The 461,373-nt window shown below is 53.8% G+C and carries 427 protein-coding genes, 11 pseudogenes and 3 riboswitches (1 of these 441 only partly in view); of the genes and pseudogenes, 231 read left to right on the forward strand and 207 right to left on the reverse strand.

All coding sequences use genetic code 11. The features are described from left to right. From FOV68_RS24165 to FOV68_RS09840, 3 genes are all read left to right on the forward strand, one after another. On the forward strand, positions 1-228 hold a 228-nt coding region (locus tag FOV68_RS24165; protein ID WP_222104193.1), incomplete at its 5' end, for a hypothetical protein. Positions 229-1,364: 1,136 nt separating this feature from the next. After that, positions 1,365-2,564 carry an AAA family ATPase gene (locus FOV68_RS09835; protein ID WP_031591167.1) on the forward strand — a complete coding sequence of 400 codons (1,200 nt, stop codon included), beginning with the start codon at positions 1,365-1,367 and terminating at the stop codon, positions 2,562-2,564. A gap of 7 nt (positions 2,565-2,571) precedes the next feature. After that, complete coding sequence (locus tag FOV68_RS09840) at positions 2,572-3,543, forward strand: ParB family protein (RefSeq protein ID WP_143990733.1); 972 nt, start codon at positions 2,572-2,574, stop codon at positions 3,541-3,543. 1,142 nt (positions 3,544-4,685) lie between these two features. On the opposite strand, the gene FOV68_RS09845 is transcribed toward FOV68_RS09840, so the two are convergent. From FOV68_RS09845 to FOV68_RS09860, 4 genes and pseudogenes are all read right to left on the reverse strand, one after another. Next, complete coding sequence (locus tag FOV68_RS09845; RefSeq protein ID WP_115764539.1) at positions 4,686-5,696, reverse strand: transketolase family protein; 1,011 nt, start codon at positions 5,694-5,696, stop codon at positions 4,686-4,688. A 1-nt stretch (position 5,697) separates the two neighbouring features. Continuing rightward, positions 5,698-6,540, reverse strand: a complete 843-nt coding sequence (locus tag FOV68_RS09850; RefSeq protein ID WP_134161264.1) for a transketolase — start codon at positions 6,538-6,540, stop codon at positions 5,698-5,700. 12 nt (positions 6,541-6,552) lie between these two features. After that, positions 6,553-7,851, reverse strand: a complete 1,299-nt coding sequence (locus FOV68_RS09855) for an MFS transporter (protein ID WP_143990734.1) — start codon at positions 7,849-7,851, stop codon at positions 6,553-6,555. Between the two features lie 54 nt (positions 7,852-7,905). After that, a pseudogene (locus FOV68_RS09860) lies at positions 7,906-8,656 on the reverse strand (SDR family NAD(P)-dependent oxidoreductase). A 197-nt stretch (positions 8,657-8,853) separates the two neighbouring features. Between FOV68_RS09860 and FOV68_RS09865 the strand changes: the two are divergent. The 4 genes from FOV68_RS09865 (at position 8,854) to FOV68_RS09880 (ending at position 13,823) form a co-directional block, all read left to right on the forward strand. After that, positions 8,854-9,756 (forward strand): LysR substrate-binding domain-containing protein, encoded by a 903-nt coding sequence (locus tag FOV68_RS09865; RefSeq protein WP_039387860.1) that lies wholly within the window; start codon positions 8,854-8,856, stop codon positions 9,754-9,756. A 199-nt stretch (positions 9,757-9,955) separates the two neighbouring features. After that, positions 9,956-11,407, forward strand: coding sequence for a sugar porter family MFS transporter (locus tag FOV68_RS09870; RefSeq protein WP_143990735.1), 1,452 nt, complete (start codon positions 9,956-9,958; stop codon positions 11,405-11,407). A gap of 337 nt (positions 11,408-11,744) precedes the next feature. Continuing rightward, on the forward strand, positions 11,745-12,305 hold the full coding sequence (pagP, locus tag FOV68_RS09875) for a lipid IV(A) palmitoyltransferase PagP (protein WP_031591155.1): 561 nt from the start codon (positions 11,745-11,747) through the stop codon (positions 12,303-12,305). 18 nt (positions 12,306-12,323) lie between these two features. Beyond that, the gene (locus tag FOV68_RS09880) at positions 12,324-13,823 is read left to right on the forward strand and encodes a carboxylesterase (protein WP_143990736.1); all 1,500 of its coding nucleotides are present in this window, start codon (positions 12,324-12,326) and stop codon (positions 13,821-13,823) included. Positions 13,824-13,835: 12 nt separating this feature from the next. On the opposite strand, the gene FOV68_RS09885 is transcribed toward FOV68_RS09880, so the two are convergent. Next, entirely contained in the window at positions 13,836-14,717 is an 882-nt protein-coding gene (locus FOV68_RS09885) for an aldo/keto reductase family oxidoreductase (RefSeq protein ID WP_143990737.1), read from the reverse strand. Between the two features lie 95 nt (positions 14,718-14,812). Between FOV68_RS09885 and FOV68_RS09890 the strand changes: the two genes are divergently transcribed. Further along, positions 14,813-15,760 carry a LysR family transcriptional regulator gene (locus FOV68_RS09890; protein ID WP_143990738.1) on the forward strand — a complete coding sequence of 316 codons (948 nt, stop codon included), beginning with the start codon at positions 14,813-14,815 and terminating at the stop codon, positions 15,758-15,760. On the opposite strand, the gene FOV68_RS09895 is transcribed toward FOV68_RS09890, so the two are convergent. Together FOV68_RS09895 and FOV68_RS09900 are read right to left on the reverse strand one after the other, a co-directional pair. Further along, entirely contained in the window at positions 15,725-20,257 is a 4,533-nt protein-coding gene (locus FOV68_RS09895; protein ID WP_186289738.1) for an ATP-dependent helicase, read from the reverse strand. The genes FOV68_RS09890 and FOV68_RS09895 overlap by 36 nt on opposite strands. Positions 20,258-20,366: 109 nt before the next feature. Continuing rightward, entirely contained in the window at positions 20,367-21,557 is a 1,191-nt protein-coding gene (locus FOV68_RS09900) for an MFS transporter (RefSeq protein WP_039387864.1), read from the reverse strand. 310 nt (positions 21,558-21,867) lie between these two features. Here FOV68_RS09900 and FOV68_RS09905 point away from each other — a divergent pair, with 310 nt between their 5' ends. Together FOV68_RS09905 and FOV68_RS09910 are read left to right on the forward strand one after the other, a co-directional pair. Then, positions 21,868-22,875, forward strand: a complete 1,008-nt coding sequence (locus tag FOV68_RS09905; RefSeq protein WP_143990739.1) for a hypothetical protein — start codon at positions 21,868-21,870, stop codon at positions 22,873-22,875. A 165-nt stretch (positions 22,876-23,040) separates the two neighbouring features. Continuing rightward, positions 23,041-23,433, forward strand: a complete 393-nt coding sequence (locus tag FOV68_RS09910) for a VOC family protein (RefSeq protein WP_143790434.1) — start codon at positions 23,041-23,043, stop codon at positions 23,431-23,433. 123 nt (positions 23,434-23,556) lie between these two features. On the opposite strand, the gene FOV68_RS09915 is transcribed toward FOV68_RS09910, so the two are convergent. After that, complete coding sequence (locus FOV68_RS09915; protein ID WP_143990740.1) at positions 23,557-24,174, reverse strand: pyridoxamine 5'-phosphate oxidase family protein; 618 nt, start codon at positions 24,172-24,174, stop codon at positions 23,557-23,559. A 258-nt stretch (positions 24,175-24,432) separates the two neighbouring features. Here FOV68_RS09915 and FOV68_RS09920 point away from each other — a divergent pair, with 258 nt between their 5' ends. From FOV68_RS09920 to FOV68_RS09930, 3 genes are all read left to right on the forward strand, one after another. Next, positions 24,433-25,986, forward strand: coding sequence for a methyl-accepting chemotaxis protein (locus FOV68_RS09920; protein WP_069026870.1), 1,554 nt, complete (start codon positions 24,433-24,435; stop codon positions 25,984-25,986). Between the two features lie 242 nt (positions 25,987-26,228). After that, positions 26,229-26,777, forward strand: a complete 549-nt coding sequence (locus FOV68_RS09925) for a GNAT family N-acetyltransferase (RefSeq protein WP_143990741.1) — start codon at positions 26,229-26,231, stop codon at positions 26,775-26,777. Positions 26,778-27,179: 402 nt separating this feature from the next. Continuing rightward, positions 27,180-27,746 carry a TetR/AcrR family transcriptional regulator gene (locus tag FOV68_RS09930; protein WP_143990742.1) on the forward strand — a complete coding sequence of 189 codons (567 nt, stop codon included), beginning with the start codon at positions 27,180-27,182 and terminating at the stop codon, positions 27,744-27,746. Here the strand turns inward: FOV68_RS09930 and FOV68_RS09935 are convergent. Continuing rightward, on the reverse strand, positions 27,733-28,614 hold the full coding sequence (locus tag FOV68_RS09935; RefSeq protein WP_143990743.1) for a LysR substrate-binding domain-containing protein: 882 nt from the start codon (positions 28,612-28,614) through the stop codon (positions 27,733-27,735). The genes FOV68_RS09930 and FOV68_RS09935 overlap by 14 nt on opposite strands. A gap of 96 nt (positions 28,615-28,710) precedes the next feature. On the opposite strand from FOV68_RS09935, the gene FOV68_RS09940 reads away from it, so the two are divergent. Genes FOV68_RS09940 through FOV68_RS09950 form a run of 3 tightly spaced genes read left to right on the forward strand, consistent with a single transcriptional unit; the run spans position 28,711 to position 29,929 of the window. Continuing rightward, positions 28,711-29,016, forward strand: coding sequence for a carboxymuconolactone decarboxylase family protein (locus tag FOV68_RS09940; RefSeq protein WP_069026867.1), 306 nt, complete (start codon positions 28,711-28,713; stop codon positions 29,014-29,016). Further along, on the forward strand, positions 29,016-29,405 hold the full coding sequence (locus FOV68_RS09945) for a tautomerase family protein (protein WP_033773596.1): 390 nt from the start codon (positions 29,016-29,018) through the stop codon (positions 29,403-29,405). Before FOV68_RS09940 ends, FOV68_RS09945 begins: the two co-directional genes overlap by 1 nt. Next, positions 29,402-29,929 carry a DUF4865 family protein gene (locus tag FOV68_RS09950; RefSeq protein ID WP_143990744.1) on the forward strand — a complete coding sequence of 176 codons (528 nt, stop codon included), beginning with the start codon at positions 29,402-29,404 and terminating at the stop codon, positions 29,927-29,929. Before FOV68_RS09945 ends, FOV68_RS09950 begins: the two co-directional genes overlap by 4 nt. A 25-nt stretch (positions 29,930-29,954) precedes the next feature. Here FOV68_RS09950 and FOV68_RS09955 read toward each other — a convergent pair whose 3' ends face one another. Further along, positions 29,955-30,332, reverse strand: a complete 378-nt coding sequence (locus tag FOV68_RS09955) for a RidA family protein (protein WP_069026865.1) — start codon at positions 30,330-30,332, stop codon at positions 29,955-29,957. Between the two features lie 522 nt (positions 30,333-30,854). On the opposite strand from FOV68_RS09955, the pseudogene FOV68_RS24555 reads away from it, so the two are divergent. Both FOV68_RS24555 and FOV68_RS24045 read left to right on the forward strand, forming a co-directional pair. After that, a pseudogene (locus tag FOV68_RS24555) lies at positions 30,855-31,007 on the forward strand (plasmid SOS inhibition protein A); the annotation flags it as partial. Between the two features lie 316 nt (positions 31,008-31,323). Continuing rightward, on the forward strand, positions 31,324-31,638 hold the full coding sequence (locus tag FOV68_RS24045; RefSeq protein ID WP_161594367.1) for a hypothetical protein: 315 nt from the start codon (positions 31,324-31,326) through the stop codon (positions 31,636-31,638). A gap of 64 nt (positions 31,639-31,702) precedes the next feature. Here FOV68_RS24045 and FOV68_RS09970 read toward each other — a convergent pair whose 3' ends face one another. The 3 genes from FOV68_RS09970 to FOV68_RS09980 all read right to left on the reverse strand — a co-directional run bounded on the left by FOV68_RS09970 (position 31,703) and on the right by FOV68_RS09980 (position 32,730). Then, positions 31,703-31,942: a hypothetical protein gene (locus FOV68_RS09970; RefSeq protein WP_186289739.1), complete on the reverse strand. Its 240-nt coding sequence runs from the start codon at positions 31,940-31,942 to the stop codon at positions 31,703-31,705. Positions 31,943-32,058: 116 nt separating this feature from the next. Beyond that, positions 32,059-32,481 (reverse strand): hypothetical protein, encoded by a 423-nt coding sequence (locus FOV68_RS09975; protein WP_115764525.1) that lies wholly within the window; start codon positions 32,479-32,481, stop codon positions 32,059-32,061. Between the two features lie 57 nt (positions 32,482-32,538). Beyond that, a complete protein-coding gene (locus tag FOV68_RS09980; protein ID WP_134161285.1) occupies positions 32,539-32,730 on the reverse strand; it encodes a hypothetical protein in 192 nt (63 codons plus the stop codon). A gap of 892 nt (positions 32,731-33,622) precedes the next feature. Between FOV68_RS09980 and FOV68_RS09985 the strand changes: the two are divergent. Continuing rightward, positions 33,623-34,066 (forward strand): annotated as a pseudogene (locus tag FOV68_RS09985) (transposase); the annotation flags it as partial. Positions 34,067-34,094: 28 nt separating this feature from the next. Here the strand turns inward: FOV68_RS09985 and FOV68_RS09990 are convergent. Both FOV68_RS09990 and FOV68_RS09995 read right to left on the reverse strand, forming a co-directional pair. Next, positions 34,095-34,415 (reverse strand): hypothetical protein, encoded by a 321-nt coding sequence (locus tag FOV68_RS09990; protein ID WP_109651408.1) that lies wholly within the window; start codon positions 34,413-34,415, stop codon positions 34,095-34,097. Between the two features lie 115 nt (positions 34,416-34,530). Next, complete coding sequence (locus FOV68_RS09995; RefSeq protein ID WP_109651410.1) at positions 34,531-35,226, reverse strand: B3/4 domain-containing protein; 696 nt, start codon at positions 35,224-35,226, stop codon at positions 34,531-34,533. A gap of 43 nt (positions 35,227-35,269) precedes the next feature. Here FOV68_RS09995 and FOV68_RS10000 point away from each other — a divergent pair, with 43 nt between their 5' ends. Continuing rightward, positions 35,270-35,872 (forward strand): helix-turn-helix transcriptional regulator, encoded by a 603-nt coding sequence (locus FOV68_RS10000; protein WP_039387877.1) that lies wholly within the window; start codon positions 35,270-35,272, stop codon positions 35,870-35,872. Positions 35,873-35,877: 5 nt separating this feature from the next. Here the strand turns inward: FOV68_RS10000 and FOV68_RS10005 are convergent, their stop codons facing one another. Next, positions 35,878-36,384, reverse strand: a complete 507-nt coding sequence (locus tag FOV68_RS10005; protein ID WP_039387878.1) for a MarR family winged helix-turn-helix transcriptional regulator — start codon at positions 36,382-36,384, stop codon at positions 35,878-35,880. A gap of 137 nt (positions 36,385-36,521) precedes the next feature. Between FOV68_RS10005 and FOV68_RS10010 the strand changes: the two genes are divergently transcribed. The 4 genes from FOV68_RS10010 (at position 36,522) to FOV68_RS10025 (ending at position 39,754) form a co-directional block, all read left to right on the forward strand. Beyond that, entirely contained in the window at positions 36,522-37,679 is a 1,158-nt protein-coding gene (locus FOV68_RS10010) for an MFS transporter (RefSeq protein ID WP_143990996.1), read from the forward strand. 67 nt (positions 37,680-37,746) lie between these two features. Continuing rightward, positions 37,747-38,439, forward strand: coding sequence for an aspartate/glutamate racemase family protein (locus FOV68_RS10015; protein WP_143990997.1), 693 nt, complete (start codon positions 37,747-37,749; stop codon positions 38,437-38,439). A 33-nt stretch (positions 38,440-38,472) separates the two neighbouring features. Continuing rightward, a complete protein-coding gene (locus tag FOV68_RS10020) occupies positions 38,473-38,802 on the forward strand; it encodes a DHCW motif cupin fold protein (RefSeq protein ID WP_010670565.1) in 330 nt (109 codons plus the stop codon). A gap of 211 nt (positions 38,803-39,013) precedes the next feature. Further along, entirely contained in the window at positions 39,014-39,754 is a 741-nt protein-coding gene (locus FOV68_RS10025) for a YoaK family protein (RefSeq protein WP_029519590.1), read from the forward strand. 46 nt (positions 39,755-39,800) lie between these two features. Here the strand turns inward: FOV68_RS10025 and FOV68_RS10030 are convergent, their stop codons facing one another. After that, positions 39,801-40,526, reverse strand: coding sequence for an SDR family oxidoreductase (locus FOV68_RS10030; protein ID WP_143990745.1), 726 nt, complete (start codon positions 40,524-40,526; stop codon positions 39,801-39,803). Between the two features lie 99 nt (positions 40,527-40,625). Between FOV68_RS10030 and FOV68_RS10035 the strand changes: the two are divergent. Next, a pseudogene (locus FOV68_RS10035) lies at positions 40,626-41,509 on the forward strand (LysR family transcriptional regulator). 20 nt (positions 41,510-41,529) lie between these two features. Here the strand turns inward: FOV68_RS10035 and FOV68_RS10040 are convergent. Together FOV68_RS10040 and FOV68_RS10045 are read right to left on the reverse strand one after the other, a co-directional pair. Next, the gene (locus FOV68_RS10040; RefSeq protein ID WP_010246880.1) at positions 41,530-41,925 is read right to left on the reverse strand and encodes a cupin domain-containing protein; all 396 of its coding nucleotides are present in this window, start codon (positions 41,923-41,925) and stop codon (positions 41,530-41,532) included. 116 nt (positions 41,926-42,041) lie between these two features. Further along, positions 42,042-43,058, reverse strand: coding sequence for a substrate-binding domain-containing protein (locus tag FOV68_RS10045; RefSeq protein WP_069026856.1), 1,017 nt, complete (start codon positions 43,056-43,058; stop codon positions 42,042-42,044). 425 nt (positions 43,059-43,483) lie between these two features. Here FOV68_RS10045 and FOV68_RS10050 point away from each other — a divergent pair, with 425 nt between their 5' ends. Beyond that, positions 43,484-43,678 carry a hypothetical protein gene (locus tag FOV68_RS10050; protein ID WP_109651422.1) on the forward strand — a complete coding sequence of 65 codons (195 nt, stop codon included), beginning with the start codon at positions 43,484-43,486 and terminating at the stop codon, positions 43,676-43,678. Positions 43,679-44,153: 475 nt separating this feature from the next. Here FOV68_RS10050 and FOV68_RS10055 read toward each other — a convergent pair whose 3' ends face one another. The 4 genes from FOV68_RS10055 to FOV68_RS10070 all read right to left on the reverse strand — a co-directional run bounded on the left by FOV68_RS10055 (position 44,154) and on the right by FOV68_RS10070 (position 45,824). Further along, positions 44,154-44,408 carry a biofilm/acid-resistance regulator YmgB/AriR gene (locus tag FOV68_RS10055; protein ID WP_031591116.1) on the reverse strand — a complete coding sequence of 85 codons (255 nt, stop codon included), beginning with the start codon at positions 44,406-44,408 and terminating at the stop codon, positions 44,154-44,156. 161 nt (positions 44,409-44,569) lie between these two features. Then, a complete protein-coding gene (locus tag FOV68_RS10060) occupies positions 44,570-44,863 on the reverse strand; it encodes a hypothetical protein (protein ID WP_010670560.1) in 294 nt (97 codons plus the stop codon). 174 nt (positions 44,864-45,037) lie between these two features. Next, a complete protein-coding gene (gene ycgZ / locus FOV68_RS10065) occupies positions 45,038-45,283 on the reverse strand; it encodes a regulatory protein YcgZ (RefSeq protein WP_010246891.1) in 246 nt (81 codons plus the stop codon). Positions 45,284-45,530: 247 nt separating this feature from the next. After that, positions 45,531-45,824 carry a hypothetical protein gene (locus tag FOV68_RS10070; protein WP_010670559.1) on the reverse strand — a complete coding sequence of 98 codons (294 nt, stop codon included), beginning with the start codon at positions 45,822-45,824 and terminating at the stop codon, positions 45,531-45,533. A gap of 482 nt (positions 45,825-46,306) precedes the next feature. On the opposite strand from FOV68_RS10070, the gene FOV68_RS10075 reads away from it, so the two are divergent. The 5 genes from FOV68_RS10075 to FOV68_RS10095 all read left to right on the forward strand — a co-directional run bounded on the left by FOV68_RS10075 (position 46,307) and on the right by FOV68_RS10095 (position 50,135). Further along, the gene (locus FOV68_RS10075; protein ID WP_370513280.1) at positions 46,307-47,197 is read left to right on the forward strand and encodes a metal ABC transporter substrate-binding protein; all 891 of its coding nucleotides are present in this window, start codon (positions 46,307-46,309) and stop codon (positions 47,195-47,197) included. Beyond that, positions 47,194-48,009 carry a manganese/iron ABC transporter ATP-binding protein gene (locus tag FOV68_RS10080; protein ID WP_033760777.1) on the forward strand — a complete coding sequence of 272 codons (816 nt, stop codon included), beginning with the start codon at positions 47,194-47,196 and terminating at the stop codon, positions 48,007-48,009. The genes FOV68_RS10075 and FOV68_RS10080 overlap by 4 nt, the downstream gene beginning before the upstream one ends. Before the next feature lie 2 nt (positions 48,010-48,011). Further along, positions 48,012-48,872 carry an iron/manganese ABC transporter permease subunit SitC gene (gene sitC, locus FOV68_RS10085; protein ID WP_010246899.1) on the forward strand — a complete coding sequence of 287 codons (861 nt, stop codon included), beginning with the start codon at positions 48,012-48,014 and terminating at the stop codon, positions 48,870-48,872. Continuing rightward, a complete protein-coding gene (locus FOV68_RS10090; protein WP_115388246.1) occupies positions 48,872-49,723 on the forward strand; it encodes a metal ABC transporter permease in 852 nt (283 codons plus the stop codon). The genes sitC and FOV68_RS10090 overlap by 1 nt, the downstream gene beginning before the upstream one ends. Positions 49,724-49,820: 97 nt before the next feature. Continuing rightward, on the forward strand, positions 49,821-50,135 hold the full coding sequence (locus tag FOV68_RS10095) for a hypothetical protein (protein WP_134161293.1): 315 nt from the start codon (positions 49,821-49,823) through the stop codon (positions 50,133-50,135). A 75-nt stretch (positions 50,136-50,210) separates the two neighbouring features. Here FOV68_RS10095 and FOV68_RS10100 read toward each other — a convergent pair whose 3' ends face one another. Together FOV68_RS10100 and FOV68_RS10105 are read right to left on the reverse strand one after the other, a co-directional pair. Further along, positions 50,211-50,636 carry a putative T6SS immunity periplasmic lipoprotein gene (locus FOV68_RS10100; RefSeq protein WP_143990746.1) on the reverse strand — a complete coding sequence of 142 codons (426 nt, stop codon included), beginning with the start codon at positions 50,634-50,636 and terminating at the stop codon, positions 50,211-50,213. Then, the gene (locus tag FOV68_RS10105; RefSeq protein WP_143990747.1) at positions 50,636-51,163 is read right to left on the reverse strand and encodes a type IV secretion protein Rhs; all 528 of its coding nucleotides are present in this window, start codon (positions 51,161-51,163) and stop codon (positions 50,636-50,638) included. The genes FOV68_RS10100 and FOV68_RS10105 overlap by 1 nt, the downstream gene beginning before the upstream one ends. A gap of 644 nt (positions 51,164-51,807) precedes the next feature. Here FOV68_RS10105 and FOV68_RS10115 point away from each other — a divergent pair. Beyond that, a pseudogene (locus tag FOV68_RS10115) lies at positions 51,808-52,029 on the forward strand (metal ABC transporter permease); the annotation flags it as partial. A gap of 20 nt (positions 52,030-52,049) precedes the next feature. Here FOV68_RS10115 and FOV68_RS10120 read toward each other — a convergent pair. Beyond that, the gene (locus FOV68_RS10120; RefSeq protein ID WP_143990748.1) at positions 52,050-52,943 is read right to left on the reverse strand and encodes a LysR family transcriptional regulator; all 894 of its coding nucleotides are present in this window, start codon (positions 52,941-52,943) and stop codon (positions 52,050-52,052) included. A 463-nt stretch (positions 52,944-53,406) separates the two neighbouring features. Between FOV68_RS10120 and FOV68_RS10125 the strand changes: the two genes are divergently transcribed. The 5 genes from FOV68_RS10125 (at position 53,407) to FOV68_RS10145 (ending at position 58,883) form a co-directional block, all read left to right on the forward strand. Continuing rightward, entirely contained in the window at positions 53,407-53,871 is a 465-nt protein-coding gene (locus tag FOV68_RS10125) for a (2Fe-2S)-binding protein (RefSeq protein WP_143990998.1), read from the forward strand. Next, positions 53,868-54,860: a xanthine dehydrogenase family protein subunit M gene (locus FOV68_RS10130; protein WP_143990749.1), complete on the forward strand. Its 993-nt coding sequence runs from the start codon at positions 53,868-53,870 to the stop codon at positions 54,858-54,860. The genes FOV68_RS10125 and FOV68_RS10130 overlap by 4 nt, the downstream gene beginning before the upstream one ends. Beyond that, a complete protein-coding gene (locus FOV68_RS10135) occupies positions 54,857-57,241 on the forward strand; it encodes a xanthine dehydrogenase family protein molybdopterin-binding subunit (protein WP_137244405.1) in 2,385 nt (794 codons plus the stop codon). Before FOV68_RS10130 ends, FOV68_RS10135 begins: the two co-directional genes overlap by 4 nt. 95 nt (positions 57,242-57,336) lie before the next feature. After that, positions 57,337-57,903 (forward strand): NTP transferase domain-containing protein, encoded by a 567-nt coding sequence (locus FOV68_RS10140; protein ID WP_143990750.1) that lies wholly within the window; start codon positions 57,337-57,339, stop codon positions 57,901-57,903. Next, positions 57,900-58,883 carry an XdhC family protein gene (locus FOV68_RS10145; RefSeq protein ID WP_143990751.1) on the forward strand — a complete coding sequence of 328 codons (984 nt, stop codon included), beginning with the start codon at positions 57,900-57,902 and terminating at the stop codon, positions 58,881-58,883. The genes FOV68_RS10140 and FOV68_RS10145 overlap by 4 nt, the downstream gene beginning before the upstream one ends. On the opposite strand, the gene FOV68_RS10150 is transcribed toward FOV68_RS10145, so the two are convergent. Further along, positions 58,872-59,978: an ABC transporter substrate-binding protein gene (locus FOV68_RS10150; protein WP_143990999.1), complete on the reverse strand. Its 1,107-nt coding sequence runs from the start codon at positions 59,976-59,978 to the stop codon at positions 58,872-58,874. The two genes, FOV68_RS10145 and FOV68_RS10150, sit on opposite strands and share 12 nt — an antisense overlap. A gap of 22 nt (positions 59,979-60,000) precedes the next feature. After that, positions 60,001-62,121 carry a TonB-dependent siderophore receptor gene (locus FOV68_RS10155; protein ID WP_143990752.1) on the reverse strand — a complete coding sequence of 707 codons (2,121 nt, stop codon included), beginning with the start codon at positions 62,119-62,121 and terminating at the stop codon, positions 60,001-60,003. Between the two features lie 472 nt (positions 62,122-62,593). On the opposite strand from FOV68_RS10155, the gene FOV68_RS10160 reads away from it, so the two are divergent. Further along, a complete protein-coding gene (locus tag FOV68_RS10160; RefSeq protein ID WP_143990753.1) occupies positions 62,594-63,484 on the forward strand; it encodes a MurR/RpiR family transcriptional regulator in 891 nt (296 codons plus the stop codon). Positions 63,485-63,688: 204 nt separating this feature from the next. After that, positions 63,689-65,662 (forward strand): autotransporter outer membrane beta-barrel domain-containing protein, encoded by a 1,974-nt coding sequence (locus FOV68_RS10165; protein ID WP_143990754.1) that lies wholly within the window; start codon positions 63,689-63,691, stop codon positions 65,660-65,662. A gap of 147 nt (positions 65,663-65,809) precedes the next feature. On the opposite strand, the gene sfnG is transcribed toward FOV68_RS10165, so the two are convergent. Continuing rightward, complete coding sequence (gene sfnG, locus FOV68_RS10170) at positions 65,810-66,895, reverse strand: dimethylsulfone monooxygenase SfnG (protein ID WP_143990755.1); 1,086 nt, start codon at positions 66,893-66,895, stop codon at positions 65,810-65,812. A gap of 312 nt (positions 66,896-67,207) precedes the next feature. Here sfnG and FOV68_RS10175 point away from each other — a divergent pair, with 312 nt between their 5' ends. After that, entirely contained in the window at positions 67,208-67,678 is a 471-nt protein-coding gene (locus tag FOV68_RS10175; protein WP_031594134.1) for a GNAT family N-acetyltransferase, read from the forward strand. A 103-nt stretch (positions 67,679-67,781) separates the two neighbouring features. Next, positions 67,782-68,660 carry a 23S rRNA pseudouridine(2604) synthase RluF gene (rluF, locus tag FOV68_RS10180; RefSeq protein ID WP_033768811.1) on the forward strand — a complete coding sequence of 293 codons (879 nt, stop codon included), beginning with the start codon at positions 67,782-67,784 and terminating at the stop codon, positions 68,658-68,660. A gap of 58 nt (positions 68,661-68,718) precedes the next feature. Here rluF and FOV68_RS10185 read toward each other — a convergent pair whose 3' ends face one another. Next, complete coding sequence (locus tag FOV68_RS10185; RefSeq protein WP_143990756.1) at positions 68,719-69,777, reverse strand: SDR family oxidoreductase; 1,059 nt, start codon at positions 69,775-69,777, stop codon at positions 68,719-68,721. Between the two features lie 97 nt (positions 69,778-69,874). Here FOV68_RS10185 and FOV68_RS10190 point away from each other — a divergent pair, with 97 nt between their 5' ends. The 3 genes and pseudogenes from FOV68_RS10190 (at position 69,875) to FOV68_RS10200 (ending at position 71,740) form a co-directional block, all read left to right on the forward strand. After that, positions 69,875-70,786 (forward strand): LysR family transcriptional regulator, encoded by a 912-nt coding sequence (locus FOV68_RS10190; protein WP_143990757.1) that lies wholly within the window; start codon positions 69,875-69,877, stop codon positions 70,784-70,786. Then, a pseudogene (locus FOV68_RS24350) lies at positions 70,764-70,859 on the forward strand (transcriptional regulator); the annotation flags it as partial. The gene FOV68_RS10190 and the pseudogene FOV68_RS24350, both read left to right, overlap by 23 nt. A gap of 209 nt (positions 70,860-71,068) precedes the next feature. Then, positions 71,069-71,740 (forward strand): hypothetical protein, encoded by a 672-nt coding sequence (locus FOV68_RS10200; protein WP_143990758.1) that lies wholly within the window; start codon positions 71,069-71,071, stop codon positions 71,738-71,740. Between the two features lie 90 nt (positions 71,741-71,830). Here FOV68_RS10200 and FOV68_RS10205 read toward each other — a convergent pair whose 3' ends face one another. Continuing rightward, entirely contained in the window at positions 71,831-72,682 is an 852-nt protein-coding gene (locus tag FOV68_RS10205) for a Vmh family MBL fold metallo-hydrolase (RefSeq protein WP_143990759.1), read from the reverse strand. Positions 72,683-72,828: 146 nt separating this feature from the next. Between FOV68_RS10205 and FOV68_RS10210 the strand changes: the two genes are divergently transcribed. The 3 genes from FOV68_RS10210 (at position 72,829) to FOV68_RS10220 (ending at position 74,959) form a co-directional block, all read left to right on the forward strand. Next, the gene (locus FOV68_RS10210) at positions 72,829-73,710 is read left to right on the forward strand and encodes a LysR family transcriptional regulator (protein WP_143789341.1); all 882 of its coding nucleotides are present in this window, start codon (positions 72,829-72,831) and stop codon (positions 73,708-73,710) included. Between the two features lie 38 nt (positions 73,711-73,748). Continuing rightward, entirely contained in the window at positions 73,749-74,168 is a 420-nt protein-coding gene (locus tag FOV68_RS10215) for a VOC family protein (RefSeq protein WP_143990760.1), read from the forward strand. 488 nt (positions 74,169-74,656) lie between these two features. Next, positions 74,657-74,959 carry a type 1 fimbrial protein gene (locus FOV68_RS10220; protein ID WP_143990761.1) on the forward strand — a complete coding sequence of 101 codons (303 nt, stop codon included), beginning with the start codon at positions 74,657-74,659 and terminating at the stop codon, positions 74,957-74,959. Positions 74,960-75,273: 314 nt separating this feature from the next. Here FOV68_RS10220 and gabP read toward each other — a convergent pair whose 3' ends face one another. Both gabP and gabT read right to left on the reverse strand, forming a co-directional pair. Then, complete coding sequence (gene gabP / locus FOV68_RS10225; RefSeq protein ID WP_083069849.1) at positions 75,274-76,689, reverse strand: GABA permease; 1,416 nt, start codon at positions 76,687-76,689, stop codon at positions 75,274-75,276. A 76-nt stretch (positions 76,690-76,765) separates the two neighbouring features. Next, on the reverse strand, positions 76,766-78,052 hold the full coding sequence (gene gabT / locus FOV68_RS10230) for a 4-aminobutyrate--2-oxoglutarate transaminase (RefSeq protein WP_143990762.1): 1,287 nt from the start codon (positions 78,050-78,052) through the stop codon (positions 76,766-76,768). A gap of 110 nt (positions 78,053-78,162) precedes the next feature. Between gabT and FOV68_RS10235 the strand changes: the two genes are divergently transcribed. The 4 genes from FOV68_RS10235 to FOV68_RS10250 all read left to right on the forward strand — a co-directional run bounded on the left by FOV68_RS10235 (position 78,163) and on the right by FOV68_RS10250 (position 83,320). Then, positions 78,163-79,653: a PLP-dependent aminotransferase family protein gene (locus tag FOV68_RS10235; protein WP_186289740.1), complete on the forward strand. Its 1,491-nt coding sequence runs from the start codon at positions 78,163-78,165 to the stop codon at positions 79,651-79,653. 97 nt (positions 79,654-79,750) lie between these two features. Next, a complete protein-coding gene (locus tag FOV68_RS10240) occupies positions 79,751-81,127 on the forward strand; it encodes a glycoside hydrolase family 10 protein (RefSeq protein ID WP_186289741.1) in 1,377 nt (458 codons plus the stop codon). A gap of 83 nt (positions 81,128-81,210) precedes the next feature. Beyond that, positions 81,211-81,951, forward strand: a complete 741-nt coding sequence (locus FOV68_RS10245) for a nitroreductase family protein (RefSeq protein ID WP_031594121.1) — start codon at positions 81,211-81,213, stop codon at positions 81,949-81,951. 166 nt (positions 81,952-82,117) lie between these two features. Then, positions 82,118-83,320, forward strand: coding sequence for an MFS transporter (locus FOV68_RS10250; protein ID WP_143990763.1), 1,203 nt, complete (start codon positions 82,118-82,120; stop codon positions 83,318-83,320). A 63-nt stretch (positions 83,321-83,383) separates the two neighbouring features. Here the strand turns inward: FOV68_RS10250 and FOV68_RS10255 are convergent, their stop codons facing one another. Both FOV68_RS10255 and FOV68_RS10260 read right to left on the reverse strand, forming a co-directional pair. Beyond that, positions 83,384-83,599, reverse strand: coding sequence for a YdgH/BhsA/McbA-like domain containing protein (locus FOV68_RS10255; RefSeq protein WP_010246960.1), 216 nt, complete (start codon positions 83,597-83,599; stop codon positions 83,384-83,386). Positions 83,600-83,708: 109 nt separating this feature from the next. Continuing rightward, positions 83,709-84,626, reverse strand: a complete 918-nt coding sequence (locus FOV68_RS10260; protein WP_083069838.1) for a LysR substrate-binding domain-containing protein — start codon at positions 84,624-84,626, stop codon at positions 83,709-83,711. A gap of 161 nt (positions 84,627-84,787) precedes the next feature. Between FOV68_RS10260 and FOV68_RS10265 the strand changes: the two genes are divergently transcribed. Next, positions 84,788-85,468: a type 1 glutamine amidotransferase domain-containing protein gene (locus tag FOV68_RS10265; protein WP_143990764.1), complete on the forward strand. Its 681-nt coding sequence runs from the start codon at positions 84,788-84,790 to the stop codon at positions 85,466-85,468. Positions 85,469-86,553: 1,085 nt separating this feature from the next. Here FOV68_RS10265 and FOV68_RS10270 read toward each other — a convergent pair. Continuing rightward, positions 86,554-87,465 carry a LysR family transcriptional regulator gene (locus FOV68_RS10270; RefSeq protein ID WP_143990765.1) on the reverse strand — a complete coding sequence of 304 codons (912 nt, stop codon included), beginning with the start codon at positions 87,463-87,465 and terminating at the stop codon, positions 86,554-86,556. Between the two features lie 160 nt (positions 87,466-87,625). Here FOV68_RS10270 and FOV68_RS10275 point away from each other — a divergent pair, with 160 nt between their 5' ends. Together FOV68_RS10275 and FOV68_RS10280 are read left to right on the forward strand one after the other, a co-directional pair. Beyond that, positions 87,626-88,141, forward strand: a complete 516-nt coding sequence (locus FOV68_RS10275) for an SRPBCC domain-containing protein (RefSeq protein ID WP_143991001.1) — start codon at positions 87,626-87,628, stop codon at positions 88,139-88,141. 847 nt (positions 88,142-88,988) lie between these two features. Beyond that, positions 88,989-89,513, forward strand: a complete 525-nt coding sequence (locus FOV68_RS10280) for a phenolic acid decarboxylase (protein ID WP_143990766.1) — start codon at positions 88,989-88,991, stop codon at positions 89,511-89,513. Between the two features lie 19 nt (positions 89,514-89,532). Here the strand turns inward: FOV68_RS10280 and clcA are convergent, their stop codons facing one another. Continuing rightward, the gene (clcA, locus tag FOV68_RS10285) at positions 89,533-90,921 is read right to left on the reverse strand and encodes a H(+)/Cl(-) exchange transporter ClcA (protein WP_143990767.1); all 1,389 of its coding nucleotides are present in this window, start codon (positions 90,919-90,921) and stop codon (positions 89,533-89,535) included. 94 nt (positions 90,922-91,015) lie between these two features. Beyond that, positions 91,016-91,324 carry a YicS family protein gene (locus tag FOV68_RS10290; protein ID WP_039389748.1) on the reverse strand — a complete coding sequence of 103 codons (309 nt, stop codon included), beginning with the start codon at positions 91,322-91,324 and terminating at the stop codon, positions 91,016-91,018. A 165-nt stretch (positions 91,325-91,489) separates the two neighbouring features. Here FOV68_RS10290 and FOV68_RS10295 point away from each other — a divergent pair, with 165 nt between their 5' ends. Beyond that, on the forward strand, positions 91,490-92,716 hold the full coding sequence (locus tag FOV68_RS10295; protein ID WP_143990768.1) for an FAD-dependent oxidoreductase: 1,227 nt from the start codon (positions 91,490-91,492) through the stop codon (positions 92,714-92,716). Positions 92,717-92,868: 152 nt separating this feature from the next. Further along, positions 92,869-94,641 carry an EAL domain-containing protein gene (locus tag FOV68_RS10300; protein WP_069026825.1) on the forward strand — a complete coding sequence of 591 codons (1,773 nt, stop codon included), beginning with the start codon at positions 92,869-92,871 and terminating at the stop codon, positions 94,639-94,641. Positions 94,642-94,677: 36 nt separating this feature from the next. On the opposite strand, the gene FOV68_RS10305 is transcribed toward FOV68_RS10300, so the two are convergent. From FOV68_RS10305 to ascF, 6 genes are all read right to left on the reverse strand, one after another. Next, positions 94,678-95,613 (reverse strand): ABC transporter substrate-binding protein, encoded by a 936-nt coding sequence (locus FOV68_RS10305; protein WP_083069816.1) that lies wholly within the window; start codon positions 95,611-95,613, stop codon positions 94,678-94,680. 23 nt (positions 95,614-95,636) lie between these two features. Next, positions 95,637-96,398 (reverse strand): ABC transporter permease, encoded by a 762-nt coding sequence (locus tag FOV68_RS10310; protein ID WP_115758085.1) that lies wholly within the window; start codon positions 96,396-96,398, stop codon positions 95,637-95,639. Next, the gene (locus FOV68_RS10315; protein ID WP_143990769.1) at positions 96,395-97,135 is read right to left on the reverse strand and encodes an ABC transporter ATP-binding protein; all 741 of its coding nucleotides are present in this window, start codon (positions 97,133-97,135) and stop codon (positions 96,395-96,397) included. The genes FOV68_RS10310 and FOV68_RS10315 overlap by 4 nt, the downstream gene beginning before the upstream one ends. Further along, positions 97,132-97,833, reverse strand: a complete 702-nt coding sequence (locus FOV68_RS10320; protein WP_031591624.1) for a TenA family protein — start codon at positions 97,831-97,833, stop codon at positions 97,132-97,134. The genes FOV68_RS10315 and FOV68_RS10320 overlap by 4 nt, the downstream gene beginning before the upstream one ends. Positions 97,834-97,901: 68 nt before the next feature. Then, positions 97,902-98,004, reverse strand: a riboswitch (TPP riboswitch). 106 nt (positions 98,005-98,110) lie between these two features. Next, complete coding sequence (locus FOV68_RS10325) at positions 98,111-99,541, reverse strand: 6-phospho-beta-glucosidase (protein ID WP_143990770.1); 1,431 nt, start codon at positions 99,539-99,541, stop codon at positions 98,111-98,113. A 36-nt stretch (positions 99,542-99,577) separates the two neighbouring features. Next, the gene (gene ascF / locus FOV68_RS10330; RefSeq protein WP_143990771.1) at positions 99,578-101,044 is read right to left on the reverse strand and encodes a PTS cellobiose/arbutin/salicin transporter subunit IIBC; all 1,467 of its coding nucleotides are present in this window, start codon (positions 101,042-101,044) and stop codon (positions 99,578-99,580) included. Positions 101,045-101,300: 256 nt separating this feature from the next. Between ascF and FOV68_RS10335 the strand changes: the two genes are divergently transcribed. Further along, positions 101,301-102,320 carry a LacI family DNA-binding transcriptional regulator gene (locus FOV68_RS10335; protein ID WP_143990772.1) on the forward strand — a complete coding sequence of 340 codons (1,020 nt, stop codon included), beginning with the start codon at positions 101,301-101,303 and terminating at the stop codon, positions 102,318-102,320. Here the strand turns inward: FOV68_RS10335 and FOV68_RS10340 are convergent. Both FOV68_RS10340 and FOV68_RS10345 read right to left on the reverse strand, forming a co-directional pair. Further along, a complete protein-coding gene (locus FOV68_RS10340; protein ID WP_143789352.1) occupies positions 102,317-103,066 on the reverse strand; it encodes a DNA-binding transcriptional regulator YciT in 750 nt (249 codons plus the stop codon). The genes FOV68_RS10335 and FOV68_RS10340 overlap by 4 nt on opposite strands. A gap of 76 nt (positions 103,067-103,142) precedes the next feature. After that, on the reverse strand, positions 103,143-104,405 hold the full coding sequence (locus tag FOV68_RS10345) for a DUF1479 domain-containing protein (RefSeq protein WP_143789354.1): 1,263 nt from the start codon (positions 104,403-104,405) through the stop codon (positions 103,143-103,145). A gap of 254 nt (positions 104,406-104,659) precedes the next feature. On the opposite strand from FOV68_RS10345, the gene FOV68_RS10350 reads away from it, so the two are divergent. After that, the gene (locus tag FOV68_RS10350) at positions 104,660-105,481 is read left to right on the forward strand and encodes a Cof-type HAD-IIB family hydrolase (protein ID WP_139794655.1); all 822 of its coding nucleotides are present in this window, start codon (positions 104,660-104,662) and stop codon (positions 105,479-105,481) included. Between the two features lie 29 nt (positions 105,482-105,510). On the opposite strand, the gene FOV68_RS10355 is transcribed toward FOV68_RS10350, so the two are convergent. Further along, positions 105,511-105,903, reverse strand: a complete 393-nt coding sequence (locus FOV68_RS10355; protein WP_039389774.1) for a helix-turn-helix domain-containing protein — start codon at positions 105,901-105,903, stop codon at positions 105,511-105,513. Between the two features lie 111 nt (positions 105,904-106,014). Here FOV68_RS10355 and FOV68_RS10360 point away from each other — a divergent pair, with 111 nt between their 5' ends. Next, positions 106,015-107,064 carry an NAD(P)-dependent alcohol dehydrogenase gene (locus FOV68_RS10360; RefSeq protein WP_143990773.1) on the forward strand — a complete coding sequence of 350 codons (1,050 nt, stop codon included), beginning with the start codon at positions 106,015-106,017 and terminating at the stop codon, positions 107,062-107,064. Positions 107,065-107,285: 221 nt separating this feature from the next. Here FOV68_RS10360 and FOV68_RS10365 read toward each other — a convergent pair whose 3' ends face one another. The 3 genes from FOV68_RS10365 to FOV68_RS10375 form a co-directional block, all read right to left on the reverse strand. Beyond that, positions 107,286-107,972, reverse strand: a complete 687-nt coding sequence (locus FOV68_RS10365; protein ID WP_033760640.1) for a hypothetical protein — start codon at positions 107,970-107,972, stop codon at positions 107,286-107,288. Between the two features lie 93 nt (positions 107,973-108,065). Continuing rightward, positions 108,066-108,308 carry a hypothetical protein gene (locus FOV68_RS10370; protein WP_039389782.1) on the reverse strand — a complete coding sequence of 81 codons (243 nt, stop codon included), beginning with the start codon at positions 108,306-108,308 and terminating at the stop codon, positions 108,066-108,068. A 2-nt stretch (positions 108,309-108,310) separates the two neighbouring features. Next, the gene (locus tag FOV68_RS10375; protein WP_010670434.1) at positions 108,311-108,535 is read right to left on the reverse strand and encodes a hypothetical protein; all 225 of its coding nucleotides are present in this window, start codon (positions 108,533-108,535) and stop codon (positions 108,311-108,313) included. A 230-nt stretch (positions 108,536-108,765) separates the two neighbouring features. On the opposite strand from FOV68_RS10375, the gene FOV68_RS10380 reads away from it, so the two are divergent. Together FOV68_RS10380 and FOV68_RS10385 are read left to right on the forward strand one after the other, a co-directional pair. Further along, the gene (locus FOV68_RS10380) at positions 108,766-109,074 is read left to right on the forward strand and encodes a hypothetical protein (protein WP_031591637.1); all 309 of its coding nucleotides are present in this window, start codon (positions 108,766-108,768) and stop codon (positions 109,072-109,074) included. A 202-nt stretch (positions 109,075-109,276) separates the two neighbouring features. After that, positions 109,277-110,371: a diguanylate cyclase gene (locus FOV68_RS10385; protein ID WP_115388274.1), complete on the forward strand. Its 1,095-nt coding sequence runs from the start codon at positions 109,277-109,279 to the stop codon at positions 110,369-110,371. Positions 110,372-110,406: 35 nt separating this feature from the next. Here the strand turns inward: FOV68_RS10385 and map are convergent, their stop codons facing one another. Together map and FOV68_RS10395 are read right to left on the reverse strand one after the other, a co-directional pair. Then, complete coding sequence (gene map, locus FOV68_RS10390) at positions 110,407-111,192, reverse strand: type I methionyl aminopeptidase (protein WP_143990774.1); 786 nt, start codon at positions 111,190-111,192, stop codon at positions 110,407-110,409. Continuing rightward, positions 111,189-111,434 (reverse strand): ParD-like family protein, encoded by a 246-nt coding sequence (locus tag FOV68_RS10395; protein WP_143990775.1) that lies wholly within the window; start codon positions 111,432-111,434, stop codon positions 111,189-111,191. Before FOV68_RS10395 ends, map begins: the two co-directional genes overlap by 4 nt. 340 nt (positions 111,435-111,774) lie before the next feature. Between FOV68_RS10395 and FOV68_RS10400 the strand changes: the two genes are divergently transcribed. Beyond that, positions 111,775-112,191: a cell envelope integrity TolA C-terminal domain-containing protein gene (locus FOV68_RS10400; RefSeq protein WP_227028325.1), complete on the forward strand. Its 417-nt coding sequence runs from the start codon at positions 111,775-111,777 to the stop codon at positions 112,189-112,191. Between the two features lie 141 nt (positions 112,192-112,332). Here FOV68_RS10400 and FOV68_RS10405 read toward each other — a convergent pair whose 3' ends face one another. Both FOV68_RS10405 and FOV68_RS10410 read right to left on the reverse strand, forming a co-directional pair. Beyond that, entirely contained in the window at positions 112,333-112,581 is a 249-nt protein-coding gene (locus tag FOV68_RS10405; RefSeq protein ID WP_064703951.1) for a hypothetical protein, read from the reverse strand. Between the two features lie 147 nt (positions 112,582-112,728). After that, the gene (locus tag FOV68_RS10410) at positions 112,729-113,163 is read right to left on the reverse strand and encodes a hypothetical protein (protein ID WP_143990776.1); all 435 of its coding nucleotides are present in this window, start codon (positions 113,161-113,163) and stop codon (positions 112,729-112,731) included. A gap of 135 nt (positions 113,164-113,298) precedes the next feature. Here FOV68_RS10410 and FOV68_RS10415 point away from each other — a divergent pair, with 135 nt between their 5' ends. Continuing rightward, positions 113,299-113,973: an SOS response-associated peptidase family protein gene (locus FOV68_RS10415; RefSeq protein ID WP_010670430.1), complete on the forward strand. Its 675-nt coding sequence runs from the start codon at positions 113,299-113,301 to the stop codon at positions 113,971-113,973. Between the two features lie 109 nt (positions 113,974-114,082). Further along, positions 114,083-114,604 (forward strand): GNAT family N-acetyltransferase, encoded by a 522-nt coding sequence (locus tag FOV68_RS10420; RefSeq protein ID WP_370513281.1) that lies wholly within the window; start codon positions 114,083-114,085, stop codon positions 114,602-114,604. A 28-nt stretch (positions 114,605-114,632) separates the two neighbouring features. Here the strand turns inward: FOV68_RS10420 and FOV68_RS10425 are convergent, their stop codons facing one another. Further along, complete coding sequence (locus tag FOV68_RS10425) at positions 114,633-115,145, reverse strand: GrpB family protein (protein ID WP_109651502.1); 513 nt, start codon at positions 115,143-115,145, stop codon at positions 114,633-114,635. 440 nt (positions 115,146-115,585) lie between these two features. On the opposite strand from FOV68_RS10425, the gene FOV68_RS10430 reads away from it, so the two are divergent. Further along, entirely contained in the window at positions 115,586-117,160 is a 1,575-nt protein-coding gene (locus FOV68_RS10430; RefSeq protein WP_143990778.1) for a methyl-accepting chemotaxis protein, read from the forward strand. A 265-nt stretch (positions 117,161-117,425) separates the two neighbouring features. Here the strand turns inward: FOV68_RS10430 and FOV68_RS10435 are convergent, their stop codons facing one another. Both FOV68_RS10435 and FOV68_RS10440 read right to left on the reverse strand, forming a co-directional pair. Next, on the reverse strand, positions 117,426-117,863 hold the full coding sequence (locus tag FOV68_RS10435; protein WP_031591659.1) for a hypothetical protein: 438 nt from the start codon (positions 117,861-117,863) through the stop codon (positions 117,426-117,428). Further along, positions 117,841-118,233: a polymorphic toxin type 44 domain-containing protein gene (locus tag FOV68_RS10440; protein ID WP_071941153.1), complete on the reverse strand. Its 393-nt coding sequence runs from the start codon at positions 118,231-118,233 to the stop codon at positions 117,841-117,843. Before FOV68_RS10440 ends, FOV68_RS10435 begins: the two co-directional genes overlap by 23 nt. A 388-nt stretch (positions 118,234-118,621) precedes the next feature. Between FOV68_RS10440 and FOV68_RS10445 the strand changes: the two genes are divergently transcribed. The 5 genes from FOV68_RS10445 to FOV68_RS10465 all read left to right on the forward strand — a co-directional run bounded on the left by FOV68_RS10445 (position 118,622) and on the right by FOV68_RS10465 (position 122,904). Beyond that, on the forward strand, positions 118,622-119,182 hold the full coding sequence (locus FOV68_RS10445) for a fasciclin domain-containing protein (protein ID WP_010247012.1): 561 nt from the start codon (positions 118,622-118,624) through the stop codon (positions 119,180-119,182). Between the two features lie 61 nt (positions 119,183-119,243). After that, positions 119,244-119,792, forward strand: coding sequence for a sigma-70 family RNA polymerase sigma factor (locus FOV68_RS10450; protein WP_143990779.1), 549 nt, complete (start codon positions 119,244-119,246; stop codon positions 119,790-119,792). Next, the gene (locus tag FOV68_RS10455) at positions 119,789-120,466 is read left to right on the forward strand and encodes an anti-sigma factor domain-containing protein (protein ID WP_143990780.1); all 678 of its coding nucleotides are present in this window, start codon (positions 119,789-119,791) and stop codon (positions 120,464-120,466) included. Before FOV68_RS10450 ends, FOV68_RS10455 begins: the two co-directional genes overlap by 4 nt. Positions 120,467-120,580: 114 nt before the next feature. Beyond that, on the forward strand, positions 120,581-121,021 hold the full coding sequence (locus FOV68_RS10460) for a GNAT family N-acetyltransferase (RefSeq protein ID WP_039389813.1): 441 nt from the start codon (positions 120,581-120,583) through the stop codon (positions 121,019-121,021). 458 nt (positions 121,022-121,479) lie between these two features. Beyond that, on the forward strand, positions 121,480-122,904 hold the full coding sequence (locus FOV68_RS10465; protein ID WP_143990781.1) for a trehalose-6-phosphate synthase: 1,425 nt from the start codon (positions 121,480-121,482) through the stop codon (positions 122,902-122,904). 198 nt (positions 122,905-123,102) lie between these two features. Here FOV68_RS10465 and FOV68_RS10470 read toward each other — a convergent pair whose 3' ends face one another. Beyond that, positions 123,103-124,029 (reverse strand): LysR family transcriptional regulator, encoded by a 927-nt coding sequence (locus tag FOV68_RS10470; RefSeq protein ID WP_039389985.1) that lies wholly within the window; start codon positions 124,027-124,029, stop codon positions 123,103-123,105. A gap of 81 nt (positions 124,030-124,110) precedes the next feature. Here FOV68_RS10470 and FOV68_RS10475 point away from each other — a divergent pair, with 81 nt between their 5' ends. Continuing rightward, complete coding sequence (locus FOV68_RS10475; RefSeq protein ID WP_109651512.1) at positions 124,111-125,064, forward strand: MBL fold metallo-hydrolase; 954 nt, start codon at positions 124,111-124,113, stop codon at positions 125,062-125,064. Positions 125,065-125,150: 86 nt separating this feature from the next. Here FOV68_RS10475 and FOV68_RS10480 read toward each other — a convergent pair whose 3' ends face one another. After that, complete coding sequence (locus tag FOV68_RS10480) at positions 125,151-127,133, reverse strand: sigma-54-dependent Fis family transcriptional regulator (RefSeq protein WP_115064852.1); 1,983 nt, start codon at positions 127,131-127,133, stop codon at positions 125,151-125,153. Positions 127,134-127,319: 186 nt separating this feature from the next. Between FOV68_RS10480 and FOV68_RS10485 the strand changes: the two genes are divergently transcribed. From FOV68_RS10485 to FOV68_RS10500, 4 genes are all read left to right on the forward strand, one after another. Continuing rightward, positions 127,320-128,768, forward strand: a complete 1,449-nt coding sequence (locus FOV68_RS10485) for a sugar porter family MFS transporter (protein ID WP_099257061.1) — start codon at positions 127,320-127,322, stop codon at positions 128,766-128,768. 12 nt (positions 128,769-128,780) lie between these two features. Next, the gene (locus FOV68_RS10490; RefSeq protein WP_143990782.1) at positions 128,781-129,794 is read left to right on the forward strand and encodes a Gfo/Idh/MocA family oxidoreductase; all 1,014 of its coding nucleotides are present in this window, start codon (positions 128,781-128,783) and stop codon (positions 129,792-129,794) included. Next, positions 129,794-130,573, forward strand: a complete 780-nt coding sequence (locus tag FOV68_RS10495) for a TIM barrel protein (RefSeq protein WP_115064851.1) — start codon at positions 129,794-129,796, stop codon at positions 130,571-130,573. The genes FOV68_RS10490 and FOV68_RS10495 overlap by 1 nt, the downstream gene beginning before the upstream one ends. A gap of 87 nt (positions 130,574-130,660) precedes the next feature. Then, positions 130,661-131,584 (forward strand): substrate-binding domain-containing protein, encoded by a 924-nt coding sequence (locus FOV68_RS10500; protein WP_143990783.1) that lies wholly within the window; start codon positions 130,661-130,663, stop codon positions 131,582-131,584. A 210-nt stretch (positions 131,585-131,794) separates the two neighbouring features. Here the strand turns inward: FOV68_RS10500 and FOV68_RS10505 are convergent, their stop codons facing one another. Further along, complete coding sequence (locus FOV68_RS10505; RefSeq protein ID WP_143990784.1) at positions 131,795-132,721, reverse strand: LysR family transcriptional regulator; 927 nt, start codon at positions 132,719-132,721, stop codon at positions 131,795-131,797. A 191-nt stretch (positions 132,722-132,912) separates the two neighbouring features. On the opposite strand from FOV68_RS10505, the gene FOV68_RS10510 reads away from it, so the two are divergent. Continuing rightward, on the forward strand, positions 132,913-134,076 hold the full coding sequence (locus FOV68_RS10510) for a mandelate racemase/muconate lactonizing enzyme family protein (protein WP_039389824.1): 1,164 nt from the start codon (positions 132,913-132,915) through the stop codon (positions 134,074-134,076). A 413-nt stretch (positions 134,077-134,489) separates the two neighbouring features. Beyond that, on the forward strand, positions 134,490-135,905 hold the full coding sequence (locus FOV68_RS10515) for an MFS transporter (RefSeq protein WP_255473662.1): 1,416 nt from the start codon (positions 134,490-134,492) through the stop codon (positions 135,903-135,905). A 163-nt stretch (positions 135,906-136,068) separates the two neighbouring features. Here the strand turns inward: FOV68_RS10515 and FOV68_RS10520 are convergent, their stop codons facing one another. Next, positions 136,069-136,416, reverse strand: coding sequence for a hypothetical protein (locus tag FOV68_RS10520; protein ID WP_109651522.1), 348 nt, complete (start codon positions 136,414-136,416; stop codon positions 136,069-136,071). 1,315 nt (positions 136,417-137,731) lie between these two features. Between FOV68_RS10520 and FOV68_RS24050 the strand changes: the two genes are divergently transcribed. The 14 genes from FOV68_RS24050 (at position 137,732) to FOV68_RS10585 (ending at position 151,862) form a co-directional block, all read left to right on the forward strand. Continuing rightward, positions 137,732-137,881: a hypothetical protein gene (locus FOV68_RS24050; protein ID WP_186289742.1), complete on the forward strand. Its 150-nt coding sequence runs from the start codon at positions 137,732-137,734 to the stop codon at positions 137,879-137,881. Positions 137,882-137,913: 32 nt separating this feature from the next. Next, a complete protein-coding gene (locus tag FOV68_RS10525) occupies positions 137,914-139,098 on the forward strand; it encodes an OmpP1/FadL family transporter (protein WP_143990785.1) in 1,185 nt (394 codons plus the stop codon). A 107-nt stretch (positions 139,099-139,205) separates the two neighbouring features. Then, positions 139,206-140,789, forward strand: coding sequence for an arylsulfatase (locus tag FOV68_RS10530; RefSeq protein ID WP_143990786.1), 1,584 nt, complete (start codon positions 139,206-139,208; stop codon positions 140,787-140,789). Between the two features lie 54 nt (positions 140,790-140,843). Beyond that, positions 140,844-142,136 carry an anaerobic sulfatase maturase gene (locus FOV68_RS10535; protein WP_143990787.1) on the forward strand — a complete coding sequence of 431 codons (1,293 nt, stop codon included), beginning with the start codon at positions 140,844-140,846 and terminating at the stop codon, positions 142,134-142,136. Next, the gene (locus FOV68_RS10540; protein ID WP_143990788.1) at positions 142,136-143,134 is read left to right on the forward strand and encodes a MoxR family ATPase; all 999 of its coding nucleotides are present in this window, start codon (positions 142,136-142,138) and stop codon (positions 143,132-143,134) included. Before FOV68_RS10535 ends, FOV68_RS10540 begins: the two co-directional genes overlap by 1 nt. Continuing rightward, on the forward strand, positions 143,134-144,060 hold the full coding sequence (locus tag FOV68_RS10545) for a DUF58 domain-containing protein (protein ID WP_143990789.1): 927 nt from the start codon (positions 143,134-143,136) through the stop codon (positions 144,058-144,060). Before FOV68_RS10540 ends, FOV68_RS10545 begins: the two co-directional genes overlap by 1 nt. Further along, complete coding sequence (locus FOV68_RS10550; protein WP_143990790.1) at positions 144,041-144,478, forward strand: DUF4381 family protein; 438 nt, start codon at positions 144,041-144,043, stop codon at positions 144,476-144,478. The genes FOV68_RS10545 and FOV68_RS10550 overlap by 20 nt, the downstream gene beginning before the upstream one ends. Further along, the gene (locus tag FOV68_RS10555; RefSeq protein ID WP_143990791.1) at positions 144,471-145,448 is read left to right on the forward strand and encodes a VWA domain-containing protein; all 978 of its coding nucleotides are present in this window, start codon (positions 144,471-144,473) and stop codon (positions 145,446-145,448) included. Before FOV68_RS10550 ends, FOV68_RS10555 begins: the two co-directional genes overlap by 8 nt. Next, positions 145,445-146,971, forward strand: a complete 1,527-nt coding sequence (locus FOV68_RS10560; RefSeq protein ID WP_143990792.1) for a VWA domain-containing protein — start codon at positions 145,445-145,447, stop codon at positions 146,969-146,971. The genes FOV68_RS10555 and FOV68_RS10560 overlap by 4 nt, the downstream gene beginning before the upstream one ends. Next, positions 146,968-147,984, forward strand: coding sequence for a BatD family protein (locus tag FOV68_RS10565; RefSeq protein ID WP_143990793.1), 1,017 nt, complete (start codon positions 146,968-146,970; stop codon positions 147,982-147,984). The genes FOV68_RS10560 and FOV68_RS10565 overlap by 4 nt, the downstream gene beginning before the upstream one ends. Next, positions 147,984-148,997 carry an HAD family phosphatase gene (locus FOV68_RS10570; protein WP_143990794.1) on the forward strand — a complete coding sequence of 338 codons (1,014 nt, stop codon included), beginning with the start codon at positions 147,984-147,986 and terminating at the stop codon, positions 148,995-148,997. The genes FOV68_RS10565 and FOV68_RS10570 overlap by 1 nt, the downstream gene beginning before the upstream one ends. Before the next feature lie 48 nt (positions 148,998-149,045). Beyond that, positions 149,046-149,330: a YicS family protein gene (locus tag FOV68_RS10575; RefSeq protein ID WP_143990795.1), complete on the forward strand. Its 285-nt coding sequence runs from the start codon at positions 149,046-149,048 to the stop codon at positions 149,328-149,330. A gap of 62 nt (positions 149,331-149,392) precedes the next feature. Next, positions 149,393-150,190, forward strand: coding sequence for a hypothetical protein (locus FOV68_RS10580; protein WP_143990796.1), 798 nt, complete (start codon positions 149,393-149,395; stop codon positions 150,188-150,190). 64 nt (positions 150,191-150,254) lie between these two features. After that, positions 150,255-151,862 carry a mechanosensitive ion channel family protein gene (locus FOV68_RS10585; RefSeq protein WP_143990797.1) on the forward strand — a complete coding sequence of 536 codons (1,608 nt, stop codon included), beginning with the start codon at positions 150,255-150,257 and terminating at the stop codon, positions 151,860-151,862. Positions 151,863-151,893: 31 nt separating this feature from the next. Here FOV68_RS10585 and FOV68_RS10590 read toward each other — a convergent pair whose 3' ends face one another. From FOV68_RS10590 to FOV68_RS10600, 3 genes are all read right to left on the reverse strand, one after another. Then, a complete protein-coding gene (locus FOV68_RS10590; protein WP_370513283.1) occupies positions 151,894-152,976 on the reverse strand; it encodes a membrane-associated sensor domain-containing protein in 1,083 nt (360 codons plus the stop codon). Positions 152,977-153,394: 418 nt separating this feature from the next. Then, entirely contained in the window at positions 153,395-153,997 is a 603-nt protein-coding gene (locus FOV68_RS10595) for a glutathione S-transferase (protein ID WP_143990799.1), read from the reverse strand. A gap of 4 nt (positions 153,998-154,001) precedes the next feature. Further along, positions 154,002-154,763, reverse strand: coding sequence for an alpha/beta fold hydrolase (locus tag FOV68_RS10600; RefSeq protein WP_143991003.1), 762 nt, complete (start codon positions 154,761-154,763; stop codon positions 154,002-154,004). A 191-nt stretch (positions 154,764-154,954) separates the two neighbouring features. On the opposite strand from FOV68_RS10600, the gene FOV68_RS10605 reads away from it, so the two are divergent. Then, positions 154,955-155,818, forward strand: a complete 864-nt coding sequence (locus FOV68_RS10605) for a LysR family transcriptional regulator (protein ID WP_143990800.1) — start codon at positions 154,955-154,957, stop codon at positions 155,816-155,818. A gap of 167 nt (positions 155,819-155,985) precedes the next feature. Here the strand turns inward: FOV68_RS10605 and FOV68_RS10610 are convergent, their stop codons facing one another. Continuing rightward, a complete protein-coding gene (locus FOV68_RS10610) occupies positions 155,986-157,158 on the reverse strand; it encodes an EAL domain-containing protein (protein ID WP_143990801.1) in 1,173 nt (390 codons plus the stop codon). 820 nt (positions 157,159-157,978) lie between these two features. Here FOV68_RS10610 and FOV68_RS24510 point away from each other — a divergent pair. The 5 genes from FOV68_RS24510 to fetB all read left to right on the forward strand — a co-directional run bounded on the left by FOV68_RS24510 (position 157,979) and on the right by fetB (position 163,665). After that, positions 157,979-159,157: a PAS domain-containing protein gene (locus tag FOV68_RS24510; RefSeq protein ID WP_143990802.1), complete on the forward strand. Its 1,179-nt coding sequence runs from the start codon at positions 157,979-157,981 to the stop codon at positions 159,155-159,157. Between the two features lie 493 nt (positions 159,158-159,650). Next, positions 159,651-161,009, forward strand: coding sequence for an esterase-like activity of phytase family protein (locus tag FOV68_RS10620; RefSeq protein WP_143990803.1), 1,359 nt, complete (start codon positions 159,651-159,653; stop codon positions 161,007-161,009). Positions 161,010-161,438: 429 nt separating this feature from the next. Continuing rightward, complete coding sequence (locus tag FOV68_RS10625) at positions 161,439-161,927, forward strand: hypothetical protein (RefSeq protein ID WP_039389890.1); 489 nt, start codon at positions 161,439-161,441, stop codon at positions 161,925-161,927. Positions 161,928-162,230: 303 nt separating this feature from the next. Beyond that, positions 162,231-162,899 carry an iron ABC transporter ATP-binding protein FetA gene (fetA, locus tag FOV68_RS10630; protein WP_143990804.1) on the forward strand — a complete coding sequence of 223 codons (669 nt, stop codon included), beginning with the start codon at positions 162,231-162,233 and terminating at the stop codon, positions 162,897-162,899. Continuing rightward, positions 162,886-163,665 (forward strand): iron export ABC transporter permease subunit FetB, encoded by a 780-nt coding sequence (gene fetB, locus FOV68_RS10635; protein WP_143990805.1) that lies wholly within the window; start codon positions 162,886-162,888, stop codon positions 163,663-163,665. Before fetA ends, fetB begins: the two co-directional genes overlap by 14 nt. A gap of 206 nt (positions 163,666-163,871) precedes the next feature. Here the strand turns inward: fetB and FOV68_RS10640 are convergent, their stop codons facing one another. Further along, positions 163,872-164,273, reverse strand: a complete 402-nt coding sequence (locus tag FOV68_RS10640; RefSeq protein WP_031593814.1) for a VOC family protein — start codon at positions 164,271-164,273, stop codon at positions 163,872-163,874. A 175-nt stretch (positions 164,274-164,448) separates the two neighbouring features. On the opposite strand from FOV68_RS10640, the gene FOV68_RS24365 reads away from it, so the two are divergent. From FOV68_RS24365 to FOV68_RS10665, 6 genes are all read left to right on the forward strand, one after another. Then, on the forward strand, positions 164,449-164,718 hold the full coding sequence (locus tag FOV68_RS24365) for an alpha/beta fold hydrolase (protein ID WP_255473663.1): 270 nt from the start codon (positions 164,449-164,451) through the stop codon (positions 164,716-164,718). 101 nt (positions 164,719-164,819) lie between these two features. Continuing rightward, on the forward strand, positions 164,820-165,092 hold the full coding sequence (locus FOV68_RS24370; protein WP_255473664.1) for an alpha/beta fold hydrolase: 273 nt from the start codon (positions 164,820-164,822) through the stop codon (positions 165,090-165,092). 112 nt (positions 165,093-165,204) lie between these two features. After that, positions 165,205-165,516 carry an antibiotic biosynthesis monooxygenase gene (locus tag FOV68_RS10650; protein ID WP_031593817.1) on the forward strand — a complete coding sequence of 104 codons (312 nt, stop codon included), beginning with the start codon at positions 165,205-165,207 and terminating at the stop codon, positions 165,514-165,516. A gap of 171 nt (positions 165,517-165,687) precedes the next feature. Then, the gene (locus FOV68_RS10655; RefSeq protein WP_143990806.1) at positions 165,688-166,326 is read left to right on the forward strand and encodes a TetR/AcrR family transcriptional regulator; all 639 of its coding nucleotides are present in this window, start codon (positions 165,688-165,690) and stop codon (positions 166,324-166,326) included. Continuing rightward, positions 166,323-166,505: a hypothetical protein gene (locus tag FOV68_RS10660; protein ID WP_143990807.1), complete on the forward strand. Its 183-nt coding sequence runs from the start codon at positions 166,323-166,325 to the stop codon at positions 166,503-166,505. The genes FOV68_RS10655 and FOV68_RS10660 overlap by 4 nt, the downstream gene beginning before the upstream one ends. Before the next feature lie 465 nt (positions 166,506-166,970). Further along, complete coding sequence (locus FOV68_RS10665) at positions 166,971-167,228, forward strand: hypothetical protein (protein ID WP_370513288.1); 258 nt, start codon at positions 166,971-166,973, stop codon at positions 167,226-167,228. Between the two features lie 313 nt (positions 167,229-167,541). On the opposite strand, the gene FOV68_RS10670 is transcribed toward FOV68_RS10665, so the two are convergent. Then, entirely contained in the window at positions 167,542-167,763 is a 222-nt protein-coding gene (locus FOV68_RS10670; protein WP_010247042.1) for a hypothetical protein, read from the reverse strand. Between the two features lie 1,145 nt (positions 167,764-168,908). On the opposite strand from FOV68_RS10670, the gene FOV68_RS10675 reads away from it, so the two are divergent. After that, positions 168,909-170,024 (forward strand): SDR family oxidoreductase, encoded by a 1,116-nt coding sequence (locus FOV68_RS10675; protein ID WP_143990808.1) that lies wholly within the window; start codon positions 168,909-168,911, stop codon positions 170,022-170,024. Positions 170,025-170,106: 82 nt separating this feature from the next. Here FOV68_RS10675 and FOV68_RS10680 read toward each other — a convergent pair whose 3' ends face one another. After that, positions 170,107-172,281 carry a TonB-dependent siderophore receptor gene (locus FOV68_RS10680; protein WP_115758116.1) on the reverse strand — a complete coding sequence of 725 codons (2,175 nt, stop codon included), beginning with the start codon at positions 172,279-172,281 and terminating at the stop codon, positions 170,107-170,109. Positions 172,282-172,590: 309 nt separating this feature from the next. On the opposite strand from FOV68_RS10680, the gene FOV68_RS10685 reads away from it, so the two are divergent. Beyond that, positions 172,591-173,697 carry a site-specific integrase gene (locus tag FOV68_RS10685; protein WP_143990809.1) on the forward strand — a complete coding sequence of 369 codons (1,107 nt, stop codon included), beginning with the start codon at positions 172,591-172,593 and terminating at the stop codon, positions 173,695-173,697. A gap of 18 nt (positions 173,698-173,715) precedes the next feature. On the opposite strand, the gene pagP (FOV68_RS10690) is transcribed toward FOV68_RS10685, so the two are convergent. Beyond that, complete coding sequence (gene pagP, locus FOV68_RS10690) at positions 173,716-174,285, reverse strand: lipid IV(A) palmitoyltransferase PagP (RefSeq protein ID WP_143990810.1); 570 nt, start codon at positions 174,283-174,285, stop codon at positions 173,716-173,718. 444 nt (positions 174,286-174,729) lie between these two features. Here pagP (FOV68_RS10690) and fhuE point away from each other — a divergent pair, with 444 nt between their 5' ends. Continuing rightward, positions 174,730-176,952, forward strand: coding sequence for a ferric-rhodotorulic acid/ferric-coprogen receptor FhuE (fhuE, locus tag FOV68_RS10695; RefSeq protein WP_083069710.1), 2,223 nt, complete (start codon positions 174,730-174,732; stop codon positions 176,950-176,952). A 444-nt stretch (positions 176,953-177,396) separates the two neighbouring features. Here fhuE and FOV68_RS10705 read toward each other — a convergent pair. Then, a pseudogene (locus FOV68_RS10705) lies at positions 177,397-178,310 on the reverse strand (contractile injection system protein, VgrG/Pvc8 family); the annotation flags it as partial. Positions 178,311-179,116: 806 nt separating this feature from the next. Here FOV68_RS10705 and FOV68_RS10710 point away from each other — a divergent pair. From FOV68_RS10710 to FOV68_RS10725, 4 genes are all read left to right on the forward strand, one after another. Then, complete coding sequence (locus tag FOV68_RS10710) at positions 179,117-179,632, forward strand: T6SS effector amidase Tae4 family protein (RefSeq protein WP_069026772.1); 516 nt, start codon at positions 179,117-179,119, stop codon at positions 179,630-179,632. A 350-nt stretch (positions 179,633-179,982) separates the two neighbouring features. Next, positions 179,983-180,255, forward strand: coding sequence for an IS1-like element transposase (locus FOV68_RS24560; protein WP_370513284.1), 273 nt, complete (start codon positions 179,983-179,985; stop codon positions 180,253-180,255). A gap of 18 nt (positions 180,256-180,273) precedes the next feature. Further along, a complete protein-coding gene (locus FOV68_RS24565; protein WP_370513285.1) occupies positions 180,274-180,675 on the forward strand; it encodes an IS1 family transposase in 402 nt (133 codons plus the stop codon). Positions 180,676-180,694: 19 nt separating this feature from the next. Further along, positions 180,695-181,105, forward strand: a complete 411-nt coding sequence (locus tag FOV68_RS10725) for a type II toxin-antitoxin system HigA family antitoxin (RefSeq protein WP_137228094.1) — start codon at positions 180,695-180,697, stop codon at positions 181,103-181,105. Between the two features lie 114 nt (positions 181,106-181,219). Here FOV68_RS10725 and FOV68_RS10730 read toward each other — a convergent pair whose 3' ends face one another. The 12 genes from FOV68_RS10730 to FOV68_RS10785 all read right to left on the reverse strand — a co-directional run bounded on the left by FOV68_RS10730 (position 181,220) and on the right by FOV68_RS10785 (position 197,121). Further along, positions 181,220-182,065 (reverse strand): VOC family protein, encoded by an 846-nt coding sequence (locus FOV68_RS10730; protein ID WP_143990811.1) that lies wholly within the window; start codon positions 182,063-182,065, stop codon positions 181,220-181,222. Between the two features lie 20 nt (positions 182,066-182,085). After that, on the reverse strand, positions 182,086-183,225 hold the full coding sequence (locus FOV68_RS10735; RefSeq protein WP_115388303.1) for an amidohydrolase: 1,140 nt from the start codon (positions 183,223-183,225) through the stop codon (positions 182,086-182,088). Between the two features lie 2 nt (positions 183,226-183,227). Continuing rightward, positions 183,228-184,328 carry an alkylhydroperoxidase domain protein gene (locus FOV68_RS10740; RefSeq protein ID WP_143990812.1) on the reverse strand — a complete coding sequence of 367 codons (1,101 nt, stop codon included), beginning with the start codon at positions 184,326-184,328 and terminating at the stop codon, positions 183,228-183,230. Continuing rightward, a complete protein-coding gene (locus tag FOV68_RS10745; RefSeq protein ID WP_143990813.1) occupies positions 184,325-185,332 on the reverse strand; it encodes a putative FMN-dependent luciferase-like monooxygenase in 1,008 nt (335 codons plus the stop codon). Before FOV68_RS10745 ends, FOV68_RS10740 begins: the two co-directional genes overlap by 4 nt. Beyond that, on the reverse strand, positions 185,329-186,948 hold the full coding sequence (locus FOV68_RS10750) for an ABC transporter ATP-binding protein (RefSeq protein WP_143990814.1): 1,620 nt from the start codon (positions 186,946-186,948) through the stop codon (positions 185,329-185,331). The genes FOV68_RS10745 and FOV68_RS10750 overlap by 4 nt, the downstream gene beginning before the upstream one ends. Continuing rightward, positions 186,945-187,796 (reverse strand): ABC transporter permease, encoded by an 852-nt coding sequence (locus tag FOV68_RS10755; RefSeq protein WP_143990815.1) that lies wholly within the window; start codon positions 187,794-187,796, stop codon positions 186,945-186,947. Before FOV68_RS10755 ends, FOV68_RS10750 begins: the two co-directional genes overlap by 4 nt. Then, positions 187,793-188,734 carry an ABC transporter permease gene (locus tag FOV68_RS10760; protein ID WP_143990816.1) on the reverse strand — a complete coding sequence of 314 codons (942 nt, stop codon included), beginning with the start codon at positions 188,732-188,734 and terminating at the stop codon, positions 187,793-187,795. The genes FOV68_RS10755 and FOV68_RS10760 overlap by 4 nt, the downstream gene beginning before the upstream one ends. Before the next feature lie 12 nt (positions 188,735-188,746). After that, positions 188,747-190,381 (reverse strand): TIGR04028 family ABC transporter substrate-binding protein, encoded by a 1,635-nt coding sequence (locus FOV68_RS10765; protein ID WP_143990817.1) that lies wholly within the window; start codon positions 190,379-190,381, stop codon positions 188,747-188,749. A gap of 223 nt (positions 190,382-190,604) precedes the next feature. Further along, on the reverse strand, positions 190,605-191,831 hold the full coding sequence (locus FOV68_RS10770; RefSeq protein ID WP_143990818.1) for an MFS transporter: 1,227 nt from the start codon (positions 191,829-191,831) through the stop codon (positions 190,605-190,607). Between the two features lie 77 nt (positions 191,832-191,908). Then, positions 191,909-194,263, reverse strand: a complete 2,355-nt coding sequence (locus tag FOV68_RS10775) for a GNAT family N-acetyltransferase (protein ID WP_143990819.1) — start codon at positions 194,261-194,263, stop codon at positions 191,909-191,911. A 1-nt stretch (position 194,264) separates the two neighbouring features. Next, positions 194,265-195,557: a lysine N(6)-hydroxylase/L-ornithine N(5)-oxygenase family protein gene (locus tag FOV68_RS10780; RefSeq protein WP_039389956.1), complete on the reverse strand. Its 1,293-nt coding sequence runs from the start codon at positions 195,555-195,557 to the stop codon at positions 194,265-194,267. A 10-nt stretch (positions 195,558-195,567) separates the two neighbouring features. Continuing rightward, complete coding sequence (locus FOV68_RS10785) at positions 195,568-197,121, reverse strand: aspartate aminotransferase family protein (RefSeq protein ID WP_010247062.1); 1,554 nt, start codon at positions 197,119-197,121, stop codon at positions 195,568-195,570. 440 nt (positions 197,122-197,561) lie between these two features. Between FOV68_RS10785 and FOV68_RS10790 the strand changes: the two genes are divergently transcribed. After that, positions 197,562-197,873, forward strand: coding sequence for a type II toxin-antitoxin system HigB family toxin (locus tag FOV68_RS10790; protein WP_143990820.1), 312 nt, complete (start codon positions 197,562-197,564; stop codon positions 197,871-197,873). Next, the gene (locus FOV68_RS10795) at positions 197,870-198,283 is read left to right on the forward strand and encodes a type II toxin-antitoxin system HigA family antitoxin (protein ID WP_143990821.1); all 414 of its coding nucleotides are present in this window, start codon (positions 197,870-197,872) and stop codon (positions 198,281-198,283) included. Before FOV68_RS10790 ends, FOV68_RS10795 begins: the two co-directional genes overlap by 4 nt. Before the next feature lie 115 nt (positions 198,284-198,398). Here the strand turns inward: FOV68_RS10795 and FOV68_RS10800 are convergent, their stop codons facing one another. From FOV68_RS10800 to FOV68_RS10810, 3 genes are read right to left on the reverse strand one after another with little or no spacing between them, the layout of a single operon-like run. After that, positions 198,399-199,772 carry a PTS ascorbate transporter subunit IIC gene (locus tag FOV68_RS10800; RefSeq protein WP_143990822.1) on the reverse strand — a complete coding sequence of 458 codons (1,374 nt, stop codon included), beginning with the start codon at positions 199,770-199,772 and terminating at the stop codon, positions 198,399-198,401. Between the two features lie 39 nt (positions 199,773-199,811). Next, on the reverse strand, positions 199,812-200,084 hold the full coding sequence (locus FOV68_RS10805) for a PTS sugar transporter subunit IIB (RefSeq protein ID WP_003855084.1): 273 nt from the start codon (positions 200,082-200,084) through the stop codon (positions 199,812-199,814). Positions 200,085-200,132: 48 nt separating this feature from the next. Continuing rightward, positions 200,133-200,582 carry a PTS sugar transporter subunit IIA gene (locus tag FOV68_RS10810; RefSeq protein WP_069026758.1) on the reverse strand — a complete coding sequence of 150 codons (450 nt, stop codon included), beginning with the start codon at positions 200,580-200,582 and terminating at the stop codon, positions 200,133-200,135. 576 nt (positions 200,583-201,158) lie between these two features. On the opposite strand from FOV68_RS10810, the gene FOV68_RS10815 reads away from it, so the two are divergent. The 16 genes from FOV68_RS10815 (at position 201,159) to FOV68_RS10890 (ending at position 218,672) form a co-directional block, all read left to right on the forward strand. After that, positions 201,159-201,893 (forward strand): GntR family transcriptional regulator, encoded by a 735-nt coding sequence (locus FOV68_RS10815; RefSeq protein WP_143990823.1) that lies wholly within the window; start codon positions 201,159-201,161, stop codon positions 201,891-201,893. 555 nt (positions 201,894-202,448) lie between these two features. Continuing rightward, on the forward strand, positions 202,449-203,447 hold the full coding sequence (locus tag FOV68_RS10820; protein WP_143990824.1) for an MsnO8 family LLM class oxidoreductase: 999 nt from the start codon (positions 202,449-202,451) through the stop codon (positions 203,445-203,447). A 23-nt stretch (positions 203,448-203,470) separates the two neighbouring features. After that, positions 203,471-204,622, forward strand: coding sequence for an amidohydrolase (locus tag FOV68_RS10825; protein WP_143990825.1), 1,152 nt, complete (start codon positions 203,471-203,473; stop codon positions 204,620-204,622). A gap of 80 nt (positions 204,623-204,702) precedes the next feature. Next, positions 204,703-206,016, forward strand: a complete 1,314-nt coding sequence (locus tag FOV68_RS10830; RefSeq protein WP_033760494.1) for an LLM class flavin-dependent oxidoreductase — start codon at positions 204,703-204,705, stop codon at positions 206,014-206,016. A gap of 11 nt (positions 206,017-206,027) precedes the next feature. Continuing rightward, positions 206,028-206,969 (forward strand): ABC transporter substrate-binding protein, encoded by a 942-nt coding sequence (locus FOV68_RS10835; RefSeq protein WP_143990826.1) that lies wholly within the window; start codon positions 206,028-206,030, stop codon positions 206,967-206,969. Positions 206,970-206,979: 10 nt separating this feature from the next. Beyond that, positions 206,980-207,498: a GNAT family N-acetyltransferase gene (locus FOV68_RS10840; protein ID WP_031590716.1), complete on the forward strand. Its 519-nt coding sequence runs from the start codon at positions 206,980-206,982 to the stop codon at positions 207,496-207,498. 9 nt (positions 207,499-207,507) lie between these two features. After that, a complete protein-coding gene (locus tag FOV68_RS10845) occupies positions 207,508-208,434 on the forward strand; it encodes an amino acid ABC transporter permease (protein ID WP_031590715.1) in 927 nt (308 codons plus the stop codon). Next, positions 208,418-209,212, forward strand: coding sequence for an amino acid ABC transporter ATP-binding protein (locus tag FOV68_RS10850; RefSeq protein ID WP_033763548.1), 795 nt, complete (start codon positions 208,418-208,420; stop codon positions 209,210-209,212). The genes FOV68_RS10845 and FOV68_RS10850 overlap by 17 nt, the downstream gene beginning before the upstream one ends. Further along, positions 209,209-210,108 carry an ABC transporter substrate-binding protein gene (locus tag FOV68_RS10855; protein ID WP_064702873.1) on the forward strand — a complete coding sequence of 300 codons (900 nt, stop codon included), beginning with the start codon at positions 209,209-209,211 and terminating at the stop codon, positions 210,106-210,108. The genes FOV68_RS10850 and FOV68_RS10855 overlap by 4 nt, the downstream gene beginning before the upstream one ends. Before the next feature lie 156 nt (positions 210,109-210,264). Next, positions 210,265-210,825: a non-canonical purine NTP pyrophosphatase gene (locus FOV68_RS10860; protein WP_010247077.1), complete on the forward strand. Its 561-nt coding sequence runs from the start codon at positions 210,265-210,267 to the stop codon at positions 210,823-210,825. Next, the gene (locus FOV68_RS10865) at positions 210,822-211,616 is read left to right on the forward strand and encodes an SIR2 family protein (RefSeq protein ID WP_010247078.1); all 795 of its coding nucleotides are present in this window, start codon (positions 210,822-210,824) and stop codon (positions 211,614-211,616) included. Before FOV68_RS10860 ends, FOV68_RS10865 begins: the two co-directional genes overlap by 4 nt. A 158-nt stretch (positions 211,617-211,774) precedes the next feature. Continuing rightward, the gene (locus FOV68_RS10870; RefSeq protein WP_143990827.1) at positions 211,775-212,116 is read left to right on the forward strand and encodes a YebG family protein; all 342 of its coding nucleotides are present in this window, start codon (positions 211,775-211,777) and stop codon (positions 212,114-212,116) included. 806 nt (positions 212,117-212,922) lie between these two features. Continuing rightward, a complete protein-coding gene (locus tag FOV68_RS10875) occupies positions 212,923-214,269 on the forward strand; it encodes a carbohydrate porin (RefSeq protein WP_064702876.1) in 1,347 nt (448 codons plus the stop codon). A gap of 163 nt (positions 214,270-214,432) precedes the next feature. After that, positions 214,433-215,266, forward strand: a complete 834-nt coding sequence (gene licT, locus FOV68_RS10880; protein WP_031590710.1) for a BglG family transcription antiterminator LicT — start codon at positions 214,433-214,435, stop codon at positions 215,264-215,266. 136 nt (positions 215,267-215,402) lie between these two features. Beyond that, entirely contained in the window at positions 215,403-217,265 is a 1,863-nt protein-coding gene (bglF, locus tag FOV68_RS10885) for a PTS beta-glucoside transporter subunit IIABC (protein WP_143990828.1), read from the forward strand. 12 nt (positions 217,266-217,277) lie between these two features. Then, complete coding sequence (locus tag FOV68_RS10890) at positions 217,278-218,672, forward strand: glycoside hydrolase family 1 protein (RefSeq protein WP_143990829.1); 1,395 nt, start codon at positions 217,278-217,280, stop codon at positions 218,670-218,672. 68 nt (positions 218,673-218,740) lie between these two features. On the opposite strand, the gene FOV68_RS10895 is transcribed toward FOV68_RS10890, so the two are convergent. Further along, complete coding sequence (locus tag FOV68_RS10895) at positions 218,741-219,868, reverse strand: Fic family protein (protein WP_064702880.1); 1,128 nt, start codon at positions 219,866-219,868, stop codon at positions 218,741-218,743. Positions 219,869-220,390: 522 nt separating this feature from the next. On the opposite strand from FOV68_RS10895, the gene FOV68_RS10900 reads away from it, so the two are divergent. Beyond that, positions 220,391-222,331 carry a methyl-accepting chemotaxis protein gene (locus FOV68_RS10900; protein ID WP_143990830.1) on the forward strand — a complete coding sequence of 647 codons (1,941 nt, stop codon included), beginning with the start codon at positions 220,391-220,393 and terminating at the stop codon, positions 222,329-222,331. Positions 222,332-222,493: 162 nt separating this feature from the next. Here the strand turns inward: FOV68_RS10900 and FOV68_RS10905 are convergent, their stop codons facing one another. From FOV68_RS10905 to FOV68_RS10925, 5 genes are read right to left on the reverse strand one after another with little or no spacing between them, the layout of a single operon-like run. Next, entirely contained in the window at positions 222,494-223,576 is a 1,083-nt protein-coding gene (locus FOV68_RS10905) for an ABC transporter ATP-binding protein (RefSeq protein ID WP_143990831.1), read from the reverse strand. 2 nt (positions 223,577-223,578) lie between these two features. After that, complete coding sequence (locus tag FOV68_RS10910; RefSeq protein ID WP_143990832.1) at positions 223,579-224,526, reverse strand: carbohydrate kinase family protein; 948 nt, start codon at positions 224,524-224,526, stop codon at positions 223,579-223,581. A gap of 2 nt (positions 224,527-224,528) precedes the next feature. Beyond that, positions 224,529-225,368 carry a carbohydrate ABC transporter permease gene (locus FOV68_RS10915; RefSeq protein WP_033760458.1) on the reverse strand — a complete coding sequence of 280 codons (840 nt, stop codon included), beginning with the start codon at positions 225,366-225,368 and terminating at the stop codon, positions 224,529-224,531. After that, positions 225,358-226,266 (reverse strand): carbohydrate ABC transporter permease, encoded by a 909-nt coding sequence (locus FOV68_RS10920; RefSeq protein ID WP_022624334.1) that lies wholly within the window; start codon positions 226,264-226,266, stop codon positions 225,358-225,360. The genes FOV68_RS10915 and FOV68_RS10920 overlap by 11 nt, the downstream gene beginning before the upstream one ends. Before the next feature lie 9 nt (positions 226,267-226,275). Next, positions 226,276-227,523 carry an extracellular solute-binding protein gene (locus FOV68_RS10925; RefSeq protein WP_143990833.1) on the reverse strand — a complete coding sequence of 416 codons (1,248 nt, stop codon included), beginning with the start codon at positions 227,521-227,523 and terminating at the stop codon, positions 226,276-226,278. Between the two features lie 297 nt (positions 227,524-227,820). Between FOV68_RS10925 and FOV68_RS10930 the strand changes: the two genes are divergently transcribed. Continuing rightward, positions 227,821-228,990: an ROK family transcriptional regulator gene (locus FOV68_RS10930; protein ID WP_039391599.1), complete on the forward strand. Its 1,170-nt coding sequence runs from the start codon at positions 227,821-227,823 to the stop codon at positions 228,988-228,990. Between the two features lie 42 nt (positions 228,991-229,032). On the opposite strand, the gene FOV68_RS10935 is transcribed toward FOV68_RS10930, so the two are convergent. From FOV68_RS10935 to FOV68_RS10945, 3 genes are all read right to left on the reverse strand, one after another. Beyond that, positions 229,033-230,307, reverse strand: coding sequence for a Glu/Leu/Phe/Val dehydrogenase (locus FOV68_RS10935; RefSeq protein WP_143789461.1), 1,275 nt, complete (start codon positions 230,305-230,307; stop codon positions 229,033-229,035). Between the two features lie 464 nt (positions 230,308-230,771). Then, entirely contained in the window at positions 230,772-231,161 is a 390-nt protein-coding gene (locus FOV68_RS10940) for a DUF1090 domain-containing protein (RefSeq protein ID WP_069026743.1), read from the reverse strand. 122 nt (positions 231,162-231,283) lie between these two features. Further along, positions 231,284-232,054: a MerR family transcriptional regulator gene (locus FOV68_RS10945; RefSeq protein ID WP_039389144.1), complete on the reverse strand. Its 771-nt coding sequence runs from the start codon at positions 232,052-232,054 to the stop codon at positions 231,284-231,286. Between the two features lie 361 nt (positions 232,055-232,415). Between FOV68_RS10945 and FOV68_RS10950 the strand changes: the two genes are divergently transcribed. Next, on the forward strand, positions 232,416-232,814 hold the full coding sequence (locus FOV68_RS10950; RefSeq protein ID WP_031590690.1) for a hypothetical protein: 399 nt from the start codon (positions 232,416-232,418) through the stop codon (positions 232,812-232,814). 45 nt (positions 232,815-232,859) lie between these two features. On the opposite strand, the gene FOV68_RS10955 is transcribed toward FOV68_RS10950, so the two are convergent. Next, entirely contained in the window at positions 232,860-233,333 is a 474-nt protein-coding gene (locus tag FOV68_RS10955; protein ID WP_039389142.1) for a nuclear transport factor 2 family protein, read from the reverse strand. Positions 233,334-233,388: 55 nt separating this feature from the next. Beyond that, positions 233,389-233,823 (reverse strand): 6,7-dimethyl-8-ribityllumazine synthase, encoded by a 435-nt coding sequence (locus tag FOV68_RS10960; protein WP_033773957.1) that lies wholly within the window; start codon positions 233,821-233,823, stop codon positions 233,389-233,391. Between the two features lie 390 nt (positions 233,824-234,213). Between FOV68_RS10960 and FOV68_RS10965 the strand changes: the two genes are divergently transcribed. Beyond that, positions 234,214-234,921 carry a phage antirepressor KilAC domain-containing protein gene (locus FOV68_RS10965; RefSeq protein WP_031590684.1) on the forward strand — a complete coding sequence of 236 codons (708 nt, stop codon included), beginning with the start codon at positions 234,214-234,216 and terminating at the stop codon, positions 234,919-234,921. Positions 234,922-235,053: 132 nt separating this feature from the next. On the opposite strand, the gene FOV68_RS10970 is transcribed toward FOV68_RS10965, so the two are convergent. Continuing rightward, positions 235,054-235,851, reverse strand: a complete 798-nt coding sequence (locus tag FOV68_RS10970) for a MetQ/NlpA family ABC transporter substrate-binding protein (protein ID WP_010247110.1) — start codon at positions 235,849-235,851, stop codon at positions 235,054-235,056. Positions 235,852-236,135: 284 nt separating this feature from the next. On the opposite strand from FOV68_RS10970, the gene FOV68_RS10975 reads away from it, so the two are divergent. Next, positions 236,136-236,519 carry a cupin domain-containing protein gene (locus FOV68_RS10975; RefSeq protein WP_143990834.1) on the forward strand — a complete coding sequence of 128 codons (384 nt, stop codon included), beginning with the start codon at positions 236,136-236,138 and terminating at the stop codon, positions 236,517-236,519. Between the two features lie 161 nt (positions 236,520-236,680). Here the strand turns inward: FOV68_RS10975 and FOV68_RS10980 are convergent, their stop codons facing one another. Both FOV68_RS10980 and FOV68_RS10985 read right to left on the reverse strand, forming a co-directional pair. Then, complete coding sequence (locus FOV68_RS10980; RefSeq protein ID WP_033763546.1) at positions 236,681-237,367, reverse strand: molybdate ABC transporter substrate-binding protein; 687 nt, start codon at positions 237,365-237,367, stop codon at positions 236,681-236,683. Further along, positions 237,367-238,416, reverse strand: coding sequence for an ABC transporter substrate-binding protein (locus FOV68_RS10985; RefSeq protein WP_143990835.1), 1,050 nt, complete (start codon positions 238,414-238,416; stop codon positions 237,367-237,369). The genes FOV68_RS10980 and FOV68_RS10985 overlap by 1 nt, the downstream gene beginning before the upstream one ends. A 288-nt stretch (positions 238,417-238,704) precedes the next feature. Continuing rightward, positions 238,705-238,803, forward strand: a riboswitch (guanidine-I (ykkC/yxkD leader). Positions 238,804-238,863: 60 nt separating this feature from the next. Here FOV68_RS10985 and FOV68_RS10990 point away from each other — a divergent pair. From FOV68_RS10990 to uca, 6 genes are all read left to right on the forward strand, one after another. Further along, positions 238,864-239,919 (forward strand): putative urea ABC transporter substrate-binding protein, encoded by a 1,056-nt coding sequence (locus FOV68_RS10990; RefSeq protein WP_069026741.1) that lies wholly within the window; start codon positions 238,864-238,866, stop codon positions 239,917-239,919. Positions 239,920-239,943: 24 nt separating this feature from the next. After that, positions 239,944-240,759, forward strand: coding sequence for an ABC transporter permease (locus FOV68_RS10995; RefSeq protein ID WP_010247123.1), 816 nt, complete (start codon positions 239,944-239,946; stop codon positions 240,757-240,759). Next, positions 240,756-241,541: an ABC transporter ATP-binding protein gene (locus FOV68_RS11000; protein WP_143990836.1), complete on the forward strand. Its 786-nt coding sequence runs from the start codon at positions 240,756-240,758 to the stop codon at positions 241,539-241,541. The genes FOV68_RS10995 and FOV68_RS11000 overlap by 4 nt, the downstream gene beginning before the upstream one ends. Continuing rightward, on the forward strand, positions 241,538-242,266 hold the full coding sequence (locus tag FOV68_RS11005) for an urea amidolyase associated protein UAAP1 (protein WP_143990837.1): 729 nt from the start codon (positions 241,538-241,540) through the stop codon (positions 242,264-242,266). Before FOV68_RS11000 ends, FOV68_RS11005 begins: the two co-directional genes overlap by 4 nt. Positions 242,267-242,276: 10 nt before the next feature. Then, entirely contained in the window at positions 242,277-242,912 is a 636-nt protein-coding gene (locus tag FOV68_RS11010; protein ID WP_039389127.1) for an urea amidolyase associated protein UAAP2, read from the forward strand. Positions 242,913-243,076: 164 nt separating this feature from the next. After that, the gene (gene uca / locus FOV68_RS11015) at positions 243,077-246,688 is read left to right on the forward strand and encodes an urea carboxylase (RefSeq protein ID WP_143990838.1); all 3,612 of its coding nucleotides are present in this window, start codon (positions 243,077-243,079) and stop codon (positions 246,686-246,688) included. Between the two features lie 98 nt (positions 246,689-246,786). On the opposite strand, the gene FOV68_RS11020 is transcribed toward uca, so the two are convergent. Beyond that, the gene (locus tag FOV68_RS11020; protein ID WP_039389123.1) at positions 246,787-247,695 is read right to left on the reverse strand and encodes a LysR substrate-binding domain-containing protein; all 909 of its coding nucleotides are present in this window, start codon (positions 247,693-247,695) and stop codon (positions 246,787-246,789) included. A 99-nt stretch (positions 247,696-247,794) separates the two neighbouring features. On the opposite strand from FOV68_RS11020, the gene FOV68_RS11025 reads away from it, so the two are divergent. Beyond that, the gene (locus FOV68_RS11025; protein ID WP_143990839.1) at positions 247,795-248,568 is read left to right on the forward strand and encodes a 2OG-Fe(II) oxygenase family protein; all 774 of its coding nucleotides are present in this window, start codon (positions 247,795-247,797) and stop codon (positions 248,566-248,568) included. Between the two features lie 2 nt (positions 248,569-248,570). On the opposite strand, the gene FOV68_RS11030 is transcribed toward FOV68_RS11025, so the two are convergent. The 3 genes from FOV68_RS11030 to FOV68_RS11040 all read right to left on the reverse strand — a co-directional run bounded on the left by FOV68_RS11030 (position 248,571) and on the right by FOV68_RS11040 (position 251,819). Further along, positions 248,571-249,644 carry a DUF2817 domain-containing protein gene (locus FOV68_RS11030; protein ID WP_143991004.1) on the reverse strand — a complete coding sequence of 358 codons (1,074 nt, stop codon included), beginning with the start codon at positions 249,642-249,644 and terminating at the stop codon, positions 248,571-248,573. A gap of 37 nt (positions 249,645-249,681) precedes the next feature. Further along, positions 249,682-250,452, reverse strand: coding sequence for an ABC transporter substrate-binding protein (locus FOV68_RS11035; protein ID WP_143990840.1), 771 nt, complete (start codon positions 250,450-250,452; stop codon positions 249,682-249,684). A 455-nt stretch (positions 250,453-250,907) separates the two neighbouring features. After that, positions 250,908-251,819, reverse strand: a complete 912-nt coding sequence (locus tag FOV68_RS11040) for a LysR family transcriptional regulator (protein WP_143990841.1) — start codon at positions 251,817-251,819, stop codon at positions 250,908-250,910. A 126-nt stretch (positions 251,820-251,945) separates the two neighbouring features. Here FOV68_RS11040 and FOV68_RS11045 point away from each other — a divergent pair, with 126 nt between their 5' ends. The 3 genes from FOV68_RS11045 (at position 251,946) to FOV68_RS11055 (ending at position 255,227) form a co-directional block, all read left to right on the forward strand. After that, positions 251,946-253,325 (forward strand): MFS transporter, encoded by a 1,380-nt coding sequence (locus tag FOV68_RS11045; protein ID WP_143990842.1) that lies wholly within the window; start codon positions 251,946-251,948, stop codon positions 253,323-253,325. Then, a complete protein-coding gene (locus FOV68_RS11050; protein ID WP_039389111.1) occupies positions 253,322-253,717 on the forward strand; it encodes a hypothetical protein in 396 nt (131 codons plus the stop codon). The genes FOV68_RS11045 and FOV68_RS11050 overlap by 4 nt, the downstream gene beginning before the upstream one ends. A gap of 478 nt (positions 253,718-254,195) precedes the next feature. Next, positions 254,196-255,227, forward strand: coding sequence for an AraC family transcriptional regulator (locus FOV68_RS11055; RefSeq protein WP_143990843.1), 1,032 nt, complete (start codon positions 254,196-254,198; stop codon positions 255,225-255,227). Here the strand turns inward: FOV68_RS11055 and FOV68_RS11060 are convergent. Both FOV68_RS11060 and FOV68_RS11065 read right to left on the reverse strand, forming a co-directional pair. After that, a complete protein-coding gene (locus FOV68_RS11060) occupies positions 255,169-256,224 on the reverse strand; it encodes an alpha/beta fold hydrolase (RefSeq protein WP_031590665.1) in 1,056 nt (351 codons plus the stop codon). The genes FOV68_RS11055 and FOV68_RS11060 overlap by 59 nt on opposite strands. Before the next feature lie 264 nt (positions 256,225-256,488). After that, the gene (locus FOV68_RS11065) at positions 256,489-257,697 is read right to left on the reverse strand and encodes an aldose 1-epimerase family protein (protein WP_137229496.1); all 1,209 of its coding nucleotides are present in this window, start codon (positions 257,695-257,697) and stop codon (positions 256,489-256,491) included. A 366-nt stretch (positions 257,698-258,063) separates the two neighbouring features. Here FOV68_RS11065 and FOV68_RS11070 point away from each other — a divergent pair, with 366 nt between their 5' ends. The 4 genes from FOV68_RS11070 (at position 258,064) to FOV68_RS11085 (ending at position 261,141) form a co-directional block, all read left to right on the forward strand. Then, positions 258,064-258,621: a peroxiredoxin gene (locus FOV68_RS11070; protein ID WP_010670341.1), complete on the forward strand. Its 558-nt coding sequence runs from the start codon at positions 258,064-258,066 to the stop codon at positions 258,619-258,621. Positions 258,622-258,645: 24 nt separating this feature from the next. Then, positions 258,646-259,887, forward strand: a complete 1,242-nt coding sequence (locus FOV68_RS11075; RefSeq protein WP_143990844.1) for a protein-disulfide reductase DsbD — start codon at positions 258,646-258,648, stop codon at positions 259,885-259,887. Positions 259,888-259,958: 71 nt separating this feature from the next. Continuing rightward, positions 259,959-260,513 carry a sigma-70 family RNA polymerase sigma factor gene (locus FOV68_RS11080; RefSeq protein WP_143990845.1) on the forward strand — a complete coding sequence of 185 codons (555 nt, stop codon included), beginning with the start codon at positions 259,959-259,961 and terminating at the stop codon, positions 260,511-260,513. Further along, positions 260,500-261,141: an NrsF family protein gene (locus FOV68_RS11085; protein ID WP_039389097.1), complete on the forward strand. Its 642-nt coding sequence runs from the start codon at positions 260,500-260,502 to the stop codon at positions 261,139-261,141. The genes FOV68_RS11080 and FOV68_RS11085 overlap by 14 nt, the downstream gene beginning before the upstream one ends. An 82-nt stretch (positions 261,142-261,223) precedes the next feature. Here the strand turns inward: FOV68_RS11085 and FOV68_RS11090 are convergent, their stop codons facing one another. Then, positions 261,224-262,375: an MFS transporter gene (locus FOV68_RS11090; RefSeq protein ID WP_143990846.1), complete on the reverse strand. Its 1,152-nt coding sequence runs from the start codon at positions 262,373-262,375 to the stop codon at positions 261,224-261,226. A 120-nt stretch (positions 262,376-262,495) separates the two neighbouring features. Between FOV68_RS11090 and FOV68_RS11095 the strand changes: the two genes are divergently transcribed. Next, positions 262,496-263,266, forward strand: coding sequence for a DeoR/GlpR family DNA-binding transcription regulator (locus tag FOV68_RS11095; RefSeq protein WP_143990847.1), 771 nt, complete (start codon positions 262,496-262,498; stop codon positions 263,264-263,266). A 156-nt stretch (positions 263,267-263,422) separates the two neighbouring features. Then, entirely contained in the window at positions 263,423-263,833 is a 411-nt protein-coding gene (locus FOV68_RS11100; RefSeq protein WP_143990848.1) for a GFA family protein, read from the forward strand. 16 nt (positions 263,834-263,849) lie between these two features. Here FOV68_RS11100 and FOV68_RS11105 read toward each other — a convergent pair whose 3' ends face one another. Beyond that, positions 263,850-264,335, reverse strand: coding sequence for a DUF1641 domain-containing protein (locus tag FOV68_RS11105; protein WP_143990849.1), 486 nt, complete (start codon positions 264,333-264,335; stop codon positions 263,850-263,852). Continuing rightward, entirely contained in the window at positions 264,335-267,307 is a 2,973-nt protein-coding gene (gene fdhF, locus FOV68_RS11110) for a formate dehydrogenase subunit alpha (protein ID WP_143990850.1), read from the reverse strand. The genes FOV68_RS11105 and fdhF overlap by 1 nt, the downstream gene beginning before the upstream one ends. Positions 267,308-268,128: 821 nt before the next feature. Here fdhF and FOV68_RS11115 point away from each other — a divergent pair. Further along, positions 268,129-268,749 (forward strand): annotated as a pseudogene (locus tag FOV68_RS11115) (response regulator transcription factor). Positions 268,750-268,778: 29 nt separating this feature from the next. On the opposite strand, the gene FOV68_RS11120 reads toward FOV68_RS11115, so the two are convergent. The 5 genes from FOV68_RS11120 to FOV68_RS11140 are packed head-to-tail and all read right to left on the reverse strand — an operon-like array spanning position 268,779 to position 275,976. Further along, a complete protein-coding gene (locus FOV68_RS11120) occupies positions 268,779-274,319 on the reverse strand; it encodes an AAA family ATPase (RefSeq protein ID WP_143990851.1) in 5,541 nt (1,846 codons plus the stop codon). Continuing rightward, a complete protein-coding gene (locus tag FOV68_RS11125; protein ID WP_010670332.1) occupies positions 274,319-274,702 on the reverse strand; it encodes a response regulator transcription factor in 384 nt (127 codons plus the stop codon). The genes FOV68_RS11120 and FOV68_RS11125 overlap by 1 nt, the downstream gene beginning before the upstream one ends. A 43-nt stretch (positions 274,703-274,745) precedes the next feature. Beyond that, positions 274,746-275,000, reverse strand: coding sequence for a XapX domain-containing protein (locus FOV68_RS11130; protein WP_143990852.1), 255 nt, complete (start codon positions 274,998-275,000; stop codon positions 274,746-274,748). 2 nt (positions 275,001-275,002) lie between these two features. Beyond that, complete coding sequence (locus tag FOV68_RS11135) at positions 275,003-275,224, reverse strand: XapX domain-containing protein (RefSeq protein ID WP_033773924.1); 222 nt, start codon at positions 275,222-275,224, stop codon at positions 275,003-275,005. A gap of 59 nt (positions 275,225-275,283) precedes the next feature. Further along, positions 275,284-275,976 carry a hydrolase gene (locus FOV68_RS11140; protein WP_010670331.1) on the reverse strand — a complete coding sequence of 231 codons (693 nt, stop codon included), beginning with the start codon at positions 275,974-275,976 and terminating at the stop codon, positions 275,284-275,286. Positions 275,977-276,263: 287 nt separating this feature from the next. Here FOV68_RS11140 and FOV68_RS11145 point away from each other — a divergent pair, with 287 nt between their 5' ends. From FOV68_RS11145 to FOV68_RS11160, 4 genes are read left to right on the forward strand one after another with little or no spacing between them, the layout of a single operon-like run. After that, positions 276,264-278,141: an amidohydrolase gene (locus FOV68_RS11145; protein ID WP_022624300.1), complete on the forward strand. Its 1,878-nt coding sequence runs from the start codon at positions 276,264-276,266 to the stop codon at positions 278,139-278,141. 2 nt (positions 278,142-278,143) lie between these two features. Then, complete coding sequence (locus FOV68_RS11150) at positions 278,144-278,566, forward strand: DoxX family protein (RefSeq protein WP_143990853.1); 423 nt, start codon at positions 278,144-278,146, stop codon at positions 278,564-278,566. Further along, positions 278,553-280,181, forward strand: coding sequence for an MFS transporter (locus FOV68_RS11155; protein ID WP_143990854.1), 1,629 nt, complete (start codon positions 278,553-278,555; stop codon positions 280,179-280,181). Before FOV68_RS11150 ends, FOV68_RS11155 begins: the two co-directional genes overlap by 14 nt. 46 nt (positions 280,182-280,227) lie before the next feature. After that, positions 280,228-281,049, forward strand: coding sequence for an alpha/beta fold hydrolase (locus FOV68_RS11160; RefSeq protein WP_010247190.1), 822 nt, complete (start codon positions 280,228-280,230; stop codon positions 281,047-281,049). 260 nt (positions 281,050-281,309) lie between these two features. On the opposite strand, the gene FOV68_RS11165 is transcribed toward FOV68_RS11160, so the two are convergent. The 5 genes from FOV68_RS11165 to FOV68_RS11185 form a co-directional block, all read right to left on the reverse strand. Then, complete coding sequence (locus FOV68_RS11165) at positions 281,310-282,035, reverse strand: pirin family protein (RefSeq protein ID WP_031590637.1); 726 nt, start codon at positions 282,033-282,035, stop codon at positions 281,310-281,312. Between the two features lie 164 nt (positions 282,036-282,199). Then, on the reverse strand, positions 282,200-283,180 hold the full coding sequence (locus tag FOV68_RS11170) for a LacI family DNA-binding transcriptional regulator (RefSeq protein ID WP_143990855.1): 981 nt from the start codon (positions 283,178-283,180) through the stop codon (positions 282,200-282,202). 55 nt (positions 283,181-283,235) lie between these two features. Beyond that, entirely contained in the window at positions 283,236-284,297 is a 1,062-nt protein-coding gene (locus tag FOV68_RS11175; protein WP_143990856.1) for a sugar phosphate isomerase/epimerase, read from the reverse strand. A 26-nt stretch (positions 284,298-284,323) separates the two neighbouring features. Continuing rightward, positions 284,324-285,553 (reverse strand): MFS transporter, encoded by a 1,230-nt coding sequence (locus tag FOV68_RS11180; RefSeq protein ID WP_143990857.1) that lies wholly within the window; start codon positions 285,551-285,553, stop codon positions 284,324-284,326. Between the two features lie 144 nt (positions 285,554-285,697). Further along, on the reverse strand, positions 285,698-286,609 hold the full coding sequence (locus FOV68_RS11185) for a DMT family transporter (RefSeq protein ID WP_039389072.1): 912 nt from the start codon (positions 286,607-286,609) through the stop codon (positions 285,698-285,700). A gap of 232 nt (positions 286,610-286,841) precedes the next feature. On the opposite strand from FOV68_RS11185, the gene FOV68_RS11190 reads away from it, so the two are divergent. Then, entirely contained in the window at positions 286,842-287,858 is a 1,017-nt protein-coding gene (locus FOV68_RS11190; RefSeq protein WP_143990858.1) for a lipoate--protein ligase A, read from the forward strand. Positions 287,859-288,036: 178 nt separating this feature from the next. On the opposite strand, the gene cspA is transcribed toward FOV68_RS11190, so the two are convergent. Both cspA and FOV68_RS11200 read right to left on the reverse strand, forming a co-directional pair. Further along, the gene (gene cspA / locus FOV68_RS11195) at positions 288,037-288,249 is read right to left on the reverse strand and encodes an RNA chaperone/antiterminator CspA (RefSeq protein ID WP_003855207.1); all 213 of its coding nucleotides are present in this window, start codon (positions 288,247-288,249) and stop codon (positions 288,037-288,039) included. 424 nt (positions 288,250-288,673) lie between these two features. Continuing rightward, positions 288,674-289,870, reverse strand: a complete 1,197-nt coding sequence (locus FOV68_RS11200; RefSeq protein ID WP_143990859.1) for an MFS transporter — start codon at positions 289,868-289,870, stop codon at positions 288,674-288,676. Positions 289,871-290,165: 295 nt separating this feature from the next. On the opposite strand from FOV68_RS11200, the gene FOV68_RS11205 reads away from it, so the two are divergent. Further along, a complete protein-coding gene (locus tag FOV68_RS11205) occupies positions 290,166-290,915 on the forward strand; it encodes an NAD(P)-dependent oxidoreductase (RefSeq protein WP_143990860.1) in 750 nt (249 codons plus the stop codon). A 141-nt stretch (positions 290,916-291,056) separates the two neighbouring features. Here FOV68_RS11205 and FOV68_RS11210 read toward each other — a convergent pair whose 3' ends face one another. After that, on the reverse strand, positions 291,057-291,950 hold the full coding sequence (locus FOV68_RS11210) for an ABC transporter six-transmembrane domain-containing protein (protein WP_039389061.1): 894 nt from the start codon (positions 291,948-291,950) through the stop codon (positions 291,057-291,059). A gap of 104 nt (positions 291,951-292,054) precedes the next feature. Between FOV68_RS11210 and FOV68_RS11215 the strand changes: the two genes are divergently transcribed. The 3 genes from FOV68_RS11215 (at position 292,055) to FOV68_RS11225 (ending at position 295,969) form a co-directional block, all read left to right on the forward strand. Next, complete coding sequence (locus FOV68_RS11215) at positions 292,055-292,630, forward strand: TetR/AcrR family transcriptional regulator (protein ID WP_143990861.1); 576 nt, start codon at positions 292,055-292,057, stop codon at positions 292,628-292,630. Positions 292,631-293,102: 472 nt separating this feature from the next. Continuing rightward, positions 293,103-294,488, forward strand: coding sequence for a diaminobutyrate--2-oxoglutarate transaminase (locus FOV68_RS11220; RefSeq protein ID WP_022624771.1), 1,386 nt, complete (start codon positions 293,103-293,105; stop codon positions 294,486-294,488). A gap of 14 nt (positions 294,489-294,502) precedes the next feature. Continuing rightward, the gene (locus tag FOV68_RS11225) at positions 294,503-295,969 is read left to right on the forward strand and encodes an aspartate aminotransferase family protein (protein WP_039389056.1); all 1,467 of its coding nucleotides are present in this window, start codon (positions 294,503-294,505) and stop codon (positions 295,967-295,969) included. A gap of 152 nt (positions 295,970-296,121) precedes the next feature. Here FOV68_RS11225 and FOV68_RS11230 read toward each other — a convergent pair whose 3' ends face one another. Beyond that, positions 296,122-296,997 (reverse strand): LysR family transcriptional regulator, encoded by an 876-nt coding sequence (locus FOV68_RS11230; protein WP_031592411.1) that lies wholly within the window; start codon positions 296,995-296,997, stop codon positions 296,122-296,124. Positions 296,998-297,166: 169 nt separating this feature from the next. On the opposite strand from FOV68_RS11230, the gene FOV68_RS11235 reads away from it, so the two are divergent. Together FOV68_RS11235 and FOV68_RS24375 are read left to right on the forward strand one after the other, a co-directional pair. After that, positions 297,167-298,171 (forward strand): nitronate monooxygenase family protein, encoded by a 1,005-nt coding sequence (locus tag FOV68_RS11235; protein ID WP_143990862.1) that lies wholly within the window; start codon positions 297,167-297,169, stop codon positions 298,169-298,171. A 387-nt stretch (positions 298,172-298,558) separates the two neighbouring features. Next, complete coding sequence (locus FOV68_RS24375; protein ID WP_255473667.1) at positions 298,559-298,693, forward strand: hypothetical protein; 135 nt, start codon at positions 298,559-298,561, stop codon at positions 298,691-298,693. Positions 298,694-298,979: 286 nt separating this feature from the next. Here the strand turns inward: FOV68_RS24375 and FOV68_RS11240 are convergent, their stop codons facing one another. After that, positions 298,980-300,293 carry an MFS transporter gene (locus tag FOV68_RS11240; protein WP_039389050.1) on the reverse strand — a complete coding sequence of 438 codons (1,314 nt, stop codon included), beginning with the start codon at positions 300,291-300,293 and terminating at the stop codon, positions 298,980-298,982. A gap of 207 nt (positions 300,294-300,500) precedes the next feature. Between FOV68_RS11240 and FOV68_RS11245 the strand changes: the two genes are divergently transcribed. Beyond that, on the forward strand, positions 300,501-300,812 hold the full coding sequence (locus FOV68_RS11245; protein ID WP_143789693.1) for a VF530 family DNA-binding protein: 312 nt from the start codon (positions 300,501-300,503) through the stop codon (positions 300,810-300,812). A gap of 74 nt (positions 300,813-300,886) precedes the next feature. On the opposite strand, the gene mqo is transcribed toward FOV68_RS11245, so the two are convergent. After that, positions 300,887-302,536, reverse strand: a complete 1,650-nt coding sequence (mqo, locus tag FOV68_RS11250; protein ID WP_143789521.1) for a malate dehydrogenase (quinone) — start codon at positions 302,534-302,536, stop codon at positions 300,887-300,889. 351 nt (positions 302,537-302,887) lie between these two features. Here mqo and FOV68_RS11255 point away from each other — a divergent pair, with 351 nt between their 5' ends. Both FOV68_RS11255 and dcuR read left to right on the forward strand, forming a co-directional pair. Then, positions 302,888-304,477 (forward strand): sensor histidine kinase, encoded by a 1,590-nt coding sequence (locus FOV68_RS11255; RefSeq protein ID WP_045140131.1) that lies wholly within the window; start codon positions 302,888-302,890, stop codon positions 304,475-304,477. After that, entirely contained in the window at positions 304,474-305,193 is a 720-nt protein-coding gene (gene dcuR / locus FOV68_RS11260) for a two-component system response regulator DcuR (protein WP_009093030.1), read from the forward strand. The genes FOV68_RS11255 and dcuR overlap by 4 nt, the downstream gene beginning before the upstream one ends. Here dcuR and FOV68_RS11265 read toward each other — a convergent pair. Beyond that, positions 305,187-306,149 carry an FAD:protein FMN transferase gene (locus tag FOV68_RS11265; RefSeq protein WP_134161450.1) on the reverse strand — a complete coding sequence of 321 codons (963 nt, stop codon included), beginning with the start codon at positions 306,147-306,149 and terminating at the stop codon, positions 305,187-305,189. The two genes, dcuR and FOV68_RS11265, sit on opposite strands and share 7 nt — an antisense overlap. A 61-nt stretch (positions 306,150-306,210) precedes the next feature. Further along, positions 306,211-308,991 carry a flavocytochrome c gene (locus FOV68_RS11270; protein ID WP_031592419.1) on the reverse strand — a complete coding sequence of 927 codons (2,781 nt, stop codon included), beginning with the start codon at positions 308,989-308,991 and terminating at the stop codon, positions 306,211-306,213. Positions 308,992-309,580: 589 nt separating this feature from the next. Between FOV68_RS11270 and FOV68_RS11275 the strand changes: the two genes are divergently transcribed. Together FOV68_RS11275 and fumA are read left to right on the forward strand one after the other, a co-directional pair. Further along, positions 309,581-311,089 (forward strand): anion permease, encoded by a 1,509-nt coding sequence (locus tag FOV68_RS11275; RefSeq protein WP_031592420.1) that lies wholly within the window; start codon positions 309,581-309,583, stop codon positions 311,087-311,089. 156 nt (positions 311,090-311,245) lie between these two features. After that, positions 311,246-312,892 (forward strand): class I fumarate hydratase FumA, encoded by a 1,647-nt coding sequence (gene fumA, locus FOV68_RS11280; protein WP_143990864.1) that lies wholly within the window; start codon positions 311,246-311,248, stop codon positions 312,890-312,892. A 326-nt stretch (positions 312,893-313,218) separates the two neighbouring features. On the opposite strand, the gene FOV68_RS11285 is transcribed toward fumA, so the two are convergent. Together FOV68_RS11285 and FOV68_RS11290 are read right to left on the reverse strand one after the other, a co-directional pair. Further along, positions 313,219-313,875 (reverse strand): SDR family oxidoreductase, encoded by a 657-nt coding sequence (locus tag FOV68_RS11285; RefSeq protein ID WP_031592422.1) that lies wholly within the window; start codon positions 313,873-313,875, stop codon positions 313,219-313,221. An 88-nt stretch (positions 313,876-313,963) separates the two neighbouring features. Further along, positions 313,964-315,031, reverse strand: a complete 1,068-nt coding sequence (locus FOV68_RS11290) for an SDR family oxidoreductase (RefSeq protein ID WP_022624759.1) — start codon at positions 315,029-315,031, stop codon at positions 313,964-313,966. A gap of 100 nt (positions 315,032-315,131) precedes the next feature. Here FOV68_RS11290 and FOV68_RS11295 point away from each other — a divergent pair, with 100 nt between their 5' ends. The 4 genes from FOV68_RS11295 to FOV68_RS11310 all read left to right on the forward strand — a co-directional run bounded on the left by FOV68_RS11295 (position 315,132) and on the right by FOV68_RS11310 (position 319,750). After that, positions 315,132-316,034: a LysR family transcriptional regulator gene (locus tag FOV68_RS11295; protein ID WP_134161453.1), complete on the forward strand. Its 903-nt coding sequence runs from the start codon at positions 315,132-315,134 to the stop codon at positions 316,032-316,034. A 321-nt stretch (positions 316,035-316,355) separates the two neighbouring features. Next, the gene (locus FOV68_RS11300) at positions 316,356-317,804 is read left to right on the forward strand and encodes a sugar porter family MFS transporter (RefSeq protein WP_022624758.1); all 1,449 of its coding nucleotides are present in this window, start codon (positions 316,356-316,358) and stop codon (positions 317,802-317,804) included. A gap of 98 nt (positions 317,805-317,902) precedes the next feature. After that, positions 317,903-318,730 carry a TIM barrel protein gene (locus tag FOV68_RS11305; RefSeq protein WP_039389033.1) on the forward strand — a complete coding sequence of 276 codons (828 nt, stop codon included), beginning with the start codon at positions 317,903-317,905 and terminating at the stop codon, positions 318,728-318,730. Positions 318,731-318,739: 9 nt separating this feature from the next. Next, a complete protein-coding gene (locus tag FOV68_RS11310; protein WP_039389031.1) occupies positions 318,740-319,750 on the forward strand; it encodes a Gfo/Idh/MocA family protein in 1,011 nt (336 codons plus the stop codon). Positions 319,751-319,908: 158 nt separating this feature from the next. Here FOV68_RS11310 and FOV68_RS11315 read toward each other — a convergent pair whose 3' ends face one another. From FOV68_RS11315 to FOV68_RS11330, 4 genes are all read right to left on the reverse strand, one after another. Further along, positions 319,909-320,382 (reverse strand): OmpA family protein, encoded by a 474-nt coding sequence (locus FOV68_RS11315; RefSeq protein ID WP_134161454.1) that lies wholly within the window; start codon positions 320,380-320,382, stop codon positions 319,909-319,911. 2 nt (positions 320,383-320,384) lie between these two features. Beyond that, positions 320,385-321,593 carry a diguanylate cyclase domain-containing protein gene (locus tag FOV68_RS11320; RefSeq protein WP_143990865.1) on the reverse strand — a complete coding sequence of 403 codons (1,209 nt, stop codon included), beginning with the start codon at positions 321,591-321,593 and terminating at the stop codon, positions 320,385-320,387. Position 321,594: 1 nt separating this feature from the next. Further along, the gene (locus FOV68_RS11325) at positions 321,595-322,155 is read right to left on the reverse strand and encodes a YfiR family protein (RefSeq protein WP_083069568.1); all 561 of its coding nucleotides are present in this window, start codon (positions 322,153-322,155) and stop codon (positions 321,595-321,597) included. 144 nt (positions 322,156-322,299) lie between these two features. Then, a complete protein-coding gene (locus FOV68_RS11330; protein WP_039389022.1) occupies positions 322,300-323,208 on the reverse strand; it encodes a LysR family transcriptional regulator in 909 nt (302 codons plus the stop codon). A gap of 379 nt (positions 323,209-323,587) precedes the next feature. Between FOV68_RS11330 and FOV68_RS11335 the strand changes: the two genes are divergently transcribed. Then, positions 323,588-323,881, forward strand: coding sequence for a DUF1330 domain-containing protein (locus tag FOV68_RS11335; RefSeq protein ID WP_039389020.1), 294 nt, complete (start codon positions 323,588-323,590; stop codon positions 323,879-323,881). Positions 323,882-324,143: 262 nt separating this feature from the next. Here the strand turns inward: FOV68_RS11335 and FOV68_RS11340 are convergent, their stop codons facing one another. Both FOV68_RS11340 and hprR read right to left on the reverse strand, forming a co-directional pair. After that, entirely contained in the window at positions 324,144-325,502 is a 1,359-nt protein-coding gene (locus tag FOV68_RS11340) for a heavy metal sensor histidine kinase (protein ID WP_143990866.1), read from the reverse strand. Further along, complete coding sequence (hprR, locus tag FOV68_RS11345) at positions 325,495-326,175, reverse strand: response regulator transcription factor HprR (RefSeq protein WP_143990867.1); 681 nt, start codon at positions 326,173-326,175, stop codon at positions 325,495-325,497. Before hprR ends, FOV68_RS11340 begins: the two co-directional genes overlap by 8 nt. A gap of 136 nt (positions 326,176-326,311) precedes the next feature. Between hprR and uraH the strand changes: the two genes are divergently transcribed. Together uraH and FOV68_RS11355 are read left to right on the forward strand one after the other, a co-directional pair. Continuing rightward, the gene (gene uraH / locus FOV68_RS11350) at positions 326,312-326,722 is read left to right on the forward strand and encodes a hydroxyisourate hydrolase (protein ID WP_143990868.1); all 411 of its coding nucleotides are present in this window, start codon (positions 326,312-326,314) and stop codon (positions 326,720-326,722) included. A 5-nt stretch (positions 326,723-326,727) separates the two neighbouring features. Next, positions 326,728-327,219: a heme-binding protein gene (locus tag FOV68_RS11355; protein WP_010247306.1), complete on the forward strand. Its 492-nt coding sequence runs from the start codon at positions 326,728-326,730 to the stop codon at positions 327,217-327,219. Between the two features lie 430 nt (positions 327,220-327,649). Here the strand turns inward: FOV68_RS11355 and FOV68_RS11360 are convergent, their stop codons facing one another. From FOV68_RS11360 to FOV68_RS11370, 3 genes are all read right to left on the reverse strand, one after another. Next, positions 327,650-328,525, reverse strand: coding sequence for a right-handed parallel beta-helix repeat-containing protein (locus tag FOV68_RS11360; RefSeq protein ID WP_143990869.1), 876 nt, complete (start codon positions 328,523-328,525; stop codon positions 327,650-327,652). A 26-nt stretch (positions 328,526-328,551) separates the two neighbouring features. Next, positions 328,552-328,926: a LysE family transporter gene (locus FOV68_RS11365; RefSeq protein ID WP_143990870.1), complete on the reverse strand. Its 375-nt coding sequence runs from the start codon at positions 328,924-328,926 to the stop codon at positions 328,552-328,554. Between the two features lie 174 nt (positions 328,927-329,100). Further along, positions 329,101-330,030 (reverse strand): LysR family transcriptional regulator, encoded by a 930-nt coding sequence (locus FOV68_RS11370; protein WP_143990871.1) that lies wholly within the window; start codon positions 330,028-330,030, stop codon positions 329,101-329,103. A gap of 127 nt (positions 330,031-330,157) precedes the next feature. Here FOV68_RS11370 and FOV68_RS11375 point away from each other — a divergent pair, with 127 nt between their 5' ends. Both FOV68_RS11375 and FOV68_RS11380 read left to right on the forward strand, forming a co-directional pair. After that, positions 330,158-330,724: an NADPH-dependent FMN reductase gene (locus FOV68_RS11375; RefSeq protein ID WP_143990872.1), complete on the forward strand. Its 567-nt coding sequence runs from the start codon at positions 330,158-330,160 to the stop codon at positions 330,722-330,724. 43 nt (positions 330,725-330,767) lie between these two features. Next, positions 330,768-331,292: a VOC family protein gene (locus FOV68_RS11380; protein ID WP_143990873.1), complete on the forward strand. Its 525-nt coding sequence runs from the start codon at positions 330,768-330,770 to the stop codon at positions 331,290-331,292. Between the two features lie 281 nt (positions 331,293-331,573). On the opposite strand, the gene FOV68_RS11385 is transcribed toward FOV68_RS11380, so the two are convergent. Beyond that, positions 331,574-332,950, reverse strand: a complete 1,377-nt coding sequence (locus tag FOV68_RS11385; protein ID WP_255473668.1) for an MFS transporter — start codon at positions 332,948-332,950, stop codon at positions 331,574-331,576. Between the two features lie 127 nt (positions 332,951-333,077). Between FOV68_RS11385 and FOV68_RS11390 the strand changes: the two genes are divergently transcribed. Both FOV68_RS11390 and FOV68_RS11395 read left to right on the forward strand, forming a co-directional pair. Beyond that, complete coding sequence (locus FOV68_RS11390) at positions 333,078-333,782, forward strand: helix-turn-helix transcriptional regulator (RefSeq protein WP_143990875.1); 705 nt, start codon at positions 333,078-333,080, stop codon at positions 333,780-333,782. A 331-nt stretch (positions 333,783-334,113) separates the two neighbouring features. After that, entirely contained in the window at positions 334,114-334,662 is a 549-nt protein-coding gene (locus tag FOV68_RS11395) for a GNAT family N-acetyltransferase (RefSeq protein WP_143990876.1), read from the forward strand. A 97-nt stretch (positions 334,663-334,759) separates the two neighbouring features. On the opposite strand, the gene FOV68_RS11400 is transcribed toward FOV68_RS11395, so the two are convergent. Further along, positions 334,760-335,200 (reverse strand): GNAT family N-acetyltransferase, encoded by a 441-nt coding sequence (locus FOV68_RS11400; RefSeq protein WP_143789552.1) that lies wholly within the window; start codon positions 335,198-335,200, stop codon positions 334,760-334,762. Positions 335,201-335,352: 152 nt separating this feature from the next. Between FOV68_RS11400 and FOV68_RS11405 the strand changes: the two genes are divergently transcribed. Further along, positions 335,353-335,955 carry a tyrosine-type recombinase/integrase gene (locus FOV68_RS11405; protein ID WP_143990877.1) on the forward strand — a complete coding sequence of 201 codons (603 nt, stop codon included), beginning with the start codon at positions 335,353-335,355 and terminating at the stop codon, positions 335,953-335,955. A gap of 522 nt (positions 335,956-336,477) precedes the next feature. On the opposite strand, the gene FOV68_RS11415 is transcribed toward FOV68_RS11405, so the two are convergent. Then, positions 336,478-337,737 (reverse strand): cation:dicarboxylate symporter family transporter, encoded by a 1,260-nt coding sequence (locus FOV68_RS11415; RefSeq protein ID WP_143990878.1) that lies wholly within the window; start codon positions 337,735-337,737, stop codon positions 336,478-336,480. Positions 337,738-337,847: 110 nt separating this feature from the next. Next, entirely contained in the window at positions 337,848-338,273 is a 426-nt protein-coding gene (locus tag FOV68_RS11420) for a VOC family protein (RefSeq protein ID WP_143990879.1), read from the reverse strand. Between the two features lie 202 nt (positions 338,274-338,475). Between FOV68_RS11420 and FOV68_RS11425 the strand changes: the two genes are divergently transcribed. Then, positions 338,476-339,366, forward strand: a complete 891-nt coding sequence (locus tag FOV68_RS11425; RefSeq protein ID WP_143990880.1) for a LysR substrate-binding domain-containing protein — start codon at positions 338,476-338,478, stop codon at positions 339,364-339,366. 21 nt (positions 339,367-339,387) lie between these two features. Here FOV68_RS11425 and FOV68_RS11430 read toward each other — a convergent pair whose 3' ends face one another. The 7 genes from FOV68_RS11430 to FOV68_RS11460 form a co-directional block, all read right to left on the reverse strand. Further along, positions 339,388-339,996, reverse strand: coding sequence for a flavin reductase family protein (locus tag FOV68_RS11430; protein WP_143990881.1), 609 nt, complete (start codon positions 339,994-339,996; stop codon positions 339,388-339,390). Positions 339,997-340,017: 21 nt separating this feature from the next. Continuing rightward, positions 340,018-340,458 (reverse strand): SRPBCC family protein, encoded by a 441-nt coding sequence (locus FOV68_RS11435; RefSeq protein WP_143990882.1) that lies wholly within the window; start codon positions 340,456-340,458, stop codon positions 340,018-340,020. 12 nt (positions 340,459-340,470) lie between these two features. Beyond that, entirely contained in the window at positions 340,471-341,151 is a 681-nt protein-coding gene (locus FOV68_RS11440; protein ID WP_143990883.1) for an NAD-dependent dehydratase, read from the reverse strand. 1 nt (position 341,152) lies between these two features. Then, the gene (locus tag FOV68_RS11445; RefSeq protein ID WP_143990884.1) at positions 341,153-341,812 is read right to left on the reverse strand and encodes an SDR family oxidoreductase; all 660 of its coding nucleotides are present in this window, start codon (positions 341,810-341,812) and stop codon (positions 341,153-341,155) included. Between the two features lie 36 nt (positions 341,813-341,848). Beyond that, a complete protein-coding gene (locus FOV68_RS11450) occupies positions 341,849-342,235 on the reverse strand; it encodes a nuclear transport factor 2 family protein (protein WP_143789575.1) in 387 nt (128 codons plus the stop codon). 66 nt (positions 342,236-342,301) lie between these two features. After that, positions 342,302-342,685, reverse strand: a complete 384-nt coding sequence (locus tag FOV68_RS11455; RefSeq protein WP_143789578.1) for a nuclear transport factor 2 family protein — start codon at positions 342,683-342,685, stop codon at positions 342,302-342,304. A gap of 35 nt (positions 342,686-342,720) precedes the next feature. Continuing rightward, on the reverse strand, positions 342,721-343,335 hold the full coding sequence (locus FOV68_RS11460) for a TVP38/TMEM64 family protein (protein ID WP_143990885.1): 615 nt from the start codon (positions 343,333-343,335) through the stop codon (positions 342,721-342,723). Positions 343,336-343,428: 93 nt separating this feature from the next. On the opposite strand from FOV68_RS11460, the gene FOV68_RS11465 reads away from it, so the two are divergent. The 5 genes and pseudogenes from FOV68_RS11465 to FOV68_RS11485 all read left to right on the forward strand — a co-directional run. After that, positions 343,429-344,076, forward strand: coding sequence for a TetR/AcrR family transcriptional regulator (locus FOV68_RS11465; RefSeq protein ID WP_143990886.1), 648 nt, complete (start codon positions 343,429-343,431; stop codon positions 344,074-344,076). 48 nt (positions 344,077-344,124) lie between these two features. Then, positions 344,125-344,706: a TetR/AcrR family transcriptional regulator gene (locus tag FOV68_RS11470; protein WP_143990887.1), complete on the forward strand. Its 582-nt coding sequence runs from the start codon at positions 344,125-344,127 to the stop codon at positions 344,704-344,706. A gap of 53 nt (positions 344,707-344,759) precedes the next feature. Next, positions 344,760-345,863 carry an alkene reductase gene (locus FOV68_RS11475; RefSeq protein WP_143789585.1) on the forward strand — a complete coding sequence of 368 codons (1,104 nt, stop codon included), beginning with the start codon at positions 344,760-344,762 and terminating at the stop codon, positions 345,861-345,863. A gap of 58 nt (positions 345,864-345,921) precedes the next feature. Beyond that, positions 345,922-346,665, forward strand: a complete 744-nt coding sequence (locus FOV68_RS11480) for an SDR family oxidoreductase (protein ID WP_143789588.1) — start codon at positions 345,922-345,924, stop codon at positions 346,663-346,665. Positions 346,666-347,058: 393 nt separating this feature from the next. Further along, positions 347,059-347,250, forward strand: a pseudogene (locus tag FOV68_RS11485) (Tn3 family transposase); the annotation flags it as partial. A gap of 327 nt (positions 347,251-347,577) precedes the next feature. On the opposite strand, the gene FOV68_RS11495 reads toward FOV68_RS11485, so the two are convergent. The 5 genes and pseudogenes from FOV68_RS11495 to FOV68_RS11515 all read right to left on the reverse strand — a co-directional run. Continuing rightward, positions 347,578-348,216, reverse strand: coding sequence for a pentapeptide repeat-containing protein (locus FOV68_RS11495; RefSeq protein WP_143990889.1), 639 nt, complete (start codon positions 348,214-348,216; stop codon positions 347,578-347,580). A 584-nt stretch (positions 348,217-348,800) separates the two neighbouring features. Next, complete coding sequence (locus FOV68_RS11500; RefSeq protein ID WP_143990890.1) at positions 348,801-349,748, reverse strand: zinc-binding alcohol dehydrogenase family protein; 948 nt, start codon at positions 349,746-349,748, stop codon at positions 348,801-348,803. Between the two features lie 22 nt (positions 349,749-349,770). Then, a complete protein-coding gene (locus FOV68_RS11505) occupies positions 349,771-350,232 on the reverse strand; it encodes a hypothetical protein (protein WP_186289743.1) in 462 nt (153 codons plus the stop codon). Continuing rightward, positions 350,229-350,690, reverse strand: coding sequence for a MarR family winged helix-turn-helix transcriptional regulator (locus FOV68_RS11510; RefSeq protein ID WP_143990891.1), 462 nt, complete (start codon positions 350,688-350,690; stop codon positions 350,229-350,231). The genes FOV68_RS11505 and FOV68_RS11510 overlap by 4 nt, the downstream gene beginning before the upstream one ends. 322 nt (positions 350,691-351,012) lie before the next feature. Continuing rightward, a pseudogene (locus FOV68_RS11515) lies at positions 351,013-351,335 on the reverse strand (transposase); the annotation flags it as partial. A 456-nt stretch (positions 351,336-351,791) separates the two neighbouring features. On the opposite strand from FOV68_RS11515, the gene FOV68_RS24570 reads away from it, so the two are divergent. The 5 genes from FOV68_RS24570 to FOV68_RS11540 all read left to right on the forward strand — a co-directional run bounded on the left by FOV68_RS24570 (position 351,792) and on the right by FOV68_RS11540 (position 355,199). Continuing rightward, positions 351,792-352,373, forward strand: a complete 582-nt coding sequence (locus FOV68_RS24570; protein WP_109651788.1) for a DUF6886 family protein — start codon at positions 351,792-351,794, stop codon at positions 352,371-352,373. Between the two features lie 60 nt (positions 352,374-352,433). After that, the gene (locus FOV68_RS11525) at positions 352,434-352,883 is read left to right on the forward strand and encodes an NUDIX hydrolase (RefSeq protein WP_167861900.1); all 450 of its coding nucleotides are present in this window, start codon (positions 352,434-352,436) and stop codon (positions 352,881-352,883) included. 395 nt (positions 352,884-353,278) lie between these two features. Beyond that, positions 353,279-354,112, forward strand: coding sequence for an SUMF1/EgtB/PvdO family nonheme iron enzyme (locus FOV68_RS11530; RefSeq protein WP_255473669.1), 834 nt, complete (start codon positions 353,279-353,281; stop codon positions 354,110-354,112). Further along, positions 354,109-354,657 (forward strand): CpmJ protein, encoded by a 549-nt coding sequence (locus FOV68_RS11535; RefSeq protein ID WP_109651794.1) that lies wholly within the window; start codon positions 354,109-354,111, stop codon positions 354,655-354,657. The genes FOV68_RS11530 and FOV68_RS11535 overlap by 4 nt, the downstream gene beginning before the upstream one ends. Further along, a complete protein-coding gene (locus FOV68_RS11540; RefSeq protein ID WP_255473670.1) occupies positions 354,654-355,199 on the forward strand; it encodes a CpmK protein in 546 nt (181 codons plus the stop codon). Before FOV68_RS11535 ends, FOV68_RS11540 begins: the two co-directional genes overlap by 4 nt. Positions 355,200-355,493: 294 nt before the next feature. Here FOV68_RS11540 and FOV68_RS11545 read toward each other — a convergent pair whose 3' ends face one another. Then, the gene (locus FOV68_RS11545) at positions 355,494-356,396 is read right to left on the reverse strand and encodes a pyridoxal-phosphate dependent enzyme (RefSeq protein WP_143990893.1); all 903 of its coding nucleotides are present in this window, start codon (positions 356,394-356,396) and stop codon (positions 355,494-355,496) included. A gap of 308 nt (positions 356,397-356,704) precedes the next feature. Between FOV68_RS11545 and FOV68_RS11550 the strand changes: the two genes are divergently transcribed. Then, positions 356,705-357,436 carry an aspartate/glutamate racemase family protein gene (locus FOV68_RS11550; RefSeq protein ID WP_143990894.1) on the forward strand — a complete coding sequence of 244 codons (732 nt, stop codon included), beginning with the start codon at positions 356,705-356,707 and terminating at the stop codon, positions 357,434-357,436. A 133-nt stretch (positions 357,437-357,569) separates the two neighbouring features. Here the strand turns inward: FOV68_RS11550 and FOV68_RS11555 are convergent, their stop codons facing one another. The 3 genes from FOV68_RS11555 to FOV68_RS11565 all read right to left on the reverse strand — a co-directional run bounded on the left by FOV68_RS11555 (position 357,570) and on the right by FOV68_RS11565 (position 364,206). Then, positions 357,570-357,917, reverse strand: coding sequence for a cupin domain-containing protein (locus FOV68_RS11555; RefSeq protein WP_143789698.1), 348 nt, complete (start codon positions 357,915-357,917; stop codon positions 357,570-357,572). A gap of 339 nt (positions 357,918-358,256) precedes the next feature. Continuing rightward, positions 358,257-362,381, reverse strand: a complete 4,125-nt coding sequence (locus FOV68_RS11560) for a BapA prefix-like domain-containing protein (protein WP_143990895.1) — start codon at positions 362,379-362,381, stop codon at positions 358,257-358,259. Positions 362,382-362,988: 607 nt separating this feature from the next. After that, positions 362,989-364,206: a cupin domain-containing protein gene (locus tag FOV68_RS11565; RefSeq protein ID WP_143990896.1), complete on the reverse strand. Its 1,218-nt coding sequence runs from the start codon at positions 364,204-364,206 to the stop codon at positions 362,989-362,991. A 504-nt stretch (positions 364,207-364,710) separates the two neighbouring features. Between FOV68_RS11565 and FOV68_RS11570 the strand changes: the two genes are divergently transcribed. Next, entirely contained in the window at positions 364,711-365,283 is a 573-nt protein-coding gene (locus FOV68_RS11570; RefSeq protein WP_143990897.1) for a tyrosine-type recombinase/integrase, read from the forward strand. Positions 365,284-365,329: 46 nt separating this feature from the next. Here the strand turns inward: FOV68_RS11570 and FOV68_RS11575 are convergent, their stop codons facing one another. The 3 genes from FOV68_RS11575 to FOV68_RS11585 form a co-directional block, all read right to left on the reverse strand. Next, positions 365,330-366,268 (reverse strand): right-handed parallel beta-helix repeat-containing protein, encoded by a 939-nt coding sequence (locus tag FOV68_RS11575; RefSeq protein ID WP_143789603.1) that lies wholly within the window; start codon positions 366,266-366,268, stop codon positions 365,330-365,332. Positions 366,269-366,277: 9 nt separating this feature from the next. Further along, entirely contained in the window at positions 366,278-366,898 is a 621-nt protein-coding gene (locus FOV68_RS11580) for a LysE family translocator (RefSeq protein WP_143789604.1), read from the reverse strand. 66 nt (positions 366,899-366,964) lie between these two features. Then, on the reverse strand, positions 366,965-367,690 hold the full coding sequence (locus tag FOV68_RS11585) for a type 1 glutamine amidotransferase (protein ID WP_143789605.1): 726 nt from the start codon (positions 367,688-367,690) through the stop codon (positions 366,965-366,967). Between the two features lie 112 nt (positions 367,691-367,802). On the opposite strand from FOV68_RS11585, the gene FOV68_RS11590 reads away from it, so the two are divergent. After that, positions 367,803-368,576, forward strand: coding sequence for a helix-turn-helix transcriptional regulator (locus tag FOV68_RS11590; protein WP_143789699.1), 774 nt, complete (start codon positions 367,803-367,805; stop codon positions 368,574-368,576). 400 nt (positions 368,577-368,976) lie between these two features. Further along, on the forward strand, positions 368,977-369,765 hold the full coding sequence (locus FOV68_RS11595; RefSeq protein ID WP_109651830.1) for an alpha/beta hydrolase: 789 nt from the start codon (positions 368,977-368,979) through the stop codon (positions 369,763-369,765). A gap of 161 nt (positions 369,766-369,926) precedes the next feature. Here FOV68_RS11595 and FOV68_RS11600 read toward each other — a convergent pair whose 3' ends face one another. Next, complete coding sequence (locus FOV68_RS11600; protein ID WP_143990898.1) at positions 369,927-370,586, reverse strand: GntR family transcriptional regulator; 660 nt, start codon at positions 370,584-370,586, stop codon at positions 369,927-369,929. A 168-nt stretch (positions 370,587-370,754) separates the two neighbouring features. Between FOV68_RS11600 and FOV68_RS11605 the strand changes: the two genes are divergently transcribed. Beyond that, complete coding sequence (locus tag FOV68_RS11605; protein ID WP_143990899.1) at positions 370,755-371,234, forward strand: OsmC family protein; 480 nt, start codon at positions 370,755-370,757, stop codon at positions 371,232-371,234. A gap of 251 nt (positions 371,235-371,485) precedes the next feature. Here FOV68_RS11605 and FOV68_RS11610 read toward each other — a convergent pair whose 3' ends face one another. Further along, on the reverse strand, positions 371,486-372,376 hold the full coding sequence (locus tag FOV68_RS11610) for a LysR family transcriptional regulator (protein ID WP_143990900.1): 891 nt from the start codon (positions 372,374-372,376) through the stop codon (positions 371,486-371,488). Positions 372,377-372,497: 121 nt separating this feature from the next. On the opposite strand from FOV68_RS11610, the pseudogene FOV68_RS11615 reads away from it, so the two are divergent. Beyond that, a pseudogene (locus FOV68_RS11615) lies at positions 372,498-374,039 on the forward strand (MFS transporter). A gap of 322 nt (positions 374,040-374,361) precedes the next feature. Here FOV68_RS11615 and FOV68_RS11620 read toward each other — a convergent pair. Further along, on the reverse strand, positions 374,362-374,808 hold the full coding sequence (locus tag FOV68_RS11620; protein WP_370513286.1) for a GNAT family N-acetyltransferase: 447 nt from the start codon (positions 374,806-374,808) through the stop codon (positions 374,362-374,364). Positions 374,809-375,141: 333 nt separating this feature from the next. Continuing rightward, positions 375,142-376,368, reverse strand: coding sequence for an MFS transporter (locus tag FOV68_RS11625; protein WP_143990902.1), 1,227 nt, complete (start codon positions 376,366-376,368; stop codon positions 375,142-375,144). Between the two features lie 108 nt (positions 376,369-376,476). Between FOV68_RS11625 and FOV68_RS11630 the strand changes: the two genes are divergently transcribed. Continuing rightward, positions 376,477-377,427 carry an AraC family transcriptional regulator gene (locus tag FOV68_RS11630; protein ID WP_143990903.1) on the forward strand — a complete coding sequence of 317 codons (951 nt, stop codon included), beginning with the start codon at positions 376,477-376,479 and terminating at the stop codon, positions 377,425-377,427. A gap of 54 nt (positions 377,428-377,481) precedes the next feature. On the opposite strand, the gene FOV68_RS11635 is transcribed toward FOV68_RS11630, so the two are convergent. After that, positions 377,482-378,360: a LysR family transcriptional regulator gene (locus FOV68_RS11635; RefSeq protein WP_039389015.1), complete on the reverse strand. Its 879-nt coding sequence runs from the start codon at positions 378,358-378,360 to the stop codon at positions 377,482-377,484. A gap of 114 nt (positions 378,361-378,474) precedes the next feature. On the opposite strand from FOV68_RS11635, the gene FOV68_RS11640 reads away from it, so the two are divergent. The 3 genes from FOV68_RS11640 to FOV68_RS11650 all read left to right on the forward strand — a co-directional run bounded on the left by FOV68_RS11640 (position 378,475) and on the right by FOV68_RS11650 (position 382,387). Beyond that, the gene (locus tag FOV68_RS11640; protein ID WP_143990904.1) at positions 378,475-379,632 is read left to right on the forward strand and encodes a serine hydrolase; all 1,158 of its coding nucleotides are present in this window, start codon (positions 378,475-378,477) and stop codon (positions 379,630-379,632) included. Continuing rightward, positions 379,629-380,813: an MFS transporter gene (locus FOV68_RS11645; RefSeq protein WP_255473672.1), complete on the forward strand. Its 1,185-nt coding sequence runs from the start codon at positions 379,629-379,631 to the stop codon at positions 380,811-380,813. The genes FOV68_RS11640 and FOV68_RS11645 overlap by 4 nt, the downstream gene beginning before the upstream one ends. 527 nt (positions 380,814-381,340) lie before the next feature. Further along, the gene (locus tag FOV68_RS11650) at positions 381,341-382,387 is read left to right on the forward strand and encodes a D-isomer specific 2-hydroxyacid dehydrogenase family protein (RefSeq protein WP_143990905.1); all 1,047 of its coding nucleotides are present in this window, start codon (positions 381,341-381,343) and stop codon (positions 382,385-382,387) included. A 287-nt stretch (positions 382,388-382,674) separates the two neighbouring features. Here FOV68_RS11650 and FOV68_RS11655 read toward each other — a convergent pair whose 3' ends face one another. Together FOV68_RS11655 and FOV68_RS11660 are read right to left on the reverse strand one after the other, a co-directional pair. After that, positions 382,675-383,448 (reverse strand): pyrroline-5-carboxylate reductase, encoded by a 774-nt coding sequence (locus FOV68_RS11655; RefSeq protein ID WP_143990906.1) that lies wholly within the window; start codon positions 383,446-383,448, stop codon positions 382,675-382,677. A gap of 102 nt (positions 383,449-383,550) precedes the next feature. Further along, the gene (locus FOV68_RS11660; RefSeq protein WP_143990907.1) at positions 383,551-385,002 is read right to left on the reverse strand and encodes an efflux transporter outer membrane subunit; all 1,452 of its coding nucleotides are present in this window, start codon (positions 385,000-385,002) and stop codon (positions 383,551-383,553) included. 248 nt (positions 385,003-385,250) lie between these two features. Between FOV68_RS11660 and FOV68_RS11665 the strand changes: the two genes are divergently transcribed. The 3 genes from FOV68_RS11665 to FOV68_RS11675 all read left to right on the forward strand — a co-directional run bounded on the left by FOV68_RS11665 (position 385,251) and on the right by FOV68_RS11675 (position 390,613). Further along, a complete protein-coding gene (locus tag FOV68_RS11665; protein ID WP_143990908.1) occupies positions 385,251-386,360 on the forward strand; it encodes an efflux RND transporter periplasmic adaptor subunit in 1,110 nt (369 codons plus the stop codon). After that, complete coding sequence (locus tag FOV68_RS11670) at positions 386,357-389,446, forward strand: efflux RND transporter permease subunit (RefSeq protein WP_143990909.1); 3,090 nt, start codon at positions 386,357-386,359, stop codon at positions 389,444-389,446. Before FOV68_RS11665 ends, FOV68_RS11670 begins: the two co-directional genes overlap by 4 nt. A 609-nt stretch (positions 389,447-390,055) precedes the next feature. Then, positions 390,056-390,613 (forward strand): hypothetical protein, encoded by a 558-nt coding sequence (locus FOV68_RS11675; protein WP_064702955.1) that lies wholly within the window; start codon positions 390,056-390,058, stop codon positions 390,611-390,613. An 882-nt stretch (positions 390,614-391,495) separates the two neighbouring features. Here FOV68_RS11675 and FOV68_RS11680 read toward each other — a convergent pair. Continuing rightward, on the reverse strand, positions 391,496-391,675 hold the full coding sequence (locus FOV68_RS11680) for a general stress protein (RefSeq protein WP_031592455.1): 180 nt from the start codon (positions 391,673-391,675) through the stop codon (positions 391,496-391,498). Between the two features lie 501 nt (positions 391,676-392,176). Next, positions 392,177-394,879: an HTH-type transcriptional regulator MalT gene (gene malT / locus FOV68_RS11685; protein WP_143990910.1), complete on the reverse strand. Its 2,703-nt coding sequence runs from the start codon at positions 394,877-394,879 to the stop codon at positions 392,177-392,179. A 282-nt stretch (positions 394,880-395,161) separates the two neighbouring features. Between malT and malP the strand changes: the two genes are divergently transcribed. Next, complete coding sequence (gene malP / locus FOV68_RS11690; RefSeq protein ID WP_143990911.1) at positions 395,162-397,564, forward strand: maltodextrin phosphorylase; 2,403 nt, start codon at positions 395,162-395,164, stop codon at positions 397,562-397,564. An 8-nt stretch (positions 397,565-397,572) separates the two neighbouring features. Beyond that, positions 397,573-399,648: a 4-alpha-glucanotransferase gene (gene malQ / locus FOV68_RS11695; protein WP_143990912.1), complete on the forward strand. Its 2,076-nt coding sequence runs from the start codon at positions 397,573-397,575 to the stop codon at positions 399,646-399,648. Positions 399,649-399,964: 316 nt separating this feature from the next. Here malQ and malM read toward each other — a convergent pair whose 3' ends face one another. From malM to malK, 3 genes are all read right to left on the reverse strand, one after another. Further along, positions 399,965-400,903 carry a maltose operon protein MalM gene (malM, locus tag FOV68_RS11700; protein WP_039388987.1) on the reverse strand — a complete coding sequence of 313 codons (939 nt, stop codon included), beginning with the start codon at positions 400,901-400,903 and terminating at the stop codon, positions 399,965-399,967. 102 nt (positions 400,904-401,005) lie between these two features. Further along, on the reverse strand, positions 401,006-402,307 hold the full coding sequence (locus tag FOV68_RS11705) for a maltoporin (RefSeq protein WP_143990913.1): 1,302 nt from the start codon (positions 402,305-402,307) through the stop codon (positions 401,006-401,008). 43 nt (positions 402,308-402,350) lie between these two features. Continuing rightward, positions 402,351-403,460 (reverse strand): maltose/maltodextrin ABC transporter ATP-binding protein MalK, encoded by a 1,110-nt coding sequence (gene malK / locus FOV68_RS11710; RefSeq protein ID WP_039388984.1) that lies wholly within the window; start codon positions 403,458-403,460, stop codon positions 402,351-402,353. A 362-nt stretch (positions 403,461-403,822) separates the two neighbouring features. Here malK and malE point away from each other — a divergent pair, with 362 nt between their 5' ends. From malE to malG, 3 genes are all read left to right on the forward strand, one after another. Next, positions 403,823-405,013 (forward strand): maltose/maltodextrin ABC transporter substrate-binding protein MalE, encoded by a 1,191-nt coding sequence (malE, locus tag FOV68_RS11715; RefSeq protein WP_031594249.1) that lies wholly within the window; start codon positions 403,823-403,825, stop codon positions 405,011-405,013. A gap of 57 nt (positions 405,014-405,070) precedes the next feature. Further along, positions 405,071-406,594: a maltose ABC transporter permease MalF gene (gene malF / locus FOV68_RS11720; protein WP_143990914.1), complete on the forward strand. Its 1,524-nt coding sequence runs from the start codon at positions 405,071-405,073 to the stop codon at positions 406,592-406,594. A 150-nt stretch (positions 406,595-406,744) separates the two neighbouring features. Continuing rightward, the gene (gene malG, locus FOV68_RS11725) at positions 406,745-407,635 is read left to right on the forward strand and encodes a maltose ABC transporter permease MalG (RefSeq protein ID WP_010247369.1); all 891 of its coding nucleotides are present in this window, start codon (positions 406,745-406,747) and stop codon (positions 407,633-407,635) included. 86 nt (positions 407,636-407,721) lie between these two features. On the opposite strand, the gene FOV68_RS11730 is transcribed toward malG, so the two are convergent. From FOV68_RS11730 to FOV68_RS11760, 7 genes are all read right to left on the reverse strand, one after another. Beyond that, positions 407,722-408,330, reverse strand: a complete 609-nt coding sequence (locus FOV68_RS11730; RefSeq protein WP_109651153.1) for a TetR/AcrR family transcriptional regulator — start codon at positions 408,328-408,330, stop codon at positions 407,722-407,724. Next, entirely contained in the window at positions 408,320-408,922 is a 603-nt protein-coding gene (locus tag FOV68_RS11735; protein ID WP_143990915.1) for an NAD(P)H-dependent oxidoreductase, read from the reverse strand. Before FOV68_RS11735 ends, FOV68_RS11730 begins: the two co-directional genes overlap by 11 nt. A 97-nt stretch (positions 408,923-409,019) precedes the next feature. Beyond that, positions 409,020-409,283 carry a hypothetical protein gene (locus FOV68_RS24380; protein WP_069026672.1) on the reverse strand — a complete coding sequence of 88 codons (264 nt, stop codon included), beginning with the start codon at positions 409,281-409,283 and terminating at the stop codon, positions 409,020-409,022. Positions 409,284-409,292: 9 nt separating this feature from the next. Then, the gene (locus FOV68_RS11745; RefSeq protein WP_022624728.1) at positions 409,293-409,961 is read right to left on the reverse strand and encodes a methionine ABC transporter permease; all 669 of its coding nucleotides are present in this window, start codon (positions 409,959-409,961) and stop codon (positions 409,293-409,295) included. Further along, on the reverse strand, positions 409,949-410,737 hold the full coding sequence (locus FOV68_RS11750; RefSeq protein WP_143990916.1) for a methionine ABC transporter ATP-binding protein: 789 nt from the start codon (positions 410,735-410,737) through the stop codon (positions 409,949-409,951). Before FOV68_RS11750 ends, FOV68_RS11745 begins: the two co-directional genes overlap by 13 nt. After that, positions 410,730-411,533 (reverse strand): MetQ/NlpA family ABC transporter substrate-binding protein, encoded by an 804-nt coding sequence (locus tag FOV68_RS11755; protein ID WP_010670746.1) that lies wholly within the window; start codon positions 411,531-411,533, stop codon positions 410,730-410,732. The genes FOV68_RS11750 and FOV68_RS11755 overlap by 8 nt, the downstream gene beginning before the upstream one ends. A gap of 22 nt (positions 411,534-411,555) precedes the next feature. Next, positions 411,556-412,575 carry an isopenicillin N synthase family oxygenase gene (locus FOV68_RS11760; protein ID WP_033760224.1) on the reverse strand — a complete coding sequence of 340 codons (1,020 nt, stop codon included), beginning with the start codon at positions 412,573-412,575 and terminating at the stop codon, positions 411,556-411,558. 478 nt (positions 412,576-413,053) lie between these two features. Here FOV68_RS11760 and proP point away from each other — a divergent pair, with 478 nt between their 5' ends. Then, positions 413,054-414,520 (forward strand): glycine betaine/L-proline transporter ProP, encoded by a 1,467-nt coding sequence (proP, locus tag FOV68_RS11765; RefSeq protein ID WP_031594435.1) that lies wholly within the window; start codon positions 413,054-413,056, stop codon positions 414,518-414,520. A 53-nt stretch (positions 414,521-414,573) separates the two neighbouring features. Here proP and FOV68_RS11770 read toward each other — a convergent pair whose 3' ends face one another. After that, positions 414,574-415,161: an ABATE domain-containing protein gene (locus tag FOV68_RS11770; protein WP_143990917.1), complete on the reverse strand. Its 588-nt coding sequence runs from the start codon at positions 415,159-415,161 to the stop codon at positions 414,574-414,576. 176 nt (positions 415,162-415,337) lie between these two features. On the opposite strand from FOV68_RS11770, the gene FOV68_RS11775 reads away from it, so the two are divergent. Further along, positions 415,338-416,204, forward strand: coding sequence for an alpha/beta fold hydrolase (locus FOV68_RS11775; RefSeq protein WP_143990918.1), 867 nt, complete (start codon positions 415,338-415,340; stop codon positions 416,202-416,204). A gap of 52 nt (positions 416,205-416,256) precedes the next feature. Here the strand turns inward: FOV68_RS11775 and FOV68_RS11780 are convergent, their stop codons facing one another. Continuing rightward, complete coding sequence (locus FOV68_RS11780; protein WP_010247409.1) at positions 416,257-416,805, reverse strand: YbhB/YbcL family Raf kinase inhibitor-like protein; 549 nt, start codon at positions 416,803-416,805, stop codon at positions 416,257-416,259. A 257-nt stretch (positions 416,806-417,062) separates the two neighbouring features. Between FOV68_RS11780 and FOV68_RS11785 the strand changes: the two genes are divergently transcribed. Further along, positions 417,063-417,941: a LysR family transcriptional regulator gene (locus tag FOV68_RS11785; protein WP_039388964.1), complete on the forward strand. Its 879-nt coding sequence runs from the start codon at positions 417,063-417,065 to the stop codon at positions 417,939-417,941. Between the two features lie 5 nt (positions 417,942-417,946). Here the strand turns inward: FOV68_RS11785 and FOV68_RS11790 are convergent, their stop codons facing one another. After that, the gene (locus FOV68_RS11790; RefSeq protein WP_039388962.1) at positions 417,947-419,584 is read right to left on the reverse strand and encodes a dihydroxyacetone kinase subunit DhaK; all 1,638 of its coding nucleotides are present in this window, start codon (positions 419,582-419,584) and stop codon (positions 417,947-417,949) included. A 258-nt stretch (positions 419,585-419,842) separates the two neighbouring features. Here FOV68_RS11790 and fucO point away from each other — a divergent pair, with 258 nt between their 5' ends. The 5 genes from fucO to glsB all read left to right on the forward strand — a co-directional run bounded on the left by fucO (position 419,843) and on the right by glsB (position 424,144). After that, positions 419,843-420,991 carry a lactaldehyde reductase gene (fucO, locus tag FOV68_RS11795; protein ID WP_115764794.1) on the forward strand — a complete coding sequence of 383 codons (1,149 nt, stop codon included), beginning with the start codon at positions 419,843-419,845 and terminating at the stop codon, positions 420,989-420,991. A 320-nt stretch (positions 420,992-421,311) separates the two neighbouring features. Beyond that, a complete protein-coding gene (locus FOV68_RS11800; protein ID WP_008924737.1) occupies positions 421,312-421,485 on the forward strand; it encodes a GhoT/OrtT family toxin in 174 nt (57 codons plus the stop codon). Positions 421,486-421,589: 104 nt separating this feature from the next. Further along, positions 421,590-421,760, forward strand: a complete 171-nt coding sequence (locus FOV68_RS24055) for a hypothetical protein (RefSeq protein WP_186289744.1) — start codon at positions 421,590-421,592, stop codon at positions 421,758-421,760. 175 nt (positions 421,761-421,935) lie between these two features. After that, positions 421,936-423,135, forward strand: coding sequence for an MFS transporter (locus FOV68_RS11805; RefSeq protein ID WP_137241299.1), 1,200 nt, complete (start codon positions 421,936-421,938; stop codon positions 423,133-423,135). Positions 423,136-423,217: 82 nt separating this feature from the next. After that, a complete protein-coding gene (gene glsB, locus FOV68_RS11810; RefSeq protein ID WP_039387742.1) occupies positions 423,218-424,144 on the forward strand; it encodes a glutaminase B in 927 nt (308 codons plus the stop codon). Between the two features lie 138 nt (positions 424,145-424,282). On the opposite strand, the gene FOV68_RS11815 is transcribed toward glsB, so the two are convergent. Beyond that, positions 424,283-425,224, reverse strand: coding sequence for an Rpn family recombination-promoting nuclease/putative transposase (locus FOV68_RS11815; RefSeq protein WP_143990919.1), 942 nt, complete (start codon positions 425,222-425,224; stop codon positions 424,283-424,285). A gap of 214 nt (positions 425,225-425,438) precedes the next feature. Then, the gene (locus FOV68_RS11820) at positions 425,439-426,377 is read right to left on the reverse strand and encodes a D-2-hydroxyacid dehydrogenase (protein ID WP_143990920.1); all 939 of its coding nucleotides are present in this window, start codon (positions 426,375-426,377) and stop codon (positions 425,439-425,441) included. Positions 426,378-426,597: 220 nt separating this feature from the next. Between FOV68_RS11820 and FOV68_RS11825 the strand changes: the two genes are divergently transcribed. The 3 genes from FOV68_RS11825 to FOV68_RS11835 all read left to right on the forward strand — a co-directional run bounded on the left by FOV68_RS11825 (position 426,598) and on the right by FOV68_RS11835 (position 429,597). Then, on the forward strand, positions 426,598-427,017 hold the full coding sequence (locus tag FOV68_RS11825) for a DUF2946 domain-containing protein (RefSeq protein WP_143990921.1): 420 nt from the start codon (positions 426,598-426,600) through the stop codon (positions 427,015-427,017). 45 nt (positions 427,018-427,062) lie between these two features. Then, complete coding sequence (locus FOV68_RS11830) at positions 427,063-428,793, forward strand: DUF2534 family protein (RefSeq protein WP_143990922.1); 1,731 nt, start codon at positions 427,063-427,065, stop codon at positions 428,791-428,793. 126 nt (positions 428,794-428,919) lie between these two features. Then, positions 428,920-429,597: a pirin family protein gene (locus tag FOV68_RS11835; protein ID WP_039387753.1), complete on the forward strand. Its 678-nt coding sequence runs from the start codon at positions 428,920-428,922 to the stop codon at positions 429,595-429,597. Between the two features lie 45 nt (positions 429,598-429,642). On the opposite strand, the gene FOV68_RS11840 is transcribed toward FOV68_RS11835, so the two are convergent. Further along, a complete protein-coding gene (locus FOV68_RS11840; RefSeq protein ID WP_010247439.1) occupies positions 429,643-429,870 on the reverse strand; it encodes a hypothetical protein in 228 nt (75 codons plus the stop codon). A 172-nt stretch (positions 429,871-430,042) separates the two neighbouring features. Between FOV68_RS11840 and FOV68_RS11845 the strand changes: the two genes are divergently transcribed. The 6 genes from FOV68_RS11845 (at position 430,043) to crtB (ending at position 436,552) form a co-directional block, all read left to right on the forward strand. After that, positions 430,043-430,573: a YtfJ family protein gene (locus FOV68_RS11845; protein WP_031593375.1), complete on the forward strand. Its 531-nt coding sequence runs from the start codon at positions 430,043-430,045 to the stop codon at positions 430,571-430,573. A 217-nt stretch (positions 430,574-430,790) separates the two neighbouring features. Continuing rightward, a complete protein-coding gene (locus FOV68_RS11850) occupies positions 430,791-431,699 on the forward strand; it encodes a polyprenyl synthetase family protein (protein ID WP_031593376.1) in 909 nt (302 codons plus the stop codon). A 9-nt stretch (positions 431,700-431,708) separates the two neighbouring features. Beyond that, positions 431,709-433,004: a glycosyltransferase gene (locus tag FOV68_RS11855; protein WP_143990923.1), complete on the forward strand. Its 1,296-nt coding sequence runs from the start codon at positions 431,709-431,711 to the stop codon at positions 433,002-433,004. Continuing rightward, positions 432,991-434,151 carry a lycopene beta-cyclase CrtY gene (gene crtY, locus FOV68_RS11860; RefSeq protein WP_143990924.1) on the forward strand — a complete coding sequence of 387 codons (1,161 nt, stop codon included), beginning with the start codon at positions 432,991-432,993 and terminating at the stop codon, positions 434,149-434,151. The genes FOV68_RS11855 and crtY overlap by 14 nt, the downstream gene beginning before the upstream one ends. Then, complete coding sequence (locus FOV68_RS11865) at positions 434,148-435,626, forward strand: phytoene desaturase (protein ID WP_031593380.1); 1,479 nt, start codon at positions 434,148-434,150, stop codon at positions 435,624-435,626. The genes crtY and FOV68_RS11865 overlap by 4 nt, the downstream gene beginning before the upstream one ends. Further along, positions 435,623-436,552, forward strand: a complete 930-nt coding sequence (crtB, locus tag FOV68_RS11870; protein WP_143990925.1) for a 15-cis-phytoene synthase CrtB — start codon at positions 435,623-435,625, stop codon at positions 436,550-436,552. Before FOV68_RS11865 ends, crtB begins: the two co-directional genes overlap by 4 nt. On the opposite strand, the gene FOV68_RS11875 is transcribed toward crtB, so the two are convergent. The 6 genes from FOV68_RS11875 to FOV68_RS11900 all read right to left on the reverse strand — a co-directional run bounded on the left by FOV68_RS11875 (position 436,491) and on the right by FOV68_RS11900 (position 442,952). Further along, on the reverse strand, positions 436,491-437,018 hold the full coding sequence (locus FOV68_RS11875) for a sterol desaturase family protein (RefSeq protein WP_031593382.1): 528 nt from the start codon (positions 437,016-437,018) through the stop codon (positions 436,491-436,493). The two genes, crtB and FOV68_RS11875, sit on opposite strands and share 62 nt — an antisense overlap. A gap of 208 nt (positions 437,019-437,226) precedes the next feature. Continuing rightward, a complete protein-coding gene (locus FOV68_RS11880; protein WP_143990926.1) occupies positions 437,227-438,336 on the reverse strand; it encodes a fimbrial protein in 1,110 nt (369 codons plus the stop codon). Between the two features lie 16 nt (positions 438,337-438,352). Then, positions 438,353-440,803, reverse strand: a complete 2,451-nt coding sequence (locus FOV68_RS11885) for a fimbria/pilus outer membrane usher protein (RefSeq protein ID WP_255473674.1) — start codon at positions 440,801-440,803, stop codon at positions 438,353-438,355. A gap of 117 nt (positions 440,804-440,920) precedes the next feature. Continuing rightward, a complete protein-coding gene (locus FOV68_RS11890; protein ID WP_143990927.1) occupies positions 440,921-441,589 on the reverse strand; it encodes a molecular chaperone in 669 nt (222 codons plus the stop codon). Between the two features lie 55 nt (positions 441,590-441,644). After that, complete coding sequence (locus FOV68_RS11895; protein ID WP_143990928.1) at positions 441,645-442,235, reverse strand: fimbrial protein; 591 nt, start codon at positions 442,233-442,235, stop codon at positions 441,645-441,647. Positions 442,236-442,682: 447 nt separating this feature from the next. Beyond that, positions 442,683-442,952, reverse strand: coding sequence for a hypothetical protein (locus tag FOV68_RS11900; RefSeq protein WP_031593389.1), 270 nt, complete (start codon positions 442,950-442,952; stop codon positions 442,683-442,685). Positions 442,953-443,269: 317 nt separating this feature from the next. On the opposite strand from FOV68_RS11900, the gene FOV68_RS11905 reads away from it, so the two are divergent. Continuing rightward, a complete protein-coding gene (locus tag FOV68_RS11905) occupies positions 443,270-443,812 on the forward strand; it encodes a thioredoxin domain-containing protein (RefSeq protein WP_143990929.1) in 543 nt (180 codons plus the stop codon). A 252-nt stretch (positions 443,813-444,064) separates the two neighbouring features. Beyond that, on the forward strand, positions 444,065-444,478 hold the full coding sequence (locus FOV68_RS11910) for an ASCH domain-containing protein (RefSeq protein ID WP_010247476.1): 414 nt from the start codon (positions 444,065-444,067) through the stop codon (positions 444,476-444,478). Between the two features lie 9 nt (positions 444,479-444,487). Here the strand turns inward: FOV68_RS11910 and FOV68_RS11915 are convergent, their stop codons facing one another. From FOV68_RS11915 to FOV68_RS11950, 8 genes are all read right to left on the reverse strand, one after another. Beyond that, the gene (locus FOV68_RS11915; protein ID WP_143990930.1) at positions 444,488-445,456 is read right to left on the reverse strand and encodes a HesA/MoeB/ThiF family protein; all 969 of its coding nucleotides are present in this window, start codon (positions 445,454-445,456) and stop codon (positions 444,488-444,490) included. Between the two features lie 9 nt (positions 445,457-445,465). After that, complete coding sequence (locus tag FOV68_RS11920) at positions 445,466-446,224, reverse strand: thiazole synthase (RefSeq protein WP_010247482.1); 759 nt, start codon at positions 446,222-446,224, stop codon at positions 445,466-445,468. 2 nt (positions 446,225-446,226) lie between these two features. Continuing rightward, positions 446,227-446,424 carry a sulfur carrier protein ThiS gene (gene thiS / locus FOV68_RS11925; RefSeq protein WP_031593393.1) on the reverse strand — a complete coding sequence of 66 codons (198 nt, stop codon included), beginning with the start codon at positions 446,422-446,424 and terminating at the stop codon, positions 446,227-446,229. Next, positions 446,414-447,352: an FAD-dependent oxidoreductase gene (locus FOV68_RS11930; RefSeq protein ID WP_143990931.1), complete on the reverse strand. Its 939-nt coding sequence runs from the start codon at positions 447,350-447,352 to the stop codon at positions 446,414-446,416. The genes thiS and FOV68_RS11930 overlap by 11 nt, the downstream gene beginning before the upstream one ends. A 131-nt stretch (positions 447,353-447,483) precedes the next feature. Then, a riboswitch (TPP riboswitch) is annotated at positions 447,484-447,603 on the reverse strand. Positions 447,604-447,666: 63 nt separating this feature from the next. Beyond that, on the reverse strand, positions 447,667-448,212 hold the full coding sequence (locus FOV68_RS11935) for a cysteine hydrolase family protein (protein ID WP_143990932.1): 546 nt from the start codon (positions 448,210-448,212) through the stop codon (positions 447,667-447,669). A gap of 247 nt (positions 448,213-448,459) precedes the next feature. Next, positions 448,460-448,774: a helix-turn-helix transcriptional regulator gene (locus tag FOV68_RS11940; RefSeq protein WP_010247494.1), complete on the reverse strand. Its 315-nt coding sequence runs from the start codon at positions 448,772-448,774 to the stop codon at positions 448,460-448,462. Between the two features lie 16 nt (positions 448,775-448,790). Further along, positions 448,791-449,909, reverse strand: coding sequence for an alkene reductase (locus FOV68_RS11945; RefSeq protein ID WP_143990933.1), 1,119 nt, complete (start codon positions 449,907-449,909; stop codon positions 448,791-448,793). Between the two features lie 267 nt (positions 449,910-450,176). Continuing rightward, the gene (locus FOV68_RS11950; protein ID WP_255473675.1) at positions 450,177-450,710 is read right to left on the reverse strand and encodes a hypothetical protein; all 534 of its coding nucleotides are present in this window, start codon (positions 450,708-450,710) and stop codon (positions 450,177-450,179) included. Between the two features lie 66 nt (positions 450,711-450,776). Between FOV68_RS11950 and FOV68_RS24385 the strand changes: the two genes are divergently transcribed. After that, positions 450,777-451,331, forward strand: coding sequence for an AAA family ATPase (locus tag FOV68_RS24385; protein ID WP_255473676.1), 555 nt, complete (start codon positions 450,777-450,779; stop codon positions 451,329-451,331). 91 nt (positions 451,332-451,422) lie between these two features. Here FOV68_RS24385 and FOV68_RS11960 read toward each other — a convergent pair whose 3' ends face one another. The 3 genes from FOV68_RS11960 to FOV68_RS11970 form a co-directional block, all read right to left on the reverse strand. Continuing rightward, positions 451,423-451,851, reverse strand: a complete 429-nt coding sequence (locus FOV68_RS11960) for a GFA family protein (protein WP_143990935.1) — start codon at positions 451,849-451,851, stop codon at positions 451,423-451,425. A gap of 185 nt (positions 451,852-452,036) precedes the next feature. Then, entirely contained in the window at positions 452,037-452,666 is a 630-nt protein-coding gene (locus tag FOV68_RS11965; protein ID WP_010247507.1) for a LysE family translocator, read from the reverse strand. Between the two features lie 187 nt (positions 452,667-452,853). Beyond that, positions 452,854-453,363: a GNAT family N-acetyltransferase gene (locus tag FOV68_RS11970; protein WP_031593401.1), complete on the reverse strand. Its 510-nt coding sequence runs from the start codon at positions 453,361-453,363 to the stop codon at positions 452,854-452,856. A 63-nt stretch (positions 453,364-453,426) separates the two neighbouring features. Here FOV68_RS11970 and FOV68_RS11975 point away from each other — a divergent pair, with 63 nt between their 5' ends. Then, positions 453,427-454,005: an XRE family transcriptional regulator gene (locus FOV68_RS11975; RefSeq protein ID WP_143990936.1), complete on the forward strand. Its 579-nt coding sequence runs from the start codon at positions 453,427-453,429 to the stop codon at positions 454,003-454,005. 127 nt (positions 454,006-454,132) lie between these two features. Here FOV68_RS11975 and FOV68_RS11980 read toward each other — a convergent pair whose 3' ends face one another. From FOV68_RS11980 to FOV68_RS11990, 3 genes are all read right to left on the reverse strand, one after another. Next, positions 454,133-455,164 carry a methionine synthase gene (locus tag FOV68_RS11980; protein ID WP_031593403.1) on the reverse strand — a complete coding sequence of 344 codons (1,032 nt, stop codon included), beginning with the start codon at positions 455,162-455,164 and terminating at the stop codon, positions 454,133-454,135. Between the two features lie 27 nt (positions 455,165-455,191). Then, positions 455,192-456,172 carry a DUF1852 domain-containing protein gene (locus tag FOV68_RS11985; protein ID WP_143990937.1) on the reverse strand — a complete coding sequence of 327 codons (981 nt, stop codon included), beginning with the start codon at positions 456,170-456,172 and terminating at the stop codon, positions 455,192-455,194. Positions 456,173-456,626: 454 nt separating this feature from the next. Next, the gene (locus FOV68_RS11990) at positions 456,627-457,337 is read right to left on the reverse strand and encodes an IclR family transcriptional regulator (RefSeq protein WP_143990938.1); all 711 of its coding nucleotides are present in this window, start codon (positions 457,335-457,337) and stop codon (positions 456,627-456,629) included. Between the two features lie 172 nt (positions 457,338-457,509). Between FOV68_RS11990 and FOV68_RS11995 the strand changes: the two genes are divergently transcribed. Both FOV68_RS11995 and FOV68_RS12000 read left to right on the forward strand, forming a co-directional pair. Beyond that, positions 457,510-458,202, forward strand: a complete 693-nt coding sequence (locus tag FOV68_RS11995; RefSeq protein ID WP_143990939.1) for an RraA family protein — start codon at positions 457,510-457,512, stop codon at positions 458,200-458,202. After that, complete coding sequence (locus FOV68_RS12000) at positions 458,202-459,152, forward strand: hydroxyacid dehydrogenase (RefSeq protein ID WP_143990940.1); 951 nt, start codon at positions 458,202-458,204, stop codon at positions 459,150-459,152. The genes FOV68_RS11995 and FOV68_RS12000 overlap by 1 nt, the downstream gene beginning before the upstream one ends. A 538-nt stretch (positions 459,153-459,690) precedes the next feature. On the opposite strand, the gene FOV68_RS12005 is transcribed toward FOV68_RS12000, so the two are convergent. Next, positions 459,691-460,248, reverse strand: a complete 558-nt coding sequence (locus tag FOV68_RS12005; protein ID WP_109651219.1) for an OsmC family protein — start codon at positions 460,246-460,248, stop codon at positions 459,691-459,693. 55 nt (positions 460,249-460,303) lie between these two features. Further along, positions 460,304-461,077, reverse strand: coding sequence for an SDR family NAD(P)-dependent oxidoreductase (locus tag FOV68_RS12010; protein ID WP_143990941.1), 774 nt, complete (start codon positions 461,075-461,077; stop codon positions 460,304-460,306). Between the two features lie 154 nt (positions 461,078-461,231). Here FOV68_RS12010 and FOV68_RS12015 point away from each other — a divergent pair, with 154 nt between their 5' ends. Next, positions 461,232-461,373 carry the beginning of a LysR substrate-binding domain-containing protein gene (locus tag FOV68_RS12015; protein ID WP_143990942.1) on the forward strand. The gene runs 767 nt beyond the window's last position, so only the first 142 of its 909 coding nucleotides appear in the window; the start codon lies at positions 461,232-461,234; its stop codon lies beyond the right edge, outside the window.

Consider the following 461,373-nt stretch of genomic DNA (forward strand, 5'->3'; position numbering starts at 1 on the left):
CAGAAGGAGCAGAAGGAGCAGAAGGAGCAGAAGGAGCAGAAGGAGCAGAAGGAGCAGAAGGAGCGCGTGACACTGTTACTGATTACAGTGAATGTTTGCTTATGGGCACAATTCTCGCAGTCTGGTGAGTTTCCTTCAACGGCTTTCCGAATCGCTACTGATTACAGTGAATGTTGTTGCAAGATGCCCGGTCTGAGGCATGTCATTACCGCCATGGCGGTATGCTGAAGTCCTACTGATTACAGTGAACGTTCTGCTGATTACACTGAATGTTTGCTGCGGTGTAGCTGAAGGCATCGTGCACTCACTGATTATAGTGAACGTTAAAGTGAAACTGAGACTGCTGACGGCATTGCGAATGTATACGGGGCTGGTGCATGACTGCCTGAAGGGCGACAGATGAAGCCGTTGCTCGCATGGCCTGAGTCTTTCACGACCACTCGGTACACACTGATGCAGAACGGAATCGCCTCTGTCTTCTCACTGCTAACTACTGAATCATATTACGACCCTGTCGGCACGCCCTGATGCAGAACAGAATCGCTTCTGTCTACTTACTGCTAACTACTGACTACAGTGAATGTTTGTGTGGCTATTCTCCTTCTCATCCCTCTTCCACTAGTGTTGTTACTGACTATAGTGAATGTTTACTGCTTTCTGGATTTACTGATTACAGTGAACGTTAATGGGCGGTACGCTTCTGTATCGCAGACCAGAGTCGGTTGTGACGTTGCCGGTGTATATTCCCTCTCCAGATTCCGATGCTTTTATCATCCGCTGAGGATTTTTCAACCCATCCTTACTGACTACAGTGAACGTTTACTCTGCCCTGCTCCCTCTTCTGACCGCTGATCGGCAAGTTTACTGATTACAGTGAACGTTGCTCTTCACAGAGCTGAAAACGTAAAACGCCACTGACTATAGTGAATGTTGAAGTGATGCAGTGGCAAAGATCAGTCAAGCCATCTGCAACTACTGCCTGAAAATCCGTTTAAAACTGTATCCATAGCTCATTCGCCTGCTCCATAAGGTCACCGGATGAGACACAAGCTTTACTGACTACAGTGAACGTTTGATGTCGCCGGGGCTGTCTCCTGAGTTCTCCCCTTTCCCGCTTACTGTACCCGGTTTGTCTGATGATTTTTTAAACCTGTTTGCTCACTACAGTGAATGTTCTGCTGATTACAGTGAATGCCGACCGCAATTCACCTGCAAAATATATTCGACAAGACGAAATAATGTGATGAAGCTCACCACAACCCGTGCGGTTACATAAAAACGGAGATTATGTTGAGAAGATAATTTATTGCCTCACGTGCAGGATTTCTGTATAAAGTCATAAATCCTACATGTTTGGAGCAACTATGGCTAATGATGACAAGCAGGTGATGAAGGTTGCGCAGCGTTCAGAACGCATGCTGTTAAGCCTCACCGAGCAAATTCAGGCGCAAAAGCAGGAACTGCATGAAAATACCTACTATCAGGTCTATGCCAAAGCGGCGCTGGCAAAGTTGCCCAAACTGACCCGGGCCAGTGTGGATTACGCAGTTAATGAGATGGAAGAGAGCGGTTATCAATTTGATAAACGTGCGGCCGGTTCTTCCGTTAAATATGCCATGTCGATTCAGAATATTATCGATATCTATCATCATCGTGGCGTGCCCAAGTATCGCGATCGCCACACGGATGCTTACACCCTGTTTGTCGGCAATCTGAAGGGCGGTGTCTCCAAAACAGTTTCAACCGTCTCGCTGGCACATGCGCTACGTGCACATCCCCATCTGCTTTTTGAAGATTTGCGCATCCTGGTTATCGACCTTGATCCTCAGTCCTCAGCAACGATGTTTCTGAACCACGAGCGCTCCGTCGGGCTGGTGGAAGCGACTGCGGCACAGGCAATGCTACAGAATGTCTCACGAGATGAGTTGGTCAACGAGTTTATTGTTCCGTCTATCATTCCGGGTGTGGATGTGCTGCCTGCCTCGATTGATGACGCCTTTATCGCCTCAAGCTGGGATCAGCTTTGTGCTGAGCATCTTCCGCAACAGAACGTTCATGCCGTGTTGTACGACAACGTTATTGCCAAACTGAAAAAAGATTATGACTTTATCTTTATCGACAGCGGCCCGCATCTTGATGCTTTCCTGAAGAATGCGATTGCAGCGTCAGATCTGTTGATGACTCCGGTGCCACCGGCTCAGGTGGACTTTCACTCGACACTAAAATACCTGACACGTCTTCCGGAACTGATTGCGATTATCGAAGACTCCGGCGCGACCTGTCGGCTGCAGGGCAATATTGGCTTCATGTCGAAGCTCTCCAATAAAGCAGACCACAAACTCTGTCATAGCCTGGCAAAAGAGATTTTTGGTGGCGACATGCTTGATGCTGCCCTTCCCCGCCTTGATGGTTTCGAACGTTGTGGCGAATCCTTTGATACGGTTATCTCCGCCAATCCTTCGACCTATGTCGGCAGCAGCGAAGCGTTGAAGAATGCACGATCCGCCGCAGAAGACTTTGCAAAAGCCGTCTTCGACCGTATCGAATTTATTCGCCTGAACTGAGGTTTGTATGAGTGCAAAAAGAATTACGATTGGCAGAACCTTCAGCCAGACTCCACTGGAAAATGACACGCCAGACAGCCAGCACAACCAGACATTCGTTCTGGCAACAGGCAAACGCGCCCTGTTTCGTTTTGAACGCATTGCCGCCAGCGACGTTGAAAGCAAAACATTTGTCACAATGGAAACCAACGGTCGCGATCAGGCAGGCCTGACACCCGATTCACTGCGCGACATTATCCGGACCATTAAGCTGCAGCAGTTCTTTCCCGCTATTGGCGTGATGCGCGAAGACTGCATCGAAATCCTCGACGGCTCACGTCGTCGGGCAGCCGCACTCTACTGCAAAACCGGCCTGGACGTGCTGATCACTGACGCGGCCATTACCGCTGATGAAGCTCGCCGACTGGCGCAGGATATTCAGACGGCACGGGAACACAATCTGCGCGAAGTGGGGATGCGTCTTTTAACGCTTAAAGATGGCGGTTTGTCGCAGAAAGAGATTGCTGAAAATCAGGGCTTATCACAGGCAAAAGTGACGCGTGCCCTGCAGGCCGCCAGCGTTCCGTCAGATTTGATTTCACTTTTTCCTAATCACGCCGAGCTGACCTATCCCGACTATAAAGCGTTGTTACAGGCAGCTGACAAGTTAAGTGAGTCCGGGCAAAGCGTCGAAGCTTTGATCAAGTCTATTTCCAGGGAAATTGATGTGGTCTGTGCCCGTGAAGGTCTGGCCGAGGACGAGCTTAAAAATCATATCCTGCGTCTGATTCGACAGGGCAGCCAGACTCTGATCAAAGAACCTGAAAAAGATAAAACCCAGGCGACTGCGCTCTGGTCTTTTGCTGATAAAGATCGCTTCGCACGCAAAAAGGTACGCGGACGGATGTTCAGTTATGAATTTAACCGGCAGTCGAAAGAGTTGCAGGAAGAGCTGGATAAAGTTATTGCGGAGACCCTGAAAAAGTATCTCAACCGTTAACGTATATGCACTCAAATCAGCCAGCGATAAACGCTGGCTTTTTTTCGATTTTTGTAGCGAGTCGTCGTTAAAAGAGATGGCGGACACCCAAATTTCAGGCTGAAATCGCCAGATTTCTGAGGGTTGTTATTTAGTTAATTTATTGAAAAATAATAATTTAATTTATTGCGCCTTGCTGAAAAACCGCATGAAATCGCCATTTCGCCGAACTATTTCGCCACATACCGATACCGCCTCCAAATCCCCCAGGTCACTATAAACAGAGATAACGCTTTTCGTCTGATGTTGTCGTTGTTCAATCTGATCGCCGCCAGCGCGCACCCGACGGTCAGAATATTGCAAGTAATGATTTTTCGGAGCTGGTTCATTAGTGACCAATCAACCTTGCTAAACCTCAGTCACAGCGTACCGGCTTCACGCACTCCGCTAATCCCTCTGCTTAGCCTTTCTCCATGCATTAGCCCGCCAGTGATATTTCATGATTAACTGATTGTTTTTAATATAAAAGATTAAAGAATTTCAGCCTGAAATCGCCATGCCTGCAGCTAATCGCTCCTTCGTTTCACTACTGTGGGATAACAGATAAGATCAGAAAAGAGGCGTATCTCACGGACATTAAAGTCCTGAACAGAGAGTGAAAAAAGATACTCAGAAACTATCCCTCACTTATCCACAGAAAAAGTGGATAACTTTTAACGTGCGATAAAATTTTTTTGAAGAGGTGCACCAGAAGACGCAGCTTTGGCTTTGAATACCCTGGAATCCTGATCAGTGGAAAAAGATTGTCACAGTCTGGTCATAACGGAAAGGTAGTTGCATGGCATCAGATTCACTGCATTGGGTAAAGCAGATGAAATCGGCGGGTTACGGATGAAGAACCCCTATCGGGCCAACTGATAAAAGGCGATGGCTCAATGCACTGCTGTTTACAGTGAATGGCGACAAATAACGGCTATATGGCAGTGAACCGGGTGATCAGTGGCTGTTATCGGCATAAAGCGTAGTTGCTGATGCGCAGAGAGTGCTGACCACTGCAATCAGTAATCAGACCGTTGTGAAGTGACGTAATGCAATGATGATCTTCCACGGCAGTAACGAACCTATGCAGAAGAAAACCGGGCCAGGCCCGGTTTTGATATGAATCAGGCTTCAAGCCAGGCGGTTATTTGCTTAACCATGGCATCAGTTGAGATGCCATAACGGTCATGCAGCGTCGGTAGTGCGCCTGCTGCAAGGAAAGCATCCGGCAGAGCAATCTGTTTAAAGCGAGGCGTCACATGGTTTCGCATTAACAGGCCGGCAATAGCTTCGCCTAATCCACCCGTTATCGAATGATTTTCAGCGGTGATAACCAGCTGGTGATGATGCAGTGCTTCCCCCGCCTCACGCAGGATGGTCTCTTCATCCAGAGGCTTAATCATGGGTGAGTGAACCACACCTACCTCAATCCCCTGCTTCTCCAGCGTTTCAGCGGCTTCAAGCGCGCGCATGGTCATCAATCCGCTGCTGATAATGACGGCATGCTTACCGCCTCGCAGGCGCTGAGCCTTACCGTGCTGATAGCGATAGTCATATTTATCCAGCACCAGCGGAACCTTACCGCGCAGCAGGCGCAAATAGACCGGACCCTGATGTTCAGCAATAGCCGGTATTACCTGGCTAATCTCCAGTGCATCGCAGGGATCGATGATAGTCAGGTTCGGCATGCCCCGGAAGATTGCCAGGTCATCAGTCGCCTGATGACTCGGTCCATAACCGGTGGTCAGGCCCGGCAGCGCGCAGGCGATTTTAACGTTCAGATTCTCTTCTGCGATAGCCATGCAGATAAAATCATAAGCGCGGCGGGAAGCAAAGACGGCATAAGTGGTGACAAAGGGCATAAAGCCTTCGCGCGCCATACCCGCTGCGGCGCTCATCAGTAACTGTTCCGCCATGCCCATCTGATAAAAGCGTTTCGGAAAAGCCTCTGCGAACAGGTGAAGATCGGTGTATTTACTTAAATCAGCCGTCATCCCGACCACATCTGAGCGCTGCTCTGCCAGAGAAACCAGAGCATGCCCAAAAGGAGCTGAAACCGTGGGCTGACCTTCAGCGGCGATCGAGGCGATCATGGCGGATGTGGTCAGACGTTTTTTTTGCGGTTGTGAACTCATCTCATACTCCTTGCTCAAGTGCGGTCAGGGCTTTGTCCCACTCATCGGCATCAACCCGAATAAAGTGGGTTTTCTCACGACTTTCCAGAAACGGCACGCCTTTGCCCATTCGGGTATCGCAAATGATGACGCGCGGCTGGGGTTCGGGCCAGCTGCGAGCCGCATCAAAGGCGGCCTGCAAAGCAGAGATATCGTTGCCATCAACCCGCTGGGTGTACCAGCCAAAAGCCTGCCAGCGATCCACAATGGGTTCAAAAGCGAGAATCTCACTGCTATGGCCGTCAGCCTGCTGATTGTTGACGTCGATAAGGGCGATCAGGTTATCAAGTTGCCAGTGTGAGGCGGACATTGCCGCTTCCCAGGTAGAGCCTTCATTCAGTTCACCATCTGAAAGCAGGTTATAGACTCGTGCCTGCGAGCCTTTCTGTTTCAGCCCCAGACAGGTACCCACAGCAATACCTAAGCCATGACCCAGTGAACCGCCGGTTATTTCCATGCCTGGGGTATAGGCGGCCATGCCGGACATCGGCAAGCGGCTCTCATCAGTCCCATAGGTTTCCCTCTCCTCTTCAGGTATGACGCCTGCTTCCAGCAGGGCGGCGTAAAGGGCGATAGCGTAATGGCCAATCGACAGATAGAAGCGATCGCGCTCTTCCCACTCAGGTTGATCCGGCCGGTAATTCATGGCGTGGAAATAGCTGACAGCAAGCAAATCGGCGGCACCCAGCGCCTGACCGATGTATCCCTGCCCCTGAATCTGCCCCATTAATAAGGCATGGCGGCGAATATTGGTGGCTCGTTGCTGCAATGAGAGCATGTGTAAATCGTGACGAGAGTCAGTCATGTTACCTCCTGATTAACGATTAACGTCCGCTGCCCGGATGCGCAGCACGCATAGCGCGCCACCCAGCAGGACGGCAGCAATAAAGTACATTCCGGAAGCGGGCGTACCGGTTGCGGTGGTGATGGTGCCAATCAGCCATGGTGAGAAAAAACCGGCCAGATTAGCAATGCAGTTCACGGCGGCGATGCCTGCGGCGGCAGAGACGCCACCTAACAGATTGGTCGGCAACATCCAGAACAGCGATGAGGCGGAAAGAATGCCCGCAGCGGCAATACAAAGGGAGAGCAGTGACAGGGAGACGCTATGGCTCAGCAGAGTTGCCAGCGTCAGTCCGGTGAGCCCGATCAGCATCGGAACAATCAGATGCCAGCGGCGTTCACGATAGCGATCGCCACTGCGCCCGGCCAGCAGCATAAATATAATGGCGCAGAGGTAAGGCAGACTGGTCAGCAGCCCAATATGCAGTGGCTCACTGACGCCTGAGATTCTCACCAGCGTCGGTAACCAGAACGTCAGGGCGTACTGACCCATCACCACACAGAAGTAGATCAGCGCCAGCAGCCACAGACGACGGTCAGCGACAAAGGCTTTTACCGTGCCATGACAGGCTTTCTGCTCATTATCCTCGTCCAGATCGGCACGCACCCGGCGTTTCTCATCTTCATCCAGCCACTCTGCCTGTTCAACACGATCCTTCAGAACCAGCAGTACTACTAATCCCATAACAAGGGTGGGGATAGCTTCCAGCATAAACATCCACTGCCAGCCTGCCCATCCGTGAAAGCCTGCAAAGGTCGCCATAATCCAGCCTGAGAGCGGGCCGCCAATCATCCCTGAGAGCGGAATGGCGACAAACCAGAGCACGGTCATACGTGCGCGACGATGTGATGGAAACCAGTAGGTCAGGTAGAGCAACAGACCAGGCGCAAGACCGGCCTCGGCGACGCCGAGCAGAAAGCGCAGCAGGTAGAACTGCCATGCGGTTTCTACAAAGGCGAACAGGGCTGAGATGATTCCCCATGTGATCATAATGCGGGCAATCCAGCGGCGTGCGCCGACACGGTGCAGGATCAGGTTACTCGGCACCTCAAAGAAGAAGTAGCCGATAAAAAATATCCCGGCACCCAGTCCATACACGGTTTCGCTGAGTGACAGATCATCCATCATCTGTAATTTAGCGAAACCCACATTGACGCGATCAAGATAGGCACAGAGATAACAGAGCATCAGCCAGGGCATCAGGCGCCAGGCGATTTTGCGATAGGTGATATCGCGCGCAGCAGAGGCTGCGCTCAGGTTAAGCGTGGTCATGGTGTTCACTCCCGAAGTTAGCCCGCCAGGCGTGCGGGCAGGGAAGGGCGCTATTTAATGGATCAGCATGCCGCCGTTCACATCCAGCGTGATGCCGGTGAGATAACCGGACAGATCGCTGGCGAGGAACAGCGCAGCGTTGGCGACGTCACTGGCGGACCCAAGGCGGCCGAGCGGTATCCCATCGAGAATGGCGTGGCGGCGTTCATCCTGTAACAGGCCACCAGTGATGTCAGTCTGGATCAGACCGGGCGTCAGGGCATTAATGCGTATCTGGTGAGGGGCCAAATTCGCGCGCCATCGCTTTAGTCAGGCCCAGAACGCCCGCTTTAGCGGCACTGTAGTGCGGGCCGCCGAAAATCCCGCCGCCGCGCTGTGCTGAGACCGAGGACAGGCAGACGATGCTGCCGCCTTTCTGCTGCTGCATGGTGGGGATTACCGCCTGAGACATCAGCAGCGTGCCGCGCAGATTGACATCAAGAATACGGTTGTAATCCTCGATGCCGATTTCCAGTGTTTTAACCGGCTGAGTAATACCTGCATTGTTGACCAGCACATCAATACGAACGAAGTGCTCAAGTATCTGGTCGATGGCACGACGAACAGAGAGGGGATCGGTCACATCGGTGGCCAGGCCGAGATGCCCCTCACCACAAGACAGTGCGCTGGCCTGGGCGGCCTGCAGATCTAAATCGAGCACCACCACGCGCGCACCATGCTGAGCAAAACAGGCGGCTGTAGCCCGGCCAATGCCGCGCTGAGAGGCGGCACCTGTAATAATCGCAACTTTGTTTTCGAGTAACATTATCCACTCCAGAAAAATAATTATTAGTGGTTCGGTATCGCTACCGGCAGGGTCACGATCAGAATTGATAAAGCGGCTAATATTGGCAATGCAAAAAAATTCATTTGATGCTGAATGAATTTGTTGGTTTGATGCAGTTAACAATTCTGCGATTTAAAAATGGGCACACATCACAAAATTCCAGTGTGGAGAGGCGGATGGAAAAGCAGTCTGATCACTTACCTTCGATTAAATCACTGCGGGTTTTTGAGCAGGTGGCCCATTTTGGTAATGTCGCGCGTGCGGCCGAGGAATTAAGTATTACGCCTTCGGCGGCCAGTCATCAGCTGGCAAAACTGGAGCGTGAACTGGGTTGTATTCTGTTTAATCGCTCGGCAAAGGGCGTAGTGCTGACGCTGTCGGGTGAGCATTACCTCAGAGAGATTGGTCCGATACTGCTGAGTCTGACGCAGGCGACAGCACGCATCAGTAACGAGAAAGCCCGCAGCAACCTCAGGATCCACTGCGCGCCCAGTTTCGGTCTGTTGTGGCTATTGCCGCGCATCCATAAATTTCGCGACAGCTATCCTGAGTTCCAGCTCACGCTCTCCTGCTCTTATGAGAATTTATCTTTCAGCCGCGACAATATTGATATTGCAATACGCCATGGATTTCCGGACTGGAACTCATTCGAGATTAAAACGATCCGCCACGAAAGAATGTCGGTGCTGGCCTCGCCTGAGTATCTGAAAAAGCATCCTGTTAATCAGGCCGCTGATTTAATTCATCATGCGCTGATATTATCGGAGTCGCCGCTTATTCAGTGGCCGCAGTGGTTTGCTTCTCAGCAATTACCTCAGCCGGATAAAGAGTGGTTATTTCGCTTTGATCGCTCTTATATGAGTCTTGAGGCGGCGATGTTAGGCCACGGTCTTATATTTGAAAGTGAATTGCTGGCGGAGGATTATCTGCGCAGCGGAAAACTGGTCAGAGTCTTATCCGAACAGGAGAGTCTGCCCGTTAGCGCCCATCATCTGGTCTTCCCGCGTGGATTTGCCCAGTTTCCTCGTGTCGCGCATTTCCTGAGCTGGATCCAGCAGGAACTAAAAGTGTTAATCTAATGTTAAAATAACTTTCTCAGCGTCATTATTTCGCTGGTTTATTTCTCAGGTTAACTATCCCTGTTATAAAAATCGCATTGCTAAAGCTAACTTTTAAATACCGTCTACACTTCTTTACCCACTCGGTAAATATGATCCATTTCTATTCCGTATGAAATTTAATCAAACGGATGTTTAACTAATTAATGGCAGGGATATTATGAGTACGAATACACCAGACTCTGGTGAAACGGGCGATCACGCGCCTGCGGATACGGTACACCAGCGCATTTTTTTAGTGGTACTGGTTGCCACTATGGGCGCGCTGGCTTTTGGTTATGACACCGGGATTATCTCGGGTGCGTTACCTTATATGACCTCACCACCCGATCAGGGTGGACTTGGACTGAACTCATTCACTGAAGGGCTGGTAGCCTCTTCGCTGGTGTTCGGTGCCGCGATCGGTTCTTTCCTTAGTGGTTTCTTCTCTGACCGGTTTGGCCGGCGTATTACCCTACGTAGCCTGGCGGTTATTTTTGTGCTGGGTTCACTGGGAACAGCGCTGGCGCCTTCTGTCAACGTCATGGTGGCAATGCGCTTCCTGCTGGGGATTGCTGTCGGCGGCGGTTCTTCTACCGTGCCGGTGTTTATCGCCGAAATTGCCGGACCGCGCCTGCGTGCGCCGCTGGTCAGCCGCAATGAGCTGATGATCGTTACCGGACAGCTCATTGCTTATGTTGCCAGTACGCTGCTGAGCTATCTGCTGCATGATGAGCACCTGTGGCGCTACATGCTGGCAATTGCCATGGTGCCGGGGCTTTTACTGTTTATCGGCACGTTCTTCGTTCCCGCCTCACCACACTGGCTGGTCGCTGAAGGGCGTCTGAAAGAGGCTAAAAAGATCCTGAAGTACCTGCGTGAAACGCCGCGTGAAGTGCGCCATGAGATGGCGCAGATGAAGAAGCAGGCGAGGGCAGCAGAACGTGGGCCGGATGCGAAAACCCTGATCCGTGAGAAGTGGGTGATTCGCCTGATGGTTATCGGCGTCGGGCTGGGCTTTGTTGCCCAGTTCACCGGGGTAAATGGTTTTATGTATTACACCCCGATCATCCTTAAACAGACCGGACTTGGCACTAGCGCGTCGATTGCCGCGACCATCGGTAACGGCGTGGTCTCAGTGGTGGCGGCGATTGTCGGTATCTGGGCGGTCAGTCGCTTCCCGCGCCGGACGATGCTGATTACCGGCCTGTGTCTGGTGGTCGCTTCGCAGATTATGCTGGGCAGCGTGATGACCTTTATCGCTCCCAGCCTGATGCAGAGCTACCTCGCCCTGGGCTGCATTCTGCTGTTCCTGTTCTGCATGCAGATGTGCATCTCGCCGGTCTACTGGCTGATGATGTCGGAACTGTTCCCGATGCAGTTGCGCGGCGTGTTAACCGGCGGCGCTGTCTCACTACAGTGGATCTTTAACGCGATAGTCGCCTTTGGTTTTCCACCGATAATGGAATATGCCGGCAGCACCACCTTCTTCATCTTTGCCGCGATTAACGTCGGGTCGCTGATCTTCGTGATGGCGATGGTGCCGGAGACGCGGGGCAAAAGCCTGGAAGAGATTGAGTCACACATGAAAGAGAAGTTCGGTGAAAAGCCGAAAGAGGCTGAAGCCTCCTGAGTCTCCCACCGGATTCAGCCCACCGGCTGAATCCGGTTTTACCTCCTTACCTCCTTACCTCGTTATCTTCTTACTTACTATTGCACCGCATTTTCCCGGTCCTTGTCCTCATTAAGTCCCATACGACAACATTCACTGTAATCAGCCATTTTTCCCCGATTAATTTCCATACAGGTCTGGCGATTTCAGGCTGAAATCGCCAGACCCTGTTTAATGATCGGTCGTTGTTGTCTTCAGAAACTACCGGTTAAGCGAAGCATGACCGCTGACAAAGATTGCCTCAGGCTCTGCGCTATACTCATTTTTCATCTGCTCCGCACGCTGACCGGTACGCACTATGAAAATTTTAACCACGACGGCAGTTTTTGCCGCACTGCTGACTGCTGCGCCATTGCATGCTGAAAACACACCGATCTCCTCCTGGTGGAATGGATTCACTGACGATGTTGCGCAGACCTGGAACGCGCCTCAGCATACCGATCTCTACCTGCCATTTATCAGCTGGCACGCCCGCTTTATGTACGATAAAGAAAAAACCGATAACTATAACGAGAATCCCTGGGGAGGCGGTCTGGGTATTTCCCGCTACAGCGACAGCGGCAACTGGAGCGCGCTTTATGCAATGGCTTTCAAAGACTCACACAATGAGTGGCAGCCGATTGTCGGTTATGGCTGGGAGAAGGGCTGGTATCCAGGTTCGAATCAGGACTTTCGTCTTGGCGCGGGATTAACCGCCGGTATCACCGCACGCGAAGATTTTGGTAACTATATTCCGCTACCGATTATTCTGCCGCTGTTCTCTGCCGGTTATAAGGCGCTGAATGTACAGTTCACCTATATTCCGGGCACGTACAATAATGGCAACGTGCTGTTCGCGTGGTTTCGCTATGCATTTTAATTTTTCAGGAAAGGATTTATGAGCCGGAGATGGAAAACCATCACTCGCAGGCTCTGGCGCCTTGCGATTGCGTCTGGTGTACTGTTACTGCTGCTACTGATTGTCCGAATCTATGAAGCAGAGCGCGGGCCGGAGTTACATCGCTGGCACACCTGGGTCCCGCATGAACTGACAGTGGAACAGCTCGATAATGCGACGTATGCCGACTACCTCAAGGCCGAAAATCAACTGTTCGACGAGATGAAGCAGCAGGTCAGCGACCGGCTGGATGCGGAAGAAAAAACACTACTCAACCGATACTATGCTGGCAGCATGATCTATCCGGGGCATTTCGCGCAGGACTGGAACCGTTCCTATATTCTGCAACCGACGGGCACGCCGCGCGGTGCGGTGGTGCTGTTGCATGGACTGACCGACAGTCCTTACAGTCTGCGGCATGTGGCAGAGGCTTACCGTCAGCAGGGTTATGTGGCAGTGGCGATACGGTTACCGGGTCACGGTACGGTGCCTGCGGGTCTGACCGATGTTGACTGGCAGGACTGGATGGCCGCTACACGCCTGGCGGTGCGGGAAGCGACCCGGCTGGCGGGCAAGCAGACGCCGCTGCATCTGGTGGGTTTTTCGAACGGTGGAGCGCTGGCGGTAAAATATGCGCTCGACAGCCTGGGCGATCAAACGCTGCGTCGTCCGCAGCAATTGATTCTGTTATCGCCGATGATCGGTGTGACTCGTTTTGCCCGGTTCGCAGGTGTTGCCGGGCTTCCCTCTGTTTTCCCTGCCTTCTCGAAAACGGCCTGGCTGAATATCGTGCCGGAGTTTAATCCGTTTAAATATAACTCTTTTCCGGTACATGCTGCCCGGCAGACCTATTTGCTGACGCAGGCGCTGCAGAAAGAGATCCTGCAATACGCGCGTAATCAGCAGCTCTCCGGTTTCCCGCCCGTGCTGACCTTTCAGTCGGTCATGGATTCCACCGTCAGTACGCCATCGGTCATCCGCGCGCTCTATAACTATCTGCCAGTGAACGGCAGCGAACTGGTGCTGTTCGATATCAATCAGGCGGTCAGCGTCAGTCCGTTATTCCGCCACTCCTCATATACTGCGGTTAATCAGCTGTTGCCTGCGGCGCGTCGGAATTACTCATCCACGGTGATCACCAATGCCACCACCACCTCGCTGGAGATGGTGACAAAAAGCGTTCCCGCCGGAGAGATGCAGGAACGGATTCAGCCGCTGTCAATTGCCTATCCGGCGGGTCTCTACTCGCTGTCGCACGTTGCGATTCCGTTTCCGGCTGAGGATGGGTTATATGGCAGTGCGCCCGTGAAGAAGAATGAGTTTGGTATCAGTTTTGGTACTTTATCACTGCGCGGTGAGAGTGCGGTGCTGATTGTCGGGCTGGACTCAATTATGCGCGCCACCTCTAACCCGTTTTATCCCTACATGATTAACCGAATCGATCACCACATCAGTTGTAGCGACAAGCCGCAACTTGCGGCCTGCCTCAGCAGTTTCTGAATCAGTACAGCATCAGGCCCGCATCGTGCGGGCCTGATGTAAAATAGCGTTCAGCTTTTCCATCACCTCATCCGACAGTTCCAGGCTTCCGCTGGCAAGGTTCTCTTTAAGATGTTCCGGGGAAGAGGTGCCTGGAATAAGTAAAATATTGGGCGATCGCCGCAGCAGCCATGCGAGTGCGACCTGCATCGGCGTGGCATTCAGGGATGCAGCCACTTCATTAAGCTGATCCGACTGCAACGGAGAGAAGCCGCCCAGCGGGAAGAATGGCACATAACCAATTCCCTGCTGCGCCAGCTGATCCACCAGCTCATCATCCTGTCGATGCGCCAGGTTATACATATTCTGCACGCAGACAATCGGCGTCATCGCCTGAGCTTCTGCGATCTGCGTGGCGGTAACGTTACTCAGGCCAATATGGCGAATCAGTCCGCGCGCCTGTAACGCCAGCAGCGCCTCCAGTTGTGGCTTCAGAGAGCCTTCTTTCGGCCTGGCCGGATGCAACATACTGCGCAGGTTCACCACCTCAATCACATCCAGCCCCAGGTTGCGCAGGTTGTCTTCCACAGCCTGCGTCAGCGTCTCTGGCTCCATCGCCGCCAGCCAGCCGCCTTTGGCGTCGCGGCGGGCACCCACTTTGGTGACAATGCAGAGATCCTGCGGATAGGGATGGAGCGCCTTTTTAATCAGCTGGTTGGTTTCGTGCGGGCCATAAAAGTCGCTGGTGTCGATATGATTAACACCTGCCGCGATAGCGTCGCGCAAAACCTGAATTGCCCGGGCTTCATCTTTTACCGGGCCGAACACGCCCGGCCCGGCCAGTTGCATAGCGCCGTAGCCAATACGGTTAACTTCACGATCGCCTAACGTAAAAGTCATGGTGGTGTTTGACATGAAAACCTCCTGCGTGAATGTAGATCAATTGTAACGGTGATTCAGCTGTGCAACTATCCGGTGAAATCAGGACAGACTGTACGGGGTGATGCACAATGGCGATCGATATGGCGCTGCTGGATGCCGTCGTGGCGGTGGCAAAAGCGGGGGGATTTAGGGAAGCGGCACGCGTCACCGGCAGCAATGCGTCACGCCTGAGCGATGCGGTACGACGGGCGGAACAACAGCTGGGTATTCGTCTGTTTCACCGTACCACCCGCACCGTGGTATTAACCGAAGCAGGCAGGGCGCTGATGGAACGTCTGCTGCCCGCGATCAATGAAGTTAACGCCGCGCTGGATGCGGTGAATCGCTACCGTAACACCCCTGGTGGCACGCTGCGGCTGAATGTGCCGGTCAGTGCTACGCGGCTGGTGCTGCCCGCGCTGGTGCCGGAATTTTTGCAGCGTTATCCCGACATCCGGCTGGAAATTGTGGCGGAGAGCAGCGTGCAGGATGTCTTTCGTGACGGTTGTGACGCCGGGATTCGTTATGATGAGCGGCTGGAGCAGGATATGGTGGCGATGCCCATTGGACCCAGACAGCAACGGTTCGCGCTGGCGGCTTCTCCGGCTTATCTGGCAGAACATGGCCGGCCGGAACATCCGCGCGACCTCATCCATCATCGCTGTCTGCGTGGCCGTTATGCCAGCGGCATCATGGCTGACTGGACCTTCAGCCACGAGGGCGAAGAGATCAGCGTTGAAACCAGCGGGCCGCTGGTGGTTTCGGTCGGTGGCGCAATGGATCTGGCGGTGGAGGCGGCCATCGCCGGAAGCGGCGTGATATATCTGTTTGACGAGTGGCTCAGGCCTGCCCTCGACAGCGGCAGGCTGGAACCGCTGCTGCAACCCTGGTGGCTGACTTTCTCCGGTCCGTGGCTTTACTACAACGATCGCCGCCTGATTCCTGCCCCGCTTCAGGCGTTTATCGACTTTGTTCGCGAAAAAAACGTGCGCGAAAAAACCTCAGCTATACCAGCTGAGCCCCTGCGGCACCCGTGAAAATCCGGCATGTCGCAACGCGTTAAGCAGCGGTGACTGCGACACCGGTTCACCATCTATCTTCTCCAGCGTGAAACTCGCGGGCTTTTCACGTTTCAGCGCCAGGCCCAGCGCCGCCACCGCGACCTGCTGCAGCGCGGGATCGTCGATGAATGTCAGCAACTCTTTGCCTCCCGGCGTCAGGTAGAGTACCAGCGCGCCGCCTGCAATCACCACGCGTCCCCCCTGACGGCGGGTCGGGCGGATGCCGCTGGCGTGGAGCGGCCAGCTCAGCAACGCACCAAACGGATTCGCCGGGTCCGGTGCGGCCAGCGCCACCGCCTCTGTCGCGGTCAGCGGCTTTTCTGCCAGCTCCCGCAGCCGCTCAATGGTGTTATGGTCGGCAAACTGCGCGCCGCCCGCACCAGCGACAAACCGGCCACGCAGCAGTCGTCCGGCATCTTCCATGCTGCGTAATACCGGCTGTAACGCCGGGAATCCGCCGGGGATCTGTTCCGATATCGCGCTACCCCGGCTGATCACCCCATAACGGTCGAGAAGATTTTCCACCAGCGACAGGACCAGCCGGGCAGGAGCAATCTCCTGTCGGTTAACCCGCGACCAGCGACCAGCCAGCGTGTTGACCGCCGGTCGGCGTGCAGAAAGTGCGCCCGGGGCGAAGCGCTGACCAAAACGGGTGCGCAGGGTACGCGCGGGACGTGAACGGGGGGCGCCTGGCGTGGTCAGCAGCCCACGCACCGCAATCCAGCTATCGGCAGTGACATAGCCCTGCCACACCAGTTGCCACAGGGCAGCATAAATATCGGTGGTTTGCGTCTCTGCCTCGTTCATCTGTGCCATGATCTCATGAACAAACCACGATCCACCCCGGCTCAGTGCGTCGAGAGTCGCCTGCTGAATCAGCGTCAGAGGCTGCGTAGTGTCAATCACCGGCAGTGTTTCAGCGGCATATTCCGTGAGGTGCAGTGAGATCAACCCATCATTCTGACCCAGGGCTTTGTGTCCGCACCAGGTAACCTCGCCACTGGCTAACAGTTCATCGAGCATCGCGGGCTGATAGTCGGCTATCCTGGCGCGCAGGATTTGTGGCTCCCACAGCGAGGCCGGTAGCGGCACGCCCGCAAGTTGCTCAATCACCCGTAACAGCCCGCTGACACCCTGATGCTCTTCACGCTGCGTGTTAAGCACACCGTGACGCTCCAGCAGCAGACTAATCCAGGCGGCAGGTGGAACAGGCCGGGTTGCCTCACGTGCTGATTGCAGTGAACGTAAGCGTAACCGTTTGAAGATCTCTGTGGAAACCCACTCCGTTTCCGATTCGCCCCCTGGCGAACCCATATTGAGCAGGTTGCCCTGCTGATGCAGGGAAAGCAGCACCTCATTCACAATGGCGATACCCAGACCAAAATACGTGGCCAGCTGTCGGGCAGTGAACAGGGTATGGGTTCGGGCGTAGCGGTTAATGAGATCGCGTAGCGGATCGGCCTGCGGCTCCAGAAATGTTTCGGGCAGATCGTCAGGCAGTACAACGGCAAGTGCATCGCGCAGGCGGGCTGCATCTTCAATGATCGCCCAGCGCTCTTCACCGCCGAGGGTAACCGGAATCATTCGCTGCACGGCCGCGAACTGCGTCATGGCTTCCGCGATCTGCTGGCCGTTGCCACTGAAACGTGCCGCAATACCGGCAACCGGGAGCGGGCCAAGATCGCGCAGCAGATCGATAATGCCTTCGGTGTGCTGTGCCTGATAGCGGGAATCGATGCGCTGCAGTTCCTGTTCAACCTGCTCAACGACATCAGGTGCCAGCAAATCACGCTTGCTGGTCTGACCGAGCAGTTCACCCAGCAGGTTACTGTCGAGCGCCAGCAGTGAGGCGCGCCGTTCTGCCTGGGGGGCGTCGCTGGCGTAAATAAACTCTGCAACATAGCCAAACAGCAGCGGCGCGGCAAAAGGGGAGGGCTGTTCGGTCGTCACCTCGACCAGCTTTACTTTCCCCTGTGCTATCCGTTCCATCAGCTGGTGCAGGGCAGGCAGATCGTAGACATCCTGCAGACATTCGCGTGCGGTTTCGATAAGAATGGGGAAATCGTCATACTGTCGTGCAACTTCCAGCAACTGACCCGCGCGCAGCCGCTGCTGCCAGAGCGGCGAACGTTTGCCCGGATTACGCCTCGGCAGCAGCAGAGCGCGTGAGGCACATTCACGGAAGCGGGCGGCAAACAGCGCCGACTGACCGACACTCTCAGTGACCTCCCGGGTCAACTGGTCGGCGTCGAACATAAACAGGTCAGCGCCGGGTAACACTCCCTCGCTGGCGGTAAAGCGGGCCACAATGCCGTCATCGCTGGCCGCAACAGAAGCGTCAATGCCCAGACGTTGCTGGATTCGGGCGGCAATCGCCAGCGCCCAGGGCGCATTGACCCGCTTTCCCCAGGGCGAATGCAGGATCACCCGCCAGTCGCCGATTTCGTCACGACAGCGTTCAATCAGCAACGTGCGATCGTCCGGCAGTACGCCGGTGACGGCGCGTTGTTCAGCCAGCAAAGCCAGCAGATTCGTGACTGCGCGGGCATCCAGCCCCAGCGCGCGCAACTGCTCCTGCGCATCCGCCGGTAAAGCCGCATCCAGATGACGCAGAAACAGCCCGAGGCTGGCACCCGAATCGGCCGAGCGGCCCACACCTTCTCCGCGCCAGAAAGGCAGACGAGCCGGACGGCCAGGCGCAGGCACCACCAGTACCTGGTCGTGGGTAATCTGCTGAATCCGCCACGACGTTGCGCCCAGGGTAATAATGTCATTGACCCGCGACTCATAGACCATCTCTTCATCCAGCTCGCCGACACGACGTGAGCCAGCCTGCTCTTCGCCTTCCGGCAGGATGACGCTGAACATGCCGCGATCGGGAATGGTGCCGCCGCTGGTCACGGCCAGATGCTGAGCGCCGGATCGCGGCGTCAGCAGTCCGCTCTGACGATCCCACACCAGCTGCGGCCGCAGCTGAGCAAAAGCGTCTGAGGGAAACTTACCTGCCAGCATATCGAGCATGGCATCAAACAGCCGACGCGACAGGGTGCGAAACGGATCGGCCCGACAGACCTGCGTGTACCACGCATCGACCTGTAAGGGATCCATTGCTACGGCCGCCAGGGTTTGCTGCGCCAGAATATCGAGCGGGTTACGCGGCGGAGCCAGCGCATCGAGCTGGCCCGCACGCATTGACTGCAATATGACGGCCGAATCCAGCAGATCGCGTCGGGTGCGCGGAAACAGGATGCCGGTTGATACGCCGCCGACCTGATGCCCGGCGCGTCCCACCCGCTGCAGTGCGCTGGCGACTGAAAGCGGTGCGCCCACCTGGATCACCAGATCCACCGGCCCCATATCAATGCCCAGTTCAAGACTGGAAGTCGCCACCACGCAGCGCAGTCTGCCCAGCTTCAGTGCGGCTTCAATCTCGCCTCGCTGCTCTTTCGAGACGGAACCGTGATGCGAGCGGGCAATAAGATCGTCACTGTCGTCGCGTTCTGCATCCCGATCGCCAGCGGCTGTCTGCTGCGCCAGATAACGCGCATTGAGCCGCGCCGTCAGCTTTTCCGCCAGGCCACGCGAATTCACAAACACCAGCGTGGCGCGATGGGCCATGACCTGCTGCAGAATGCGCGCTTCAATGTGCGGCCAGATCGAACTGCTGGCAGAGGTGGCTTCACCGGTCAGATCATCGGCGCTGGCAATATCGGTCATATCTTCGACCGGAACCTCGATGGTCAGGTGCAGCATCCGGTCGGCGGCCGTATTAACGACCTGAACGGGCTGACAGCCGCCAAGGAAGGCGGCGACCCGCTCAACCGGTCGTACCGTGGCGGAAAGCCCGATACGCTGGGCGGGCTGTGGCAGCAGCGCATCCAGCCTCTCCAGGCTCAGCGCCAGCTGGGAACCCCGCTTTGATCCCGCCACCGCATGCACCTCATCGACGATGACCGTGGTCACGCCCTGCAGCGTCGTGCGGGCTTTTGAGGTCAGCATCAGAAACAGTGACTCGGGCGTGGTGATCAGGATATCGGGCGGGCGGCGCACCAGCCTGGCGCGCTCTGCACCGGGCGTATCGCCGGAACGCATTCCGATATTCAGAGTGATCTCTGGCTCATTCAGCGCCTGCCGCTCAGCGTAAACGCCCGCCAGCGGCAGATTAAGGTTGCGCTGTACGTCCGCGGCCAGCGCTTTAACCGGTGAAATATAGAGTATGCGGGTGGTCGTTTCACGCGAGGGTGAGGGCTGGTTGGTTCGGAACTGAAACAGCGTGTCGATGGCGGTGAGGAAAGCCGCCAGCGTCTTCCCTGAACCGGTCGGGGCGATCACCAGCGCATGTTCTCCGCTGGCTATCGCCTGCCATGCCGCCTGCTGCACCGGCGTGGGTGCAGCGAAGGTGGCAGAAAACCAGCGTCGTGTGGCGGATGAAAACCGGGCTAAAACCGCATCAGATTGGGATTTCGACATCATACTCACGGTATCACGCAGCAACTGCGCCTGAAATTAATCCGTTGAGTGTATGTGAAAATTGCCGTTTGTGGATGACGCGGCAGATATCTGGCCGCGTCGGGCGGGTTTGTTAACTGACCGCTCCGGCTAAAGCGCGCCCCCTGATCGCCAGCAGCGACACCAATGCCAGCACGATGATGGTCATGCCATAGTACCAGGCGGTCTGGTTCAGCCCGATATGGGGCGCTGCCATTCCGGCGGCAATCGCAGGCAGGGCAAAGGCGAGATAGCTTTTGATCAAAAAGGCGGAGAACAGTCCGGCGCGTTCATGACTTTCAGCTAACTGCATAATGATCTTCAGCACGCTGGAGAAAATCGATCCAAATCCCTGACCCGCAATGGCGGTGCCGAGATAGAGCCAGGCTACGCTGTGCAGAGAAAGGCCTGTAAGCGTGACGCTGACGCCCGCTATCAGCATCAGCGTACCGATAACTAATGCCCGCGCAGGCGGTAACGGGCGGAAGAGAAATACTGCTGCCGTTGCGCTCAGCATCAGCGTCGCCACAATCGAGCCGCCGATAAAAGGCGATGTCAGGCCGGTTGCGTTCGCCACCATTGAGGGCATCAGTGAAAGGTAAAATCCGCCCAGCATCCAGGTTGCGATGTTAACCGGCGTCACCATTAACAACGGACCCAGTGCGCGTCGCGGTATGCTGACCTGGGGTCGCAGTGCGGCCAGAACACCCGGTTGAGGCGCAATGGTTTCAGGTATCAGCGGCAACAGCGCCATGGCAAACAGCATCAGTATCAGCAGCAGCGCATAGAGCGTCACCGTGGGAAAGGGCGCAAAGGTGACCAGTATGCCGCCCGCCAGCGTGCCCAGCGTCATCCCCAGAAAGGCGGTGAACGAGTTCAGCAGAGGTCCGCGGGTTTTACTGGCGTCAATCAGGCTGGCACCAAAGGTCGGCAAGGCAATACCGGTAGCAAAGCCCTGCACCAGTCGGGCAACGATTAAGGTGGTAGCAGAACTGGCAGTCATAAAGATCACCAGCGCGATCGCATTGATGGCCAGCGCAAGCAGCATCAGCGGACGGCGGCCGGTATAGTCTGACACTTTACCCACCGTCAGCAGCGCAGCCAGCAACGCGAATGCATACGCGCCAAAGATTAGCGTCAGCATGGTCGGCGTCAGATGGAACAGGCTGCGATAAAGTGGGTAGAGCGGCGTTGGCGCACTGCTGGTGGCGGAAATCAGCGCCGCACCGGTAAAACTGAAAAGCGTGGTGCGGGCAGCAGCCTGAGGCGTCAATGTGGGATTCATGGAAATCACCTTAATGCAAAGTATTAGCTTTTAATAAGGTATACGGCTATCTGTGCCTTAATGCAATATCTTTGCTTTAACGTTTATTGCGGTGGGGTTGAAGGCTTGTCTGAGAGTTTGTAACGGTGAGAGCTATTCAAGGTGTTACGTCTGATTTTTGACAGAGGCAAGCCTGTTATCAGGATATCTGATTTACTGACCCTCTCCCGACGGGAGTTCATGTGCTGGCAGAGGCACGTTGACTTTGGGCCACCGTGACTTTTTAGATAAGCTCAAACCTTTATAAGTTTAAGTTGGGGAAAAAGGGCGCATGCTATTGCAGGAAAGCCTTAAACAGAAAGTTACTGAAGCAGTCAAAAAATCACTCACCTTCGATATTTTGTATCAGAGAATACGGCCTGATATATCAGCTTTCGTGGCTGCAACGTCACAACTGCCATTGAAAAGTCTTGATGACTGGGAGCGATTAATACGCTGGCAGATTGACTCATCTTTTTATGCATCAGGTTATAAACGGACAGGTGCTGAGATTCAGCAGGTGGGTTCTCTCAGGTGGCTGGACTTATGTCATGCCGATGGTTTTCGGCGGGAGCGTGCATTACGGACGTTATCAGTTGGGGCACCCAACAGTTTTTTGTTTGCCTTAGCCGTCAGAAAACTGAATGACTGGGTTCCTCAGGTCAGAGAAGCTGCCCGTGAAGCACTGCTCTCAATCGCAGCAGCTTCAGACCCGGAAGTTATCGTGGATGTCTTGTTTGTAACGCTACCCTATTGGAACTCATGGGGAAGAGCGGATGAGAAGGAACACGAGGTACTGACAGACATTATTTCAATGGAGAATGTCACCGCCTCTCTGAAAAAAAGACTTATCTGCGCTTCTTCGGGGCCTGCTGCCACTGTTTTTACCCAGGCAGGACGCACGTCAGTATTAGATAATTTCCTGTCTGAGATTGCTGAATCCTCCATTCAGCCCTCACTGCGTGCGAAGGCGTACCGCTGCCTGTTCGAAGGCAAAATTATCTGGTCCGAGGGGCTGGAATGGAAGTGGATTGATAAAGCCTTTGGCATACGACGCCGTGTCCCTGTTTTAAAAGAAAGAATACTAGTCGTTTCCAGGCCATTTATTGAGACTTTAAAGCTGGCAATAGTCGACCGTTCACCCATGGTGCGGCGTATAGCCGGAGAAATGCTGATTAAAGAATTAGAAAATATGGATGAAGAAGCCTTAACCATGGCTACTCAGCTGGCATCCGATATATCGGAATCTGTAGCCGAACGAGGAAGGTTTGCATTGGCCTGCATAGCAAAGGGTAAGTGAGGCTTTTATTAAAAAAACTCAGCAAAATGATTATCGCAGGAGCTTTAGGGTGACCGCTTTGCGAACTGAATTATGGTAAATGTTATGTTGTTATGTGCTTTGCGGGTTGTTTATCAACAACGTTTCGGCGAGTCTCACTGTTAATAGCAATCAGGGAGCCAGATGATGAAGATAGCTGAGATTGATCATATCCATCTCTACGTTGAAAATATTGAACAGGCAGAAAAGTGGTACAAAGACATCCTGGGCTTTGAACGCGACCCTTCACTGTACTTCTGGTTTGAACAGGGTGGGCCGCTGGTCATAAGGAATAACAGAGCATCACTCTCTCTTTTCCTGCGAAAATCTCAGCCACCAGGCCATACGGTGGCTTTCGGGGTGGCTGCCTCGTCTTTTAACGAACTTATACCTGTACTCAGTAAGAATAAAATCCCTTTCAGCGTCAGTGACCACGATGTGTCGATGTCCGTCTATTTCAGCGATCTCAGTAATAATAAAATTGAAGTGACCTCTTACGACTACCTGCATGCAAAGCAGATACTGGAGAGCTTTGCGTAACGCTATCGCTGTTTGCGCTTAGAGGCGTGACTGCAGGCGCACGATGATCTCCGTTCCGAAAGTATAAGTACTTCACTCATCGGCACGCCGGATGAAGTGAAGCCTCCTGGCCCTGAACGGCGATTAGTAAAGTGAGTTCTTCAATCTCTCAGGCAGCGCTTTGTCGTAGGCATCGCCATCAATCTCTGCAATCTGTTTGAGGATGGAACCGGTGCTGGGTAGCGACTGCCGTGAGATCTGCGTTTCGGCATCCCATAATCCGGAGCGAATAATCGCCCGGCTGCACTGAAAGAAAACGCTCTCCACAATGATGCGCAATACGGTTTTTGGCAGTTGATTGTTGATGGCAAAGCGCTCTAGCAGCGCCGGGTCGGTACTGATCGCTGCCGTGCCGTTCACGCGCAACGTCTCGCCAATGCCAGGGATGAGAAAAAGCAGCGCTACCCGATTGTCATGCAGAATGTTGCGCAGGCTGTCGATGCGGTTATTTCCGCGTCTGTCGGGTAATAGCAGGGTCTTGTCATCTTCGATTTCGATAAATCCGGCCGGATCGCCGCGCGGTGAAACATCCAGTCCCTCGGGCCCCGACGTTGCCAGCGCCACAAAAGGCGAGGCGGCGATAAACGGACGATAAGCGGGATGAATATGATCGGTCACCTTAGCGACAGAGGGCCGGGCGACCGTGCCGTAAAGACCTTCAAGTTCGGTAAGTTCAGTGATAATGCTGCTCTGTTCAGCCATTTTTGCACTTTCCTTTTATTACTCCGATTCCCATGACGCTTATGATACGCCACAAACCCGACATACCAGCTAAAGCATAACGTTAACATCAGTAACACCAGAGCCAGCAAGCGACTCTTTACGATAATGAGTTTGCGCGTACCCGTCACTCCTCCGCCTGAAAAAAGTTTATTACCAGCCGTGGCTACAAATTCTTCACACAATGCCGATAGCAGAAAGACATGACCACCTTATTACATCCACTCATGAGACTCGCCTGTGAAAATTTCAACTCGTCTGTATGCCGGCTTTGGCCTGCTCATTCTGCTGTTTATTCTGTGTAGCGGGATTGCTTTACACGCTCTTAACAATGCCCGTGATGGCATGAACGATGTGGTCAATGTGAAGATGAAACGCTATCAGATGGTACTTGATATGCGGGGTGGCCTGCGTGACATGGGCATTGCAGTGCGCAATATGGCGCTACTGACCGATACTAAAGCGATGGAACCGGAATGGAAACGGCTGCAGACTCAGAAAACGCTTTACATCACCACCCGTGAGTCGCTGACCCGCATGATGGGTGATGCCACCCCTGCTGCACGCGAAGCGTTCAATAAGGGGCTGTCAGTAGAGAAAGCTACGCTCGACTCCCTTGAACAGGCTGGCCGGTTGGGGCTGGATAATCGTTCTCAGGAAGCCACTGCCTATCTGCTGACCGTGACGCGTCCGGCGCAGCGTAAGCTGCTGGATGCGCTTAACACCCTTTCAGCGATTCAGAGTGAAGAGAGCCAGAAAGCGGTGACGATGAGCAGTGATTCGTCGGCGCGTACTGGCTTTACGCTGATGATCCTCGCGGGCATCTCAATTCTGCTGGCAGCGGCAACCTGCCTGTTTACCGTGCGTATCCTGATGCGTCAGCTGGGAGGCGAACCGGCTCAGGCTCAGGCACTGGCTGCCGCTATCGCCTCAGGCGATCTCACCACGTCAGTGGCATTGCGACGCGGTGATACCAACAGCCTGCTGGCATCGTTGGGTGGTATGCAGGCTAATCTGCGTGAGCTGGTTTCCCGTATTAAAGAGGCTGCGGGTTCCGTGGCGCTGGCCGCTGATGAGATTTCTCGTGGTAATACCGAGTTATCTTCACGAACCGAGGAGCAGGCGTCTGCGTTGCAGGAAACGGCTGCCAGCATGGAGCAACTTACCGCGACGGTAAAAAGCAATACCCTTGGCGCACAGCAGACTGCCGGTTCGGCTCGTGAAACGGCCTCGCTGGCTCGCGGCGGTGAAAATGATGTCCAGCGTATGTCCGAAACCATGAATGGCATCTCACTGAGCGCCGCGAAAATCCGCGACATCACTGGCGTTATTGAAGGTATCGCTTTCCAGACCAATATCCTGGCGCTTAACGCGGCCGTTGAAGCGGCAAGAGCCGGAGAAGAGGGGCGTGGATTTGCCGTCGTTGCAGGTGAGGTTCGCTCGCTTGCACAGCGAAGTGCAACCGCGGCACGGGACATCAAATCGCTGATTGAACAGACTGTCGGACAGGTAGAGCAGGGTGTCTCGGTGGCGGCCGGAACCGGCCAGAGCATCCTGAAAATTGTCGGTATGGTCAGTGAGCTGGCCGAGGCGATGGATAATATCTCCCTGTCTTCCTCCGAGCAGATGCAGGGTATTTCGCAGGTCAGCATCGCCGTGAGTCAGATGGATGGCGTGACGCAAAACAACGCCGCACTGGTTGAAGAGTCTTCGTCGGCTTCTCAGTCGCTGTCTGAGCAGGCACATGCACTGCGTGGCATGGTTGATTCGTTTAGAGTGCACAGCGAAGCTTAATCGCCAGACGCAACAGAACAGACCGGACGCGAGCCCCAGCCGCGTCTGCTCTTTTTGACCGGATTCCAGCAGGATGCTGGCACGGCCTTGCATCGCAGGTTTTCTGTGTACTTACGTCAGAGGTGACATGCTGCCAGTGATTAGCTGCCAGCCGTTGAGTCGGGTTAACAGAGTTGGTGACAGGCGAAGTTGCTGATATAAAGAGTAAAGATTGCTTATTCAGCACCCAAAGGGAGCGCAGGATGGTTTGGGAATCAGAGCGACTGCTCTACAGGTATACTCTTCGCGAGGATCTTGACGACCTCTTCAGAATCTATGGCGACCCCGAAACGCATAAATTTAACCCGCGAGGTCCATGGCCCGACAGAACGCATGCTATTCAGGCCATGGAGCGCATATTACAGAGCTACCAGGAACAGGGTTTTGGCGACTGGACGATATTTGAGAAAGCCCATCCGGAAAAAATCATTGGTTTTGGGGGCGTTTTCAGAAGCCAGTTTGATGGTCGTCAGACGAATAATCTCGGTTACCGGTTTGAGCCTGCTGCCTGGGGAAAAGGGTATGCCACCGAGCTTTCCCGCAGAGCCATTCGTTACGGATTCGAAGAGGCCGGGCTGAGCATCATTACGGGTGTGACGCGCGAAAACCATCTGGCTTCGCGCCGGGTACTGGAAAAAGCGGGCCTGACCTTTTTGAAAAAGGTCGACGATCCTGAGGGGTTTCCTCCCAGCCTGATGTACACCCTCACACAACGTGACTGGCTTGCGGCTGGCAACATCGTTACCGCATAAGTATGATCTTTCCCGTTTGTGATTCAGGCGTGGCGAAAGCTGCGCCACCTTTTCGCTCCAGGTCCCTTTAAATCCTCTCTTATCCCGCGATTAATACTCCGCTGTGTGGATTACTTTAGCCACCTTAATCAGGGGGAGGCTTTATGGATATTCGTACAATTTTTATTTCAGCAGTCATGGCAGTCAGTCTTTTATGGATAGGCGCATCAGATAACCGTTCGTCACATCTCACCGCCGAGCCGGTTAAATCGGTCCTGAGTAAACTGCAGCCTTGATGCTCAACCGCCCGATAGCACACATTAGCGCCTGCTCAGCCTGAGATGCGGTACACTGCCGCTATCTGTTAATGCAACTTCGTTGCTTTAACCATGACGTTCAGGCTGATAAAAGCGGGAGAAAGAGATGGCGAGGGAGATGATTCGGCAGGGTGGGCGCAGCGCACGTATTCAGGCGGAAGTGCATAACACCGTTAACCGCTTGCTGGAAACGCTTGATCGTTCAGCTATTACAGTGCCGATGATCGCCGAACAGGCGGGTGTGACACCCTCCACGATCTATCGGCGCTGGGGCGATCTGTCCCAGTTGCTGGCGGATGTGGCCGTGGCACGGATGCGACCCATTGCAGAACCGGAAGATACCGGATCGACGGCCAGCGATCTTACTGCGTTCATCCAGCAGTATGCTGAAGAGATGTCGTCCAAAGTCGGTCGTGAGCTTCTGGCTGATGTGATAGGGAGTCAGGCTGAAGCGGCGAGCCAGAAATGCTGTGGGTTTACCTATCAGCATCTTGAAACACTGAAAAGTCGGACCGAGGCACGCGGCGAATCAGGTTTTGACGTTGATCGCATCATCGATGTGGTCGTGGCACCGGTGATGTTTCATATTCTGTTCGGTGACCGCGACATCTCAGCAGAATACTGTTCGTCTCTGGTTCAGCGGGCATTTCAGACAGCAGTCAGCGCTGAATAAAGGGCAGGGCGGCTTGCGTGATCAGATGCTGCAAGAGTGCTCGCGCCGGATCGTCACCCTGATCGGAGCGGGCGAGCGCGATACCCAGATAGCCGGGCAATGGCAGCCGGTGTGATTCAATCACCAGCGTCTCCGGCAACCCGGCGCGGGTGCGCAGGGTGATGCCCAGCCCGGCCTGTAATGCCGCCCAGATCCCGCTAAGACTGTGGCTGGTGAACACTACCCGCCACGGAATACCTGCCTTATCCAGCGCCTCGATGGCGCGCGATCGCATGACACACGGCGCATCGAATGCCACCAGCGGCAGCGGCTCGCCGCGCTGCAGATATCCCGCCAGATCAAACGCCGGATGCTGTATCCAGGCTAACGGACACTGACCAATTAACTGCGTGCCAGCCTGCTGCTCTGCCTGCCATAGCAGCGCAAGGTCCAGTTCATGACGGGCCAGCGCCGTAAGCAGCGGCAGATTTCTGTCGACGCGTGCGGTCAGCATCACCTCCGGATGCTGCCGGTTGAACGCGCCGAGAATGGCTGGCATCAACGCCTCGCCAAAATCCTCCTGCATCCCGATGCGTATTTCGCCCTGTAACGCTTCGCCTTTCACTGCCCGCAATGTCTCATCGTTCAGCGACAGCAGGCGTCTGGCGTAACTCATCAGCTGTTCACCGCTGCGGGTCAGCTGCACATGCCGCCCTTTTTTCATCACCAGCGCCGTGCCGCATTGCTGCTCAAGTTTCTTAAGCTGCGCACTGACGGCCGAGGCAGACCGACACAGATGCTGTGCCGCCAGGGCAAAGCTGCCGGCATCAATGCCCGCGACGAAACTGCGCAGCGCATCCATATCGAGGGACTGCGGTACCTTGTTCATTATTGTCCTGTAAACCTGGATGATAAATGCTGATTAATTTGATTTTCAGGATTGAAGGCCTGAGTGACACTCTGTCTCACCACTGAGGAGTGTGCAATGAAAAAATCGCTTGATCGGGAAACACTGGCGCAGCGCGCGCCAAAACTGGCCGAACTGACGCAGCAGGTGCTGTTTAGTGATATCTGGCAGCGCGAGCTGCTGTCACCGCGTGAACGCAGCCTGCTGACGCTGGCAACGTTAACCGCGCTGGGGAGAGTCCAGCAGCTGCCGTGGCACATCGATTTCGCCCGACAAAATGGGCTGACGCAGGATGAGCTGGTGGAGAGCTTCACCCATCTGGCGTTTTACGCAGGCTGGCCCGCTGCCGTCACCGCGCTGGGTTATCTGGAGGATAATCACTGATGCCCTTTACCCGAATTACCCTGCGTCAGGGCTACAGCGAGGCGGCTCTGCATCAGATTTCCACGCTGCTTCAGCAGGCGCTGGTCGCGGAATTTGACGTTCCTGAGCATGATTGCTTTCAGGTGATTGAGATGCTGCCCGCCGGACAGCGGGTATTTGATCGTCACTATCTCAGCGGCGGGCGTAGCGATAATTTCGTGCTGTTTCAGGTGACGGCAGGCCGACCGCGAACCCGCCAACAGAAGCAACGGTTTTATCATTCACTCTGTACGACGCTTCAGGCAGAGATGGCGATCGATCCTGACGACGTAATGATCATTATTCAGTTTAACAGCACCGAAGAGTGGAGCTTTAGCGGTGGCCGGATGCTGGCACAGGAGGCGTTATGATTATCATGCACTACCGTTTTACCCTGCCCGCTGACTGCGACATGGGCATCATCGAGCAGCGCATCAGTCTGAACGGAGCCCGGCTTGATGGCTTTCCAGGGCTGGTGGCCAAGGCGTATCTCTACGCCTGCCGTGATGATGACGGACAGAATGAAAACCGTTATGCGCCGCTCTATTTCTGGCGGGAGGCGAGTGGCATGCAGCGTTTCCTGCAAAGTCCTGGCTTTGCGACACTGGTCAGGGATTTTGGCTGGCCGATCATCGAAAGCTGGCTGGCGCTTGAGGGGCAGACCCACATCCCTGATCTGGCCGACGCCCGCTTTATAACGCTGAACCGCTGGACGATTCCACCGCATTCAGACCTCACGACATTGCCGGTAACAACAGGGATCAGCGCCTGGGATGTGAGCCGCTGGCAGGGAGTAGACGTTAACGCGTCACTCCAGCGCCCCGCTGGCGAGCAGGAAGTCTATCGCATCGGTTATCTGGCGCGGGGTGCAGCCGCAGCAGATCTGCAGCTCTAGCATCGGGAATGTCGCTGTTTTCTACTCAGAGGGCAAAAATGGCTTCAATCTCTATGCGCAGGTCAGTGGAGAAAAGTCCGCTGACCTGTACCAGCGAGCTGGCGGGCAGATGCTCGCCGTAGTTGCGATAAAGCACTTCCCGCAGCGCGGTGATCTCTGTGAAAGAGGTGATGAATATCGTGACCTTCAGCAGCGATGCGAGCGACGTATGCTCAGCCGCGGCAACCGCCCTGAGTTGATCAAAAATGGCTTCTGCCTGTTCAGCCATATCTCCCTGCTGAGCCGCCGTACCGAAAGCGGTCAGTCCTGAGACATACAGCGTCGCGCCATGTTTCACTGCGTGGACATAAGGTGCTTTTACTTCGCCCAGTTGCGGATAATTTTTGCGTTCTGGCATCATCATATTTTCTCTTTTTAAAGTGATTTCATACCATACAGGCTACCGGCATTAAAAAGGCCGAAAGTTGATAGCGGGTTGAAGGATGTTTTGAATAACGAGGAGGTTCGGGAAGCCAGCCGTTTACAGGTTCCGCTCTCTCCTGCACGCCGTGCAGCGATGCAGGCCATTGCTGTCGTCAAAACAGGCATGACGAAATGCGCATTGTGCAGACTATCCGTATGCACAAGCTTTTTTCGGATTCTCAGGGGCAGCAAGTGGGGAGACAGAAAGAAATTCGCTTTTTGCGGCCTTCAATGACTGACGCCGAATTCAGAGGTAACAGGCAGGCATGGCTGGCAGCACTTACAGGCTGATTGTTATAGCGGGTGAGGACTGCCCGCATCCACTGAACAGTTATGATGCTCACGATCTGTTTCCGGATGGCGGTGTCAGGACACGGAGCTTAGCGATGAGAAGTATTCCCGCCAGTTCCGTCGTGAGAAAGAGGAGTGAAAACGGACTGATCATACGGCAAAAGGCCAGGCTGAGAGTGATCTGGCTTTCCATACGCCGGCAACTGTCATCAGATGGATATCCCGCTGGTTAGATTCGCTGCTGCATCATATCGAACCGGAGATCATGTTTTATCGCTGGAGTGAGGGATTCTCTTCCATGAAGGCTTTTGAGCGCTGGAAATAGAAGGCCAGCCAGTGTGGAAACTGTAGGCAGAGGTCGGGCGGGAGCTGGATTGTCGGGTAGTGCTGAATAAGCTGCCATTTCTCAGGCTGAAACTATGCGGTTTTTTTAGGAGGCTCGGGGTTTGCCGGGCTGGTAAAAACGACTGATATGACTTCACGAGCTTTCGCCGTTCAGGCCCTGCAGCACGACGTCTCAGCATTGCTATGCTGTCCGTTTAGTCTGCAGGAGTGAGGTTGCCGGAGCAATCAACCTCCGGCAGACCGCGTTAACGGCATACGGATAGCTATTTAGCTCCACTCATCCCGGGAGAACCATCATGTCCTCCCTGACTCCCGCCGCTGCCAGCCTGACCGCCGACGCCGCCGGGACCCGCATCGCCTCCGTTTCCGCCATCACCGGATCCGTCACCATTACCTCCGTTTCCGCCATTTCCGCCGTTTTCACCCCCATTACCGCCGTCGCCGCCATCTCCATTGCTGCCAGAACCAGCATTCCCTCCGTCTCCCCCGTTTCCGTCACCGCCACCGTCGCCACCGTCGCCACCATCACCGTCTGCCCATGCCGCAGTGCTGAATATTCCGGCCGCCAGAGAGGACGTTACAGTGAATACGACAATGAAAGGTCTCAGTAAAGCTGAGGTCAGAATAATGAGGTATGCAACTTTCATGAGAAGGTTTTTCATATCATCCCCTGCGTTATGAATTATATGCCGCCGCCATCACCACCATCGCTGCCGCCATTACCGCCGTCACCACCATCACCACCGGGTGAATTATTCCCGCTTCCTCCGATGCCACCATTCCCTCCATCGGCTCCGTTTGTGCCTCCATCTCCGCCATTACCGCCATTTGAGTCGGAACCTGTGCCAGCATTACCGCCGTTACCTCCATTTCCGCCGTTTTCACCCGGACCGCCGTCTCCGCCGTTTCCGCCATCAGAAATCAGTGATAAAGAATCAGGAGAAAGGACGGGGTATGCCGGAGAGGCATAACCGTAATGTGTTAAAACCGCCAGTATCAGAGCTGAGCACCTTAATAAGGTCCGGCATCGTTTACAGATGTTGTGACTGGTCATTGTTACCTCCGTCGCCGCCAGCACCTCCGGGGGCATTGTCTGTTGACCCACCATCACCACCGTTTCCACCATTAGCGCTACCGTATGTATTTTTATGATGTTTATGGTGCTTGTGATGTGGTTCAGTCCCGGCGTTTGCACCGTTTCCACCATTTCCGCCGTTACCACCAGAAGCAGAACCGTTACCGCCGTTACCTCCGTTCAGGCAGCCGGTGCCGGGCACGCCGTCTTTACCGTTTTCCCCGTTGGGCGAAGTGGCATTCCCATCCTGTCCGTTCTGACTCTCACAGGCAGACAGCTGGATAGTGCCCTGCGGAAATGTCTGACTGAATACCGGCAGGGAAAAAAGCAGCCCTGCAGAAAGCGGGAAAAGAATCAGAGTGTTGTGCAGCTTTGACATAAAAGTTTCATCCTTTGATTAATGGCCGCCTTCAGGAGGCGACCATTTTTAGTTAGATTAAGCAGCCAGATTACGCACCGCCGCCGTCACCACCACCGTCACCACCATCACCACCGCCGTCACCGTCACCGGAACCATTGCCGTTAGCTGAGCCGTTGCCAGTACCGTTACCATTACCGCTGTCGTTCCCGTTACCGCTGCCGCTGTTATTGCCGCCATCGCCTCCGGGGCCACCAGGAGAATTGGCACCAGCACCTCCGTTCCCGCCGTTACCACCATTAGCATCGTCGATAAGTAAGAAGGTATGTGGGGAGTGATCAGTCAACGGTTCGTTATGTAAGGGTGCGGCGACAGAAAATCGCGCCGCAGAGAGAACAAAAATACCCAAAGCAAGAGCTAATTTTTTATGTCTCATAATCCATCCTTAAAGGTAAGAAATACATGAGATAATCGTTGGCCCATCCCGTAGCTAATGAGCCATTTAATTAAAATTAAATTAACTAAAAATTAAAAACTAAGGATTGTAATGAAAAGTTTACCGATGTTTTATTATGTTTTTATTTGGATTTAATCGAAGTTATCGGAGGTATTATGTTATTGTTAAGTGGTTAAATTTAAAAGATATTGATGCATAATAATTATCCTGCTAACAGTTTACTGTTTTCATGAAAATATACACATTATATTTTTATTAAAGCAGTGCGCTTATCAAAAGCCGGAAAATAAAAAAATTAAATTCAAAAAAAGCAGAAGCAAATATCATTTTTATATAATTAATCTGACTTTTAAGAGGCATGGTCATGGGGGGAACTGTTTAACCACTTTGAATTAATTCTACCGAACCTGTGAAATCCAGATATTTCAGGAAGCATTATCAGAACTGCGGCAGGCGGGACCTCAACAGCTAAAAAAACCGGCTCATTATCGTGCGTGCAGCAAACAAAATAGTGTGCTGTGAGAGCGTTCAGCTTGCAACCGGTCAGGAGTATGCGTGAATTTACGTCAAACTCTTCACTGCATGACCCTCCGGCTCCTGCCATGGCGGGCAGTCGTCGAGCTTCACTCCGCTAAGCTTGCAGGCGAGTTCGTGCCTGACGGCTGAGGACAACGGTTGCAACCGGCTATCAAAAGAGAGGTGCTCATGAGCGGTAAACGTTATCCCGAAGAGTCAAAAATCGAAGCGGTTAAACAGGTCGTTGATCGTAGCCATTCCCTTGCAGGTGTCGCCACCCGTCCTGGTATCATCACGCACAGCCTCTATGCCTGAGTAAAAAAGTAGGGCCCTGATTCATCAGCCACTAAAGCGCATTCTGATACCTGGTCTGAGAGTCGGCGACTTCAGAAAGAAGTGAACCGGGTCTGGCGACTTATGAAGCGTGCCGGAATAAAAGCTCAGATCGAGTACCGGAACCTACGAGCACGCAAAGGTGAAGCCAGCATAGTGTCACCCAACAGACTCCAGCGTCAGTTCAATCTGGAGGCACCTGATGAGCACTGGGTGACGAACATAACGTACATCCGGCCGCATGAAGGCTGGCTTTATGTGGTCGTGGTGGTTGATCTGTTCTCCTGGAAAGTTATCGGCATTGTCAATGCAACACGCCCGTCAGAAATCAGCGTTTCAGCAATTGCTGGCAGGCGAGGTTATCCTGCACGGCGCGCTGCTGCTCATCAGGCGTCAGTTGCTGCCAGCGGCCAATCACTCTGCGACCCAGCCCCGATTTATAGGTGATTTTTTGCAGCGCATAATCAGAATTGCCGCCTTCTATGACGTTCTGCATCTGCTGGTCGAGGGGCTGCTTACTATCATGATCAACCGCGCAGAACACCGCGACGTAATACGCTTTATCTTCCTCACTGTCGTGTGGGATAAACCACCAGGCGGCCAGGGCGAGGATCAGCAGCAGGGGCAGGATATATTTTACTTTAGCCATTTTATTCACCGGTTGATTGCCGTTAAGTCAGCCGGGTATGGCCAGACGCAGGGCGCGTATCCTGCCACAGTTTCCGCTCACCGTTAACCTTGTTCAGCCGCTGTTGAGGCAATGTTCAGTTTGCTGGCGCTTCAATCAGCGTCGTACTGATTTGCGCACCCGGCATCATCTGCTGTAATCCCGAAACCAGATCGTCGCTGGCCTGTTGCAGCGCGGAAAGCGGCATAGCGGGCAGACTTTCCAGAATGAACCACATCTGCTGCGCGCTGGCATCCAGTCGGGTTCTTACACCCTGACGCCAGTTCCAGCGGCGACAGGTCACGCCCTGATCGTCGCGCCAGATCACTTCGCCCGGTTCCGGCGACTCATAAACCACCTCGCCCTCTTTAACGGTATCGAAACGTTCACTGCCGTCAGCAATCACCAGACGTGGCTCGCCAGCATAGGCCGCGATATTTTCCCCCCCGACCGGCAGCGCATAACGAATGCTGATGGCGTTATAGAGATCGACAACCGGATCGATGGCAGGCAATGCGCCATCCCGCAGCACACGCTTACGCAATGCTTCTGCCGAACAGGGTGTACGTTTCGCTTTGGCACCAAAGGCTTTAAACACCTCAGCCCAGGCGGCGAGATGCGCGTCTGCCCACGCCGCATCATCATTTAATACCTGCTGGCATGCACTCTTCAGTGCTTCGCTGGCAACTTCTGGTCGGGTAATCGGTGTGGTTTCCACCACAATACTCATGGCACGAAAGCCGGGAGCGAGCGCGAAAACAGCGGGATCGATTGACGGATGAACAGATAACATCGGATACTCTCTCAGTGACTAATTTATTTCATAGTAATGACCGATGACCAAAAAAGTCAATATAACGACCGATGCGGGTGCCGATGTCGCCAGTGTCAATCAGGCTGTTTCGGACAGCATCAAAAGCTGGCGTAAAAGTCAGAAACTCTCGCTGGATGAGTTATCGCGCCGGGCTGGCGTCAGTAAAGGCATGCTGGTTGAGATCGAAAAGGGTGCCGCCAATCCCAGCATCGCCATTCTCTGTAAAGTGGCTGCCGCGCTGGGCGTCTCGGTGGCAGATATCGTTAACGTTGCGCATGCGCCTGACGCCTGGCTGATTGAGAACAGCGAAATGCCCCGGCTGTGGCAGGGTGAGCAGGGTGGTTATGCGCAGCTGCTGGCGGGAACCCGTGGGCCGGATATGATCGAGCTATGGCGCTGGCAGATGTTTGCGGGCGAAGCTTTCCGTTCTGCCGGTCACTCCTCAGGCACACTCGAACTGTTGCATGTCGAGCAAGGCTCGCTCGCCTTAACGGTGGGTGAGCAGACCCTGGTGGTGCAGCAGGGCTGTGCAGCCGTAGCGCGAACCGATATGCCGCATGCCTATGCCAGTGCCGATCAACTGCCGGTTATCTTCACCATGACAGTGGCCGAACTGCAGCGCTGACGGCGTTATTCTGCGGCTGTCGCTTCGCCTGGACACACCAGCAGCAGCGTTTTCAGCAACCTTTCCAGTTCGGCACGCTCTGAAGCGCCAAGCGGGGCCAGCAGCGCCTCCTGCGTAGCGGTATGGACGCGGAGTGCATGCTCAATCTGCTGCTGCCCGTGCGGCGTCAGCCCGACCAGCATGCTGCGCTTATCCTCTGGCGCGGCAATACGCTCAATCAGATGCTGCTGCTCCAGCCGGTTCAGACGATTTGTCATCGCACCGGAAGTCACCAGCAGCGCCTGGTAGAGCTGGGTGGGCGACAGGCGAAAAGGCGATCCCGCCCGTCGCAATGTCGCCAGCACATCAAATTCCCCCTCCTGAAAACCAAAAGGCTCCAGTGCCTGACTGCGCGCTTTTGTCAGATGTTTCATCAGACGCAGCACTCTGCCGAAAACCCGCATTGAAGAGGCGTCGAGATCGGGCATCGCGTCGTCCCACTGGCTGACAACGAAATCAATATGGTCATGCATAAATCACCTTTAAATATTGTGGTTATGTTGTCGGGTTGTGCGCAGCCTCTTAACAACGGGGGGAATTTATCTTAACGTTAAGATAAATGGTGGCAGCCCGGTGCTGTCATCGTCAATCCTCTGTTAAGGCGTCGATGATGAAAAATAAGGTGTTGTTCCCCGTTCTATTTGCCGTGATCGCTTTTCTTATCGGGCTGAATCTGCGCCCTATGCTGGCGATTATCGGCCCGCTGTTCCCGGTGTTGCAACTGCAGGCCGGGTTGTCGTCGACAACGTTCAGTCTGCTGACTACGCTGCCGGTGGCGATGATGGGCCTGGCCGCACTCTCTGGCCCGTGGCTGATCGCCCGCATCGGGCCGGTAAGGGGAATCGCCGCCGGTTTGCTCTGTCTGACGGTCGCCTGCCTGTGGCGCGGCGTTACGCTTACTCCCTCTCAGCTGCTGCTCACCGCGCTGGCGGGGGGCGCAGGGATTGGCGTGATACAGGCGCTGATGCCCGCTCTGATCCGGCAACGCTTTGCTGAGGCCGCGGCGACGCTGATGGCGCTGTTCAGCACGGGCATTATGGCGGGCGCGGCACTGACTGCTGCCGGTGCTGACCCGCTGTTTTCATGGCTGGGCCTGCAACCCGCGCTGGCGCTTTCCGGCGGGTTAACGCTGGTCACACTGCTGATCTGGCTGACTTTAGTCAGGCGATCGCCGCAGGTGAGCGTGGCCTCTGATGCAACGACGCTGCCTGTGCGGCGTACCCTGTTGCTGATGCTCTTTTTCGGCATTGGCACGGGTGCTTATACGTTAGTGCTGGCCTGGCTGCCGCCATTCTATATTCAACTGGGCTGGAGTGCTCGCCACAGTGGCTATCTGCTCGCCGCGCTGACGTTAACCGAAGTGGTAGCAGGATTGATCGTCTCGGCGACGTTATATCGCTTTCCCGATCGCCGTCCGCTTCTGCTCGGCGTGCTGGCCCTGTTGCTGCTGGGGCTGCTGAGTCTGGTCTTTTACCCGGGCACGATGCCGATACTCTTTTCACTGTTACTGGGTACGGGCATCGGTGCGCTCTTTCCGCTGTCGCTGATCGTCACGCTGGATCATGCGCGCAGTGCCAGAGAGGCGGGCATTCTGCTGTCACGCGTGCAGGGAGGCGGATATCTGATTGCGGCTCTGATGCCGCTGCTGGCAGGCTGGGTGCGTGATAGCGGCACATCAATGACCCAGGCCTGGCTGATCATGAGCGCTGGCGTAGTGCTGTTGATGGTGATTGTCCGACGCTTCAGACCTCAGAACAGTATCAACTGAACAAAGCCGTTGCCGATCAATGTCGATCTGGCATGCTGGAATGAAACCCCTGAACCCGGAGTGCATGGTGAAAGTCATTGGTCTGTTAGGCGGTATGTCGTGGGAGTCTACCGCGCTCTATTACCGTATTCTCAATCAGCAGGTTAAGCAGCGGCTGGGGGGCCTGCACTCGGCAGAGCTGGTGCTCTATAGCGTGGATTTTCAGCGCATTGAGCAGCTACAGGCCGCGGGCGAGTGGCAGCAGGCGGGAGAGATACTGGCTGAAGCGGCACGCAATCTGGAACGGGCTGGCGCGCAGTTCATCGTACTCTGTACCAACACTATGCATAAAGTGGCATCACAGATCAGCGCCGCAACGGGCATCCCGCTGCTGCACATCGCCGACGCCACCGGACGACGCATTCAGCAGGCCGGGGTGCGTAAGGTCGGATTACTGGCGACGCGATTCACCATGGAACAGGATTTCTATCGCGGGCGACTTCAGCAGCAGTTTGGTCTTGAGGTGATCACGCCGGAGAGAGAGGATCGGATTTTTGTGCATGAGGTGATTTACCACGAGCTTTGTCTGGGCGAGATCAATCCCGCGTCGCGTCGCCGTTATGGTGAGATCATGCAGCAGATGGTCGCGCAGGGGGCGGAGGCCATTATTCTGGGCTGCACCGAAATCACACTGCTGGTGGATGCCACGGATGCCAGCGTGCCACTGTTTGATACCACGCTTATCCACGCGGAAGAGGCTGTTACCCAGGCGCTGGCCTGACGTTTATCCTGCACTTAGCCTTGAGGGAATCGTATGAAAATTGAAAATCTGCCGTTTGGCCTGACCCAGTGGGATCAGATTGAAGAGACGATTCATCCCGGCGACCAGGGGCAGGCGACCTGGCGAACCGTGAAGTTTAACGATATCCGGGTGCGGATGGTCGACTATTCACCAGGCTATGTCGCCGATCACTGGTGCACAAAGGGCCATATTTTGCTGTGTATGGCGGGTGAATTGCACACTGAACTGGCAGATGGTCGCCGTTTCGTACTGACACCGGGCGTCAGCTATCAGGTGGCGGACGATGCTGAACCACATCGCTCCTTTACGTCCACAGGCGCACAACTCTTCATCGTTGACTGAGTTCACCGTCAGCCTCTCTGGTGATCACCTGCTGGTGAATCATCGCGTCGTTGACACTTTTAAAAGTAAACTGAATCAGCTTTATAAAAATCAGCAAAATTAATGGCTTATTTCATCAGAGTTATCTGGTTCTGACAGGAATAATTCCCATCAGGCTGTATGCTGGAAGCCTTATAAGAACGTTTTGCATTCACCTGAGGTGGGGAAGCCTGTGCTGATAAAAAAGAAGAAAGTTCGTTCGCATACCGAAGATCGACTGCTGGCGCTGGTGCTTGCCACCACCGCCGGCATCCTTAATGCCATGGCGCTGGGTGCGTTTGGATTTTTCCCATCGCATATGACCGGTAACACGTCGCAAATCTCCCAGGAAGTGACCACCAGCGACCTCCATACCATGCTGTTTTTGATGGCACTGATTATTGCCTTTGTGCTGGGCTGTACCGTTGCCCGGCTGGCGGTGGTGGTGGGGATCAGACATAAGTTACGCACCATATTCTGTCTGATCATTCTGGCGGAAGGGGCGGCACTGACAGCGGCATCGATCTTTGAGATCGTGTTCTACCGGCCAAGCTTTAACGGAGAAGTGCTGTTAATGCTGGGCTTTTTAATGGGGATTCATAATGCGACCTCAACGCAGCTCTCCAATGGCCGCGTCAGATCGACCCACATTACCGGCACGCTGACCGATGCGGGTATTGCGCTGGGGTCGTGGATCTTTGCCCACACGTCGCACGCTGTGCATCTTGAAACCGACGATCGTCGCTTTTTCCAGAAGGTTCTGCACACCCATCTGACTACCGTGTTTTCATTCCTGAGCGGCTGTATTGCTGGTCTGCTGCTGTTTAAAGTCTATGGCTTCAACGCCATGGTTGGACTGGGGATATTTCTGATGCTGGTGGCACTGACGGCCATCGCTATCACCGTGCAGCGTACCCGCAGAAGCCTCTACTGACAGTAAAACCTCCCGCCCGATGCACACATCGCATCGGGCGGGTTGCTTACTGCTGCGTTCGGGTTGGCCGCACCACGATTTCGTTCACATCCACCTCATCAGGCTGTTCAATGGCATAGCGCACGGCGCGTCCAATGGCGTCCGGCTGCAATGCGATAGCGCGATAGTGCTGCATCGCCTCGGCGGCTGCCGGATCGGTAATGGTTGATGCCAGCTCGCTCTCCACCACACCGGGATGAACACAGGTTACCCGCAGCTGGCTGTTCTCCTGGCGTAATCCGTCGGAAATCGCCCGCACCGCAAACTTGGTGGCGCAGTAGACGGCCGCGGTGGGCGACACGGCCAGCGCACCTATCGACGCGATGTTAATGATGTGACCGCGCTGGTGGGCCAGCATGGTCGGCAACACTGACGCAATGCCATACAGCACCCCTTTGATGTTTACATCGATCATCTGTTCCCACTCTTCCACCCGCAGCGACGCCATCGGTGACAAGGGCATAATACCGGCGTTATTGATCATTACATCCACCCGGCCCCATCTCTCCAGCGCATACTCAACAAACTGCGTCATCTCTTCGCGGCGCGTAACATCCAGCGCCTTGATCGCCACCTCTGCACCATTGAACTGCAGTTCTTCAGCCAGCGCGGCCAGGCGGCTTTCCCGCCGCGCACCCAGCAGCAGAATGGCATCTCTTTTCGCCAGTTCACGTGCAATGCCTGCCCCGATGCCGCTTGAGGCGCCGGTAATTAAAATTACTTTCTGAGTCATTTTGTTTCTCCAGTCAGGTTGTCACTGGCGATCATACGGTGACTGGATTATAAAGATAATCCACTGAACGCTTAACGTACTGGTAACTCAATCTGACCAATGAATGCCGATAAAAATGCTCTCGAAGTTTTTGTGATTGTGGCGCAGACGCGAAATTTCCGGCTGGCCGCAGAGCAATTGGGTGTTACGCGTCCGGCGATCAGCCAGAGTCTGCGACGTCTGGAAGACCGGCTTAACATCACGCTGATGCAGCGCACCACACGCTCGGTTCAGCTGACAGAAGCCGGGCAGCGGCTTTATGCCGAAGTGGCGCCTGCGATCAACCAGCTCAATCGCGCCGTGACCGATATTGCAGAACTGGCTGCAGAACCTCGGGGCCAGCTGCGGCTGGCGATCTCCTCGATTGCAGAGCGGATGCTGGGGGGAGAACTGCTGGCGAGCTTTATTACCGCTTACCCGCAGGTTGAGCTGGATATCACCGTCACCGATGAGGAGTTTGATATTGTCGGACAGGGCTATGACGCGGGCGTGCGGCTGGGGGAGGTGGTTGCTCAGGATATGATTGCGGTGCCGGTATCTACCGCGCAGCGTCAGGTGGCGGTGGCGTCACCCGCCTATCTGGCTCGCGCAGGCACGCCGCAACATCCTCGGGATCTGGTCAATCACCGCTGCATTGGCTGGCGAAAAGGGCCAGGTCTGGCCCCTTATCGCTGGGAGTTCGCAGAGCAGGGGCGCGAGTTTGATGTTGCCGTCAATCCGCAACTCACCACCAACGATATGGGGGTGATGATTCGCACCGCCTGCGCCGGGGGCGGCATCAGCTTTGGCATGGAAGAAACCTTCCAGCCTTACATCGCACGTGGCGAACTGGTGACCCTGCTCGACGCATGGTTGCCTGCCTTTGCCGGCTTCTATCTCTATTTTCCCAGCCGCAAAACCTGGCCCCCAAGCTGAGGGCGCTGATCGATCACGTCAGACTTTAGCGACAGAGTGCACGTCTGATTTAGCGCTGATATTGCTGATCGCTGACCTGCTCCAGCCAGTCAACCGGCGAGCCGTTCAGTGACTCAGCGATAGCAATATGCGTCATGGCGTTATCCGGCGTTGCACCGTGCCAGTGCTTCACGTTTTCCGGGATCCAGACGATATCACCGGTGTTCATCACCTGAATGGCTTCACCCTCACACTGAATCCAGCCCTGGCCATGCGTGACTATCAGGGTTTGCCCGAGTGGATGGGTATGCCATGCGGTACGGGCACCCGGTTCAAAAGTCACCGTTGCGCCACCCACGCGGGCGGGTTCGGTTGCCTGGAATGGCGCATCAATCCGAACCGTGCCGGTAAAATATTCAGCAGGTCCTTTACGCGAAGGCAGCGATCCGTTGGCGATAATTTTCATTACTCACTCCTGTTGTTAACATGTCATGCACAGTGTAACCGGCAAGCCGGAGTGTGATTAGCCCGCTCAGTCGGCAAATGGTTATGAGCCGGGCTCATTAATTGCCTGACAGTTTTTCATGCTGTCATGTTGTATCGCGTGATGATGTTGATTTTAGAGTAGGGCGCGGGCGGTTCTGAGGCAGGCAAAAATCCATGAAACGCCAGCAGCGTTCTGAAGGCGTGCAGCGCATCAAGCTGTAAATTATGCTCGATCAATGCATCAATTTTACCGGCCTGCAGCAGTGCACGATTTTCCCGATCGAGATCGTGACCAATAAAAGCGTTAACCGTCCGCTTTTGTTCGGCAAATGCGCGCAGTATGCCGGGATTACCGCCACCGACTGTGTAGACCGCATCTGCATCCGGATGGCTCTGCAAGAACTGTGTCACCGACTGCTGCATCCGGGCGTCAATGCCATAACCGCCTGCCACCACGCTCACCTGATGCCGGGGCGCAAACTCCTCCATTGCTCGCTGAAAACCCTGAATTCTCTCCTGTTCGCCAATGAAATCGTGACTGCCGGTGACTGCCACAATATGCGAACGACTCACCCGCAGCCATTTTGACATCAGAAAAGCCGCCACTTTACCGGCATCAAAATTATCCATGCCAATGTAGCGCAGGCGCGCGCTACCGGGCAGGTCGCTCATCATGGTGACCACCGGAACGCGTTGTTTCAGCAGTGATTCAAGGGTGGGATTAAGTTCACCGGAACAGGCTGCCTTAAGAATGACGCCGTGACTATGCAACGCTTTTTTATTCAGCAGCGCGTTAATCGCCTCCGCTGTAAGATTCGCGCCGAAGTGGAAACGTAACTGAAGTTTAAAGGCAGTAAAGCTGGCAATCTGACTGCTGAACGCCTCACGTATCAGTGGCTGAAAGCGGTCAGGTGTATGCATGATGACGTCAAAATAGATTGTTCTTCCCCTGGCGAGCCCCGCTTTTTGCATCAGTTCCAGGTCTGCTATCGCCTGCTGGATTCGGTGCTGGGTCGTGGCATGCACATTGCCGCGCTGATGCAGGGCCCGGTCGATGGTCGCCAGACTGAGTCCCGACTGGGCCGCAATCTGTTTCAGGGTAAATTTAGCCATATGCTGCTCGTGACACCAGAGGATGACGATAGTTTTATCATACTGCTGGCCATTGTCTGATGATCATTTGTGAAAGGCTGGTCAGAACATATCAGGCCGGGAAAGCTGCCGCGCAGGTTATCGCAATAAACTGTGAGTCGTAAAAGTGTTTATAACACATTCAGCCGGGAGTCTGTTTCCCCGATATATAAATACCCGACTATCATCATAAACGGGAAAAAATAGATTACAGCGCTTGCTACCTCCGTTTTAGCTATTTATAGCTTCAGGGCTGCGCCGGGTAAAAATAAATCCAGATAATATTCTGAGGCTGTATAGTTAATAACCTTTCTGCCGCTTCGCTTATATTTCCCGCCCAACGACTTTTTTGTTTTTTGGCTCCCGATAATGATAGACTGTATATGCATACACCATCGGGAGGTCGTGTGAAGTACGACAACGATAATGAAATCCGTGCGCTGGTTGGTGCGGTAGTCAGTGATTTGATCAAGGCGGGAGAGCCGGTTCATTTCCACCACATTACGGACGCGCTGTTTCGCCTGAGCGAAGAGACACGTGACAGCAGGCTGAAAGCATTGTGTCAGGAAGCGATAAGCTTTTTCACTCGTAAGATGCATTAAGGCTGACAGGGCTGATGCCGGGCGTTATCCCGGACTGTGTCATTATAGCGGCCCTGCTACCTTTGACATCGGCGAGCATAAGAGGCTTTGCATATTGCTCGCAGCCTTTAAAAGGGATTTTACTGTGAGTCGATCGTTTCTTTTTTATTCAGCGAGACGGTTGATAACAAAATTAAAAATGTCAGTCAGATCCTTCTGTTGATTATTCATAATGAGTAGCGAATTTCTGATAAAGAAGTGCATCTTTTCATTGGCAGGTCTTATTAAGTCTGAATGATCTTCTTCAGGCATGATTGCAGAAAAGCGTTATCGTCGGGATCAAATCCCTGCCACATCATTAACCTGCAAAAGAATTTTTATATCGGATAATTTCTGTGTGGCATATCGGGTATACAGCGAAAGTGAGGGATGGAAACAAAAGCGGGCGAAGGGGGAAGGGGATCCTGCGTTACCAGAGATAACGCAGAATGGCGTATCAGATGCCGGTATCGTCTGGCGTGCGGCCAACCACGATTTCCAGCGTTTTGCGTAATACATCCAGCCTGACAGCATCTGAAGTGCATTCCAGTTCAGCGATCAAATAGAGGATGATCGCTTTATTGGTTACACGTCCCTGATCAGCAACAATGTCACGAATCACTGCGCCCAGCAGTTCAGTTTCCGGAGCAAGCTGATCGCCTGCGCTCCGGAAGTAGTCAATGATTGAAGAATCTGATGATGAATGCTGCATGATTATTCTTTCTCTGAGGAAAATGAGTCAGATGCAATGGTTGAAGTCAAAAACGAGTGTAGGCGCAGTTTTCGTTTTGCCCAGCCCGCCTTGAAAATTCTGTTCAGGTCTGCCGCTTCGCTTAAAATTGGCCGCATGTATCAGGTACGCAGTACGCTCAATCAGTGCTTTTTCGAACCTTCAGGCGGGCCATCACTGTTCATACGATGAGCCGTGTTATCACGTTCGGCACCGTCGCCCTGTACGCGTTTGCGCGCGGCAACCATACCATTACGGACTTCAGTGATGGCTTTGCGAATCACTGACACTTTCACGGCGTCGTCAGCATCAGCAGCCATCAGTTCGAGCTGTGCGATTAAGGCGTTGCTGGATACCGGTTTGTCTGACTTGAGTAATGTAAGAACGGCTTCGCCGATCATAACATCTGTCAGTTTCTCATCTTCACTTCTGTACATACTGGCTTCTCTGATTGCGAATCAATGGCCATGCTGCGGGTCCGTATGCGTCAGCGGGTGCGACTTAGTGCACCCGATACGGGAAGCAGAACTGGGCTTTATTGCTAGGATAGATCTTCCTGGGTGATGGCTGAAACAGACGTCCTGATTAACATGCACGACCGTGAGAGGGCATTAATCTTCGCGACGAAACAGCATCGCAATGAGTTCATGCAGATGACTCTCTTCTTCTGGCGTGGCAGCCAGTTCAAGGCGACTCAGCAGTTTACTGCAAATCGTTTTCCGACTAAGGCTATGACCTGCGCGCAGAATTTCCACCACAACCGAACCCAGCGTCTCCTGTTGCGACGGTGAACTGGCCTGATTGAAGTAACGGGCAATATCGCTGATCGTTTCCGGGGCTTGTCCGTTCTGACGCATGTTGTTGTCCTCAGGTGGTTTAAATGTATGCACTCTTGATGCGCAAGTTATACATCTTTGCAAAACTTGTACAGAATTTTGGATTTTTGGGATTAATTTTTTTGTGCAAAAAGTGCTAAAGCTTTTAAAACAGGGTGTTACGAGGAGTTTGTGGCGAGGTAAAAATTGTACCAGATTCTTGTATCATTCACACCCCACCGACGCTCCGACCTGAATATTAAGGCCGGAGAGGAACGGCACACATGGGTTAGTGTTTAAAGAAGATGTCATCGGCAGAGACGGGAGCTGCGGGCTCTTTGCCAGTGGTTTTGGCAAGCCAGTTCGCCGGGGCGGTGCTGCGGGAACCGATGGTTTTGAACCCCATCAGCCATTGAAGCGCATGCTGCATCTGCTCAAGGCGAGTCTCATTAACTTCAGAGTCAGCCATGACCCTTAGTTCATTAATCAGCAGTTCAACATTCACTTCCTGACCGGCATTAAACAGGTTCATTGCGGCTTCGCCAATGATGACATTCGCTTTTTCGTCGCTGGAAAAATACAAATTATCCTCCTGGGTGATTGCGGTAAGTAACATTAACTGTAGCAAAAAAATTTACGAAGCTTAATCAATTCAGCCTATTAATAAGATTATTTTAATTGTCGGTCTGCTGTGCGTGTCATGTGGGTGCCGCCAGGTGTCAGAACGCTTTTCGGTAAATTGCGCCGTCAGGATGGCCTCTTTTTAATCCTGTTTTCGTTCCTGCGGTTTACTCAACCACAGATGAGAAAGGTGTAAAACCCGGTTATAGCTATACATCACACTTTCCATAAACTTCCCATCATTGAAATTAAATTTTTACATATCAACAAGTAAAGCGATTCGCTTACAAAACTTCACATTCGGGCCCGGATGCTGAAGAAACTTCACAACCCTTCGCTGTTACAAAGGTATAGCCTGTGCTATAAAAAATAGCCTATGCTAATTATGTTCTGTTTTTAATCACCTCTGGAGATCGCCCTATGGTCCCGAAAAGAAAAATAACCATGATGCTACTGAGTGCGCTACTGACAACCCTGATGGCGACCAGCAGCTATGCAGCAGAAAAATTTAAGGTAGTGACGACGTTTACGGTCATCGCTGACATGGTAAAAAACGTGGCGGGGGATGCGGCCGAAGTCACTTCCATTACCAAACCGGGTGCTGAAATACACGAATATCAGCCGACACCCGGCGATATCAAACGGGCGCAGGGTGCGCAGTTAATCATGGCGAACGGGCTTAATCTCGAACGCTGGTTTGAGCGTTTTTATCAGCATCTGGATGGGGTGCCGGAAGTGATTGTCTCTGCCGGGGTAAAACCAATTGGTATTGGCGAGGGGCCTTATAACGGTAAACCGAATCCGCACGCCTGGATGTCACCGGACAATGCGCTGATCTATGTCGATAATATCCGTGATGCGCTGGTGAAATATGACCCGGCGCATGCGGAAACCTATAGCCAGAACGCCGCAGCCTATAAGCAAAAAATTACCGCAGCACTGGATCCACTACGCCAGCAGATTGCCGACATCCCGGAGGATAAACGCTGGATGGTGACCAGCGAAGGCGCATTCTCCTATCTGGCTCGCGACCTGGGCATGAAAGAACTCTACCTGTGGCCTGTAAATGCTGATCAGCAAGGCACGCCGCAACAGGTGAGAAAAGTGATCGACCAGGTGAAGAAAAATGCTATTCCGGCGGTGTTCAGTGAAAGCACCGTGTCGGATAAGCCAGCCCGCCAGGTCGCGCGGGAAACGGGTGCGCATTACGGTGGGGTGCTTTACGTCGACTCTTTAAGCAACGCTCAGGGACCGGTGCCGACCTATCTGGATCTGCTCAGAGTCACCACGGAGACGCTGGCGCAGGGCATTAAAGCGGGAGAGAAAGCGCAATGACAGACACCATCGTTGTTTCCGATGTCACCGTGACCTATCGCAACGGTCACACCGCGTTGCATGATGCCAGCTTCAGCGTGCCGGGTGGATCGATTGCGGCGCTGGTGGGTGTGAATGGCTCCGGCAAGTCAACCCTGTTCAAAGCGCTGATGGGCTTTGTCCGGCTCGCCAGCGGCAGCATCTCAGTGCTCGGCATGCCAACCCGTCAGGCGCTGCGTCAGAGTCTGGTCGCGTATGTGCCGCAGTCGGAAGAGGTGGACTGGTCTTTCCCGGTGCTGGTGGAGGATGTGGTAATGATGGGTCGCTATGGTCATATGGGCCTGCTGCGTCGACCGAAACCGCACGACCAGCAGATCGTCAGTGATGCGCTGGCGCGGGTCGATATGCTGGATTACCGGCATCGTCAAATCGGTGAACTCTCCGGCGGACAGAAAAAAAGGGTATTTCTGGCGCGCGCCATTGCCCAGCAGGGCAGCGTTATCCTGCTGGATGAGCCGTTTACCGGCGTGGACGTTCAGACTGAGGCCAGAATCATCAGCCTGCTGGGTGAGCTGCGCGATGAAGGCAAGACGATGCTGGTCTCAACGCATAATCTGGGATCGGTCACGGAGTTCTGTGATTACACCGTGATGGTCAAAGGCACCATTCTGGCCAGCGGCCCGACCCGCACCACCTTTACCGCCGCCAACCTTGAGCGCGCGTTCAGTGGGGTGCTGCGTCATGTAATGGTGAAAGGGCTGGACGATCAGATTATCACCGACGATGAGCGGCCTTTTATTGCGCCACGTACGGCACCTGAAGACGGGAACTGACCATGGAACTGTTACTGGAGCCTTTTGGTTATCACTACATGCTCAACGCGATGTGGGTCTCCGCCATGGTCGGCGGCCTGTGTGCGTTTCTCTCCTGCTACCTGATGCTCAAAGGCTGGTCGCTGATTGGCGATGCGCTGTCGCACTCCATCGTGCCGGGCGTAGCGGGTGCTTACATGCTGGGACTGCCCTTTGCGCTGGGCGCGTTTCTCTCAGGCGGGCTGGCGGCGGGCAGCATGCTGTTACTCAATCAGCGCACCCGCTTAAAAGAAGATGCAATCATCGGCCTGATCTTCTCCTCCTTCTTTGGTCTGGGTCTGTTTATGGTGTCGCTCAATCCGACCGCGGTAAACATTCAGACCATTGTGCTCGGCAATATTCTGGCGATTGCGCCCGCGGATATACTCCAGCTGGCGCTGATTGGCGGGCTGTCGATCATCATTCTGCTGTTTAAGTGGAAGGATCTGATGGTCACCTTCTTTGATGAGAATCACGCGCGCGCTATCGGACTGCGCCCTGAACGACTGAAAGTACTCTTCTTTACCCTGCTGGCAGTCTCAACCGTGGCGGCGCTGCAAACCGTCGGTGCATTTCTGGTGATCTGTCTGGTGGTGACGCCAGGCGCGACAGCCTGGATGCTCACCGACCGCTTCCCGCGTCTGCTGATGATTGCCGTAGCGATTGGCAGTATCACCAGTTTTCTCGGTGCGTGGGCGAGTTACTACCTGGATGGCGCAACGGGCGGCATCATCGTGGTGGCGCAGACGTTGCTGTTCCTGCTGGCGTTTGTCTTTGCGCCCAAACATGGCTTGCTGGCTAACCGGCGTCGTGGCCGCCATCGTCCCGAAAAGGAGCCTGGCTGATGTGGATCTTTGAACCTTTTCAGTTCGCTTTTATGAACAGTGCGTTGCTGATTGCGCTGGTGGTGGCGATCCCCTGTGCGCTGCTGTCGGTCTTTCTGGTGCTGAAAGGCTGGGCGCTGATGGGCGATGCCATGAGCCATGCGGTATTCCCCGGCATCGTCCTCGCCTGGATGGCCGGGCTGCCGCTGGCGGTGGGTGCGTTTGTCGCAGGTCTGTTCTGTGCCGTTGCCAGCGGATTTCTGCAGGACAACAGTCGCATCAAGCAGGATACGGTGCTGGGAATCGTCTTCTCCGGCATGTTTGCGGTGGGATTGATCCTCTATATCGCCGTGAAACCGGAGGTGCATCTTGATCACATTCTGTTTGGTGACATGCTGGGCATTACGGGCGCTGACATAATTCAGACAACGCTTATCGCAGCGGTGATCGTTGGGGTCATTGCGGTGAAATGGCGTGATTTTATGCTGTTCAGTTTTGATCCGCAGCAGGCACAGGTCTCTGGCTTACCCGCACGCTGGCTGCATTACGGTCTACTCTGCATGGTATCGCTGACCATTGTGGCGACGCTGAAAGCAGTAGGGATTATCCTGTCGATTTCCCTGCTGATCGCGCCCGGTGCTATCGCAGTTCTGCTTACCCGACGCTTTTCACATGCGCTGTTGGTGGCGGTCGTGGTGTCGGTGCTGGTGTCGCTGAGCGGGGTCTATCTCTCGTTCTTTATCGACAGCGCGCCAGCACCCACGATCGTGGTGCTGTTTGCACTGGTGTTTATCGTGGCGATGGTGATCTCAGGCCGCAAAACGCGACAGCTGGAGCGTCTGAAACTTCGCGAGAGCGGCAGGTATGAGTAGAGTGATGACCAGCATGAATGCGGTAAGTTGGGGCTTTATGTGCAAGCGGATGTTCAGAGTATTCTAAAACTATGAACATTACTCAAAGGAAATCGTAATGACATTTGAGATCAGAAAAGGAAGTAATGTGATTGGTCTCACTGAACTTGAGTTCGGTGACCCTCCGATGGGGTTTGTTTATGGAGAATTTAAGCCTACCACTTTTTATCAAAGAAATGATTCAATGACTGAACTTGCACTTTTTAAGCGAGATGGGAGTCTGCATATTCATACGAAGTTTATAACTATTGTGGATAGCTCCGAGCAAATTGATGAAAATCTCACAGAAGTGACGATTTTAATTGAATCAGCTGAAGAATATGAAAGATATTTTCATCATCATTTGAAAAAATATAATAATAATTTTTGTTGAATTGACTGGCTTAGGGGGATTGCTTGGCTGCAATCTGGTAAATTAACCCGCATACAAAGTATGCGGGGTTTCAATTTATTGTTTCATTGCTAGGGTGATTGTCAGGTTGTTGCCTTGTTGCACAGCCTGGAAGGTAGAAACATAGGCCTTTCTTGTTGCCTTTTCATTCTCACCGCCTGCTTTTTTATTCACTTCAATATAAATGAGATATGTTTGCCCATTTTTAAATCTTATTTCTTCTGGCTGAATGCAAAAAAGGCCAGCTTTGGGTTGTTTGTCAGCAGGGAAAATAACCTGTTCTGAAGGGGTTTTTATATTGTAAGTTAACGCGGATACAACCTTTTCATCACTTTGTATTGGTATAGAAACACATACATCGCTGTTCCGGACATGGGCCGGAACAGGTGTTTCTTTAGTATATCGATTATCCAGGTTTTCGCCCAGCGTGCAACCACTCAAGAGAAAAACTACAAGGGTTAAGGTCTTAGTTAAAATATTCATTAGAACGTGAACCCCTCAAGAACTTTTTGATATTTTGAATGAATCTGATTGTCTACTGATCCAACATAAGAAACTTCGCCATCTTTACCACGTCTTGCCAGCCATATATTAAGCCCAAATTTAGAAAGCAAAAAGTAATCAGCAATAATTTGTGCTTGTTGTTCTAATCTATAATCAAACAGCTTTTTATTTTCTTCAAAAGAGTATTCGTAGCTAACAAAACCACTAACAAGGCCTCTCATACGTACCCATATGCCCCTTTGATACTGCCAGACATGCGACATTTCATGGATGAAAAGATGTTGAAACTGAAAAGATTGAATTGAAAAGTTCTCGCAATACCAGTCCCGGAAATATAATTCGCCATTAGGGCTCATTGCGGTATTTCTACCCTGAAGTTTGAAGGGAAAGTAACTTGCATGATGAATCCACACGCGAGGATAGACGATTGAATTTCCGAATGTCGATTTTGCTAACGCTATTTCGCCAAGTGTCAGGAGCCTTTGACTTCCTTCATTATCACTCATGAAATCCTCCTTAATCTCTTGATTTTAATTAATGAATAGAGTGTTCCGACTCAATGCACCCAGAGTTAACTTATCTGAATCCCACGACTGGTGATGGATTTTAGCAAAAAAGACGGGAGTTGTCTCAAATATGGTTTTGGCCGTTAATCGAGGAACTTTTAACTTGAGGTGTAATCCCGGCGGCAAACTATTGCCATTTTTTATCCTGAAGTCCCTGTCCTACACACTGTAAAGGATAGAGATCATCATCTGGTGAAAATAATCTCAAAATCTAAATTTTTAGTAAGCCGAAAAGGATGATGCACGTTCATTACTTTCTTCACATCCGCGAGTATACCTGTAAGTTCGTCACGTTAAAGAAACTATGAGCGATCAGCCGAAGGGGATCTCACAGCTGACCAAACTGTTCAGCAAAGGCGTATAAAACAAAAATTATTTAAGCTCCCCCTGAAAAGCGCCACAGAAAATGGCAGGGCTTCTGCTAAATGTGGCGCTTTCATGTATTCTTCCTTTTTACACCGTCTGGTATCAGCTCTGCCACTGCGACTGGCAGACAATGCTGCAGAAGTTAATCAGTTTGAACTGGGCATCCTTGTCTGCCAGTACATCTGCTTTTACGTAACTAAAAGTCATCTTTGGCTTATGCTATCGCAGTTCTGCTTACCCGCCGCTTTTCACATGCGCTGCTGGTGGCGGTCGTGGTGTCGGTGCTGGTGTCACTGAGCGGGGTCTATCTCTCGTTCTTTATCGACAGCGCGCCAGCACCCACGATCGTGGTGCTGTTTGCACTGGTGTTTATCGTGGCGATGGTGATTTCAGGCCGCAAAACGCGACAGCTGGAGCGCCAGCGGCTTAATGCCAGCTGACTGGTTATCGCGGCTGTCTCTCAACCGCGATAGCGCACCGCATCAATCAAACGTGTAAAGGCTCTGGTGTGCTGTCTGCGGCTGGGGTAGTAAAGATAATAACCTGGAAAAGGCTCACACCAGTCAGCCAGCACCTGAACCAGACGGCCACTTTTGAGGTGTTCCGCAACGCTATCCTGCGGCACATAGCAGATCCCCATCCCGCTCAGTGCCGCATCAATGCGCGACGCGAGATGATTAAAAATTAACTGACCCTGCGTTTTGACCCTGATCTCCTTGCCATCACGCATAAACTCCCAGTTATAGAGGCCACCCAGCGTCGGCAGCCGCAGGTTGATGCAGTTATGATGCTGTAAATCATAGGGAGTATCAGGCCTGCCATGCCGATCAAAATAGCTGCTGGCTGCCACCACGCACATATTCCAGTCCGGCCCGATGCGCACCGCCACCATATCCTTTTCGACCTGCTCACCCAGTCGCACGCCGGCATCGAAACGGCCGCTCACAATATCGGTCAGACTGTTATCCACCGACACTTCAACATGGACATCGGGGTATTGCTGAAGAAAGGGCCTGAGCAGCGGCCAGAGTGTAGAGGTGAGCGCATGTTCGCCTGCGGTGATACGAATGTTGCCGGAGATTTTCCCCTGACTGTCAGTGACACTGACCAGTTCAGACTCAATCTCGCTGAACAGCGGGGCGAGGGTAGTGATCAGCCGTTCACCCGCTTCTGTCGGGGCAACGCTGCGTGTAGTGCGCGTCAGCAATCGGACGTTAAGACGCTCTTCCAGAGCGCGAATCGCGTGGCTCAGTGCCGACTGCGACACACCCAGCTTCGCCGCTGCCCGGGTGAAGCTGCGCTCTTCTGCTACCACCACCAGATAGATCAGATCGTTAAAATTTTCTTTCAGCATAGGCCCTCTAACCTGTTTGATCGGTTATCCCGGTCGGGACAGGCCGATTTATCGACGTTACCTGCGGCTTCGCTACCCGACCTGCTATCAGACCCCAAATAGCCTGTCAGGGTTGCACATTTCGCGGCAGGATTAATGAGGCGCACCGATAAACCCTATGAATGACGGCTATAAAAGATTTTTTCAATAAAATTAATAAAATCATTAAGATGAATGTTGTACGAATACGTATTTATCCCGATTCAACCTCGCTCCGCCATTCAGATAACACTTACTTTTCCCGGCTTCCCCGCAAAATTGCCAAAAAGCTGCTAAACCTTAAAGCAGAGATACGCGCGTAAAGATTAGGGTTATCACGATTTTCCCCCGATTCGAACCCCGTCAGAAATAAACCTATAAAAAATTACATCTTTTGGCCCCCAACAATGGGAAGCAGACAATGTCGGAAAAAATATCGCTAACAATGCAGGTTAATGGTCAGTCGCAGCAGATGCAGATCGATCCCCGTGTCACCCTGCTTGATGCGCTGCGTGAGCATCTTAACCTGACCGGCACCAAAAAAGGGTGCGATCAGGGGCAGTGCGGTGCCTGCACGGTACTGATTAATGGCCAGCGGGTGCTGAGTTGCCTGACGCTGGCGGCTCAGGCGGATGGTGCCGAAGTGACGAGCATTGAAGGGCTGGCTTCCACCGAAGGTGAGCTGCACCCGGTGCAGCGCTGCTTTATGGAGAATGACGCCTTCCAGTGCGGCTACTGTACACCGGGTCAGATTATGTCTGCCGTCGCCTGCATCAAAGAGGGTCATGCGGATTCAGAAGATGAGATCCGTGAATATATGAGTGGCAACCTCTGCCGCTGTGGAGCATATCCGCACATTGTGGATGCGATTAAACAGGCCGCAGCAGAGATGGCGAAGGAGTCCGCATGAATGAATTCAGCTGGAAAGTCGCGCAGTCGCCTGAGGAAGCCGCAGCCCTGAAACAGCAGTCTGGCAGCCAGTTGCTGGCAGGTGGCACCACACAGCTCGATCTGATGAAGTGTGGGGTCTTTACGCCCCCACAGCTCATCGGCATCACTGGATTGAGCGGGCTTAAAAACCTGCAGTTTGACGACGATAAGATCATGGCCGGCGCGATGGTCACCATGAGCGCCCTGGCCGATCATCCCGCCTGCCAGCAGAACGCGCCAGCCATCTACGGCAGTCTGTGGCAGGCCGCGTCACCGCAGATTCGTAACATGGCCACGCTGGGCGGTAATTTACGCCAGCGTACCCGTTGCGCCTATTACCGCGAACCGGCGACCTTTACCGCCTGCAACAAACGCAATCCGGGTTCCGGCTGCGCCGCACTGGATGGCGTTAACAGCAATCATGCCATCCTGGGCGCCAGCGACAGCTGCATCGCGGTCTATCCCGGCGATCTGGCGGTGGCGCTGGTGGCGTTTGACGCCATCGTGGTGCTGCAGAATCAGCAGGGCGAAACCCGCCGCATCGCGATTGATGATTTCTTCCTGCTGCCGGGTGACACACCTGATCGTGAGCACGATCTGCGCGATGACGAAATTATTGTGGCCATTGAAGTACCGCAAACCGAGTCATTACGACACTCACACTATCTTAAAGTCCGTGACCGCAGCTCTTATGAGTTTGCTGCAGCCAGCGCGGCCGCAGGCTTCACCCTGGAGAACGGCGTGATGCGTCAGGTGCATATTGCGCTGGGCGGCGTCGCCACCAAACCCTGGCGGGTCAGATCGGTGGAGCGGGCGCTGGAGGGCCAGCCGTTTAATGAAGAGACGGTCTTACAGGCGGCAGAACGGATTACTCAGGAGACGCAGGCGCTGACCCACAACGCCTATAAAGTAAAACTGGCGCCGCGTGTGATTGCACGTGCGCTGATGGCAGCAGGAGAAACCGCATGAGTGACGTAAATGACAAATCACGTCGGGAGTTACTGAAGGCGACGGCGGCGATCTCAGCGGCGGGCAGCCTGGGTCTGAGTATGCAAAGCGCCAGTGCCAGTGATACTGCCACGGCGGAACCAGAAACCACCGATCCGATTGAGGGACTGGGCGCCGGGCGCTCGCGGGGTGACGGCAAAGTAAAAGTCACCGGTGAGGCGCGGTATGCGGTAGAACATCAGCCGGAAAATCCGCTTTATGGCGTGGTGATCCAGTCTACTGTTGCCAGCGGCCGTATCAGCCGGATGTCGACGGAAAAGGCGCAGCAGGCCTCGGGTGTGGTGGCGGTTTATACCCATCTGAACACCCTGAAGATCAACAAACCCACCGCGATTGCAGACGGCGGCGCGGCGCAGTCAACCTATACCCCGATTCAGGACGATGTGATTATTCACAACGGTCAGAACATCGGTCTGGTGGTGGCAGAGACGTTTGAGCAGGCGACGTATGCCGCCTCGCTGGTGGAGATCGAGTATGAAACCTCGCCTGCACTGATTTTTGCCACCGATGAGGGCGTCGAGCCGAAACCGGTATCGAAACAGGATATCGATATGGGCGATGCACAGGCGGCGATGCAGCAGGCCGAGGTGCGTCTGAGCCAGCGCTATACCACGCCGCGCGAATACAACATGCCGATGGAACCGCACGCCTGTGTCGCGAAGTGGCAGGATGGACGCATTACCGTCTGGGAGCCGAGTCAGTGGGTGGCAGGCGCGCAGGTGGAAATCGCCGAGTGGATGGGCATTGACGTTGAAGATGTGCGGATTATTTCGCCCTATGTCGGCGGGGGATTTGGGTCAAAGCCGGTGCCTTATACCCACGTCGCACTGGCCAGTGTGGCATCACGAGCGCTGAAGCGTCCGATCAAAGTATCGCTGACCCGACCGCAGACCTTTACCGGTCTGGGCGGACGTCCCGCCACCTCGCAGCAGCTGGAGCTGGGTGCCTCGCGTGACGGCAAGATCCAGGCGATTATCCAGCGCAGCTTCAGTGAAACCTCATTAATCGATGTGTTTGCTGAGAACTGCAGCAAAGTCACCGCGCGCATGTATGCGGTGGGCAACGTCTCCGCCCAGCATCAGGTCAGGCCGATCAATACCGTGACGCCAGGCTGGATGCGTGCGCCAGGTGAAAACCCCAGTGCCTTTGGTCTTGAAGTGGCGATGGATGAGATGGCCTATGCCCTGAATATCGATCCGCTGGAACTGCGTCTGCGCAACTGGGCGGACAAAGATTATCAGCTCGATCTGCCCTGGAGTTCGCGTCGCCTGAAAGAAGCCTATCAGAAAGGGGCTGAAGCCTTTGGCTGGGATAAGCGCATTATGACGCCGCGGTCGATGCGCGAAGGGCGTGAACTGATTGGCTGGGGCATGGCCTCTGGCACCTATCCGGTCAACAAACTGCCTGCTGAGGCAAAAATCATCCTGACGCCACAGGGTAAATTTGTGGTGCAGTGCGCCGGTGCGGATATCGGCACCGGGACCTACACCATCCTGGCGCAGACCGCTGCCGACATTCTTGGCGTCGCCTCCACCACCATCGAAGTTCAGCTGGGTGATACTGAGCTGCCGCGTGCCGGTGTCGCAGGTGGATCGCAGCTGGCGGGCAACGTGACCGCAGCGGTAAACGATACCGCCAGACGAATGCGCGACCAGCTGCTGAAACTCGCCAGCGAGCTGCCACAGTCGCCACTGAATGGCACTCCGGCATCTCAGCTCACGCTGAAAGGCGACGGGGTTCAGCATAATCTGCGCAGCGGTCTGGCGGTCTCATTTGCCCGGCTGGCAAGCCTGGCACCGGTGGAGAGTCTGACGGTGAAAGGCGGCACTTTCCCGGACGATCTGTCACAGAGCGAGCGCGACAAGATGGTGCGTAATCTCAATGATATGAGCCGCCCTGAAAAATTCTCGGCCCACAGCTGGAGCGCGCAGTTTGTCGAAGTGCGGGTCGATGAAGATTTCGGCACTATCCGGGTCAAACGGATGGTGGCGGCGCTCGACAGCGGTCGTCTCTACAACCCTAAACTGGCGCGCAGCCAGTGGATTGGCGGCATGATCATGGGCGTCGGTCAGGCGCTGATGGAAGAGGGCATCGTCGATCCACGCAATGGTCGGGTGATCAACAACAACCTGGCCGACTATCTGGTGCCGGTTAACGCTGACATCCCGAGCATTACCACCATCAACGTTGGCGAGCCCGATTTTGAGGCGACCACCATGGGCGGTAAAGCCGTGGGTGAGCTGGGTATCGTGGGCGTTGCGGCAGCGATCAGTAATGCGGTGTTCCATGCCACCGGCAAGCGGGTGCGCGACTTACCTATTACTCTCGATAAGATTATCTGAGCCTGTTTCTGACCTGCTGCCAGCAGGTCGATGTGAGGATATGCGGGCGCGGGCTGAAACCTGCGCCCGTTTTTCACGCTTAGCGGAGAGAAAGAGTGAAGATAGCCTTGATTGTGCTGGCTGCCGGGCTGAGTCGCCGTTTTCGCCAGCAGGCAGGTGGGCATAAGCTGCTGGCCGACCTGAATGGCAAACCGGTGCTGCAACGCACACTGGAGCAGGCTGCTGCCAGTGGTCTTGACCTGTTTGTGGTCACGCGCCCGGACGCCGCTGCGCTTAAGGCGCTCTGCTCGCAGGCTACCCTGGTGCTGTGTGACAGCGGCGGGCTGGGCGAATCGATCGCCGCAGGTGTCAAAGCCAGCCGTGACTATGACGGCTGGCTGATTGCGCTGGGCGATATGCCGTTTGTCACGCCTGAAAGTTACCGCGCCGTCAGCGCTGCGCTGGCTGACGCGCCGATCGTCAGGCCGTGGATTGACGGCAGGCCGGGCCATCCGGTGGGCTTTCAGCACCACTGCTACCCGATGCTGAGCACGCTACAGGGCGATGCCGGGCCGCAGGCGGCGGTGAAGTCACTCGCCGTCCGGTTGCCGCTTCAGGATCGCGGCTGTTTGTGTGATATCGATCTCCCCGCTGATCTGCAGTTGATAGAGGAATTTTCATGATAACGCTGGATCAACGTGTGATTAATGCGGCACTGAGCAGCTGCCAGGCGGGTCAGCAGGTCTGGCTCTGCACGGTGCTGCGCACCTATGGATCTTCGCCGCGCGCGCCTGGCACCCTGATGACGGTCAATGAAACGGGTGCTTACTGCGGATCGCTGTCGGGCGGCTGCATTGAAGAGGACTTTCTGGCGCAGCTGGCGGCAGGGGCCTATCGCGCCAGCAGTCAGCGGGTGCGGTACGGGGAGGGCGGGATGCGTCCTGACGTCAGCCTGCCGTGCGGCGGCAGCCTGGAGATCGTCATTGAGTTTCTGCCGCCCGATGATGCCACGCTGGCGCTGCTAAGGGCGATGCAGCGCGCGCTGAGCGGACAGCAGCCGATGGTGAAAATGATACGACCCGGCGAACGTGCGCAGTGGGAAGTGCTCGCTCCTGACAGGGTGTTGCCTGCGCTGGATGCCAGTGAACAGCAGATGTTACTGCCGGTTGGTGCGATACCTGAACTGCTGATCGCGGGCTACTCGACTGTGGCATATGAGTGCATCCGGCTCGGGCAGATGCTGGGATTTCACGTGCGGGTCTGTGAGCACCGACCGGAGATGCTGACGGATCTGGAGAGTCACTTCAGCGCTGCGGACAACGTGACGCTGGTGTCACAGCATCCGGCGCGCTGGCTGGAGCTGAACGGCGCGCATGCAGCGGTGGCGATTGTGGCACTGACCCACGATCCTCGCATTGACGACCTGACGATGATGGAGGCGATCGCGACACCCGCGTTCTATATCGGCATCATGGGCTCGGCGAAAAACAGCGAGAAACGACGGGCGCGACTGCAACAGATCGCCGGAATGGATCGTGCCGAACTGGACCGCATCCATGCGCCCATCGGTCTGCCCATCGGCAGCAAAACCCCGGCGGAGATTGCGCTGTCGGTAATGGCCGATATCGTCCGGGTGAAAAATCGCGGGTTGTCAGCCGCCTGATCCCGGCGTCGCCTCCGGTGCGAGCCGATAGAGGTAGCTGCCCGAATAGGGGATCGGCAGGAAATCATGGAACAGCTGACGCAATGTCTGTTCAGGATCGACATCGCGGAACAGTTGCGGGTAGAGCGTGGTGGCGAAGAATTCTGTCGCTACCACGTGCCACGGACTGAGGTAAAAGTTGTGCCAGATTGCCCCGGCGTGACCGTCCCGCAATGCCGTCAGCTGCTTCAGCGCATTCTGCTGACCGGTCAGCGCCAGCAGGCTCTGCCGGGTCTGCGCTGTTGTGACGGCAGGGCCGAGTTTTAAGGCTCCCGCTTCATCGGCGCTGCCGGTGCCGGTGGCGAAGTAAAAGTCTGGCTGTGCCGCAATCACACTCTCCTCACTCAGCCGCCCGAACACGCCTTTGATCTGCTGACTGGCGATGTTGTCGCCTCCGGCAAAGCGCAGCAGCTCACCCAGATTGCCATTTACCGACGTCACGCAGCATTCACTGCGCCGCCCGAGATGCAGCTGCAACAGAACTTTAGGTTTAGCACCGTGATAGTCCGCCAGTCGGCTCTCAATGCGCTGCATGTGGCTGCGGTAAAAGCGATTGAAGTCAGCAGCCCGTTGCGGCTGATTCAGCACCTCGCCCAGCAGCGTCATGCTGCGCTCGGTATTTTTCAGCAGCTCAACCCGCAGATCGATCTTCACCACCGGAATATGCGCCGCGCTGAGCATCTTCTCCAGCACTGCTCCGCTTTCACTGCCGCGCGCCAGCTGCGGCAGGATCACCAGGTCCGGTTTCAGTGCGATCACCTGTTCGGGATTCATGTCATTGACGCCATCCAGACCCAGAACGGGAATATCCTCCATCTGCGGAAACTTACTGGCAAAAATCTGCCAGGTCTGGGGATCATACTTTTTCAGATCCTGTGGCCAGCCAGCGATATGCTGCAGCGGATTGCCGGGCGTCAGCAGCGCGACGCTGTAGAGCATCCGGCTTTCACCCAGCACAATACGCTGCGGATGATCGGGTATCTCTACCTCACGGCCGGTGATGTCGGTCAGCGTCCGGGCGGTCGTGCCGGTGCTGACCAGTATCACGCTCAGCATTAATAATGCACAGCGCAGCGATTTAAAATTCAACACGGGCCTGTACCATCAGATTGCGGGTTTCGCCTTCACGGACGCGCAGGTTGCCGCCGCTTGAACTGTAGTAGTGCTGGTTAAACAGGTTATTGATGTTCAGACGTAGCTGTGTTTTTTCACCGAACAGGCGGTTGTTCCATGCCACGAAACTGTCTGCCACCACATAGTCGGGCAGGGTGAAACTGTTATCGGGATCGCCCGCACGGCTGCCGACATAGCGTGCGCCGCCGCCGAGCCGGAACGAGCCGGGCAGGCTGCTGATCTGCATCTCATGACTGAGATAGAGCGCACCGGCATGACGCGGCGCATTCTGCAGACGATTGCCATTGTTATTCGGATTTACCCGGTCATTAACGATCTCTGCCTGATCATAGCTGTAGTTCGCACTCACATCCCAGCCGGGTGCAATTTCGCCATTCAGTTCAAACTCAGCACCGGTCGAACGGGCTTTATCAATAGCCCGCGTGCTGCCATTAATATTCAGCGACATCGCTTTTTCATCTATCCGATAGAGCGCGACGGTGGCAAACAGTTTCGGCGAGAGTTGCCATTTACTGCCAACTTCCCAACTGGTGCCCTGTTCCGGTTTGCCGACATTGCCATCATCATCGACATCGGTTGACGGCGTGAACGACTTACTGACGCTGGTGTAGAAAGAGAGATCAGGTGTGAGTTTGTAGATCACCCCCGCCTGCGGCAGAAACTTATTACCCTCATCATTCAGGGTTTCCACCTGCGGATTAAATCCGCGCGAGGCGCGCTGTTCATAATGCTGATAACGACCGCCAACCACCACAATCCAGTCGGGTGACAGAGAAATGCTGTCTTTGGCGTAGAGCGACCGGCTATGAATGCGGTTCAGGTTATTGGCGGCTGCGCTATTTTCCGTGCTGGCGTCCGTGACCGGTGACAGCAGGTCATATTCAGGCGAGTAATAGTTGAACTGGCGGTTGACCTTGCCCTGATACTGATGGGCACGATAAGTCTGGTTCATCTCATAGTCGGTGCCCACCACCAGCGCGTGCTGCATACCCAGAATTTCGGGATTGCCCAGCAGATCCCAGCTCAGATATTTGGTTTTGTGGTTAAACCCGCGATTGGCATCGGCGCGACGTGTGACCACGCCGCTGCTGGCGTTCACCGCCGTCACGCGCACTTCATTGTTATCATAGCGCCGCTGGTTCCAGCCCAGGGTTAACCGGGTTCGCCACTCATCATTAAACTGCCAGTCATAGTGGGCATTCAGGGTTTTGTTATGGCCCCAGGCGTGATTGGCTTTGTCATCCAGCCGATCTTTATAACCGATGTCGATTGGCTTGCCGTCGATAAAGGCCGTGCCGCGATCGTAGGGAATGTCATAGCGGTAGTCGGCATAGCTGATCAGAAAACTTGCCTGCTCGCCATACCATTGCAGAGAGGGTGCCAGCAGTGTGTGCTCTTCACTGCCAAAGTTGCGCCAGTAATCCTGATTCTGCTTTTCGGCGATCAGGCGGAAGGCGAAACCGTTGCCCAGCGGACCGGTGACATCCAGCGTGCCTGCACCGCCACCTTCACTGGCGTAACGTCCGCTGACGCTGGAGTGCCAGCTGTATTGCGGCTTTTTGCTGACCACATTGATAATGCCGCCCGGATTCTGAATGCCGTAGAGCAGCGAGGAGGAGCCTTTCAACACCTCAACCCGCTCGGTCGTGGCATCGAAATTCAATCCCTGACTGCTGCGGATACCATCCCGGTAGATGGAGCCATCGGCGTTGCTGCCAAATCCGCGTCGGACAAAGCCATCTTCAGTGCCAGCCAGCGTGTTCGCTTCGGTCACACCGCTGACAAAGCGCATCGCATCCGCCAGTGAGCTTGCCTGGTAATCGTCCAGTTGCTGCTGCGTCACCACGCTGACAGACTGCGCCTCATCAAGCCGCGCGGTCGGCATTTTACTGGCGACGCTACTCTGAGTGGCGCTGTAACTTCCCTCTGAGCTGGCATCCGCGGTCACGGTCATATCCGGAGCGCTGTCGGTTGCTGCATTGACCTGTGGCAGCATAATGCTGCTGCAGATCGCCACGACCAGAGCGGGGTGCCGGGCCGGATATCGTGAGTCTTTGTTTTTCATTTTTCTTTTGGTGTCTGTTACTGGCAGTTTCTGAAGCAAATACGCCCTGCATGACGGTCTGTCACTCAGGGCTTCCCTGGAGGTGGTCTGCAATATGCAGCGCTTTAAGCAGAGGAGAATCGCATCAGGGGTCAGACATCATTTCGTCTCCCGGACGACAATACTTCTCATCTGTAATTGAGAATCATTCAAACATCCGCTATTGTAGTAGTAAACATAATTTGAATAGAATTGACTACATTTTTGCCGTGTCGTTTATCGCTGCAAAAATGTTGGCTGTCAGTTTTATTTTATTGAAAATAATAAATATATTTTTATAGAGAGGTAAGGGCTTTGGTTAAATCCACATTGTCAGCAGGTGAAATATAAAGCGGCAGGACGCTTTTACTACATCTCCCGGCCCTGAAACCTGACTCCTTAGCCAGACTACCGATGAGCCTTTCACACGTTTAACCCCAGTTGCAGGTGCAGCATGAAACAAAACAGGCCCGTTAAAAACAGAGTGGATGTGGTGGCAGAGCGTCTTCGCGCCCGTGAAAAGCAGCTTTCACCCCGCCTGCTGGCGGTGGCGCGTTATATCGATCAACAGCGGGAAACGGTGCTGGAGAGCACCGCGATGGAGATCGCTGTGGCGAATCACACCTCTGATGCCACTGTAATCCGCGCGATTCAGGCGCTGGGCTTCAGCGGGCTGCGCGACCTCAAACAGTCACTTAAGGCCTGGTTTGGCCCGTCACTGACCTCTGAAGATAAGATGATCACCACTGTCAGTGAGGTGACCAGCGATGTGACCAGCGCCATCGACTTTGTGCTGGAGGGCCACCGGCACGCCTGTGAGGTGCTGTCGCAGCCGCAGAATCGGGTGGCGGTAGCGGATAGCGTAGCGCTGCTGGGCGAAGCGCGGCAGGTCGCTATTTTCGGCATCAACGCCTCTGGTATTCTGGCGGACTACAGCGTGCGGCTGCTCAACCGTATCGGGCTGCCCGCCTTTTCCCTTAACCGTGCCGGTATTGCACTGGCAGAGCAGATGCTGGCGCTACAGCGTGGCGACGTGCTGATCATGATGGCGCAACAGTCGGCGCACCGGGAAGGGACAACCGTGGTGCGTGAAGCGAAGCGGCTGGATATACCGATAATTCTGCTGACCAACGCCACCGACTCTTTTTTCGCCCGCGAGGCGGATGTCGTAATCAATGTGCCGCGTGGCGGCGAGAAGGGACGCATTCCCCTGCACGGCACGATTATGGTCTGTCTGGAGATGCTGATCCTGTCCGTTGCCTCAACGCTGCCACAGCGCACCGTTAAGACGATGAAACGGTTACAGGATCTTAATCGCGGACTGAAACCCGCCAGCAAAAAGTAGCCAGTGTAACGACGCCGTGGCGGGTTCCCGGTATTTCACCTGAACCGGCACGGCTGATCTTTAAGTCAAATTTCTCTGCTTTGCGAGCGCGATCCCGTATTTTCTGCCCCCCCTTTCCTCAGCCGTCTACGCTTACAGCTTGCTGCGCCAGCCGGCGCGGTTCTTACTCATTCTGACTTTCATTTGATTTGTGCGGAGCTGCTGATGAAACCCCTTCACGCGCAATACCTTTTCTGCTGTGCCACGCTTAGCCTGCTGTCGCCGCTGCCTGCGATGGCCTGGAGCGACCTCACCGTCTTTGGCGATAGCCTGAGTGATGGCGGGAACGTCGGGCGCTTTACCTATGATGGCGCGGCTCATCCGCTCTATGACGAGATCGTAGCGCAGTCGCTGGGTGATAACCTGCGCCCTTCGTCGCAGGGCGGAAACAACTATGCCGAAGGTGGCGCAGTTGCGGTGCCTGCGATTAATCCCCTGTTTAACACTCAGGATCAGCTTGATAACTACCTTGCGGCGCGGGGCGGACGGGCTGATCCGGACGGTCTCTATATTCACTGGATTGGTGGCAATGATTTAGCGGCGGCGGCTCTTGCCCCTCTCGCTGCCCGGCAGATAGTGGATAACAGCGCCAGTGCAGCGGCCTCACAGGTCAGCCGGTTGCTGGATGCCGGAGCAGGAACGGTGATTGTTCCGACGGTACCCAATGTAGGAGCAACGCCCGCCCTGCTGCAGGCGATTCTGCAGGTTCTTGGTCCAGCGGCACAACCTGCTACGGCGGCGCTGTTTCAGTCGCTGAGCACCACCACTACGCCTGACCGTGCCGCAAGAGAGCAGGCGATTGAAACCGCGCTTGGCGAGGCGGCCGGACAAATCTCTTCAATCCCGCTGATCCGGGATGCCATTGCGCAGCAGCTGATTGCCGCCTGGGAGTTACTGAGTCAGGAGGCGGCGGCACTCACCGACCGTTACAACCAGGCTGAAGAGCAGGGGCTGGTGGCCGCGCGCAGGAACATCGCGCGGGTGGATATCAATGGCCTGTTTAATGAGGTGATCGCTAATCCGGGCCTGTATGGACTCACTAATACGGCCGGAATGGCCTGTCCGCCAGGTGTCTCGGCGATGGACTGCACCTCATCGACGACAGGATTTTCGCAGTCACAGCAGTATCTGTTTGCAGACAGACTGCATCCCAGCCCGGCGGTCCATGCGCTGATCGCCGATTACATTCAGTCGGTGCTGAATGCGCCGCTGCAGGTGGCTGCGCTGAGTCGGGCGCCGTCGATGCTGGTGGGCGATGCGCACAATACGCTGGATGGACATCTGCAGCAGCAGCGTCAGCAGCCCGCTAACGCCGGGGAGTTTACGGTCTTCGGCGGTTATGCCGGACAGCAGCGTGATTTCCGCGGTGACAGCCTGCAGGATGGTGATGCCACCAGTGCCAGCGGCACCGTGGGTGTGGGCTATCAGCTGACCGATCACTGGCAGGCCGGTGCCATGCTCTCTACGACCTCGCAACGTCAGGATCCCTCGTCGCGCTTTGATTACCGTTTACGCGGCAATCTGGTGGCGCTCTGGAGTCAGTTGAATTATCTCGATCGGGGATGGATTAATGCGGATGCCCATTATGCGGATCTCGACTTTGATGATATTGAGCGTCAGATCAGGTTGGGACCGGCGACCCGCACGGAAAAGGGCAACAGCAACGGTAAGGTGCTGGGGATGCGGCTGCAGACCGGCTGGGATTTGCCGCTGGGTAGTTATGTTTCTACCGGCCCGGTGGCCAGCTATGCGCTCGACTACACCCAGGTCGATGGCTATAAAGAGGAGGGCAACAGCAGCACCTCAATGCGCTTTGGTGACCAGACGCTGCACTCTCAAATCGGTGCAGTGGGCTGGCGTATCGACAGCAAAGATTTACTGATCAATCCCTGGGCGCAGGTCAGTTACAACCATCAGTTTGGCGACAGCGATTCGGCTGTCACCGCCGGACTGAAATCGACCCGCACTGCCTTTACCCGCAGCAGCGATGCCAGTGATGATAACTGGATCGATATGGCTGTGGGTGCGAGCGTGCCGCTTGGCACCTCGGTGAATGCCTTTGCGGGCGTCTCGGCGGTCACAGGCAACAGCGACATGCATCAGGTGACATGGAACGTCGGGCTTAACGCCCGCTTTTAACCGATCTGTTTTGCGTAGTGAAAAGCAAGGTGAACGTCGTCTGTCGCTATCTGAAAATGATAGCGGCGGGCGACGTTGCAGCAGATCTGAGCGTTCATCGCGCCCCGGATGCGGTCGGGTATAACTCTCTTCTGCGGCGTACCTTTTTCACGCTTCAATCAAAGCCTGCGCCTCCAGCTCGCGGACCCGCGGTATCACTTCGCGGCCAAAGAATTCGACCTCTTCATGAAAGTGCAGAAATGCCAGCAGCAGCAGATCCACACCGGCCTGCTTCAGTTCGATAATCCGTTCAGCAATCTGCTGCGGTGTGCCAATCAGATTGGTTTTAAAGCCGTCGTTGTACTGCACCAGATCCTCAAACGACGATTTCGCCCAGTTTCCCTCTCCTTCGGGTGAGGCACTGCCTGCATTTTTAACCTCATGCTGAAAGCCTTTTACCGCATCCGGGTTGGCTTTGCTGATGATCTCATGAAGCACCGCCTGCGCCTGCTGTTCGCTCTCGCGGGCAATCACAAAACCGTTCAGCCCGATTCTGACCTGATGTTGATTACGCCCGGCTTTTTCACGGATATCCGCGACCTGCAGACGGACACCGTCCGGGGTATTACCGTTGGTAAAATACCAGTCTGACACCCTGGCGGCCATGTCGCGCGCCGCGCGTGAACTGCCACCCTGGAAGATTTCCGGTAGCGGTGACAACGGCTTGGGTTTCATCACATAATCGCGGAAGCGATAGAAATCGCCGGCAAAGCTAAAGCTCTCTTCACGCCAGATGCCCCGCAGGCAGCGAATAAACTCTTCTGAACGCAGATAGCGCTCTTCATGATCGAGCCAGGGTTCACCAATTGCTTTGAACTCGCCCCGGAACCAGCCGCTGACAATATTAACGGCGATGCGTGGACCATAAATATGGCTGATGGTGGCAATCTGCTTTGCCGCCAATACCGGATTCCACGGGCCGGGAAGCAGAGCGGCAATCACTTTTAATTTCGAGGTGTGGCTGAGTAAGTCCTGCGAGAATGTGACCGATTCATGCTGATTATCTGCGCCATATCCGGCAGTAAACCGAATCTGCGTCAGCGCGTAATCAAAACCCGCCTGTTCAGCGATCTGCGCCAGTTTGCGGTTGTATTCGGCATCCCAGCGGGTACGCTGCTCTATCTGACTGATCACCAGTCCGCCCGAAACATTCGGCACCCAGTAGGCGAACTGTAAAGGTTGGTTCAGTGACATAGTTTTCTCCTGGCATATAGCTGGATTAATGGAATAGTTAATTTTTCCAAACTTTCAGATATAAAAGAAAAAACTAAGCAGTAACCGTGCCAGAGATTAAATAATTGAAATTAATAGATTAAAATCCAGTTTTGCATAAGCGAGCTGTTGCAAATGCAGCAACACGGAAACAGTCCGGTTGCTGATGCAGCAGCGCTTCATGACCGCGCGTAACTGCGGAGAGGCTACGGCCGTCAGAACCCGGCGGTATTCGCAGATAGCCGCAAAGCGATGTGATAACGTAGCGGCTCTGTTCAGAAACCGGAGGACACGATGATTGTCAGACAGGCATCGCCCGAAGAGGCGCACCATTTATGGAACATCAGAAATCTGGCCATCCGTCATGGCTGCCAGCACGCCTATCCATCCGATGTCCTTGCCGCCTGGACGCCGGACCGGATGCCCGCCAGTTTTCCCGCGATGATCCGCGTGAATCCCTTCTTCGTGATTGATGGCCCGGACGGCGTGCCGGTTGCTATGGGATCGCTGGATCTCGCCGCCGCGAGCGTTGAAGCCATTTTTACGCTGCCCGGCTTCGCCGGACAGGGAATGGCGGGGCTGATCATCGACACGATTAAAGCGGAGGCGCTGCAGCGTGGCTATCGCCGGTTGACGCTCGAGTCAACGCCGAACGCCGTGAGCTTTTATCAGCAGCATGGCTTCCGGCAGCTGGGAGAAAGTCTTTATCCGTCAAAGCTGGCGGGTTGCGCGTTGCGCTGTATGGCGATGGAGATTGACCTGTAATTACGGACAATCATCGGGCTGGCAACGAGCGGCAAAAGTTTCCGGTGCAAAGACTTCGCAAGCCCCCGCCGGTAAGGTATAGTCCGCGTTTTTTGGAGGAATCATGCTGACTGACTCATCAACTCGTCTTAATAAATACATCAGCGAGAGCGGCATCTGCTCCCGTCGTGACGCCGATCGTTACATCGAGCAGGGCAACGTTTTCATTAACGGCAAACGCGCCACTGTGGGCGCGCAGGTATTTGCAGGCGATGTGGTGAAGGTCAATGGTCAGCTTATCGAGCCGCGCGATGAAGACGATCTGGTGCTGATTGCCCTGAATAAGCCGGTGGGGATTATCACCACCATGGAAGAGGGCGAGCGCGATAACATCAGCGATTTCGTCAATCACAGCAAGCGCGTCTTCCCGATTGGCCGCCTCGATAAAGATTCTCAGGGCCTGATTTTCCTTACCAACCACGGTGATCTGGTCAACAAGATCCTGCGGGCCGGTAACAACCACGAAAAAGAGTATGTCGTTACGGTCGACAAGCCGATCACCGATGAGTTTATTGCCGGAATGAGCGCGGGCGTGCCGATGCTGGGCACCGTGACCAAAAAGTGCAAAGTGAAGAAAGAAGCGCCGTTTGTCTTCCGCATCACGCTGGTTCAGGGGCTGAATCGCCAGATCCGCCGCATGTGTAAGCATTTTGGCTTTGAAGTGACGAAGCTTGAGCGCACCCGCATCATGAACGTCAATCTCAAGGGATTACCGCTGGGTGAATGGCGCGATCTCACTGACGACGAACTCGTTGAGCTGTTTAAACTGCTGGAGAACTCCTCCTCAGAAGATAAACCTGCGAAGAAAGCTAAAGCCCCGGCGAAACCGGCCGCCGCCAAAAAGCCGCAGAAGAGTGCGGCGAAACCCGCTGAAAAAGCGGATGCTAACGGTGCCTCACGCAAGCGCTTTGTCCAGCCGGGACGTAAGAAGAAAGGGCGCTAATGCTGACCCGATGCAGAGAGCGACTTTACTGCTCTCTGCATCTGTAATCAGCGGATCATCACGGAATGATCCGGGCCGCCCGAAAGCGGGCAAACAGATCGCAGAACATCTTATCCGTTGCGCGATAACCGTGGAATCCCGCCCGCCGCAGCTTGCTGCCGTCGCCAAACATGTCGTAATCCCAGCCAAAAACAAAATCAGCGAAGGCACCATCACTGAGCGCCAGAATATCGGGCTGGATCAGCGCGTCGGCAGCGGCGATTTCCCGCCACAGCGCACGATAATCCTGAAATAGTTGCCGGAACGACAGCGAAACCGGCGGCGCGATCTCCAGTTCAAACCAAGCTGCAATGACCGGCCACAGCTCACTCCAGCGCCAGAGATCGCCATTGTTGATATTAAACGCCTGATTGCATGCGTCAGAAGTGCGTGCGGCCCAGATCGTCGCGTCGGCCAGCAGAGTGGCATCGGTAAAATCGACCATACTGTGCCAGGTTTCCGGCGAACCGGGAAAGCGTAAGGGCAGCCGCGCCGCGCGACAGATTGAGGCGTACAGCGCCAGGCTCAGCGCCAGGTTCATGCTGTTGCCCGGCCTGTCACTGCCGACCACACCGGGCCGCAGCGCACTCCAGTGCCAGGCTTTACCGTGCTGTTGTGCGCTCAGCCAGTTCAGCTGCGCGGCGTTAAATTCATCACCCGGTACGCCAGGATCGCTTTCCCGCGCCGGCGTTTTAAAGCGTCCGAGATGGGCGCCATACACTTTGTATCCCTGCATCAGGCTGACATGCTCAAGTGGGGCGACATCCTCCATGGTATGAACCAGATTTTGCAGCATGGCAAGATTCGGCCCGACCATGGTTCCCCAGTCAGAAGCGTTCAGCCAGGCGCTGTAAAAGATATGTGTGACGTCGGTGAGTGATGCCAGCCGTTGCTGGCACTGCTGGCTATCTCGCAGATCAACCGCAATAACCTCTGTTCCGCTGACTGCATAGTCTGACCGATGCGTCAGTGCTTTGACCTGCCAGTGGTCTGCTACCAGTGCCTGACTCAGTTGCTGACCGACAATCCCGCTGGCACCCGCCACCAGCGCAACCTTCTTATCCTGTGTCGTTTTCATGATCAATGCCCTGTTAAGAGAGAAGCCGCATTCTCACCTGCGTTTATTTCTGATTAAATCCCCTGAACCGGATGTCACTTATCAGGAAAATCAATAAATGCAGAACAAACTGAATGCCATTCAGACCTTCATCCGGGTGGCGGAAGCGGGATCTTTTTCGGCGGCGGCCCGGCAAAACGGCATGAAGCAGTCTGCGGTAAGCCAGCAGATCGCCGCGCTTGAAGAGGCGCTGGGGGTGGTGTTGCTGCACCGCACCACACGAAAAATGGCGCTGACGGAGCAGGGTCAGCATTATCTGCAGCAGGTCAGGCAACTGCTCAGCGCGATGGAAGAGCTGGAGCAGCAACTACGGCCTGAATCGCAGCCTCTGCACGGCAAACTCTATATGCAACTGCCGAGCGGCATCGGGCAGCGGCTTATTCCGCATCTGATTGCATTCCAGCAGGCGCATCCCGCGCTGCGTCTGAATATTGCACTGGAGGATCGTCTGTCGGATCTCATTGGTGAAGGCGTTGATGTGGCGATCCGCCTCAGCGAATCACCGCCCGCTACACTGGCTGCCCGTTCACTCACTACGGTTGAAACCGTGCTGGTGGCTTCCCCTGAGTGGATAGCGCGAAACGGCACGCCGCAAGCCCCCAGTGACCTGCAGCACCATCCCCACATACGTTTTAGCGGCGTGTCGCCCGATGCGCCGCTGCAGCTGGTGTCCGCGACCGCGAGGGTGTCTGTGCCGGTGGAAAGTGCATTTCGTTCTAACAACAGTGATGCATTGATGCAGGCCCTTGAAGCGGGGCTGGGGATCGGTGGGTTACAAACACTTATCGGCGCAGACGCGCTGGCATCCGGCCGACTGGTGCGGGTTTTACCGGACTGGCGGCTTCCCGACCGTTATCTTTATGCTGTGTTTCCCGATGCCCGCTTTATCCCGGATAAAGTGCGGAAGCTGGTCACGCACTTAAGTGAGGTGCTGGTGGGGTTGCAGGGAACAGGGCAGGGCCAGACCTAACGCCCAGGCTGTTTTACTGATCCGCATGGTGCAGCAGAACCCAGAAACGCTGAAGACGCTCGCGAAGCTCTGACAAGCCAGCCCGTAAGGCTGGCATCCTGTTTCATTATGGATGCCTCCGGTTTACCCTCTCTGAAGAATTTAAAACCCCTCTCCCCCGATCCCGCAGTCCGTTTCACGCCACCCGCCAGATTTTAATAGGGGTCACATTCAGACCAACGACACTTTTCACCCTGATCAGGGCGTGGCAGGATAAGCGCAATCTATCAAGGAGTGTGCCTGATGTTACTGAAAGGTATGAACGATCCGCTGCTGAAAGCGTATCAGCATCCCAAATCACGGATGATGATCAGTCGTTTCAGGGGGCTGGCGGGGGATCGAAGACTCAGTGACTGGCAGGCGTTCTGTATTCTGGTCACCGGCTTTACCAATTACTGGTATGTGCATGCAGGTCACTACACCATTAATGTCACACTGACTAAAACCCGCCAGTTCGACTTCCTGCAGGATTTCCTGCATTTCACGGTCACGCTGGATGGGTTAATTGGTGATGAACATTTTCGGAGTCCGGACTTTGTGCTGCCCCATTACGATGTGCCCTACGAATTCTGCCGCTGGCGTAACAAGCGCGGCTATGATGCGTTAACTACCTATGTCAGTAAGCAGGGTGTGAAATCCCATAAAGGGATATTTGTTGCCTCTGAAGGGGCTTCCCCGGAAGAGCAGGTGATGAAATGGGAAGGCGTGGTCAACGTCTATGACAAAACCTTTTTTAGCGTGACTAACTTCAGCACGACCCAGGAATTTCTGATCAAAGACATCAGTAAATCCATACAGGAAGGATTGCTGAAGCATCTGAGTTTTTACCGCGATCTGTTTCAATATATCTTCCCCACACCGGCGGAGGCGCGGTTGCAAGCGCGCGATGACAGGCGCTATCTGGCTAAAAGATAGCGCCCGGGCATCTTTAGATCAGGTCAATGGGTTCAGCCGGGTCTGCTTAAACGTTGCAAACCCGGTAGTCAGCTGACCTCTCAGCGAGGTTTACCACTTCATCTCGCCGGTATTGACTTTGGCGCTGAGTTCCAGTGAAGCGGGTTCTGCCAGTTTCGGCCAGGCGGCTTTCATGGCGGTAATCACCTGCGCTGAGGTTTTATGTTGCGCCAGCGCCGCTTCAAAACTCTTCAGATAATTCAGGGTGAAATCCACCGCCTGTGAACCGGCCGGACGGGCACCGAGATAGTGACCCGGAATCACGTTCTTCGCGTTCAGGGCCTGCATTTCGGTCAGGATATGACGCCACTCAGCGCGGCTCTGAACGGTCTGAGTGTCAGCCGTCCAGACATGAATGCCCGAGGAGAGGGCGGTACCGCCCAGAATGGTGCTCGCAGACGGGATCCAGATATAAGCCGCGTATTGCTCCGGATGACGCAGCTCCAGCACCTCGCCGTCGACGCTAAAGCGGGTCTGATGGGTCACTTCAGGCACAAACACCTTATCCGGCGCGCCCTGCTTCATCTGTGGACCCCAGTATTTCAGCTTGGCGTCATGCGTCTGCTGGATATGCTTCACCACCGCAGGCGCAGCAACCACCTTCACGTCCGGCCAGGCTTTAACAATCGGCTCCAGACCAAAGTAGAAATCGGGATCGCCAGAAGTGATCACAATTTCCTTTAGCGTTTTTCCACTCTTTTTAATCATCTCTGCCAGTTTTTCACCGTCCTGGGTGCTGAACTGGGCATCAAACAGAATCGCTTCGGTTGGCCCGGTAACCAGCGTTGAGGAGACGGCAAAGATACCCTTTTCCTGCGGATTATAGGTTTGCAGTTGCAGGGTGGCTGCGCTGGCGGAGGCCGAGGCCAGCACCAGCATCACAGGTAACAGCGTAGTTTTCATTGAGGATCCTCAGAGATAAATGCCTGATTCAGGCAGGCGTAACGGGCGATGTTCAGTATCAGTGGCGCTATTCTACGCATCTGGCTATCTGTTAGAATTCCCGCAATCAGAGATGCTGAGTTTCATGATCCGAACAGGTGGAGTGGATGGACAGAGTCACGGCGGCAGCCGTTTTCAACCGGATATGTGAACTGGGCAGCCTGAGTGCCGCCTCACGATCGCTCGGGATATCCCGACCGATGGTCAGCCGTTATCTGGAGGAGATGGAAAAGTGGGCGGGAACGCGTCTGCTGCATCGCTCTTCGCGCCAGCTGACCCTAACGCCTGCCGGTGAGGCGATCCTGCAAAAAACCCGTCAGCTGGCCCTGCTCTCAGAGGCGATCCAGCAGGAAACCACCCAGGGCGTCCCGGCCGGAACGCTTCGCATCGCCTGCGCCCACTTTACGGCTCTTCATCTTGTCGGCCCGGTGATCCCCGATTTTCTGACGCGTTATCCGGCACTGCGCATTGAGCTGGAAATTAACAATCAGCCAGTAAGCCTGATTGGTGAGCGTATCGATCTCGCTATTCGCATCACCGACTCGCCAGAGCCGGGGGCGATCGCACGCCGTCTTGGCGAATGTCACTCGGTACTCTGCGCCTCACCTGAGTATCTTAAGGCGCGGGGTAACCCGGAAACCCCGGACGATCTGGCTCAGCATAACTGCCTCTACTACAGTCGCTTTGCCGGGCAGAGCTGGCATTTCACGGCGGCTGGCGGGGAGAAAATCGCGGTTGCCGTGAGAGGAAATTTCAGTGCAGGTATCTCTTCACTGTTGTGTGACGCGGCGATAGCGCACTGCGGGATAGCGATGGTGCCTGAGCAGGAGGCTCGCCACGCACTGGAAGCAGGGAAGCTGGTAAAATTACTGCCCGATTATGAGCCACAACGCATAGGCATATGGGGGCTTTACCTGTCGCGTGAACACCAGTCTGCCGCACTGCGGTTGATGCTGGATGAACTGCAAAGCAGAATCCAGAGCCGGTGATCAGAGAGGAGTGTAATCGATAAAAATGAGATCTTACTATGAGTGATAATCAAACCCTTTACTGGAACCCTATGGTGCCAGAACTGACCGTCACTGACTTTACCGCTTCACTGCATTTTTACACCGTGGTGCTGGGGTTCAGTGTGAGAATTCAGCGCCAGCAGCCTGATTTTGCTTACCTCTGCTATGGAGAGGCGCAATTGATGATTGAGCAGTTCCATTCGCAGGGCTGGAACATAGCCGATCTGCGCTGGCCGCTGGGGCGGGGTATTAATTTCCAGATTGAGGTCGATGATGTTCAGGCTGTGCTGACCCGTTTGCAGCAGCATGCCGTTCCGCTCTTTCGGGCGTTACGGGATAACTATTACGACACCGGTGAGACCACCGCCTGTCAGCGGGAGTTTCTGGTGCAGGACCCCGATGGTTATCTGCTGCGTTTCAGCCAGTATCTGGAATAAGCTGAACGTGTATTGGCAATATTAATCAGCAGGAGAATGGCTTAAGTAAAATTAACATTCTCTTCATGATATTTTTATATTGACTGTTCAGTCATGATAAATGGAAGCCTTTAATAGCAACGTAGTGAAGTCATCTAAAGCGCGAAGAGTTACCTATTTTTTACCACCGTCACATTAATCATGACCCTTTTCCGCTAACGGAAGGCGCTATGCATAGCGTGTTAACTATTGCAAAGCGTCATTAAGTCACAGGCAGCCGTGATTTGCTGCTACAAAGCCATAATAAAAAATGAATGTAAGAAAGAAAATTTATCCAGCGATGGTCTACACTCTCGTTAGCTGGCTGGATTAGGATTATTCTCAACAAAGGTTTTTAAGGGATTTCATTGGGCTAAGCGCCAGTACATTTACATTTATTCTTTTACTTAGCACTTAATCTTTGAGGATGTGAGCCGATAACAGGTGATACATACTCAGGAGGACGCACAATGAAATCTTTTTTATCTGTCTGCACTAGCACGCTACTGATAGCTTTGGCCGGGCCTGTTGTTGCTGATTCAAACTCAGGCACTATTACTTTCAGCGGAGCCATTACCAATGGTTCATGTAATATGAATGTCGGAAAAAATCCTGTGGTGTTTGACTGTTATGATCCCGCCAGTGGTAAGGCTGTGGTTACTACTGCTGACCTGATGAATCCCGAACTGCTGACCAAATTACCCCTGGAAGTAAAAATGCATTGGTTAAATCCTGAAAAGAGCAAAGGGATAGTTTACGTTACCTATCTTTAACGCTTCTTCTGAAGTTTTATTCTGAACGACAGTGAAATGCCTTAGCAGCAACGGTGACATAGAAAGTAAAGATATAAACCCATAGCCAATACAGGGTTTATCATTAAGTCACTAAGAGCCAGTAAAGTATCTTTTGTGAAATTTTAAGTCAGCATCGGGGAATTCAGTTTACCGGATTGATCATCAGATAATGTGCGCATCTTATTAAACCCCTGCATAATTGAGGGTTAACACGCGTTGCATCTGTTGATATGCAGAAAAAACCCACCTCTGTTTTCAAAGGTGGGTTTCATTTATAAAAGCTTCCGTGAAGATCAGTAAGAGTCAGAAGAGCGCTGAGTAAAGTACTTTGTGCTCTGCCGCTTCTCCTTTTTACGACGCAGCACCAGGCTGGTGGTAATAATTAGCAGCGTTAAACCGCCGGTTGCCAGTAATTCAGCCTGATGTTTCGCATCAAACAACATGATCACCAGCACCGTGACGATGAACAGGATAGTGACCCACGTCAGGCCAGGAAATAACCACATCCGGTAACTCAGGACTTCACCCGCTTTCTCGCGCTTTTTACGCAGCACCAGGTGGGACGCGGCAATCACCAGATAGACCAGCAGTGCAATCGCTCCCGACGTGGCCAGTAAAAATTCAAACACCACGCTGGGCGCCAGATAATTGGCGATCACCGCCAGAAATGCAGCCGCGGTAGAGAGCAGTACCGCAATCCACGGCGTGCCGCTGCGATTGGTGCGTGAGGCAGCCGCCGGTGCATCTTTGCGGCGTGAAAGGGAGTAGAGCATGCGCGAAGAGGTATAAAGCGCCGAGTTAAGACAACTGCACACCGCCATCAGCACCACCAGATCGACAATCAGTCGGGCGTGCGGGATGTTCATCGCCTGTAACACCGTCTGCCATGAACCCTGTTCAACCAGTCCTGGCGCATTCCACGGCACCAGCGCCACCACAAAGAAAATCGACAGCAGATAGAACAGCGCAATACGCCAGATGACGGAGTTAGTTGCCTGAGTAATCTGCTTACCGGGATTCTTCGACTCTGCGGCGGCAATCGTGACAATTTCTGTGCCCATAAATGAGAACATGGTGGTCAGGATGGCAGCCACGACCGCGCCGATGCCATTCGGCATAAATCCGTGGGTGTCATAGAGATGCGACAGACCGCTGGTATTGCTGTCAGGCAGCAGACCAAACACTGCCGCACCTGCCACACCCAGGAACAGGATGATGGCAACGACCTTGATCAATGCAAACCAGAACTCAAACTCACCATAATTTTTCACGCTGAGCAGATTAGTAATGGTCAGCAACAGGGTGATAGCAAACGTGAACTGCCAGATGGCGACAGCGGGGAACCAGGCATGAAGAATGGTTCCCGCCGCATTGGCTTCCAGCGGGATCACCAGCACCCAGAACCACCAGTAGAGCCAGCCGATGGTAAATCCGGCCCAGCGTCCCAGCGCTTTATCGGCGTAGGTTGAGAAAGAGCCTGAATCGGGTGAGGCGACGGCCATCTCGGCCAGCATCCGCATAATCAGGACCACCAGCGCACCGGCGGCGGCATAAGAGATCAACACCGCGGGGCCCGCTTCAGAAATAGCATGGCCTGAGCCAACAAACAGCCCGGCGCCAATCACGCCCGCAATTGAGAGCATACGCACGTGGCGCGGTTTCAGGTTTTGAGCCAGCGAATCTGCATTCGCACTCTGAGTCATCGTCATGTAAACGTCTCCTGTCGACGTCCGGCCTGGATGGCCGGACGAACGGGGATGAACTTGCGTTAACGCGTCAGCGAAATCAGGCCGGGACGACGGGATGTCCGGCGGGTGCGACACAGTGATCGATCACCGTGGAGAGAATGGTCAGCGCCTGGCTGAACTGGGCATCCGGAATGGTGAGCGGGTAGAGGAAGCGGATGACGTTGCCTTTGGCTCCGCAGGTCAGCAACAGCAAGCCCTGTTCCATCGCCATCTTCTGAACCGCCTGCGCGGTGCTGGCCTGATAGAACTCCATCGCCACCATCGAACCCAGCGCACGCACTTCAGCAATATCCGGATGTTTGCGTTGCTGCTCCTGCAGTTCTGCTTCAAGCCGGGCACCGAGATCAACGGCGCGCTGGCAGAGCTGCTCCTCTTCTATCACATCCAGCACCGCATGGGCCGAGGCGATAGCCAGCGGGTTGCCGGCATAGGTTCCGCCCAGACCACCTGGTGCAGGTGCATCCATCACCTCTGCACGACCGGCGACCGCGGAGAGCGGCATCCCGCCTGCCAGGCTTTTCGCCATAGTGATGATATCGGCCTTCACCGGGTAGTGTTCCATGGCAAACAGTTTGCCGGTACGGGCAAATCCACTCTGGACTTCATCCGCAATCAGCAGAATGCCGTGCCGGTCAGCCAGCCCCCGCAACTGCACCATAAACTCTGCGGGTGCCGCATGGAATCCACCTTCGCCCTGCACCGGCTCCAGCACGATTGCGGCGACGTCATGAGGCGCAATGTCCTGCGTAAAAATTTCTTCAAGGCTGGTCAGTGCCGCCTCGATGCTAATCCCCTGAACCGCACTGGGATAGCGTGCATGGAAGACTGACGGCGGCATCGGGCCGAAATCCCGCTTATAGGGCGCCACTTTTCCGGTCATCGCCATGGTCATAAAGGTGCGGCCATGGAACGCGTTACCAAAGGTGATAATGCCGTGACGGCGGGTATAGGCACGCGCCACTTTAACGGCATTCTCTACCGCTTCCGCCCCGGTGGTGAAGAAGGCCGTTTTCGCCGCACCGGCGATGGGAACCCGCTGATTAATACGCTCGGCCAGTGCGATGTAGCTTTCGTAAGGTGTGATCTGAAAAGCCGTATGGGTAAACTTTGTTAATTGATCGGCAATCGCCTGTTCAATGCGTGGATGGCGGTGGCCGGTGTTCAGTACCGCGATGCCGCCAGCGAAATCAATCCAGCTGTTCCCATCCTGATCCCATAAGGTGGCGTTCTCTGCCCGGGCAACGTACCAGTCGCACAGCGTACCGATACCTTTGGGGAGAGCCTGTGCTTTGCGCTGCTGCAACAGGTTATTTTTTTCGCTCATTTATTCCACCTCGTTAATATGCGTGTTTACAATTCCCGACAAACACGTTTATTTATGCCTGAGGCGTGGTGAGTTGCCAGAGCCAATTGTCAGAGGAAAGGTGGAGCCAATTGCGACTCTTATACGCAGATCATCTATTAGCGCGGTTACAGTTTATAAGAACTGGCTCATTACATCAGCGGCTGCTGAACTGCATGCAGGCCGCGATCGCTGAAGAGGTGTTTCCGCGCGGAAGCCGTTTGCCGCCAACCCGCGATCTGGCGCGCGAACTGGGTGTGTCGCGAAACACGGTTATGCATGTTTATGAGAGCCTGATGGCTCAGGGCTATGTCACTGCGCGGACCGGCAGCGGCACATGGATTGCAGAGACGCTGCCGGAAAACTCTCTGCAGAGTGATGCAATAGCCGACCTTCAGGCAGTGAAGGCGCAACGACCGGCGACGCTGTCGAAGCGGGGCGCCAGTCTGCTGGGGCACGCTACAGCATCGCCTTACCAGTGGGGCGCGTTTGTCCCCGGTGCGCCCGATGTGACCGAATTCCCCCACAAGCTGTTCAGTCAGATTCAGGCGCGTCTGAACCGTGAGCCTGACGTTCACCGCCTGGTCTACAGCAGCGGCGGTGGCTGTCCCGATCTGCGCCATGCGCTGGTGGATTATCTTCGGGTGGCACGCTCAGTGCGGGCCGATGCTGACCAGATCCTGATCACCGAAGGGGTTCATCAGGCGGTTGATCTGGTGACGCGGGTGTTGTGCGATCCTGGCGATCGGGTCTGGATGGAGGAGCCAGGCTACTGGGGAACACGCAATCTGCTACGCATGAATGGCCTGAAGATTCGGGCGATGCCCGTGGATGAGCAGGGACTGGTGCCGGACAGCGGCCCGCCACCCAGGATGGTGTTTGTGACGCCCTCTCATCAATATCCGCTGGGTGTGCATCTGAGCCTGGCCCGTCGTCAGGCATTGCTCTCTCTGGCTCGACGCCATCAGAGCTGGATTGTGGAAGATGACTACGACAGCGAATTTCGTTTTTCCGGCCAGCCTCATCCCTCACTGCAGGGACTTGAAGCGGATGCGCCGGTTATTTACATGGGAACGTTCAGCAAAACGCTCTATCCCGCGCTGCGCATTGGCTACATGGTGGTGCCGAAACCGCTGGCACAGCCGTTGCGCATCGCTGCGGCAGAGCTCTATCGCGGCGGACATCTGCTGATTCAGCGTGCGCTGGCGGAGTTTATCCGGCTGGGCCATTACATGGAGCATATCCGCCGGATGCGCCTGCTTTACCGCCAGCGGCGGCAGTTTCTCTGCCGGCTGATCGAACGCTATCTGGGGCCAGCCTTTTTACCGGCATTCAATCATGAAGCGGGACTGCATCTGGTGATCCCGTTGCCAGCAGGCGCTGATGACGTGGCGATAGCCGCGGATGCGCTGAAGCGCGGCGTCAAAGTACGGCCACTTTCGCAATATTATATGCACCCTCAGGAGGCGCGCGGATTGCTGCTGGGTTACGCCTGCGTCAATGAGCGGCAGTGTCAGGATGCGTTTGGCACCCTCAAAGCCTGTCTTGCGTCCGCCGGAATGGTGTTCACTCCGCAGCGCTAGCGGGTTCAGGGGAGCTTGTTTTGAACGAGGGCAGTTTTACTGCCGCCTCAGTGCTAACGCATTGACATTTAATCAGAGTCACCGAGAATACTCCTCTTTGCGACCCGACCAGACAATACCGGAGTCTATCATCGCCTTTAATCCCTTTACTGCACCGGCCCGTGCGGCTATTAAGCGAGGCGCCGCGCTGGCTGCCGCGTTGTTGCTGGTCAGTTGCGCATCCGAGCCGCCGAAATCGCTGGTCACTCCTTTTCCGCCTGTGACGAAACAGCCGTTACCGACGCCCGGCAAGCCAGCACAACCTCAGGCGCAGGAACCGATGCGGGGCGTCTGGTTAGCCACGGTTTCGCGTCTTGACTGGCCGCCCGTTGCGTCGGTGAATGGCACCAGTCCGGCGCAGCGTATCCGCCAGCAGCAGCAATCGCTGATCGACAAGCTGGATAAGCTGAAAAGCCTGGGCATCAACACAGTATTTTTCCAGGTGAAGCCAGATGCCACGGCGCTCTGGCCCTCAAAAATCCTCCCATGGTCAGATATGCTGACAGGAAAAATTGGTGAAGATCCGGGCTATGATCCGCTGCAGTTTATGCTGGATGAGGCGCATAAGCGCGGTATCAAAGTCCATGCCTGGTTCAACCCTTACCGGGTGTCGGTAAACACAAAATCGTCTACCGTCAGCGAACTGAACCGCACGCTGTCACTGCATCCGGCCAGCGTTTTTGTGCTGCATCGCGACTGGATCCGCACTGCAGGCGATCGCTATGTGCTCGATCCGGGTATCCCTGAGGCGCGTGACTGGATCACCAGTATTGTGGCCGAGGTGGTGGCGCGCTATCCCATCGACGGTGTGCAGTTCGATGACTACTTCTATGCGGAATCTGCCGGTTCGCTGCTCAACGATAATCAGACCTTCAGCCGCTACGGTCAGGGATTTGCCAGAAAAGCGGACTGGCGGCGTCACAATACTCAGCAATTGATTGAGCAGGTGTCACATACCATCAAACAACTGAAGCCGGAGGTGGAGTTTGGTGTCAGTCCTGCGGGCGTCTGGCGTAATCTTTCGCATGATCCTGCCGGTTCCGATACTCGCGGAGCGGCAGCATATGATGAAGCTTTTGCCGATACCCGCCGCTGGGTGCAGCAGGGCTTGCTGGATTACATTGCGCCTCAGCTCTACTGGCCTTTTTCCCGTCAGGCGGCCCGTTACGACGTGCTGGCAAACTGGTGGGCAGAGGTTGTTAAACCGACCAAAACCCGGCTCTACATCGGCCTTGCTCTCTATAAAGTGGGCGAGCCGTCAAAAATTGAGCCTGACTGGGCACAGCAGGGCGGCGTACCGGAGCTGAAAAAGCAGCTCGATCTTAATGAATCGAATCCCAATATTGATGGCACGATTCTGTTCAGAGAGAACTATCTGAATCAGCCGCAGACTCAGCAGTCGGTAAGCTATCTTAAAAGCCGCTGGGGAGGCTGAGAAACGCCGCGACAGCATGACCAGTGCGGTTAAGTTTTTCCCTGTGACTTGCTGCTATTCTTGCACTTTATATGGGAGGAACCATGAGCGAACTGATTGATATTTTTACAAGTCACAAAAGTGAACGTAGTTTCACTGAGCAACCTGTCGATGAAGCTGTGCTGGATCGGATTATCAGTACCGCTTATCGCGCACCGACATCAGTAAACTCGCAGCAGGTTTCTGTGGTGATCACGCGTGATGCCGGACGTCGCGCACAGATCGCCGCCATTGCTGGCGGTCAGCCGTGGATTGCCAAAGCACCGGTGTTTATTACCTTTGTGCTGGATATGCATAAATCAGCCGTGGGAATGGCCGCGGTCGATCAACAGCAGATCGCTCATCAGAGCATTGAGAGTATCGTTTCGGGTTCTACCGATATCGGTATCGCGCTGGGGTCGGTAATGGCGGCTGCGCGTGCGGAAGGTCTGGGGATTGTGCCAATTGGCGGTATCCGTCGCGACCCGCAGGCGATGATTTCACTGCTGGAGCTGCCGCCGCTGACCTTCCCGGTGGCGGGGGTGGTAATCGGTCACGTAGACGAACCGGCTCATCAGAAACCACGTCTGCCTCTGGCGACGTTCCGCCATGATGAGACTTACCAGACGCAGGGTCTGGAGCAGCAGATTGCGGCCTACAACGATGAGATGGTTCAGCACTGGAAGACGATTGGTCGTAATGACGGTGAGAGCTGGAGCGAAAGTGTCAGCGGTTACTATAAAAACATCTACTTCCCGGAAGTGCTGCCAGCAATGCTGAAACAGGGTTTTGGTACAGATAAATAGTTCGCTCTCGTTATTGAGTGAATAGCATAAGGCCATCCGTACTGTTTACGGGTGGCCTTTTTCATTTTGTTACTATAACGAAAGGTGACTTTCCACGTCGTAACACATAATTTCCCTTTTAACCGAAGCGCAACCGCCTTTAACACTTATCTTCCAGGGAAATAACATGTCTCAGCGTTCACTCTACGCGCTCTGTTTAATGAGCTTTTTTCTGGCCGATGTCCGCGACGGCCTGGGGCCATTTCTGGGCATCTTTCTTACGGAGCGACACTGGCGACCCGACGAAATCGGTCTGGTAATGACCTGTGGCGGCATCGCCGGATTAATTGCCACGCTGCCGGCAGGGATCGCCGCCGATGCGACCCGCCATAAAAAAATCATTGTGCTGCTGGGCTGTCTGGTGATTACCGTTGCCACCCTGCTGCTGTGGTACAGCAATCAGACCTGGACGGCGATGGTCTCTCAGGTTGTAGCAGGCCTGGCTGCGGCGTTTATCGGCCCGACTGTGGCGGGGATCACCTTAGGACTCACGGGTCAGCGCGGCTTTAACCAGCAGATGGGACGCAATGAGGCGTTTAATCATGGCGGTAATACGATTGCTGCATTCCTGGCCGGTTTTTCAGCCTGGTACTGGGGTATGGGTGCCGTTTTCATTCTTATGACGGTAATGGCGATTTTCGCTGCTTTCGCTACGCTGGCAATTCGCGGAAATGAGATCGATAACGATGTGGCGCGCGGTTATGAACCGCATGAAGAGCGTCAGCCAGCGCTGCGCTTATCAATGTTGTTGCGAAACCCGGCGCTGATGATCGCCGGTGTGACGCTGCTGCTGTTTCATCTTGCCAATGCCGCACTGCTGCCGATGCTGAGCATGCGCGTTGCCTCGGCGGGCGGGCAGGCGGCAGTCAGTGCGGGCCTTTACGCGGCGGCAACGGTGGTGATTTCCCAGCTGGTGATGATCCCGGTCGCACTGTGGGTGTCTAAGCGGGTTGATACGCACGGCTATCGCCTGTTTATCATGGTCGCCCTGATGATATTACCGCTGCGCGCGGTTCTCGCCGCCGGCTTTGCCGGGCCGATTTTTGTCATTCCGGTTCAGGTTCTGGATGGTATTGCGGCCGGGATCCTCGGTGTGGCAGTGCCAGGCTATATTGTCTCCCTGCTGCGGGGTACGGGGCATGTTAACGCCGGGCAAAGCGTTATTATGCTGATGCAGGGCGCAGGTGCAGCGCTGAGTCCCGCCATGACGGGCATGATCGCCGCACGTTATTCCTACAGCACTGCGTTTGCGGTACTCGGCGCAATTGCGCTGGCAGCGCTGATTCTATGGTGGCGCACCAGTAGCGCCCCAGCCGCCCGTCTGGCCTGATCAAATACAAAAAAGGCTGCCCATTGGGCAGCCTGTTCTGGCAAATCCGTTTGCGACCATCCGTTATTTATACAGTTCTGCGGTCATGTGAACACGGTTGTTGGTGTTCGCTTCCGTAATTTTATACTGCGCGCCCTGTTCCTGAGCCTGAGCAGCGATTTTTGATTCTGCGCCATCCAGTGTGGATGAGGTGACAGAAACGCTCTCTGCAAAGCTGCCAAAAGAGATCAGCGAAAGAGTTGCGAGTGCGGCGATTGAAAGTGCTTTTACGTTTTTCATGGTCATATTCCTGAGTTATAAATTGGGAGGATGTTTGCCTCCGATGGGAAGAATAGTAACTCAGGTTATGATATCAATATTAACTATTAGTGCGACAATGGTGATCGTGCTAATTGTTTATCTGGGGATCAGACAGCGACTGTGCCGTCTCCGTAATCAACGTCCTGAACCAGCGATGGGCAGGATCGTCGCGATAGCGTGCATGCCAGCCCATTTCAACCGGAAAGGTGCCCAGGTCAACCGGCGCGGGAACGATTCTGAGCCGCTGATCGCGTGAAAGATGCTGACAGATCAAACGCGGCAGGGTAGCGCAGTAGTCCGTGACCGCAATCATTTCCGGCACGGCCAGAAAGTGTGTGACGGAGACTGCAACCTGACGACGCAGGCCCCGCTGTTCAAGCGCCTGATATAAACCGGCGCGCATACGGCCAGGCGGCAAAACGTTGACGTGCTTTAGCTGCTCATATTGCTCCGCGCTGAGCTTTTCGCCCACCAGCGGATGATCGGCGCGTATCACGCAGGCCAGACCTTCATTCATCAGGTGCTGAACAACGAGATTGTCGGGCGGCTCCACGATACGACCCAGCACCATATCGGTATTACCTGAAATCACACCGGTTTCAGTGACGTCATTGCCAAAAGGAGTGAGGCGGAGTCGGATGCCGGGCGCACAGCTCCTCAGGCGGGCCACGATGGCAGGCATCATGATGAATTCTACATAGCTGTTAGGCGCAAGCGTGAAGAGCCGGGTGGCATTAAGTGGATCAAAGTCCTGCTGGCCAAGAATAACCTTGTCGATCGATGACAGCGCAGCACCGACCACCTGGGCCAGCTGTTCCGCTTTCGGCGTCGGTCGCATCCCGTAACGTTCGCGGATAAATAGCGGATCGTTAAGCGTTTCACGCAGCCGGTTTAATGCATTAGAAAGTGCCGGCTGGGTTATGCCAAGCCGTTCCGCTGCGCGGGTAACGTTGCGCTCCTCCATCATGACCAGCAAAACTGGCAGTAAATTCAGATCGTATTTCATTAAGTTATAATGCTATGTGAATAACTGAAATTGAAGAAATAAATTTCATAAATATTCGTAACCCCGCCATGATTAACGGGTCAACGCAGAAGATGGCGGCTCAGACTCTGGTTCTGACTATCCTTACACCTGAAACCGACTAACTGTTATATGGAGCGGAAATGAAAATTTTAATGGTTTTGACCTCGCATGATGAGTTGGGCACCACTGGCAAGAAGACCGGTTTCTGGCTGGAAGAACTTGCTGCACCTTACTATGCATTTCTTGATGCGGGCGCAGAGATTACCCTGGCTTCACCGAAGGGCGGCCAGCCTCCACTCGATCCAAAAAGTAATGAACCCGATTCTCAGACTGATGAGACCCGCCGCTTCCATGCCGACTCTGCTGCTCAGGCAGTACTGGCCTCGACCGTCAAGCTTGATACTGTTGATCAGGAAGCATTTGACGCCGTTTTCTATCCAGGCGGCCATGGTCCTTTATGGGATCTGGCAAACGACAAACACTCCATTTCGCTGATTGAGAAAACCCTGCAGGCGGGAAAACCGGTTGCGCTGGTCTGTCATGCTCCAGGTGTCCTGCGTGATGTGAAAAATGCTGATGGCACTCCTCTGGTCAAAGGGAAAAAAGTCACTGGCTTCACGAACAGTGAAGAAGAGGGCGTTGGCCTGACTGAGGTGGTGCCGTTCCTGGTTGAAGATGTGCTGAAACAGAACGGGGGTCTCTACTCACGAGGCGATGACTGGCAGTCCTACACGGTTCAGGACGGTTTGCTGATTACCGGTCAGAACCCAGGTTCATCAGCCGAGACCGCGAAGGTTTTACTGGCAAGCCTGGCAAAATAAAGCTCTTTACAGCATGCTGAGTTCTGAGGGCGCCTGCGGGCGCCTTTTTTTATTCCTTCAGTTAAGTGCCGGGGCAGATAGTGACTTGCTTAATTATTCAGGTTGAATAGATTAGGGGTCAATTTTTCTTAACATTGATAATAAATTTACGGGCGCTTCAAAGCAAAATTATTGCCTGAAAAATTCACTGCAAATATAAACATGTTTTTAAAACCAGTGTTGACATCGTTTTTTATATCCGTAAAGTAGGACTCATCAGCGGCGTGCAGTTGCCCTGATAAACCGGAAACAAAAGCATTATGAGTAAAGTGAAAAGGTCCGACAAATTTGTGAGTTGAACTTGTCGGTGGTTCTGTTAAACATTGTTCTTTAAAACTGTTCGTTAGTTAAGATAACCCTGTTAAATGGAGTCGAAGTAAGTCTTTAAGAAGTATGTAGTATCGCGTCGCGATGATGTAAGGCCTCGTAGTTCTGAACGTTACGTTACGACAGGATACGATTGCGGTTTAAACGTCGTAATGAAAGTAAGGCAACGCATCAAAGAGTATATATCGCGATGGGGGTGTGCAGATTTATACGGGCCTGACCTGTCTTTGTCTCCTGAAAGACTATCAGGTGGTTGAAACCGCTAATAATAGTGACATTTAAGTATCGTGATCATTATTATCCGCAGGATCTGTTCATAAATAGCAGTACCGAAGTAGTACCTATCAATTAAGTTAGTTAATGGTAAACGTAAAATCTGTAGTACCTTAAAAGCCCTGGCTATTTCAGTCAGGGCTTTTATCTTTTTACGATGTCTGTCAGTTCTTTTCAGAACGTAAATGTGACTAATTACCATTACCAAAACAGCTTTTAAAAAAATAACCTGGGTGCTTCACGCGCGGTTTATTCTTCTGCTATTTTTTCCTCAGCTCAACACTCTCTTTCCTGATCTCCCCAGCATCAATTCTTACCCCGCTATCGACATAGTAAAGCGCGATTTTGCCTTTTCGACGTCGGACAGAATGCGACATAACGCCCCGTTATCCTGTCTGTTACTTAAACAAAATCGCAAAACAGTGAGCCGCAGTCCGGTATCCCTTTCAATACACCTCCGTTTTAGCCACGGACGCCAGTCGCTCACGCAGCCACTCATGCCCTTTGTGATGATGTGTTCGGTCATGCCAGGCCATGATTTTACTGAAGCCGGGGATGATCAGCGGTGGTGACAACATGACCAGACCCGTGGTGTCGACCACCAGTCGTTTCGGTACCACGCTTACCAAATCAGTGACGCGCAAAATTTCCGGGAGCACCAGAAAACTGCAAACTGAGAGCGTTACCCGACGGGCCCGGCCAATCTCAGCCAAAGCCTGATCGGTAACCCCATGAAAATTTCCACCGGGCCACGAAACCAGCGCATGATCCTGCGCACAGAACTCATCCAGCGACAGCGTCGCACTGCCCGCCAGAGGGTGATTTTCACTCAGCAGACAAACATATTCTTCATTGAACAGTTGCCGCTTATGAAATGTCGGTGGCGTGGTCTCTGGCGTCAGCAACGCCACATCAACTTGCCCATGTTCAAATTGTCCTGACAGGGTCTCGCTGTTCACGGGTACCACCGCAACACGTATACCTGGCGCTTCACGTCGTAAATGTGCGATAAACGGCACAATCACCGCACTAAGTGCATAATCCGTTGCAGCAACATGTAACGTCATCTGTGACAGGGCCGGATCAAACTGTTGCGGCTGAAGCAGTTCTCCCACCTCCGCCAGTATCGCTTTTACCGGCCCGGCCAGTTCCAGCGCCCGCAGAGTCGGCACGATGCCGCGTTGAGCCCGGATAAACAGCGGATCATCAAAACTTTCACGCAGTCGTGTCAGCATACCGCTTACCGCAGGTTGCGTCAGGGACAGACGTTCAGCCGCTCGGGTCACGCTGCGTTCATCCAGCAGCACGTCCAGCGTTTTTAATAAATTCAGGTCAACGTTAAGCAGATGATTGTTCATCTTTCCCCTGTGGCACGAGGTTGAATCGTGATATTAATCTAAATAATATCACAGATAAATTATAACGATTGGCCTTATATTTGGAGGGATCAGATACTGCGTTTTCCACGGCACTGATTACCGGTGCAACCGTTATAAGGCAGGAAAACGTAGAATGAAAATGAACGCGATTCACTGGCCAGATGGATTTATCCCGGGTCTGACTGATAATTTCTGTTCAAACGAGGTGATTGTCACTGACCTGACGCCAGAAGCCGTCTGGTCGTTGCTGGCCACCCCCGCTTGCTGGCCTGAATATTATGCTAACTCCGCTAACGCACAGTTTTATGATAATAAAGGGCCTGTACTGGAGCAGGACGTGCTTTTCTGCTTTGAGACTTTTGGCTTCCGGGTTGAGGCAAAGGTGACGGAATGTGTTCCGCCACTAAATGGCGAAGCGGCACGTCTGGCCTGGCACGGTTGGTCGGGTGAGGAAGGGGCTGCCGACCGGCTTGATGTTCTTCATGCCTGGTTGATTGAAACGCTGCCAGGAAACCGGCTGCGCATTCTGACGCAGGAGACGCAAAACGGAAATCCGGCGAAAGAGCTGGCGGTCGCTAAACCTAATCCGATGATCAATGGGCATCAGGAGTGGCTGGATGGACTTGTCGCTGCGGCAAGGCCGACTAAATGCTGACTGGCGAAGAGGATGACTATTTATAACCGGCGCGTCGGTTGCCTGTTCCGGCTGGGTTTAATATTAAAGTGAGCTTCAGACAGCGCTACCCTCTTATGTATTTAATGTCAGCAATAGGGTGCGCCGTTTTATGCCTGGCGGGATTGATAATAATAAAAGGGTTTACCTGACAGGTCTGAGACGACTTTTCTATATCGACGATTTGTACCTCTGAAGAGTCGAGCCTTTAGGGGTATCACGCTACTCACCATTCTGAAACCTGATGAATACCTGAGCATAAGTTGTGCACAAAAATGTCAAAAAAATCCCACTAAGTCAGCAAAAATAAATCTATCCTCATTTGAAGTTGGTGGAAGATTAAAGTTGAATTAATTAAGATTAACTTATTGATTTAAATCAATTAAGTTGAAATGCTAAGTTATTACTATCCACTCGTCTATCTGACAGAGAAAAGGTGGATGCTTAAACAAATAGAAAAAAGCTGAAATGCATAAGAAATAACCCTATAGGATATTGAATTTATTGAAAATACATGAGGTTCTGATAGTAAATTATCTTTTTTATTGAGTGATTCAAGTTTAATATTATTCCATTTAATAATACTGCATTCTCAAGTATTTCAAGGTGTTAATATAAAAAAGATCGCTTTTCTGGTATCTGTTAACATGAATAAATTTATAAGGGTTTTTTATAAATATTATCATTTGTCCATCGCGGAGAGTTTCCGTTTTCAGATGGCAAAAAAATCAATCTACGTCATAGTCAATATTGACCGAGTTATTGCGCTATAGCTTTCTTTTGAAATTCATCTGCGCCTGTAAAGTGCGCTATTAAAACAGAGGTTAAAATGTCTGCAGAATCTCCAGAGAATATCTCCAGCGATCTTTCTCAGTTCGTCGGTACGCATTTTGTCTATACCTATGATAATGGATGGAAATATGAGTGGTATGCTCGCAACGAAACCACCTGTGATTACCGCATTCATCAGGGACTGGTAGGTGGCCGCTGGGTGACCAACCAGAAAATGCACGCGATTCAGTTCGCCCCGGGCATTTACAAAGTAGACTGGCATGAACCCACCGGCACCTGCGTCAGCCTGCTGTTTGATCTGAATCGCACCCTGGTTCACGGCACAATTTTCTTCCCGCAGTGGATTGCCGGTGAAGGTCAGCATCCGGAAAAAACTATCTGTTATAAGAATGACTTCATTGAAGATATGCATCGCTTCCGCGATGAAGGCCCGGCCTATCCGTATGTGATCATTCCAGAGTTTGCAAAAGTGACTTATATGAAGAATGAAGGACCTGATAACGATGAAGTCATTAATCAGGCACCTGGACAGATGCCTGCTGACTATTTTGATGGTAAGTAACTGAGCCGGCTAGCCGCCCCTAAGGGCGGGTAGCTTCTGCCTGACGCGCCAGCGTGCGGGCCAGGATTGAGGAGTAGAGTGGTTTCCCCCCCAGAAACTGCGCCAGCAGCGTAGCGCCCAGACAGGTAATAATCATCGGCAATATCAGCTGATAGTTATCGGTCATCTCCAGCACCAGCACGATACCGGTCAGCGGTGCTCTTACCGACGCCGCAAACAGCGCTCCCATCCCCGCGATAGCAAAAGTGCCCGCTTCCAGATAATAAAACGGGAACAGGTCCGTCATTGCCACTCCAAAGGCTGTCCCGAGCAGCGTACCCAGCGCCAGCATCGGCGCAAAAATACCGCCCGGCGCACCTGAGCCAAAACAGAGCAGAGTGGTCACCAGCCTGACCAGAAAGATGATCAGCAGCAGGGTGAACGGAAAGACGCCATGGACCGCCTGTGGAATCAGTTCTGAACCGCCGCCTGCGCCAGGTGCAAACAGCAGAGCCAGAATACCGCATCCGCCGCCCAGCAATGCACCGGCCAGCACCACGCGTGCCGTTTTACCGGCATAAAAGCGGGCAAAAAGATCCTGCGTGATAAATATCAGGCGGTTAAACAGGACGCCGACCATACCGATTATCATACCGAGCACCAGATAGAGCCACAGCGTCTGCACGGGCGCATCAGCCAGCTTGCCGACGGAGATCACCGCCTGTTCGCCGTTGAAACAGCTAAACACGATGCTGGCCATAATCACACCGGTAAACACGGCTTTAATTGAAATCAGGTTATAGCGGAATTGCGGACGCATTTCCTCGATGATAAACAGGATGCCTGCCAGCGGCGCATTAAACGCCGCTGCCAGACCGGCCGCCGCGCCGGTTGCCAGCAGCGTATGACGTGCCTCATTGCTGCGCATCCCCAGAATATCAATGACCATGCGGCCAATGTTCCCGCCCAGCTGCACTGTCGGGCCTTCCCGGCCCAGCACCATACCGGCACCCAGCGTGCCCATGCCGCCAAAGAACTTCACCGGAATCACCCGCCACCAGCGCACAGGCCTGAGCTCTTCCAGCGCCCCTTCAATTTCAGGGATACCGGAGCCACCCGCTTCAGGAGCAAAGCGCCTGACGAGAAAATAGCCCACCATCGCCAGCAGAGCGGAGATGGCAAAGGCGGCGGCGTAGAGCATCCAGCCCTGAAACTGCGATGGTATAAGCGTGTCAGCACGCCACTGCTGTATTGCTTCAACGGCCCGGGCAAAGGCCACACCTGCCAGGCCAACCAGCATACCGACCAGCGCGGCACAGAACAGCATCGCCAGCGGCGTTTTATCACGATAGAGCAGGGCGCGAAACATCCGGCTGCGCGCTGCGATGGAGCGGGGAACATAAACCGGCTGCGGTGATTCTTCATTCATTGAGAGGCATTCTTGTTCAATCAGACCAGCGCCCCAGTTTACTGAGTGATAAGGTGAAAACAAACGTCAGGATCAATTTCATCGGGGTAAAGGGTTAATTCGTCTGTGGTGGACAAACCACTTGCGCCATGCGTTCGCGGTAGGCTGGATCATCCTGGTTTTTCAGCGCCTGAGCCGCCGCGGTCAGCGTGACCTGATTCTGCTTCTGGTTCTGCTTATCGTTAAGAAACGTCTGACGCAGTTTTTCATCGGAGAGGGCTGGCGATAACTGGCACTTCTGGCGCAGATCGTCAGTTATCTGCTGCTGACGCAGCGCAAACTTTAGCGTGTCGTAGGGTGCGGCTGCCACAATCAGCGGGCTTAACAGCGGCAGAATAAACAGCGTGTTGCGGATCGCGTTCATGATGGTCTCCTGACTGCCGAGGACAAAATCGGGTCTTCGGCAGTTTTCATTTGATATTAATCGCATTGAGTGATTAGCCTGAGCACAATATTCCCGACCGACTGCGGCAACATCGCCACGGTCGACGCAATAATCATAGCAATACTGGCGTGACAGGGAGCTGACATGCAGCCACATTCCACTGAAATTCTCACCGCTGACTGTTGTATCGTCGGCGGTGGCCCGGCCGGACTAATGCTGGGTTATCTGTTCGCCCGCGCAGGCCTGCGCGTGGTGGTGATCGAAAAGCACGCCGATTTTCTCCACGATTTTCGCGGTGACACCATCCATCCTTCGACGCTGGAAATTATGCATCAACTCGGTCTGCTGGAATCTTTCCTGACGCTGCCGCATCAGCGTGCCGAAAAGCTGGAGGCGGAAATCGGCGGACAGAGTATTACGATGGCCGATTTTTCACGCCTGCCGGTTCAGTGCCGTTTTATCGCCTTTATGCCGCAGTGGGATTTCCTGAACTATATGGCTGAACAGAGCGCCCGGTATTCGGGCTTCAGCCTGCTGCAGTCGACCTCTTTTGAGTCGCTGAATGTTGAAAATGGCAAGGTCAGTGGTGTGATAGCTTCCCGCGGGAATCAGCAACTGCACATCCGCTGTAAACTGGTGGTCGGTGCAGATGGCCGCCATTCACGCGTTCGCGAAGCGGCAGGACTGACCGGACAGGAATTCGGCGCAGCACGTGATGTCATCTGGTTCCGCTTAAGTAAACAGCCGCAGGATCCCGATTTGGGCATGGGCCATAAAGGGCCACGCCAGAACTTTATTGTTATCGATCGCGGCGACTACTGGCAGTGTGGACTGACCATTCCGAAAGGGGAGTTTGAAGCGAAACAGGCCGCAGGACTCGACGCGTTTAAAGCAGAAGTGGCGGCCCTGTCGCCCTTTGAAGCGACGCGCATGGCGGAAATCAAGAGCTGGGAAGCCTTTAAGCTGCTGTCGATACGGATTGACCGACTGGATAAGTGGGCGAAACCTGGTGTGCTCTGCATTGGTGATGCGGCACATGCTATGTCGCCGATTGGCGGGGTTGGCGTAAATCTGGCGATTCAGGATGCGGTGGCGACGGCGAATCTTTTGACCGATCCCCTGAAGCGGGGAGAACTGCAGCTGCGCGATCTGGAAAAAGTGCAGAAGCGCCGTCAGTTCCCTACCGTCGCCACGCAGTTTTTGCAGATCAAAATGAGCCGCAGCAAAGCAAAAAGAAAACCTACGGGAAGCAGCAAGGTTCCCGCGATTATCCAGCGCCTGCCGTTTCTGCGTTTTGTACTGGGACGTCTGATCGGTCTGGGCTTCAGGACGGAGTCGCCGCAGGTTGCGCACATAAAAGAAGAGCGTTAAATGATTTCGACAGCGATCAGATATCATGCGACACTGTTTCACAGTGAAAGTACTGTCAGATTGAGCCGCTATTTATCTGATAATTGGGCGCTAATTGAGCATTTCTGAGCTAAATTATTTTCGATTTTTGCGCCTGCATAGGAGAGGTTTCAGTGCATAACGAGCAAAATGGCAGCGACATAAAACGTCTGAGTACGATTAAGGCGCTTTTATCACCGGATGAAGCCCGGGATAAAGTGCTGGAAAGATTCGTTAATCTTGCCAGCCAGGTGCTGGGTATTTCTGGCAGCTTCATTTCGATTATTGACGATCATAATCAATATATTAAAGCGTCACGGAACTTCGATCTTAAGCAATCGACCCGAGATGAGTCTCTCTGCCGCCACGTCATCGATGGTGAGGGTCATCTGGTGGTGTATGACACCTTACTGGATGAGCGCTTTGTCACGCACCCGTTTGTTAAAGGCGATCCGCATATTCGTTTCTACGCCGGTGTCTCGCTGCAGAATCTCGACGGCGCGACGCTGGGCACGCTCTGCGTGACCGACACGCAGCCACATCCCTTTACGGATGAGAAACTCGCTACGCTGCGCTCACTGGCTACACTGGTTACCTCTTTTCTGGATGTCTGGAACAACGCAGGTTTTGCCGATGTCATTACGCACCTGCCAAATCGCCCTCGCCTGATTCGAGATATTCAGCAGCTGACCCTTGTTGCACCACAGAGCCGCTTTCGCCTGATTCTTATCGACTGCCTCGACATCATTCGTGCCTATGAGCTTTCCCGTGCGGTGGGTATTGCACCGATGGAGAAACTCTTAAGGCAGATGGCGCAGGATCTGGCACACCGGCTTAATCTCCCGGAGAATGAGACGCTCTATACTTTCGCCCCAGGCCGTTTTGCCATTGTCCAGCCCTACTCGGGTCGTTATACCGCACATAACATGATCGACCTGTTTAAGGGCATGAAGGCCGATCTGGCGGAAAATATCACGCTCGACCTGGATGTCTTTACCGGTGAAACAGAGTTTGTGCCGGGCCAGATGAATGCCAATGAAACGGTACGTCAGGCGGTGAGCGCGCTGCATGAGGCGATTGATGAGAATATCAGTGCGATGTGTTTTGAAGAGAGTTACGACTCGCGGCGCACCGATGACTTCATGATCATGAACGATCTGGCTCAGGCGCTGAATAAAGACGAAGAGCTTTACCTGGCCTGGCAGCCTAAAGTGTGTCTCAAAACCGGTAAAACGGTCGGACTGGAGGCGCTGATCCGCTGGAATCATCCTGAGCGGGGCGAGCTTTTCCCTTCAGAATTCATTCCGTTAGCGGGTAAAACCAACCTGATTTCCGATCTTACCAACTGGGTTATCGATCATACCATTGAGCAGCTTGCGCGCTGGGATCGCGAGTACGATCTGATTCCGGTTTCGATAAATGTCAGCGAGCGCGACTTTGCACAGCCCGATTTTGCCGATCGGCTGGTGGCGAAATTAGCGGCGGCTAAGTTACCCAATTCTATTCTGGGCATTGAGTGTCTTGAAAATGAACTGATCACCAAAACCAATGTGGCGATCAGCGGGCTGGAAGCGCTGAAATCACACGGCTTTGTGATCTCGCTGGATGATTTCGGCACCGGCTACAGCAACATCAGCTATCTGCAGGATATCCCGCTGGATGTGATCAAAATCGACCGATCCCTGATCTCGCGTATGGGTGAAGATGATGCATCAAAAATCATCGTCAGATGCATTATTCAGATGCTGAAAGAGCTGAACTACACCGTGCTGGCCGAGGGCGTTGAGACGGAAGCCACCCTGACGTTGCTGAAAACTTACGGTTGCGATCAAATCCAGGGCTACTTCTTTTCAAAACCGCTGCCAGCCAGCGATATTGAACACTGGCTTTATCAGAAGTCACACTAGACAAGTGGCCCGCAGCAATCGTTGCGGGCTCTCATATTACTCACTGCCGGTAGCGTAGCGCTCAACCGGCGTGATGCTTTTAATCAGCTTGTTATCAAACAGAAATTGCTCGTAAGCCTGATAGCGTGCGCGATCCAGTTTTGCCGGATCGGCGGCAAACAGCGGCAGGGTGGCACGCCATGCCTGATGATTCAGCGGCGTGTTCAGCTCCGGATGCGCGCGGGCAAAGGCCTGCCAGCTCTCCTCCGGGTGCGCCTGCAACTGCGCATTACCTTTCTTCAGTGCCCGCAAAAACTTTTTGATTTTCTCCGAGTGAGCCTCATCACGGTTGGCGACGATGATCAGTTCGTCATAGGCCGGAACACCATAATCCTCGACGTTGAAGACCACCGGGTTTTTACCCTGCTGTTTCATCTCCAGCGCTTCGATATTGCGATAGCCGCCGATAACGGCATCCACCTGCCCGGTCATCAGGGCGCTGGTGAGCTGGAAATTGACGTTAATCAGCTTAACCTGATCGGCCTTTACGCCATCATGGTTCAGCATGGTCGCCAGTGTCGCCTGTTCAATGCCGCTGACGGAATAGCCGATGCGTTTACCTTTTAAATCGGCTGGTTTTTTTACCGTTGTGTCTAACGTCATCAGCGTATTCAGCGGACTGTTAATCAACGTACCCACCCGCATCAAGGGCAATCCCTGATCGGCGAAGAAATGCAGCTGCGGCTGATAGGTAATCGCTAAGTCCGCCTGCTTTGCTGCCACCAGACGCGGCGGCAGCGCCGGATCGGAAGGCGGCACAATGTTAACCTCCAGCCCTTCTGCCGCAAACGCGCCGGTCTGCTGGGCCACCATAATTGGCGCATGATCGGGATTGATATACCAGTCGAGCACCAGAGTCAGTTTCTCCATCGCCTGAGCCTGTGTGGCTAAGGTGGCGCTGAACAGCAGGGTAAGCAGAGGCATTTTTGTCATGGGTTTTCTCATTGGTTTGGTTATTAATGTGTCTCGGGTGCCCAGGTAATCAGGCGGCGCAGCAGGATGTCGAGGGTCAGCCACAGGGCCAGCGTCATCAGCACCAGAATAAACAAGGCGGCGAAACAGAGGTCGCTCTGCATCCGGGCGTTGGCATTCAGCATCACGTAGCCCAGCCCCTCGGCCGAGCCGACCCATTCGCCGATGATTGCGCCTATCGGCGCGACGGCTGCCGCCATCCGTAATCCTGAGCCCAGGGCGGGCAGCGCGGCTAACAGCCGGACATGGCGCAGTTGCGCTACAGGTGATGCGCCCAGCGTGCGAGCCAGATCGAGATAGCCGGGCGTGACGCGACGCAGGCCATCAAAAAAGGCGGAGGTCACCGGGAAGAAGATCACCAGGACGGCCATCGCGACCTTTGCGCCCATGCCGAAACCAAACCAGAGCACCAGCAGCGGCGCCAGGGCAAAAACCGGAATCGCCTGGCTGGTGATCACCAGCGGCATCATCCAGCGCTGCAGCCACGGCGAAAAGGTCATGCCCAGCGCCAGCACACTCCCCAGCAGCACGCCGAGAGCCATGCCGCTGACGATCTCGGTCAGGGTAATCAAAGTGTGATGGCCGAGATAGCCTGCGTTTTGCCACAGTGCGATGCCGACTGCGGCGGGTGAGGGCAGCAGAAAGGCTGGAACCGAAGTCAGTGTGGCGAGCCACCACAGCGCAATCAGTCCGGCAAACAGCATCACTCCACGGTGAAGACCGGCAAAACCTTTATGTAATCTCATCCCGCTATCCTGCTCAGCTGCTTCAGCAATGCGGCCTGACTCTGCAATACCTGTATGTCGTCTGCAGCCCTTGGTGGCTGGCCCGGCAGAGGCGGGCAGGTTTCAATTCCCGCAGAACCGATCATCAGCACGTAGTGACTGAGCCGACAGGCTTCGGCGGCGTCATGGGTAATCAGCAGCACGGTGTGTCCGACCAGCACTTCTGCGGACAGCGTCTGGATCTGAGCGCGGGTGAGTGCATCCAGTGCGGAGAAGGGCTCATCCATCAGCACAACGGGCTGACGGGTGTAGAGGGTGCGGGCCAGCGCGGCGCGCTGACGCATCCCGCCGGAAAGAGTCGCGGGTCGCGCGTTTGCATAGTGGCTAAGACCTACCCGCATCAGCAGATGCTGCGCCCAGTCGCGATCGGCCCTTTCACCTTTCAGGCGACTGGCGAGGCAGACATTTTGTTCAACCGTCAGCCACGGATAGAGCAGATCCTGTTGCCCCATCCAGGCGATGCGTCCGGTCAGCGGCAGGCCGTCGCTGCCGCTGACCTGACCGGCGGTGGGTGGCGTCAGACCAGCAATGACCCGCATCAGGCTGCTTTTTCCGACGCCGCTGGCACCCAGTAAAGCGGTAAAAGCACCGCCCGCGATCTCCAGATCAAGCTGGCTGAAGAGTGGCTGCTGGCCATAATTCAGGCTGAGCTGGCGAATTGAAATGCCTGGCGTCACCGGACTGCACGGCAGGTTCATGAGCTGCTCCGCTGGGCGGCAGCATGGTTGAAACCCATCTGCCAGAAAGCGGCTTCCAGCCGGGTCGCGGTGGTGAAGATCTCCGCCAGCGGGTGAAACCGGTGTTCACCGGCGCGCTGCCGGGCCTGGGTTTCAAACAGTGAAAGTGAGGAGCGAACGCCAGCCAGATACGCTTCGTTGCCGTAATTTTCAATCCATGCTGCGTAAGGATTCCCCTCAAAGCGGGTCGCGGGGTCATGCAGTAGTGTCAGGCCAATTTCAGCATAACCGGCAACGCACGGCATCAGCGCGGTCAGCAGTTCCAGCGCATCCCCGGTGTGACCCACGTCCAGCACGTAGCGGGTGTAGTTGAGCGTTTCCACTGCCTCGGGTTCACTCGCCATTGCCGCCTCGCTGATGCCCCATTGCTGGCAGTACGCCTGGTGAAGCGGCAGTTCGCTGACGATGGCGTTAAGCGATGCCGTCGCGCTGCGTAATGCGTCTGGCTCAGAGAGTTTGCTGATCAGCAGGCCCCAGGCACGGGCGAAGTGCAGCAGAAAGAGATAATCCTGAGTGAGATAGTGGCGAAAAGCCGCGGGTGGCAGGGTGCCCTGACCGAGTTGCCGCACAAACTCGTGCCCGATATAGGCGTGCCATTGGCTGCCCGCCTGCAGGCGCAGACGACCATAAAAGCCGGTGTCGAAAAGCGGATGTGACATAGGATCTCCAGTAACAGGGAGATCCGGGCATACGGTCTGGAACAGGGAATATTGCAGGAGATGACGCAGAAAATCTGCCGACCCGTCCCTTCGCTGGCATGACCCAGATCAGGTTCAAAGGGTTCGGCTTGCGCCATCTCAGCCCATTACAGGACACCCCTCGGAGACATTGGTTATACGATAATTACTGCCAGAGTACAACGGTACAAATAAGCGTGCTGTTCCGGCGTTTTTGTCGCGCCAGTAACAGCATGACGATAGATTTTAAGTGACGTTGTCACTCAAGATCTGCGCCATTACTGGCAATGACTTTTTTGTACCACCAGAACGATTTCTTCCGCGTGCGCACCAGCGTACCGTTACCCAGGTCGTCGCGGTCAACATAGACAAATCCGTAACGCTTGCTCATTTCACCCGTTGAGGCGGCAACCAGATCGATACAGCCCCAGCTGGTATAACCCATCACTGGCACGCCATCCTCTATTGCGTCACCCATGGCGCGGATATGTTCGCGCAGATAGCTGATGCGGTAATCATCGTTGATCTCGCCATTGGATTCGATCTCATCGCGCGCGCCCAGGCCATTTTCCACCAGAAACAGCGGCTTCTGATAGCGGTCATACATCATATTCATGGTGATGCGTAAGCCGAGCGGATCGATGCCCCAGCCCCACTCACTGCGCGGTACATGGGGATTGGTCAGCGATTTCACCACATTGGCGGCGCTACTGTTCTGCTCGTTCATCTCTGCCGAGGCGCAACGTGAGGCGTAGTAACTGAACGAGACAAAATCAACGCTGTTTTTCAGGATGTCGGCATCACCGTCAGCAATCTCAAGCGTCACCCCTTTTTCACGGAATACGCGGGCGGCGTAGGCCGGATAGGCTCCGCGCGCCTGCACATCAATAAAGAACAGGTTTTCGCGATCCTTTTCCAGTGCTGCCCAGACATCTTCCGGCTTGCTCGACCAGGGATAGAAGTTGCCACCTGCCAGCATGCAACCGACCTGGTTCATCGGATTCACTTCATGCGCAATGCGCGTCACCAGCGCACTGGCGACCAGTTCATGATGGGCTGCCTGATACTTTACCTGATCCTTGTTCTCACCGGGTTCGAACACCAGACCGGCGCCGGAAAACGGGCTGTGCAGCAGGATATTAATCTCATTAAAGGTCAGCCAGTATTTCACCAGGCCATCAAACGCCTCAAAGCAGCTGCGGGCATAACGAGCAAAAAAGTCGACCATTTTGCGATTGCGCCACGAGCCATATTCAGTCACCAGATGCATCGGCACATCAAAGTGACAGAGCGTGACCAGCGGTTCGATATTATATTTGCGGCACTCCTCAAAGACCGCGCGGTAAAAGGCGATGCCTTGCGGATTGGGCGTCAGTTCATCGCCATTGGGATAGAGACGGCTCCAGGCAATCGACGTGCGGAACACGCTAAACCCCATCTCCGCCATCAGCGCAATGTCCTCCGGATAGCGGTGATAGAAATCGATGGCTTCATGGCTGGGATAGAATTCATCGTCACGCAGGGTAAAACGCTTTTCCAGACCGAGTTTGACCGGCATACGGTGCGGGCCATGTGGAATCATGTCAACGGTGGTTAAGCCCTTTCCGCCCTCACGAAAGCCGCCTTCACTCTGGTTGGCGGCCAGTGCGCCGCCCCATAAAAATCCTTGCGGAAACCTTGAATCAGACATGCAATCCTCTTTTCCGGGTCAGCATGACCCTTTCCTTTAGTGGCTATTAATCGCGTTAGCGCGTTCGGTAACGGGCGCAGGTTGCGTTGCGCTTTCGGGTGCGGTTTTGGTTTCAGGCTCGGTTTCAGGAATATCTTCAAAACCTAACAGCAGCGTCAGCACAAATGAGAGCACCACAGACAACACCATGACCGCACCGACCCAGACAATACTCATGGGATTGGTGGGATCGAAGAACTGTACGCTGGTAAACAGGCCGGGAGAGGCCATGGAGTGGCTGGCCAGCCCGCCAATGCCCGCGACCGCGCCGCAGATAAAACCACTGATCAGACAGGCGATCAGCGGTCGTTTTAAGCGGACCGCAACGCCATAGAGCGCCGGTTCTGAAATGCCGGCAATAATCGCTGATGCCGCCGCTGCCAGCGCGGTCTGGCGCAGTTCACGGTTTTTAGTCCGGAACGCCACCGCCAGCGACGATCCTCCCAGCGAGAGGTTGGCACCAATCTCTGACGGCATCACCATGCCCTCTTTGCCGGTTTCGGCAATGGTCTGGATGATGGTGGGGGTGAACACCCGATGCATCCCGGTCATCACCAGTAGCGGCCAGATTGCGCCCATAATCGCGACAGAAAGCCAGCCAAGATAGCCATGCACGGTATAGACCAGCGCGGAGATGCCGCTGCCGATCCAGATGCCAATCGGACCAATCAGCACAATCGCGATGGGTGCCGCAATCAGCACAATCAGCATCGGCTTCAGGAAGTTTTTAGTGACAGCAGGCGTAATACGATCCACGCCGCGCTCAATGTGCGACAGGATCCAGGTCATCACCAGCGCCGGGATTACCGTGTAGGTATATTTCACTGCGGTCACCGGGATGTAAGCAAATTCCACCGCCTGACCCTGTGCCGCTTTCGCCATCAGCTCAACAAAATTGGGATGAACCAGTACACCGGCAATGGCGATCGCCAGTGACATGTTCGTTTTGAATTTCAGCGCCGCAGAGGCGGCTACCATAATCGGCAGGAAGAAAAATGCGCCATCGCCAATTACGTTGAGGATGACCAGCGTTGATGAGCCTTTCTCAAACACGCCCGCCATATCCAGGATCATCGCCAGCAGCTTAACCATTGACCCGCCGATAATGGCCGGAATCAGCGGTGACATGGTGCCCACCAGCGCATCAAGAATGCCAGCACCGATGCCCCGCAACGTGATTTTACGTTTTACGGGTGCAGTCGATGTCGCTGCGGGCGAGCCCAGCTCCAGCACCGCCTGATAAGCCTGTGAAACGTTGTTACCAATGATCACCTGGCACTGAGTGTCGTTGTGCACCACGCCCATAACGCCATTGATCGCCTTGAGCCGGGGATAGTCGACCTGAGTTTCATCTTTCACCACAAACCGCAGGCGGGTCATGCAGTGGGTTACGGCTTCGATATTGGTGAGGCCGCCTAGCGCATCGACGATGGCGCGTGACACCTCGGCATAATTTCTGGGCATGATCGCTCTTCTCTGTAGGGTAAATCGGTCAAAGTTTTTATGTTTTAGCGCCTGCAGGCAGGCAAATAGGAAACCGGTTTCACAAAATCATGAAGTGCTTTCACGGCGCCGACAAGCGCCAAAATCAACCAGATCTCTTTTTTGTGAACTCCATCACTTGGTGCTGTCAGGTAACTTCGTTGAAAGGCGGGGTAAATATTTCCAACATTGAGAGGCTTAGGTAGACTGCAGGACGACGCAGCAAAGGAGTATCACCATGGCAACGATTCAGGAAGTGGCAAACAGGGCGGGCGTCTCAAAAGCGACAGTGTCACGTGTGCTCTCGGGCAATGGCTATGTCGGGCAGGAAAAGCGTGAAAAAGTACTGAAGGCGATTGCCGAAACCGGATACCGGCCCAATCTGCTGGCGCGCAACCTGGCGACAAAAACGTCTCAGACCATTGGACTGGTGATCACCAATACGCTCTACAGCGGCAGCTACTTCACTGAACTGATGGCACACTCCGCGCGCATACTGGAGCAGCAGGGCCGCCAGCTGATTCTGGCGGACGGCAAACACACCGCTGAGCAGGAAGAGGCGGCGATACAGTTTCTGCTCGATCTGCGCTGTGACGGCATCATTATCTATCCGCGCTTCCTGAGCATTGACGCGCTGGATGCGATTATCTCGCGGCATAAACAGCCGATACTGGTGATCAACCGGCGGCTGCGCGTCAACCACAGCTACTGTATTTACAGCGATCAGCACGCCAGCAGCGCCACAGCGGTGAGCCATCTGCTGAATCAGGGACATCGCGAGATCGCGTTTATCACCGGTTCGCTCGATTCGCCGACCGGCGTGGAGCGGCTTTCCGGCTATCACGCTGCGCTGGCCGCGCAGGGCATTGAAGCCGATTCCCGGCTAATCGTGACGGGTAAATGGACGGCGCAGAGCGGTATGGCGGCCGTGGACACGTTGCTGGAACGCAGGGTGACATTCAGCGCGCTGGTGGCGAGTAATGATGAGATGGCGATTGGTGCCATCAAGCGTCTGACTGAATGCAACATTGCGGTACCCGGGCAGGTTTCGGTGATTGGCTTCGATGATATTCCGCTGGCACCCTACATCACGCCGTCGTTATCCAGCATGAAACTGCCGGTCACCGAGATGATCGATGAGACGATTAACCGTCTGCTGACCATGCTGGATGGCGGAGACTGGCATACTCAGGCACCTTTCACGGCCAGCCTGATGCTGCGGGACTCCGTTACTAAAGGCCCCGGCCATTCTGCTTAACCTGCGGCGATCTGTATCACCTCTATCGCCTGTTCCCTGAGCTGCGCTATCGTCGCCGCATCCAGCGTCTCATCGGTAATCACATGCCCGACCTGATAACCGGATGAAAGCGGATAGGGGTGAATCTGACCAAACTTGGAGGCGTCGGTCAGGGCATAGCTCTCAGCGCCTTTCGCCAGCACGGCATCCACCACATCACAGCGCAGCATGTTGCGGCCGGTAAAACCGGTCTCCGGATGCCAGCCATCCACGCCAACAAATGCCCGATGAAAATGAATCTGCTGGATGGAATACCGCGTCAGCGGGCCGACTACCGACTCACTGCTTTTCTGCAGCAGGCCACCGAGCACAATCACCTCACAGGCGGCTTCCCGAAGAAGCTGGGCAATATAGTGACTGACGGTAATCAGCGTAAGATCGGCGCGGTCAGCCAGCGCACGCGCCAGCAGCGCATTGGTACTGCCGCCTTCGATGAACACCGATTCACCCGCCTGAACCAGGCTGGCCGCATGTCGTGCCAGCGCCTGCTTAGTGGGATAGCGGGTATTCATGCGGGTGCCCACGTTATCGCTGTCCAGTGCCAGCGCGGAGCCGTGAACCCGCCGCAGCAGTCGGTCGCGTTCCAGCAGCGTGAGATCCTGACGCACCGTCACTTCAGAAACCCCGGTAAGCTGCGCCAGCTCACTGACCGTTACGCTGCCCCGGCTATTAACCAGTTGAATAATCTGATGATGTCGCGGGTTCATAATTGCGTTTCGCAGAAAAAAAGGAGCTACAGTGTAGCAGGGATATCCCGCGCCGGTGTACAACGCGGGATTGGGGTCAGGACAAATCCAGCGACCGGCGTCCGTTGAGATTGAGATCCTGCAGCGTAAAGCGCTGGTCCCACTCTGTTTCATAATCTTCCGGCGGAAAATCTCCCGGCGAACGTCCCTGCTCCAGGGCCTGTGCAACCCGCCGGGCATAGGCGCGGTTTTTGTCACACATTGGCGCAGCGGGGATATACATCACATTGCCCCAGCCCTGCTGATCTTCAACCGGTGCAACGGCGTGGATCACATCACAGTGCCACCATACCGAATCGCCCGCCTCTAAGGCCGGTATCGAACAGAGTCCGGCAATCAGGTGCGGATGCCACTGTTCATTAACGGGCAACACCCGGCCCGGTGCGACGCCGCACAGTTCATCTTCAGGTACGTCTGAAAGCAGCGGGCGCAGCAGGACATAGGCCATCGCTTGCGGCACAGGCACAACGTGCAGCAGACCCTGACCGGGGATCATGTCAGAGAGTGCGGTCCAGCCCTGAAAGGTCCGGAATACGGAACATTTGGTGGTACCCGGCAGATCATACTCATCCACTTTGGTGCGGTGAGCCGCATCCCAGGGGTCGTAAGCGGCAAAATCACCGTGAAACAGCTTACTGAAAACCTGCTGATATGCGGGGAGTAACCAGCGTTCCAGCGCGCCGGAATCGGTATGGGCGCCTAATCCTTTCGACGTGGTGCCCGGCAAGCGGCGACGGATGCGATCGGGATAGATAACGCTGACATCCGGGTCAAACCACTGCCTGCCCTGCGATTCAGACTTCCATAACCGGTTCAGAAAAGATTGCGCGTCAGCCATTGCCGCGCTCTGCCGCGCCTGCATTTGCGCCTGTGACCAGTAAATCGGATAGATTTCAGGACGGGAGGCGGCCAGCGATCCAAAAAAGTCATCTCCGGGGCCGCGATAGTGTTCGTCAAACCGGTTGTGATCCAGATAGTCGAGCATCGACTTATCCCATGCCAGCGCCTGCTCACGTGCGAAGTGCTGCTTAATTACCACACAGCCGCGACGTTTAATCAGCGCCCGGGTTTCATCCGAAACCTTGCCCGCCGCAATGTCCTGCATGGGCACTACTGGCCAGGCGCTGCCCGTGCGCTTTTCATCTGCTTTTGCTTCAGCAATCGCAGCATTAATGTTGTCGCAAACCTGGCGGAATAGGGCATCGACATCACCAATCTGTTGACGTAACTGCTGTTTCATCTCGCGAATAGCGGCTTTGACGTCGTCAGGTAAAGGGGTTGATCGGGATTCTTCACGCATCTCATGCTCCTGAATGTCTGGGGTTGAGTTACGAATGTAATTGAAATAACCTTCATTCGTAATATGTGGCTGAGGTTAACATCCTTTTAACGAAAAAAAACGTGCGTGATAACACAACTCCGGAACCGGAACGCTCTGAAAGCCGTTAGCAAAGTCACTATTTGCATTCTCATTAATCCACACAGCGAGTAAGCTTTATGAATCAAATCAATCAGCCGAAAGGACAGAACGGCGAACGTAGAGGGGCAGGCGAGATGGCGGTTAAGATGATTGCGGTGGATATGGACGGCACCTTTCTGGACGACAATAAGCAGTACAATGTTCAGCGGTTTTCACGTCAGTATGCGCTGCTGAAGCAGAAGGGCATCCGTTTTGTGGTGGCCAGTGGTAATCAGTATTACCAGCTGCAGCGCTATTTTCCCGACATCAAAGACGAGATCGCTTTCGTGGCGGAAAATGGCGCATGGGTCTCTGACTGTAATGAAGAGATCTTCTGCGGAGATTTAGCTCAGGAGAAAGTGCATAAGATCCTTGATATCCTGGCGCATGAACCTGACATCGCGGTCGTGGTCTGTGGACGCAACGGCGCCTATATGCATTCATCTACCTCTGACGAGGTGATGGCAATGCTTGCAAACCACTATCACCGGCTGGAAAAACGCGATGACCTCTATGCCATCGACGACACCATATTCAAATTCTCGCTGAAGCTGGAGCACGAAGGGGTGGATGCACTGCTGCAAAGACTGCATTCCAGTCTGGGTGAGCTGGAAAACATCATGCATCCGGTATCCAGCGGTTTTGGCTTTATTGATCTCATTATTCCCGGCTGCCATAAGGCACATGGCATTGCGTTGCTGCAGGAAAAATGGGGCATCAGCGATTGCGAAGTGCTGGCGATTGGTGACAGCGCCAATGATATTGAGATGCTGCGTCAGGCCTGCTTCAGTTTCTCGATGGCCAATGCGGCTGATTCGGTCGCTGCCGTGGCGCGCTATCAGACTCAGAGCAACAATGATGAAGGCGCGCTGAATGTCATTTCCCGCGTGCTGGCGCGCGAATTCCCGTTCGATTAAGCCTGCACTGCGTGAGAACAGGCGGTGTTCTATCCGCCACTCTCCTGATGGCTGCGCGTGTGATGTTCCATTTCATCCAGCGCAGCCTGATTCTCCAGTCCCCACTGATACATCTGCTCAATTGGCTGGGCGAAGGTATGTCCCAACGGCGTAAGGCTGTATTCCACTTTTGGTGGCACCACCTGCCAGACCTGACGCGACACCAGTCCGCGCTGCTCCAGCTCACGCAACGTCTGAATCAGCATCTTCTTCGAAATACCCTGCAGGCTGCGCTCCAGTTCGCCTGTACGCGCCCGATTTTCCGGCCAGTGATAGAGCGCATGCAGCACCATCGTGCTCCATTTCACCGAAAAGAGCTCCAGCAGGCGGCGCGGCGGTGAATCCGCATAAAAGCAAAGTTTTCCTTCAACCCAGACCGGCATAGTGACTTCCCAATTAGTATGGTAACCAAAAGGTAACTACTACCAAATGGGTTTCCGTGTGTCTATAGTGGGCCGCTTTCTTTACGACCACCAGGTGAGAAGAGGCAACAGATGAAAATTAACGCGCTGATAGCGTCCCAGGCAGACCAGCCGCTGCGGGCAGGCCAGGTAGAGTTACGCGAACTGCAGGCTGACGATGTGAAAATCGAAATTCTTTACTGCGGTGTCTGTCACTCCGATCTGCATATGGCCCGTAATGAATGGGCCGTCAGCCGCTATCCGCTGGTTCCCGGTCACGAAATTGTCGGACGCGTTGTGGCTGTGGGGGGCAACGTCACTAAATTTGCCGCCGGGGAAACGGTTGGCGTTGGCGTGATGGTCGACTCGTGCGGTGAATGCCATTTCTGTCAGCAGCAGGAAGAGCAATATTGTGAGGCGGGTTTCACGCCGACCTACAACGGCACGGATAAATACACCGGCAATACGACATTTGGTGGCTATGCCCAGCATGTCATCGCCGACCAGCACTTTGTGGTCACGGTGCCCGACAATCTGGCGCTGAATGCGGTGGCACCGCTGCTGTGCGCTGGCGTGACCGTCTGGTCACCGTTGCAGCATTTTAACGTCAAAGCAGGCGATCGTGTGGGTGTGGTCGGGCTCGGGGGACTGGGTCATATGGCGGTTAAACTGGCCAGTGCACTGGGCGTAGAAGTTACCCTGTTTACTACTTCTCCGGCGAAAGGGGAAGATGCACGCCGGCTCGGCGCTAAGAACGTGGTGATCTCACGAGACGCCGCACAAATGGCTGACTGCCAGGCGTCACTGGATATCATTCTGGACTGTGTCGCTGCACCACACGACCTCGATCCTTATCTCGGTGCGCTGAAAACCAATGGTCAGCTGGTGCTGGTGGGCATTCCCGATCAACCTCATCCGTCACCGAATGTGACACCGATGGTGTTTCGTCGCCTGAGCATCAGCGGCACCTCGATTGGCAGTATTCAGGAGACGCAGCAGATGCTCGACTTCTGTGGTCAGCACAACATCACGGCTGACGTTGAAATGATCACCGGTGAAGAGGTCGAAACTGCCTTTGAACGTATGCTGACCAGCGATGTGAAATATCGTTTTGTCATTGATATGCAGAAAACCCACTGGTGATGAATACACGGTCCGCTGTGAAAGCGGACCGTCTGACCTTTACCCGGGCTGAACCCGAAGGATAAAGCCCGCCTATAGTTACAACATACTAATATGTTTTAGTGTCGGCCCACCTCATTAAATTCCGTGCAGCAGAGGTCTTGCAGCAAGATCGTTCTGATTAAACAAAAAAATACCCGGCTCATTGACCGGGTATCTGTTTTGACGTTTACGGGGTGCAGTTAATCCTGCTCTTTATCCGTGTCGCTCTTTTCCGCTTCTTCTTTCTCAACAGCATGGGTAAAAGGCTTGAGCAGCTGAATATCCAGAATCACATAAACCATGGTGCTGATAAACAGAGAGATGACACTGCCAAACACCCCGCTGGTGGTAAACGTCAGATAATTATAAATCACCAGCCAGGTCAGGCAGATAAACAGCGCGAGCGAAATGGAAAGATTGGGTACGGAGTAGTTGCTGGTACCACCGCCCTGGGTATGCGTCGCTTTAAACAGATTTCCGATGGAGTATTTCTCCAGCACCAGGATAGTCCTTTCCCAGTTACGCTGTTTACGCGCGCTGGCGCGGGTCAGGAACAGATAGAGAATAGAGATGAAGAAGCCGGAGAAGGCGATCAGCACCGGAATCGCTTCCAGCGCATATTCAATACTCTTATGAGGCGTGCCCGTGGTACTGAGATCAAGCGTCAGCGAGGCACCCAGCGCAGCATATAAAAAGAGAAACAGAATCAAAAAAGTCAGGCTACGTTTCCAGTCGCCATCAGCCTCTGCACCTTTTTGCTGGATGGCCAGCTGTAGCGATTGCTGAATCTGTTGTGCCTGTGGTGAGTCTGTTTCAACGGTGTGGCATGGCGCAGCAAAGAAGTTGTGCATAAACAGCTCATCTTCTTTGTGAATGGTGATTTTCATCAGAAACCTGTATTCGGGAAATTTTCTTTATTCTAATCAGCACAGCATGAATTAACAGTAACTTTGGTTTTATACCTTCAGCCCCGCACTGACTCAGCGGGATATCAGGTTTATCAGACTACTTAAAACTGAATCGTTTGCGAAATTCTGCTCAGCATTATCCTCTTCGTGACGCAGTTGCTGATAGCGCAGCAGGGCGGCATCGGCGTTATCTGCATGCACCACGTCCCACACCATCTTATAGCCATCAGCCATTAACGCGTCCTGCTGATCCTGCCGCTCAGTGTTCACGGCTCTGACTGTTTGCTCTTTCTGAAACAGACGATAGTCTGGCATGGCTATTTCTCCCCAGGCTGGTCCAGCGCTTTAAACTGCTTAATGGCTTCATTGATATTGTTGGTATCGACGGTCGCTATGCAGCGATCGCCGTTGAAAACCTCATAGCGGGCGTTATGCAGCTGAAACAGCAGATCCCTGCCACGGAAGTGTATACGTTTCTGTTTAACGCCAATCCCATGCCGCCGTAATAATGCCTGTGACAGGCGATCGGTCTCTTTTATCATTCCTTCAGCTCCTCGGCAGTACGTGGTCACTGCCAGTAAACCTGATGAACATTAGTTTTATATTAAGAGATAACCCTATTTATTACAGGGCTAAGCGCATGTTTCAGAGAAATTACCGGGTTGCGTGTGCTGACGGAATCAGAAGCCCACCGGATTAATGCCATTCCCTGCGTTAACGGACCGCAAATGCGGTACACTTGCCGGGATAACTCGCCACAGGACACGCCGCTATGAACGATAAAAAGATGATTTCCATTGATCAGTTCAACGCTGATGAACGACTGGCCGTCGAGCAAACCTATAAGGGCCTGGCCGAGAAGTACCGTCAACGAACCGGTAAAGAGCCTGATAGCAAAAAAGAGAAAGAATTCAATAGTGAAGCTCGTCAGATTATCATGACCAGCAAAATGGAGAAGCAGAGAGCGCAGGCTGAAAAGGAGAAGAAAAAACCACTGCGTAAGAAAAAACCTTCTTCAATGACCGCCAGCGAAGTCAGCGATTTCAACTGGTCTGCCTCAGTGGTTAAAGGCCGCCGATAAACAGCCTCCGCGCGTATTCATAGCGCGCGGTATCTTCTCACATTACTGCCATTGTTCCCTGACTGCCATCGTCCCCGACACACAAGTCACAGCCTGACGAGATGTCTTTCGCGGCCCGCAATAAGAATATTCTGTAAATAATTTACCCTGATTTATTAATTACCGATAAACTGCCATAACCCGTTGCTGCTTCAGTCTGCATATGAACTACTACACTCCTGACGATATTCAACTGAAGCGCCGTTCGACGCGATTTGTGCGCCGCATGTTCATGATGCGCCAGCTCGGCACCTTTCTCTGTTTTCTGCCCATTCTGTCAGTATTGATGGAGATGGGAAAAAGCCCGGAGCTCTGCGCACTGCTATTTACTAATGCGTTTGTCTGGCCCTATGCGGCCTTCAGACTGGCATTGCGATCGCGCGATCCCACAGGTTTTGAACGTAAGAATCTGACACTGGATGCCGCTTTCGGCGGCTTCTGGGTGGCAACCATGGCGCTGAGTCCGCTTCCCTCGATTATTATCATGGCGGTACTGATCTCTGATCGTTACTCGGCGGGCGGTTGGGTTCAGCTGAAGTCTGCTCTGCAGGCCTTTCTTTTGACCTTTTTAATGGTCTGGTTAGCGGAAAAGGCGCCTTTGCAGCTGACTTTCTCTACCCGCACCGTCTGGCTGACTCTGCCGCTCGCCAGCGGCTATCTGCTGGCGCTCAGCGTGGTTTCACACAATCTGACCCTGAGTCTGCGAAAGAAGAATCAGGAGCTGGAACGCATTGCGCTGATGGATCCCGGTCTGAAAATACCTAACCGCCGTCTGTTTGAGCGGCGACTTGAAAGCGAGTTTTTACGTACACAGCGAGGTGAGGGTAAAGCCTGGCTGATGCTGCTGGATGTCGATCACTTCAAACAGGTTAATGACACCTTCGGGCATGAAGCGGGCGACTTTCTGCTGGCAGAGATCTCGGCACTGCTGCGGGACAGCGTCGGCCTGAAAGATATACCTGCCCGCTTTGGCGGCGATGAGCTGTGTGTGATTGTGCGGGATGCGGATGAACCCAGCATCATGTTGCTGGCAGCGCAGATCAGACAGGGGATTGCCCTGCTGCGGCTGCCGGCTTCATCCACCTTTCAGTGCTCGGTGAGTATCGGGATTGCACCGGCATGCGATGCGGCGACAATTCATGAATGGCTGAGATGCGCCGACGAGGCGCTGTATCAGGTCAAGCGCGCCGGACGTAACGATGTGCAGGTCTGGCATTCCGGCACGCTGGAAACGCTGAGTGAAGTCAGGAGCAGTTAACAATGCAGCCTGAGAGCGTGGCTCAGGCTGAGAGATTAAATCGCCGGGTAGTCGCCGGTGCCTTCAGGCCAGGGCGTGAGCAGATCAAAACCCTCATCGGTGACAGCGACGGTGTGTTCCCATTGCGCCGAGAGTGAGCGATCTTTGGTGACCACTGTCCAGCCATCTGACAGCACGCTGGTTCCGGCTTTACCGGCATTAATCATCGGTTCGATAGTGAAAATCATGCCTGCTTTCAGTGGCATTCCTTCGCCCGGCGTGCCGTAGTGCAGCACCTGTGGATCGGTGTGGTAAATTTCACCGACGCCGTGACCGCAATATTCACGAACTACCGAGAAGCCAGCCGATTCGGCAACACGCTGGATAGCCGCGCCCACATCACCCAGCGTCGCGCCAAGACGGACGGTTTTGATACCGGCGACCATCGACTGATAGGTGATCTCCACCAGACGTTTGGCACGGACTGACGGTGTGCCGACAAAGTACATCCGGCTGGTATCGCCATACCAGCCATCTTTGATGATCGCTACATCGATATTAACGATATCGCCATCCTTGAGTTTTTTGCTGGCCGGGATGCCGTGGCAGACCACATGATTGACCGACGTGCAGGTGGTGCGGGTATAACCGTGATAACCGATGTTTGCAGGCGTCACTTTAAGCTCATTCACAATAAAATCGTGACAGATATCATCCAGTTCTTCCGTAGTGATGCCGGGCCGGACGTGAGGTGTAATCATCGCCAGCACCTGAGCCGCAGCCTCTCCGGCTGCACGTGCCATTTCGATTTCCGCTGCGGTATGAATTTTAACGCTGTTCATGACACGTCTCCTTGTGTGGTGAGGCTCTCTTTAGGGAGCATATTGCGTATATCAGCGCTGCCTTCCAGTTCAAGCCGGATTAGCTTCTGCGCCAGTTGATGTTGGGTCTGCTGCGGATAGAGTTCAGCCAGCATACCGAGTTTTAGCCAGTGTTCTGCCTGTGCATTAATCGAACGGCTCATCGCCTGACTGGCGATGCGCAGATTCTCATGCATCAGGTCGGAGATTTTTACGATGCCCATGCAAGCCTTATATGAAACGTATATGTTTCGTATAGCTTAACGCCAACGGCGTGATTTGAAAAGAGGGGGGGAGATTGTTGCGCGTCTGAAGCAGGGTACAGAATGATGACCAACGGCCACGCATTTCGATCGGAACAGAAAAATTTATAGGTAACAGGAAGGTGTGTATTGCCAGGTAACAGTAGGGCAGCCCCGCCGAAAAAGCGCCGAAACACTGTCTTTTTCCTGAAAACGTAGCTGATGACTGAGCAGATGAAATACTGGGTTTTTCTGGTGGCTATGGATATTAAGTCTGTAGCATTGATGCTATAAAATCCGGGTAAATATCAGGGATGTAATTATGAAAAGAATAATTGCTTTAACTGCCACATTGGCCGTTTCAGGATGCCATATGAGCACAAATCACATCCGGCAAAAGGGAATTAAGACTCCCGACGCGCCAGAGATTAAAAGTCAGTGTGAATCTCAGACACCACAGCAAACTCAAGAGCGTGAAACTCAGCTTTGGCTCTGCCAGGCTGTTACAGCAATACAATATCGGTTTTTCGATGCAGATAATTATCGCGGTAAAACATGTGATGTAAGGATCAGGCAGCCGGAAGGCGAGCCTCCGATAAGCATCAACGTTCAGGGCGGAGATCCAGCTCTGTGCGCTGCTGCAATTGAAGCAATTAAACAAGCTGCAAATGCCCACACTTTTCCAAAGAGACCCGCCTTTATGAAGGATGAAATTCCGATACATTTTGCTCCGCAATAAGATTACACAGCTAAGGAAAGTGTTAAGCGTTGCACTTAAAAGTCTAAACGCACAATCCCATAAGGCACCATGCTGCTCTGAAGCTATACCGTCAGATACCGGCTGTTAAAACGTAAGGTGCAGATGTGCACCGCGATGCAGTTATCCGTTGTCAGCAGCGGACAGCAAACTCTTACTCCGGTACAAGTTCCATTCAGCCCAGCAATTTTCAGGATTGATATCGAAGTAACCGCGGCATTCAGCCATGGCGAGAGCAACATCACGCGGCACTTCGATAGTTGTGGCATTATCACGGATGCTGCTGACTTCCTGCTCAGTAAGCGGGCTTCCTTTTTCATTCTCAATTTTCATCAGTAATGGGATGAGGGCAGGTATAAAAACTATGCTCATGAGTCATTTCTCATATTATTAAAGGTTTGTGTCGCTACGAAGTCACTAAAATATGACCTCTCCGGAGTGCGGTAAGTGGCATTCTGTAAAATTTGTCTTTCTGAAAATATCAATTCATCGTCGTTTCATTGCTGCATGGCTTGAAAATCAATTAACACCGCTCAGACATACAGGCAGGTTTGTATAGCCGGGCTGGCTTGTCATAGATAAGGGTGAACATGTCGGCGCCATATTCTGGCTAACCGGCTGAGACTGGGGCTGATTTTGATACTGGCTGTCATCGTTGTTCGTTGAGGATTTTCTTGCGGCCTGACGGCCCTTCTCACGCACGTAGGATGACGTGTAGTTATGGGCCTGGTATGCGCCGTAACCTGCTGCGCCCGCTGTAGCATATCTGGCCGTTCGCCTGGCGCTGGAATATCTCTTCTTGATTCTGGGTGTCGTTGTTTGTGATGAATAACCTGAACTAAAACTATGGCTGTAGCTTCTATGCCCACCCCCACCACGATGGCCGCGCGCATCAGCTGTAAACGAGGCCGCAATCAGTGATGCCATAGCCAGAGTTAAAATAGTTCCCTTCATTACGGCTCCAGTTTTTTTATATTCATTAATTATGTTCTCGTCAAAAATCACGATATCTTCAGCAAGATAAACAATTTTTTTTTAGATTTATTTAACTCGTTCAACGCTGCGCTATCCTTATGAGAGGAGGTGCCCATGTGTGGACGGTTTGCGCAGTACAGCAGCAGAGACGATTACTTTGAATCCCTGGAGCTGAAGCCCGATGAAATCACTTATGACCCAGAGCCCATAGACCGCTTTAACGTAGCTCCAGGCACCAAAGTACTCTTGCTCAATGAGCGGGATAATGAACTGCACTTTGATCCGGTTTACTGGGGTTACGGTCCGGAGTGGTGGGACAAACAACCGCTCATCAATGCACGTGGTGAAACCGCTGCGACGGGACGCATGTTCAAACCGCTGTGGGAGCATGGCCGCGCCATTGTTCCTGCCAATGGCTGGTATGAATGGAAGCGAGAGGGCGATAAAAAACAGCCTTACTTTATCTACCACAAAGAGAAAGAGCCGCTGTTCTTCGCCGCTATCGGCAAAGCTCCTTATGGTAAGGACCATGGGCATGAGGGTTTTGTTATCGTAACGGCAGCGAGCAATAAAGGCATGGTTGATATCCATGACCGACGCCCGCTGGTTTTAAGTGCGGATGCTGTACGCGAATGGCTCAGTGCCGAAACCACGTCGGAACGTGCTCAGGAAATTGCACATGAAGCCGCACTGCCTGAGAAGGACTTCACCTGGCATCCTGTTACAGCCAAAGTCGGGAACATCCACAATCAGGGTGAAGCGCTTATTAAAGAGATCAAGCCTGACTGAACAGGCCGATGAAGTGAGAGATTTACATAGTTTCCCGCACCGTTTCCCGATATAAAAACAGGATCACTCGTTTCTTAATCTGAGAGCGTTTATTTTGCAGCCAGACACTATGCGGTTGTTTCTTCGGCCAGTCACCCCATCAGATGCCGATGATCTTTACAGGATCTACGGCGACCCTGCGACGAATACGTTTAATCCCGCAGGCCCTCATCCGGATATCCAGCATTCACGGGAAGTGCTATCGCGCTCTATCAGTCACTGGGAATCAAATGGCTTCGGCAGTTGGGCTATCTCGCTTCGGGATAATCCAGAAAGAATCATCGGTTTTGGGGGATTGAACATCAGAAACTTTGCCGATATCACGATCAATAATCTGGGGTATCGTTTCTCCCCGGAAGCCTGGGGAAAAGGTCTGGCGACGGAATTTGCGAACTATGCGGTTTGTTATGGGTTCGAAGAAGTAAAACTCGCTGAGATTTCTGCAGTCGTAAGAGCAAATCATCTGGCTTCACAAAAGGTTCTGATTAACGCCGGCCTCCGGCATACCCGGGATATTAATGATGTGGAAAATGCGCCCGCAAGCATGCTGTTTACCCTGAGTCAGGATGAATGGAATCAAAAACGGGGGTGAGGAGGGTATCTCCTGTCCTGCTCAGTACCTATCGTTTCAGGTCAATCAGTGCGAGCTGTATATGATGCGCTATAAAGTCCGCTTTGAGCGCACTGTAGCGTTGAGCATCGTTGTTACAGAGTGATGCTGCTTCACGCTTTATCTCAGCATAGGTTGCTGCGATATCTCTGTTTTCTCTGAGGTAATCACGGAAAGCAAGGTGCCTTATTATCTGTTCGTCTCCAGCTGCAAACGCATGCACCTGATGGCTACGCCGTTCCCCACCCTTAATAAAATATCTGCGGCCTGAGATTCCATTCTCACCACAAGCAACGTATCCGGCGCTAATCATCGCAGCGTTACACCTGGCCAGTTCATTGATATCAGCAACCTCCAGCAGTATATCGATCACGGGTTTTGCTGAGAGGCCATAAACTGACGTACTGCCAATATGATGAATTGCCTTTGCTACTTCTCCCAGCAATGTCTGTAACAGTAGACTCTCAGCATTGAACGCCTCAGGCCATTTTTCATCGTAGGGCACTACGGCTATTGTTCGCATTAATATTGCCTCCTTTGAAACGTGTGTTTTGATATAACAGACTTCAATACGATTACCGGAAGTACACTGCGGCTTTTTTGTATGTCTCTCTCTTTGTTCAACCCCTTCAGTACTGAACGCTTCGGGATAATCTTTACCGCTCATGGAACCTCACTTGTCAGTCATCTCAAATGACGCTGAAGAGTCTGTTAAACCCCTGGTTCCACAAGCGAAGCTGGAATGAGTTTATCCCTATTCAGGCGGCAGGTCAGGAGAATAACACTCACTGTACTGATGGCATCCACCAGTGGCTTACCCTTTTACTCCACGCCAGAATTACCCCGTCTTACCCCTTTCATTACTGTAATTTTATTCCCCGCTGCCGATAACAGATCCAGTACCAGCGAGCCATAGAAGCGGAACGTCGGTGATAACCTATTAATTCAAACATCGGGGTCTCTATGTATCGCAACAAAAAAATAAAATTAAGCGTCATGCTCACTGCGGCATTCCTTACTGTCATCTTAACGGGCGTTTTTGTGACAGGATTTGCCGGATTTAAACTCAATACGGCCAGCGATCAGCAGGAATTGACGCGCGCGCGGCTGGGCGATCTTCAGGCACTCCAGACGCTGAAAGACAACTTAACCCAGCAAACGGCGCTTTTACTGTCCGTGGCATCAGGCACTCAGCCTCAGGCCGAGGAAAAATTAAAAACGCAGTTCTTTGCATTGCAGACCAACAGTGACAACACCACTGCGCATTTCCGGGAACTGATCAACGGTGCCAAAAGCATTCCGGGGATCAATCTTGCTGAAGTAGAAGAGGCTTCCACGCAATTAAATAAAATCGAAGTGGCAGCGGGTCCGCTTCATCAGGCAGAGCAAAACCTGTTTATGCAGAGCGCTACTCCGTTCCCGGAAAAACTCCGTGGTGAACTGATCCCTGCGCTTTCGCACTACCGCAATGCAGTAGATGGGATGGTTGATTATCAGGCAAGGGTAACGAGTAAAACGGCGGAAACGTCCACGCAGGCGCTCTCCGGTGTCTATATGACCCTGGCTGGCCTGACCACCCTGTTTGTTGTGATGGGATTTGTGATGAGTGGGCTGATTACCCGCTGGATCAAAATTCAGCTGGGTGGCGAACCTTCTCATGCGCAGGGCCTGGCCGCTGCGATTGCGGCGGGCGATTTGACGACAAAAGTCACCCTTCGTCAGGGGGATACCGTCAGCATGATGGCTTCTCTGGATAGCATGCAGAGCAATCTGCGCGACCTGGTCTCACAGATTAAAGACTCCTCCACTTCGGTCGCCATGGCAGCTGATGAAATTTCCCAGGGCAATACTGAACTCTCTTCCCGTACAGAGCAGCAGGCCGCCGCTTTGCAGGAAACCGCAGCCAGTATTGAACAGCTCACGGTTACAGTGAAAAGTAATGCAGCGGGCGCACAGCAGACCGCGGATTCAGCCCGTGAAACCGCTGCGCTGGCGCGTTCGGGTGAACACGATATGCAGCGCATGTCAGAGACGATGAATGATATTTCAAAAAGCGCGGTGAAAGTCCGGGATATTACCTCCGTTATCGAAGGGATTGCATTTCAGACCAACATTCTGGCGCTTAATGCGGCAGTCGAAGCCGCGCGAGCGGGCGAACAGGGCCGGGGTTTCGCCGTCGTCGCGGGTGAAGTCAGGACGCTGGCGCAGCGCAGTGCAACGGCAGCCAGAGATATTAAACATCTGATCGAAGAGGCTGTGGCGCAGGTTGAAAGTGGTGTTGTCGTGGCAACCGGGACCGGCAAGAGCATTCTTGATATCAATGCTATGGTCGGAAAACTCGCCGTCGCGATGGATAACATCTCACTCGCCTCAGCTGAACAGATGCAGGGCATTTCACAGGTCAGCATTGCGGTAAACGAGATGGATGGTGTGACGCAGAATAACGCCGCGCTGGTTGAGGAATCCTCTTCCGCATCACAGTCGCTTTCAGCCCAGGCACACGCTTTACGTGAAGCAGTGAATGCTTTTCGCATTTAAGCGCCTTGTTGATGGGATACTTTGAAAGATACGGGAGAAGCGCAGCTGATTTATCCGTTTGATATTGACGAAATGGATGACGGGGAGCGATTTCTTTCAGGTTAGTACAAGCCCTCCATTGGAGGGCTTTTCTTTTGGCGGACATTCCGGGACGCTCAGAGACTGAAATATTCAATGTAAACACATTGACCTCGCCCGTAAGTTTTAGCCTTTTGAAAAACAGGTTTTTTATGAGGGAAATCATGATAAATCACAAGATTAACCTCTACTTCCATGGGTCGGGCGCGGTTGAATTTAAATCAACACGTGGCATCACTGGCGTTTTACCATCGTAGAAAAATGCAGAGTTTGTGAAGGAGTAAACCTTACCCGTCATTTTAACAAGTATATGGTCATTAACCGCCGTTATGTCCGCATCGGCAGTATCAGCCTGAAGGAAAGGAGCCGTTTTAGTAATTACCTTCATGGGATTATCGAGTTGCTTATTCAGGTAGTAGCGATAAGTGTCGGAGTCTGTGGCACCTGCATCCTGATATTGAGTTATGTATAGCCAGACATCCCCGGAGAGTTGTTTCTGACGGATTAAACGGTCATCACGTGGCGCATTTTCGAAATACCACAGCATCCCAACGGTGATAACAATAATTATCAGGACAAGCGTTAATGTCCGATGCCCCCACTTAATAGCGGTGTCTATTTGCATAATCAATCCCCTGCTGAATCCAATACTGGTCGCGCGGGTCATCTCCATACGGGATATCCTGGTACCAATGCCCCCATCGAGGCTCAACTGTTCCCGCCCGGCTTTGTGCCCAGCCAGCACCCCGTAACAATATTTCTTCAGGTATTCCGGCAACAACGCCCGTGGCACCATAGTTAAAATTACCAAAATTTTGGTAGCTTGCCCCCTGCTGTTTATAGTCCCACGGTCCTTTATTGCGAACCTGCTGATAGAACCAGAAGTAAACAGGCGGTGAAGCCATATTGCGCGGCATGCCGCGGTAACGAGCTTCCTGAAGGTTTTTTGTTAATAATGAGAAGCCTCCAGGGGGCATGAGCGGAATTACAGCCATAATATTGTGTCTTCCTGACAAAATTGATAAGGCAAACTAACCTTATCAGATATCGTCAGGCATGGCATCTCTGCCTGACAGGCAATAATACCGGGCTGAACTCTGGATGACATTACCTGTAGAAATTTATGTAAGAGGGAGTTAAATGGCGGCAGGAATGTTTTTTCCTGCATCGGTCTGTCTGAGACTGGCTTTATCATTAGTCCGATAAGTGCAGGCATGCGCGACAAAAACAGGGCTGGTCTGTACCCTTCAGCCAGCACTCTCATGAAGCTGAGCCCCCCAGCTAAAAAAAATTAAAATTTTTTGCATCCGTTTTCGCTGCTCATTCGTATTAACAGATAAGGGCGCTCTCGCCCTGTCCGTTAACTCAATGAGGGAAGTGAAAATGAAACCATTCCTGCCAACTCTGATTTTTTCTGCATTAGTCTTCAGTGGCGCCACTTACGCGGCGAGCATGGACAGCGACACGGTGATGGTCGGCGGTGCCGCCATGTACCCATCGAAAAATATTGTTGAGAATGCTGTTAACTCGAAAGACCACACCACGCTGGTGGCCGCCGTTAAAGCCGCCGGGCTGGTCCCGACACTTGAAGGGAAGGGGCCGTTTACCGTTTTTGCGCCCACCAATGCCGCCTTTGAAAAACTGCCTAAGGGCACGGTCGACTCCCTGCTTAAGCCAGAAAATAAACAAAAACTCACCAGTGTCCTGACCTATCACGTGGTCGCAGGAAAACTGGACATGAAAGCGCTGGAGAAAAAAATCAAAGCGGGAGGAGGCAAAGCCGAGCTGAAAACGGTCAATGGCGAATCACTGTGGGTGATGGCAAATGGCCCGCACAACATTCAGCTTAAAGATGCTCAGGGCAATGTTGCCAGTATCACTACGTATGATGTGAATCAGAGTAACGGTGTGATTGACGTTATTGATACCGTGCTGATGCCGTAAAGCGTTACCTATACTGTGTGTAGCCACTGATCGGGTGGCTACACCTTTAACAGGGAAGCCGATGACAAAAAATGTGCCCCATATTCAGGCCGATTTAATGAATCAGATAGCCGTCGGCGATAAAGCTGCTCTTGAGCAGCTTTATCGCGTTCTGTCGCCCCGACTCTATGGGATCATCCTGCGGATGGTGAGACGCCGGGACTGGGCAGAAGAGATCCTGCACGATACGTTTATCCATATCTGGCAGTCGGCAAATTATTACGACGATAAGCGCAGTGAGCCGCATATCTGGCTCAGCCACATCGCCAGAAATCGGGCGATTGACTTCCTCCGTAAACATGAAAACAGAAGCTGTTCCGTGGATGATATCAGCGAAGCGGAAGCGGGTTTCCAGACACCACTTCCTGCCGATGCAAGTCATGCGGAGGCGCGTCGCCTTCAGCACTGTATGGCGCACTTACCCTCAGAACAGCGACAAAGCATTTCGCTCGCTTATTATCGTGGCCTCTCACAGAGTGAGATTGCGCTCTCCATGAGTCAGCCGGAAGGGACGGTGAAAAGCTGGATCCGTCGCGCGTTAATCCATCTTCGGGAGTGCATAGGCTTATGACCAGTCAGGAACAACATGATCTTACTGCCGCGGAATATGTGCTTGGTCTTACCGACGATGTGACCCGTCATCGGCTGGATAAACGCCTCAATGACGATTCAGTATTCGCCGCGGAGGTGCTGAACTGGCAGAAAGCGTTCAGCGGCATTGATCTGCTCACTCACGCCGTTATCCCGTCTTCTGCGGTCTGGCAGCAGATTGAGCAGGATCTTGGCCCGAATACTGGCGTCTCTGGCACGACATCAATCCGCAGGCATCCTGGCTTCTGGCTTGGCTGGGGCCTGGCGGCGGCAATGGCTGGCGTCCTCATTTTCACCCATTTAAGCAAGCCGGATACCCCACAGTCTCTGCAGCCGATTGCGGTACTCAGCGGCGCACAGCCCGATGCACAGTTTGTGGTGAATCTGGATAAGTCAGCTTCACTCCTTCAGGTTTCGGCACTGAATATCACGCTGCCGGAGAATAAAAACCTGCAGCTCTGGCTGATCAGGGGCAGTGCTCCGCCACAATCTCTGGGGTTGATCAATCACCGCGACAGTAATGTTTTCCGGTTACCCGCTGGCGAGTTAGATAATCAGACGGTACTGGCGGTGAGTCTGGAGCCGGTGGGAGGGTCTACGCTCAGCGGGCCGTCCGGTCCGGTGATTTTCCAGGGCAAAGTCACGTTGCTTTAATCTTCAGGGCGCGGGTTCACGGGCCGGGATTAAGCGGCAAAGGGGAGTGGATGGTTTTTCGAATGGCAAACCTCATCCTCTTGCCTTAACCAAATCAGGGGGAATGACAAAAGAATGGAAATCAGAGCGGCGTTGGAGTCTGATGCGGCAGGCATCAGTGAGCTGATACAGCTTGTGTCTATGCAATGTAATTTTTCAGAGACAGAGCCCTGTCCGCAATGGTTCATCGAGAGCACAAAACCCGATGTGCTTCAGCCGTTGATTGTTTCAGATGACTATCTCTGGCTGATTGCCGTGGAAAGAGGTGAGGTGACAGGCGTACTCACCCTTTTCGAAGGCAATTTAGTTAAATACCTTTTTGTACATCCGAAATTTCAGCGAAAAGGGGTAGCGAGGGCACTCTGGCAGCGGGCGATTCCCGAACTGCGTTCAGAAATCAGCGTACGGTCTTCACTCTTTGCCATCCCTTTTTATGAGAAAAGGGAATTTAAAAAAGTCGGGGAGGTGAAGTTTTTTAACGGTGTATCATTCCAGACAATGATCGCTCAGCTCTGAATTAAAAAAGAGATTTTAAGTTCTCTTTTTCTGCAATAAAACGGCCCGGCCACGCATTTATCAAACCCGCTTTGAGGGTGAGTGAAACCGGGCCAACCCGCCTTCTTTATTTATACCCGCGTATATTCCCAGTATTCAACTCACTGACTTTCAGCGCCATTGCTGCCCGCTAATGCTATATCGGACGCGTGATTTGCAGCGTTTTTACACTTCATCAGCCTCTTTTTACGCCTTTTTTACAGGCCGTTCGGTTTAATTAAAGACATCAGGCGTTTACGTGACAACGTTACACGATGGCAGTCACAACCCGATTTACGCAAAAAGCGTCTGCAGGTATTAAGTGGACGGGATGCACATTCATGAGTGGTTTTCTCCAGTTTATTATCCGACCTCCGATTAACAGCCGCTGGCTGCCAGGCACTGTTGCCTCTCCGCAGCGGGTTCTTAAGGAACACACCATGTCAGGCCTTATCCTTGTTTCTCATAATCAATGTCAACGATCGACGCTTAATGCAATTTATGACGGCATCCTTTCCCGTCAGGGAGGCGTCTGGATTAGCTGGGATGGTGAAAGCAGGGTGATGCCTCACGATGCGCCAAGACCCTACGCCGTGCAGCAGATGAGCCAGTATGAAACCGTGACCTTCCCGTATACGCCGGGCGAGCTTAATGAGGGGTACCACAATTATATTCATAAAGGGCTCTGGCCTGTTTTTCATCAGCGTCCGGACATAGCCCGTTTTTCCGCCAGCGGCTATCAGGAATATAAAAACATCAATAAAACCTATGCACGCGCCATCTGCGAAAATGCCACACCCGACGATGTTATCTGGATTCAGGATTATCACCTGCTTGGCTGTGCCACTTATCTTCGTGAAGAGGGGCTGACTAACTCAGTGGGTATTTTTCTGCATCAGCCTTTCCCGGCTGGCAGAATGTTTGAAACCATACCCGAATGGCGCTGGTTCACTGACTCTCTGTTATGTTGTGACCTGATTGGCTTTCAGACCGTGCAGGATATGAATAACTTCCTGGTCTGGCTGGAGAGCGAATTCCGTATAGAACGGCTGGAGGCGCAAAACTTTCGTGTTCATGGCCGGATTATCAGGGTGGGTGTGTTTCCGGTCGGAATTGACCTTGACGATGTCCAGTCTCTGCGTGAGAGCAACAGCTGTGCTTACATGGAAATGCAGTGCCGCGAAAGCCTGCCCGAAAATACCGTGCTCAGCGGCGGCCATCTTGATGAGAGTTCAGGTCTGCCTTACCGGATCAGCACTATGGAAGTGTTGCTGCGAAGACATGATTGCTATCAGAAAAATATCACGGTGTTGCAGTTGGCGCCTCCGGCAGCCGGACAGGCACATGATGCGTCAGAACTCGGTCACGCTCTGGAGGCATTGTGCGGGGAGCTTAATGGCGTGCATGGCACAATGAACTGGTATCCGGTGAACTATCTGACGCACGCCTACAGCCGGGAAGAGCAGGCCGGTATCTATCGTGCCTCGCGCGTCGCGCTGGTGACGCCGTTAATGGCGGGCATGAGTCTGATGGCCAAAATGTATATCGCCTTACAGGACCCGAAAAATCCCGGGGTGCTTATCCTCTCGCAGTTTGCCGGTGCAGCCGAGCAGATGGAGGGTGCCATTATCGTCAATCCTTATGATCCTGATGCAATGGCCAGTGCGGTACATCGCGCATTGCAGATGCCGTTACACGAACGGCGGTGTCTGCATGCCCGTCTGATGAAGGGACTGCATATGCACAACAGCCATCACTGGGCTGAGTCGTTTTTGCGCATGCTGAACGCTGAGCCAGCAGCCCCGGAAGCCTTGCCGTCGCCTGCATTTTTTCCGCACCTGAGCAGTAGCCGGGCGCGGTATTGAGGTTTATAGGTTAAAACGGCGATTTTAAAAGGGATGGTGTGGACGTCAAACAGCATCACGCTGATATAGAGCGGGGCAGGTAAAAATTTTACCTGCTTATTCATGTGCTCTTTGAATTTGCACTCGATAATATGAGGTTAAGGTTCTCATCGAACGAAGGCGTCACTACAGGTCTTAGCTTCCCGTGAGGGCAGCTATTCAGGTTCGTTCTGTCATCACGCTACGCAGTTCCTCTCTGAGCCAGCGCAGTGGCAAATCGTTATCAAACCGTTTATGCCAGAGCAGTGACAGGGCTATTTCCGGTGTTTCAACGGGTACCGGGCTACAGCATAAGCCGTAATGCGTTACCCACTCAACCGACAGCCCGGCGGGAACAGTGGCTAACGCGGGTGCGCACGCCAGCAGCGGAGGCAGAGAAGAAAAATGCGGCGTCACGTAGCGAATCGAACGTGCCTTTCCTGATGCCGCAAGCTGGTCATCGATGGCGCTCCAGTTCGCCCCTCGATAGGAAACCAGCAGATGATCATGCGCCACATAATCCTCCAGCGTCAGCGGTGCACGCAACGAAAGCTGTTCCGGGTGCCACAACGTACAAAAGTTGTGTGACACAATCTTCTCGCGCTGGAGCGTGGCGGGTGTGCTCTCGCCAACCGAAATGGCAAGATCGATCTCTCCACGCGCGACCAGTTCTGCATCCCGGAAGGGATCGCTGGCCGTGACCTGAAGCGTCACGCCGGGAGCGGTGCGTGTGATGCGCGCATACAGTCCCGGCATCAGCCAGCGTTCAACCCAGTCGCTCATCCCCAGCCGAAAAACATGTGTCGCCTCAGAAGGCGTGAAGGATACTGGCTGAAACAGTACGTTCTGCATCTGTGCCATTAAAGGTCCCAGCTCAGCGATCAGCGCTTCAGCACGCGGGGTTGGCTCCATGCCTTTCGCCGTGCGCACAAACAGTGGATCGCTGAACATGACCCGCAACCGGGCCAGTGCATTACTGACCGCTGGCTGACCCAGATGCAGCTTTTCTGCCGCACGTGACACGCTGCCTTCCCGCTTCAGAACTAACAGCACCGTCAGTAAATTCAGGTCGATTCGATGAAAATCATTTTCTCTGATAGTGAGCATCAGTTTAATCAATTTGAGTGATAAAGATTGCGTAAGGATACTGCCCACCACGTTGTGATGAAACTTTCTGGAGAGATATTTATGAAAATTTTACTGATGCTGGTGGCGTCTCTTATTGCGTTCAGTCCGGTCTATGCTGCCGAACAGACCTCTGCACGGGATCAGCAAGCTCCGGGTTATTACCGGATGACATTGGGGAAATTACGCATTACCGCAGTTTCGGACGGCACGGTGACCGTTCCCCTGAATAAATTACTGACTAACATTTCGCCTGAAAAACTAAACCAGGAAATGGCCAGAGATTCGATGACGCCGCAGGCCGAAACATCAATCAATGCCTTCGTTATTGATAATGGTAAACAGCGCATTTTAGTCGATACCGGAGCCGGTGAGCTTTTTGGACACAATGGCGGACATCTGCTGACTAATCTGGCCGCCGCTGGCTATCCGGCAGAATCGATCGATGCCGTACTTTTAACCCATATTCATGCCGATCATTCAGGCGGTGTTTCACGCGCGGGCAAGCCTGCTTTTCCAAAGGCCGAAGTGTTCGTAGATAAACGGGATGTCGATTTCTGGCTTAATCCGGCTAACGTCAGCAGGGTAGAGGCGAGTCAGGTTCATACCTTTGCAGAGTCTGAACGGACTCTTCGCCCGGTCATCAATGCTGGCCTGCTTAAAACGTTTATGGCACCAGCCACATTACCGGGGGGAATCCGTGCAGAGTCGACAGCCGGCCACACGCCGGGCAGCGTACTTTATCGGGTAGAGAGTGAAGGACAGTCCCTGGTGCTGTGGGGAGATATCATCCATGCCAAAGCGGTGCAAATGCCCGATCCTGAAGTAGCCATCCATTTTGATGTGAATCAGAAGCAGGCTATCACTACACGTGAAAGGGTACTGAAACAGGCTGCAGATCAGGGCTACTGGGTGGCTGCGGCGCATATCGCCTTCCCGGGCCTGGGCCATGTTCAGCATGAAGGTAACGCTTATCGCTGGGTACCTGCTAATTACACCACGCAGCTCGGGCAGTAAGGTTTTTTAATTTAGCGGCAAGCGGAACGGCATCATCACTCTCTGCTAATCGCCGGACGTCAGCTGTTCTGGTGTTATGCCGCTAATCATTCAGGTCGTCGCAGCAAATCAGGCACATTTTTTCTGAAAGCACGGTAGTCGATTTTCCAGGCATTCAGCTTGTTGTATAACGCCGTTCGTGAGATCCCCAGCAGTTGCGCCGACTGCCGCAGATTTCCCTGTTGTTCACTGACAATCTGTAAAATATGCATGCGCTCCAGGTTGTGCAGTGAGGATGGCATATCCCCGGCAACCTCATTAATTGAGACTTTCTGCAGCGATTCGGGCAAATCGGTTCGGGTAATCTCTAGCCCTTCACTCAGATTGACCACACGCTCGATCACATTTTCCAGTTCCCGAACGTTTCCCGGCCAGTTCCAGGATTGCAGACATGCCATTGCGTCTGGCGCGACCACCGGCGGAATACGCTTCAGACGCGTGCAGAGTGCCTGAATAAAAATGTTAACCAGCTCCGGAATATCTTCGCGACGATCGCGCAGCGGCGGGATCTCCAGTGAAATCACATTCAGGCGGTAATAGAGATCGCGCCGGAATGCGTTTTTCTCAACGGCTTCAGGCAGATTACAGTGGGTAGCCACAATAATACGCACATTCACTTTAACGGGCTGCGCTGCGCCGATACGCAGCACTTCGCTCTCCTGCAAAACACGCAACAGGCTGGTTTGCGCTTCGAGCGGCATCTCACCAATCTCATCAAGGAACAGGGTGCCGCCGTCAGCCAGTTCAAACTTGCCCGCTGAACCGCCACGACGCGAACCGGTGAAGGCGCCATCGGCATAGCCAAACAGTTCGCTTTGCACCAGGTCGCGCGGTATTGCGCCGCAGTTCAGGGCGATAAATGCTTCATGCTGACGGGGACTGGCATTATGAATGGCCTGAGCAAACAACTCTTTGCCGGTCCCGCTTTCGCCGCTGAGTAGCACCGTGCTGTCGGTGCGGCTGCTGACGCGTGCCTTATGGATCGCCTGCTGCAGGGGCGGCGAGTGGCCGCGGATCATTTCAAAGGTGTAACTGGCGTTTACGCCCATTACCCGCCGTGTAATGGCGCGGATACGCTGATTTTCACGCAGTGACAGCACGCGCCCGCCATCCGGTGCGGGCATTAAAGATATCAGGCAGGATAGGGGATCAAGGCCTTCCGGCCTGAACTGCAGCTCAAGGTCATTGCAAAAAGGCATCGTCAGTAGTGATCCGCCCTGCGGTTGCAGCAGTGCGTCAATGGGGGTGTCGTGTGGATCCAGCCCGCTGAAAATCTGGCGTGCATAGCGGTTAAGGGTTTTGATGCGGCCCTGTTTATCACAGACAATAACGCCCTCATTCAGCGTCTCCAGAATGGACTGCTGTTCAGCCAGCAGGCGTCGAAGCGTCAGCTGCTGCCCGACAGCTTCTGCTGCCGCCTGGACCGTTCCCAGAGTATGAGCATTAAAATTCTCCGGCGTGGCGGTCAGAGTCAGCACACCAACCAACTGGCCGCTGTCATCGCGGACCGGTGCCGCCGCGCACTGTCGGCGGCGTTTGCGCAGATCAAACTTCCAGTTCTCACCGCTCAGCACGTACACCAGCCGCTGTTCAATCAGGCAGCGCGCGGTACAGTTAGTGCCCAGTACCTCTTCACGCAGAATACTGCCGACGGGTGTCAGGTCGGCACCGCAAAAATGCAGCGTCACGCCCTGCGCGTCGGTAAGGTTAATGTGACCGTCCGGATTATAGGCGAGCAAATTTTCCATAATGCTACGCGCCACAAGAATCAGTTCAGCATTGTTCTCAAGAATCGCAGTCAGCTCACTGTCCGGCGGGGCGGTATAGATAAAGCGGTGTGGATCAATACCGTACTGCTGCGAACGCTGCCATGAATGCAAAATACTCTGTCGCAGCGCGGGTGGCTGTTCGCCCTGGGTAAAGCTCTGCCAGCTCTGCCACAACAGCGCGTCCCAGCTGTCAGCATCCTCTCTATCCGGCAGGCTGAAAATCGCATCGCTCTCATCTCTTAATAACCGTTGCTGATTCACCGGCCGTTCCCTCCAGGTTAAATGTCCATTTTATTGACATGTGAAGTTGACATGTAAACTTTGTTGCCGATTTGTGATCAGATACCGTGCCCATGCTCACAAAATTTCCCGGATTTTGGTTGGCATCTCCTTTGCAATGGTTGATGCCGTGATGTGAATCAAACAAGCCAAGGGAAATAAGTTGTTATGCGCAAACATAATTTACGCCTGATTCTGTTTATCTGTGCCATTGCCTCACTCAGTGGCGTGATTCTGGGTTATGACGCTTCAGTGATTTCCGGCGTTATCGATCCGCTGACAGAACATCTGAATTTAACTCCCTGGGAAAGTGGCTGGGCAGTATCAAATGTCATTCTCGGCTGCATCGCTGGCGCATGGGGCGTTGGCTTCATTTCAGATCGTATCGGCCGCAAATCGACACTAATCGTCACCGCCATACTCTTTGTGCTCTCTGCGGTGGGCGCGGCGCTGGCCAGTTCTTTGACAGATTTTGTTATCTGGCGACTGATCGGCGGGCTGGCGGTCGGGATGGCCTCTGCGATTACGCCGCTTTATATCGCGGAAGTTTCACCGAAAGACTGGCGGGGCCGCATGCTCGGCCTGCAACAAATGCTGATGGTCGGCGGACAGGTGGCGGTTTATATCGTGAATTACCTGATAGCACGCGGTATGCCACATCAGTGGATTGTCAGTGAAGGCTGGCGCTGGATGCTGGCCTCCGGCGTGGTGCCCTGTGCGCTATTCCTGCTGCTGGTACCATTTATGCCTGAGTCGCCGCGCTGGCTGGCGCTGAACGGTAAAAAAGATCGCGCCCTCGACGTGCTGACCCGTCTTTCGAATGCGCAGCACGCCGAGCGACTGTTACAGGAGATCCTGACATCGAGTCAGCATGATAACGCCCGGACCAGCCAGCGCGGCATCCTGCGTGACGCGCGGGCACGCTATATCCTGCTGGTTGGCTGTGCCATTGCCATTTTGCAGCAGATCTCCGGTATCAACATCCTGCTCTATTACGCGCCGTCACTCTTACAAAACATCACCGGCAGTACCCAGTCTTCCCTGTTTCACAGCATCTTCCTTGGCCTTGCGCTGCTGGCTGGCGTGGCCGTTTGTCTGAGTACCATCGATCGTCTGGGCCGGACGCTGCTGCTGCGCTGGGGGGCACTGGGATGTGCGCTCTCGATGGTCTTCACCGCCTGGGCATTTATCGCCGATGCTGGTGGATTGCTGCCGGTGATTGGGCTGTTAGCCTTCGTACTGATATTTGGCCTTTCCTGGAGCCTGGGTGCCTGGCTGCTGATCTCTGAAATCTTTCCTAATCGTATTCGTGCCGTGGCGATGGGCTTTGCGTTTGCCTCAATGTACGTCGCGAATTTTATCGTTACCCAAAGCTTCCCGATGATGAACCGCAGCCGGGTGCTGATGGAACACTTTCATGGTGCCTTCCCGCTGATGTTGTGTGCGGTGGGATCGCTTATCGCGTTCTGGTTTGTCCGCCGCTTTTTACCGGAAACCCGGGGCGTTTCACTTGAGCATATTGAGCCACTGATGCTCTCCAAATCCCGTCGTTTCGCCGCTGATGCGCAACGATCTGATCAACACCCGTCCTCGCCCGCCTGGGCTAAAGCGAAATAATAAGGAGTTTTTATGAACCATCAAACAGTGCGTGTGGGTTTAATTGGCGCAGGCCGCATGGGCAGTTTTCATGCCGAAAATCTGGCCTGGCGCGTGCCTGGCGCCACCCTGGCAGCCGTGGCCGATCCGTTCCCCGGCGCGGCGGAAAAGCTCGCCAGCCGGCTTCGGGTCAGCAAAGCGTACAGCAATCTGCATGCGCTGCTGCAGGATGATGAAATTGACGCCATTGCGATTGCGGCTCCTGCCCGGACACATGCAGAGTGGGTGATCGCTGCGGCCAATGCCGGCAAACATGTGTTCTGTGAAAAGCCGATGGCTGTGACGCTGGAGGAGGCCGATCGCGCTATCGCGGCGGCAAAACAGGCAGGCGTTGTGTTACAGGTAGGCTTTAATCGCCGCTTTGATTCCGGCTTTGCGGCGGCGATTGCGGCGGTGAAAAACGGCGAGAATGGGTCGACGCAGCTCAGCCGATCTGTAACCCGTGACCCGGGCCTGAACGATCCCGCCCCGATTCCGCAGTGGACAATTTTCCTTGAAACCCTCATTCACGATTTTGACACCCTGCTGCACTTCAATCACGGCGCGAAGCCGGTTGAAGTCTATGCGCTGGCCGATGCACTGGTGCGGCCAGATTTCAAAGATAAAGGTCTGCTGGATACCTCGGTTGTCACTATTCGCTTTGATAACGGCGCCATCGCGATTGCTGAGGCAAACTTTCAGGCGGTGTATGGCTACGACGTGCGTGGCGAGGTCTTTGGCAGTAAAGGCATGCTTCAGGCGGGCCACATCAATGCCAATCACTGCGTGCGTTACACCGCCAGCGGAATTGCGGTGGATACGTCACGACTGGATTCAGATCTGCTGCGCGAAGCGTACGTGGCAGAAATGAGTGAGTTTGCCCGCTGTATCCGCAGCGGTGAAACGCCCCGCGCCACCGGCGAAGACGCGCGAAACGCGCTGGAAATCGCGCTGGCCTGTATCGAATCTGTGCAGCGCAACCTGCCCGTTAAGCTGGGAGTTCGCTGATGGCTGGTTATCAACTTTCCGTATGCGCTGAAATGGTATTTCTGGAACTGCCGTTTGTTGAGCGCGTAAAACGCATTCATGAACTGGGTTTTGGCGTCGAAATCTGGGGATGGGCCAGCAAGGATATCGATGCGCTGGTCGCGACCGGTGCACGCTTTACCTCTATGACCGGTTATCTGAGCGGTAATCTGACGGATGAGACGGAAATCCAGCAACTGCTGCAAAGCGCTGAAGCGTCGCTGGCCGTAGCTGCACGTCTCGGCTGTCCGGTACTGAATCTGCATGGCACCGGGCTTGACGATCGCGGTCTGCCGGTAAAACCCGTGACAACGGTAACGGGCGCAATGTGGCTGAAGGCCGCCGATACGTTGCGGCAGGTTGCGCTTCTCGGCGAACGAGCCGGGCGGGTTTTCACTCTCGAAAACCTTAACCTGCCGGTCGATCATCCAGGCACACCCTTTGCCCTGGCGTCTGAGACGCTGGCGCTGGTCGAAGCGGTCAACAGCCCGGCACTGAAGATGAATCTGGATCTCTACCATGCACAAATTGGCGAAGGCAATCTGATTGAGCTGCTGCGGCGCTGCGGCTCCGCTATCGGAGAAATCCAGGTTGCCGATGTACCTGGCCGCCAGCAGCCGGGCACCGGGGAAATCAATTACCGTGCTATCGCCCGGACGCTACAGGAGATGGGTTACAGCGGCACAGTAGCCATGGAAGGCTGGGCCAGCGGCGATAGCACAGCGGCTATCCAGCAGTTCCGCGATCACTTTACGTTGTAAGCGCAGTGCGTCGGGTATCTGCCTGTTGCCCGACGCAAAATAAAGTTAATGAAAACAATAACAACCTCAACCCTACAGGAACACACTATGAACATCAGAAACCTCCTTCTTTGCCTATGCGTCCTGCTGTTTAGTGTCGGTGGCAATGCCAAAACTCTTACCGTTGGCGTCGCGCTGGCTAACTTCGATCTTAACTTTGTCTCTATTCTTCGAACCCGCATGCAACAGGAGCTGAAATCCAGCCAGCTCAACAGCCAGTTTGTCGATGCGAAAGGTGATGTCGCGCTGCAGGTGCAGCAGGTAGATGACTTTATCAACCAGGGCGTAGACGCCATTATTCTTAATCCGGTCGATACCCAGGGCGTTTTACCGATGATCAACGCTGCAAAAAAGGCCGGTATCCCGCTGGTTTTTGTGAACCGGAAACCGGAAGTGAAATTGCCCGAAAACATGGCGTACGTCGGCTCTGATTCGGCGCTGGGTGGTGAAATGCAGATGGAAGCACTGGCAAAAAAAATGAACTACAAAGGCAATGTGGCCATTCTGATGGGGGCGCTGTCGAATGAAGAGGCACGTGAGCGCACCCGCGCTGTGGAAGCCGTTATCAGCAAATATAAGAACATGAAAGTCATTGAGAAACAGACGGCGAAATGGCAGCGCAATGAAGCGGTAGATGTCGTGTCAGGCTGGCTGCTGAATCAGCGTCCGATTGATGCCATCGCCGCAAATAACGATGAGATGGCAATCGGTGCCATCATGGCGTTAAGCCAGGCGAAGAATGAAAAAATTCTTGTGGCCGGTATCGACGGAACACCGGACGGTCAGCAGTTCATTAAAAACGGCAAGATGGCGCTAACTATTTTTCAGGATGCCAGAGGCCAGGCCACGGGTGCAGTCCAGGTGACCAAAGCGCTGCTGGATAAGAAGAAAGTTGAGACGCTTAACTGGGTGCCTTATAAGCTGATTACGCCTGAGAATTACCAAAGCTTCTCTGCTGAGAATGCAGGATAATTTCTGGTTCAGAAATAACGTTAACCTCTCCTGTTGTTCACATGAAAGTAAATGACCGCATCTGACAAAAACGGACATGCGCGCGAGTTCAGGACCGCTTTAATTAAAAACGGAAAGCTGGCGTGCATATATTGTCAGTTTGCGGTTCTGATGTGTTCTCGCTTTATTCCTTTCAGATGTTGTCGCGATCAGCTCAAAGTAGTTTGCCGCTCAGATTTGGCCATCCAAGAAAATTTCCCACAACGCTTCTACCGCGCGGGACATCCTCGCTGCGGGTCTGAACAGCCGGATCTCTATGGGTATCCAGAGTGCGCTCTCGTTATTAGCTGCTACGGCAATCGAGCCAGCTTCAACATCCGGCGCTGCCAGTGTTTCCGGCAGCCAGGCAACGCCATCTCCGGCTTTAACCATGGCGAGTAATGTGGCAGCAAGATCGGCCGTGAAAGCGATATCCATTCCACGTCTGGCCCGGTTAACCTGTGAGGTATTAGACAGGATGCGGCCCAGGCCGGACTCTGCAGAATAGGAGAGGAAAGGAAACTTTTTACCGCCTGACGCATGGAATATAGGCTCACGCGTTGTCGGATCGCATCGTGAATACGGCTGTAAAACTTCCCGTCCAAGCCGGACGCTGAGATATTTCGACTGATCGAGATGGATGTGCATATGAGGATGGTAATAAGAAAGCAGAAATTGCGCGTTACCTTTCTCAATCATGCGCTCGCAGGCACTTAAAGTGTCAGACAGCAGGCGAAATGATCCGAAGCGGGCAATTTTTTCGTTGTTCCGCATCAGTGCCGGAAAAAAAGAAAATGACAGCGCGTGCGTGGCGGAAAAAATAACATCCGGCCTGGCTTCTCCTGCGGCCTCGATAGATTCACTCCTCAGTGTATAAAGCGCACGAATAAGTTCCGGCACCTGCTTGACGAAAACCTCTCCGGCGCGGGTCAGGCTGACACCCCGACGGTTTCTTTCAAAAATCGGCGTGCCAAGCCACTCTTCAAGCGAGACGATTCTGCGGCTGAATGCAGGCTGTGTCACATATCGTGAAGCTGCCGCTCGGGAAAAATTGAGTGATTGCGCCAGCGCAATACAGTCTTCAAGCCAGGTTAACTCCAGGTGATGCCGATTTTGCATTACAGGCTGCCTCTTTGGCATTAGAACGGAATCCTTGTACTGCTTAGGATAATAGCAGACAGGACAATCAGGTCCCTTACACTACGTCACTTCATTATGCTGATGAATGCCGATAAACAGATGGCATGACATAACTGATTGCGTAGGTATTTTAGTAAAACAGTCTTTGACTGAGAACTACCGGAGAGATCATGCGCATTCTTGATGTTGTAGAAATTACCAAACCCATTGCTTCCCCTATTCGTAACGCGTATATCGATTTCAGCAAGATGACGACAAGCCTGGTCGCCGTTGTGACAGATGTTGAAGTCGACGGGCGCCGCGTAGTGGGATACGGCTTTAACTCTAACGGCCGTTATGGCCAGGGTGGCCTGATCCGGGAACGCTTCCGCGATCGCATCCTGGAAGCCGATCCTGAAAGCCTGCTGAATGCCAAAGGTAACAACCTGGATCCGCATAAAGTCTGGGCTGTGATGATGAGTAACGAAAAGCCTGGCGGTCATGGCGAGCGTTCTGTTGCGGTGGGAACCCTGGACATGGCCATCTGGGATGCAACGGCAAAAATCGCAAACAAGCCACTGTTCCGCCTGCTGGCCGAAATGAAGGGCGTTGAGGCTAATCCGCGCGTCTTTGTCTATGCGGCTGGGGGTTATTACTATCCAGGTAAAGACCTTGGCGCACTGCGACAGGAAATGCGTGGCTACCTGAACCGCGGCTATAACGTTGTGAAAATGAAAATCGGTGGTGCCTCTCTGGACGAAGACCGCCGCCGTATTGAGGCCGTACTGGAGGAAATCGGCAGCGAAGCGCGCCTCGCCGTTGATGCTAATGGTCGCTTTGATCTGGAAACCGGTATTGCCTACGCAAAAATGCTGCGTGAATTCCCGCTCTTTTGGTACGAAGAGGTTGGCGATCCGCTCGATTATTCTCTGCAGGCAGCCCTGTCGGAGTTCTATCCAGGCGCAATGGCAACGGGCGAAAACCTCTTTTCTCATCAGGACGCGCGAAACCTGCTGCGATATGGCGGTATGCGTCCGGATCGCGACTATCTGCAATTTGACTGCGCGCTCTCCTATGGGCTGGTTGAGTATCTGCGCACACTGGATGTGCTGGAGCAGTTTGGCTGGTCACCGTCACGCTGCATACCTCATGGCGGCCATCAGATGTCCCTGAATATCGCCGCAGGCCTCGGTCTGGGTGGTAACGAAAGCTATCCTGATCTGTTCCAGCCTTACGGCGGTTTCCCGGACTCGGTAAAAGTTGAAGATGGCCATATTATTATGCCTGAACTGCCGGGTATCGGATTCGAAGGCAAATCAGACCTTATTAAAGAAATGCGGGCGCTGGCTGAATAAGTTTTCGCTTACATTACGGCATATTTAATGTCACTGCGCCCCTCGTTAAGCCGAGGGGCTGCAGGAAAATATCAACCTCTTAATTAATCTGACGCCTCAGGAAGAATAAATTTATCTGAATCTAAGAGGAGAGTACGTTATTTAACTTGCAAGCGGTAGCATTATTAATGATTTCTGGATGAAGGGCTGACTTTGATTCAGGCACAACATCTTCTTGTGGGTATATCAGCTAACCGTTGAATTATCGACATTCAGATATTCTTGTCGGATTAAATATAAACTGGGAATCCTTATAAATATCAAGCGCTTAGAGGCGTTCATGAATCCTGGTGCCCGGCCTGTTTATCCGCGCCTTTTGCTTTCAGACTGCTCATTTCTCCGTTACTTACTTCGGGTAATGAATAAAAAACATTTTGACTGATATTCAGATGGATTTGAAGTCAGCATTTCCTCCCCCTGCCACAGTGTTAAATGAGGAAGTTATTATGAGTGAGAAAACTCTCAAGGGTAATGCGCTTATCGGAAATAAACGCTGGACAATCATATTACCTGCCGTATTCATCATGTATACCATTTCATTTTTTGATCGGGTGAATATAGGCATGGCGCTGCCCCATATAACAGCTGAAATGGGCCTGAGTCCTGTTGAAGCCGGCTGGCTTGGCGGCGCATTTGCCTGGGGTTACGTCGCCACACAATTTACTGCAGGATGGCTGGCTCTCCGTTTTGGATCGCGGAAAATAATAGGTATCAGCCTGTTTCTGTTTGGGGCCTGCGCAATGCTTACCGGCCTGACGCGTAATTTCGGTGAACTGGTAGCGATCCGTTTCTTACTGGGCATCGCTGAAGGTCCAATCCAGGCCGCCACGGCCATGTTCCTGGCCCAGTGGTTTATGAAACCTGAGCGGGGGCGTGCATTCGGAATCTGGAATCTTAGCCTGGGTGCGGGCGCGTTTCTGGCCGGTCCGATATCTGGCTGGATCCTTGCACATCATAACTGGCGCATGATGATGGTGATTGAAGGTGCACCGGCCTGGCTGTTCTGCATCATCTGGTTTTATCTGGTTCCTAAAAGTATTCAGGCCGCTGGCTGGCTGAGTGCCGAAGATCGGGATTATATCCAGAAAGACCTGGCCGCTGAGCAGTCAAACTACAGGAATGAGAAATCCGATCGCTGGTGGACCATTCTCAAAATACCGGCCCTCTGGCTGATGCTGATCGGCTACTCCCTGCATAGCATGCTCGCTTACGGTTTTACGCTCTGGCTGCCGACAGCTCTCAAAGGGTATGGCACGCTCAGTGAATTTATGGTTGGTCTCATCAGCGGGATGCCTTTCCTGATGACGATGCTGGGCATCTGGTATATCACCCGGCGTTCAGATAAGTACAACCAGGAGCGACGACTGCATGCCGCTATTCCCACCGTCCTCTGTGGTGTGGCATTACTGGCTGCTGCCTTTGTGCCGCTGTCATATTACTGGGCTCAGATAGGTTTGTTCATGTTTGTCGGCCTGACAATGAAGATGCTGGTGCCGCTGGTTTACGTCAGGCTGACTGAAATTCTCCCGACAAAGAAAGCGGTTCCTGCGGTGGCTTTTGTCGGCGCATGCAGCAACTTCATTGGACAGTTTGGCGGCCCCCTTGTTGCCGGATACCTCAAGCATCTGGGTGGCGGTAGTGATATGACGCTGGCATGGGGTGTTCTGGGGCTGTTCTCAATTGTGGGTGGCGTGCTGTTTGCCCTTGCCGTGGGACGTGAGGAACGTATCCGGGACTTCAGCAAGGCATTCTCTGTGTCTTCAAACAGAGCAGTATCAACACGTCAATAATAAAGCGGAATCTTCACACGGGCATCGGACGCCCGATCAGGCAGGATGCGCGGATCAGCATTAAGTACTCTTGTGCACCTGTGGAATTATCATGCTCATCCCCGGCGTGTATCTCTCTCAACACCTGACAGTTACAGCCCGTACTTTACGGGCTTCAGAATGCCTACAATCCCACCAGCGTGATATGTTTCTTTGTTGTCAGCGCTTTATACAACGCTTTTGCCAGAGTGCCTGGTTCCACACCTGATTGAGTGCCCTCGGAATCGGTCCAGAACGATTTGATGCGCAGTATAGTGTTGATACTCGTTACGCGTTCCATTTCCAGCACGGCCAGCACAGGGTGGCGCATTTCGCCATGTTCCTCTGTCGCATCCGCCTGGATCACTGCGGCGCGGGATGCCTGACTGTCAAAGATAACGTGGCAGCGTACGCCATTCAGGTTGAGTATGCCGATGACTTCATAAAGGCACTCAACAGCCTCTGCACTGTAGGATGCGGGCACAACAAACATAACAGATCCTTCTGAAGTGAAATTTAATGAGCAGCCAGCATAGGCGAACTGTAATCAGAGGAGAAGTTACTGTTTTTGAATGAAAAATGTAGAGTTCTAAGGTTACGATAACGCGCGTTATTTTCACTCCAGTTTTCGCTGGTACTATCAATGGCTGCGATGTAACCCGATCATCACGGCGGGGCGCAGATTTGACTTAAGGAGAGGCCCGAAGGTGACAGGTTAATCGTTCCAGTCGGGAATGTATTTATCAATACACGCAACGCGTAAGCTCTGTGCTTCAGCCAGTTAAGAGGATTAACATCAGATTAAGTTTAAGATTTTTCGCGCTCTTCAATTACTCATCTCTTAATCCTGCTGTCACGTTTAGCCGGAGGCTATCATTATGAGATCATGTGCTGACTCACATACTGTTCTTATCCGTGTAGCATCGCTGCAGTCAGCTCAGTACTGACGGCACCCAACACCCAGGTGCATTACCTCTGACCTATACCCATCAACGGTAATTTTAAATTTTGAACATTCATTTCTGTTAAACATGCAGACACCATCGCCAGAGCGATCGCCTCTACGGCAACGCGAAGGATATTAAATTACTGACAGCCCAAAGTGACGGGGCGGAGATGAAGCGGATTATATCCGCGACAAATGAAAAACGTTTTTTATTCACCCTGACAGCCTGAATATATTATTCATCTTTATAACGAATTTACAGGCGAATGGGTACTTTGACGCCGCAGGGCTATGTTATAAAGCCTTCTGACAATCAATTCTCTCATGACGTATACCATACCGCGACACTACCAGCATTGAATTAGTCTCACAACAGAAACCGGACAAAAGCGCCATCAGCAAAGCATCTGAATTGCATGCTCTGAATTCAGGCGCGCCCGGTCATTCTGTGCGCATCAGGACCACTTAATTCTGTTTTTTATATTAATTCGTCCTGAACATTCCTCACACCATAAAAATGAGGTAATTCTCAAAAATCAAGAGGCTGACTTACATAGGAAATAAACTCAAATTCAGGAGAATAAGTAAAATATGGTTTAAAATCAGATAGATAATGCTGACTGCATTGTAATTTTAAATTATAGATTTTTGATGCTCATCAAAGTTAGCGAATAAAAGCCGCTGTTTGACTTAACTCAAACTGGTGAATTTTTAAGATCTTGCTAACGTTAAAACAAATGTTAGCAATTATTGCTACCTCGTAACAGTTGCTGCTGGCTTTTCATGCCGGACGCTGTAAGCACGTCTTTAATTCCGTTGTACCGGATGCAGTTTTCATTCGTCTGAAATCCCGAGGAAACATATGAAATTAACACCTCTGGCCCGCAGTCTGGCCCTGGCCGGTTTACTCTCTACCGCTTCGCTTAGTGTATATGCAGATGAGGCACAGAAATATAACCAGCAGGTTTACGCAGAGTCTGTAGAAAAGATTCAGTGTCCTGACATCAAATAAACCCGCCACAGCCATAACCTTCCGGAGACGCTATGCGGCGAATCACAGGACTGTTTGCACTGCTTTTAGTATCCGCTTCTTCACAGGCCAGCGGGCTGTACCTTTATGAAATTGGTACGGATGATATCGGTCTGGCTGGTGCCGGGCAGGCGGCACGTGCGCAGGATGCCTCAACCCTGTTCACCAACCCGGCGGGCATGACAATGCTGCCAGATAAAATGCTTACGATAGGTGCACAGGCCCTGTATGGCGATGCGCCTTATCATCTGGACGATGATGCCCAACTCAGCGGAAACAGCCCTGGCAATGTTATTGGCTGGTTTCCCGGTGGCAGCGCTTTTTACACACAACGGATCAGCCCAACCGTAAGTGCCGGAGTAGGATTTTACGGCAACTACGGGCTGGGTCTGCATTTCGGTGACTGGGCCGGAGAAAACCTGATCAGGGACAGTACGCTACTGGCGGTCACCCTGATGCCTGCGCTTGCCTGGCAACTCAACGACGCCGTTTCGCTGGGTGCGGGTGTCGGGATTAACTATGGTCTGCTAAAAATCAAGCGCGCCCGCGGCGATGAACTCTCCGACCATGACTGGGCGCTCAATGGAAAAGTCGGTGCGTTGTGGCAGTTTACCCCGCAGACGCGTGCCGGATTAACCTATACCAGCCGGACAAATTATCACTTCAACGTTAACAACACTATCCGGCTTGACCAGCTCAATAATTCCCCCTCCTGGACATTACCGATTGCCGCCACCGTCAATACGCCTCAGCAGATCATGCTAAGCCTTTTCCACCAGCTAAATGAACGCTGGGCTGTTATGGGTGATGCGGGATGGCAGGACTGGAGCGATTACAGCAACAGTGAAATAACCGTGGCAGGTAATCAGGTGGGCGATAACAGACGTCTGCGTGATACCTGGCACCTCGCGCTGGGTACCCAATTCAGACTCACTTCTGACTGGACGCTGAATACCGGCGTTGCCTTCGACAGCAGTTTCTATCGTAACCAGCAGGATACCTCCCTGACCATGCCTTCCGGCGATACATGGCGCTGGGGAGCGGGCGCGCGTTACCAGTTCGATCCTGCCAGCAGCATCGGCGCGGCCTTCGAATACGCGCACATTGACTCCTCACAGGTCGCATCGCCCTTGATTAAAGGGCGTTATGACAACCCTGCTCTCTACTTTTTTGGCATCAACTACAGCCGGACATTCTGACCGGGCAAACCAAGGAGGCGCATCACATAACCTGATATCGAACGATCTGACCTGATGGGCGAAATTTATGCCTTTCCTATGAGAGTCCACTTATCTGGAGCACAGAAATGTCAAAAGTGCCATTTTGCAAATCGCTGCTCGCCTCAGTGCTGTCTGTCGCCTGTTGCGCGACCAGCACCTATGCAGCCCCGGCAAGCACTACTCCGACGGCGCCGGAGCAGAATAATCAGAAGCCCAACATCGTCGTCATATTCGGCGATGACATCGGGTACTGGAACGTCAGTACCTACAATCAGGGAATGCTGGGCTATCAAACCCCCAATATTGACAGTATTGCGGCGGAAGGTGCCAAGTTCACTTCTTACTACGCGGAACAGAGTTCCACAGCTGGCCGTTCATCGTTTATTACCGGACAGATGCCTTTCCGTTCCGGGATGAGTAAGGTCGGCATGCCCGGTGCCCCACAAGGTTTGCAGAAAGAAGATCCAACCATTGCCACTGTCCTTAAACAGCTGGGGTATGCCACCGGTCAGTTCGGGAAAAACCACCTTGGCGATCGCAACGAGTTTCTGCCTACTGCGCATGGTTTCGATGAGTTTATGGGCAACCTTTACCATCTGAACGCGGAAGAAGAACCGGAGAATCCGGACTACCCGAAAGATCCTGAGTATAAGAAGCAATTCGGCCCTCGTGGCGTCATCAAGTCCAGCGCGGACGGAAAAGTCGAGGATACCGGCCCGCTGAATACTAAGCGTATGGAAACCGTCGATGAAGAGACGCTGGCGGCGAACAACGATTTCATGGAGCGGCAGGTCAAAGCCAATAAGCCGTTCTTCACCTGGTACAACACCACCCGTATGCATAACAAAACGCACATCAAACCGGCCGACAAAGGCGTAACCGGTTTGGGTGACTATGCCGACGGCATGGTGGAGCACGACAAAATCGTCGGTGAAGTGCTGAAGAAAATTAAAGATCTCGGCATAGAAGACAATACGATTGTGGTTTACACCACCGATAACGGCCCGATGACAGCCACCTGGCCCGATGCCGGTATCACCCCGTTCCGGGGTGAGAAAAATACCGGCTGGGAGGGCGGCTTCCGCGTACCTGCGATGGTGAAATGGCCGGGACATATTAAACCCGGAACGCTCATCAACGACATCATCGGCAGTAATGACTGGTTCCCGACGCTGGTGGCAGCGGCAGGCGTGCCGGACATCAAGCAGCAGTTACTGAAAGGCTACAAAACCAGTGCCATGACCTACAAAGTACATCTTGATGGTTATAACCAGCTTGATTTCATCACCGGTAAAACCCAGGAGGATCCGCGCAAAGAGTTCTTCTACTGGAGTGATGACGGCGATCTGCTGGCGATGCGCTACGGGCGCTGGAAAGCGCACTTTATGATTCAGGAGCGTTCGGGGTTGGACGTGTGGAAATACCCGTTCGTCAAACTGCGCGTACCGTTGATCTTTGACCTGAAAATCGACCCTCTGGAAAAAGGCACCGATGGCATGGATTACAACCATTGGTTCTACGATCGCCTGTTCCTGCTGGGTGGTGCGCAGAAATATGCCACTGAAATGCTGCAGAGCTTCAAAGAGTTTCCGCCACGTCAGAAACCGGGTTCATTCACCGTTTCTGATGTTTCGAAACTGATTGAGCAAGGCAGTCCGGCTACCAACTGATGCTCTGACCACACCACCGGGTGAAATCCTTCACCCGGTTATCAGGAGGCGTTCATGAAATACAGCACTACGTTGCCGGTTAAACCTCTTCCTACGGCGGAAAAATTCAGTGGCAAAGGACCGGCTTACACGCGCCGTTTTCATGTGATGGCGAAACCCACCGGATCGCGTTGCAATATCGACTGCAACTACTGTTTTTATCTGCACAAAGAACAGCTTCTGGAACAGGACCGACACAGTGGGATGAGCGATGAGGTGCTGGAAACCTTCATCCGGCAGTACATCGACAGCCAGGATGGCGAACAGGTGGTGTTCTCGTGGCAGGGCGGCGAACCCACGCTAATGGGGCTGGAGTACTTTGAAAAAATAGTGGTGCTGCAAAAGAAATATCAGAAGCCAGGCCAGCGCATAGAAAACGATCTGCAGACCAACGGCATTCTGATAAATGACCACTGGGCACGCTTTCTACGCCAGCACAATTTCCTGGTTGGCATTTCGATTGATGGGCCGGCTGAGCTGCACGATCGCTATCGCGTGACGCGCAGCGGTAAACCCACGTTTGAGAAAGTGATGGCAGGGGTTGCGGCGCTGAAGCGCCACCATGTTCCCTTCAACGCTCTGGTCACCGTCAACCGTACCAATGCGCGCTTCCCGCTGGAGGTCTATCGCTTTCTGACCCGCGAGCTGGGTGCCACCTATATCCAGTTCAATCCCTGCGTTGAGCCGGTGGATTTTAAGCAAACCGCTCCGCAGTTCTGGCGGGATGACACGATACCGGTTATCGGGACCCGCCGCGCCAGACCCGGCGATCTCGACTCGATTGTCACCGACTGGTCGGTGGATCCGGATGACTGGGGCCGCTTTCTGATTGCGGTGTTTGAAGAGTGGGTAAACAACGATTTAGGCCGCGTTCAGGTCAACCTGTTTGAAACTGCGGTGGCACAGACCATGGGCATGCCGGCGCAGATTTGTATCACTTCAGAGTTCTGCGGCAAAGGGCTGGCGATTGAAAAGAACGGCGACATCTTCTCCTGCGATCACTATGTCTATCCCGAATACAAATTAGGCAATGTGCAAAGTACCAGGCTGGCGCACATGGCCTTTTCCGAACGACAAAAAGCCTTTGGTTTAGGCAAGCGCGATACGCTGCCTGCTGCCTGCAAACGCTGCCCCTATCTGAAGCTCTGTTACGGCGAATGCCCGAAAAACCGCATCGTCAGGAGCGAGGAGGGTGAACTGGGGATGAATTATCTCTGTCCCGGTATTAAGGCCTTCTTTAGCTATGCGCAACCGATTCTGGTTGGCATCGGGACACTGCTTAAACGTCAGACGGTGGAACCTGCATAATGAATAATCGTGAAAAGCTACTGGCGCTGGAAGCCAGTATGAACCAGCAGGTGATTGGACAGCAGGAGCTGGTGCGGATGCTAATCGTCGCCTTGTTGTGTGACGGTCATGTGCTGCTGGAAGGCTTACCGGGGCTGGCGAAAACGCGCGCGGTGCGTGAGCTGGCTCGCCATATCGAAGGCGAATTTCGTCGTATTCAGTTCACGCCTGACCTGCTGCCGTCAGACATTACCGGCAGCGAAATCTATCAGCAAAATGCCACGCGCGAAGAAGATCAGTTCCGGTTCCGTCCCGGCCCGGTGTTCGGCAACATTATCCTTGCCGATGAGATCAATCGCGCCTCAGCCCGCGTGCAGTCAGCGCTGCTGGAGGCCATGGAAGAGCGTCACGTGACCGTCGCGGGCAAAACCTGGCCGCTGCCGGGCGTATTTATGGTGCTGGCGACACAGAACCCGGTGGATCAGGAAGGCACCTGGCCCTTACCTGAAGCCCAGCTTGATCGCTTTCTGATGAAGGTGATTGTCGATTATCCGTCGAAAGAGAATGAACAAAGGGTGATGCAACTGGTGCGCGTCGAGCAGCAAGCCAGATATCAGGCTGCACGGCAAGAAAGTCCTCAACCAGCCACTGACCCGTTGCTGATTGGACAACAGGATATCGCCGACTGCTGGCGTGAAATTGCCACGGTTTATGTCGCGCCAACCGTAGAGCAGTACATCGTTAATCTGGTGGAGATGACGCGTCATCCTGATCAGGTCAGCGAAGCTTTTGCGAGTTACATCAGCCTGGGCATCAGTCCGCGCGGTACGCTGGCACTGGACCGCTGTGGCCGCGCCTGCGCGTGGCTGGATGGACGCGATGCGGTGTTGCCTGAAGATATTCAACGCATCGCCCCGGCGGTGCTGCGCCATCGCCTGCTGCTGAGCTATCAGGCAAATGCCGATAACTGCACGCCCGATCAGGTGATTGCCATGCTTCTTAACGCAGTGGTGGCGTGATGCCGCAGCCGCTGACGCTTGAAATGGCTGACCTGATGTCGCTGGCAGGTGATGCACAGCGACTGGATAATCCGCCGGGGCAAATCCCACTCGGCGCGTTAACCGGTGAGCGCGTGTCCCGTCAGCAGGGACGTGGCCTGAACTTCGATAGCTTACGCCGCTATCAGCCCGGTGATGACGTCAGGCTGATCGACTGGAAAGCCACTGCGCGTCTGCGCACACCGTGGATCCGCCTCTACAATGAGGAGCGCGAACGCCCGGTGTTTATCCTTGTGGATCAGCGACTGGACATGTACTTCGGTACCCGCCAGCAGATGAAATCGGTGGCCGCTGGCAAGATTGCCGGATTGCTGGCATGGCGAAGCTGGCATGACGGTGATCGGCTGGGCTGCGCGATATTGGGCGATGATGAACTGGCCCTGCATCCCTGTCGTGCGCCAAAACGTAACCTGATGCCTGTTCTCACCGATATTCAGCGCGTGAACGCCTTACTTCCCGAGCACTATGCGCAAAATCGCCGGCAAACCGTCTCTTTATCAGAGGCGTTGCAGCGTATCGTCCGCCTGCTGCCATCGGGCAGCTGGCTGGGGATCATCAGTGACTTTCACGATCTGGATGTGCGCTGCGATGCAGTACTGGCCCACCTGCGTCGCCGCTGCGAGATTACCGCTTATGTCACGCTGGATGATCTTCATCGCCGCCTGCCGCCACGCGGCCAACTTGCGGCTTATTACCATGACCTGAGCACCGCACTCAATCTCACCTCACACCTCAGCGGTCGCATTGAGCAAAGCGTTACCGAACGTCTGTCGCAGCAGCAGCGCCGGTTACAGCGTATGGGGATCACGGTGAAAACTGTCGTGACCGGTGAGGAGATTCTGCCTCAGCTAAAGCAGGAGGATGCACATGCTGGCAAAAGGATTTAGCACGCCGGAACTGGCACATCCTGCTTTGCCAGACGCCGCCTCGTGGTTCCCGCTCCCGCCAGGCTGGACGGTGCTCGGCGTGATGCTGTTATTGGTGCTTTTCATTGTCCTGCTGATATTGCTCGCGCGCTTTCGTCGTAATCGCTGGCGGCGTGAAGCGCGAAAACAACTCGCCCAGCAGCAGGTGGATGGCTGGATTACATGGGTTAAGCGGGTACTACTGGTGCAACACCCTCGCGCCCAGGTCAGCAAGTGGCAAACGCCGGAACAGCTTCTGGCTCAGACGCCGCTGGACGAAGAACTGCGCGCGCTGATGTGTCGTCGCTACTGTCAGCCGGATAATCAACTGGAAGGCGTTATCAATCAGCGTATCGCACAGCAATTACGCCACTGGCTGGAGACGCTGCCTCATGTCTGAGTTTTTATCGCAGATCGATTTTGCCTGGCCATGGATGGGCGTGCTGCTGTTTTTGCCGCTGATTACGCACTATCTGCTCCCGGCAAAACAGCCAGTGAGTGAACAGGTGAGGGTGCCTTTTTTACCTGAACTGGCTGAAGCCCTGCAACTCTCTGCGCCAGCACCGCAGGCCAGCTGGCGTCATCGGCTACTGTTCTGGACGGTATGGATCTTAATGGTTACTGCGCTGGCCCGCCCTGAATATCTGATGCCACCGAAAACGGTGATAAAACCCATGCGCAACATCGTACTGATACTGGACGTTTCCGGCTCAATGGAGACAAGCGACGGGCAGAATGGTCAGACGCGCTTACAGGCGGTACAGCAAACGGTGCATACCTTTATCAATCAGCGCAAAAATGATCGCATCGGTCTGGTGATTTTTGCCAGCCAGGCGTGGCCTTTTGCGCCGATCAGCGAAGATAAACAGGCGCTGCAGGCGCGCATCAGCCAGCTCGCGCCGGGCATGATTGGCCAGCAGACTGCGGTGGGGGATGCGCTGGGCGTGGCCGTGAAGTTGCTGGATAACAGCCTTGAAGCCGATGCGTCCAAAATGGCGATTCTGCTGACCGATGGCAATGACACTGCCTCTCAGCTGCAACCCACGCTCGCCGCACAACTCGCTGCCGCGCATCACGTTATGGTGCACACCATCGCCTTTGGCGATGTTAACAGCAGCGGCGAGGACAAAGTGGATACCGCGCTGCTGGATAACATTGCCAGTATCACCGGCGGTAACGCCTGGCGCGCCGCTACTAACCGTGATGCGCTGGCCCAGGTGTGGCAGCAAATTGATGCCCAGACTCCGGAACAGGTGAAAACATTGGGTTTATCCTGGCATCGTCCGCTGTTCGTCTGGCCGCTAGCGGTTGCGCTACTGATTTTACTGCTGTTCGCCATCGGCAGCACAATGATGAGGCGACGCGCATGAGCGATTTCCACTTCCTCTATCCCTGGCGATTACTGGGTTTGCTGCTCTTTCCGGTGCTCTATTTTCTGGCTCAGCGTTCGGGCAGTGCTTGGCATCGTGTTATGGAAAAGCCTTTTGCGTCGGCATTGATTAAAGGTCAGCACGTACGGGCTCGACAGGTATTACCGTGGCTCTTTGGCCTGGGGGTATTGGCTTTAGCGGGTCCGAGCTGGCAACGCGACTTGCCCGCCGCCTTTACGCCTGAAAATAATGTGATGGTGATCATGCAGCAGGATCTCAGCATGCTGGCGCAGGATGTGCCGCCTGACCGTCATCAGCGCATGCAACAGAAAATCGCCGCGCTGATGGCGCAAATGCCCGGCAGTCACTTTGGTCTGGTGGTTTACAGCGCGAATGCCTGGCTTACCACGCCGCTGACCAGTGATGCCGATTTTTATAATCTGTTCCTGACGGCTCAGCAGCCGACGCTGGTGCCGCAGGAAGCGGGTTCCGGACTGCGTCAGGCCATCGCTCTGGCGCTTAAAAATTTGCCCTCAGCGCCTGAAGCACCACGCGCGTTAATTCTGGTCGCGGATAATGTGGCACAGCAGGACGTTGACTGGTTGCGGCAGCAAAATCTGCCTCTGCAGATCTGGGTAGCAGGCACGGCGAACGGCGGCAGATTGCCGGAAGCGCAGGCATCGCTGGGCATTGATACGCGACTCAATGTCGCACGCTTCGAGCAAATCCGTGATGGCGGGATTCCGGTCACGCTGGTCTCTGCAGAAGATGATGATCTGCGTGCGGTAAGCGGCCACATTCAGCAGAGCGTGACGGCGCAGCAGAACAGCCGACAGGATTTGCAGTGGAAGAACAGCGGCTATCTGCTGGTTATTCCTATGCTGCTGCTTTTACTGCTCTGGCGACAGCAACTGCTCTGCCTGGCTGTCGTGATGCTGCCCTTACTGCTTTGGTCTCCCGGCAGTTCAGCAGCACTGCTGGATGCCTGGGTAAGGCCCGATGTGCAAGGGCAGCTTGCCTTTAATCACGGTAATTATGAAGCTGCTGCGCAGCGCTTTCAGGATCCGTTGCGACGGGGGATTGCCTTCTACTACGCCGGGGATTTCGTTTCGGCGCTGGGTGCTTTTCGTCAGGTTCCCGCTACTCCGGAAAGTCTGTTGTGGATTGGCAACTGCTACGCACAGCAGAAATCCTGGCAGCAGGCGCTGAACAGCTACGATCAGGCGCTGAGTTTACGTCCCGAATGGGCGATGGCTCAGGAAAATCGGGCAAAAATTGCGCACATCATCATGCAGCTGCGACAAAAAGAACGCGACCGTCAGGCCGATCAGCATGAGCAGAAAGATGAAGATCCTGATGCCATTAAACACGATCTCAAACCCGAACAGGGCGTGAATCAGCTGGATATGAAACCCATCGCAGGCGCTGCGCCCTCGGCTGAACAGTGGTACAGCAATCTCACGCTTTCGCCTGGCGGTTTGCTGGAAAATCTCTACCGTTCAACGCCGGCGGAGGCACCATGAATCGACTTCTCCTTTGTCTGCTGTTGCTACTTAGCCTGCCGGTTCGGGCTGAAATGGCCATGACGCGTGAGCTGGTTGCACCCGAACAACTGGTGCCAGGCCAGCCCATAACGATTGCGGTGACCTTCTGGACGGATAGCTGGTTCAATCCACCGCCGCAGTGGCCGGATATGGTGATTGAAAACGGTAATTTACTTAATACGCCGCTGCCTAACCAGCTGGTAACGCGTAATAGCGACGGGATCAGCTGGAGCGGTATCCGCATGGAGCGTCAGGTGATGGCGTGGGATCAGGGCACGCTGCGTTTTCCCGCTGCGGATGTGGTGATGCGTTCTGCGAATCAGCCACCGAAAACGGTATCGCTGCCGCTTCTGGAGAAACCGGTCATCTGGCCCGCGGATGTGCGTCAGCCTGACCGCTTCTTGCCCGCCAGCAGTCTTGAACTTTCGCAACAATGGCAACTTTATCGCGCTACTGAGGATAAGCAGCTCCATGTCGGTGACGCCATTGAGCGCGTCGTGACATTGCGTGCGACCGATGTGATTGCCGTACAAATCCCGCAGCTGCTTTACGCCATTCCCGGTTCCGGCGCGCAACGTTTGCCGCCGGTAAACAGTAACCTGACGCAGGGACGCGATGAAATCATCGGCGCACAGCGAGAAGAGCGGTTGCGATATCTGCCCTCTCAGCCTGGTGAACTGGTGATACCACCTTTGCGTTTACGCTGGTGGGATACACGTCAGCATCAGTGGCAACTGGCCGAATTACCCGGTGCGCAATACGCTATTGCCGCTGCGCGTCCGGCGGGCAGTGAACAGGCGTTGAAAGCTCACGTCCCGGTCAACTGGACGTCGTTGTTGATGGGCCCGGCCATCCTGCTGACGTTGCTGCTGTTGAGCTTCTTTTTTCGACACGCCCTTAAAAAAAGCCTGCAAAGAGTAGTGCAGCGCACACGGGAATACTGGCGGATCGTTCCGCTACCTGACCTCATTCCGACAAAAAGGAAAAGATGATGAAATTAAATCCTCTGCTGGCACTGCTGCTAACGGCGTATCTCGGTTCGGCTGTTGCGGCAGACGATCCGCTCAGTGCCTGGAATGACGGTCACGCAAAACAGGCGATTAAGACATGGGTGAATGGCGCTACGACAGCCAATAGCAAAGCGTTCATTCCTGTGAGTCAGCGTTATGTGGTGTTCGATAATGACGGCACATTGTGGCCGGAAGCCCCGCTAACCTTTCAGCTGCAGTTCGTGATTGATGAAATCAAACGCCTCGCTCCGCAACACCCGGAATGGAATAGCGATGCGTTAGTGCAGGCATTAATTAACAACGATATGAACGCGGTGATGCAGTCGGGCAAAAAGGGATTGATGCAGCTGATGACTCTCACGCACAGCGGCATGACGACGGAAGAATTCAGTCAGCGCGTCAGCAACTGGGTTGATAGTCATCGACATGCGCGTTTCGGCTGCCGTTATGACCAGCTTGGCTATCAGCCGATGCGTCAGCTCCTCGATTATCTGCGGGATAACGCTTTCAAAACCTGGATTGTATCCGGCGGTGGCATCGATTTTATGCGCGTACTGGCAGAAAAAATGTATGGCATCCCACCCGAGCAGGTAGTCGGCTCCTTTTCGCTGAGTGAATTTTCACTGACAGATAATGGCACGCAATTACGTAAAACCATGAACGGTGCCTTCTACGATGACGAAGCGATGAAGCCGGTCGCCATTCATCTGTTTATGGGGCGGCGTCCGGTCGGTGCTTTCGGCAACAGCGACGGCGATGTGCCGATGCTTCAGTACACCTCCGCCAATCCGACCTATAAAACCTTTGGTTTACTGGTTCACCACACCGATGCGGTGCGTGAATATGCCTACGACACGCATCCGCCCGCCAGCGGAAAGCTTATTAGCGGTCTCAGACTGGCACCCCAAAAGGGTTGGGTGATTGTTGATATGAAAAAAGAGTGGAAAACGGTTTTTGACCCTGCGCAATGTGCCGCGGTTGCAGGCGATAAGTAAGGGATTTATCCGTGTGTGAAAAAGGCCAGAATGGGCCGGGAGATAAGAATGAAATACCTGATACCGATCGTATTAATGTTGCTGTCACAAACGCCAGCACTGGCTAACTCTGCCTACGAAAATCTGGCCTTCGCGCTGAGACAGCAGAAGATTACCGATGACCTGCGACAAAAGTGTCAGATACCGGCGTCTGTATCTGATGAACAGTTACGGACCCGCTTCCTTAATAGTACGCATGATAACTCTGCCGTGCTGTCAGCCGTAAAAGCGATGAGCGAAAATAATCAGCAGCGTTATCAAATCTCTCTGAACCAGGTTAACTGTCCTGAATGACGAAATAGCCTGGGGCCGCCACGCTTCCGGGAAACCAAATCAACGTGAGCCGGAGTGTGACTATGTCAGATCATTTTGGTAAAGCATGGGTTCTCGGAGTGCTGGCACTAAGCCAGGGAGCCGTTAGCGCAGAAATTAACGATCAACGTGACAAGCTGGATGATGACCCGACAAAGGTGACAACCAAGGCAGGCGTCTCATGGTCTGATACGTACGACCTGGACGACAGCAATCTCTCATTTTCTGGCTCGGTCGCACTGGATAAAGCGAAGAAACTGAATGCGCGCGTTAACAGCGACGCCAGTGAATGGCGCGTTGGCGGTTCATGGCTGTTTCCAGTGGGGATTATCAACTTTAACTTTGGCAAAAACGAGTACACCAACGGTGCAACCCAGACTAACTATTCCGTCGGTACCTTTATCCCTCTTAGCATTTATGGCTTCACGCCTGCGGGTTTCCAGATATTCCCTATGGCCGGCTATACCTACAACACCGGGGAGATAACGGGCTGCAGCACCGGTAATCCGGCTGACTGCAAAGCGCCTCAGTTCACCGATGCTATCCCCTCAGAGTATGGCTTCAGCACTATCACCACCTCCGGCAGCAGCGGCTATCTGGGCGCATTTACGCTGCGGCCACTGACTTCGAAACTGACCATGATTGGATTTGCAGCAGGCTCTTACGGTTCCAGAAATGAGGAAGGTAACCATTACCAGGGCTATTTTGGCGGATTGGGAGCTGGTTACCATTTTGATCAACACAGTTCAGTAAACCTGCTGACGTTCATTATGGATAACAATACCTATCTGGACGATCCCGACACACGCTTTCTGGTCTCTTATACCTGGCAGTTTGAATAGCGGATATGAAGAGTAACCGCCGGACTGAAACTCAGCCCGGTAATAACGTTGATCAGGAGGCGGAATGTTTAAAACACTTCTGTGTTTAGCCTGTTGCATGATGCTTTTCACCGTACAGTGTGCAACAGGTGCGGAGCCACGTCAGGCACCCTCTCCGCAGGAGCGCGCTCGTACCCTGTATCTGCTTAATCAGCCTGTTGTTATGCTACAGGCAACATTTGGCCTCACCACGCCCGAAGAGCGGGTACAGCGTATCGTGACGCTATTGCGATCGCTCAATGATCATGACCTGGCACAGCCGGTAGACACGCATAACGTGATGCGTTACCGACAGCCAGCTGTGCTTTTCTCTGTTAACGGCAAACCCTTTATGCTACTGGCGCAGGGCGATCTGGATGAGGGCGATGACCTGTCACTTGCCCAGGCGGCGGAACGCATCCGGCTGCGGCTGGATACCCTCCGTCTTTCACTGGGTGAACAGTATTCTTCCCGTTATCTTCTGCTTTCTTCGGTGAAAAGTGTGGCGGGTGTGATGCTGCTGGCTTTGTTCATTCTGTTTGCCTTCCGCTCCCATGACTGGCTGAAGCGGCGTTATGCTGCACGACGCCTGCAGCGAAAAAGCCTTATCCCTGATGCACTGCGCGCCTTCCTCGGTCCGGTTGAGGTACGGCTCTATGCGCTGGTGCTAACCGCCGCCGTACTCGTAGCATTTTACCTCTGGGTGAGTTGGGTATTACGGCTGTTTCCATGGACACGGATCTGGGGCATGGAGCTGGGTGGATATGCGACAGGCCTGCTGCAGCGTCTGGGGCTGGCGATATTTTCCGCGCTGCCAGGCCTGCTGATTGTCGTCGTTATCTTCCTCATTACAGCACTGGTGACGCGATTAATCAGACTGGTGCTAAGGCGGGTTGAGACTGGACAGTTACGCCTGCCGGGCCTGCATCCGGATACGGTGGGGGTGACGCGTAAACTGATCAGCGTCGCCATCTGGCTATTCGCGCTGTCAGCGGCATATCCCTTTCTGCCAGGCGCCAATTCACTCGCCTTCAAAGGGATCAGCGTGTTCTTCGGCCTGATGCTGACGCTGGGCTCAGCTGGCATCATGAACCATGCCATGAGCGGGCTGGTGCTGACCTACTCACGAGCACTGCGCAAAGGAGAAGTGATCAGGATTGCCGATCATGAGGGCGTGGTAAGTGAAGTGGGCATGCTGGCCACCAAAATTCTGACCCGAGAAAATTATGAAGTCACGGTTCCTAATGCGGTGGTCGTCAGTGGCAGGATCGTGAATTTAAGCGCCATGCTTAAAGGCGAAGGCATCAATATGACGACCAGCGTCACGATTGGTTATGACACGCCCTGGCGGCAGGTTGAGGCGATGCTGGAGCTGGCTGCCAGCCGCACATCGGGCATTAACCACGACATCGCGCCGCTGGTGCGCCAGCTTGCGCTTCAGGACTGGTACGTGGTTTATGAGCTACAGGTCCGGCTCCGACCGGGAGAGTCGCTGGCCGGAGTAAGGAGCGTTCTCCACGGCCATATACAGGATGTATTCAATCAATTCGGTGTACAAATCATGTCGCCAAACTTCATCAGCCAGCCCGAACAGCCTGTTATTGTGACCAGGCCGAACTGGTTTGCCCCTCCGGCTGAAGAAAAACAGGAGTGATATCCCAGTGATTAGCGCTGAGAGAGCGGATTTATTTCTCCCACCGGTTGCGTCCCTGCTGTTTTGCGCGGTAAAGCGCCTCATCCGCGCGGGCAATCACACCTTCTGCTTTATCATGCATACCTGAAAGCGCAATGCCCATGCTGACAGTGACCGACTCGCTAACTGCTGATGCTGCATGTGGCAGTGCCGTTTCACGCAGGGTTACCTGAATACGTTCAGCAACCTGCGCAGCTTCATCCAGAGAGGCCGAGGGCAGCACAACCACAAACTCTTCGCCACCGTAACGGGCCACCAGATCCGCGGGTGTCCGGACTGATGATTTCAAAATATCGGCCACTTTCGCCAGGCATGTATCTCCTTCCTGATGGCCGTAGTGATCGTTGTAGCGTTTGAAATAGTCCACATCAAGCATGATCAGCGCAAACGGCAGTGCCTGGCGAGAAGCGTCAGCAAGAAACTTCTCCATCAGACGCCGGTTAGCGGTCCCGGTCAGCGCATCCTGATGCGCCAGCACATCGAGCCGGGCGATAAGAATCCGGTTCTCCTGATAACGCAACCAGGCTTCATCAAACCAGCGCTGCAGGATAACGCGACCATAAATAAGAATAGCGGTGAGCGGAAGCCAGACCAGTAAAAACCGGATATTCACCCCCTGGTTAAGCTGCACGCTGGCCAGCAGGGCAGTGAGCCATAAGGGTGTGATAAAGAGAATTAAGGTGGGAGGATGATAATAAAGCGCAGCCAGCGCGGTGAGCATAAGGATGACACTGAGAGGCCAGGCAAAAGGCAGCTGCCACCAGACAATAAAGCAGTAGCTACAATAGCTCCACATCACGCCGAGAATCAGCAACAGCGCCGTGCTTAGCGGTATCAAACGCGCTGGCAGGCGGTAAGCAAGAAGGAGTAACAGTAGTGACAGAGCGATAATAGCGCCCGCGGTGAGATCGATTAACGGCAGTATTTCAGTGTGAGCGCCTAGCGACCGGTCAAAGTCACGAATAAGAACATGCCGGAACAGGATGATCAGAGCAAAACTGGCATTTACAAATGCAAACCATGGAAGACTTGCTGATAGCGCCTGTCTGACCATATCCTTTTGATCCTGCCACATTTTTTCTTTATTTAAAGTGCGGCGCCTGTCCGGTTTCTGCACCATCCTGGAAGCCTCATAAACGAAGTATTACCTTCCAGTGTAATAGAGAGATCTATTTCAGGAGGAAATGTCCGGACTGGTGGGGTAAGTATTATTGAGGAATGCAAAATTTTTCCCTAAGCACAAATCAGGCGGACTTTTAACTGGAACTGACGTCCGCTTCTGGCACCAGGCAGAAATGTGCGTATTACCCAGCCAATTATGAGCAAAAGCAGAAGTAAACGTTTTGTGTACTTTATCTGGAATGAAGGGTTGTTAGTCTTTTTATGGATATTCAACTGGCGTCCATATATTCGCTTTTTGCAACGCGCTGATTCTGATGCAGTAGTGTTTCACTTACACAGATACTGCATCAGTGAGGCGCAACACACTCTCTCTAACGTAAAGGCGTTGCCAGAAATTCCGGTCGCTGTTCGGCCAGCAATGTAAAGCCGTTTGCTTCCGGATACAGCGTACGGCTGACGGTATCCGGCAGCATCAATTCTGTAAAACTCCAGGCCACTGCGATGCTGATACCGGCCACGGACAGCATGTCAGGATGACTTTCCCGCAGCCCGTTCTCCAGCGTCTGCCAGGCACCATGCAGTTGTTGAGTTACGCGATCCACCCAGGGCTGATGCTGTTTTTCTTCCGGCCTGAGACGATGTTCGTACACAATCTGCACCGCTTTTTCGCAGGCTGCCAGGGCGAAGCCGGTAAGATGCAGATCCCGGCGTTCTTCCGCTCCGGACGCTGATGTGGCTGCAGGCGAATGACCGTAATATTTCTCTAGGTAATGAATAATTAATGTGGAATCAATCAGCACCTGATTATCATCTGTTATTAGCGTTGGCACTTTAACGGCCGGGTTAATTTTCGTTAAGGCATCAAAATCGCCGAATACCGAAAGCGGGCGATGCTCGAATTGAATACCCAATACTTTCATGTAAATAGCAACCCGTCTGACATAGGGTGAATCCAGCATTCCGATCAGGATCATGGTTCTACCTCATATTATGTTGATTAACAAAATCAATTACCTGTGCGGCGACTGGCAAGGGGGCATCTTCCATTAAAAAGTGTCCGGCCTGTTCAAAGATATGCAGCGTGGAAGAGACGATGTCGCGCTGCAAACGGCTTGCATACTCAACGGGTTGCCATTCATCTTCGGCGCCCCATAAAATCTGTACTGGCAGCCGGAGTTGCGGCAATTTTTCTGCAAAGTCACTGGTGTAACACTCATTATAGTGCGCAACCTGATGCTGATAAAATGAAGGTTGCCCTACCACACCACAAAGCGGTGCAAGATAATTTTCCAGCCGCTGCTCTGTCATACGATCCTTATTAAAAACCGCCATCTTTAACTGGCGAGACATTGCGCGGTAATGCTCGGTGGCGGGGATCAGCGCATAATCCGCATAATTATCCCGCATATCTCTCCATGTGGGCGAAGGCCAGGAGTCGTAGCTGGGAATATCGGCAATCGTAAGCGTCTTCAGAAGGGATGGGTTGTCGAACGCCAGTCTGAGTGAAATGGCCCCACCGATATCGTGACCAAAAAGATCTGTTTTTTCGATCTGCCAGTGTTCAAGCAGCCTTATCAGATAACCCACTTGTGCGGCAACCGAGGTATCAGCAGTCAAAGGGCGCTCTGACGCGCCAAACCCAGCCAGGTCATACAGATGAACATGAAAACCCGCATCGACAAATACCGGCACCAGTGACTGCCAGATTACTGAGTGTGCGGGCGTGCCATGAACCAGCACCAGAGGTCTTCCTGAACCATGGACTCCGGTCGCAATGCGACAACCATTTATCAGAACGTCGTCATTCAGTAATGGGTTATTAGCGGGCATCTGCTTTCTCCGTTGTGTTTGTTTCATTCAGGCTATCCGTTGACTGAATATGACACCAGTGACATTCTTTCCCGCTGTAATCCTACTTTTGTCATATAAAAATGAATAAACGACTCTCCGTTGACTCACTCAGAGTGTTCCGGACCGTGCTGCAAACGGGCAATATGAGTAAGGCCGCATTACTCCTCAACCTGAGCCAGTCCGCTGTAAGCTGGAAGCTCAGACGGCTTGAGGATCAACTTCAATGCCAGCTACTAACGCGCATCGCCGGAAAAGCCGTTCCGACAGAAAAGGGCAGCGTTCTGCTGCAACATGCGGAAAAAATACTTACTGAACACGATCATGCCGTGGCCTATTTTTCGCCTTCGGCGCTCCGTGGCAAGCTGCGAATTGGGGTCACTGAACACATCTCAATGACTGAAATATGCGGGGTGATTTCAACCTTCACTCACCACCATACAGAGGTGGATATACAACTGGTGGTGGAGCAAAGTCATCTCCTGCGTCAGCATTTTTCTGAAGGAAGTCTGGAGATCATTTTACATCAGGATTTCACGGGCACGGCATCGACGGAAGATAAGGTATTGTGGAGTGAAAATTTATACTGGTACGCAACGCCTGCCTGGCGACATGACTCGGATAAGAGCCTGAAACTTATTACCTGGGGACCGGATTGCTATTACCGTAACCTGGCTGAGGAGAAACTTCGCCAGGCAAACATTCCATTTGCTGTGATGCTGGAGTGTCCTTCAGTAGCGGGTATGCTTGCGGCGATAACCACGGGGCTGGGGGTGGGAATACTCAATCAATACAGCGTTGATAAAGCCATTTGTAATGTGCCTGAACTTGAGAAATTGATGTCTCTGCCGTCGGTCGATTGCCTGCTACGCCTGAATAAACACCGCATTAATCCAGCAAGCGAGGCCTTCTGCGAGATGCTGACCAGGCTGATGCATAAAGATTGAAAGTGAATTGGCTGCAATGAGTTGATGAAAAGAGGCGTTGTTAATAATGTCCGCTTCCGACCAGGCGAACATTTTTCCCATCTTCAACTAACAACCTGAAACCGAAGCCTGCCTCGGTAAAATTAAGCTGGCGGCCGGGAATTATCAGATGATGTTGTGAACTGACACTAAGGCTGAACAAGGCTGTTCTGACGGTCAATATTAAAGCCAAACACACAAAACCCCAGCAAATCTTTTGCCTCATCCTCCACCCGCGTAATCATAACCAAATCGGTACTACCGCCGGGCAGCTTTACCTCAAACGGAGGATAAGGAAGGCTTTTTGTCCTGAAATCCTGCAACCAAAGCAACTTCTCGGCTTGAGACGGTATCACTTCAAAAATATGGCGATGGATAATGTCCTGCATTGGCCAGCCAACCCGCGCTGCAAAGGTATCACTTGCGTCAACAATCATCAGTTCAGGGCTGAGAAAACAGATAGAGGTGTCAGGCGCAGCATACATCGATGAAATCTGATGCGCGCGCTGCTCAAGAGACATTCGTGCCACACGACTATGAAATTTACGGCCAGAGCCAGCGGTGAGAAAATTATGTGTTTCTTCAGCCGGAACTGGCCTGCTGAATAAGTAGCCTTGTGCATAAGCGCAACCGATACCCCGCAACATCTCAGCTTGTTCCTCTGTTTCAACACCCTCAGCAATGACGTCCATATCCAGGCTGCGGCCCAAACCGACTACGCTGGAGATAATTTTCCGGCTATCCTTTTTCTGAAGCATTGAACGAATAAAACTGCCATCAATCTTAATCGTGCTGGCGGGAAGCTGGATAAGCCAGGCAAGGCTTGAACAGCCGGTGCCAAAGTCATCCATAGCAATCATACAACCCATTTCAGACAATGCTTCGAGTTCTGCTTGAGCCGTCTCTATATCATCGATCAATGCTGTCTCGGTAATTTCTATCCTGAGCCGTGATAGGCTGAACTGATAACGTTCAGCCAGTTTCCTTAAAATTTCGGGAAGGTGCTTACCGTTCAGTTGTGAAGGAGAAACATTTATAGACAGAAACTGGTGTTCTGGCCAGGTGCTCGCTGTCATGAATCCCTGAGCGGCCAGACTTGTCATCAGCTCATTGAGTAACCCATGATGTTCCATAACCGGAATGAACGCAGCCGGAGATACGATAAGCCCTTCGGGCATAATGCGGCGTGCCAGCAATTCAAAACCCACTACGCGCTGATCCTCAAGTGAGACTATCGGCTGGAAAAAAGGTTTAAACTCGCCCGACTTAATTAGCTGCTGATAAGCTGCACGAGAATCAGCATCTTTCAATCTTTCATTCATTTAAATATCCTGAAACGTATTTCTGTAAGGCACTGATGACCTGAGCGGGAGTGGAATAGAAAACCTGTTTTTAAAACCCCGTTTTGCATGCGGTAGAAGAATTAATATTTTGCAGACGTCATTTTTCCGGAGGCCTTAAATTCTCTATGGTTATTAAGTGCGAGACACATAGTTAAGATGTCAGTGAGCGGGAAAAGTTCATGAACATAAAATGTCATACTTATTTAACTCACGGGTCTGCATGACGCTGATGGTATCTGGTATGGTAAACCAGAAAAAAATTGAAACCAATCCCATAAAAATATCGCTTAAGTTAAATATTAAACCCTGTTAATGCATTTAATATGATCAGCAACCAGTCTCTCTTATGCGTTGACGAAGTATACTGAGTGATATCAATAAGTCATGTGCGGGTTTTAGTCTGTGAGCCTGGGTAAGATCTCACAGCTAAGCCACTCATTTAATACCTGCGATAACCAGCTAATATAAATCCATAACCGCGTGTCAAAGCTAAGCATAACATTTCACAGTCCATTTTCAGGCGGAATCGGAGCGTTGAGATTATAAGGGCTGAAATTTTTCAGATATCATAGACCAAGGATAAATTTGCGCCACATGATTTCAAAAAAATAAATTTAGCACGCTGGCGGTGATGCTCATCCATCCCCTCAGTTCCGGTAGTTGTCGCTGACGAACTATCTATAGCATCTTGTTACAGTATTAATTCAAACCAGCGACCTTTAACTGAATATCCAGACAGTTCTGCCGATAACCCTTTGAGGCATATTTTTATGCCTTTATATGCTCACCAGGAGAAATAATGCTGAATTTATTCCGGAAACAGTCCGCCAAAGAGCCGACAACGATGGATATCGCTGAGAAATTTATCGATGAAACGCTGGATGTGGATCATAGTGATGCCACGCTGCTGAAATGTATTATGAACCTCAGCCAGAAAGGCTACTGGTATGTAGAGACGACCGATCTTAAAAGTGATGCGCCTGCATTTGTTTCACCTGAAGCACGCCAGCTTATGGGATTGCCTCTGCAGAAGGAGGTCGGGATCTCTTCGCTGATCCAGATGATCCATGCGGATTTCCGGGAAGCGTTCAAAGGTTTGATAAGTCATACACTCAAACATAGTGGTGATGAGAAGCTGTTACGCTGCCTGATAAAAACTGGCGCAAACACCTTTCAGTGGTTTTGCATTCGTGCATCATACAGTCGTAAATTTACGCCGCCGCGTCTGATCGCCGTTATAGAGAATACGGAAGAAGAAACGTCACAGTCCCGCCAGTTTGATATTGTCTCCACCCGTTTTGACCTGTCGCGCGAAATGCTTAATGACGGCCTCTGGGATCTGGATATTATTGGCGGAAATCCCCTGAATCCCGACAACGTATTCTGGTGGTCCCCGCAGTTCAGAAAGCTGCTGGGTTTTGAAACCATTGAAGAGTTTCCTGATGTGATGGACAGCTGGGCATCACGCCTGCACCCGGATGACAAACAGAATGCGCTCGATGCTTTCGTCAGCCACCTGATGGACTTCAGTGGTAAAACCGGTTTTGATATTGAATATCGTCTTAAACTGCGAAGTGGTGAGTACCGGTGGTTTCAGGCCCGCGGGCAGACTAAACGTGCACCTGATGGTACCCCTTTGCGTGCCGTCGGCGCGCTTATTGATATTCAGGGCCGTAAAGACCGTGGGCGACATGAGGAAAGCGAAGTCAGGCGAAACATTCAGACCGCCGAAACCGCAAAAGAAATTGCCGAACTCGTCTCTGAAAACGGGATTATTGCTGCGCAGATCAAACTCATTTCACTGAACGCCAGTATCGAAGCCGCGAGGGCAGGTGTACATGGCCGTGGGTTTTCTGTCATCGCCAGTGCTATCCGGGGATTAGCGGAAAGAACGGCAGATATCACCGGACACATTTCTCGTCTTCAGATGCGAATAAGTAATTCTGCTAGCGGCACAGAAAAATCACCTGAACAATAAACATCACACATTGATGAACGCTTATCTCAGGTGAACACAGGGATGTTCTGGTGAAGAGATACCACAGCCTGTCTCTGATTTACTGTAACCAGAACATCAGTGCAGTTCGCAGTCTCTGCCTTATGAAAATCCTCCCGGAGTGGGTTCACATTTCAGTATGCGAACCTGCTCTGGGGGTTACACAGCACCTCAGAGCAGATATCTGAAAAGTGAGTAGCCCGCAAGCTTTCTCATCTGTGGTTCACATCCGGAAGTGCATAACGATAGCAACAGAGTGATGAATAACAATCATTTTTCTGTGAATGTCAGCTCCTGGCACTGAGCAGGCAGCGTTACGCACAAATCAACGTTCACTCTACGTTCAACACCTCACCAGCCGGCGCCGTAACGGTGAGGAAATCAACCTGTTAGCAGTCCGTTTTTACCGCAAATATCATTTTCCTGTCATTTATATTCTTTACGCTGTCAGCTTTCCCTCATGGATTTTAATATTATGAAAATAAAAACGATTTCTTTGGTTATAAGTTGTGCGCTCTCATTTTCTGGTCTTGCGGCGCAACCTCAGGCTGAGCACTATATCGTCAGTTTTCCGGAAGGTACGCGCGTGAGCTACAGCGGCGCATTCGCCAGTGCGTTTCCGGATGGTTTGCCGGTGGGAATCGGCTCCGGTTTGCTGTTTACCGGTAAGCAGGGGGATGCGCTCACCTTCGCGACCGTCACCGATCGCGGGCCGAATGCCGACTCACCCGATGTGGGCAAACATGAGTCAAAAATTTTCGTCACGCCAGACTTCGCTCCGCTGCTGATGAATATTCGGGTGCAGAACGGCAAAGCAGAAGCCACGGATGCCCGACCGCTGCATGACGACAAGGGCAATATTAACGGATTGCCGCTACAGGATGGTGTCATCGGCTCAACCAATGAAATTGCGCTAAGTGACACACTGAAAGTGCTGAAGGGCGATAATCGTGGTCTGGATACGGAAGGCATTACGCCGGACGGGAAGGGCGGGTACTGGTTGTGCGACGAATATGGCCCGTTTCTGATAAACGTTGATCAGCATGGCAAGATTCTGGTGATTCACGGGCCGCAGGCCATGGCAGGAGAAAAATCCATTGCGGGCGGACTGCCTAATATTCTTAAGTGGCGTCAGCCTAATCGTGGTTTTGAAGGGCTTACCCGTATGCCGGACGGGCGTATCATCGCCGCGGTGCAGAGTACGCTGGATATCAACGGTAAAAGTAAAAAGCAGGCGCGCTTTACCCGGCTGGTGAGCTTCGATCCGGCGACCGGGAAAACCGCGATGTATGGATACCCTATCGACAGCCAGGCTTATAGTAAAAACAGCGACGCCAAAATTGGCGATATCGTGGCGCTCGATAATCAGCATATTCTCTTGATTGAACAGGGCAGCGATAAAAACGACGCGATGCGCAACCTTATCTATAAGGTGGACCTCAGTGCGGCTACCGATCTTGCCGCATTCGACAAGCCTGGTGAGTATCCGGAGTCGGACGACGAGAAAGCGCTGGCGCAGCGAGGCATTAAGCTCGCAGCTAAAACGCTGGTGGTCGATTTACGTCAACTCGGCTGGCAGCAGGAGAAGGCCGAAGGACTGGCGCTGATCGACAGTAAAACGCTGGCGGTCGCCAATGACAATGACTTCGGCGTGAAAACGGTCATGCAAAATCCGGTGGAAGGTAAGAAACGCAAGGATTATCGGCTGAACGAAAAGGCGGAACTTACTGTAGAGGGTAAGCCGGTTGCAACGACGATCGGCGTGAAGCCGCTGAAGAAACCGGAGTCGGACAGCGAGTTATGGATCGTAACGCTGCCGGAATCGTTGAAATAAACAGTCCCCTTACCCTTGGCTGTCTCCTTTAGTGCCTGACTTTCTGTAAAAGAGCAGGATACAGCCCGGATTTACCCGCGAAAGATCGGTCTGCGCCGTTTTGTTATAGCGGCCGGCAGCAGACCGATATTCGTTTAAGCGGTTAAACAGCTTTCCACCGCGTTGCGGCATTAAGCGTCACTGGCGAACTTTAAACGCCAGCCTGACTATTATTTATTATTTTCAATGTGATAACCGATGCCTTCTTCAGCCGAGCGCTTTCGATATCGGGCAACCCGGTCAACAACGGCTTACCACCTCATGTTACAAGGCGTTATTATAACATTGTGTAATAATGTGTTATTTGCCTCTTCAACAGACCCTTCCCACCGTGTAAGTTCTGGAGTCTCATACGTTTGTCGTCCCCGTAATCCGCTGAGGAGAAAGAGAGTGAAAGCAACCGCAATGGCCGCTACAAGTCTGTTAATGCTGATGAGCAGTGTTCACGCTGAAGGTCTGACGACGTCGGCAGAGGGTAAAAACCTCGCCGTCAGCTTCGGCCAGCCCACTATCAAACAGGTGCTGCACTACCGAAAAATGTATGACAAAAAGCCGTTTCCGGATGCTGAGATTTATTATTACGACAACGGCACCTATAAAATCATTTCTCAGGGTGAAAACCACTACGGCGTTTACGTTATGCAGGGCAAGTTTGATGATGAAACTTTCACCGTGCGTTTTATCTCTCTGCCTTCTGCTGACTGGGGTAATAAAACCGCTTTTCATCAGTTAACCTTTATCAGGGGTGACGGGCAGAACGTCTTTATTCAGAATGCAATTGTGGATACGGGTGAAGCCATTGCGCAGCAGAACGGCACCTATACTCAGGAAAAAAACACCGTAACCAACCCGGTTTCTACCAGCTGGGAAAACAAATAATTGTCGGGTGGCAGCGGGTCTGCCACTCTGATCCAAACCCGGTGCCAGCCACGTTCCTCGCGAAGGATCGTATTAAGTTTTGACTGGCGCACACCTTTACGCATTTATTTTTTTACTCAGAAAATGCATAGCCGCAATTAAATGCTTTATATTTCATAGCCTGATGTACATTTGCCCTGCCGCGCCCACGCCAGCAGTGTGAGCGCCCTGCAACAGGCAGTACCGGTAATCTGCCTGTGAAGGGTTACTCCTGCTTTTTTTGTTAATGCCAACACTCATTATGTCAGGTCCTGAGGCGTAAATATGGACAGAGTTTCACCCCTGCTGGATGTGCAGGACGTCGCTTTTTCAATAGGGGATCGTCAGCTACTGAAACCGGTCTCCCTGCAGTTATGTCAGGGTGATTACGTCTTGCTGACCGGTCCATCCGGAAGCGGAAAAAGTACCTTCCTCAAAATCCTTGCTTCGCTGATTACCCCCACCTCCGGGCAAATTTTTTTCAGGAACAGTGAGGTCACCACGCTAAAAGCAGAGGCCTATCGCCAGCAGGTCTCGTACTGTTTTCAGACGCCGCAACTGTTTGGTCAGACGGTATATGACAACCTGGCGCTGCCATGGCAGATTCGCCGTCAGAAACCTCAGCGGGATAAACTTGTTGCTGCGCTGGAAAGCGTAAATCTCTCTCCGGATATGCTGAATAAACCTGTTGAACAACTTTCAGGCGGAGAAAAGCAGCGTGTCGGACTACTACGCAATTTGCAGTTTATGCCTGAGGTGCTGTTGCTGGATGAAGTCACCAGCGCCCTTGATGAAGAGAACAGGCTGTCAGTACTTTCATTGATTAACCGGATCTCAGCTGAAGAAAAGGTAGCCGTGGTGCGGATCAGCCATGATGTTAACGATATTCAGCAGGCTGAGCAGGTGCTTCGCCTTGAGCCGCCAGAAAAGGAGAATAAGCGTGAATCAGCATAATATCAGTGACACCTCGCTGTTGCTGTCACTGACGCTGGTCGTTATAGCGCTGCTTATCAGCCAGAAAGAAAAGCTCGGCATGAGCAAAGATATTCTCTGGAGTGTATCCCGGGCGATAATTCAGCTGGTGATTGTCGGCTTTGTATTGAAGTCGATTTTCGATGTTAATAATAGCTGGCTGACGGTACTGATGGTGCTGTTTATCTGCGTTAATGCCGCGATCAACGCCCGTAAACGCGGCCGAAATATTGATAACGCCTTTACGATATCGTTTGTCGCTATTTTTAGTGGCACCGTCATCACGCTGACGATTCTGGTGCTGAGCGGAGCGATAGCGTTTGTTCCGATGCAGGTTATTCCCATCACGGGCATGATCGCCGGTAATGCCATGGTTGCAGTAGGGCTCTGTTACAGCAACCTGAACCAGCGCTTCAGCGACAACCAGCAGAAAATTATGGAGATGCTGAGCCTTGGCGCATCGGTGAAGCTGGCATCGGGCCGCATCATTGCTGACAGCATTCGTACAGCCATGATGCCGACGGTGGACGCTGCCAAAACTGTCGGACTGGTCAGCCTGCCAGGGATGATGTCCGGACTGATTTTCGCCGGAATAGATCCACTCAAGGCGATTAAGTATCAGATTATGGTCACGTTTATGCTAATAGGGACCGCCAGTCTGTCAACGATCATTGCGGTCTATTTATCCTATCGTCGTTTTTATAATGCCAGGGCGCAGCTAAAAATATCGGATAGATCGCTGGATTAGTGAAACTGATTGGCGGATCTGAAGGTTATTGCTTATGAGGAAAGTAAGTCTGTTATCAGACGCGCTCGGTTGCTTGCGAGCGCTTAACTGACAGCAGAGTGCTCAGAGGATGCTGCAAAAACACTCCCCGCTGATCTGAAATATCCCGGCAGGGTTCGAGCTTTGATTGTTCATCTGGATGCCTGATACACAACTGGCTTTGGTTTTTAATTCTGCCTGTTCTGATAAAGGTCCCAGCGGTTGCCGTACAGATCTTCAAATACCACCACGGTTCCGTACTCCTCTTCACGAGGCTCCTGGGAGAATGTAACGCCTTTCGATTTCATGGCTTTGTAGTCTCGCCAGAAGTCATCCGTCTGCAGAAAAAGGAATACTCTTCCGCCGCACTGATTGCCGATAAAACCTTCCTGTCTTTCATTTGAAGCGCGAGCCAGAAGAAGATTGCAGTCGCTTTCAGGGTCAGGTGTAACTACAACCCAGCGTTTACCTGGCTGCGGTGTATCCTCAACAAGGGTAAAACCCAGCTTTTCGGTGTAATACTCAATTGCCCGATCATAGTCATCAACCACGATGGCCACATATCCCATACATCGCTTCTGCGTTCTCATTTCTGCTCCGTCATGTTTCAGGCCTGGTTGCCTTGAAACATTGTTTTAACACAAACGAGAATCCCGGAGTTGGGTGAATTGATTCAGTCATCACAGTATTCAGCCGTTGCATTAAAGATACATCAGCTGTCATCAGCCTATAATTTTTATAAATTCATGGCGCGGGTATCAAAAAATGTTTGAGGGATTTACTCATACACAAATCAGACTTTCTGAAGCAGTGCTAAATGTTCGCTATGGAGGTAATGGCCCTCCGGTTTTGCTGTTGCATGGTCACCCCCGTACCCACGTAACCTGGTCAAAGGTGGCCCCGCAACTTGCCAAATCTTTTACCGTGGTTTGTCCCGATTTAAGGGGATTTGGCCGCTTATCTAAACCTGCTGATGAGCCGAATCATGCTGGTTCTTCTTCGCTCAGCCTGAAAAACCCGAGCTGGCAATTTTAGCCGATCCAGATAAGTGGTATGGAGGCCAGCCCGAAACAATGGGGAATGATGAATACATTGAATTCAGGCGAGCTATACACGATCCGGAGACTGTACATGGAATGATCGAGGATTATCGTGCCGGTCTTACTATAGACAAAGAGCATGAGCTTTATGATCGTCAGAATGGGCGATTGATTGAATGCCCGACGCTCTGTTTATGGTCAAAATATGATGATCTGGAAGATATTTACGGCGACGTATTGGGCATCTGGAAATCCTGGGCACCGCATGTTCGGGGTAAAGCGATAGCCAGCGGTCACCATATGGCTGAAGAAGCACCAGAAGAAGTTACCACTGAGCTCCGGCATTTTTTGTTGCATGAGAATCCTTAACTGGCCGGTGCGTAGTTAAACAACATCCCATTCTCCATCCCCTGATAACGAATCCGTGTTCCTGCATTGTCATGTTAAGGTTAAAACTCTTCAACAACATGAGGATAGCAACATGATTGTCAGAACATGGCACGGATGCGTACCGGCCAGGCATGCCGAAGGCTTTGCAACTCACTTGCAGAAGACCGGTGTTGAACATTCAGCAGCGACGCCAGGAAATCTGGGAGCCTATGTACGCAGAGAAACCCAGGGCGAGTGGGAGCATTTCTTCCTTGCGACGTACTGGGAAGATTCAGAAGCCATCAAAGCCTTTGCAGGCGACCAGTATCAGATTGCCGTTACCTATCCGGATGATGAACAATATGAGTTGTTATCAGATCCCTACGTTTTTCAGCATCATGTCCAGACTGTAATCCCATTATAAGTATTTGCCTGCCGCCGCCAGAAGGCGGCTAATCACTCACCTGTGTTTGTCCGCTGACTCAGCATTAAATTTTATCAGACGAAAAGCATGACTTTTAACACAAGTTTTAGATAAAGCCTTTTAATTGTAGATTGATCGATCTACAATCAATCGTCAGCACAGGAGAACCTTATGAAAGCATCAGCAGGCAGACCCAGAGAATTCGATCCAGAGACCTTCCTCAACACCGCACTTGAATGCTTCTGGCAGAAGGGATATCAGGCAACATCTATGGCTGACCTTATGAAAGCATCGGGTCTGGCAAGTGCCAGCATCTATAAACTTTATCCCGATAAGCGCGCTATCTACCTGGCTGCTTTGCAGCGATACATGGATGCAGGCATTTCAAGGACAGTGAAACGACATGCAGAAATGTCGCCGGAAGCTGCCTTGCGAGAAACGCTCGAATTTGTGGCTCAGTTATCATCTGCTCCTGCCGGAGAGAAAGGGTGCTTTACTATTGCGGCAGCCAGCGAGCTTTTACCCGGAGACGAAGAGGTTAAAGGCAAAGTTTCCTGTAAATTTAACCATTTAATTAACGAGTTAGAGAATATCTTAAAAAAAGGCCAGGATCAGCGGGTATTTCGCCAGGATGAAGATGCGCGAGTCATGGCTCAAAGCATTTTCATGATGCTGGAAGGTATGCGGATATATGGAAAACTCCAGCCAGAGATTGGAGATCTGAGAAAAAGTAATGACTTCATTGTCAGAACGATACTTTCAGACAACCATGACGTAACCGGCAATAGTGCGGTTAAGGCTTCAGTATGATTGAAGTGGGCACCATTGTTCGGCGAAGAAAAAGAAGAAGAATAATGGTGGTAATTGAATATGCAGATGGCATGGCATTATGCGGCTGGTTCGATAAAGGACTTTTTTTTAAAAGACGTTTTCCACTATCTGAATTAAAAATAGGCATACCTTATTCAGATTACTGGTCACTTACATAGAATTGGCATGATAGTGATCATTAAAGATTATTTGAATTTAGTAGCTGGTGTAAGTAATAGAAATTCAAAGCATTTGAGACTGGAAGTCCCGCTCAAAAGGCCTTGCTCTTGATGAGAAGGAGGAGATGAATCTATCGGCTACTCTGACGACTTTTTCAGCCCTGAAACACCTTAAATAGAGAAGTCCACGCCCAGCCTGATGAGGAGTGAACCATCAAAAAGACTAATATGCCTGCTATCCGTTCTGGCAGTTTTCAGGAAAGCTTCCGTTTGGGCTGTTATAAAATCACTCTCTGGCTCACTATAACAGGGGCAGGCTTGTAGTGAGGGAGCATCTGCCAGAATAGGCGATGCAATGCTTCTTATTCCAGGCATTGCATTACATTGCAGTGCATTAAGCTATCCTCCTCACTTCTGGAGGGAATCATGAATAACAGCAAAATCGTCGTTTCTCTGACTTTGGCCATGTCTCTTTTTTGGGTTGGTGCATCTGAAGCTAAAACATCGAAGCAGTCCGATGACCAAATCCGTCAGCTCATTATCGAAGATTCAATCGCCGCCTATCCTGGTGTCTGCGCATGCCCTTTTAACGCAGCGCGCAATGGCAGTAGTTGTGGCAGGCGAAGCGCATGGAGCAAGCAGGGCGGATATGCACCTGTCTGTTATAAAAAAGAAGTCTCAAAGGAAATGGTTGATGACTGGCGTAATAGTCATAACGCTTAAAAAATTTAGCGTCTGAATCTTATAGTCGGGAAGAGCGAAAGGGTAAGCTAAGTAAATTTCCTGAATAACCCGTCATCGCTTAAGTCTGTTGCTATTAATATCGCGGATTAATCATGCTAAAACGCAGTCTACCTGCTATTACATTTCCTTATACAGGCATTAGTTTTAGATAAATCATTATTACCGTAACCGGCTGCCCTTAATTCGCCGTACTTTTGTGAGTCAAAAGACTCAGGATGATTATCACTCAGCGATCACCGGACATCACATTGCCCGGTAATCAGCTGATTTACATCGGTGCTACAGCCTCAGCTTATTTTTGAGATTGCTGATTTTGCTCAGCCTCTTTCTGTTTTTTCTTCGCCATATGATGACCGACTGCGCAGCCCGCTGCGGCACCGGCCACACCATGATGAGCAACATGACCTGCGACGCCGCCTACTGCGGCTCCCTTCAGACATCCCTGGGCATTAGCCTGTAAATTCACCGACAGAAACAGTCCGGTAGCAATAACAATAACTGATAATTTTTTCATCACTTAATATCCTGGTAGTTATAGTTGCAGGTTGAACTCAGCAGAGCATAGCCGCACTCTGGGGTGTTTCGCTTACCGGGATACAGGAATCACGACATTAGTTACCTGTCGTTACGCTTTTCACGCAATAAGGAGGCCGGTTGTCCTGCTTTTAATCAGCTGACTGGCTCGCCATTGTTATGAATTCATAAATTATCATGAGAATGTTGTCCTTCGGCACAACAGATACTGTTGTCAGGCCAGAGTGAGTATCAGGTACTTTCCTGACTGCTCTTCGCAACTGAACTTCCCGCCCGGTACCAGCTTAATAGTTTTAACATTTACACACCTCAACTTTGTTTCTCTACAAAGATACGAACGAGAGTGACAGGTAAAACCAAATCGCCACATCTTGTCTGAGCTGAAGTCGGATCTCCACCCGTACACTCATCGTTTGCATATCCAAAGAAGCTATCGGCATCGGGTTGATACAAAATCATACCTGTTGCCGGAGCAAAGCAGAGTGGTGCACTCTTCAATAAGGTAAACATCACCTGCCTGTACCCTGGCACATTAACCTGTAATGGAATGTCACAGAACGCAGAAAGGTTTGGGAGAGAACTATTTCCTGGCGGGCAGGGCTTAATTAGTAATAATTAAACGCAGGCTAAACAAAGGTGTGGATTAATTATTTTAATAGTCTTTGTTTAAGTTGCAGCCACTATCTGCATCCTGATTCGTCCTTAATAAATTCTTAATTAAATTCATTTATAAAAATCCTACTAAGTTCACGGAAAAAAATTATAAATAAAGCTTGCTCCCAAATGGGTAAAATTGTTCAAATCAGACGCTGAACCCAGCGGGGTAAATATATTTGATGCTTCCCCTGTTTTTCCTGAATATAAACAAAATATAAATGAATGGTTTTTACTGAAATAATTACAGTATTGTTGAGCCTGGCGATAATTATCAGCCTGGTAAGGGTCTGGTTTACTGCCTGATAAGTTAGAGACGTGTTAGTGTCGGGTTCAGCAATCACCTGAGTTTTCCAGGGTGCTGATCAAAACTTATTTATCCCAGACTATTAAATTATCGTTTTGATTTTTCCTATTCGTGAAACATTTGTTAATGCTTTCCTTTTATCAACCAGGTCGAATGGCACTCTCATGAAAAATATACTCATTACCGGTTCAACAGGTTTTTTAGGCGGGGCAGTCGTAGCCAGTTTATTGCAGAACAGAGTTAAAGATCGCCTGCTGCTGCTGCTGCTGGTCAGGGACGAAAGCGTTGAAGGGGGATTAAGACGGCTTAAAGCAAACCTGAAAAACTTTGGTTTAAATGAGTCACTAATCAACATGATAGCCCAGGAAAATATTCTCCTGGGCGACCTGGCGTTGACGGAAAACTTTATTACTGACCCGCGGATTAATGACGTTACGCACGTGATTAACTGTGCAGCCGTCGCTTCTTTTGGCAATAATCCCTCTATCTGGAAAGTGAATGTTGACGGAACATTTCAATTTGCCGAACGAATGAGTCGTGTCGCGGGCCTAAAAAAATTTATTCACGTTGGCACCGCAATGTCATGTGCGCCTGAACCCGGCTCGCTGGTCACTGAACGTGAGCCAGGATCCCATCGGGAGCAGCATATTGTTGAGTATACCTGGAGTAAGGCCTCAATTGAAAAGCTGATGACAGAGAAGCTGCCTGGATTGCCACTGGTTATTGCCCGGCCGTCGATTGTGATAGGTCATTCCGATCAGGGGTGTCTGCCTTCAGCCAGTATTTTCTGGGTGTTCCGGATGGTGTTGGCATTGGGGAAGTTTACCTGCGACCTCGACGATCGTATTGACGTGATTCCGGTTGATTACTGCGCGGAAGCGTTGGTTCTGCTTCTTGATGCAGAAGAGGTCATCAATGAGGTGATTCATATTTCTGCCGGAACACAGAGCAGTGTGACGTTTGCAGAAATTGATGAGGCGATGGCCAAAGCATCAGGGAGCAGGGCACTAGGCGTTAATTACCAGAAGGTGTCTTTTAAACAGCTTTCTGACAGCAGAAGAACGTTTAAGGATCTATTTGGTCCCTGCAACGAACGGATTATGTTGCGCGCAATGAACCTCTATGGTCATTTCTCAAACCTCAATGTGGTATTTGATAATTCCAAATTGCTGCAACTTGGCATGAACAAGCCCTCCAGATTCACTGATTATCTGGATCGCTGCGTACTGACGACACGTGATTCAACGATTGCCGAGCTGATGCAGGTTGATTTTAAGTAGTTAAAAAAAGAAGTCCGGGAAAAAATGAAGGTTAGTATTTAACCGCCAAAAAAGCGCCTCCAGCCGGAAGCGCTTTAGTCGTTTAAAATGTCATTGTCAGACCCGCGTAATATGCGCGTCCCGGCTCGTTATAGGTTGATGCACCATCAGCTTCGCGATATAGTTGTTTATCCAGCAGGTTATTAATACCCGCATTGGCACGCAGATTTTTGGTGATGTCATAATTAAAATTGACCCCAAATACTGAATAAGCGCCGACTTCGCGATTCGACATAGAATTGTTTTCTGTGCGGGATTCCGCATACTGGCGTGGTTTCTGACGACCATACATTGTCCAGTTCAGATTAGTGGAGAAATCCTGCGTCACCTGCCAGTCCAGCATCGTATTGATCGTGTATTCAGGAATGATCGATAGCGGATTACCGGTCTTTTTATCCTTCGACTCGATCATATAAGTTGCGTTAGTCCGCCACTCCAGCTCGTCACTGACCAGCGGGATAGTGACATTGCCTTCCAGACCTTCCACTACCGCTTTGCCACCGTTACTCCATTGCAGGATATTGTTGCCATTAGAGGCGTAACCCAATACTTCCGTCCCGGAGACGATTTTGTTTTTATAGTCATTGCGGAACCAGGTGATACCCGCAATATAGCCATCCTGACTGAACTCGATACCCAGCTCTTTATTGATGCTGACTTCAGGATCGAGATTTTCATTACCCAGCAGATAGCAACTGCCACGGGTAACGTTGATCGGACAGCCATTTCCCCGCGTCGCCAGCAAATAGCCTTCGCTGGACTGATAAAGGTTAGGGGCTTTGAACGCACGGGCGATACCCGCTTTCAGGGTAAAACTTTCTCCCAGAGCCTGAGAAATATTGAGCGACGGACTCCAGTTCGCGCCAAAGGTGTCGTGATAATCAAAGCGCAGACCGGGGATGACTTCAGTGCTATCGGTCGCAGCAATATTATCTTCAAAATAGAGTGAGCTCAGCGTTGCGCTATTTTTACTGTTGCGGCTGCCCGCATCACCACTGACACCATCGATGGATACGCCAGGCGCACTGGTGCCGTTCATTGAATTTGGATCGTTCAGCTCATCACGGTTCCACTCGGCTCCCAGCGTAACGGTCTGTTCACGCAGCAGTTCCAGCGGGAAGCTGACTTCGCCTCCAGCCCGGTAACTTTCAAAGCGACTGGTTGAGAACGTATTGCTGTTGATCCGGCCTTCACCCGCACCCGCCGTGCCTTCATTCAGGCGGGTGTTATTGGTTTTTTCATAGTTAAAGGTGAGCTTAGATTGTCCCCAGTCCCAGATGCCATTATGCGCAAGGCCCCAGGTCTGACGATACAGACGGTTGGTTTCTGAACCATCCAGAGATTCGATCAAGGCATTACCGGCACCGTTGCTGTACTGGGTATCACCGGCGTAGATGTTGCCCTGACGGCTGTATCCGTAGCTGAAATCCAGCACCTGTAATGGCGTAATCTTCCACGACAGCACGCTGTTGATGTCTTTATTGCGAACACCTTCGCGACCGGCGGCGGCAGAACCATTGTGCGACTGGTTAATGTCGAAAGCATCGCTGTCGGTTTTGTTGATGTTGCCATAGAGCCGCATGGTCAGGGCATCGCCCGCCAGCGGACCACTCAGGTTAAAATTAGCGCGACGGGTTGCGCCTTCTTTATCATCTTCCGGCTGGTTGGTATAAAGCGACAGCGATCCGCTCCAGTCATTGGTCGGGCGTTTGGTAATGATATTAACCACGCCACCGGCAGCGCCGGAACCGTAACGCGCTGCCGCCGGTCCACGAATCACTTCAATCCGTTCAACCATTTCTGGTGGTACCCAGTTTGAGTCACCGCGGGAATCGCGCTCGCCGCGCCAGCTATAACGCACCGAATTACGCGAGGTGGTCGGCACACCATCGATCAGAATCAGCGTATTTTCCGGCCCCATGCCGCGAATATCGATCTGACGATTGTTGCCGCGTACGCCGTTGGCGCTGTTGCCGGTAAGGTTTACGCCTGGCATTTTACGGATAATGTCGGAAAGGTCGTTGACCGGTGGGTTTTTCTCAATGTCCTGCGAGGTGATCACCGAAACACCAGGCTGCTGTTTCAGCTCCTGTTCAGCGGTGACCAGCATCGTCTCATCATCAGCCAGCTTTTCTGTCTCTTCCTGATTAGCGCCGTTAGCAGAGGTACTCAATAAACCGGCCAGCAGTAGCGCAACAGGGCGCTTATGGACACGCATGGTTACATTCACTTAGAAAATCTCCCTGAAGTATTAAGGCATGTAAGCAAATGCGTATGATAATGATAATAGTTATCATTGTATATCGCGGTAAGCCACCTTTACATTCCCTAACAATGGGCTATTTATTCGCCATAACGGTGAGCCAGGAGAGGGAAGTAACGGTAGTGTTACTTGTTGGTCATCCACCCGAAAACTTGCTCAGATTTCGTGAAAACGCGTCTTTATGACTCCAGACTTATTAGGTCTGGAGTCACAGATAAACAATGGATAGAATGGCCCGCTCTTCAGTGACTAACAGGTATAAATGTGACCCCAGATCTGACACAGATCCCTGCGCGTTCCGCCCACGTAGGCCGCCATGTATTGATCTGGCTGGAGCAGGTTAAAATGGCTTCGCTCAGCGAGCTGGATAATTTTGGCGATGAAGGCACGGTGGAGCAGGTCATGAAGGTCTGGGTAAAACTCTCGCTGTTGATCAGCCGGCGCCGTCCTGAGATCGCTATCTCCTCATTGCTGAAACATGTCCTGCCGAACATCGGTTCGCAGCCACTCAAAACGCTGAACCGTTTACGCCTTAACCGGCTCTATAACATTCTGATCGCCGACGGTAAAAAAGAGGAGGCGCGGCGGGTGTTCGCGCTGACTAAACAATTTCTCGCCTGGGCCGAGATGCAGGGCTATCTCGATCATTCACCGATCGCTTCAATGAAAAAGCGTGATGTCGCGGGTCGTGCTACGCCACCGCGCAGTCGGCAACTCACCGATGCCGAGATCTGGGTGTTCTGGCACGGTCTGGATAACTGGGCACTCTCAGAACAGGCGCGCTGGGCGCTGCGTTTATGTCTGGTCAGCGCCCGGCGGCCGGATGAAATTGTGCAGGCGCAGAAAGCGGAGTTCGATCTGCAATTAGGATTGTGGATGCAGGGTACGCGCAATAAATCGCAGCGGGAGCATGTGCTGCCCATTTCACCGCTAATGCGTCTGTGCATCGAAGCACTGCTGCGCGCCGCCGATCCGGACTCACCCTGGCTGGTGCCCGCGCCACGCGATCCGCAACAGCCGCTGTCAAAAGGCGCGCTGAATCAGGCACTTCGCCGGATGATCCGCGCTCCCCGTGGGCTGGGACTGGAGGCGTTTACCCCGCGCGATCTGCGCAGGACTGCGCGTTCAAAGCTCTCAGCGCTCGACACGCCTAATGACGTCGCCCGAAAAATCATGAACCATGCGCTGGAAGGAATCGATCGGGTCTATGACACCCATGACTATCTGAGCCAGATGCGCAGCGCCATGACTATCTTTTCGAACGCGGTTGAGCAGATTATTAGATGCGAAAGTTACCATCTGCTGCGTCATCGCTATGATGGCGAAACCCTCACGCTGGACGATCTCTCGGTCATGGCGATGTCACGCTAACGCTTATATCGGCAACTGTCAGAAATGGTAGCGCAGCCAGGCAAAATAGACGTTGCCGTTGTTATGGGTGCCGGGAATATAGGTCATCTGGAAATCGAGAGCGCCATAGCCGACAGAGGCCAGCGGCAATAGTGCAGGCACCGGAATATAATCCCAGTTGTGCCGTGCGGTAAAGCCCGCCGTGTAACCCGCACCCCAGTGAAAATTCTGGTCGGCCAGCGGACGCCATGTTGCCACCCAGCCATAGCCACCAAATGGCTCCCATTTATTAAAGGAGTCCTTAAACGCCATTAAGTAGATGCCGTTCCAGTTTCCTTTTTCATCGTAGCGGGAGATACCTCCGCCCGCGCCCCAGGGTCTTTCATTATATTTATTGATGTGTTCTCGATCGTAAGTGGCCCTGTTGTGCCAGGTAATCGCGGGCAGATAAAAGTCGTAACCTTCAGGCTGCTGCCAGGTTGTGGCGACTTTATCACTGAAATTATCCCAGCCCGCATTCACGGTCTCCACAAGTGTGGCGGAGTAGACTGAAAAAACACTGAAAACGGTGGTCGTTATCAGCGCTATAAGCGTTGAAATTTTGCGCACGTACGAATTCCTGCAATATCTGGTGTTAAATAAGGTGATAAAAGATTTAAGGCAGATATTGTGGCATCAGGAGTGACAACTACAGTTCAATGAACGGCCATAACAGGATTTTATCTTTATCAAATAATGATGCAGCAGCCCTGTTTCTCTGACAAGTCAGCAGGCGTGCTGACCCTATAAATGCCTCCCTGTCTTTATCAAATTCAGGCAGCCTTTCACGCGCAGACAATTCCCTGAAAAAATTCGTATTGTTTGCTAACAAAATCTTGCAATGATAATCGCAATGCGTATATTTCTCATTTGTTTTAGAAGTTCATCACACCCGCGCGCAGGCGCTCAGGGAAAGGTTTCTGGTTCCTCAAACCATAAGCAGGGCAGCGATGTCCGCAGGAAGCATGGTCGTGACAGTGGCAGCATAAAAACATAAAGATAATTGAGGAATTAATGAACGCTTTCGATCTTCAACACCCCGGGGCGACGGGCACCTCTGCTCTGCAACGGCCATTCCGCTTCTCCTTGCTGGCTGTCATCGTCGCCTCGTCACTGGCGCATAACGCTGCTCATGCCGCAGAGACCGGCACACCCGCTGCCAGCGATAACCAGACTATGACGGTCAGCGCGTCAGCCGATGATGCCGTAGCCGCTTCGCCCGCCACTGATTACAGCGTACCGGTTACCCGTGCGGGCACTAAAATGCTGGGCACCGTACGTGATGTCCCACAGTCAGTCAGCATCGTCAGTAAGCAGCGTATGGCCGATCAGCAACTCCAGTCACTGAATGATGTGCTCGCAAATACCACCGGTATTCGCGGTATCAGTGGTGATATGGATCGCACCAACTACTATGCGCGCGGCTTTATGATCGACAACTACATGGTCGATGGTATCCCCACTGCCTTTGCCGCTCGCTGGAACCTGGGCGATGCGCAGACCGATATGGCGCTCTATGAACGCGTTGAAGTGGTGCGCGGAGCGACCGGTCTGTTAACCGGACCGGGCAATCCATCAGCCGCCATCAATATGGTGCGCAAACACGCCGACAGTAAAGAGTTCGGCGGCACCGTCTCCGCCAGTTACGGCAGCTGGAATAAGCAGCGTTACGTGGCCGATCTCTCGGCTCCGCTCAGTGACTCCGGCAATGTTCGTGGCCGGCTGATCGCCGGCTGGCAGGATAACAACAGCTTCATAGAGCGCTACGGTGCCAAAAAACAGTTCATCTATGGCGTGGTTGACGCTGACCTGACTGACTCTGCCACGCTTTCGGTCGGCTATGAATTCAGCCAGGTCAATACGGATTCCACCATGTGGGGTGGCGCACCGCGCTGGTACACCGATGGCACGCAGATTCATACCCGACGCGGCTACAACACCGCACCTGACTGGGCCTACAACGATAAAGAGAACCGTAAAGTCTTTGTGAATCTGAAACAGGACTTCGATAACGGCTGGAACATCACGCTGAACGGCGCGCACAACGAGATGCGCCTGGACAGTAAGCAGATCTATCTTGATGGCTATTTCGATCGTAACACCGGGGCGGGCGTCTCTTCCTATGCCAACTATCCGGTGGTAGGCGGGACCGGTTACAACACCGGTAAACGCAAAGTGGATGCCGTTGATGCCTTCGCCAGCGGTCCTTATGAACTGCTGGGTCGTCAGCATGAGCTGATGGTGGGGGTCAATTACACTCGTCAGGATAACAAGTACTTCAGTACCTTTGAGAATATCTCATCGGAGTCGCTGGGCAACTACAACGAGTTTAACGGTCAGTATCCGGAATCGGCCTGGACGCCGCGTCTGCCTGCCAGCGACACCCAGCTGGTTCGCCAGAAATCGACTTATATGGCGACCCGTCTGTCGCTCGCCGATCCGCTGCACCTGATTATCGGTGCCCGTTACACCAACTGGAACCGTGAAACGCCGGGTGGTGAAATGGAAGAAAATAACACCACCCCTTACGGCGGATTGATTTACGACTTCGCTGAAAACTGGTCGGCTTACGCCAGCTATACCTCGGTGTTCCAGCCACAGGACTATCGCGATGCCAGCGGCGCTTTCCTGTCGCCCGTTATCGGCAAAAACTACGAGGCAGGCCTGAAATCTGACTGGATGGACAGTCGCTTCACCACCTCGATTTCGGTGTTCCGCACCGAGCTGAATAATGTCGGTGAAGCAACCACTCAGACGATTCAGGGTTCAGGTGATGTTGCCTACATTGGCCGTAAAGGCGTGGTGAGTCGTGGCGTGGAGTTTGAAGTCAACGGCGCATTAACCGACAACTGGCAGATGACCCTGGGCGGCACGCGCTACATTGCGGAAAACCGCGATGGCAGCACCTTTAACCCGCAACTGCCGCAGACCAGTTTTAACCTGTTCAGCAGCTATCGCCTGCCGACGTTGCAGCAGCTGACACTGGGTGGCGGCGTGAACTGGCAGACACATATCTGGAATGATGTCGGTGGCCCGGAAGGCAATGGCACCTGGCGTGCCCGTCAGGGCAGCTATGCGCTGGTTGATCTCTTCGCCCGTTATCAGGTGAACAAAAATCTGTCGCTGCAGGGCAACCTCAATAACCTGTTCGACAAAGAGTATGATACCAACGTGGCCAGCTCTGTGGTCTACGGCGAACCGCGTAATTTCTCAGTGACCGCCAGCTACACCTTCTGATTTGTGTCGTTGTAAAGCCTGTGAAAAACGCCTCAGTTGAGGGTTTTGAATCTTTATACAACAATATGGAATAAAGGATTTTATTTCAATTAACGTCCACATATCGACCACGCTAACAAAAAGCCCTGCATTGCGGGGCTTAGACCTTTGAGCAGGAGTGAATCACATCTGATTATCGCCGTAATGATTTTTAGGGAATGTTTTTGCCGGGATCGGAATGCTGAAGTCGGGTTTTGATTCGGTGATGATGGCATCGACTTCAGTCAGCGTGCGGAAGGTGATCCCGCAGTAAAGATTGTTGCACTGATGATAGGCGAGACCTTTTTATCAAGATATTCACTGTTGCGCGTTCGGGCTGACGCGCCGCATTTTGGACAACGATACATGGCATAATCTCCCTTCCGGTTCCCGGGGATTATAGCGTTATGCTTCGGCATTGCTCAATTATTCCTCTGTCGCCGTGACCGTCCAGTCCGTCAGCCTGACTTCAAATTCCAGTACCGTGTAAAATCCCTGCCGTGTCACGGTGTGCGTGGCCTTTGTGATGGTCTAGTCACCCTCATCAGTGTCTGTCTTGAAGCCGTACATGATCGCGTGCAGCTCCGGGTAAAGTTCTGCACGGCCGCGCGCCAGCTGCATGCTGAATTCTGCCGCACCCGTTTCAGTGACTGCCATTTAGCGACGGCTACTCGCTTTGCGGCAAGCTCTGTTTTAAAGGTCTGGCGCATCACATATACATTGCCTTCGGCACCGTTCAGATAATGGCCTTCACGGCTGCTGGATTTTGGGGCAGTGTTCTTCCTCTGCCCGCGCACCCGGGTTTTTCGCTTCTTCCCGAAATTGAGATTCAGCCAGTACGCTTCAACGCCGGTATAGACGTCACGGTCTGCAACCCGGAAGCTGTGGCTGTCGCCGCTGGCGCGGGTAATCATGACGGAGGGAAGAACGCGCCCGCTTACCGTTCTGCCAGTACCGGGCGTGAAAAACAGCAGCATGCCGTTTTTTATCGTGGTGGAGGCCCCGAGCATTTCAGCCATGCGGGTTAAAAAACTGATGTCTGATTCCTGGGTCTGATCGGCGTGGTCGATTTCCAGATTTGCCAGCTCGGTGCTGATGGCCGGTGTCAGGTTATACCGGCCAGCAATGGCGGACACGACATAGCTTACCGTGCAGTTATGCCAGTTGTATTCGCGCTTAACGTTGATGTCATCGCGAAAATCCGCGCTTTTGGCCGTAATGCTGAGGCGGTCAGGCGGGCCATTGTGGGCGACCTCATCCACAACAAACTTACCTTTTTCGACCAGCCCGCCATTCTGCCAGCCAATGACGACCCGGATCTCCGTTCCCCGGCGCGGCAGCTGGGCTGACCTTTATACTGGAACATGGGCGGCGCTGTCATTCTGGGACGCGCTGGAACACATCGACGATCCCGAGGCTGCTATTATTCCGTGCTGAAAAATGGTTGTTTGTTTCTATTCCCATTTTTCACAATGCCGCTCATCTGTTGCGGTCGCGCCATTTCAGAAAGGATGAGCACATCTGGTATTTTACTCACGCGGGCCTGCTTCGCTGGTTTGATACGCAGGGCTTTGACTGCCGGGATTGGAACGAGGCTGAGACCTTACTGGGACGTGATGGTATTCATTCCTATGCATTCGAGCGTCGCCATAACCCTGCATAACACCTGACGCAATCATGCACCTGCTGACCGGTCCATTGCGGCCGGTTTTTTATGCCCGTTACCCTCTGAATCTTTACCAAATCCCATCTCGCCATAATCCCAATACTTGCCAGAGATAACAACGCACTATAACGCGTTCTAAGGGCACTTGGTTTTGACAGGGTGCTGCGAATTCCTGCGGAGAAATAGGCCGTACATGGCACAGCCAGCGCGGCAGGCAGGCAGGCTGGCCGGGGCGGGGTGGGGTGGTCTCACCATGCCGCGTAGCGGGCGCGTGTCCCCCACCACACCTGCACGCAGTTTATGCGCGAAATTGTGCAACTTTCATACGTGTCAAAGCCGTGCCAGCGCTGGCGGAACGTGATAACTATAGGGAAAAATTTACTTTCAGAATTGCGTAAAATTGTGAAGCAATTTTAACGTATCTGGCGTTGCTGGTTTTTTATGCTTATAGTGACAATTTTCTACTGTAAGGGACTGCAAATGAGTATCCATTTTTCAGAATTATGGAATGCTCACCCGGAGGTAAAGGGTGATGAAAATCCGTGTCGTCGCAAGGACGGACATAAAGCTTTTGACGATCAATGTGCAATACGCATAGGCACGGCGCTGGCTCGATGTGGTTATGACGTTACTAAGTTACGAGTGCAGTTTTGCTGGCTACATCCTAAAAGCGAAGGCCACATACTACGCGCTGAAGAGCTAGCAAACGCCTTAAAAAACGCTCGCATACCAGGCGTTTTTCCAATGGTGAAGGTCAGCGCTGATAACTTTGAGGAGGTGCTTAAAAATCAGCGTGGGATTATCTTCTTTAAGGACTACTGGCGACGGGGAAATGAAAGTTTTCTTAACCGCAGTGGTGACCATATTGATTTATGGAATGGGGACCGGCTGACAACAAAACTCAGTTATCTCCGTATCCAGTGGGGACTGAACGTCGATGGATTATGGTCGAGTTTTGCTAATGCTAAGGAAATCTGGTTTTGGAAGGTGATATGAGGCTTCTAAAGATCACGCTGTTTACTTTGTTTGGGGCTGTCTGTGGCGCTGGGTTAATGTACTTGCTAATGCCGCTAATCAGTCGTGTTTTTGTTGGCACCATATATGGCGAGGATCAGATGTCTCAAAACTTCGCGATCTTCCTTATCGGAGCATTAGTTCTGGCTGTTCTGGGGGCGTTTTCAGGCTGGTACTTTGCCAATAAACTGATTAAGCCTCGTCAATCATAGTGCAGAATGCCTTCATGCGCGTTTTTTAAAAAAAAGAGCCACTTTGAGTGGCCCTTTTAATTAGGTGATGCCTCTAATTGGTTGAATGTAATGTATAATTCTCGCTTTTGAGGCTTATTCATGGCCAGCGTTGCCGTTCATTGTCCCCGTTGTCAGTCTGCTCAGGTTTATCGTCATGGGCAGAACCCGAAAGGACATGCCCGGTTTCGTTGCTGTGAGTGCCACCGCGTCTTTCAGCTCACTTATGCTTATGAAGCCCGCAAGCCCGGGGTTAAAGAGCAGATCACCGTAATGGCTTTCAACGGAGCCGGGGTTCGCGATACCGCCAGGACACTGAAGGTCGGCATCAACACCGTTATCCGGACTTTAAAAAACTCTCGCCACGACGAATAACATCATCTCCGGTAGCCCATGCTGATGTGGCGCTTATCTGTGAACTCGATGAGCAATGGAGCTTTGTCGGCCAAAGCCCGCCAGCACTGGCTCTGTTACGCGTACAACACAAAAACGGGTGGCGTGCTGTCCTACACTTTTGGTCCACGTACCGATGAAACCTGTCGTGAATTGCCGGCACTGCTCACGCCCTTTAACATCGGAATGCTGACCACAGATGACTGGGGGAGCTATGCCAGAGAGCTTCCGAAAGAGAAGCACCTGACCGGCAAGATTGTTACACAGCGCATTGAGCGCAATAACCTGACGCTGAGAACACGGATCAAACGGTTGGCCCGCAAAACGATCTGCTTTTCACGCTCTGTTGAGCTTCATGAAAAAGTCATCGGGGCATTCATCGAAAAATACATGTTCTTCTAATTGGAGGCATCACCACCGAATGAATACTGAAGCTATCAGGCTGTCAAATGAGCTCGCTGAAGCGGTGCCGCTGCTGGCTGGCAGCAGCCAGCGCGAGGATTATGAAGAAGCACTGGAACTGGTCGAATATCTGATTGAACATGAGCCGGATAATCCGCTGGTTGACCTCCTTTGCGCGCGCATTGCTCACTATGAAGATAAAGATCCGGAGCTGGCCGAATTTAATGCACGTCAAAGTGAAATCAGCACAGGCCCCGGCATTCTGCGCGTGCTTATTGAGCAACACAATCTTAGCCTGAGCGACTTCGAAAATGAGATCGGTAAAAAATCGCTGGTTAGCCGAATCCTCAGCGGCGAACGTCAGTTGACTGTGTCGCATATACGGGCATTATGCGCCCGGTTTGGCCTGTCGCCATCTCTGTTTTTCTGATTTAAGCGTGCTGCGATGGACTATCAAGATTCGATAAGTCTTTATATTTTATTGGTCCGTGCTCTGAAGAAACGCCTCAGTTGAGGCGTTTTTCATCACCTCCTGAATCTGCACTCAGGTAAAACGCAGTGCCAGGTTAAAACCTTCTGCCGACTCCACCACAATCGCCTCGGGCTGCTCCTGAAAGGCAATGCCACCCGTCGCCAGCGCGCGTTTCACCAGGGCGAGATCCTCCGTCTCAAAACCCAGCGCGACCATCCGGGCGCTGCCATCATAGTCTTCCGGCAGTGGGCCAAACCGCTGCTGCGCATAGTCTGCCGAAGCAAAACGAACCGTGGCAGCACCCGCGCGCAGAACAAAGGCGCCTTCGGGACAGGCGAGCACCTTAGCGGCCCCAAACAGGCGGCTATAGACCAGGGCTGAAAGCGCCGGATCCTGCGCGACAATCACAAACTCACTGATATTACGCACCCCATTGGGGTGACGCTGCCATGCCGGCTGCCATACCGCTTCGGGCGTCAGATGCTGGCAAAAAAAGCTGCGGCCATTGGGTACCAGTGAAGGGCGAATCCGCACGGTCCGAAAGTGCGCTTCACTCACCGAACCGTCGGGCAGGGTGACCGGTCGATGAAAAGCCGCTGGCGGATCGCCATCCAGATCCTGCCGTTGCAGATGCTGAAATTCACTCTCTGCATCGCTGCTTTTCCACACCAGACCGCTCAATCCCAGCGGCGACTGCCAGAGATCGGCACGCTGGCTCCCTTTGCCCGTCTCATAGCCCAGCAGTTCCAGGTAATTCTCACCAAAAATAGCCAGGTGATTACTCGATCCCAGCGAGTGATGACCCCGTTCAGTGAGCTGAAAGCCGAGCCTTCGGAAGCGCGCGCTTGCGCTGTCGAGCTGGTCGGCCACGTTAATCACCGCATGATCAAGAATCGGTTGTGGAACCTGAACTGACATAGCAGCACTCCTTTTTTTTGTCATTGCGCCGCCACAATCTGCAACGCGCGCGGCACCAGCTGCGTGAAGTAGTCAACCGCCGGGCCAATTAACGCTTCATCAGGATCGAAGGCGGCGTGATGCAGACCAAACTCGCTGGCACTGCCGATGCTGACAAACGCCCCCGGCACCTGCTGCAGATAGAAGGCAAAATCTTCTCCGCCCATCTGCGGCGACTCAGCGTGCTCCGCGAGATAGCCACTCTGTTGGGCAACGTCCAGCGCAACATCCACCCAGCCTGGCGTGTTAATCAGGGCCGGCGGTCCTTCAGTCCACTCCAGTTCGGCGGTCGCACCAAACCCGGCGGCAATACCCTGAATCAGGGATCGCATGCGGTGCGGGATCTGCGCCCGGATTTCGCCGTTGTGGGTGCGTACGGTGCCCTCCAGCTCAACGCTTTGCGGCAGCACGTTCCATGTATTACCGGCGGTAAAGCGCGTCACGCTCAGCACCACCGTTTCCAGCGAGCTGAACACCCGGCTCGGCAGGGTCTGCAGAGCCGTTACGATATGGCTGGCAATGACAATCGAATCGATGCCCTCCTGCGGTCGCGCGGCATGGGCGCCTTTGCCCTCAATGCGGATCACAAAGCGGTCTACGTTGGCATAAAATGCGCCCGCCCGGCTGCGCAGCGTGCCCAGCGGCAGGTCGGGCGCATTATGCAGGCCGAATATCGCCTGAACGCCTTCCAGCGCACCGGCATCAATCAGCTGACGTGCGCCATTAAAGGTCTCTTCAGCGGGCTGAAACAGAATCCGTACCCGGCCTGGCAGCTTGTCTTCCTGCTGTTTCAGCTGCAAAGCCACGCCGAGCATCACGGCGCTGTGAACGTCGTGACCACAGGCGTGCATCACGCCCGGCTGCTGTGAACGCCACGGGCGTTCGGTGGTTTCTTCAATCGGTAACGCATCAATATCCGCGCGCAGGGCGATCAGGGGTTCGCCATGACCGATTTCTGCCACGACGCCAGTTTTCAGCCCCAGCGGCAACAGCCGGATTCCAGCCTGCTCCAGCCAGCGGGTAATACGTTCCGTGGTGGCAAATTCATGATTCGAAAGTTCCGGATGCTGATGCAGTTCGCGACGCCACTGCACCAGTTGATCTGTTAAAGGCAAAGTCATGATTATCCCTGTTTTTCCGGCAGAAAAGGTTCGCCCAGCGTCAGCATCAGGCGATTAGCCCAGGCAAAAAAGGCGGTTGATTGAATCAGATCGAGCAGGGCGAGCGTATCCAGACCCTGTTCACGCAGTGCAGAGAGCTGCGACTGTGTCGGCTGGCCAGGGGTCAGCGACAGCGCTGCTGAGAATGCGATGATCGCCTGCCAGCGCGCGGCGTGTCCGTGAGATAACACCGCGCCGGGTGCGACGTTCAGCAGCTTCTGTACCGCTTCATCCTGCTTTGATAGCTGGCTGGCTTTACGCGCGTGGACTGAGGCGCAGTAAATGCAGCCGTTGACCTTACTCACCACGGTGGCAGCCAGTTCGCGCTCGGCGCGTGGCAGCCCTCCTGCGGTATAAAAAATGCCTTTATCGGTCAGGGTACGCTGCTCCAGCAACGGCAGATTGCGCGCCAGCAGGCGAAAATAGTCGGAGTCGGTGTGACCGAATTTTGCCAGTGTCGCCTGCTCTTCCTCGCTGAATTCCGTCAGCGGTTTTGCCGGCAGCCAGGGCTCCCAGCCGAGTTCCTGTTGCGTAAACGCGGTCAGGGCAGTTTTGCCGCTGGCGGTATGTAAGGCCTCGTGCCAGTGACCGGCGACTACCGGGGCAATCTCATCCGGTGCCTCATCGCCCTGTAAGCTGCGCAGACCCGCCAGCAACCGGCTCTGAAAACTGACAAACGCCACCAGCTGTGCCAGTGTGACAATGCCGCGCAGGCTCCAGCCCGCCTGTTTCAAAGCCTCCAGATGCGCGGGAGCAGCAGTAACCGGCTCAAAGGTCAGGCGATGGGCAAAAGCCTGTGCCGCATTGATCCGATCACTCCCGGCCAGACTCTCCTGTGGCTGGTAGTGCGCCTGCAGGCCGGGTTGTGCATGCCAGCCGGCAACCTGTGCGGCCAGCAGACGTCGCTCCGCCAGCGGAAAATCCTCATCACCCTGGCTAAACAACAGAGTGTAGCTATTCTGAGCATGTTGTGTGGCGGCGTGACGTGTCTGGCGCGCATGGGCCAGTTCGGAATCGGGATCGATATCTGCCAGTGTGGCGATCAAATCGTCAGGTTGATTCATGAAATTCTCCTGTGAGGTTCGCCAGCGGCACGAAGCGCGGGCGCAAGATGTTGGGCAATCAGTTCAATCGAGCGCAGCGTGTCGGCATGCGAAGGCTCAACCGAATGCACCTGAAATGAGATGTCGGTGACGCGCGCCAGTGCGCTGTCCTGCGCCAGCGAGTGCTGCACCTGATCGATGCCGCCAACATGGGCATCAAACTGCGCCAGCAGGTCATCAAAGCGTTCACCGCGTAATTCACCACGATACTGCGCGGCCTGCTGACGAATTCCCGTTTCAGCTACCTGACGGGCATAGCGGTCAGAATCGGCCACGAATGCGGTACGGGAGGCGAGGATGCGCGGAGGGGTTCCCGCAGGAAGTGCCGCAAGATAGGCATCGATCAGCGGATTCTGCAATGCATCCAGCGGTAGCTCAGGCTGGCCCGCCGGGCGCGGCTGGGTGCGGGACAGCATCAGGCCATGGCCGCCCTGAGCGGCACGGATTGCGCCCTCAACCGAGAAGGTGGCGATCCACACCCGTCCGGCAAGCTGCGGCGCGGCGGGATAGAGATGATTATCAGGATGCCCCAGTGAATCCCCGCGCCAGGCGCTGAGCAGCGTATGCAGATGGTCGGCAAAAGCGGCACCGCGCTCGGCAAAGGTCAGACCAAACGGCAAAAACGAATCCGGCGTGCCACCGGAGCCCAGCCCGATCTCCAGCCGCCCATCTGCCAGCAGATCCAGTACTGCGGCATCTTCAGCCACCCGCAGCGCATTTTCCATTGGCAGGGTGATGATGGCGGTGCCGAGCCGGATGGTGCGGGTCTGCGCGGCGACATGCGCCAGGAAGAGCAGCGGCGACGGCAGACCCCCCTCATCCTGATGAAAATGGTGCTGAGCAATCCACGCATTATCAAATCCGCAGCGTTCGGCATGCTGAATCTGTTCGGTGGCCAGCTGATAGCGCTGTTTCGCTGGCACCTTATCCAGCAGCCGGGTAAAAAATCCGATACGTCGGCTCATGCTGACTCCTTGTGGGTTAAGGGAATAAGCGGAGGAATGGCAGCCATTAATTCCCGGGTATAAGGATGTTGTGGCGAACTGAAAATCGTGACAACGTCACCTTGCTCTGCGACTTCGCTCGCTTTTAACACCGTGACGCTGTCGGCAATCTGCCGCACCGTTGCCAGGTCGTGCGTGATAAACAGATAGGTCAGACCCAGTTCGGCCTGGAGCTGCTGCAACAGGTCGAGGATTTGCGCCTGCACCGTGACATCCAGCGCCGAGGTCGCCTCATCCAGTACCAGAATTTCCGGCTTGCAGATTAGCGCCCGCGCAAGAGCCACACGCTGCCGCTGACCGCCGGAGAGTTCGTGAGGATGACGTGACAGCAGTGAGAGCGGCAGCGCCACCCGCGTGGTTATCGCTTCCACGCGCTCACGGCGCTGACTGCGGCTCAGCCGCTCAAAATTACGCAGTGGCTCTTCGATAATTGCATACAGCGTCTGACGCGGATCGAGTGAGGCAAATGGGCTCTGATAGACAAACTGGATCTTCCGCCGTAGCTGACGCAGCGCCTCGCCGCGTAATCCGTTGACCACGATGCCATCCAGCGTCACCTCGCCGCTGTCGGCGGTTTCAAAACCCATAACGATGCGCGCCAGCGTGGTTTTGCCGGAGCCGGATTCGCCTACCAGGGCATGCGTGGTGCCGCGCGCCACCTGAAAGCTGACCTGGTTCAGTGCCTGCAGACGCTGCTGTTTACCCAGCGAAAAGCTTTTCATCACGCCGGTTGCCCGGATGGCGGGGGCAGAAAAACGGGCGGTTGCAGATTTAACTCTGGCGGGTCGCTGCGGTGCCGCATCATTCAGTAACTGACGGGTATAAGGATGAGCAGGCGCGCTGATAACCTGTTCAGTGCGGCCCGATTCCTGAATCTCGCCGTGACGAAACACGATAATACGATCTGCGCGTTGCGCCGCCAGCGCCAGGTCGTGGGTGACAAACAGCACGGCGGTGCGGGATTCCTGCCGCAGGTTGTCCAGCAGATCGAGAATGCGCTTTTGCACCGTGACATCCAGCGCGCTGGTCGGCTCATCCGCAATGATGATCTCCGGCTGCAGGGCGAGGGCAATGGCGATCAATACCCGCTGCTTCATGCCGCCCGACAGCTGATGCGGATACTGCTTAACCCGCTGTTCCGGATGGCTGAGGCCGACGCGCGTCAGCAGGTCAATCACCCGCTGCTGGCGCTGTGCTGACGGTAATTTCAGGTGCAGTCGCAGGATCTCTTCCACCTGTTCGCCGACCGTTTTCACCGGGTTCAGGGAATTACCGGGATCCTGCGGTACCAGACTGATGCGCGCACCGCGCAGCGTATCGAAGCGCTTTTGCGACCACTGACTGATATCCACGCCGTTGAGCAGAATCTCGCCCCCTTCGCGGCGGCCATTTTCCGCCATCAGACCCATTATCGCCTGTGCGGTGGTGGTTTTACCGGAGCCGGACTCCCCGACCAGCGCCACCATCTCCCCGGCGTTCAGCTCGAAGCTGACGTTATGTACCACCGGCTGCCAACGGTTGCCGCTGCGATAGCTTAGCGTCAGATTGTTGACCACGAGTAACGGCTGAGCGCTCATCGGCGTCCTCCTGAAAGTTGCTGGCTGATGCGGTTGGCTGCGAGCACCACAGCGACCACCACCACACCAGGAAAAGTGGTCAGCCACCAGGCGGTAGCCAGATAATTACGCCCTTCAGCGATTAACAGACCCCATTCCGGCACTGGCGGCGGGGTGCCGTAGCCGAGGAAACTCAGAGTCGACAGCGCCAGAATCGCCTGACCAAATTGCAGGGCGGCATAGGCGATCACCGGCGTCAGCGCATTGGGAAGAATGTGACGCCACAACACGCTGAAAAAGCGGCCGCCGCTGCCGTAAGCCGCTTCGACATACTCACTGTGACGGATGCGCACCACTTCGGCGCGTGCCAGTCGGGCGAAGCTGGCGATGGAGGCAATGCCCACTGCTAATGAGGCATTCAGGGTGCCGAAACCGAGTAAAATCAGCACGCTCAGAGAGAGCAGCAGCGCCGGAATCGCCAGCAGCACATCCACAGCGCGCATCACAATTGATTCAGTTTTGCCACCGATAGCCCCTGCCACCAGACCCAGCGCGGTACCTGCCAGCAGTCCGATCGCCACCGCCATGACGGCGGCGGAGAGCGAATGGGACGCGCCGTAAACGATGCGGGCAAAGAGATCGCGGCCGAGCTGATCGGTGCCGAGCCAGTGTCCGGCCTGTGGAGCGAGTCGCTGTGCACCCGCGATTCCTTCAATCGGGCTGACCTTGGTAAAAAGGGTCGGGAAAAGTGCTGCCAGTACAACCAGCAGCATGACTGAAACGGCGAGCCACAGGGCCGGCGAGAACCGTAAAGTGCGCCTCTTTGCCGCCACGGGTTGCCGCGCGGCAGCGTAATCAACCAGACTCATGTTGCACCTCGTAACAGCTGTAAGCGCGGGTCAAACAGCGGCATCAGCAGATCCACCAGCAGGTTGATCACCACAAAACCCAGTGCGGAGATCATCACCACCGCCTGCAACACCGCCACATCCTGATTGTTCACCGCCTGCTGCGTCAGCTGTCCCAGACCGCCCAGGCCAAACACCGTTTCGGTAATCAGCGCACCGGCAATCAGTTCTCCCAGCAGCAGGCCCGCCACAGTGAGTACCGGCAGCATGGCGTTGCGCAGGATGTGCCGCCACAGCACAGAGTGCTCGCTGGCCCCTTTGGCGCGCGCCACCGCCACAAATGGCCGGGTTGCAACCTCATCGATGCTGCGCAACAGAATCTGTGCCAGTGGCGCTGAGTTCGGAACGGCGACCGTAATGATGGGCAGAATCAGTCCCTGCCACGGTGAGGGATTGATTACCGGGATCCAGCGCAGCTGGAATGAGAAGAGCTGAATCAGGGCTATGCCGAGCCAGAAGGTCGGCACTGAGATAAACAGCGCGGGCAGTGACTGCAGCAGATTACGCAGGCCGCGCAGGGCAGGCAGCCGCGACAGTGTCGCCAGCACGAATGCCAGCAGTGTCGCCAGCAAAAAGCCGCACAGGGCCAGTCGCAGTGTGCCGGGCAGATTGCTGGTCAGCAGTTCACTGACCGGCACGCCCGCCTGCACCGAATAGCCGAAGTCGCCGTGCAGCATCGCCGCCAGCGTGTGCAGATATTGCTGCCACAGCGGGCTGTCCGCGCCATAGGCCTGACGCATCTCAGCAATCTGCTGCGGACTCAGGCCGAGATCAGGATTCTGAAACTTGATCAGGACCGCATCGCCTGGCAGCACCTGTAGCAGCACAAACGACAGGCTAAACGCGGCCCACAGGACCAATACACCCATGCCAGCGCGTTGCAGCAGATAATGACGCATCCTCACCTCCGGTTACTGTTTTTCCAGCCAGGCGCCATAGAGCGCCGGACGGCCCACTGCTTCAAAACTGACCCCTTTCAGCCAGGGCGCACCGGCATAGACCTGCGGCTCTTCGAAGATCGGAATCACATAGGCCTGGTCCAGCAGGTAGCGCTGAACGTCACCGGTCAGCTGTAACCGTTTTGCCGGGTCAACTTCAGCGGAAATCGCAACCAGCAGCTGGTTCAGTTTGTCATCGCGGAAGTTTTTCACTTTGTCGCTGGAGCCGCCTTTCTGCAGCAGGTTGTCGCGGTTAGCCGGGTAGAAACTGCTTTTGATCACGTCGGGATCGGCACGGCCGACTTCGGTGACGTTCAGCGGGGTCTTAAGGGGATCGAGGTTATCCAGCGTTTTGCTGCCGGCATCGCCCGCTTTAACGCTGAGGGCGACGCCCGCCTGGCGCCACTGTTGTGCCACCAGTTGCAGTACCTCTTTGTTTTGCGGTTGCGGCAGCGATTCATAGACGGTTAGCGCCAGTCGCTGGCCTGCTTTTTCACGGATGCCATCGGCACCGGGTTGCCAGCCCGCCTGGTCCAGCAATGCCTTCGCTTTCGTCAGATCAAAAGTGAGTTTGTCCGCCAGATTGACGTAGCCGGCGGCGGTGGTCGCCACGACCGAGGTTGCCTGCGGATAGTTCGGCGAGAAGAGCGTCTCAACCACCTGTTTCGCATTGGTGGCGTGCAGCAGCGCCTGACGCACCCGGATATCGCTGACCAGCGGATTATCCGGACGGAAGCTGAGGCTGTCGTTTACGCCACGGGTCGGTGCGGCATAAACCGGGAAGTTCTGATCTTTAGCCTGCTTCTCATCGTAGGCCTGCACCTGACGGATCAGGCCTGCCTGACCCGCCAGCAGTGCACCGATGCGCACGCTGTCTTCCGGCGTCACGATCACTTTTATCGCATCCAGATTGGCCGGACCTTGCTGCTGAATGTTTTTCGGTCCCCACTGATAATCTTTACGTGCCACCAGATCCACTTCCCGACCGAGCTTCTCATCACTGACCACAAACGGGCCTGAGCCGATAATGTGACGGGCATCGCCCAGCTGATCGAAACTGCGCGCTAGGGTACTCAGCGAGACCAGGCCAGAGCCAATGGTGGCGGTGCCCTGTAAAAATCCGGGCGAGGTTTTTTTGAAATAGAATTTCACCGTCAGCGGGTCGATCACTTCGCTGCGTTCATAGTTATTAATCACTTCCGATACCGGCAGGCGCAGCGCTTTATTTCCCAGCCCGTAGGTATCAAAGTTTTTCGCCACCGCGTTCGCATCTAATGGTGTGCCATCGGAAAAAGTCACGCCAGGCCGTAATTTAAAGGTGTATTCGGTTTTGTCGGCATTGGTGGTCCAGCTTTCCGCAATCCAGGGTTCAACCTGCAGCGTTTCGGGATTCTGCCAGGTTAATTTATCGGTGATCTGATTGAGAATGCCGCCATTAGGGTAAAAGCCGCCGGCAGGCGGATAGAGGTTGGTATGTGCCTGCTGTTCAAGATAAATCAGCGTACCGCCTTTGACCGGTGCAGCCACCGCGTTAAAGGTCAGAGTCCCGGCAAGTAAAGTAAAAACCAGCGTTTGTGCGCGTGGTTTAAGGGGAAATAACGTCGTCATGGTGAATTCCTTTGTTATCAATTGCCTCAGCAGGCGGAATCATCATCGAATGACGCAACACACAGATAAAGTAACGATTTGGTCAAAGCTTATCTGAAAAAAATAAATGCGGGATTGGGTGGGATGTAATCTCTTTATTTCAGTTGCAGGATGGCAAATAAATTTCTGCCATCCTGCCGGGTTATATTTTATCAACGTCACACAGCGGATTCATAAGGGTCCGCTATTCCGCGCACAATTTCCGCTGGCCTGCACGCAGAAAAGCGCTGACCAGAACCAGCCACAGCAGACCGCAGATCAGGTTCACCACACTGAAGCCGCCGGTGCCGTAACTAAAATACGCGGTTTTGGCTGCTTCAATGCCCAGGGCAATAATCAGAATACTCACCATGCCGAGCATCGCTGCCACGCTGCCTTTTCCGGCGCTGCTGGAAAAAAGCGTCATGCGATAGAGTCCGGCACTGACCAGCCCGGCACCGAAGCCGTAGAGGCTAATTCCGGCAGTCAGCCACAGATAGCTTTGCGGATTTAGCACGGTAGCGATTACTGCGATTGCCAGCCCGCAGACCACCGGCCAGGCACCGAGCCGTAACGGCTGTTCAATGGGCAGACGGCTGGATAAGCGTCCCAGCGTCAGGTTGCCCGCAATCATGGCGGCGAAGACCGGCAGCTGTAATAACGCATAGTCGATGCGGCTGAGTCCCGCATCATGAATTAAAATCACCGGCGACAATGCGACCCATGCGATGCAGGGCACGGTGACCAGCCCGATGGCCAGCGAGCCGCGCATCACCTGACGATCCTTCAGCAACGCCGCGTAACCGCTGATGATTGATCGCAGCGACAGCGGTTTCTGTCGGTCACCTGCGGTTTCGGGCATCGCATACCACAGACCCGCCAGCGCCAGCGCCGCGACAGCGCCAATCAGCCAGAACAGGGTGCGCCATTCCCCTATGGTAAGAAAAGCCGCGCCCGCCAGCGGACCGGCCAGCGGCGCCAGCAGGGCGACGTTGGCCATCAGCGCCATCATTTTGATGCTGAGCGATTCCGTAAAGGCCTCCTGCACCGCCGCGTAGCCTACCGCGCCAATAAAACAGAGGCTGACGCCCTGCAAAAAACGCAGCAGGACGAACTGCTCAATGCTTTGCACCCAGTGCGTCGCCACACACGAGAGCATAAAAAAGGCCACGCCGCTGAGCAGCACCGGACGCCGCCCGATGCGGTCAGAGAGGGGGCCAAGCAGCCATTGCAGTATAATGCCACCGGCCAGATAGGCGGTGAGCGAAGTAGAGACCCACTCCGGCCCGACCTTAAATTCCTGAGTCACCAGCAGCATACCGGGCTGGATCATGTCGTGAGCGATATAGGTGGCGAACTCAAACAACACCAGCGACAGCGAAAAGATCAGATGTCGTCGGGTCAGTTGCGCGACCGGTTCGAAAAAAGCCATTACGGATACCTGCGATAAAGCCATTAAAAAAGCGGCCACCAGGGTGACCGCATAATTTCAGCGTGACAGTGTAACGCTTAATGCCAGCGGGCGATCGGGTTAATCAGCGTTCCGGCGAACTTGAGGTTCTCAGCGGGATCGGCGAGGTTTATCATCTGCTGATTATTCGCCAGCTGCAGGCGGTTCAGGCAAGAGCGGGTAAACTCCGGCGCGAACATGTCATAGCGCGCGAACTTAGTGGCATGCTCCGGGTGCGCCTGCTGGTAATCTTTCACGCACTGCGCCACCGCCTGCCAGAACTCTTCCTCCGGCAACGTTCCTGACTGATGCAGGATCGCGCTGATAAAGCGGAAGATGCAGTCAAACACATCGGTGAAGATTGAGAGCAGCTTCAGGTTCTCCGGCACATCCACCGCCAGACGCTGCACGCCTTCCGGCAGCACCGCATCCGGATTCATCACGGCGATCTCTTCGCCGATATCCTTCATGTATGCACTGACCGGCACGTTGTTCTCCAGCAGCATGATGAGGTTTTCACCGTGCGGCATAAACACCAGGTCATGCTGATAGAAGCAGTGCAGCAGCGGGCTGAGATAGCAGGTCAGGTAGCGTTCTATCCACTGCTTCGCGGGCAAACCAGAATCCGCTATCAGCGCAGGCAGCAGTGCCTGCTGCTGGTGATCGACATGCAGGAAAGAGGCCATGGTCATCAGGCGCTGGCCGGGTTGCAGGCTAGCCGCAGGATTATCCCGCCACAGCGCAGCGAACATCTTTTTATAGGCGGAGTCGCCTTTGATCGCCTGCTCATAGTAGCGGTTGTGATAGCCGACCGCCGCGACTTCGCGCAGGATGCGGAAATCACAGCGATTCAGCCACGCATCGCCAGCAACCAGTTGTTCCAGCCAGCCGTTTATCGCGGGCGTTGTCGCCATATAGTAGGGGGACAGTCCGCGCATAAAGCCCATGTTCAGCACCGACAGGGCGGTTTTCACGTAGCGTTTCGCGGGCTGGCTGCGGTTAAAGAAGGTGCGGATCGACTGCTGTGCCTGGTAAGCATCGTCTCCGGTGCCCAGATAAACAATATCGTGACTGGCTATGTCCGCCGCAAACACGGTCAGCAGCTTGTTCTGCCACTGCCACGGATGCACCGGCATCAGGATATACTCCTCAACCGCCAGTCCTTTATTCACCAGCTGCGCAGTAAACTGCTCCAGGGTGGTATCGCCCAGTTCATCACGCATCAACTGCTCATAGCTCAGCTCGCTGAGGCTGGAGAAATGGGCGTTGCGGCGATGAACCGCGACCCAGATGAGGTGAACGGGCGCGGCGGCCTCGGGCGCATACGCCAGATAATCATGGGCATCAAAGCCAATACGCCCGTTGTTGGCAACAAAGCAGGGATGGCCTTCGGTCATCGCCGCTTCCACCGTCTGGAAATCGGCTGAGACCAGCGCCTGGCTGTCAGGATTATTCTTCTGCAGCTTATAAACGCTGCTGCATAGCGTGCTGCTGATCTCTTCCATGTAGGTCGCCAGCAGCGCCTGTGTAATACCGATCTCGCCGTTAAACTCCACGATAAACTTCAGCGCATCCAGCGGCAGATCACGACCGTTCTCCTGCTTGCGCAGTGAGCCGGCATCGATTTCCCAGTGATCCAGCGCCAGCCGCGACGCCCGGAAATGGTAGCTCGCTTCACCGCCTGGCACCGCAAGCTGATAGCTGCCGTTGCCCGACTCCTGTGGCGTAATGATTTTTTCATGCGCGAACTCGGCAATCGCTTTACGGATCAGCATGCGGTTTGCCTGCGCCCAGTGGTCGCCCGTCAGATGTGTACCGTTCATCAGCGAAGAGGGGGTGTTCATAGTCTGCGACTCCTGCAGTAACGCGTGTTGATAATCTTCCCGCTGGCAAAAGGCCAGCCAGGCGGTTTTATGACCCATGTCAATGGTGTGCTGATAGCGGAACCCGGCACGCTTATTCAGCACATGAATCTTCTCATTGCGCACATCCGGCTCTACCACCACGCGGCGCACCTCGGGGCGGCTGAACATGTAGTCCATCACCAGCGTGAAGACCTGCCAGCTGAAGGCTTTGATCGGCTGGCTGGCGGGGGCAATCAGAATATGCATGCCGTAATCATCGGGTGCGGCAGGATAAAATTTGCCGACCTCGTCGTCGCAGGCGCGATAGCACTCAATCAGGCAGACCGGCTGATTGTTGCAGCAGCCAATCAGCGCAGCATGGGGATCGGCTGCGGTCAGTGTCTGATAGAACTCAGCGACCTGATTCAGGCTCTGCTGCTGCATGCCCCAGAAGCGGGCGTAATCGCGGGTGACCCAGCTGTGAATCAGCGGCGCATCGCTGGCGAGCATGGGCCTCAGGGTGAACTGGCCTGCGGGGCGGGCGGCGCTGAACAGTGTTTGTGAACTCATCTCAGTGCTCCGATTTAGCCGGGAAGGTCTGGAAGGCAATCTGACGCTCGATCGGGTAGACCTCGCGTCCGGTCAGTTCGCGCAGCAGCACCGAGTTGCGGTAGCAGGCCATGCCGAGATCCGGCGTAACAAAACCGTGGGTGTGCAGTTCGGCGTTCTGCACAAAGATCTGATTGTGATAATCGATGCTGTAGTTGCGCTGTACGTCGTAGCGGCCTTTGTCATCCCAGCGCAGGCGGGCGTTGATGCCCTCTAAAAACATCGGTGGCTGGTAGTGATAGCCGGTCGCCATCACCAGTCCTTCGGTGCGACGGGTGAAGGTGCAATCCTGCTCCTCCTGATGCAGCGTCAGCTCAAACTCTCCCTGCGGCAGCCAGCGCATAGCGGTCAGCGCCGAGTGAGTAAACAGGTTAACGTTCAGATCGCCGTCGAGCTGTTTGACATACATCAGGTCATAAATATCGTTAATCAGGCTGCTGTTGATGCCTTTGTAGAGATTCTTGTGGCGCGCATTCAGTTCGTCACGGGTGCTGGCGGGCAGGGCGTGGAAATAGTCGACCCATTCCGGCGAGGTCATCTCCAGCGTGAGCTTGGTGTACTCCAGCGGATAGAAGCGCGGCGCGCGGGTGATCCAGTTGAGCTGATAGCCAAAGCGGTCGATATCGGTCAGCAGGTCGTAGTAGATTTCTGCCGCGCTCTGGCCGCTGCCCAGCACGGTGATGGAACGCTTCTGCTGCAGTTCGGCCTTGTTGACCAGATAGTGGCTTGAGTGCGTCAGGCGCTGGCGGTGCGGTTGACTGCACTCCGGCATCCAGGCTTTAGGCCCGGTGCCGAGGATCAGATGTCGTGCCAGATAGTTCTGTTTCTGGCCATTTCGGGTGTCGGTCACCTGGAGTTGATAGACGCCAGCCGTCTCATCGTAGCTGACATACTCAACGTGGCTGTTCCAGCGCAGATTAGAGAGCCGTGAACTGGCCCACTGGCAGTACTGATTATACTCTTTGCGCATCAGGAAGAAGTCTTCGCGGATATAAAAAGAGTATAATTTCCCCTTTTCCTTCATGTAGTTAAGCAGGCTGTAAGGGCTGGTCGGATCGGCGAGCGTCACCAGATCGGCCATAAACGGCGTCTGCAGATGGGCATTTTCCAGCATCATGCCGGTGTGCCAGTCAAAGCCCGGGTTCTCATCCAGGAAAAGACCGTTCAGCCCCTCAACCGGCTCACTCAGACAGGCCAGGCTCAGGTTAAAAGGACCGATACCGATACCAATAAAATCGTAAACGGAATTATTCATTTCAGAGCTCTCACTGTTTCGCCGCGTTCAGCGCAGACGCACGTACCTGCTCGCGGCCATAGTGCGCGATCAGGCTCAGCACATCTTCGATGTCGGCGATGGTCGTGGTGGGATTTAACAGGGTGAATTTCAGGTACTGACGCCCATCGACTTTGGTGCCGGCAATCACTGCGTTGCCGGAGCGGAAGAGCGCTTTACGGATAGCGGCGTTGATTTCGTCGATCTGTGCGTCGCTGGCGTTTTTGCCGGGCACGTAGCGGAAAATCTGGGTGGTCAGCTCAGGCGCGTGCAGCACTTCGATAGCAGGATGCGCAGTTAAACGCTCATGAGCCGCCTGTGTCAGCTCTATCAGCGTATCGAAAGCGTCACCCAGCGCCGCCGGACCCATCACGCGCAGGGTCAGCCACATTTTTAGCGCATCAAATCGGCGGGTGGTCTGAATGCTTTTGTTGACCAGATTCGGTGTGCCTTCCTGCTGGGCGCTGAGCGGATTCAGGTAATCTGCATGGTGCGTGACATGCTTCAGGTTGTGGCTGTCCCGCACAAAGAATGCACCGCAGCTGACGGTCTGGAAGAAAGATTTGTGATAATCGACGGTGACGGAATCAGCCCGTTCAATGCCATTCAGGCGTGAGCGATGATTCTCTGAGACCAGCAGCCCACAGCCGTAGGCGGCGTCAACATGCATCCACAAACCATAATCGTCACAGAGACGGGCGATCTCCGGCAGCGGATCGATGCTGCCAAAGTCCGTGGTGCCGCTGGTGGCAACCACAGCAATCGGGATCAGCCCTTCACTGCGACATTTCTCGATCTCCTTAGCCAGGCACGCTGCGTCCATACGGTAGTGGGCGTCGTGATCAACGGCGATAACTGCGTCATAGCCCAGCCCTAAAATCGCCATCGATTTCTGGATGCTGAAGTGGCTGAGTTTCGAGGTAAACACCCGCCATTTCGACGCGGTCTCAGGCAGGCCGCGATGTTTAATCAGATGCCCCGGATGATGTGCCGCGCACCAGCTATCACGCGCCAGCAGCATTGCCATCAGGTTGGATTGGGTGCCGCCGCTGGTGAAGATCCCATCAGATCCGGCAGGAAGACCGATGCGGCCAAGGGTCCAGTCGATCACCTTCTGCTCAATCAGCGTACCGCCTGCGCTCTGATCCCAGGTGTCGACCGAGCTATTCACCGCCGCCATAATCTGCTCAGCCATCAGAGAGGGCAGCACGACCGGGCAGTTCAGGTGCGCCAGATATTTAGGGTGGTGAAACCAGACGGCGTCACGCAGATAGAGCTGACTCAGCTCTGTCAGGGCGTCATCGTTGTTACCCAGTGGACGATCGAGATCGACCTCACTGAATTCCGCCGCCAGTTCATGGGGCAGGATACCGCTGAAAGGCTTCTCAACGCCGGTAACGGTACGGGTCATTAGCGCCAGCACCTCCTGAGTCTGCTGCGACCAGGCCGCCAGTTGCTGATCGTTAAAAATAGCCGTTTCGGCACCGCTGGCGTTGGATGCTGGCGCGAGATCCTGTGCCGCCTGAGTGGATGAGCGTAAAAGCATGTTCAGTTCCTGTGTGTTAATACCAGTGACCCTGCCGACGTAAGGTCAGCAGCGTTGGATGTCCGCTCAACAACTCCAGTAAACATAAAACTAACTAACCAGATAAAAACCCTGACCATTAAGTGGTTTAGTGTTTTCACCTTAAAAAGGGTAAATACCGCATATTATTTGTGGATAAGGCAGCGTTAAACGCTTTGTTATATGCGGATGAGAGTGTAAATGTTAATCATTATCATTCAATTGTTTTGTTGTTAAATTTTATTTATTAGTATGTCTAATGTTGAAAATGTGATGTTGATCACTTTTTTCGATCGGAATAGTCCTTTTTTTATGAGGGTTAGTGCCAGCAATTCATTAAGGACTCATCTGTGTGTGTTCCATGTTGGAAACATTAGCTTCGTGGGTTAGAATGTTTCCAACATGGAAAGTTTGAGAGAAAAATGCATATCATCTCAAGAGGGCCGTTCAGGGAAGCGGCAATAATTTATCTAAATCATGCTTCCGCACTGGATGCGGCTTATCTGGTCCTCAGGGACGAAAACTTTGCCACGCCAGATGCGCTGAAAATTCGCTTTCAGAGCCTTGACCGCATGAAGTACCGGGAAAAGTGGTGGGTAATCGATGTGGGCGGAAACAGCCTGAGGATCATGTTCTATGCTGACTTTGATCGAGGCAAAATTTTTATCAAGCACATCGTGATGCATGCGGAATATGACAAGCTGGTGAAGAAGTACCGGGAGAGTAAAGAATGATTACCGAAGCAATCCAGACGACCAATGACCTGGTCAGAATTGTTCCCTTTCTGGGAGGCAGTACCGATAAAAGGGACTACGAGCAGGCGCTGGAACTGGTTGAATATCTGGTTGAGCACCAGCCGGACAGCCCGTTAGTAGAGATATTGTCTGATAAGGTCGCCCGATACGAAAACAGCGCCCCTGAGTTTGCTGCGTTTAACGCGCGTACTGATGCTATGCCGCGCGGAGTGGCACTTTTGCGGGTCATCATGGATCAGCACGGCCTGACTCAATCCTCTTTTGCGGATGAAATAGGGCAGCGCTCTTATGTCAGTCGTATCCTGCGTGGTGATCGCCCCCTGACGGATAAACATAAAGCCCGACTGGCAGCGCGTTTTAACCTGCCGTTTGAAGCGTTCGCTGAATAACTGAGCCTGAACTTATATCAGTGCGGTTTTCTTTCTGGAAACTGAATGATGAAGGTATTCCGCAAACAACCAGAAAGCGCTCATTGCCCTTTCTGGTTGCCATTAAGCGTTACTATTACCCTGCATTCGTTTCTACAGGCGCCTTCTTTTTAGCCGTAAAGTTATAAATCACTAACAAGCCAAAAATGCCGGTGATAATCATGGTGATGGTTCCCTTATCCATAAAGTGAGCCATATTACCCAGCAGGATGCCGGTGACGCCGAAGTCGGTATCCGAGAAGGTGGTGTTGGTCAGCCCTATCTGTCCGAGTACCGGCAGCAGGGCGACAGGCAGGAAGGTAATTAAAAGGCCATGAGCAAAGGCACCGCAAATCGCCCCGCGCTTGCCGCCGGTCGCATTACCAAACACGCCAGCCGTAGCGCCACAGAAGAAGTGAGGAACCACACCCGGCAGAATTAATACCCAATGCAGCTGACCGAGAACAAACAGCCCCACCAGGCCACCGAAAAAGCTGGAGATAAAGCCAACCAGCACCGCATTCGGGGCGTAGGGGAAGACAATCGGGCAATCCAGCGCCGGTCTGGCTTCCGGAACCAGTTTTTCTGAAAAGCCGGTAAAGGCAGGGACAATTTCAGCCAGGATTAAGCGCACACCCTGCAGAATGATAAAGACGCCCGCCGCAAAGGTAATGGCCTGGATAAAGGAGTAAACCAGGTAGTTCTGACCATTGCTGAAATTAGCCTCTACATATTCTTTACCGGCAGACACCGACAGGATTAAGTAGATAATCATCATCGTCAGAGAGATCGAGATGGTACTGTCGCGCAAAAAACTGAGGTTTTTTGGCATGTTCATCTCTTCGGTAGATTTAGATCCTTTGCCTGCCAAAGAGCCGATCCAGCCTGATAAGACATAGCCAATTGTCCCGGTATGCGCCAGCGCGACATGGTCGCCACCAATGATCTTACGCATATAGGGCTGAGCGATTGCCGGGAAGGTGGCCATCAGAATGCCCAACAGCAGTGACCCGGTGTAAATAAGCTGAATACCTTCAAAACCAGCAACCGATAAAATAATCGCGATCATACAGGCCATATAGAACGTCACATGCCCTGACAGATAGATATATTTCAGTCGGGTGAAGCGGGCGACAACGATGTTGGCGACCATGCCGAAGGCCATGATCATCGTGGTAGGCGCACCATATTTTGCCAGAGCGATAGAGACCATCGCTTCGTTATTAGGAATGATGCCCTGAACATCAAACGCATGTTTGAAAATGTCGCCCAGTGGCGTCAGTGAACCGACCAGAACAGTCGCGCCACCTGCCAGTACCAGGAAGCCCAGAATAGTTTTTACCGTGCCCTTGATAACATCAGGAAACGGCTTCTTCTGCGCAATCAGTCCGAAAAATGCCACCAGTCCGACTAATATAGAGGGTACTTTCAGCACGTCGACAACGAACTGCAAAAGATTTTGAGTAAACATATTAACCTCGAGGGTAAGGTGTTTATCTAATTATCAGCGTCAGTTTTTCTCAAAATACTCGCGTATTTTCTGCTCCACTTCTTTCAGGTCAATGATGTTATTGATGATGATGACCTTCTGTTCAGGAAGGTTTGCGCTATAGGCAATGTCTTTGGCCATAACAAAAACATCCGCCACATCGGGGGTGACAGAGCCGAGATCCGAATGTTCCACTTCAGCTTCAACACCGATTGTTTTAAGCACTTTCTTGATGTTCATTTCCATCATGAAGCTGCTGCCTAAACCTGAACCACATACCGCCATAATTTTCATATCAAACCTCATTAATTAATGATTAAAATTCGGGTTTCAACGGGCAGACTAAACGCCTGATAAAATCGTCATGAGCGCTTCTTTGCTGCTCGCATTGAATATCTGCGCCATGATCTCTTCATCGGACAGCACTTCCGCCAGCTGGGAGATCATTTCGATATGGCTATTACTGTCCGGTGCAGCAAACATGAAAATGGCCTTCACCGGGTCGTTCTCTTCGGAGTCAAACTTCACTGCTGTACCCAGCAGCACAATCGACAACCCCAGTTTGTGTGCGCCCTGTTCCGGGCGAGCGTGGGGCATGGCAATCTGCGGCGCGATGACAAAAAAGGGACCGATCTCCTCTTTTTGCTGAATAATCGCATCAATATAATCTTGCGATATTGCGCCCTCACTGAGCAGAGGACGTCCCGCAATAACTAACGCTTCCTGCCAGTCAGTCACGCTTTCAACATACTGGATTTTTTCGTTATCTAACCACTTAGCCAGGTGTGACATCGTCTTACTCCTCCTGTTTAAATGCGCAATAAAATTTAACTAAACGCATAAACCGTGTGGCGTTCGTTCGCTCCCGGTTGCGCATAACCCATCTCATATAAAATTTTCTCAACCGGAACAGGGTCTGTTATGCATTCCGATTTTTCATAAATTCCTGATTATGTACAGTCAGTTTCCCTGAAAACCCCCGTTATCACTTTTTTAGATAAACGTTCTGTCAGCAGATCGAAACAAAAAGCGAATGTAGTAAAACGACGTAATATCCTTAAAATTCATTATTTTCATGTGGTTATTAAAAAAATATTTTCTCATTGTTCAGATGGGGTTATATTTCACAACGTTCATCACATCTATACATTTTAAAGGTGTCTAGTCATCCTGATGATGTCCTTCGAGGTGTACGGACACAACATGTAAAGTTAAAATATTGCTTATCAGGCTTAACATCAGTGCCAATTTGATAAGTTGATCACATATTCAGCTAGCGGAAGTGGTACTCATCCGGCAATGTCAGGCAGAACTGTACTGACACGGATTAGAGGGAGTCTGTCCTTCACTCAAACGGGAAGAAAGCCAATGGTTGATGGCATTACTGAAAAACAAAAAGAGGTTGTTGATTACATCCTCAATAAAATTAAGGATGATGGCCTTCGACCCGGAGAGAAACTGGATACCGAAATATCAATTGCCAAAAGCATCGGCATTACTCGCGCAACGGTGCGTGAAGCCACACGCATTCTGGTGGAGCAGCAGAGAATTTACCGGGTTAAAGGGTCGGGTATTTTTGTCGGTTCCACGGAGATGAGTAGCCAGGCGAACCGATATCATGTGCTTTCACCTTTTGATTACCAGGCTCAAAGAAATAGCCATAAAGGTGTAAGAAAAATCATATCGGTCAGCATCATTAAGGTTCCTTCTGCTGATATAGCTCAGGCGCTGCGTATAAAGAACAGCGATCAGATCTATAAAATTTTACGCCTGATGTGTTTCGATGACATCCCGGTGGCTCTGGAACATATTCACCTGCCGGTTAATATGTTTAGCAGCATGGAGTTCAGCAAGCTGGAACTGTCAAAATATGCCTACATTGAAGAAGTTACCGGTAAGAAAGTGCAGCTAAGGGACCAGCATTTAACGGCCGTCAATCTTACGGATACACAGTCGCTTACTCTGCTTAATTTAGCAGAAGGGGATGCTGCCATTCAGCTTAATGAAACCGTTTATCTCGACGACGGCGTTCCCTGTGAAGTGAATGTGGCGCTTATCAACACCCGATTTTTCCCGTTGAAACAAAATTCGCAACGGCCTTAGAAAAATAATCTTGTTTCTGGCCGCAATACTATTGCGGTGCCCGGATATGACCCTATCAGACCGATTCATGCCCGGTTTACACCTCTCATTACAGCAGAGGGTCTTAATTCCGGATAATGTATAAGGTCCTGTAAAACATCTGGCAGTTGCAATGAGTTATCTCTGACTCAATTACATTCTTCATATGCTTATTTATCTATCTGGCGACCCGTGCTTCACCATCCTGTGAAGAATGTATTTCAATGCCCTGAATTCAGGCTGTCTGAAATTCCTGCAGTCGCGGCTAACAACAACTGTCATCTCTCCATACGTAAGACGATTTTCTGCAAACCTTTGCCAGTTCGCCGATTTTACTCACCTGAATATCAGGCAACGAATAGCGTTATACGCAAAATATCTGCCTGATTCCCTGTTTCATAGCCCGTTTGCCGCCTTTCACTTCTCACTGTTCTCCATTATGAGGAAATCAATAATGCATAAAACAATATGATGTTTTACCAATGATCGACTGCGCAGCACACTGGTCTGCAACCGGAATAAACAAGGACCAGGTGAATGGCATATCGATTAAGTCTGTTAGATAAAGCGCCCGTGCTGCAGGGTGAATCACCCACCGCGGCGCTGCAGCGCACGCTGCAGATGGCGCAGCGGGCAGAGGAGTGGGGTTATCACCGCTTCTGGCTGGCGGAACATCACAACACCGCGCAGCTGGCCAGTCCTTCACCTGAGGTATTAATTGCCTGGATTATTGCCCAGACCCGACATATTCGCGTCGGATCGGGCGGGGTGATGTTGCAGCACTACAGCCCTTATAAAGTGGCAGAGAATTTTAATCTGCTCGCTTCGCTGGCACCGGGCCGCATTGACCTCGGCGTGGGAAAAGCGCCGGGCGGACTTCCACTCTCCACCCATGCGCTGCAACAGGGTGTTGATGCCGCTAAAAAAGGGAGCTTTGCCGAACAGCTTCAACTGTTGGATAGCTGGCTCAAGCCCGATCAGGCTGATCCTGACGACGAGGGTTTAGCCGCCACGCCACTGCCGTCACGTCCGGCGAACCGTTTTCTGCTGGGTGCCAGTGAAGAGAGCGCTCGGCTGGCCGCTAGTCTGGGCTGGCAGTTTGTCTTTGCCGCTCACCTCAATGGTGACCGCAAGTTGCTGGAGCATGCGCTGAGTACCTACTCCCGCCTGAGCCAGGGTCAGCGCGCACTGGTGGCAGTACAGGTGGTGGTAGCCGACTCACCCGCCGGGGCTGACCTGCTTGTAGCCAACCTTCGTCACTACCATGTAGCGGTGAAAGATGGCCCGAGCGTCAACGTCGCCAGCCTGGAGCAGGCGGAGCGCTATGTGCGTCAGGGCGGATACCGCGATTATCAGATTGAGCCGCGCACGCCGTCACTTCTGAAAGGCACGGCGGCGCAGGTTCATGCCCAGCTGGACGCGCTGCATCATAATTTTGACATTGATGAATTTGTTATCGACACGCCGATTACCGAGCCGGTTGCGCGTCTGCAGTCACTTGAACTGCTGGCCACGCATCATCTGGTCGCAGCCTGAATCCCCGTCAGTGGAGAGTCATCATGAACCCTGAGTCACAACTGATTGAATGGCGACGCGAACTGCACACCTGGCCGGAGCTGTCGGGTCAGGAGTTTGCCACCACCGCGCGACTGCGGGGCTGGTTGCAGGCGGCGGGTATCCGGCTGCTGGACTATCCACTGGAAACCGGCCTGGTGGCAGAAATTGGCAGCGGAGAGATAGTGATCGCGCTGCGCGCCGACATTGATGCCCTGCCGTTCCATGAGGCGAGCGGGGTGCGTTTTCACTCCCGCCACCCTGGCGTGATGCACGCCTGCGGCCACGACCTGCACAGTGCGGTCATGCTGGGCGCGGCGTTAACGCTCAACGCACAGCCCGATCTATTACCTGGCCGGGTGCGCATCCTGTTCCAGCCCGCTGAAGAGATAGCGCGCGGTGCGCGTCAGTTTATTGAGGCGGGGGTACTGGATGAGGTTCAGGCTATCTTCGGGATGCACAACGAGCCTTCACTGCCCGTCGGCACCTTTGCCACCCGCAGCGGGGCGTTCTACGCCAACGCTGACAAATTTATTATCCGCGTCACCGGCAAAGGCGCACATGCCGCCTATCCGGAGCAGGGTGTCGACAGCATTGTGACGGCCAGCCAGATTATCCAGGCGTTACAGGGGCTCACCAGCCGCAGTTTCAGTGCCCTGGACAGTCTGGTACTGAGCATTACCCGCATCGACGGTGGCAAAAGCTGGAACGTATTACCCGGCGGCGTTGAGTTTGGCGGCACGGCCCGAACCCACGATTTACAGGTGCGCGCCGAACTGGAACAGCGGGTGCGCACGCTGGTTGAGCACTTCGCCGCAGCCAATGGCGCACAGGCAACCCTGAGCTGGCATCCTGGTCCGCCAGTGCTGATCAACGATGCGCACTGGGCGACCTTCAGCAGCGAAGTGGCGCAGCAGGCGGGCTATCGGGTGCAGACCGCCGATCTCCATCTGCTGGGTGAGGATTTTGCCTTCTATCTGCAACAGGTGCCGGGGGCGTTTGTCAGCATCGGCAGCGCCAGTGACTTTGGTCTGCACCATGCCAGCTTTACCCCGGATGAGGCGCTTATTGCGCCCGCCGCCGACTACTTCGCCCGACTGGCTCGCCAGGCGCTGCAACATCTTAATGCGCGATGTCGGGAAGCCATTCTGAACTGAATTCATCTGCAACCCGCTAAATCACGACGGTTCTGACCACCGTTGCCTGGCATCGCTACGACTAAAAAAGAGAGAGCATCATGACCACAAGACAACTTCGGCTGGGCACTATTCTGCATGGCGCATCGGGAAACATGTCCGCCTGGCGCCATCCGGCGGCGCAGGCCGATGCCAGTATTAATCTGGATTACGCCAAAAAAATCGCCCGTAAGGCGGAACAGGGCAAACTCGATTTTCTGTTTGTCGCCGACGGGTTGTTTATTAACGAAAAGTCGATCCCGCACTTTCTGAATCGCTTTGAGCCACTGACGCTGCTCTCGGCGCTGGCGGGCGTCACTGAACATCTGGGGCTGGTTGGCACGGTATCGACCTCTTACAGCGAGCCGTTCACCGTGGCGCGTCAGTTTGCCAGCCTTGATCATCTCAGCGGCGGGCGTGCAGGCTGGAACGTGGTGACGTCACCGCTGGAAGGCTCGGCCAAAAACTTCTCACGCCAGCAGCACCCGGAGCACGCATTGCGTTACCGCATTGCCGATGAGTATCTGCAGGTGGTGAAAGGATTGTGGGATTCGTGGGAGCAGGATGCTTTTGTCCGTGATAAGGCGAGCGGACAATTTTTCGATCCGGCGAAGCTGCACACGCTCGATCATCACGGTGATTTCTTCCAAGTGCAGGGGCCGCTGAACATCGCCCGCACGCCGCAGGGTCGTCCGATTATCTTCCAGGCGGGCGCGTCCGACGACGGTAAAAAACTGGCGGCGCGTCATGCTGACGCCATCTTCACCCATCAGCCGACGCGTGAAGAGGCGCAGGCATTTTACCAGGATGTGAAACAGCAACTGGTGGCGAATGGCCGTCAGCCAGACGATTTGCACATCTTCCAGGGTGTCAGCGTGATTGTTGGCGATGATGCAGAGGACGTGGAGCGCCAGTATCAGACCACGGCGGCGCTGGTGTCGATTACCGATGCGCTTAACTACCTGGGGCGTTTCTTCGACCATCACGACTTCTCTCAGTATCCGCTGGATCAGCCGTTCCCGGATATCGGTGACATCGGTCAGAACAGCTTCCGCAGCACCACCGACGAGATCAAACGCAAAGCACAGCAGCATGGGCATACCCTGCGCCAGGCCGCGCTGGAAGCGGCAACGCCACGTCCGCTGTTTCACGGCACGCCGGAAGAGGTGGCGGATGGCCTGCAGCTCTGGTTTGAAACCCACGCCACTGACGGCTTCATCATTAACGGCGGCACGCCCGATACCTTTGAACGTTTTGTCGACCGCGTAGTGCCGATTCTGCAGGCTCGCGGCCTGACGCGCCGCGACTATCCCGGCAGCACGCTACGTGACAGCTTCGCCCTGAAACAACCCGTTAATCAGTTCACCTCACAATAAGAGCACAAGCCATGAACAAAACATCGCGTCTTATCGCCCTGCTTATTCTGGCGGCCAGTAGCCATGCGCTGGCTGAAGATACCAGCGTCTCCTATAACGGCCAGCGCGTCAGCCTTGAAGCTAACAAAGCGCCGATCAATACCGTGAAGAATCCGGAGGCGATCGCGCAACTGCCTGCGGGTCACCATTTTGTGGTGCCGGGTTCCTTTACCGTGGCGGTCGCCGCGCTGAACTCCCCGCCGTTAACGGTGTTTTCCGATGACAACAAAACGCTGCTTGGCAGTGAAGTGGATATTGCCCGGCTGGTGGCTGACAGCCTGGGATTAAAACTCAACGTGGTGCCAGCGTCCTGGGAAGACTGGCCGCTGGGCGTGGCCTCGGGCAAGTATGACGCGGCGATCTCCAATATTACCGTGACCAAAGATCGTAAAGAGAAGTTTGACTTCGCTACCTATCGCAAAGATTCACTGGGCTTTTATGTCAAAACCAGCAGCCCGATAAAGTCACTGACAAAAGCAGAAGACATTGCCGGGCTGAGGATCATTGTGGGATCCGGCACCAATCAGGAGGCGATTCTGCTGGCGTGGGATAAAGAGAATCAGGCTAAAGGCCTGAAAGCCTTCACGCCGGTTTATACCAAAGATGATGCCGCACAGACGCTGGCGCTGCAGGCAGGCAGGGCTGATGCCTACTTTGGTCCCAATGTGATTGGTGCTTGGAAAGCGGCACTGACCGGTAAAACCCGTCTGGTCGGCAGCGTCGATGGCGGCTGGCCCAAAGCGGCGCACATTGCCGTTACCGTGAAGAAAGACAGCGGTCTGGCGGAACCGATCAGCACCGCGCTGAACGGCGTGATCGGCAACGGTGACTATCAGAAGGTGCTGAACCGCTGGGGTGAAGGCGTTGAGAAGATCGATCGTTCTGAAATCAATCCCGCCGGGCTGGGCGACTAAGGAGCTGACCATGAGTGAATCGACTTTTCGCGAAGTTTCACCCGACGCGCCGGAGTTGCAACCGATCCTGGGCGGCCTGTTTGGCGAATATTCCGCACGCTATGGCGACTATTTTTCCCGTCGTAATGAGCAGGAGCAGGAGCTGACCGAATGGTATCTGCCGCCGCAGGGGCTGTTTATCGTGCTGGAGCGTGACGGCGAGATCATCGCGATGGGCGCTTATAAACCCTATGACCCGCAGACCGCCGAGCTGAAGCGCATCTGGACCCGCAGCGATCTGCGTCGTCAGGGACTGGCGCTGGTGGTGTTACAGGAGCTGGAGCGTCGCGCCTTACAGGCGGGTTATCAGCGGCTGTTCCTTACAACCGGCTTCCGTCAGCCCGAGGCGGTGCGGCTCTATACCGGTCACGGCTATCAGCCACAGTTTGATCTCAGCGGGGATCTGGAGCGTTACGGCCAGCCGCCGCACGACGGGCGACTGCGTTTTATCAAAGTGATCGGCGTCTATAACGTTGCTGCGGCGAGTTAAGGAGTGAACATGAGCAAACATCAACATCTGCAGGTGGTGCCGGCACGCTACCCGGCACGCACCGCAGGCGCTATCGTTGCGCTGTTTATTCTGGCAGGCGTGGTGCAGTCAGTGGCCTTTAATCCGCGCTGGGAATGGAGCGTGTTTGCCCGCTGGTTCTTTGATCCGGTGATCCTGCACGGTCTGGGCCAGACGCTGCTGCTGACGCTGCTGGGTACGATATTCAGTCTGTTTCTGGGCGGTCTGCTGGCGCTGGCACGTCTCTCCTCATCGTGGCTGCTGAGCACGCTGGCATGGGGTTATATCTGGCTGTTCAGGTCACTGCCGCTGATTGTGGTGCTGATCATTCTTTATAACTTCTCCTATCTCTACGACACCCTGTCTGTCGGCATTCCGTTTACCGGCCTCTCCTGGGGGGCGTATCAGACGATTAACGTGCTGGGGCAGTTTCAGGCAGCCGTTATCGGTCTGACGCTGGTGCAGGCGGCCTACAGCGCGGAAATTATTCGTGGCGGGATCCTCGGCGTCGATCACGGTCAGGTGGAAGCCGCGTCCGCGCTGGGTCTCTCCGCCACACGCCGCACCTTCCGCATCATTCTGCCGCAGGCGCTTCGAGCCATTATTCCCACCGCGTTCAACGAGATCATCAGTCTGGCGAAAGGCACATCCGTGGTTTATGTGCTGGCGATGCCGGAGCTGTTCTACACCATCCAGATGATCTACAACCGCAATCAGGAAGTAATCCCACTGCTGATGGTTGGTGCCGCCTGGTATCTGATTATCACCACCGTGTTGTCCGTGATTCAGTACAACGCCGAACGCTGGATGGCCCGCAGCGTCACCCGTGAACCGCAACCGTCGCGCTGGCGACAATGGCGCAACCGCGCCACGCCACTTCATCCGACCGAGGAGATCAGCCATGTCCGAAGCCATTGATTACCGCACCTCACACACTACCGGTGCCATCAGCATCACCGGCGTCAGTAAACGATTTGGTAAACATAAAGCGCTGGATGATGTATCGCTGTCACTGGCACCGGGGTCCGTCACGGTGATCCTCGGGCCGTCCGGCTCCGGTAAATCCACGCTGCTGCGTACCATCAATCATCTGGAACGGGTCGACGAAGGATTTATTCAGATTGATGGCGACTACATCGGCTATCAGCAGCGCGGCAATAAGCTGTATGAACTGAAAGAGAAGGCGATTCTGCGCCAGCGCATCAACGTCGGCTACGTGTTCCAGAACTTCAATCTGTTCCCACACCTCAGCGTGCTGGATAACCTGATTGAAGCGCCGATTGCCCATCGTCAGTTAACGAAACCGGAAGCGATACAGCGTGCGGGCGAACTGCTGGATATTGTAGGGCTGCGGCATAAAGCCGATGCGTGGCCGCGTCACCTGTCGGGCGGGCAGCAGCAGCGCATCGCGATTGCGCGTGCGCTGATGCTCAATCCACGGGTCATGCTGTTTGATGAGCCGACCTCGGCGCTGGACCCGGAACTGGTGGGCGAAGTGCTGGATGTGATTAAAAAGCTGGCGCGTTCCGGCACCACGCTGGTGATTGTGACACACGAGATCGGCTTTGCCCGTGAAGTGGCGGACAGCGTGGTCTTTATGGTGGATGGCCGGATTGTAGAGCAGGGCAGCACCACCCAGGTGCTCAATAATCCGCGTCATGAGCGCACACGACGGTTTCTGGCGCGCGTGTTATGAGGGCATTAACGTTAACGGTTCTGACGCTGCTTCCGGCGCTGGCCTGTTCTGCGGCTGAGAAGCTCGATGTCCTGCACAACGAGACGCCGATTCATGCACCGGCCAATCCGCAGGCTATCGGTAAAATTCCGGCCAATTACCGCTTTATCGAACCGGGCACCCTGACGGTCGCCACCTCGGCGACCAACTCGCCGCCGCTGTCGCTGCTGGCGTCTGACAACGTCACGCGGATCGGCAGCGATCCCGATATCGCCAGACTCCTTGCTGATAGCCTGGGCCTGAAACTCAGGCTGGTTCCGGCTTCCTGGGAGGACTGGCCACTGGGCATCAGCGCCGGGCGCTATGATGTTGCGATGTTCAATATTGCCGTGACCGAAGAGCGTAAGAAGAAGTTCGATTTTGCGACGTATCGCGCCGACAACCATGCTTTTGCGGTGAAAAGCGACAGTAATATCAGCAAAATTAATAGTCCGGCGGATATTGCCGGTAAGCGGATTATCGTCGCCTCGGGCACCAATCAGGAGCGTATTTTACTGAGCTGGGATGAGCAGAACCGGGCTAAAGGTCTGCCTGCGGTAACGCCGGTTTACCTTACCGATGATGCCTCCGCGACGCTGACGCTGCTGTCGGGACGGGCAGATGCGATGTTTGGCCCTCACTCGATGGCGGCCTGGAAAGTGGCGTCACGCGGACAGACAAAGCTGGTTGGCAGCGGACCGTTTCGCGCCTGGGTCGCCGTGACCACCAAAAAGGGCAATGGCCTGGCACCCGCGCTGCAGGCTGCGCTGGATGGCACCATCGCAGGCGGACAGTACCAGCAGGTGCTGGCACGCTGGGGCGAACAGGATGAAGCCATCACTCAGTCCACGGTGAATCCACCCGGTATTGTTTACTGAGTCTGCAGAACCGGCCGCAGCAGGCGGGCCGGTTCTGCGCACTTCAACCTGATGAGCACAGAATTGAACTACACTCTCCAGCGTTAGTGATTTATCCTGCCCGCCTGTTTCCGTAAAATCCTCACTGCGTGGCGGAGTAATTGACCTGGAAGCCCCATGAAAATCAGATTCCTTTCTGCCAATGAGCAAAAGCTGGCGGAGGTGCGCAAAATACTCGAACCTGTCGGGGTCGAAGTTCTGCCCATCGCCCGTCGCATCGAAGAAATTCAGACTGAAAACGAACTCGACCTGGTACGCGACAAACTGACCAAAGCCTTTTCGCTGATTGGGCGACCGCTGTTTGTAGAGCATACCGGCCTCTATCTGGACGGCCTCAATGGTCTGCCCGCCGGCCTGACCCGCATCTTCTGGAACCGCCTGGACGCTGAGCGCTTTACCGCGCTGGTGCAGGGGCTCGACAGCCAGGCCGTGACGGCCAAAACGGTGCTTGGCTACTGCGATGGTCGAAAAATGTACCAGTTTTCGGGTGAACTGCGCGGCACCATCGCCGCGAAACCTGCCGGAACGCGCGGCTTTCAGTGGGACTGCGTCTTTATTCCCGAAGGCTATGAGCAGACGTTTGCTGAAATGGGCGAACTCAAGAATGAGATCTCGATGCGGCGCATCGCGCTGGATCGCTTCGCCACCTTTTTAAAAACCTCGCGGGGCATGGCATGAAACCTGAACTCAAACGCGCCTATGATTCTGGCAAACTGATTCTGTTTGCCGGTGCCGGTATTTCGCGCAATTTTGGCCTGCCCGAGTGGCATGAACTGATTGCGCATCTTGCTAATGAGCTGGGTTACGATCCAAAAATCTTCAATACCTATGGCACGCACCTGTCGCTGGCGGAGTATTACAAACAGAAAAAAGGCTCGCTTGGCCCGCTGCGCAGCTGGATGGATCGCGAATGGCATCGCCCCGATATTGATGTCCGCTCTTCTGAAATTCATACCATGATTACGCAGGGTAACTTCTCGCGTATCTACACCACCAATTACGATCGCTGGCTGGAAGCGGCGCATGAAGCGCACGGCGTACCCTATTACAAAGTGGCCAACGCCGCGGACCTGGTCTCTCTCACCGAAGATAAGCGTCACATCATCAAGCTGCACGGTGATTTTGATGATGACACCTCAATCGTGCTCGATGAGAGCAGCTATTTTGAACGCCTCTATTTTGATTCGCCGCTCGACATCAAACTGACTCACGATGTGATGGGCAACTCAGTGCTGTTTGTCGGCTACAGCATTAGTGATTTCAATATTCGCCTGCTGTTTTATCGTCTGACCAAGATGTGGGGCCGCACCGGGCTGGCAACCGCCCGGCCAAAATCGTACCTGTTCACTAACCGGAACAACCCGGTGGCTAAAGAGGTGCTGGGGCAGTGGGGGATCGAGGTGATCGTCTCGGAAGAGGACGATCCCCGTAAGGCGCTGGCGATGTTTCTTGAAGAGCTGCTGGTGTAGTCGCCCGACCTCGCGACGGAGAATGCGTCAGGAAAAATGAAAAAAGCCTGTGCCAGGATAAGATTAGCCCGCGCACAACCGATAAACTCTATTCTCTGCTGGCAAAGCATGACCGGCATGATATACTGTATGTATACACAGTACCTGAGGGCGAAAAGATGGCTGTTGAAACAAAATTTGTAGTAGTCAGAAAGGGTGAAGAGAAGATGACGTTTGCCAATAAGAAAGAGGCCGATGCCTACGACAAAATGCTCGATATGGCCGAAGCCTTCACCGACTGGCTGTTACAGCATCAACCTGCAATGGAAGAATCTCAGGCGGAAACGCTGGGCCTGCTGATTGCAGAGCAGAAAGATGCGGTTCAGCATATTCTGCGTACCAGCAAACTGCCGGAAGCGGCAGCAGCCGTCTCTCAGCCAGACGCTGTGTCAGACGATGGCATAGCTGAGCAGTCAGAAGAGCCTGCTGTAAAGAAAGTACGCGCCGTTAAAGCCGCGTAACTGCCCCAACGCCGGAAGCGAACCTTCCGGCGTTGCTGTTTCTGAATAGCGGTTTGAGCTGTTCTCCTGCTAACCTGGCTATAGATCGTTTTTCTTCCCGGCATTTTATCCTGCACAACTGCCTGCGATTTTTCCAGTATGTCATTATGACCCTGAAGTTTTATTCCTCCTGTTCTGTATCAACTTTAACGTCTCTGGCAATCATCTCGCTGGTCGTCATAGAATAAACCGGAAAAAAATAAGCCAATTATACTGCCTGCACTTATCTCTCTGACCTGAAGTTAAAGGCAATAATATTCATCTCATGCCAGTTAGCTCTGAAGCGTCACTGCCTCAGATATTATCATTTCCTTTTTTGACACTATCTAATGCTTTTCATTAAATTCGTTAGTGAGAAAGGTTATCTGACTTGCAGTTATTAATGCTAATGCGCGTGGCGAAATAATGATTGCTGTGAGGGGGAAGGGAATGATCGTCACCATTAAGCGTTAATTAGCTCACACTTTATGAAAATATAAATTTCAGCACTACTCAATATCAAAAGGCAGTGATAGAGTGGCCCTGTTTTCAGCGAAGGGTTGTTACTGGACAACAGGCAAAACCTAAGCGTTCCACGATGTTTACCGTTGTGGAGCGCTTAGGTTTTTTTTTGCCTTAGATTTACTCTTTTTGGGCGCAGTATATTGATAATAAATAGAAATTTAATCGACTGGTTCAGGGTGGGTAAATTATGCATTTGATGACAGGAGACTTAACACTCTCTTGCGAGCTGTTACGCAATTAAAATTAAAGAACAGGTTGCTAAAATGAAAATTAAAAGCATGCTGTGCGCGAGTGCATTATTAATCTTTTCACCTTTATCGATAGCGCAGGAATGGAACGGAAAAGCATTAGGGTTCGAATCCCCTCCAGATCCTATTCTGGGTGAAATGTCTGGCCTGCGTAAAATGCTTAATGATAATGGGTTTGCCTATAACCTGGGCTACCTGAATGAAATTGGCTGGAATGGCGGCGGTGGATACAATCACGACTCACACGTTGCCTATATCGATCAGTTCGCATTAACGTTTAATCAGGATTTGTCGCGCTGGACGCATATTCCCGATGCGCGTATCGAAGCGAATATCGTAAACCGTAATCACAACGACGATCTGACCACCCGACGCGTGCAGGATCCTCGGGTGAATTTTAACGATCTCACACAGGAGAGCTGGGGTGGGCAATCTATTACCCGGCTGGGCTGGCTTACCTTTGCTCGCAGTTTCGATGAGCGGCGTATGACATGGCGTATCGGAATGATGAACAAGGTTCAGACATTCGATCAGATCATACCCTGTGACTTCCAGATGCTTTCGCAGTGTGGCGGAAAATCCGCTAACTCACTGACCTGGAACAACTGGAACGTGCACACGTGGGGAACCACGCTCGAATACCGGTTAACGCCGACTGTAACGTTAAAAGGCGGTGTAATGGAGCAGAATCCCGATGCTTCCAGTCGTCATCACGCCTGGAGTGGCTCCACCAGGGGCAGCAAAGGCGTATTGCTGCCGATGGAAATCGAAGCCCGCCCGGTCATTAACGGTCTGCCCGGTGCTTATAATCTGGGCGTGATATTCACCAACGCCCCGCAAACCGACCTCTATCGCGGTAAGTCTGGCGGCGCAGGGGCAAGTGACCCCAGCGGTTATGATCACCATAACCGAACATGGTTTCTTTACGCCGGTCTTAACCAGCAGTTGACGCAGCATCAGCATGACGCGAGTCGCGGATTAAGTACCTCCTTTAGCATGAGCCTGGCCGATCAGCGCACTAACTATATGCATTCGGTCTATGCGGCTTCGCTTCGCTATCGGGGTCTGTTTGACGCCCGTCCTGAGGACTGGATAGGCGTTGGCCTGACCTGGACGGATATGAGCAGTCAGTATGCGCGTAACCAGCGCTATATAAATATGAACAGGGGCGTTTCTGATTATAACGATGCTGCTTATCATCCTGTTCCTGGTCATTCGCTTAATGGTGAATTCTATTACCGATTCCGTCCCTTTTCCTGGCTGGAACTGCAACCCGGGCTTCAGTACTGGCATCGTCCAGCGGGTATCACCCATACGCAGGATGCCTGGGTGACTGAACTCAAAACGGTGGTTACTTTTTAAGTTAATAAGAGGATTTCGATCGCTGTCACGCTTTTTGCCCTGACAGATTGAGGTCACGACGAAAACTGATAGAGTGCCCGAACTGGATTGTTACTGCTTAGGCAGGCAAAACCTGACTTCTGGCCTCTGTCGGATGTCAGGTTTTTTTGTTTCTGGGGTTCCGATGAAAATCGCCAAAATTCTTAATAACAACGTGGTGATGGTTCAGGATGAGCAGGGACGCGAGCAGGTCGTGATGGGGCGTGGACTGGCCTTCCAGAAGCGTATCGGTGACAGTCTCAACGCGGCGCACATTGAAAAGGTATTCGCGCTGCAAAGTGATTTGCTGGTACGTCGGCTTGAGGAGTTGTTACACCAGATCCCTCCTGAAGTGATGACCACCTGCGACCGCATTATTGATCTTGCAACACAACGTCTGGGGAAATTGCAGGAGAGCCTGTATATCACGTTGACTGACCACTGCTACTTTGCCATTGAACGGCAGAATAAAGGCCTGGCGATTAAAAATGTGTTGCTGTGGGATATCAAACGCCTCTATCCCAAAGAGTTCGAACTGGGTCAGGAGGCCAGGGCTATCATTTTACGTCGTCTGAATGTCGAACTGGCTGAGGATGAAGCCGGTTTTATCGCGCTGCATCTGGTGACGGCGCAGCTCAATAATGAAATGCCGGAAGTGATGCATGTCACCCGGGTTATGCAGGAGATTCTGCAACTGGTGAAGTATCAATTGCAGCTGGAGTACAACGAATCGTCGCTGAGTTACCAGCGCTTTGTCACCCATCTGAAGTTTTTTGCTCAGCGGATGCTGACGCGTACCGTGGTAGACGATGATGATGTGTCGCTGCATGCAGCTGTAAAAGATAACTATCCCAAAGCCTGGAAATGTGCGGTGAAAATCGCGCAGCATCTGCAACAAAGCTATCAGCGTGAGCTGACCGCGGAAGAGATCATGTTTCTCGCCATTCATATCGAACGGGTAAGAAAAGAGGGGCAATAAGCTCCATAAACTGGATTGTTACTGCTCAACGCAGGCAAAACCTGAGCGCGGCCTCTGAAAGGAGGACGTTCTCAGGTTTTTTCATTTTTGGCTCAGTTAACTGATGTCCTCAGGCATCGGTTGTAAGGAAATCGAGATGGAATATCACACGCTGGCGCAGGATATCCTCAGCCATATCGGTGGCCGGGAGAACATCGTAAGTCTGGTTCATTGTGCCACCCGGTTGCGCTTCAAACTGAAAGACAACCATAAAGCCGATGCTGAAGGACTGAAGAAAAATCCGGGTGTCATTATGGTCGTTGAAAGCGGTGGGCAGTTTCAGGTAGTGATTGGCAACCACGTTCACGATGTCTGGGTGGCAGTACGTACTGAAGCGGGCCTGACTGACGAACCCTCTTCAGTGAAAGAAGAGGATGCGGTCGCGGGTAATCTTTTGAGCCGCCTGATCGACATTGTGTCCGGCATTTTTACCCCGTTTATTGGCGTTCTTGCCGCCTCCGGTATTCTTAAAGGTTTACTGGCGCTGGCCGTGGTCTGTGGCTGGCTTTCTGTTCAAAGTGGAACGTATAAAATCTGGTTTGCGGCAAGTGATGCCCTGTTTTTCTTCTTTCCACTGGTGCTGGGCTACACCGCGGGCAAAAAATTTGGCGGTAATCCCTTTATTACCATGGTCATTGGCGGGGCGCTGACCCATCCGACGATGATTGCAGCTTTTAATGCCAGCCAGCAATCCGTTGCCATGACGGACGCGTTTCTCGGCATTCCTGTGACCTGGTTTAATTACAGTGCGTCCGTTATCCCGATTATTCTCGCCGCGTGGGTAAGTTGCTGGCTGGAAAAGCAGAGCAGCCGGCGACTTCCGGCATCCATGAAAAACTTTTTTGCGCCACTGATCTGCCTGAGCGTCACTGTACCGCTGACCTTTCTGGTGATTGGCCCACTGGCCACGGGCTTAAGTCAGATGCTGGCGAACGGCTACCAGTGGATTTATGCGCTGGCACCCTGGCTGGCTGGCGCCGCACTGGGCGCGTTGTGGCAGGTCTGTGTGATTTTTGGTTTGCACTGGGGACTGGTGCCACTGATGATCAACAATCTTGCCGTACTGGGGCATGACTCAATGCTGCCCATGCTGTTGCCTGCTGTCATGGGCCAGGTTGGCGCGGCGCTGGGGGTGTTTCTGCGTAGTCGGGATGCGCGGCAGAAGATGCTGGCGGGTTCATCCGTGACAGCAGGGATCTTTGGTATCACTGAACCGGCCGTCTATGGCGTTAATCTGCCGCTGCGCCGTCCCTTTATCTTTGGCTGTGTGGCGGGCGCTATCGGCGGTGCTATTGTTGGCTTCAGTAGCACCCACGTTTATTCATTTGGCTTTGCCAACATTTTTACCATCGCCCAGATGATCCCCTCTGGCGGTGTTGATTCCACGTTATGGGGCGGTATTGCCGGGACGCTAGTGGCGTTGATACTGAGTTGCGGCATGACGCTGGTAGCGGGTATGCCCCGAAACACGACGCCAGACGCAGCGAGCCCGGTCACTCCTGGCGAAGATGACATTCTGTCACCGATGACAGGCACCGTACTGGCGCTTGATCAGATTCCCGATCCAACCTTCGCCAGCGGCCTGCTGGGACAGGGCGCAGCCATCATTCCTTCCGACAACAAAGTCATTGCGCCCTTCGCGGGTGAAGTTGCCTCCCTGTTTCAGACCCGACACGCCATAGGACTGCTGAGTCACAGCGGGGTTGAGCTGTTGATCCATGTGGGTATCGATACCGTCCGTCTCGGCGGCAAACCTTTCACGGCACATGTAAAAGTGGGCGACACGTTCAGTGCCGGCGATCTGCTGCTGGAGTTTGATCGTCAGGCCATTCTTGATGCCGGATATGACCTGGCAACACCGATCATTATCACTAACAGCGATGAGTATCCTGAGGTGATGACTGTAGCAGGGACCGCGGTCACTGCAGGTACGCCTTTACTCAGCGTCACTCGTCAATAAAAGGAGAACAGGATGAAAACTTTCCCGGATTCATTTTTATGGGGCGGTGCTGTTGCCGCTAATCAGGTTGAAGGCGCATGGCGTGAAGAGGGCAAAGGCCTCTCAACCTCCGACGTTCAGCCACAGGGAATCTTTGGCCCGGTATCGGAGCGCGTTGAGGGCAGCAAAAGCCTCAAAGATATCGCGATCGACTTTTACCACCGCTACCCGGACGATATCAGGCTGTTTGCAGAGATGGGGTTCAGCTGTCTGCGGGTTTCAATCGCCTGGACGCGCATATTCCCGAACGGTGACGAGCAACAGCCCAACGAGGCTGGTCTGGCCTTTTATGACCGGTTATTCGATGAGCTTGCCACACATCACATCACTCCACTTGTTACGTTGTCACATTATGAGATGCCCTGGAACCTGGTGAAGCAATATGGTGGCTGGGGTAACCGTCAGGTGATTGGCTTCTTTGAGCATTATGCCCGCACGGTGTTTGCCCGCTACAGGAAGAAAGTCAGACTCTGGCTGACCTTTAACGAAATTAACATGTCTCTGCATGCGCCGATGACCGGCGTGGGTCTGCCGGAAACCAGCAGCAAAGGTGAGGTGTATCAGGCGATTCATCATCAACTGGTCGCCAGTGCGCTGGCGGTGAAAGCCTGCCGCGAGATTAACCCGGACGCCAGCATTGGCAATATGCTGCTGGGAGGGCTGGTCTATCCACTCAGTTGTAAGCCTGATGATGTGCTGGAAGCGCTGCAGGAGAACCGGAAATGGCAATTTTTTGGCGATGTTCAGTGCCGTGGTGTTTATCCGGGCTATATGTTGCGGTTCTTTCGTGAGAATAATATTCAGCTGGATATCACGGATGCCGATCGTCAGATACTTCAGTCGACCGTCGATTTTATCTCGTTCAGCTATTACATGTCCGGCTGCGTGACCGCCGATGAGGCGCTGAATCAGCAGATGCGGGGTAACATTCTGAGCATGGTGCCCAATCCTCATCTGCAGAGTTCTGAATGGGGCTGGCAGATTGACCCGGTGGGCCTGCGGACCTTGCTGAATCTGCTGTGGGATCGTTATCAGAAGCCGCTGTTTATTGTTGAGAATGGACTGGGCGCCAAAGACATACCGGATGCAGCTGGCGTCGTGCAGGATGACTATCGCATCAGCTACCTCAACGATCACCTGGTTCAGGTGCGTGAGGCCATTGACGATGGCGTGGAGGTCATGGGTTATACCAGCTGGGGGCCTATCGATCTTGTCAGCGCATCAAAAGCCGAATTGTCTAAACGTTACGGTTTTATTTATGTTGACCGTGATGACAGTGGGGAAGGTTCGCTGGCCCGCAGCCGTAAGAAAAGCTTTTACTGGTATAAAGAGGTCATTGCGACCAACGGTGCTTCACTTAAAAAGTAATTTCCGCGCTCGGGAGTACATCGCGGCGACAGTGATGTACTCCCGGTCAGCAGTCAAAACAGCCCGGCTCAGGGCGTCTCGCGGTTGTTAACCTGATAGCGGGTACTCCTGCCTCCGCCTTCGAGCCGGTAAAGGCAGCCTTTTTCAACCAGATCGGCCAGATGACGGGTCGCGGTTGCTTTACTCACTTTGGCGACCTTCTGATACTGGCTGGCGCTGATCCCCAGTTCGAAACCCTGCTCGCCACCATCCAGCAGCCGGTTCAGCACTTTCACCTGTTCCGGACTCAACCCCATCCCCTGATGCCGCAGCCAGAAACGCGCTTTCATCTGAGTGCGATCGATGACGTTCATCGCCTGTTGCAGACTCTCATCCAGGATATCAAGAAACCACACCAGCCAGTGGGTGATATCCAGGCCGCCTTTCTGCGTCTGCTCAAGGATGCGGTAATAACCGGCACGCTGCGTCAGAATGGCGGGTGACATGGCATACAGCCGGATGCTCTGACTGTCGGCCTGCGCCAGCGCCAGATCGGTTAACGCACGCGTGATACGACCATTGCCATCATCAAAAGGGTGCAGGGTGACAAACCAGAGATGGCAGATGGCGGCGCGCAGTAACGGGTCCAGCATCACATCATGCTGACTGCTGTTGAACCACTCAATAAACTGGTTCAGTTGCGGCTCCAGCCCCTGTCGCGGCGGCGCTTCAAAATGCACCGTGGGACGATCGATGCGACCTGAGATGACCTGCATCGGCTCACTGCCGCGCAGCGTGCCGACGCTCAGGCGCTGCACCGTCCACTCATCGGCGGGGAAAAGCCAGCGGTGCCACTGACAGAGACGCTCAGGCGTCAGCGGCTGGCTGCGGTTATTGATGGCATCGAGCATCATGGCGGCCAGGCCTTCTGAACGATCAGAGACCGGATAGGGTTGCTCTTCCGTCACGCCTAACCGACGCGCCAGCGATGAGCGGACCGATTGCACGTTGACCCGCTCCTCTTCAATCGCGGAAGAGGAGAGGATATTACTCAGCAGGGTATCCAGCGTCTGGGTTTCACTGTCTGAATGCAGGCTGGCACGTCCCAGCAGCAATCCGCGCTGCTGCTGCAGATGGCGCAGGCGCGGTAACAGCACGGCGTCCTGCCACTGAAAATGGGGCCAGTCCGGCTGTTGCCAGATCCAGGTAACACTCATAATCGGCTCACGCTAAGGATGGATGAGCCGAATAAAAGAGGCTATTCGGCTCACGGAATGAGTCGATAATAGCGAATATTTGGCTCACAGGCCAACCCGGCGGAAGTGAGGGCAAAAAAAAGGACCCGAAGGTCCTGTTTGCTTAGCGGGAGAACTGCATAAAGGTGTCTGAATAGTAGTGAACGATCCAGGCGACATATGCCAGCCAGACAACCATCCCAACAGCTAATCCTGATTTACCGATCATTGTTCTATCTCCACTGCGATAAGGGGGCTACAGCAACTGTTGACATAAACTGACAGTAATAGCGTCCGGCAATATTGTTGCAGATCAAAAAAAGGCCGTTCATTCGCAGCGCCATTTTCCCTTTGCGATCAACTTCCCGTAATCACGCACTCTGAGACCCCTGTCACGGCGAGATCACGCCCATTAAAGTTCAAAAAAACGCCGCCGATAGATGATCTCAGGAGCACCATAATCACAAGGAGGTATTGAGGCGGGTAAATTTCAGGGGAATCACTATGGCAAGTCAGGTAACACATAAGAAAAAAATGAGTACCCGTGCGCAGATGTTAATCATGGGGGGTTTAACGATAGTGCTGGGATTTACCGTGACTATCGGGGTTCTCAGCTGGCAGTCAGGTAAAGAACAGAAAGAACTGGCCGAACAATATCTGCAGCAGATTGCGCAGAGCCGTGCTTTACAGGTGCAGCAGGAACTGAGTCATGCCCGCGACGTTGCCAGTCTTCTCGGTCAAAGTCTGATCGCGTTACCTCGCGCCGGTATTACCGATCGCAAAGCGGCTGATAAGGTGATGGAATATGCGCTGCGCGCTAATCCAGACTATCTTTCGATGTCAGTCATATTTGAACAAAATGCATTTGATGGCCGGGATGCGGATTTTGCTTCACAGCCAGGTCAGGCCCCACAAGGGCGTTATGCCTTTTTTGTGGATCGTGACGCGGCAGGAAAATACGCGATGCATCCGCTGCTCTCCTATCTTACGCCGGGCCAGGGCGATTACTATCTGGTCCCGCAGAAATCACAAAAAGACACGCTCACCGAACCGTACAGTTATGCTTATAACGGCGTGCCGACCCTGCTCACCTCCGTCGCCGCCGCGATTATCGATCAGGGCACCTTAAAAGCGATTGTTACCTCTGACATTTCACTGGCATCACTGCAACAGAAAGTGAATCAGATCAAACCCTGGCAGGGCAACGGCTATGCGCTGTTGCTTTCGGGTGCCGGGAATGTCGTCTCCTCGCCGATTAAAGATGAAGCCGGAAAACCCTGGAAAGGCGAAAAAGATGGTTTTACGTCGAAAGTCGTACAGCATTTTGATGCTGTGCTGGGTGAAGACGCTTTGGTCACCTGGCAGCCGGTGGTGATTGGTAACAGCGACAAACCCTGGTATCTCGGCGTCGTGGCGCCGGTCAGTCAGGTGATGGCCGCCTCCACCCGACAGCTGATGTGGGCGGTGATCCTGATGGTTGTGAGCATTCTGCTGGTCGGCGCGGTGCTGGGCATGCTGTTCAGCCGTAAAGTGCTGCGTCCGATTGGCGGCGAGCCGGTTGAAGCGGCGCATATTGCGCTGGCCGTTGCCGATGGCAAACTGGATAACCGGATCGCGGTGAAAAGCGGTGATAGCAGCAGCCTGTTCTTTGCGCTTCACACCATGCAAAGTCAGCTCCGGCAGATTGTCGGGCAGATTAAAGATTCCAGTGAATCGGTACGCCAGGGAGCGGGCGAAATTGCCAGTGGCAACCTCAATCTGGCGTCCCGCACCGAACAACAGGCCGCCGCGCTGGAGCAGACCGCAGCCAGCATGGAGCAGATCAGCGCCACGATTCGGCTGAATGCCGATAACGCGCAGCAGGCGACCAGCCTGACTGAAAACGCTACCCACATCGCCAGTCGTGGTGCCTCGCTGGTGGGTGAGGTGGTGCAGACCATGGCGCAGATCGATGACAGTTCGAAAAAGATCGGCGACATTACCACCATGATCAACAGCATTGCCTTCCAGACCAATATTCTGGCGCTGAACGCGGCGGTGGAGGCTGCACGTGCCGGTGAGCAGGGACGCGGTTTTGCCGTGGTGGCTTCTGAAGTGCGTAATCTGGCCCAGCGCAGCGCGAACGCGGTGAAAGAGATCGGCGCACTGATTGAAGAGTCGAGCGTGCGGGTCGAGAGCGGCGTCCGGCTGGTGAACGATGCCGGTAAAACCATGCAGGAGATGATGCAGGCGGTAAATTCGGTGCAGGGCATTATCGGTGAGATTGTCACAGCATCAAGCGAACAGGCGCGTGGCATCAGCCAGGTAACGATTGCCGTCAATGAAATGGATGGTGTCACCCAGCAGAACGCCGCGCTGGTGCAGCAGATGTCGGCTGCCGCCAGTTCGCTGGAGGATCAGGCGCAGCAGCTGTCACAGACGGTGGAGCAGTTTCATCTGGCGTAAGGAGGCGGCTCAGGGAGCATACGCCTTACGCAAAGACGCAAAAGCGCCATCCGTGGCGGCTCAACGCGGGCCATCCCTGGCCCGCGATGCTTTGCTACAGGCGTTTGCTCCCATCGCTTAAAGCGGTTTTGCCGCCTGCATTCAGTGCTGACTTCAGATTAATCACTGCTCCGTCAGCCGCACACCGCTGCTGGCATCAAACAAGTGCATTTTATCCGGGTTAACGGTCACCGGCAGCGTGCCGCCAGGCACGGCATCGCTACGGCCGGTCAGTTGCATATGCAGCGGGAAACCCTGCCAGTTCAGATGTAGCAGGGTCGATTCGCCGGTGATCTCAACAATGTTGACCGCCGCCGGTTGCCCGCTGGCATCAAAAATCAGATCGTGGGGTCGTACGCCAAGCGTGACCGGCTGATCGGCCTGCTGCTGTGCCGCACTGTGCCAGCGACGCGGCAACGTCAGCCACTGCTCACCACAGCAGACGCCAGGCAGACCATCGCGTGTCTGGAAACGGGCATCCAGCAGATTCATTGGCGGTGAACCGATAAACCGCGCCACGAAGGTGTTTACCGGGCGGTCATAAATCGCCAGCGGCGCACCCTGTTGCACAATGACCCCTTCTTTCATCACCACAATCTGATCCGCCAGCGTCATCGCCTCAACCTGATCGTGGGTAACATAGACCATGGTGGTTTTGAAACGCTGATGCAGCGACTTAATCTCGGCCCGCAGCTCCATGCGTAACTGCGCATCAAGATTTGAGAGCGGCTCATCAAACAGAAACACCTGCGGATTGCGCACCATGGCGCGGCCCATCGCCACGCGCTGCCGCTGTCCCCCTGACAACGCCCGGGGATAACGCTGCAGCAGCTGATCGATGCCGAGAATGCCGGCAATGCGGGCGATTTTGCTTTTTTGCTCCTCGCGCTTCACCTTTTTCACCTGCATGTGAAACGCCAGATTCTCCGCAACGGTGAGATGCGGATAGAGCGCATAGCTCTGAAACACCATGGCGATATCCCGGTCAGCAGGATCGAGATCGTTAATCTGTTTTTTATCCAGCATGATCGCCCCGTCAGAGACGGTATCCAGACCGGCAAGCAGCCGCAGCAGGGTTGATTTGCCGCAGCCGGAGGGGCCGACCAGCACAGTGAAACTGCCATCAGGGATGGTTAAATCCAGCGGGTGCAGCACGCTCTGTTTACCGTAGCGCTTCGCCACCTGTACAAGTTCAACACTGGCCATGTTCAGCGCACCTCATTTGATAGTTGGAGTTGTTGCCAGCTGGGATAGCGGCGCGGAGAGCTGCTTATCGCCTGTGATGCCACCTCAATGCCCCAGCGCAGCGCCGTGTGCGATGGCTGGTGATAGAGCAGTGCAGTAAGAAAACCGGCATTAAAACTGTCACCGGCCCCAATGGTATCTACCACCGTCACCGGCTGGGCAGCAGCATACTGCACAGAGGCGGCAGACCAGAGACGTGCGCCCTCTGCGCCACACTTAATCACACAGCCGCCACGACCACTGAGCCGGGCCGCCAGCTGTTTACCGCTTTGATCCAGCAGTTCTGCGCCCGATAAGCCCAGCGCTTCCACCTCGTTCAGCAGCAGCCAGTCACAGTCCGCTAACCAGTTGCCAATCTGTAAGCGAAGCCCATCGCTCCAGCCCGCAGGCGGCCAGCCGGTATCCACGGCGACACAGAAGCCACGCTGTTGCAGCGCGGCCAGCAGCGCCGGGTAGTGATCATAGAGTTCCAGACAGAGAAAGGTGCCGCACAGCAGGACGATGTCGCCCGGCGTCGCCTGCGACGGCAACTGGGCCAGCACATCGTCCGCGGTCAGCACGGTAATATGGCCGTGATTGCTGAGAAAGGAGCGTTCGTTATCGTGATGGGTCACGCCTACCGTCAGCGAGGTTTCACAGGCATAGCGCGGCCAGTATGCAGCGCTATGAGGAAAGTGACTGGCGAGCCAGTGACTGAAGCCATCGTCGCCCTGATTGGCAATGGCCCGATGCGGCACCTGCATCGCCTCCAGCGCCAGCGCACAGTTACCCGCTGACCCGCCGGGACGTAACTCGCTGTGCTGTAGCATCACTTCCGTGCCGCGCTGCGGCCAGTCGCTGAGCGTACTCATGATTAAATCAACATTTATATTGCCCACCACATAGAGGGTGGGCGTGAGGGTAGTGACCATAGTTATCCCTTACTTCCGCCGCTGGTGAGACCGCTGACCAGCGTCTTCTGCAACCAGATGGCAATAAACAGTGGCGGCACCGAAGCCAGAATGCCGATTGCCGCAATCAGCCCGTCATCGGTCGCGCGTCCGGCGGTAAAACCGGCAATGGCGACCGGCAGGGTCTGTGCCGAAATATTGCTGGTGAACAGCAGCGCGTAGAAAAACTCATCCCAGGCGAGCAGCCAGCCGAACAGCGCGGCAGCGCCCAGTACCGGTTTCGCCAGCGGCAGCGTGATGCGCAGCAGAACCTGCCAGAAGCGCAGGCCATCCAGCCGTGCCGCCTGTTCGATATCACGCGGCAGCGAGTCGAACTGGTTCTTCAGCATCCAGGTCAGAAACGGCAGGATCAGTGAACAGTAGACCATCACCAGGCCGGGACGGGTGTTGAGCAGCCCCAGTTGTTGCAGCAGAAAGTAGAGCGGCAGCACAAACGCCACGGGCGGCACCATATAGATCGCCAGAGCGCCGGACAGCCAGGCATCGCGACCGCTGTAGCGTGAAAAGCTGAACGCCGCAGGTATCGCCAGCAGCAGCGAGATCGCTGTGGCCACCGTCGCCACCAGCAAACTATTGCCCAGCGCGTGCAGAAAAACGTTGCCGGGCTGATTCGGTGCCAGCGAAACCAGCCCCTGATAGCGACTGAAATCCCACTGACGCGGCAGCCACTCCAGCGGCACGCGGGAGAGATCGCTGGCAGAACTGACACTCATCAGAAACAGCCAGCCCATCGGAGCCAGGATGCTGACGGCGACCAGCAGCGCAGCCCCGTAACGCAGCACCCGTCTCAGTTTAGTTTTCATAAGCGGTACTCCGGCGGCGCTGATGCCATAACATCAGCAGATAGAGCGTGATTAGCAGGGCGCACATCAGGGTCATCAGTATCGCGTAGGCGGCACCGCTGCCGGCACGCAGATAGCTGAACGACTCCTGATAAACGAAAAAGCTCAGGGTTTTGGTGCTGTCCACCGGCCCGCCGCGCGTCATCACATAGATGATGTCGAAGATTTTAAAGGCATCAATGGTGCGTAACACCAGCGCGACGCCGAGCGGAGCAACAATCGCCGGGAAGGTAATCGCCCGGAAACGCCGCCAGGCGGAGGCACCGTCCAGTCGTGCCGCTTCAAACAGATCCTCGGGGATCGACTGCAGCGCCGCCAGCACCAGCAGGGTGACCAGTGGATAGTTTTTCCAGATATCCGCGAACATCACCGCATTGAGCGCCGCCTCCGGCGATCCCAGCCAGCTACGATAGCCGTCAATGATGCCGAGCTGGCTGAGCAGGGCATTGATGCTGCCGTAGTCAGGGTTGAAGTTGAGCCGCCACATCATGGCATTGACGATGGTCGGCAGCGCCCACGGCAGAATTACCAGTACACGCAAAACGTTGCGCCCGATGAATTTCTGATTCAGCAGCAGCGCCACCAGCACGCCGATAATCCCTTCAACGGTGACAGACACAAGGGTGAAATAGAGTGTGCGCCAGATCGACGCCCGAAAGTCGGGATCGCTAAGCGCATAGAGATAGTTTTCCAGCCCAATCCAGGCAGGCGTTTCACCACTGCCAATCAGCGCAGCATCGGTAAAGCTGAGCCAGATGGTACGCAGCAGAGGCCAGGCGGTTAACAACAGCATTACCAGCAACATGGGTGCCAGCAGCACCCATGCCTGACGCTGTTCGCGTTGACGCAAACTCAGCATCATGACTCCTTAACGCAGCCGGGCGGCGCTTTTATCAACCGTCGCCATCGCGTCCTGCGCCGGGGCTTTACTCAGCAATACCTGCTGTAACTGCTGTTGCAGCTGGTTCGACAGACGGGAATAGTCTGCGGTCTCCGGACGTGACAGCATCACGTTTAGTGATTTGTCCGCCGCGGCAATCAGGCTCTCCTGATCCTTTTTCACTGCTTCATCCTGATAAGAGGATTTCCAGATTGGCAGGCTGAGCTTCGCATACTGATTCTGTACCGGCTGTGAGGTCATGTACTGAATGTACTGCCACGCCTCGTTGGCATGGGTGCTGCCTTTGGTGATCCCCAGGCCCATTGAGCCGTTCACCGCCCCGACTTTACCAGGTGCATCGCCAGGCGCAGGCATGATCCCAACATCGCCCGCCACTTTGCTCTGCTTCGGATCGTTGGCCATGTTGTACATGTAGGTCCAGTTCAGCGCGAAAGCCGCATCGCCATTAGAAAACGATTTACGTACATCCTCTTCCAGATATTCACGCGACGCCGGGTTACTCAGACCCTCATCAAGCGAGCTTTTCATCAGGTTAAGCGCCTTGAGTGAAGCCGGGCCGGAGAAGTTAAGCTTGCCGTTCTGGTAGAACTGACCACCAAAGCCTGAAACAAGCGTGGTGTAGTCACACACCAGTGCCTCAGCCTGGGACCAGCTCCAGACCAGTGGCCAGGTGACAATCTTTTTATCCTTGATGATCTTCGCGTCATCCAGCACCTGCTGCCAGGTCTGAGGCGGCGTGGTGATGCCCGCTTTAGCCAGCATCGCTTTGTTGTAGTAAAGGTATTTGGTGTCGAGGATCCACGGCATACCCAGCGTTTTGCCTTTGTAAACCACGGTGTTCATCGCGCCCGGGAAGACCTTCTCTTTATCCTGTGGCGTAATGCGTGCGCTGACATCCTGCAGCAGATCGAAACGGGCGAATTCCGCTGGCCAGATGGCATCGAACAGCACCACATCATAGCCATTGCCGCCTGCGCCACGCGCCGCCACAATCTTGTCGTGCAGGGCCTCATAAGGAACAAACTCCAGATTGACGCTGACATCCGGGTGCTGCTTCTGAAAATTTTGCGTCATCGCGCGGATATCATTTTCGCTGTAAGCCGCCTGGGTCATAAACAGGGCATTAATCTGGCTGGCCGCCGCCGCGCTGCCTGCGCTTAACATCAGTAAGGCGGCAAAACCGGCTTTTAGTTGGGGTAGGTAACGTTGTGACATGGTCTTCTCCACTGTGCAGCAACAGGCTGTCGGTTAATTAAATCAATTTGATTGATTTAATCGGGGGCGTAATTTTGGTCAGTGGGTGAACTGACCTGTCTGAATCTAAGCAAACGGCGTGCCAGAACGCCGGAGGGCATAGCAACATAGCCGTAACAACGCTGAAACTCAGACTGCGCTTTTATGGCAAAATTGCCTATCCTGATGCGCGAGAATTGCGTGCAGCATCAAAGATATTGTTTGCCCGAATGCTTTCGGAGACCAATACTGTCGGGTCCCGCTGAAATGGAAAACAACATGAAAACCTCGGGTACCAACCTTGAACATGCGCGGGCGCACAACCGACGTGTGGTGATTGAAGCCATTCGCCTGCACGGTGAACTGACCCGTGCCGAACTGGCCCGCATGACGGCGCTGACGCCGCAGACCGTCTCGAATATCGTGGCGGAACTGGAACAGGCCGAACTGCTGACCAGCCGCCAGCCACGCCGCAGCGGGCGTGGTCAGCCCTCAATTCCGGTTACGCTCAATCCCACCAGTGCCTGGTCGATCGGCATTCATCTTGATCACCAGACGCTGCTGCTGGTTCTGGTCGATCTCAGTGGTGAAGTGCATTTCCGCCGCCTCGTTCTGGTGCAAAAGCCTCAGCCTGCTGCCACCCTGGCGTGCATTGCCAGCGTGCTGGAGGAGATGCGCGCCTTCCTGGGTACTCAGTGGCAAAAAGTGCTGGGGATTGGCGTGGTGATGCCAGGGCCTTTTGGTGTGGAGGGCATTTCATCAGTGGGGCCGACCACGCTGAACGGCTGGGAGCAGGTCGATATCGAGGCTGAACTCGCCACCATTAGTGGTCTGCCGGTGACGTTGGAAAATGATGCTACGGTCGCCGCCATCGGCGAACGCTTTCACGGCACAGCGCGCCACCTGAACTCCTTTATCTATCTCTATATCGGCACCGGCCTGGGCGCGGGGATCTTCACCGATGGCCATATCTATACCGGCCACGCCCATAATGCGGGCGAAATCGGACACATTGTGGTGGAGCCGGGCGGTCGCGACTGCTACTGCGGAAATCAGGGCTGTCTGGAGCGTTACGTCTCGCTGCAGGCCGCCTATGAATTCTGCGGTCTCGATCCGATGCGGGCGCTGCCCGAAGATCTGTTGCAGATTGAACCCGCGCGTTTTACCGCATGGATTGAAAATGTGACGACGCCGTTGCGTCAGGCGATCAATATTCTGGAGTCGGTGTTTGATGCCGAGGCGGTGATTATTGGCGGGATGATGCCTGCGCCGCTGCTGGAGCAGATGGTACAGCGATTGCCACCGCTTTATCAGTCGGTGCGCGGACGATATCTTAATGATATGCGACTAAAAATTGGCATGACCGGCAGCGATACAGCCGCTCTCGGCGCCGCCGCTTTACCGATTTTCGATGAATTTAATCCAAAGTTTCAGGTGCTGATGAAGTAGGCAGGGAAAAGGGCGCTGCTGCAGGCAACAGCGCCACAGGCATTAACCCGGGTAGATACCGCGATCTTTACGCGCCATCAGAATACGCTCACAGGCCACGATATAGGCCGCGGTGCGCAGCGAGCACGCTTTCTCCTTCGACTTTTCCCAGACGTGTACCATCGCTTCCGTCATGATCTTGTCTGAGCGACGATTGATCTCATCTTCGCTCCAGAAGAAGCTGGCCATGTCCTGAACCCACTCGAAGTAGCTGACGGTCACGCCACCGGCATTACAGACCACGTCCGGCACCACGATAATGCCGCGGGTGGCCAGCATGTCATCGGCATCCGGATAGGTCGGGCCGTTTGCGCCTTCCAGCACGATTTTGCAGCTCAGGACTTCAGCACGCTCACGGGTAATCTGACCTTCCAGCGCCGCCGGGATCAGAATATCCATCCCTGTGGTCCAGAACGCCTCTTTATCAATGCTCTGCGCGCCAGGGAAACCGGCAATCTGCTTATTGGCGATCTGCCATTCGCTCAGGGCAGCCATGTTGATGCCATCGGCATTAAACAGCGTCGCGGTGTGATCCTGAATCACTACCACACGAGCGCCCGCCTCATCAAACAGACGTGCCGCTTCGCTGCCAACGTTACCGAAGCCCTGAACCGCAACGCGTGCGCCTTCAATCTCAATACCTGCACGGCGTGCCACTTCGCGTCCGGTAATAAACACGCCGCGACCGGTGGCTTTTTCACGCCCCAGTGAACCGCCCAGATGAATCGGTTTGCCGGTGACGACGCCGGTAATCGTTGTGCCGTGGTTCATGGAGTAGGTGTCCATCATCCACGCCATCACTTTGCTGTTGGTCCCGACGTCTGGCGCAGGAATATCTTTTTGCGGCCCGATGATGATGCCGATCTCGCTGGTGTAACGGCGGGTCAGTCGCTCAAGTTCACCATCGGACAGTTTGAATGGATCAACGCGGATGCCGCCCTTAGCACCGCCATAAGGCAGGTTAACCGCCGCACATTTGATGGTCATCCATGCGGAGAGCGCCATCACTTCATTAAGGTCGACATCCGGATGGTAGCGAATACCGCCTTTACCTGGGCCGCGCGAAAGGTTGTGCTGAACGCGATAGCCTTCGAAATGGCGAATCGAGCCATCATCCATCTGGAGAGGAATATCAACAATCAACGCACGTTTTGGATGACGCAAAGTATCTATCCAACGTGAAAGGTCGCCCAGATAGGGCGCAACCCGGTCGATTTGCTGTAAATAGGTGGACCAGGCAGATGTGCTGCTTTCAGACGCATAAGATAACTTATCCATAAAAAACCTTTCTTAATGAAGTTATTTATTGTGTGGAGCCGTGGATGGAGAGCGCATTGCATTGCGCCGACATAATCTAACACTCCTGAAACAAATAAGATGTGGCATCAGCCATGCGACAACGCAGTAATGCCCTGTTTTAGGGCAGGGTGAGTGAATAGATTAGTATTGCTGACCCGTCACAGGCGAATAAAGATGCGCGTGAAGTGCGTATTTTCTGCATAGGACGGGAAATATCGCTATCTTTCAGATCTTTGAGGGCGTTCAAAAAGTTAAATAATTGATCGTCACCCTGTTGACTTTGCTGCACCAATTAAGTGCATGAGAATAAGTAATCAAAGGATTACATAAAGTAATGGATTGGATGTTAATAGCGCAGGCTAATCAGGTATTTAGAAAGGAGAATGGGTCAGGGCTGAGGAAGGGAGAATAACGGCCAGCGCAGTGGCTGGCCAGAATGAGTTTTACTGATGCAGAGCCTGTTCGGCTTCTTTCAGTTCCTGGCGTGCGTCAGCCAGTTTATCTTCGCGCTTCTGGATCTTGCTGGCGCTGCGTCCTTCTGCTTTCGTTTTCGCCAGTTCCTCTTCGCGTTCCTGTACCTTCAACTTTTTCTCTGCCACTTTTTCCTGACGCTGCTTTAGCAGACTGCTTTCGGTACAGTTCTGATTCACTTCGCTCAGCGCTTTTTCAAGGCCGGCAACCTGGTGGGTATTATTGTGCTGGCGGGCAAAAGAGAGCTGAGTCTCAATCTCCTGCTTTTTGGCTGCACAACCTGTCAGGTCAGAGGCCGCGTGCGCAGCAGTATAAGTCAGGGGTAACAGGAGAAGGCTGAAGGTCAGTAAGGTCTTTTTCATCTTAGTCTCGTCAATGAGTCAGGGTTGTGGCACCAGTATACGGAACCACCTTAAGAGATTCTTAACGAAAAAAAATATTTACTGGCGCGGAAAAACGGGGGTAAAGACGGAGCTGCCTGCTTTCAGGCAGCGCTGGAGGCCCTGGATTGGGAAAATTGCAGATTACAATCAGGCCCACTAAGCATTACCGGATGACCATCCTGACTCTGCTGTTCAAAATAGTCCTGCATCTGCTGGCTGATGCCGGCACCACACCACATCACATGATGCTGATGGAGATCAGTTTTAACGGCTGGCTGACCAGAAGCACGCGAGTCAACCTCGACATTAAAGCCCATCGCAGTAAGACGAATGGCTTCAAGCCAGATTTCGGTTTTATCCAGTACGCTCACCGCTTCCAGAAACAGGGGAATGGAGGATTCGTTGCGCGATGAGGCGCGCATGACTTTATCCGCCTGCTGTTGAACAGTTTGCTCAAAACGGTTGAGACGCCGTGACGCTCCCCGACGGAGATCGGTGTAAAGCCAGGCGCTTAGCGGCCGCAGCAGATTAATGACGAAATCATCACCGCTATAATGGCTGGACATTGTGTGCATCTGACGTGAAAGCGACAGCGGTGTGCCAAATTCAAGTTGCCAGAGCAGGTCGCCTTTGCGCGCCGCCCAGCCAAAGGTGGTAACCGTAGAAGCAGACTGCTGACCTTGCCAGATTTCGTCGAGCGTCGCGCCAGTGGCTGTTAAGCCAACCAGGGTCTGGATTTCACTGAGGTGATGTTCACTCCAGCGTTCCTGATACTGCTGCGGCGTCAGTAATCCCTGCTTCATCCAGCTCTTCAGGTTCGCAGGATGGGTGCCGGTTATGGCGCAAACAGTATCGGTGGTATAAGAATGCATATCGTGCCCTCTGTTGAGGGAAAGGCCGCCGGGATCAACCGGGGATGAACCACCACTATGAACCTTATAACAGACGATTAACAGAGGCAGAGTTAAGGCAAACTGGCGCTATGTGCCTGTGACGCTACGCTTATTCGTTGTTATTCTCAGATTAAATTTATGCTGATCAGCAGGTTAAAAGCACTACGATCAGGCAATAAAAACACTGTGTATTTATTCAGTAAATATTCTTTACGCAAATATACCTGGAAATCAGCACATTTAAGCCGTTTTTAAGAGCATGCCGACTCTTCTCCCCCTTACATCCTCCTGCTAAATCGCTAAAATAGCGGGTTCTGATGATCAGGAGAAAGAGTGCCCAATGCGTTATCGTTATACTCTCGCCGTTGTGACGGTTGCTGCTGTGCTGGCCGGCTGCGCGAAGAAAAATGCCGCCAGCGATGCGCCAGATGAATTTGCTGCTGGCCCGACGCAGATTGATGTCTCACACATCAAGACACGCACAGATGATGGCTCCAGTGTATTCCTGACTGTAGATGGTAAAGACGCCGGAAGATTGCCCAACGGCGAAAGCATGCTGCTGCATGTTCCGGCCGGAAAACACCAGGTGGGCGGCTATGTCCCCACCCTGTTTGGTATGGGTCGGGTGACCATTGCGCCGGTAGAAGTGACCACGTCACCGGACGATGTCAAAAAGGTGGCTTATACGGTCACACGTAATAAAGCGACCTTTGTTGAGAACAAGGACGAGCAGGGCTAAGTGGATGACGGCGGAGAGCCTGGCTCTCCGCTGGAAGGGCTGACGCTATAAGCCCAGTTCGCTCAGTGAAGGATGGTCGTCAGGACGTCGGCCCTGCGGCCAGTGAAACAGCCGCTGTTCTTCACTGATTTTCAGATCGTTAATGCTGGCATAACGCTGCTGCATTAAACCCTGCTCATCAAAAGCCCAGTTCTCGTTGCCATATGAGCGATACCACTGCAGTTGCTCATCATGCCATTCATAGGCGAACCGCACCGCAATCCGGTTCTGGTCAAAACTCCATAACTCTTTAATCAGCCGATACTGCTGCTCCCGCTGCCATTTTTGCTGCAGGAAGGCGATGATTTCTGCCCGGCCGGTCAGAAAGGTATCACGGTTACGCCACTTGCTGTCCGCTGAATAGGCCAGAGCGACTCGCTCCGCATCCCGGCTGTTCCAGCCATCCTCAGCCAGCCGGACTTTTTCTATCGCCTGTGCAGCCACAGTAAATGGCGGTAAAGGCGGACGTGAGTTTTCCAACTTTCTCTCCTTAACAGCGCAGGCAAACGCATTGTCAGCATTCGTTACAGTCGTATCAGAGTTCCAGGGCGTGAATCTGGCAGACGGCACGCGCCGCTTCCTGACCTTTTTTCACGAAATGCTGAGTATAGAAGTCGATAAACTCTGCCGATGGCTGGAAATTATGTGGCGTAAGTGACACAGAGAAGACGGGCACATTGGTTGTCAGCTGCGCCTGCATCAGACCACTTACTACAGCCTGCGCGACGAAATCATGGCGATAGATGCCGCCATCCACCACCAGTGCTGCACAGACAATCGCATCGTATTTGCCGGTCTGCGCCAGGCGTTGCGCCAGCAGCGGCATTTCAAAAGCGCCCGGAACATCCCATGTCTTAATCTCATATGAGGTACCGCGGCTTTCCAGTTCCTGTTCGAATCCGGTCAGAACCTGAGAAACGATTTCGCTGTGCCAGTTAGCTTTAATAAAGGCGACTTTCAACGGCTGCATGACTTACTCCAGTAAAAGGTGACATCCAGTGGTAACGGGCCAGATTGCGCCTCTGCACCCCGGATCAAAAATAGTGAGCCCGGCAGGCCAGTAACCTGCTGACAGCCTTCACTATACTGTAATGTAAAGAGTCTGTGTCCATCATTGTGATTATATGTAAATAACTGAGCGATGGATTACCCGCTTATGCTGCAGCAAAAGCCCGCAACGCCTCCTGCAAGGCATTCCACACGCACTCTTCAGTCCGCAAAACCGCCTCACACCCCGCTGTTTGCGTAACAGCTTCCAGTTACGTTATTGCTTAAATAAAATACTGGATATTTGAACAGGTGTTTGTATAATTAATCGACTGCCCGCCGGGTATTGGTAGCGTTAGCGAGGGGTGAACCCATGATGATTTCAACTGAAAGCCTCAAATCTCTGGAACAATCGGTCACAATGAGCAGCCGTGAACTGGCTCAGATGACCGGTATTACACACGGAGAAGTGAAGCGGTTAATCAAAAGTCTGGAGACGGCTCAGCGTCTCTCCCAGCCGCTCAGCGTGAATGAGTATGAGCGGGAAGGGGAAGTGCGTCAGGAGTACCGTCTGTGCAAGCGTGATTCGCTGCTGGCCGTGGCTCGCCTGTCGCCTGGTTTCACTGCAGAAGTGCTGGATCGCTGGCAGGATCGCGAGAAGACGACCCATCTGCCTGACTTTACCAATCCGGCTGAAGCCGCTCGCGCCTGGGCTGAGCAGTTTGAACAGCGTCAGGCGGCGGAGCAGCAGCTGGCTCTCTCGGCACCCAAGGCGGCGTTCTTTGATAACTTCGTTGAGGTTGATGACTCGCTGGGTTTTCGGCAGCTCTGCAAAATGCTGAAAGTGAAAGAACCGGAGTTCCGCCAGTTTCTGCTGGAGCGCAACATCATGTATCGCGCAAAAGGCACCCTGACGCCGCAGCATTACCATCTGCAGGCCGGCTACTTTACGCTGCATACCGGCACGGGCGAAAATCAGCACGCTTTTTCTCAGGCACGTTTTACGTCTAAAGGGGTGAAATGGGTCGCCAGTCTGTGGGCAGGGCATCTCTCTGCTCAGCCAAAAGGCGCAGCCGCGTAACCCTTCCTGTGACCTTGCGGGCAGGCGCGGATGTATAAGTGCTGGCAGATCTGCCGGTAAAAGTGCAGATATAAAAAAGGCCGCAACAGAGTGCGGCCTTTTTTGATCGTTAATGATCGATTATCGGGCGACTTACCAGCCTTTAATCGCATCACCCTTGTAAACTTCTTCGGCTTTGGCCGCGACTTCTGGTGACTGCAGCGCAGACTTCAGCTTCTGAATTTTATCGCTGTCTTTATTATCTTCACGTGATACCAGCGCATTGACGTAAGGCGATGAGGCGCTTTCCATAAATAAGCCATCGCGATGTGCTGATAATCCAGCCTGGGCTGAGAAGTTAGTATTGATAATCGACAGAGTGACGTTTGGATCGTCTAAGGTGCGGGTCAGCTGTGGTGTATCCACTTCAACCAGCTTCAGGTTTTTTGGATTTTCGATGATATCCAGTGAGGTCGGTAAATAACCCACATCCGGTTTGAGTTTAATCAGACCCTGCGCCTGCAGCAGCAGCAGGCTGCGTCCCAGCGTAGTGGCTTCGTTAGAGATGGTGATAGTGGCACCATTCTGCAGCTCACTGATGTTCTTGATTTTGTGCGAATAGGCAGCAATCGGGAAGACGAACGTTTTACCCACCACCGCAAATTTGTAGCCGCGCTCTTTAGACTGGGATTCCAGATAAGGCAGGCTCTGGAAGGCGTTAGCATCAACTTCTTTGTTATTCAGCGCTTCATTTGGCAGTACATAGTCATTGAAGTTAAGTACTTCGACATCCAGCTTGTATTTATCCTTCGCCACCTGCTTTACCACCTGCCAGATTGCTTCATCAGGCCCGGTATTAATTGCTACTTTAACTTTGTTATCGTCATCTTTTGAGCAGGCGGATAATAGTAGAACAGAACTGGCGAGTAATGCCGTAAACAGACCTTTCATTATCAGAAATCCCTCAGGTGGTTGATGGCTTCAAAGATAATACAGATCTCACAGGTTGCGTACTGACTGAGGAATATATCTTATAACCACAACGCAAATATTGAACATTAATTAATCAGCGATTCAGCCAGTCCGGTAATGTCCGGTTTTCATCCCTGTGTTCGCTGGCGGAAAATTCCTGTTAACAGGCTTATTAAAACGCAGGCGGGCATCAACACAGTTTTCTTCTAAGCTTACCTATCGGTCACTACTGGCATTCTATTGATTATTAACAGGGATTAACCATGTCGAAGCAAGATAACGAAATTAACGCGGTTGAAGTGATGCGCAGCAGCCAGGCCTGGAACGATGAAGTGATTGAGGCCTATCCCACCGGCGAACCTGAGCTGACCGTTATGCGGCTGTCACTGCCTGCCCATACGTCATTACCCTGGCACACCCATCCAATGCCTAATGCGGCGTTTATTCTTTCCGGCACCCTGACTGTTGAGGACAAAGAGAGCGGCGAACAGCGCACTTTCCATGCGGGTGAAGCCCTCAATGAGACGGTCAACAGCGCGCATCGCGGTTACACCCTGGATGAGCCAGCCGAACTGGTGATTACCTATGCCGGTGTTAAAGGGCAGGAACTGACCGAGCCATTGCCGGGCGAGCCTGAAGAGTTTTAAACATCCTTACTTCATAATGCACCACAGTAGCGCCACCGGGCAGGCTGAACATATCAGTCACAAGCTTAAGGTGGATTTCGCTAAGCTTTGATGATCTGTGTTTCGCGCCCTTAAAGCGATATGCTGACAGGGCGCAAAGTCATCCGCGACAGAAAAGGCATTTACTCCCCGCCAAACCCCGCTTCCCGCAGCACCGCTTTTGCCTGCTCCGATTCTAAAAAATCCGCCAGCCGACGCGCCTCTGGCGTAATGATCGCACAGGCGTAACGCGCAACAGGATTGAAAGCTGCAGGGATTTCAACGACTGTCAGCCCGGCAATCTGGCTCAGGGCCGCCCGATAGCTGGCATAACCGATAAACAGATCCGCCTGATCCTCCAGGATAATCCATTCTGCCGCCAGCCTGCCTGCGGGAATAGGTCCAGAGTCACGCCCACCCACCAGTGCCTTTGCGCGCTGGCGCACCGCTTCACCAGCGTTGCCCATCCGGGTGAAAAGGGTCTGCGCGTAGTCGCCAGAGGGATCGGCTGTGGGTGTAGAGGTTGCGATCCGCAGTGTGTCGCGGGTCAGTAGCTGATACCAGTCGTCTCCCGCCTGTAGCCGATCGCTGCGAACCGTGATGCAGAGTTTATTGGTCGTGAACGGTATGACTGCCAGCGCTCGCCCAGCGTTCAGCAATTTTTGCGGATGCTCCTCACTGGCTGAAGCAAAGAGATCGCAGGGCTCACCGGCTTCAATCCGTTCGCGGAGCAGACCGGCGGGGCCAAACCGGGTTTCAACTGGCTCAGGAAAGTACGCCATCAGCGCGGGCCAGACCGCTTTCAGGCTGCCCGCCGCCAGTACGCGCATCACTCTGTTCCCTGATAAGCGGTGCGATAGAAGCGCTGATACCACTTATTGGCCAGCTTATTCATGTCCACATCCTGAAATTTCTGTGGATAGAGTTTTTTCGCCATCCACAATTCGCCAATCCCCATCGCTTCCGGCATTGGATAACCCCATGCTTTGGCGTAGTCCGGCATCAGCCAGACGCGATGATTTTTTACCGCGTCGATAGCCTGCCACTGCGGTGAGTTGTTGATTTCATTCACGACGGAGGGATAGCGAGCCTGCACAAAAATCACCTGCGGATCCCAGGCGATTATCTGCTCCATCGACACGGTTTTGAATCCCTTTACGGTCGCTGCGGCGACGTTGACCGCGCCCGCATGCAGCATCATCAGGCCGGTATATTTCCCTGATCCGTAGGTGGTCAGTTCCGGGTTCGCCATATAGGCGCGAATGCGTTTCTCCGCCGGAACATCCTTCAGGCGATCGCTGACGATTTTGCGGCCCTGATCGGTGGCCGTAATCAGGGCTTTTGCTTCTGCCGGTTTATTAACGATCTCGCCGATAAGCGTAATCCCTTCACGCAGTCCTTTGTCATAGGCCATTTCCTCGTCGCGGATAGACGGGTTCATTTTTGCCTTTTCACCCGGCTCGTCATGACGCAGTGAGATAGCCACCACCGGAATGCCCAGCGCGGTAATGCTGTCGATCATCTCATGCGGCGCATAGTTGGTCACAAATACCACCTGCGGATGCAGCGCCACCAATTTTTCGGGATCAACATGCGTCAGATCCCCCAGTGTCGCTTTCTGATTCAGCTCGGGAGCCAGGCGGGCATAGCTGTCACCAAGTTGCTGCTTCCAGTTCGCCATTACACCGACGATTTTATCGGTCGCGTTCATCTGCACCAGCAGGTTAAGCGTCTGATGCTGAAGCACCACAATACGATCAACACGATCAGGAATCGTGACCTGGCGACCTGTCTGATCGGTTATCTGGCGCGATGCCTGGGAAGAGAGCGGAAGGAGTATAAGTAAACCGAGTGTGCATGCCTGCCAGAAGCGCTTCATTAACTATCCTCAAAATTCGTTATGCAGTAGATTATATAGCGATAAGTGACAGGCGTCACGGTCCGGGTCTGCATTCCGGCATAGATGTGAGTATGAAAAGAGACTGACTGAGGGTTCTGATATCTCTTGCCTGCCCGGCACTGATTATGTGCAACGCCCGTTACTGACTCACCATCACGGTGCCTTCGTGATTTTCCTCCCTCTATTTATCTGATTTATCATGATTTAATTTCTGGCACGCCATTTGCTGAAGTCTGAACAGTAAGCAGCGTTCGACACAATTGATAGCAAATAGCTGGCTAGGGTTCCGGTTCACGCAGGTGAATGTCTGGTCCGAGAGCTGGCGACCTCTGCGAGGTTACACGGCGGGACAAAAGCCCGGGAGACAGCGGCACCAGTTGGTGTCTTGCGCTGCTCCCGTTTTTTTGTGCCAACCAGAGGTCAACCATGAAGAAATCACCCCTCCTGACGCTTATTCTGTCGCTGACGCTGCTGGTCAGCGCGCCATCTTTCGCCGCGGTCAAAAAAGAGTTCAATATCTGCTGGACTATCTATGCGGGCTGGATGCCGTGGGGCACCATCAGCAACGAGAAAATCATCGATAAATGGGCCAGCAAATACGGCATCAAAATTCATATCACCCAGCTCAATGACTATATCGAGTCAATCAACCAGTACACCGCGGGTCAGTTCGACGGCTGCACCATGACCAACATGGATGCGCTGACCATACCTGCGGCGGGCGGCATTGATTCCACGGCGCTGATCACCGGCAGCTTCTCCGATGGTAATGACGGAGTGGTGCTGAAAGGCGTAAACAAAAAACTCAGCGACCTGAAAGGGATGTCTGTCTATCTTCCTGCGCTGTCGGTTTCGCACTACCTGCTGGTTCGCGGTCTGGAGAAGGCCGGTTTACAGGAAAAAGACGTTAAGGTCGTGAACACCTCCGATGCCGATATCGTCTCCGCCTTTGGTACCAGCGGCGTGCAGGCGGCAGTTGCCTGGAATCCGCAGCTTTCAGTGATCAAGAAAACCCCACAAACCACAGAAGTGTTCAGCTCTTCGGCCGTGCCGGGCGAACTGATTGACATGATGGTGGTGAATACAGAGACCCTGAAAGATAACCCCGCGCTGGGCAAGGCGCTGACCGGTGCCTGGTTTGAGATGATGGCGAAAATGCAGGCCGGAGATGCGCAGGCGCTGAGCGCGATGGCTGCCGATTCCGGTACTGACCTCGCCGGATACAAGGCGCAGCTGAAAACCACCCACCTGTTCTGGACCCCAGCCGAAACCCAGACATTTGTTTCTTCTCCCGATCTGGCGAAAACCATGCAGCGCGTCGCCGCGTTCTCCTTTGATAAAGGATTGCTGGGCGAGGGGGCACAAAGCGCTGACTTCATCGGCATGAGCTTCCCTGGCAACATCACCGTCGGTGATACAGCGAACATCAAACTGCGCTTTGACGACAGCTATCTGAAGATGGCCGCTGCGGGCAAGCTGTAATCACCGATCTCAGGAGTATATGCCATGCGCCACATCAACCGCTATCCCCGGCAGGGAATGCGCCTGACGCTGATGCTATTACCTTTTGTATTGCTGATCGCCGTCTGGTTTATCAGTTCGGCGGTGCGTCTTGAAGCCAACCCACACGACAAACTGCTGCCCGGCCTGTCACAGATGATCGCCGCCATTGATCGGATGGCCTTCACGCCGGACAAGCGCAGCGGCGAATATCTGCTGTGGGCGGATACGTGGATTAGCTTAAGCCGTCTGCTGACCGGCCTGGCGATCTCTTCACTGATTGGTCTCTGCATCGGTGTTGCTGCGGGCGTCTTCCCGATGAGTCGCGCGGCACTGTCACCCTTTATGACTGTGGTGTCGATGATCCCACCGCTGGCGCTCCTGCCGATGCTGTTTATCGTCTTCGGGCTGGATGAGCTGTCAAAAGTGATGCTGATTGTTATCGGGATTACGCCGATGCTGGCGCGCGACCTTGAACATCGGGCGCGGGAAATCCCCGCAGAGCTGTTTATCAAAGCACAAACCCTGGGGGCGAACAGCTGGACGGTGGTGCTGCGGGTTGTGCTTCCGCAGCTCTTGTCGCGGCTGATCACCTCGCTGCGGCTGTTGCTGGGATCCGCATGGCTCTTTCTGATCTCCGCCGAGGCGATTTCCGCAACAGCCGGACTGGGCTATCGCATTTTCCTGGTTCGTCGCTATATGGCGATGGATGTGATCATTCCCTATGTCATCTGGATCACTCTGCTGGCGTGGCTGATGGACCTCGCGCTGCGTCAATTGCACAAAGCCTGTTTCCCCTGGGCGGAAGGAGGCCGGGAATGAGTTTTATCGAAATCAAAAATATCTGGCAGGAGTATGGCGACCACGTGGTGTTGGAACGCATCAATCTGCAGGTGAAAGAGGGCGAGTTCTGCTCGCTGGTGGGGGCGTCCGGCTGTGGTAAGTCGACGTTTTTACGCCTGCTGCTGGGTCAGGAAAAGCCGACACGGGGATCGATCACACTGGATGGCGAACAGCTGCGCGCGGAACCCGATCGCAGCCGTGGCGTGGTGTTTCAGCGTTACTCCGTTTTCCCTCATCTCAACGTGCTGGATAACGTCGCCATTGGCCTCGAACTTCCGGCTTCACCGTTTACTGGCCGGCTGTTTGGCGCCCGAAAACGCCATGCCCGTGAGCAGGCAAAACAGATGCTGGAGAAAGTCGGGCTGGGCCATTCTCTCGATAAATATCCGGCGCAGCTTTCGGGCGGGATGCAGCAGCGGCTGGCCATTGCGCAGGCTTTTGTGATGCAGCCGCGCGTACTGCTGCTGGATGAGCCCTTCGGCGCGCTGGACCCCGGCATCCGCAAAGATATGCATGCGCTGTTGCTCCAGCTCTGGAGCGAAACCCGCATGACGGTGTTTATGGTCACTCACGACCTTGCCGAAGGCTTCAATCTTGGCACCCGGCTGCTGGTTTTCGACAAAGTGCGCATCGATCCTCAGGCCCCCAATGCCTGGGGCGCGCGTATCACTTACGACATCCCGCTTAATGAAACGCGGCTGTCGCAGCTGGCAACCCGCAACAAAAACAACATTTATTCCTTCAAGGAGACCGCTCAATGACCGCACTTTTTCATTCAGCTCCGAGCCTGCGCGAAGAGCAGCTGCCTGGCGGAGGGCACACCTCGCTGATTTTGCGCAAAGGGCAGATCCTGCGCCTGACCGACATCGAGGGTGGCGCGAACGTCAGCATGATGATGCTAAATCCCCACGAGAAAAGTGAACGCCTGAATCTGCCGGACACCCTGAAAGGCCAGCACACGGCTCGCCTGACCACCGGGCACTGTTTCTACTCCGACATGGGACGGGTACTGGCCGCGATCGTGGCAGATAGCTGCGGCTGGCACGACCCGTTTGGCGGCGTACTCAACGCGGTGGAAACGCACCATAAGTATGGAGCCGGACGCTATCAGGAGCTGCGCAACGGCTTCTACCGCAACGGCGCCGATAATCTGCTGGTTGAGATGGGCAAATGGGATCTGGGTCTGGAAGATCTGCTGATGGTCGTCAACTTTTTCAGCAAGGTCACGGTTGATGAGGAGGGCCGCTTCCGGTTCAGCGCGGGCAACAGCCGCGCCGGCGATTTCACTGAACTGTTCGCACCCATGGACGTGCTGATCGTGCTGACCGCGCTGCCACATCCGCAGGATCCCGCCACTGACTATCTCCCGCGACCGGTACAGCTGAGCTGGTATCAGTCCGACGATATGCAGGCCGTCAGCGAAGCGATGGTCACGCGCGGTGAAAACCAGCGCGCGCTTCATAACACCCAACTTTTTGCCCTGTAAGGAGGCTGAGATGACCCTTATCCACTCTGATCGTCGTCCTGAAGATGCCGTCTATCGCCACGTGATCCCGGCAGGCGAACCGTGGCTGTTCGAAGTGAAAAAAGGGCAGACGCTGCGCCTGCTCGACCTCGAAGGGAATCAGGCTATTGATACCCTGTTTTACAACCGCGATAACCCGCGGGAACGCTACGATCCTCAGCGCACGCTGCGTCGTCAGGGACACGTCTATCTGACCACCGGCAGCGTGCTCTATTCGAATCTCGGCAATCCGCTGCTGACTATCGTCGCCGACACCTGCGGTCGTCACGATACCCTGGGCGGAGCCTGCTCGCAGGAGAGCAACACCGTGCGCTATGCCCAGGATAAGCGCTACATGCACAGCTGTCGGGATAACTTTCTCTGTGCCTGCCTGCACGATGGCCGCCTTCACAAACGCGATATCGGTGCCAACATCAACTTTTTCATGAACGTTCCGGTTACGCCGGAAGGCGGTCTGACCTTTGAAGACGGGCTATCGGCACCCGGCAAATACGTTGAGCTGGTAGCCGAATGCAATGTGATGGTGCTGATCTCCAACTGTCCGCAGCTGAATAACCCCTGTAACGGCTGGAACCCGACGCCCGCCGAAGTGCTGGTGTGGAACTGAGTCAGCGTTGCCATGGCGACAAGCGGGACTGAGTTTCTCAGCCTTTTGCGTCAGACCTCTCAACACACCACCGGCGTACGCCTGTTACGTGCCGGTCAGCCCCGGGGACGGCCCCAGGGAATATCGAATTTTGCGGGACGACCCGCATCCCTGAGAGTTCGCTTATGTTTGATACCTTACTGATTGCTAATCGCGGTGCTATCGCCTGTCGTATCCTGCGCACGCTGCGTGCCATGCAGGTGAAAGGGATCGCCGTTTACTCCGAAGCCGACCTGAGCAGTTTACATATCCGCGAGGCGGATGTGGCGCTAAGTCTTGGCGAAGGCCCGGCTGCACAAACCTATCTGGTGACGGAAAAAATTATCGCCGCCGCGCAGCAGAGCGGGGCGAAAGCGATTCATCCTGGCTACGGTTTCCTTTCGGAAAACGCCGCCTTTGCTGAGGCGTGCGAGGCTGCCGGTCTGATTTTTGTCGGCCCCACACCGCAGCAGTTGCGAACTTTTGGCCTGAAACACACGGCCCGCGCGCTGGCGAAAGCCGAAGGGGTGCCGCTGCTGGAAGGCAGTGAACTACTGGCGGATATCAGCGAAGCCCGGCGCGCCGCAGAAATGGTCGGCTATCCAGTGATGCTCAAAAGTACCGCGGGCGGCGGTGGGATCGGTATGCGTGTCTGTCGTGATGCGAATGCGCTGTCAGAGGCGTTTGAAACGGTCCAGCGCCTCGGCCAGAACAACTTCAGCGATGCCGGGGTATTTCTCGAAAAATATATCGAACGCGCCCGTCATCTTGAAGTGCAGATTTTCGGTGACGGAAAGGGCGAGGTAATAGCGCTGGGCGTACGCGACTGCTCGGTACAGCGGCGTAACCAGAAAGTGATCGAAGAGACGCCAGCGCCGAATCTGCCCGCAGGGATGGCGGAGGCTTTATGCGCGGCGGCTATCGCGCTGGGAAGAGCGGTGAACTATCGCAGCGCCGGAACGGTTGAGTTTGTCTATGACAGCGTGGCGCAGCAGTTCTATTTTCTTGAAGTGAATACCCGGCTGCAGGTTGAACATGGCGTCACGGAGCAGGTGTGGGGCGTTGACCTGGTGCAGTGGATGATTGAGCTGGCAGCAGGCGATCTTCCTCCGCTTCATGCGTTAGCCGCCGCGCTGAATCCTCAGGGCCATGCCGTGCAGGCGCGAATTTATGCGGAAGATCCGGGGCGGCAGTTCCAGCCTTCGCCAGGGCTGTTAACCCAGGTCCTCTTTCCGGCAGCCGACGGTAAAACCCTGCGCATTGACCGCTGGGTGGAAGCCGGCTGTGAAGTCCCGCCATTCTTCGACCCGATGCTGGCAAAAGTTATTACCTGGCACCCCACTCGCGAGGAAGCCATCGCCACCCTGGCACAGGCGCTGGCTGAGACCCGTTTCTATGGCGTAGAAACCAATCGTCTCTATCTGTTGCAGATTCTGGCCTTCTCGCCCTTCACGGCTGGCGAACCCTGGACCCGCTGCCTGGAGCAGCTCGCCTATCAGGCGGCAATGGTTGAAGTGGTGAGTGCCGGAACCCAGACCAGCGTTCAGGACTATCCCGGACGTCTGGGATACTGGGCAGTGGGCGTGCCGCCGTCGGGGCCGATGGATGATCGCGCACTGCGTCTGGGCAACCGTCTGCTGGGCAATGAGGAGGGTGACGCCGCGCTGGAAATCACCCTGAATGGACCCACCCTGAAATTTAATACTGAGATTCAGGCGGTGATCTCTGGCGCGCCGCTCACTGTCACACTGGATAGCGTCGGGCAGTCAATGAATTCTGTATTTACCATTCCGGCCGGGGCAACGCTGAAGCTGGGCGCAATAAGTGGCGCGGGCGTCAGAAGTTATCTCTGTCTGAGCGGTGGTATTCAGGTGCCGGACTATTTAGGCAGCAAAAGCACGTTCACCCTTGGTCAGTTTGGCGGACATGCCGGACGCGCACTGCGCAGCGGTGACGTGCTGCATCTCGCTCCGCGTTCCGCGAGCGCAACCGGAACGGAACTGCCCGTCGGACTGCACACAGAGCTTGCCACGGTGCGCACGCTGCGCGTCATTTATGGTCCGCACGGTGCGCCTGAATTCTTTGCGCCGGAGTATATCGAGACGTTCTTTGCCACAGAATGGGAAGTGCATTTTAACTCCAGCCGCACCGGCGTTCGCCTGATAGGGCCAAAGCCAATCTGGACCCGCGACAGCGGCGGTGAAGCAGGGCTGCACCCCTCAAACATTCATGACAACCCGTACGCGATCGGCGCGGTCGATTTTACCGGTGATATGCCGGTGATTCTGGGGCCGGATGGCCCGAGCCTTGGCGGGTTCGTCTGCCCGGTGACGGTAATCGAGGCGGACCTCTGGCAACTGGGACAGCTCAAAGCCGGTGACGGAGTGAAGTTTGTCGCGGTGGATATCACGACCGCCCGCCAACTGGCAGAGGGCCGACGCACCGAACTGACCACGCTTCAGCCACAGGAAACAGACTGGCAGCCTGCACCGCTGATTTCGCCCATCGTGATGACCTGCGGCGAAGCGGATAAACGCCTGGTGGCGCGCCTCTCTGGTGATACGCATCTGCTGCTGGAGGCTGGCGAGCCGGAACTGGATCTGGTGTTACGTTTTCGCATTCATGCGTTGATGCAGGCGCTGGAAGCGCAATCCCGCAACGGCATTATTGATATCACGCCGGGGATCCGCTCGCTGCAAATCCACTTTCAGCCGGAGACGCTGACGCCCGACGTGCTGCTGATGTGGGTGCGCGGTGAGTGGGAGAGGGTCTGCATGAGTGATGACCTTCAGGTTCCCACACGCGTGGTGCATCTGCCGCTCTCCTGGGACGATCCGGCCTGTCAGAAGGCCATCGAAAAATATATGACCACCGTGCGGCAGGATGCGCCGTGGTGCCCGAGTAATCTTGAATTTATCCGCCGTATAAACGATCTGCCGGATGAGCAGGCTGTCTGGAACACGGTCTTTGAAGCCAGCTATCTGGTGATGGGGCTGGGCGATGTCTACCTCGGCGCGCCGGTCGCCACGCCGCTGGATCCCCGTCATCGCCTGGTGACGACAAAATATAACCCGGCCCGCACCTGGACAGCGGAAAACTCGGTTGGCATCGGCGGTGCCTATCTGTGTGTGTATGGCATGGAGGGACCAGGCGGCTATCAGTTTGTCGGCCGCACGCTGCAGATGTGGAACCGGTATCATGAAGTCGCCGATTTTGGCGGTAAACCCTGGCTGCTGCGCTTTTTCGATCAGATCCGCTTTTATCCGGTTCCGGCCAGTGAGCTGTTGCAGATTCGCCGCGATTTTCCCCTCGGTCGCTATCCGCTGCGCATCGAGCACAGCACACTGCGGCTGGCGGAATATCAGGATTTCCTCGCCCGTGAAGCGGAGAGTATCGGGCTGTTTCGCGATCACCAGCAAGCCGCGTTCCATGCGGAACGTGACCGCTGGATCGCCAGCGGCCAGGCCCATTTTGACAGTCAGGAAAGTGTGGCCGATGAAGGCGGCGACGCGCCGCTGCAGCCGGGCGAGCAGGGGGTAGAAAGCCCGGTTTCCGGCAATTTATGGCAGGTGCAGGCGACGGCGGGCAGCCGGGTGCGGGAAGGCGATATTCTGGTGGTGCTGGAGTCGATGAAGATGGAGATCCCGCTTCTGGCGCCGTGCGACGGCATTGTTCAGCAGGTCAGCGTGCAGCCAGGCAGCGCTGTACGCGCAGGGCAACGCGTGGCGGTGATTGTTGAGGATAATGCGGAAGGATGATGACACCTGATCACCTTGTGGCGCAGTGATAATCTGACCCTGCGCCCGCTAAGGGTTCCAGACTGGCGGGCGCAGGCGAGTCCGATCACGGCGACGGGCTATCCGGCGCTCGCGCCCAGTTGGCTTAACCAGCTGATCATCGCCTCACTGCCTGGCTGGCTCAGGGTGCGTTGCGGCCAGACAAGGTAATAAGGTTTGCTCAGCGGCAGGCAAAGATCATCCACTACCACCAGATCGCCCCGCGCCAGTTCCGCCGCGATAAGTCGTCGCTGCCCCAGCAGCACACCAGCTCCCGCGACGGCCGCATCAATCGCCAGCGAGGTCAGATTAAAGCTGAACGCGGGCTGCGGCAGAGGTTCGTCCATGCCTTTAGCCTGAAACCAGCTTCGCCAGTCAGGCAGAAAACGGCCTTCATTGCCCCAGTCGAGGTGGATCAGCGGCGCCTGGCTTAAGATCGTTTCCGGCGTAAAGCGATGTAACAGAGCAGGGCTGGCCACCGGCAGTACATCATCATGAAACAACTTCAGCTTATCTGACTGCGGGTAACGATCCTCCCCAAAGCAGATCACAAAATCGGCGGGCATCGCGGTGAAATCGACCTGAGAATGCGTACCGTGTAACGAGAGATCGATATTCGGGCAATGGTCGCGCCAGCTCGCCAGCTGGGGCAACAGCCATTTGGACGCCAGCGCCGGTAATGTGTAAACCGTGAGTTTTGGCGCACTGGCCGCATGGCGGATGTTTTGCTGACCGAGATGCAGAATATCAAACGCCTCGGTGACATAGCGCAGATACTCTTTTCCGGTTTCGGTCAGCATCACGCCGCTCTGCGTACGTAAAAACAGGGCGCTGCCGAGTTGCTCCTCCAGCTGGCGAATCTGCTGACTGACTGCCGCCGGGGTTAAGGCCAGTTGAGCGGCCGCTTTTGCCAGGCTGCCCAGTTCGGCAGCCACTTTAAATGACTGTATGACGCTGATCTTTGGCAACCTTGGCAATTGGGCAGGCATTAACTCTTCCTTATCAGGGCATTAAGTTTTTATCGTTACGCAGCGTTGCAGGCGACCGGTAGAGTAACATCACACCTGCTCATCATGAGAATTGTTGCTATGTCTGGTTCCCTTGTTCGTCTCGATCTTCATCCACTGGCCGATCATGGCTGGCGTCAACGTTGTCGTGAGCAGTTAAACCAGTCCGGCGCGCTGGTACTGCGGCAGTTTTTAAAACCACACGCTTTAGAGGCGATCATCGAAGAGGGCAATGCACAACGTCACCAGGCTTATCACACCCGCAGCAAGCACAATGTCTATCTGATGAAACCTGATAATGCTTTCAGTGCTGAGCATCCGCGTAACAGGGATGTGATCAGCACCAAAGGCTGTATTACGGATGATGTGATCGCTGCCGCCTCGCCGCTGCGTCAGCTGTATAATGATGAGCTGTTCAAACATTTCCTGTGCGATGTGCTGGGTGAAAAAACGCTCTATTCCTATGCTGACCCGCTTTCCTCGATCAACCTGCACTATGCATCACACGGGCAGGAACTGGGCTGGCACTTCGACAACTCCTCATTTGCTATCACCTTACTGGTACAGAAACCGCTGGCGGGCGGCGTGTTTCAGTATGTGAAAGATCTGCGGGATGCCGATGCCGGTGAGATGAACTTCGCAGGCGTTGAAGCTGTGCTGGAAGAACGCCAGACCGTAGACGCGCTGGAGATAGATGCCGGGGATCTGGTGCTGTTTCGTGGCCGTAATTCCCTGCATCGCGTGACCCCAACTGAAGGCGAGGTCACGCGAATGCTGGCCGTGCTGGCTTACAATACGCAGCCGGATATAGCGTTGTCAGAAACCGCGCGCATGACCTTTTACGGCAGACTATGACATCACGGCGTGTCTGCAAGGGCACGCCAGCCGCGCAGAAAGATTTGCTGCGTGCGGAAAGCCACTAACGCACGCCAGTCCGCATCTTCTGGCCAGAACCCCTCGACCAGTTGCTGCTTTATCACCTGGCCGCCTGCACTGGCAGGATCGCTATAGAGGTGCAGCCAGTGATCTTCACGCACCCGCTGATGCATATCCTGGCCCTCGTAAGTCCCGCACTCCACCACCAGAGGCAAAATCCGGGTGTCAGCCAGCGACGTCAGCAGATATTGCGAAAGATAGCCTGTTGCCGTTGCTGTTACGCCCGTTACGCTGTCACGTCCGGCACCGGTAAACAATAAGGTCAGCCACTCACCGTAAATGACTTTGCCCCAGTCATGCGCCGGATAACGCTGCTCCGCAATAGAGAGCAGCATCGGATGCCCCCATGCGCCAGCCCCGGTATGAAGGTCAAAGCTGATGATGGTTTTCGCTACAGAGAGATGCTGGTCAACGATCGCCGCCATCGTAAGGTGTGACCAGCAGGGCTTCTCACCGCCGAAAAAAAAGCCGTCAGCAAAAGTATATTGTCCGGCTTCTGTGACACGTTTAACCGCCTGCCAGCCCGCGCCCTGCAGTGCGTCGGCCAGTTGCCGATCGGCACTGGCACGGTCTCCATGATAAATAGCGTGCCACTGTGCATAATCCGGGTTAGCAGGAGGTGGCTGACTGAAATCGATAAAGTTACGGTTCAGATCAATATTGTCTTCGTTCACGCGCCGTAAATGCGCCGCGCCCCATGGATTGAGCAGATGAATCAGCAACAGCGCGGTATCAGCGGGCAACGCTTTTTCATCCAGCTTCTCGAGCCAGGCTATCTGACAATCGGAACCATAATAGCCTTCAACGCCGTGAGTGCCGGAAACGACCAGCATCAGACGTGATGCGCTGGCCGGTCCTATCCGTGCTACGTCTGTATACAGGGCTTCTCCCAAAGGACCAGGCAGAGGATGCGGATACGAGGCCGTCTCAGCACCTTTGCTCTGCGCCGCTGCCATAAAGCTCGCGCGCTGAACGTGGTAGTCGGGCAACGCCATAGTCTTCATACTCCTGCGATTCTTCACGTTGTGAGGATCAGGGATAAACACTGAATTTAAAATATTTTTTGGTTAGCTGGTCATAAGTCCCGTTTTTATGAATCTCCGCCAGTGCCGCGTTAATCATCTTCAGGTTTGCCTCATCTCCTTTGCGTAGCGCGATACCTACGCCATCACCAAAAATCACTTTATCCACCAGGGTCCCTTTGATGGCGTACGGCTTGCCTTCGGCTGAGGTCAGGAATCCCTGTTCAGCAGAGACCGCATTAGCCAGGCTGCCATCAAGACGCCCGGCGACCAGATCCGGATAAACTTCCATCTGGTTAGGATAGGAGATGACTTTAACGCCCTCCGGCTCCCATTTGGTTTTGGCATAGGTTTCCTGGATGGTGCCCTGTGCCACACCGATCGTCTTACCGCGCAATGAGGCAACATCGGTCGTCAGCGTGCTGGCAGCCGGTGCCAGTAAAGCACTGGGCGTGTTGTACAACATATCGCTGAAAGCCACCTGCTGACGACGCTTATCGGTCATCGACATCGCTGACAGGATGGCATCAAATTTCTTCGCCTGAAGGGCAGGGATGCTGCTATCAAAACCCATTTGCACCCACTGGCACTTCACCTTTGCCTGAGCGCAGATGGCATTGCCCAGATCAACATCAAAGCCCTGCAATGATCCATCAGCCGCCTTGAATTCAAACGGCGGGAATGTAGGGTCAACGCCAAAGCGCAGGGTCTGCTGCGCCAGTGCCGCGTGACTAACTGTTGTGAGCGAAAACAGTAATGCGAGGGATAAGCTCTTTTTCATGTTTTAATTCCCGGATGCAAATGGATTTAAGCGCGACATTCAAATTAAATAACATGCGACCTGTTTTCCTGCCAGCGAATAAACCACAATCATCCAGATTAAAATCTTATGTTATTTTGTGACTGTGCGAATTATTTATACGGCGTTAATTTTTACTTAATGCTGTGCATTAAATGGCTGAGCCACACCAGGGTGTGGCGCAGGTCCGGGCCTGAAGCCGCAGGCGCTGGGGTTGGGATAACAAGACAAGCCCCAGCGCCAGTTTTCAGGTTATCGCGCAGCAGTGATTTATCAGGACAGGGAATTAAGTAATGCGCCTGCGTTAAACTGAATTGTCATTAACCAGACAGTAAATATTTATCATCCCGCCGCGCTGCTTAAAATAAAGTTTATGGGATTTAAATCAGTTCAGATAAATTAACGGTTAGCCCATCAGAATAATGTGATGGATGCGCTTATTTTCTGCTGGAGAGCGCTAAACGTTCATGCAGGAAATCTATAAACGCACGTACTTTTTCTGGCACATGACGAGTATTAGGGTAGAGCGCGTAAATTCCCTGTCGGGGGAATTGATGATCGGGCAGCAGCCGTACTAATCCACCTTTATCAATCTCATCCTGCACCAGCCAGGCGGGCAGAATCGCCACGCCAGCACCGGCTAAAGCAAAAGCGAGTAAAGAAGAGGCACTGTCAGCCGTGATCATGGCAGGCTGAAATGCGCTCATCAGCACAGACTCGCCTTCGGGCGTGGTCACCTGCCAGCTGAGTGGCGTCGATAAACGGCTATGCGCAATCCATTTTGCTGACGCGAGATGTGAAAGATCCCGGATAGACTCTTCATTCAGGCTGTTGAGATAACAAGGTGCAGCGACCGCCAGGATATCAAACTGATCGATAAGGCGGGCGTGATGACTGGAATCGACAAGATGGCCAAGTCGTATCGCCACATCAAAGCGGCCGGCAATCAGGTCGTCATTTTTTGATGAAGAGACGTGATGTATGCGTAACTGTGGGTGCTGGGCTGCAAAGTCAGCCAGGGCAGGGACGATCACACGAGCGCCATATTCCAGAGTGGTTGTAATCCGGAGTGTCCCGCTTAATCCAGCGTGATCACTTCTTACATCCTCTAATACGCTTTCCGCATACTGAAGAAGCTGAAGGCAGCGATGATAAAATCTTTCCCCCGTGTCCGTGGCTGAAACGCGTCTGGTGCTCCTGATGAGTAACGAGACACCCAGCTCCTCTTCAAGATGTTTAATATTGAAACTCACAACGGCTTTGGTTAACCCGAGCGTCTGAGCTGCTCCTGTAAAACTGCCTGCCTCGACTACCGCGACAAAGATCCCCAGCCGCTGCATATTGATCATATTGAACTCCGTTAGCGACATCTCATTGTCAAAATAACTTTGACAGTGTAACAACGGAAAGTGAATTTATCCCAATAATCTAAGCACCTATACTGCGCGCCTTACGCTGATCTGTCTGGGAAAAAAATGAGCTATCGTGTGCGCGTAGCCAGTGTCTATCTGCTGGGATTTTTTATTGATCTGGTCAACATGTTTATCGCCAATGTTGCTTATCCTGAGATTGGCAGACATTTTGATGCCCCCGTTAGCCAGCTGGCATGGATCAGTAATGGCTACATCTTAGGCCTGACGCTGGTCATACCGCTCAGTAGCTGGCTGGTACGGCGCATGGGCGCAAAACGTCTGTTCATGCTCTCACTGCTTATTTTCATTGCGGGCACCTGTGGGGTGGGGGCATCAACGTCAGTTTCTCAGCTCATCGTTTTCCGATGGATACAGGGTATCGGCGGCGGACTGTTGATCCACATCGGTCAGACGATGACCTATGCGTTATACAGGAGTAATGAGCGTGCGAAGTTATCGTCAGTCGTGATGTTAATTGCATTGCTGGCACCCGCCTTGTCGCCAGCGGTTGGTGGAATAGTGGTTGAGAGCCTTAGCTGGCGCTGGGTTTTTCTTGCGAGCCTGCCGCTCGCGGTTGGGGCATTGCTGCTGGCGGGATTCTGGCTCAAAGCAGACAGACCGGCGAACTCATCTGAACCGCTGGACCTGGTGGGTTTAGTCAGTGGTTGTACCGCGCTCACGCTGATCCTTCTCGGACTGACATACCTGGGCGATGCTGACAGGCTTTATCAGGGCGCGATGATGTTGCTTGCTGGCATCCTTACTCTGACGGGCTATGTGTGGGACGCACTTCGAAAAAGCCAGCCACTCATTAACCTGCATCTGATAAAGGATCCGCTCTTCAACACCGCAATGCTGATCTATCAGTTTATACCAGGCATCTTCACCGGCGTCAGTATGATCACTATGCTATACCTGCAAAATCAATTAGGAATGCATGCCAGCATTGTCGGCGCGCTCATGCTGCCATGGTCTCTGGCTTCCTTTGCGGCAATTAGTCTGACAGGTAAGACGTTCAACCTCTGGGGACCACGCCCACTATTTATCACCGGCTGTCTGTTTCAGGCGCTGGGTATTGGTCTGCTGGCGCTGACTGGACAGACATCGGACACCTTAGTCTGTGTACTTGCTTTCGCCTTGATGGGATTTGGCGGCAGCCTGTGTAGCAGCACGGCTCAGAGTTCTGCTTTTATTCACATCTCCGACAGCGAACTTGCTGATGCCAGCGCACTCTGGAATATCAATCGCCAGCTCAGTTTTTGTCTCGGCGTTACGCTGGTCAGCCTGCTGTTCAATCTGATTGCGAATAGCGGCATGCCTGAAGAACACGCTTATCACCTCTGTTTTGTTATAGCGGCATTCAGCGCTGTAATTCCGCTTCTGTGCTGTTTACGCATTTCAAATCAGAAGGTTATTTCTATGCTTAAAAGGGACCAAAAATGAACCGTTATTTTAAGGAAGTACTGGACGCCCACGAATTGATTCGCAACTGGCTGGGTAACAAAGAAGCGCATGATGATGTATGTGAGGAACTTTTAGCGCGTTTTAGTCCTGCATATTCCATGGTGACACCGGGCGGTGCCTTACTGGATTTCACGACACTAAATGGGTTTTTCCGCACTCAGCGCGGTGCACGTCCGGGTTTGGCGATTGATATCTGCGACATGCAGATGGTTGCTGAGAGTGAAGGAAACGCCACTGTGGTATATAAGGAGTTACAGCAGCTTCCGGGCCAGGAGGCCACGGTGCGGTTTTCTACGGTTGTGTTCGAGGTAAATGATGCTGGCAAGGTTTTGTGGCGACATCTGCACGAGACTTCGTTACCTAAGCCATAGATGCTGTCGATTCACAATGTGTCAGGACGCGACGGGTTGAGAGCAACAGCGAGCAGGCTGAACCGCGTCTCTTAAACCAGCGATGCTCGCAACTATCTATCCGGAACCAATCGCCGCAAAAGAAACAGTGGTGGTAAGACGACGGCTCTATTAATCGTGAAAATTCCGCACCAGAGGCCATTATACAAGGGGCTTCAGCAGGTTGTCTGAAGCGCCCGAATAAGGTTAGCTTAGAGCTTTAGCCTTTATCTTACCGCCTTGCCTTAAATGCGCATAATCTATCTTATGTTAAATTAACGATAACGTAGTCATCCCCTCTTATCCTGTCTGCTGCTAATCAGTTTGATAATGCTGAAATAGTGGCGAAATCTCGCTTTATGGAAGCACCAGCCCTGCATTTAACGCCCCCTGTCAAACAAGACAACCCACAGGCAATTGTGTAATCATTCAGGAAATTTGCTGCTCTGGTTCTGCACCCATGCTCTCAGTGCCTTTTCCTGTCATTACACTTCTTGCTCTGCTGTTGCTGATGGCAGCAATCTATTCCGGAAAACAACGTAACAACGGCACGCTGCGTTTTCTTTCTGCCTGTATCGTTCTTATTTCGATTAATACGATTCGCTGGGAGTATGACTCTGAGATTTTGAGAAATGTGCAGAGTGTGTTGGCAATGTTTTTACCTGCCATTGCATGGCACAGTTTCGTCCCGCTAAGCGAAGAAAGACGCAAACATGACTTACTGATTTTGCTTGTACCCGCAACAGTATCGCTATTGATCAGGCTGGTATGGGTTCCTGCTACAGACTTCATCCTCAGTCTGCTTTTTTTCAGCTATGGATTCGCCCTGCTAAGAAAAGCAGTGATTAGTGGAAAACCTATAAGGCTCAATACGTTGGGCGCAATAGCTCAGCATCATGCTTTGACTTTTTTCGCAGGCAGCTTTCTGTGTCTCTCCGCGCTGACAGACCTTCTCATTGCAACTGACTTTGGTATCAGCGGTGGAAAACATGCCACTTCGATCATCCTCATGACTCAACTTGCGCTCTTGCCCATTGTCGGCACGATTATTTTCGGTTTTTTAAACTCGTCCCAGCGCTTCGAACCTGTTATCGGGCAAAAAACAGACAAGATCGATGATCCAGCGGCAGATATGACTGAGTTATATATGATGCTCGAAAAACAGGTCCATGAAACAGAGCTCTACCTGAATCCCGATTTGACGCTTGCTCTACTCGCAAGCAAAACCGGCATACCCGCCCGCAATTTCTCTGCAGCCGTTAACTCGGTTAAACAGTGTAATGTATCTCAGTGGATCAATGGTTTCAGAGTTGAACGGGCAAAAGAGCTACTGCTTAACACTTCTTTGCCCGTTACTCATATCATGCTGGAGTCCGGATTCATGACTAAGTCTAATTTCAATCGTGAATTCCAGCGCCTTTCAGGCCTCTCCCCTAGTTTATTTCGTCAGCAGGCGCGTGATAACTCAGGGCAGAATCCAGAAAATGTGTGATTTTAGTCGTTATCAGTTGATGTAGTTCTGATCGGCTAGCCCCCCTGTCGTCCTGACAAACAATGCCATCGCCCGGCGTTTCATCGTCAATAAGTTTCTCTGCACCTGGTTTACATAACTGCATAAAACTGAAATGAGTCGCACCCTTGATGATACTGAATTGTCGCAATGATCCGCGCATTTTATCAGCAAGATACTCAGATTCCTCAGAAGCAGGCAACTGACCCAACTTGTCATTACTGGCCGCGAGAATAAGTACGGGTATGTTAATTTTGCTCAGGCTATCAGGGGTAAAACCTGGCGCTAACCCCGCATCAAGTGACACGACGGCTTTGATTCTTGTATCAAGATTGTCAGATGACAAAAGTTTATGCGCAGTAACGTCATCTATTCCCAGTTTGGTCGTCAGCTTACAGTCACCACGAAGGACATGCTGTTGACAGTCATTCAGGAACAATGAAGGATCAAAACGCGCTCCAGCCAGCGACATGACTGTCCATCCTCCAAGAGAATGCCCAATAGCCGCAATGCGCTTATCATCTACTGTGCCAGATAAGTCAGAAGATCGACCGACGAAATCAATTACCCGGGAAATGTCACCAGGACGACGCCATAGTTTTCTGGCGTCTTCAGGATTATGATTAAAGGTCGTCGTGCCGGGGTGATCAGGCGCAGCCACAATGTATCCCTGCGCGGCCAATGCTGCAGCAAGCCAGGAAAGATTTTTCCAGCTTCCATTAAATCCATGTGAAATCAATACAAGTGGATGCTTTCCCGAAACGGGTGTGGCGTTACGGATAATCTCAACGCCGACAAAAGCGACATTTTCTCCAACAGTTTCACTTACTCCATTCTGAATCGCCGGATACCACACCGCTACTTTCAGAGGCTCTCCCTGGGTGTCTGACACTGTCATCTGGCGAAAACCCGGAGATGCCTGGACCTGCCAGCAGAAAAGTAAAACCGATGCTGCTATAAACACTGTTCTGAACATCATTGATGCCTTGCTGTGATAATTGAAGACCTGTTTGTAATCTGCCACAGCGTACGAATGCGTCCTCTTACACGATCCAGGTCTTCAAATTTGCAAAATCAGTGATTATTTATCCGTCTGCTTCAGTTTCATGGTGCCGCTCACAACCAGCGGCAAGTCAATAGTATCCATAGCGCGGCAGCCTGTAAGTCATAAAATCCGTTCTCAAATCTGAAAACAAAAATCCCGACACGCGATATCACGTCATCGGGATTTCATTCATTCCAGTTACTCTTTCGCTATCGGCGTCTCGCTTACATCAATCTTCGTGTCACCCTGAATGCCCTTAATGCGTTTCTCAACGTCATTAACCTGCTCGCTGCTGTGCAGCAAGGTGTACGTCAGATCAAATGTTGTGCTCGCACCTGGTTGCAGTTGCTTCACACGTTTTTGTTCACGTTCAATGGTGACCGGATAGGCGTAACTGGTGCCAGGTTCGATGCCGGTCACGTAGCCCTGTTTCAGGGTGTCGGTATTTTTCCATAAGGTCAGCATCGGGAGCTGACGCGTATCGAACTGAATGGATGCGCCGCTGTTGCCCGCTTTATTTATCACCGCAGCAATGGTCTGATGATTGCTGTCTGAAAGCGGCTTGATGTTGAACACCATCTCATCGAAGTCTTTGGTCGGACCTTTATAGGTCTGCCACTCTTTTAACCCGGCTTTCGCGTAGTCGTTGAACGGGCTGATGCCGGACATCGGCGCCAGGAAGCGTGCGCCCTCTTCCAGAATCGGTTTGCCGAAATTGCTGTGATAGATGATCTGGTAATCGTGCGGATAGTCGGCGTGGTTGGTTAAAACATCATGCAGGCTGAAACTGTTGCTGCCTGGCACGTAACGCAGCTCGGTCATGGTCTGCAAATCAGCTTTCTTAAAGGTGCTCTCTTTAATCAGGCCGCGAATACGGATTTCGTGTGGTGCCGCATCGGCCACTTCAACTTCCAGCTGAGAAACCGGCGTATTACCCGCTTTACCGTGCAGCGTATAGATTCGGCCTTCATCTGTGACCGGATGACCGGTCCATTCGTAGCCGCAGCGCACCATCATCTCGTTGAAACCATCCAGCCAGCCCAGACCGTTGCGGCTCTCAAGATTGATGTAGGCAGGATTGACGACCTCTTTAACCGGTGAATCCCAGCCCATGCGGGTGCCAAAGCCTTCAACACGCAGTAAATTCATGCCACGTGTCGGGCTTAGCGTGATGGTCAGGCCATCCTCGCTGCGGATTGTCAGTATTTTACTGCCTTCCTGCTTGCCGCCATGCAGGACTTTCTGTTCGATGCTGAACGGTTTGCCCTGAGACTTCAGCTCACTGCTGGAAATCTTCCAGTTTCCCTGCTCGGTGCCCTGTTCAGCACTCGTCAGCACCCAGGTTTTCGCCGCTGCAGAACCTGAAACCAGCACTGCCAGTACCGTTAACGCCAGTTTAATCTTCATAAGTCATCCCATTAGCTGAATCGTTTTTTCATTCCGTAAGGGAAATTTACTTAATGGGACTGAAGATAAACGTGATGATGCTCACCTGTTGAGAAAAGGCAGTGAGTTAGCACTATTATTGTGGGCCAAATCACAGTGATTACGGCCAGAGAGGAATAAATACAGCGAACCAGGTGAAATTTGCTGACATTAGCTTTATTCGATTCAGCTCAAAATGAGGGATCTGATAAAAGATGGCTGATGAAGCACAATTAAAAAAAATTTAAAAAAAATCTTCAACCGCGCAACTTTTTCCATTTTTAAACGAACCTGTTATCAGGGACGTCAGACAACTCCGTCTGTTCGTCAATGGAGAGAGTAAAGCCAATGAAAAACACCCTGAAAACCCTGGCCGTCGCTACGCTGCTGGCACTGAGTGTTCCGGCAACATCTGCTTTTGCAGCGTTACAGGTCGGTGAAAAAGCACCGGACTTTAAACTGGAAGCCGCGCTGGCCGGTAAATCGACCACCTTCTCATTGCAACAGGCGCTGCAGAAAGGCCCGGTTGTCCTCTACTTCTTCCCTGCTGCTTTCAGTGCAGGCTGTACGCTGGAAGCACACGATTTTGCTGAAGCGACCGATGAATTTAAAAAGCAGGGTGCGACGGTCATTGGCGTGACGGCGGGTAATACCGATCAGATTGCGAAATTTTCGCAGCTTGAATGCCGTGACAAATTTACCGTCGCAGCCGATCCCGGTGCCAAAGTGGCGGCAGAATATAAGAGCACCATGGAGATGAAAGGTCAGAAGCTTTCAGACCGTACCTCTTACGTGATTGCGCCGGATGGCAAAATCCTGCTGAGCTTCACCGATAAAAATCCTGATACGCATATCCAGAAAGCGATGGATGCCGTTAAAAAATACCGTCAGGCCAATCCGGCATAACTTCATCTTCAGAGCAGGTACATCATGCTGACTGCGATTGCAGCCGCCTTCCTGGGCGGCATTATTCTGAACCTCATGCCCTGCGTGTTTCCGGTGATCTCGCTGAAAGCACTGAGCCTGATCCGCCATCACGAATCACCTTCCCACGCCAGAGCCGAAGGCCTGGCCTTTCTGCTGGGCGTAGTCGTGACGATGGTCGCTCTGACCGCAGTTCTGTTGCTGGCCAGGGCGGGCGGTGCATCGGTGGGCTGGGGATTCCAGCTGCAATCGCCGCTGGTCATCGCCGCGCTGATTCTGGTGATGCTTGGGTCGGCACTGAACCTGCTCGGTCTGTTTGAAGTGGGATTATCGGTACAGCGGGTTGGCGAAGTGGGAGGCGATCGCGGTGGTTTAGTCGGTTCAGCACTGACTGGCGCGCTGGCCATCATTGTCGCGACGCCCTGCAGCGCGCCCTTCATGGCCAGCGCGGTAGGCTATGCGCTTACCCAGCCTCCACTGATCAGTCTGGTGATCTTTATTTCCCTGGCGCTGGGCTTTGCTGCGCCCTTCACTCTCATCTCATTCTTCCCGGTGCTGGCGCGAATTTTGCCAAAACCGGGTGCCTGGATGATCACGTTAAAGCAGGGGCTGGCGTTTCCCATGCTGGGCGCGGTGGGCTGGCTGATCTGGGTACTTGAACGTCAGGCGGGATCGGCGGCACTGGCTGCCATTCTGGCCTGCTGTTTACTGTTTAGTTTCGCCGCCTGGCTGTATGGCATGGCGCAGAAACGCCGTATGATGGGACAGCGTCATTGGGTGCTGCATGTGGCGACCGCATTCTTCCTGGCGCTGGTCGTAGTGCCGTTACTGAACCTGAACAGGTTTGCCGAGGTTCCGGCTGAAACGGCAACCGCCTCACAGGCTGCCGCCGCTGTGGCGTGGTCGCCCCAGAACGTTGATGCCATCAAAGGTCAGGGCAAACCAATACTGGTGAACTTTACCGCATCATGGTGTATTACCTGCCAGGTTAACGATCGTACTTCACTTTCGACGCAGGCGGTAAAAGCGGCGATGGCGCGAACCAACACCATTTATATGGTCGCGGATTCCACCAAATACAATCCCGATGTTGAACAGGCGCTGAGCGATTTCGGACGCGGTGGATTACCGCTCTACGTGGTATATCCGGCTGACGGCGGTAAACCTGAGGTACTGCCGCAGGTGCTGACGCCTGGCATTGTGATTTCAGCGCTGAATCAGGCAACAGAAAAAGGAAATAAATCCTGAGATTACTGATGAAACGATTGCCTGGCGCGTGGTCAGGGCGCGGCGACAGTATGCCGAACTGCTGATGATCGATGTCGGAAACTGATCAACGCGCACAGCAGTGGCCAGCATTAATGGCCCGGGCGCAGGCGGGTGACAGAGCTGCCTATAACCAGTTACTGAAAGCGATGGTTCCGGCCATCCGGGCACTGGTATGCAAAAAAATCCGTGATGAGGGACTGGTTGAGGATGTCATTCAGGAGACATTGCTGGCGATTCATCGGGTGCGGCATACCTACGATCCGCAGCGTCCGATACTCCCCTGGGTTGCTGCCATCGCCTCTGCCCGCGCCATTGATGCGCTGCGCCATCGCGGCCGTCGCCAGGAAGTACAGGATGAGGAAGAGCTGCAACGACAACCCGCTGCAAGTGCAGAGTCCTCAGCCGATACGGATATCCTCTCCGGGTATCTGGATAACCTTCCGCAGCGCCAGCGGGAGATCGTTGAATCCGTGCATCTGCGCGAGCAGAGCCTGGCGCAGGCAGCAGCTGAAACCAATCAGTCGCTCTCTGCGGTTAAATCTCTGTTGCATCGCGCAATGGTCAACCTTCGTAAATATGGACGGGATCATCATGAGAAATCATGACCAGTTAATTAATCAGCTCAGCGCGTCTGCGCAGCCGGTGCAGCGTGTCTGGCCCACCGCCTGGCGCGTCGCGGGCTGGATTGCGCTTGCCCTGCCCTGTGGCGCGCTGACCAGCTGGGCATTTCACAGCCGTTTCACCGACTGGTCTCAGCCTGGCGCGTTTTTCGCGCTGGTTGCCCTGCTGCTGTCACTCATCATCGCGGGCAGCACGCTGGCTGCCGCGTTTACGCTGAGTATTGCAGGCAGAAAACCCATCAGCCTGCGCTGGCCGCTGCTGATGGCGGTGATGTGGCTGGTGCTGAATCTGATCAATATGTCATCTTCAGCACCGCCATCGGGCGCGAACCGGTTGGGTGAAGGGATGCACTGCTATCTGTTTATGCTGTCGGCCAGTGTGCCGATGATGCTGATGTCCGTGTTCGCCCTGCAGCGCACCCGATCCCTCTATCCCGCGCGCAGTCTGGCGCTGAGCGGCTGCGGCAGTGCGTTTACCTCATCGATGCTGCTGTCGCTGTGCCACGATACCCATCTGCACGCCATCGATTTTTCTATGCATCTGGCTGCGGGCATCACCATCGTGGCGCTTACGGTGCTGGCAGGCCGCCGCTGGGTCAGGCTGGGAGAGTAATGGCAGGCCGCTTCCATTCCTCCTGAAGATGACTCCGCGCCCCGTTCAATCAAATTCTGTCAGGAGCGCCTGCTGGGTAATTTTATGCATTTTCCCCCGCGCGGCTACGGCCCAGATCCAGGGTCAGAGAGACCGCACCGACGATCAGCATCAGCGCCATAATCAGTGAAAAAGAGAAAGCGAGATGCGTGTAATGCGCCACGTAGCCAATCACGGCTGGCCCGCTCAGTACCCCCAGGTAACCCAGAGTAGTAATGGCAGGCACGGCGACCGACTGCGGCATCACCGTCTGACGTCCGGCGGCGGAGAACATTACCGGCACGATATTGGCGCAGCCTGCGCCGACCAGGGTATAGCCCAGTAACGCCAGCGGCCAGGAGGCGATAAAGGTCACCATCGCCATGCCAGCGGCGGCAATCAGTGCGCCGCCCAGCACAACCGGTAAACGTCCCAGCGATGAGATAATCCGATCCCCGGTCAGACGCGCCACGGTCATCGCAATGGCAAAGCAGGTATAGCCCAGTCCGCCCAGAGACGCCGGAATGGCCCGGACATCGGTCAGATAGACAGCACTCCAGTCCAGCACGGTGCCTTCGGTCAGGAAGACGGCAAAGCAGATGATGCCGATAATCAGTACGCTGCCGCGCGGAACAGCAAACACCGGGCCTTCAGCGGGGTTCGCGTAGGTCAGTAAGCCCGATGCGCTGACCAGCGTCATGATAATCACCGCCGCGACCGCCAGCAAACAGCCGGTCAGCACGCTAAATCCCATCGCCAGCAGCAGCGTCATAAAGCCCGCGCCGGCAATGCCGCCCACGCTGTACATGCCGTGAAAGCCGGACATAACTGGCTTCGCCGCCTGCTTCTCCACCAGAATCGCCTGGATGTTCATGGCGCAGTCGGTTACTCCGATGCCGACGCCAAAAACCAGCAGCGCCAGCGCCAGCAACAGCGGGTCGCTCAGCACCGATAGCCATGGCGTACTGATGATGACCAGCGCGACAGCGACCAGAATCACCCGGCGGCAGCCAAAGCGGCTGGTCAGCCAGCCCGTCACCGGCATCGCAATCAGCGCGCCGACGCCAAGACAAAGCAGCAAGGTGCCGAGTTGCGCCTCATTAACGCCGGTATTGCCGCGGGCGAAAGGCACAATCACCGCCCAGGTCGCGGTTATAAATCCGGCTATAAAAAAGATGATGCGTGTTGCCAGCGTGGAAGAGACGTTATTAGCCATTGCATACCTTTCAGGGATGTCAGGGAGAGCTGACAGGACCGAGAGAACGCTATTGACTCCCTGCCCGGCAGTGAACGATTATGCTCACTATAGCTCGATTGTGAACTTTTTGAGGTTTATATGCTCGATTATGCAGCTTTCCCGCAGCAGCGACAAGGGCTGATTCGTGAGATATTGCAGGACAAAGGACGGGTGGTTTGCGCTGACCTTGCACGGCAATTGGCCGTGTCAGAGCACACTATCCGCCGCGATCTCCATGAACTCAGTAAAGAGGGTTTATGTAAAAAGGTCTATGGCGGTGCGGTGTTACAGCTACAGGAAACGGGCAGTTTTGTCAGCCGGAAAGCTCACGATCATGCAGCAAAAGCCCTGATCGCGCAGCGTTGTGCCAGCCTGGTGAAAGCCAATAGCTGCATCTTTATTGATGCCGGTGCGACCAATCTGGCGCTGGCACAGGCGCTATCACCAGATTTGAATATCACCGTCGTCACCAATGCGCCCGATATTGCTGCGCTACTGATCAACCATCCTGTCGCGGAGGTGATTATGCTGGGCGGGCAGATACAGAAAAGTACCGGCGGCGCGGTCGGGCAAACCGCGATCAACCAGATCCAGGGCATTCTGTTTGATCAGGCGTTTATTGGCGGCTGCGCCATGAGCCCGGAGGCCGGTCTGACCGGTTTTAACTATGCGGATTGCGAATTCAAGAAAGTCGCAATGGCGCAAAGCAATCAGGTCATTGTCGGGCTGACCGCGGATAAAATCCCTGCCGTGGCGCGATTCAGCGTGGCGAAATGCCGTGAAATTTCAACGCTCGTCGTGGAAGAGAAGCTCGATAAAGAACTGCTTAAGGCGTTTGAAGCGGAAGAGATGACGCTTATCACAGTCTGATACGGGGTGATTGAATAAATCGTGTCGCAGCCGAACCCGATGAATGCACCCTGCCCTGGCTGTACTAATAGTCGACAAACCCGTCCCCGAAGCTGCCAAATCCCAGGGTTTGGCGTAGGCTGAAAGCTGGCGGGTTTCACTACACAGGAGATCACGATGCAAAATGAAATAACAGCACAATGCCACTGTGGCGCGGTGGCGTACAGGGTGACGCTGAAGGATGGATTTAATACGGTGCGCCGCTGCAACTGCTCGTTTTGCCGGATGCGCGGCGCGGTGGTGGTGTTTGCGACAAAAGTGGCGCTGACCCGGGGCGAAGCGCAACTCACCGAATATCGATTCAACAGCAAAGAGGTGGGCCACTACTTCTGTTCCGTTTGCGGCATTTACACCTTTCATCAGAGTCGCTCACAGCCCGATCAGTTCGGAGTGAATGTCGCCTGCCTTGAGGGGGTTTCGCCGTTTGACTTCACCGATGTCCCGGTCTCCGATGGTATCAATCATCCAAAAGATGGCGGCGCGGGCGGTGTAGCCGGTCATCTGCTCTACACCCCCACGCAATCCTGAACGATCGCAGGCTGAACTACTCCTGTGTGGGCTTGCCACTGAAGCGGGTAATCGGCTTCTGCTCTTCACGGTCGATCTGTTGTGAGAAGACTTCAAGCGCCGCGAAGATCGGGCGCAGACCGCGCCACAAATCCTCATCATTGAGTAAACGGATAATGCCGCGGATGCCCGGCGCGGCTTTTTCCTGCCGGGCATTATCGCGCGCCGGTTTAACGGCCATCGCGGCATCGCGAACGGCTAACAATAGATGATTAAACCGTTCTGGCGGCACGCTGCCCAGCGTCATCATCAGCAACGAAAGGTTCTGCAAAGCGCTCTGGGTGCCTGGCTGATTAAGGCCCGAGACCAGAATTTTACCCACCTCGCTGTTTGATTTAACCAGATCGTTCGCCAGCCGCAGAAAGCCGTGCTGGTGAAGATTTTCAATTAACTCATCCATTGCCTCCCGGGCGGTCGGCTCGGTACGTGCAGGCGTAACCTGATACTTCATCCGTTCTGCCATTAGAATTTCTCCGGTTTTTCGACATGTTCAGGCGGTTCCCGATAGCCTGCCTGCTGCCATTTTTGCTCTATCGGCAGGTGATCCAGCGGCGTACGACTGCCGTGACGGAAGTTGTGCAGCGGCACCGGATTGGGCTGCGACCGGCGATCGACACGCTTCATGTTTACGGCAATCTCTTTATAAGCCGGTGTGTTGACGTCGGGATCGTGATGTTCGCCAGTCAGAGCGTTGACGCCATCTTTGCCGTGATGAATCGGCATAAACAGCACGTTGCCTGCCACGCGCTCAGTGATCACAACAGGCACATCCAGCGATGCTCGCCGCGAGGTAATGCGTACCCACTCTCCTTCGTTCAGCGCGCGCTCGGCGGCCAGCTCCGGTGAGATCTCAACAAAGGCATTAGGCGACAGCGACATCATGCGGCCACCCTGCCCGGTCTGATTCATCGACTGGAAATGTTCAAGCATCCGGCCATTATTCAGCAGCAGATTATACTGTGAATTCTCCTGCTCCGCGGGCGGCTGCCAGCTCAGCGGATAGAGTCGTGCTTTGCCATCCGGGAAGTTAAATCGTTCTGTATAGAGAAGCGGCGTGCTTTCCCCGCCGGCGCTGACCGGCCAGAGCTGTGACTGCCAGCCGACCAGTTGCTCGTAGCTGACGCCCGCGAAAATCTCCGCTATGCCAGCGGCTTCCGCCATAATTGCGCCCGGATTTGGATAATACCAGGGATGACCGAGACGGGCGGCGAGATCGGTAAAGATCTCCCAATCGGGACGACAATCGCCCAGCGGTTTCATAGCAGGTGAAAAGTGCTGGATCCGCCGCTCGGTGTTCACGAACGTGCCCTCTTTCTCCATGCTGGGCGCACTAGGAAGCACCACATCGGCAAACTCGGCTGTACGTGACATGAAAATGTCCTGTACCACCATAAATTCCAGCTTGCTGAAGGCTGAGTGAACAGAGTTTGAATCTGCATCCGCAAACGCCGTCTCTTCACCGGTGATGTACATGGCGCGGATTTTACCTTCACCGGCCTGCTGCACCATCTTAAAATTATCTGCACCAGGTCGATCGGAAAGCGCTTCAGGCGAGACGCCCCAGGCGCGCGCCCATTTTTCCCTGACTGCGGCGTCAGTGACTTTTTCATAACCTGGATAAACATTACTCAGGCAGCCAAAGTCGCTGGCGCCCTGCACATTGTTGTGTCCGCGCATGGGAAAGCCGCCAGTGCCAGGCCGGCCATAGTTGCCGGTGACCAGCAGCAGGTTCGACAGCGCCGTACTGGTGTCAGCGCCATGGCTGTGCTGGGTAATCCCCATCGCCCACAACACACAGGCGCTACCCGCCTGGCCGATCATTTCCGCTGCTTCAATCAGTTCTGATTCACTCAGCCCACATGTCTCACTGGCAAAAGCCAGCGTAAAGGGAGCGAGTGAGGTGCGGTACTCATCAACCTGGTTGACCCGCTGGGCAAGAAAAGCGTCATCGGCATAACCGTGATCAAACATATATTTCGCCATCGCAGAGGCCCAGACCAGGTCAGTGCCGGGTCGGATGCGCAGATAGCAGTCAGCCCGTTCCGCCATTTCATGGCGGCGCGGATCAACAACCAACAATTTCTGACCGCGATGTTTGTGGCTCTGTTTGATGTGCGAAGCAATCACCGGATGGTTCTCAGCCAGATTGCTGCCGACCAGCACGATCAGTTCGGTCTGTTGCAGATCCGCTATCGTCCCGGCATCGCCGCCGTAGCCCACCGTGCGGAACAGCCCTTCTGTGGCTGGATTCTGGCAATAGCGCGAGGAGTTATCGACATTGTTGGTGCCGAAGATTAAACGGGCGATTTTCTGAGTGAGATAGGCTTCTTCATTGCTGGCCTTGCTGGAACCGATAAAGCCAATCGCATTGCCACCATACTTCTGCGCAACGCCCTGTAATCCTTCGGCTACCCGCTGCAAAGCTTCTTCCCAGCTGGCGGGCCGGAAACGACCGTTTTCGCGGATCAACGGCGTAGTCAGGCGCTCCGGGCTGTTGACGAAATCCCAGCCGAATTTACCTTTAACGCAGGTCGAGATGCCGTTGGCCGGCGCTTCGGCAACCGGCTGAACTTTCAGGATATGGCGGTCACGGGTCCAGATTTCAAAGCTGCAGCCCACGCCGCAATAGGTGCATACGGTTTTGGTGCGTTTGATCTCTGACTGGCGCAGCGCCACATCGATTTTCGAAACGCCGGTAATCGGCTCCATGCCGATGCTGTTTTCCAGCGTTTTAACAAAGTCGATCAGCGGACGCTTCAGCCCCTCATCCATCGCAGTGAACGGACCCGCATCAGGCTGCATGGTTTTTTCCAGCAGCGCATTGCACGGGCAAACAGTGACGCAGTGCCCGCAGCTCACACAGCTGGAACCGGCGATTTCCGTTCCGCCATCCCAGAGCACGCGAGGATGTGCCTGGGTGTAGTCAATCGAAAGTGTTTCGTTAACCTCGACATTCTGGCACGCCTCGACACAGCGACCGCATAAGATGCACTGGTCAGGATCGTAGGTGTAAAACGGATTGGAATGATCTTTCGCGTAGGGCTTGGGCTGATGAGGATAGTACTGAATCGGAATGTGCATATCTGCCACGGCATTATGCAGCGTGCAGTCACCGGTATTGTGCTCACAGACGGTACAGTAAAGCTCATGACGGTTGAGCAGCCGATCCATTCCCTCCTGCTGCGCGGCCTTAAGCGCACTGCCTTCACTCTGCACCTCCAGCCCCTCTTCAGTGCGGAGCGTGCAGCCGCGAACCCGCTCGCCATTGGCATCCACCCAGCAGACATCACAACTTTGCAGCGGCGGCAACGCCGGGTGGTAACAGACATGAGGTAGCTTTTTCCCGTGAGCATCCAGAAAATCGATTAGTGGTTGATCAGCTAACCCTTTTAACCGTTCACCATTAAAGAGAATGGTGCAGTAATTTTCACTCATATAAGCCTCATGACGATATTGCGACGAGCTTCCGACTGGAAAATATCCCTCTATTTAAGGGGTTGCCTCACAAGCTTAGTGAGGATTATCAGCCGCGCCATGAATACCGCTACGCTTATTGAGGTTACTTGCTGACAGACAAGGCTTTTTTAAATGTAATGACTTTTTACCGGATAAAAACGGGTCAGGTTTTACCCGGCTGATAGTGAGAAACTGGCACAGAGGCTTCGCGTTGATAAGCTATGGCCGCACAATGGTGAAGTCGGGCGATAATAATTTGTTATACTGTATGTTGTAACTATATAGCCCAATATCTTATTCTGCTTTAAGGCACAGGCCAGGGATCGGCTTGCTTATCAATCCGTCGTTTTGCCCTCAGGCAAATTAATTATCAGGTCCGCCGCAAGTTAACAGACTACTCCCGAATTAATTACGTACCGCCACTAACTTATTCCGGTACATATCATGCTGAAACGATTTAATCTGGATAACGGGTTTATGGATTATTTTAACTATTAAACGGGACTATTCTCCTGACCGTGAGTGAGCGAACAATTTATGGCATAGCTATGTCGATTAAATGACAGTTAACAGCATTGATGGCCAGAATAAAGGCACACTTCACCGAGGCTGACGCTCACATTTTAGTCATATCTATCAGCCATTTATCTTAATTTTAACAAGCTGACAATTATAAGATGATAATGATAACTGTTATGGTAATATCCTGTTAACCCTGCCCGACGCTTTCTCATCAGGGCCTCTCTACGCGTCATGCTTAATTAAATTATCAGTAAATACCTGGCTGAAATGAGGTCCCTATGAATCCCATCGTTTATATCGTTGACGACGACGCTGCTGTGACTGCTGCACTGCGTAATCTGCTCACCGCCGACGATTACACGGTTATCTCTTTTTCTTCGGCTGATGATTTCCTGGCTCACACTTTTACTCCCCTTCCCTGTTGCCTGATTCTGGATATTAATCTGCCGGGTGCAGATGGATTTGATGTCGCACAGGCACTGATCGATCGTGGCTACGCCATTCCCACTATCTTCTTAACCGGCTTCGGGACGATTCCGGTCACGGTGCGGGCGATGAAAACCGGTGCTTATGAGTTTCTGACTAAACCTGTCGATCCCGATCGTATTTTGCAGGCTGTGTCAGAAGCCTTACAGATCGCCGGGCAGAATATGGCCTCTTCCGAGTAGCGAAGGGAGATACTTGAGCGACATCAGACCCTGACACCGCGTGAAAGCGAGGTCATGCTGCTGGCCATTAGCGGCCTGCTGAATAAGCAGATCGCCGCCGAAATGGGCGTTAGTGAGATCACGGCTAAAGTTCACAAGCGGCGGGTGATGGAGAAGATGAAGGCGCGGTCACTCACCGATCTGGTGCGGGCGGCAGAGCGGCTCAATATTGATCATACCCGACGCCGCTAAGGCCAGGCGGACACCTGGCCTCAATACGATTATCCCAGTGGCAGAATGAACCAGAAACGGCTGCCGCCCTCCGCCCGGTTCTCTGCGCCTAACTCACCACAATGCTTCTTGATGATCCCTTTGCTGATGGTTAATCCCATGCCCATGCCACTTTTCTTCGTGGTGTAGAACGACTCAAAAATCCGTTCACGCACGCCATCCGGCAAGCCGCAGCCGCTATCCAGCACCTCAAAACGCAGCGTGTCCGGGGTCGGGTTCTCTGACGTCAGCCGCAAAAGCGCCGCGCGTGGTAAATCGTCGGACATGGCATCGATGGCATTGATCACCAGATTCAGGAGCACCTGCTGAATCTGAACGCGGTCGCAATAGATATCCGCCTTTGCGGCCCTCAGTTTAAGCTCCAGCGAAATTCCGCGTCGCTCCAGCTCCACCCGGGAGAGCGCCAGAATATCGCGGGCGATCAGATGCAGGTTTTCCGAGGCAAAGCTTGATTCATGATTGCGGGTCAGCGCCTGCAGGCCACGAATTATCTCTCCGGCACGTTTTCCCTCTTTGATAATCTCATCCAGACTACTGCTGGCATTCTCCAGCATCACCGGTTCACGCTTTAACCAGCGCAGGCTGGCACCGGCATTGGCCACGATCGACATCAGTGGCTGGTTAATTTCGTGCGCGATTGAAGCGGTCAGTTGCCCGACTGTGGTGGCGCGCGTTACACGGGCCAGATCCGCCTGGGCTATGCGCGCGGCATCTTCTGCCTGGCGCTGCGAGGTGATATCGGAAATGGTGCCGAAGTACTCTTTCACCTCGGGGAAGTTTTCAACCGGCTCTCCGATGCCTTTGATATAGCGGCATTCGCCATCCGGCCTGAGCACACGGAACTCAGCCTGCATACTGCGTCCCTGACTGACGCTGTGCGTCACCAGTTCGCTGATGCACTCATAATCATCGGGATGAACGCGGGTCAGAAAATCTGCCATCGACAACCCTTTTTGATGGGCTGGCAGGCCCAGAATACGGCCATACTCTTCAGACACCATCATCATGTCCTCTGCCACTTCCCAGCGCCAGGTACCGGTATGACTGATCTTCTCGCCGAGCATCAGTGAGGTTTTGCTGGCGCGCAGCTGCTTTTCAACCCGTCGCCGATGGTTGTTCTCCTCCAGCAGTTCAGCGTAGAGGCGCGCCGTCTCCAGCGAAACCGCCGCCTGAGCACTCAACGTTTTAACAATGTGGGAGTGCTCAGCCGTGAACGCATCGGGCATCAGGCGATTCTCCAGATAGAGCACCCCAACCATATTGGCCTGCCTGAACATCGGAACACATAATACCGCAGCGCCCGAGGCCACCAGGTAAGGATCCTGACTGAACGGACTGAACTCTTCCGGCTTGCCAGTACGTATCTCCTGACCGGTACGGATCACCGCGGCCAGTACCGATAGCGGCAGGTCAGTTGCGACGGGGCGCTCTTTGACAATCTGCACCCGCACGCCATCAGCCGTGCTTTCTGCCCAGGCCTGCGTTTCCGGAAGCGTACCATCCAGAATCCGGATAAGCCGACAGCGCTGGGCACCGGCCCGCTCCAGCAGGATGCGCATCAGGGTATGAATCAACCGATCAAGGTTGATCTCCTCCGTCAGGGCGCGCACGGCGGTCAGCACACTCTCCAGGTCGTAGAACGAGGCATCCTGCGTAAAGGGAATGGTCGCCACCGCGCTGTTTTGCATCGGCGTGGTCAGATGCGGATAGTGCTGCTCAAGCTGGCGTACCATCGCCAGCGCGCCCCAGTTCTCCCAGCTTCTCATCGACGCTTTAACGTAGGCATCGGCAGCGGTATCTAGCTGTAATGCTTTGCAGTAGCGGCCAGCCAGCTGATTCGCCAGCGCATGAATGTGCAGATATCCCCCCTGGCGGGAGAGACAGATCGCATTTTCATACTGCTTCAGCGCCTCGCCCGTGTTGCCCGCAAGACGGGCACATTCTGCCCTGAGCAGGGCATATTTATCAGCAAACAGTCCGGGATTGAGGTCGGCCCAGCCCGTAAATTTGTCCAGATCGCAGCGCAGCGTGTCGCTGTCAGCCGCCCCGGGCTGCAGGCTCAGCGATAGTGCGCTGTAAAAATGCATATCCATCAGGTAGATGTAAGCGGGCACTGCGCTGGTCAGCGGACGAATTTCTGCAAAACAGCGCAGCGCCTCCCGGTATTCTGCCGCAAAGAAATGCGCCATTCCCCGATACAACCCCGCCCAGAACAGCACCATCGCTTTTGGACCAGAGATCACGCCCGGCTCGCTGCCCGCCACCATCGGCAAAGCGCCATCGCGATCGCCAGCCCTGAACCCGTTGCTGTTCCGCAGTTGCATCACCAGTTGCTTCTGCATGACCAGCACGTTCTCGACATCGGGATAAAAGGTTTTGCGGGTAAAAGCGAGTCCGCGCTCAATGGAGGTCATGACCGACTCCAGGTGATCGCCGCGTGTCAGCGTGTTCATGATCTGATGACGCAACGAGAGGCAGGCAAAGGATCGATCACCGTGCATCACCGCAACGCGAAAACTTTCACGGGCACTCTCCACGGCGACATCCAGCGGCTGCGTCCAGATCCCAAGTTGATCCAGAGGCAGCAGCGTGCGGGCTTTATAGCGGGTAAAGTCGTGCTGCTCCACCAGCTCACGGGCCACCCGGCCGCAGGCATAGCCAAAATGCCAGGCCTGATAGCGTTCGCTGATCAGCACGCTGAACCAGGCGAGACCAAAAGCAGAAGCACCGGTCACGCCGTGATCCAGCGTCATCTCCAGCATCCGGCAGACCAGCAACAGATGCAGCTGCGGGCAGTCGTAGGCCGAGACAAAAATGGTGCTGGCCATCAGGTTCAGCACCGACTCAGTTTCCTGATCGTTGTTGCGTGGCAGGTGGGAAAAAGCCGCTTGCGGGGAATCGCCGATCCGCGCCCTGATCGCCTGCCAGGCGGCGTCAATCTCCGCATCGTCAGGATCACGCCTGAGATGCACCCCAAATACCGCCAGCCAGGCGAGCGCAGTTTCCAGCGCCAGATGGTTGTCGGACTGACGCATATGAATTTCAGCAGAGAGACAGGCTGCCATCGATTTTTCACTGAGCGTGCCTGGCTCACTCAGCAGTCGGGTACAGAGCTTTTGCGCGGTAGTGAGATTTCCATGCAGAAACTCGCACTCCGCCTCATCGATGCTCAGCATAAAGTCATTGCCTGTCACCATCCGCTGGCTGAGTTGCTGGGCGCTGCGAAGATAGCGCAGCGCTGAGAGATAATCTCCGGCACGTTTCGCTCCCTGCGCAGCACGTAAACAGAGGGGATAATAGCGTTCACGATCTGCGACGCTGAGCTGCAGTTCAGCAATCATGCCGATGTGATAAGCCGCACGGAACAGCGTCTCACTGTGATCGGCATTTACCACCGCGGCCGACAGCCATGCCGCCGCCTGTTGATGAAGAGAGTGTTGCTGCCGGAGGTCGAGCAGTAAAAACGCCGCGTTATGCACCCGGTCGTGGGTAAAGGCGTAGTTCCCGCCAGTCAGGGTTATAAAACGGCCGCTGACGGCAGGCTCAAGCTGCTGCAGAATCCGCGATACGGACGTCGCGTTGATATGACTTAACAAAGACAGTTCACCGCTGGCCCCCAGACAGGCCAGCGAACCCAGCAGCTGACGTGTTGCCTCCGGCATCCGCGCCAGCTGATTTAATACCAGCGTCGCCACATTGTCGGTGTACTGACGCGCAATCAGCGCCTGGCTGTCGTAATGCCACTTCAGCGGGTTCTGGCGATAGACAATCACCCCATCATCTACCGCCTGACGGAAGAACTCCTGCATCGAGAGCGGATTACCGCCGGTTTTCTCAAAGATAATCTGTGCCAGCTCACGATTGCCGCCGGGACGGGTATGCAGCATCCCCGCCAGCCAGCGGGTGATACTCTTAACGCTGAGCGGCTGCGGCGTCAGCGCCACGACCCGTGCCGCTGACGCTCTGAGCCTCAGCAGAAATCCGGCAATCATCGGACAGGGCATCGACTCACCCTCCCGGAAGGCGAGCACCAGCATAAAGGGCAGATGCTCATTACGGGTAATCAGATTTTCCAGCAGTTGCAGCGTGGCATTGTCTGCCCAGTGAACATCATCAATCAGCATCACCAGCGGACGGCCCGGCGTGGCAAACGCCTGGATAAGCGCAGACGCCATCTGATTAAACTGCTCGCGGGCGTCCGGGGCATGGCGCACCACCGGCTGCACCGTCCGGATATTCAGCAGCTGTTTTAATTCAGGCACCAGTTCAATGGCTAAATCGGTATAGCCACCCAGCAAGCGCAACAGGCGAACCCGCCATTTGCTTAGCTCCAGTGCTGACAATCCCAGCAGATAAAGCGTGACTGTGCGAAACGCTGAGGCGACTGCGGCATAAGGTGCGGCAGGCGAATGTTGATCGGCCTTGCTGGCGGCCAGCAGAATCTGTCGGTGCTGCAGGGTTTTCAGGGCGGAAGCGATAATGGCAGACTTACCCGAGCCGGGCGCACCGCTCAGCATCACCAGGCTCTGCGTGCCGGTACGGTTGACCGCATCCAGCATCGTCAGCAGCACGCGAGCCTGCGGATGTTGCGTGAAGAGTGTCTCGGGCCGGAAACTGGTGCTGAACCGCTCCTGCAGACCGGGCGTGAACGGCGCAATGGTGTTTTCTGCGGTCAGCGTCGCCTGACAGCGGCGTAAATCAGCCATCAGTCCCTGCACGGTCTGATACCCGTCAGCAGGTGACTTTGCCAGCAGACGCAGCAGAATCACAGAGAGCATCGGCGGCACATCCTCTCTGACCTGTCCGGCTGGCCGGGGTGCGCTGGCGATGTGATGATGAATCCACTCCGCCTCCCCCGCATCCGGTGAGCCAAACGGCAGCTTACCGGTGAGATATTCATACAACACGACACCCAGGCTGTAGAGATCGCTGAGGCTGCTGACCGGATGCGGCGTGCGGCCGGTATGTTCAGGTGACATATAGGCCAGCGTACCGCCTGAGACGCGCAGGCTGTTTTTTTCCGCCGACTGCGCCGCCAGCGAGGCGAGACCAAACCCGCCCAGCCGGAACCGGCCATCATCACTGATAAAAAAATGGCCCGGCTTGATATCACCATGCACGATGCCCTGATGATGCGCCTGGCCGAGCGTGTAGCAAAGCTGCAGTGCAACCTGCAGGAAGTCAGCGATTTTATCGGGAGGGGTCGCGAGATTATTCGCCAGGGTGCGAAACGGAAACGTCGGGTAGATCAGCGCATAGCGGTTGAGGTAGCGGGTGGTGCCCGTCGCGGTGATGGCCCAGCGGGGCGAAAGATAAGAGGCCAGCGCGCTCTCATTTTTCAGCCGCTGCGTCGCCTGAAACGTGACGTCGTCACTCTGTCCGGTGGCGATTATCAGCGACTCACCAGAGTGACGGCGCGCCAGCATCCAGAGCAGACAGCCATCCTGCGCCAGCGGCGTCAGCGTGTCGAAATCTTCAATCGCGATCCCTGCGTCGTCACTCTCCTGAAAATTAACCGAAAGCATGCTCATCAGCGCACCTTTCCCTGAGATAACTCGCAACGGATCAGTGTCAGCAGCGTATCAACATCAATCGGCTTTCGCAAAAAAGTCACGGCACCTAAGGCAATGGCATACCACAGGGTGGTCTCTTCCAGATCTGCCGAGATAAAAATCACCGGTGGCAGACCTGCCCGCTGTTTCAAAATAGTGAATAGCTCAAAGCCGGACATGCCCTTGAGTCCGACATCGATGATCAGCATGCCCACCTCTGAAAGCGCATCGTCATCGCTCAGCAGCGCCTCACCTGACTCAAATAATCGGGTCGAATAGCCGTCTGAATGCAACAGATTGCTGAGTCCACTGCGGACCGCGCGTTCATCATCCACAATGACAATACGCTGTGACAGCGCCATGCAGTTATCCTCTGAAACGCCTCATCGTACGGCACGCGAGGACTTAAGGGTGGTTATCGCCATCGGGTGGCGGTGTCCCACTGATTTTTGGCACACACTCATGGCGAAACCACTTCAGCGTCACCGGCTGACGGCGGAACAGACGCGTACCCAGCGGAATCAACTGCTCACCCACCAGCATGCCAAACAGCCCCACTAAAGCAATAACCGGAGGTGCCGGAGCGTTCACGTTGAGCAGGGCATAGATTACCCCGGCAAGCAGCCCCACCGTGAGAGAAATAATGTAGGATTTCAACATGTTCAGCTTACCCGCGAAACAGGTGTAACAAATGGCGCATCGGATCGCTGCAGGGTGGTCGTATGCTCTGCGGGCAAGACCGCGTGCACCAGCGCCCCACCCAGCAACATCCCCAGCAACCCTACCAGCGCAATCGCGGGCGGAGCCGGTGAGCGCACCTTTAGCAGGCCGTAAAGCAGGCCAATCAATACCCCTGCAGCCAGAGAAAGAAGTAAAGGATTCATAACCAGACTCCTGTTATGCCTGCTGACCGTCAGACGTAAGCCGATCAGCAGGATGCCCCTTAGCGGACCGGTGCGTGAACCGGTGCCAGGGTACGGTGCTCACTTTTCTGACGTGACGGCGCTTTGTGTACCATGGTGTAGGCATAATCCACACCAATGCCATAGGCACCTGAATGCTCTTTGGCGATGTTCATCACCGCATCGTAAGTGTCACGGTTGGCCCAGTCACGCTGCCACTCCAGCATTACCTGCTGCCAGGTCACCGGCACTACACCCGCCTGAATCATGCGCTGCATCGCGTAGTCGTGCGCTTCTTTGGTGGTACCACCTGACGCATCCGCCACCATATAGATTTCGTAATCCCCTTCCAGCATTGCGCACAGCGCAAAACTGTTGTTACACACTTCCGTCCAGAGACCGGACACCACCACTTTTTTCTTGCCGTTCGCGGCCAGCGCATCACGCACTTTCTGGTCATCCCAGGAGTTCATTGAGCTGCGCTCGAGAATGTCCTGACCCGGAAACACATCCAGCAGTTCAGGATAGGTGTGGCCCGAGAAGCTTTCGGTTTCGACGGTGGTAATGATGGTGGGGATATTGAAGACTTTAGCCGCCTTCGCCAGCGCAACGGTGTTGTTTTTCAGCACCTGGCGGTCAATCGACTGCACGCCAAAGGCCATCTGCGGCTGCTGGTCGATGAAAATAATCTGGCTGTTATGTGGCGTGAGGACTTCAAGCTTAGCGTTGGACATGCGTTCACCCATAGAGGTTATGTAACGGAATTTTCGCCAATTGGCGCGGAGCAAAAGGACGGTCAGTGCAGGTTTAACGTCCTGCTGCTGGCTGTCTGGTCGCAGTGTAGGGCGACGGGCGAAGGCAAACTATTATCTCTGCGTATAACTATACGAAGGTATAGGTATCCCTCTGTATAACTAGACGACGCATTAACCCGCTCACCATAATCCGGCTTATTCGTGCCCTGTTATCTGCGGCACTTCCTGTCCCGCACTACGTCGGACAACCCCGTTGAGGAGGATCTATGGTTACGCTGGGTAAAGCAGAACTGATACTGACCCATGGCAAATTTCATACTGTTGACCGCAGCAATCCGGTGGCAGAAGCGGTTGCGATTCGTGATGGCAAATTCGTTGCGGTAGGCACACTGGCAGAGGCGATGGAGTATCACTGCGACGGCACCAAAGTGATCGATCTGAAAGGTCACACTGCCGTGCCAGGCCTGAACGATTCCCACCTGCACCTGATACGTGGTGGTCTGAACTACAACCTTGAGCTGCGCTGGGAAGGGGTTCCGTCGGTTGCCGATGCGCTGAGGATGCTGAAAGAGCAGGCGCTGCGCACGCCGTCACCGCAGTGGGTGCGTGTGGTAGGCGGCTGGACCGAGTTCCAGTTTGCCGAACGACGGATGCCGACGCTGGATGAAATCAACGAGGCTGCCCCCGATACGCCGGTCTTCGTGCTGCATCTTTATGACCGCGCCCTGCTCAACCGCGCAGCGCTGAAAGTTGTCGGCTACACCAAAGAGACACCGAATCCGCCGGGTGGCGAAATCCAGCGCGACAGCAACGGCAATCCCACCGGCCTGCTGATCGCCCGTCCCAATGCCATGATCCTCTACGCCACCCTGGCCAAAGGACCGAAACTGCCGCTGGAACAGCAGATCAACTCGACCCGTCAGTTTATGCGCGAGCTGAATCGACTGGGTCTGACCAGCGCCATTGATGCGGGCGGCGGCTTCCAGAACTATCCCGAAGATTACGAAGTGATCGCTGAACTGCATCAGAAAAAGCAGATGACGCTGCGTATCGCCTACAACCTCTTCACTCAGCGTCCGGGTCATGAACTGGAAGATTTTGAGAAGTGGACGGACATGCTGACGCCAGGCCAGGGCAGCGACTATTTCCGTCACAACGGCGCAGGCGAAATGCTGGTGTTCTCGGCCGCCGACTTCGAAGATTTCCTGGAGCCACGTCCGGACTTAGCGCCTGGCATGGAGGATGAGCTGGAGCGCGTGGTGCGTCATCTGGTGGAACATCGCTGGCCTTTCCGTCTGCATGCAACCTATGACGAGTCGATCAGCCGGATGCTGGATGTCTTTGAGAAGGTCAACCGCGATATTCCGTTTAATGGTCTGCACTGGTTCTTTGACCACGCGGAAACCGTCACTCAGCGTAATATCGATCGTATCAAAGAGCTGGGCGGTGGTATTGCAGTGCAGCATCGCATGGCATTCCAGGGCGAATACTTTGCTGAACGCTACGGTATTGAAGCCACCCGCCATACCCCACCGGTTCAGAAAATGCTGGAAACCGGCGTCCCGGTCGGACTCGGCACCGATGCCACCCGCGTCGCCAGTTATAACCCCTGGACCGCGCTCTACTGGCTGGTTTCCGGTCGCACCGTGGGCGGCATGCAGATGTATGACGTCAATGCCCGCCTTGACCGTGAAACGGCGCTGATGCTCTGGACACAGGGCAGCGCCTGGTTCTCCAGCGAACAAAATAAAAAAGGTCGGATTCAGGTAGGTCTTCTGGCGGATCTGGCCGTGCTCAGTAAAGACTTCTTCAGCGTGCCGGAAGAGGAAATTAAAGGCATTGAGTCAGTACTGACGGTGGTGGATGGCAATATTGTCTATGCCGCCGGATCGTTCAGCGCGGATGCGCCGCCCGCTATTCCGGTTCTGCCTGAGTGGTCGCCGGTGGTGAATGTGCCAGGTCACTATCGCAGCGCCCCGCCGGTTGCGCAGAGCCGTGCGGGTATGATGCCCGCCGTGCACCACTGTAGCGGCCCCTGCGGTGTTCATCGCCACTCGCATGAGATCGCCCGTGGTTCCAGCGTTCCGGTTGCCGAAGATAACGCCTTCTGGGGCGCGCTCGGCTGCAGCTGCTTCGCGTTTTAATCATGAATAACGCTATCACTCAATCGCCCCGCATCAACGCGGGGCTGTTCTTCCTGCGCCTGACCGGCAGTCTGCTGCTGTTACAGGTGCATGGACTGCCGAAAATTCTGCATTTCAGCGAAGAACTGACGCGTATAGAAGACCCGTTTGGTCTGGGACCGATGATGAGCCTGCTGCCAGCGATAGTGGCAGAAGTCATCTGCCCGATCTTTATTATTCTCGGCTGGGGTAGCCGGATTGCCTGCCTGCCGATCATCGCGGTGCTGCTGGTCGCGATGCTGGTGGTACACCCTGGCTGGTCACTGGCGGAAGGCCAGTTCGGCTGGCTGCTGCTGATTATCTTTACCACGCTGGCGCTGACCGGGCCTGGCGGCTGGCGAATCGGCGCGGTGAAACATCAGAGGGTTCGTCATGGCGCAGGTTAATGATATCCACCAGCTGGAGCAGGAGCAGCCTGAGGTCAAGGCCGCTGGCGAGATTTCGCCGTTACAGCCGCTACGCAGGCCGGTGTTTCGCATGCTGTGGATCGCCACCGTCGTCTCCAACATCGGTTCATGGATGAATGATGTGGGTGTGAACTGGAGCATGCTGACGCTGAGTGCCGATCCGCTGGCCGTGGCGCTGGTGCAGGCAGCCAGCAGCCTGCCGATGTTCCTGTTCGCGCTGCCATCAGGCGTGATGGCGGATATCGTTGACCGCCGCAAATATCTGCTGTTTTCCCAGCTATGGACCTTTATCGCCGCCTGTGGACTGACGGTGCTCGCCTGGACCGGCCATGTCACTCCCGAGGTGCTGCTGGTGGCAGCCTTCTTGCTGAGCGCCGGTGCCGCCATGAGTTCACCGCCATTTCAGGCGGTAGTGCCGGATCTGGTGTCGAAACCGGAGCTGGGCGCGGCCATTGCCCTTAACTCACTCGGTATTAATATCAGTCGTGCCATCGGCCCGGCGCTGGGTGGCCTGATCCTCTCGTTCACTGGTCCCTGGATGGTCTTCCTGCTGAATGCGCTCTCAGTGCTGGGCGTCGCCTGGGTGCTCTGGCGCTGGAAGGCGGAGCCGAGCGTGCAGCGCCTCCCGCCCGAACACTTCTTTCCGGCGGTGCGTGCCGGACTACGCTACGTTCACGCGGCACCGGTGTTACGTAATGTGCTGGTGCGAACCTTTGCCTTCTTCCTGTTTGGCAGCGCGGGCTGGGCATTGCTGCCGCTGGTGGCGCGTCGTGAACTCGGCCTTGGCCCTGGCGGCTACGGCATCATGCTGGCCTGTATCGGTGTCGGCGCGATTACCGGCGCGGTGCTGCTGCCACGCCTGCGTCGTCGCCTGAGCTCCGATCGCCTGATGGTGCTCGCCACTCTTGTTTTCGCTCTGACCATGCTGGCGCTGGCTTTTGTACGGCACTTCTGGCTACTGAATGCGTGTGAATTTTTTACCGGATTTGCCTGGATTGCCGTGCTCTCGACGCTGAATCTCGGCGCACAGCGCAGCGCCGCGAAATGGGTGAAAGCCCGCGCGCTGGCAGTCTATCTGACGGTGTTCTTCGGCTCCATGACTGCCGGCAGCGCACTCTGGGGACAGCTCGCTTCGCACTTCAGCATTCCGCTGTCGCTCTGCATCGCCGCACTGGGCATGGTGCTGGCCAGCAGCACCGTCTGGCGCTGGCGGCTCGACCAGGATCCCGACCTCAATCTCGATATGATTGGTGATGGCGTCAACGCGCCCGCACTGGATATTCGTCACGAACGCGGCCCGGTGATGGTGAATTATGAATACCGGATTACTATTGATGATGCACATGCCTTTACCGTCTGCATGCAGGATATGCGGCGGGTCAGGCGTCGCGGTGGCGCCATCAACTGGTCACTGTATGAAGATATTCTGCAGCCCGGCATTTTCGTTGAGACCTTTGTAGTCGGCTCCTGGGTTGAGCATCTGCGTCAGAAAGAGCGCTACACCATCAACGACAAAAAGATAGAGCGGCGGGTTTTCGCTTTTCATCAGGGTGAACATTCTCCCGAAGTTCGCTATCTGGTGGCGCCAGCATGACTGGCACACCTTCTTTCATCCATCACGTCATACAGAGGGCAATACCATGAGCACCTTTAAAACGACCGACGGCACACAGATCTACTTTAAAGACTGGGGCACCGGTAAACCGGTTCTGTTCAGCCACGGCTGGCCGCTGGATGCCGATATGTGGGACAGCCAGATGAACTTCCTGGCGGAGCACGGTTATCGGGTTATCGCCTTTGACCGTCGTGGTTTTGGTCGTTCTGATCAGCCCTGGACCGGTAATAACTACGATACCTTTGCTTCTGACATCAACGATTTAATCACCCATCTCGACCTGCAGAATGTGACGCTGGTGGGTTTCTCAATGGGTGGCGGTGACGTCACGCGCTATATCGGCAGCTATGGCAGCGATCGCGTCGCGGCACTGGTGCTGCTCGGTGCCGTCACGCCAATCTTTGGTAAAACGGCAGACTACCCGCAGGGTGTCGATATGTCGGTGTTTGAAGGGATTCGTGATGGCCTGCTTAAGGATCGTGCGCAGTTTATAAAAGAGTTCGCAACGCCGTTCTATGGTACCAATGCCGGACAGACCGTTTCTGATGGCGTCATGACGCAGACGCTGAACATCGCACTGCTCGCTTCGCTGAAGAGCACCGTTGATTGCGTCACCGCTTTTGCTGAGACCGATTTCCGTGCTGACGTAGCGAAAGTCAATGTGCCGACGCTGGTGATTCATGGCAGCAACGACCAGATCGTTCCGTTTGAATCCACCGGCAAAGTGGCGGCGGAGATGATTGAGGGTGCTGAACTCAAGGTTTATGACAATGCGCCGCACGGTTTTGCGGTGACGCATCAGGATCAACTGAATCAGGATCTGCTGGCGTTTCTTAACGCGCAGTGATGCAAAAAAACTGCGCGGTTGAAGCCGCGCAGTTTCAGACTACATCTGACCGCAACAAATAAGCTCAACGCGCAGATAACACGGCCAGAAGAGGAAAGCGTCCCGCGCCAGGGACGGCGCGGGTCGAGCAGTCATGGATGACAGCTTTTGCGTCTTTCCGATCTGGCCGTGTTTTCTGCGCAGACTCGATCTCAAAGCTGGCATTGGCAGATTTAGTCAACAATCTTAAACTGCGCGGTGGAAGCCGCACAGTTTTCGTCTTAACGGGTTGGATGATTCACTTCGTTGGGACGCAGATCGAATAACAATACCTCCGCTCCTTCACCGTGACTGAACGACAGCGTTTTCTCATTGCGAACCCGCGCACCGTCTCCGGCATTAAATTGCAGGCCATTAACCCTGACACTGCCGCGCGCCACATGAATATACGCATAGCGGTCGTCCGGCAGAGTGATTGTCTGCTGCTCATCCCCCTGGAACAGTCCCGCATAGATGCGAATATCCTGGCGCACCCGTAATGCCCCGTTTTCACCTTCCGGCGAAATAATCAGTCGCAGATTACCGCGTTTATCCGCTTCGCTGACGGAGACCTGCTGGTAGCCTGGCGGACTATTTTTCTCTGCCGGCACCACCCAGATTTGCAGAAAGTGAACACCCTCGGTGCCCGAGTGGTTGAACTCACTGTGAGTCACACCGCTACCGGCACTCATCAGCTGCACATCCCCGGGAACAATCACAGAGCCGGTGCCCATGGAGTCTTTATGCTCCAGCGCGCCCTCCAGGACATAGGAGATAATCTCCATGTTGCTGTGAGGATGGGCGCCAAAACCGCGACCTTTGGCTACCCTGTCATCGTTGATCACCAGCAGATCTGAGAAGCCCGCCTGCTTTGGATCCCAGTAATTTGCAAAAGAGAAGGTGTGACGTGAATTCAGCCAGCCGTGATCGCCCACGCCGCGTTGCTCTGACAATCTTTGCTCAATCATATTCTGCCCCTTCGTTGATTCGGGAAGTGCGAATGCCCTTCGATGGAAACAGCATATAAGTAAACCAGGCCGTCACACAATGGCGTGAAATGGCAATGACTGTCGCGTTTTGGTGGACAATAAAGACGAGGTTATAGCGGGGCCAGGTTTTGCGGATTAATCCTTCAGCTACTGGCTCGCACCACCAGCTCACCCTGCATGATCACACATTGTGGCGGAGAGTCGGGCCGGGTAATTTTTTGCAGCACCAGCTCACAGGCACGACGGCCAATCTCCCTGGAGGGCTGAGCCAGAGTCGTCAGCGGCGGCGATACCATGTCGGCCAGTTCGCTGCCGTCAAAACCCACCACGGCAATGTCCTGAGGTATCCGCAGACCCGCCTGCTGTATCGCCGCCATGGCACCCGCTGCCAGCGTATCGGAAACCGCAAACACGGCGTCAGGTCGTGTCTCGCCCGCCAGCAGCTGATTCATCGCGGCTTTACCGGCGCTGAAGCTTAACTCACTGGCGTAAGCGATGTCCTGCCATGCGAGTTGTTGCTCTTTGAGTTGATGTGCGTAGCCCTGCTGACGCAGGCGGGCATATCGGTAGCGGAGGTCGTGATTGATCAGCGCAATGCGCTGACGTCCCTGTCCGGCCAGATAGTGCACCACTGACTGCGCAGCGACGTCATCATCAATCCCGACGCAGGAGATCTGGCCATTATCATCATGTTCGGCGCACTGAACCCAGGGTGCCGTGCCTATCAGCTGGCTCAGCTCCGGCAGTTTGCTGAATGCATCCATGGTGATAATGCCATCCACCATCTTGCCGGAGAGCAGTTGCAGGCTGGATCGTGAACGGGCAATATCCGCGCCCGAGTTACACAACAGGATGCGATAGCCATTTTTCTCCGCCTGCTCCTCAATGCCTTTGACCACCTCCGCGCAGAACGGGTTAGAGATATCGGAAACCAGAACCAGAATCATCGAGCTGCGCGCCGTACGCAGCTGGCGCGCCAGCAGGTTAGGCTGATAGTTGCTCTCTTCGATCGCCTCAAGCACTTTCTGCCGGTTAGCCGGTTTTACGCTGTCGCTGTTATTCAACACCCGGGAAACTGTGGCGACCGAAACACCCGCCATCCGGGCAATTTTCTGAATAGACATAGCGATCCCTCTGTTTTAAAACTCACCCACAGAAAACCTTTGAATCTATGCCGCCTCAGGCGTCGCGATCCAGACCCAACTGATGGCGTACCGAAGGGGCGTTTTCTGCTAAGGCAAAATCATCAAAAGCGCGCTCAGCCACCGGGATGATATGCCGGCGGATAAACTCCGCCCCTTCGCGCGCCCCGGTCTCGCCATCCTTCAGACAGCATTCCCACTCCAGCACCGCCCAGCCGTCATAGTCGTACTGGGCCAGTTTGCTGAAAATACGGCTGAAGTCGATCTGACCATCGCCCGGCGAGCGAAAGCGTCCGGCGCGCGCCAGCCATGGCTGATAACCGCCATACACTCCGCTGCGTCCATTTAACTGGTACTCCGCATCCTTAACATGAAAAGCTTTGATACGCGGATGATAGAGGTCGATGAACTGCAGATAGTCGATGTGTTGCAGAAGAAGATGGCTGGGATCGAACAGGATATTACAGCGCGGGTGGTGATTCACCTCCGACAAAAAGCGCTCAAACGTGACACCGTCATGCAGGTCTTCACCGGGATGTATCTCATAACAGAGGTCAACACCGTGATGGTCAAAGCTATCCAGCACCGGCAGCCAGCGGCGCGCAAGCTCAGCAAACGCCTCATTAAACAGTGCTTCATGGTGTGGCGGCCAGGGATAGAACCAGGGCCAGGCGAGCGAGCCGGAAAAAGTGGCATGTGCGCGCAGGCCGAGTTTTTCAGACGCGGCAGCCGCACGCTTCAGTGTAGCGATGGCCCATTCGATGCGCCGGGCAGGATCGCCTCGCAGCGCAGCAGGCGCAAAATTATCAAAAGCGAGATCGTATGCGGGGTTCACGGCAACCAGTTGCCCTTCCAGATGCGTTGAAAGCTCACTGATCTCCAGCCCGAAACCGGCCAGTGTTCCCCGCACCTCGTCACAGTAAGTCTGGCTGACCGCTGCCTGATCAAGGTCGAAAATAGCGGGCTGGTGGCAGGGGATCTGCAGTGCCCGGTATCCCAGCCCGGCGGCCCACTCCGCCAGCCCCGCCAGTGAGTTAAAAGGCGGCTGGCTGGTAATGAACTGTGACAGAAAGATGCCAGGTCCCTTAACTGTTTTCATCTGTGACTCCTGAGTTCAGTAACGGCTTAATCACGGTATTTGAATGAGAAGAAGAAAATAATCGCAATCACCGCAGCAGCCACAGCAGGGATCCACCAGAATATTGCCCAGCTCTCTGCGCTGGCGTTACCCGCCACCAGCTGATTGTAGAGCGCACCGGAGATTTGCGATCCCAGCAGCATGCCGATGCCGTAGGTGAACATCACCACCATGCTCTGCGCCTGCCCCTTGACCTTTTCACCGGCGATCCGATCGGTGTAGATGAATCCCACCACAAAGAAGAAGTCATAGCAGACGCCATGCAGCAGAATGCCCAGATAAATCAGCGTGCGCGTCTCATCACTCATGCCCAGCGCGAACAGTGCATAGCGGACAAACCACGCTGTCATACCAATCAGCAGCATGACTTTCACGCCAAGACGGCGGAACAGCAGTGGAATGATCAGCATGAAAACAATTTCAGACATCTGACCCAGTGACATCAGGGTGCTGACTTCCCGGATACCGGCATCCGCCAGCCAGGAGGCGGTAAAAGCGTAATAGGTGCCGAGCGGAATAGAGATCAGGGTGGCACACAGCGCAAAGACCAGGAAATGACGCAGTCGCAGCAGTGCGAAGGCATCGGCGCAGAAGAGATCGCGGACTTTTAACGGCAATCCTTTGGCCAGTGCCGGAGTATGGGGCAGCGTCAGGCTGTAGATCGCCAGCAATACCGAACAGAGCGCCGCCAGCTGGAACACTGCCACGCTGTCAGCAATGCCGGTTACGCCGATAAAGATCCCCGCCACGATCCAGCCGATGGTGCCGAAGACTCTGACGATGGGAAAGCTTTTCTCGCTGCTGGCTAGGCTATGAAAGGCGATGTTATTTGAAAGCGCCAGCGTCGGCATAAAGCAGAGCGTATAGCCAAATAGCAGTGCGATCAGCTGCGCCCCGTTCTCCGCGATTAGCGCCTGGGGCACGAACCAGAGAATCGCTGCGCCCGCCAGGTTCATCACCGCCATCACTTTCTGCGAGGGAAAAAAGCGATCCACCAGCATGCCGAGCACAAACGGCGAGATAATTGAGGCGATGGGCCCGGCCGAAAACGCATCCCCAATCAGCAACGGCATGTTGTGACGGGTCATTACCAGCCCAAGCGTCACCGACCAGCTGCCCCAGATAAAGAACTGCATAAACATCATCAGAGAGAGGCGCGGCACCAGCAGTTTATGCTGCACCTGCTGGCCTGCTCTCTCCTGCACTGTTGCAATCATGGGAACCTCACGAATAAGTAATCGATTACATTCTGATTGCTCACAACGTAAACGAATGTAGCCGACTGTTCCTTCGCCGCGATCACAAATTATTAACTCTGCGTTATCACTCTGAAAATAATAAGGCGACGCCGGGCGGGCCCATCAGCGACTGGCATTGACTACCCGCGCTTTACGGAAGCGGTAACGCTCATACAGCAGCGAGTAAAGGCCGCCAGCCACCACCAGAATCGCACCCATCACCGTAGTGGAGGTTGGCAGATTGCCGAGCAGCAGATAACCCACCGCCACTGACCAGATTAAGGTGGTGTAGTCGAACGGGGCCAGCAACGACGCTTCGGCATAGCGCAGGCTCAGAGTCATCAGAATCTGAGTGATACCGCCCAGCAGCCCACATCCCACCAGTAACGCCAGCTGATTGTCATGCGGCACTTTCCAGCCACCTGGCAGCGTGACCAGCGACGTTAAGGCCGTGGTGATAGCGAACCAGAAAGCGATGGCGCCCGGCTTCTCTTTGCCGTTAAGAAAGCGGATCTGCACCAGCGCACAGGCGGTACAGAAGGCCGCCATCAGCGCCAGCAGAATACCCGCCGATGCAGAAAGGGAAAATGTCGCCTGGCGCGTTAGCGTGAGATGCCCGGAGAACATCACCAGAATACCGCTGAAACCGGTAAAGACCGCGACCCAGCGATGGTGACGCACTTTTTCCCGCAGCAGCAGCGCCGCCAGCAGCACGGTAAACAGCGGCGCGGCATAGTTGATAGCCGTGGCGTCGGTCAGAGAAATGTAGAGCAGCGACAGATAACTGAAATAGAGACCACCGGTTCCGGCCAGGCCGCGCACAAAATGCCCGCGGATATTGCGGGTGCGAATGCCATCCAGCACGCTGCCCTGCAAGCGCAGCCAGATTAGCAGCGGCACCAGTGCCAGCAGCGATCGAAAAAATATCACTTCGCCGACCGGTATCGCCCCATCGAGTTCTTTTACACAGGCCAGCATCAGCGTGCTGCTTAATGCAGCGGTGATCTTCATCGCTATGCCAGCGGAAGCGTTCATAAGATTTTTGTTCTCTCAAAAGGGAAAATAAGCAGGGGAATCAGCACACTCCTTATCCATATTGTCATAATGTCCTACTCCAATCTGCCGCGATTACCCTGCAGACGGCATTTTATCTTTTTTTGCCGCAGCATCACGGCATGAAGAGGCATGTGGGCCCGCGCGCCGGCTGGTACACTCTGCCTTCTGCCCTGCTTTATGGGCCTCTTCTCTTAAGGAACGGGAGTCACCGATGTCCACGCTGCGTTTACTGTTATCTGAATCCAACGATCCCTGGTTTAACCTGGCGGTAGAAGAGTGTATTTTCCGCCAGATGCCGGCCACCCAGCGGGTGCTGTTTTTGTGGCGTAATGCGGAAACGGTGGTGATCGGACGGGCACAGAATCCGTGGAAAGAGTGCAACACCCGACGCATGGCAGAAGATGGCATCCGGCTGGCACGTCGCAGCAGCGGCGGTGGCGCGGTGTTTCACGATCTCGGCAATTGCTGTTTTACCTTTATGGCCGGCAAGCCGGAGTATGATAAAAGCGTCTCGACTGAGATCATCCTGCGCGCACTGACCTCGCTTGACGTACCCGCCGAGGCCTCTGGCCGTAACGACTTAGTGGTGAACACCGTTGACGGGCTTCGCAAAATATCCGGTTCAGCCTACCGCGAAACGCCGGATCGCGGTTTCCATCACGGCACTATTCTGATGGATGCCGACCTCTCCCGCCTGGCAGATTACCTTAATCCGGATGTGAAGAAATTGCAGGCGAAAGGGATTACCTCAGTGCGCGCCAGAGTGACCAATCTGGCGGAGTTAACGCCGGGTATCAGCTATCAGGCGATCTGCTCCGCCGTGACGGACGCATTTTTCAACTATTACGGTGAACGCTGTGAACCGGAGAGGATCTCTCCCGACGCCCTGCCCGATCTGCCGGGTTTCACAGAGCAGTTCGCTAAGCAGAGTAGCTGGGAGTGGAATTTCGGTCAGGCACCCGATTTCTCGCACCTGCTGGACCAGCGTTTTGTCTGGGGCGGTGTGGAGATTCATTTCGATGTAGAACGCGGCGTGATCAGCCGCTGTCAGATTTTCAGCGACAGCCTCAACCCCGCGCCGCTGGAAGCGCTGGCGCAGCGGTTGCAGGGTGTGACCTATCGGCCCGATGCCCTTGAACCGGTGCTGAATCAGCTTATTGCGGATTTCCCGGAGCAACGCGCGGAGCTGACAGAGTTGCAGCAGTGGCTGATCGCCAGCGTGCGCTGAACATTTTTTACTGGCCCGCGCGGATATCTGGCGCGGGCAAAAAACATCGCGTAAACATCCGGCAAATCATAAACGCAAAAAACCCGCACAAGGCGGGTTTTAATTAATTATCAATATCAGGCTTATCTGCTCAGGCTATTGCCTTCACGCGATAATAAGCGCTATTGATAATTAAGGCTTACATAGGGACAACGTTTGCCGCTGAAGGACCTTTAGCGCCGTTTTCAATAGTGAATTCGACCTGCTGACCTTCGTCCAGAGTTTTATAATCGTTGCTCTGAATTGCAGAGAAATGTACGAATACATCTTTGCTGCCATCCTGAGGAGAGATAAAACCGAAACCTTTACCAGCGTCAAACCATTTTACTAAACCAGTCATTTTATTAGACATCGATAATTCCTTAATTTATGAGCCACTAAGTGGCGAAGATGGCCTGTCTTTCAGAAGGTAACTTACCAGGCTTTTAGGAGGAGACTCATGAATAAGGGTATCTTGTGATATCGCTTGCACTGAGGACTGCTTTACTAAAACTGCTTTGATAAGGTCTGTGTTCCAAACCGATGACGTTATTAAGCCACGCCTCACCGACATTAGCAAACATTATTTTAATTTACTTTTAACATCCAGACGTCCGGAGCGCCCTTGTTGATTTTCCGAGCATTATGAAATTTCAGGGCTGGCAGAATGATAATTTTCACTGAACGGTCAGAGAGTAAATAATAGTGCGGTTAATCATTGCTGAAAAATAATAGGGTGGCCCTGTAGCAATAAAGCGCAGCGACAAACAGTATCGCTGCGCCCTGCTTTACTGATGTCAGGCCAGTTGAGTCTGCTGACGGGCAGCATGTCGCGCCGTGAGCACAAAGACCATCAGACCGGCCACACCCAGCGCAACGCCCACCCAGGCGGTGGAGATCCAGCCATAGCCCAGCGACACCGTCAGGCCCCCAAGATACGCGCCCATCGCATTGGCAATGTTCAGCGCCGAGTGATTCATCGCAGCCGCCAGGGTTTGCGACTCGTTGGCGACATCCATCAGGCGAATCTGCAACGACGGCAGCAGCACTGAGCAGGTACCAATCAGGAATGTGGCCAGCAGGCCGGTCGCCACATGCTGAACCAGCACCGGGAAGGCCAGCATCACCAGCACGTCCCATAACAGCGTCCAGCCAATAATATTTAGCACCGGGCCATCAGCCAGACGGCCGCCCACCAGGTTACCGATGATCATTCCCAGCCCAAACGCCACCATCGCCCAGGGGATCAGCAAGGGGGAGATGCCAGCAATGTTAATCAGCGTCGGCGCGATATAACTGAAAATAGCGAACATCCCGCCAAATCCTACCGCCCCCACCAGCAGGGTCAGCAGCACCTGCGCGTTTTTCAGCGCGCCCAGTTCCCGCAGCGGATGCGCATCCACATCGCCAGGCGTGTAAGGGACATAGCGGCCAATCAGCAGGCAGGTCAGCAGACCAATTGCGCCCACAAAGGTGAACACCACGTGCCAGCTAAATAGCTGCCCTATCCAGGAGCCCAGCGGCACGCCAATCAGGGTCGCCACCGTCAGTCCGAGCATCAGCGACGCCAGCGCGCGGCCACGACGTTCAATCGGCACCAGCGAGGCGGCTATCAGCGACGCCACACCAAAGTAGGCGCCGTGAGGCAGGCCGGTCAGAAAACGCGCCACGAGCAGGCCGTGATAGCTGTCGGCCATCGCGCTGGCAACATTACCGATGCTGAACAGCGCCATCAGGATCAGCAGCAGCGATTTACGCGCCATTCGCGCCGCCAGCACCGCAATAAACGGCGCACCGACCACCACACCCAGTGCGTAACTGGCGATGGCGTTGCCCGCCTGCGGCTCGGTAATCGACAGGGAGCGTGAAACATCTGGCAGCAGGCCCATCATGATGAACTCACCGGTACCGATGCCAAAGCCGCCCAGCGCGAGGGCCAGTAATGCCCAGCGGACAAAACCGGCATCGTCGGTTTTATGATTTTTTCTCAACAAAATTGATTCCCAATGGCCAGAACTGAAAAAACTGAAGTGAGCCGGAGGGAGAAAGCAGAGCGTGTTCCCGTCCGGGTGAAGCGGGCAGACTATAAAAAGTCAGGCTGCGCATAGCAACTCATTTATGTGATCTGGCGCACAGTGAAGTCTGCGGTAACGTGGGGCTTTATCCGTGCAGCTCTGCCACGAAGCGGCCTGTGTAAGATCACAACCCGGAGAAGCCACGCAGGCCTGAGTCGTGAATCTCTGTTTAACTGACCTCTCAGCGTTTCTTTTGCATAACAGGAATCAGCAGATGACGACCAGAGTTATCCTTCTTACCGGTGCCAGCGGGCGCATCGGGCGCACTTTCTTTGCGGCCAGCCAGAACAACTACCGTTTTATCCTGACCGATTTACGTGAGCCGGATTACGCGATACCCGCACCCCATCGTTTTATTGTGGCGGATCTGTCACAACCTGGTGCGGCGGAGAAATTACTGGCTGAAGAACCTGTCGATACCGTCATCCACCTCGCCGGTATCCCGGATGCGCAGGCCAGTTTCGACGATCTGCTGCCTGCCAATATTCTCTCTACGACCTGGATACTCAAGGCAACAGCTGAGCACCGCTGTCGTCGTCTGGTCTTTGCCAGCAGTGCGCAGACCATTGAGGGCTACCCGGCGGATGTCCAGATACATCCCGGCATGGTCGTCTCTCCCGCGAATCTGTATGGCGTCACCAAATGTTATGGTGAAGCACTTTGCGCCTTCTATGCCAGCCAGCACGGGTTGAGCTGTGTGGCGCTGAGAATCGGGGCGTTTGAATCTGCACTGGATAACAGCCTGCATAATGCACGGGATTACAGCGCATGGCTGAGTCCGGAAGATGCCGTCAGATTGCTGACTGGCGCTGTCGAGGCAGAGAAGATCACCTTCTTTATTGGCTACGGCATTTCCGATAACCGTTTCAAACGCTTTGATCTGACACAGACGCGAGAAGTGCTGGGCTATACGCCGTCTGATAACGCATTCAGGGCATTTGCGCCGGGGGAACTGGATTATTAGCCCGTCCCTGAGCCGTAACCGCTTCCAGTCCAGAGTCGGCCCGTTAATTCTTCACCTCCGTTGCCGCCGGCCCGTCCGGCGGCGGCTTCAGCCCTCAACTGAGACAACGCCCAAAAGAAGGCAGCGGCTGAATCGGCCAAATCAGTGTGTGCCGGTATTCACCCGGCGACCTATGTCTTTGAGCTGGGAATATTTTTCCAGCAGCTGTGGGCCGTCATCCAGGCTCATGGCAAACATCCACATATAGGTCATCACCGAATAGATGTGACCCGCATTGGTCCCGCCACGGTTCGACATTACCGCAATGGTGACAGCAAATAGCAGTGCCGCCACGCTACCGATGGCCAGATAACCCCAGGCTTCCCGATCGGAGAGACGGATCCGCAAGCTGGCCAGCACGCCATAATGACGGTCCAGTGACGCAGCGTTAGCGTTGCTGACAAAGCTAACCTCCTTCTCCAGCCGGTTATTCAGACGACCAAACAGCACATCGTTTTTGCGGGTAAATCCCGGCAGGAAACAGGCGAAGAACAGCAGGATCGCCAGACAGCCCGCGCCGGTCCAAAACTCGATAGCCAGCAGCATCACCGCGGCGCCGGTCATAGAGGCCAGCGAGGTAATCAGCACCGGCAGATGTTTCTCAAAAAAGTCGACAAACTCGCGTGACAAGGCCACCCGCGCGGCAATGGTGGACGCGCTCTGGTTTTCGTTACGCTGTGCCACTATCACCGGCACAGCCAGCCCGGCGTAAATACGGGCAAAGGTGCGGGTATCGACGCTGCGTCGTGCCGCTCCGATGGCCCACATGATAAACACCATCACCGCATAGAGCACCGCATGCCAGGTCCTGCCGGAGAGAATCGCATTAATAGCGAAGCCCGCCAGCAGCGGATAGAGGAGATACATGACATTTTCCGCCACCACCAGCAGCAGCGTGAGGAAAAGCTTGCGGCTATGGCGACGGCCGAGCATTTTTAATGTCAGAATAGCGCTGCGGGGTTTTGCTACCGGCAGGATCGTTTTTGAGGAAGGCATAGTTTCTGTTTCTGATATCATGAGTCTTGAGCGGTTGCTCAAGTACGAAAAGCAGTCTATTTGAGCAGTTGCTCAAAGTCAACGTGACACTTATTGAGAAAGAGATGAAAGAATCAGCTGAAGCACTGAGAACCAAAATCCTGGATGCCGCGATAGTGTTATTTATCGAAAAAGGCATCGAAAAAGTGACCACTCGGGAACTTACTGAGTCGGTGGGCATTTCACGCAGTCATATTTATCACTATTTCAGCAACTGGCAGACGCTCTGCCTGGCAGCGCTGGAACGCTTTATGCACGTGGATTTAGAAAATTTTGCTGACTCCCTGACTCTACTCAAACCCCGCCAGAGGTTGCTGACGCTGTTCGAAAGTCATCTGCCGAGCGCACCGGATGCAACCTGGCAACTTTATGCTTCATTCTGGCAGATGGCTGCGCATCACGAAGCCTATGCCGCGCTAGCAGAACAGATGACGGCAGCGTGGCAGGCGCTGGTGGAAGAGATAATTCGTGACGGCGTCACAGATGGAACGCTGCGTTGTGCCGATATTCCACGCACCGCCCGGCAAATCAGTGCGATGCTAAACGGCTATGCCGATTTGCTGACTATCAATCCGTCGGAGATAAAGGCAAGCGAAGGGATGGCTGACTTAACGCAATTTATTGATCATGTCCTGTCGTAACGTGGATCTGACGCATTATAAAGGCTTTAACAACGCCAGATTTTAATTAAATGTTAATAAAAGGTTTATTATTTTAATTAGTCTGTGCTTTTAACCCGCTATAAATGCCGCTTCTTCAGTCAAACTGACTTATGCTTTTTCCATCTGAGAAGGCCCCTTTTTGATAGCGTTTTGCCCCGGAAACAGCTATTTACACAGATTATTATCATTGACTTAGCACGCTCCGCGCCGGGTAAGCTGGTGTTTTTACGCCATTTATTAACAACGGACTAGCGAAGCGGCAATAATGTATACGTTCACAAACTCACCAAATGATTGATTCCTATAGCAAAGAATCTGTTATCTGCCGATAAAATTAAACGTTGAGTCGGACCTTAAAAACACCTATATTGGCCGCGCTTAAAACACATACCCCCATTTAAATACATTTATTCAACTGCGACGCTACGCCCGTCCCGGTTGTAGGAGAGATATGATGACGGATAAAGTCCGTATTGATAGTTTGAATGCACAGAACTTAAACGCAACCAATGAAACCTATTTAGCCCGTCAGGCTGAATTTGAATCAAACGTTCGAAGTTATCCTCGCAAATTGCCGTTCGCGATTGCGAAAGCACAGGGTGTCTGGATCACAGACGTCGAGAATAATCAGTATCTCGACTGTCTTGCAGGTGCCGGAACGCTGGCATTGGGTCATAACCATCCAGACGTTCTGCAGAGCATTCAAAATGTCATTACCAGCGGCTTGCCGTTACATACTCTTGATTTAACCACGCCGTTAAAAGATGCGTTCTCTGAGTATCTGCTCTCGTTATTACCGGGCCAGGGCAAAGAGTACTGCCTGCAGTTTACCGGCCCGTCGGGCGCAGATGCCGTTGAAGCGGCGCTGAAACTGGCGAAAAAACACACCGGCCGTTCCGGCATCATCAGCTTCTCTGGTGCGTATCACGGCATGACCCACGGTGCGCTGTCGGTTACCGGCAACCTGTCACCAAAAGAAGCGGTCGATGGCTTGATGCCGGAAGTGCAGTTCATGCCTTATCCGCATCTCTACCGCTGCCCGCTGGGCATTGGCGGTGAAGCGGGCGTGAAAGCGCTGACCTACTACTTCGAAAACCTGATCAACGACGTTGAGAGCGGCGTTCGCAAACCGGCAGCCGTCATTCTGGAAGCGGTTCAGGGCGAAGGCGGTGTTAACCCGGCTCCGGCTGAGTGGCTGCAGCGCATCCGTAAAGTGACCAAAGAGCATGGCATTCTGCTGATCATCGACGAAGTGCAGGCGGGTATTGCCCGTACCGGTAAATTCTTCGCCTTTGAGCACGCCGGTATTGAGCCAGACATCATCGTGATGTCAAAAGCGGTCGGCGGCGGTCTGCCACTGGCGGTACTGGGCATTAAGAAAGAGTTCGACGCCTGGTCTCCTGGCCACCACACCGGCACCTTCCGTGGCAACCAGCTCGCAATGGCGACCGGACTGACTACGCTGAAGCTGCTGAAAGATAACAACATCGCTGACAAAGTCGCTGCACAGGGCGAATGGCTGAAAGGCAAACTGGGCGAGCTGCAGCAGCGCTACCCGGTAATTGGCAACGTGCGTGGTCTGGGTCTGATGATCGGCATTGAGCTGGTGAAACCTGACGAAGCCGCTGATCACATGGGCAGCTTCCCGGCAGACGGCGAGCTCTCCGCGCTGGTACAGAAAAAATGTTTTGAGAACGGCCTGATTCTGGAGCGTGGCGGACGTCACGGCAGCGTATTACGTCTGCTGCCTTCCCTGCTGATCACAGATGCAGAACTGGACGTGTTTATGGATAAATTTGAAAACGCCCTGCTGTCAGCTGGCGTGAAACCAGTTTGAGTGGAGTGAATGCAATGTCCCGGTTAAACCCGATTCTGGCGGCCTCAGCACAGAGTACCGAGGCCTACCAGCAGGCGATTGCCCAGAGTAGCGCGGCCGTCGTGAAGTGGCTGGAACAACCTGAGATGTATCAGGGAAAAACCGTCGCAGAGCTGCGCGAGCGCATTAAGCTGGACTTCAATCCTCAGGGCCTGGGCAACCAGGCCGCGATTGAACGCGCCATTGAGTACTTCCTCAAAGACAGCCTGTCGGTTCATCACCCGCAGTGTGTGGCGCATCTGCACTGCCCGAGCCTGGTTATCAGCCAGGCGGCGGAAGTGCTGATTAACGCCACCAACCAGAGTATGGATTCGTGGGACCAGGCACCTTCAGCCACCCTGATTGAGATGAAGCTGATCGAGTGGCTGCGCACCCAGGTGGGTTATCAGCCCGGCGACGCGGGTGTGTTCACCAGCGGCGGCACCCAGAGCAACCTGATGGGTCTGATGCTGGCGCGTGACGCCTGGTTTGCCCGTCAGGGTCATTCCGTTCAGCAGGATGGTTTAACCGGCGATCTGAAGAAGATTAAAGTCTTCTGTTCAGAGAATGCGCACTTCTCGGTGCAGAAGAACATGGCGCTGCTGGGTCTGGGCTATCAATCCGTAACGCAGGTGAAATGCGATCGCTTTGCCCGCATGGATATGGATGACCTGCGCCACAAGCTGGCAGCCTCCAAAGCCAACGGCGAAAACATTCTGGCGATTGTTGCCACGGCGGGTACTACCGATGCCGGTGCAATCGATCCCCTGCGTGAAATCGCGGCGCTGGCAGCCGAAGAGAACATCTGGGTGCATGTCGATGCGGCCTGGGGCGGCGCGCTGCTGCTCTCAGAAAAGTATCGTGACTATCTGGATGGTATTGAGCTGGTCGATTCCATTACCCTGGACTTCCACAAGCAGTTCTTCCAGACCATCAGCTGTGGTGCTTTCCTGCTGAAGGAAGCGCGCCACTATGAGCTGATGCGCTACCAGGCGGCCTATCTGAACTCTGAGTTTGATGAAGCCCAGGGTGTGCCGAATCTGGTGTCCAAATCCCTTCAGACCACCCGCCGTTTTGATGCACTGAAACTGTGGATGGGTCTGGAAGCACTGGGTCAGAAACAGTATGCCGAAATCATCGATCACGGTGTGACACTGGCGCAGCAGGTTGCACAGTACGTTGATGAGCAGCCTGCGCTGGAGCTGGTGATGAAACCGCAACTGGCCAGCGTGCTGTTCCGCTATCGTCCGGCGCATCTGGCGCACTTTAGCAGTGCGGATATTGCGCTGCTGAATCAGCGCATCGGTGATGCCCTGCTGGAATCGGGCCGCGCCAACGTTGGTGTAACCGAGTTCGATGGCGTGACCTGCCTGAAGATGACCCTGCTGAATCCGACAGTAACGCTGGAAGATATCAAAGTGTTGCTGACATTGGTGGAAACCACGGCACAGCAGCTGGTGTAAATACTGGAAATAGTGGCGTTAAGGTCACTATCAGAGGCGCCTCAGGGCGCCTTTTCTTTTTCTGTGTTTATCCCTTTCATTCATCGGTGAGGCTACAGTGCCTGTGAGCTGGTTTGCCGGACACCTCCGCCTCTGCCCCTTTTGTGTAGCCCCTATCCAATCTTGTATTGACTCACCCATTCGGCACAAAACTCCAGATACGCGAGTGTGATGGCTGAAGGATGTTTGTGCCGGACATAGACCAGATGTAAGGGCATCGAGTGAGTCGGATAATCAGGCAACAACCGCACCAGCTTCCCGCTCTCCACATCAGGTTTCACTAAAAAATCAAACAACAGCGAAACTCCGGCACCGCTCAGTGCGTAATGGCGCAGGCCCTGCGTGTTGTTGGAGGAAAAAAACGGCTCAAACTTTACCTTCTCGTCTCCGGATACCCACTCAAAGGAACCACTGTTAAGCCCTTCCCAGCTGGCTATCGGACACGTCGCCAGCGCCGCCAGCGTCTGCGGATGTCCAAAGCGTTCAGCCAGTTCAGGCGTGGCAACAAACCATGCCTCGACATTCATAACCGGTTTGGCAATCACATCTTCGGTATGCAACTCGCCCAGCCTAAGTGCCACGTCAATGCCATCTTCAAACAGATCCACCACTCTTTCCCCTGAGTGGCAAAACACTTTGATATCAGGATAGCGTTGCTGAAACGCATGCAGCAACGCCCACCAGATGGTGAAGTCAGGCGGCACCGATATTCGCAGTTTGCCCGCCAGTTTGTGCGCAGACCTGACCGTTTTGGTGGCCTCTTCCAGCAATTCCAGGCCAGGTCGCGATTGCTCAAAGAACTGTTGTCCTTTGTAGGTCGGCCTGACCCCTTTCTTTGATCGCTCCAGTAACTGCACACCCAGTGCCTGCTCCAGCTCGTTCACTTTCCGCACCAGCGTAGAGATGGGGATAGCTGTTCTCTCACTTGCCGCTGAAAAGCTGCCTGCCTGAACGACTGCAATAAAGAGTTTTGTCGCGTTGAGATCCATTATCTTTCCATATCTGGCAAACATGTACCCAATTCTGACCGTTTACTTCTTATTTTCAACTATTAAACTCTCCGTTTTGGCTAAGAAAATAAAAATAAAACGGCCAGTAAAAAATTCTTATTTCTAACGAATAACTCTGGCTACACCGTATCCGGATAAGGAAAAAGCTATGAAAAACCGTGTGACAGAAATTCTGAATATTCGCTATCCCATCATTCAGGCACCCATGTACTTTCTGACCAATGCAACGTTTGTTGCCGCAGTATCAAACGCAGGCGGATTAGGCATAATTGGACCCAATGCCGGGCAGGATACATTGCCGGACTCTCGTTTCATGGCGCTGGAACGCATGCGTGAGCAAATCAGAAAAACGAAACAGCTGACCGATAAACCTTTTGGGGCCACCCTGATCAATGGGCCGGATATGAGTTTCTGGCGACCAACAGCTGAAATGTTTGTTGAAGAGAAGGTTGAGGTCGTTTTAATTAATGAAGTGCTCGATGCCGAAATATTCGATTTTCTGAAACAACATCGAATCAAAATCCTTTATCGTGCGCTGACGCCTGACGTAGCCAATTCACAGCAGGCCGAAAAGCTTGGCGCAGATATCATTGTCGCCACCGGATTTGATGAAGGCGGCACCGTGCCATTACGCATTATCGGAACGTTCAGCATCGTGCCCATGATCGCTGACAGTGTGAAAGTTCCGGTGCTGGCGGCAGGGGGCATTGGGGATGTGCGGGGCGTGCGTGCAGCCATGGCGTTAGGTGCAGAAGGCGTCTGGATAGGCAGCCTGTTTTTAACCGCACAGGAGAACCCGGCGGATGAGAAGGTCAAGCAGCTGATTGTTTCATCGAGTGCAGAAGATCTGCTACTTTTCCGCACCCTGCCCGCTTATTACCGGACATTGCCAACGCCGCTCAGCCCCAGGCTGGCAGAGCTTGATGCGCAGGGCGCTGACCGTGAAACCCTGTTCACTGCAATGAATGGCTACCACTCTTTATGGCAGGCGATGCGACTGGGCAATTTTGACAAAGGTGTTGTTTCGACAGGTACCGGCATCTCGATGATCAAATCGGTGCGAACCGTTGCAGCCATCGTCGCCGATCTGGCACAGGATTTCATCACTCAGCCGGAGAAACAGAAATCTGACGACACCGTTCTCAGTCTGTAATCTGTTTAAAGTTAGGGATGAACGTCGCCACCCTCGGGATCCGGTTGTCGGATGAGTCCGGACCGGATCCAGCGCGCTGCCCGACGTGTTCAACTGTGGGCCGTTATTCAGCTTTTCCTCTTCGCAGCCTGAAGCCATACAGGTTCAACTCTTTTCAGTCAAACAGACAGCAGGGAAATTAACAGATTTTATTCCCTCATTTAGATTTCGTTTATTTCATAATTTGCATGACGCCTTTATTTTAGCAGAGTCTGAAAAACCGCATCGCGATCAATATATAAAAATCTTAATTCAGCCATAATTAATCAACGCTCACGTTAAGTCACTGATAACAGTGGATAACATATTAAAGATAAGAATAGTTTAATCCCACAGGAATTAACGCTTATGCTCCTGCGTAAAATAGTTATCATTCTTCTCGGTATGATTATGGCTGCTGTCATCATTATTGCCGACAACCATGCTCATAAAGTTAATTGCCGTGATCAGGTTTTCACTTTGCCATCATCGCAAGGTGAATGACTTCGCTGAATCCTTCTCTCCAGCATCCTCTTTGGCTTCAGACCTGTTGGCGGTGTTGATGACGCGTGAAGACCAGAAACTTTGATCCGGCTGAATCGCTTACGGGATAAAACCCTGTTACATCGGCCTGAACAGAGCGGCACGTTACGCCAGTGAGATTACAACTGCATTTCTGATAAGCAGGCTGGTTTGTTGCCCTTCCCGGCAGCGATGTAAATAAAAAGGCTGCATGACGCTAATGCAGCCTGACAGATTATAATTTTCCGCTCAGCTTGCTTGCCCACACTCAGCGCGATGGTGGCTCATCCAGCAGCCGCAGGTGGTCATCTTTGTTCAGGGTCATCAGCGCAACAATACTGACCAGCGCAGTCGCCATCACATACCAGGCGGGGATATCGGGATTACCGGTCTCTTTAATCAGCCCGGTGATGATCAATCCCGCACAGCCGGAAAACACCGCGTTAGAAAGCGAATAGGCCAGACCCAGTCCGGTATAACGCACCCGCGTCGGGAACATCTCTGCCAGCATCGCAGGACCCGGTCCGGCCAGCAACCCGACCACTCCGCCCGCGATAAACACCACCAGCGCTTTCAGCAGCAGCCCGGTGCTCTCTGCCTGAAGTATGTTAAGCAGCGGCAGAGAGAGCACCAGCAGCAATACCGCCGCTGTCACCATCACTGCACGGCGACCGATCCTGTCGCTGAGCATCCCGGCCGGGATGATGGTGGCAGCAAAGCCCAGGTTCGATATCACCGCAATCAGCAACGCCTGGTTAAAGCCGGTGTGCAGTGATGCCTGCAGGTACGTCGGCATAATCACCAGCCAGGTGTAACCTGCCGCCGACCAGACCATCAGCCGGCAGATACCAAGCAGGATTGTTTTCAGCGTATCGCCCAGGCTGGCGTCAACTTTTTCAACGGGTTTTGCCTGCTGCTGAATAAACGCCGGGGTCTCCTCCATCTGAACCCGCAGCCAGAGCGCGATAACACCCAGCGGCAGAGCAATGAAGAACGGGATGCGCCAGCCCCAGCTCAGCATCTGATCCGGCGACAGCAGCAGTGAGAGCAGCGCCACGATGCCCGCACCAGCCAGTAATCCCAGCGCCACAGTAAAAGATTGCCACGCCCCATAAAGGCCCCGCTTACCGCGCGGTGCAAACTCGGTCATCAGCGATACCGCCCCGCCATACTCACCCCCCGCGAACAGGCCCTGCAGAATACGCAGACCGGTCACGATCAGTGGCGCCAGGATGCCCAGCTGGGCGTAGGTGGGTACCAGGCCGATAGCCGCCGTCGCCAGCGTCATCATGATCAACACAAATATCAGCGTGGGTTTGCGCCCGATGCGATCACCCATCCGGCCGAAAATGATTGCACCGAGTGGACGGAAGAAAAAGGCGATGGCGAATGACGCATAGGTCAGCAGAAGCCCGGTCAGCGCTGACTCCCCTTCCAGCCGGAAAAAGTTCTGCGCTATCACGGTGGCAAGAAAGCCATAGACGGCAAACTCATACCATTCAATGAAATTACCTACCGAACCGGCAATCAGAGCACGTTTACGGCTGGCGGAGCTGAGCAGATTATCGACGGGCACAGACATGGCAGGGGATCCTTTTTGAGCATCATCAGTCGCTTATGATTAGCACAATCGCCGCACGCCTGCGCACTCTTCTGCCTGTCACGTTAACTCAGACACAGAAATCTGCGCTTAACGCGCCACGGCACGCCCTTTTTCACCATGACGCCTTGCACAACGGCTTTACGATTGTCAGGATGTGCGGCATTGAATGAATCAGGCGGATAGATGATGAACGCACAAACCTCAAAAGATCCTCTGCATGGCGTAACGCTGGAGATGCAGATAAACAGTTTAGTCGCGCAGTATGGCTGGGCGGAGCTGGGAAAACGGATCAACATTAACTGCTTTAAAAGCGATCCGAGTGTTAAATCAAGCCTGAAGTTTTTGCGGCGCACGCCCTGGGCGCGGGCTGAAGTCGAAGCGCTTTATCTCGCCTCGTTAAAAGATAAACCGGTCTCCCGCGAAGCACCGTCTGAAGAGGCGGATCAAACACCCGCAGAAGATCCCTGGGGCAACTGGCGCGGTAACCAGCCGGAGTAACGGGCAGACAACGCGGCAATAAAAAAGCCCGCGCAGGATAACCTGTGCGGGCTTTTTTTTACGTCAGGTCGCTGTTACAGCGCCATGTCGTGCTTCGCTGAAGGCGCTGCCTGCTCAGGCTGTGCTGCTGGCGCCTCGGCTGCTTTGCCATCCATGTTGATAACCGGCGGCGTGGTCAGCTGCAGAGTCGCAGCGGTGTCATTCCATACCTGCTGCAGCATCGGCACGTTGTCATTCAGTTTCTGACCGTAGCCTGGGATCATTTTGTGGATCCTGGCCTGCCATTCCGCTGACTTAAACTCTTCCGGGAACAGTTTCTGCATCACGCTTAACGCGATAGGCGCAGCGGTCGATGCACCGGGAGAAGCACCCAGCAGTGCCGCCACGGTTTTCTGCTGATCGGTCACAATTTCTGTACCCAGTTTCAGCACGCCACCTTTGTCAGCATCTTTCTTGATGATCTGTACGCGCTGACCAGCCTGAATCAATTTCCAGTCCTCTTTCTTCGCGTCCGGGTAGTACTCTTTCAGCGCTTCGAAGCGATCTTCTTCTGTCAGCATCACCTGGCCAACCAGGTATTTCACCAGGTCGAAGTTATCCATACCCACATCGGCCATCGGTACGATGTTATGGGTAGTGGTGGTGCTCAGCAGGTCAAACAGTGAACCGTTTTTCAGGAACTTGGTTGAGAAGGTCGCGAACGGTCCAAACAGCACGACGCGTTTGCCATCCAGATAACGGGTATCCAGATGCGGAACGGACATCGGTGGTGCACCGGTAGACGCCTGACCGTAGACTTTCGCCAGGTGACGAGCGGCAATCGCCTTGTTTTCGGTTACCAGGAATGAACCGCCGACCGGGAAGCCTGCATAGTTTTCCGCTTCCGGGATGCCGGTCTTCTGCAGTAATTTCAGCGCGCCGCCGCCAGCACCAATAAAGACATATTTCGCGTCAACCGCACGCTCATTGCCGTTTTTGGCATCTTTAATGGTGACGTGCCACGAGTTATCACCGTTACGTTTGAAATCGGTGACTTCAGACGAGGTTTCCAGACGGAAGTTGTCATTCTTCTTCAGACTGCCGATGAGCTGACGGGTAATTTCGCCGTAGTTTACGTCGGTGCCGACTGGCGTCCAGGTTGCGGCCACTTTCTGCTGGGGATCACGACCTTCCATCACCAGCGGTGCCCACTGCTCGATCTGCTTGTGATCGGTAGAGAACTTCATGCCCTGGAACAGCGCGGTTTTCTGTAACGCCGCATAGCGTTTAGTCAGGAAGTCGACGTTGTCGCCCCAGACGAAGCTCATGTGTGGTGTTGAGTTGATGAAAGAGCGCGGATCGTGCATCACACCCTCTTTGACCTGCGAACTCCAGAACTGGCGTGAAACCATGAAGGCTTCGTTGATTTCCAGCGCTTTCGTCACGTCGATCGAGCCGTCTTTACGCTCTGGCGTATAGTTCAGCTCCATATTGGCAGAGTGACCGGTACCGGCGTTGTTCCAGCCGTTAGAGGATTCCAGTGCCACACCATCCAGCTTCTCAACCATGATCTGTTTCCAGCCAGGCTGCAGCTCTTCCAGCATGGTGCCCATTGAGGCGCTCATGATGCCGCCACCAATTAACAGGACGTCGGTTTTTTCTGGTGAAGTTTCAGCATGCAGTGCTGAAGAAACTAACAAGGCCGCGAGGGAAAGAGTGGGAATAACTTTCTTTGAATTCATCATTTTAATCTACAGCTCAGACGGTACTGGTTAAAAAAAGTCCTTAAAGTTTAAAATAATGTTATTTGTGAGTTAATGTGAAAATAGTTATAAAATTAAAAATAGCAATTTAGCCTTATTTTAATTACAAAAGGCTTACTCAATTACTCACATATTTTAACCACACATTAAGGGTGTCCTTTGAATTATACAATCCCCTAACACAAATATTGTTCTCCGGCGATTGCCCGCGCGCAGACCGCTAAAACTGTACTGATGCGGTCAGTTAGCGTATGTTTCCGGGCGATCTCCCACCCGTGCTGAACGCCAATGACAAGCCAACCACACAACCGACATGCCGTGACTAAACGACCCATGAAACTCAGTACCCTGACCACCCTGATGATGACTGCGGTTATCGTCACCGTGCTGCTCGCTGTCCATCTGCTCTATTTTGTGCAGATCGATAACTTTGCTCAGTCGCATCTTAAAGATAAGGCGATGGCGGTGGCACGCACTCTGGCAGACAGCCCTGAAGTCCAGCGTGGATTACTGTTACCGGACGGCAGCAGCCAGATTCAGCCACTGGCGGAAGCCGCGCGCAAACGCAACGGCCTGTTGTTTGTGGTGGTGACGGATATGCGTGGCATTCGCTTTTCACACCCAAACGCGGCGGTGATTGGCAAACATTTTGTCGGCAACGATATCTATCCGGCCCTCAGCGGGCGAGAAAATGTGGCGGTAAATCACGGCGTACTGGTAGAGGCACTGCGGGTATTTACTCCGGTCTATAACGCAGAGCATCAGCAGATTGGTGTGGTGGCGATCGGCATCGCGCTGAATGATGTAGCGGCGCAGATTGCCAAAAGCCGATGGAACATTGTCTGGACTGTCTTATTTGGCGGCCTGGTTGGCCTGCTGGGAATTCTTATTCTGGTCAGACGCCTGAAGAGCATATTGCTCGGGCTGGAGCCGCATGAAATTTCCAGCCTCTTCGAGCAGCGCCAGGCGATCCTCAATTCTATTAAGGAGGGTGTGATTGCGGTAGATGATGAGTCACGCGTCAGCCTGATTAACCACGCGGCGCAGCAGCTACTGCATGAGACCACCCGCAAGATGCCATTAAGCGGCGATCTGATTGCTGAGGAGAGCGTGATGCACCGCCATCAGCAGGATGCGCTGCATGCGGGCAAAGCCTGGCACGATCAGGAGCTGACGCTGGGTAATCGCATCCTGATCAGCAATACCGTGCCGGTTCGCAGTCGTGACCGCATTATCGGCGCGGTGACCACCTTCAGGGACAAGACCGAGATCAGCCAGCTGATGCAGCGTCTGGACGGCATGGTAAACTATGTAGACGCGTTACGTGAACGGTCCCATGAGTTCATGAATAAACTGCATGTCATTCTGGGCCTGCTGCATATGAAAAACTATGCGCAGATGGAAGAGTACATCCTGAAAACCGCCAACGCCTATCAGACGGAGATTGGTTCGCTGCTGCAAAAGATCAAATCGCCCATCATTGCGGGTTTCCTGCTCAGCAAAATCAACCGGGTGACCGATGAAGGCCATCAGCTGATTATCGATGAGGCGAGTTTTCTGCCCGACTGCGGCAGCGAGGAGCAGAGCGCGGTATTGATTACGGTGCTGGGCAATTTAATTGAAAATGCGCTTGAGGCGCTGGACCCGGAAACCGAAGGAGAGATCCACCTCATGCTGCATTATCAGAATGGCTGGTTAGCCTGTGAAGTGAGTGATGACGGACCCGGGATCGACGCTACGCAGCTCAGCGCCATTTTTGAGCGTGGCGTCTCGTCAAAAGGCGAAGATCGCGGTGTCGGATTGTTTCTGGTTAAGCAGCAGACCGAAAGCCTGGGCGGCAGTGTCAGTGTCGAGTCGGAACCGGGTGTATTCACCCAATTCTTAGTACAACTTCCGTGGGAGAGAGGAATGATTACCCAATGATCAATGTGTTAGTTGTCGATGATGACGCCATGGTAGCCGAGCTGAATCGCTGTTATATCGGGCAGATCCCAGGCTTTACCTGCTGCGGCACCGCCTCAACCTTACAGCAGGCCAAAGAGCGGCTGGCGCAGGCCGAACCTCAGGTTGATCTGATCCTGCTGGATATCTATATGCAGCAGGAAAACGGTCTCGACCTGTTGCCGGAACTGCGCAGCGCAGGACGTCCGGTTGACGTGATTATTATCTCGTCAGCAGCAGATGCCGCCACCATCAAAACCTCACTCAACTATGGTGTGGTGGATTATCTGATCAAGCCTTTCCAGTTTGCCCGCTTTGAAGAGGCGCTGACTGGCTGGCGACAGAAAAAATCGCTGATGGATAATCATCAGTTCTATCAGCAGTCGGACGTAGATCAGCTGTTGCATGGCAATCCGCCGGGGGCCAGCGAGCAGAAGCGACTGCCGAAAGGATTAACGCCGCAGACGCTGCGCACCCTGTGTCTGTGGATCGACGCCCATCCGGGTACCGAGTTCTCTACCGACGAACTGGCAACCGAGGTGAATATCTCCCGCGTCTCCTGCCGCAAGTACCTGATCTGGCTGGCGCAGATTAATATTCTGTTCACCAGTATTCATTATGGGGTTACGGGCCGTCCGGTTTATCGCTACCGCCTGCAGCCGGAGTATCACACCTTACTCAAACAATATTGTCAGTGAACCAGCCGGTAATCGGTGTCCAGTAACTGAAAAGAAAAGTGACGTTGTGACGAGCAGATCACCTGCCTGTCACGGGTCACAAATATCGCTTCAATGCCCGGTTGCTCTGCCAGGCAGGCAATGCCCTGTTCAACGCCGAGGCCGTAAAGCAGTGTGGTGTAGATGTCGCCATCCAGTGAACGGTCAGAGATCACAGTGACGCTCATCAGGTCGTTATCCAGCGGATAACCGCTACGCGGGTCGAGGATATGGTGGTAACAGACGCCATCCAGCTCGAAATAACGCTCATAGATACCGGATGTCACCACCGAGCGATTATTCACGCCGATCACCCCGATCAGCTCATCGGCCTCACCAAACGGTTTTTTCAGGCCGATTGCCCAGCCAGTCTCTTCTGGCGGCGCACCCACCGTCTGCACATTTCCGCCCAGATTAATCAGCGCACTGCTGACCTGCTGCTGGCGCAAGAATGCCTGCACAACATCGGCGATATAGCCCTTGGCGATGGCGCCCAGGTCAATCTCCATCCCAGGTCGCGCCAGCATGACACTGCGGCTTGCGTTATCAAGAATAACGTCATGCGGATTCGTCAGCGCCTTGCGCGCCTGAAGTTCTGTCTCTGATGGAACACGGTGGCCCTGAAAGCCGATTTTCCAGCATTTCACCAGCGGGCCGATTGCCAGATTAAACAGGCTGTCGGGCAGCAGGCTCACTGCATGCGCACAGGCGATCAGGTCAAACACCGGCTGACTCACGACCACCGGATGCTGCCCTGCCGCGTGATTAATCGCCATCACCTCAGACGCCGTGCGGTTAACCGTGAAGAGATTCTCCTGCTGTTTAATCAGGCGGAAGACCTGTCCGGCCAGGGTCTGATTATCGTCGAAGAGTTTGAGCAGGATGGGTGAACCCATTAAGACAGCGGAGTAAGCATAGACACGCGCATCAGTTAACATAGGCGACTCTGCTTTAGAAAGAAAAGAGCGGCATCCGCAGAGCGGATGCCGGAAACGACCCTTAACGTCGGGCGTAAGCGGCGGCGTTACCACCGGCCAGAATGCCGAAGATAATGATATCGGCGACTGCGTTACCGCCGATACGGTTCGCGCCGTGGATGCCACCAACGACCTCGCCACAAGCCCATGCGCCGTTAATCACCTGTTTCTGGCTGTCCAGCACCGCGGTGGTGGTGTCGATGGTGACGCCGCCCATGGTGTGGTGTACGCCCGGAGCAACACGAATCGCGTAGAACGGCGCTTCACTCAGAGGATGACGCAGCGCGGTCTGGCGACCGAAGTCTTCATCTTTCTGCATGATAACGAAGTTGTTGTAACGGGCCAGCGTGGCTTCCAGCGTATGATGCTCACTCATGTTGAGTTTCACCGCCAGTTCCGCCACGGTTGGCGCGCTGACCACAAAGCCTTTGGCGATGTATTCGTCAGCCGCTTTGTTATTCATCCGCACCTGCTCGTCAAACACAATCCAGGCACTCTTCTCTGGCAAGGCGATAATCTGCGCCGAGACTTTGTCGCGGGTTTCCATTTCGTTGTAGAAGCGCTCTCCCGCCTGACTGACCAGGATAGCACCGCCGCCACGAATGGATTCGGAGACCAGATAAGAGGTGGTCTGTTCAACCGTTGGGTGAATCTGGATTTCGCCCATATCCACGGTTCCGGCACCAATTTTTTCCAGCATGGCAATACCGCTGCCGGTGGCGCCTTTGTGGTTGGTGGTGACAAAGCCATCGAGTTCAGGGCGATATTTCACTACCAGTTCACGGTTAGCACTGAATCCGCCAGTCGCCACAATCACGCTTTTCGCGTTCAGGATACGGCTGTCGTTGTACTCATCGACCACTCTCACACCCGCTACCGCGCCGTTCTCATAGAGGATTTCTGAGACTGAGGTTTCCAGCAGGACTTCGATGTTGCGGCTGTTGATGTTTTTAACCAGACCGCTGATCAGGAAGCCACCCACCGCTGAACGATCCGCCGGACGGTGGGTACGATCGATGCTCATCCCGCCGGTAATGGTGATGTCGTTAAGCTCAATGCCGTGATTCGCCAGCCACTCAATCGCCTCCGGAGCCAGCTCTACAAACTCACGCAGCAGCACCGGATTATTTTTAAACTGACCGCCTTTCAGCGTCTCCTCGTAGAACAGCTCTTTGCTGTCTTCAATGCCTTTGAGTTTCTGGAAACGGGTTTCCGCGGCGTTCATGCCCACAGAGGCTTTAATGGTGTTACCGCCGATGGTCGGCATCTTCTCGATGATGACCACGCGCGCTCCTTCATCGTGCGCCTGAATCGCCGCCGCAAGACCGGCGCCGCCGCTGCCCACAATCACCACATCGTAATTCTGCGGTGCGTTAGGGTTGCCGCCCTCTTCAATCACATGCTCTTTGCTGGAGGTGGTCAGCGCGCGTGAAACCGCTTTTTTCAGCGCCTCACTCTGGGTAGTCGCCCCGGTAATTGCATCGACGTGCGGGCTGTTAGCCACCAGGATGCGGCTACGCAGGCTTTCAAAGGTGGTGGTGAAGTCCACATCCAGGGTGTCATCCGGCACCAGCGAGATGTCGGTGATACGGTCAGTATCCAGCGTGACGTTGATTTTCAGTTTCAGCGCTTCGGCTTCGACTTTTTCCTGATAGACGCCCGCTTTGTATTTTCGGCCCGATTCACTCATGTCGCGGATCATCGCATCGACCAGGGAGAAGCGCCACAGCGGTTCCGGGATCTGCAGCTCTTCGCGTTTGTTGCTGTCGATGTAGAGATCGAGATGTTCGTTATTGATGATGCGGTCAGCCCAGTTCGGGTAAGCGATACAGGCTTTACCAATCGCCACCAGATCGTAGCCTTTCTCCAGCGCCAGCTCGGCATCGGCTTTATTGACGACGCCGCCAACACCAATCACCGGTACTTTTGCCAGCACAGGCGAACGCATCGCGACGAATTTCTCAATCAGCGGCGTCGGGTCCTGGGTATCGACAATTGACGGACGCAGCAGCTGACCTACCGAGAAATGGACGTAATCGAGTCCGCGCGCCGCCAGTTTTTCCAGCAGATAGAGCGTGTCGTCAAAGCGAATGCCGGGCACTTCGATCTCTTCCGGCGAGAAGCGATAGCCGATGATGAAAGAGTTATGGGCGAAGCGCTCAGCCATCTTGTGGGTGATTTCCAGCACCTCAAGCGGGAAGCGTGCGCGGTTATCGCGGCTGCCGCCCCACTTGTCATCGCGCTGGTTAGAGTTCGGCGAATAGAACTGCTGAATCAGGTAGGTGTTAGCACCATGAATTTCGACGCCATCGAAACCGGCCTTGATAGCGCGGTTCACCGCATCACCAAATTTGGTGATCATGGTTTCGACTTCTTCAGCGCTCAGCGCCAGGGGTTTGGTTGCCCCTTCACGCGGTGCCGCGATGGCGCTTGGCGCAACCGGCGTTTTGCCGCCAATCAGCTCCGGTTCGACCATACGGCCGCCGTGATAGATCTGCAAAATGGCCGTAGAGCCTTCAGATTTAATCGCGTCCGCTATGCGTTTCAGACCAGGAATTTTGTTGTCGCTGTCGATAGCAATGGCACCCGGAAATGCCGGGCCACGGTTGTCAATAAAGCAGCATTCAACGATCACGGTTCCGATGCTGCCTGCACGTGCGCGATAGTACTCGACCAGCTCACTGGTGACCGTACCGTCATAAAAACCGGTACAGGTGGTCATCGGTGCCATTACCAGTCGGTTTTTCAATACAGCGCCGTTAGGCAGGGTCAGTGGATTAAGGATGGGGGTGAGAGATTTCATTGCGATAAACTCCAAGATTTAAAAGTCTGGAAATTTTTTAGCGGACGCAAATTATCGCTTAATTAAGTGGTCCGATGTCATGAGACTAATATACCCTTTTCTTTGCTTTCATAAGCGATAAATTTACTTTTTTAACTTTTAAATGATTTAGAGTTTTTATTTGCCGGATGCAGGAAGTGCAGTTATATTAATTGTTAACCATGGGTAACCAAAAATCAACTATTCATTTACATAAAAAATAAATCGTTTATTATCATGCGGTTAAAGCAAGGCGTCCAGTTTTCATGAGCTGGTGATTTGTCGACCAGCTTCACAGAACTGTCAAAATGTCGATGCCGTAAATATAAATAAAAAATAAATGTTAAAAATGGAGAATAATGAATTAATTTCTTTGATCTGGATCAAAATCTATATTTGCAAAAATCGCATCATATTTACATGGATTTAAAAATGCAGCTCAATAGCTAAGCAGCAGATTAAAAAAATCAGTGCATCGCGGTTTATTCACACTATTAAGAATAAGAAAGAAAGTCATCAGTGAAGGTCCGGGGCGCAAATCGCATTCTTCTTAACTTGCAGATAAAATACTATGAAACCACTCTCAGCTGTAACTGAACCCCCAAAAGCCGCACCTGCGGCGCCGGGTAAAAAGAAAGCTATCATGCTTGCTCTGCCGGTGCTCGTTGCCGTGTTGCTGTTGCTGGTGCCCACACCAGCCGGACTCGAACCCTACGCCTGGCACTTCTTCGCCATCTTCGTCGGCGTGATTGTCGGGTTGATCTTTGAACCCCTGCCAGGCGCAGTGATCGGCCTGACCGGCGTGGTAGTCATCGCGCTGTTCAGCCAGTTTCTGCTCTTCAGCCCGGCTGAACTGGCTAACCCGAAATTCAAAGTCGCCAGTGAGTCGTTCAAATGGGCAGTCAGCGGGTTCGGCAACTCCACGGTCTGGCTGATCTTCGGTGCTTTTATGTTCGCCGCAGGTTATGACAAAACGCAGTTTGGTCGCCGCCTGGCCCTGATTCTGGTGAAGTATCTGGGTCGCCGCAGTCTGACGCTGGGTTATGCCATTACCTTTGCTGACCTGCTTCTGGCGCCCTTTACGCCGTCAAACACTGCGCGCAGTGGCGGTACCATCTACCCGATTATCGCCAACCTGCCGCCGCTTTACGGCTCTAAACCTAATGACCCGAGTGCTCGTAAAATCGGTTCCTATCTGATGTGGGTAGCGATTACCGCGGCCTGTATTACCAGCTCCATGTTCCTCTCTGCGCTGGCACCCAACCTGCTGGCACTGGCACTGGTAAAAAGCATCGTCGGTTTTGATATCTCATGGGGCATGTGGTTCCTGGCCTTCCTGCCGCTGGGTGTGCTGCTGATTCTGACCATGCCGCTGCTGGCTTACTGGTTCTATCCACCTGAAGTTAAAATCAATGATGAAGTGCCGAAATGGGCCATTGCTGAACTGGAAAAACTGGGCAGACTGACCCGCAATGAAATCCTGCTGCTGGTGTTTGTGGTCTGCGCCCTGCTGATGTGGATTTTCGCCACCTCGTGGATCGAACCTGCCATGGCTGCGCTGCTGGTGGTAGTACTGATGTTGTGGACCGGCGTACTGACCTGGAATGACATCACCAGTAATAAACCGGCCTGGAACACCTTTGCCTGGTTCGCCACTCTGGTGGCACTGGCCGACGGTCTGGCCCGTGTCGGCTTTATTACCTGGTTAGGTAAAGAGGGTGGCATGCTGCTGCAGGGTTATGACCCGCAGGTTTCGGCCGTGGTGCTGTTAATCGCCTTCTTCCTGCTGCACTACCTGTTTGCCAGTACCACCGCACACACCACCGCGCTGTTACCGGCCATGCTGACCATTGCAGCCTCCATTCCGGGCATCAATATGCCGGTCTTCTGCCTGATGTTGTGTACCTCTCTGGGTGTGATGGGCATCATCACGCCATACGGTACTGGTCCAAGCCCGATTTACTACGGCAGCGGTTATCTGCCTACCAAAGACTACTGGCGTCTGGGAACCATCTTCGGTGCCATCTTCTTAGGCTCCATGATGCTGATTGCCTATCCGTGGATGGTGTGGTTGTTCTGACGGATACAACATGCAGATCAACGCGTTATAAGATACCATTCCTGCACTTCCCCACCGCACCCGCGGTGGGGAAGCATAATAAACAATTAATTCGCCTATGATGTTGCGCCCCGCAGCCTGTCCGCGGAGGTTCAGCCGGTCATTAAGTGAGAAAAAATGTCGAACAAGCCTTTTGTCTATCAGAACCCTTTCCCGCTGTCCCACGAAGATACCGAATACTATCTGCTGAGTCGTGAGCATGTCTCCGTCTCCGAGTTTGAGGGTCAGGAGATCCTTAAAGTCGATCCACAGGCACTGACGTTACTGAGCCAGCAGGCGTTCCACGACGCCTCTTTTATGCTGCGTCCGGCCCACCAGCAGCAGGTCGCCTCCATCCTTGATGACCCGGAAGCCAGCGACAATGATAAATATGTCGCCCTGCAGTTTTTAAGGAACTCTGAAATTGCCGCCAAAGGCGTGCTGCCGACCTGTCAGGATACCGGCACCGCGATCATCATGGGCAAAAAGGGCCAGCGCGTCTGGACCGGCGGCGGTGATGAAGCTGCGCTGTCACAGGGTATCTACAACACCTATATCGAAGATAACCTGCGCTATTCGCAGAATGCCGCCCTGGATATGTATAAAGAGGTGAATACCGGCACTAACCTGCCAGCGCAGATCGACCTCTACAGCGTGGATGGCGATGAGTACAAGTTCCTCTGTATCGCCAAAGGTGGCGGTTCCGCCAATAAAACCTATCTCTATCAGGAAACCAAAGCGCTGCTGAGTCCGGGCAAGCTGAAAAATTACCTTGTAGATAAGATGCGTACCCTCGGCACCTCGGCCTGTCCGCCCTACCATATTGCGTTTGTCATCGGCGGCACCTCGGCTGAAAGCACTCTGAAAACCGTAAAGCTCGCCTCAACTCACTATTACGACGGGCTGCCCACTGAAGGCAACGAGCACGGTCAGGCTTTCCGCGACGTTCAGCTGGAGCAGGAACTGCTGGAAGCGGCGCAGCAGCTCGGTCTGGGTGCGCAGTTTGGCGGCAAATATTTTGCACACGATATCCGCGTGGTGCGTCTGCCACGTCACGGCGCCTCCTGCCCGATCGGCATGGGCGTCTCCTGCTCGGCCGACCGTAACATCAAAGCGAAGATTAACCGTGAAGGTATCTGGATTGAGAAACTGGAAGCCAACCCAGGCCGCCTGATCCCGGAAGCGCTGCGTCAGCAGGGCGAAGGTGAAGCGTTGCAGGTTGATCTCAACCGCCCAATGGAAGAGATTCTGGCGCAACTGTCCTCTTATCCGGTTTCAACCCGCCTGTCACTGACCGGCACCATTATCGTGGCGCGCGATATTGCACATGCAAAACTCAAAGAGCGCATCGATAACGGCGAAGGATTACCGCAGTACATCAAAGATCATCCGGTGTATTACGCTGGCCCGGCGAAGACGCCTGAAGGTTATGCTTCTGGTTCACTCGGCCCGACCACTGCCGGTCGTATGGATTCCTACGTGGATCTGCTGCAGGCGCACGGCGGAAGCAAGATCATGCTGGCGAAGGGCAATCGCAGCCAGCAGGTGACGGATGCCTGTCATAAACATGGCGGCTTCTATCTCGGCAGCATTGGTGGTCCGGCAGCGGTGCTGGCGCAGCAGAGCATTAAAAGTCTGGAATGCGTGGAGTATCCCGAGCTGGGAATGGAAGCGATCTGGAAAATCGAGGTGGAGAACTTCCCTGCCTTTATCCTGGTCGATGACAAAGGTAACGATTTCTTCCAGCACATTGAGCGCGCGCACTGCGCGAAATGCGTTAAGTAGCACATGCGTTAAGAATGAAAAAAGCCCCGAATTCGGGGCTTTTTTCTTGGAAAAATCGGGATCGTTTCGTTGCCAGACTGTGCCTGAGTCGTAAACACGTTCATAAACCAAAGCGGAGTTAATCCGGCAGCAACTCATAAGCTTAACGCACAGGGAACACGGTCAGAGGAGGAAAGCGTCCCGCGCCAGGGACGGCGCGGGCCGAGGGTGTCATGGATGACGGCTTTTGCGTCTTTCCGATCTGACCGTGTTCCCTGAGTACGGCTCAATCCTGAAGCGATACGAGCCCGACTTTCACTATAGATTAAAACCCCGAACGGTTTTTTTTAGCCTCGCTGCAACCGCTGCAACGCCACATCAATCTGCACATCACCTTTGGTGAGTTCAATGATCTGATATTTAATCGCCGGATTTTCAATCAGACCGACCAGTGTCGCCGCCACATCTTCGCGCGGGATCTCACCATACGGAATCGCCAGATCGGCATGAACCCGACCCGTACCGGCTTCATCGGTCAGCGTACCCGGTCGCAGGATTACCCACTCCAGCTTACTCGCCACCAGTTCCGCATCCGCCAGACGTTTCACCCGCATGTAATTCTCAAATCCCTCTGAGGGTGTTTTACCGCGACCCGCATCCGGGAAAGCGGAAACCAGCATAAAGCGTGATACCCCCGCCTGCTCTGCTGCGGCTACCGCGAGTTTCAGTCCTTCTCCGTCGATGGCATTGGTCAGCTCGATCCCGGCACCGCCCGCACCCGCCGTGAAGACAGCCACATCGTGACCGGTCATCATATCTGCCAGTGCCGTCACGCTCAGCTGCTGAATATCGCCAGCCACCGGTTTAGCTCCTGCGGCCTGCAGCGTCTCTGCCTGTTCCGGTTTGCGGTGCAGCGCCGTCACTGTATGGCCTTTACTGCTCAGCTGACGGGTCAGCTTTTGGCCCACTTTGCCCGCTGCGCCGATAATGAAACATGTCGCCATAGGATCCAATCCTCTATTTACTGATTGAGTGCCAGAGTATAGCTAGCAGCCAGAAACAAAACAGGCGCCTGATGCGGCGCCTGCTGGGTTATTGCGGGATCACTTTTTCCGCTTTCAGCTTATCAAACAGCTGAGTAAAGGAGTCGAGCGTGCTGCGATAGCCGGTGAAGCCCGCTTTGCGGCTCTTACTCATATCGGTAAAGGCTTCCATCGGACGTCCCAGGTCGGCATCGGTATGCCACCAGGAAGCCAGCCTGGTCACATCCGATTCACGCAACTGATGCTGCTCTGCAATCGCCTGCCACGCACTGGCGGCTTCCTGCATGCGATCTTCCAGCGGCATCATCTGCGCCGGGTATTCCGCTGCCTCAATGCCGAAATAGTCAGCCAGTTTTGGCCACATCCAGTTCCAGCGGAACACATCGCCGTTTACCGCATTGAAATCCTGATTAGCGGCATTGGGTGAGGTCGCCGCCCAGTGCAACTGCTCAGCCAGCAGACCGGCATCGGTCATGTCAGCCACACCGTTCCACTGCTCGGGTGAGCCAGGGAAGATAAACGGCCAGCCCTTCTCCTTACACAGCGTCGCGTAGACCGCCAGCGTCTGACCCATATTCATCGCATTGCCCACGGCATAACCGATGATGGTGTGTGGTCGATGCACACTCCAGCGGTAGTCATACTTCTCTGCGCCAGCAAACACTTCATCTTCCTGCGCGTAATAGAAGTTATCGACCGGCTGACGGCCCTGCTCTTCACGGAACGGCGTGACCGGTACAGCGCCTTTACCGTATGCTTCAAACGGACCCAGGTAGTGCTTCAGTCCGGTAACCAGCGCCACATGCGAACCCTGTAAACGGTCGCCGAGTGCTTCAATCACATTCCGCACCATGCCGCCGTTAACGCGGATATTCTCTTTTTCATTTTCCTGACGCGCCCAGACGCTAAAGAAAAGCGCATCCGGTTTCACTGTCTTCAGCGCGTCACGGACGGCATCTGCATCGGTCAGATCGGCCGTCAGGCTGGTAACACCTTCAGGTACCGCGCCACGTCCGCGTGACAGACCGCTGACCTGCCAGCCTTCCTGCTGTAATTTATCTGCCAGTGCGCGACCAATAACGCCACTGATGCCCACAATCAAAGCGTGCTTTTTCATTTGATTTCTCCTCATTTTGCGTAATGCTAAGCCTAATAGAGAATTCAGTTCTTATCTCTGGCATTTATTCACAGCATTCTCAACCTGAGTTCATTAATCGATGCACGATCATCGCCTCAAAGATATTCTGCCGTTTGTTGCCAGCGTAGAGTGTGGCAGTTTTACCGCCGCTGCGGAGCGTTTGCACGTGACCGGATCGGCGATCAGTAAAAGCGTCAGCCGCCTGGAGACGCGATTAGGCTCGCGACTGCTGGAGCGCACCACGCGGAGCCTGCACCTCACCGACGCGGGCAGCGCCTATTACCAGACCTGCCTGCGCATTCTGGAGGATCTGGCCGAAGCCGAAGCGGTGCTGGCGGCACAGCGAACCATTCCTTCCGGTCGCCTGCGCCTGGCGGTGCCCACCACCTATGGCCGCCTCAATGTGTTGCCGCTGCTGATGCCCTTTTGTCAGCAACACCCGGAACTGGCTCTGAGCCTGAGTTTTTCTGACCGCTTTGTTGACCTGTTTGAAGAGGGCGTGGATGTGGCGGTACGGATCGGCGGCGCGCCCGACCTGCCTGCTTCGCTGGGCTGGCGTAATATGGGCCGCGAGCAGATGCAGTTCTGTGCCTCACCCGCTTATCTGGCACGCGAGGGACGACCTGAAGATGAGGCGGCGCTGCTGAACCATCGCGCCATCCTTTATGAGCGTGTAGATGGCAGCAGCAAACCCTGGCTGTTCACCACCGAAGATGGTCAGCCGCACTGGCGCGAGGTGCCGTACCGGCTGGCACTGGGCGACGTTGATGCCCAGCTGCAGGCTGTCATCGCCGGGCTGGGTGTGGCACAAATGCCCTCGTGGCTGATTCAGCACGCCATGAAACAGGGCGACCTGGAGATTATTTTGCCGCAGCTGCAGCCCGACGGGCTGACGCTGAGCGTGGTGTGGCCACGCCGTAAACAGTTCCTGCCTAAGGTCGATGCACTGTTATCGGCGCTCACCGCACTGGAAATCCGCTAACCCACCCTGCTATCTGTTTATCGTGGTTGGGATGTTTCATCCTGACCGCGATCATTTACTCTTTCCAGCCGCTGATTCCCCCCTGTTCTGCCCCGTCTGAACCGCCGGTAACTTATCACTCTCCCCTATAACCCGCTTAATTTAAATGTTTTTATTTTTGCTCTGATGGAATCCCATCAAAATAAAAAGGGCGGAAGGGTTGAGCTCACATAATGAAAACTAAGTTTCAAATATAATTTAACCCGAAATAAAAATATCAGTAGGGTGATGTCTTCTTCATGTTCTGACGTTTTGTCTTTGCCGTTATTACCAGGAGTATTCATGGAAAAAGAACTTTATATCTCGTCGAACCCGGCATCCGGTCCAAATAGCACCACCCGCACCGAGCCTTTTGTGAAGATTATTGCGCTGGTCGCCACCCTGGGTGGATTGCTGTTTGGTTATGACACCGGTGTGGTCTCGGGCGCGTTGCTGTTTATGCGCGGCGATCTGCATCTCACCCCATTTACCACCGGACTGGTCACCAGTTCCCTGCTGTTTGGAGCAGCCTTCGGCGCGCTGGCAGCCGGTCATCTGGCGGATGGCCTCGGCAGACGACGCATTATCATTGCGCTGGCGCTTATCTTCGCTTTTGGCGCTGTCGGCTCGGCCCTGGCGCCAGATGTCACCTGGATGATCGCTTCTCGCCTGTTCCTGGGCTTTGCCGTGGGGGGTGCTGCCGCGACCGTGCCGGTCTACATCGCAGAAATCGCCCCCGCCAATAAACGTGGCCAGCTGGTCACCCTGCAGGAGCTGATGATCGTCAGCGGTCAGCTGCTGGCGTACATCTCCAACGCCACCTTTAACGATATCTGGGGCGGCGAAAATACCTGGCGCTGGATGCTGGCGCTGTCGATTGTCCCCGCTGTTCTGCTCTGGATCGGCATGATTTTTATGCCTGAAACCCCGCGCTGGCACGTGATGAAAGGTCGCAGTCAGGCAGCGCGTGAGGTGCTGGAAAAAACCCGTGCCGCCGACGATGTCGAGTGGGAACTGGAAGAGATTGAGGAAACCATCGAAGAGAACCGTCAGCGGGGCAAAGGCCGCCTGCGCGATCTCGCCACACCCTGGCTGATGAAAATCTTCCTGCTGGGCGTGGGTATTGCCGCCATCCAGCAGCTGACCGGGGTGAATACCATTATGTATTACGCCCCCACCATGCTGACCGCCGCCGGACTGAGCAACGATGCCGCGCTGTTCGCCACCATCGCCAATGGCGTGATTTCCGTGGTGATGACGCTGGCGGGTATCTGGCTAATCGGCAAAGTGGGACGTCGTCCGCTGGTGTTAATCGGACAGATGGGCTGCACCTGCTGCCTGTTCTTTATCGGGCTGGTCTGCTGGCTGATGCCGGAATACCTCAACGGCACGGTCAACCTGCTGCGGGCTTATCTGGTGCTGGCGGGGATGCTGATGTTTCTCTGCTTCCAGCAGGGCGCATTGTCACCCGTTACCTGGCTGCTGCTGTCGGAAATCTTCCCCGCCCGGATGCGAGGCATCTGTATGGGTGGCGCAGTCTTCTCGCTGTGGATCGCCAACTTCGCTATCTCCATGGCCTTCCCGCTGTTATTAGCCGCATTTGGTCTGGCCGGAGCCTTCTTTATATTCGCGGCTATCGGCATTGGCGGTTCTGTTTTTGTTGTGAAGTTTATTCCCGAGACCCGGGGAAGAAGTCTTGAGCAGGTCGAGCATTATTTCTATGCGCTTTATAACGGCAACGGCAAGAAATAGTGCCTGAAACGTCCGTATTGAATAACTCACGGCCCGCGTCATTACGCTGACTACCCGATTGCTATTAACACTGTACCCCTACATTCAAGGAAATTGTTATGAGCCTGAATATTCCCAACGCGCGCTTTTGCATCAACCGTAAAATTGCGCCCAGCCTCACCCTTCCGCAGTTTTTTAAACTGGTCAGCCAGCTCGGTATTCATAATGTCGAACTGCGTAATGATATGCCCAGTGGCCGCGTCACCGACGATCTCACTGGCGATGAGGTAAAAGCCCTGGCGCGTGAGTCAGGCATCCGGATTGTGACCATTAATGCGCTCTACCCCTTTAATCAGCTGAATGAAGAGGTGCTGCAACGCACCCGCCAGCTGTTAAGTGATGCGCAGGCGGTCGGCGCTGAATCGCTGGTGCTCTGCCCGCTTAATGACGGTACGCCGATCAGCGCTGCCGATACCGTAAACGCGCTGAAAACCCTGGCCCCGCTGTTCGCTGAGGCAGGTATTCAGGGGCTGGTGGAACCGCTGGGCTTCCCGCAAAGCTCGCTGCGTTCGGCGACTCAGGCTCAGACGCTGATCCATGAAGCGGGAGTGCCGTTCAGATTGCTGATCGATACCTTCCATCATCATCTGTTTGAAGATGCGGAACAGACTTTCGAACAGGAGATCGATATTCAGCAGATCGGTCTGGTTCACCTTTCCGGCGTCACCGACCCGCGCCCGGTTAATCAGCTAACCGACGAAGAACGCATCATGCTCAGCGCGGACGACCGGTTGCGCAGCAAGCAGCAGGTCGAGCGACTGGAGAAGATGGGTTACACCGGCCTTTACGCCTTTGAGCCGTTCTCCTCAGTGATGAACAGCTGGCAGGACGCGGACATTGCCCGCGAAATTCGCGACAGCATCCAGCTGTTAAACCACTCAGCTTAAGGAATTATCATGACTATTAATATTGGCGTCATCGGCACCGGCGCAATCGGTCGCGAACACATCCGCCGTTGCAGCACCGTGTTACAGAATGCGCGCGTGGTGGCGCTTAACGATATCAACCGTGACAACTGCCAGCAAATCGTTAACGAGCTGACGCCGGAAGCGCGCATTTATGACAATGCTATCGATCTGATTAACGATCCGCAGGTCAATGCGGTGCTGGTCACCTCCTGGGGGCCGACGCATGAAGCCTTTGTGCTGGCCTGCATTGAGGCGGGTAAAGCGGTGTTCTGCGAAAAACCGCTGGCGGTCACCGCGCAGGGCTGCATGAACATTGTGGAAGCAGAAATTAAGGCAGGACGCCAGCTGGTGCAGGTCGGGTTTATGCGCCCTTATGACAGCGGCTATCGCGCACTAAAAGCGGTGATCGACAGCGGCGAAATTGGCGAGCCTTTGATGCTGCACTGCGCACACCGCAATCCGGAAGTGGGCGACAGCTACACCACCGACATGGCGATCACCGACACACTGATCCACGAACTCGATGTGCTGCGCTGGCTGCTGGATGATGACTATGCCAGCGTGCAGGTGATCTTCCCGCGTAAAACCCGTAAGGCGTCGTCACATCTGCGCGATCCGCAAATCGTGCTGCTTGAGACCACCAAAGGGGCGCGCATTGATGTCGAAATCTTCGTGAACTGTGAATATGGTTACGATATTCAGTGTGAAGTGGTGGGTGAAAGCGGCATTGCTCGTCTGCCGGAGCCGGTCTCTGTGCAGCTGCGCAGCGCGGCTAAGCTCTCCACCACCATTCTGACTGACTGGAAAAAGCGCTTTATCGATGCGTATGACGTGGAGTTACAGGCATTTATCAACAACGTCATCAGCGGTGAGATGACCGGTCCTTCAGCCTGGGATGGTTACGCCGCCGCGGTGGCCGCTGATGCCTGCGTCGCGGCCCAGACTTCCGGTGAGATTGTGCCGGTCACTATGCCAGCAAGACCGGCGTTTTATCGTTGATAGCAACACTGCACGGCGGGTTCCGCCGTGCATTTTCCCCTCCGCTTCACCTTTTCCAGCGGCTTTTCACGCATCATCGGTAACCGGATAAAGCCGCCAGGCAGGACATTGAGTCATGACGGCCTGAGCGCGCAGCACTGCTCACTGTTAACTCATTATCACGGCGCAGTAATCACAATTGCCACACGCCGATTTTGCGCGCGTCCCTGCGCGCTATTGTTGCTGGTAACCGGTGCACTCATGCCTAATCCACGTGTAATAATATTGTCGCGCGGTATAGCAGCCCCTTCCGCCCACTGTGCCGCGACTGCGTTAGCTCTTTTTAGCGATAGCTGTTGGTTATAATCCGGTTTGCCGTAATTATCGGTGTGCCCGTCAATTCGCACATGCTTAATACCGGTCGACGCCAGGTTTTTTGCCATCCCCTGAATGTTACTTTTGCTGGAGAGTGTAAGTTCTGATTCGTTTACACCAAACAGGATCTTGTCTGATAAGCCTAATCCCCAGCCTTCCCTATTTTGAGTGAATCCCGCACGCTTCATCGCTGCGATCTGCGCCTCACTAAAACGTTCTTTAGACTGACAACCAACCAGCGCCAAAATAAGCAGCATCAGGGAAATATTCTTTTTCATCTTTAAGCCTTATTTGTTCGCTTATTTTTGTACATATTCATGTCGGCGCGTTCGAGAATCGACTCAACCGTATCGCCGTGTTGTGACCAGGCGTAGCCAATGGTAACCGAGGTATTTATCGGCGTACCTTCTGCAAGAATGATTTTTTCCATGATGAGGTCATGGATGTCCTGCATGAGTTGTTGTAATTGCTCCTCACTGACCTGACTGCTCACCAGCATGGCAAATTCATCCCCACCTAACCGGGCGACTAAATCCTGTTCAGATGCCAGTGATAACAGCCGTGTAGCTATCGCTTTTAATACCTCATCCCCGGCGGCATGGCCCCAGTTATCATTGATACTTTTAAAGCGATCGCCATCAAGAAAGAGTAAGGCAAAACGCTCCTCGGCATATTGCTGGTCGAGAAGCCGGGAAAGGTGAGCAGCAAAGGCGCTGCGGTTTGCAAGACCGGTTAACGGGTCCTCCAGCGCTTTGGCTGCCAGCGAGCGATTATCCCGCATAAGCGAAGCCTTCAGCGATTGCATTTCCCTCAGCAACGAATTCAGGTCATCTGAAAATAGCTGAAACTCACTCGTCGTGCTCTCCGGTATACGCAAGGAAAAATCACCGGAATGAATCACATAGTGAATCGAACTGGTAATGTTGCGCAGCGTAGCGAGCATACCCCGATGCAGAAATTCACTCAGCAAAAGGGAGATAATCAGTACACATAGCATACCGCTGGTCAGAATCATGAAGGAGTATCGAATGAAACTCACCGCGCCGGTCACGGTGCCTTCCAGCGTTAATGTACCGACAGCAACGTCAGAGTGAATGATACTGACGTTAAGCGGTTTAAGATAAATCCACTCACGCAATAACCGCGAATACCAGCCCGTCTGCTCCTGCTGAGCATGCCAGTTGACCAGAACAATTTGATCTTTAGTGACCAGTTTCGCAGACGCGTACATCCCTTCATTGCCGAGCCGGGCAATTTTATTGTGCGCATCGTAACTGTCGGAAAAAACGGTCGCAGCGGTCAGCGTGGTGCTGAGGGTTGCGCCGATTAATTCAAGGTTTCGCTTCTCGTAATTTTTAATAAATAGCAGCGACGTCGAGGAGAGCAACAGCCAGCACAACAGTAATATCACCGCAGCGTTGATGGTGCTTATTTTTCGCAGTTTATTGCGTATCGATGATTTTTCATTTTTTAATTTATCGAATTTCATTTTATTCGCTTCTCTCGCGGGACAGCAAAAGCACGTCCGGACTTACCCTGACACCGCTTCTGGCAAGCGAATCAAGGTTAACGGAAAAAAGCGTATGGCCCGGATGAAAAATCAGGCAAAACGCGGCGCCCCGCGTGCAATCCGCATTGTTCTCCGCGAGGGTAAGGACGGCTCTGCCCTTAAACTGCTGAATCAGGTCCACCTGCTGTTGTGACGTCTGATCGCCGAAATAGACGGCGTCGCATCTGTGCGACGGCAGCTCGCCTGCGCTGGCAAGATAAACAACGGTAAATGTGGCTGCCGCTGAGGAGGCAGTGTCCGGCAAGGAGAGATGCCGGGCTGAAGAAAAAATACATAATTGAGGCGGTTGTTTTAAGCCGGTCCATTGGGTGAAGCTGATAATACCACTGACGATATCATTGGCTTTGTCATCTTTTATTTCGGCACTGGCAATATGAGGAATAAGCAGCAGCAAAATAAGTCCCGTATAAACGAGTTTGCAGATGTGGCGTATGAAAAGCAGCACATCGACTTCATGATGAATTTGATATTTATCGATCATACTGCGTTCCCAAAAATTTTACGCATGGCAGGACGCTTTAATAAGCGTGGAAATATTAGCATAGCGCTGATTAAATTTGTACTTCTGGTTTGGTTCGCCACATACCCTGTTGTTGTATTTTTATCTGGCGTAAGAATCACTGTGCTATCTGTCAAAATAAGGTTTTAAAATTTCTTCTGTCCAGTGCATAAAGGCTCTGACACGCCGCGACAGATTTCGTCGGTGTGCGACAACAAAAGAGGCACTGAGCGGCTCAGGGCGCAGATCGGGAAGGACTTCAACCAGCGCACCGCGCTCAATATAGGGCGCCAGTGTGGAGTAACCGCCCTGGATCAAGCCCAGCCCGGCCAGTCCCGCCTCATGATAGGCCGGTACGCTGTTGACCCTTATGGCGCCGGGTAACATCAGCAATTGATAGCCGTCATCCGCCGGATACTCCCAGCCATCTGGCTTCGAACCAAAGCTCCGCTGGTAATGAACCATCTGGTGTCCCTGACTGAGCAGATCATCAATCGTCTGCGGTACTCCGAAGCGCGCCAGATAGCCCGGACTGGCGGCATTGATCATGCGCAGCTGCCCCAGCGGGCGAGCAATAAGCGTGTCATCAACGATTGGCCCCAGACGGATGACACAATCAAACCCTTCATGCACTAAATCAACGCGCCGATCGGTACTTGAAAGCTCGATCTCCAGTTCAGGGTGTGCCTCCAGCAACTGCGGCAGCGCAGGGATCACCACGCCTTGTGCCAGCACGGCAGGCATATCAACGCGTATCCTGCCCCGCAGTGACATCCCCTCGTGAGAGAACATGGACTGTAACTCTTCGGCTTCCGATAGCAAATCGCGTGCGCGTGAATAAAAAGCCCGTCCATCTTCCGTTAATTGCACTGTTCGCGTGGTGCGATGCAGAAGCGTCGCGCCTGTCTCCCTTTCGAGTTCGCGCACCACTAATGAGGCGCGTCCTTTCTGAATACCCAGGCTTTCAGCTGCCTGAGTAAAACTCTTCATTTCCGCCACGCGTGCAAAAATAATCAGCGCCTCAAGGTTTTTCATTGTTCCCCTTAGGAGTAACAGTGCGTTAATTCTTACGTTATTTATCACCATATTAATGGGTAATAGACTGCTTTCACACCGCGGATATTGCAGAACGCGATCTGAACGTTATGAAGGGGAATCGTCTCTCTGAAGGCTTAACGCCGTTGCGAACTGCCATGCAGGTTTATGTACATAAGCACTGGCTCAGATCACTGCCGATTCCGCGGCAAACATGGCTCAGAGTACCGGGAAGCACTCAGTGAAAAGGTGGTTACTCACCACTCAATCCGTTGACCCGAAGGAAGAGTTGAAAGCTTAACCCCCATTCCGGGTTTGGTGCACGCCAGTCGCGCTGCCTTACGCTGGATTTTACCCCCTGTCAGGAAGGAAAAGAGAAATGAACAAAGGTTATTTAATCGCTCACGTGACCGTATCGGACCCTGTCGCATACGCTGACTATGCCAGAGCTGCAGGCGAAGCCATTCAGGCGTTTAATCCGAAGATCGTTGCCTGGTCAGGGCAGTATGAAAATCTGGAGGGCGAGGCGCATGAACGGCATGTGGTGTTTGAGTTTGAATCTTTTGCCGAAGCCAGACGTTTTTATAAAAGCCCTGCGTATCAGGCTGCCAGGCTTTTACGTGCAGGGGCTGCGCACGGGACGTTTGTGCTGGTTGAAGGGGCCAGCCTTTAAACGGTTCACCGTCATGTGCCGATGCAGACTCCAGCGAACCTGGGGCCCGCAGGATGTCATCAGCATGCTGAGTAGTGCCGGGATTTACCGGAGAAAGCGACGAGGGATATTCTGACAATTGACGCTACCTGACCACCGTGCCGGTAAGGTAGCGTGCAACAGGCAAGGGGGGGCTGTTTCTGACTTAATGACTTCCGCAGATCGCTTTCATCCCCCCTCTGCTTTCATCAAAGCAGCATCGATAAGGTTTTCGTACAGGCGCTCACTTTCGGGGCAGGCGCAGGCCAAAGATAGTGTGCCCGTTCTCATGCCGGTAATAAGCACTTCCGCCATGTAAAGCGGCGATTGCGCGCACCAGCGACAGTCCCAGCCCGCTTCCCGCCGTATGACGGACGTTATCGCCCCGCCAGAAGCGTTCAAATAATTTTTCAGGTTCCTCCAGCGCTTCGCCCGCGTTCGACACCTCAATCTCAACGTAGTCAGCGTGATGACAGGTACTGACCTGAATCGTGCCTTTTTCTGGTGAGTAACGAATGGCGTTGATCAACAGATTACTCATCGCACGCTGGAACAGCATTTTATCCGCGGTGAGGCTGCCTGCGGCGCTCAGCTCAATGACCTTCTCCTGCTCTTCCGCAACCGGTTCAAGAAAGTCGATCAGCGCTTCCAGCGCATCCTGCAGCAGGAAGTCCTGTTTATTGAGTCTGATATTGTGGTGCGTGGCGCGAGCCAGGAAGAGAATGTTTTCAGTCAGACGCGACAGACTCTCCAGCTCTTCAATGTTGCCTTCGAGCAGCGTCTGATATTCAGCGGCTGAGCGTTCATGACCCAGCGCGACCTGATTCTGGCCCAGTAACACATTAATGGGCGTGCGGATTTCGTGCGCCAGATCGTCGGCAAACTGGGTCAGACGGATAAAGTCCGTGGATAAGCGCTGACGCATAGCGTTAAGCGCATTGCCAATCGGTAGCAGCTCCTGCGGGATAGCCTGAAGCGGCACGGGCTGATTTAACCGGTCACTGGCCGTTTCTGCCACGATCTTACTTAACCGGCCGATCGCCCTTAGCCCTCTGCGAATCAACAGCGGACTGACAGCGGCGCACAGCAAAATGGCCGCCAGTGAAACCAGAATGCTTTGCTGGCGATAACGCTCCAGCATCAATGCCCGCTCCCGCGCGACCCGGGCAAGCGTAATGGTTACCGGCCCGAGCGAGGAGTTTGCCTGCAGGCTTAACGCCGACGCTTCCGTCTTATCCGCATTGATCCAGCGGTGCAGCTGTTTCTCACTGGGTGGCGTGCTGACCGGCGTGGGCGGGATCGCAGGCAACGTTATCCCGGTATGATTAATACTGACATTTTGCTCATGCTGCGAGCGGATGCTGAGAATGTCCTGATGGATATCGACCATCCGGTTGAAGTAGAGCGGCAGCGAGCTGGGATGGGCACCATCTTCAAGCAGTTGTCTTAACTGCGCCGCCCGGTTAATCAGCGTTTGATCGTCCCGCCAGACCAGTTCGCTGCGTAACGCTTTATACAGAATCAGGCTGATGCCGCCACAGGCCATCGCCATGATTAGCGTAAAAATCGCCGTCAGCCGCAGCGTCAGAGAAGGGCTAGTCACTCTCGCCTCCTTTTTCTGACAGGCAATATCCCATGCCCCTTACCGTAGTGATGAGCTTTTGAGGAAAGGGATCGTCGACTTTACGGCGCAGACGGCGGATAGCAACATCAACGATATTGGTTTCACTGTCGAAATTAACACCCCAGATTTCGCTGGCCAGCAGCGTCCGGGGCAGAATCTCACCGTGACGGCTGGCGAGCAGCCATAACAGCATGAACTCTTTGCGCGTCAGCGTCAGAGTGACACTGTCACGCACAACCTGAAAGCGCGCTGAGTCCAGCACCAGATCGCCTACCCGCAGTACGCTACTGTGCGGCTGCTGCTGCCGGAGCTGATTCCTTACCCGAGCCAGCAACTCTGCAAAAGAGAACGGCTTAACCAGGTAATCATTGGCCCCCAGTTCCAGCCCTTTCACCCGATCATCCACCGAGTCTCTGGCTGTGAGGCAAATCACCGGAATCTGACTGGCGGTACGCAGGGTTTTCAGCACCTGCCACCCATCCATTCCCGGCAGCATAATATCCAGTATCACCAGGCTGTAGGGATGGGACAGCCCCAGATGCAGGCCATCCCGTCCGTCTGCGGCGTAATCCACGATATAGCCCGCTTCTTCCAGCCCTTTACGCACCCAGGCGCTCGCCTTCTGGTTATCTTCAATCAGTAATAGTTTCATCGGCGCAGTTTGCCATGAAATTTATGACCGCCCCAGCGTTTCAGCGCCAGATGACAATATGGTCATCTTTCTGACAGGCAGAATGAACAACCGCACAGGTATAACAGCGGGGTGATTAACACCGGAGTATTAAAAAATGAAAAAGAGCCTCACTGCCCTGACCCTCGCCACGCTGCTTGCCGTTCCCGCGGTCACCTTCGCGGCCAGTAAAAATCCGCTGAGTGTTCACGTACTGAACCAGCAAACCGGGCTGCCGGCCTCAGAGGTTGAGGTGATGCTTGAGCAGAAACAGGGGGAGAGCTGGAAAGTATTGAATACCGCCAATACTAACCAGCAGGGTCGGATAGATGCCCTTTGGCCAGCAAAGCCCTTTGAGGCAGGAAACTATCGGGTGATTTTTAAAACCGGTCACTATTTTGCGGCACATCAACAGCAGAGTTTCTTCCCCGAAATACCGGTGGAGTTCCATATCACCAATACCACTACTACCTATCACATTCCATTGCTGCTGAGCCAGTACGGATATTCCACCTATCGCGGGAGCTGAAATAAATGAAACGTTTACTGCTGGCATTGATGCTGACAACCGGACCTGCCGTGGCGCTCGCTGCTGAGCCAGCCTCCGTCTATGACATGACGCAGGCGCTGAGTAATCAACTGGCAACGGAGGCCTTGTCCGCCTGCCATAACATGAATCGTCAGGGCGTAGTCGCCGTGGTGGATCGGGGTGGAAATCTGGTCACGCTGATGCGTGATGACAACGTGGGGCCGCACAACACTCAGGCGGCATGGCGTAAAGCGTTTACTGCGCTCTCCACCAAAACGCCGACCAGACAACTGACCATAAAGGCGCAATCCTCACCGGAAAGCGTCAACCTGAATACGGTTAATGAGCTATTGCTGCTTGGCGGCGGCGTACCGGTGCAATATCGCGGCCAGTGGATCGGCGCTATCGGCATGGCGGGCACCGGCGGCGCGGAATCCGACGATCAATGTGGGACCGAAGCGATTAACAAAGTGCTGGGTAACAGCAAACAACCGTAATTATGATGAACGCGCGGCGGGTATATTCCTGCCAGACACGGGGAAAAAGCTGTTCCCCGTGTTGTTTAAATAAGTCGCCGCCAGAACGGCTGCTTTGTGCCAGGAGCGGATCTTAAGAAATTTCAACATAGCAGGCTAAAGTTGAGTGCTGTTTCTTAGCCCGCCGATAACGATGCTGTGGGCCTGAATCAGGTTCAACGACCTCCTTTGCTGGCAGATGACTTCTGGATGGCGACTTCTTTTATCAGCGTCAGAATAGTATTACGAGCCGGGACACGGCATGGCGACCTTTCATCATGAGCCGTCAGACAGGAGTCCTGTTTGGGAAAATAACAAAATTGTTCGATAAGCTGCATCCATCATGACCAGGAGGAACTTTGTCTGTCCCGAAGCGGGATTACGTCAGCCCTGCTTTTTTACGCTCGACTTCCTACTCAGCTGGCGCGTTCACATTAACATCACACTGAGGACCAAAGCATTTCACCTCGACACAGCCTTGTTTTTTGCTAAGACAGTTGTGATAAACGTGAAGACTATGAAGCCTGACATTGAACACAGTGTCCATGTGTATGCCGTAATCAGCATTGTCATAAACCTCAAGATTACTCATGTATACGTTGGTCATATGAGAGCCGCGGATACCGTGTCCTCGTGGACTACCGTAAAAGCCGCCGCTGTTTTTACTGGTCTGAATCAGTCGTACATCGGCCACCCGGCGAAGATAAATATTATGGAAATAGTCTTTCAGGGTGTTGCCGTTGTTATGGAGCTTCAGGTCTGTGGCCGTTACATGTTCCGCGCCTTTAATGTGGATCCCATCGCTACTGTCTTCAACTTCAACGTTCTGCAAAGTGATATCGCTGCAGCTGGTTTTTTCACCCGCTGTTGGATCACCACTGCAGTCAAAAAACAGCCCTATCTGGTCGTTCCTTAAATCCTGACTTTCAGGACGCTGGTCAATCGTACCAACCAGTTTTACGTCCTTTATTGCAACATGGGTGACCGCGGTTGCGTGCAAAAGCGGCGCATTTATCCTGCTGGCGACTGACGGACTCCATGTAATGACTGACTGTGGTCCGGTGCCTTCAAGCGCGACGTTGCTGGCAAGCTCCAGTGACTTTTCAAGAAAATAGGTCTGAGGAGTCAGATGTACGATCCCACCGCCTGCCCTGGCAGCCGATTCCACACATCCCTGGAGATCATGATTAGCTGTGCATTCAATGCTAGCTGAGGCCCGTGCTTCATCAACACAGGTAATCAGAAACAGTGAAACGAAAAAGCCAGAAAAGCGCATAGAATTTTTCACAGAATTGTTCCTGTTCAGTCTGATAGTTACCGGATAAAAAGTCTGATACCCGGCAGGCACATTACGCCGCCGCCTATCCTGTCCAGCCAGCGCTTGTAACTGATATAAATACGACGTGGCCTGTCGGCTGAAAGCAGGCAGGCAACACGTGCATACCAGAGCGTATCTATACAGAAAGCCATCAGGGGCAGCACAACATACAGCACCGGCGAAATATGCGATCCCAGCGTAGCCGCGAAAATACTGCCAAAAACAATCGCGGTATTAGGATTGCTCAGCTGAGTCAGCATGCCGCTAAGAAAAGCATGAGCTCCCCCGGCAATTTTAAGCGACGAATAAAGCCACGGCACCAGAACCAACAGCGAATGAAGCCCGGCCAGCCCCCAGAGAACAAGTGGCATAACAAATACCCTGTCAGTTAACCTATTTTTTTGTCTGAGCTGCGCGTAACAGGTGACGGATTTCGTTTAAAGAACCGGCACATGACACGGTGATGGCGGCAGGACAGACAGGATATAAGCTTGCTGAAAGTTGATATACAACCCTTAAATCGCCTGAGTAATGACAAAAAAATTCTAGTTAAGAGCGCCAAAGTATCCTTTTTCGGCCTTACTTAGCAGTTCATCGACAATAAGCCTGACTTTAGGTATCAGATGCCTTGTCCGGGGCCAGACAACGTTCAGCCCGACGGGTAGGGGCATATGATCGGGCATAACAGCAACAAGCCTGCCCTCATCAATATGGCTGTTCACCATCGATTCCGGAAACTGGGCAATACCTGCTCCTGCCAGGCAGGCCTGAAGCATGGCGTCTCCGTCGCTTATCTGATGTGCCGAGGCCGAGATAAACTTTATTTCCCGCTCCCCGGCTGGACGCAGCCGCCAGGCAAGCGGTGCCCCCCGCCGGTACCCCATAATGCAGCAGTGTTTTTTTAGCGCATCGACATTAAAGGGCTGACCGTGACGCTCAACATAAGCGGGAGATGCGCAGAGCATGAGGCGCTGCCGGCTCAGACGACGCGCAATCAGCTCATCGGTGCTCTGCAGTTCGCCCAGGCGCAGTACCAGGTCAACGCCCTCCTCAACCGGATCAATCAGACGGTCGTTAAAGGTCAACACCAGACGCAGGGCTGGATAACGATTCATCACTTCAAGCAACACCGGCATCATCAGATTGCGCCCGAATGATGCCGGCATGTCTATACGCACCGTTCCGGCAGGATTGTCCTGCCGCCGGCTGAGCGTATTTTCAGCCGAGTCCAGAATTTCCAGCGCTGAGAGGCAACTGGTGAGATAGGCCTCTCCGTCACTGGTCAGGCTTAGCTTACGGGTTGAGCGGTGAAACAGCCGCGTTCCCAGCCTCTCCTCAAGCCGCGCCACGCTTTTTCCGACGGCAGATTTTGTAATGCCCAACTGCTCCGCAGCTTCAGTAAAGCTGCTGGACCTGGCCGTTGTGACAAAAGTCGTGATTCCTCGCAAGGATTCCGCTGTAAACCCGGTAGACATAAAGTTGACTCTCTGGCGACTCATAGCGTGTTTATCGATGTGTAATTCTATACCAGGCTTAAGTCAGTTCGAAAACAAAGTGCCGGCACCTGCCGGCGTATCCATATTAAAAACACGGGGAGCAGTCATGTCACAGACAAGACCTTTGAAATTTGTCTCACTGCTGGGCAGTCTTCGCGCGGATTCTTTTAACGCCGTCGTAGCCCGCAATCTTAGCCTGCTGGCGCCGGCAGGCGTGGATGTCAGCGCGCTCAACTCTGTCGGGGAAATACCGCATTACGACGCTGACCTGCAGGCTCAGGGGTTTCCTGAATCGGTTGTGGAAATGGGACGAGCGATAGCGGCAGCAGACGGCCTGATTATTGTCACACCTGAATATAACTATTCTGTGCCGGGCGCCCTGAAAAATGCGCTGGACTGGCTTTCACGTCTTCCGGATACCCCTGTCGCCGGTAAGCCCATAGCCATAATCACTGCGTCACCCGGTGCCATAGGTGGCGCAAGGGCGCAGTATCACCTGCGCCAGATTCTGGTCTTTCTCGACGGCAGAGTGCTTAACAAGCCAGAGGTCATGATTGGGCAGGCCTCATCCCGGCTTGATCCGAAATCCGGCCACATAACGGATGCGGATACCCGTGACCATATTTCGGCTCAGCTTAGTGCGCTCGCGACAATGGCGGCCCGCCAGGGCTGATTAATAACATTACTCACATCTGAACAACCACAGGGAGAAAACTATGTCTACCAACGTTATTCGCGGTATGGACCACGTCGGCATTACCGTTTCTGATATTGATGAGGCTACCCGCTTCTTTTCTGACGCCTTTGGTGCAGAAGTTATTTATGACTCCGTCTCGCCTTCAGACGACGACGTAAAAGGCGAAGAAACGGAAAATATTCTGAACCTGTTCCCGGGAACGAAAATTACCACGGTCAGGATGATGAAGCTAAAGCACGGCCCGGGACTGGAACTTTTTGAAATGAAGGGGCCAGAGCAAAGTCAGCCCGTGCGACCCAGCGATTATGGCCTGCAGCATTTTGCCGTTTACGTTGATGACATCAACGAGGCTATCAGCCTGTTCGAGCAGGCTGGCGGGAAAATGTTTACTTCTCCTCAGCCCCTGATGTTTCCAACTGAGGCGGGAGAGAATAACTTTTTCTGCTATGGCCGCACGCCGTGGGGCAGCGTCATTGAACTGATTTCTTTACCTTCAAAGCTGCCGTATGAAGACCATACCTCTCTGCGCCGCTGGAAGCCCTGAGTGTAACCGGGTGCGCCAGTGCAGGCGTACCCGTAAATACTGAACGTCCGCTTCTCGCTCATAACGGACGTCCATGAGGGCAGGTCCACTTTGTGCCAGAAGTGGACATTTAGTACCTTACTGTGCACCAGTTTTTACATAAGTATGTTGCTGATCACATCGCGTCAGAGGACAATTCCACGGGGTTGTCTGAGCTCCTTCCATGCCCACTCATCGCACACACAAATCACTTAACACTCCTCACCAGATAGACGGGGCTCGTCAGTAATCTGACCACGCTTTCATGGCGTATTTTTTTTATGTGTAGAATTCCTGCTTAGGATGATGACCCATAGCAGCCCGCCAAGCATTGAGAGGGCTATGGCGAGGCATAAGGCGAAGTAAATACCCGCAGCGAGAGGTTTTACAGCGCTAAGCAATCCGCCAAAGATGGCGACTCCCAGCGCGGATCCCGTTTGTCGGCTAGCGTTAAGTACCCCGGCGACAATTCCCACCTGCTCTTTGGCTATTGAGCCCATGACTGCCGCCGTGGCGATCGGTGTAATGACTCCAGCTGCAAGACCGAGAGCCGGAAAGCAAAGTGCGATCCTCCAATAGGATGCATTTTCTCTTAATATCAATAACCCTGCGAATCCGGCGACGTAGAGGCCGCAGCATCCTGCTATCAACCAAAAGGGGCCGAACAGGCGGTTAAGTTTTCCGGCGCTAAAGCTGCCTAAGGTAACCAGCAAGGTCAAGGGAAGAAAAGCGAGACCCACGTCCAGCGATGACCAGCCGCGCACGGTCTCGAAGTAAAGGCTGAGCAGGAAAAACAGCCCGTAAAATACTAACCCTGAAGTAAGCGAGACAATAACCGAGGACGAAAAATCAGCAAGACGAAATAGCTTCATCGGCAACATCGGCTGGCTGATTGTGCGCTCGGTAAAGATGAAAAGCCCCCAGGCCACGGCCGCCACCAGTACTCCACCGCAAATCCACGGGTCATACCATCCTCGATGCCCCCCTTCAATCAATACGGCAATAGACATGCCAAGCGCAATAATGGCGAATAACTGCCCTGCAGAGTCCATAGTTCTCTCGTTGGCAGAGTTTTTTATCGCAGGAATGCGCGTTGCCAGCACAATCCCGAGCAGTACGATTGGAACATTGACCAGAAAAATACTTCGCCAGCCTAATAGTTGGATCAGCAATCCGCCAAATAACGGGCCGGCAGCCATCGCAATTCCACCGCAACCAGCCCAGATACCTATGGCTTTAGCGCGCTGCTGAGACTCCGGAAACTCACTGTTTATCAAAGCAAGAGAGGCGGGGACCAGCAAGGCTGCCCCGATGCCCTGCAATATTCTCGAGAAGATCATAGTGGACAATGTTGATGAAAAGCCGCATCCCGCCGAAGCAAATCCAAACAGCAACAGGCCAGTGAGATAAACGTTTTTTGCCCCCAGTTTATCGCCCAAAGCACCACCACTGAGCAGCAAACTGGCGAAAGTGACGGTGTAGGAACTGACGACCCATTGTAGTCCGCTAATGGTCGAGTGCAGAGCTGCTGCCAGCGGTGCAAGTGCAACATTCACAATCGAGGTATCAAGAATCACGATGATGTAACTGATACTGGTTGCAGCTAACAACCATTTTTTAGCCGAAGAAGTGTTGATCATTTGTAGAAGCAATTGTCCAAATATGGGATTGATTGACTATACCTTGCGTGCGCTAAATAATGGTTCGAGCCGTATCGAACTATTAACTCCCTGGTAAACACTGACTTCACTTTCAATGGCGCGCAGAATGAATCAATTTCATATTTCAGTCGTGGCACATCTCATCGCCGAGCCGGTGCGTTCGATAATGCTTATTAACCTGTCTGGAGGCGAAGCGCTTTCTGCCAGCGCTCTGGCTGAGGCCGCCGGCATTACAGCGCAGACCGCCAGTTTTCATCTCGCAAAACTGCGTGATGGCGGTCTGATCACCTCAGAGTCTGTGGGGCGCTATCGTTATTACCGCTTAGCCGGGCCCCATGTTTCCCGGCTCTTAGAAAGTCTGGCCTCGGTCGGGCCAGTCAGTTCTCAGTGGCAAACGACACCGAATCCTTCAGCGAAGGAGCTGCGTTTTGCGCGCTGTTGTTACGATCATTTAGCCGGGCAAATCGGCGTGGTCATTTCGCAGGGGATGCTCTACCGCGGACTGATTGCCATGCAAGAAGATCAACAGTACGTACTGATGGTTAAGGGGCACCTGTGGCTTAAACAGCAAGGTGTGGAAATCAATGCAGATCGCGCAGGAAATAACCGAATGTGCCTCGACTGGACCGAGCGACAGTATCACCTCGCAGGACCTCTTGGTTCCGCTCTGCTTGAGGCTTTTATCGCGTGGAAGTGGCTGAGCCGCTCGAGTAAATCCAGAGCGTTGAAAGTCACCGCATTGGGTTGGATAGCTTTAGAGCAACATTTTGGAATTCGGCAGCAGCAAGGGGCCATCTTTGCGGCAAAATAATGCCCTTTTGTTTCCTTTGTTAATGGCATAAATAGACGTCTTTGATTTCCAGGACCGTGGCTCGTCGCCATGGCTATCGGGATTTTACATTCCAGTGCTAACTTCGATTTCGACAAATCCGAATCAATGCTGTCAGGAATGCATTTTCAAGCCTTAAACGTCCGTTCCTCGCTCAAAGCGGACATTATTTAGCGTCGGTATTGTGCCAGTAGCGGACGCTGAAGCCGTAATACCATCTTTGCATGATGCAACAGATGACGGTATGTGCATAATTTTCGTAAGGTAAACAAAATCTGATCGGGAATTCATCAACCACCAAGGATAATTGCCCATGCCAACTCCCACACTTACAACAGATCGGTTGCTTTTGAAACCATTAGTCGCCGAAGATGCTAAGCAGATCCAGACGCTTTATCCCCGCTGGGAAATAGTCCGCTATATGGTGGCATCGGTCCCCTGGCCTTATCCAGAGAATGGTGCAGAGAATTACGTCAATAACGTTGCTCTGCCTGACATGGCGAGAGGAATTGCATGGTTCTGGACTATCAGAAATCGTGAGATACCAGATAAAGTCATGGGCTTGATTTGTCTTTACGATGAAGAAGATAATAATCGTGGATTCTGGCTTGCACCGGAATATCAGGGTCAGGGCTATATGCGTGAGGCTAGTATTGCGGCTACAGATTACTGGTTCAATGTGTTGAATAAGCCGGTGTTACGCGCACCTAAAGCAGCCCTTAACAGCCGCTCTCAACGTATTTCGGTCACTAGCGGAATGCGGCTTATCAAAACTGTTAAGAAGGAGTATGTCAGCGGCCTTCTGGATTCTGAGCTTTGGGAAATCACCCGCGATGAGTGGAATGCTCGAAAATTTCAATGATACCAGGAATACCACGTCCGCTTCGCTCTCATAACAGACATGCCGGTCCACTGGCTGCTGCCTGCCAAAAGCGGAGCTCTATAAGAGCTGTAGAAGGTCAACTACCACGATGCTTCTCTAATCGAATAAAAGCGTCATCTAATGTTGTCTTATTACCCCAGCCGAGTTGCATGTAGAATTTGGCCGCACGGCTGTTTTTATCTGTTTCCAGCCAGGCAACTTCGTGATGTTTGAACAACTCTTGTTCCGCAATCTTTGTAAGTCTGCGACCGATGCCTCTGCCTTCATAGGCAGGAAGGACAAAAAGACCATAAAGCGAGCCTTTCTCCCTTAAAATCATCGAAAAACCCACCACTTCATCATCATCTGTTGCAACCCATGCGCAACGACTCTCTTTGATCATATTGCTCACGGTAGTTTCGGTGATGCCCATCTCCCGCATCTCTTCACGGCTCAGATGATTTTCGGCGACTGATGTTCTGACAGTGAAAATACCTTCAACGTCAGACAATTGAGCTGGTCTTATATGTATATTCATTAGTCTTATTCCATGTATGACAAAGATGAATTTTAATCATATCCTTTACAGAATGATTGAACTTTGAGCGAAATCGCTGCTGCATATCATGTCCGCTGCTCGCTCATATTGGACGACCATAATCACATCTCCTAACCCAATGGAGATTGAGCATGACAACATTCCCATGGAACAAAAGCCGCATTATCGGCCTGAAACGGCCTCTTCAGATCTCTCATATCTGGGGGATTCGTATCCGTCTTGAGCGGGAAGGAAAAGTCCGCGATTTGGCTCTGTTTAACATGGCTCTGGACAGTAAACTTCGGGGCTGTGATCTGGTTAAGTTGAAAGTTTCTGATGTGGCCTATGGACACTCTGTTTCGGGCAGAGCGACAGTGCTGCAGCAAAAAACGGGAAGCCCCGTTCAGTTTGAACTGACTAAGGGAACCAGAGAGGCTGTAGCCGCGTGGATTAATATGGCTCATCTACGTAGTAGCGACTATCTGTTCCAGTCCCGCGTCGGTTCTACACGACATATCTCAACCAGACAATATAATCGTATTTTTCATGGATGGATTGAGAAACTGGGTCTTGATGAAACGCTCTACAGTACGCATTCCATGCACAGAACCAAGCCATATATGATCTATAAAAAAACGAAAAATCTTCGTCTGATCCAGTTACTTTTGGGTCACAAAAAACTCGAAAGCACAGTCCGTTATCTCGGTATTGAAGTGGATGATGCCCTGGAGATATCTGAGTCTATTGAAGTTTAATTTGTGAGGGCTGCAACAGCAGCCCTGTGCCAGAAGCGGACGCCAGTATCAGGAACCGACAAGGGGCATTACGGCGCTGAAAGTAAGAGGCCAAAATTTTGAGTAAGGCACACATATTTTTAGCGAAGACAGCAGGAACCATCTTTTGAAAAACTTTACGTTACCGGCACACTGTATGAGGGAGTTTGGACTCAGCAGCACAATTCCTGACGGCACGTGCAGCGCACATGGCAGAAATGGTGGCATTAGCCGTAACTGACTAATTAATATAAATAAAAACTTCCCGACGTAGGATGATGTATTCCATATGCATTGCCTGCGTAAAAATGACTTCTGAATACGCTTCTTTACGCTGTTCAGTGAAGGGTATGGCAGGATTTATGCGTCTGTAACCGGCTACGTCGGGAACACGGCGCCGTTCAGCATTGGTGTTACCCTCAGCGTCATCCGACGGCTCCATGCCGCTAAAGCGGCATTAACAGACATACTTCGCATTGTTCGTCGTTTCTGCCGATGATAGTTTCAGGGCTCATTTATTTGCACATTAACATCAGCGACTGATTCGGTTTGCCTTTCCCATCGATTAATGACCAGCGGAGCAACAATGTTACCCAGTACGTTCAGGGTTGTGGTGCCGCTATCGATAATGCGGAATATGCCGGCTATCAGTGCGACGGCATCCAGCGGAAGCCCTGCTGAAGCCAGCGTAGCTGAAAGGATGAGAATGGCAAAACCCGGAACGCCGGCGGCACCCTTTGAGGTCAGCACCATGGTGACGACCAGAATAACTTGCTGCATCAGTGTCAGATCAATGCCGTAGAGCTGCGCGACAAATATGGTTGCAACGCCAAGAAAGATCGATGCGCCATCCAGGTTAAACGCATAGCCTACCGGTACAACAAAACTGACGATACGGCCCGGTACCCCATACCGCTCCAGCTTATACATCAGCTGAGGCATAACGGCAGCCGACGCTGCGCTTGAAAAGGCCAGTACCAGTTCCTGGCGGAAATGCTTTATCAGTCTGAATACGTTTTCACCAATCAGAGCGCAGATCCCCCCCAGCACAATCAGGGCGAACAATATCAGGCCGAGATAAACGGTACCGACAAGCTTTAGAAGGGGCAGAAGCGAGGCGAAACCGAATGTTGAAACGGTGGCACCAATCATACCGAACACGCCAACCGGCGCGTACGCCATGACAATGGAAACCACGCGGAACATACCGTCCGATACGCTTTGCAGAACGCCCAGAATCGGAGCTGTCTTTTCGCGCGGGAGTCCGTTAAGCGCAATGCCAAACAGGACTGCAAAGAACAGGACCGACAGCAGCTTGCCCTCAGAGAGCGCAACAAACAGGTTATCCGGCACGATGTTCTGCAGGATAACCAGTGCGCCGCGTGCCGGCTCCATTTTCATGTGCCCGGCACCGTGCGCCATTCCCTGTATGCTGGTGCCTTCTCCCGGCGCGATCAGGTTGGCCAGGACCAGTCCAAAAATGATGGCAATCCCCGTGACGGTAAAAAAATAGCCCAGAGATTTGACACCCATTCTGCCGAAGGATTTATTGTCTCCGCTGCCGGTTATACCCAGAATCATGCAACAGAATACGATCGGTACCACGACCATCTTCATCATTTTGATAAAAATATCGCCGAGCGGCTTAAGGATTTCGTGACTGACCCACTGCTGATATTCCGGATGCGTATTGAAATACCACCCCACGACTATTCCCAGTGCAAGCCCGATAACTATCTGCCAAACCAGTGTTATTTTTTTCATGTCCAGCCCTCAGATTAAACAGCGTAGCCTCTGCCAGAAAGCAGCAGCAGGCACGCGTGATACAGTCGGGTGAAAAACAGTGAGGCGCGACCTGAAGCCGCGTCTGGGGTCTATTTAGCGAAGAGCTGGCTGATATCTTTGAACGCCTTGAATTCAAGCGCATTACCGCAGGGATCAAAGAGGAACATGGTGGCCTGTTCACCGACCTGGCCTTTAAAACGGATGTAAGGCTCAATCACAAACTGAGTGCCAAACGACCTGAGGCGTTCAGCCAGGTCCTCCCATTGATCCCACTGCAATACGATACCGAAGTGCGGCACTGGTACGTCGTGGCCGTCAACGGGATTTGAATGGACGCTTTCCTGAGATGCGGTTTTGGGGTGTTCATGGATCACCAGCTGATGACCATAAAAATCAAAGTCCACCCATTGTTCGCTGGAGCGGCCTTCACTTAGTCCGAACACCTCACCGTAAAAATGGCGCGTGGCGTTAAGGTCATAAACAGGAATTGCCAGGTGGAAAGGAGAAAGGCTCATTTGATGCATCCTCACAGGGGAGACGCTGCTGTCGGGCAGCTTAACGTCTGATTTAAGTTGAGCAATGCCGTGTGCTGAACCAGATAAGTGTCTGGTGTGACATTAACATTACCGTCACAAAGGAGATTATAAATAAATTTATTTGATTAAAATCAATATATATCTTTATATAGTACAAATTATATTTGAGTGTGGATGAGCTTTGATTCGTGAACTGAAAACGTTTCTGATAGTTGCCAGGGAAGGGACCTTTGCGGCGGCAGGCAATAAAATCGGCCTGACTCAGGCCGCGGTCAGTGCCCAGATGCAGCGACTTGAGGCAGACCTGAACTACCCGCTGTTCGACCGTTCGGGGAGAAATGCACGCCTGAACCAGAACGGGCTTCAGCTTGTTGTTCAGGCGCAGGAGCTGATGACCCTCTATGACGGGCTGGGGGAGAGACTGCCCCGGAAGGTGCCGGGTAAAACCGTCACGATTGGCGCAATTGCCTCCGTACAGCGTACCCTGCTTCCGGATGCGCTGACGCTGTTCAGTAAGCAGAGTTCCGGCTGCCGTATCCGGGTTGTTCCGGGTTTATCAATGGATTTAATCAATCTCGTCGATGCCGGTGAGATTGATATGGCCGCCGTACTGAAACCCCCTTTCCCGTTACCGCAGGCCCTGCAGTGGAGCGCCCTGGCACACGAGCCGTTTCATCTTATTGTGCCTAAAACCGTGACCGGTGACGATATAGCCGGTCTGCTGACCGGACAGCCTTTTATCCGATACGACCGTTCGTCATTCGGCGGACGCCTGGTAGACCGTTTTCTGAGAGAAATGAAATTTGCCGTCACTGAAATCTGTGAGGTGGACGAGCTGGAGGCTATTCTTAAGCTGGTGAGCAACGGCGTGGGTGTCGCCCTGCTGCCCCGCATCGCTGCCTGGCAGCGCTGGCCATCCTCTGTCAGGGCGATTAGTCTGGGTGAGAAGGTGTTTTATCGGGATGTCGGACTGATCCATCGCCCGCTCGAACATCTGGAAGATGATGTCAGGCGCATTTCAGAACTGATCATCATGCTGGCGGGGCGCAGCCGCCGCCAGCTGCCGGCCTGACTTCAGTTACCCACCTGTTGATTATTTCTCCGATGCTCCGGGCGTTTCCGCTGGCGCATCCGCGATCTCAATGGCGTCACCGGTAGTGTAGAAATGGCCGCCGGCAATATAATGCAGGCTGCGCTGGTCTGCCGGCAGATGCTCAAACTGCCAGTGCCCGTCCCGGAAGAAACGGCTGTCTGCCCACGCGGATTTTATCTCCCCGATAAACAAATCGTAGGTCTGCTGATTATGCTCTTCGTGGATGAGTTCACAGTAAAGCCAGGCGGCACACCCTGATACCAGGGGGACGTCAGTACCGGGCAGGCTGAACAGGGATACGCCCGATCGGGTGAGCTTATCTTTCTCACTGAACAGAGAGTGCGAACCGAGGTGATAAACCAGCGACGCCTGAGACGCCAGCGGTACCTGGATCACAAAGGATCGGCTCTGCTCAATCAGCCTGCGGGTGAAGGCTCCCTTGTCCAGCACCACGGTAAGCCTTGCGGGCTCAAATTCCAGACCGCATACCCACGATGCCGCCATAACGTTTTCAGTGCCGTCGTGCCGGGCAGAGACCAGCGTCGCCGGACCGTGATTGATAAGCCTGTAAGCTTTTGCAAGGTCTACCGCTTTCATAAACTGATTCATACCTGCTGCTCCGCTGAGATTTTAACGGTTTTCAAGGAAGCCGGCCAGGCTGTGGTGTCCGGACTCGATCAGATCACTGACCACGGCCGCCAACTGCTGCGCATTATCATGGGCACGGATCTCAAAACTGGCCTGCCAGGCAATAACCGTTACGTTCTGCCCGGTCAGGGGAATGAGGCTGACGGTTGCGACATAGTTATCGACCGGCAGCGGCGATTCAATAAAGCGATAGGAAAAAGACTGACGGTCTTCATCAGCCATCAGCAGCTGCTCGCGAAGAATTTCACCGTTATCAAGCACCAGCCTGCGCCGGCAGCCCGGCAGCCCGTCCGGCTGGTTATCCTCAATTTCACTGCTGAGGATCGACGGATGCCATTCACTGATGCGGCCAAACTGACGGAGGGTCTGCCAGACGCGGTCTGCGTCAGCATTTAGGGTAGCGTTGAATTTAACAACGGGCATAAGGGTTTCCTGTTAAATAATGTTGGTCATTTCGGCTGCGGGTATGATGCTGATACCAGCCTGTGGCTGCACGATCGCCTGCATAAGACGGGCGGCGATTTCCGCTGCCGGGTTGAGATGCCAGCGCCGCGGCAGAAGCGGTGCGAACGCCGTGAGAGTGATCTTCAGCGCCATTTCGCCCGGTCGCGCTTCCTTTCTCGCCCCGCCTATCACGCCGGGCCTGACGAAAGTCAGCGAGCAGAATCCCTCCTGCATCAGCGCATGCTCAAGCTCACCTTTAACGCGGTGATAGAAAAACCGCGAATCCGGATTTGCGCCGGCAGCTGAGGTCAGGGCAAAAGCAGTCGCGCCCCGGTCCCGCGCCAGGCGGGCAAATGCCAGCGGATAGTCATAGTCAATCTGCCTGAAAGCATCCCGGCTTCCGGCTTTTTTGAGCGTCGTGCCGAGTGCACAGATCACCGCGTCTGCGACCCAATCCTGCCCGGACGCGCTGGTATTCTGACTGATTAGCGGATTGATAAGCTTTGTTGTGCCGCTGGCGGACTGCAGCGACAGTGGCTTTCGCGTGGGCGCAATAATCGCGTTAATGGCGGGGCTGACCAGCGCCTGCCTTAGAACATGGCTGCCAACCAGGCCGGTTGCACCGAGCAGCAGCAGCCGGGTCCCGGTCGTCTGCGTGGAAGGATGAGCCACGTTAATGGCCCGCCATCTTCTGTACAGCTTCGCGTACAGGATCTTCTCCTGCAGTCAGCTCAATAATGACGCGACTGACACCGGGGTGCTCAATAATTTCTGCCAGCGTGGCCGCCACGTCATCACGCGAGACATCACCGTAGGGAATGGCAAGTCCTGCACGGACCAGGCCGGTGCCGGGATCATCACGCAACGTACCGGGCCGTAAAATCACCCAGTCCAGATCGCTTTGCGCCAGCGCGACGTCGGCCATTTTTTTGACCCGCATATAGTTTTCGAACGTGTCAGAAACAGGCTGTCCTCTGGAAGCTTCCGGAAACGCGGAAACAAGAAGAAAGCGGGATACCCCGGCCTGCAGAGCAGCATCCACGGCCGTTTTCAGTCCCTCACCGTCTACTGCATTCGTCATTTCCGGACCGCCTTTACCGCCGGCTCCGGCGGTAAACACGACTATGTCACTCCCTTTCAGATGAGCCGCCAGCGCTGCCGCATTAAGCTCAGTCAGGCTGCCCCTGACAGGCTCCGCACCCGATTGTCGTAATAACGTCTCCTGCACCGGTTTACGGAACAGGGCACGCACAGCAAATCCTCTGTCTGTCAGTATCTGGCTCAGGCGTCGACCAACCTGACCTGCGCCACCAATAATGAAAACCTGGCTCATAATTCGCTCCTTACTGTGTCTCAGGCGTCCGTTACTTCAGCCTTCAAACTGGTGATAGACTTTAGCGATCACCTGCCAGCGCCCGTCTATCTTAATCAGGGTCAGATAGTCGTTGTAATTTGCGCCAATGGCGTCATTTTCCATATCAACCCGCACGACAGCGGTGGTCGGCGTGATGGCCAGCACATCCAGCCGGGTCACGATATCCGGCGCACTGCCATTTTCACGTACGAAGGCGTACAGATTTTCAACCGGCCCCCCCAGCAGGCTGCCGTTGGTAAAGCCGTACATCACCGCATCTTTATGAAAAGCTTCGGACACCGTTTCCGCATTGCCGGTACGCAGTCCTTCAACATATCGGCCTGCCGTTTCCGTAACGGCCTGGTAATCCGCCGTGGGTACCGCTTTGATATTTTTACTCATTTTCGTTTCCTTTTTTACGCAGCGCGCAGGATTGCAGGCTGTCGTGGTCAGTTAACCGGACGGCTGTCAGGGAGCAACGTGGGTGTGGTAAATCTTGCTGACCACGATCCAGCGGCCGTTTACCTTCAGAAGGTTGAAAAAGTCGGTAAAACGAAAGCCCGAAATGTCATCGGTATCGATGCGGGCACTGGCGGCCGTTCCGACAATATCTACACGTACAATGGCGGCCTTCGCTTCGGGTGAAGGACGGAAGGCGGTGTCGATGGTGTCAAACAGTCCCTGAATCGGACCTCCGCTGAGATTGCCGTCGCCGTCAACGCCAAAAATAGTGGCCTGTTCACTGAAAGCGGGTTTCATCAGCTCACTCTTCGCCTGCTTACCCCCCTCGTTGTACTGGTTCAGTACGTTCACAATAGCGTTGTAGTCCTGCAAGTAAGTCGCGTCACTCATCACTTTTTCTCCTTTTAAATAAACCGGGCATCCTTTCAGATCCCCATCTTTTTTCTGATGCTTCGCTGAAGCAGATAGAGGAGCACCAGGCCCACTGCGGCGGCAGCCAGGCCGGGTAACATCATGGTGTCCTGCATAAATTCCATGGGGGAGAAATTCCCCCGCGTCAGCGTCCTCACGTCTGACACTGAAGCACCTGCGCCGGCATAAATAAATGTGCCCGGTATCAGGCCCGGCACCGTTGCGGCCAGGTATTTTTTAAACGACATACCGCTCGCGCCCAGGCCATAGTTCAGCGGCGCAAACGGCACGACTGAACTCAGGCGAAGCAGCAGCACCAGAACGATTCCGTTGTGCTGCGACAGGGTAAGTGCCCGGTTCAGGTAGTGGCTACGGGCAGCCGCTCGCGAGGCCAGCGGAAAGAGCCGGCTTCTGGCCAGTCCGAAAGCGATCAGTGACGACGTCAATCCAGCCAGCAGGGCTATCAGCGTTCCACCCGTTACGCCAAATAACCATCCCGACAGTGCAGTCAGCAGAGAAGCCGGGAAGAAAAGCAGCGAACCTGCGACAAAAACCGCATAAAAAAACCCGATGCCGATCCCGCCGGTATTCTGAAGGTAAAGGCTCAGTGTTGAGATAAAGTCTGCCACGGTGCCACCTTTATTCTGTAGTGATCACTATTTAATGTTATTTATTGTATAGTGATCGCTATGTAATGTGTCAAGCAAATGATTGAGACCCGTATGAAAAACCATGAACGTCCTGAAGCCTTGGAAAAGCCTAAAGGCCGGCCGCGAAGCTTTGACCGTGATAAGGCGCTGCTGAAGGCGCTGGACCTTTTCTGGCGCAAAGGCTTTGAGCCGGCATCGGTTGCTGAGCTTTGCGCTGCGATGGAGATTAACCCGCCCAGCCTCTATTCGGCCTTCGGCAACAAGGCCAGCCTGTTTCTGGAAGCCGTGAATTACTATGAGCAGGTTTACTGGCAGGCAACCTGGGCGCGGCTTGAAGAGGCACAGGACATCGTGGAGGCCATTGACCGATTCTTCAGCGAAGCAGCCGATATCCTGCTTTCCCCCTCAGTACCCTGTGGCTGCATGGTGGTACTTGCAGCGATCAACGTCTCCGCTGAGTCGGCTGATGTGGTCAGGGCGGTCAGCCTTCTCAGGCAGGAGGGAAAAGACCTGTTTGAAAAACGATTATCCAGAGCGGTGAAGGAAAAGCAGCTGCCCGTGGAAACCAATACCGCCGCGCTGGCTACCGTTCTGAACACCCTGCTGGAGGGGATGTCGATCGAGGCGAAAGACGGCGCCACGCCTCAGAGCCTGAAAATGATCGGCCAGCATGCCGTCAGGCTGCTGCAGCCACTCAGCAACAGATCGCACACAATGTGACAGGCATTACTAGACGACCGGTCAGTTTTTAAATAGAGTAGTCGCACTATGAAAAAACAAACGACAGATACGCGTCAGCACATCATTGATGTGGCACGGGCGATTATTACCCACAAGGGCTACAGTGCCGTCGGGCTTTCCGAGATAGTCCAGGCTGCCGGTATTCCCAAAGGCTCGTTTTACTACTACTTCAAATCCAAGGAAGAGTTCGCAGAAGCGCTGCTGGCGCACTACTTCAGCCACTATCTGCAGGAGGCAGACAACCAGCTGAGCGGTGCCGGAACGGCGAGAGAGAGGCTGCTGCGCTACTTCGCCTTCTGGAAGACGACCCAGGGCGCAGACCTGCCGGAAAGCAAATGCCTGGTGGTCAAGCTCGGCGCGGAAGTCTGCGATCAGTACGACAGCATGCGACAGGTGCTGGCGACCGGCACCCAGGAAATCGTACAAAAAATCGCGGGCTGTATCCGGCTGGGTCAGGAAGACGGTTCGCTGGCTGCGGTGAGCAACGCCGGTGAGCTGGCTGGAGAACTTTATCAGCTCTGGCTGGGCGCCTCCCTGATGGCAAAAATCCACGACCCGGACAACGCCTTCGGCAACGCAATGAAGGCAACAACACGGCTGCTTGGGTAGCCGTGTTTTTTTACTCATTAACTAGACGACCGGTCAACTATTAAGAGGTTTACATGACTGACAACAGTATCCGTACCGATTTATTTTCCCCCGTCGCGATGGGCAGCCTTGAGCTGACTAACCGCATTGTGATGGCACCCGTTACCCGCAGCCGTTACGGTGAGGATGGCGTACCTGATGAACTGCATGCGACCTACTATGCGCAGCGCGCTGGTGCCGGCCTGATTATTTCAGAAGCCACGAACATCTCGGCTCAGGGCCGCGGTTATGCCGCCACGCCGGGCATCTGGAATGAAGAGCAGGTCGCCGGCTGGAAAAAAGTAACGGACGCGGTCCACGCTCAGGGCGGAAAAATCGTCTGCCAGCTGTGGCACGTTGGCCGCTTTTCAAGCACAGAGCTGCAGCCTGACGGTGCAAGTCCGGTTGCGCCATCCGCTATTAAAGCCGAAGGCCAGACCTACACCGTGAACGGTTTTGTGCCGGTATCCACCCCGCGCGCGCTCGAAACTGAAGAAATCCCCGGCATTATTGAACAGTACAGACTCGCAGCAGAGAACGCCCTGCGGGCTGGATTTGACGGCGTAGAGGTGCACTCTGCCAACAGCTACCTGCTCGATCAGTTCCTGCGGGACTCCACCAATCACCGTACCGACAGCTACGGCGGCTCCATCGAAAACCGGGCCCGCCTGACGCTGGAAGTGACAGAGGCCATCGTTAACATCTGGGGTAGTGACAGAGTCGGTATCCGCCTGTCACCGGTCACGCCTGACGCCGGGAATACCCCACCGGACAGCAACGTGATGGCGATGTATGGCTACCTCATCCAGCAGCTTAACCGCTTTAATCTGGCCTACCTGCACTTTGTCGAAGGCGCGACGGCCACCTCGCGGGACGTGCCTGCCGATGTGGATATGGATGCGCTGAGCGCGCAGTTCACCGGTCCGTTTATCGGCAACAATAATTACGACCTTGAGATGGCCATCAGCCGCCGGAACGCGGGAATTATTGATGCCGTTGCCTTCGGCCGCCTGTTCATTTCCAACCCGGACCTGGTGAAGCGCCTGCGTTACGGTGCCGAACTGACCATTGCGCCGAAAGAAGCGTATTACGGCGGCGGGGCTAAGGGCTATACCGACTGGCCGGAAGGAAAATACTGATAGTAAAAACCGGCGGAACGACTTCCGCCGCCTGTACCTGATAAAGAAGGATAAGAAAATGAATCACCTGCAGAACAAAACGGCTGTCATTACCGGCGCGTCATCGGGCATTGGCGCTGCAACGGCACTGGAGCTGGCGCGTCACGGCGTGAATATCGTTGCGGCCGCACTGGACCAGGACGGCCTCGACAGGGTAATAGAGAGCATTAAATCAGAGGGCGGTCATGCAGCTGGCCTGGTAACCGACGTAACACGTCCGGAAGATACTCAGGCACTGGTGAAATACGCCATGGAAGCTTTCGGTCCGGTTGATATCCTTATCAACAACGCCGGCCTGATGCTTTTCTCAAGCTGGAGCGACGTAGTCTGGGATGACTGGAATAAAATGGTCGACGTCAACATTAAGGGTTACCTGAACGCCATTGCGGCCGTCCTTCCGGGAATGCTGGAGAAAAAAGACGGACAAATCCTGAACATGGCGTCCGTTGCGGGCCATCAGGTTGATGCAGGCGCGGGCGTTTACAGCGCCACTAAATTTTTTGTTCATGCGATGACGGAATCGATGCGCAAGGATCTGGGTGTGAATAAGGGCATTCGCGTGAACACCATCAGTCCTGGCGTCATAAATACCGGCTGGGCCGATAAGGTCAGCGATCCTGAAGGCCGCAAGATCGCTCAGGAACTGACTAAAATTGCTATCAGCCCGCAGGATGTGGCCAGTGCTGTGGTGTATGCGCTTAATCAGCCTAAAAATGTGACGGTTAATGACCTGATTATTTCGCCCACCCGGCAGAACTGGTAAGACACAGATGGCAGCCTCCCGGCTGCCATCCTTATCGGGTATGGGGATCACAGTTACAACGGCAAGCTCAGCCAGTCAGCAGATTAAGCATTTCTTCTGAACTTAGCGCCTACGGGATAAGAATCAGCCTCTCCTCCCCCGTCTCCTCATTCCAATCTGGCTGACATTTGAAAGTGCGCAAGTTCTTACCGATGTATCGAATCCCCCTTCCAGGCTCGCGGGCAGCAACTGACCTGCCGCGGCTATCAGCTCATGAACGGAAAGACTGCCTATGCCGCTACCCAAAATTTCAAGGCCTGAGCTGCGAAGCGAGGCGGCAGAGACGTTAATGGTTTTCCCGGTCACAGAACCCCACTGCACGAACCACAGACGTGGTTATCCAGGCCGTGAAACGCAATCTGTTACGGCCAGCGAGGTGAGATCAGAAAGCGCTACCGTGTGAGGCAAAAAGATCAATTAGAGGCTCTGCGCCTGGTAACCGGTTCTGTTGTGCTCCTTCTGGGCAATTCGCTTAATATAAAAGCGGCTGTGCGCATTACTGAGGCTGGCACAGGTTCATCAGGACGAGCAGGAACGCGAAGATAAAAGAGAACGCAGCAAAACATGCCCAAACGTCGCGCTCAGACAGAGGCGCCACGTATAAAACTCGTTCAAGAAAAACGCGACAACAACCGTTCACAGATACCAACAGGTGACAGTCCCTTGCAGCGACGCAGAAAACACGCAGAGAAGAAATCTCAGTGCTCACTGAAATCATGCCTTCTAATCCAGCTGACTGCTGTATTTAATTTTGATGGCTAGCCAATGCCACATTTAAATACTGAAAAATATGCATGCCTGTTATATTTCACTGTTTACAGAACATACATTTAAACAATGTAACATTTAAAGGATATTCTATCATTATGAAAACTAACTGATAGTTATTCCTAAGGCTACCATTAACTCTGTAATTTGCTCAATATCCATTTGTGTACCTTCGAGACTGGTGCGACGAACATCAAGATCACCCAAGATAGCTCCTCGTAGATCACAATTCGTAATATCCCCTGAACGCCAATTAAAATTTGTGAAATCCCCGCCTGACAAGTCGGAACCACTAAAATTTGCGCCCATAACAAGAGTACCATTCCAACAGTTTTCCCAAAGTTCACATTTTTCAAGTGTGACCCCAGTGAAGTTAGCCCGAGTGAAATTATTCTTAATAAGGTATGCTGAACAAAAGAAGAAGCGATGGCTAATTGCTTTCATAAATTTAGCATTCCGAAAATCAGTGCCTATTACGCAACATTCCCGAATTTCAATACCGAATAAGTCAGCGCTAATAAATATACACATCGTCAAATCACACTTCAAAAAGCTGGCGTTTTTAAGTATAGCGCCTGTAAAGTTGCAGCCCGAGTCACCTTCTGAAAAGAAAAAAATACAATTTACAAAATGGGTATCTCTGAGGTTTAGCCCGGAAAAATCACAATCGAAAAAACTGACATTTTCAAATTCCCTCCCAGTAAAAAAATCGGAAGTAAAGGTGCGGTTCTTATATATATTCATAAAATTAATACCCTCTATTTAATTAAAATCCAACTCTTGCATGATACCATGTAAATAGAAAAAGCATCCAGGATCAACGTAAGCATTATAATGTGATAAAATCATTCATCTTTAGTATGTAAATAACACGTAATAACCGAGCGGCTTGAGAATTTCGTGACGGACCCAATGCTGATATTCAGGATACGTATTGAAATATCATCTCACCATGCCCCCAGTAAAAGGCCGATAACTATCTGCCAAACCGGTGTTATTTTTTCATGACCAGCCCTCAGATTAAACAGGGCGACCTCTACCAGAAAGCGGCAGAAGTCACGCGAGATACATTCGGGTGAAAATCCAGGTGGCACGACTTGAAGCCGTGCTCAGAGTATTATTTTGATAAAACTGACTGATATCCTTGAATGCCTTAAATTCTTAATGACCTGATTATCTCGCCAACCCTACAGAACAGGTAAGCGGCAGCCAGCAGGCTGCCATCTGAATCTGGTATAACTTATCTGCTTTCTGCCACTCTGTCTCAGGGCACAGAAGAAGCGGCATGATCAGTCAGTAAACAAAAGCGCTAACTCTGTTCTGAGCACTTACGGGATCAGAATCAGCCGGTCGTCGCCGGTATCTTCATTCCACATTCTGCCCGCGTCTGAAAGCGCACAGGTCCGCACCGGCGTATTGAATCCCCCCTGAGGAAGTGCAGTCAGTAGCTCGCCTGACCCATTAACCAGCGCCTGAACCGAAAGACTGCCTATGCCGCTGCCCAGTATCTCAAGGCCGGAACTCCGAAGCGAAGCCGCAGAAAGAGCGATTGATTCTCCTGCCGCGGAACCCAGCTGAATATACCGCAGCCGCGGCTCTCCCAGTCGCGAACCGCGATTTGCCGTCGCCTGTGAGATTATTCTGCTCGCTGGCTCCCCCCAGAGATAATCCAGAACCACATCGACCCTTCCGGAGAAAACCTGTTTCAGTGCTTCATCTGCAGATTCATCCAGCACGATTTTTTCCACACCTGCCGGCAGCTTGTCCAGCTTTTGCCGGTCACGCCCCGTTGCAATGATCCGGCCTGCGCCAAGCCACGCGGCTATCTGAACGGCCAGCCCGCCCGCTGAGCCGGTGGCACCATTAATCAGTACCGATTCACCACGCTGAAAACCGGCTCTCAGCGTCAGGGCAACCCAGGATGAAAGCCCTGCGGTTACGACCGCAGCAGCCCGTGCATCGCCCACACTTTCCGGAACCGGAACGACTGATCGTGTCGATACCAGAACCTTATCGGCCATAGAACCGAATGGCGATTTGGGAAACAGGAAGTAAACCCGTTTACCGTCCGGATCAATGCCCACGCCATCAATTCCGGGGATAAAGTTCGCCTCTGCGGTACCCGAGTAGTGCCTGCCTGTCGCGAGGCTTTTCACAATAGGACTCAGGGGTGCGGCCAGCACACGAATAACAACTTCACCTTCACCGGCAACGGGTTCAGAAAAGTAGCCATATGACGGTGGCGCATCAAAACGGGTCACGACAGCAGCACGCATAGTTAATCCTTACGAGGCAACATTATTGCTCATTGATGCCCGGTTTACGGGCGCGATGGAGGCGGCTCAGCTGAAGGCCGTCACGAATGTTTAATCCGATCAGCGTCAGGTTCAGCGCCCCTGCAATCAGCTCGATCACCTGAACGCTGTAAAAAGCGCCGTCAAACTGGCCTGCCCTGGCACGAATCCACAGGAAAAGGGCTGATGGCACCAGAATGAACAGACCGTTTATGCCGATGACAGGCGTGCGGCGGCGTTTCAGCTTAATCAGCGGATGATTGACCCTGGCACCCATCGAAAAGCCGGTAGCCGCTGTCAGCCCCATCAGCGGTACAAACGCAAGAAGGGCATGAGCAATTAACTGCTTCACTTCGGCGACTGCTGTAGCCGACAGAAAAAGTTCGGTGATGATTGTCGAGGTCCAGAACGTTGCCAGAAACAACGCTGACAATATCGAAGCGGTAGCATGAATCCTGCGTTTCATAGGCACTGCTCCGCCAGAGACTTTTCGTGAGTCTCAATGAGACTTTTCAGAACATGCTCCGCCGTTTCAAGTTCGGCTGCGCTGAACTGTCCCGCCATTTCGGTTGCCTGATGTTGCCATCGTGCATTAACGCTGTCATAGATTGACTGACCTGATTCGGTCAGCGCATAAAGCGGCGACCGCTTGTGCATTGGATTGGGCTGCGTTTCCATCAGTCCGGACTCAACCAGTGTATTGAGCTGCTTCTGCGCACCCTGCCGTGTAACACCCATAGTCAATGCAATCTGAGGCGCGGTAACTGGCCGTTGTGCCAGTGCAACTGCACCCAGCATGCGCCAGCGTGTGCTGGTAAGCCCGTCAGGCAGGACAAATCTGTCACCCCACTCTGTCAGGGCACCGTTGAGCCGGAAAACGTTAAGAATAACCTGCGTTAGCTGATCAGTTTTTGAATGTGCCATAAATCCTCCTGTTATGGTAACAGGTTTGCATTATGGTAACTGGTTGTCAAATAACATTGTTTGAAATTCAGACATTCTTATTTTACGTTTAGATATCTCAGAACCTTTTTTACGTAAGCTACTGCGATGTAGGCTTTTTATTCAGCACAGACATGTCTTTCATACGGATAACTGAAACTCCGGGTTTTGCTCACATCAAGCTCAGCACAATCTTTCAGAGTGATGAATGAGTATTGTGATATCACTACCGGACTCAGGTATGTGTAATAGAGCAGCAATAATCATCGCAGAATGCAGTTTTCGTTTTCAGTACGCCATAACATCAGTGCACCAGTTTTCTCATCAGGGCACCGATGGTCACCATTTTCGGCTTGTCACGCAGACATAACTCATCGTAGAGATTGCACATCTATTTATTGTGAATTTTTCCGCATAAGGCTGACATGTAAAGCTTTGCTCTTAATTGAGGCGGACCGATTTTAGACATACGGGGCGGCTGCTTACCGACGTGCGTGAACGCTTTTCGACAGGCACCGTACCCAGAAAAGCTGCAGCCTGCTCAGCTGACTCAAAGTTATGGCTGCGGAGCACAACAAGCATGTGCATTCCCAGCGGAGGACCTACAGAGTCAATTGATGTCAGCAGATGTTAATCCTGCTTCAGTCCAGGCCTGAATGCGCGCGTTGATCTGCCGCAGAACTGAAAGCCAGGCAGGGGCCATAAAAGGCTTCCGATAGCTTTCAGTGAATATGTCCGCTTTTCGCTCTTAGGGGCATTGCTCAGCGAATGTCAGCTTTGTGCCAAGAGCGGACTCAGAGTAAAGCTAATCAAATCCTTATTTGATTCGTTCCACATTTGAATGACACTCGGGTGCGAGTTGACCTTACCGCTCACAACCCACCCTTAGCAGGAAGTTAAGTATGGTTATCGGGACATTGTGCAAGGAGATTTGGACGCAGCAGCGCAATTACTGACGGCATGCGCAGCGGACCTTACAGGAGTTGTGGCGTGAGCCTTAAGTGACGCATTCATACAAATAAAATGTTCTTAACGCACAATGAGAAATTCTATGTGCTGTGCCTGCATAAAACGGACTTCTGAATGCGCCTCTTTCATTTCAGTGATAATCCTGACATCTCGGTTTTCAGGCCTCGCCCGTTGCGGATTCACGTTGACAGACCAGCAGGTCAGGAATGGCTTAATGGTTCTCTCATATGGGCAACAGACGAAGCTTATGAGCTTTTGTATCTCTTTCCGCGCGAATGCCCCCGCATTATTTTCTGGCCTCTCGCTAATACCACAAAGGAGGACAGAGAGTTATGGATGGGTAATGCAACCAGCTCATCGGCTGTAGCCTGCATAGAGCAGGCGTGGCTTTCAAGGTTTAACCTCGGGCAGGTTTTCAGGTATGAATTGCCGACAGAATGTTTTGAACCTACGGGTGAGGTCGGGATGTGGGTAGGTCGTTCAGACGTCATACCTGTGGGCCTCAAATGCTTTTCAAGCCTTCCCAACGAACTCTCTGAAAGGAATATTAGCCTTCGCGTTATGGACAGGCTGACGCCTCTTAAAAGTATCTGGCAGTCTACGCTACACGCAAGCGGAATCAGACTCAGGAACGCACAGGACTGGGGAAAGCCAGGATGGACCCATTCAAAACCAGGCCGTCAGGTTATTGTCTGACGCTACTATCGCAGTCGGAATTGTTGCTCATTATGGAGTTAATATGAACTATATTCCGAGATGCGCAGCATCATCGGTCATCACATGCTTTTGCTCGCAGGCGCCAATGTCATCATTGCCCGGAGTGATGGTCATATTTTGCTTCAGCAGCGTACAGACTCAACATGGGGCCTACCAGGCGGCCTGCCTGAGCCTGGAGAATCTCTTGAGCTGACTGCAGTACGGGAAGTCAAAGAAGAGACCAGTATTGATATTCATTCGCTTAACTTCCTGAAAATTTTCTCAGGGCAGGATTATAGTTTCATTCTGCACAACCGGCATGAAATTAACGTCATTACCGCACTGTACTTCACTGACAACTGGTCAGGGGATTTGGTGAACGATGCCAAAGAAGGCCTGGCCCTTGAGTTCTTTTCTGCCAGCCGGTTGCCTTCGCCGATGAACAACGAGTATGTAATGTATATAAAATACTTTGTGAATAGCTACAGATGCCCCCCAGATACTGATTAAGTACCTTGATAAACAAAGCAAGTGCAGCACTGAGTCAGGGAAGCCAGCCCAGCATTCGCTATCAGCCCAAGATGGCTGGCGTTTTAGTAGCAATTGCAGCCTGAATGAGGCTGGAAGCTAAGCAGGAAGTAGGAATTATGATGTCCGCTTTGTGCCAGAAGCGGATGTCAACAGAACGTCTGTGACAAACCTTTCATGGCATTTTCAAGTTGTGGGCGAAGACGTTGTTAAAATTACAGCGTACTGCCTTTGCCAGTCAGTACAAGGGGGCTGAAAAGAAGCTCCAGATCTTACCTGCCTAATATTCTTACCTTTGGGCATATAACGTTGCTATAGTCTGGCTACGTTGGAAACCAGCCATATGAATGAACATTTTAATCAGCCAGGATGGCTCTGTGAACAATAAACTCTTCTGCCTGCTATCTGTTTTTTCCACCTTTGCCGCTGCAACACAATCCCCTGATGAAATCGTGGTTGCCGGGGGGAGATATTATGCCGGTAACGTTTTTGGCCAACATGACTATGCAGCACACGCCAACATCACGCTTAACACCTTCTGGATCATGCGTACTGAAATCACCTACCGGCTTTATTCAGATATTCACGAATGGGCTTTAGAGCGTGGTTATGTATTCGGTGTCGGATGTAATGGAGCCGCTTACGAGGACTGCCGGCCGGCGGATACAGATAACGGTGCACATCCGGTTACCAGTGTTGAATGGTCAGATGCGGTGATTTTTGCAAATGCCCTGAGTGAAAAGGCGGGGCTGAGACCGGTCTATCTCAATAATAAGGGCGTCCCGGCGCGTGACAGTTCCCGTTACGAATTTAAACAGGATGCCCGGGCTAATGGTTACCGCTTACCCACGGCCGAGGAATGGCAGGTTGCCGCCCGTGGAGGAAGGTCCGGACTGGAAAATGGCTCGTATGGTTTCAGATTTGCTGGCAGCAACAATGCAAATGCTGTCGCCTGGTTCCCTGACTTCAACGATCCTCATTTCGGCTCTGTCCGAGTGAAAAGCCTGCGGCCCAATGCGCTCGGTCTGTATGACATGAGCGGTAACGTTTCGGAATGGGTTGATGCTTTCGATACCCTTTCCGGTGTGAAAATGTACTATTTTTGCGGCGGCAGCTTCTTGTTGCATACGGGTAGTCTGACCAGCTGCGACACGCACAGTGCCGGCTACGCCCTGCCGGACACTGGCTTCAGACTGGTGCGGAAATTTTGAACCTGAAGATGCCTTTTATAATACTGACAGCCATTCTGATAAGCCTTCCAGCTTCATTACAGGCAGACACCCATATTTACCTGAAAAAGGGGCTAAACAGCATTGATTTGAATGGTGATGGCATACCAGACACCGTCTTTTCCGCGACTTACGACAATAATACTTCTCATCCCAGTGAAACTCTCAACATCTTTATCAGCCAGGAAAAAAACTGGCTTATCGTACCGGTTCCGGACGACGATGGCTTTACGTGGGCAGATTTAAGACTGTCAGCATCTGCCCTGAAGATAAGCGGCACAGAACTTCACCGCTATAAAGGGCGGGTTTACCTTATCAGGGCGACCAAATATGGCGGCAGCGGTGGCGGCGGAGATCTTACCGATAAATCGCGAGTAAAGTTTTCACGATTTCGGCTGGAGCAAAATAGCGACGATCCCGGTACGTCTGTTTTTTACTGGGATCCGGCAGGGATTTATCTTACTGAACAAACTTTTGATGAAGTGAATGAAGCTTTTCAGATTCTGAATATGGAGAAATTTCGTTGAAATGTATCACAGGGCTTTTGCTTTTTTTCCTGTCGTTCTGCTGTTGTGCGGGATACAAAAGTCAGTACCGTGAGCTTATACAGCAGTCCCTTAAGCGGCAGTCTCTTTGTCTGGGTGAAAAGCAGTGGCCGGTTTCAATAAGAACAGGTACTGACCGTTGGATTAATGCAAAAATGGAGGCGCTTGTCGATGCCGGCCTTATCATCGCTCATGTGAAAGCAGGCAGTAAAATCTGGCAGCTAACCCCGTACGGCCAGGCTTCATTCACGAAATATCATGATTTCTGCTACGGAACCATGCGCGTCAGAAGCATAAAGGCTGTCTCGACAGATAAAAAAGGCATGGCTGATGTGACATTTACCTATTATATTCATGCCCTGCCAGACTGGGCGAAAAATCACTCAGTACGCGTTGCCAATACTGATCTCGATAATCTGGTCATGGGTATTGATTCAGTGCGATACCAGGCCCTCTTTAATACAGACAACCAGGGAAATCTCCGTCTTATCAGTGAACCTGAACAGCTTGATTTACTGTATTAGCAGACGGGCCTGAAAAATTTTTTGGGGCTTAAAGCTTCGCAATCCACTTTGTTTAACAGCGTAAAGACTGACACTCCAGCAATAAGCTCTCACGCCGGAGCCGTCTGTCCTTAACAGCTTCAGCATCGGATATGTTCACAAAGCCAGTGTCTGCTGTTAGCTAAGAGTAAACCGCACATCCTGGTCGTCTGGCGCCAAAAGCAGACTTACCTCACATCACCATACGTCGGTCAACCGGGCATCTCACCAGCATTTCTCAGGTATAGACTCCAGAGTAATCATTCCATTCTTTTGTCAGCCCGCAATCTCTTCCAGCATGATCGATGCCCCGCCGCAAACAATGACCAATACATTGTCGGCAGGAGTGAACCTGATTTTATTGTCATACAGGAGTGACAATGATACTCCGCATGCCGGCTCAGTGAGTACGCGATGATCATTGAGAAAGCGCTGGCAGGCATGCAGTGCTTCCGCATCAGAAACCAGCATACTTATTACATCCAGTCGGCTGGCCACGTTAAAAGCATTTTCGCACACCTGGCTTGCGGCCAGCGTTGTGGCTATGCCGCTGACCTTATCAAGACGCATCAGCTTATTGGCATTAAGCGAGGCATTAAGCGAGGCCGTACCGTGTGTTTCAACGGCATAAACCGGAATGTGGCCAAGCTGATGTTTTTCCAGTCCCAGCGCTATGCCGGACAGCATGCTTCCGCCGCCGACGGACAGAATAACGGCATCAGGCTTTACACCCTCACTGATGACTTCATCCACGATTGTGCTGATGCCTTCCCACAAAAGCGGGTTATCAAAGGGATGGACATAGATGATGTCCTCTGTCGCCAGTGACAGGGCGTAATCGTTAGCCTCACTCCATACTTTCCCGTGCACAATGAGGCAGGCACCTTCCTGCTCAATAAGCTGTCTTGCTCTGGCTGACGTGGTTTCCGGCACAACCACAGTTACCGGCAGCCCCAGCCTGCGACCGCTGTGAGCCACCGCAATTCCGGCATTTCCACCGGATGAACTGACAAATGCTGTAGCGCCCTTACTGGCATAATAGCAACAGGCATGTCCCGCGCTGCGAAGCTTAAAAGAGCCGGTGGGCTGGGAAGACTCCATCTTCAGCCAGACATGACATCCGCTGTGCTGGCTTAAAGGGAGAGAATGTATGAGAGGGGTATGGATACCTATTTCCATTAATCTAAATCCTATGAATTTATCTCACAGCATAGTTGCTGTTCTGCCCGAAGCCTGTTCAGGATGACATCATAAGGTTTATCAGCAGAACGCGGTGGATACACATCTGAATGGTTGTGCTGGTTACAGTTGGACATGCATATTCCACGGATGTGTTCTTACCCGTGATACTCTCACTGACGGGAAGCAAAACGATAATTATAATTAACTCAGGTAAATAACCATAAAAATCATAAATCTGTAATTCTTTAAGCCATTCAGCGATAATTGGTCAATCGGAAAGAGAATGTCCAAAGGAGGCACTGGCGATGACTGTTTCTATAGGTGTGCTTGCAGGTATGGGACCCCGCTCCACAGCCCCCTTCATTGATATGCTGGTGACAGACTGCCACGTCGGGTACGGAGCGAAATATGATATGGATATCCCTAAAATGCATATCATCTCGTTGCCAACGCCTTTCTGGCCGGGCAAGAAAATTGATGATGATGCGATGATCGCAACCCTGCAACAGGGTATCTCAGAACTCGTCAGGGCAAAAGTGAGTCTGATTGCTGTTCCCTGTAACCTTGCACACTGCTATTTTGCTGAAATGAAAGCGGCGAGTGCTGGTATTCCACTTCTGCATATTGCAGACAGCGCACTTAATTCACTGCCTGCAGAAGTCATCAGGGTAGCAGTACTGGCTACAGAACCTACGCTGGATGCGGGTTTCTATCAGGCGCGGATAGAAGCTTCTGGCAAAGAGATTATTGATTCATCTCTACTTCGTGAAATGACCACATCGTTGATTGGGCGGGTTAAAACGAAAGGTTTTCATGACCCTGATGCACAGGCAGAGTGGAATAATTTGATGTCTGTAGTGGAAAATCTTAAGGTGGAGGCTCTTCTTATTGCCTGTACAGATCTGAGCCCCCTGATAACTGAAAATACTTTCAGCTTTGTCATCGTGGATACGGCAGCCAGCCTTTCCAGCGCGACCATTAAAAACTACAGGAGATTGTCCGGGAAAACTACAGGCGAAATCCATATTACCGGCTAACCTGAGGTCAGCTTCAATGGCCCTGAATAGTGCTGCTTTGTGCCAGAAGCGTGTGTTGTAAGCACTCAGGTAGGTTAATACATAGTACGCTGGCCTTACGTTAAGACAAACCGGAGCAGTTGTTCATAAGTCGTCAGCAGGATGAAGGGATGTCAGAACGATCTCCTCGAGTCGTCGGATGTGAAATTACAATAAATTCTACGGAAGACCCTGTGTCGTTTCTGGCTTGATGCTTTGACCCCGGTGGAATTTCTAGCCCCTGCAGGGCTTTAATATTATGCATCTCACCCTCCAGTTCCATTGAAAGAACACCATTGAGAACAAAGAAAAACTGTCTGGAAACGGAGTGAAAGTGTCGCTTTTCATAAGTGCCGGCAGGCATTTTCTCATGAATAACCAGCATGTCCTGACGGTTTACCAAATACCAACCATCGCAATCGTCACCCCAGAAATAATGGTCTGCATTTTCCTTTGAAATCATCATCCGTCTCCTGTTTACATGCGCCCATCTATAAAGACCTTAAGAAAGTTATACCGAAAAATGCTGTCGATTCGCAACAGGTTATGATTTGATTATTTACCTAAAGATCTGAACTGCATCGTTCAGCATATCTAGTAGTTATCAATGTATTGGGGTAGCAGAATTTTATCTGGCCATAATGTCCGCTTCTCGCTCATAGCGGAAATTAGCCTGACGTCAGTCTTCCCTATGCCGACAGCGTAGGTTCGCAATAGCTACGCTGGGCACTCGTATGCGCTTCACTGGCAATCTTAATTGCGGGAAATGGCCAGGGAAGAAAATCCGCCCCGGCCATCTGATTTAAGCCAGTTGTAAGTGAAGATTATGTTGCATCAGGATATCTGCCAGCGAACCTTCATGGCTGGCAGAGGCATTGTGATACAGGTCGTACTGCTGACCGTTAATAATACGCTGCCCATCCTCGCTCCAGACGCCGCCTTCAATGTTACTTAGCGTAACCATATTGCCGTCCGTACCTTTCATCGTCATCGTCTCACTCGCGTTGTCGGTCAATGGCAATGGCTCTTTTTGCCCCAGAGTAACGTTATTACTGCTGAAACCACCCAGATTAATGACCTCAGCGTTGCCTGATCTCAGCCCAAGCGTGGCAAAATCAAGCGATTCATGCGCGCCATTCAGCTGCAACGTCTCGTCATCGGCAACGCCGTCCAGGCTGGTGTGCAGATTTGAATATAAAAGCGAGAGCGTTTCACTGTTTACTGTTCCAGAGAGATGGAGATTGTCAGCCATATCAGGATGAAGAGATGCGTGCTCCAGTGTGATAGCACTATGGCTTTCCGAATTGCTGCCATCTTCTGTGTTGCTGCTGATCACAGTTGTGGCATTGATCAGGTTGTCCTGCGCTGCGGTTGCAATACTCAGCTTCGGCTGCGGCTCGGACATATAAAGCTCGACGTTTTGCGAAACGTGGTTAACGTTTCCGGCAGCATCGCGAATAGTTGCGGTAATCCTGTGCTCGCCCGGTTCAGGCGTGAGTGCGTCCAGCGTTTCAAGCTGCACGGCCCACGTGCCTTTGCTGGTCACACTCGTTTGCCACTGGTGGTCGCCAAGCCTGACAGTGACAATATCACCGGCTTCACCCGTACCTGATACATGCTGATCATGGCTGGAGGCAAGGTTGATTTGCTGACCCTCTGTAAGGTGAGTAAAAGCGATTTTGGGTGCGCAGACATCCACCTGATAGCTGGTCGTTATCGTAGCCGTATGGCCAGCCGCGTCGCTAGCAGTCACGACAATGTCATGCTGCCCCTTGCCGAAACCTGTTTTCATCGTCCCCTGCGCCAGTGGCAGACTCCAGTGACCGTCGTCGCTTACTGCCGCATTGTGATGTTTACCGCCAATAATCACCGATACCGTCTGACCGCTGCCGGTGACGCCCGTTGTGCCGGTCAGCATCGAGCCCTCTTTTTTCTCCGCACGGTTCAGCCAGCCGTCACCAAATGGCGTATCAATTTCAGGTGCAGGCTGACCTGGAATATCGACCACTGGCGTAGTATTGCTTCCATCGGTGGGATTATCGGGGGTGACCGGTGGCAACGGATCGCCGCTGTTATCACTGACCGGAGAAGTCAGATCCGCGGTGACGTAACCACTCTGTTCAAACCAGTTTCCGGCGCCATCCAGCACGCCAAACGAAAGGAAGTTGCCGCCCTGGGAAAGCTCCGACGCGCTGATTTCCGTGCGCCAGCTGCCATCTGCCTCTACCACGGCATAATTCCAGTGGAAAGTATCAGAAACCTGCACCGCAAAAGTCTTAAGCGGCAGCGGCGCTTCAAGCGTGCCGCTGATAACGTACCAGGTCTGACCGTCATGCTGGACCGCATCCGCCAGCGTAATGTCGTTAACGGTGACTTTCGGGTTGCTGCTGTTGTAGTGGGTAATCAGCAGCAGATTCTGGCTGAGGCTGGTACTGTTTCCATTCAGATCCGTTGCGCTGACCTGAATGGTGTGGTTGCCGTCCTTGATAGTTTTCACGTCGCTGTCAGAGAGCTGAACCTGCCACTGATCCTGATAGACACTGCCCTGCCAGGTTCTGCCGTCAAGGATCAGTTCAACCGGCGTGCCGGAGGGAAGATGACCGGCGGTGCCGGTGAAGATAATGCCGTATATCCCCTCCTGGTAACTGACCGCATTGTCGCCGGTGATCGGATCAAGGGTCAGCTGCGGCAACGCCTCAGTAGCGAAGATTTGCACGCCTGCTGAGGCATAACCTTTGTTGCCCGCTTCGTCGGTTGTTTCAGCAATGGCACGGTAGCTCCCTTCCTCCATTCCCTGCAGCGTTTCCGCGGGAACTGAGAACTGCCACTGGCCATTTTGATCGACGATGCCGCTCCAGTGGGAGGCCCCAAAACTAACCTCAATCGTGCTGCCGGCTTCGCCTCTGCCGGAGATCACCAGCGGGCTGCTGATTTCATGACTGTCGATCACCCCGTCCCCTGCCAGGGTATTAATCGTGACAAGAGGATCCTGCGTATCGGTAATAAACGTCGTCTCCGTGATACCGGACTGGCCCCAGCGATCGGTGGCGGTCAGCGTAACGGAATGACTCCCCTCGGCTAAATCTGCTTCCATCAGCTGCCCGGTGGAGAGTGAGACAAGCCAGTTGCCCAGACTGTCCACAGCGCCCGCATAGTGAACACCATCTACGGTCAGATCGATCTTCTGGCCCGCCCCGGTCACACCAGTGGAGCCGCTCAGCGTAACAGGCTCAAAGCGTTCATGTGCGTTCATAAACCCGTCGACAAACGGCATGTCTATAGTCGGCTGTGGCGGGATAGCGTCTGATGGCGGTGCTGACGCCTCTACGGTAATGACTTTGTTTGCGGTGGTCGTACCGCCAACGTTGTTTTCAAAGGTTACGCTGATGTGGTTAGACCCTACAGGCAGCACCTGCAGATCGGCAGACGGCAGGGTAACACTCCAGCTGCCGTCAGCGGCCAGCGTTGTGGTATAGGTCTGACCGTTCAGCATTATGGTCAGCGTGCTCTCTGCGGTGAGGTTCGCTGTGGTGCCGCTGAACGTCTGTGGGGAGAGCTTCTCCTCAGCGCTTAACACGCCGTCACCAGTAAAACTGTTAATGGTTAAAGAAGGGGGCGTGCTGACAGGCGGAATCGGCGTGCCACCATCGGCGGGTGGCGTGTTGCCACCATCCGTTGGATTGTCATCGATAACTGGCGGAACCCCATCGCCGCCTTCAACGGGCGTAATAAGGTCGGCTGTGACATTGCCACTCTGCTCAAACCAGTTTCCGGCACCATCCAGCACGCCAAGCGACAGGAAGTTGCCACCCTGGGAAAGCTCCGACGCGCTGATTTCCGCGTGCCAGCTGCCATCTGCCTCTACCACGGCATAATTCCAGTGGAAGGTATCAGAAACCTGCACCGCAAAAGTCTTAAGCGGCAGCGGCGCTTCAAGCGTTCCGCTGATAACGTACCAGGTCTGACCGTCATGCTGGACCGCATCCGCCAGTGTAATGTCGTTAACGGTGACTTTCGGGTTGCTGCTGCTGTAGTGGGTAATCAGCAGCAGATTCTGGCTGAGGCTGGTACTGTTTCCATTCAGATCCGTTGCGCTGACCTGAATGGTGTGGTTGCCGTCCTTGATAGTTTTCACGTCGCTGTCAGAGAGCTGAACCTGCCACTGATCCTGGTAGACGCTGCCCTGCCAGGTTCTGCCGTCAAGGGTCAGTTCAACCGGCGTGCCGGAGGGGAGATGGGCGGCGGAGCCGGTGAAGATAATGCCGTATATCCCCTCCTGGTAACTGACCGCATTGTCGCCGGTAACCGGATCAAGAGTCAGCGCCGGTAATGGAATGGCGCTGGCCTTCATAGCGTCGGAGGTGGCGGGGGCATCTGAAGCTGTTGCTGACTCAACCTGGGGCGTAAGCGTTAAGGTTGAATCGGCTTCGCTGGTCGTCGCCCTCAGGGCGAAAGCTGCTCCGTTTAACGGCGTGCCTGACGGGATCAGAATCTGGCTTTGGGAAGACTCTACGACTGATAACGCGGGATCTGACTCTGGACTGGCAGGGAATGGCATTGGAGATGTTGCAGAAGCTGGAGATTGCCAGACAGGTGTCAGCGTGGTGACAGTCTGAGCATCGCCGGAAACGTCTGTGCTGAACTGTGCCTCCTGAAATAAACTTCCCTGCTGGAAAAGCATTTTACTCTGCTGGCCTGCAACCTCAGTAAAGAAGTTCTGATAGCGAAGCGTATCGCTCTCGTGCAGGTTAAGAATGAGATCGTCACCCTGTTTCTGAAAAGAAGAAATCTGAGAAGGTGAGCTTTGCAGCGTGATAAGAGCGGGTTCGCTCAGAATAGATTGTGATTTTACTTCAGTGGTCTGAGACAATGGGTGACCGCTTTTCAGCGATATGACCGTGGCGCGGCCCGTTCCTGAAAGTGCCATGGAAATCTCCTTATATACCAGTTATTTAGTAGGCAATGCCGTTGGAAATAAAGCGACGCTTTACTTATTTCAGGCATGCAACGGCCAGCGCCAATAAAGGTGCTGAGGCAGAGCCGGCACTCAACGCATTAAAAGCAATTCTTAGCAACAATAAAGGGCATAACCAGAGCCAGATTAAATATTCGATTTTGAAAATAGATTATTTCTGCTGGCAAAATAAAAAGTACCATTCTTTGCAAGAGTCCGGGCATCGGCTCAATTAACCTTTACTGACTTCAACGACGTATCGTCAGGAAAAAGTGAATAGTTGATGCTGGATAGACATAAGCTAAACTTCGTTTTCATGTCTGGCTACCAGGTAAAATCTGGAAATGTCCCCTGCTAATAGCAGATGCTTCCTGATGATTTAACTGCCCTGCTGTCTCAGTTTAGTAACGACTTCCCCATCCCTGTAAGAGCAATGCTGATGCTATTGCACCATTTTAAATGGCAGGTGGCATATTGTATTACCGATATAAGTGTCCGCTTTATGCTAAAAGCAGACACTTTAATTTAAATAGGAATAGGTCAGCGTCAATCCTTATTAATCAGGTAACGACTGAGCCGGTTACTTCACCACCGGGTTCTTTTTAAGTGAAAGCATGTGCATAAACTCTTCATCCAGGTGCAGGTGTTGCCGGACAAGTTCAGGTGGTGTACTGGCGAGCCACTGGTTAAGCGAAATATCGGCATAGTAATCACTTTTAAAAAGCTCAAGAAAACGCAGTGGTCCCTTACCGGTGTTTTCGATGTAGTGTCCCATAGCAAAAGGAACATATCCCACATCGCCGGCGCGGTAGTCAAAAGTCCTTGCCTGACCGGATGATGCAAAGACCCCCATCCGTCCCTCTCCTTCAAGGTAATACTGCCATTCATCATTGTTAGGATGCCAGTGCAGCTCGCGCAGTCCGCCTGGCTCAATTTCCACCAGTGCGGCGGCAATCGTTTTTGAAACCGGAAAATTAGACGAATCCGTGATCCTGACGGTTCCTCCCGGCGCGCGTACCGGATCCTGAGCCAGCATTTTGTGGGTAAAGCGGATTTTCGACTTCACCGCACCTTTTATACTGTCTGATTCCAGGCTGCCCGGAACGTTGCCGGCGAAAATGTACTCATTATCAGGTGAGGGCAGGTAAGAAAATGAAGATACCGGAACCTTGAAGTTTTTGGCGAGAATTTCCGGGGGAATATGCCTGAACCAGTCTGACAGCAGAAAAGTGCTGTCCTCATCAAAATTTCCGTCGTCAAAAGCCAGTAAAAATTCACAGCCGTCGGAACCGAGTCCCTGAATCGAATGGGGAATACCGGGCGGAAAATACCATAGGTCACCTGCAGCGATATCATCAACAAACCATCCTCCGCTGGCGTCAAAAGCGGTAATCCGCGCGTTGCCATAAGTCATGTAAGCCCACTCCCCCTCTTTATGCCAGTGCAGTTCGCGGATACCTCCGGCATTGAGGCGCATGTCCACGCCCGCAATCGTCGTAGATATGCCCAGCTCCCGCTGCGTCACCTGACGCGTCCAGCCGCCGCTTCCCTTGCGTACGTGCGCATCACTGAAAGAAAAGCGAAGGTTTGGCAGCGTTCCGCTGTCGGTAACGGGCGGATTTACGATGTCCGGACTTTCTGCCTCACGAATAGGATCATGTGGTCCGGGCTCCCGTCCTCCGCTCCCTGCCGGAAACGTCTTTACGCCGTTGTCATGTGCCATGGCCTGACCCGCCGCAAGCGCGACCGTTCCTCCTGCCGCAAAAGCCATAAAATGTCTTCTTGTCAGTGTTTTCATATTCATCCCTCTTAAGAATTTTTATATAAACGGTATTATTTTTGTTACCGCTATAACGTTATAAACGGGCTGAGTGCGGAGGGAAAAACAACTTTGTAACACTGTGGAAAGAGTGCAACTTTCACGCAAATAGTAAAGACATGTGAATGTATTAAGAAAGATTAATGTTGTTTAATCAGCGTATAGTTATAAAGGGATTATCCTGTGCATAAGCGCACTAATCGTCAATTAATGTGGGCCTTTTTGATTTTCATTTACCCGGTGATCGGTAACTGCTGATAAGAATTTTTACGAATTGAGAGGCTTAACGAGGCCTGAGCCTTGATACGTGAGCTTTCACGCACGTACTCAGATAGACGAGGCGCATGTGCAGGGCCGCTCTGTTACACCTGATTTAGCCCGAAGCATAAAGTCCCCTTCTCGCTCAAATGAGACAACCATAATCACATCTCCTAACCCAATGGAGATTGAACATGACAACATCCCCCCTGGAACAGGGGCCGCATTATCGGCCAGAAACGGCCTCTTCAGATCTCTCATATCTGGGGGATTCGTATCCGTCTTGAGCGGGAAGGAAAAGTCCGCGATTTGGCTCTGTTTAACATGGCTCTGGACAGTAAACTTCGGGGCTGTGATCTGATTAAGTTGAAAGTTTCTGATGTGGCCTATGGACACACTGTTTCGGGCAGAGCGACTGTGATGCAGCAAAAAACGGTCAGCCCTGTCCAGTTTGAACTGACGAAGGGAACCAGAGAGGTTGTAGCCGCATGGATCAAAATGGCTCATCTACGCAGTAGCGACTATCTTTTTCAGTCCCGTATTAGTTCATCAAGACACATTTCAACCAGACAATATAATCGTATTTTTCATGGATGGATTAAGAAGCTGGGTCTTGATGAAACGCTCTACAGTACGCATTCCATGCGCAGAACCAAGCCATATCTGATCTATAAAAAAACGAAAAATCTTCGTCTGATCCAGTTACTTTTGGGTCACAAAAAACTCGAAAGCACAGTAAGTTACCCAGGCATCGAAGTAGATGATGCCCTGGAGATATCAGAGTCGATTGAAGTCTAACTTGTCAGGGCTGCAACAGCAGCGCTGTGCCAAAAGCGCACAAAATTTATTGGGAGATTATGGACGCTGGTTCAGCCAGTGCATTGAGATGAACATCACACTGGGGGCCAAAGCATTTTATCTGCTGGCAGTCAGGCTTACCGCTGAGGCAATTGTGATAAACGTGCATGTTATGCAGTCTGACATTAAAGACGGTGTCCATATGGATACCGTAATCGGCATTGTCATGCACCTCCAGATCGCTCATATAAACGTTGATCAGGTGCGAACCACGAATGCCGTGCCCGCGTGGGCTGGCATAATAACCTCCGCTGTTTTTTCCGGTCTGGATTAGACGAACATCTGCGACGCGGCGAAGGTAGATATTGTGAAAATAGTCCTTCTCAGTGTTGCCATTGTTATGCAACTTCAGATCCGTCGCCGTGACATGACTGGCGCCTTTGATATGGATCCCATCGCTGCTGTTCTCCACCTCAACGTTCTGAAGAGTAATATCATTACAGCCGGTTTTTTCACCGGCGGTCGGGTCTCCGCTGCAGTTAAAAAAGAGACCAATCTGATTATTCCTCAAATCCTGACTGTCAGACCGTTGGTCAATGGTGCCGACCAGTTTCACATCCTTTATCGTGACGTGGCTGGCGGCAGTGGTATAGAGAAGCGGCGCATTAATGGTGCTCCTCACCGCAGGACTCCAGGTGATAACCGTACCCGAACCCGCGCCTTGAAGTGCCACATTGCTGCTCAGCAACAGGCTGCTGTCCTGAAACCAGGTACCTTTACCGAGCAGTACCGTGCCGCCACCGGCGACCTGCTTAATGCATTCAGACAGTTTTTGTGAAGATGAACACGCCACCGTGCCAGCAGCAACTGCAGCGGGGAGGTAACATACCAGCATGAAACCAGCGATAAAACTGACATTGCGGAAAAGAGCTTTCAAAGTAATTTTGCTCACAGTTAACTTAAGAACAGAGGGAGAGGCTAACACTGACAGAAATCATCTCAGAAGGAGCCGGATCCCCAGATACCCCATTACCAGCCCACTCGCTTTATCCAGCCGGGATTTGTATTTCATATAGGTGAGACGTGGCTTTTCAGCCGATAACAGCCATGCCACCAGGCCATACCAGGCTGCATCAATGAACAACGCCATACCGGGCAACAAAAGGTAAAGATAAGGCGAGATATGCTGACTGAGCAGCGCAGCAAAAATACTGCCAAATACAATTGCTGTATTCGGATTACTGAGCTGAGTCGCCATACCGGTAAGAAACGCGTGGCCCGGACGGTGTGCGTTTTCGCCTCCCAGGCTCAGATCCAGGCTGTTGCCCGTTCTGAAAAGCATGCCACAGCCAAGCCAGAGAAGGTAAAGCCCACCGGCGGTTTTAAGCGCGGCATAGAGCCAGGGAACCAGCTCCAGCAGAGAGTGCAGCCCGGCCAGCGCAATGACTGAGAGAATCATGCATCCCACGCCCATGCCTGCGGCGGCGGACAGCGCACTGAGGCGAGATGAGACGACGGCAGTACGTACTATCATGATGAAGCTTGGCCCGGGACTCATGGCGCCTACCAGGATAGCGCCGGCTATCGTCAGAAGGGCGGCTGGCGATTCAGTCATAGTGTTACCTGCACTGTTAGTTTCAGAATTGCCTCTTTTGAGCAGGATAATCTGCGCAAAAGACGATCATTGATGGCTCTGGTTGTAACGCCCGGCCAGTTTGTCCAGGAATGTGAACAGAGCCTGGTTCATCTCCCGGTAATCATGTGCACGCAGTTGTGCAGGCGTATGGACAAAGCGGTATTCACCCGCCCGGCCCAGATCCTTTTCGGAGTGGGCAATAAGCAGTTCGACTACTTCCGGTGTCAGCTCCATGTGACACTGGAAACCGAACACCAGATCGCTGTAGGCGACAATCTGACGCGGGCAGCCTTCACTGTAGGCTATGACCGTGGCATCGGGCGTCAGCCCAGGCATATCGTTATGCCAGTGACCGACCTCAAGCGTGTGTCCGAAATGTGAAAACAGCTCATGCTGTTGCCCTGCCTGCGTCAGAGAGACAGGAAACTTGCCGATCTCTTTTTCCGGGCTGTGTGCAAAAGAAGCACCGAGCGCCTCACCAATGAGCTGGGAACCCAGGCAGATGCCAATAACGGCTTTACCTGCGCGCGCAGCGGATGCGATGACCGCCTGCTCAGCCTTTGCATCAAAATGCGGGCACTCTTCAGGGGTGGTTGCCGGGTCCTGTGGACCGCCCATAACAATCAAAAAATCGATGTCATCCACGCTGGACGGTAGAGCCTCACCTTCATAAACTCGTGAATAGGTGACGTGATTATCTTTGCCTCTGGCCCAGGTCTCATAAGCGCCGGGAGCCTCAAAACTTTCATGGATGATGAAATGCACGTGCATTTAAAGATGCTCCTGTAATGCTTATGTTAACCTTAATTTTCAAGTTTCACCCTGCCGGGATGTTATGAATCGGGTGAGTCCAACTAAGATAACTGCAGGAACTAAATTTGAAATGCCAGGTAGCATAGATAAAGCGCCAAGACATGATGAATCGACGGGATGGTCTAGCACCGCCATCAGCTATCAACGCGGAGAGACCGATCCTCCTCATCATCATATTGAAGGACAGCTGTTATTTGCTACCAGGGGCGTTATGTTGGTTGAAACAGAGGGCAATCGTTGGGTGATACCCCCTCAGCGGGCATTGTGGCTACCGCCTCTGCAGATTCACAGCTACAACCTGCTATCCCACACCGACTTACGGGCTATTTATTTCAGTAGCAGTCTTATCGAAGAATGCCTGAATTTTACGAAGAGTCGCCAGGTGCATGTGATTACAGCCACCGCACTGGTGAAAGAGCTGATAGCCGGGCTTTTCAATGCCGACTACACTGGACCGAGCCAGCGTAAAATGGCGCTGTTAATTTTAGAAATTCTCAGTGAGGCAACGCCTTTGACCGCGGAGCTACCTATGCCTCATGATGAGCGCTTAAACAGGGCAACCAAAGAGTTACTGGTCAGTCACCGCTGGGAAGCGTCTCTAAGCGATCTGGCCCATATTGCCAATATGTCTGAACGCACCTTTTCGCGAATGTTTATTAAGGATACGGGCTTCAGCTTCAGAACCTGGAAGCAAAGAGCAAGAATTTGTGCGTCATTAGATCTCCTCGCCAATGGCATCTCAATTAAGCAGGTCTCCTACCAACTGGGTTTCTCATGTCCGGCTGCATTTACCGCTGCATTTCGTTCCATTCTGGAATTAACACCACGCAATTTTCTTCTTTAGCACACGGCCAATGTCCGCTTTTCGCTCATAGCGGACTTTGTCCCGCAAGCATGTCTGATTTGTGCCAGAAGCGGACATTTTTGAGTGACTCAACAACTTCCTGGTGCCTGACAGACGCTGGAGAACAGGCTGCGGAAAGTTATCCGGACATGCTATACGTACGCTGGAATCAGTATCGCAGTGGCCTGAAGTCTTAAGGATTGACGCTGCCGGATACTGCGAGCCGTATATCCTTTCCGGAAGTGATCAGGTTTACATTCCCAGCCCAAAAGCAGCCCGTAAATCACTTACTCAACTCTGATAAACCATGACATAAGTGCTACTAAGTTAGTAAATGCTTTTTTAGTGCTGCGGGAGAGAATAGGTTAGTTGTTCATTCACTTTATGAAGAGAAATTAATATGCCGGTTTTACATACAAATTATGGTGATATTGATTATCAGGATATTGGCACGGGTGACACGACTCTGTTCCTCATGCCTGGCTGGTGCCAACCAAAAACCGTTTTTAAAGATTTCTCTGAGCTGGCCGCCGTTTTTTTCCGCGTTGTCACTATAGACTGGCGTGGTCATGGAAAATCATCGACCAACGGTCAGGATTTTGACGGTGAGGCGTTATTATCAGATGCTTTAACACTCATTAAACATCTTGGCTTAACCCGGATAGTGCCTGTTTCCGTTGCTCATGCCAGTTGGGTATCTATTGATTTGGTGGAAAGTTTAAGAAATCGCATACCTGCAGTCATATTTCTTGATTGGATCATGAATCAGCCGGAGCCTGGATTTTTCGACTCGGTCAGAGACATGCAGAATGAAGACAGCTGGCAAGATGCACGGGATGCCCTTTACGAATATTGGCTGGCAGAAAGCGACTCTCCAGTCATGATCCATCATCTAAAAACTGAGATGGCTGAATCTAGCTATCAGCTTTGGCGACTTGCTGGTCAGGTCATTGCTGATGCATATCATAAATATGGTTCGCCACTCCTGCGTCTCGAACAACTCAGAAATCCCCCTAAGGCTTCTCACATCTACTCCCTGGACAGAAGCGACAAGTACCTGGCTTTACAACAACGTTTCTCAAGAAAACATGATTTCTTTGAAGTGAAACGGTTAGAGACGGCCAGAACTCATCTGGCCGTGCTTGAAAGGCCGGCGGATGTGCTGGTGGAGATCCTGAAATTGCTTTGAACGTTTTGTAGTTTTTTATCAAGTTGCAGTAAAGAAGCTATCAGGTTACTTATCAAGCAACTGACTAACACTCTACGCTCATAGCAAACCCTGCATCTACGTTCGGCTGCTTCGTGCCAGGAGCGGACGTTACTGCGGTACAATTACGCTAATTTTTAGCATCAGTATGTCGCAGGTATTTCACGGCCAAGAATATAAGATTGCAGAGTCAGCCCTGCTGAAAGAATGTGTTTGACGGTATATTCGCGCGCACCGGCTGGGTCGTTCTGCTGACAGGCGCTTAAAATATGCTCATGCTCTACCTGAAATTTAAGGGTATCCGACACTAAACGAAGTTGAAAAATCTCATATCTTTCAATTTGTTGTTGCAACTCATTTATCATCTTCAGCAGACGCTGATTTTTACACTTTCGGTACAGCAATTCATGAAACTCCCGATTATATAAACCTTGCTGTACGGGGTCCGATGTACTCTCCAGAAGTTTATGGACAAGCTCTGCTCGTTTAATCGTTTCAGAGTCGATGTACTGCATACTTTGAAAAATAGCCTCACCTTCCATCAAAGCCCGGAGCTGGTAAATTTCATCCACATCGGTGACAGAAAGTGTTTTTACTACCGCTCCACGGTTTCTGTAAACCTCAACTAAACCTTCCCGCTGAAGCTGCTGTATAGCCTCCCTCAACGGAATACGGCTGACAGAAAACCGGCTGGCAAGGTCTCTTTCAACCAGTCGATCTCCATCCTGCAATGAACCGTTGTTAATTAAACGTCTAAGCTCCTGGGCAAGCATGTCAGCGGTTGATAGAGAAACTATGCTCATTGAGTCTACTTTTTATAAATAAATGGTATACCATTATTCCATAAACTCACCTTTTATGACAACCTTGTAGGCAGATGCCCTTATCATTCATTACGAATCAAGAAAAGTGGCCGATGCTTCGCAATTTTGAATGTATAGCTTCATCATTTAGAGAGGTTCGGCAAATTAATGGAACATGTTTATACGTCACATATCTCGTGGACAGGGAATTTGGGCACGGGCACATCAGGCTATAAGTCATATGCGCGGACATGGGATATCGCCATAACCGGAAAGGAAACCATTCATTGCTCAAATGACCCACTGCTGGGCGGCGACCCTGGTAAAATGAACCCTGAAGATCTCCTGATATCCTCTCTTTCGGCCTGTCATATGCTGTGGTATCTGCATCTCGCCTCAGATGCTGGCATCACTGTGCTGGATTATGAAGACTCACCGGTAGCCAAAGGTGAGGTTTTAAAAGGGGGTGCAGGTCGCTTTATTTCAGCCATACTCAGGCCAAAAATTACGGTTCAGGCCGGTATAAATCTCGATGCTGCAACGGCTATTCACCATGAAATTCATAAAGTCTGTTTTATTGCAAGATCAGTTAATTTTCCTGTTTTTTATGAACCTGAATTTGTCATCAGTCATTTACCTTCCAGTTGAACACGATTCCTTAGTGATGCTTATGCCTGCTCAATAAGAGGGAATCAGCAACACTGAGAGGCATGTAGCTGAATCAACGTAATTAGCGAGGCAAAGACTAATAGTTTTTGTGCCAGCCTGATGTCCGCTCTTCGCTCTTAGCGGACATCTGACTGTTACCAGCCCCTTTTTTTCAGGAGCGGACGTTCATGATTTTGAGATAAGCATAAAAGTGCATACGATTTCAGAAAGCATTAACTGCGTGGTACCGATTACAGAGACAGGCCGTACTCACCAATAAAATCGACAAAGCAGCGTATTCTCGGTGAGAGATACCGGCTGGCTGGCCAGAGTGCCGAGAAAACTCCCTGCCTGGTACAGCTACCTGGTAATACCTCTTTCAGTTGCCCCGTGTTCAAAGATTCGCGAACGACAAAACCGGGCACATAGCAAATCCCCATACCTGACAGGCTCAGGCGAACAGAAGCCTCTATATTATTTACGGTCAGAACAGAGGCTGTCCTCAAGTCAGCACCCGGGCACATACCGCGCAGTTCCCAGGGCTGGAGCAGCCCCGTTGAGGGAAAACGAAAAGAAATGCACCTGTGCATCGTTAAATCCGCTGGCGAGCCGGGTACGCCATACTCATTCAAATAGGCAGGGCTGGCGCAGAGCACAAAACGAAAATCTCCAACCTTTTTAGATTTCAGTCGGGAGTCCGTTAGTTCACCGCTTCGTATGGCCACATCAAATCCTTCATCAATGATGTTTACCAGCCGGTCGCTGAAATCGAGATCGAGTTCTACATGAGGATAACGGCGGGAAAAGTCCGGCAGAAGAGGAAGGATCAACCTGTAGCCAATGACAGGAAGTGAAACCCTGAGCTTCCCGGCAGGCTGCGCTAAGCTGCTCGTCAGTTCTGACTCCGCCTCCTGTAATTGCTCAAGGATATGCTGGCATCGGATTAATAAAGCAGCCCCTTCCGCTGTCAGACTCACGTTTCTGGTGCTGCGATTTAAGAGACGTACGCCCAGTTTATGCTCAAGTCTGGCGACATTCTTCCCGACTGCTGAGGCAGAAATCCCAAGTAACCTTGCGGCCTGTACAAAACTCAGCGTCTCCGCTGTCCGGACAAACGAAGTAAGAGAGGTCAGACTGTCCATTGATTATAAACTTAATGTCCGTTAAGAAGAGATTTTCAGTGTATTTATTCACTCTGATGTCTGCAATAACATTGCTGAAGTTTGTTAACCCATCCGCTTTTTGGAAACATAAGGTCACCCAATGGCAACTTCAGCCAGAACACCCAGTCCATATGCCAGGAATATGGCAGCCTTTTCTGTCTATCTGGCGGCTGTATTGCTGCCGTTAAGCTTTACCGGTGGTGTAATCTCCACGCCGGCAATACAACAGGCTCTTGGCGGCTCGCCTGCCGCGCTGTCGTGGCTGACGAATGGATTTATGCTGACTTTCGGCAGTTTTTTGTTGTCAGCCGGTGTTGCTGCGGATGTTACTGGCAGAAAACGCATTTTTACCGCAGGCTCAGCCCTGTTTTGCCTGAGCAGCGTTATGATCTGCCTGACACAGGATATCTTTATGGCTGGGTTGTTCAGGTCACTGCAGGGTCTTGCGGCGGCCTTGATATTGGCCAGCGGCAGCGCTGCACTGGCCCGTCTCTATGAAGGTACGGACAGGACACGGGCCTTCAGCATACTTGGCACTATGTTTGGCGTGGGCCTGGCGTTCGGCCCTGTGTTGATGGGTTTCATTACGGATGCTTTGGGCTGGAGATGGTTGTATGCCATGTTAGCTCTGCTTTAAGGCATTGTAATTTTGACCGGTGCTGCGTTTCTGCCAGCATCAGAGGAGAGCGGACATCAGAAACCAGACGGCACAGGATTAATCATGTTTACTGCAGCCCTGATGTTATTTACATCAGCGGTGATGCTTATACCTGCCTTTGGGTTTTTATCGTTTCCCACACTCGCCCTTTTCATTTCCGCCATGCTGCTTTTCAGCGGGTTTGTAGTGCGTTGCCTGGGGGTTGAAAATCCTGTTCTGGATATCTCTCTGCTGCTGCGCCCGCGCTTTGCCGGCGTTCTGCTACTGCCGATAGCAACATGCTATTGCTATGTTGTGCTGCTGATTATTATTCCGCTGCATTTTATGGGCGGTGACGGGATGAGTGAGTCCCGGAGCGCTTTTTATCTTATGGCGCTGACGTCTCCAATGCTGGTTTTCCCGTCCATTGCCGCACTGCTGACACGGTGGTTTTCTCCAGGAACCGTTTCAGCTGCGGGACTTATTATTGCATCAGTCGGGCTGCTTTTCCTCGGATACGCACTACCGGGTAACAGCAGTAATTTTCTTGTGCTTTCACTGATTATGACGGGTACCGGCGCTGCGCTTCCATGGGGACTGATGGATGGTCTGGCACTTTCAGCTGTATCTGTGGAGAAAGCGGGCATGGCCGCAGGCCTCTTTAATACCGTTCGCGTTGCCGGTGAAGGGATCGCTCTGGCGATGGCGTCAGCATTTTTAACAGAAATGAATGATTTGAATCTGAAAAACACCGTTCACGGGTATGCGCCAGAGGTCATTCACCAGGCTGCTGCATGGCTGGGTGGCGGCAGTATTGAGCAGGCCGCTGCGATGTTACCCGGTATTTCACGATTATTGCTTAAGGACAGTTATGACACTGCGTATACGTTTCTTTTTAGAGTTCTGGCTGCTGTCACGCTGATTTGCGCGCTAATGGTCTGGATCACGCTGGGTCGGCAGAGGCAAGGCTGTGCTGCAGGCAATTCGCTGACCAGAGATGAGTGAAAAATCCTGATCGAATAAGGTCGTAAGCGTTCATTTCATCACGTCCGCTTTTCGATCATAACGGGTATTATCCGATGTCAGACCGCTCTATTCCAGGAGCGGCCCCTCACAAAGCTGATTCTTTTCACGGGACGAACTCAGTCAAAATCAAGGTTAAACCCGTTGTGATCAAGAGGCCGTACTTTGCTCAGCGGATTATGGAGAATAATGCAGTGTGTCTTATAAAATATTCCCTCAAATGGGTATTATGAGGCGCTGCACTGCGGGGTCTTTAAAAAAGATATTCTCTGTGGTTATTGGTAAAAATGCTTTCTGGAATTCTTTAGTTTAAATTTTGAGACATATTGATGCCGGTAATATGAAAGCCATTCTTCTGATACAGTGCTTTGGCTGAGGCATTATTCGGAGCTACCCTAAGTCCGACTTCATCGATGTTTATTATTTTTAGCAATCTTTTCATTTCGCATAAGGCCAGACCACCGAATCCACGGCCGCGCCAGTCAGGATAAATGTAGAAATCACTTATCCAGGCTGATGACCCGGTGATCGACAGCCAGAGGATGCCAATAACGTCCTCTGATTCATCAGGCTGTTGGATACACCATAGCTGATTAGCCGGGGTCACAACTCCCTTTGTTAACACTGTATCAATAGATTCTATGGCTTTGATTCGTGCTTTTTCGGAGAGATATCCCCGATTGTTTTGCAGATCCTGCGAATATTCATGGATGAAAAGAGAACGATAATTTTTGAATTCTTCTTCATTCATATTCCTGAGAGTAATCACACTATCTTCCTGATGAGGTAGTTATGTGTTGAAGATATCACCTGGAAACTGTTTTTCAAGCTTCTCTGTTAAGGAATATTTTCTCTGCACGTATGAATCACCACTGAGAATGGTGATATTCCAGAATAGTGAGTAAAACGGCACTTACTGATTATTGCTAAGCTCCGCTTTTTGCCGTAGCGCCTGTTAACCAGCTTCAGAAGTTAACCAGCCCCTTTGCCATCACACTCAGTCAGCAGGCCCGGAACGCTGCGCGGTCCGGGGATCTTACGCTGTGTGATTGAGGTGTCCTGACATCTTAAAATGTCTCTGAAATTATATGCTTTGCGTTCCTTCAGCTGATGACGAGACTCTGACCCGGAATGCAATAACCAGCGCGGCAGTAAGCATGATACAGGCTGCAGTAATGAACACCCCCGTCACCCCGTTGAGGCCATATATCAGACCACCTATTGCTGCACCCGCGGCAATGGAGGATTGCACGGCGGCGACCACCATACCCCCTGCGCTCTCGGCCTCATCGGGAAGAGTCCGGGCGACCCAACCTGACCACGCCACCGGTATGCCACCAAATGCCAGCCCCCACAGCATGACCAGCGCTGTAAGCCCGGCGATTGATAACGGCAGAGTGATCATACCCAGTGCCGCTGCTCCCACCAGAGCAGGCATAACAATCAGCGTAAAACGCAGGCTGCGTTCCATCAGCCACCCTGCGGACAGTGTCCCGATAAAGTTAGCAACGCCAAACACCAGAAGTATTAATGCTAGCCCTTTTGCGTCTATGTGTGCGAGTCCTTCCAGCGCAGGCCGTATATAGGTAAACAGCGCATACTGGCCGGTGTGTGCAAGCACGCACCCCAGCATGCCCACAGTCACGCCCGGCCTCTGAAGCAGAGAAAATACGGATGCCGTCCTGGTCCTGACTACCGGCGGCATTCCGGGCAGCGTCAGCCACTGAAAAATGAAAGAGATTGCGCCAACCGCAGCAGCGGCAATAAACGCGCTACGCCAGCCAGACAATTCGCCCAGATAACTTCCCAGCGGTACAGCAACAACAGTACCTACCGCGATTCCACTAAAAATGATCGACAGCGCCCGCGGTACCAGCCTCTCCGGCACTAGCCTCATCGCTACCGCCGCTGCCATACTCCAGAATCCACCCAACGCGATACCCAGCAGGATGCGCATTGCCAGCAGCATGACAATACCTGAAGAGAGCGCCACGAGCAGATTTGAGAAGATCATAAGGGCAGTAAAGCTCAACAACACGACGCGCCGGTCCAGCGCACGCGTTAATCGCGGTAACAGTAAACCGGCAAATAACGCAATCACCGCCGTCACTGTTACGGCCTGTCCTGCAAGAGACTCTGACACCCCCAAATCCCGTGCAATAGGCGTTAATAAGCTGGCAGGCAGGTACTCTGCGGTGAGCAGGCCAAAAACACCCATGGTTAACGAAAAAACCGCAAGCCAGGCTGGCTGGATTTTCTCATCTCTTTGCACTCTTTCTTTGTGAACCCTGATAGAAGTTTCATCCGTCATTTCTAAGTCTCCTGGAAAGTCGTTTCAGGAGAAGAAGTCTATTCAGGCGGAGCTGGATGATCTATGCTCTGAACCCCTCACTTTTTTACCCAAAACCCGAATATGCCTATGACTTCATCCTTCGCTCTGTCATCAGAACTCATCAGCGAGCTACTTTCCGGCCTGCGGCTATACGGCGTGCGATATCAGCGTATCCAGACGGGAGATACGTTTGGCCTGAACTTCGCAAGCAGGCCTGGTCATGCTTATCTGCACTACGTCGCTGTGGGGGCGATGGTGCTTCATAGTGCAAACGGCGAAGTTCTTACGCTTTCAGCCGGAGAGGCTGTATTTCTTCCCCACGGCGAACGGCATCAGCTTTTGTCGGCAACAGCCGCCGACGTGCTGGATATCGACAATATTGAAACGGCACCACTGGATGAAAAAGTGAGTGGGATTGATACCTGCCCGAGTACCCAGGAAACGCCAGGCGCTGTGCTGTTTTTTGGTTGCATGAAAATTGATCTGGGAAGCATGCAGCGGCTGGCGGATGTGCTGCCTGAAATTATGCATGCCGATGCAAAGGGGATTCAGTGGCCGGGACTCATGCATATCCTTGATGCGATGAAGCGTGAGATATGCTCCGGACGCGTGGGCTATGCAGGTATTCTCGCCAGGCTTGCCGATGTGGCTGGAGCGATGTTTATCAGAGGATGGGTAGAAGATGGTTGCGGCAATAGCCCTGGTCTGGCTGCAGCACTGCGCGATCCGCGTCTGGCTCAGGCCATCCTGGCGATTCACCGTGAACCGGGCCGGGACTGGAGCGTGGCAGAACTCGCTGCCGAATCGCATATATCCCGATCCGCATTCGCCGAAAGGTTTCAGACCACCATCGGCGTCCCACCGCTACGGTATGTAACGGAAGTAAAGATGCATCTCGCTGTTCGCTGGCTGTCGTCAGAAAATATTACCGTCGACACCGCATCGCAACGGTTAGGATATTCCTCTCAGGCTGCTTTCAGCCGGGCTTTTAAGCGTGTAACGGGCAAGTCTCCAGGCGCGGTTCGTTTGCTTAGCTAATGGGATTTATCCCAGGCTTAGTGCATCAAATTATTTAAGCTCATTTACTCAGAATTACGGCTTCAGCACACGCTGCGTGAAAAAATCGACCAGTGCACGGATCTTTGGTGAGACGTGTTTACTGGCAGGCCACAGGATGTGAAAAGTACCCTGCCACTCAATAAATTCATTGAGTATTGGCACAAGAGTGCCATTTGCAACCAAATCACGGACAGCAAAGTCCGGCAGGCTGGCAATTCCCAACCCTCGCAGGGCAAAGCAGACGCGCGTTTCTATGTTATTGCACACCATCGTGACGGGAAGATTCAGATTATCGGCATCGCGCAATGGCCATTTCTCAAGCTTCCCGGTGTGTGAGAATCGGTAGTGCAGGCAGCGGTGTTCCATCAGGTCGGCAGGATGCTGAGGCGTTCCTTTTTCTGCAAGGTAAGAGGGAGAGGCAACCAGCATCGTACTGAAATAGCCCAGCCGTCTGGCCGACAGGCGTGAATCGGCAGGTTCACCGGTGCGGATAACAGCATCAAATCCCTCTTCGATGACATCCACCAGATTGTCCGTAAAATCCAGGTCAAGACGAATTTCCGGGTATTGACGCATGAAGTCGCCCAGCACCGGTAACATTAGCGAACTCACCAGCGGCAGACTGATACGCAGACGACCGGAAGGTTTTTCTCTGGACTGCGAAAGCTCCATCTGAGCCGCTTCAATTTCGGCAAGAATACGCCGGCAACGTTCAAGAAATAACGTTCCTTCCGCGGTCAGGGTAATGCTGCGCGTGCTTCGGTGAAACAGCCGGACACCCAGTTTTTCCTCAAGACGGGCAACATTTTTCCCTACTGCCGAGGGCGAAAGCCCTAACAGGCGCCCGGCACTGACAAAACTGCGTGTTTCTGCAACCTGCACAAATACGGTGAATCCACTCAAACTATCCATATTGCGTCCCATTAGAGAAATTTATTCCGCAGTAAAAGGAACCTCACCCTGGTTTTTCTTTAATTCGTGCCTGGCTAAGGTTACCACTCTTACAACTATTCACGGAAATAGCCGATGCACACTCTTTCAACACCTGCGAAAGTCTCCTCTGCGCTGGAAAAGGTCATTGATGATGCGATTAATCATCAGCAACTGACAGGAGCCGTGGTGCTGGTTGCCCTGCACGGAGAAGTCATACACTGCATTGCAGCAGGTATGGCTGATCGCGAGAATGACCGGCCGATGTCTGTCGACACCCTTTTCCGCCTCGCCTCTGTGAGTAAACCCATTGTCTCCAGTGCTGCGATGGTTCTGGTGGCTCAGGGTAAGCTGGGGCTGGATACCAACATCCGCCAGTGGCTGCCAGATTTTTCACCCAAACTCGCCGACGGAACCGCGCCTGTTATTACCGTACGTCAGCTGCTGAGCCATACTGCCGGACTCGGCTACCGTTTTTTTGAGCGTGACGAGGATGGGACTTATGCACGTGCAGGCGTTTCAGATGGAATGGATAATTCTGCCGTAAGCCTGGCGGAGAATCTGCACCGTATCAGCCAGGTTCCTCTGCTTTATTCGCCGGGAACCGCCTGGGGTTACTCGCTGGCTACCGACGTGCTCGGCGCAGTGGTTGCCAGCGCATCTGGTACAACGCTCAGCGTCGCCGTTCGTGAGCTGGTTACTGACCCGCTGGCTATGTTCGATACCAGTTTTGTCGCCAGGGATGCTACACGCGTCGCCACCGCTTACGTCACCGATTCGCCCTCACCACATCGACTACAGGAAGGGGAAATTATACCGGTCTTTCCTGAAACCAGCGGGATAGTCTTTAGCCCGGCACGTATCTTTAACCCGCACGCTTTTCCTTCAGCGGGCGCTGGTATGGTGGGAAGCGCAGGTGATTTTCTACGCCTCCTTGAAGCGCTGCGTGACGGCAACGAAAAGCTGTTGCCACACGCAATGGTGGCTGAAATGGAGCGGGATCAGAATGCAGGGATGGCGCTGCCGGACATGCCGGGCGTGGGCTTTGGGCTGGGATTTTCAGTGCTTCGTGACCCGGCCCAGGCTGCTTCACCAGAGTCAACCGGCACCTGGCGATGGGGCGGGGCTTACGGTCACTCCTGGTTTGTTGACAGGCCGCGCGGCCTGAGCGTGGTCGCTTTTACCAACACGCTTTATGAAGGGATGTCGGGTAAGTTTGTAAACGATCTGCGCGACGCGGTATATGCCCAATGAGAATCCAGACGATGGCGAATCCCGCCAGTAACCGGTTACCGTTATCACCTCTGCTCGCGCTGGCGCTGGCCGGATTTATTACCATTCTGACCGAAGCGTTACCGGCCGGAATGTTAACGCAGATTGGCTACAGTCTTGCGATTTCAGATGCGCTCGTCGGCCAGCTGGTCACCGTCTATGCGCTGGGCTCGCTGCTGGCCGCCATTCCGGTCACCCTCTGCACGCAACATTTGCGGCGGCGTCCCCTGCTGCTGTTTGCCATCGCAGGCTTTGCTCTGGCCAACACCGTGACCGCCTTTTCTACCAGTTATGGATTAACACTGATAGCACGTTTAACGGGCGGCGTGTCAGCAGGGCTGCTGTGGGCGCTGATTGCCGGTTATGCCGCGCGCATGGTTCAGGATTCGCTTAAGGGGCGGGCTATCGCAATCGCGATGGTTGGCACACCGCTGGCTCTGTCACTGGGAATCCCCCTGGGAAGCTGGCTGAGTGAAGTTATCGGCTGGCGTAACTGCTTTTATATCATCAGCGCTATGACTGCAGGCCTTATCGGTTGGGTCATTATTAGTGTACCTGACTTTCCTGGTCAGACCTCCGTAAAGCGGGTGTCTCTGGGACAGACGCTGAGGCTGCCCGGTATTCGGCCGGTCCTCGCCGCCACACTGATATTCGTACTCGCACACAATACCCTTTACACCTATATAGTGCCGCTATTACAGGCAGTAAACATGGCTGACCGCGTTACTAGGGTATTACTGGTATTTGGTGTCACTTCGCTAATCGGGATCTGGGCTACAGGCACCATGATTGACCGCTGGCTGGGCGAATTGACCCTGGCTTCTACCCTGCTATTTGCCCTAGCGATGCTGGTCATGGCACTGGGCAACCCCTTAATGACCTATCTCGCCTGTGGCATATGGGGGCTGGCATTTGGCGGAGCAGCGACACTTTTTCAGACCGCACTAGCAAAGACCGCGGGTGCCGCAGCCGACGTGGCGCAATCAGTTCTGGTCACAGCCTGGAACCTGGCGATTGCCGGTGGCGGACTCGCAGGCGCCGCCCTGCTTAAGGGAGCAGGTATCGCATGGTTCCCGCCGGTCTTATTGATTTTGTTGGTGCTGACGGGGCTGATTGTCTGGTCAGCACGACACTCAGGCTTTTCATCACGCCCTCCTGACTAAACAGCCAGTATCGCTTCTCTGTCCAGCCTGATCCTTAAGCGCGGGCAGCAAGAAAGATGAGTGTAGTATCTGAACGAGAGCGAGAGTCAGCAACCGTGCTGTTGAAGAGTAAGCTAGAAGTGAATCGGTGGCAGCGCTTTTTTTTATCCAAACGATTAGGTACTACTTGCTTATTTCAACCTGATCAATGGTTTGATAAACAACGACAAAAAATAATAAAACCTGATACCAGGCAGATTCATTCAGGGCAAACACATTAAAGACATGAATAGTGTGTCTTCAGATATTCTTCACTCAAAGCAGGCAAATTTAGTGAAAACGTAAGAACTGATACCACAGTAATAAAGACTGCCGGTGAAAAGGAGGGTATGTTTCGTCATGGCTGTAGTTAAATCCATGTAATTAGCTGTCTTTCCAATCCAGGGATCGATCGCCGCAAGGTACTTTACTATACCACTCGCTGAGAAGTGGTGGACGCCAGGCCCTTATAGATTAGTGCATACTTCTTCAAAATTAAGGATCAAAAAATGAAACGTAGAATTATGCTGCTGGATGTCCTTCCTGGTGAGTTATCAATAAAAGAAATAGCAGGTTACATTTCTCCGGAGATCGAGCTTATCGTCAACCTGCCGCAAAACGGTTGTCACGCATACCAGGCGCAGCGGCATTTTGAAAGCGTGAGTATTAACATTCACGATGAAGAACAGATTCTGGCGATTGCACGGCAATTTGGGGGATTCGATGCGATTAAACTCAGGAAAAACGTACCCCTGAGGAAAGAGTTACTATGCGCACTAACCGCTGATGACCTTGCTACACGGTTAAAAGTTATTGGTCAGGCAGGAGTCGGCCTGAATCATATTGATACCGGCGCGGCTGAAGAACTTGGAATCGATGTTTTTAATACACCTGGAGCAAACGCAACAGCTGTTGCTGAGTTTACCTTGCTGCAGATGCTTGCCCTGCTGCGCCAGACTAACTGGCATCAGGATCAGATGCGAAGAGGCCACTGGAGTAAGTCAGCACGGCCTCCTGCGCGCTCGTTAGGTGATATCTCTGTTGGGCTGGCAGGCAGTGGTGCTATATCCAGGGCGCTGGTTGCACTGCTGAAACCTTTTCAATGCCCGGTTACCGTTCTGGGTAGTTCCCGCTTCACGGATAAAGATGCGGATGAGCTTGGCGTCATGAGGGCTGTTGACCTGCTTGCTTTGCTCAGCGGGAATGACATGATATCTCTTCACCTGCCTTTGAACTCTGATACGCATTATATGCTCAACGCATCGGTCCTTCCCTGTATCAGAAAAGGGGCGTATTTACTCAACATGTCCCGAGGCGGACTGATTGATGAGACGGCCCTTGCAGCTTTTATGCAGCAGCATCCAGGATGGATTTCAGGTGTCGCCCTGGATACCTTCGAAGCCGAGCGCGAGCCCTTTTATTCTCCATTACAGGAATCAGAATATGCGCTTCTCACTCCCCATATCGCGGGCACAACGGAAACTGCCCTACTGACTTCTGCTCTCAGAGTTCAGCAGGGCATTCTGTCCAGACTGGCTGCGGGTGCAGAAAAATAGTTAAACAGGCTTAAGAACCGGTTGGTATTACTGAAAGTCACGATTAAGAACTCTCTGCTCTGCAAAGCATTAATCTTGTGGATTCGGTGAGAAGGTTATTCGTTACACAGCCTGTACAGGGCAAAGTTCATCAGGCAGACGGGAACATCTCTAACAGGCTTACCGCCATTAAGATATTCACCCCCTGAATGATGTCATGCTGTCCCTCAGCTATTTACCTGAACGCATGCGGATATCTTTAAGAGGTAATACAGCCAGCGGAGATGATGAGTTGTCCTGATTCATTTTCAGGGTAGCTTATTTTCTTTTATCATCGATAAAACCGTATCAGAGGCGTTATGCCACGGTTCAAGAACCTGCATCTGCGCAAGAACTTCAAGTCCCTCAAGTTTATAAAGGCCAGATAGTGCAATTTCTTTACCCAGCTCATCCAGACCCGCAGAATTCTTATAGTCTGCATATTCCACGAAGTCCCTGAAGCCGTTGAGGACCAGCCGTCGGGCTATATCCTCTGTCAGCCCTTTCTGCACAAACCAGCTTTGCAAACCTTCTGCGAGGAAGTAGAACCAGCTGTTCATACCCATGCTGGCCGTAGCCAAATCAAATTCTGCTTCATCGGTAAACACAGTTAGCTGGCCTAGCCGGTTAAACAGGGCCTGAATATCATTATCGGCAGCCGTCAGGAGCACACTCGATTGGTTAATTTCAGCGGCGAAGGCGAGCATCAGCCTGACACAGTCAGTATGTCTGAATAAATCACGCAGCTTCTGAGTGGAAATAGCCGGTACAAGAGAAATCAGGGTTTGCGGGCAGCGTAACTGTATCTGAGGCGCTATTTTCCTCAGATAATGATCTTCCCCGCCGAGAATAATGACATCAGCTTCATCGACGACATCCTGGTAACTATCCAGCGTCCAGCAGGGCAGATCTACTGAAAGTTTTCGCGCACGTTCGTTGTTTCCACAAAAAAGAAATATCTGTGAATCCGGAACAGCACGAAACAGCCCCCGTACCAGTTTTTCAGTTAACGCATCCACATCCAGAATACCGATCCTTTTCATCCGTCCCCCGCCATCAGTTCCATTTCGTCATGTTTTCAACGGTGCAAGATCAGCGATGCCTTTGACCCGGTGTGTAGTGAGGCACATCGAAGTTTACTGCTCTTAAAGCGCCTTTTTATCGGTTTCTGACGGCTGCCAGCCGCCTCCCAGCGCCCTGAATGTCGCGACGGCGGCGCGGGCAGACTCTGTCTGCGCCTGTGCTCTGGCATCAGAAATCTGTAAAAGTGTTTCATCATTGTGAAGGACGTCTATCAGGCTTGCCGTTCCCTGCCGGAAGGCGACAAAAGACGACTGGCGGGCACTGGCAAGGGATGCTTCACCTTTGACCAGGGTTGCGGTCTGATTTTCTCGATTAACCAGCGCGGAGAAGGCATTTTCAACATCTTCAGTGGCACGCAATACAGACAGACGATAGGCAGCAAGCGCTTCCGCTTCCTGCCCCTTAGCCTGATCTATCTGAGCATTGATGCGGCCAAAATCAAAGAGCCGCCAGCGGAGTCCCAGCACGCCTGCCGACTGGCTGGCACCGCTGGAGAAGAGGTTATCCCCCGACACAGCTGTTGCGCTGCCGAGTAAGGCACTGAGTGAGAACTTCGGATAATACTCGCTGATGGCGACACCGATACGCGCACTTGAGGCAGCGAGATGACGCTCCGCCACGATAATATCGGGTCTCCGGCGCAGCAGGTCGCCAGGCGTACCCGTTGATGTGATCAGCGGAGCCTGCGGAATGGTCCCGGCTGAAGTCAGCTCAGTGCGATGCGTACCGGCTGGCGTACCGAGCATAACGTCCAGTGCATTCATGGCAGCATCTATTCCTGTAAGGAGCTCCGGCACGGTTGCCTGAACCTGCGCCAGTTCGCCTTCGGACTGCCGGACCTGATATTCGGGAGCCACTCCTTTGCTGTGCAGAAGCTGGACTTTTTCCAGCAGTTCCTGCCGGGTTCTGACCTGAGCGTCAGCAATTGCCAGGCGGGCCTGTAATCCGCGCAAGGTGATATAGATATCGGCAGTCTGGGCAGCAACCGCAAGACGGGTGGCGGCTACGCCCGCCTCTGACGCCTGATAATCAGCCAGTGCTGACTGGCGGCCGCGCCTCAGGCCACCGAAGAGGTCAATCTCCCAGCCTGCATTAAGGTTGGTTTCATAAGCATTGCCGTAGCGGTTGTAATCCGGCGTCGAACTGAGAACCTGCCCCAGCGGGGTTTCAACCGACTGATAAGCCCGTGAAGCCTGTCCGCTGACATTACCCGATGGCAGCAGCGCAGCTGTTGCCGCGCCCAGACCTGCACGCGCCTGCGCCATGCGGGCAGATGCCTGAGCGATATCGAGATTCCGGGCCAGCGCATCCGAAACCAGCCGACTCAGCAGAGGGTCATTGAAGCCATCCCACCAGACGGCAAAGTTAGCCGGGCGGGTTGCGCTTCTCTGCTGCATGGCAGACTGATACCGATCAGGCAGGGGCACGTCAGGACGGTGATAATCTGGCCCGACAGCGCAACCGGCCAGCAGCCCGGAGCTGACCATCAATGAGAGGGTACGTAAGGAGAACATTAAGAGTCCCTGAGATAATCCAGAATCGTGACTACATTACCAAATAGTCACTAGTTGTCAATCTGGCTATCTCGCGGTGCGGTTTCAGGAATGACCAGATCCATGAGCCTCTGCTTTACGGCTTCCTCAGCGGTGCTGTCATCAGCCTGAAGCAGAAACGTGTTTTATCCTGAAATTGTGACTATTGACATTAATAGTCACTGGTCTGAAAATGCGTTCACTGTCATGCTTAATGAATAAGGTAACCTATGCTCAGGCTCAAACCTGCCACCCTTGCTCTCTGCCTGTTGCCGCTGGCCCTGGTGGCCTGCGGCGACCCGTCCGGCGCCGACGATCCGCGTACTCAGCCTCCCCTGGTCAGGGCGGCTACCGTGGTGAGTGCTGCCGATGCCTACCGCGCGTTCACCGGCGTTGTTGTGGCACGCACCCAAAGCGACCTCGGCTTCCGGGTACAGGGTAAAATTCTTGAGCGTCTGGTCGATACCGGCCAGACAGTTAAGCGTGGACAGCCCTTAATGCGTCTGGATCCGGTTGACCTGAGTCTCCAGGCGCAGGCACAGGCACAGGCCGTTGCGGCTGCGCGGGCTCGCGCCAGACAGGCAACGGATGATGAGGCGCGTTATCGCGGGCTGGTCGCTGCAGGCGCTGTTTCTGCGTCGGCGTACGACCAGATAAAAGCCGCCGCAGATTCGGCCAGGGCCGAACTCAGCGCTGCTCAGGCACAGGCCAATGTCGCCCGTAATGCAACAGGTTACGCCGTACTGCTGGCGGATGCGGACGGCGTGGTCATGGATACATTAGCCGAACCCGGACAGGTCGTTGCGGCAGGCCAGCCAGTCGTCAGAGTGGCGAGAGCAGGCCAGCGTGAAGCCATCGTACAGCTGCCCGAGACGCTGCGGCCGGCAATAGGCAGCGAGGCGCAGGCCACGCTGTACGGTTCAGCAAAGCAGTCTGTTTCCGCCAGGCTGCGTCTCCTTTCCGATGCGGCTGATCCTGTAACGCGGACTTTTGAAGCAAGGTATGTGCTTGAAGGCGCGCTGGCCAGCGCGCCGCTCGGCTCCACCGTTACGCTGCATATAGCAGAAGATAAAATGCCCGGTCAGGTATTACAGGTACCACTGGCGGCGATTTATGACCCGGGCAAAGGTGCTGGCGTCTGGGCTATTTCAGGGAAGCCGGCCAAAGTGTCATGGCAATCCGTCCAGGTGCTCGGCCTGGGGGACGATGCAGCCAGCGTAACCGGTGGCCTTCGGCCGGGCGATCAGGTAGTCGCGCTGGGGGCACATCTGCTGCATGACGGAGAAGCAGTGCGAATAGCACCACCCAACAGCGCTACTGCTGCCGGGAGTCAGCCATGAGCAGCGGGCGTTTCAACCTTTCCGCGCTTGCGGTTCGCGAGCGTTCAATCACCCTGTTCCTCATTATTCTGATTACTGTCGCCGGTATTCTGTCGTTCTTCGAACTCGGACGGGCTGAAGATCCGCCGTTTACTGTCAAGCAGATGACCATTATCTCTGCCTGGCCGGGTGCAACCGCCCGGGAAATGCAGGATCAGGTTGCCGAGCCACTTGAAAAGCGTCTGCAGGAGCTCAAGTGGTATGACCGCAGTGAGACCTACACCCGTCCCGGTCTGGCTTTTACCATGCTGTCACTGCAGGACAGCACGCCGCCGTCAGAAGTGCAGGAGGAATTCTATCAGGCGCGTAAAAAGCTGGGTGATGAAGCTAAAAGCCTGCCGGCGGGCGTGATCGGACCGATGATTAACGATGAGTTCTCTGACGTTACCTTTGCGCTCTTTGCGCTTAAGGCGAAGGGGGAGCCACAGCGCGTACTGGCCCGGGATGCAGAATCGCTGCGCCAGCAGCTTCTGCATGTGCCCGGCGTAAAAAAGGTCAACATTATTGGTGAGCAGAGTGAGCGGATTTTTGTCTCGTTCTCTCATGACCGGCTGGCCACGCTCGGTATCTCGCCGCAGGATATCTTTTCCGCACTGAACAGTCAGAACGTTCTGACCCCTGCCGGTTCGATTGATACCAGCGGACCCCAGGTCTTTATTCGTCTTGATGGTGCCTTCGACAAACTGGAGAAAATCCGCGAAACGCCTGTTGTAGCCCAGGGCAGAACGCTGCGTCTCTCGGACGTGGCAACGGTTGAACGAGGCTACGAAGATCCAGCGACCTTTATGGTGCGTAACCAGGGAGAACCGGCTCTTTTGCTGGGCATCATCATGCGTGATGGCTGGAACGGTCTGGATCTCGGTAAAGCGCTGGATGAGGAAACGGCCAGAATCAATCAGGGTATGCCACTTGGCATGACGCTGACCAAGGTTACCGATCAGTCCGTCAACATCAGTTCCGCCGTTGATGAGTTCATGGTCAAGTTCTTTGTCGCCCTGCTGGTGGTAATGGTGGTCTGCTTCGTCAGTATGGGCTGGCGGGTGGGCGTCGTGGTCGCCGCCGCCGTGCCACTGACGCTGGCTGTTGTTTTTGTCGTGATGGAGGCTTCCGGTAAAAACTTTGACCGCATCACGCTGGGTTCCCTGATCCTGGCACTGGGTTTGCTGGTGGATGACGCCATTATCGCCATAGAAATGATGGTGGTGAAAATGGAGGAAGGCTACGACCGTATCAAAGCGTCCGCCTATGCCTGGAGCCATACGGCGGCGCCGATGCTGGCGGGTACGCTGGTTACGGCTGTGGGCTTTATGCCCAACGGGTTTGCACAGTCCACCGCCGGCGAATATACCAGCAACATGTTCTGGATTGTGAGCATCGCCCTGATCGCCTCATGGGTGGTAGCGGTGGTCTTTACGCCTTATCTGGGCGTGAAAATGCTGCCGGAAATCAAAACGGTGGAGGGTGGGCATACTGCCATCTACAACACCCGTCATTACAATCGCTTCCGGCGCGTACTGACTCGCGTTATCGCGAAAAAATGGCTGGTAGCAGGATCGGTTATTGCCATCTTTACCGTCGCTATTCTCGGTATGGGGCTGGTTAAAAAACAGTTTTTCCCTACCTCAGACCGTCCGGAAGTGCTGGTAGAAGTTCAGATGCCTTATGGCACCTCAATCGAGGAGACCAGCGCCACGACTGCAAAAATTGAAGCGTGGCTTCAGAAGCAGAAAGAGGCAAAAATCGTCACGTCCTATATCGGCCAGGGGTCACCGCGTTTTTATCTGGCCATGGCACCCGAACTCCCTGACCCCTCGTTTGCAAAAATTGTGGTGCTGACAGCCAGCCAGGAGGCGCGTGAGGCGCTGAAGTTCCGGCTGCGCGAAGCGGCGGCTCACGGACTGGCACCAGAAGCGCGCGTCCGCGTGACACAGCTGGTGTTTGGTCCCTACTCGCCCTACCCGGTGGCTTATCGCGTTATGGGTCCGGATCCGAACACGCTGCGTCCTATTGCAGACAAAGTGGAGGCGGTGATGCAGGCCAGTCCGATGATGAGAACCGTCAATACGGACTGGGGCCCGCGGGTGCCGACGCTGCATTTCACGCTCAATCAGGATCGTCTGCAGGCCGTGGGTCTGACCTCAAATGCTGTTGCACAGCAGCTTCAGTTCCTGCTTTCAGGCGTTCCGATCACATCGGTGCGTGAAGACATCCGCTCTGTGCAGGTTATGGGACGCGCGGCGGGCGACATCCGGCTTGATCCGGCCAAAATAGCGGGCTTTACCTTAGTCGGTTCCGCCGGTCAGCGTGTTCCGCTTTCACAGATAGGGGAAGTCGGCGTCCGCATGGAAGATCCGATTCTGCGTCGTCGCGATCGCACCCCGACAATTACGGTACGTGGCGATATTGCTGAGCACCTGCAGCCACCGGATGTCTCCACCGCCATGCTCAAAGAACTGCAGCCGGTAATCGACAAACTTCCGGCTGGATACCGTATTGAGCAGGCGGGCTCTATCGAGGAATCCGGTAAAGCGACGAAAGCGATGGCACCGCTGTTTCCGATAATGATCGCCGTGACGCTGCTGATTATCATTCTGCAGGTACGGTCGATGTCAGCGATGGTGATGGTTTTCCTTACCGCCCCACTGGGGCTGATTGGTGTGGTGCCTACGTTACTGCTGTTTAACCAGCCGTTTGGCATTAATGCCCTGGTTGGCCTGATTGCGCTGTCGGGCATCCTGATGCGTAACACCCTGATCCTGATAGGCCAGATTCATCACAATGAGCAGGAAGGACTTGCACCGTTTGATGCGGTGGTGGAGGCAACGGTACAACGTGCCCGTCCGGTGTTGCTGACGGCAATGGCCGCTATTCTGGCATTTATTCCGCTTACGCACTCAGTCTTCTGGGGAACCCTGGCTTATACCCTGATTGGCGGCACGTTAGGCGGCACCGTTATTACGCTGGTGTTCCTGCCCGCGATGTACGCGATCTGGTTCAGAATTCGCCCTGAGACACCGACGCCTGCTGACAAAAAAGCCCTGACCTGATGCTGACGCAGCAAAGGGTGTGAATTCCTGAATAAGGGATTCACGCCCTTTAACCGAGATAAGTGAATGAAGAGGTTTTAACGCATGGTTTTTGAAAATCAAAAGCGAAAAGTCATGACCGGTTACGGCATTGTCAGTGCTTTCGGTTCAGCGATGAAGCATGGTAAGTCTTTCTCACCATGATCGACGACCTGATGCGGTTATTCAACAGGCCGACTGTCACCTGGATAACAGATGTACCCGGGTCTTATTTAACTTAACGAGTAAGATTCCAGTAAAGCATAGAAAAACCCTAAAACTAATCAGAATACCCTGTATGCATCAGAGTTACTTGCAGGGTTATTTCTTCGCGCGCGGATGCCTGTACTGACTGGTTCCGGAAGGTTTAATAAAGCGGAGCGGAATATGTAGATCTCCTGACTTCTTGCCACGTTATCACTACAGGTAATATCTCTTCCTGAAGAAAAAATGGTCAGCCTGCTTCATGCTGAATAATGTTGCTCTTCCATCCATGATTAATTTGCTGCAGCGCCGGTTCTTTCGCTTACTTGCTTGCACATCATCGCATAGAGCCTATGCTTTCCTGTTTCAGGTATACAGGTATGTTTAATGCTTAATTTCGATCCTCAGATGTTGCTGCTGCTTTACTTTGTCCTTCCCGTATGGCTTATCGCCGGTTTCACCGACTGGCTTTGTCACCGGGCTACGGATATTGAAAAGACAACCGGACTGAAGGAGACCTATATTCATATCCTGATGTTTCTGGAGATGGGGCTTCCTTTGCTTTCAGCACTCTTCCTGGATGTGAATGCGCTGGTTATTGGATTTATGATTGTGCTGTTTTTCTGTCATGAAGCTACCGCGCTGTGGGATGTCAGCTATGCCGTTACTGCAAGGCGGGTTTCACCGATTGAACAGCATGTACACAGTTTTCTGGAAATGGTTCCTCTTATGGCGCTGCTGCTGGTCATTTCACGACACTGGCCACAGTTTCTGGCACTGTTTGGTTTCGGAGACGAGCCGGCACGCTTTGAACTGAAACAAAGGACAGATCCCTTGCCAACAGGCTACATCGTGGCTGTGCTTACGGGTATTTTTGTGCTGGAAGTACTGCCTTACCTTGAAGAGTACCGGCGTTCAAAAAAAGCAGCAAAACACGCACGTTAAATGTTTAAAACACTCAATTAAAATGCTGCATGCTGGGTTGTATACGTTGTCCGCGATGAGATCACCGGCACGACCCCAGTCTGGCGTAACACGCGACCGGCTATTTCAGCAGCAGAGAACCCAGTGCCTGAATGACTCAGAGAAACACGGGGTAAACGCCGGATGAGTGTGCAGCGCAGCTGAACCTGGTGCCTTACGCATCACTGGCACCGCAGGCGTTCCCGCACTTCTATACGCTGCGTCAACCCGTCGTGATTGCAGGCATATGCCCCTTCCGCAGGAAATGCAGATAACCTTTTCACGGTGCGCTGGCGGTAGAGCGGACATGCCAGGACGTCTCCTTCTGCCTATCGGGAAAGACGGGCGTAGCGAGACGCCCTGAAAACAGCAGAACGGCAGAGTAAAAGCAGAACAGTGAATCCCATCGTAACCGGAAGAGCCGGTACATCATCGTAAAAAGTCACATCGGCCGCTGCCGGTACCCGCGTCGGAATAATAACCCTCCCGCAATAAGCGAAAGCTGAGGTATGCCACGATGGCCTGCCGTTTTCAGAAATTGAAGACAATGAGACGGGCAAATATCGCCCTCGTGTAAGTTCACACAGAAACGACAGATGGAGGCTATGCAGAAAAAGAGTGTCAGTCGAATGAAAATACAAACGGGGAAAGGCGGAACCCGAAGGCCGGATATATTTTATCCAGGGATCGGGATAATAATAAATGGCGACATGCTGACATAAATCGAATAAATAAGTAACAGGCCGGGCCGTATTTAATACAGCCCGGCCTGCGACGCCAGTATTAACGGATGAATAAATGCAGATCCGGAAACCAGGGGGGTTGATTCCACAGGTGCAGTTATCCGTCAACCGTTATACTGCGTCAATCGCTCTTACGTCCGCCGCCATGGCTATGTTCGCCACCTTTTTTACCGGCTTCAGACGCCTTTTCACGATCGTTGGCGAAATTTCCGCCGCTGTTTTGTCCACCTTTTTTGCCTGCTTCAGAGGCTTTTTCAGGATTTTCTGCAAAGTTACCAGAACCACCGCGATGTTCAGTCATAAATACCTCTCTTTAATCAGTAAGTAATTTTAACTTCCGCGTAAATGGCAGCCGACAATATAAATTTCACGTCAGTCACCATTCAGTAAATAAGCATAGACACTCTAAATGATAATGCAAAAAAAATTAAAGACGAAGCGCTAAATTAAACCAAGCCAGTCGCTGTTGCCGTAACGCTTATTTAAAAAATTTCTTTGCAGACATATAAATATATCACCATCGATTTTTAACGAGACGGCAATAATGTATATGGGGCCCGGCTGGGGCATTTTTCCGGGCCTGAAAAAAGGTCATCGTACGAACATGTCGATAATCAGATGCCGCTGAAATTTACCCGGTAACGCTATAGCGGGCGCACTGCCCGAAAAGCCTGCCTGATCAGGCCCGTTTAAACCCTCTGCGGTTTGATAACACGGGCTGGGTTAATGGGGGGAATTTCCTCATACGCTTTTAGGTTTTCAGTATGAGCGGGCTGAAGCCCGCCCCTGAATACGCCTGTCGTCAGACATATCCCATCATTTTCAGCAGCGACTGCACCTGATTCATCGCTTCGCTGCGGTGGGTGACGCCCAGCTTCTGATAGAGATTGCGGATATGAGTTTTGATGGTGGTGGAGGCCACCGCCAGCTCACCGGCGATTTGATCGTTGCTGTAGCCCGAATAGATCAATCCCAGCACCTGCCATTCACGCTGCGTCAGGGGACTGGTTCGGATCAGCTCCGGCACGTCAGGATGGTTAAGCAATCGGCTGACAAAGCCTTCATCAAAATGAGCGAATTTGTGACGGTGATATTTATTGATCTCCAGCAGGATGCGCCGGGCGCGGTGGCTGTCCAGCTCATTCAGGGTATTCAGCTGAATCAATTGCCGCAGTTGCTGCGCCATCATCTCGCCTTCAATCACGAAATGGCTGATAAAACCGGTGCTGCGCGCCAGTTTCAGCGCCTCTATCAGGACACGCTGCGCCTCCGCTTTGCGGTCGGTCTGCCAGTAGATCTGATTCAGCAGCAGCAGATTACGGTTTAAATCGCTCATCAGGCGCAGGGCACGGGCATTCTCATTCAGCTCCTCCAGCACCACTTCCGCCTGGCTTACATCACCCAGCAGGATCTGCGCGCGGGCGATGTTCCGCCATTGTCCCTGCAGGAAATGGTTATTGGCAAAGGCAGGTTTAGGCGTCTGCCGCATCCAGTCGCGGGCGTTCTGGCTGTCGCCGGTCAACTGCCAGTAAATCACCCGGACTTTGTCGGCATTGGCTATCCAGTCGCTGTGCCAGTTGCCATTGTTCAGCAGGTTTTCCAGCCGGTTCAGGTAGCTGCGAGCGTTATCCAGATTGCCACGGGCCAGTGAGCACTGCACCAGTAATCCCAGACACTGAATCTGCTGCTGCGGCTGGAAACCGTTCAGTACTTTGATGCCTTCCCGGGCCGCCTGCTCCGCTTCTTCCAGTCGTCCCCAGGCCCACAGCAACTGAGCGCGAATGCGCAGCAGAAACTCGTGCAGCGGGAACTGCGCCAGGTGCTGTTCGTCGACCAGCACAAAGGCGCGGCTCTGGATCTCATACGCTGCCTGCAAAAAACCCTGAGCAAACAGAATCTCGCTCTGCTGAATCAGGCTCCAGAGGGCGTAGTGCCAGACTTCATCGCGCCGCGCCATCTGTTCGGTCTGCCGCATCAGTTTGAGTGAATCATCCAGCTCGCCTTTGCAGTGCATCACTTCACCATGCACGGAGGTTGCCACAATGCGGCTGTAGTGACGGCTCGCTGGCAGAGTGTCGAGCGCCACTTTCGCCAGCCGCTCCGCTTCATCGGTATTGCCATCGTTAATCGCCACCTGGGCGCGCAACGCATTAAATTCACCGCGCAGTGCTGCATCGATCTCGCAGCGGCTGGCCTGTTCAAAACGCGCCAGCAGACTGTCGACTTCGGAGAAGCGATGCTGACTCTGCATCAGCCAGGCCTGCAGCAGCACCAGCATTGGATTTTCCAGCATCATCTCCCACGGCAGTGCTTTCAGGGAGTTCTCCAGCAGCGGCAGTTCGCTCTGATTAAACAGCGTCCACGCGTGCTTCAGCAGCACGTCCCGCAGCATAGTGGCGTCGCCAGAGGCGAGCGCATGATGAATCGCCTCGCCTGGAAAGCCCTGCGCCATCCAGCTCTCTGCCGCAGCCCGATGCAGCGCGGGCAGCTCCGCCGCCAGTTCCCACTGACAGCGCTGACGCAGGAAGTTACCAAACAGCGGATGGTAGCTGAACCAGCAGCCGGAATCATCCATGCGCTGCAGAAACAGACCCTGACGCTCAATCTCTTCCAGCCGCATCTGGCCGTTCTCTTCGCGGGTGACACAGGCGATCAGTTCATCGTTCATTGAACGCAGCAGCGCGGTTTTCAGTAAGAAATGGCGGGTAGGCAGATCGACATTATCCAGGACTTCTTCAACCAGATAATCGGAGAGGTGGCTGGCATTAATGCCGGAGAGACGCCGTGCGGAATGCTGAGCCGAACTGGCACCCTGTCGCGCCGACAGTACGATCAGTTGCAGCGCAGTGGCCCAGCCCGCTACATCATCACAGAGCCGGCTGCTCTCTTCACTTTCCAGCGGCGCCGCCAGTCGGCAGTCAAAAAACTGTCGCGCCTCCTGGTGGGTAAAAGCCAGCTGCTGGCTGCCCAGCTCAATCAGTTGCTCACGCACCCGAAGGTTGGCGATACCGAGCTGCGGCAGATTACGTGACATCAGAATCAGCGTCAGATTTTCAGGCTGATGGCGCAGGAAAAAGCGCATCGCGTCGTGGATCACCGAATTGGTAATCAGATGGTAGTCATCAACGATCAGCCATAGCGGCTGCTGCCACTCCACCAGCTCGATAAAGAGTTGAGAAAACAGCGCATTGAGATTCACATACTGCCGCTTCTGCGCCAGCAGTTCACTGCGCGGACAGCCACCGTGGGTGGCCTGTTGCAGTGCAGCAATCAGGTAATCGGCAAAGCGTTCCGGCTGATTATCGCCCTCATCTAAAGAAACCCACCCCAGATCGCTTTTCCCTGCCGCCCACTGCGACACCAGTGTGGTTTTACCGTAGCCCGCCGGACTGGTGACCAGCACCAGCCGATAGTTACCGGCAGCGGTGAGTTTTTGCAGCAATCTCTCCCGAATCACAGTGCCTTCAAGACGCACCGGGCGGCTGAGTTTAGCGGGTATTAACATGGGCGCGCGTTTCTCCATTTGTCGAGCGCATCATTATTTTACGCTTCGTAATTATTCCTTACACAGGTTCAGCATTTCGTCAGATGAATGCAAGCAAACCCATTAATTAAACTTTACAAAAGCGTGCGCAATCACACTCCTTCAACGATTTCGGATTAGCCTCATCCTCTCCACCCTCCCCATCCTCCTCCGCTAATTCTTTGCAGGAGGATGAGCGAGGGTTTCCGCGCGGGCAGACTGTCGCCACATTGACCCATTTTCCGTTTTTACAGGACATCAACCATGACACAGCCCGATTTCAACCCGATTCAGTTCAATGCGGCCCTGACCCGTCAGTGGCAGCGTTTTGGCCTTCGCGATGCGCAGGAGATGACCACGACACAGTGGTGGCAGGCACTCAGCGGTGCGCTGGCCGATATGCTGGCCGCGCAGCCTGCTCCCCCGGCCCCGACAGAACTGCGCCATGTTAACTATCTGTCGATGGAGTTTTTGATCGGTCGCCTGACCGGCAACAACCTGCTGAACCTGGGCTGGTATGACGCGGTCAACGAGGCCCTGGCCGCCTGGGATATCTCACTCACTGACGTGCTGGAAACCGAAACCGACCCGGCGCTGGGTAATGGCGGCCTGGGTCGTCTGGCAGCCTGTTTCCTGGATTCCATGGCGAATGTGGGTCAGCCCGCTACGGGCTACGGTCTGAACTATCAGTACGGTCTGTTCCGCCAGCGCTTCGAACAGGGCGCGCAGATTGAAGGCCCGGATGACTGGCAACGCGATCGCTACCCGTGGTTTAACCATAACGCCGCGCTTAACGTGCGAGTCGGACTGGGCGGTAAAGTGGTGACGGTTGCGGGTCAGCCACAGTGGCAACCGGCGTTTGAACTGCTCGGTGAAGCCTGGGATCTGCCGGTGGTGGGTTATCAGAATGGTATCAGCCAGCCACTGCGTCTATGGCAGGCGAAACATGCCCAGCCGTTTAACCTCAGTCGCTTTAACGACGGCGACTTTCTGCGCGCGGAGCAACAGGGTATTGATGCTGAAAAACTCACCAAAGTGCTCTACCCCAATGACAATCATCAGAACGGTAAAAAACTGCGTCTGATGCAGCAATATTTTCAGTGCGCGTGCGCACTGGCTGACATTCTGCGTCGCCATCATCGGGCCGGACGCAGCATCGAAACCCTGGCCGATCATGAAGTGGTCCAGCTTAATGACACCCATCCGACGCTGGCCATCCCGGAGCTGATGCGTCTGCTGCTGGATGAGCATCAGCTGAGCTGGGATCGCGCCTGGCAGATCACGCAGCACACCTTTGCCTATACCAACCACACCCTGATGCCGGAAGCACTGGAGTGCTGGGATGTGCGTCTGGTGCGTAGCCTGCTGCCGCGCCATATGATGATCATCAATACCCTTAACGCGCAGCTAAAAACGGCTGTCACGGCGCGCTGGCCAGACGATGAAGCGAAGTGGGCCAGACTGGCGCTGGTGCATAATAACCAGCTGCGGATGGCGAACCTCTGCGTGACCAGCGGGTTCGCGGTCAACGGTGTGGCGGCGCTGCACTCGAAACTGGTGGTGCAGGATCTCTTCCCGGAATATCACCAGATGTGGCCGGAGAAATTCCACAACGTGACCAACGGCATTACGCCGCGCCGCTGGATCAATCAGTGCAACCCGGCGCTGAGTGCCCTGATCACCCGGACATTGCAAAAACCCTGGCTGAACGATCTCGATGCCTTGCAGGGGCTGGAAGCCTTTGCGGATGACGCCGCCTTCTGCGCGGAATATCGCGCCATTAAGCAGCAGAACAAAGTCGCGCTGGCGCACTGGGTGAAACAGCGGACCGGCATTGAGATTGACCCCACTGCGCTGTTTGACGTACAGATCAAACGACTGCATGAGTACAAACGTCAGCATCTGAGCCTGCTGCACATCATTGCGCTGTGGCAGACGCTGGTCACCGATCCACAGGCTAACCGGACGCCGCGCGTGGTGCTGTTTGGAGCCAAAGCCGCGCCCGGCTATGCACTGGCGAAAAACATCATCTATGCCATCAACAAAGTGGCCGGGGTGATCAATCAGGATCCCCGCATCGGTGACCGTCTGAAAGTCGTGTTTATTCCCGATTACAACGTTTCCGTCGCCGAGCGGCTGATTCCCGCCGCCGACCTTTCCGAGCAGATCTCCACTGCCGGTAAAGAAGCGTCCGGCACCGGGAATATGAAGCTGGCGCTGAATGGCGCACTGACCATCGGCACACTGGATGGAGCGAACGTTGAGATCGCTGAGCAGGTCGGCAGCGAAAACATCTTTATCTTCGGGCATACCGTGGAGCAGGTGGTGGCGTTAAAAGCCAGTGGCTATGCTCCGGCGCAGTGGCGTAAAAAAGATCCGCAGCTCAATCAGGTCTTACAGGTGCTGGAAGATGGCACCTTCAGCCAGGGCGACTGCCACGCCTTTGATGCGATGTTGCAGAGTCTCGGCCCGGAAGGCGGTGATCCTTATCTGGTACTGGCTGACTTCCAGCCCTACCTTGACGCACAGGCGCAGGTAGAAGCGCTGTGGAGCGATCAGGAGGCCTGGACACGTGCCACCATCCTCAATACCACACGCTGTGGCATGTTCAGCTCCGATCGCGCTATCCGCGATTACCAGCAGCGCATCTGGCAAGCGAAACGCTAAGGAACGCCATGAAAACAGATCCGGTTATGGACGATTTCTCCCGGGCGGGCATCGCCGCTGAGTATATCAATGCTCACGGCAAGCCACAGGCGATCCCGACTCTGACCCGCCAGCGTTTGCTGGCGGTGATGCAGCCTTCCCATTCGCTGAGCACGCCGCTGCCACCGGTGGTGATTTTTCGCAGCGGCGATCTGCTGAGCCTGTCGCCACAGCTCGCTGACGATGCCCACTGGCATCTCACCAGTGAAGCGGGTGAAATCAGCTCAGGTCGCTGCCAGCCCGCTCAGCCGCTGCATCTGCCGCCGCTGCCGGAAGGCTATCATCAGCTGACGCTGCAACAGGGCGCGCAGCAGTGGTCGTGCCGGATAATAATTGCCCCGGCCCGCTGTTATGAACCCCCGGCCCTGCTGGCAGGTGAGTCATTATGGGGCGCCTGCGTGCAGCTCTATACCCTGCGTTCGGCGGAAAACTGGGGAATAGGCGACTTTGGCGATCTGCGCCGGATGCTGCCGGAGGTCGCTGCACGCGGCGGCGCGTTTATCGGTCTTAACCCTATCCATGCGCTGTTTCCCTCCAGCCCGGAGAGTGCCAGCCCTTACAGCCCCTCGTCCAGGCGCTGGCTCAATGTTCTCTACATCGACGTGGGCGCAGTCACTGATTTCCGGCAGAGCGCTGCCGCTCAGGCCTGGTGGCATCGTCCGGAAACAGAGCAGGCGCTGGAGCAGGCTCGCGCAGCAGAATGGGTCGATTATGCGGCGGTGACCCGGATGAAAATTGACGCGCTGAGGCTGGCGTGGCCGCAGTTTACTCAGCGTGACGCCAGCGATCCCGAGGTGCAGGCGTTTAATAGATTTATACGTGAAGGAGGCGAGAGTCTTCAGCATCAGGCGCTGTTTGATGCGCTGCACGCCGATCAGATAGCGCAGGATAGTGAGCGCTGGGGCTGGCCGGTGTGGCCGGAGGCGTTGCAGGATCCCGGCAGTCCGGCCGTGCAGGCCTTCCTGCAACAGCACGCCGATCAGGTGCGCTTCTGGCTCTGGCTGCAGTGGCTGGCCGCGAAGCAGTTTGCCGACTGCTGGGACATCTGCCAGCAGCAGCAGATGCCGATTGGACTTTACCGCGATCTGGCGGTGGGTGTTGCGCAGGGTGGTGCAGAGACCTGGAGCGAGCGCGATCTCTACTGCATGGATGCCAGCATCGGTGCGCCGCCCGATATTCTCGGCCCGCGCGGCCAGGACTGGGGATTGCCGCCCATGGATCCGCAGGTGATGCGTCAGCGCGCCTGGGAGCCATGGATCGCCCTGCTGCGCGCCAGCATGCGCCACTGCGGCGCACTGCGCATTGACCATGTGATGGCGCTAATGCGGCTGTGGTGGATTCCGGCCGGTGAGCGTGCCATGCACGGTGCTTATGTGCACTATCCCATCGACGATCTGCTGGCGATTCTGGCGCTGGAAAGTCAGCGTCATCGCTGCATGGTAATTGGTGAAGATCTCGGTACGGTGCCAGAAGCGATTGTCGATAAGCTGCGCGATGGCGGGGTCTACTCCTATAAGGTGCTCTATTTTGAGCAGGAGTCAGGCCAGCGTTTTCGTCCGCCCGCCGAATGGCCACGGCAGGCAATGGCGGTCGCGACCACTCACGATCTTCCGACGCTGCGTGGCTGGTGGCAGAGCGATGATTTGACCACCGGCGCGCAACTCGGCCTCTATCCCGACAAAGTGGTGCTGGCCGGGCTGTATCAGGATCGGCTGCGGGCGAAGCAGGCGCTGCTGCAGAGTCTGCATCGGGTCGGTGCCCTGCCGAAACGTGCCGGGCGCGATGCACGTCGCACCGGCATGAGCAAGGCATTAAACCGGGCGATGCAGCGCTATCTGGCTGATAGCCACAGCGCCCTGCTGGGACTGCAACCGGAGGACTGGCTGGATATGGCGGCGCCGGTCAATATTCCGGGCACCAGCGATGAATATCCGAACTGGCGACGCAAGCTCAGCGCCACGCTGGAAACGCTGTTCAGCGATCCTGCCACTGACACGCTGCTGCGTGATCTGACGGCACGCCGAAAGCGACTACTGCGCGATTGAAGGTTAACGCGCGACTCAGATTCGTCTCTGACGCAGCCTGTTTTACATAATTTTCAGTTATTACAGCGTGCGGGCCGCCAACGGCTCGCACTCTGCTACTGTAATCAGCGCCTCTCAACAGTGATAAGATCACCCTGAGCACGAGCGTCTGAAAAACAAACCGGATTCTGTTCAGGATTTAATGAATTTAAGCATTTATCTTCGCCCAATCCTGGGATTGCTTTAACAGCAATGCCCTGCAATCAGGAGCTCTTTAACAAAAAAAGGTGCGCCGCAGCGCACCAGATGGAACAACATCAGTATTGTCGGGGCAGTTTCACCCCTTGCCTTTAACACTACTGATAAAGGTCTGCCGGGCAGAGGTGGAACCCAGCCGCTCGGCTTCATCCAGCAGTTTCAGCGCCTTATCGATATTACCGCTGTTCACCGCCTGTCTGATCTTCTGGTTAAAGTAACTCTCGGTATCGCTCATGATCGGTTCCGCACGGGCTTTTGGCGCGGGCGCTGCTGAGGGTGCAGGCGCCGGTGCTGCGCTGTACGCGGACGCCGGTGCGGTATTGCCGACGGTCACCGCGCTCGGGCCGGATGAACCAAACAGCGGCCCGACCAGAATGGATGAGCCGGAGCTGGTCTGCATCTTCAGCTTGATTGTCCCTTCCCGGCTGTGGCGGGCGACGGGATCGGGAATATCCGGTACCGCATGACCGGTGCCCTGGGCGTAGGCCTTGGCCGGGTCAAGCAGCGTGGTGGTTTGTGTCAGATCGCTGTCGGTGGTGAACACCAGCAGGTAGATTTTTTGCTGACCCAGCGCCGGGGTTAATTTCATCACCCCTTCCAGCCGATCTGCCGCCATCACGCCCGGCTTCTGATAGGTAAAGTAGCGGCTGGGGAACCAGGCCGCAGGACGCAGGTTTTCATCCAGCACCAGCACGTTCGGTGCGAAAACCTGACCGTTCGCCACTTCACTGCTCAGCGTGAGCGTCAGTTCGCCGATATTGGCGGGCAGACTGTAGGCCGCGACCGGACCGGCAATGTGTGGCGCATTCAGCGTCTGTCCGCTGTTAGCAAGTTTTGTGGTCTGTGTCTGAGAAGCAGCCAGCGGTTGCCAGCTCAGGCGTTGCAGTGTCTCGGGTGCCACGACCGGTGCGGACGAGAGATCCTGCGGCACCAGATTGACATCCGCCAGGGCGGGAAGCGCGTGTCCTGTCAGTAACGCCGCACTCAGGCAGAGTGCAGCCAGTTTTTTCATTTTCATTATGTCTACCTTATTGCAGGTCGCGGCGTGAACCAGGCAATGGCACACCGCGACCAAAGAGATCCATCAGGCGCAGGCGCGCCTGTCAGAAAAGGTGCTGGCTTACCACCAGATTTCCATCTGCGCGCCGAAGGTCACTTCATCGTCTTTACCACGGCTGTTGGTCAGGATGCCGTTGCCGCTGGTGTCCGCAGAGGCGAAGGTGGTGAGATCGCCTGAGTTATCTTTGTTGTAACCCCACTTTTCATCCCATTTGGCGTAGGTCGCGAACAAACGCAAAGCCGGACGTGACCAGATGCTGTCGCCCGCCTGCCACTGCTGCGCCAGCGTTACTTTGTACTGGCCGTTGCGCTCGTTAGCCTGCTGCGATTTGACGTTGTCGTAGCCCAGTTCCAGCAACGTGCTCATAATCGGCGTCCATTTGTACATCGGACGCACACCCACGGTGTACCACTCGGTGCCGCGGTTGTTGTCCAGATCGATGTTCTGGTACATAGCGACGTACATCAGATCCCAGCTTTCGGCCAGTGAGATCGCACCGTGGTCGAGGATGCGATACATGTCACCATTGTTGTTGAGGCTGGTGCCCTGCGGCACGCCTTTGCCCTGAGAGGTCAGCGCATCGGTGGCATATTGCAGCACGAATTTGTTGTAGCCCTTCAGCATGCTCTGGGTATGTTCAGCAGTGAACATCCAGCCATCTTTAGAGGCACCCTCTTCCAGACGATAGTCGTCACGGGCGTTGGCACGACCGTAGTCGACACCCAGCTCCAGCACGCCGTTGGTGTTGGTTTCCAGACCGGCCAGACGCACATCAAACACGTCGTTGGCAGTGCTGGTGGCGAAGTCACGGATACGATCGCTGGAGAAGGTGTAAGAGCCGCCCGCTTCAGACGAACGGGTTGCGGCGAAAGAGAGTTTACCGAAGCCGAGATCGACATCTTCCAGACCGGCACCTGGGCCCGAGATATCCCAGTAGTAGAAGTCGATCATATGGACGTCATGACGCTGATAGAAACGCTTACCGGCCCAGATGGTAGAGCCTGGCAGCGCGTCGATCAGGTTTTTACCTTTTACGTTGGCTTCACGGAAGGCGGGCGATGTGGCTTCCCAGTCATTCTGCTGTGCCACGGAGTAAGCCACGTTGGTGTCGAAATAGAAGCTTTTGTCGCCCTCTTTCCACACTTCCTGGCCTAACTTCAGTTCGGCGTAGGTTTCACATTCGTTGCCCAGACGGTATTTACTTTGGGCGCCGGTGGCCTGGAAACATTGCTGTTCACCACCGCTGCCGGTCCAGCCAATGCCGGAACGGGCGTAACCGGTAAAATCAACCGCCATCGTCGGGGCGGAGAGGGTTCCCACCGCGACGGCAACGGCGATGGGAAGTTTGCGCAGAGTTAACATTTTCTATCTCCTGAGGTCATTGCTTTTATTGTTTTTGGCAGGGCTATACACCCGGCTCCTGATACAGCCTGCGGCACGCGCTCCCGTCCTCGCGGAACAGGTGACAACGCTCGGGCGGCAGGCCAATACCGAGGATGGCGCCCTCTTTTACCAGCACGACGTCCTCCTGGCGGTAGACCAGGTTCTGACGGATAGCGGGAATCTCAATGTGGATCTGTGTTTCATGCCCCAGCTGTTCCACCACCTGCACTTCCCCTTCCAGGGTGACGTCGGCGATATCGCTGGAGAGCAGATGTTCCGGGCGAATACCCAGTGACATGTTGCTGCCGACCTGCACACCGGCGCTGTCAACCGGCAGCCAGACCAGCTGCTGATTCGGCAGCCGCACCTGAACCTGATCGATGGCGGTGGCGGTCACTTTGACCGGCAGGAAATTCATTTTTGGTGAGCCGATAAAACCGGCGACAAAGCGGTTGGCGGGATAGTGGTACAGCTCAAGCGGCTTGCCGACCTGCGCAATGCGTCCGGCGTCCAGCACCACGATTTTGTCGGCCAGCGTCATCGCTTCGATCTGATCGTGGGTCACGTAAATCATGGTGCGCTTCAGGCGCTTATGCAGACGGGAGATCTCAATCCGCATCTGAACGCGCAGCGCGGCGTCAAGGTTCGACAGCGGTTCATCCAGCAGGAAGACGCGCGGTTCCGCCACCAGCGTGCGGCCAATCGCCACGCGCTGACGCTGCCCGCCAGAGAGGGCTTTAGGCCGGCGATCGAGCAGATGCGCCAGTTGCAGAATCTCCGCCACCTGATTAACCCGCTGCTGGATCTCCGCTTTTTTCACCCCGGCCAGTTTCAGGCCAAAAGACATGTTCTCTGCCACCGACAGATGGGGATAGAGCGCATAGGACTGAAACACCATGCCGATGCCGCGTTCGGCGGGCGGCACTTCATTCATGCGCCGCTCGCCGATTAACAGCTCGCCGCTGGTGATGGTCTCCAGTCCGGCAATCATGCGCAGCAGCGTCGACTTGCCACAGCCTGATGGGCCGACGAAAACAACAAATTCCCCTTCACGAATAGTGAGATCGATATCTTTCGACACCACCGTATCGCCCCAGGCTTTCGTGACATTGCGTAACACAACGCTCGCCATGATCCCTTCCCTCTTAGCTGCATAGTCGTGTCTGCCCAGCGGCAGACGAGTTCCGGGGCTCACTATGCAAGAGGAAACAGAAGGTAACATCCTCCACCGCAATGCAATCCACTGGGGGAGGAGGCGGGAGGAGGAGAAACGCGGGCTGACGCCGCGGCCCGCACGCTGCCGCGCTTTTTTGTGATCGCTAACGCAGACCCGCAGGAATTTTTGCCGCGTAAGCGCCCGCTTAAGGGGCTTTTTGCCAGCGCGATCACAGCGGCAGGCCGAGGGGCGTAGAGCAGAGGAGGATGAGAAGCCCTGGCGGATAAGCACAATGATGCCGGTACAGCATTCACCACTTCCGCTAACAGGATGGATTTATGACGATGAAAACCGGAGCAAGAATTCTGGCCCTTTCTGCCCTCTCTGCCGTGCTCTTTTCGGCCAGCGCGATGGCAAAAATTGAGGAAGGTAAACTGGTCATCTGGATCAACGGTGACAAGGGCTACAACGGCCTTGCCGAAGTGGGTAAGAAATTTGAGCAGGAGACCGGCATCAAAGTTACGGTCGAACATCCTGACAAAATGGAAGAGAAGTATCCGCAGGTCGCAGCGACCGGCGATGGCCCGGATATTATCTTCTGGGCACATGACCGTTTCGGCGGCTATGCGCAGTCCGGCCTGCTGGCTGAGATCACGCCGGATGCCAGCTTCCGCGAGAAGATTTTCCCGTTCACCTGGGACGCGGTGCGCTTTGACGGCAAGCTGATTGGCTATCCGATTTCCGTTGAGTCGCTGTCACTGATCTACAACAAGAAGTTACTGCCGAACCCGCCAAAAACCTGGGAAGAGATTGCCGGTCTCGACAAGCAACTGCGCGCCAAAGGCAAAAGCGCCATCATGTTTAACCTGCAGGAACCCTACTTCACCTGGCCGCTGCTGGCCGCAGGCGGGGCTTACGCCTTTAAGCTCACCGACGGTCATTATGACGTGAAAGATGTCGGCGTCGATAACGCCGGAGCTAAAGCGGGCATGCAGTTCCTGGTCGATCAGGTTAAAGCCAAAACCCTGAATGCGGACACCGATTATTCGATTGCTGAGGCCGCCTTTAACAAGGGCGAAACCGCCATGACCATTAATGGTCCGTGGGCGTGGGGCAACCTCGACAAAAGCGGCATCGACTATGGCGTCACCGAATTGCCAACCCTGAACGGTAAACCGTCGAAAGCTTTTGTCGGCGTGCTGAGTGCCGGGATCAACGCCGCCAGTCCTAACAAAGAGCTGGCGAAAGAGTTCCTGGAGAATTATCTGCTGACTGACACCGGTCTGGAGGCGGTCAACAAAGATAAGCCGCTGGGTGCCGTGGCGCTGAAATCTTTCCAGCAGACGCTGGAAAAAGATTCGCGTATCGCCGCCACCATGAACAACGCCCGTCAGGGTGACATCATGCCAAATATCCCGCAGATGGCGGCATTCTGGTATGCGATGCGCACCGCCACCCTGAACGCGCTGGGCGGTCGTCAGAGCGTCGACGCCGCACTGAAAGATGCTCAGGCTCGTCTGAAGAAGTAATTCTCCCCTTGCAGCCGGGGCAACCCGGCTTGAGTGACCGTTAAGGAAAACCGCATCATGTCAGGAAAACCGAAAACGCGCAGTGTGCTGTTGAAAAGCGTTCTCATCGGGATCTGCTGTCTGCTGGTCGGCTATCTGCTGGTGCTGATGTACGCGCAGGGCGAATATCTGTTTGCGTTGCTGACGCTGATCCTCAGTGCGACCGGACTGTGGATTTTTGCTAACCGTCGCGCGTACGCGTGGCGTTATGTCTATCCCGGCGTGGCGGGAATGGCGCTGTTTGTGCTGTTCCCTCTCGCCTGCACGATTGCCATTGCCTTTACCAACTACAGCAGCAGCAACCAGCTCACCTTTGAACGGGCGCAGCAGGTTTTGCTGAGCCGCACCTTCCAGTCGGGTGAAGCGGTCAGTTTTTCTCTGTTCCCGGCCGGCGATCGCTGGCAGTTAGTGCTGAATGATGGCAAAGACTATGTTTCACCGCCGTTTCAGTTTGGCGCTGAACAGACGCTGAAAATGACCCCTGCCGCACCACCGTCAGGTGAACGGGCGAACTTCAGAGCGATTACGACCCATCGTCAGGCACTGAGTCAGATCCGGGCTGAACTGCCGGATGGTCGTCAGTTGCGGATGAGTTCGCTGCGCCAGTTCTCCGGCACCCAGCCACTCTATCGGGTTGGCACGCAGGATGAGCTGATCAACCAGCAGAGTAACGCGCGCTATCGCGCAAATCCGCAGACTGGTTTCTACCAGGCGATTAACGCCGACGGCAGTTGGGCAAACGAATCCTTAAGTCCCGGCTTTACCGTGAATACCGGCTGGAAAAACTTCGTGCGGGTGTTTACTGACGAAGGGATTCAGAAGCCGTTCCTGGCGATATTTGGCTGGACGCTACTCTTCTCGCTGATCACCGTGGTGCTGACCGTCGCGGTGGGCATGGTGCTGGCCTGTCTGGTGCAGTGGGAGGCGTTGCGCGGCAAAGCGGTCTATCGGGTGATGCTGATTCTGCCCTATGCCGTGCCTGCGTTTATCTCGATCCTGATTTTCAAAGGACTGTTTAACCAGAGCTTTGGTGAAATCAACGTGATGCTCAGCGCGCTGTTTGGCGTGAAGCCCGCCTGGTTCAGCGACCCGACGCTGGCGCGCACCATGCTGATTATCGTCAACACCTGGCTCGGTTATCCCTACATGATGATCCTCTGTATGGGGCTGCTGAAGGCGATTCCGGACGATCTCTATGAAGCCTCGGCGATGGACGGTGCGGGACCGCTGCAGAACTTCTTCCTGATTACCCTGCCGCTGCTGCTGAAACCACTGATGCCGCTGATGATCGCCAGCTTTGCCTTTAACTTTAATAACTTTGTTCTGGTGCAGTTACTCACCAACGGCGGGCCGGATCGCCTCGGCACCACCACGCCAGCCGGTTATACCGATTTGCTGGTGAACTACACCTGGCGCATCGCCTTTGAAGGCGGCGGCGGGCAGGACTTTGGTCTGGCTGCTGCCATTGCCACGTTGATCTTCCTGCTGGTGGGTGCGCTGGCGGTGATTAACCTGAAAGCCTCGCGAATGAAATTCGACTAAGCGCCTGGCCCGACAGGCGTCATGGTTGCAGGCAGTCCGGACGCGAAGAGCGTGGAACAACCGGAACCTGGGAGGTGAGGATTGTGAGCACTACCCGGGTTCAGACTGACAAATAAAATAGCCTGATGGACCAGGCTCTGAGGAGTTGTTATGGCTATGGTACAACCGAAATCGCAACGGCTGCGTCTGTTCACCACGCATCTGCTGCTGCTGTTATTTATCGCGGCGATTCTCTTTCCCCTGCTGATGGTGATTGCGATTTCGCTGCGTGCCGGGAACTTCGCCACCGGCAGCCTGATCCCGGAGCAGATCTCGTGGGAGCACTGGCGGCTGGCGCTGGGTTTCAGCGTGGAACATGCGGATGGCCGGGTGACACCGCCGCCCTTCCCGGTGCTGCTCTGGTTATGGAACTCGATCAAGATTGCGGCAATCAGTGCGCTGGGCATCGTGGCGCTCTCTACCACCTGCGCCTATGCGTTTGCCCGTATGCGCTTTACCGGCCGTGCCAGTCTGCTGAAAGGGATGCTGATTTTTCAGATGTTCCCGGCGGTGCTGTCGCTGGTGGCGCTCTATGCTCTGTTTGATCGTCTCGGCCAGTATCTGCCCTTTATCGGGCTGAATACCCACGGTGGGGTGATCTTCGCCTATCTGGGCGGTATCGCGCTGCATGTATGGACCATCAAAGGCTATTTCGAAACTATCGACGGGTCACTGGAAGAGGCCGCCGCGCTGGATGGCGCAACGCCGTGGCAGGCGTTCCGGCTGGTGCTGCTGCCGCTGTCGGTGCCGATTCTGGCGGTGGTGTTTATTCTGGCGTTTATCGCCGCGGTGACTGAAGTGCCGGTCGCCTCGCTGCTGCTGCGCGATGTAAACAGCTACACCCTGGCGGTCGGGATGCAGCAGTACCTCAATCCGCAGAACTATCTGTGGGGCGATTTCGCCGCCGCGGCGGTGCTCTCCGCGATTCCCATCACCCTGGTATTCCTGCTGGCGCAGCGCTGGCTGGTGAGCGGTTTAACCGCGGGCGGGGTGAAAGGCTAAAACGATCATCATTGTACGTTGCCACTACTTACACAACGCCTGTTGTGGTTGAAGGATTCGGCGGCCTGCGGGCCGCCTTTTTTATGCTAATTCGATTCCGACGCACGGCTGCCTGCCACCAGTGCCACAACCATGGCAGTGATCGCCTGCTCTCCTTCCGGTTTGCTGACATCGCCCCGTGCCACCGCGCCTGCGATGGCATCCGCGCCCCCCAGCAAGCCCCACATGCCTGCTTCCGGAATACCGCTGCTGCCTGCCAGAGGGGCAAACCAGCGCTGACAGCGGGCGATAAAGTCGAGCTGATAGTGGCGTTTGACGGCAGCCAGTTCCGGTGAGGTGCTGAGCGCTGACAGCAACTCAGGAATTTCACGCCCTTCCGTCATCACACAATCTACATAACAGGCCGCAAGCACTTCCGCTTTTTGTTCCATCACCTTCGGCGCGGCATTCATCGCCGCTTCCATCTTTTCGGTCTGGCGACGATCAAAATCGTCATACAATGCCGCCAGCAATCCATGACGGGTGGTGAAGTGGTCATAAACCACCGGTTTACTGACCCCCGCCGCGTCGCCGACTCTGGCCAGCGTCAGTGCCTCGCTGCCTTCGGTTTGCATTATCTGCCACGCGACGTCTGATAACTGCCTGCGTCGTGCTTCGCGTGACAGACGCTTACGGGGTGTTTTTTCAACGGTCATGTTTTTCCTGATGGGCGAACAGACGCTGGCCCAGTTGATGCGCCAGCTGATAGTGTGACTCAGGATAACCTTCATCGCCGCTAAGCAACAGTTCACTGGTCACCACCGGCGCACCGCAATAGTCAAAGATGCCGTGATCGATCTGATTCCGCATGCTGGCGAAATAGCCGCGCCGCAGAAAGGTTCGGGTATCCGCCGAGCCAATCGCAACCAGATGAACGGGAAGATGGCCGAGGCGTTTTACGATATGGTCATCCTGCTCATCAAAGGCCCAGCCCGCGATGAAGACGCGGTCTATCCAGCCTTTAAGCTGTGCCGGAAATGACCACCAGTAGACCGGATAGACCAGCACCAGCGCATCGGCACGATCCAGCCGCTGCTGTTCTGCCAGCACATCGGGTGGCGTCGGCGCCAGACCGTTGAAATGTCTGTGATCGCTGAGCGTAAAACGCGGATCAAACCCTTCTGCTGCAAGATCGGCCTGTTCAGCCGTATGGTGGCCTGTCGCGATAATGCCCTGCGCCAGCTGGTCCGCCACGCGGTTGGTGTGAGCGTCCTGATTGGGATGGGAAGTCACTATTAATGCATGCATCGTCGTCACCTTACCTGATTAGCCATTAATCTACTAAAGGTAAGTTACTATTGGTAGGTTAGCAAGCGGCGACCACTGATCGATTCGCTGACCGCATTTACTGTTTAAAAGCAGCCGTCACCAGCAAGGCCTGCTCCAGCAGATGCTGATCGAACGTAAAGGGAAGATGCGCCAGACTGGCAGAGGGGAAATGGATCTGCTGCGCAATCTGTCTCACCCTGTCCGCGTTAATCGCCGCCTGCCAGGCGCGCGGCGAGGTAAGGATGTGAATATGCGAGGCAAGCGGCCGGATAATTTCTCCCACCCCGGCCCGCAGCCCTGGCCGTTGCAGATAGCCTTGTGGCGACATCACGCGAAACATGGTTGCTCCTTATCGACGATATGCCAGCGAGCGCACCAGCCGGTCGCCGAGTTTCTGAATCAGCATCACCAGCGCCAGCAGCACCACAATGGTGGCCGCCATGATTTGGTTATCGAAGCGCTGATAACCGTAGCGAATTGCCAGATCGCCCAGCCCGCCACCGCCAACCACACCCGCCATCGCCGAGAAGCCAATCAGCATCACAATCGTCAGGGTAACGCCCGCCACCAGCGCGGGAAGCGCTTCCGGCAGCAGCACACGGCTGACGATATGCCACAGGGTGCCGCCCATTGATACCACCGCTTCTATACGGCCGCGGTCGACCTCATCCAGCGCGTTCTCCACGATGCGGGCAAAAAAGGGAAATGCCCCCAGCGTAATCGGCACAATGGCGGCAGTGCTGCCCAGCGTGGTGCCGACCAGCAGACGGGTAAAGGGGATCAGCGCAATCAGCAGCACCACAAACGGCAAGGCGCGTCCGGTATTTACCAGCGTATTCAGCAGCAGTGAAATCGCGCGATTGGGCAGAATGCCTTTTGGCCGGGTCAGAAACAGCAGCACGCCCACCGGTAGCCCTATCGCGACCGTGAAAAGGGCCGCCAGCAACACCATATACAATGTTTCGCCAGTGGCGTTCAGCAGCAGTTCCTGAAACCGCTCACTACTCATGCTACGCATCGGGTTAATGCCTCACGCTGATATTTTTCGATAAACGCCCGGTCTGCTTCGCCATCCTTCAGCAGCATTTTGCGCAGGCGTCCCTCTTCACGTCCCATGATCTGGCTCAGGCTGCCGCTCTCAACCAGCTGGCCATTTTCAAGCAGCGCCGCTCCGTCACAAATCCGCTTCACCACCGCCATTTCATGGGTGATCAATACAATGGTGATATTGAGCTGCTGCTGAATATCGGCCAGCAGATCGAGAATCGAGGTGGTGGTTTCGGGATCCAGCGCGCTGGTCGCCTCATCGCACAGCAGATAACGGGGTCGGGCGGCCAGCGCGCGGGCGATGCCGACGCGCTGTTTCTGTCCACCGGAGAGCTGCGACGGCCAGGCCGCCGCAAAAGAGGCCAGACCCACCAGTTTCAGCAGCGATGCGAACCGCTCGCGGCGTTCAGCCGCAGGCACACCGGCAATCTCCAGCGCCAGATCGACGTTGTCCTGCACGTTGCGCGAATGCAGCAGATTGAAGTGCTGGAAGATCATCCCCATCTGCTGTCGCTGCTGACGCAGTTGCGCCAGGCTCATCGCGGCAAGATCCTGCCCGTCGATTTCAATCAGGCCGCTGGTGGGACTCTCCAGCCGATTGAGGCAGCGCAATAGTGTACTTTTGCCCGCTCCGCTCCGGCCGAGGATGCCAAAGATGGTCCCCTCTTCGATGGTGAGTGAGATGTCCTCTAACGCTGGCGCAGATGCGCCAGGATACTGTTTGCTGAGATGACTGAGTTTAATCATGCTGCTGGTCCGCGACCGGAATCACTGAGCCCTGATAATTTTTACGGATAAACTCCGCTACCTGCGGCGAGCGCAGATCTTTCGCCAGCTGTAACACGCGGGGATCTTTCGCCAGTTCTGGCGTCGTTACCAGCAGGTTGGCGTAGGGATTATGTGCTGCAGACTCCAGTCCCAGCGCATCTTTCGCCGGGGTCAGACCGGCTTCCAGCGCGTAGTTGCCGTTGATAATCGCGGCATCCACATCATCCAGCGAGCGTGGCAGCTGCGGCGACTCAATCTCAACGATCTTAATTTTCTTCGGGTTCTCACTGATATCTTTCGGCGTCACCAGCGTCGAACCCGTTTCACCCTGCGCGTTGAGTTTGATCACCCCTTTGTCCTGCAACAGCCAGAGTGCGCGGCTCAGGTTAGTGGTGTTGTTCGGTACCGCAATGCTGGCCCCTTCAGGTAGCGCCGCTAAACTTTTCACCTTACGCGAATAGATACCCAGCGGCTCGATGTGAACACTGGCGGCCACGGCAAAGGTTTTCCCCAGCGCCTTCTCCTGATCTTTCAGGTAAGGCAGATGCTGGAAGTAGTTGGCATCCACATCCCCGGCGGCCAGCAGCTCATTGGCATTCACGCCCCCGCTCAGCTCAACAATTTTGAGATCCAGTTTCGGGTCCAGGGTTTTGACATACTCCAGGATTTCCGCATGGGGCAGCGGATCGGCCGCTACGCGCAGCGGCGCGGCCTGTAAACTCTGGGCAATCAGCAGTGAAAGACCGGCCAGGGCCAGAAAGCGCTTTTTAATCATCATCATTTATCTCTTATCGTTATCAGTGGGTGTTGTGTTCAGGGTAGAAACGCCGGGCGACTTCCGGATGCGAACGCAACCGGCCTTTAAGGTAGTTCCAGCCCACTTCGCGCAGCAGCGGGTTAAGCGGATCGCTGCTCGGTCCCTGTGCCAGTTCAGCCAGTTGAGGAGGCAGTTGATAGATCGGCACCACGGCGTCGAGTTGCGCGCCCAGGAAAAAGGCGATGGATAAGCGCTCGCTGCTCTGCGGTGGCGACACCACACGATGCACCGTCGCGCGCAGATAACCGTTGGTTGCCAGTTCCAGCAGCTCGCCAATGTTCACCACAAACGCGCCCGGCAGTGGCGAGGCATCGATCCAGTTGTCCGGCGTCACTTCCACCTGTAAGCCCGGCTGGTCATCCTGCAGTAACATCGTCAGAAAGCCTGAATCTTTGTGCGCGCCAACCCCCTGGCGTGATTCGCCCTCCGTGCGGCCCGGATAACGGATCAGTTTGATATGTTCGTTGGGATAGTCGCCATAGAGGTTATCGAAGGCGTTGCGCGGCAGATTCAGTGCCCCGGCAAAGGCGCGCAGCAGCTCGAGCGCCACCGCTGTCATCTGCTGCTGCCAGCGGGTGACCACCGTTTGCAGTTCAGGTAAGGCTTCAGGCCACTGATTCGGCCCCTGCATCCGTTGCCAGGTGGGTGAATCGGCGGTAACGGGCAGCGCTTCCCGTTCCGCACCAATATCAAACTGCTCGCGATAGTCGGGCTGGCTGCGGGTTATTTCCACGCCCGCCAGGTTGTAGCCGCGAAAATGCGGCGAGTTAGCCATCGCCACCGCGGATTTATCCGCCTGCGGCAGGGCAAAAAATTTCCGCGCGACGTGCTGAACCTCATCTAATAATTCACGGTCGATGCCGTGATTGATTAAATAGAAGAAGCCGACATCACGCGCGGCCTGGCTTAATTTTTCCAGGACCTGTTGCTGCTGCTGTTGATTACCTGACAATAATGCGAAATCAATTACCGGCAATTCTGCTGTGGTTAACGCGCTCATGATTGACACTCTGTTGGCATAGAATCGCCTTACACTGCCATTTCATTTATGCGTTAACTACCAACTAATCCTGCTATGGATATGCGACGGATGGGAATATCCCACCATGCCGCGGGCTATAAACCCGCAGATTACTCTGCGCCGGAGCGCATATATTTCGGTGGCTATTGCACTGCAAACCGAGCAAAAAAGATCCAGCTAAAAGAAGAGCCCTAACCGCACAATATTACCAAATATTCAGACCCGTAAGCAGGTGTGAATAAGTTCACCATGCTGGTTTTGTCAGTAAATGCAGTTATTTCGGCTGAAAACTTGCAAAAACTTACAATCGTAGTCTAGAGTTTACCGGCTGCGGTTTCTGCCGCTTCACTTAAAAATTATTGGGCTTCTTATAGCTTTCATTTCCACGGTTTCTTCTGAACATTGTTTGCGGCTGCGAAAGCTATAAGACTCCTTCATTGATGCACCTGAGGAGAATATGGACACCAGAAACTCATCGTCTGAACACCCAAAGAAACATTTCTGGAACAGGAAGCAAAAAGAGCTGACTGTTGACGACATTACCGTAATCGACAACGACATGCTGAAGCGGGCAGTTGGCGCGGCTGCGTTAGGTAATGCGATGGAATGGTTCGACTTTGGCGTATACAGCTATCTCGCCGTGATCATCGGCAAAGTCTTCTTCCCGGATGCCAACAACGCGGTGCAGCTGATCGCCACCTTTGGTACGTTTGCGGCGGCCTTCCTGGTCCGTCCGATTGGCGGCCTGGTATTTGGCCCGCTGGGTGACCGCATCGGACGGCAGAAAGTGCTGGCGATGACGATGATCATGATGTCAATTGGTACGTTCTGTATCGGACTGATCCCGGCTTACTCTTCAATAGGCATCATGGCACCGATTCTGCTGCTGGTGGCACGTCTGATTCAGGGCTTCTCAACCGGCGGTGAATATGGCGGCGCAGCGACCTTTATCGCGGAGTACTCCACCGATAAACGCCGTGGCTTTATGGGCAGCTTCCTGGAATTCGGCACCATCGGCGGTTATCTGATGGGTGCCAGCCTGGTCACGGTGATGACCACCGTGATGTCGAATGAGGCGATGATGTCCTGGGGCTGGCGCGTGCCGTTCTTTATCGCCGCGCCGCTGGGCCTGTTTGGTCTCTATGTACGACTGAAGCTGGAAGAGACTCCGGCCTTCCAGCAGCACATGGAAAAACAGGAAGCGCTGGAACAAAGCAAGCCGCGTCTGACGCTGATGCAGATGCTGAGCAAATACCGCGCACCGATGATGAAATGTATCGGTCTGGTGCTGCTGTTTAACGTCTCTAACTACATGCTGACCTCGTACATGCCGAGCTATCTGACCGGCGTGCTGGGTCTGCCAGAGTTAAGTGGCCTGCTGCTGGTGATGGTGGCGATGTTCGTAATGATGCCGCTGACGCTACTGTGGGGTCGCTGGACTGACCGCATCGGTCGTCGTCCGGTAATTGCGTTTGGTGCGGTGGGTCTGATCCTGCTCGCCATCCCGAGCTTTATGCTGATCGGGTCAGGTAATATGTGGGCGGTATTTGGCGGCCTGATGATTCTGGGTGTACTGCACACCTGCTTCAGCGGCACTATGCCTTCGACGCTGCCAGCGCTGTTTACTACCGATATCCGTTACAGTGCGCTGGCCATCGGCTTCAACCTGTCGGTTTCGCTGTTTGGGGGTACGACACCGCTGATTACCGCGTGGCTGGTGGATACCACTAAAAACAATATGATGCCGGCTTACTACATGATGGGCGCGGGCGTGATTGGCCTGCTCACTATCCTGACGGTACGTGAAACAGCCCGTCAACCGCTGACCGGTTCATCTCCTGCGGTGGCGACCAAAGCGGAAGCGCATCGCCTGATCGACAAGCTGCGTAAGCGGCACAAGCCATCAGCGACCGCCGCGAAATAATTGCTCTGACACCCTGCTCTGCAGGGTGTTTTTTTATCTGCCGTCCGATCTGTTTACCCAGCTGATTTAACTGCCCTGAAACGCGCGACTTTCGCCCGATTGCCACACAGCGCCATGCTGCACCAGCGGCGGCGATGCGCTTTGGTGCGATCGTAAAACCACAGTGTACAGGCGGGATGTTCACAGCCACGGACTCTGCTGAAGTCCTCCTGCGCCAGCAACATCGCAGCCTGTTCCGCAACCTGTCCCAGCCGCTGCATCACGCTCTGGCCCGCATAGACCCGCCTTATTTTTAAGGCGCCCGGCTCCCCGGTTATTTGCAGATGGCTGGTCGCTTCATCCAGCCAGGCGTTCAGCGCCTGAATATCAACGCCCTCTCCCGCTTTGTGCTGCTGCACGTTGTCACGAATGATCTGACGTAAGTGACGCGCTGCTTCCAACAGCGCACCCGGTTCTTGCTGCGGAGCCGGGGCGTCTGGTGCCAGTCCGGCCTGCTGTAGCCAGGCTTCAACATCCTGATCGGTTTGCCAGAAGTCGTGCGGCTGGCCCTCCACGATGGCCAGGGTATTGATGAAATCCAGCGCCGGATGATCGGCCAGAAACCACGGTCCCTGGGCGGTGTGTGATTGCGTTTCCGCCATGATATTGCCTCCCTTGTTAACTCTGTTGATGCCACTGTAACCGACAAAAGACCATTTGAGTAGTTACACCGCACTTATTGTAACCATTATAAATTGATTTGACAGGTTACATCCTGGCTGCATAATGACTCTTAGTAACCCCATAAATATCATTTAACCAGTTACAGGAGTTCAGCATGCGTGATCAATCCATTTCGTACCGTTACCAGCAGGCCGATGGCATCAATATTTTCTATCGCGAAGCGGGCGATCCTTCCCTGCCGGTACTGCTGCTGTTGCATGGCTTTCCCACCTCTTCACATCAGTTCCGCAATCTGATCCCGCTTCTGGCCGATAAATTTCATCTCATCGCACCCGATATGCCGGGCTTTGGCTTCACTGAAGTGCCTGCTGAGCGCAACTATTCCTGGACCTTCGATGCGCTTGGCCAGACGCTGACCGCCTTTGTCGATGCACTGGGACTGGAACGGTATGCGATGTATGTTTTCGACTATGGCGCACCTGCCGGTCTGCGACTGGCGCTGGCTTACCCCGATCGCGTCAGCGGACTGATATCACAAAACGGTAACGCCTATCTGGAGGGATTAGGAGAGGCCTGGGCGCCGGTCCGCGCCTACTGGGACGATCCCAGCGAAGCAAATGGTCAGGTGATCCGTGACGCCATCCTGACGCTGGAAGGGGTGAAATGGCAGTATCTGCATGGGGTGCGCGATCCGCAGCAGATCGCCCCGGAAACCTATACCCTGGATACCCTGCTGATGGAGCGCACCGGTAACAAAGATATTCAGCAGGCCCTGTTTCTGGATTACGCCAGTAATCTGAAACGTTATCCGGAATTTCAGGCGTTCTTTCGCCAGCAGCAGGTGCCAACGCTGGTGATCTGGGGCAGGCACGATCCGTTCTTTATACCACCGGGCGCCGTGGCCTGGCAGCGCGATAATCCACAGGCGGTGGTCGAGATGCTGGATAGCGGCCACTTCGCGCTGGAGACCCACACCCATCACATTGCGTCGCGCATCTGCGAGATGTTTAGTGGCGACTGACCCGCTGCGCGCGGAGGCAGGCTATTCAGCGCTGCCTCTGCAAACGTGCAGGTCATTCATTGCTAAAGCGGCCGACGGTGCTGGCCGCGCCCAGCGCATGGCCTTTCAGCTGTGCCACCAGCTCTGCCTGGGTTAACCCCGCTTTCAACTGACCCACCGGCAAATCGGTGGCGATCAGCACAAAGTTATAGTGATGCAGACCACTGCCTGCAGGCGGGCATGGGCCATAATAGTGCAGCGTCCCTGGGGTATTTTTTCCGCCGGTGTAGTCCTTGCCCTTTGTCAGCGCCCCCTGCGCAAATGACGAGCGGCTGGCGGGAATGTTATAGGCCACCATATGGGTAACGCCGAGCCCTTTGGCCCCGACCGGATCGGTCATCAGAAGAGCCAGACTGCGGGTGCCAGCCGGAATCGCAGACCAGTTCAATTCGGGAGAGATATTCTCACCGGTACAGGAAGGATTGCTTTTATTGGCACCGGCAAACTTTTTATCCAGTAGCGCATTATCGCTGAAGTCCTGTGATTGCAGCGTAAATACCGATGCCGCCAGCGTGGTCATTGGCAAAACGGCCAGCACCGTCGCGCAGAGTAATTTTTTCACCAGCTACTCCTTATCAGATTAATCAAGAGATTATGTTCCGGATGGATTGCGTCACTGCCTGATTACTATAACGGCTTTAACGCGATTGACCCGACTGACCACCAGTTCAGGGGTAAGGAAACGGCAAATCTATGATCTCCGTCGCGCTGGCTGATAAAGCTGACGCGTTGCCCTGTGACGCATTACCCGATATAAGTTAACGCCTCTGGCTGAAGTTACGCCTGAATCATCGTCACTGTCACCGATAAGTGGACACTATGCAGATTGAAGATCTCCGGATTTACGTTGCGGTAATGCATGCTGGTAACTTTACTGCAGCAGCTGAGCATCTGATGCTATCGAAACAGTATGTCAGCCGCCGCATGGCTGCGCTGGAGGCATCATTGGGGGTACGATTGCTGATCCGTAACACCCGTAAGCTGTCTGTAACGGATGCAGGTTTACTGTTCGCGCAACATGCTCAGCGCATTCTGGATGAGATTCAGGAAGCGCAACTGGCGGTGTCAGAGCAGCAGCAGGCGCTGCGCGGCACCTTCCGAATCAATCTGCCGATGTCCTTTGGCATGAGCCACCTCTCCCCCCTGATTGCCGAATTTCTGAGCCACCATCCATCATTGCAGTTTCATATTGAGCTGGCTGACCGCTATGCCGATGTGATTGGCGAAGGCGTTGATATGGCGATTCGCATCGGTACGCTGGCTGATTCCACGCTGATTGCCCGTCCGCTCGGCGAGCTGAAGCGGGTTATCTGCTGCAGCCCCCGCTATCTGGAACGGGCTGGCACGCCGCAGCAGCCAGAAGCCTTGCTGCAACACGCCTGTCTGCGCTACGGACGTGAAGGTCAGAATGGCTGGGAACTGCAGGTCAATGGTAAACCGAAGTGGCTGGCGGTTCAGGGACCGATGGTGAGTAACAATGGCGAGGTCCTGCGTGATGCCGCACTGGCAGGATTAGGACTGGTATTGTTACCCGCCTTTATCGTTGAGACAGCCCTGCAACGCCGTGAGCTGGTGACCGTGCTGGACGACTATCTGCCGCCCCCGCTCTCCCTGAATGCGGTTTACCCGCAGCACCGTCAGCGCAGCGAAGTAAACCGCCAGTTACTGGCCTTTCTCCAGGCGCGTTTAGCGTCGTGACAGCACTATAGTTTTTTTAATGCCGCAAAGACTCTGGCGACAGCGACGGCACCCGGATCAGACACGCCGTTGAGGTTAGCACTGTTAAGATAAGATGATCGGCCCGCTTTTGCTTTCCCCATGCTGGCGGTTGCATCACTGCCCTGCTGTGCCGCATCAGCCGCCTCTGCCAGCGATTTACCCGCCACCAGCGCCTCGATTGCCGGTTGCAGCGCATCAATCAGCGTACGATCTCCTGGTTGTGCCCCGCCATACTGCTTCATCTTCTCCAGACCCTGTTGCAGGGCCGCGGGCAGCGCATCGCCTTCGGCCAGCTGCTGCGCAGCAGCGGTGAAAAAGATCGCCATCAGTACGCCGCTGGAGCCGCCCATCACGGTCGCCAGTCGCTCACCCGTCACCGCGAGCAGATCGGGCAAGGCATTTAACGGCAGCTGATTATCTGCACATTCGCGCTGGATCTGACGTGCGCCAGCAGCAAAGGTCGAACCGGTATCGCCATCACCGACCTGCGCATCCAGTTTGTTCAGCTCGCTTTCGCTGGCGATCAGCGTTTCACAGATGCTGTTAACAAACGCAGCGACGGTCGGGTTATCTGAGGGTTGCGCCGGATGCGCTGTTGCCTCTTTTGTCGCATTAACCGGCTGCAGCGGTGCGATTTTAACCGCCTGAACCCAGCCGGTGACCTCAACCGGCGCGCAGATCGCCTCCTCGAACAACGGCGTCAGCGTCATGGCGGTGACGGAAAAGCCCTTCATGTCCAGCGCGGTCATCAGCGGAGCCGGGCCAATCAGATAATCACTGCCACGGCTTAGCGGCGACTCAATCAGATCCCGCGTGACCAGACTCATCTCCAGCGCGGACATGCCGCCAAGATTATTGACTAACAGCGCACGTGGCTGATCGTTGCCCGGCATCACTTTCTCCAGCAGATGCTGCACAATCTGCTGACTGTTTTGCGTCTGCATGACGTCAACGCCCGGTTCGCCGTGAATCCCCAGCCCCATTTCAACGCTGCCGTCTGGCACCCGCTGGCCGGTCTGTTCATCCGGCAGATGGCAGCTTGAAAGCGCAACGCCCATGGTGGCGATAGCACGACTGGCTGCCTCTGCTGCCTCGGTCACCGCCGCCAGGTCATCACCCCGCTCTGCAACGAAGCCCGCCACTTTATGCACCAGCAACGTGCCCGCTACGCCGCGTGGCTGAGGGTTATCGGGCAACGCAACATCATCACCGACAATCACCATATTGACGCTGAATCCCGCTTTGCGCGCTTTTTCTGCCGCCAGACCGAAGTTGAGGCGATCTCCGGTGTAGTTTTTCACAATCAGCAGACATCCCGCCTCACCGGTAATATTGATGATGGCGTTGTACACCGCGTCAACGCTGGGAGAAGCAAAAACATCGCCACAGACGGCAGCCGTCAGCATCCCTTTGCCGATAAAGCCGACATGGGCCGGTTCGTGGCCTGAACCGCCACCGGAAATCAGCGCAACCTGCTGTTTTTGCCAGTCATTACGCATCACGATGCGAATGCGCGGATCGACCTGCAACCGGACCAGATTGCGCCACGGGCTGGCGTAAATCATGCCATCTAACGCGCTGTCGACGAGATCATCCTTTTTATTCATTACGAATCGGGTCATGTCTTCTTTCCTCATAGGCATGCGGGTTTGCTGATGACCCAGTGTTACATACCTCTGACGACAGTGAGAAATCCATCAACAGGTCTGTAGCCTGATTTCAGACATACCGCACGAAAACCAGCGGGCACAGGTACAGTGATTTTTACTAATTGATTGATTTTTATCAAATGTCTTTACCTGAAAGTGAGAGGTTCTGAGCAGAACATGAACCGGAGATCACGGATGGTAAAAATTCATTTGTTAACAGAGGATGTTTTGATGACCCAACGTATGATTCTCAATGAAACCGCCTGGTTTGGTGCTGGTGCTTTGCGCCATTTGCCGGAAGAGGTACAACGTCGCGGGATGCGAAAAGCACTGATCGTCACTGACAAAGCGCTGGTCGCGGCGGGTGCGCTGAAGCGGGTGACCGATCTGCTGGCGCAACATCAGCTTGACTGGGCGGTGTATGATGAGGTGGTGCCGAATCCTACCATTCGGGTTGTGCAGCAGGGTGTTGCGGTGTTCAGAGAGTCAGGTGCCGACTACCTGATCGCCATTGGCGGTGGCTCACCACAGGATACCAGCAAGGCGATCGGCATTATTATTAATAATCCTGAGTTTGAAGATGTCCGCAGTCTGGAAGGCGTCAGCCCCACCCGTCATCCGTGCGTGCCGATCATCGCCATCCCGACCACGGCAGGCACCGCCGCAGAAGTGACGATTAATTACGTCATTACCGATGAAGAGAATCGCCGTAAGTTTGTCTGTGTCGATCCCCATGACATTCCGAAAGTGGCGATCATTGATGCGGAGATGATGGCGAGCATGCCAGCGTCGCTGAAGGCTGCGACTGGTATTGATGCCCTTACTCATGCCATTGAAGGCTACATCACACGCGGAGCCTGGACCCTGACCGATATGCTGCACCTCAAAGCCATTGAGATTATCAGCCAGTCACTGCGCGAATCGGTGGCGGGGAATATTGAGGCGGTTGAGCAGATGGCGCTGGGACAATATGTGGCCGGTATGGGTTTCTCTAATGTCGGCCTTGGTCTGGTGCATGGCATGGCACACCCGCTGGGCGCCTTTTACAATGTCCCGCACGGCGTAGCCAATGCCATTTTGCTGCCGCAGGTGATGGCGTGGAATGCCTCAGGCACTGGCGAAAAATATCGCGACATTGCCCGTGCAATGGGTGTGAAACAGGTCGAGACATTATCGCTGGATCAGGCGCGGGAAGCGGCGGTCGCCGCGGTGCGTCAGCTCTGTCGCGATGTGGGTATTCCCCGCTCGCTGCGTGAAGTAGGCTTAAAAGAGGCGGATATTCCTGCACTGGCACAGGCCGCGCTGGATGATGTCTGTACCGGCGGCAACCCACGTACGCCGGACCTTGAGGACGTGATAGCGTTATACCGCCAGAGTTAAAGCGCATACCTTTTAGTGATGCACTGTCGATAACAGGCCCGTCCACGCTGGCGGGTTTTTTTACGTCATGGCAACGCTTAATCAGGGAGCATTCGCCAGAGGTTGTTGAGTCTGGCTGACGGCATCAGCCAAGGTTTTAGCCGTGTTTTCCTCGCCTGGTTTCAGCCTGAAATCGCCCGCTGTTACGCTGAAATTCAGCGAGCGAACCAACTGCCCTTACCCATGATTTCTTTAGATGCTAAACCCTGATTCACTTGATCTGGATCACAAAAATCCGCATCATGCGCAGCGAAAACCTTAATGCCGCTGCGGAGATATCGATGACACTGTACCAGGGTATGCTAATTTTCTATGCCGTTGTGGCATTGGTCGCTACGCTGATCACGTTCTTCATCGCCAAAGATAAGCTGAGCATCAAACTGCTGAGCGCCTTTCTGGTGGGTGCCACCTGGCCGATGAGTTTTCCTGTCGCGCTGATGTTTGCTCTGTTTTAATTGACATTATCCCCTTAGATACCACACTCAGGTAAGACGTCCCTGACCTGCAAACCGCCGATCACCGACGTGGCCTTGTTCATGACGGTTTATAAGGAGCGGATATGCGCGTTATCAGTGTGATGATTCTGGTTTCTCTTCTCAGTGCCTGTAGTGCCCCGTGGCACGCTGAAAAACCGGTTCCGGCGGCCGAAGCCCGCCAGCAGACCTGCCAGCCAGGCTCCAATCCCAGCCAGAACGACTGCGGTCATTTCCCTGAACCTGAATTCCATTGATCCTGTCACAAGGCGATCGCTGCTGCGAGATCTCAATTGCGCTATTTCATCGCATAACAAGGCTTTACACGCAGCTAACCGGTCAGTAAAGTAGCGCCCAGACATCAATTCTGATGCGTAAGCGTTAACGTCAACCAACGCCCCCGCAGCACTGCTGCATGTGATGATCCCTGCCATGATGCCTGTACAACACCCAGCTAAACCTCTCGCTGCGTATTCCAGCGCCACATTTTTTTTGTTCGTCCTGCTGCTGACCGCGGCTAATCTTCGTGCGCCCATTACTGTCATCGGCCCGGTACTGCAGGATATCCGCCAGACCTTTGGCCTGAGTGTCGGTGAAGCGGGCCTGTTTAACTTTATTCCACTGATGCTGTTTGCCCTGCTCGCCCCACTGGCCGCCTGGCTGGGAAATCGCGTCGGGCTTGAGCGCAGTTTATGGGGCGCGCTATGCCTGATCACTGCCGGTTCGCTGTTGCGCTGGCAGCCTGCTGAACCGGCATTGTGGAGCGGAACGCTGCTGCTCAGCGCAGGTATTGCCGCCGCCAACGTGCTGCTGCCGCCACTGATTAAACGCGATTTCACCGCCCACACCGCTAAATATATTGGCCTTTATGCCGCCACCATGTCGATTACTGCCAGCCTGGCATCTGGCATTGCCGTTCCGCTGAGCCAGCTTTCCGCGGCAGGCTGGCGACTCTCGCTGGTTGTCTGGGCGCTACCCGGGCTGGTTGCGCTGCTCGCCTGGCTGCCGCTGTTACGTCACCGGCGGTCAACCGCAGCGCCCGCAGATGCGCCCGTTGCATATCGCCATCCGTGGCGAACGGCAGGCGGCTGGCAAATTGCACTGTTTATGGCGCTGCAATCGCTGGCGTTTTATACCCTGATTGACTGGTTTACGCTGTTTGCCCAGGATAACGGCTTCAGTCAGGTCCACGCAGGCTGGCTGCTGTTCTGGTATCAGGCAATTGCGATCGTCGCTAACCTGGGCTGCATGGTGGCGCTGAAGCGGGTAAAAGATGCCCGGCTTACCGCGTTCATTGCTTCATCAGGCATTTTCCTCGGCATGCTGGGCTTATTGCTCAATCCGCAGTGGGCCGTCATCTGGCTAACTCTGGCCGGGCTGGGTGCAGGCGCATCACTGGTGCTCTGCCTCTCACTGTTTAATCTGCGAGCCACTCATCACCGTCAGGCGTCACAGCTGTCGGGCATGGCACAGTGTGTCGGATATGCGCTGGCGGCACTCGGCCCGCTGTTCTTTGGCGTGCTCCATGAGCAGAGCGGTAACTGGACGCTGCCCTTTAGCGTGCTGGCAATGCTGAGCCTGTTACAGATGTTGCTGGCTCCGCTGGCAGCGCAGTCAAAAACCATTAGCTGAAAATGCGGCGGAGCCGTTAACAATAAATGACTCGCCGATCACGGATACTTAGCATCACGGGTCAGCGGGAATCGACGGGAGAATGTGCGTGTCTGAACTGAATAATGCTCTGCTGCAGGAGATCCTGGATCAGGTACGTCCACTGATCCATCAGGGAAAGGTGGCTGACTATATCCCTGCGCTGGCGGATGTGGCTGCCGATAATCTGGCGATTGCAGTTTGCCTGCGTGACGGCACCCTTTTTCAGGCGGGCGATGCTGAGACGCGCTTTTCGATTCAGTCGATCTCCAAGGCGCTCTCTCTGACCGTAGCACTGACCCGCTATGAGGACAGCGAAATATGGCAGCGGGTCGGCAAAGAGCCTTCTGGCCAGCCATTTAATTCACTGGTTCAGCTGGAGCTGGAACAGGGCAAGCCGCGTAATCCGTTTATTAATGCCGGTGCGCTGGTGATTTGCGATCTGCTGGAAACCCGACTGACCGCCCCGCGTCAGCGAATGCTGGAAATTGTGCGCCAGCTGAGTCAGCAGTCCGATATCAATTATGATCGCCACGTTGCCCGCTCCGAGTTCGAACATTCGGCCCGCAATGCAGCCATCGCCTGGCTGATGAAGTCGTTTGGTAATTTCGATAACGATGTCACCGGCGTGATGCAGACCTATTTCCACTACTGCTCGCTGTCGATGAACTGCGTTGAGCTGGCCCGCACGTTTATCTATCTGGCGAATCAGGGCAAAACGCTGGACGGTAGCCAGATGATTACACCACGTCAGGCGCGGCAGATTAACGCACTGATGATCACCAGCGGGATGTACGACGGCGCAGGCGAATTCGCGTGGCGGGTCGGGATGCCTGCTAAATCGGGCGTGGGTGGCGGGATTATTGCCATTATCCCTGGTGAGATGAGCATTGCCGTCTGGTCGCCTGGGCTGGATAGCGCGGGTAATTCGCTAGCGGGTACCGCTGTGCTGGAATTGCTGACTGAGAAGCTGGGGCGATCGATATTCTGAGGCTGAGCGCGCAAGTCACAGGCTCGCCGTGATGAAATGCGGCGGGATTCCCTTGATTTCGGGAAGCTGATTTTGCATTTTCCGTGTAGTGTGCTGGCGATTTGAGTCGTCAGCGATAATCAGAACTCAAAAAATTTATTAGTGCGAAATCTGCGCCAGATCGTCTTCATTCAGACCAGTCATCTGCATAACGGTATTGCGATCCATGCCACTATGCAACATGGTACGGGCAATTTTGAATTTCGCCTCATACTCACCTTTTTCAAAACCGATCTGTATGCCTTCCGAACGTCCTTTTTCAATGCCTCTTTTAAGACCTATCTGCTCAAGCTGTTGTGCAATAGTCATAAGTACATCCTCATGTTGTGGCACACGCAATGCCAGCTCCCGTACAAAGGCTTTGGCGTCCGATGTTTCGCCCGCCTGTACGATGTAGTGTACCAGCGTTATCACCTGTGATGAAGAGTGATAGCCAGCCTGCAAAATGGTTACCAGCCTGTCCATCATTTCAGCCAGATCACGCTGCCGGATATGCTTCTGCAAAAGGGTCAGAGCCGCCATGCTGCGGTGTTGCATGATCTCATCGTCAGGGATCAGCGTGACATCGACCAGCGGAAAACTGCGGCTGTATAGCCTGTACGCCAGCGCCGGGTCATCGAACTCATCCAGCCACCGGGTCGAATAGGGATAGGGAGTGCGTTTGCCAGTGTAAAACAGGACGGGAATCACCAGCGGCAAACGCTTATGCCCTGCTTCAAGATGGCGCTGCATGGCAGCCACTGCATAGCGCATCAGCCGAAATGCCATATGTTTGTCTGGCACAGATTGATGCTCAATGAGTACATGGATATATCCATCGCCAGCGGTTGTTTTAAGACTGTAAAGCACGTCGCTAAAGTACTGCCGAAGATCATCCTCGACAAATGACCCCGACTCCAGCTTCAGCGTGCTGAGATCACAGCATACGCGCAGCTCTGGCGGCAAATGCAGCTCCATGAAATCCCTGGCAATATCCGGCTGAGTCAGAAATTGCCGGAATGTGGCATCATGGGGCACATGTGTGCTGTTCTTCTTTTTCACTGGCCAGAATCCTTTCTGTTCCTGAAGTGCTTACAACGGCTGATTCAGCCAGTTAAAGGCGCTAATTCCTGTAGCGCACGAACGTTTAAAGTCCTGATGGAAATAATGAAATTAATACCCTGATGACTAAACCGCGTAAAACGCTTTACCTGAATTCTACGAGATTGCTCTGAATATCAACCCATGTTGGGCATTAAAAACTATGCCACCTGACTCAGTTCACGACATTAATTGGCTCGCCCTGAATAAAGGCCGCGATATTGGCCATCACACCAGCCACCAGATTCTCCACGCCGCTGCGACTTGCCCAGGCGATGTGCGGTGTCAGCAGCAGAGTTGGCAGATCCGCCAGTAGCGGGTTATCCGGAGCGGGCGGTTCGCTGCTCAGCACATCCAGCGCCGCACCACCAATCTGCCCCTGCTTTAAGGCGGCAGCAAGATCGGCCTCGTTAATCAGTCCGCCACGTGCCGTGTTTATCAGCAGCGCCTGTGGCTTCATTTTATCCAGCGCCTCGCGATCAATCATCTGGCGGGTGATGTCACTCAGCGGGCAGTGCAGCGAAATGATATCGCTGGTCGCCAGCATCTGCTCAAAGCTGACATAACCGTCACGCACCCTTTCACTGCCTTTTCGCTCGGCGTACTGCACCTGCATTCCCAGCGCCTGGGCCAGCCTTCCGACCGCCTGGCCGATGTCGCCTTTGCCCACGATGCCCAGCGTGGCTCCGCCAATATCCCCTATCGGCTGATGATGCACACAGAAGTGCTTAGCCTGGGGCCAGACGATGCGGGTATTGCTGGCATAAGCCATCAGTTGACGGCGCAGGGCAAAAATCGCGGCTATCACCGCCTCTGAAACGCTCTGAGTCGAATAGCCTGGAACATTACTGACCACGATGCCGCGTGCGCGACAAGCATCAAGATCGATACAGTCATAGCCCGTCGCTGCGACACAGATAAAACGCAGTTCAGGCAGTTGTTGCAGTGTGTCTGCCCGCAACGGCATCTTATTGGTGATAGTGACCGTTGCGCCCGCCAGCGAAGACACAATGTCATCAACCGGGGTCTGCGCGCGAACCTCCCAGTCAGCCTGCTGTTGACCGGTCGGCAGGGGTACCGGCAGCGTGCCACCATCCAGCATTACAATTTTCATGTTTACTCCTTCATCGGGTTAGGTTAAACCGCAGGCGAATCATTAATGTTATTTGTATGTACGCTGCGGGTAACAAGTAAGTTAAATGATGCTGAAATTAAAGTGAAAATGTTCAAAGAGTGCGAATTTTTTCGGAACAGATGCCACTTTATTTAACCCTTTTATTCCCTTCGCGTTACACTGCCGCCCTGAATTCTGACCCCTTACATCCGTTAAAATAATGCCGAGATCTTCACTCAGACAACGACTCACCGCCGGTATTGCGATACTGGCCGTGCTGCTGTTGTTTGTTGCACCGATGATCTCAAAGAATCTCGCTGAGCATCATGCCAGGATGCAAGGCGCTTCGATCATGAGCGCAGAGATGCCGATGATGGATCATCACAGCGAGATGTCGATGGCGGACCACGGGATGATGATGGGCCCGGGCTTTGCCTGTGGCTACTGCGATCTGCTGGTGCATGTTCCGCTGATGCTCTGGGTTTTTATCCCGTTTATCTGGTGGATGTGCCTGATCAACCACGCCCCGCCGCCAGCGGCTATCAATCCACCCCAATGGCGACGGCTGTTGCGTCTTCATCGACCGCGCGCGCCACCCTTTATCACGTCACACTCACTGCTTACTTATCCGATTGCGTGACAACGTCACCTGATCGTCTTTGTCTTTTGAAAAGTGTGGAATGCTATGTCCTCTTCTCAGGAAATGTCCCCTGCATCGCGCGGCACGGTGTTTAATCTCTTTCGCCGCCTGCATTTTTATATCGGCCTGTTTATTGCGCCGTTTATTTTTGTCGCGGCACTCACCGGCACGCTCTACGTTCTGACACCGCAACTGGAACAGGCTATCTACCATGATGCCCTGACTACCGACGCACAAGGTGAGGCCCAACCGTTGTCCGCCCAGATTGCCGCTGCGCGAGCCCGTGCCGGTGAATCAGCACGCATTTACGCTGTGCGTCCGGCACCCGGCCCGCAGGATACAACCCGCGTGCAGTTTGCCGAGCCACAGCTTGGCCCATCGGAATCACGATCTCTGTTTATTGACCCCTACACCCTGCAGGTGAAAGGCGATTTGACGGTGTATGGCACCAGCGGTGTGTTGCCGCTGCGCATGTGGCTGGATCAGCTGCATCGCGGCCTGTTGCTGGGTGATTTTGGTCGTAACTACAGTGAACTGGCAGCTTCCTGGCTGTGGGTCGCCGCGCTGGGTGGTATCGTCTTATGGTCCGGCACCCGGCCACCGCGCACCCGCAACAAAGCACGGAGCGGCTTCGCGGCAACCCGTCACTGGCATGTCACGCTGGGGCTGCTGCTGGCAATCGGTCTGGTGTTCTTTTCAGTAACCGGGCTGACCTGGTCACAGTGGGCGGGCAATAATATTGAAAAGATGCGCAGCGACTTTGGCTGGAAAACGCCGCAGGTTAATACCGCGCTAAACGGCAACCCGCCCGCTGAAGCCGCCGATCCCCATGCTGACCATCGCGGCGCGATGGAAGGGATGACGATGTCCGGAATGACCATGCCGGCCAAAACCGCCGCGCCTGTGATTCTCAATCAGCCGAATGCCAGCTGGGATCAGGCGCTGGCAGCGGCGCGTCAGGCCGGACTGCACGCAGCGAAACTGGAACTACGCCAGCCTAAGAACGCTGAACAGGCGTGGACGGTTTCGGAGATTGACCGCAGCTGGCCAAGCCAGGTCGATGCGGTTTCAATTAATCCGACTGATTTTAGCGTGGTCGACCGCGTTGAGTTTGCCAGCTTCCCGCTGGTGGCGAAACTGACCCGCTGGGGCGTGGATGCGCATATGGGCGTGCTGTTTGGCCTGCCTAATCAGCTGATTCTGGCGCTGTCTGGCTTTGGACTCTGCACAATGATTGTGCTGGGCTACCGCATGTGGTGGATTCGTCGCCCGGCTGTTCCGCAGCTCAACCCCTCGCAGACGCTGTTATCCGCCTGGCTGGCGCTGCCGCGCTATGCACAGGGCACCAGTCTGATAGTGATGCTGGCGCTGGGATATGCCCTGCCCGTTATGGGTATCAGCCTGCTGGTGCTGGTGCTGCTGGATATTCAGCGCTGGCGCAGCGCACAGCGCGCCGCGGTCGTTCGCGTGGATGTCGCTCCGGACAAACAGTCGCCGCTTGCCATCGTCCAGTCGCGTTTTGCCGGGAAGCGCAAAGAGATGCGCTATTTTCTGCGCAGCGTGACGGTGCTGGCGCTGATTGTCATTACGGTGATGGCGAATGCGATGATTGGCGGAGTGATTGATCAGTATCAGATCCCCTTCAGTCACTGGTCGCTGACCATGTATATCACCCAGGCGATGATGATCCTGCTCTACTCCACGGTATTTACCGGGCTGTTGTCGATTCCACTCTGGTATTTCTTCCTCGGTGAGAGCGACGAACAGGGCAAGTAGGCTGGCAAGACACCCTAAACTCTATTATTCAAAATAACTGACGAAGCCGGGCAAAACTCCCGGCTTCTCAATTTCCGCCTGAGGTCTATGATCGTTGTTATGAGTCACTTTATTTGAGAGCAAATCATGAACATTGTGCGAGCTAATCCTGAACAATTGTTTGAGTACGGTCCTTTTACCGTCCGTCGCCAGCGTCCTGGCGAGGCGTTAAGCCCGCTGGTCAGTGTTGATCTGATGTCGCTAAAACTCGATGCCCGGATTCCGATGCAGCAGCATCAGGATGAAGAAGTTTTCACCTACCTGTGGCGTGGTTCGATGCAGCATCAGGACAGTAATGGCGAACGTACCCAGCTCTCTGCTAAACGCGTGATGGTGGTGAATGCGGGTGATGGCGTTCAATACGAAGAGTCGGTGCCGTTGTATGAAGCGGAACTGTTACAGGCGGTAATCCGGCCTGCACAGCAGGGCGGTGAAGCGATGACCCAGGTGCTGGAGCGTGAACAGGGCATTATGACTAATGGCTGGACCGAACTGGCCGGGCCGGAAGAGTCTGATGCGCCGCTGGAACTGCGCCAGGAAGTCTACATCTTCGACACACTGCTGGAGCGCAACCATACGCTGGACGTGCCGTCGATGCCGGGCTTTGTCGCTTATCTCACCGTGCTTGAAGGGATTATTCGCGTCGGCGATCAGCGACTGGGTCGCGGTGATGCCGTCAGCGGGCTGGATTCCAGCATTGAGATCGTGGGCGATCGGGATGCCAATCTGGTCTGCTTCCTGGTAAAGCCCGATAATTTTGCATAAAAAAGCGCGGGAACGTTCCCGCGCTCAGGTCCTGCTTAATACAGATTAAAGCGTGCTACGTTGCTGCATCGCCTGAACCCGTTTATAGGCATGATCAAACTGACGTACATCATCGCGCAGCCAGTGGCGTTGTGTCAGCGGTGCATCATCCAGCGCCTGCGGCAGCGGCACACCCGCCAGCGATCCCCGGCAGCAAAAGGCGCGCGCCAGCGTGGGGGTGGCAATGCCGATGTAACGGGCAAATTCAGGTAATGTCATCAGTGCTGTACTCATTTAACACCTCCTGTAAACACATTCTCCCCTGCATTTTCAGGCCAAATCCAGAATGCTTTTATTGATCTGAAACATAGATGTGGTACTAATCTTCTGCCTGCTAATGAAAGCGTTCACCGCGTCTGACGCAAACCGTGAAAGAAGTGAGGAACCCGTGCGCCATTATGGACTGATGATTGCCCTGCTGTTTTCCGGCTTTGCCACCGCCCACACCCTGACACCCGGTCAGCCTGTACCATCCGTCTTCGTTGCCGATAAAGGCGAAATGGTGCTGAATCAGGGCGACATAAATTATCAGCGCTGGAACAGTCAGACCCTGACCGGAAAAGTGCGTCTGGTGATTCATGTGGCGGGTCGTCTTTCAGCGAAGGATCAGAGTGCACGTTTAATCGAAGCCATTCAGCAGGCCAGCTTGCCGCGTGACCGTTTTCAGACCACCACCATCGTGAATACTGACGATGCGCTGCCCGGCAGTGCCATTTTTGTGGTGCGCAGCATCGCTTCCAGTAAAAAAGCGGCACCGTGGCAGCAATTCATAATCGACAGCAGTGGCGTAACCGCGCACAGCTGGCATCTTAAGCCGGAAAGCGCGTCCGTGGTGGTTATAGATCCGGCAGGCATTGTGCGCTTTGCTAAAGATGGCGCATTATCTGCGGAGGATGTCGCCAGCGTGATGAAACAGCTGCGCGCATTACTGGGTTAATTCACGCATAATGCCTGTCCGGCAATCGCTGCAAAACGCGGAATGATGCTGAATTCTCCGACATTTTTATTATCGTGAACTACTCTTAGTTGTAATGGATTACCCGCCGTTCTTTGAAAACCTGCCAACTATGCTATGGCAGTCGGGGACGATTATTGAAGATGGCATCGAATCATTCGACCTGCTGTGACTTCCTCTGTAGATAAGGACAGCCATGATGACGGTCTGTGCAGAACAACACGTCAATTTCATACACAGCGATGCAGCCAGCCTGTTGAACGACATTGAGCAACGGCTTGATCGGCTTTTACCGGTTGAAAGCGAACGTGACTTAGTGGGCGCTGCAATGCGCGACGGTGCGCTGGCACCAGGGAAGCGAATTCGTCCACTGCTGTTGCTGCTGGCAGCGCGCGATCTGGGCTGCAACGCAACACCTGCCGGCCTGCTTGATCTCGCCTGCGCGGTGGAGATGGTGCATGCCGCATCACTGATTCTGGATGACATGCCCTGCATGGATGATGCGCAACTGCGTCGCGGGCGTCCGACCATTCATTGCCAGTATGGTGAACATGTCGCAATTCTGGCCGCGGTGGCCCTGCTGAGTAAGGCATTCGGCGTGGTCGCTGCGGCAGAAGGCTTAACGGCAACCGCCAGAGCAGACGCTGTGGCAGAATTATCCCACGCAGTCGGCATGCAGGGGCTGGTGCAGGGGCAGTTTAAGGATCTCTCCGAAGGTGACAAGCCACGCAGCGCTGACGCCATTCTGATGACCAATCACTATAAAACCAGCACCCTGTTCTGCGCCTCCATGCAGATGGCCTCTATCGTGGCTGAAGCCTCAGGTGAAGCCCGCGAACAGCTGCACCGTTTTTCGCTTAATCTTGGTCAGGCTTTCCAGCTATTAGACGATCTCACTGACGGCATGGCCGACACGGGTAAAGATGCCCATCAGGATGACGGGAAATCAACGCTGGTGAATCTGCTGGGGCCACAGGCGGTTGAAACGCGACTGCGCGATCATCTGCGCTGCGCCAGCGAGCATCTGTTATCGGCCTGCCAGGACGGTTATGCCACACACCATTTTGTTCAGGCCTGGTTCGAGAAAAAACTCGCTGCCGTCAGTTAAGGATGCTGCATGAGCCACTTTGCGGTCATTGCACCGCCCTTCTACAGCCATGTGCAGGCGCTTCAGCATCTAAGCCAGGCCTTAATCGCACGCGGACACCAGATCACTTTCATCCAGCAGACGGACGTTAGCGCGCTACTCACCGATAGCCGTATCGGCTTTTTCCCGCTGGGTTTAGCCTCGCATCCGGCGGGCAGTCTGGCTCACACCCTGCAACTGGCGGCGCATCCTCTCGGCCCCTCAATGCTGAAACTGATCAATGAGATGGCCCGCAGCACCGATATGCTCTGTCGTGAACTGCCCGTGGTGCTGAGTACCCTGGCGGTTGATGGCGTGATCGTCGATCAGATGGAGCCAGCCGGTGCACTGGCGGCAGAAGCGCTGAACCTGCCTTATGTTTCGGTTGCCTGTGCGCTGCCACTTAACCGTGAAGCAGATTTCCCGCTGGCTGTGATGCCGTTTGACTATGCCAGGACCGATCAGGCACGGGAACGCTATCGCACCAGTGAAAAAATCTATGACTGGCTGATGCGGCGTCACGATCGGGTGATCGCCCGCAACGCTCATGCGATGGGATTAGCACCACGGGAAAAACTGCATCACTGTTTTTCACCGCTGGCGCAGATCAGCCAGCTGATCCCGGAACTGGATTTCCCCCGCCAGGCGCTGCCCGATCATTTCCATTCGGTTGGCCCGCTGCGTACCACTGAACCGGCACCCGCCGCATCTCAGCCTCGCTACTTCACGCATGGCGACAGACCGCGCATTTTTGCTTCACTCGGCACGCTGCAGGGACATCGCTACGGCCTGTTTAAAACCATCGTCCGCGCCTGCCAGGAGATCGATGCTCAGTTATTGCTGGCGCATTGCGGTCGGTTGTCACCTTTCCAGGCGGAGAAACTGGCGCAGGCCAGCCATGTTCAGGTGGCCGATTTTGCCGATCAGGCGGCTGCACTGGCGCAGGCCGATCTTGCCATTACGCACGGCGGCATGAATACGGTGCTGGATGGAATTAACCATCTGACGCCGCTGCTGACGATCCCGCTGGCCTTTGATCAACCGGGTGTGGCTGCAAGAGTGGTCTGGCACGGTATCGGACGTCGCGCCTCACGCTTTACCACCAGTCACTCCATGGCGCGTCAGCTCCAGACCTTACTGGCGGATGAAAGCTACGTTCAGCAGATGAAAACGCTGCGTACCGCACTTCGTCAGGCGGGCGGAACAACCCTTGCGGCGGACATCGTCGAACAGGCGATGCTGACCCGCCAGCCGGTGCTCACCAGGAGAGACTATGCCACGGTATGATCTGATTCTGGTGGGTGCGGGACTGGCCAACGGACTGATCGCCCTGCGCCTGCGGCAGCAGAGGCCCTCCATGCGTATTCTGCTGATTGACGCCGAACGTGAACCGGGTGCCAATCACACGTGGTCGTTTCATGCGGAAGATCTCACTGAAACGCAGCATCGCTGGATCGCTCCGCTGGTGGTACACCACTGGCCTGAGTATGAGGTCCGCTTTCCCCAACGCAGTCGCAGTCTGAACAGTGGCTATTTTTGCGTGACTGCGGAGCGCTTCGCGCAGGTCATCCGCGACAGGTTTGCGCCGGATCTGCTGCTGAATACCCGGGTTGCGGGCATCGCTTCACGCGCGGTTACGCTGGACGATGGCCGGGTGCTGGAGAGTGACGCAGTGATTGATGGCCGTGGCTATCAGCCCGATGCCGCGCTGCGCATGGGCTTCCAGTCGTTTGTCGGACAGGAGTGGCAGCTCAGCGAGCCACATGGCCTGACCGCGCCGATCATCATGGATGCCACGGTAGATCAGCAGGCAGGCTATCGCTTTGTCTACAGCCTGCCCTTTTCTGCAGACACCCTGCTGATTGAAGATACCCACTACATTGATAACGCCACGCTGGAAGGCGATCGCGCCCGTCAGAATATCCGCGACTATGCTGCGCAGCAGGGGTGGCGATTAGACCGCCTGCTACGCGAAGAGCAAGGCGCATTACCCATTACGCTGACCGGTGACGTGGCCGCCTTCTGGCAGAAACGCGATTTGCCCTGCAGCGGTTTGCGTGCCGGTTTATTCCATCCCACTACCGGCTATTCTCTGCCGCTGGCGGTCGCGCTGGCTGACCGGCTGGCGCAGATGCAGACGTTTACCTCTGAGACTCTGCACGCCACCATTCAGCAATTCGCCAGTCAGGCCTGGCAGCAACAGCGCTTCTTCCGCATGCTGAACCGTATGCTGTTTCTGGCGGGCGCGGCTGACCAGCGCTGGCAGGTGATGCAACGTTTTTACGGCCTTCCCGAAGGTCTGATCGCCCGTTTTTATGCGGGAAAACTCACTTTGCCTGATCGGCTGCGCATCTTAAGCGGCAAGCCCCCGGTCCCCGTTCTGGCGGCGTTACAGGCTATTATGACTCCTCACCGTCAACAGGCGATGCAATGAATAGAACTACAGTAATTGGCGCAGGCTTTGGTGGTCTGGCCCTGGCCATTCGCCTTCAGGCGTCAGGCGTTCCCACCCGACTGCTGGAGCAGCGTGACAAGCCTGGCGGCCGGGCTTATGTCTATCAGGATCAGGGCTTCACGTTTGATGCCGGCCCCACGGTAATCACCGATCCCAGCGCCATTGAAGAGCTGTTCACCCTGGCGGGTAAAAAGCTCTCTGACTATGTCGAGCTGATGCCGGTGAAGCCGTTTTATCGCCTCTGCTGGGAGTCCGGCAAGGTGTTCAGTTATGACAACGATCAGCCCGCGCTGGAAGCGCAGATTGCCGCGTTTAATCCGCGTGACGTTGAAGGATATCGGCGCTTTCTGGCCTATTCCCGAGCGGTGTTTGCTGAAGGCTATCTGAAACTTGGCACCGTGCCGTTTCTGTCATTCCGCGACATGCTGCGGGCCGCGCCTCAGCTGGCAAAACTTCAGGCGTGGCGCAGCGTTTACAGCAAAGTGGCGAGCTACATTGAAGATGAGCATCTGCGTCAGGCCTTCTCTTTCCACTCACTGCTGGTGGGCGGAAATCCGTTTGCCACTTCCTCAATCTATACCCTGATTCATGCGCTGGAACGTGAATGGGGCGTCTGGTTCCCGCGCGGTGGCACGGGCGCGCTGGTGCAGGGCATGGTGAAACTGTTTGAAGATCTGGGCGGCGAAGTGGAACTTAATGCCAGCGTTGCTCGGCTGGAGACCCAGGAAAACAGGATCACCGCGGTGCACCTGAAAGATGGCCGGGTCTTCCCGACCCGCGCGGTTGCCTCCAACGCAGATGTGGTTCACACCTACCGCGAACTGCTGAGCCAGCATCCCGCTTCGCAGGCGCAGGGACGGTCACTGCAGAACAAACGCATGAGCAACTCGCTGTTTGTGATCTATTTTGGCCTGAATCATCATCACGATCAGCTGGCGCACCACACGGTCTGCTTTGGTCCGCGTTATCGTGAGTTGATTGATGAGATCTTTAACAAAGATGGCCTGGCAGAGGACTTCTCGCTCTATCTGCATGCGCCCTGCGTGACCGATCCCTCACTGGCACCGGAAGGCTGCGGTAGCTACTACGTGCTGGCGCCGGTACCGCATCTCGGCACCGCCGATATTGACTGGTCCGTTGAAGGTCCGCGCCTGCGCGATCGCATTTTCGACTATCTGGAACAGCACTACATGCCGGGCCTGCGCAGCCAGTTGGTGACGCATCGCATCTTCACGCCGTTTGATTTCCGCGATGAGCTGAATGCGTATCAGGGCTCGGCCTTCTCGGTGGAGCCGATCCTGACCCAAAGCGCCTGGTTCCGGCCTCACAACCGCGATAAAAATATTAATAATCTCTATCTGGTCGGTGCAGGCACCCATCCTGGCGCGGGCATTCCTGGCGTGATTGGCTCGGCCAAGGCTACCGCAGGATTAATGCTGGAGGATCTGGCTTGAATAGTCCGTCACTGCTCGATCATGCCGTAGACACTATGGAAGTAGGATCGAAAAGCTTTGCCACCGCGTCAAAACTGTTTGATGCCAAAACCCGACGCAGCGTGCTGATGCTCTACGCCTGGTGCCGTCACTGTGATGATGTGATTGACGATCAGGTTCTGGGATTCAGCAACGATACGCCATCGCTGCAATCCTCCGAACAGCGCCTGGCGCAGCTGGAGATGAAAACGCGTCAGGCCTATGCCGGATCGCAGATGCATGAGCCCGCCTTTGCTGCCTTTCAGGAGGTGGCGATGGCACACGATATTCTGCCTGCTTACGCTTTTGATCATCTGGCGGGGTTTGCGATGGACGTGCATGAGACACGCTATCAGACGCTGGATGATACGCTGCGTTACTGTTACCACGTTGCGGGCGTGGTTGGCCTGATGATGGCGCAGATTATGGGCGTACGCGACAACGCCACGCTGGATCGCGCCTGCGATCTCGGTCTGGCGTTTCAACTGACCAATATTGCGCGCGATATCGTTGAAGATGCTGAAGCGGGACGCTGCTATCTGCCCGCTGCGTGGCTGGCTGAAGAGGGACTGACCCGAGAGAATCTCGCCGATCCGCAAAATCGCCAGGCATTAAGCCGCGTCGCCCGTCGGCTGGTGGAAACGGCAGAGCCCTATTATCGATCGGCGTCGGCTGGCCTGCCGGGTTTACCGCTGCGTTCAGCATGGGCGATTGCTACCGCGCAGCAGGTCTATCGTAAAATCGGTATGAAGGTGGTTCAGGCGGGTTCACAGGCGTGGGATCAACGCCAGTCCACCAGCACGCCAGAGAAACTGGCACTGCTGGTGGCGGCATCGGGTCAGGCGGTTACTTCCCGGGTGGCGCGTCACGCTCCACGCCCCGCTGACCTCTGGCAGCGCCCCGTTTAACGCCATGACGTTCTCGCAGCGTCGCCTGCAGTTTTGACAGCGGCGGCGCGTAAAGAAAGCCAAACGAGACACAGCCCTCTTTGCCTCGTACCGCATGATGCATGCGGTGCGCCATATAAAGCCTGCGTAAATAACCCCGGCGCGGAACATAGCGGAATGGCCAGCGCTGATGCACCAGGCCATCATGCACAATAAAATAGAGCAGGCCGTAGAGCGTCATACCCGCACCGATCCACTGCAAGGGCCAGACACCCGTGCTGCCCAGATAAATGAGCAAAATCGACAGAGCCGCGAACACCACGGCATAGAGGTCGTTAACCTCAAACCAGCCTTTATGCGGTTCATGATGTGACAGATGCCAGCCCCAACCCCAGCCATGCATAATGTATCTGTGCGCCAGTGCAGCCGTTATCTCCATTCCGATAACAGTGACCAGAACAATCAGGGCATTCCAAATCCACAACATAGTTTCTCCCGAACATGCATCCTGCAAAGTGGCGCAGAGGTTCAATTTTAACAGAGATTGGGGAAAACAGCGGGTCGGGTGTGCCGGTTTTAACGATTGCTGCAGGAGATAGCCCGGATAATGATTGTGTCAGCGCTCAGGGTAGAAAAGTGTGGCGCATTCAGCATGCATCACACCGTTGCCACCTGTAATGCACAGTCTGAACAACCTAGTTATAAACCAGGTTAAAGGTCACTGTGCTGTCCGCTTTGCCCGCCATAACCTGCCCGTCGGTCTGAATATATTGCGCGTTAAACGCCATCGACTTCGTCTGATTGGGTGAGGAGATCGTCGTCAGCACCGGCAGTTGATCGGTCGGCACATTCAGAGGGACCCGCTGGCCTTCAGGAACCTGCAGGCCCGACCCATAGGTCAGGGCAATGCCCACACCTGAAGCAGAGTTGCTCTGTGGCGTCAGGCTAAGGGCATCCTTATCACCCGCAGTAGTCATACCGAAGAAGCCCACTTTAACCGCTGCACTGTGTTCACACATCACCTGAATCTGAAAACCTTTTTCACTTCCCGCCCGGCTACCGATACCGCTAAACTCTGCCTTACTCACTTTTCCCATCTCCACATTAATCACGGACCGGGAGGTGACAACGGCACAGCTGCCATATTGCACGGTAAAGCTGGAGAGGAAGATCTGCGGCTTATCATTGATCGGCTGACTACTGGCTGCACTATCCCCCACCTTTAAGCTGGCATTGCCAATATTCACCTCACCGACATTGGCCGGTTGATTGCCTGGATTAAGCGGCGATTGCTGGCCCGGGATTTTATAGAATACCACATAGGACTGAAGTGTAATGTCATGTGCAGAATTCAACTGTGGGCCGGTCTGGGAATTACAGATCGAGCTAATTTTGCCCTTGCCGCTGGTATCAGAGAAGGTACCGGCGCACCAGGAGGGCTCCCTGAAACCGATAGCGAATCCGATGCTGTCTACTCCCGGCACACGATATATTGGCGTATTATGACCGCCCGCAATATTCGTCTGTAAGCCGGACTCTTCGGCGTTAATCTCAAACCCCAGATCCTTGTAGTTATAGCCCTGCTCACCGCTGTTTTTATTACAGGTAAAGGCATTACTGCTTTGCAGAGGCATCTGCGCCGAGATGGCCGTGCCATCGGCTGCGCCCGGCACATAGTTGACGTTTTGCACCTGTACCACAACCTGACTGATACCCTGACAGGACTCCTGCCCCAGCGCCTGCAAACAAACCAGCGCCGGGATCATCACTATGATCCCTGTCATTAGTCGCTGAACTGATTTCATCTTAACTTCCTGTGCATTACTGACAAACCGCAGAGACCAGTCTGACCGGATTAGTACCGGTGGCTGCTGGCAGACGGAATGGTGCGTGACAGCTTTTCTGCCCTCCCTCATCCTGCCAGCTCACCACGATGACGCCCTTAGCCGGTACACCGCTCAGATAAAGTTCTCCTTTTTCGGCCACGATGCCGCTGGTACTGCTCTGTTTACCCGCGGCGGCAAGTGCGACCTGGCCAGCCGCACCGAAGGGCGGAAATGTGTTGTGCCAGGTAAGGGTGAACAGCACCCTGTTACCTACGTGGGTGGCATAGTCCGCCATCACAATCGCTCCACGCGTAGGGATAGCCTTTTGCCCATCCAGTTCGACGTCAACGTTGTCGGGCAGCGTATCCGTTTCCAGTTCGATAGCGTTTTCCTGGTAGGGCGAGAGTGAAGGCACAATCGCATATCCGCGGCCATCAGTGACCACTTTGCTGCCGCTCTGGATGCCCACATCTGCCGTATCCGGTACCCTAACAATCGCGAAGGTATCGCCCAGCGGCTGGCTCAAAGTAATGCCGTGTTCATGCGCGACGATCCCACCCGACAGGCCATAGTTAAACTGGCTGCTGTGTCGATCGTGACTGACCCCGACACTGACGCTGCCGCGACTGCCGCGATAGTCCAGCGAGCCGTTGCTGTTCACGTTCTGTCCCTGACTGTCATGGCCCTGTTGCAGGTTGTAGTGCAGGTTATCGTCCTGCAACGCGCTGCCCGAAAGACTGACCTGCTGAGACACATCGCCATCATTGGTGGCATTCATGCTGTAGCTGACGGAGCTGTCTGGCAGCAGCGCGCTGAAGGGGATGGAGACATTAAAAGAGACCGCGCGATCAGCTTTACGGGCACTGGTCGAGTCGGTGTAAAACCAGGCGACACCCCAGGAAATGGCTTTGTAATTGCTGTAGAAGCCCAGATGTAATGTGCGATCTTCATTGTCTGATCGCCAGTAGCGCTGAACATACGCGGAGGCACTGAGGCTGCCATAATCACCGATACCCTGAGAGACTGAAATTTCTGAGCGACTGCGTTTATTTGCCACATAGCTTGCCGGACTGGTCATCGCATTGGCCTCGCTGAAGGCGTAAAAACCGCTGGAGGAGTAGCGATAGCTTGCCATGCTGAAAGAGGTATTGGTGGAGGCAAAATTTTTCTGATATTGCGCACGCAGCGACTGACCACTCCGGCTTTGTCCTTCAGGCATACGGGTTTTTGCCAGAGTCAAATCGGTTCCCAGCGAGCCAAAATCACCCAGGCTTTTACCCAGGCCCGCCGCCACTGCGTGATAGTTTTGCGCAACCTGCAGGCCACCAAAGGCGGTAAAGTCATGTGGCAGTCCGTAGAACAGTGTGGATTGCAAAAATTCAGGCGTACGCAGGTTGCTGCTGCCTGAGTAATGATAACGACCGCCACTGACGCTGTATTTCAGATGCCCCTGACGCAGCATATAAGGCACGGCAGAGTAAGGCTGAGTGAAGGAGCGCACTGAACCATCACTTTCATGGATAGTGATGTCGAGGTCACCGCTCTGGGACGTGGGATAGAGATCTTTGATTTCGAACGCGCCGGGTGCGACCACGGTTTCATAAATCACATAGCCATGCTGGCTTACCGTTACCCGCGCATTGCTATGGGCGATGCCGTGGATCAACGGGGCGAAGCCGCGCTGGCTTTCCGGAAGCATGGTGTCATCAGACATGATCTGCATACCGCGAAACTGCACGCTGTCAAAAACTTCGCCGGTCGTATAGGTATCTCCTACCCGAAACTGGCTTTTCAGTGCCTTAAGATCCCGCTCCAGAAAGGTGGTTTGAGACTGCCATTGACTGACCTGATCGTAGCGCCATGTGGACGTGTTACGCAGCCGCCATGCACCAAGATTGGCCCCGCTGCGCAGGCTGAGTAGCGTCGAGTTCCAGCGGTCACGCTGATTGCGGCTGCTGCTGCCAGAAAGGGTATAGTTCACAAAAGCAGCCGATACACCCTCATCCCAGCGTGCAGGATCGACATAATCGCGATCTTTCACCATCAGCGCGATTTGTGGAATTGAAAGGTTTAACTGCTGATATGCGAAATCAAAGTGGGTCGATGCTTCGGGAATGAAATCGCCTAACTCTTCGATGGCCTCATCTCTTTTCAGATGGGTGAGCGCGGAAAAACCGTTGACGTTCACCCCCATCGCGGCCAGCTCTGCCACCGTCAGTTGCGGAACCAGCCCGGCTCTGCCCTGCACGAAGCTGACATCCCGGCTATCAATAACTCTGTTGTTGAGCAACAGCGTGACATGATACGTGCCGGGTTGCTGTCCGCCCTCACGAGCAAAATAGTGGAGATCGGTGGCGTGATGTTGATCGGATGAAAATTCCAGCGCCGCCGGGTCAAAATAGTCATCCGCGCGAGCACCACGTGGCGGGCAGAACAAAATCAGCATTAACCAGGGAGAGGCATAAAGCGGCTTTGCGTACCTTCTGTTTCCTCTCTGAGCGTGCTGATCAACTTTCACTGATGATGGTCCCGGGTTTAAAACAAAATAAATTACAAATAACAACTAGCGCGTACGTTGTTCGGTAATGCCGCCATAGTCGTTGATTGCAGACCAGGTCACTGCGCCGGAATCAGCGACGCACCAGTGCCGATCTTCTCCAGGGCCAATCATGCCAGGATCCTGTATCTCGTGATGATTAACGCTGAGCGAATAAAATGAGACAAAGTAAGGCGTTGGGTTATGCACAATCAGCTGATTGCCTTCATGGCGGAATGAGAGTTGCTGCCAGGCATCAGCCGGATTACCCGGCAATCCTTTTGGCCGATAAAAAAGCTTAAATTTCGATTTAATATTGACCTGAAGCTGGTTACTTTTCTCGCGTGGCGTCGGTGAGATAGATTTCACATTCAGCCAGAACACCGATTCACGATCTTTCGGCAGGGGCATCCCCAGATAATTAATCCTTAACAGATTCTCTTTTTCCGCATCAAGCCGGAATAGCGGTGGCGTAACAATAAATGGTCCCCGGGAATGATTATTTTGATCAAAGTTCTCTATCCAGGATTCAACCAGATACGGCGTATTTTTATCCTGATTGGTGACTGAAAGTGTTGCCTCCTTTTTTCCTTCCACAAAAATAATACGCGTCCCTCCCATTACCACACCCGCATGGGCAGCCATGCTCAGCATGCACGCAGAAAAGAGTGAAATAAGTCTTATTACCTTAAACATAGATATTTGTGCCATTGATATTTCGGAGGGGAAGCAGGGTTACCCCTGCTATTAATCAGTTATAAATCATCACAAAGTTAGAGACTGAGTTGGCAGCACCGACGGCAATTGGCGCACCATCGCTTTTATAATCGGCAAAGAAATTTAAGTCGGCAGAACCTCCCTCTTCAGCCGCCACCACGTTGACTGCTTTGGAGACAGATCCAATCGCAATTGGCGTGCTGCGGTCAGCTTCATAAAGTTTAATTCCCACGCCGGACGCGCCACCGCTGGTAACTTTCAGCAGGGAGTTGTCACCGCTATCTTTGTCGCCATCAAACAGGACAGCCACCGTTTTAACTGATGAAGGACAATCCTTCACAGAGATAGTGAATGGCGTTTCCGTAGTTTCGTTACGGCTTTCGAAATACGATTTCGCCCATTTACCTAAATCAACGCTCTGGTTTTTACTGGCGGTAGAAACGTCACAGGAAACATCGGTAATTTCGCCGGTAAATTTCACTTCACCACCGGCACCCTTTGTACCGGCTGCTGCTCCCGGATTAGGAGTAATCGGTGATGGGCCATCAGCAGGCGTTGCTAATGCTGATCCGGACACCATAAGTCCAGCCAGTGCCACGGGCAGAATATGTTTTCTGATATTCATCAAACCTGTCTCTTTTTAATACATGCAAAGTGGCTGTAATTAGTCACCTGATGGATAAATATGCATTTACAGAAATGCGCCAACATAACAACCCGAGGTTTATTATGTTGCTGCTATATTAGCCTCTCACGGCTATATAAAAATTAAACGAGACGTTTAGGTTCTTACACAAAAGATATACATTAGCAGCCTTCCTTGATCCACATCAGTTTAAGAAGGTGAAAAATTATTTATTGAAAATAATATTTTTACTAAGAAGGCACTTAATATAAACCTTAAATATATAACTATTCCAGAATGCGAATATATAAGTTGGCCGCCGGGGAAATTATGCGATAGTGGAAGTTCTCAGCGGTGATTAGCAGCGGCTCACATCGGGTTTTACATCATCAGCCACACCAGGTTTTCGACTTGCGTGATTTTCACTGATGCCGCGAGCCAGTCAGCTCAAAGCAAATCGTGACCTATGGGAGTACGAAAAGCGTGGCGTGCCGCGGTCATTAACTGACTGGCGGTGACGGTCGTAGGTAATCGCATCAGAATTTTGCTCGCCTGCCAGTAACAGAGCAGCATGACCTCATCCTCCTCTTTTTCAGCCAGTTCATGCAGCCGGGCGCGCAGTGATAACACATCAATGGTCTGCTGCTCGTCAAGCATGTCAGAGATCGTCTGATTGATGACGTGATGGAGAGTTTTCCAGGTGAGATCGGTATGCAAAATTAACCTCTTCTAACGCTTATCAGCTCCGGGCAAACAAACAGCAGTGAAGCAGCTTAAATGGCTGTATCCTGCAAAAGATTGCACACTGCTGACAACTATAGCTGTACATGGGCGGCTACGCCGTGCCAGCAGTTGAAAATGCCAAAGTTTGTAATTCTAACGACTAATGGACCTGCCTGTCGCGTATTACACGCGACTCATCAGCTGATTGCTGTTTTTTGTAACAATTACAGCTGATTCTTAACTGGCTGATGTCAGAGGGATTTGCCAGGGTAAACAGGTTTCCCGTCTCGTTAATGTTCAAGGAGTTGTCGATGAGTCAGCACGCTGATGTACTGGTATGGGGCCACGGCCCTGAGATCTTTGAAGTCTTTCTGGAACCCACCTGTCCTTTTTCGGTGCGCGCCTTCAATAAATTCGACGCGTTACTGGCGCACGCGGGTGAAGAGAACATCACCCTGAAGATCCGTCTGCAATCACAGCCGTGGCACCTCTATTCCGGGCTGATAGTGCACTATATCCTTGCCGCCGCCTGCGAAAGTAAAGAGACCGCGAAAAAGGTCATGCAGGCGGTAGCCGATCACCGTGAAGAGTTTGAGTTCACCGATCACTGTACCGGTCCGAACCGCGATGCCACGCCGAATCAGATCCTCGCCCGCCTGAAAGAGGTCAGCGGCGTGGATGCCAGCGCCGCATTTGATCAGCCCGACCTGCAGAAAGCCATTAAATGGCACTGCAAGTATGCGCGTCAGAACGGTATTCACGTTTCACCGACTTTTATGGTTAACGGTCTGGTACAGCCCGAAATCAGCAGCGGTGACGATATAGCGCACTGGGCAAGCTTTCTGATTCGTTAATCTTAGTGCGCGGCTGTGCCTGGCCGCGCCAGACTGACTCTCTCCTTTGCGACCTCACTCACGTGTTAACTCAATATCCTGATAATTAAGCCTGTTTTCCTATGTGGAGGCCGGGTAAGCTGTACCGCTATCAGCAGCAGACGGTGGGAATACAGCCGCTGCCGCTGTTCATCTTAACGGCACCGCTGGCCTGCATGGCGATAACCTGACGTTACGCCGGGCCCGCACGCCCAATTCATTGAGGATTTGCTGATGACGATGACACTGCAACAACTGCAGGACAAATATCCGGGTGCCTTCACAGATGCATTCGGTGACTCCCCGGAATTAGCCAGCGAGCTCGCAACGCTGATTATTGCCGGTAAGAAAGTGGCCACCTGCGGGTCGTTGCGGAGCTGGCAGGATCAGGAAGCATTGCCTCAACCGGGCGGTTACAGCATTGTTCTCAACGGCGAACAGCAACCCGTCTGCGTGATCCGCACCACCGGCTTGTTCCTGACGCGCTTTGACCGCGTGACGCCCGAGATGGCGATGCTGGAGGGTGAAGGCGATCTGAGCCTCGACCACTGGCGTCAGGAACATCAGCGCTACTTCGAGCGTGAAGGCTATTTTCACAGCGAAATGGAGCTGATCTTCGAGACGTTCCAGCTGGTTGAGGTAGTCTAAACCGGCACGCTACAGCGTGTTTGCCGCCACCAGCGCCAGCCGCGTAATCCCCCGCGCGGCGAGGTTCTCAGCCGCCTGGGCTGCGCGCATGCCACTGGCACACACCAGTACCACACGCTGATCGACCGGCGGCTGCCAGTCCGCTATCTGCTGCGGCAGAATCCGCACCACCCGATCGGCCACACTGACCGGTGCCTCTTCCAGGCTGCGCAACTCCACTATGCAATCATCCTCCATGAGCATGGCCCGATCGATAAAGGGCGTGCCGGGCGCGTCAGGTTCAGGTGCGTCATCAAAACGAAACTGCCTGATATGCCAGTCAACAAAGTCACAGTGGATCATGCAGCCGAGCGGCGATGGCGTCAGTTTTAACAATACGCTCAGCGCCATCTGCGCCTGCATTGCGCCCAGCGTTGCTACCGCCGGTCCCATTACGCCTGCCGTATTGCAGTTACCCGAGGCCGTGGGCAACTGCGGGAACAGCGCGCGATAGCCAGGCGCACCGCCGCAGAATCCGCCAACATAGCCTTTGCGTCCCAGCACCGAGGCGCAGATCAGCGGCAGGCCTGCCGGATAACAGGCGTCGGAGAGCTGATAAGTCATAGCGAAGTTATCCGCCGCATCCACCACCAGCTCGATTCCTTCCAGCGCCTGCGGCAGTTGACTGGCGCTTAGCGCGTATGGATGCGCCTCAACGTGGCAGTCAGGATTGCGCTGCGCCAGCGCACGCTGAGCGCAAAATACTTTCTGCTGACCCACATCGTCGACGCCAAACAGCGTCTGCCGGTGGAGGTTGTGCAGTTCAACCCGATCGCCATCGTAAAGACGGATAAATCCCACACCCGCGCCTGCCAGTAACGGCAGCAACGTTGCACTAAGCCCGCCCGTTCCCACGACCAGCACCCTTGCCCTGCTCAGCCGCTGCTGCCCCGCTTCACCGATCTCTGGCAACATCGTCTGTCGCTGATAACGCTCCATCGCTGCTCCTTAACTGAATTGTGCCAGACCAAAAATGGGCGTAGAAGCAGACGCCATGTCGCGCTGCTCCATCAATCCCGCCTGAAACGCCTCGTGTCCACCGTGGATCGCAGCAGCAAAGGCACCGGCCATGCGCACCGGATCGCGCGCTTTTGCCACCGCCGTGTTGAGCAGCACGCCATCAAAACCCATCTCCATCGCCTGAGCCGCCTGGCCAGGTGCGCCAATGCCCGCATCAATAATCAGCGGCACATCTTTAAACCACGCACGCATAGCGCGCAGTCCCTCGATATTCCGCAGCCCCTGGCCGGAGCCGATCGGCGCGCCCCAGGGCATCAGCACTTCACAGCCCGCTTCCAGCAACTTTTCGCCGACAATCAGATCTTCCGTGGTGTAGGGAAACACCTGGAACCCGTCAGCGCAGAGAATTCGCGCAGCTTCAACCAGCGCAAAAGGATCGGGCTGCAGCGTGTCGGCATGGCCAATCACTTCCAGCTTGATCCACGGTGTGTCGAACAGTTCGCGCGCCATCTGCGCCGTCGTCACCGCCTCTTTCACCGTGTGGCAGCCCGCCGTATTCGGCAGAATACGTTTGTTGAGCTGTTGCAGCAGCGTGCGGAAAGCGCCGCCTTCACTGCCTTCCCGCCGCAGGCTGACGGTAATAATCTCCGCGCCAGACGCGTTGATCGCCTGATGCAGAATGTCCGGTGACGGATAACCGGCCGTGCCAAGCAGAAATCGGGATTGCGGAGTAAATTGATAGAACATAGTTAACCTCCCTGCATCGGTGACAGGATTTCGAGCTGGTTGCCCGCCTCAAGTTGCTGGCTGGTATAGCGGCTACGCGGTACAAACTCCCCGTTCAGCGCGGTGGCGACGGTCCGCGGATCGATCTGCTGCTCCGCCATAAGCTCCGCCAGCGTCGTTGCGCTGGTTTCAATCGTGCGTCCATTCAGTTCAACGCGCATGAGTTATCTCCTGAGTCAGTTGCAGCATAAGTTTTTCAGCCATGATCGGGGCCAGCAAAAAGCCGTGGCGGTAGAGGCCGTTAAGTGAGAAACGGCCATTTTCGTAGAGGACTTCCGGCAGGTTCTGCCGGTAAGCAGGACGCAGACCGGTGCCGCTCTCCACGATCCGCGCTTCGGCCAGCGCCGGATGCAGGCTGTAAGCGGCGCTGAGCAATTCCATCATCGCCCTGGCGCTGATCGGGCTGCTGTCGTGGCTTTCCACCATGGTGGCACCCAGCATGAAGTGGCCTCCGGCGCGCGGCACCAGATAGCAGGGAAAGCGCGGGTGCAGCAGCCGGACAGGACGGGAGAGTTGTACGTCGGATGTGTGCAGGATCATCATTTCGCCCCGCACGGCGCGCAGGGCTGGCTGCCGATCGGTGGCGTGGATACCACGGCAGTCGATGATTTTGCCGCCGGGTTTACCGCTGTGAACGGGGACGCCAGCCTGTTGCAGTTTGTCGCGCAGTTGCTGCAAGGCGCGGCGCGGATCGAGATGCGCCTCTGCGGCGAAAAACAGGCCGCGGGCAAAGCGGTTTTCCAGCGCGGGTTCAATGTCACCGGGAGAGACCCACTGATGCTGCTGCGTCATGCTGGCGAAGCGCGTGAGTTCGCGGCTGTCACGCGGCGGGGCAACTACCAGCGTGCCCTGCTGTTCCACGCCATCAACACGTTTCGCCCACCAGCTGGCCGCGTGCTGGCCCCATTCGATCACCTGTGGCGGTGCGCTTTCTGCTTCACACCAGGGCGCGAGCATGCCGCCCGCCCAGTGCGAGGCCGCACGGCAGTCAGGCTGAGTAATGACTTCGACGGTTTCTCCCCGCTCCAGCAGCAGCGTGGCGACACAAAGCCCGGCAACGCCGCTGCCTAGCACCGACCAGCGGCTCATGGTATCCACCGGACAGGAAAAGAAAGATTCAGGATGAGATTTTTCAATTTGGCCTCGTTATCAGTTAACGAAGACCCGTGATACAGAGGGAAAAGGCAGGAACGTCGCGAATGCGCCCCTGCGGCAAGTATCTGATGAGATACCCGTCTTCCTACGCCAGTATCAACTGGGTCAGGTTCTAAGGGTCGCTAAGCCGCGCGGTGCGCTATTAGCCTCTCAGTCTCTCTGGCGAGACTCCCCTGACGGGTTTAGTTGTAAGTTAAGCAGACAGCTTCGTCAAGCAGACTGCATGGAACCGGGTCAGAAAATCTGACTTAACCGGCAGAACCGAAATGCCAGTCAGTGGCCGTTGCCAGCGTCACAAAGGGTCCCGCCAGCGTCTGGTTGTGATGCGCAATAATCTTCTCCGCAGAGAGATGGGGATTATCGACGGTCGTGTGCGCATCGGAAATCAGTACGACGTTAAAACCCAGCTCAGGGGCTGCCCGACAGGTGGTATCAACACAGAACTCCGTTTTCATCCCCGCAATCACCAGTTGTTTAATGCCCTTTTGCCTCAGCTGAAGCTGCAGGCCAGTATCCCTGAAACAGCTGGGATATCTTTTGGTGAAGACGACATCACTCTGCGGGTTAACCTGCAATTCCGGGATCAGGCGCGTCAGCGGGCTTTGCTCGTTAAAAGGGGAATCATCCGGGCCGATATGGCGTGCGAAAAAGAGGGGGACGGCAGAATCCCGGGCTTTAGTAATGAGAAGTGAGATGTTCGACAAAATCGAATTTGCGGCAAAGGGAGCCTCGGGACCATTAAAAAGGCCCTGCTGCATATCGATAATTAAAAGTGCACTTTCAGATGTAACCAAGACCTGTCTCCATTCAGTTTTAAGAACGGAGAACAGCTCCCCGTCCGGTTCGGCGGGGAGTGAGAATCAGTTGTGTCAGGTGTCTGTCACAGAGTCGCTCACGCCGCCGCCAGGGGCGGTGGTGGTGGTGACGGTTGTGAAAGACTGAACTGACATAAACATTTTCTGACCCTGAGTTAATGCGTTCGGTGAAGTCACCCTCAGAAGGATGGCGCTGACATCTACATTACCCTGTACGCCGTCGCTTTTAAAGCGCCTGCAGCGATTGGGTTACTGCATCGGTTATTTCACGAATGCGCGGTTCGGCACGGCGATAGTAAGTCCATTTCCCGACTTTGCTGGCTTCAACCAGCCCCGCATTGTGAAGTGCTTTCAGGCATAACGAGGTGGCGGGCTGTGATAAGCCCGCCTTGTCCTGTATGAGGCTGGCACAGACGCCATACTGATCGAAGGGATAGAGCTGGGTATAGCCCGCAAACGCTTCGTCAGGATTTTTAAGCCACTTCAGCACTGCCACTCTGGTCGGGTTGGACAGTAACTTCAGGGCATTTTCGGGGGACATGCCGCCTCACAGAATATCAGGATGGGTAAAATGGATAGTCAGTATAGCCTTTCTCAGTGCCGCCATACAGGGAGGCGTGATCGACCTCATTCAGCGGATATCCTGTTTTAATCCGAGCGGGCAAATCGGGATTAGCGATGAATGAGCGGCCAAAACCAAACAGGTCGCCCCAGCCTTTTTCCAGCACATGCTGCGCTTTTTCAGCCGTGTAGCGACCCGAATAGATGATCGGAGAGCGGAATGTTTCCCGCAGCGCGACACGGAAGCTCTCTGGCATCTCCGGACTGTTGTCCCAGTCGGCTTCAGCAATGGAGAGATAGCCAACTTCCAGCTCGTTCAGCAGTGCTGCTGCGCGGATGTAGGTCGCGTGTGGATCACTTTCAACCAGGCCGAGATAGACGCGCTCTTCGTCGGTACTGGTAAACAGAGGAGCAAATCTGACGCCAACGCGGTGGCTGCCAAATACTGAGCTGACTCCCTCAACGACTTCACGCAGGAAGCGCAGACGATTCTCAGCAGAGCCGCCATATTCATCCGTACGGAAGTTGGTGTGCTCAGAAATAAACTGGTTAATCAGATACCCGTTGGCGGAATGCAGTTCCACACCGTCGAAACCGGCCGCTTTGGCATTCTCCGCCGCGCGTCGGTAAAGCTCTACGATCTCTTTAACTTCCGCTGTAGTCAGTGCGCGTGGCTCGCTGGGTGCGGTCAATATGCCGGCGCCTGGCCCGGTTTCAATAAATACCCGGACGTTATCGGCTGCGATGGCTGAAGGGGCAACGGGTGCCTGCTTGCCCGGCTGCAGTTCATTATGCGACACGCGGCCAACATGCCAGAGCTGGCAGAAAATCGTGGCCCCTTGCTGATGTACTGCCTCTGTAACCTTTTTCCAGCCTGCGATCTGCGCTTCGCTGTGGATCCCCGGCGTCCATGCATAGCCCTGCCCGCGAGGCTCAATCTGGGTGCCTTCGGTGATCATCAGACCCGCGCTGGAACGCTGGCGGTAATACTCCACCATCATCTCGCCGGGAATGTTGCCCGGTTGTTCACTGCGGCAGCGCGTCAGCGGCGGCAGTACAATGCGGTTACGAAGCTGAAGGTCGCCCAGACTCAAGGGGGTAAAAAGTGACGGCATGACAAAAAATCCTCTGATGTGTGAAGAGGCGACATTATATTTACACATTTAAATTTGTAAATGTGTAATCTGTGCTTTTTGTCCGGAGCGGTATCTGCGGTTTCTGGCAGAAGGTCACTATCTGGGTGGCGTGCTGACAGCGCGTGGATTAACAGTCTCTCAGCGCAGCGCCTGACTGCGTAAAGTCAGGAGGTGATCCTGCAGACGCCGCTTTCAGGCATATTGCTTCGCCGGGACGGAGGTGCTGCCTGCAGGATCATAAGAACATTAAGAAGCGTATTTTTCAGTGAACGCCTGCCACTGCTGGCGATAAACCTCCAGTTGACTGAGTGCGCCATCAATGGAGGGCTGTGCTTTGTTGTCAGGATTCGGCGTGGCACGAATCAAATCGGCAAAGGTGCTGAAGACAGAGTCCATATCACGGCCCGACTTCATGGCTTCCATCATCCCGGCCAGCTCCACCTGTGGCCGTGCGGTTGCGCTCTTAACCTGGCTGAGATAGTCACGTGCGCTCTCCTGCATGTCGCGTGTTCCATGACGTATGGCTAACGCCAGCGTATCCTGTGCTCCCAGCAACGTCTGACGTTCACGAATGGCGACTTTGACGCTTATCATCTCATCAGCAATCTCATTCGCCTGCTTCTGGTTATCGCCGGAGACATATTTTTCTATCAGTTTATGGAGCTTAGACTGCGTCAGGGTCAGCGCCATGGCTTCCGAGGTATCCGAATTATCGTACTGATTACGGCCCACCTGGCCTTCAGCCAGCACCTCGTGGAGTGCAGCGGCAAACTCATCCATAGCGGTCTGCTTATTGGCAGCCGCGCATTTATCCATTTCAGACAGGGTTAATTCAGAGGAAACGTTGTGAATAGTGCACTTCCATTAGACGCGCTTGGGCTACGCATTTGTATTATGGGTCCATCGAACAGCGGAAAATCGACCTTAGCTGAGGCCATTGCTCGCAAAACAGATCTACCAGCAGTTCATCTGGATCAGCTTCACCATATTCCGGGCAGTCAATGGGTGCCCAGAGCACCGGCAGAATTTCTCCATTTGCATGCTGAGGCGGTGAGTCAGGAAAGATGGGTGATGGAGGGTAATTACACCAAATGCATTGAAGAACGATTCGCTCGTGCCACCGGCTTAATTCTGCTGGATGTAAAAGTGACAGTGGCACTGCTGCGGTATATTCGCAGATGTTACTCATCCACGCCGCGTATTGGCGGTCTGAAGATTGGCAGAGAGCCGATGACCCTTGAGATGCTGAAATATATGATCTGTACTGCCCCGCAGAATCGAAAGCACCATAAAAAGCTTTACGACCAGGTCAGACTGCCAAAAATTCTGCTTCCTTCTCCCCGCGATGTTAAAGCCTGTTCTGACTACTGGGGATTACAGCTAACGAATAATGATCGATGAATACAGGCTGCAGGAATAACGTCTGTTTTCCGTTAATGGGGTCGCTCTGACTCAGTAACCTTTTTTGAAAAACAAAGAAGCACCACGGCCATCAATCAAAAAGCATTAAGCTTGTCAGAAGAGAGTCCAGCGAATCTACCGGCCCGGCATGATTTGTCTCGGAACGGATTGTGTCCCAGGGCATGGCGTCATCAGTACAATAATCACCAGTGCACTGCATATCGGCAGGCTCATTGAGTAAACCAACCGGAAGCCAGATATAAGGCCTGCCACGCAACCGGTTAGGCACTGTGGAGCCACACCTGGCGCAAAAATCGTTGCGATAACCTGTGGGTTTGCGCCATGACGCGATCTGGCTCTCACCAGAAACCCAGCTAAAGTCACTCTCTTTTACGATCGTTGCCAGGTTATAGCCGGTTCCGCTCTGTTTTCTGCACAGAGAACAGTGACAACGGTAATAGCGCGTGGGGGTTACTGATATTTCGAAAACAACGGTTTCACACAGACATGCGCCTTTCATTTCATCATCCTGTTCACTCAGATTCCTGGTTTGTCTGACTACCTGCGCGACCATAGTGGTGTTTGGGTAAGGGGCTGCTGAAGCGCTACCGGCTCCCTGTCACTTTAATGCCGCTCCGGCTCATTGCATGATCTTTTGCAGTTTTGAGCCAGAAGCGGATAACCCCTCGTACACCTTCATCAGTACTAACTGCGGCTGAATACCAGTTTCAGCCCTGCCAGCGCAAAGCAGCAGGCTAATAGCGCATCGAGTCCGCGACGAATGCGACGGTAGAATGCGCCCATCATGGCGGTTGAGAACAGCAGAGCATAACCGCCGAACACAACCACGCAAATCACCGCACAGCCGCAGATGATTATCGGCAGCGTGGCGGCGACCACATCCGGCTTCAGTGCAAACGACATAATGGCCACCCAGGTAAGAATCGCTTTGGGGTTGCCGATATGCATCAGGATACCCTGACGAAACAGTCTGCCATACGCGACACGCTCATCGCTGGCTTTAAAATCGCTGGCCTCAGTGCGGCGTAACGCAGATTTGCCGGCTTTAAACGCCAGCCATAACAGATATAACCCTCCGCCAATTTTTAACACGATCAGCAACTGTGCAAAGGTTGCCAGCACGGTCAGCACACCGCAGGCGGCGAGCAGCGCCCAGAGCATCGAACCACTCACGACACCCGCAGCCAGCGCCAGTGCGGCACCTCTGCCCTTTTTCATTGCCGTTCCCATTATCGCCATATTACTTGGCCCGGGACTGGCTGTAGCGACAAAGTAGGTGGTGAAGATCAGGATTAATTCGTGCGAAAGCGCCATGATGTCCTCTGCGATGGATTGTTATTAATCTGTTATATCGGCTGACGTACAAATTTGCTATCTCCTGGTTCGTTGCGGCTTCGTTTCTCGCTTTAAACGGCCTGCAGCAATCAAACGTTTTCCAGAGATAGCGGACTGCCCGGCGAGGGTCGGCAGCAGCATCAATGGATTCCCTTTCAGGGACATCTCAGGGTCGTTTACGGTCATCCAGACGCAGCTGCAAAAATGTCAAATCCAGCCAGCGTCCAAACTTAGTTCCAACTTCCGTCATTCTGCCGGACTCAATAAATCCCAGTTTTTTATGCAGGGCAATGGATGCCGCATTTTCCGATTCAATCGCCGCCACCATAACGTGCTTCCCGGCTTCGCGAGCAAGCTGGATAAGCCCCTGCATCAGGGCGGCACCCGCACCTTTACCTCGTGCATCTTTATGAACGTAAACCGAATGCTCAACCGTATGACGATATCCGTCCCAGGGACGCCAGTCACCATAAGAGGCATATCCCAGCACGGTATCATCATTGTCTGTCGCCACAATCACAGGAAAACCGGCCTGCTGGCGGCTGTTTATCCACGCGATGCGGTTAGCCACATCAATACGATTTTCATTCCAGATGGCGGTGGTGTTAAGCACCGCGTCGTTATAAATCTCTGCGATGATTTCAGCATCGCCTTCAACAGCCGCACGGATAATCATGGTGGACACCCCTTTGCTAATTTACTAAAGTAGATGAATTGTTCACTATGATAAATATCCATTATGTTAGATCAAAAGTCCAGCAAAGAAGACAGCCTGAACATCCGCATCGGTCAGAAAGTAAAACAGGAAAGGGAAAAACGAGGCTGGTCACTTACCGAGCTGGCTGATAACTCAGGCGTTTCACGGGCGATGATCCATAAGATTGAGCGTGGGGAGAGCAGCCCGACGGCGGTTCTGTTAGCGCGCCTCTCAGGCTCTTTTGATATGACTATCTCACAACTGCTTGCTCAGACCGAAGTGCAAACCGGAACGCTGGTCAGGCATGAAAACCAGCCGGTGTGGCAGGATCCGGAAACCGGCTATCTGCGTCGCCATGTTTCACCGGGCGAGATGCCGGTCGATCTGGTCAGCGTCGAACTGCCGGCAAATACCACCGTGCCGATGCCGGCAATATCATACGTTTCAAGACGCCAGCTGATATGGGTAATTGAAGGGACACTGACTTTTGAAGCAGGTTCCAGCACCTATGAGATGGCTGCTGGCGACTGTCTGGAACTGGGCGATCCGGCTGATTGCGTTTTCAGAAATAAAACGACTAACGGCTGTCGATATGCCGTTATCGTACTCCGGCCTGCCTGAGCAGGCAGAGGGCATAACTCCCTGAGTAAATCGACCATTGGCAGAGGGATGATTGTCACTCAGTCCGGCTAGTGATCGCCTTTCAGGAATCAAATCGGCAGCCGGACTGAATCTGCTCAGGGAAAGATTATTTCCCCAGAATCTCTCTGCGGACGATCTCAGCGCCCGCACTTAACGCATGCAGTTTGCCATTGGCAACCTGACGCGGCAGTGGAATCATGCCGCAGTTGGTTGAAGGATAGAGATTTTCAGCATCCACAAACTGCAGCGCTTTGCGCAGCGTGTTTGCCACTTCTTCAGGTGTCTCAATGGTATGAGTTGCCACGTCGATGGCACCGACCATCACTTTTTTACCGCGAATCAGCTCGATCAGATCCATCGGAACCCGCGAGTTCTGACACTCCAGCGAGACAATATCGATAGCCGAACGCTGTAATTTAGGGAAGACCTCTTCGTACTGACGCCACTCTGTACCCAGAGTTTTCTTCCAGTCGGTATTCGCTTTAATGCCGTAGCCGTAGCAGATATGAACCGCGGTTTCACACTTCAGACCTTCGATGGCGCGCTCTAACGCGGCGATGCCCCAGTCATTCACTTCGTCGAAAAAGACGTTAAACGCAGGCTCATCAAACTGAATAATATCCACGCCAGCGGCTTCTAATTCTTTGGCTTCCTGATTCAGAATCTTTGCGAATTCCCAGGCCAGCTTTTCGCGACTTTTATAGTGATTGTCATAAAGGGTATCGATCATCGTCATCGGACCCGGCAACGCCCACTTAATAGGACGATCGGTCAGCTTACGCAGGATTTTCGCATCTTCAACAAACACGGGCTTCTGACGTGAGACTTCACCCACCACGGTCGGGACGCTCGCATCATAGCGATTACGGATTCGAACCACTTCACGCTTTTCAAAATCCACACCGCTGAGGTGTTCAATAAACGTCGTCACGAAGTGCTGACGGGTCTGCTCGCCATCGCTGACGATATCAATACCAGCCCGAACCTGATCGTCCAGACACAGACGCAACGCATCTCTTTTGCCGTCGACTAACTCTTCATTCTGCAGTTTCCAGGGTGACCAGAGCACCTCTGGCTGCGCAATCCAGGAGGGTTTAGGCAAGCTGCCAGCAGTAGATGTCGGTAATAAGGTTTTCATAGCAGGTGACCTTCTATATTTAATTAATCAAAGAACGGATTCAGCAGACCATTGCGCGAGAAGTGTCTGATTCGGCTTAATAAAATGCGTCTCAGTAAACTTACCCTGTTCGACGGCCAGGCGGCTGCGTTCTTCGCGATCGTAAACAATCCGGGTTAACGAATAATCCTGATGCTGCAGCGTGGGCTGATAGCACTGTCCCGCTGCAGAATTCGCGTTGTAAATTTCAGGGCGATAGATCTTCTGGAAGGTTTCCATGGTGCTGATGGTGCTGATCAGCTCGAGATTGGTGTAATCGCTGAGCAGGTCACCGTGGAAATAGAAAGCCAGCGGCGCAACACTGCCCTGTGGCATGAAGAAACGCACTTTCAGACCCATTTTTCCGAAATAGAAGTCAGTCAGGGAAGGTTCATCCTGCTGATATTCAATGCCCAATACCGGATGCTGATTACCGGTGCGCACGTAGGTGTTTTTGCTCGATACACTCAGGCAGATAACCGGCGATTTACTGAAGTTCTCTTTATAGGCCGCTGAGTTCACGAAACTTTTGAAAATATTGCCATGCAGCTGACCAAAATCATCCGGCAGGCTGAATTCAGTCTGACCTTTGTTATGTTCAGACAGAACAACGCTGAAATCATAATCACGCACATAAGAAGAGAAGTTATTGCCGACAATCCCCTCGCTGCGCTGACCGGTTTTATGATCCACGATATGCGTTTTTAAAATCTCAATCGCCGGGAACGATTCGTCGCTGCTTCCGGGACGAAGATTCAGCTCAGCAGAAATAATCTCAAGTTCAACTGAGTAGCGGTCGCCCTTTGGATTGTCCCAGTGCGCCAGAGAGTTGAAACGATTGTCGATCATCACCAGGGCATTGTGCAGGTTTTCCTGACGTTTTTCGCCGCGCGCTAAATTAGCGAAGTTAGTCGTCGCCCGCGTATTTTTCGAAGGATTATAGTTTTCGTCGAAACGAATGCGCTTGAGGGTAAAGGCTAAGTTGTTCATCGCTATCGGGTATCCTGGTCGCTGATATGCGTTGTTGCTTTTAAGGGTTATCCAGCGTGGCTATCCCTTTACAACTATTCATATGACTCAAAGTTATTAACAATTCTTACTTTATGCCTCAACACAAGGTTGAAAAAAAGTGATTAAATTTCAATGAACATGAAGGAAATTCATGTTGAGGCAGTAAAGCGGGGAAATTTTCATGAGGCTGCGAGCCTTTTAACACCTGAGGTAAAATCCGGGTGTAAAAAGCCTCGCACAAAAAGGGCTTAACAAGAGATGTCAGAGGTGGCGTGATCTTTCGCCTCAACTTATGGCAAGCAGGCTTTCATAATCAGGCACGCCAGCATGCGGTTAGTCATTAGCGGAAATCAATCGGTTCCCACCCGCAGAGCGTTAAAACGCAGCACGGATGCGGCAACTAAAACGTTCCGGTCACAGCTAATTAAGACGACTAAATTTTATAAACGTTATCACACATCACTTTATGTGCGCCTGATTTTACCGAAAGCCTGCAGGCTGCCTCTTTCATCAGTTTTCCCATCTCACTGTCGCGCATCGACTGCGTCAGACGTGAAGCCGGACCGGTTAATGCCAGCGCCGCGAGCAGTTTGTTACCTTCACCAAACACCGGTACGGAGAATGCCGCGATATGCGGATCGCGGATACCTGACGTGAACAGCGGGAGTTCAGGTACAGAGTCAAACAGGGATTCATTCAGCCCCCAGTAACGAAGCACCTGCCCGATGGCCGAATTATCCAGCGGCAGATAAGTGCCGGGCAGACGTGTTTCACGCAGTCCCTCAGAGGGCTCCGCTCTGAAAAGACAGAGTCGTTGACCGTTTTCAATCACATACCATGTGGCGCTTTCGCCTGTCGCAGTCGCCAGTGCGTGAAGTTCAGGCTGAACGATACTGGCCAGATGAAAGGATTGTTCATAGAGCTTGCCCAGATAAAGCAGTCTTGGCCCAAGGGTATAAACGCCATTGTCGCGACGAATGACATAGTTCATGCGCTCAAGTGAGTTCATCAGCCGATAAACTGTCGTTTTATGGTACCCCGAAAGCTGCGCCAGCGCGGTCAGCGTCAGTGATTCCTCACCAGGCCTGAAACAATCCAGCAGCGCCAGCGCTTTTTCTACGGCAATTACGCCTTCATTCCCCATCGGTACGTTCTCCTGTTTGCGACGGCAGGCAGTTTACCGTGCAATTTGTGATTCACATCGTATTTACATCACAAATGAATGCTTAACACTGGTGCGAACTCAATTAACATCGATATAGTAGTTTTATATTGTACAACTTAGTTGTGCCTGGTAAAACAAAGAGGATTAATCTATGCCCCATGCAGAGAATACCTTCATCAATCGCGACATTATCCGTATCGCACCAGAGCGCGTAAAACAGGCTGCTCAGTTTCAGGCGGCGATCCTTGCTGATGTTGCCGGACGACGCGGAACGCTGCACGGTCGCGTAAAACCTGTGTCCCCCACAATGAAAGTCGCCGGACCGGCTATCACTGTCGAGGTGAGACCGGGCGACAACCTGGCGATCCATGCCGCGCTGGCGATTGCCCAGCCGGGCGATGTCATTGTGGTCGATGGCAAAGGCGATATCAGCTGTGCATTAATCGGTGAGATAATGTCCACCCAGGCAGAAGCCTCCGGCATCGCCGGAATTATTATTGATGGTGCGGTGCGTGACGCCGATGCACTGAGCGCAAACGGCTTCCCGGTTTTCTCTGCGGGCCTTAATCCCTGCGGCCCGACCAAGTCTATTGCGGGACGCGTCAACTACCCTATTTCTGTGGCGGGCGCAGCCATTCAGCCTGGCGATCTCGTCATCGGGGATATTGATGGCGTGGTGGTTCTGCCGCGTGAAGACGTTCCTGCATTGCTCGAACTGGCGCAGAAAAAACTCGATTTCGAAACCAGCCGTATCGCAGCCATTCGTGATGGCGACCTTCGCGCGCCGTGGTTAGAGAAAGCCCTGCAAACCGCTGGTATGCTGGTCGATGGAGAGACGCTCTGATGACAACCTCTTCTCCCGTGATTCTGGTAACGGGCAATGACCTGGCACCACAGGCAGTAAGCCTGCTTAGTGACTTCAGCATCGTTTATGCTGGCAAACAGCCCAGCGAAGATAGCCTGTTCCAGCTCTGCCAGCAGCATAACCCTGTGGCGATTATCGTCCGATATGGAAAAATCAACGCCCGCATTATGGATGCCGCGCCTGACCTGCGGGTTATTTCCAAACACGGAAGCGGCATTGACGTTATCGACCAAAAGGCGGCCGCTGAACGTCATATCAGTGTTCAGTCAGCCCCGGGGGCCAACGCAGCGGCAGTGGCCGAGCATACCTGGGCGTTGATTTTAGCCTGTGCCAAATCGGTGATACCGCTTGATCAGCGCATGCGCCAGGGGCACTGGGACAAATCGACCCATAAGTCGATGGAGCTGGAGGGCAGAACGCTGGGTCTGGTAGGGCTTGGCGCCATAGGCGGTCGTGTTGCCCGCATTGGCCGTGCTTTTGGCATGAAGGTTCTCGCTTATGATCCTTTTGCCAGAACCTTTCCTGATGAGTGTGAATCCTCCTCACTTGACGACCTGCTGCAACAGGCAGATGTCATTTCGCTGCACTGCCCGTTAACCGAACAGACGCAACAGATGATTAACGCTGAGAAACTGGCTCTGTTTAAAAAAGGCGCCATCCTGGTAAACACGGCGCGCGGTGGTCTCATTGATGAAGAAGCGCTGTTAGCGGCGCTGGATAATGGCACTGTCGCCTGGGCCGCACTGGACAGTTTTGCCACTGAACCCCTGACTGCGCCGCATATCTGGCAGAGTGTTGGAAATGTGATTCTGTCGCCACACATCGGCGGCGTCAGCGATAACTCCTACGTGAAGATGGGTACCGTCGCGGCCAGTAACATATTAAGCGTACTGGCAGAACCACTGAAAAATGAAAGTCCGGTAGCCTGAACCGCCCTCTCCAGCCGATCAGACAGGCAACAGCGCTGTCTGGTCGGCTGGTTAATGGGTTTAATCTGCTGCATTAGAGCGTAATGCTTAGCTGTCAGGATTTCCGATAAGAATCTTATTCTTTTCTATGCCGTCCTGGCTTACTTGCCTTCGCCCACATTAATGGGTTTATTATCCTTCAATCGTTAACGACTCTTCTCGCGTATTGAATGAGGTGGCTGCCTGCAGCGGTTTCTTTGAAGTGTTAATTGAAGGCATCTGTTATGAAGGATATGTCCGCTATGAGCGAAAAGTGGACAGGTTAACTGAAAGGAAGATGTCCGCTTTGTGCGATGAGCGGGCGTTAATGTCACCTTCACCAGAATAATCATTTGGTCGTTTAAACATCCTTTTCAGCTAAATTGAGCGGAGTGCGGTGAAAGTCGCACGCTCCGTTATCAGGAGAGCAAATGGCTATGCTTACATGGCTGTTAAGGTGAGATACTAAAAAGCGGATAAACTTTGCACTTATCCGCCCTGCTACATTCACACTATTCGCTTAGCCAACAATCTGATCGCCTTGCACTTCAATATTGTTCGCCAGATTCCAGCGGTTTGGCGAGGTTGCGATCACTACCTGGTGAATACGCTCAAACTGTTCAACAGTACCATCGCCTTTCACGCTAATCGTGTAGTTAATTTTGTCATAACCTGGTTTCACTTCGCTATCAAGGCCCATAAAACCGCGCAAATCTAAATTACCCGTGGTTCTGATTTCCAGTTTTTCGAGTATTACGCCTTCTGCGGCGGCAGCGATGACATAACCAACTGTCATACAGGCATTCAATGCGGCTAATAACAGTTCCTGCGGATTTGGAGCGCTTGCAACACCGCCCAGCGCGGAAGGTTCATCGGCCGCAATGATCATCGGCTTTTCCGCTATTGGCTGTGGCACACCTTGCACCGTCCATGGATTAACCGCAGCTTCGCTGCGCGTGCCACCACACCAGGTGGTAGTGACATCAAAACCGACAATACCTTTCTCAGAATTTGCAGCGACATCATCACGTAATGCGCCAATAGCCTGTAGGTCGATACCGTTAATCAAGTTAATCATGATTATTCCTCAAATTTCTTTCTCCGGCAGCCTGTTACCGCTACCAGCAACAATATTAGTTACGGCCAGCTATCACGCCGCCATCAATATCCCAAATAGCACCCGTCACCCAACTGGTTTTATCGGACAGCAGGAAAGCCACAGTTTCAGCAATATCACGCGGCGTGCCCACACGGTTAATTGGGTGGAAACTGTTGAAGCTGTCCATGACGCCGTGGACTTCTTCTTTCGGAATAAAGCCTTCGTAAATCGGCGTCTGCACTACCGCTGGCGATACCGCATTCACACGTATTCCGTTGCCGCCAAGCTCAATGGCCATGTTTTTGGTCAGTGCGTGCAGCCCGGCTTTCGCCATGGAATAAGCGGATGATGGTGTGGCACCAATTGCCTGTTGCGCCCACATTGATCCGATATTCACGATAGAACCTTTGATTCCCGAAGCCAGCATGTTTTTCACAACATCGCGGGTGATAAAAAATGTCGCGCGGTTGATGCTCATATACATGTCGTAATCCGCTTCTTCGTGCTCGGCAAAAGGTTTCGGGAAGAATACACCGGCAGCATTCACCAACAGGTCGATCTCACGGTGTTCGGCATTGACTACGTCCATTACATGTTTCATACCATTGGTCGTCATCAAATCAGCGATGATGGTGGTAACCTGGCCCAGAGGTGCCAACGCTTCACGTGCTTCTTCCGCTTTCTCATGGCGATTACCTACCAACACCACGCTGCCACCTTGCTCCAGAACCACGCGAGCTGTTTCCAGACCCATACCGCTTGTGCCGCCAACAACCAGAAGTTTTTTACCTGCGAATACGTTGCTCATGTTTATCTCCAGAATAAATTCTTTGTTAGTTGATACAGAGAAGAAGCTTGTCTCCCTGTCGATGAAAAGAATGCCAGTCCTACTCGACTACCACGAACCATAAGAACTACACTTACGAGATAGAAAAACTATCTCGTTAACTTAAAGAGGCTCGATGCGTATTCTGAACAGACTGAAATGGTTGCAGGCTTTTGAGGCCACCTCTCGGCACGGTAGCTTTACGGGTGCTGCGAATGAACTTGGTGTGACGCCTGCGGCGGTAGGTCAACTCGTGCGGGCATTAGAAGAATGGGTTG

It is taken from the genome of Pantoea sp. paga (genome assembly GCF_007558755.1).
In the GTDB taxonomy this organism is placed as follows: domain Bacteria; phylum Pseudomonadota; class Gammaproteobacteria; order Enterobacterales; family Enterobacteriaceae; genus Pantoea; species Pantoea agglomerans.

Bases quoted from the DNA above. Each gene is read 5' to 3' on its own strand.
- FOV68_RS09835 (WP_031591167.1), top strand. From the start codon at position 1,365: ATGGCTAATGATGACAAGCAGGTGATGAAGGTTGCGCAGCGTTCAGAA.
- FOV68_RS09840 (WP_143990733.1), top strand. From the start codon at position 2,572: ATGAGTGCAAAAAGAATTACGATTGGCAGAACCTTCAGCCAGACTCCA.
- FOV68_RS09845 (WP_115764539.1), bottom strand. From the start codon at position 5,696: ATGAGTTCACAACCGCAAAAAAAACGTCTGACCACATCCGCCATGATC.
- FOV68_RS09850 (WP_134161264.1), bottom strand. From the start codon at position 6,540: ATGACTGACTCTCGTCACGATTTACACATGCTCTCATTGCAGCAACGA.
- FOV68_RS09855 (WP_143990734.1), bottom strand. From the start codon at position 7,851: ATGACCACGCTTAACCTGAGCGCAGCCTCTGCTGCGCGCGATATCACC.
- FOV68_RS09865 (WP_039387860.1), top strand. From the start codon at position 8,854: ATGGAAAAGCAGTCTGATCACTTACCTTCGATTAAATCACTGCGGGTT.
- FOV68_RS09870 (WP_143990735.1), top strand. From the start codon at position 9,956: ATGAGTACGAATACACCAGACTCTGGTGAAACGGGCGATCACGCGCCT.
- pagP (WP_031591155.1), top strand. From the start codon at position 11,745: ATGAAAATTTTAACCACGACGGCAGTTTTTGCCGCACTGCTGACTGCT.
- FOV68_RS09880 (WP_143990736.1), top strand. From the start codon at position 12,324: ATGAGCCGGAGATGGAAAACCATCACTCGCAGGCTCTGGCGCCTTGCG.
- FOV68_RS09885 (WP_143990737.1), bottom strand. From the start codon at position 14,717: ATGTCAAACACCACCATGACTTTTACGTTAGGCGATCGTGAAGTTAAC.
- FOV68_RS09890 (WP_143990738.1), top strand. From the start codon at position 14,813: ATGGCGATCGATATGGCGCTGCTGGATGCCGTCGTGGCGGTGGCAAAA.
- FOV68_RS09895 (WP_186289738.1), bottom strand. From the start codon at position 20,257: ATGATGTCGAAATCCCAATCTGATGCGGTTTTAGCCCGGTTTTCATCC.
- FOV68_RS09900 (WP_039387864.1), bottom strand. From the start codon at position 21,557: ATGAATCCCACATTGACGCCTCAGGCTGCTGCCCGCACCACGCTTTTC.
- FOV68_RS09905 (WP_143990739.1), top strand. From the start codon at position 21,868: ATGCTATTGCAGGAAAGCCTTAAACAGAAAGTTACTGAAGCAGTCAAA.
- FOV68_RS09910 (WP_143790434.1), top strand. From the start codon at position 23,041: ATGAAGATAGCTGAGATTGATCATATCCATCTCTACGTTGAAAATATT.
- FOV68_RS09915 (WP_143990740.1), bottom strand. From the start codon at position 24,174: ATGGCTGAACAGAGCAGCATTATCACTGAACTTACCGAACTTGAAGGT.
- FOV68_RS09925 (WP_143990741.1), top strand. From the start codon at position 26,229: ATGGTTTGGGAATCAGAGCGACTGCTCTACAGGTATACTCTTCGCGAG.
- FOV68_RS09930 (WP_143990742.1), top strand. From the start codon at position 27,180: ATGGCGAGGGAGATGATTCGGCAGGGTGGGCGCAGCGCACGTATTCAG.
- FOV68_RS09935 (WP_143990743.1), bottom strand. From the start codon at position 28,614: ATGAACAAGGTACCGCAGTCCCTCGATATGGATGCGCTGCGCAGTTTC.
- FOV68_RS09940 (WP_069026867.1), top strand. From the start codon at position 28,711: ATGAAAAAATCGCTTGATCGGGAAACACTGGCGCAGCGCGCGCCAAAA.
- FOV68_RS09945 (WP_033773596.1), top strand. From the start codon at position 29,016: ATGCCCTTTACCCGAATTACCCTGCGTCAGGGCTACAGCGAGGCGGCT.
- FOV68_RS09950 (WP_143990744.1), top strand. From the start codon at position 29,402: ATGATTATCATGCACTACCGTTTTACCCTGCCCGCTGACTGCGACATG.
- FOV68_RS09955 (WP_069026865.1), bottom strand. From the start codon at position 30,332: ATGATGATGCCAGAACGCAAAAATTATCCGCAACTGGGCGAAGTAAAA.
- FOV68_RS24045 (WP_161594367.1), top strand. From the start codon at position 31,324: ATGTCCTCCCTGACTCCCGCCGCTGCCAGCCTGACCGCCGACGCCGCC.
- FOV68_RS09970 (WP_186289739.1), bottom strand. From the start codon at position 31,942: ATGGCGGAAACGGCGGAGACGGCGGTCCGGGTGAAAACGGCGGAAATG.
- FOV68_RS09975 (WP_115764525.1), bottom strand. From the start codon at position 32,481: ATGTCAAAGCTGCACAACACTCTGATTCTTTTCCCGCTTTCTGCAGGG.
- FOV68_RS09990 (WP_109651408.1), bottom strand. From the start codon at position 34,415: ATGGCTAAAGTAAAATATATCCTGCCCCTGCTGCTGATCCTCGCCCTG.
- FOV68_RS09995 (WP_109651410.1), bottom strand. From the start codon at position 35,226: ATGTTATCTGTTCATCCGTCAATCGATCCCGCTGTTTTCGCGCTCGCT.
- FOV68_RS10000 (WP_039387877.1), top strand. From the start codon at position 35,270: ATGACCAAAAAAGTCAATATAACGACCGATGCGGGTGCCGATGTCGCC.
- FOV68_RS10005 (WP_039387878.1), bottom strand. From the start codon at position 36,384: ATGCATGACCATATTGATTTCGTTGTCAGCCAGTGGGACGACGCGATG.
- FOV68_RS10010 (WP_143990996.1), top strand. From the start codon at position 36,522: ATGAAAAATAAGGTGTTGTTCCCCGTTCTATTTGCCGTGATCGCTTTT.
- FOV68_RS10020 (WP_010670565.1), top strand. From the start codon at position 38,473: ATGAAAATTGAAAATCTGCCGTTTGGCCTGACCCAGTGGGATCAGATT.
- FOV68_RS10030 (WP_143990745.1), bottom strand. From the start codon at position 40,526: ATGACTCAGAAAGTAATTTTAATTACCGGCGCCTCAAGCGGCATCGGG.
- FOV68_RS10040 (WP_010246880.1), bottom strand. From the start codon at position 41,925: ATGAAAATTATCGCCAACGGATCGCTGCCTTCGCGTAAAGGACCTGCT.
- FOV68_RS10045 (WP_069026856.1), bottom strand. From the start codon at position 43,058: ATGGCTAAATTTACCCTGAAACAGATTGCGGCCCAGTCGGGACTCAGT.
- FOV68_RS10055 (WP_031591116.1), bottom strand. From the start codon at position 44,408: ATGCAGCATTCATCATCAGATTCTTCAATCATTGACTACTTCCGGAGC.
- FOV68_RS10060 (WP_010670560.1), bottom strand. From the start codon at position 44,863: ATGTACAGAAGTGAAGATGAGAAACTGACAGATGTTATGATCGGCGAA.
- ycgZ (WP_010246891.1), bottom strand. From the start codon at position 45,283: ATGCGTCAGAACGGACAAGCCCCGGAAACGATCAGCGATATTGCCCGT.
- FOV68_RS10075 (WP_370513280.1), top strand. From the start codon at position 46,307: ATGATGCTACTGAGTGCGCTACTGACAACCCTGATGGCGACCAGCAGC.
- FOV68_RS10080 (WP_033760777.1), top strand. From the start codon at position 47,194: ATGACAGACACCATCGTTGTTTCCGATGTCACCGTGACCTATCGCAAC.
- sitC (WP_010246899.1), top strand. From the start codon at position 48,012: ATGGAACTGTTACTGGAGCCTTTTGGTTATCACTACATGCTCAACGCG.
- FOV68_RS10090 (WP_115388246.1), top strand. From the start codon at position 48,872: ATGTGGATCTTTGAACCTTTTCAGTTCGCTTTTATGAACAGTGCGTTG.
- FOV68_RS10095 (WP_134161293.1), top strand. From the start codon at position 49,821: ATGACATTTGAGATCAGAAAAGGAAGTAATGTGATTGGTCTCACTGAA.
- FOV68_RS10100 (WP_143990746.1), bottom strand. From the start codon at position 50,636: ATGAATATTTTAACTAAGACCTTAACCCTTGTAGTTTTTCTCTTGAGT.
- FOV68_RS10105 (WP_143990747.1), bottom strand. From the start codon at position 51,163: ATGAGTGATAATGAAGGAAGTCAAAGGCTCCTGACACTTGGCGAAATA.
- FOV68_RS10120 (WP_143990748.1), bottom strand. From the start codon at position 52,943: ATGCTGAAAGAAAATTTTAACGATCTGATCTATCTGGTGGTGGTAGCA.
- FOV68_RS10125 (WP_143990998.1), top strand. From the start codon at position 53,407: ATGCAGGTTAATGGTCAGTCGCAGCAGATGCAGATCGATCCCCGTGTC.
- FOV68_RS10130 (WP_143990749.1), top strand. From the start codon at position 53,868: ATGAATGAATTCAGCTGGAAAGTCGCGCAGTCGCCTGAGGAAGCCGCA.
- FOV68_RS10135 (WP_137244405.1), top strand. From the start codon at position 54,857: ATGAGTGACGTAAATGACAAATCACGTCGGGAGTTACTGAAGGCGACG.
- FOV68_RS10145 (WP_143990751.1), top strand. From the start codon at position 57,900: ATGATAACGCTGGATCAACGTGTGATTAATGCGGCACTGAGCAGCTGC.
- FOV68_RS10150 (WP_143990999.1), bottom strand. From the start codon at position 59,978: ATGCTGAGCGTGATACTGGTCAGCACCGGCACGACCGCCCGGACGCTG.
- FOV68_RS10155 (WP_143990752.1), bottom strand. From the start codon at position 62,121: ATGAAAAACAAAGACTCACGATATCCGGCCCGGCACCCCGCTCTGGTC.
- FOV68_RS10160 (WP_143990753.1), top strand. From the start codon at position 62,594: ATGAAACAAAACAGGCCCGTTAAAAACAGAGTGGATGTGGTGGCAGAG.
- FOV68_RS10165 (WP_143990754.1), top strand. From the start codon at position 63,689: ATGAAACCCCTTCACGCGCAATACCTTTTCTGCTGTGCCACGCTTAGC.
- sfnG (WP_143990755.1), bottom strand. From the start codon at position 66,895: ATGTCACTGAACCAACCTTTACAGTTCGCCTACTGGGTGCCGAATGTT.
- FOV68_RS10175 (WP_031594134.1), top strand. From the start codon at position 67,208: ATGATTGTCAGACAGGCATCGCCCGAAGAGGCGCACCATTTATGGAAC.
- rluF (WP_033768811.1), top strand. From the start codon at position 67,782: ATGCTGACTGACTCATCAACTCGTCTTAATAAATACATCAGCGAGAGC.
- FOV68_RS10185 (WP_143990756.1), bottom strand. From the start codon at position 69,777: ATGAAAACGACACAGGATAAGAAGGTTGCGCTGGTGGCGGGTGCCAGC.
- FOV68_RS10190 (WP_143990757.1), top strand. From the start codon at position 69,875: ATGCAGAACAAACTGAATGCCATTCAGACCTTCATCCGGGTGGCGGAA.
- FOV68_RS10200 (WP_143990758.1), top strand. From the start codon at position 71,069: ATGTTACTGAAAGGTATGAACGATCCGCTGCTGAAAGCGTATCAGCAT.
- FOV68_RS10205 (WP_143990759.1), bottom strand. From the start codon at position 72,682: ATGAAAACTACGCTGTTACCTGTGATGCTGGTGCTGGCCTCGGCCTCC.
- FOV68_RS10210 (WP_143789341.1), top strand. From the start codon at position 72,829: ATGGACAGAGTCACGGCGGCAGCCGTTTTCAACCGGATATGTGAACTG.
- FOV68_RS10215 (WP_143990760.1), top strand. From the start codon at position 73,749: ATGAGTGATAATCAAACCCTTTACTGGAACCCTATGGTGCCAGAACTG.
- FOV68_RS10220 (WP_143990761.1), top strand. From the start codon at position 74,657: ATGAAATCTTTTTTATCTGTCTGCACTAGCACGCTACTGATAGCTTTG.
- gabP (WP_083069849.1), bottom strand. From the start codon at position 76,689: ATGACGATGACTCAGAGTGCGAATGCAGATTCGCTGGCTCAAAACCTG.
- gabT (WP_143990762.1), bottom strand. From the start codon at position 78,052: ATGAGCGAAAAAAATAACCTGTTGCAGCAGCGCAAAGCACAGGCTCTC.
- FOV68_RS10245 (WP_031594121.1), top strand. From the start codon at position 81,211: ATGAGCGAACTGATTGATATTTTTACAAGTCACAAAAGTGAACGTAGT.
- FOV68_RS10250 (WP_143990763.1), top strand. From the start codon at position 82,118: ATGTCTCAGCGTTCACTCTACGCGCTCTGTTTAATGAGCTTTTTTCTG.
- FOV68_RS10255 (WP_010246960.1), bottom strand. From the start codon at position 83,599: ATGAAAAACGTAAAAGCACTTTCAATCGCCGCACTCGCAACTCTTTCG.
- FOV68_RS10260 (WP_083069838.1), bottom strand. From the start codon at position 84,626: ATGAAATACGATCTGAATTTACTGCCAGTTTTGCTGGTCATGATGGAG.
- FOV68_RS10265 (WP_143990764.1), top strand. From the start codon at position 84,788: ATGAAAATTTTAATGGTTTTGACCTCGCATGATGAGTTGGGCACCACT.
- FOV68_RS10270 (WP_143990765.1), bottom strand. From the start codon at position 87,465: ATGAACAATCATCTGCTTAACGTTGACCTGAATTTATTAAAAACGCTG.
- FOV68_RS10275 (WP_143991001.1), top strand. From the start codon at position 87,626: ATGAACGCGATTCACTGGCCAGATGGATTTATCCCGGGTCTGACTGAT.
- FOV68_RS10280 (WP_143990766.1), top strand. From the start codon at position 88,989: ATGTCTGCAGAATCTCCAGAGAATATCTCCAGCGATCTTTCTCAGTTC.
- clcA (WP_143990767.1), bottom strand. From the start codon at position 90,921: ATGAATGAAGAATCACCGCAGCCGGTTTATGTTCCCCGCTCCATCGCA.
- FOV68_RS10290 (WP_039389748.1), bottom strand. From the start codon at position 91,324: ATGAACGCGATCCGCAACACGCTGTTTATTCTGCCGCTGTTAAGCCCG.
- FOV68_RS10295 (WP_143990768.1), top strand. From the start codon at position 91,490: ATGCAGCCACATTCCACTGAAATTCTCACCGCTGACTGTTGTATCGTC.
- FOV68_RS10305 (WP_083069816.1), bottom strand. From the start codon at position 95,613: ATGACAAAAATGCCTCTGCTTACCCTGCTGTTCAGCGCCACCTTAGCC.
- FOV68_RS10310 (WP_115758085.1), bottom strand. From the start codon at position 96,398: ATGAGATTACATAAAGGTTTTGCCGGTCTTCACCGTGGAGTGATGCTG.
- FOV68_RS10315 (WP_143990769.1), bottom strand. From the start codon at position 97,135: ATGAACCTGCCGTGCAGTCCGGTGACGCCAGGCATTTCAATTCGCCAG.
- FOV68_RS10320 (WP_031591624.1), bottom strand. From the start codon at position 97,833: ATGTCACATCCGCTTTTCGACACCGGCTTTTATGGTCGTCTGCGCCTG.
- FOV68_RS10325 (WP_143990770.1), bottom strand. From the start codon at position 99,541: ATGTCTGATTCAAGGTTTCCGCAAGGATTTTTATGGGGCGGCGCACTG.
- ascF (WP_143990771.1), bottom strand. From the start codon at position 101,044: ATGCCCAGAAATTATGCCGAGGTGTCACGCGCCATCGTCGATGCGCTA.
- FOV68_RS10335 (WP_143990772.1), top strand. From the start codon at position 101,301: ATGGCAACGATTCAGGAAGTGGCAAACAGGGCGGGCGTCTCAAAAGCG.
- FOV68_RS10340 (WP_143789352.1), bottom strand. From the start codon at position 103,066: ATGAACCCGCGACATCATCAGATTATTCAACTGGTTAATAGCCGGGGC.
- FOV68_RS10345 (WP_143789354.1), bottom strand. From the start codon at position 104,405: ATGCGTGAAGAATCCCGATCAACCCCTTTACCTGACGACGTCAAAGCC.
- FOV68_RS10350 (WP_139794655.1), top strand. From the start codon at position 104,660: ATGGCGGTTAAGATGATTGCGGTGGATATGGACGGCACCTTTCTGGAC.
- FOV68_RS10355 (WP_039389774.1), bottom strand. From the start codon at position 105,903: ATGCCGGTCTGGGTTGAAGGAAAACTTTGCTTTTATGCGGATTCACCG.
- FOV68_RS10360 (WP_143990773.1), top strand. From the start codon at position 106,015: ATGAAAATTAACGCGCTGATAGCGTCCCAGGCAGACCAGCCGCTGCGG.
- FOV68_RS10365 (WP_033760640.1), bottom strand. From the start codon at position 107,972: ATGAAAATCACCATTCACAAAGAAGATGAGCTGTTTATGCACAACTTC.
- FOV68_RS10370 (WP_039389782.1), bottom strand. From the start codon at position 108,308: ATGCCAGACTATCGTCTGTTTCAGAAAGAGCAAACAGTCAGAGCCGTG.
- FOV68_RS10375 (WP_010670434.1), bottom strand. From the start codon at position 108,535: ATGATAAAAGAGACCGATCGCCTGTCACAGGCATTATTACGGCGGCAT.
- FOV68_RS10380 (WP_031591637.1), top strand. From the start codon at position 108,766: ATGAACGATAAAAAGATGATTTCCATTGATCAGTTCAACGCTGATGAA.
- FOV68_RS10385 (WP_115388274.1), top strand. From the start codon at position 109,277: ATGAACTACTACACTCCTGACGATATTCAACTGAAGCGCCGTTCGACG.
- map (WP_143990774.1), bottom strand. From the start codon at position 111,192: ATGAACAGCGTTAAAATTCATACCGCAGCGGAAATCGAAATGGCACGT.
- FOV68_RS10395 (WP_143990775.1), bottom strand. From the start codon at position 111,434: ATGGGCATCGTAAAAATCTCCGACCTGATGCATGAGAATCTGCGCATC.
- FOV68_RS10400 (WP_227028325.1), top strand. From the start codon at position 111,775: ATGAAAAGAATAATTGCTTTAACTGCCACATTGGCCGTTTCAGGATGC.
- FOV68_RS10405 (WP_064703951.1), bottom strand. From the start codon at position 112,581: ATGAGCATAGTTTTTATACCTGCCCTCATCCCATTACTGATGAAAATT.
- FOV68_RS10410 (WP_143990776.1), bottom strand. From the start codon at position 113,163: ATGAAGGGAACTATTTTAACTCTGGCTATGGCATCACTGATTGCGGCC.
- FOV68_RS10415 (WP_010670430.1), top strand. From the start codon at position 113,299: ATGTGTGGACGGTTTGCGCAGTACAGCAGCAGAGACGATTACTTTGAA.
- FOV68_RS10420 (WP_370513281.1), top strand. From the start codon at position 114,083: ATGCGGTTGTTTCTTCGGCCAGTCACCCCATCAGATGCCGATGATCTT.
- FOV68_RS10425 (WP_109651502.1), bottom strand. From the start codon at position 115,145: ATGCGAACAATAGCCGTAGTGCCCTACGATGAAAAATGGCCTGAGGCG.
- FOV68_RS10430 (WP_143990778.1), top strand. From the start codon at position 115,586: ATGTATCGCAACAAAAAAATAAAATTAAGCGTCATGCTCACTGCGGCA.
- FOV68_RS10435 (WP_031591659.1), bottom strand. From the start codon at position 117,863: ATGCAAATAGACACCGCTATTAAGTGGGGGCATCGGACATTAACGCTT.
- FOV68_RS10440 (WP_071941153.1), bottom strand. From the start codon at position 118,233: ATGGCTGTAATTCCGCTCATGCCCCCTGGAGGCTTCTCATTATTAACA.
- FOV68_RS10445 (WP_010247012.1), top strand. From the start codon at position 118,622: ATGAAACCATTCCTGCCAACTCTGATTTTTTCTGCATTAGTCTTCAGT.
- FOV68_RS10450 (WP_143990779.1), top strand. From the start codon at position 119,244: ATGACAAAAAATGTGCCCCATATTCAGGCCGATTTAATGAATCAGATA.
- FOV68_RS10455 (WP_143990780.1), top strand. From the start codon at position 119,789: ATGACCAGTCAGGAACAACATGATCTTACTGCCGCGGAATATGTGCTT.
- FOV68_RS10460 (WP_039389813.1), top strand. From the start codon at position 120,581: ATGGAAATCAGAGCGGCGTTGGAGTCTGATGCGGCAGGCATCAGTGAG.
- FOV68_RS10465 (WP_143990781.1), top strand. From the start codon at position 121,480: ATGTCAGGCCTTATCCTTGTTTCTCATAATCAATGTCAACGATCGACG.
- FOV68_RS10470 (WP_039389985.1), bottom strand. From the start codon at position 124,029: ATGCTCACTATCAGAGAAAATGATTTTCATCGAATCGACCTGAATTTA.
- FOV68_RS10475 (WP_109651512.1), top strand. From the start codon at position 124,111: ATGAAAATTTTACTGATGCTGGTGGCGTCTCTTATTGCGTTCAGTCCG.
- FOV68_RS10485 (WP_099257061.1), top strand. From the start codon at position 127,320: ATGCGCAAACATAATTTACGCCTGATTCTGTTTATCTGTGCCATTGCC.
- FOV68_RS10490 (WP_143990782.1), top strand. From the start codon at position 128,781: ATGAACCATCAAACAGTGCGTGTGGGTTTAATTGGCGCAGGCCGCATG.
- FOV68_RS10495 (WP_115064851.1), top strand. From the start codon at position 129,794: ATGGCTGGTTATCAACTTTCCGTATGCGCTGAAATGGTATTTCTGGAA.
- FOV68_RS10500 (WP_143990783.1), top strand. From the start codon at position 130,661: ATGAACATCAGAAACCTCCTTCTTTGCCTATGCGTCCTGCTGTTTAGT.
- FOV68_RS10505 (WP_143990784.1), bottom strand. From the start codon at position 132,721: ATGCAAAATCGGCATCACCTGGAGTTAACCTGGCTTGAAGACTGTATT.
- FOV68_RS10510 (WP_039389824.1), top strand. From the start codon at position 132,913: ATGCGCATTCTTGATGTTGTAGAAATTACCAAACCCATTGCTTCCCCT.
- FOV68_RS10520 (WP_109651522.1), bottom strand. From the start codon at position 136,416: ATGTTTGTTGTGCCCGCATCCTACAGTGCAGAGGCTGTTGAGTGCCTT.
- FOV68_RS24050 (WP_186289742.1), top strand. From the start codon at position 137,732: ATGAAATTAACACCTCTGGCCCGCAGTCTGGCCCTGGCCGGTTTACTC.
- FOV68_RS10525 (WP_143990785.1), top strand. From the start codon at position 137,914: ATGCGGCGAATCACAGGACTGTTTGCACTGCTTTTAGTATCCGCTTCT.
- FOV68_RS10530 (WP_143990786.1), top strand. From the start codon at position 139,206: ATGTCAAAAGTGCCATTTTGCAAATCGCTGCTCGCCTCAGTGCTGTCT.
- FOV68_RS10535 (WP_143990787.1), top strand. From the start codon at position 140,844: ATGAAATACAGCACTACGTTGCCGGTTAAACCTCTTCCTACGGCGGAA.
- FOV68_RS10540 (WP_143990788.1), top strand. From the start codon at position 142,136: ATGAATAATCGTGAAAAGCTACTGGCGCTGGAAGCCAGTATGAACCAG.
- FOV68_RS10545 (WP_143990789.1), top strand. From the start codon at position 143,134: ATGCCGCAGCCGCTGACGCTTGAAATGGCTGACCTGATGTCGCTGGCA.
- FOV68_RS10550 (WP_143990790.1), top strand. From the start codon at position 144,041: ATGCTGGCAAAAGGATTTAGCACGCCGGAACTGGCACATCCTGCTTTG.
- FOV68_RS10555 (WP_143990791.1), top strand. From the start codon at position 144,471: ATGTCTGAGTTTTTATCGCAGATCGATTTTGCCTGGCCATGGATGGGC.
- FOV68_RS10560 (WP_143990792.1), top strand. From the start codon at position 145,445: ATGAGCGATTTCCACTTCCTCTATCCCTGGCGATTACTGGGTTTGCTG.
- FOV68_RS10565 (WP_143990793.1), top strand. From the start codon at position 146,968: ATGAATCGACTTCTCCTTTGTCTGCTGTTGCTACTTAGCCTGCCGGTT.
- FOV68_RS10570 (WP_143990794.1), top strand. From the start codon at position 147,984: ATGAAATTAAATCCTCTGCTGGCACTGCTGCTAACGGCGTATCTCGGT.
- FOV68_RS10575 (WP_143990795.1), top strand. From the start codon at position 149,046: ATGAAATACCTGATACCGATCGTATTAATGTTGCTGTCACAAACGCCA.
- FOV68_RS10580 (WP_143990796.1), top strand. From the start codon at position 149,393: ATGTCAGATCATTTTGGTAAAGCATGGGTTCTCGGAGTGCTGGCACTA.
- FOV68_RS10585 (WP_143990797.1), top strand. From the start codon at position 150,255: ATGTTTAAAACACTTCTGTGTTTAGCCTGTTGCATGATGCTTTTCACC.
- FOV68_RS10590 (WP_370513283.1), bottom strand. From the start codon at position 152,976: ATGTGGCAGGATCAAAAGGATATGGTCAGACAGGCGCTATCAGCAAGT.
- FOV68_RS10595 (WP_143990799.1), bottom strand. From the start codon at position 153,997: ATGATCCTGATCGGAATGCTGGATTCACCCTATGTCAGACGGGTTGCT.
- FOV68_RS10605 (WP_143990800.1), top strand. From the start codon at position 154,955: ATGAATAAACGACTCTCCGTTGACTCACTCAGAGTGTTCCGGACCGTG.
- FOV68_RS10610 (WP_143990801.1), bottom strand. From the start codon at position 157,158: ATGAATGAAAGATTGAAAGATGCTGATTCTCGTGCAGCTTATCAGCAG.
- FOV68_RS24510 (WP_143990802.1), top strand. From the start codon at position 157,979: ATGCTGAATTTATTCCGGAAACAGTCCGCCAAAGAGCCGACAACGATG.
- FOV68_RS10620 (WP_143990803.1), top strand. From the start codon at position 159,651: ATGAAAATAAAAACGATTTCTTTGGTTATAAGTTGTGCGCTCTCATTT.
- fetA (WP_143990804.1), top strand. From the start codon at position 162,231: ATGGACAGAGTTTCACCCCTGCTGGATGTGCAGGACGTCGCTTTTTCA.
- FOV68_RS10640 (WP_031593814.1), bottom strand. From the start codon at position 164,273: ATGAGAACGCAGAAGCGATGTATGGGATATGTGGCCATCGTGGTTGAT.
- FOV68_RS24365 (WP_255473663.1), top strand. From the start codon at position 164,449: ATGTTTGAGGGATTTACTCATACACAAATCAGACTTTCTGAAGCAGTG.
- FOV68_RS24370 (WP_255473664.1), top strand. From the start codon at position 164,820: ATGATCGAGGATTATCGTGCCGGTCTTACTATAGACAAAGAGCATGAG.
- FOV68_RS10650 (WP_031593817.1), top strand. From the start codon at position 165,205: ATGATTGTCAGAACATGGCACGGATGCGTACCGGCCAGGCATGCCGAA.
- FOV68_RS10655 (WP_143990806.1), top strand. From the start codon at position 165,688: ATGAAAGCATCAGCAGGCAGACCCAGAGAATTCGATCCAGAGACCTTC.
- FOV68_RS10660 (WP_143990807.1), top strand. From the start codon at position 166,323: ATGATTGAAGTGGGCACCATTGTTCGGCGAAGAAAAAGAAGAAGAATA.
- FOV68_RS10665 (WP_370513288.1), top strand. From the start codon at position 166,971: ATGTCTCTTTTTTGGGTTGGTGCATCTGAAGCTAAAACATCGAAGCAG.
- FOV68_RS10670 (WP_010247042.1), bottom strand. From the start codon at position 167,763: ATGAAAAAATTATCAGTTATTGTTATTGCTACCGGACTGTTTCTGTCG.
- FOV68_RS10675 (WP_143990808.1), top strand. From the start codon at position 168,909: ATGAAAAATATACTCATTACCGGTTCAACAGGTTTTTTAGGCGGGGCA.
- FOV68_RS10680 (WP_115758116.1), bottom strand. From the start codon at position 172,281: ATGCGTGTCCATAAGCGCCCTGTTGCGCTACTGCTGGCCGGTTTATTG.
- fhuE (WP_083069710.1), top strand. From the start codon at position 174,730: ATGAACGCTTTCGATCTTCAACACCCCGGGGCGACGGGCACCTCTGCT.
- FOV68_RS10710 (WP_069026772.1), top strand. From the start codon at position 179,117: ATGAGTATCCATTTTTCAGAATTATGGAATGCTCACCCGGAGGTAAAG.
- FOV68_RS24560 (WP_370513284.1), top strand. From the start codon at position 179,983: ATGGCCAGCGTTGCCGTTCATTGTCCCCGTTGTCAGTCTGCTCAGGTT.
- FOV68_RS24565 (WP_370513285.1), top strand. From the start codon at position 180,274: ATGCTGATGTGGCGCTTATCTGTGAACTCGATGAGCAATGGAGCTTTG.
- FOV68_RS10725 (WP_137228094.1), top strand. From the start codon at position 180,695: ATGAATACTGAAGCTATCAGGCTGTCAAATGAGCTCGCTGAAGCGGTG.
- FOV68_RS10730 (WP_143990811.1), bottom strand. From the start codon at position 182,065: ATGTCAGTTCAGGTTCCACAACCGATTCTTGATCATGCGGTGATTAAC.
- FOV68_RS10735 (WP_115388303.1), bottom strand. From the start codon at position 183,225: ATGACTTTGCCTTTAACAGATCAACTGGTGCAGTGGCGTCGCGAACTG.
- FOV68_RS10740 (WP_143990812.1), bottom strand. From the start codon at position 184,328: ATGAATCAACCTGACGATTTGATCGCCACACTGGCAGATATCGATCCC.
- FOV68_RS10745 (WP_143990813.1), bottom strand. From the start codon at position 185,332: ATGAGCCGACGTATCGGATTTTTTACCCGGCTGCTGGATAAGGTGCCA.
- FOV68_RS10750 (WP_143990814.1), bottom strand. From the start codon at position 186,948: ATGAGCGCTCAGCCGTTACTCGTGGTCAACAATCTGACGCTAAGCTAT.
- FOV68_RS10755 (WP_143990815.1), bottom strand. From the start codon at position 187,796: ATGAGTCTGGTTGATTACGCTGCCGCGCGGCAACCCGTGGCGGCAAAG.
- FOV68_RS10760 (WP_143990816.1), bottom strand. From the start codon at position 188,734: ATGCGTCATTATCTGCTGCAACGCGCTGGCATGGGTGTATTGGTCCTG.
- FOV68_RS10765 (WP_143990817.1), bottom strand. From the start codon at position 190,381: ATGACGACGTTATTTCCCCTTAAACCACGCGCACAAACGCTGGTTTTT.
- FOV68_RS10770 (WP_143990818.1), bottom strand. From the start codon at position 191,831: ATGGCTTTTTTCGAACCGGTCGCGCAACTGACCCGACGACATCTGATC.
- FOV68_RS10775 (WP_143990819.1), bottom strand. From the start codon at position 194,263: ATGAGTTCACAAACACTGTTCAGCGCCGCCCGCCCCGCAGGCCAGTTC.
- FOV68_RS10780 (WP_039389956.1), bottom strand. From the start codon at position 195,557: ATGAATAATTCCGTTTACGATTTTATTGGTATCGGTATCGGTCCTTTT.
- FOV68_RS10785 (WP_010247062.1), bottom strand. From the start codon at position 197,121: ATGCTTTTACGCTCATCCACTCAGGCGGCACAGGATCTCGCGCCAGCA.
- FOV68_RS10790 (WP_143990820.1), top strand. From the start codon at position 197,562: ATGCATATCATCTCAAGAGGGCCGTTCAGGGAAGCGGCAATAATTTAT.
- FOV68_RS10795 (WP_143990821.1), top strand. From the start codon at position 197,870: ATGATTACCGAAGCAATCCAGACGACCAATGACCTGGTCAGAATTGTT.
- FOV68_RS10800 (WP_143990822.1), bottom strand. From the start codon at position 199,772: ATGTTTACTCAAAATCTTTTGCAGTTCGTTGTCGACGTGCTGAAAGTA.
- FOV68_RS10805 (WP_003855084.1), bottom strand. From the start codon at position 200,084: ATGAAAATTATGGCGGTATGTGGTTCAGGTTTAGGCAGCAGCTTCATG.
- FOV68_RS10810 (WP_069026758.1), bottom strand. From the start codon at position 200,582: ATGTCACACCTGGCTAAGTGGTTAGATAACGAAAAAATCCAGTATGTT.
- FOV68_RS10815 (WP_143990823.1), top strand. From the start codon at position 201,159: ATGGTTGATGGCATTACTGAAAAACAAAAAGAGGTTGTTGATTACATC.
- FOV68_RS10820 (WP_143990824.1), top strand. From the start codon at position 202,449: ATGGCATATCGATTAAGTCTGTTAGATAAAGCGCCCGTGCTGCAGGGT.
- FOV68_RS10825 (WP_143990825.1), top strand. From the start codon at position 203,471: ATGAACCCTGAGTCACAACTGATTGAATGGCGACGCGAACTGCACACC.
- FOV68_RS10830 (WP_033760494.1), top strand. From the start codon at position 204,703: ATGACCACAAGACAACTTCGGCTGGGCACTATTCTGCATGGCGCATCG.
- FOV68_RS10835 (WP_143990826.1), top strand. From the start codon at position 206,028: ATGAACAAAACATCGCGTCTTATCGCCCTGCTTATTCTGGCGGCCAGT.
- FOV68_RS10840 (WP_031590716.1), top strand. From the start codon at position 206,980: ATGAGTGAATCGACTTTTCGCGAAGTTTCACCCGACGCGCCGGAGTTG.
- FOV68_RS10845 (WP_031590715.1), top strand. From the start codon at position 207,508: ATGAGCAAACATCAACATCTGCAGGTGGTGCCGGCACGCTACCCGGCA.
- FOV68_RS10850 (WP_033763548.1), top strand. From the start codon at position 208,418: ATGTCCGAAGCCATTGATTACCGCACCTCACACACTACCGGTGCCATC.
- FOV68_RS10855 (WP_064702873.1), top strand. From the start codon at position 209,209: ATGAGGGCATTAACGTTAACGGTTCTGACGCTGCTTCCGGCGCTGGCC.
- FOV68_RS10860 (WP_010247077.1), top strand. From the start codon at position 210,265: ATGAAAATCAGATTCCTTTCTGCCAATGAGCAAAAGCTGGCGGAGGTG.
- FOV68_RS10865 (WP_010247078.1), top strand. From the start codon at position 210,822: ATGAAACCTGAACTCAAACGCGCCTATGATTCTGGCAAACTGATTCTG.
- FOV68_RS10870 (WP_143990827.1), top strand. From the start codon at position 211,775: ATGGCTGTTGAAACAAAATTTGTAGTAGTCAGAAAGGGTGAAGAGAAG.
- FOV68_RS10875 (WP_064702876.1), top strand. From the start codon at position 212,923: ATGAAAATTAAAAGCATGCTGTGCGCGAGTGCATTATTAATCTTTTCA.
- licT (WP_031590710.1), top strand. From the start codon at position 214,433: ATGAAAATCGCCAAAATTCTTAATAACAACGTGGTGATGGTTCAGGAT.
- bglF (WP_143990828.1), top strand. From the start codon at position 215,403: ATGGAATATCACACGCTGGCGCAGGATATCCTCAGCCATATCGGTGGC.
- FOV68_RS10890 (WP_143990829.1), top strand. From the start codon at position 217,278: ATGAAAACTTTCCCGGATTCATTTTTATGGGGCGGTGCTGTTGCCGCT.
- FOV68_RS10895 (WP_064702880.1), bottom strand. From the start codon at position 219,868: ATGAGTGTTACCTGGATCTGGCAACAGCCGGACTGGCCCCATTTTCAG.
- FOV68_RS10900 (WP_143990830.1), top strand. From the start codon at position 220,391: ATGGCAAGTCAGGTAACACATAAGAAAAAAATGAGTACCCGTGCGCAG.
- FOV68_RS10905 (WP_143990831.1), bottom strand. From the start codon at position 223,576: ATGGCCAGTGTTGAACTTGTACAGGTGGCGAAGCGCTACGGTAAACAG.
- FOV68_RS10910 (WP_143990832.1), bottom strand. From the start codon at position 224,526: ATGGTCACTACCCTCACGCCCACCCTCTATGTGGTGGGCAATATAAAT.
- FOV68_RS10915 (WP_033760458.1), bottom strand. From the start codon at position 225,368: ATGAAAACTAAACTGAGACGGGTGCTGCGTTACGGGGCTGCGCTGCTG.
- FOV68_RS10920 (WP_022624334.1), bottom strand. From the start codon at position 226,266: ATGCTGAGTTTGCGTCAACGCGAACAGCGTCAGGCATGGGTGCTGCTG.
- FOV68_RS10925 (WP_143990833.1), bottom strand. From the start codon at position 227,523: ATGTCACAACGTTACCTACCCCAACTAAAAGCCGGTTTTGCCGCCTTA.
- FOV68_RS10930 (WP_039391599.1), top strand. From the start codon at position 227,821: ATGAAAACCTCGGGTACCAACCTTGAACATGCGCGGGCGCACAACCGA.
- FOV68_RS10935 (WP_143789461.1), bottom strand. From the start codon at position 230,307: ATGGATAAGTTATCTTATGCGTCTGAAAGCAGCACATCTGCCTGGTCC.
- FOV68_RS10940 (WP_069026743.1), bottom strand. From the start codon at position 231,161: ATGAAAAAGACCTTACTGACCTTCAGCCTTCTCCTGTTACCCCTGACT.
- FOV68_RS10945 (WP_039389144.1), bottom strand. From the start codon at position 232,054: ATGCATTCTTATACCACCGATACTGTTTGCGCCATAACCGGCACCCAT.
- FOV68_RS10950 (WP_031590690.1), top strand. From the start codon at position 232,416: ATGCGTTATCGTTATACTCTCGCCGTTGTGACGGTTGCTGCTGTGCTG.
- FOV68_RS10960 (WP_033773957.1), bottom strand. From the start codon at position 233,823: ATGCAGCCGTTGAAAGTCGCCTTTATTAAAGCTAACTGGCACAGCGAA.
- FOV68_RS10965 (WP_031590684.1), top strand. From the start codon at position 234,214: ATGATGATTTCAACTGAAAGCCTCAAATCTCTGGAACAATCGGTCACA.
- FOV68_RS10970 (WP_010247110.1), bottom strand. From the start codon at position 235,851: ATGAAAGGTCTGTTTACGGCATTACTCGCCAGTTCTGTTCTACTATTA.
- FOV68_RS10975 (WP_143990834.1), top strand. From the start codon at position 236,136: ATGTCGAAGCAAGATAACGAAATTAACGCGGTTGAAGTGATGCGCAGC.
- FOV68_RS10980 (WP_033763546.1), bottom strand. From the start codon at position 237,367: ATGCGCGTACTGGCGGCGGGCAGCCTGAAAGCGGTCTGGCCCGCGCTG.
- FOV68_RS10985 (WP_143990835.1), bottom strand. From the start codon at position 238,416: ATGAAGCGCTTCTGGCAGGCATGCACACTCGGTTTACTTATACTCCTT.
- FOV68_RS10990 (WP_069026741.1), top strand. From the start codon at position 238,864: ATGAAGAAATCACCCCTCCTGACGCTTATTCTGTCGCTGACGCTGCTG.
- FOV68_RS10995 (WP_010247123.1), top strand. From the start codon at position 239,944: ATGCGCCACATCAACCGCTATCCCCGGCAGGGAATGCGCCTGACGCTG.
- FOV68_RS11000 (WP_143990836.1), top strand. From the start codon at position 240,756: ATGAGTTTTATCGAAATCAAAAATATCTGGCAGGAGTATGGCGACCAC.
- FOV68_RS11005 (WP_143990837.1), top strand. From the start codon at position 241,538: ATGACCGCACTTTTTCATTCAGCTCCGAGCCTGCGCGAAGAGCAGCTG.
- FOV68_RS11010 (WP_039389127.1), top strand. From the start codon at position 242,277: ATGACCCTTATCCACTCTGATCGTCGTCCTGAAGATGCCGTCTATCGC.
- uca (WP_143990838.1), top strand. From the start codon at position 243,077: ATGTTTGATACCTTACTGATTGCTAATCGCGGTGCTATCGCCTGTCGT.
- FOV68_RS11020 (WP_039389123.1), bottom strand. From the start codon at position 247,695: ATGCCTGCCCAATTGCCAAGGTTGCCAAAGATCAGCGTCATACAGTCA.
- FOV68_RS11025 (WP_143990839.1), top strand. From the start codon at position 247,795: ATGTCTGGTTCCCTTGTTCGTCTCGATCTTCATCCACTGGCCGATCAT.
- FOV68_RS11030 (WP_143991004.1), bottom strand. From the start codon at position 249,644: ATGGCGTTGCCCGACTACCACGTTCAGCGCGCGAGCTTTATGGCAGCG.
- FOV68_RS11035 (WP_143990840.1), bottom strand. From the start codon at position 250,452: ATGAAAAAGAGCTTATCCCTCGCATTACTGTTTTCGCTCACAACAGTT.
- FOV68_RS11040 (WP_143990841.1), bottom strand. From the start codon at position 251,819: ATGATCAATATGCAGCGGCTGGGGATCTTTGTCGCGGTAGTCGAGGCA.
- FOV68_RS11045 (WP_143990842.1), top strand. From the start codon at position 251,946: ATGAGCTATCGTGTGCGCGTAGCCAGTGTCTATCTGCTGGGATTTTTT.
- FOV68_RS11050 (WP_039389111.1), top strand. From the start codon at position 253,322: ATGAACCGTTATTTTAAGGAAGTACTGGACGCCCACGAATTGATTCGC.
- FOV68_RS11055 (WP_143990843.1), top strand. From the start codon at position 254,196: ATGCTCTCAGTGCCTTTTCCTGTCATTACACTTCTTGCTCTGCTGTTG.
- FOV68_RS11060 (WP_031590665.1), bottom strand. From the start codon at position 256,224: ATGATGTTCAGAACAGTGTTTATAGCAGCATCGGTTTTACTTTTCTGC.
- FOV68_RS11065 (WP_137229496.1), bottom strand. From the start codon at position 257,697: ATGAAGATTAAACTGGCGTTAACGGTACTGGCAGTGCTGGTTTCAGGT.
- FOV68_RS11070 (WP_010670341.1), top strand. From the start codon at position 258,064: ATGAAAAACACCCTGAAAACCCTGGCCGTCGCTACGCTGCTGGCACTG.
- FOV68_RS11075 (WP_143990844.1), top strand. From the start codon at position 258,646: ATGCTGACTGCGATTGCAGCCGCCTTCCTGGGCGGCATTATTCTGAAC.
- FOV68_RS11080 (WP_143990845.1), top strand. From the start codon at position 259,959: ATGTCGGAAACTGATCAACGCGCACAGCAGTGGCCAGCATTAATGGCC.
- FOV68_RS11085 (WP_039389097.1), top strand. From the start codon at position 260,500: ATGAGAAATCATGACCAGTTAATTAATCAGCTCAGCGCGTCTGCGCAG.
- FOV68_RS11090 (WP_143990846.1), bottom strand. From the start codon at position 262,375: ATGGCTAATAACGTCTCTTCCACGCTGGCAACACGCATCATCTTTTTT.
- FOV68_RS11095 (WP_143990847.1), top strand. From the start codon at position 262,496: ATGCTCGATTATGCAGCTTTCCCGCAGCAGCGACAAGGGCTGATTCGT.
- FOV68_RS11100 (WP_143990848.1), top strand. From the start codon at position 263,423: ATGCAAAATGAAATAACAGCACAATGCCACTGTGGCGCGGTGGCGTAC.
- FOV68_RS11105 (WP_143990849.1), bottom strand. From the start codon at position 264,335: ATGGCAGAACGGATGAAGTATCAGGTTACGCCTGCACGTACCGAGCCG.
- fdhF (WP_143990850.1), bottom strand. From the start codon at position 267,307: ATGAGTGAAAATTACTGCACCATTCTCTTTAATGGTGAACGGTTAAAA.
- FOV68_RS11120 (WP_143990851.1), bottom strand. From the start codon at position 274,319: ATGAGCATGCTTTCGGTTAATTTTCAGGAGAGTGACGACGCAGGGATC.
- FOV68_RS11125 (WP_010670332.1), bottom strand. From the start codon at position 274,702: ATGGCGCTGTCACAGCGTATTGTCATTGTGGATGATGAACGCGCGGTC.
- FOV68_RS11130 (WP_143990852.1), bottom strand. From the start codon at position 275,000: ATGTTGAAATCCTACATTATTTCTCTCACGGTGGGGCTGCTTGCCGGG.
- FOV68_RS11135 (WP_033773924.1), bottom strand. From the start codon at position 275,224: ATGAATCCTTTACTTCTTTCTCTGGCTGCAGGGGTATTGATTGGCCTG.
- FOV68_RS11140 (WP_010670331.1), bottom strand. From the start codon at position 275,976: ATGTCCAACGCTAAGCTTGAAGTCCTCACGCCACATAACAGCCAGATT.
- FOV68_RS11145 (WP_022624300.1), top strand. From the start codon at position 276,264: ATGGTTACGCTGGGTAAAGCAGAACTGATACTGACCCATGGCAAATTT.
- FOV68_RS11150 (WP_143990853.1), top strand. From the start codon at position 278,144: ATGAATAACGCTATCACTCAATCGCCCCGCATCAACGCGGGGCTGTTC.
- FOV68_RS11155 (WP_143990854.1), top strand. From the start codon at position 278,553: ATGGCGCAGGTTAATGATATCCACCAGCTGGAGCAGGAGCAGCCTGAG.
- FOV68_RS11160 (WP_010247190.1), top strand. From the start codon at position 280,228: ATGAGCACCTTTAAAACGACCGACGGCACACAGATCTACTTTAAAGAC.
- FOV68_RS11165 (WP_031590637.1), bottom strand. From the start codon at position 282,035: ATGATTGAGCAAAGATTGTCAGAGCAACGCGGCGTGGGCGATCACGGC.
- FOV68_RS11170 (WP_143990855.1), bottom strand. From the start codon at position 283,180: ATGTCTATTCAGAAAATTGCCCGGATGGCGGGTGTTTCGGTCGCCACA.
- FOV68_RS11175 (WP_143990856.1), bottom strand. From the start codon at position 284,297: ATGAAAACAGTTAAGGGACCTGGCATCTTTCTGTCACAGTTCATTACC.
- FOV68_RS11180 (WP_143990857.1), bottom strand. From the start codon at position 285,553: ATGATTGCAACAGTGCAGGAGAGAGCAGGCCAGCAGGTGCAGCATAAA.
- FOV68_RS11185 (WP_039389072.1), bottom strand. From the start codon at position 286,609: ATGAACGCTTCCGCTGGCATAGCGATGAAGATCACCGCTGCATTAAGC.
- FOV68_RS11190 (WP_143990858.1), top strand. From the start codon at position 286,842: ATGTCCACGCTGCGTTTACTGTTATCTGAATCCAACGATCCCTGGTTT.
- cspA (WP_003855207.1), bottom strand. From the start codon at position 288,249: ATGTCTAATAAAATGACTGGTTTAGTAAAATGGTTTGACGCTGGTAAA.
- FOV68_RS11205 (WP_143990860.1), top strand. From the start codon at position 290,166: ATGACGACCAGAGTTATCCTTCTTACCGGTGCCAGCGGGCGCATCGGG.
- FOV68_RS11210 (WP_039389061.1), bottom strand. From the start codon at position 291,950: ATGCCTTCCTCAAAAACGATCCTGCCGGTAGCAAAACCCCGCAGCGCT.
- FOV68_RS11215 (WP_143990861.1), top strand. From the start codon at position 292,055: ATGAAAGAATCAGCTGAAGCACTGAGAACCAAAATCCTGGATGCCGCG.
- FOV68_RS11220 (WP_022624771.1), top strand. From the start codon at position 293,103: ATGATGACGGATAAAGTCCGTATTGATAGTTTGAATGCACAGAACTTA.
- FOV68_RS11225 (WP_039389056.1), top strand. From the start codon at position 294,503: ATGTCCCGGTTAAACCCGATTCTGGCGGCCTCAGCACAGAGTACCGAG.
- FOV68_RS11230 (WP_031592411.1), bottom strand. From the start codon at position 296,997: ATGGATCTCAACGCGACAAAACTCTTTATTGCAGTCGTTCAGGCAGGC.
- FOV68_RS11235 (WP_143990862.1), top strand. From the start codon at position 297,167: ATGAAAAACCGTGTGACAGAAATTCTGAATATTCGCTATCCCATCATT.
- FOV68_RS24375 (WP_255473667.1), top strand. From the start codon at position 298,559: ATGCTCCTGCGTAAAATAGTTATCATTCTTCTCGGTATGATTATGGCT.
- FOV68_RS11240 (WP_039389050.1), bottom strand. From the start codon at position 300,293: ATGTCTGTGCCCGTCGATAATCTGCTCAGCTCCGCCAGCCGTAAACGT.
- FOV68_RS11245 (WP_143789693.1), top strand. From the start codon at position 300,501: ATGAACGCACAAACCTCAAAAGATCCTCTGCATGGCGTAACGCTGGAG.
- mqo (WP_143789521.1), bottom strand. From the start codon at position 302,536: ATGATGAATTCAAAGAAAGTTATTCCCACTCTTTCCCTCGCGGCCTTG.
- FOV68_RS11255 (WP_045140131.1), top strand. From the start codon at position 302,888: ATGAAACTCAGTACCCTGACCACCCTGATGATGACTGCGGTTATCGTC.
- dcuR (WP_009093030.1), top strand. From the start codon at position 304,474: ATGATCAATGTGTTAGTTGTCGATGATGACGCCATGGTAGCCGAGCTG.
- FOV68_RS11265 (WP_134161450.1), bottom strand. From the start codon at position 306,149: ATGTTAACTGATGCGCGTGTCTATGCTTACTCCGCTGTCTTAATGGGT.
- FOV68_RS11270 (WP_031592419.1), bottom strand. From the start codon at position 308,991: ATGAAATCTCTCACCCCCATCCTTAATCCACTGACCCTGCCTAACGGC.
- FOV68_RS11275 (WP_031592420.1), top strand. From the start codon at position 309,581: ATGAAACCACTCTCAGCTGTAACTGAACCCCCAAAAGCCGCACCTGCG.
- fumA (WP_143990864.1), top strand. From the start codon at position 311,246: ATGTCGAACAAGCCTTTTGTCTATCAGAACCCTTTCCCGCTGTCCCAC.
- FOV68_RS11285 (WP_031592422.1), bottom strand. From the start codon at position 313,875: ATGGCGACATGTTTCATTATCGGCGCAGCGGGCAAAGTGGGCCAAAAG.
- FOV68_RS11290 (WP_022624759.1), bottom strand. From the start codon at position 315,031: ATGAAAAAGCACGCTTTGATTGTGGGCATCAGTGGCGTTATTGGTCGC.
- FOV68_RS11295 (WP_134161453.1), top strand. From the start codon at position 315,132: ATGCACGATCATCGCCTCAAAGATATTCTGCCGTTTGTTGCCAGCGTA.
- FOV68_RS11300 (WP_022624758.1), top strand. From the start codon at position 316,356: ATGGAAAAAGAACTTTATATCTCGTCGAACCCGGCATCCGGTCCAAAT.
- FOV68_RS11305 (WP_039389033.1), top strand. From the start codon at position 317,903: ATGAGCCTGAATATTCCCAACGCGCGCTTTTGCATCAACCGTAAAATT.
- FOV68_RS11310 (WP_039389031.1), top strand. From the start codon at position 318,740: ATGACTATTAATATTGGCGTCATCGGCACCGGCGCAATCGGTCGCGAA.
- FOV68_RS11315 (WP_134161454.1), bottom strand. From the start codon at position 320,382: ATGAAAAAGAATATTTCCCTGATGCTGCTTATTTTGGCGCTGGTTGGT.
- FOV68_RS11320 (WP_143990865.1), bottom strand. From the start codon at position 321,593: ATGAAATTCGATAAATTAAAAAATGAAAAATCATCGATACGCAATAAA.
- FOV68_RS11325 (WP_083069568.1), bottom strand. From the start codon at position 322,155: ATGATCGATAAATATCAAATTCATCATGAAGTCGATGTGCTGCTTTTC.
- FOV68_RS11330 (WP_039389022.1), bottom strand. From the start codon at position 323,208: ATGAAAAACCTTGAGGCGCTGATTATTTTTGCACGCGTGGCGGAAATG.
- FOV68_RS11335 (WP_039389020.1), top strand. From the start codon at position 323,588: ATGAACAAAGGTTATTTAATCGCTCACGTGACCGTATCGGACCCTGTC.
- hprR (WP_143990867.1), bottom strand. From the start codon at position 326,175: ATGAAACTATTACTGATTGAAGATAACCAGAAGGCGAGCGCCTGGGTG.
- uraH (WP_143990868.1), top strand. From the start codon at position 326,312: ATGAAAAAGAGCCTCACTGCCCTGACCCTCGCCACGCTGCTTGCCGTT.
- FOV68_RS11355 (WP_010247306.1), top strand. From the start codon at position 326,728: ATGAAACGTTTACTGCTGGCATTGATGCTGACAACCGGACCTGCCGTG.
- FOV68_RS11365 (WP_143990870.1), bottom strand. From the start codon at position 328,926: ATGCCACTTGTTCTCTGGGGGCTGGCCGGGCTTCATTCGCTGTTGGTT.
- FOV68_RS11370 (WP_143990871.1), bottom strand. From the start codon at position 330,030: ATGTCTACCGGGTTTACAGCGGAATCCTTGCGAGGAATCACGACTTTT.
- FOV68_RS11375 (WP_143990872.1), top strand. From the start codon at position 330,158: ATGTCACAGACAAGACCTTTGAAATTTGTCTCACTGCTGGGCAGTCTT.
- FOV68_RS11380 (WP_143990873.1), top strand. From the start codon at position 330,768: ATGTCTACCAACGTTATTCGCGGTATGGACCACGTCGGCATTACCGTT.
- FOV68_RS11385 (WP_255473668.1), bottom strand. From the start codon at position 332,950: ATGATCAACACTTCTTCGGCTAAAAAATGGTTGTTAGCTGCAACCAGT.
- FOV68_RS11390 (WP_143990875.1), top strand. From the start codon at position 333,078: ATGAATCAATTTCATATTTCAGTCGTGGCACATCTCATCGCCGAGCCG.
- FOV68_RS11395 (WP_143990876.1), top strand. From the start codon at position 334,114: ATGCCAACTCCCACACTTACAACAGATCGGTTGCTTTTGAAACCATTA.
- FOV68_RS11400 (WP_143789552.1), bottom strand. From the start codon at position 335,200: ATGAATATACATATAAGACCAGCTCAATTGTCTGACGTTGAAGGTATT.
- FOV68_RS11405 (WP_143990877.1), top strand. From the start codon at position 335,353: ATGACAACATTCCCATGGAACAAAAGCCGCATTATCGGCCTGAAACGG.
- FOV68_RS11415 (WP_143990878.1), bottom strand. From the start codon at position 337,737: ATGAAAAAAATAACACTGGTTTGGCAGATAGTTATCGGGCTTGCACTG.
- FOV68_RS11420 (WP_143990879.1), bottom strand. From the start codon at position 338,273: ATGAGCCTTTCTCCTTTCCACCTGGCAATTCCTGTTTATGACCTTAAC.
- FOV68_RS11430 (WP_143990881.1), bottom strand. From the start codon at position 339,996: ATGAATCAGTTTATGAAAGCGGTAGACCTTGCAAAAGCTTACAGGCTT.
- FOV68_RS11435 (WP_143990882.1), bottom strand. From the start codon at position 340,458: ATGCCCGTTGTTAAATTCAACGCTACCCTAAATGCTGACGCAGACCGC.
- FOV68_RS11445 (WP_143990884.1), bottom strand. From the start codon at position 341,812: ATGAGCCAGGTTTTCATTATTGGTGGCGCAGGTCAGGTTGGTCGACGC.
- FOV68_RS11450 (WP_143789575.1), bottom strand. From the start codon at position 342,235: ATGAGTAAAAATATCAAAGCGGTACCCACGGCGGATTACCAGGCCGTT.
- FOV68_RS11455 (WP_143789578.1), bottom strand. From the start codon at position 342,685: ATGAGTGACGCGACTTACTTGCAGGACTACAACGCTATTGTGAACGTA.
- FOV68_RS11465 (WP_143990886.1), top strand. From the start codon at position 343,429: ATGAAAAACCATGAACGTCCTGAAGCCTTGGAAAAGCCTAAAGGCCGG.
- FOV68_RS11470 (WP_143990887.1), top strand. From the start codon at position 344,125: ATGAAAAAACAAACGACAGATACGCGTCAGCACATCATTGATGTGGCA.
- FOV68_RS11475 (WP_143789585.1), top strand. From the start codon at position 344,760: ATGACTGACAACAGTATCCGTACCGATTTATTTTCCCCCGTCGCGATG.
- FOV68_RS11480 (WP_143789588.1), top strand. From the start codon at position 345,922: ATGAATCACCTGCAGAACAAAACGGCTGTCATTACCGGCGCGTCATCG.
- FOV68_RS11495 (WP_143990889.1), bottom strand. From the start codon at position 348,216: ATGAATATATATAAGAACCGCACCTTTACTTCCGATTTTTTTACTGGG.
- FOV68_RS11500 (WP_143990890.1), bottom strand. From the start codon at position 349,748: ATGCGTGCTGCTGTCGTGACCCGTTTTGATGCGCCACCGTCATATGGC.
- FOV68_RS11505 (WP_186289743.1), bottom strand. From the start codon at position 350,232: ATGAAACGCAGGATTCATGCTACCGCTTCGATATTGTCAGCGTTGTTT.
- FOV68_RS11510 (WP_143990891.1), bottom strand. From the start codon at position 350,690: ATGGCACATTCAAAAACTGATCAGCTAACGCAGGTTATTCTTAACGTT.
- FOV68_RS24570 (WP_109651788.1), top strand. From the start codon at position 351,792: ATGCGCCTCTTTCATTTCAGTGATAATCCTGACATCTCGGTTTTCAGG.
- FOV68_RS11525 (WP_167861900.1), top strand. From the start codon at position 352,434: ATGCGCAGCATCATCGGTCATCACATGCTTTTGCTCGCAGGCGCCAAT.
- FOV68_RS11545 (WP_143990893.1), bottom strand. From the start codon at position 356,396: ATGGAAATAGGTATCCATACCCCTCTCATACATTCTCTCCCTTTAAGC.
- FOV68_RS11550 (WP_143990894.1), top strand. From the start codon at position 356,705: ATGACTGTTTCTATAGGTGTGCTTGCAGGTATGGGACCCCGCTCCACA.
- FOV68_RS11555 (WP_143789698.1), bottom strand. From the start codon at position 357,917: ATGATTTCAAAGGAAAATGCAGACCATTATTTCTGGGGTGACGATTGC.
- FOV68_RS11560 (WP_143990895.1), bottom strand. From the start codon at position 362,381: ATGGCACTTTCAGGAACGGGCCGCGCCACGGTCATATCGCTGAAAAGC.
- FOV68_RS11565 (WP_143990896.1), bottom strand. From the start codon at position 364,206: ATGAAAACACTGACAAGAAGACATTTTATGGCTTTTGCGGCAGGAGGA.
- FOV68_RS11580 (WP_143789604.1), bottom strand. From the start codon at position 366,898: ATGACTGAATCGCCAGCCGCCCTTCTGACGATAGCCGGCGCTATCCTG.
- FOV68_RS11585 (WP_143789605.1), bottom strand. From the start codon at position 367,690: ATGCACGTGCATTTCATCATCCATGAAAGTTTTGAGGCTCCCGGCGCT.
- FOV68_RS11590 (WP_143789699.1), top strand. From the start codon at position 367,803: ATGCCAGGTAGCATAGATAAAGCGCCAAGACATGATGAATCGACGGGA.
- FOV68_RS11595 (WP_109651830.1), top strand. From the start codon at position 368,977: ATGCCGGTTTTACATACAAATTATGGTGATATTGATTATCAGGATATT.
- FOV68_RS11600 (WP_143990898.1), bottom strand. From the start codon at position 370,586: ATGAGCATAGTTTCTCTATCAACCGCTGACATGCTTGCCCAGGAGCTT.
- FOV68_RS11605 (WP_143990899.1), top strand. From the start codon at position 370,755: ATGGAACATGTTTATACGTCACATATCTCGTGGACAGGGAATTTGGGC.
- FOV68_RS11610 (WP_143990900.1), bottom strand. From the start codon at position 372,376: ATGGACAGTCTGACCTCTCTTACTTCGTTTGTCCGGACAGCGGAGACG.
- FOV68_RS11620 (WP_370513286.1), bottom strand. From the start codon at position 374,808: ATGAATGAAGAAGAATTCAAAAATTATCGTTCTCTTTTCATCCATGAA.
- FOV68_RS11625 (WP_143990902.1), bottom strand. From the start codon at position 376,368: ATGACGGATGAAACTTCTATCAGGGTTCACAAAGAAAGAGTGCAAAGA.
- FOV68_RS11630 (WP_143990903.1), top strand. From the start codon at position 376,477: ATGACTTCATCCTTCGCTCTGTCATCAGAACTCATCAGCGAGCTACTT.
- FOV68_RS11635 (WP_039389015.1), bottom strand. From the start codon at position 378,360: ATGGATAGTTTGAGTGGATTCACCGTATTTGTGCAGGTTGCAGAAACA.
- FOV68_RS11640 (WP_143990904.1), top strand. From the start codon at position 378,475: ATGCACACTCTTTCAACACCTGCGAAAGTCTCCTCTGCGCTGGAAAAG.
- FOV68_RS11645 (WP_255473672.1), top strand. From the start codon at position 379,629: ATGAGAATCCAGACGATGGCGAATCCCGCCAGTAACCGGTTACCGTTA.
- FOV68_RS11650 (WP_143990905.1), top strand. From the start codon at position 381,341: ATGAAACGTAGAATTATGCTGCTGGATGTCCTTCCTGGTGAGTTATCA.
- FOV68_RS11655 (WP_143990906.1), bottom strand. From the start codon at position 383,448: ATGAAAAGGATCGGTATTCTGGATGTGGATGCGTTAACTGAAAAACTG.
- FOV68_RS11660 (WP_143990907.1), bottom strand. From the start codon at position 385,002: ATGTTCTCCTTACGTACCCTCTCATTGATGGTCAGCTCCGGGCTGCTG.
- FOV68_RS11665 (WP_143990908.1), top strand. From the start codon at position 385,251: ATGCTCAGGCTCAAACCTGCCACCCTTGCTCTCTGCCTGTTGCCGCTG.
- FOV68_RS11670 (WP_143990909.1), top strand. From the start codon at position 386,357: ATGAGCAGCGGGCGTTTCAACCTTTCCGCGCTTGCGGTTCGCGAGCGT.
- FOV68_RS11675 (WP_064702955.1), top strand. From the start codon at position 390,056: ATGCTTAATTTCGATCCTCAGATGTTGCTGCTGCTTTACTTTGTCCTT.
- FOV68_RS11680 (WP_031592455.1), bottom strand. From the start codon at position 391,675: ATGACTGAACATCGCGGTGGTTCTGGTAACTTTGCAGAAAATCCTGAA.
- malT (WP_143990910.1), bottom strand. From the start codon at position 394,879: ATGTTAATACCCGCTAAACTCAGCCGCCCGGTGCGTCTTGAAGGCACT.
- malP (WP_143990911.1), top strand. From the start codon at position 395,162: ATGACACAGCCCGATTTCAACCCGATTCAGTTCAATGCGGCCCTGACC.
- malQ (WP_143990912.1), top strand. From the start codon at position 397,573: ATGAAAACAGATCCGGTTATGGACGATTTCTCCCGGGCGGGCATCGCC.
- malM (WP_039388987.1), bottom strand. From the start codon at position 400,903: ATGAAAATGAAAAAACTGGCTGCACTCTGCCTGAGTGCGGCGTTACTG.
- FOV68_RS11705 (WP_143990913.1), bottom strand. From the start codon at position 402,307: ATGTTAACTCTGCGCAAACTTCCCATCGCCGTTGCCGTCGCGGTGGGA.
- malK (WP_039388984.1), bottom strand. From the start codon at position 403,460: ATGGCGAGCGTTGTGTTACGCAATGTCACGAAAGCCTGGGGCGATACG.
- malE (WP_031594249.1), top strand. From the start codon at position 403,823: ATGACGATGAAAACCGGAGCAAGAATTCTGGCCCTTTCTGCCCTCTCT.
- malF (WP_143990914.1), top strand. From the start codon at position 405,071: ATGTCAGGAAAACCGAAAACGCGCAGTGTGCTGTTGAAAAGCGTTCTC.
- malG (WP_010247369.1), top strand. From the start codon at position 406,745: ATGGCTATGGTACAACCGAAATCGCAACGGCTGCGTCTGTTCACCACG.
- FOV68_RS11730 (WP_109651153.1), bottom strand. From the start codon at position 408,330: ATGACCGTTGAAAAAACACCCCGTAAGCGTCTGTCACGCGAAGCACGA.
- FOV68_RS11735 (WP_143990915.1), bottom strand. From the start codon at position 408,922: ATGCATGCATTAATAGTGACTTCCCATCCCAATCAGGACGCTCACACC.
- FOV68_RS24380 (WP_069026672.1), bottom strand. From the start codon at position 409,283: ATGTTTCGCGTGATGTCGCCACAAGGCTATCTGCAACGGCCAGGGCTG.
- FOV68_RS11745 (WP_022624728.1), bottom strand. From the start codon at position 409,961: ATGCGTAGCATGAGTAGTGAGCGGTTTCAGGAACTGCTGCTGAACGCC.
- FOV68_RS11750 (WP_143990916.1), bottom strand. From the start codon at position 410,737: ATGATTAAACTCAGTCATCTCAGCAAACAGTATCCTGGCGCATCTGCG.
- FOV68_RS11755 (WP_010670746.1), bottom strand. From the start codon at position 411,533: ATGATTAAAAAGCGCTTTCTGGCCCTGGCCGGTCTTTCACTGCTGATT.
- FOV68_RS11760 (WP_033760224.1), bottom strand. From the start codon at position 412,575: ATGAGCGCGTTAACCACAGCAGAATTGCCGGTAATTGATTTCGCATTA.
- proP (WP_031594435.1), top strand. From the start codon at position 413,054: ATGGACACCAGAAACTCATCGTCTGAACACCCAAAGAAACATTTCTGG.
- FOV68_RS11770 (WP_143990917.1), bottom strand. From the start codon at position 415,161: ATGGCGGAAACGCAATCACACACCGCCCAGGGACCGTGGTTTCTGGCC.
- FOV68_RS11775 (WP_143990918.1), top strand. From the start codon at position 415,338: ATGCGTGATCAATCCATTTCGTACCGTTACCAGCAGGCCGATGGCATC.
- FOV68_RS11785 (WP_039388964.1), top strand. From the start codon at position 417,063: ATGCAGATTGAAGATCTCCGGATTTACGTTGCGGTAATGCATGCTGGT.
- FOV68_RS11790 (WP_039388962.1), bottom strand. From the start codon at position 419,584: ATGACCCGATTCGTAATGAATAAAAAGGATGATCTCGTCGACAGCGCG.
- fucO (WP_115764794.1), top strand. From the start codon at position 419,843: ATGACCCAACGTATGATTCTCAATGAAACCGCCTGGTTTGGTGCTGGT.
- FOV68_RS11800 (WP_008924737.1), top strand. From the start codon at position 421,312: ATGACACTGTACCAGGGTATGCTAATTTTCTATGCCGTTGTGGCATTG.
- FOV68_RS24055 (WP_186289744.1), top strand. From the start codon at position 421,590: ATGCGCGTTATCAGTGTGATGATTCTGGTTTCTCTTCTCAGTGCCTGT.
- FOV68_RS11805 (WP_137241299.1), top strand. From the start codon at position 421,936: ATGATGCCTGTACAACACCCAGCTAAACCTCTCGCTGCGTATTCCAGC.
- glsB (WP_039387742.1), top strand. From the start codon at position 423,218: ATGTGCGTGTCTGAACTGAATAATGCTCTGCTGCAGGAGATCCTGGAT.
- FOV68_RS11820 (WP_143990920.1), bottom strand. From the start codon at position 426,377: ATGAAAATTGTAATGCTGGATGGTGGCACGCTGCCGGTACCCCTGCCG.
- FOV68_RS11825 (WP_143990921.1), top strand. From the start codon at position 426,598: ATGCCGAGATCTTCACTCAGACAACGACTCACCGCCGGTATTGCGATA.
- FOV68_RS11830 (WP_143990922.1), top strand. From the start codon at position 427,063: ATGTCCTCTTCTCAGGAAATGTCCCCTGCATCGCGCGGCACGGTGTTT.
- FOV68_RS11835 (WP_039387753.1), top strand. From the start codon at position 428,920: ATGAACATTGTGCGAGCTAATCCTGAACAATTGTTTGAGTACGGTCCT.
- FOV68_RS11840 (WP_010247439.1), bottom strand. From the start codon at position 429,870: ATGAGTACAGCACTGATGACATTACCTGAATTTGCCCGTTACATCGGC.
- FOV68_RS11845 (WP_031593375.1), top strand. From the start codon at position 430,043: ATGATTGCCCTGCTGTTTTCCGGCTTTGCCACCGCCCACACCCTGACA.
- FOV68_RS11850 (WP_031593376.1), top strand. From the start codon at position 430,791: ATGACGGTCTGTGCAGAACAACACGTCAATTTCATACACAGCGATGCA.
- FOV68_RS11855 (WP_143990923.1), top strand. From the start codon at position 431,709: ATGAGCCACTTTGCGGTCATTGCACCGCCCTTCTACAGCCATGTGCAG.
- crtY (WP_143990924.1), top strand. From the start codon at position 432,991: ATGCCACGGTATGATCTGATTCTGGTGGGTGCGGGACTGGCCAACGGA.
- FOV68_RS11865 (WP_031593380.1), top strand. From the start codon at position 434,148: ATGAATAGAACTACAGTAATTGGCGCAGGCTTTGGTGGTCTGGCCCTG.
- FOV68_RS11875 (WP_031593382.1), bottom strand. From the start codon at position 437,018: ATGTTGTGGATTTGGAATGCCCTGATTGTTCTGGTCACTGTTATCGGA.
- FOV68_RS11880 (WP_143990926.1), bottom strand. From the start codon at position 438,336: ATGAAATCAGTTCAGCGACTAATGACAGGGATCATAGTGATGATCCCG.
- FOV68_RS11885 (WP_255473674.1), bottom strand. From the start codon at position 440,803: ATGCTGATTTTGTTCTGCCCGCCACGTGGTGCTCGCGCGGATGACTAT.
- FOV68_RS11890 (WP_143990927.1), bottom strand. From the start codon at position 441,589: ATGTTTAAGGTAATAAGACTTATTTCACTCTTTTCTGCGTGCATGCTG.
- FOV68_RS11895 (WP_143990928.1), bottom strand. From the start codon at position 442,235: ATGAATATCAGAAAACATATTCTGCCCGTGGCACTGGCTGGACTTATG.
- FOV68_RS11905 (WP_143990929.1), top strand. From the start codon at position 443,270: ATGAGTCAGCACGCTGATGTACTGGTATGGGGCCACGGCCCTGAGATC.
- FOV68_RS11910 (WP_010247476.1), top strand. From the start codon at position 444,065: ATGACGATGACACTGCAACAACTGCAGGACAAATATCCGGGTGCCTTC.
- FOV68_RS11915 (WP_143990930.1), bottom strand. From the start codon at position 445,456: ATGGAGCGTTATCAGCGACAGACGATGTTGCCAGAGATCGGTGAAGCG.
- FOV68_RS11920 (WP_010247482.1), bottom strand. From the start codon at position 446,224: ATGTTCTATCAATTTACTCCGCAATCCCGATTTCTGCTTGGCACGGCC.
- thiS (WP_031593393.1), bottom strand. From the start codon at position 446,424: ATGCGCGTTGAACTGAATGGACGCACGATTGAAACCAGCGCAACGACG.
- FOV68_RS11930 (WP_143990931.1), bottom strand. From the start codon at position 447,352: ATGAGCCGCTGGTCGGTGCTAGGCAGCGGCGTTGCCGGGCTTTGTGTC.
- FOV68_RS11940 (WP_010247494.1), bottom strand. From the start codon at position 448,774: ATGTCCCCCGAAAATGCCCTGAAGTTACTGTCCAACCCGACCAGAGTG.
- FOV68_RS11945 (WP_143990933.1), bottom strand. From the start codon at position 449,909: ATGCCGTCACTTTTTACCCCCTTGAGTCTGGGCGACCTTCAGCTTCGT.
- FOV68_RS11950 (WP_255473675.1), bottom strand. From the start codon at position 450,710: ATGGATGAGTTTGCCGCTGCACTCCACGAGGTGCTGGCTGAAGGCCAG.
- FOV68_RS11960 (WP_143990935.1), bottom strand. From the start codon at position 451,851: ATGAAAGGCGCATGTCTGTGTGAAACCGTTGTTTTCGAAATATCAGTA.
- FOV68_RS11965 (WP_010247507.1), bottom strand. From the start codon at position 452,666: ATGGCGCTTTCGCACGAATTAATCCTGATCTTCACCACCTACTTTGTC.
- FOV68_RS11970 (WP_031593401.1), bottom strand. From the start codon at position 453,363: ATGATTATCCGTGCGGCTGTTGAAGGCGATGCTGAAATCATCGCAGAG.
- FOV68_RS11975 (WP_143990936.1), top strand. From the start codon at position 453,427: ATGTTAGATCAAAAGTCCAGCAAAGAAGACAGCCTGAACATCCGCATC.
- FOV68_RS11980 (WP_031593403.1), bottom strand. From the start codon at position 455,164: ATGAAAACCTTATTACCGACATCTACTGCTGGCAGCTTGCCTAAACCC.
- FOV68_RS11985 (WP_143990937.1), bottom strand. From the start codon at position 456,172: ATGAACAACTTAGCCTTTACCCTCAAGCGCATTCGTTTCGACGAAAAC.
- FOV68_RS11990 (WP_143990938.1), bottom strand. From the start codon at position 457,337: ATGGGGAATGAAGGCGTAATTGCCGTAGAAAAAGCGCTGGCGCTGCTG.
- FOV68_RS11995 (WP_143990939.1), top strand. From the start codon at position 457,510: ATGCCCCATGCAGAGAATACCTTCATCAATCGCGACATTATCCGTATC.
- FOV68_RS12000 (WP_143990940.1), top strand. From the start codon at position 458,202: ATGACAACCTCTTCTCCCGTGATTCTGGTAACGGGCAATGACCTGGCA.
- FOV68_RS12005 (WP_109651219.1), bottom strand. From the start codon at position 460,248: ATGATTAACTTGATTAACGGTATCGACCTACAGGCTATTGGCGCATTA.
- FOV68_RS12010 (WP_143990941.1), bottom strand. From the start codon at position 461,077: ATGAGCAACGTATTCGCAGGTAAAAAACTTCTGGTTGTTGGCGGCACA.